Genomic DNA, 430,746 nt, shown 5'->3' with positions numbered 1-430,746 from the left:
CGAGGACGACGACGGTGATGAGTATGCGGTGCGTCCGGTTCATGCGTATCGCAGGAGCCCTGTCCACGCGCCGTTCCCTCTCCGCTGGCGATCACCGGCCGCTCCGGGCCCGGCCCGGAGCCACGCTAGCCTCGCACGGCTGTACGGGCTTGCGTATGCAGGTTCGCTCACTTCACCGCGGCCAGGGCCTCCTTGGTCGCCTTCTCGGCGTCCTTCAGCAGGTCGGCGGCCTTGGGCTGATCCGTGCCCTGGAAACCGGCGCCGTGGTAGTTCACGGTGACGACGACGTTCTCCCGCAGCGAGACGACCGTCTGCTTGCGGTAGTCCTGCTTGTCCTCCGTCGTCTCGTACGTGAACGCCGCGGCCTTCTGGCCCAGGCCCGAAGGGGCGGAGGTCTTCATGCCCTTGGCGCCCTCGGCCGCCTCGGCGGCCCTGGCCTGCTTGGCGTAGTACTCCGCGGCGCGGTCGGCGCCGCTGCCGACGGCGGGGTCGGAGTCGTAGCGCTGATAGGAGACGTCGAGCCAGCGCCACTGGTAGCCGTCGAGGCCGTCCCAGGAGCAACTGCTGCGCTGGGAGGTGTCGGCGGACTTACCGGCCTCGCCGGCCGTGCTCTTCGCCCCCGGCACCAGGTCCTTGATGCTGTCCTTCGCGAGCGCATCACAGGGGTCGGGCAGCTTGGCGAACTTCGCCGGCTCGATCTGCGGCTCGCTGCTCTCCGAAGACGGTGCGGCGCTGCTCGGCTTGCCGCTGTCGCCGCCGTCGTCGCCGGAGGAGCAGCCGGCGGTGACGAGTATCACGGGCACGGCCGCAGCGGCCAGGGCTCGGGGGATGCGGGTCGTAGAGCGGTGCATGGGTCCTTCATCACTCGGTCGTCGGGCGGCGCGTGGTGGGGGCACGACGCCCTGGGCCAGGCGCCTCGCGTGCGCCGGCTTGCGAGCGTACCCGCAGGCGCCGACGGCGTACGGGCGATACGGGCGGCCGGGACGTCAGTCCGCGAGCCGGTCGGCGAGCCGGTCGGCCACCTGCTGGGTGCGCTGTTGCAGCTCAGCGCTGTCCGGCGGCTCGGCGCCCGCGGTGTGCCACTGGTCGTACGTGACGGTCACCACGACGTTGGACGTGCGGAACACCACTGTCACCTGGCGCTGCACCCCGGAGGAGGCGTCGGCGGTCTTGTCGTCGAGGAACGACTCGTCGCCGATGTCGTCGAGGAGGCGGGGGGCGATGGTCTCGGAGGGGCTGGAGCCGTCGCCGGGGGAGTCCGTGCCGGAGCCGGTGCTGCCGTCGGTGCTGCCGTGCGTGCTGTCGTCGGTGTTCTCGCCCGCGCCGCCCTCGGAGTCCTCGCCGCCCGCCTCGCCGCTGCTCCCGCCCGACCCGGGCTCGTCGCTCGCGCCGGCGTCCCCGTCCTCGCCGCCGCCGGGCGGGCCGCTCTCGCCCGTGGCCGGGACGCCGCCCGAGGCGCTGCCGGTCTCCGCCTTGTCGGGCAGGTCGGGCCGGCCGCTGCTCACGTCGACGTCGTGCTCCTCGGCCCGCTCCGCGTAGATCTGGGCGGCCTGCTGGTCGTCGCTGACCTCGTCGTCGTACGAGACGATCCGCTCGAACTGCAACTCCAGCTTGTGCCCGCCCTCCGTGGTCTCCCGCTCCCAGCGGCAGCCCACCTGCCGGTCGGCGTCATACGTCAGGTCCGGCTCCCCGGCGAGGGCCTCCTCGGCCTCCTCGTCGCTCTCCTCGTCCGCCGGCCCCGGCAGCAGGTCCTCCAGCGTCCCGGCGTTCAGCGCCGTGCACGGCTCGGGCAGCGAGCTGTACTTCCCCGACGGCACCGGAACGGAAGCGGCGCCGGCCCCGCCTGTCTGGCTGTCGACCGCGCCGCTGCCCTGGTCGGACCCGGTGCAGCCGGCCAGCGCGACCGCGAGCACGGCGGCCGTCGCGGCAGCCTGCGCGAGTGCCCTTCGCTGCACGGGAGAAGGCTCCTTCCGACTCCAGGACATGGTGCCGTCCGCAGGTGGCGGACGACCACCATGTTTATCGCACGTCCTGCTGGTTCGTCCGGTCGGGTGTCCGCGGTAAGGCGGTTGACCCGCTTATCTTGTCGCATGGGCGCGGGAGGCGGGCATATCGCGCGTCATCACGCGCTGCGGGGCGGGATGTTCCAGCCGAGAAGTACCGGTCTGTCGTGTTCCGTACCGAGGACCGACAGCGTGGCGGTCTCCAGCCGGTACAGCGCGCCCGCGGCCGGGTGCTGGCCCAGCCGGCGGGCGGTGAGGACGCGCAGGACGTGCCCGTGGGCGACGAGCAGCACGTCGCCGTCCGTCTCCTGCCGCGCCGCGTCGGCGACGGCCAGCACCTCGTCGCAGCGGCTCCCGACGGCCGCCAGCGTCTCCCCGGGGTGGCCGGGGCCGCCCGCGGGCACCCCGTCGTGCCACAGGTCCCAGCCGGGGCGCTCCGCCCGGATCTCCGGGGTGGTCAGGCCCTCGTAGCCGCCGTAGTCCCACTCCTGCAGCCGCGGCTCCAGCACCGCGCCGCGGCGGCCGGGCAGCGCCAGCTCCGCCGTGCGCACCGCGCGGCGGAGCGGGCTGCACAGCACCGTGGCGATGCGCCGCCCGGCGAGCAGCGGGGCCAGCGCGCGGGCCTGGTCCTCGCCCACGTCGGTCAGCGGCAGATCCGTACGGCCCGTGTGGCGGCCGTCGCGGCTCCACTCGGTCTGGCCGTGCCGTACGAGCAGCAGGTCACCCATGGGCGGCCGTGCCTCCTTCTCTCTCCGCGGCGTCCAGCGCCTCGTCCAGGGTCAGTGCGGCCACGATGAGCGCGAGATGGGTGAACGCCTGCGGGAAGTTGCCGAGTTGTTCACCGGTGGGGCCGATCTCCTCGGCGAACAGGCCGACGTGGTTGGCGTACGTGAGCATTTTGTCGAACGCGTAGCGCGCCCGGTCCACGTGCCCCGCGCCGGCGAGTGCCGACACGTACAGGAAGCTGCACAGCGAGAACGTGCCCTCGCTGCCCCGCAGCCCGTCGGGGGCGGCGGACGGGTCGTACCGGTGTACGAGGCTGTCGGTGACCAGCTCCGCCTCCATCGCCCGCAGCGTCGACAGCCAGCGCGGCTCGGCCGGCGCGACGAAGCCGACCAGCGGCATGAGCAGCAGCGAGGCGTCGAGCACGTCGGAGCCGTAGTGCTGGACGAACGCCTGCCGCCGCGGGCTGTAGCCGTGCTCCATCACCTGCTCGAAGACGGCGTCGCGCGCGGCCGTCCAGCGGGCGACGTCGGCGGGGCGGGAGAGTTCCGTGGCCATGCGGATGCCGCGCTCGAACGCGACCCAGCACATCAGCCGGCTGTAGGTGAAGTCCTGGGGGCCGCCGCGGGTCTCCCAGATGCCCTCGTCGGGGCGGTCCCAGTGGTCGGTGAGCCAGTCGAGGAGGGCGGCGAGGCAGCGCCAGGCGTCGTAGCCGGCGGGGCCGGCGGTGCGGCTGGCCTGGGCGAGGGCGTAGACGGCCTCGCCGTAGATGTCGAGCTGGAGCTGTCCGGCGGCGGCGTTGCCGGCGCGCACGGGGGCGGAGCGGCGGTAGCCCTCCCAGTGCGGCAGGATCTCCTCGGGCAGGCGGGGGTCGCCGTCGACGCGGTACATGACCTGGAGCGGCTCGCCCGTGACGGTGCCGCGGGGGGTGCCGCCCGCGCCGTCCGCGGCCGCCCCGGTACCGGTGGCCGAGCGGGCGGCGTGGGCGGCGCCGAGGAGTTCGCCGAGCCAGCGCCGGTAGGCGTCCGCCTCGGCGGCGTAGCCGAGGTCGAGGAGGGCGCCTACGGAGAGGGAGGCGTCGCGGATCCAGGTGTAGCGGTAGTCCCAGTTCCGCTCGCCGCCGACCTGCTCCGGCAGCCCCATGGTGGCGGCGGCCACGGGGGCGCCGGTCGGGGCGTACGTCAGCAGCTTCAGCGTGATCGCGGAGCGGGTGACCACCTCGCGCCAGCGTCCCCGGTAGGTGCAGCGCGCGGTCCAGCGGTGCCAGTAGGCCCGCACCTTGCTCAGCTCCCGGTGCACGTCCCGCTCGTACGCGGGCGGGGGCGGGTCCGCGCCGGGGGCGCACACGGTGAACACCGCCGCCGCGGTGCGGCCCTGGGCCAGCTCCAGCACGGCCCGCACGTCGTCGCCCTCGCGGGTCAGGTCGCCGGCCGGGCCGAGGAGCTGGAGGTGTCCTTCGGCGGTGGCGGAGCGGAACCGGGCGGTGCGTCCGTCGAGTTCGAGCCGGTGCGGGTCGCGGCCGTAGTCGAAGCGGGGACTGCAGTCGAGCGTGAAGCGCATCGGGCCGCGCAGTGCCCGTACGAGCCGGATCACCCGGTGGGTGTCCGTGGGCCGCTCCGGATGGTCCACCGGCATGAAGTCCAGCACCTCGCCGATGCCCCCGGTGGAGAGGAAGCGGGTGACGAGGACGGCGGTGCCGGGCAGGTAGATCTGGCGGGGGACGGCGTCGGGGGCGTCGGCGGTGAGCGCGAAGCGCCCGCCGCGCCCGGCGTCGAGGAGCGCGCCGAAGACGCTGGGGGAGTCGAAGCGCGGCGCGCACAGCCAGTCGACCACGCCCTCGGCGGAGACCAGGGCGACGGTCTGCAGGTCTCCGATGATGCCGTGGTCCGCGATCGGCGGGTACGGGCCCGGGGTCACGCGGGCACTCCCTTCCCTGGCGGCGGCGATACGTCGACTCTCCCGCCCCGCGCGCGCGACGGCTGCCGCGGCGCGGCCATTCGGGTGCCGGGACGGTTACGGCTCGCGGTGGACCTTGTAGTTCGCGGCCTGCGCCCGGGGGCGTACGACGAGGAGGTCGACGTTCACGTGCGCCGGGCGGGTCACGGCCCAGGTGATGGTGTCCGCGACGTCCTCGGACGTCAGCGGCTCCTTCACGCCCGCGTAGACGGCGGCGGCCTTCTCCGCGTCGCCGCGCATCCGCGTCACCGCGAAGCCCTCGGTGCGGGTCATGCCGGGGGCGATCTCGATGACCCGGACGGGGCGGCCGTTCAGCTCCAGCCTGAGGGTGGCGGCGATGCTGTGCTCGGCGAACTTCGCGGCGACGTAGCCCCCGCCGCCCTCGTACACGGCGTGGCCCGCGGTGGAGGTGACGATGACCACCGTGCCGTCGCCGGAGGCGACGAGGGCGGGCAGCAGCGCCTGGGTGAGGTTGAGCGTGCCGATGACGTTCACCTCGTACATCGCCCGCCAGTCGGCGGGGTCGCCGGCCTCGACCTGCTCGGTGCCCAGCGCGCCGCCGGCGTTGTTGACGAGCACGTCGCAGCTTTCGAGGGAGGCGGCGAAGGCGTCCACGGCGGCGCGGTCGGTGACGTCCAGCGCGTACGGGGTGGCCGCGTGCCCGGCGGCGGTCAGCTCTTCGGCGAGCGCGTCGATACGGTCCTTGCGGCGGGCGGTGAGGACGACATGGTGACCGGCGGCGGCGAGCTGGCGGGCCGTGGCCGCGCCGATGCCGCTGCTCGCGCCGGTGACGACTGCGGTAGGCATACGGCCCAGGATAAGCAGGTGGCCTGCGGTGGGGGTGGGCTGGGGAATCCAGGTGAGTACAAGGTTCCGCCCAGGTCGGCGGGGGAGTGTGTGGCGTCCGGTGTCCGACGGCGGAAGGACCGTACAGATGATCACGCTTCTGGAGCCCGAGACGACCACTGCCGCCGCGACGATGAAGGGCGGTCCGGGTGCCGGCAACCGCCGCCCGGCCACGGCGAAGGGCGGTGGTCCCGTCACCGGTTCGCGCCGGACGGTGCGCGTGCCCGCCACGGCGAAGGGCGGTATCGGGGTGAGTACGCGCCGGACCGAGCGCGTCCGGGCCACCGCGAAGACCGGGGGCGGTGGCATCGGCAGCCGCCGTTCCGTTCGCGTGCCCGCCTCCGCGAAGGGCGGTAGCGGCGTCGGCAGTCGGCGGCGCCGTGTCCCCGCAGGGGGCGGTCGGGGCTAGTCGGCCGGGTTCGGGGGACGGAGACCACGCATGGCGCAGTCAGCGATCGCGGTCGAGCGGTGGGAAGGGCTCGAGTGGCGCACAGCATCTCCCGACCGAGTTCGCCGTCGGCGCCCTCACCGTGCTGTTCCGCGTCTGCCACCACCACGTCTACGCCTCCGTCCTCGCCTCCGACCGCTACGTGGACGGCGACGCGCTGCTCTCCGGCAGCCGTTCGGCCGCCGTGGTGCGGCGCATCGGGCTCGGGCCCACCGTCATCGCGGGATGCGCCGGCTTCAGCCTGCCGCTGCCGCTCGTACCGCTCGCGGAAGGTTCGCCTCCGGCTGCGGGGTCGCCGTGATGGACATCGGGGCGAACAGTTACCTGATCGCCGTCATCCCGGCCACCCTGCGCTCGCGCGTCATGGGCGTGATCCAGACCTCCACCTTCGGCGTACGACCCGTCGGCGCGGTGCTCGCCGGCACCCTGGACGCCGCCCTCGGCCTGCGGCCGACGATGTGGATCGGCACGGTGGGGGCCGTCCTGAGCGTGCTGTGGCTCCTGCCGTCCGGGCTGCGGTACGTCAGGGGCCTCCCGGCGCCCGCGTCCCCGGCCGGGGCCGCCGCGGCGTGAGTACGGTGCGCGCTCGGCCGCTGCCGCCGCGCGCCCGGCCGTGCACCTGTCCATGGCGTAAGACAGGCTGCACAGCCGCGGTGCCGGCGTGCGAGGCTGTCAGCTTGCGAGCCGCGGAGTTCGTGCGGCGGCGGGCCGGAAGGGGTGCCGGATGTATCTGGTCGCGGGTGCGGGGGGCAACGTCGGATCCGAGGTGGTCAGGGCGCTGGCCGAGCAGGGCGCCGAGGTCCGCGCGCTCAGCCGCGGCGGCGAGCTGTCCGGGCTGCCCCCGCGCACCACCGCCGTCGTCGGCGACCTCGACGACCCCGCGTCCCTCGCCGGGCCGCTCACCGGCGTCGACGGCGTCTTCCTGCTGCCCGGCTACCGCGACATGCCCGGCCTCCTCGCCCAGGTCGTCCGCGCCGGCGTGACCCGCGTCGTGCTGCTCTCCGGCCGCTCCGCCGCCAGCGGCGACATGGGCAACGCCGTCACCGCGTACATGGTCCGCTCCGAGGAGGCCGTCCGCGCCGCCGGCATCCCGTGGACCGTCGTCCGACCCAGCGCCCTCACCGCCAACGCCCTGCGCTGGCTGCCGCAGTTGCGCTCCGGCGACCTGGTGCGCGGCCCCTTCGCCGACGTGCCGGTCGCCTGCATCGACCCGTACGACGTCGGCGAGGTCGTCGCCGACACGCTCCTCGGCGACGGCCACGAGGGCAAGGTCTACGAACTGTCGGGCCCCGAGCCGCTGCTGCCGGGCGAGCAGGTCGCGCTCCTCGGCGACGTGCTCGACCGGCCGCTGCGCTTCGAAGGGCTGGACGACGCGACGGCCCGCGCGGAGATGGCGGCCGCCATGCCGGAGGAGTACGTCGACGCCTTCTTCGACTTCTACCGCGGCGGCGCCCTGGACGAGTCGCCGGTGCTGTCCACGGTGTACGACATCACGGGGCGCGAGCCCCGTACGTTCGAGCAGTGGGCGCAGGCCCACGCCGACGCCTTCGCGGCCTGATCCCCTTTCCCGGAGGGCCTTTTCCGCCCCGTGTCGCCCTGTCGATCGATGAGTTCTCGTGCCTCGCGCAGTCAGTGCCTGTAGCGGGTGACGCGGAAGCGATCAGAAAGGGCCGATCGGCGATGGCTACGGTGAACACGGCGGCCGAGGAGGACTTCCTCCGGTTGTCCGACCCCTACCGGCGCGAGCTGCTTGCGCATTGTTACCGCATGCTCGGCTCCGTCCACGACGCCGAGGACCTGGTGCAGGAGACGTACCTGCGCGCCTGGCGGTCGTACGGCAACTTCGAGGGCCGCTCCTCGCTGCGCACCTGGCTGCACACCATCGCCACCCGCGCGTGCCTCACCGCCCTGGAGCGGCGGCAGCGCCGCCCCCTGCCCACCGGCCTCGGCGGCCCCGGGGACGACCCCGCGGGGGAGCTGACCGAGCGGCCCGAGGTGCCGTGGCTGGAGCCCGTGCCGGACGTGCTGGTCGAGCCCTCGGAGGCGGACCCGGCGGCGGTCGTCGGATCGCGGGAGTCCGTGCGGCTCGCGTTCGTGGCCGCGCTCCAGCACCTGCCGCCGCGGCAGCGCACGGTGCTGCTGCTGCGCGACGTGCTGCGCTGGAAGGCCACGGAGGTCGCCGAGCTGCTGGATACGTCGACGGCGTCCGTCAACAGCGCCTTGCAGCGCGCGCGGGCGCAGTTGGAGAAGGCCGCGCCGAGTGAGGAGTCGGTCGCCGAGCCGGCCGACGCGGCGCGGCGGGAACTGCTGGACCGCTACGTCGAGGCGTTCGTGACCAAGGACGTACGGGAAATCGTGCGCCTCTTCACCGAGGACGTGGTCTGGGAGATGCCCCCGGTTCCCGAGTGGTTCCGCGGCCCCGACCGGGTGGCGACGCTCGTCTCCGTGCAGTGCCCGTACGCGCCCGGGGAGGCGCGGCTGCTGCCGGTGGGCCTCAACGGGCAGCCGGGGTATGCCCTTTACACCCGCGGACCGGACGGCGACCATCATCCGTTCGCGTTGCACGTGCTGACCGTCGCGCCCGGCGGGGACGCGATCTCGCACGTCGGCTGCTTCTTCGACACGTCCCTGTTCGCCACCGCCGGCCTGCCGGCCGTCCTGAGCGGCGAGGAGAGCCGATGAGGCCCGACGGGAGCGCGCCCACGGCGCTGCTCGGCGGCGTGGCGCTGCTGGAGCGCTCGGTGACGTACGCGCTGGGCGTGCTGCACCGCGTCGGCCCCGGCGACCTGCGGCGGCCCACGCCCTGCGCGCAGTGGGACCTCGGGCAGCTCCTCGCGCACGTCGGCGACTCCATCGCGGCGCTCAACGAGGCCGCGGACACCGGCCGCATCGCCCTCAAGCCGCAGGCCGCGTACAGCCTCGCCGACCCGGTCAAGGCGGTACGGGACCGGGCCAGGCGGCTGCTCGGCGCGTGGACGGCGGTGCGGCGGCGGGAGCTGGTGACGGTCGGCAGCCTGCCGCTGGCCGCGGCGGTGGTGACGTGCACGGGGGCGCTGGAGCTGGCGGTGCACGGCTGGGACCTGGCCCGGGCCAGCGGGCAGGAGGAGCAGGTGCCGCCGGCGCTGGCGGAGGAACTGCTGGAGCTGGCGCCGATGTTCGTGTCGGCGGAGGACAGGCCGGTGCGGTTCGCGGCGGTGCAGTGGGTGCGGGAGGGGGCGGAGCCGGGGGAGCGGCTGGTGGCGTACCTGGGCAGAAGGCCGGACTGGGAGGGCTGAGGGGGCATACGGGGCGGGGCGGCCGGTGCCGTACGGACTGGGCGTGGCGCGGGGCGGCCTGTGACGGGGCCGTCCCGCCCGCACGTCCCGCCCGCACGTCCCGCCCGCACGTCCCGCCCGCAGGGGGCGCGTGCTCAGTCCGGGGTGCCCTCCGCGTACCGCGACGGCGGCGCGCCCACCGTCGCCGTGAAGTCCCGCGTCAGGTGTGCCTGGTCCGCGTAGCCCAGGTCCGCCGCCAGCGCCGCGAGGTCCAGCGCCGCCCCCGCGTCCGCCCGCGCCGCCGCCTCCTGGAGCCGGGCCCGCCGCAGCACCCACTTCGGGCTCGCCCCGACGTACTCGGCGAACAGCCGCTGCAGCCGCCTTACGGACATCCGCGCCCCCGCCGCGACCTGGTCCACCCGCAGCAGTCCCGGCTCCGCGGTGATCCGCGCGACCACGGCCGCCGCCTCCTCGGCGGCCGGATCCGGCGCCGCGGGCAGCAGCGGCCGCAGGAAGTCCTCCGCCACGGCGCACATGTCCGCCAGGTCCTCCGCCGCCAGCACCGCCCGGCTCACCTCCGCCGCTTCCGGCCCGAGCAGCTCCGCCGCCGGCACCCGCCGGTCGGCCAGCTCCGCCACGGGGCCCGTGGTCAGCGCCCGGAAGCCGCCCGGCCGGAACCGCACCCCGAGCACCTGCCCGCCGCCCGCCAGCCGGCGCACGAAGAGGTCGCGCTGCACCCCGTACACCAGCGGCTCGGGCTCCTCGAAGACCAGGTGGAGGTTCGGGTGCGTGAGGACCTTCGTGTCGTACGTGGCCGCGCCCGGCAACTGCCAGCGCACGTGCCAGAACCAGTCGACGAACGGCGCCAGCGCCGCGCCGGGCCGGCGGCGGTTCAGCGAGGCGAGCCGGGCGTGCTCGCCGGGGTGCAGGACGCCGTGCGCGTCGTCGAATCCGGAGCCGGTCATACGCGCAGCGTAGCTGTCGCGTTTCTTCAAGACCGGCCGCGCCGCCCGCCGTACGTTCGCCCGTATGAGCAGCGAGAACAGCCGAACCGCAGGCGAGAACGCCGATGTGCACGCCCTGATGGAGGAGTGCGCCGCCGAGGCCGCGCGGGTGGCCCGGGGCGTACGTCCCGAGCAGTTGGCGGAACCCACGCCCTGCGCGGACTGGGACGTGCGCGCCCTCGTCAACCACTGGGTCTGCTTCACCTCCCACGGCCTGGAGCACCGCGCCCGCCGCACCCCGCTCCCCGAGGAGCTGCCGAAGCGCGACTTCGCCGCGGAGCCCGGCTGGGCGGAGGCGTACGCGGCCCAGCTCGACCGGGCCGTCGCCGCCTGGGCGGCGCCCGCGGCCTGGGAGGGGGACGTCGACCTGGGCTTCCTGTCGATGCCCGCGCCGGAGGTGGCGGCGGTGATCGTCAAGGAGATGGCGGTGCACGGCTGGGACGTGGCGCGGGCGACCGGGCAGGAGTTCCGGGCGTCGGCGGGGGTGGCGGCGCTGGTGCTGCGGGTCGCGGAGGACCACGGCGAGATGTACCGGCAGTACGACGGCTTCGCCGACGCCGTGCCCGTACCGCCGGACGCCCCGGCGTTCGACCGCGCCCTGGCCGCGACCGGCCGCGACCCGCGGCACCCTGCTGCCTGACCCGGGGCGCTACGCCAGCTCGAAGCCGGTCGTCGCCGGGATGTGCGCCGGCACCGCCTCGTGCCGGTCGCCGACGTTCACCGTGCCGGCCGGCTCGAACATCATGATCGCGGTGCCGGGCGCGGCGACCGGCCGGTGCTCGACGCCGCGCGGCACGGTGAACACCGCACCCCGGGGCAGCGTGACCGTACGCTCGCCGCCGTCCGGCTCCCGCAGGCCGATGCGCAGCTCGCCCTCGACGACGAGGAAGAACTCGTCGGTGTGCTCGTGCACGTGCCACAGGTGCTCGCCCTCGGCGTGCGCGAGCTTGACGTCGTAGTCGTTGACCCGCGCGACGACGTGCGGACTCCACGGCTCCGCAATCCGCTCCAGCGCGTCGCTGAGGGCTGTGGGCTCGGCGGGGTGGGTGCTCACGGTTTCGCTCCTCGCTTCCGCCGCCGCGGGGGTGCGGCGACCTCTCGTACGCCATCCTGCGCGTGACAGGCGGACGCCGGGAGTGCTACGAATCGCATATGCCGCAAGGATCCTCGCAGCCGGACCCGGGGCGTACGGGGCCCGGGGCGCACCGTGTCGCCATGCTCGTGGACGCCGGGTCCAACCCCTTCGAAATGGGCATCGCCACCGAGCTGTTCGGGCTGCGCCGGCCCGAGCTGGACGTCGCGTGGTACGACTTCACGCTCTGCGCCCCCGCCCCCGGCGTGCGCATGCACGACGGCTTCTTCACCCTCTCCGGCGTCCCGGGGCTGGAGGCCGCCGACGCCGCGGACACCGTGATCGTCCCCAACCGCCCCGACGACACCCCGCCCACCGCCCCCGTCGTCGCCGTCATCCGCCGTGCCGCCGACCGCGGGGCCCGGCTCGTCAGTTTCTGCACCGGCGCGTACGCGCTCGCCGCCGCCGGGGTGCTCGACGGCCGCCCGGCGGCGATCCACTGGCGCTGGGCCGACCGCTTCGCCGCCCGCCACCCGGCCGTACGGGTCCGGCGCGACGTGCTCTTCGTCGACGACGGCGACGTGCTCACCGCGGCCGGCAGCGCCGCCGCCCTGGACCTGGGGCTGCACCTGATCCGCCGCGACCACGGCGCCGAGGTGGCCAACCACGTCAGCCGCCGGCTCGTCTTCGCCGCCCACCGTGACGGCGGCCAGCGGCAGTTCATCGAGCGCCCGGTGCCCGCGGTGCCGGACGCCTCGCTCGCCCCCGTGCTCGCCTGGGCGGCGGAGCGGCTCGACCGGCCGCTGGCCGTCGCCGACCTGGCCGGGTACGCCGCCGTCAGCCCCGCCACGCTCCACCGGCGCTTCGTCCGCGAGCTGGGCACCACGCCGCTGGCGTGGCTGACGGGGGAGCGGGTGGCGCTCGCGTGCCGGCTGATCGAGCGCGGGGAGCACCGGCTGGAGGTGGTGGCGCGGACGAGCGGGCTGGGCACGGCGGCGAACCTGCGGACGCAGGTGCGGCGGCGGACGGGGCTGAGCCCGTCGGCGTACCGCGCCCGCTTCGGCCCGGCGGGCGCGGCGGGGCCGGAGTCCGGGCCCGGCACCCGCTCCGGCTCCGGCACCCGCTCCGGCTCCGGCTCCGGCTCCGGCCCAGGGTCCGCGACCCCTCCCGTACCCGGGCCGGCGCCCGTGCCCGTACCGGAAAACGGCTCCGGGCCCGCCCCCCGGCCCTGCTAGCCTGCTCCGCATGAAGCGCGCTGTGCAGACGACGACGCCGGAGACCGTCCCGGCGCGCTGACCCACGACCCAGCCGAAGCCCCGGGGCGACCGCCCCGGGGCTTCGGCGTGCACGACCCCCGCGGGCGGCCACCGTCCCACCGACCCGCGAGGAGCCCCACCGTGAAAGACCACCGCCGCCTCGGCCGCGAACTCGGCCTCTTCGGCACCGACCCCCTCATCGGCGCCGGACTCCCGTACTGGCTGCCCGCCGGCGCCGCCGTGCGGCAGGCGCTGGAGGAGTACGTCGCCGACGTCGAGCACCGCGCCGGCTACCAGCGCGTCTACTCGCCCGTGCTCGGCAAGCGCGAGCTCTACGAGCTGTCGGGGCACTGGGAGCACTACCGCGACGACATGTTCCCGCCCATGCGCCTCGGCGGCGGGCCCGACGGCTGCTCGGCCGGTGAGGAAGTCGTGCTCCGCCCCAGCCTCTGCCCCCACCACGCCCTCATCTACCGCTCCCGCGAGCGCAGCTACCGCGAACTCCCGCTGCGCATCGCCGAGCTGGGCGGCATGTACCGCGCCGAGCTGTCGGGCGTCCTCGGCGGCCTCACCCGCGTACGCGCCATCCAGCTCAACGACGCGCACGTCTTCTGCACCCTGGAGCAGGTCGCCGACGAGGCGCTGGCCGCGCTGCGGCTGATCCGCGAGGCGTACGCCGCGATGGGCCTGGCCGCCGCCCGCTACCGGCTGTCGCTGCCGGGCCCGGGCGCGAAGTACGTGCGCGACCCCGGGCTGTGGCGGCGGGCGGGCGCGCTGCTGGAGCAGGCGCTCGCCGCGGCCGGGATCGACTACGAGGCCGAGGAGGGCGAGGCGGCGTTCTACGGGCCGAAGATCGACGTGCAGGTGCTGGACGCGGCCGGCCGCGAGGCGACCCTGTCCACCGTGCAGGTCGACTTCCACCAGCCGGCGCGCTTCGGCCTCGCGTACGTGGGCGCGGACGGCGGGCGGCACCGCCCGGTGATGGTGCACCGCTCGGTCGTCGGCAGCGCGGAGCGGGCGGTGGCGCAGCTCGTGGAGGTCCACCAGGGCGCGTTCCCGCCGTGGCTGGCGCCCGTGCAGGCGGTGGTGCTGCCGGTGGGTGAGGCGGAGGCGGCGCCCGCGGAGGCGCTGCTGCGGCGGTGCGTGGCGGCGGGGCTGCGGGCCGAGCTGGCGGGGCCCGAGCGGGGCACCCTGGGCGCGCGGGTACGGGGTGCGCGGCTGGCCCCGTACCAGGTGGTGGTCGGGGCCAGGGAGGCGGCCGGCGGGGCGGCGGCGCTGCGGCTGCGCGACGGGCGGCGGCCCGCGCCGCTGCCGGCGGCGGAGGCGGTGGCGCGGATGGCGGCGGCGGTGGCGGCGCGGCGCCCGGAGCTGTGGCCGGACGAGGGGGAGGCCCCCGCCTGATCAGAGCCCGTCGAGGTCGTGCCAGTGCTGCTGCCAGCGCCAGTCGATGGGCTCGTCGGCGCGCTGGTAGCGGATGTCGGTCGACAGCCGGTATGTGGCCGCGGTGTTGTCCAGCGAGGCGTGCACCATGTGCGCCGAGTGGACGACCATGTCACCGGCCGCGTAGTCGGCGAGGAGCCAGCGCGCGCCGTACTCCTCCGCCAGCGCCGGCAGGTCCGCGGTGATCGAGGCGGCCGGGCGCTTCAGCGTGCCCGCCGCCTCGGCCGCGAGGACCCGTACGTGACTGCGCTCCAGATACACGAGCCCGCCCAGCTCCACCGGGCAGTCGCCGAGCGGGATCCAGGAGCTGAGCACCCGGTCCGTACCCTCGCGGAGATAGACGAGGTCGTAGTGCGCCTGCGTGGCGGTACCGACGCCGGCCTCGCCGGGGCGGGTGTGGCGCAGGATCTTCCGCCGGTGCAGGAAGGTCTCACCGCCGAGGAACCAGGCATACCAGTCCCGCACCGCGGGCTGCGCGCAGAAGTCCGCGTACTCGGCCCCCGGCACGACCCGGCCGAAGAGCGCGGCACGCTGGTCGCCGCGGGGCAGCTCCGGGTCCACGTGCGCGAAGTAGAAGCGCCGGAACTCCCGTACGCCGCCGGGGTCGAGCACCCCCCGCAGCCACAGATAGCCTTCCCGCCGCAGCCGCGCCCACAGCGCCTCGCGGTCGTCCCGCTCGGCGTCCGGCACGGGCCGCAGCTCGCCGAGACGGCGCGGTGACTCGTCCAGGACGTAGCCGTTGGAGGTGACCATGGCCCCAGGATGACCGCGGAGGCCCGTCCGGGACCAGTGGGCGGTCCCGCCCGGCGGGCGCGCCGTCAGGTCCGGTGCCTGCGTGTGCCCTCGTCAGGAACGGTCGTCGACGACGTCCAGGTCGACGAACCTGGGCTCGGAGGTGCACAGCTCGCGGAACCGCGCCGCGACGCGCTGTGTTTCCGGCAGGTCGTTGTTGACCATTGCCTGCTCATAGGACGGGAATTCGACGATGTCCACGAAATGCCGGCTGCTTTCCCGGTCACGTCCGTGGATTTCCCGCGACATCGTGCGCTTTCCCTCGGTGGCCGTCATCCATTCGTCCATGGCACGGCCCAGTTCCTCGGGGTGGTCGGATTCGTACTCGATGAGCTGCACGAACGTCATCGTCCTCAGCTTCCCTTCGCGTACTCGGTCGCCATGGCGCCGGCGAAATCGTAGAGGACGACCTGTTCGTCACCCACGACCCAGGCGTCGTGGCCCGGCGGGCAGACGAAGACGTCGCCGGCCTGCACTTCGGATTCCTGGCCGCTGTCCATGAGGATGTGCATGCGGCCCTGAACGACGTAACCGTTGTGGTGCACCATGCAGGTTTCGGTACCCGCCAGGGGTTTGACCGACTCCGTCCAGCGCCAGCCGGGCTCGAAAGTCGCGACCGCGAAATCCAGGCCGGTCATGTGCACCGCTTCGAGGTGACCGCGCGGGAAGTCGCGTCGTTCGTCCGGCTTCTCGATGGTCTTCACTTCCAGCATCGCGATACCTCCCTTCTTGCCCTTCCAGTGTGCGCTTCGCGCGCCGAGGGCGGCAACCAGAGGGAGGTATCGCGGGAGAGGCCCTAGACGCCGGAGTACGAGTGCAGACCGTCGACGAACATGTTCACGCCGTAGTAATTGAAGAGGAAGCAGAGGAACGCGACGATCGCCAGGTACGCGGCCTTGCGGCCCTTCCACCCGGCCGTCGCCCGGGCGTGCAGGTAACAGGCGTACGCGACCCACGTGATGAACGACCAGACCTCCTTGGGGTCCCAGCCCCAGTAGCGGCCCCAGGCGCTCTCGGCCCAGATCGCGCCCGCGACGATGGTGAAGGTCCAGAACGGGAAGACCGCCGCGTTCACCCGGTACGCGAACTTGTCCAGCGACGCCGCGGCCGGCATCCGGCTCAGCACCGAGCGTGCGAACGAACCGGGCTGCGGGCCCTTCGGGTCCGCGAGCTTCGCCTCGTAGCGGTCCCGGAAGAGGTAGAGGACCGTCGCGACCATGCCGAGGTAGAACAGCGCCCCGCAGGCGATGGCGAGCGAGACGTGGATCCACAGCCAGTACGAGTCGAGCGCCGGCACCAACTGGTCGCTGTCGGTGTAGAGCACCGACACCGCCAGGCCGAGGTCGAGCAGGACCGTGGTGACCAGCGGCAGGCCCATCCAGCGGATGTTCTTGCGGGCCGCCAGGAAGCCGAGGTACGCGGCCACCGCGACCATGGAGAAGGTCGTGGAGAACTCGTACATGTTGCCCCACGGCGCCCGCTGCACCGACAGGGCGCGCGTCAGCACCCCGGCGGCGTGCAGCGCGAAGGCCAGCACCGTGAGGGAGATCGCCACGCGGCCGTAGACGTCGCCCTGCTCGTCGCCGCCCGCGGCCCCGGGGCCGTCCGGCACGGCCGGGACGCCGGAGGCGCCGCGGGTGACGACCTTCGGGCGCTCCAGCACGGCGGTGCCGCCGCCGCGCTTCTTGACCGTGACGGTCACGGCGGGCGCGTCCGCGCCGGCCGCCTGCCGCGGGGTGAGCGCGGCGGCGGTCGTGGCCACGCGGCTACGGCTGCCGAAGACCCACTCCCCGACATGCGCGAAGAAGGCGAGGGCGTAGACGGCCATCGCCGAGTAGATGAGGACGTTGCTGATGTCCGCCAGGTTCTGGTCCGTCGCGGCAGCGATGTTCACGCGCGCGCTCCTTCATCGGGCTTGGCTTCGGGCCCTTCGGGCTCGTCGGGTTCGTCTGACTCGGGCTCTTCTGTCGTGGCTGCGGGCTCGGCTCCGGACTCTACGGACTTCCCACCCGCTGCCGCGGACGGACCCCCGGCCGTGCCGGACTTGTCCCCGGCCGCCGCGGCATCGGTGTCGTCGCTCTCCTCGGCGTCGGCGTCGTCCGCGGTGGCCACCGCCGGTGCCCCGTCCGTCTGCAGCGCCACCGCCAGGTCCGCCAGCTCCTCCGGCAGCCGCGCGCTCTCGCTGCGCCCGAGACCCGCCATCTCCACGACCGTACGGCCGTCCGCCCCCGGCGCCGTACGCACCCACACGCGCCGGCGCTGGATGAACAGCGACCCGGCGAGGCCGACGATCGCGAGGACGGACCCGCCCAGCGCCCAGTAGTTGCCGGGCTGCTGGGAGACCTGGAAGCTGGCCCACCGCTCCAGCCGCTCGAACGTCAGCGACCCCGCCCCGTTCGGCAGCGTGAACGTGTCGCCGGGCCGCAGCGACTTCCGCAGCGGCTCGCCGTTCTTCTGCTTGAACTGCTTCAGCCGCTCGGTGTCGAGCTGGTACACGTTCTGCGGCACGCCGGAGTCCACGCCGAGGTCGCCGCGGTAGGCGTTGAGGAAGAGCGCGGGGTACTCGGGTCCCGGGAACTGCGAGACCATCCCGTCCTTGCTGTAGCCGCCGAACGTCGGGGTGAAGAACCCCTGGAAGGCGATCTGCGTCTTCTCGCCGTTCTCGTCCCGGTAGTCCGGCACCTTGATCGCGCCGGTGGAGGTGTGGTTGCCGTCCTGCGGCAGGAACGCGACCGGGCCGCTGAACGCCACGTCGCCCTGGCCGTCGCGGACCGTGACGACGGGCGCGTAGCCGTGACCGATGAGGAAGATCTTGGTGTCGTCGATCTGGAGCGGGTGGTTGACCTCGACGCGGGCCTTGTGCTGCTCGCCCGCCGCGCCCTTCCACCAGGTGAGATCGGCGTAGAACTCGCGCGCCGTGCCGCGCTGCGGCCCGTCCTTCTCGAACGTCGCCGTGAAGTCGTCCAGCGTGAAGCCGAACGAGTCGAGGTCGGCGCCGAACGCGGAGTCCTGGAAGTCGTCGTACTGCGTGAGGGTGTTGGCGAAGCCGTCGCCCTTGACGATCAGCTTGCCGCCCTCGACGCGCAGCAGGTTCCCGACGGCGAAGGCGACGAGGAGGACGAAGAGCGCGATGTGGAACAGCAGGTTGCCGGCCTCGCGCAGATAGCCCTTCTCGGCGGAGATCGCGCCCTCGTCGCCGGCCGGCGCCACGGCGTAGCGGAACCGGCGCCGCCGCAGGATCCGCTCCGCGGCCGCGCGCACCTCGGCCTCGTCGGCCTCGGTCTCCCACGTCGTGTACGCGGGCAGCCGGGTCAGGTTCCGCGGGGCGCGCGGCGGGCGGGCGCGGAGCTGGCCGACGAACTGCCAGGAGCGCGGGATGATGCAGCCGGCGAGCGAGACGAAGAGCAGGATGTAGATCGCCGAGAACCACACCGAGCTGTAGACGTCGAAGAGCTGAAGCTTGTCGTAGAGCGGGCCCAGCGTCTCGTGCCGCTCGCGGAACTGGCCGACCGCGATCTCGTCGACCGAATTCTGCGGGATGAGCGAGCCGGGGATGGCACCCAGCGAGAGCAGGAACAGCAGTATCAGCGCCACCCGCATCGAGGTGAGCTGCCGCCAGAACCAGCGCGCCCACGCCACCAGCTCGCGCCCGAACGAGCCGCCCTGCGGCACCGGGCTCTGCGGCGAGTCGTCGACCGGTGCCGTGGACAACTGGGACGCGGCGGCGGTCAGTTCGCGCTCGTCGGTCGTGGTCATGGCTCAGATCCCCACCGTGTAGTTCGACGTCCAGACCTGCATCTCGTTGATGATGCGGTCCCAGGCGCCCGTGAGCAGCAGGATGCCGGTCACGACGAGCATGCCGCCGCCGATTCGCATGACCCACACGTAGTGCCGCTTCACCCAGGCGAACGCCCCGAGCGCCCGCCGGAAGGCGATGGCGGCGACGATGAACGGCAGCCCCAGGCCCAGGCAGTACGCGACCGTGAGCAGCGCGCCGCGGCCGGCGCTCGCCTCGTTCGTGGAGAGCGCGAGCACCGAGATCAGCGTCGGGCCGATGCACGGCGTCCAGCCGATGCCGAAGACCATGCCGAGCATCGGCGCCCCGGCGAGACCCACCGCGGGCCGCTTGTGGATCCGGAACTCCCGCTGCGTGAACCCGCCGAGGGTGCGGCCCAGTATCCCCATGAACATCAGCCCGAGCACTATCGTCAGCGCGCCGACGACCTTGGAGATCGTCTCCCGGTGCTCCAGCAGGTTGTTGCCGACGCCGCCGAAGAACGCGCCCGTCGAGACGAAGACCGCGGTGAAGCCGAGGACGAAGAGGCCGGCGCCGGCGGCCATCCGGCCGCGGCGGGCGTTCTCCAGGTCGGTGCCGCTGACCCCGGTGACGTAGCTGAGATAGCCGGGCACGAGCGGCAGCACGCACGGGGAGAAGAAGGACACCAGGCCGCCGAGCACCGCCACCGGCAGGGCCAGCAGCAGGGCCCCGGTCAGCACGGTCTGGTTCGGCTCCATGGCGTTACGTCACTTCTCCTCGATGACCGGTTCCAGCGCCTTGCGCAGCTCCTTCTCGGAGAGCGGCTTGAGGGCCCGTACGGCGATCTTCCCCTCGCGGTCGAGGATGAGCGTGGAGGGGATCGCCTGCGGCGAGAGGCTGTTCTCGGGGAACTTCAGGATCAGCTTCCCCGACGGGTCGTACAGGCTCGGGTACTCGATCTTGAAGGAGCGGTCGAACGCCTGGGCGTTGGCCACGTCGAGGTCGCGGGTGTTGATGCCGATGAACTGCACGCCGCGGTCGGCGGTGTCCTCCGAGACCTTGCGCAGGTTCGGTGCCTCGGCGCGGCAGGGGGCGCACCAGGAGCCCCACACGTTGAGGACGACGACCTTGCCCCGGTAGTCGGCGAGCGCGAGCTGCCCGCCGTCGGTGGTCTCGCCGGAGATGTCCGGCGCGGCGAGGCGGTCGCTCGCCTTGACCACGGTGAGCTGGCCGGTGCCGCTGACGAACTGGGTGTTGCCACCGGACGACGTCGCGTCCTCGCCGCACGCGGTCAGCGCCAGCGCGCCGGCGACGGCCGCGGCGGCGGCCGCGAGGGTCCGGCGGTGGAGCCTCCTCGCAGAAATCATGTGAAAAGTTTCGCATGGCCCGGAGAGGGATCTTCTCCACCCCCCTTTAGCGCCGCGCGGCGGAACGGAGGGGCTGCTCAGGGGTCCGCCGGCCGTGGGTCCGCCGGGCGGCGGGCTGGCCGGGCGGGGGTCCGCTGGGTCGCGTACGGGCCGGGGCGACCGCCCGCGCGCTACGCCCGCGGGGCGTTGGCCGCCGCGCCGCGGATGGCCCCCCGGCCGAACTTGCGCTGCGCACCCGCGAGGAGGTGCGGCGGCACGAGGTCGCGGGCGGGCTCGCTGTAGCCGACGGAGACGATGTCGTCGCCGTCGAAGGTGAACGTCGTCAGGGACGCGAGCGTGCACTGCCGCGACCGGGGGTCGTGCCAGAGCCGCCGGCCCTCCGCGAAGCTGCGCAGGATCCAGATGGGCAGTTGGTGGCTGACGCAGACGGCCTCGTGGCCGCGGGCGGCCTCGCGGGCGGACTGCAGCGCGCCCGTCATCCGGACGACCTGCTCGATGTACGGCTCGCCCCAGGAGGGGCGGAAGGGGTTGGTGAAGTACTTCCAGTTCGCCGGCTTGCGCAGCGCGCCGTCGCCGACGCCGAACGCCTTGCCCTCGAAGACGTTGGCCGCCTCGATGAGCCGGTCGTCGGTGGCGACCTCCAGGCCGTGCGCCTTCGCGACGGGCGCGGCGGTCTCCTGCGCCCGCTCCAGCGGGGAGGCGACGACGTACCGCACGTCGCGTGCGGAGAGGTGCTCGCCCACGCGCTCGGCCATCCGCCGGCCCAGGTCGGAGAGGTGGTAGCCGGGATTGCGGCCGTAGAGGACGCCGTCCGGGTTGTGGACCTCACCGTGGCGTACGACGTGCACGACGGTGAGATTCTCTTCATCTTTACCGCGCATGTCAGCCATTTTGGACGTCCCTGCCCCCGGCCGGTGACCCGCCCCCGGCTTCGTCACCCGCTTCCGCCGCCGCGCGGGCGGCGACGGGCAGCGCGCGGGCGATCCGCTCCATCGCGTCCCCGTCGAGAGCGGTCGAGACGAACCAGCACTCGAAGGCGGACGGCGGCAGGTAGACGCCCTCCGCGAGCATCGCGTGGAAGAAGGCCGTGAACTGCTCCGTACGCTGCGCCTTCGCGCCCTCGTAGTCGATGACGGGGGAGTCGGAGCCGGTGAAGAAGACGGAGAACATGCTGCTCGCCGTCTGCACCCGGTGCGGCACGCCCTCCTTGGCCAGCGCCTCGGTGACGAGCCCGCGGAGCTGCCGGGAGACGGCGTCCAGCGTGTCGTACGCCGCGTCGTCCAGGAGCCGGAGCTGCGCGAGCCCGGCGGCGGTGGCGACGGGGTTCCCGGCGAGCGTGCCCGCCTGGTACACCGGCCCGGCCGGCGCGAGCCGCGCCATGACGTCCGCCCGGCCGCCGAACGCGGCGGCGGGGAAGCCGCCGCCCATGACCTTGCCGAAGGTCATCAGGTCCGGGGTCACGCCGTCGACGCCGTACCAGCCGGCCCTGGAGGTGCGGAAGCCGGTCATCACCTCGTCGGACACGTACAGCGCGCCGTGCTCGGTGCACAGGTCCTTCAGCCCCTGGTTGAAACCGGGCAGCGGCGGCACCGTGCCCATGTTCCCGGGGGACGCCTCGGTGATCACGCAGGCGATGTCCCCGGGGTGCTCTTCGAACGCCGCGCGGACGGCTGCCAAATCGTTATACGGCAGTACGAGGGTCTCGCCGGCCTGCGCGCCGGTGACCCCGGGGGTGTCCGGCAGCCCGAGCGTGGCGACCCCGGAGCCGGCCGCGGCGAGCAGCGCGTCGACGTGCCCGTGGTAGCAGCCGGCGAACTTCACGACCTTCGCCCGCCCGGTGAACCCGCGCGCCAGCCGGATCGCCGACATCGTCGCCTCGGTGCCGGAAGAAACGAGTCGTACCTGCTCAGCGGGGGTGACCCGGGAGACGATCTCCTCCGCGAGCGCCACCTCGCCCGCACCGGGGGTGCCGAACGACGTCCCGCGCGCGACGGCCTCCTGCACCGCGGCGGTCACCTCGGGGTGCGCATGGCCGAGGATCATCGGTCCCCACGAGCAGACGAGGTCGACGTACTCGCGGCCGTCGGCGTCCGTCAGGTACGGACCCTTCCCCGACACCATGAACCGGGGCGTACCGCCCACGGCGCGGAACGCACGCACCGGAGAGTTCACGCCGCCGGGCGTCACGGCGGCCGCACGGTCGTAGAGCTTCTGCGAGACTGGAGCCTGGTACGGATAAGTCACGCAAGCCATGGTCTCAGAGTCGCAAGGCGACCCGCGTCGGGGTGTTTCGCGGGCCCGCTGCTGGGGATGTAGCTGAGACGATGATCGGGTTGCGCGGCGGGGGCAGTGCACATCTGAGAGCAGTCGGGTGGAGATATGCATCGCGGTGGCGAACTGGGCGAAGGGACCGATGACCGAGGGCCCCGGCGCGCCAGGTCCGGACGCCATCGCCGGGTGAACCACGGCGGCGAGGGCGTGAACAAGAACGACGGCCGATCGGGCGGCGTGACGTATAAGTACTTCGGCGCGCCCGACGGCGCGACGGCGGCCCGCGTGCCGATCTCCATGCGCCCGGAGGAACTCGGCGGCGACGAACTCGGCCAGGGAGGGCTCTTCGCCAAGGTGAAGCCCGAGACGATGTCCGCGATGGTCCTCACCGGCATCGAGGGCATACCGCTCCACAAGGTTCCGCCCCTGGAACTCGTCGTCCTCCACCCCGACTACGCGGTGGTCCGCCTCCCCATGACGGTGGTCGACCCCCTCCGCGGCATCGGCGAGGAGGAGGTCGGCGCCGCCGCCTTCATCTGGTCCACGGTCCCCGACCGCGGCGGCCCCCGCGACGCCTTCGACGTCTACCGGATGCTCCACGAATGGCAGGAGTTCGCCGACCGCCTCCACGAGGCGGGCCACCAGCCGTACTGCCTGGTCTGGCCCTGAGGCCGCCCGGGACTGCGGTCGGGCCGCCAGGGCACGTTGAGGGCACACGCCGGAGTGACCTCCGGCGGACGTGCCCTTCGGATGTGCCCTGCGCCCCGACCGCCGGTGCATCGGCCCACGGCGTGGAGACTGTTCGCCTCGTGCTCCGCACATCCCGGTAGCGTCACCTCACGCACCGGACCCGATGGCCACGAAGGGGACCCATGACCGCAGGGCCCCCACGCGGCACCCCGGACAGAACAGGGAGCCCCCCATGCGCGACACCTGGGAGACCATCGACCGGCTTGTCGAGTGGCTCGACGCGGAAAGCGGCGTCTCGCCCGAGATGGCCCGTCTCCTGCGCGTACTGAAGATCAGCGAGGAGGCCGGCGAGGTCGCCGAGGCCATTCACGGGGTAACCGGCTCCAACCCCCGCAAGGGCAACAGCCACACCTGGGACGACGTCCAGGCCGAACTCTGCGACGTCATCTTCACCAGCATGGTCGCCCTGCGGACCCTCACCCCGGAAGCCGAGAAGATCTTCGCCGAACGCCTCCACCACGTCGCGGAGCGCTCCTTGAACCGCTGAGCGACCCAGGTCTCCCGTGGAGGCGGCCGGTGCTGCACCATCCCGCGTTCTCGCCACGCCCCAACTCCGCGGTACACGCCGGGTTGTTCTGCCGCCCGGCCGCCATCGGCGTGGTGGCCGGGCTGAGCTGTGGCGCTAGGCGGCCGCTCTGCGTGGTGTCGTCTTCTCCGGAAGGCGGGTGCGGATGGACGCGCGCCGGGTACGGGCGGGGCCGCCGCGTCGGCCGCTGCTCCCGCCGGCGTTCTTGCGCTCGACGGGGCTCACGGCGGCTGCCGCGAGGGTGACGGGGACGCCGGTCGGGGTGCGGGCGCCGGTGATGCGGGTGAGTTCGGTGCTGTCGGGCCGGATGCGGGTGGTGTGCGCGGTGATGCCCCCTGTGGTGGTCAGGCGGGTCATCTCGTGGCGCTGGTCGGGCAGGACGAGGGTCACCACCCTGCCGGACTCGCCCGCGCGGGCCGTGCGGCCGCTGCGGTGGAGGTAGTCCTTGTGGTCGGCGGGCGGGTCGACGTTGACGACCAGGTCGAGGTCGTCGATGTGGATTCCGCGGGCCGCGACGTTGGTGGCGACCAGTGCGGTGATGTCTCCGCGCTTGAACTGGTCGAGGGTGCGGGTGCGCTGGGACTGGGACTTGCCGCCGTGCAGCGCGGCGGCCCTCACCCCGTTGCTCAGCAGGTGCCGGGTCAGCCGGTCGGCGCCGCGCTTGGTGTGGACGAACAGCAGCACACGGCCGTCGCGGGCGGCGATGTGGGTGGCTGCCGTCCGCTTGTCGCCGTCCGCGACGTGCAGCACGTGGTGCTCCATCGTCGTCACGGTGGCGGCCGAAGGGTCGACCGAGTGGACGACCGGGTCGGTGAGGAAGGCCCGCACCAGCCGGTCGACGTTGTGGTCGAGCGTCGCCGAGAACAGCATGCGCTGGCCGTCTGCACGCACCTGCCGCAGCAGGGCGGTGACCTGGGGCAGGAAGCCCATGTCGGCCATCTGGTCGGCTTCGTCCAGGACGGTGATGCGTACCTGGTCCAGGTGGCAGTCGCGGCGGTCGATCAGATCCCGCAGCCGCCCCGGGGTGGCCACGACGACCTCGGAGCCGTCGCGCAGCGCGGCGGCCTGCCGTGCCAGAGACGTGCCGCCGACCACCGTGGCGAGCCGCAGATGCGCTGCCCGGGCGTAGGGGGTGAGTGCCTCGGTGACCTGCTGGGCCAGTTCGCGGGTGGGGACCAGGACGAGGGCCAGCGGGTGCCGGGGGGCCGCGCGCCGCCCGGCGGTACGGGCCAGCAGGGCCAGGCCGAAGGCAAGGGTCTTGCCCGAGCCGGTACGGCCGCGGCCGAGGACGTCCCGGCCGGCCAGGGAGTCGGGGAGGGTGGCCGCCTGGATGGGGAACGGCACGCTCACCCCCTGGTGGTGCAGCGTCGTCAGCAGCACGGGCGGCATGTCCAGGTCGGCGAACGACGCGGCCGGGGGAAGCGCGGGGGTGCCGTTCACCGGCAGCGCGAACTCGCCCTGCGCGGCGGCGGGTTTCCGGCGACCCGGCCGGCGCGGAGGCTGGCTTCGCGAACGGCGACGGGCCGGGGTGCCGGGGTTCTGGCGTGTACTGCGGTTCATGGGAACCTCCTCGTCACGGCGCGTGTCGAGGAGATCCCGGCGGCGACGAGCCGCACGGAAGCCGCAGGAACGGGCCGGGGAATGGGCGAACGGCGGCGCGGTGCGCTGAGCGCTCCGGCCGCGGGGCACGGGCCCGTGCCATGGGGCGCCGGCCCGTGCTCGTGACTTGCGCCACGTCCTCGGATCAGGGTTCAGATGAGGGTGATGTTCTCCGCCTGGAGACCCTTCTGCCCCTGGGTGGCGTCGAACTCCACCCGCTGGCCCTCGGCCAGCTCACGGAAGCCCTGAGCGTTGATGTGGGAGTGATGGGCGAAGACGTCGGCGCCGCCGTCGTCCTGGCCGATGAAGCCGAAGCCCTTTTCACTGTTGAACCACTTCACGGTGCCAGTGGCCATGTCTCTTCTCCTTTTTGGTGGCTGTGCCGGAGATCCGCACGGTGCGCGATCCCGCGTCGAGGTGATGATTACCAGGTCTCCGGAAGCACCGAAAAACAGAAATGCGCCTGAAGGTCAAAGCCAGCAGGCGCACACAAAGTACATGGGAACCACAACTGCAACTGCACCCAGGCTAGCACGGGTGGCCCACGACCTGGCTGCGCAGGCCGCGGTGACCAGACCTTCCCTCATCCGGTACCGCTCCTCGACGGAGCCCCGGGGCAGGTCGCGCCCGGTTCGGCGTCCGCTGATCTCGGGACCTTTGACATCGGCGCGGAAAATACGTCCAATGGGGCGCAGGCGCCTCCGACCCCTGCCATGAAGGACATGGATGCGCGATCTTCTCGATCGGCTGCGCACAATCGAATCCCGGCAGCGGGTGCTTTGCGGCGCGTACGCGAGGGTGATCCGCACGATCGTCGTCAGAGCCGGTGAAGCCGGCCAGGCAGCGACCCCACAAGGGCTTCACCGTCGCCCGCGACATGCGGGCGTTGCTCCGCGCCGTCATCCATGTCGTCGACGGCCTCGCCACCTGGGCCCGGCAAGTCCAGGACGGGCCGTGGCGGGAGGAGCCCCGCGGCACGGTCGCCCCGCCGCTCTGACCGCTGCTCAGTTCCGCCGAAATGCCCGCCGCCTGCCCGCCTTGCCGCCGTCCCCGGGAGGAGCGGCGGGAGACCACGTACGCAACGCCGAAGATACGCAACGCCGAAGAAGGGACACACCACCATGACCGCATCGTCAGCTCCCTCAGCCCGTGCCCGGCCGCCGAACGAGTCCGGCAGTGACTTCGCCCGGCTGGCGAAGAAGATCTCCGACGCCGGGCTGATGGCCCGCCGCCCCGGCTACTACACGGTCCGCATCACGGCCGTGGCCGCGTGCTACGCCGCTGCCTGGACCGTCTTCTGGTTCGTCGGTGCCAGTTGGTGGACCCTGGCGGTCGCCGCCGCACTCGCCCTGGTCTTCGGCCAGGTCGCCCTGGTCGCCCACGACGTGGCGCACCGCCAGGTGTTCCGGCTGCGCCGGGCAAGCACCGCGTCCGGCCGGGTCGCCGGCGCCGCCATCGGCATGGGCTACGAATGGTGGCAGGACAAGCACACCCGCCACCACGCCAACCCCAACCACGAAGAACGCGACCCCGACCTCGCCCCCGACATCCTGGTCTGGACGCCCGAGCAGGCCCGCGCCGCCCGGGGACTGCCCCGCCTGCTCGGCCGCTGGCAGGCAGCGCTGTTCTTCCCGCTGCTCACCCTTGAGGGCATCAACCTGCATGTCGCCGGTGTCCGTGCGCTGGCCGGCCGCCAGGTCAAGCACCGAACACTGGAGGGCGCCCTGCTGTTCGGGCACATCGCGGCGTATCTCGCGGTGCTGTTCCTGGTCCTGCCGCCCGGCATGGCGCTCGCCTTCCTCGCCGTCCACCAGGGCCTGTTCGGCCTCTACCTCGGCTCCGTCTTCGCCCCCAACCACAAGGGCATGCCGACACTGTCCGGCCGCGATCTCCCGGACTTCCTGCGCCGCCAGGTGCTCACCTCGCGCAACGTGCGCGGCGGCCGGTTCCTCGACGTGGCGCTGGGCGGGCTGAACTACCAGATCGAGCACCACCTCTTCCCGAGCATGCCCAGCCCGCATCTGGCGAAGGCGCAGGCCATCGTCCGGCGTCACTGCCAGGAACTGGGTGTGTCCTACGCGGAGACGGGGCTGTTCACCTCGTACAAGCAGGCTCTGCGCAGCCTCCACGAGGCAGGCGCCCCGCTACGCGGCACCGCCCGGTCGTCCTGACGGCCGTCGCGGCCGAGCCGCCGGGCCACGGCGGAGTAGGGTGGTGGACGCCGAGGGCATTTCGCGTGCCGACTTCGTGGTCGGCGCCGTTCCCGGCGCACGGATACACCGGGCAGGCGTGACCGCCGCCCGAGATCGGTCCCGCCTCATGACGGCCTCGTCCGTTGTCCGCAGCCGCGCACGGGCTGCCAGCCCCACCCCACCAACGCCGGCGCGCCTCCAGCCGGCGAGAGAGGGAGCGACGGCACCGGGCACCGCCCGGCGCCCGGGAGTCCCCCGCAAGCCGGCGCGGCGTCCGGGCCGGGCCGCGGTGGCGGGCCCGGGCCCCGGCCCCGAGCTCGGCGACCACGTCGACCACCTTGTGCGGCGCGACCACCGGGACGGCGGTCGCGGCCGGCGGCGCCCGAGCAGCCGGGCACGCAGATGTGCCCGGCGCCGCGGGGCGGGCACCGGATGACCACGGAGACCGGAAACGGTCGTGTGGCGCCCGCGCCGGCCGGACGGCCGCGATCGCTCCCGGCACCGGGCTTCGCGGAGGTCCGTATTGTCGCGGCAGACCCCGAAGCGGCCCGCCGGATCGCCGAGGTGCTCCGCCTCCGCTTCGCGGCCGACGAACAGCGCAGCTATCCCGCAGGAGAAGACGGCCAGGGCACCCGGCTCCACCTCACGATTGACACCGTGCACGCCCCGGAGCCGATCGAGCCGTCCCGCCTCCTCGGCACCGGCCACCCGCACGCCGACGAACTCTGACTTCTTTCCGGCGTACACTGAAACTAGGCAAATGCACCTTTTGTCGATTTCGGTCGATCGCCAGCGGCACGGTGGGCCACGCGGAACCGCGCCGGAGAGCGGTAGAGGGTGCGCGCATAGCCGTGGGGAGGGCTGCCGGGATGGGAGTCGCTGGTGCCTAAGGCCCGCCACCACTCCGCCCGTGACGCCGTCCGGCGGTCCGTACGAGAGGGCACCACATGAACGACAACGGTTCCGCAGCAAACGCACACCAGACCACTTCACAGCCGGGCCGCGGCATGGCGGACATCCGCATCATCGCCGGATCCCCCGAAACGGCACGGGAGATCGCCGACGTGCTCCGCCAACGCTTCGCCTCCACCGCGCAGCGCACCTACCCCACCGCAGAAGCAGACGGCGGCACCAGGCTCCACTTCACCGTGGACACCACCCTCGCGCCCGATCCTCCCGGCCCGCCCCGGCCGCGCCGCATCACCAGACATCCGCACTCCGACGAGCTGTAACCACTCACCTCCGCCGGCCCGCAGGTGTCGGCGGCACCGGGCAAGGGGCGGGCTGAGACGTTCCTGCGTGGGCCGACTCGCCGGCAGGCAGGAGATCGAACGCTTCACGGCCTCGGGGAGTCTTCTGGCCGAGTTGACGGGGCTGCCAGCGCGTCAGCGCCGGCATATCGCCACGCGGCTCCCGGAGCATCCTGTGTCGCGCTGCCGTGCAGCCCTGGACGTGGCCCTTATCGCCCCCGCCAACGGCCGCGCCCGGGCGGCCCACCGCTCGTGGGCCTGGACGAGACCCGGGCACCTCCGGTGCGGTCCCGAGATCCCGCCGCGGGACGTGTGGGGCCGTCGCCCGGCCGCCGGTCACTCCCGGATGAGGTAGCCGTCCGGTGCTGGGCCTGTGGTGCGGTCGCCTCGTCTTTCCCCCCGCGGCGACCTGCGGGCGAGGAGTAGGCTGAGGACACCGAAGGCAATGCGTGTGCAGGCTTCCGTGCCTGTGCCGTTTTCGGTGCATACGAGCCCGGGGAGTGGCGTATCCGCCGCCGCCCGGAGCGAGGTCGGCATCATGACCGCGACCACTATCCCCCCGCCGGCGACCGAAGACCACTTCACCCCGCCGCCTCCGCGGCTGTCGCTCACCCCCGCCGGCACCACACCGACGCGACTGGACGGCGCCTGGTGGCCCCGTTCCCGCGACCTGACCGCCGAGTTGCCCGCCCTGGTCGCCGTCCTGGACCCGCTGTGGGGGCGGATCATCCGCCTCGCGGTGAACTCCACACACTGGCCGGTGATGCCCCGCAAGATCCCGGTCAGCGGACACGTGGTCAAGGTGGGCTGGTTCACCACCGAGTTGGACCCCCACGGCCTGATCCTGCGCTCCTATGGCGCCGGCCGCTGGGACCTTCTGGTCGTCCCGCCCCAGACCGCACCGGAGAGTGCCGCCTGGTTGATGGCCGCGGCCGTCGACCCCGCGAGGATGCAATCCGCGAGCCGGCTGATGGAGGAAGCCGGTCACCGCCGCCACTCAACCGGGGGCGGCACATCCCAGCAGGAGGTCTGGGACTCCGAAGGCGGACGTACCGTGCCCCCGCGTACGGAACATCCGGCGGTTCCCGCCGCCCCGCCTGCCTCCACAGAGAAGGGGTGAACGTCATGGAGACCCTCGTCACCATCCTCATCGTCCTCGGCGCGATCGCGCTGGGCGCGCTCATCCTCCACCTGCTCAACTCCCAGCGGGCCGAACGCCTCGCCAACCACTACTACACCCCCACCCGCCGCCGGAAGGGCGGCGGCAAGCCCCGCCGGCCCGCGACCAAGGGGCCACTGCCCGGCAAAAGGTAGAACCTGTGCTCTTGCCGAGGGCACATAGAGTTCGCACGCCGAAGCCGAGGCCGTCGTGGTCATTCCAGGCGGAGGGCGTAGAGGCGGGTGATCTGCCGGGCCGAGGCGTTGTCGTCCGAGACCAGCAGCAGGGTGCGGTGGCCCGGCAGGGTCATGCCTTCCACGTTGTCCAGCAGCGGGTTGGGCTGCGGCTGCGGTGAGGTGGCCCCGGACGGCGGGCAGTCGGCCAGGTCCACCAGGAGCCGCTTGGCGGCGAAGACCCCGGCGCCGGCCTCGGTGAGCGAGGGGAGGGCGGTGACGTCGGGCGCCCCGTGGAGTGAAACCCGGTAGATGCGGACGGTGTTGCCGACTCCTGCCGTGTAGCCGCGTTCCAGGGCCAGCAGGTGGTGCCGGTCCAGCGCGGCCAGCTCGGCCAGGCCGAGGCCCGGGTCGGCCCGGTAGGCGTACTGGGCGCGGGGGGCGAAGGCGCCGCCCGGCGTGCCGCCGTAACGCAGGATGCGCAGCAGGCCGCGGTTCGCCGCGTCGTGGCCGTCGGCTTCGAGCGGGCCTTCCAGGCCGGCGTAGAGGGTGCGGCCGTCCGGGGCGGTGGTCAGGGACTCGAAGGTCTGGTTGGCCGCGGCCTGCCCGGCCGGGGCGATCCGGAAGCGGCGGGGCACCGGCAGTTCGGCCGTCTGGCGGCCGTCGGACAGGCGGAAGCGGCGGATGGAGGGCTCGCGTTCCGAGGAGGCGAGCACCGTGCCCGCGGGTTCGGCGACCAGGCCCTCTCCGTCGAAGTCGGCCCCGGTGTACGGCGTGCCGTCCGGGCGGCGCAGGACGGTGACGTCGCGTACCGCCGCCCCGACTCGCCCCGGAGCGCTGCGCACGGCCAGCTCGTAGACCCTGGCCTCGTCGGCGTCGGTGTTGTCGGTCAGCGCCAGGACCCGCGAGTTCCCACGGGCGCTCAGCGCGGAGAGGCCGGCGACTCGGGTTCCGGCGAAGGCCGTCTTGTCCAGGGCGTCGGAGAAGCCGGCCAGGGACGTACGCGGCGAGCAGGTAGCCGGCCGGCCGTCCGGCGACGCGGCGGGCTCGACGGGGGCTGCGGGCTCGGCTGGGGCTGCCGGGGCCGCCGGCGACGACACCGTCAGCAGCAGCGCGGCAAGCCCGGCCCGCCACCATCCGTTCATCAGGTCCTCCGGGAGGGTCGGGACGTCAGGACAGGTCCACGCTCATCTTGTAGAACCTGGTCGTCTGGTACTTCGTGTTGGCGTTGTTGTCGCTGACCAGGTAGAGGGCGCGGCGGCCGTCCGGCAGGTGCTCGCCCAGGGCCATGCCCTCGATGTTGTCCAGCAGGGGGTTGAGCTGAGCCTGCTTGCGGGGTGCTCCGGCGGTGGGGCAGTGCACCAGATTGGCCAGCAGATCCTTCTCCACCCAGGAGTCGTCGGTGATGCCGGAGATCGACTTCCTCCCGCTGATGTCCGGCGTCTTCGCCAGCGACAGCAGGTAGAGGTGAACGGAATTGCCCTCCGGCATGTAGCCGCGCTCCAGGGCGAGCAGCCGGTCGCCGCCGAGGGCGATCAGCTCGGTGAGGAAGAGACCGTATTCGGTCTTGTACGCGTACTGCTGCGGCTTCTCGCCGAACTCCCCGCCCGGAGAACGGGTGTAGCGCAGGATCCGTACGTGGTTCTGGCCCGCCGACTCGCCGTCGACGTGCAGGGGACCCTCCATGCCCGCGTACAACTGGGTGCGGTCCTCGCTCAGGCTCAGGGATTCCAGCCGCCGCGCGGGGCTGGACTCCCGGAGGACCTCCGGCAGTTCGATCTCGTCGTTCTGCATCCCGTCGCTCAGCCGGTACGACCGGATCGACGGCCCCGCCTCCGAGCTGATCAGGACGTTCTCCCCGTCCACCGCCATCCCCTCGCCGTCGATGTCGGCGGCGGCGAGACTGTCGTCCCGGGGGTGCAGGATCGTGGGGTCTCCGACCGCGGGAACGAGCCGCGCGTCGTCGAGGGTGAGGGAGTGGAGGCGGGGAGGGCGGTTGTCCCCCAGGGCCAGGATGCTGCGGTCCCCGGTGACGGCCAGGGCCGAGAGCCCCTGCACCGGCGTGGAGTCCGCGACGGTGTCCAGGGCATCCGAGTAACCCAGCAGACCGACCTTCTCCGAGCAGGGTCCTGTGGTGCCGGTGCCGGCGGAGCCCTTCCAGACTCCCACGCCGGTGATCACGGCGAGGGTGACCGCCGCGGCCGTCAGGGCCCTGGAGTGCCGGCGCGGCCAGGAGAGGTGCGCGGTCGCCGGCTTGGCACGGAGGTTCCGCACGAAGGGCCGGCTGCCCACCGTGTGCGGGTCCAGGGTGTGGGGCGCGGGCCCGCCCTGGCCGGGAACGGTCCGGCGCAGCTCGTCGGCGATGTCGTTCGGCGTCAGGAAGTCCTGGCGGTTGCCGAGACCGGCCCGGACGGTTTCGACCAGGGCCTGGGTGAACGCGGTGAGACCGCTGGCGGTGGTGCCGACCGCGTCTCCGCCGGGGGGCGAGGCCGCCAGTACGCAGATGTCGCGCAGCTCGGCGGCTTCGACCTCCCGTCGTACGGCGTCGAAGGCGACGCTGCCCTGGCAGCAGTCCAGGATGACGATCGTCCGGGACGGCGGGTCGGGGGCGGCGCCGAGCCGGCGGAGCAGGTCGGTGAACGGGACCGCGGTGCCCGGGACGTCGGCCTCGCGGCTGCCGGGCAGGGCCAGATGGAGCGCGCCGTCGTGGGTGAGGCCGTGGCCCGCCCAGTAGACGACCAGGCAGTCCGACGCCTGTCGCGCGGCATGGGCCACCGGGTCCAGAAGCTGCTCGCGGGTCTGCGGGCGGACGATCCGGCACCGATCGGTCGGCAGGCCCCAGATCCGGGAGTCGCCCAGGACGTCCCGCAGTTCCAGGCAGCCGCGGTCCACGGCCGGCAGGGGCCGGAGGCCGCTCTCGGGGACGTGGTCGGCGACGCCGATCAGCACGGCGTACGAGAGGTGCGGCAGCGGCAGCCGGGGACGCAGGGCCGCGTCGGTCGTCTGGGGGTTGGCGAGGGCCTGCGGCGAGAGCCGTACGGTGTGCTCGTCCCGCCGCACCTCCAGGGTCGAACTCACCGGCCGCGAGGCGCGCCAGGAGGACAGCGCCAGGACCAGGTTGGCGAGGTCGAAGGAGCTTCCGGTGACGAACTCGATGGCCTCCAGGGTGAGTCCCATGGAGGGGGTCAGCGGGATGGCCGGGTCATCCTCCAGATGCCTGCGTAAGGAGCGCAGCTCCTCCTCGCCCTCCGGCCCGCCCTGTGCCGTGATCTTGATGTGCATGGGATCTCCCTGCCGGCCGGCGGACTTTCAGTCGCTGACCGGTACCGTAGCGCCGTAGGGTCACAGGGTGTACCGCAACGGTCACCCATGGCAGCGGTACAGGCGAGGCCGACCCGATCAGGCGAGGTGCCCGTCACCCGGGCGGGACGCGCCGGACGCGGTGAACTGCCGTCCGCGGCCGGGGCTGTGGTCGCGGTGGGAACGGCCCGGCTGCGGCCGGCGTGTGTACCGGCATGACAGCCATTCCCGCGCTCGCGACCACGGCACGGCGCGTGCTCACCTTCGCCGTCGTCGCCGCACTCGCCACCGCCTGCATGTCGCGGCCGGAGAGCCGGGACGAAGGCCGGTGGACGCCGCGGCCCGGGGAGGCGGCCGACTGGGACTGGCAGATCGACGCGCCGTACGAACTGGACGAGCACCGCGCGATGTACGACCTCGACCTCTTCGAACTGGCCCCCGCCGGCTCCGAACTGCGCTACCCCGGCGGCGATGTCGTCAAGGTCCCCCGCGGCGCCCTGGCCGGCACCGTCGAGAAGCTCCGGGCCCGCGGCACCACCGTCATCTGCTACCTCGACACCGGCGCCTACGAGCACTACCGCCCCGACGCGGCCCGCTTCCCCGGCCACCGCCCCGCCCTCGCCGGCATCCCGGACGACGGGGAAGCGCCCGAGGACGGCTCGGTCATCGGCTGGAACACCGGCTGGGAGGGCGAACGCTGGCTCGACCTCCGCGAGGGGCGGCGCGGCGCGTTCGCCGAGATCATCTGGGCGCGCCTCGACCTCGCCGCGCGCATGGGCTGCGACGGCGTCGAGCCGGACCAGAACAACCCGCTGGGCAACCGCCCCGGGTTCCCGATCACCCGCGACGACCAGGTTTCGTGGTACCGCGAGGTCGCCGAACAGGCCCACGCACGCGGCCTGTCGGTCGGCATGAAGAACGGCCACGACCAGCCGGGCGCCGTCGCGGAACTCGTCGGCCACTTCGACTGGGCGCTGCCCGAGGAGTGCGCGCAGTACGGCGAATGCGCCCGGCTCCGCCCGTTCGTCGAGGCGGGCAAGGCCGTCTTCGCCGTGGACTACGCACCCGGGGCGGACCGCCGCACCGCCTGCCGCGCCCACCGCGCCGAGAACTTCGACGGCCTGATCAAGACGGCACCGCCGACGGGCGAGTACCGCAAGCGGTGCGGGTGATCGGCCGGGTCCCCTCCCCGGCGGGCGGTGGTAGGACGGTCGGGGGCCGGACGACGGTTTCTGGAGAGGGGAGTGGGCCGCGGTGGCGGAGAACATCGACGAGGTCGTGGACGGGCTGGCGGGGATCGTACGAGCCGCGGGGCGGGACGGGGACCGGGCCGGGTACTTCGCGGCGCTGTACCGGCAGGTGACCGTCGAGGTCCGCAGGGCCATCCACGAGGGGCGGTTCGACGACGGGGCCCGGATGGACCGCTTCGACACGCTCTTCGGCAACCGCTACTTCGAGGCGTACGACGCCTGGCGCCGCGACCGCGGCGGGCCGCGCTGCTGGCGTGAGACGTTCGGGCTGCTGGACGACGACCGCACGGTCGTCGTCCAGCACCTGATCCTCGGGGTGAACGCGCACATCAACCTCGACCTGGCCGTCGCCGCCGCGCGGACCTCCCCGGGCGAGGACATCCGGTCGCTGCGGCGCGACTTCCTCCTGATCAACGACATCCTCGCGCGGGTGGTCCTGGCCGTGGAGGACTCGGTGGGCGCGCTGTCGCCGCTGCTGTCGCTGCTGGACACGATCGGCGCCCGTACGGACGAGCAGATCCTCGACTTCAGCGTCCGCCAGTCCCGCGAGGAGGCATGGCACAACGCCGTGCTCCTCGCCGCCCAGAACGAGGAGCAGCGCGCGGCGACGATCGACCGCCTCGACATCCGCGCCGCCGTCCTGGCCCGCCTCATCGCCCACCCGGGCGGCCTCGCCGAGCCGGCCCTGCAACTGATCCGCAGCACGGAGAGCGCCGACATACCGGCGAACATCGCCCACCTGGACCGAGCCATGGACCAGCCCGCGACGGCACCGGCTCCGACGGCGCGTTGACGGCGCGTCAGCGGCCCCCGGCGGGGGTGGCGAAGGGGGGGCAGCGGGGGTGGGACCCCCGGTGGCCGCCGTTGCCGCGCGCGGGCGCGGGGAGGAGGCCGCGGCGCTCGTCGTAGCGCAGCGTCTGTACGTGCACGCCGGCCGCCGCGGCGACCTGCCCGCTGCGCAGGGTGCCGCTCACCGCGCCGCCACCGCGTCGATCCGCGCGGCGAGGGCGTCGAGGACGGCCGCGTGCGCCGGGTCCACGGCGATGTCCAGCCACAGCCGCTCGGCCGTACGGTCCCCGCCGCGGCCGGCGGCGGTGCCCGTGCCGGTGTCGGCGCCCGTGCCGCTGCCCGTGTCCGTGCCGGTCGTGAAGGTGAAGAACGAGCAGCAGCCGCTCTCCCGTTCCGCCAAGTCCCGCACCCGCTCGCCGACTTCCGGCCCGCCCGCCAGCACCAGCCGCAGCCGCAGCGGCTCCGGCCGGGACAGCGAGACCGGCCCCGCCGCGAACAGCGCGTCCCACTCGGCCACCCGCAAGGGGCGTTCGGCGGTGGGGAGGGTGCAGGACCGCGGCACCCACGCAAGGTCACTCATGGCGCTCTCCCGTCGTCGCGTCCCCGATGACGGGGACGCTCTCGACGGTAACCCGTACCCGGGTACCGGTTGCAGGCGCGGGCGGCCGACGCGGACTGCCTCGCCGGCCGCGGGGATCACTTCGTGCGCGGGTCGCCGTCCCGCTTGCCGTCGCCGTCGCCGTCCCCGCCGTCGTCCTTGCCCTCGTCGTCCTTCGCGTTCTCGTCGCCGAGCTTCTTCAGGAACTCCGGGTTGTCGTCCGGCGCCACCCATGTCGAGCGCCGCCCCCCGCCGGTGCCGCCGCCCCCGCCGGAGCCGCCGGCCGGCAGGTGGCGGCGGTTGCGGCCGGCGATCAGCCAGCCGATCGGACCCAGCAGCGGGAACAGGACGATGAGGAGGATCCAGACGATCTTGGGGAGGTGCTTGGCGTCTTCCTTCTTCGTGGTCGCGCAGTCGATCAGCGCATAGATCACCACGCCGAGAAGGACCATCAACGGCAGGTAGCGGAGCACGCGGCAAACCCCCTGAATGTCGCGGGGCTACGGCCTCGCCCCCCGCTGCGTCTCCGCGTCAGGTTAACGTCTCAGCGCCGGTCCTCGTCGGGTCCCTGGCGTCCTTCCGGACCTTCCTCGTCCCGCTCGCGACCGCGCTCGCCCCCGCGCTCGTCCCCGGACTCCCGCCGCGGCTCCTCGCGCGGCTCCTCCCGGGGCTTCTCCCGCGGCTCGTCCTTCGGCCGGTCCTCCCCCAGCGAGCGGAGGAAGTCCGGGTTGTCGTCGGGTGCCACCCAGCCGCCGCGGCCCGGCCGGCGACCGCCGCCGCCCGCGCCCTCGCCGGCGATCACCGGGCGCCCCCGCGGCCGGCCGCCGATGAACCACGCCAGCGGGCCGAAGAGCACCGAGCCGAAGAGCACGATGATCGCCACCCAGACCAGCTTGGGCAGGTTCCGTACGTCCTTCTCCGGGGTGTTCAGGCAGTCGATGAACGCATAGATCCACACCGCCAGGACCAGGAGAAACGGCAGATACCTGAGCATGTGGGGCCCTTCGACGTGCGGTGCAGCGGCGGCGCGGCGGTCTCCTCGCCGGGTTCGGTGCGGCTCCCGTACGGACCCCGCGGTTCCGTCCAGGGTAATCCGTGGCGGAGACACCCCCGCGACCCCGCCCGCGCCCCGCCCCCACCCCCTTCGCGGACCGCGCCCGGCGCCTGGCGGATACTGGGGCGCATGGCTTACGACGATCTCCGCTCGCTGCTGCGGGCTCTGGAGCGCGACGGCGACCTCAAGCGCATCACGGCCGAGGTCGATCCGTACCTCGAAGTCGGCGAGATCACCGACCGCGTGAACAAGGCCGGCGGACCCGCGCTGCTCTTCGAGAACGTCAAGGGCTCCGCCATGCCGCTGGCGATGAACGTCTACGGCACCGACCGCCGGCTCCTCAAGGCCCTCGGCCTCGGCTCGTACGCGGAGATCGGCGAGCGCATCGGCGGGCTGCTCAAGCCCGAACTGCCGCAGGGCTTCACGGGCGTACGCGAGGCGTTCGGCAAGCTCGGCACCATGGCGCACGTACCGCCGCGGAAGGCGAAGGACGGGCCGGTCCAGGAGACCGTGCTCACCGGCGACGACGTCGACCTCGACACGATCCCCGCGCTCTTCACCTGGCCCCAGGACGGCGGGTCCTTCTACAACCTGGGCCTCACCCACACCAAGGACCCCGAGACCGGCGTCCGCAACCTCGGCCTCTACCGCCTCCAGCGCCACGACCGCCGCACCATCGGCATGCACTGGCAGATCCACAAGGACAGCCGCAACCACTACCAGGTCGCCGCCCGCCGCGGCGAGAAGCTGCCGGTGGCCATCGCCTTCGGCTGCCCGCCCGCCGTGACCTACGCGGCGACCGCGCCGCTGCCCGGCGACATGGACGAGTACATGCTCGCCGGCTTCATCGGCGGCAAGCGGGTCGAGATGGTCGACTGCAAGACCGTGCCGCTCCAGGTCCCCGCGCACGCCGAGGTGGTGCTCGAAGGCTGGCTGGAGCCCGGCAAGGAGCTGCCCGAGGGCCCCTTCGGCGACCACACCGGCTTCTACACCCCGCAGGAGCCGTTCCCGGCGCTGACCATCGACGCCGTCACGATGCGCCGCCGCCCGCTGCTGCAGTCCATCGTCGTCGGCCGCCCCCCGACCGAGGACGGGCCGCTGGGCCGCGCCACCGAGCGGTTCTTCCTGCCGCTGCTGAAGGTGATCGTGCCGGACATCGTGGACTACCACCTGCCGGAGGCGGGCGGCTTCCACAACTGCGCGATCGTCTCGATCGACAAGAAGTACCCGAAGCACGCGCAGAAGGTCATGTCCGCGATCTGGGGTGCGCACATGATGTCGCTCACCAAGCTGATCATCGTGGTCGACGCCGACTGCGACGTGCACGACCTCCATGAGGTCGCCTGGCGGGCGCTCGGCAACACCGACTACAGCCGCGACCTGTCCGTCGTCGAGGGCCCGGTCGACCACCTCGACCACGCCTCGTACCAGCAGTTCTGGGGCGGCAAGGCGGGCATCGACGCCACCGCGAAGCTGCCCGAGGAGGGCTACACGCGCGGCTGGCCGGAGATGGTCGTCTCCGATCCGGACACGGCGGCGAAGGTCGACGCCCGGTGGCCGGAGTACGGCCTGTGACGGCCGCGGGGAGCGTCGTCGGGCCCGGCCCCGCCCGGTCCGGCAGCGGGGTGCGGGCGTTCCTGCGGCTGGTGATGATCGAGCACTCGATCTTCGCGCTGCCGTTCGCGTACATCGCCGCGCTCACGGCCATGCTGGTCGACGGCGACGGGGCGATCGAGTGGGGGACGCTGCTGCTCGTCACCGTCGCGATGGTGGCGCTGCGGACGTTCGCGATGGCCGCGAACCGGATCATCGACCGCGAGATCGACGGCCGCAACCCGCGCACCGCCCATCGCGAACTGGTCACCGGAGCGGTCTCCGTGCGCTCGGCGTGGACGGGCGCGCTGATCGCGCTGGCGATCTTCCTGGGCGCCGCGGCGCTGCTGAACCCGCTCTGCCTGGTGCTGGCGCCGGTCGCGGCGGTGCCGATGGTGGTCTATCCGTACGGCAAGCGGTTCACCACGTACCCGCACGCGATCCTCGGCCTCGCCCAGGCGATCGGCCCCATCGGCGCGTGGCTGGCGGTCACGGGGGAGTGGTCATGGCCGGCGGTGCTGCTGGGGCTCGCGGTGGGCGTGTGGATCGGCGGCTTCGACCTGATCTACGCCTGCCAGGACGTCGACACCGACCGCGCCCAGGGCATCCGCTCGGTCCCGGCCCGCTTCGGCATCGCGGGTGCGCTGTACGGGGCGCGGGCGGCGCACGTCGTGACGATGGCGCTCTTCGTCTGGTACGCCCTGGCGACGGACGCGGGCGCGCCGTTCTGGGCCGGCCTGGCGGTGGTGGCGGGCGTGTTCGCGTACGAGCACAGCATCGTCCGCCCGGACGACCTGAGCCGCCTGAACCGCGCGTTCTTCACGCTCAACGGCGTGATCGGCATCGTCCTCTTCTGCTGCGCGGCGGCAGACCTCTTCGTCCGCGACCTGAGCCTCTGACCCCCGCGCTCACGCCGCCCCGCGGCCGACGTGGGGTACCAGCACGGTGACCCCGCCGTCGTCGATCCGGTAGGTCGCCCGGTAGCGGCCGACCCGCAGGCGGCGCTCGCCGGTGCCCCGGGGGGCCCGAGTTCTTCGGGCGCTGCTGGATGCATGTCCTGTCGCCGGCTCAGGGCTTGGTGAACGGGAGCGCGACCGGCCGCGGGTACGACCACAGCTCACCGGCCTTGGCCCGCCTGCAGCCGATGATCGCGAAGGCGAACGACGTCACCAGGTGCAGCCCCCACGCCGTCATCGGCACCGCCGGCACCCACTCGGGCCAGCCCTGTTCCTCCGCCAGGTAGATGCTCCCGCCCGTCAGCGCGCCGAAGACGACGACCGCGACGATCTGGGTGATGCCCCAGTTGAGGCCCTCGGTGCCGTGGTGGCGGACGAACGGGTCCCCGGACTTGCCGCGGATGTTCAGCGGCCCGATCCAGGCGACCAGGAAGCCGATGCAGCAGGCGCCGGTGCCGGCGATGAAGATGAGCAGCGCGGACAGGTGCGCCCACATCGCCGAGTCGGGCGGCGGCTTGCCGGGCGGGCCGTGCGGGTAGAGCTGCGGCGGGTACGGGACGGCGGCACCGGGATGGGGGTGAAGGGCGGGGGCTCCCTGCGGTGCGTACGGCGCCGGGACACCGGGCGGTGCGTGCGGCGGCACCGGCGGTGGCTGCTGCCCGGCGGGGTGCCGGGGCGGGGGCTGCTGCCCGGCGGGGTTCCGGGGCGGCTGTCCGGCCGGTGGCGGCTGTCCGGCAGGGTGTCCGGGCGGCTCTCCGGCCGCCCGGTCGTGGCTCGGGTCCTGCTCGGTCATACGTCCCATCCCCCGCGTGAGCGTCCGTTCCGCTTCGGACGCAGACCCTAGCCCCCCTGAAGCGCGGCCCGCCGCCGGTCGCTGAAGTAGAAGGCCGCCAGCACACCGCCCAGGAGGCCGAAAAGGTGGGCCTGCCAGGATATCGACTGCTCCAGGACCTGGTCCGTCGGCAGGGCGCCCCACACCATCGAGCCGTAGACCAGGGCCACCACGATGCCGATCAGCACGTCGGACATCCGCCGGTCGACGAAGCCGCGCACCGCCACGTACGCGAAGAGGCCGAAGACGACCCCCGACGCGCCCGCCGTGGCCGTGCCCGCGGGCGAGACCAGCCACACGCCGAGCCCGCTCACCAGCACGATCACCGCGACCACGCCCACGAATCGCCCGATCCCCCGCATCGCCGCTATGAAGCCCAGCACCAGCAGCGGCCCCGTGTTCGCCGACAGGTGGTCCCAGCCGAAGTGCATGAACGACGCCGGGACCACGTCCCGCAGCTCGCCGAAGTCGCGCGGCGTGATCGCGTACGTGTCCAGCTTGTTGCCGCCGGCCTGGTCGACCGCCTCCAGCACCCACAGCAGCGCCACCCACGCGAGCATCACCATCCCGGCGCGCTTCACGTATATGCGCCCGCGCGGCGGCCGGGCCGCCCGTGCGGGCCGCGCGGCGGGGGTGCCGCGCCCGTAAGGTTCGTACATCACCCGAGCCCCCTTCGGACCAGTGTGTCCTCCCTGAGGGAAACGCAGGCGGCCTGCGCCGCGGTTCCCGGCGCCGGATAGGCTCGCCGGGTGGAGCCGCCTCACCAGACGCCGTACGAGAACCCGGACGGACCGCCGTCCGAGGGGCCGTACGCCGCGCCGTACGCCGGGCAGCCGGGCCGCGACCGGCGCCGGCCCTGGGTCGTCGGCGTCTCCGGCGCCTCCGGCACCCCGTACGCGGCCGCCGTGCTGCGCGCGCTGCTGGCGGCCGGGGAGGCCGTCGACCTCGTCGTCAGCCGGGCCGCGCGGCTGACGGTGCTGGACGAGACGGGCGGCCCGTTCCGCGACGCGCACTGGCGCGACGACCTGCGGCGCTGGCTCGCCGCGGGCGCCGAAGGACGGCCGGACGCCTTCGGTCCGGTGGACCTCTCCGGCGTACGGCACTGGGCGGCCGGCGATCTGGCGGGCGGCCCCTCCTCCGGTTCGTACGCCGCGAAGGGCATGATCGTCGTCCCGGCGTCGACCGCCGCGGTGGCCGGCATCGCGCTCGGGCTCTCCAAGGACCTCCTCCAGCGCGCGGCGAGCGTGACGCTGAAGGAGGGTCGGCCGCTGGTCGTCGTCGTACGGGAGACGCCGCTGCCCGGGCCGACGCTGCGGCAGATGGTCGCCCTGGACGAGGCGGGCGCCGTGGTCCTCCCGGCCGCACCCGCCTTCTACGCCGGGGCCACCGGCATCCAGGACCTCGTGGACTTCGTCGCCGGCCGCGCCCTTGACGCCGCGGGCGTGGCGCACAAGCTCTATCGCAGATGGGAAGGGGAGCTGGGGCGCTCCCGCTGACACAGCAGATGGCACGCAGCAGACAGCCGGCAGCCGGCACAGCAGCACGGAAGGCTTGAGATCGCACATGGACGCCGTCGACAGACAGCTCATCCAGGCACTGCGGGAGAACGGCCGGGCCTCGTACGCCGAGCTGGGCCGGCTCGTGGGGCTCTCCGGGCCCAGCGTCACGGACCGGATCAACCGCCTGGAGGCCGCCGGGGTGATCACCGGCTACCGCGCCACGGTCGACGCCGCCCTGCTGGGCCGGGGCGTCACCGCGCTCGTCGGGATCTCGCTCTCCGAGGCGGTGGACCACGACGACGTCGCGGACCGGCTGCGGGACCTGCCGGAGATCGAGGACTGCTTCTTCATCGCCGGTGCGGATTCGTTCATGCTCAAGGTGCGGGCGCCGGACGTCGACGGGCTGGGGAAGACGGTGCGGCGGATGTCGCGGATCAAGGGCGTCTCGCACACGGCGACGACGGTGGTGCTCTCCACGATGTGGGAGAGCAGGGTGGGGGAGATCGCGGAGGAGTAGGCCGCGTAGGCTCGGATACGCGCAGATGCGCAGGAACGTGACTTACGGGCTGGGAGGCGGCGCGTGGACGCAGGGCTCAGGCGCGAGCTGGCGGAGAAGGCGCGCGCGGGCGCACGGCTGAGCCGGGCGGACGGCGTCGCGCTGTACGGGAGCGACGACCTGGCGTGGCTGGGCGGGCTCGCGCACGAGGCGCGGACGCGGCGGCACGGGGAGCGCGGGTACTTCGCGACGGCCGCGGACCCCGCCGAGCCGGTGGCGGAGGTCTCGTACGGCGGGGAGGACCCCGCGCAGACCGTCGACGTGCTCCTGGCGCTCCGGGACCGGCAGGACGCCGGCGCCGGCCTGCTGGCCGTCGTGCCGCTGGCGGCGGGGCGGGTCACGGGCGCGGCGGCGCTGAAGACGTTCGCGGTGGCGCGGCTGCTGCTGGACAACGTGCCGCACGTACGGGCCGCGTGGACCGCGTACGGCACGCAGACGGCGCAGCTCGCGCTCCAGCACGGCGCGGACGACTTCGCCCCGGCGCCGGGCGCGGCCGGCACGCTCCCGGCCGAGGAACTCGTCGAGCTCATCCAGGACGCGGGCCTGCACCCGGTCGAGCGCGACGCGCGCTACGCCGCCGTCCGCGAGCACGCGGGCCCGGACCCGGAGCGGCGCGAGGCGCCGCAGCCGATGCGCTTCTGAGGCCGCCGTGACCCTGCGCTACGAGCTGGACCCGGCGGTCACCCCTGCCCTGCGGGACGGCATATGCACGCTCTGGGCCGACGTCAGCAACGCGGGCGGCGCGGTGGGCTTCGTCCCCCCGGTGACGCCCGCGGACATCCGCCCGGAGCTGGTCAAGCACCTCGCGGCCATGGCGGAGGGCCGCACCCACCTGATCGCCGGCCTCGACGGGGCCGGCCGCCCGGCCGCCACCGCGTTCCTGACGCTCAACACCCACCGCCTGATGCGGCACTGGTGCTGGCTCTACACCGTGATGGTCCACCCCGGCCGGCAGGGCACGGGCGAGGGCCGCCGCCTCATGGCCGCCGCGGCGGACGCGGCACACGGCCTGGGGATGCGGGGGATCCGGCTGACGTGCCGGGGCGGGACGGGGGCCGACACGTTCTACGCGTCCTGCGGCTACAAGGAGGTCGGCCGCGTACCCGACGCGATACGGGTCGCGGACGACGACTACCGCGACGACATCACGATGTGGCTGCCGCTGCATACTTGAGTACGACTCGCACGGAGCACCACCGGCACGGAGCACCACCCGCACGCAGCGCCACCCTGACCGACGGAGCAGAGAGCAGAGAGAAGTTGTCAGCCGTGACCCCCAAACCGAACCCCGCCGTCCGCTACACCGCCATGCGCCTCGGCGTCTTCGCCGCGTCGTTCGTGATCCTGGCCGTCCTGGTCCGGGTCGGCGCGCTCCCGGCGGGCCTGGGCGACTCGAACTACCTGTGGGTCATGCTGCTGTCGATCGTCGTCTCCGCGCCGCTGAGCTTCGTCCTGCTGCGCCGGCAGCGGGACGAGATGTCGGAGCAGATCGTGGGCCGGGTGCAGAGGTCGAAGGAGCGGCTGGCGGCGAACCGCAGCCGCGAGGACGAGGCGGACGACGAGGCACGCGGCACGGCGTAGGTACGCCGTAGGGGAGCGCTGTAGCGGAACGGCGTGGAGGGAACGGCTGGGAGGGCCGCACAGGGGGACGTGAGGGGCGTCACCGTCACCCCCAAAGCCGCACTATGGGAATGTCAAAGCAGGAGTGTTAGTCTTCTCGTCATGACGACGACGGTGCCTGCGCTTCGCATGCCTACGAGCCCTCTGCTCGTGGCGCGCCTGCACGTCGATCTCTGCCGCTGCCTGTCCGCGGCATGTCAGAGCCGCTAGTCCCCGCGCTCTGACCGGTCACGCACCACATTCCCCAAGTAGCAGACGCGCGCCCGTCGTCCCGGTCCCGGCACCACCGTGCCCGGACGAGGCGGCCCGGCGCGCCCAGTCACGGAGACGCCCGTGTCCACACCCACCCCCGCCCCCACCGCGCAGCCGCGCAGCGGCTTCCGGATACCCAAGGTGCCCTTCTGGGCCCAGATCCTCGCCGGCCTCGTCCTCGGCGTGCTCCTCGGCTGGGCCGCCCGTACCGGCGACGTCGCCTGGCTGAAGGACACCCTGGACCAGATCGGCACCATCTTCGTCCAACTGCTCAAGCTGGCGGTCGCCCCGCTGGTGTTCTTCGCCATCCTGGTGTCGATCACCAACCTGCGGAACGTCAACAACGCCGCCCGCCTCGCGACCCGTACCCTGCTGTGGTTCTTCGCCACCTCGCTGATCGCGGTCGCCATCGGCCTGGCCATCGGCCTGCTCACCAACCCCGGCGCCGGCACCGACCTGTCCCCGAAGGACGGCGCCGCCCCCGAGGACAGCGGCTCGTGGATCGACTTCCTCACCGGGATCATCCCGACGGACGTCATCACGCCCTTCACCGAACTGAACGTGCTGCAGATCGTCTTCATGGCCGCCGCCCTCGGCGTCGCCGCCCTGAAGCTCGGCGAGAAGGCCCAGCCGATCATCGCGTTCAGCGAAACGATTCTGGAACTGCTGCAGAAGGCGCTGTGGTGGGTCATCCGCCTCGCCCCCCTCGGCACCGTGGGCCTCATCGGCTTCGCGATCGCCGACTACGGCTGGAACCTGATCAGCAAGTACGCGACCTTCACCGCCGACGTCTACATCGGCTGCGCCCTGGTCCTCTTCGGCGTCTACCCGCTCCTGCTGGCCACGGTCGCCAAGGTCAGCCCCCTGCAGTTCTTCCGCGGCGCCTGGCCCGCGATCCAGCTCGCCTTCGTCTCCCGCTCCTCGGTCGGCACCATGCCGGTCACCAAGAAGGTCACCGAACGCCTCGGCGTCCCCAAGGAGTACACCTCCTTCGCGGTCCCCTTCGGCGCGACGACGAAGATGGACGGCTGCGCCGCGATCTACCCGGCCCTGGCGGCCATCTTCATCGCCGAGATCTTCGACGTCAGCCTGGGCCTCCAGGACTACATCCTGATCGCCTTCGTCTCGGTCATCGGCTCCGCCGCCACCGCGGGCCTCACGGGCGCCACCATCATGACCACCCTGACCCTCTCCACCCTGGGCCTCCCCCTGGAGGGCGTGGGCCTGCTGCTGGCGATCGACCCGATCCTGGACATGGTCCGCACGGCGACGAACGTCGCGGGCCAGGCGGTGATCCCGGTGCTGGTCGCGTCGCAGGAGAAGATCCTGGACCGCGACATGTACGAGAACGCCACCAGCTTCGACCTCGACGACCCGGACCCGGTGGACTCCCAGCAGCCCGCCCAGAGCCCTGCGGTCACAGTACCGGCCTGACCTGCTCCACAACGCGCGTTGCCCGCACCCTCCCGACTGGGCAGGGTGCGGGCAACGGCCTGCTTCAGTGCTTTTGCGTTCGAGAATGTCCTGTCCAAGTCCTCATGCGGCCGTTCCTCGACGCGGTGCCGTCTCAGCTTCGCCACGTTCTTGTGAGTGCCCTGTCACGTGAAGTCACCGTGTTTGGCGAAGAGGAATCAGGGGCGATGCTGGAGGCTCTCGCACGGCAGCACGACCTGTGGGCGAACATCAACGCAACGCCGGTGGAAGACCGGCTCGGAGCCGACCTGATCTACTACCACGAGGCCACCCAGAGCTTTGTTCTCGTGCAGGTCAAACGACTACCGTCGGCTGCGGGCGACCGGTGGATGTACGTGGATCAGCGGTTGCTCGGGCAACTCGACCGTCTGGACCGGGTCGCGGCTATGAGCAGGACCCCTCAGGTGCCTGACCAGTGTGGACGTCCCTGCTCGGCCCGGCCAGATGGCCACTAGCATGCCGTCCACCTGGCCGCTGCGTGTCCGTCTAAGTGACCACGAAAGTGCCGTCCATGTGGCCGTTGATGTTGGATGTGTGGCAGCGTGGGACGTATGTCTACCCCTCGTGACCTCATCCCGCGCCAGGCGGAGCACCTGGTGAGCGATTCCCTGGAGGACACGCGCGTCGTCCTGATCAATGGCGCCCGGCAGGCGGGTAAGTCCACTTTGACCCATTTGATCACTGGGGGTCGCCCGGATGCGGTTATTCGGCTGCTCGACGACAGGGCGACATTGCAGGCTGCCCGGGATGATCCGGTGGGTTTCGTCGAGCATGACGCCTTGATGGTCATCGACGAGATTCAACTGGTGCCTGAGCTGCTGCGCTCGATCAAAGTCGCGGTCGACCTGGATCCGACTCCCGGCAGGTTCCTGCTCACCGGCTCCTCCCGGATCCTGGCCCTGCGCACGCTGCCGGACGCACTGCCCGGTCGTATGGAGGTGATCGAGCTGTGGCCGTTCTCGCAAGGCGAGCTGCACGACGGCGCCGACCGGTTCATCGACGCCGCGTTCGCTCACGGTCCTGCCCTCAAGCACACTTCTGCTCTGCGTAAGCGCGACTACCTGGAGCGAGCCGTCGTCGGCGGCTTCCCGGAGGCGGTTCGGCGCAACTCGCGGCGCCGCTCCGCGTTCTTCAACTCCTACCTCTCCACCTTGATCGAACGCGATGTGCTGGAGCTGGCGAGCATCGAGCGACACGGCGAGCTGCTCAAGCTCCTCGCTTTGCTCGCGGGGCGGGCAGGTGGCCTCCTGGTCCCCGGGACGCTCGCCGGCGCATCCGGTATCCCGCGCACCACCCTCGTGCGTTACCTGGAATTGCTTACCTCGGTATTTCTCATCAAGACCATTCCAGCCTGGTCCTCCGGCGTTTCGCATCGTGCCGTAGCCACCGGCAAACTCGGCTTCGTCGACACCGGAATCGCCTGCCATCTCATCGGCCAGGACGTGCACCGGCTGGCCGAACCCGATGGCGCGGCGGGTCCCATGCTGGAGAACTTCGCAGTCATGGAAATTGCCCGCCAGTTGACGTGGTCTGAGCAGCAGGGACGTCTATACCACTACCGCACCAAGGACAAGCTTGAGGTCGATGCCGTCATCGAGACGCCCGATGGCCGGGTGATCGGAGTCGAAGTCAAGGCCGGCGCCACAGTTCGTACCGACGACCTGGCCGGACTGCGGAATCTGGCCCGTCTCCTGGGCGATCGATTCGTCGCCGGCTACGTCCTCTACACCGGGGCTCAGACACTCCCGTTCGGCGACCGCATCCGCGCCCTGCCGATGGAGGCGCTGTGGCACCTCGCCCCCTGACTCCAGCGTCAGCAGGCCAGAGCACACCGGAGCGGCCATCGGGCCAACATACCTACATGTGGTCCGGCGACGAACGTCGAGGATCAGGCGGTGATCCCGGTGCTGGTCGCGTCGCGGGAGAAGATCCTGGACCGCGACATGTACGACAACGCCACCAGCTTCGACCTCGACGACCCGGCCCCCCCACGGACTCCAACTCCTCCAAGACCCCGGTCACAGCAGCGGCCTGGCCACCACCGCTCCCCACGCGACGTCCGCACCCTGTATCCGGCTCTGCGCCGCTTGACCAGCCGACGGCCCGGCTTCGGCCCTCGTTTGAGGAGTGCGGCTTCCGCGAGCTCGTCCAGGGCGGCCTCGATCCGGTCGTACGCGCGGTAACCCTGCCCGGCCCGGTTCTCCGGTCTCCTTCGCGATCTGGCCGGTGATGGAGGAGGCGCGGCGGTGCGCTTTCAGTAGAGCGTCGGGTAGAAGGGCGTGCCTGTTCCAGGGTCGCGTGCGTGGGGCGGTGTGGCCGGGTCAGGTGTGTGGCGGCTGGGGGCCGTCCGTGCCGTAGTTCGGGTTCGCCTGGTAGATGCCGGTGAGCGCGCCGTCAGGATCCACCTCCCAGGCCCCGATTATTGCGCTCGGCGGCACCTCTCCATGGGGATCATCGACCATCGCTTCGTCGATCTCGTACACCCAGCCGCCGGGATGGCGCCGTGCCTCAGCCATCAGCTCGGGCGGCGCTTTCCGCGAAGACCGAGCCGAGACGGCCCGTCGTCTGAAAAGCCGTCCCATCCCGCTTCCCCTCCTCAGCAGTTGGCCCCCTCAGCCATCCTTCCCGCACGGGCGGGTGCCGAAAGCACCGGATTGCCCGTGCAGCCGTTCGCTGGGTGGGGCGTCGTACGGGCGTGAGGGGCATCCGTTGGCCGTCGGGGCGCTTTTCCGCCTGCCTTCGTGCTGGGCCCGCTGACCGGGGTGCTGTGCGGGTATCTCGCCGCCTCGCTCATCATGCGCTCGCGTGCCTACGGCGATGCCGGGAACGAGCCGGGACACCGTTTCGCCCTCATCTTCTTCGACCTCCCCGCTCTCATGCCGGGCTGTGCTCTCGCCACATGGATCGCCTCGGGTTTCCTGTGGTGCCCCGTCCGGCCCGCTTCCCTGGAAGGCGGCCGTCTTCACCGTGGTGCCGATCTCGCTGGAGGTCGTTCGCGTGCCTCGGCACCCTGGACGGGGTATCCCGGCGACTCCGGCCTCTGCCCGGCCGGCAACATCCCGCCCTGGTGGCCTTCGTGGCTACCCGCGTGAGCGGACCGGGGCAGCAGCTCTGCCAGACTTCTCCGGTGATCGTCAGACTTGCTACGGAGCCGGACTTCGGCGGGTTTCTCCGGCTTGCGGGTGGGGTCGAGCAGTGGTTCGGGGCCATGGTCGACGAGCCCGGGTTTCACGAGGCCGTGCGGGAGCACATGCGGCGGGGGGCTGCCCTCGTCGCCGTTTCCGGGGGGTCCGTTGTCGGGGGTTGCTGTTCGGGGGTGAGGCGCCCGTTTTCCGGGTGCACTGGCTGGTGGTCGACGAGGACGTGCGGGGGAGCGGTGTCGGGCAGGCACTGATGGAGGAGGCGGAGCGGCGGTTCGTGCGGGGGCGGGGCGGGTGGGTCGAGGTGGTCACGTTCGGGGCCGATCACCCCGGGGCCGTCGCCAGTGGGGCGCGGGTCTTCTACGAGCGGCTGGGGTTCAGGCCCGCCGAGGCCGCCCCGCACGGGCCCGAAGGGGGTTCGCGGCAGGTGTTCCGGCGGGCGGTGGGGGAGCCGGGGTAAGTGAGGGGTGCGGGTTCGTACTCAGGCGGGGGTGAGTACCTTCGCTCTGGTTCGGGCCGCGGGCCGGGCACGAGGGTGGGGGTATGCGTCGTGTGCTGCGGATTCTTCTCTTCCAACTACTCTCCCTCGTCCTCCTGGCCGGCGCCGCCGCCGGGGCCTGGGCCGTGTGGCTCGGCTGGGACCAGGAGCGCGAGGTGAGCGGTGACACCGGGACCGGGCCGTACGCGGCGTGGCAGGTCGGCGGGCTGGTGCTGACACTGCTCGTCGCCGTGGCCGTCGTCGCGTACGTGCGGCACTTCGTGCCCGCCGTGCTCGGGTCGACCGCCGGGCTGACCTTCGCCTCGTACTACGACTGGTCGGACGACAACACCGGGCTCTTCGCCGTCGGGGTCGCCCTCATCCTCATGGGGACCTTCGTCGGCTCCGCCCTCGTCGCCGTCGCCGTGGGTGCCGTGCGCGGCGAGCCCGACGCGGGGCAGGGGGCCTTCGCCGTCTGCCGCTGACGCGGCGCCGGCGCGCGCGGGGCGACGCGCGGGGCAAGCGGAACCGGGAGTACCGGGCAGGGCGTCCTCTGGCGGGGTGGCCTGCCGTTCGCGAGAATGCGGCGTCCGTTGCCGCCCGGCGAGTCGTACGAAGCCGACGCGAACGTCACGGAGCCACCCATGACGCACTCCGCACCACAGCAGAAGCAGCACCCGGCGCCCGCACCCCCGTCGCAGTACCTCAAGGAGATCAACTCCAGACTCCTCCCCGGCACCGCGGTCCCCCCGCTGCTGCCCCCCGCCGTCCGCGCCGACGCCCGCGGCGTCCGCGAAGCGGAGGTGCCCCCCGCCGCCCCGCACGCCCAGCACGGCTCCCTCGCCGACATCCCCTTCGACAACGCCGCCCACGCCCCCGGCGAACCCGCCCTCGCCCGCCCCCGCGCCGACGGGACCTGGGCCGACGTCACCGCCGCCGAGTTCGCCGAGCACGTCCTCGCCGTCGCCAAGGGCCTCATCGTGCACGGGCTGCGCCCCGGCGACCGGCTCGCGATCATGTCGCGTACGACGTACGAGTGGACCCTGCTGGACTTCGCCGCCTGGGCCGCGGGACTCATCACCGTCCCCGTCTACCCCACGTCCTCCGCCATCCAGGCCCGCCACATCCTGCACGACTCCGGCGCCCTCGCCTGCGCCGTCGAGAGCGTCGAGCAGGCCCGCCTCATCAGCGGCCGGCGCCAGGACCTGCCGCACCTCGCCCACCTCTGGCAGCTCGACACCGGCATCCTCGGCCAGCTCGCCGCCGCCGGCCGCGACGTCCCCGACACCCTCGTCCGCCAGCGCCGCGCCGGTCTCGGCCCGGCCAGCGTCGCCACCGTCATCTACACCTCCGGCACCACCGGCCTGCCCAAGGGCTGCGTCCTCACCCACGGCAACTTCCTCGCCGAGGTCGACAACGCCATCGAGCTGCTCTACCCCCTCTTCACCGCCGTCAGCGAAGACCCTCCCGCCACCCTCCTCTTCCTCCCCCTCTCCCACGTCCTCGGCCGCATGACCGCCATCGGCTGCCTCCGCGCCCGCGTCAAGCTCGGCCACGCGCCCAGCATCAAGACCGAGGACCTGCTGCGCGACCTCGCCGCCTTCCGCCCGACGTTCTTCGTCGGCATCCCGTACGTCCTCGAAAAGGTCTTCAACACCGGCCGCGCCACCGCGGAAGGCATCGGCCGCGCCGCCTCCTTCGACCGCGCCGCGAAGGTCGCCGTCCGCTACGCCGAGGCCCTGGAGGCCGAGCTGCACGGCGAGGGCCCGGGCCCCGGAGCGCGCCTCAGAGCGCTGCGCAAGCTGTACGACGCGCTCGTCTACCGCCGCATCCGGGCCGCGCTCGGCGGCCGCGTCAAGTACGCGATCTGCGGCGGCTCCCCGCTCGGCCGCCGCCTCGCCGCCTTCTACGCGGGCGCCGACGTCATGGTCTTCGAGGGGTACGGGCTCACCGAGACCACCGCCGCCGCCACCGTCACCCCGCCGCTCAAACCCCGCTTCGGCACCGTCGGCTGGCCGCTGCCGGGCACCGCGATACGCATCGCGCACGACGGCGAGGTGCTGGTCCGCGGCGGCCACCTGTTCTCCGGCTACTGGGACGCCGAGGCCGGCGTCACCCGGCTCGACACCGACGACGGCTGGTTCGCCACCGGCGACCTCGGCGAGCTGGACGCCGACGGCTATCTGACGATCACCGGCCGCAAGAAGGATCTCATCGTCACCGCCTCCGGCAAGAACCTCGCCCCCGCGCCGCTGGAGGACCGGCTGCGGGCGCACCCGCTGGTCAGCCAGTGCCTCGTCGTCGGCGACGACCGCCCGTACGTCGCGGCCCTCCTCACCCTCGACCCCGAGGGGCTCCAGCACTGGCGGATGATGCGCAAGCGCGATTACGTCCCGGTCACCGAGCTGGTACGCGACCCGCTGCTCCGCGCCGACCTCCAGCGGGCGGTCGACGGGGCGAACGAGCTGGTCTCGCGCGCTGAGTCGATCCGCCGGTTCGCGGTGCTGCCCGCGGACTTCACGGAGGAGGCCGGGTATGTGACGCCGTCGATGAAGCTGAAGCGGGCGGCGATCGTACGGGACTTCGGGCACGTCATCGACGAGCTGTACGCGGCCGAAGGCTGACCGGGAACGGGCCCCGGGGCCCGGCGGCTTGCGGGACGCGGGCCCGCACCGGGCGCCCCCTACCCCCGTTCCGCATCCGCCAGCAACCTCCGCAGCGACGCCCGCGCCGGCGGGCCCCACGTCGCCTTGCCGCCCTTCCGGCCCCGCACGCCCGCCTCCCCGACGAGCAGCCCGACCAGCGCCCGCATCACCGCGACGCCGCGGGCGCGGCGCAGTGTCGCCGCGTCGACGGCCGGTCCGTACGCGGTGAGGAAGCGCTCCGCCGCGGCGTCGTCGGGGAGCAGGATCCACGCGGCGGCGAGATCGAGGGCGGGGTCGCCTGCGCACAGGTCGCCGAAGTCGACGACGCCGCAGAGGGTGCCGTCGGCGGTGAGGACGTTCGCGGGGTGCAGGTCGCCGTGCTGCCACAGCGCCGGGCCGCCCCACGGGGGCGCGGCGGCGGCGTCGTCCCAGACGGCCCGTACGGCGTCCGCGTCCGCGACGAGCCCGAGGCCGGCGGCCTCCGCGAGCTGCTGCTCGAACCACCCGGACGCGTCGGACAGCGGCCCGCCGCGGCCCCGCCCGGCGGGGGCGCCGCCGGGGGCGGGCCGGTGCAGCGCGGTGAGGAACGCGGCGAGGGCGTCGGCGGCGGCCGGGCCGCGGGTGACCGGGGCGCGGTCGGCGGGGGTGCCGGGCACCCAGGTGGTCACGATCCAGGGGCGCCGGAAGCGTTCGGAGGGCTCGCCGATGCGCTGCGGTAGGGGCACGGGCAGCGGCAGGTGCGCGGCCAGCTCGGGGAGCCAGGCGTGCTCCTTGCGCAGCAGCTCGTCGGCGGACTCCGTGGCCCATGGGAGGCGGACGGCGAGGTCGTCGCCGAGCCGCCAGAGCTGGTTGTCCCAGCCGCGGGCGCCGAGGGTGAGGGGGCGGTCGGCGAGGTCGGGGTGCTGCTCGCGCAGCAGCTCGCGGATCAGGTCCGCGGTGATCTCGGGGCCGGTGCCGGCGTCGGAAGCGGGTTCGGCCGCGGTGCCGTCCCCGGCCCCCCGCCCGGCCTCGCGCCCAGCCCCGTCCCCGGCCTCCCGCTCAGCCTCGCCACCGGTCGCGCCCTCGCCGCCCGTACCGCCCGCCGCGCTCTCGCCGCCCGTACCGCCCGCCGCGCCTGCCTCGTGCTCGGGCCCCGCGCCCGTCTCCGCGTCGCTCATACGACGCCACCGTATCCGCCCCCCGCCGGCACCCGGGCATGAGAAAACCCCCGCCAGGAGGACGGGGGTTTCTCAGGTCAGCCTGGGGCTAGCGTCACGACGGGGAGACGTTGGCCGCCTGCGGACCCTTCGGGCCCTGCTGCACGTCGAAGGTCACCTGCTGGTTCTCCTCGAGCGAGCGGAAGCCTTGGGCGTTGATAGCGGTGTAGTGGACGAAGACATCGGGACCGCCGCCGTCCTGGGCGATGAAGCCGAAGCCCTTTTCAGCGTTGAACCACTTGACGGTTCCGGTAGCCATGAGCCCTCCTTGGGCCAAAGGGTCGCCCTGCCCCAGAGCCTCGAAGAAGCCTGAAAACGACACATGCCCACGGCGTCAGAATCTCCGCAGGCACGGTACTGCAAGGAAACCAAACTGCAACTTGCGGTTGAGCCTAGCACGCGCGAGCCCGCCCCGGTAGGGAGAAGATCACCCTCCGGTGTGCCCCCGTACCCGAGTGCGGTCAGGGCTGCGGTTAGCCTCGGAGCCGTGACAGCACCGCCTGACGACGCAGGAGCCCGGCGCCGGCCACGAGTCGGCCACATCCAGTTCCTGAACTGCGTCCCCCTCTACTGGGGCCTCGCCCGTACGGGCACCCTGCTCGACCTGGAGCTTTCGAAGGACACCCCGGAACGGCTCAGCGAGCAGCTCATCGGCGGGGAGCTGGACATCGCTCCGGTCACCCTCGTGGAGTACCTCCGACATGCCGACGAGCTCGTCGCCCTCTCCGACATCGCCGTCGGCTGCGACGGGCCCGTGATGTCCTGCGTGATCGTCTCGCAGCGCCCGCTGGGGGATCTGGACCGGGAGCGCGTGGCGCTCGGTTCGACTTCCCGCACCTCCGTGCGCCTGGCCGAGCTTCTCATCGGCGAGCAGTACGACATCACGCCCGACTACTACTCGTGCCCGCCCGACCTCTCCCTGATGATGCGCGAGGCCCAGGCCGGCGTGCTCATCGGGGACGCCGCGCTGCGCGCGTCGCTGCACGACGCCCCGCGGCTCGGGCTGCACGTGCACGACCTCGGGCAGATGTGGAAGGAGTGGACCGGGCTGCCGTTCGTCTTCGCCGTATGGGCCGTACGCCGCGACTTCCTGGCGCGCGAGCCCGACCTGGTCGCGAACGTGCACCGGGCGTTCCTCGACTCCCGCGACCTGTCGCTGGCCGAGGTCGACAAGGTGGCGGAGCAGGCGGCCCGGTGGGAGTCGTTCGACCCGCCGCTGCTGGAGCGGTACTTCCGCACGCTGGACTTCAGGCTGGGCGCCGAGCAGTTGGAGGGCATCGACGAGTTCGCCCGCCGCGCGGGCTTCCCGGACGAGGCGCGGGTACGGCTGCTGCCGGCGGCGGGCGGCGCCTAAGCTGGGGCGGCCACGAGGGGCGTACGGGGGACCGTAGGAGAGGCGGGACCGGGGGGAGTTCATGCAGCCAGTTCAGAGCGGCGATCCCGAGGCCGTCGGGCCGTACCGGGTGCTGGGCAGGCTCGGCTCCGGCGGCATGGGCCGGGTCTTCCTCGGCCGCAGCCCGGGCGGCGCCACCGTGGCCGTCAAGGTCGTCCACCCGCACTTCGCGCACGACGACGAGTTCCGTGCCCGCTTCCGCCGTGAGGTCGAGGCCGCCCGCCGCGTCGGCGGCGCCTGGACCGCGCCCGTGCTCGACGCCGGGCCCGACGACGACGTGCCGTGGGTCGCCACCGGGTACGTCGCCGGGCCCAGCCTCGGCGACGCGGTCGCCGAGCACGGGCCGCTGCCCGAGGAGACCCTGCGCCCCATGGGCGCCGGCCTCGCCGAGGCGCTGGCGGCCGTACACGGGCTCGGGCTCGTCCACCGGGACGTCAAGCCCTCCAACGTGCTGCTCACTCTCGACGGCCCCCGGCTCATCGACTTCGGCATCGCCCGCGCCACCGACGGCACCGCCTCGCTGACCGCCTCCGGCGCCTCGGTCGGCTCGCCCGGCTACATGTCGCCCGAGCAGATTCTCGGCCGGCCCGTCACCGGCGCGGGCGACGTCTTCAGCCTCGGCGCCGTGCTGGTCTTCGCGGCCACCGGGCGGTCGCCCTTCCCGGGCGACAGCGCGCCGACGCTGCTGTACCTGGTGGTGCACGAGGAGCCGCAACTGCACGGTCTCAGCGGGGAGCTGGGGGAGCTGGCCCTCGCGTGCCTGTCGAAGGACCCGGCGGGGCGGCCGGAGCCGGCGGAGCTGGTGGACCGGCTGACGGCGGGCGGCGAGGCGGCACACCTCGTACGGCCCGGCTGGCTGCCGCCGCCGGTCACGGAGCAGATCAGCCGGCGCGCGGTGGAGCTGCTGGCGATGGAGGCGCAGCCGGCGGCCGCGCCGGAGCGGCGGGACGACGGGCTGCCGTCGGGTCCCGTGCCGCTGCAGCAGGCGGAGTACGGGCCGGGGGCGTTCGGGCCGCCGCCGGTGCTGGACGGCACGGCGGCGGGCGCGACGGCCGGAGCGGGGGCGCCGGGTGCTCCGCAGGCGGACGGCGCGGCGGCGTGGGCGACGCCGCCCGACGGGGCCGGTGCCGGGGCCGCGGGCGCCGCGCTCGGCGCGGCCGCGGTGACGGCGCCGGAGCGGCGTGCGGAAGTCGGCCTGCGCTCGCGCCGGTTCAGTTGCACGCTGGTGCTCTCCGTCGCCGGCGCCCTCGCGGCGCTGATGCTCGGCCTCTTCTTCGTACCCGGACTGCTGGACGGCGGCGCCGACCGCCCGCAGGCCCAGAACCCCACCGGCGGCAACTCCGCGGGCAACGGCAACGACAGGGGCAACGAGGACGGCGCAGGCGGCAGCGGCGGCGCGGCCACCGACAGCCCGTCCCCCGAGCCCACGAAGGCCGTCGACGGCGTCCCCGAGCGGTTCCTCGGCACCTGGAACGGCGAGGTCCTCCAGGACGACGGCGTCCCGAACGGCCGCGTCAGCGTCGAGATCGAGGAGGGCGGGAAGGGCGAGTACGTCGCGTACTTCGACTACTCCCTCTACGACGTCGCGCACTGCTACAGCCGCGCCAAGCTCACCGCCGCCACCGGCGGATCCCTCGTCCTGCGCGAGGAGGACGACCCGGCGAGGAAGAACAGCGAGGGCGTGTGCGCCCCCGGCACCTCCGAGGTGACGCTGACGCACAAGGGCGGCGCGACGGTGGAGTACCGCTCCGACGCCGAAGCCTCCGGCAACCCGCGCGCCACCCTGCGGAAGGGCGGCGGCTGACCCCGGCGCCCGCCCCTGCGCCGGAGCCCGCGGCCTGCTCCGCGTAGGCTGGGGTCCGCTCGTACGCACCACTCGCGGAAGGGGCCGGTCACCGTGACCACCGATCTGCAGGCAGTCCTGGACCGCGCCGCCGCGGGCGGCCGCGTCACCCCCGGCGAGGCCCTCGACCTGTACCGCTCCGCCCCGCTGCACGCGCTGGGCGCCGCCGCCGACGCCGTGCGCCGCCGGCGCTACGCCGGGACCGAGCACATCGCGACGTACATCATCGAGCGGAACATCAACTACACCAACGTCTGCGTGACGGCCTGCAAGTTCTGCGCCTTCTACGCGCCGCCCACCGCGAAGGACAAGGGCTGGATCCGCGGCCTGGACGACATCCTGCGCCGCTGCGAGGAGACCGTGCAGCTCGGTGGCACCCAGATCATGTTCCAGGGCGGCCACCACCCCGACTTCGGCGTGGAGTACTACGAAGAGCACTTCTCCGCCATCAAGAAGGCGTTCCCGCAGCTCGTCATCCACTCCCTCGGCGCCTCCGAGGTCGAGCACATGGCGCGCATCTCCGGCACCACCGCCGAGGACGCCATCCGCCGCATCCACGCCGCGGGGCTGGACTCCTTCGCCGGCGCCGGTGCCGAGCTGCTGCCGGCCCGGCCGCGGCAGGCCATCGCGCCGCTGAAGGAGAGCGGCGAGCGCTGGCTGGAGATCATGGAGAGCGCGCACGGGCTGGGCGTGGAGTCGACGTCCACGATGCTGATGGGCACGGGCGAGACGAACGCGGAGCGGATCGAGCACCTGCGGATGATCCGGGACGTGCAGGACCGCACCGGCGGGTTCCGGGCGTTCATCCCGTACACCTACCAGCCGGAGAACAACAAGCTGAAGGGCCGCACCCAGGCGACCACGCTGGAGTACCTGCGGATGATCGCCATCGCGCGGATCTTCCTCGACAACGTGGCGCACATCCAGGGCTCCTGGCTCACCACCGGCAAGGACGTCGGCCAGTTGACGCTGCACTACGGCGCGGACGATCTCGGCTCGGTGATGCTGGAGGAGAACGTGGTGTCCTCCGCCGGGGCGCGGCACCGCTCGAACCTGCGCGAGATCATCGAGATGATCCGCGGCGCCGACCGGGTGCCGGCGCAGCGGGCGACGACATACGAGCATCTCGTGGTGCACGACGACCCGGCGGACGACCCCGTGGACGACCGCGTCGTCTCGCACCTGTCGTCCACCGCCCTCGACGGCGGTACGGCGCACCCGGAACTGACGCTGGTGGAGGCCGACCGGTGACGCGCGCGACCCTGGAGAAGCAGCCGCACGAGGTGGCGGCGATGTTCGACGACGTCGCCGCGAACTACGACCTCACCAACGACGTCCTCTCCCTCGGCCAGGCGCGGCTGTGGCGCAAGGCGGTCGCCCGCGCGGTCGACGCGCGGCCGGGGCAGCGGGTGCTGGACCTGGCGGCGGGTACGGGCACGTCGTCGCTGCCGTTCACGGCGGCGGGCGCGTACGTGGTGCCGTGCGACTTCTCGCTGGGCATGCTGCGCGAGGGCAGGCGGCGCCACCCGCGGCTGCCGCTGACGGCCGGGGACGCGACGCGGCTGCCGTTCGCGGACGGGGTGTTCGACGCGGTGACGATCTCCTTCGGGCTGCGCAACGTGCAGGAGACGGCCGCGGCGCTGCGCGAGATGCGGCGGGTGACGCGGCCGGGCGGCCGGCTGGTGATCTGCGAGTTCTCGCACCCGACGTGGGCGCCGTTCCGGACGGTCTACACGGAGTACCTGATGCGCGCGCTGCCGCCGATCGCGGAGCGGGTGAGCAGCAGCCCGGACGCGTACGTCTACCTCGCGGAGTCCATCCGCGCCTGGCCCGACCAGCCCGCGCTGGCCGCCGAACTCGGCGCCGCCGGCTGGACCCGCCCCGCATGGCGCAACCTCAGCGGCGGCATCGTCGCCCTCCACCGCGCGTACGCCCCGAGCTGAGGCCGCCGGGTCCCGGGCACGGCCGGGGCGGACGTGAGGGTGCCGGGGGCGGGACCTAGAATGCGGGGACCGACCCGCGTTCCCTGGGAGCCGCCGTGACCGACGCCTCTGAGTCCACTCGCACTGCCGATGTCATCGTCGTCGGGGCCGGGCCGGCCGGCTCGACGACCGCGTACTACCTCGCGAAGGCCGGGCTCGACGTCCTGCTGCTGGAGAAGACGGCGTTCCCCCGCGAGAAGGTCTGCGGCGACGGGCTCACCCCGAGGGCGACGAAGCAGCTTCTCGCCATGGGCATCGACGTCTCGGAAGAGGCCGGCTGGCTGCGGAACAAGGGCCTGCGGATCATCGCCGGGGGCAACAGGCTGCAGCTCGACTGGCCGGAGCTGGCCGCGTACCCGGACTACGGGCTGGTGCGCAAGCGCGACGACTTCGACCAGCAGCTCGCCCAGCAGGCGCAGAAGGCGGGCGCCCGGCTCTACGAGCGGTGCAACGTCGGCCGGCCTGTCATCGACGAGCGCACGGGCCGGATCACCGGCGTGCACGCCAAGCTCGGCGAGGAGAAGACGCCCGTCACCTTCCACGCCCCGCTGGTCATCGCCGCCGACGGCAACTCCTCGCGGCTCTCCCTGGCCATGGGCCTGCACCGGAACGAGAAGCGCCCGATGGGCGTGGCCGTGCGGACGTACTTCACCTCCCCGCGGCACGAGGACGACTATCTGGAGTCCTGGCTGGAGCTGTGGGACAAGCGCGGCGCCGAGGACCGGCTGCTGCCCGGGTACGGCTGGGTCTTCGGCATGGGCGACGGCACGTCCAACGTCGGCCTCGGCATCCTCAACTCCTCGTCCGCCTTCAAGGAGCTGGACTGGCGGGACGTGCTCAAGGCGTGGTGCTCCTCGATGCCGGAGGAGTGGGGCTACACCCCGGACAACATGACGGGCCCCATCCGGGGCGCCGCCCTGCCGATGGCCTTCAACCGCCAGCCGCACTACGACCGCGGCCTGCTCCTCGTCGGCGACGCCGGCGGCATGGTCAACCCGTTCAACGGCGAGGGCATCGCGTACGCGATGGAATCCGGCCAGATCGTCGCGGACGTCGTCGTCCAGGCCCACGGCCGCTCGACCCCGGCCCAGCGCGAGCTGGCCCTGCAGCGCTACCCGAAGGTCCTCAAGGACACCTACGGCGGCTACTACCAGCTCGGCCGCGCCTTCGTCCGCCTCATCGGCAACCCGAAGGTCATGAAGCTCGCCACCGAGCGGGGCCTCACCCACCCGGTCCTGATGCGCTTCACGCTCAAGCTGCTGGCGAACCTCACGGACCCCCAGGGCGGCGACGCCATGGACCGCATCATCAACGGCCTGGCGAAGGTCGCCCCCCGGGCTTGAGAATTCGCGCACACGCGCCTGGGACGCAGACGCGAGAGCCCCCGCCGGACCGCCGGCGGGGGCTCTCGCGTAGACGTGCGCGCGGGAGGGCTCAGAGGACCCGCACGGCCGATGTGGGCATGTAGTACGACATCTCCTGGATGACCACGCCCTTCGACGGGTTGGCCGCGTCCAGGTACTTGCCGTCGCCGATGTAGACGGCCACGTGGTACGCCGAGCCGGTGCCGCCCCAGAAGACCAGGTCGCCGGGCTGGACGTCGGAGACCGCGACCGGGGTGCCGACCGTGGACTGCTCCGCGGCGGTGCGGGGGAGCTCCACGCCGACGGTGCGGAACGCGGCCTGGGTCAGGCCCGAGCAGTCGTACGACGCGGGGCCGGTGGCGCCGAGCACGTACGCCTTGCCGACCTGGGCGTTGAGGAAGTCGAGCACCGTGCCGACGCTGCCCGACGCGGCCGGGGCCGCCGCGGGGGTCTCGGCGGCGGGCGCGGAGTCGGCGGTGGAGGCGTCCGGGGCCGAGGCCGCGGCCAGTTCCTCGCGCTCCGCCGCGCGGGCCGCTGCGCGCTCCCTGGCGCGCTCCTCGGCGGCGGCGCGGGCCTCCACCTCCTTCTTGGCCTTCGCGGCCGCCTTGCGGGCGTCCTCGGCGGCCTCCTGGGCGTTCGTGCGCAGTTCGAGGCGGAGGGCCGCGGTCTGGGTGGCGTCGGCGCTCTGCTCGACGCCGGTGGTGAGGGCCGTGCTCACGTCCACGGTGGGGAGTGCGGCGGTCGACTCCGTGGCCGTCGAACCGGTGGTCCTGCTGGTGTCGGCGAGGGCGGGAGCGGACGCCGCCGTCGCGACCATGGTGCCGAGGGCGCCACCGGCGACTCCGGTGCGGACGACCCACGCGGGGGCCTGCCGGCGCCGGGGCTTCCGGTGGCTGGGTATGTGCGGTTTACGGGACATGAACACCAGCGCTATCAGGGGGAAGGACCCTGTTTCAACAGTCGTGGGATGCGCCACACTTGGCTGCCCGGTCTGTGAAATGAGGCATTTGGGCGGTCCGTTCCCCGGGCGCTCGCCGGCGGCCGGCCTTCCCCGCGTCGTTACCCGCTTGATACGCACGGCATTTGGCCCGCCCGCCGAACGTTGCCGGACGGTTATCACTTCTGCCGCCGCAAACCAAGCAAGGACGGTTGCCCGGCAACTCGTACTGTGGTCCATATCACTCGGATCCGTTTCCGCGCCCCCGCTCCCCGCGGAGGCCCTTGCGCGTGTGTGCGTACGGGCCGGGACGGCCGAATAACAATTGAGCGCGACGGCGCTCGAATTCGCCCTCCGGCCGCGCCACGGTGAAATCGGCCGCCTCTCGAACCTCACCGCTCCCACCTCGCTGACCTGCGGCCGGCCGCCGGTGGCGGCGATCCGGTGATCGTTCCGTCGCGCCGAGGGGCCTGCTCCGCGGGCATTCGGCCGTCCGATCGATCACCGGGTGGTTAAGATCACAAAGCCGTAGGGGACCCCCGTGTCACAGATCACAGAGCGATGGGCATAAGATGCCCATCAGTAGGGCTTGTGAACTGCCTCACATGTGAGCGATCTTGGTGGGGCAGGAACGCGAGTCCGGTGTGGACTTGCAGGCAGTCATCGTCGACTGGAGAGGAGCGGGGCCAGCGGTGAACGTATACACGCCGATCCTCGTGCTCGGAGCCATTGCGGCGGCCTTCGCGGTGTTCTCCGTGGTCGCGGCGGCGCTGGTGGGTCCGAAGCGCTACAACCGGGCCAAGCTCGAGGCCTACGAGTGCGGCATCGAGCCGACGCCGATGCCCCCCGGTGGGGGCCGCTTCCCGGTCAAGTACTACCTGACGGCGATGTTGTTCATCATCTTCGACATCGAGATCGTCTTCCTCTACCCCTGGGCCGTCTCGTTCGACGCCCTGGGGATCTTTGGGCTCGTGGAGATGCTGCTCTTCGTGCTCACCGTCTTCGTCGCGTACGCCTACGTGTGGCGGCGCGGCGGACTGGAATGGGACTAGGGGGTACTACGAATGGGACTTGAAGAAAAGCTCCCGAGCGGGTTCATCCTCAGCACGGTCGAACAGGCCGCGGGGCTGGCGCGCAAGTCGTCCGTGTTCCCGGCGACGTTCGGGCTGGCCTGCTGCGCGTTCGAGATGATGACCGCCGGTGCCGGCCGCTACGACCTGGCGCGCTTCGGCATGGAGGTCTTCCGCGGCTCGCCCCGCCAGGCCGACCTGATGATCGTCGCGGGCCGGGTGAGCCAGAAGATGGCCCCGGTGCTGCGGCAGGTCTACGACCAGATGCCGAACCCCAAGTGGGTCATCTCCATGGGCGTCTGCGCCTCGTCCGGCGGCATGTTCAACAACTACGCGATCGTGCAGGGCGTCGACCACGTCGTGCCGGTCGACATCTACCTGCCCGGCTGCCCGCCGCGCCCCGAGATGCTCATGGACGCGATCCTCAAGCTGCACGAGAAGATCCGCCACGAGAAGATCGGCGTGAACCGCGAGGAGGCCGCCAGGGAGGCCGAGGAGGCCGCGATGAAGGCGCTCCCGACGATCGAGATGAAGGGTCTTCTCCGGTGAGTGGGGAGAGCGCGGACGGGGTCAACCCCGACCAGGACGTGAACGCCGAGAACCTGCCCGGCAGGCGCGGCGATCACGGCGAGACCATCCGCGTCCAGCGCGGCATGTTCGGCTCCGAGGGCGACGGCGACACCTCCGGCTACGGCGGTCTCGTGCGGAGCGTCCGGCTGCCGGGCGAGTCCGCGCGCCCGTACGGCGGCTGGTTCGACGAGGCCGCCGACGAACTGGAGGGCGCCCTCGAAGAGCAGGGGCTCCTCCCCGCGAACGCCATCGAGAAGGTCGTCGTCGACCGCGGCGAGCTGACCTTCCACGTCGACCGCGCGCACCTGGTCCGCGTGATGCGGACCCTGCGCGACGACCCCGCGCTCCGCTTCGAGCTCTGTACCGGCGTCTCCGGCGTGCACTACCCCGGCGACAAGGGCCGCGAGCTGCACGCCGTGTACCACCTGCGCTCGCTCACCCACTCCCGGCTGCTCCGGGTCGAGGTCAGCGTGCCCGACGACGACCCGCACATCCCGTCCGTCGTGGAGGTCTACCCCACGAACGACTGGCACGAGCGCGAGACCTACGACTTCTTCGGCATCGTCTTCGACGGCCACCCGGCGCTGACCCGGATCTTCATGCCGGACGACTGGCAGGGCCATCCGCAGCGCAAGGACTACCCCCTCGGCGGCATCCCCGTCGAGTACAAGGGTGCCCAGATCCCTGCTCCCGACCAGCGGAGGTCGTACCGATGAGCACCACCCACACGACCGGGGCGGCCCGGGAGACCACCGAGGGCACCGTCTACACCGTCACCGGCGGTGACTGGGACGAGGTCGTCGAGTCGGTCCACCGCGCCGACGACGAGCGGATCGTCGTCAACATGGGACCGCAGCACCCCTCCACCCACGGCGTGCTGCGGCTCATCCTGGAGATCGACGGCGAGACCGTGACGGAGTGCCGTTGCGGAATCGGCTACCTGCACACCGGCATCGAGAAGAACCTCGAATACCGCACGTGGACCCAGGGCTCCACCTTCGTGACCCGCATGGACTACCTGACCTCGTTCTTCAACGAGGCCGGGTACTGCATGGCGGTGGAGAAGCTCCTCGGCATCACCGACGACGTGCCCGACCGGGCCACCGTCATCCGGGTGATGCTGATGGAGCTGAACCGGATCGCCTCCCACCTGGTGGCCATCGCCACCGGCGGCATGGAGCTGGGCGCCACCACGGTCATGATCTACGGCTTCCGCGACCGGGAGCTGGTCCTCGACCTCTTCGAGCTCATCACGGGACTGCGGATGAACCACGCGTTCATCCGCCCCGGCGGGCTCGCCCAGGACCTGCCCCCCGGCGCCGTCGACTCCATCCGCGAGACGATCAAGACGCTCCGCAAGAACTTCCCGGAGTACGACGCGCTGGCCACCAACAACCCGGCGTTCAAGGCCCGGATGCAGGACGTCGCACATCTGGACCTGGCCGGCTGCATGTCCCTGGGCGTCACCGGCCCGGTGCTGCGCGCCACCGGGCTGCCGCACGACCTGCGCAAGACGGACCCGTACTGCGGCTACGAGACGTACGACTTCGACGTCCCGACCGCGGACACCGCCGACGCCTACGGCCGGTTCCTCATCCGGCTGGAGGAGATGCGCCAGTCGCTGCGGATCGTCGAGCAGTGCGTGGACCGGCTGGAGCCGGGCCCGGTGATGGTCGCCGACAAGAAGATCGCCTGGCCCGCGCAGCTCGCGCTGGGGCCCGACGGCCTCGGCAACTCGCTGGACCACATCAAGAACATCATGGGGACCTCGATGGAGGCCCTGATCCACCACTTCAAGCTGGTCACCGAGGGCTTCCGGGTGCCACCGGGGCAGGCGTACGTGGCCCTGGAGTCGCCCAAGGGCGAACTGGGCGTGCACGCCGTCAGCGACGGCGCCACCCGCCCGTTCCGGGTGCACTTCCGCGAGCCGTCGTTCGTGAACCTGCAGGCCATCGCGGCCATGACCGAGGGCGGCCAGGTCGCCGACGTGATCGTGGCGATCGCGTCCATCGACCCGGTGCTGGGAGGCGTCGACCGATGACGACAGCAGAGCAGGGCCAGGCGGCCGTGTCGCTGGGCATGCCCCAGTTGCCGGCCCCGGACTATCCAGCCGAGGTGCGTGAGCGGCTGGCCGCGGACGCCAGGGAGATCATCGCCCGCTATCCGGACAGCCGGTCCGCGCTGCTGCCGATGCTCCACCTGGTGCAGTCGGAGGAAGGCCACGTCACGCGCACTGGCATGCAGTTCTGCGCGGAGATGCTGGACCTGACCGCCGCCGAGGTGACGGCGGTCGCCACCTTTTACACCATGTACCGGCGCAAGCCCTCCGGTGACTACCAGGTCGGAGTCTGCACCAACACGCTCTGCGCGGTGATGGGCGGCGACGCCATCTTCGACGAGCTGAAGGAGTACCTGGGCGTCGGGAACCAGGAGACCACCGAGGACGGCAAGGTCACGCTGGAGCACATCGAGTGCAACGCCGCCTGCGACTTCGCCCCCGTGGTGATGGTCAACTGGGAGTTCTTCGACAACCAGACCCCCGAGTCCGCCAAGCGGCTCGTGGACGATCTGCGCGCCGGCGCGGAGGTGCACCCCACCCGCGGCGCGAAGCTGTGCACGTTCAAGGAGACCGCCCGCATCCTGGCCGGATTCCCCGACGAGCGCCCTGGCGCCGTCGCGGAGTCCGGCGGTGCGGGCCCCGCCTCGCTCATCGGGCTGCGCATGGCCAAGGGCGAGGAGCCGGCCGCGCGCGTGGTCAGCCAGCGCGCCGAGCCGCACCCGGCCCACCCGCCGGCGGACGCGCTGGAGGACCAGCCGCCCGCCGGCCACCCCAGTTCGCACGACGCGCCGCAGCAGACCTCCGCGTCCGACCCGGCGCACCCGCCCACCGCGTCCGCGGATGAGCCCACCGAGGAGGAGGGCGCGTGATGACCGTCGACTCGCCGGAGAAGCTGCTGACCCCGGTGCTCTCCGCCTTCTGGGACGACCCGGAGTCCTGGACCCTGGACACGTACCGGCGGCACGAGGGCTACCAGGGGCTGCGCAAGGCCCTCGCGATGTCGCCCGACGACGTCATCGCGTACGTCAAGGACGCCGGCCTGCGCGGCCGCGGCGGCGCCGGCTTCCCGACCGGCATGAAGTGGCAGTTCATCCCGCAGGGCGACGGCAAGCCGCACTACCTCGTCGTCAACGCGGACGAGTCGGAGCCGGGCACCTGCAAGGACATCCCGCTGCTCTTCGCCAACCCGCACTCCCTCATCGAGGGCATCGTCATCGCCTGTTACGCGTTCCGCTCCAACCACGCGTTCATCTACCTGCGCGGCGAGGTCGTGCCGGTGCTGCGCAGGCTGCACGAGGCGGTGCGCGAGGCGTACGCCGCGGGCTTCCTCGGCAAGAACGTGCTGGGCTCCGGGCTCGACCTGGACGTCACGGTGCACGCTGGCGCCGGCGCGTACATCTGCGGCGAGGAGACCGCGCTGCTCGACTCGCTGGAGGGCCGGCGCGGCCAGCCCCGGCTGCGTCCCCCCTTCCCGGCCGTCGAGGGCCTGTACGCCTGCCCCACTGTGGTGAACAACGTCGAGTCCATCGCCTCCGTTCCCGCCATCATGAACAAGGGCAAGGAGTGGTTCCGCACGATGGGCAGCGAGAAGTCCCCGGGCTTCACGCTGTACTCGCTCTCCGGCCACGTCGCCCGCCCCGGCCAGTACGAGGCGCCGCTCGGCATCACCCTGCGCCAACTGCTCGACATGGGCGGCGGCATGCGCCCCGGCCACCGGCTGAAGTTCTGGACCCCCGGCGGCTCGTCCACCCCGATGCTCACCGACGAGCACCTGGACGTCCCCCTCGACTACGAGGGCGTCGGCGGCGCCGGCTCCATGCTCGGCACCAAGGCGCTCCAGTGCTTCGACGAGACGACCTGCGTGGTGCGGGCCGTCACCCGCTGGACCGAGTTCTACGAGCACGAGTCCTGCGGCAAGTGCACCCCCTGCCGCGAGGGCACGTACTGGCTCGTCCAGCTCCTCCGCGACATCGAGGCCGGCAAGGGCGCCCTCGCCGACCTCGACAAGCTCAACGACATCGCCGACAACATCAACGGCAAGTCCTTCTGCGCCCTCGGCGACGGCGCCGCCGCGCCGATCTTCTCCTCGCTGAAGTACTTCCGCGACGAGTACGAGCAGCACATCACCGGCGGCGGCTGCCCCTTTGACCCGGCCAGATCCACCGCCTGGGCCGACACCCCCGGCTCCACGACCCACCAGGAGGTGACCGCGTGACCGTCACGGAGCCGGAGAAGGCACCGGAGAAGGCCGCCGCTCCGGAGAACATGGTCACGCTGACCATCGACGGCGCCGAAGTCAGCGTGCCCAAGGGCACCCTGGTCATCCGGGCCGCCGAGCAGCTCGGCATCGAGGTACCGCGGTTCTGCGACCACCCGCTGCTCGACCAGGTCGGCGCCTGCCGCCAGTGCATCGTCGAGATCGAGGGCCAGCGCAAGCCGTCGGCGTCCTGCACCATCACCTGCACCGACGGGATGGTGGTCAAGACCCAGCTCACCTCGGCCGTCGCCGAGAAGTCGCAGCGCGGCGTGATGGAGCTGCTGCTCATCAACCACCCGCTGGACTGCCCGGTCTGCGACAAGGGCGGCGAGTGCCCGCTGCAGAACCAGGCGATGTCCGCAGGGCAGGCCGAGAGCCGCTTCGACGGCCAGAAGCGCACCTTCGAAAAGCCGGTGCCGATCTCGACCCAGGTGCTGCTCGACCGCGAGCGCTGCGTGCTGTGCGCGCGCTGCACCCGGTTCTCCAACCAGATCGCGGGCGACCCGATGATCGAGATGCTGGACCGCGGCGCGCTCCAGCAGGTCGGTACGGGCGAGGGCGTGCCCTTCGAGTCGTACTTCTCGGGCAACACCATCCAGATCTGCCCGGTCGGCGCGCTCACCTCGAAGATGTACCGCTTCCGCTCGCGCCCCTTCGACCTGATCTCCTCGCCGTCCGTCTGCGAGCACTGCGCCGGCGGCTGCGCCACCCGCACCGACCACCGCCGCGGCAAGGTCATGCGGCGGCTCGCCGCCAACGACCCGGCGGTCAACGAGGAGTGGATGTGCGACAAGGGCCGCTTCGGCTTCCGCTACGCCCAGCTCCCCGACCGGCTCACCCAGCCGCTGGTCCGCGACGACAGCGGTGAACTGCAGCCGGCGAGCTGGCCCGAGGCGCTGCGCGCCGCGGCCGCGGGGCTCGCGGCGGCCCACGGGCGGGCCGGGGTGCTCACCGGCGGGCGGCTGACGCTGGAGGACTCCTACGCGTACGCGAAGTTCGCGCGCGCCGCGCTCGGCACCAACGACATCGACTTCCGCGCCCGGGTGCACAGCGCCGAGGAGACCGCGTTCCTGGCCGCGCAGGTCGCGGGGAGCGGCCGCGGCGTCACGTACGGCGCGCTGGAGAAGGCGCCCGCGGTGCTGCTCGCCGGTCTCGAGGCGGAGGAGGAGGCGCCCGGCGTCTTCCTCCGGCTGCGCAAGGCGTGGCGGAAGAAGGGCCTGAAGGTCTACTCGATCGCCCCCTTCGCCACCCGCGGCCTGACGAAGGCGGGCGGCACGCTGCTGCCGGCCGCCCCCGGCACCGAGCCGAGCTGGCTCGACGCCCTCGGCTCCGGCGCCGGGCTCGGCGAGGACGGCAAGGCCGCGTCCGACGCGCTGCGCCAGGAGGGCGCGGTGATCCTCGTCGGGGAGCGGCTGGCGGGGGTACGGGGCGCGCTCTCCGCCGTGGTACGTACCGCGGAGGCCACCGGCGCCACCCTCGCGTGGGTCCCGCGCCGCGCGGGCGAGCGCGGCGCGATCGAGGCCGGCGCGCTGCCCGGGATGCTCCCCGGCGGCCGCTCCGGCACCGACACCGAGGCCCGCCGCGAGACGGCCGCCGCCTGGGGCCTGGCGGAACTGCCCACCGGGGCGGGCCGCGACACCGGCCGGATCCTCGACGCGGCGGCGGCCGGGGACATCGGCGCGCTGCTCGTCGGCGGCGTCGAGGTCACCGACCTGCCGGACCCGGAGAAGGCCCGCGAGGCGCTGGACCGGGCCGCGTTCGTGGTCAGCCTGGAGCAGCGGCCCAGCGAGGTCACCGAGCGGGCCGACGTGGTCTTCCCGGTGGCCGCGGTCGCCGAGAAGCAGGGCACTTATCTCAACTGGGAGGGCCGCGCCCGGCCGTTCGAGGCCGCGCTGAAGCCGGACCAGATGACCCGCCGGCTCGCCCCCGCCGACCAGCGGGTGCTGCACATGCTCGCCGACGCCCTCGACGTCCACCTGGGCCTGCCGGACGCCCGTACGGCACGGGCCGAGCTGGCCCGCCTCGGCGTCCGCACCGAGGGCCCCCGCCCCACCCCGCCGGACGAGCGGGCCGCGCCGCTGCCGCAGCCCGGCGCCGGCGAGGCGGTGCTCGCGGGCCACCGGCTGCTGCTCGACGAGGGCCGGCTGCAGGAGGGCGACGACGCCCTGGCCGGCACCCGCCACGAGGCGGCGGCCCGGCTCTCGCCCGCCACCGCGGAGGCCACCGGCGTCGCCGACGGCGACCCGCTCGCGGTCACGGGACCGGCCGGCACGGTGACGCTCCCGCTGCGGGTCACCGCGGAGCTGCCCGACCAGGTCGTCTGGCTGCCGATGAAGTCGACCGCACCGGGCGTGACGGCGGCCACGGGCGCGAACCCCGGCGACCTGGTCCGGGTGTCCGCCGTATCCAAGGAGGTCGAAGCGTGAGTGCGATGCGGAAGCGCTGCGCGCGATCGCGCGGCGGAGATGCGTACATGACGGAGGCACGACGGTGATCGCAAGCGCATCCGCGGCGCAGGGCGCGAGCGTCCTCGCCGCGGAGGATCTCAGCTTCTTCGGGGGCGACCCCTGGTGGCTGATCCTCCTCAAGGCGGTCTTCTGCTTCGCGTTCCTGATGGTGACGGTCCTCATGGCGATCGTCTTCGAGCGCAAGGTCCTGGGCTGGATGCAGCTCCGCATCGGCCCGAACCGGCACGGTCCCTGGGGCCTGCTGCAGTCGCTCGCCGACGGCGTGAAGCTGATGTTCAAAGAGGACATCATCGTCAAGGGCGCCGACAAGGTCGTCTATATCCTGGCGCCGCTGCTCGCCGTGATCCCCGCCTTCATGGCCATCGCGGTCATCCCCTTCGGGCCGGCCGACAACCAGGTGTCGATCTTCGGCGAGCGCACCGCGATGCAGCTCACCGACCTTCCGGTCGCCATGCTGTACGTGCTGGCCACCGCCTCCATCGCCGCCTACGGCGTCGTGCTCGCGGGCTGGGCGTCCAACTCGACGTACCCGCTGCTCGGCGGCGTCCGCGCGACGGCCCAGGTGATCTCGTACGAGGTCGCGATGGGCCTCTCCTTCGCCGCGGTGTTCCTCTACTCCGGGTCGCTGTCGACGTCGGAGATCGTCGCGGCGCAGGACGACCGCTGGTTCGCGGTGCTGCTGCCGGTCTCGTTCATCGTGTACCTCATCGCGATGGTCGGTGAGGCGCACCGGCTGCCGTTCGACATGCCGGAGTCCGAGGGCGACCTGGTCGCGGGGTACTCCACCGAGTACTCGTCGATCAAGTTCGCGATGTTCATGCTCTCCGAGTACGTGCACATGGTGACGCTGTCGGCCGTGGCCGTCACGCTCTTCCTCGGCGGCTGGCGCGCGCCCGCCCCGGTCAGCACCGTCTGGGAGGGTGCGAACACCGCCTGGTGGCCGATGCTCTGGTTCACCGGCAAGGTCCTCGTCCTCCTCTTCGTCTTCGTCTGGCTGCGCGGCACGCTCCCACGGGTCCGCTACGACCAGTTCATGAAGCTGGGCTGGAAGGTCCTCATCCCGGTCTCCATGGTCTGGCTGATGCTGGTCGCCACCGTCCGGGCGCTGCGCAACGAGGACGTGGACTTCACCGAGATCGTGCTCTACATCGCCGGCGGGCTGCTGGTGATCCTGCTGCTCTCCTTCGTCGTGGACATCTTCCGCGACCGCAAGGAGAAGGAGGAGGCGGCCCGCGAGGCGGCCAAGCCCACACCGGAGTTCGACCCGATGGCGGGCGGCTACCCCGTACCGCCGCTGCCCGGTCAGACCCTCCCGCCCGTGCCCCGCCGTCCCTCGCGCCGCGAGCGCGAGCTGGTGGGCACGAACGGTCCCGGAGGCGACACTGAGGAGGCCGACAATGGCTGATCAGAAGGACGAGAAGAAGGACAAGCAGGGGTTCGTCAACCCGGTGGCCGGCTTCGGCGTGACCTTCAAGGCCATGTTCAAGAAGCGGCTGACCGAGCAGTACCCCGAGTACAAGAAGCCGACGGCGCCCCGCTTCCACGGCCGCCACCAGCTCAACCGGCACCCGGACGGGCTGGAGAAGTGCATCGGCTGCGAGCTGTGCGCGTGGGCCTGTCCGGCGGACGCGATCTACGTCGAGGGCGCGGACAACACCGAAGAGGAGCGCTACTCGCCCGGTGAGCGCTACGGCCGCGTCTACCAGATCAACTACCTGCGCTGCATCCTGTGCGGGCTCTGCGTCGAGGCGTGCCCCACCCGGGCGCTGACCATGACGAACGAGTACGAACTGGCCGACCGCAGCCGCGAGTCGCTCATCTACACCAAGGACGAGCTGCTCGCCGGTCTCCAGGAGGGCATGGTCGACTCGCCGCACGCGATCTACCCGGGGATGACGGAGAAGGACTACTACAGCGGCCTGGTCACGGAGGCCGCCCCGGGTACGGAGCGCCAGGTTGCCGTCAGCAAGGGCGAGTCGGCACCGGAGCCGGCGCCGCACTCCGAAGGAGCCCAGGCATGAACGCCCTCGCCCAGGCCGGCTACACCACGTCCACCGGGGAGGCGACCCAGTTCTGGGTGCTGGCCGTCTTCGCCGTCGCCGGTGCGCTGGGCACCGTGCTGATGAAGAAGGCGGTGCACTCGGCGCTCTGCCTCGCCGGGACGATGGTGATCCTGGCGGTCTTCTACCTCGCCAACGGCGCCTACTTCCTCGGCGTCGTGCAGATCGTCGTCTACACCGGCGCGGTCATGATGCTCTTCCTCTTCGTGCTCATGCTCGTCGGCATCAGCGCGGCGGACTCGCTGAAGGAGACCATCAAGGGCCAGCGCTGGCTGGCGATGGCCTGCGGAGTCGGCTTCGGCATCCTGCTGATCGCCGGCATCGGCAACGCGAGCCTCGACACCTTCGAGGGCCTGGAGGACGCCAACTCCGGCGGCAACGTCCACGGTCTGGCCGCGCTGATCTTCCGCGACTTCGTCTTCGCCTTCGAGCTGACCGGCGCGCTGCTGATCACCGCCGCGGTGGCGGGCATGGTCCTCACCCACCGCGAGAAGACCGAGCGCACCCCGACCCAGCGCGAGCAGGCCGCGCAGCGCGTACGCGACGGCGTCCAGGTGCCGCCGATGCCGGCGCCCGGCGTCTACGCCCGCCACAACGCGGTGGACCTCCCGGGCCTGCTGCCCGACGGCACGCCGTCCGAGCTGACCGTCAACCGCACGCTGCGCGACCGCGGCCAGATCCGGGACGTCTCCGCGCAGGCGCTGGCGGATCTCGCCGCCATAGAGCAGCGCACCGCCGACTACCAGGGCAAGGCCCTGGAACCGGACACCGGCGACGACGACGGTGACGGCTCCGTCGGCGCGAACGCCGGCGGTAAGGCCGGAAAGGGAGAGGGCGAGTGAACCCGGTCAACTACCTGTATCTCTCCGCGCTGCTGTTCACCATCGGCGCGGCCGGGGTGCTCATCAGGCGGAACGCCATCGTGGTGTTCATGTGCATCGAGCTGATGCTGAACGCCTGCAACCTGGCGCTGGTCACGTTCTCCCGGATGCACGGGAACCTCGACGGCCAGATCGTCGCGTTCTTCACCATGGTCGTCGCCGCCGCGGAGGTCGTGGTCGGCCTGGCGATCATCGTGTCGTTCTACCGCTCCCGCCACTCGGCCTCGGTCGACGACGCCGCTTTGATGAAGCTGTAAGGGGACGCACCAGTGGAGTCACTCATCGGATTGCTCGTCGCGGCGCCGCTGCTCGGCGCGGCGGTGCTGCTCTGCGGCGGGCGGAGGCTGGATCGCACGGGCCATTGGCTCGGCACGGGCCTGGCCTTCACCTCCTTCGTCCTCGGCCTCGTCCTCTTCGCCGACATGCTCGGCAAGGACGGCGAGGAGCGGGCGCTGCACAGCCACCTCTTCACCTGGATTCCGGTCGAGGGGTTCCAGGCGGAAGCGGCGTTCCAGCTCGACCAGCTCTCGATGACGTTCGTGCTGCTGATCACCGGCGTCGGCTCGCTCATCCACCTGTACTCCGTGGGCTACATGGAGCACGACGAGCGCCGCCGCCGGTTCTTCGGCTATCTGAACCTCTTCCTCGCGGCGATGCTGCTGCTGGTCCTCGCGGACAACTTCCTGCTGCTGTACGTCGGCTGGGAGGGCGTCGGTCTCGCCTCGTACCTGCTGATCGGCTTCTGGCAGCACAAGCCGAGCGCGGCGACGGCGGCCAAGAAGGCGTTCATCGTCAACCGCGTCGGCGACGTCGGCCTCTCCATCGCGATCATGCTGATGTTCGTCACCTTCGGCACCTTCGCGTTCGAGCCGGTGATGAACTCGGTCGGCGAGACCAGCGAGGGCAAACTGACGGCGATCGGCCTGATGCTGCTGCTCGCGGCGTGCGGCAAGTCCGCTCAGGTGCCGCTGCAGTCCTGGCTGGGCGACGCGATGGAGGGCCCCACGCCGGTCTCCGCGCTGATCCACGCCGCCACGATGGTGACCGCGGGTGTCTACCTGATCGTCCGTTCCGGCGCGATCTTCGACGCGGCGCCGGACGCGCAGCTCGTCGTCACGATCGTCGGCGCGGTCACGCTCCTCTTCGGTGCGATCGTCGGTTGCGCGAAGGACGACATCAAGAAGGCGCTGGCCGGCTCGACCATGTCGCAGATCGGCTACATGATCCTGGCCGCCGGGCTCGGCCCGATCGGCTACGCGTTCGCGATCATGCACCTCGTGACCCACGGCTTCTTCAAGGCCGGGCTCTTCCTCGGCGCGGGCTCCGTCATGCACGGCATGAACGACGAGGTCGACATGCGCAAGTACGGCGGCCTGAGGAAGTACATGCCGGTCACGTTCATCACGTTCGGCCTCGGCTATCTCGCCATCATCGGATTCCCGGGCCTGTCGGGCTTCTTCTCCAAGGACCTCATCATCGAGGCGGCGTTCGCCAAGGGCGGTACGCAGGGCTGGATCCTGGGCGGCGCGGCACTGCTGGGCGCGGCGCTCACCGCGTACTACATGACGCGCGTGATGCTCATGACGTTCTTCGGCGAGAAGCGCTGGGAGCCGGACGCGAACGGCAACGAGCCGCACCCGCACGAGTCGCCGAAGACGATGACGATCCCGATGATCGTGCTGGCGATCGGCTCGGTCGGCGCGGGCGCGTTCTTCGACATCGGCGAGCGGTTCGTGCACTGGCTGGAGCCGGTCACCGGCTTCGAGCACGGGCACCTGCCGGACGGCCTGAGCGTCGGCATCGTCACCGGCGCCACCGTCACCTGCATGGTCCTCGGTGTCGTGGTGGCCTGGCTGCAGTACGGCCGCCGCCCGGTCCCCGCCGCCGCACCGCGCGGCTCCCTGCTCACCCGCGCCGCCCGGCGCGACCTGCTGCAGGACGACTTCAACCACGTGGCGCTGGTCAAGCCCGGCGAGTACCTGACCCGCGGCCTGGTCTACCTGGACCACAAGCTGGTCGACGGCATCGTCAACGGAACCGCGGCGGCGTTCGGCGGGCTCTCCGCCAGGACCCGGCGGATCCAGAACGGCTACGCCCGCAGCTACGCGGTCTCGATGTTCGGGGGCGCGGTGGTCCTCATCGCCGCCACCCTGCTGATGAGGGCGGTCTGAACCCATGGCTGATTCTTCGACGTTCCCGCTGCTGACGATCACCGCGGCGGTCCCGGCCGTGGGCGCGATCGCCACCGCCGCGGTGCCGGCGGCCAAGCGCGAGCTGGCCAAGTGGCTCGCGCTGGGCGTGTCGCTGGCGACGCTGGTGCTGGCCGCGGTGATCGCGGTCCGGTACGACCCGGACGGCGACCGCTTCCAGCTCACCGAGTCGCGGGCGTGGATCGCCGACTTCGGGGTGAGATACGAGCTGGGGGTCGACGGCATCGCCGTCGTGCTGGTGGCGCTCACGGCGCTGCTGATCCCGTTCGTCATCCTCGCGGGCTGGCACGACGCGGACCCGGTCACTGCATCCGATAGCGGCTCCGCCGCGGGCAAGTCGTCCCGCTGGCGCCCCACCCAGGGCTTCTTCGCGCTGATCCTGGCCGTCGAGGCGATGGTGATCGTCAGCTTCCTGGCCACGGACGTCTTCCTCTTCTACATCTTCTTCGAAGCCATGCTCATCCCGATGTACTTCCTCATCGGCGGCTTCGGGGACAAGGCGCACGAACACGGCGAGGAAGAGGCGGCGCGGCAGCGCTCGTACGCGGCCGTGAAGTTCCTGCTGTACAACCTGGCCGGCGGCCTGATCATGCTGGCCGCGGTGATCGGCCTCTTCGTCGTCACCAACGACCAGCTCGGCGCGGGCACGTTCTCGCTCCAGGAGATCCTCCAGGCGCGCGCCAACGGCGACCTGGACATCTCGACGAACACCGAGCGGCTGCTCTTCCTCGGCTTCTTCTTCGCCTTCGCGGTGAAGGCGCCGCTGTGGCCGCTGCACACCTGGCTGCCCAACGCCATGGGCGAGTCCACCCCGCCGGTCGCCGTCCTCATCACCGCGGTGGTCGACAAGGTCGGCACGTTCGCCATGCTCCGCTTCTGCCTCGGGCTCTTCCCCGAGGCGAGCGACTGGGCGACGCCGGTGGTGCTGGTGCTCGCGCTGGTGAGCATCCTGTACGGCGCGCTGCTCGCGATCGGGCAGCGGGACATCAAGCGGCTGATCGCGTACGCCTCGATCTCCCACTTCGGCTTCATCGTGCTGGGCATCTTCGTGATGACCAGCCAGGGCCAGGCCGGGGCGACGCTGTACATGGTCAACCACGGCATCTCCACCGCCGTCCTGATGCTGGTGGCCGGGTTCCTCATCACCCGGCGCGGCTCGCGGCTCATCGGCGACTACGGCGGTGTGCAGAAGGTGGCGCCGGTGCTGGCCGGCACCTTCCTGATCGGCGGCATGGCCACGCTGTCGCTGCCGGGGCTCGCGCCGTTCGTCAGCGAGTTCCTGGTGCTGGTGGGCACGTTCAGCCGCTACCCGGCGATCGGCATCATCGCCACCGTGGGCATCGTGCTGGCCGCGATCTACGTCCTCGTCCTGTACCAGCGGACGATGACGGGGCCGGTCACCGAGAAGGTCGCGAAGCTGCCCGACCTGCGGGTGCGCGAGGTGCTGGTGGTCGCGCCGCTGATCGCGCTCCTCATCGGCCTCGGCGTGTACCCGAAGCCGCTCACCGAGATCGTCAACCCGGCCGTCGAGCACACCATGTCCGACGTGCAGAAGTCCGACCCGGAGCCCGATGTGAACCCTGTGGAGGCCGCGCATGAGTAGGGGTGTCCACAGCCTGTGGATGGCGCAGGACGGTGTCGACAAGATCAAGGCGCCGCACATCGAGTACGACCTGCTGGCGCCCACGCTGATCGTCATCGGCGCGGCCGTGCTGGGCATCGCCATCGAGGCGTTCCTGCCCCGGAGGCACCGGTACGCCGTCCAGGTCGGGCTCGCCACGCTCGCGATGGCCGGCGCGTTCGGCGCGGTCGTCGCCCTGGCCGCCACCGGCAAGGGCACCGACGAGGCGCAGACCGCCGCGATGGGCGCGCTGGCCGTCGACGGCCCGACGCTCTTCCTCCAGGGCGTCATCCTGCTGGTCGGCGTGCTCGGGGTGTTCACCTTCGCCGAGCGCCGGCTGGACCCGGTCGCGCACGGCAACCGGGTCGACTCCTTCGCCGCCGAGGCCGCCGCCGTACCCGGCGGCAAGGCGGAACAGGCCGCGGTCAAGGCCGGGTTCACCACCACCGAGGTGTTCCCGCTGCTGCTCTTCGCGACCGGCGGCATGCTCATCTTCCCGGCCGCGAACGATCTGCTGACGCTCTTCATCGCGCTGGAGGTCTTCTCCCTGCCGCTGTACCTGCTCTGCGCCGTCGCCCGCCGCAAGCGGCTGATGTCGCAGGAGGCGGCGGTGAAGTACTTCCTGCTGGGCGCCTTCTCGTCGGCGTTCCTGCTCTTCGGCGTCGCGCTGCTCTACGGCTACGCGGGCAGCGTGCGCTACGCCGAGATCGCCGACGTCGTCGCGGGCAACCCGCAGCACATGACCCCGGCGCTCGCCGACACCATGGGCAACGACGCGCTGCTGCTCATCGGCGGCGCGATGGTGCTGCTCGGCCTCCTCTTCAAGGTCGGCGCGGTGCCGTTCCACATGTGGACCCCGGACGTCTACCAGGGCGCCCCCACCCCCGTCACCGGCTTCATGGCCGCGGCCACCAAGGTCGCCGCGTTCGGCGCGCTGCTGCGGCTGCTGTACGTCGTGCTGCCGGGCATGAAGTGGGACTGGCGGCCGGTGATGTGGGGCGTCGCGATCGTCACGATGGTCATCGGCGCGATCCTCGCGATCACCCAGACCGACGTGAAGCGGCTGCTGGCGTACTCGTCCATCGCGCACGCGGGGTTCATCCTCGCGGGTGTCACCGCGGCCAACGAGGAGGGCATCTCCTCGGTGCTGTTCTACCTGGCCGCGTACGCCTTCGTGACGCTCGGCGCGTTCGCCGTCGTCACGCTGGTGCGGGATGCGGGCGGCGAGGCGACGCACCTGTCCAAGTGGGCGGGGCTCGGCCGGCGTTCGCCGCTGGTCGCGGCGGTCTTCGCGGTGTTCCTGCTGGCGATGGCGGGCATCCCGCTGACCAGCGGCTTCGCCGGGAAGTTCGCGGTGTTCAAGGCGGCGGCGGACGGCGGCGCGACGCCGCTGGTCGTCGTCGGCGTCATCGCCTCGGCCATCGCCGCGTTCTTCTACGTCCGCGTCATCGTGCTGATGTTCTTCAGCGAGCCGCGTCCCGAGGGCCCCGCGGTGACCGTGCCGAGCGCCTTCACCGTCACCGCCATCGCCGTCGGCCTGGCCGCGACGCTGGTGCTGGGCGTGGCGCCGCAGTACTTCCTGGATCTGGCCGGGGACGCGGGAGTGTTCGTCCGCTGAGCCGCGGGGTGGGGGGGGGGCCCCCCCCCCCCCCCCCGCCCCCGGGGGCCCCCCCCCCCCCGGCCCCCCGGGGGGGGCCCCCCCGCGGGGGGGGGGGGGGGGGGGCGCCCCCCCGGGGGCCCCCCCCCCCCGCGTGGGGCGGCCCCCCGCCCCGGCCCCCCCCCGCGGCCGGGGGGGGGGGGGGTTGGGGGTGGGGGGGGGGGGGGGGGGGGGGGTGGGGGGGGGGGGGGGGGGGGGGGGGGGGCCCCCCCCCCCCCACCCCGGAGCCTGCTGGTCCCGCCGCCCGCTAGTCCCGCGGCGGGGTCCAGCCGGTCGGTTTGACCTGGCCGTGGACTCCGCCGAGGGCGATCCGCACGCCGTTCGGTCCCGGGGCCCAGCCGTCGATGGCGACGGTGTCCCCGTCCTCCAGCCACGGGCCCTCGCCCTTCGTCAGCTCCAGCAGCGAGCCCACCTGACCGGGTTCCGGGCCGCTGACGGTGCCGGAGGCGTAGAGGTCGCCGGTGCGCACGGAGGCGCCGTTGACGGTCATGTGGGCCAACTGCTGCGCCGCGGTCCAGTACATGGAGGCGAACGGCGGGCGGGAGACCGGCTCGCCGTTGATCCGTACCTCGAGTCGCAGGTCGTAGCCGTCGACGGAGGCGTCCGGGCCGGTGTCGTCGAGGTACGGCAGCAGCGGATGCGTGCGCTCCGGCGGGGCGACGCGGGCGGCTTCGAGGGCGTCGAGGGGGGTGATCCAGGTGCCGATGGACGTGGCGAAGGACTTGGCCTGGTGCGGGCCGAGGGGGCGCTGCTCCCACGGCTGGACGTCGCGCGCGGACCAGTCGTTGACCAGGCAGACGCCGAAGACGTGGTCGCGGAAGGCGGTACGGGGCACGGGCGTGCCCATCCGCGACGGTACGCCGACGACGAAGCCGACTTCGGCCTCGATGTCGAGGCGGATGCTGGGTCCGAAGACAGGGCCGGGGTCGTCGGCGGCGCGCTTGCGCTGGCCGGCGGGGCGTACGACGGGGGTGCCGGACGGGACGATCGTGCCGGACCTGCCGTGGTAGCCGATGGGCAGGTGCTTCCAGTTGGGGGTCAGCGGCTCCTCGCCGGGGCGGAAGATGCGGCCGACGTTGGCGGCGTGGTGCTCGCTGGAGTAGAAGTCGACGTAGTCGCCGACCTCGAACGGCATGTGCGGCACGACGCGGTCCACCTCGTGCAGGTGCTGCTCGACGGCGGCGCGGTGCGCCGGGTCGGTGAGCCAGTCGGTCACCTCGGCCCGTACGGCCTGCCACACCGGCCGGCCCGCGGCCATCAGCGGCGCCAGCGTCCGGGCGGCGAGCAGCGCGGTGTGCGGGGAGCCCAGGGCCGCCGCGACGGCGGCGGTGTCCAGGACGTGATCGCCGTAGCGCACGCCTACGCGGGGGGTCGTGCCGTCGGGTGTGGAGACGACACCGTACGGAAGGTTGTGCGGCCCGAAGGGATCGCCTTCTGGCACGTCGAGCGGGCTGTGCTCGGACATCGCGGGATCCTGCCTCATCGTGGTCGGCGGGCTGGGGACCTCAGGCTACGACCCCCAGGTCGGCCTAGGGGAAGCCGCCCGACGTGATCGTCGCGTGACCGGATACGCTGCGAACGTGGTGCATGGTGGTTGCTAACGACACATCGACAATCTGTTCCACGTGAACGTCTGCAGACAGGAGGAGCCCTCGTGACCGTGGTCGCGCCCTTGGGGCTCAGCGTTCAGGACCGAGCCTTGGAAGCCGATGTCGAGGCCGGACTGGCGGCCGTCGAAGAGGGGCTGCTCGAAGCCACGAAGAGCGATGTGCCGTTCATCACCGAGGCCGCGCGGCATCTCGTCCGCGCGGGCGGCAAGAGATTCCGCCCCCTGCTTGTCATGCTCGCCGCGCAGTTCGGCGACCCGCACGCGCCGGGCGTCGCGCCCTCCGGCGTCGTCGTCGAGCTGACCCACCTGGCCACGCTCTACCACGACGACGTGATGGACGAGGCGGCCGTACGCCGCGGCGTCCCCAGCGCCAACAGCCGCTGGGCCAACTCCGTCGCCGTCCTCACCGGCGACTTCCTCTTCGCGCGCGCCTCGCGGCTCCTCGCCGACCTGGGCCCCGAGATGGTCCGTATCCAGGCCCAGGCGTTCGAGCGGCTGGTCACCGGGCAGATCCTGGAGACCGCGGGGCCGACCGAGGGCCGCGACCCGGTCGACCACTACCTGGACGTGCTCGCCGGCAAGACCGGCTCCCTCATCGCCGTCTCCGGCCGCTTCGGCGCGCTGACGGCGGGCGCGGACGAGTCGGTGGTGGAGGTGCTGACGCAGTACGGCGAGCGCATCGGCATCGCCTTCCAGCTCGCGGACGACCTGCTCGACATCACCAGCGACGGCACCGAGTCGGGGAAGACCCCGGGCACCGACCTGCGCGAGGGCGTCGCGACGCTGCCGGTGCTGCACCTGCGTGCCGCCGCCCAGCGCCACCGCAAGCCGGCGGACCTGGAGCTGGCGGCGCTGCTCGCCGACGACCTGACGGACGACTCGCGGCACGCGGAGGCCCTGGCCCGGCTCCGGGTCCACCCGGCGGTGGAGCAGGCCAGGCGGGACACCGTGCGGTACGCGGCGGAGGCGCGGGCGATCCTGACGGCGCTCCCGGCGTGCCCGGCGCGGACGGCCCTGGAGGGGCTGTGCGACGCGGTGGTGGACCGCGCGGGGTAGGGGTGCCGGCCGCGCTCCGGGGGCGGATGGCCCGTACAAGGGTCAGGGTGATCCCCCTCCCGGGGCGGATGCCGTCATACGACAGGAGTAATCGAAGCTGCACCCAGGGGCTGACGCCACGGGCCGTCCGGTTTGTTGTGATGGAGGGGAAGCCGTGACGCAGCGAATGACTTTCCGCGGACCCTCGCGGAGACGGAGGTACATCCCATGGCACTGATCCCACCGGAGCGACCCGCCGACGAGGCCGAGGACCGCGCCGCGGACCTCGCCGCGGCCCGGCGCAGAAAGGCGGTGCGGTACGGGGTGCCCCTGGGTATCGCCGGGCTTGCCGCCGCCACCATCGGCCTGGTGCCCGCGCTCGCCCAGGATGAAGGCCCGAGCAAGGACGACGTGACGGCCGGGGAACTGATCGCGAAGGCGCTGGCCTCGGAGGTCGAGTCGGTCGACGGCACGGTGAAGGTCAGCACCGACCTGGGCCTGCCCTCGATACCGTTCGGCGGGGGCGGTGGCGAAGGCGCGGACCTCTCGCGGCTGCTCGCCGGGGACACCAAGCTGCACGTCGCGGCCGACGGCCCGGAGAAGCAGCGGGTCACGCTCACCGGCTCCGACGGCGACCGGACCGTGGTGCGCAACGGCACGGACGTGTGGACGTTCGGCGGCGGCTCGGACGAGGTGTCCCACTCCACGCTGCCGAAGGACGCGGGGAAGAAGGACGGCAAGGAGCACGGCCTCGGGCTGCCGGAGGACCTGAAGGACGCCACCCCGCAGGAGCTGGCGGAGCGGCTGCTGAAGGCCGCGGACGAGACGACGGACGTGGACGTCGCCGGCACGGCGCAGGTGGCCGGGCAGGACGCGTACGAGCTGCGGCTGACGCCGAAGCAGGACGAGTCGACGGTCCGGGACGTCACGATCGCGGTGGACGCCGACAACGGCGTGCCGCTGCGGGTGGCGCTGACGGCGGACGACGGCAACACGGTCCTGGACGCCGGCTTCACGAAGGTCGACTTCAACAAGCCGGACGCCGGCCTGTTCGCGCCGCCCGCCGGGGCCGACGTGACCGAGAAGGGCTCGGGCGAGGGCTTCGGCGAAGGCCACGGCGGGGACTTCGGCAAGGGCTTCGGCGGCTTCGGCGGCGCCTGGTCCGGCGGGGACTGGAGCGGCGGCGACCGGGCCGGGGGCGGCACGCCCGGCGGCCTGGAGGACGTGAAGGTCCACGGCGAGGGCTGGGGCTCGATCGCCGAGATCCCGCTGCCCGGCGGCACGCTGAGCGAGGACGGGGCCGGGGCCGCCCTCGACTTCTTCACGGACAAGACGGACGCGGGCCGGGTCTTCGAGAGCCGGCTGGTCAACGTGCTGATCACGGACGACAAGGTCTACGTCGGCGCCGTCACCCCGGAGGCCCTGGAGGCCGCCGCGGGCTGACCGCAGGACCGCACCGCAAGGGCCGCCGCGCGCCTCCCCGGCACGCGGCGGCCTTCGCGTGCGCCCGCGTCAGTGCACACAGAACTCGTTCCCCTCGGGGTCCGTCATGACGGTCCACTCGCCGCCCTGCTCCTTCACGTGCCGTACGACCGCGGCCCCCAGCTCCGCCAGCCGGGCCGTCTCCTCCTCGCGCCGTCCGGACTCGGGGTGGAGGTCGAGGTGGAGGCGGTTCTTGTGGGCGGGCTTGGGCTCGGGGACCTGGTTGAAGAGCAGCCGGCGGCCGAGTCCGGTGCCGGACGTGGGGTCGTACGGGTCGTCGGGGTGCCGGACGGCGGCGGCGGTGCGCCAGGCGCGGCGGTCGCGGTGGCGGGTGAGCACGTCCTCGGGGACGGCGCCCGCGGTGAGGAGTTGCTCGATGAGCGGGCTGTTGTCCTCCACCTCGTAGCCGAGGGCGGCGGCCCAGAAGTCGGCCTGGGCGTGCGGGTCGGTGGCGTCGATGACGAGCTTCCAGTGCGTGGGAACCATGTGCCGGTTATACTGGTTACATGGTGGACGAGGCAAGCGCCCGCGCCCCGGGCGTCGAGATGCGACCCCCGGACGGCCAGGTCTTCCGCTTCGATCCGGGCGCGCTCAGCCTGGAGTTGCTGACGACCGGTGGCCCGGGCCCCTTCGCGCGGTACGAGGTGCTGCGCACCCCCGCGGACGTCGCCGCGTGGGCAGCGGCGAGCAGGCTGCGCCCGGTGCCGGAGCTGGCGGTCACCGACGACGACGTACCGGCGGTACGCCACCTGCGCGACGCCCTCTTCCGCCTCACCCAGGCCCGCGCCCGCGCCGAGCCCCTCCCCGCCGCGGACCTCGCCGTCCTCAACGCCGCCGCGGCCGAACCCCCGCTGGCCCCCCGCCTCACCCCCGACGGCACCCCGTCGTGGGCACCGGGACCTGCGACGACGGCCCGGCTCCTGGCGACGGTCGCCCGCGACGCGGTGGACCTCTTCTCCGGCCCGTACGGGTACCGCATCCGCGAGTGCGCGGGCGAGCGCTGCTACCTCCTCTTCGCCGACACCTCCCGCCCCGGCCGCCGCCGCTGGTGCTCCATGGAGCGCTGCGGCAACCGCCACAAGGTCCGCACCCTGAGAGCCCGGCGCGAAGCGGACCACTCCTGACAAGATGCGGCACATGAAGCGTGTCGTCGCCCGGGCCTGGAAGCTCCTGCGCGGTCCCGTGCAGTGGCGGATCCTCTGGCTCACCCAGGCCACGTTCATGATCGGCGTGACGGGTGTGGTGCGGAACGAGCAGGGCCAGGTGCTGCTCCTCAAGCACCGCATGTGGCCCGACTCCCGCCCCTGGGGGCTGCCGACCGGCTTCGCGGTCAAGGGCGAGGAGTTCCCGCAGACCGTCGTACGCGAGGTCCGGGAGGAGACGGGACTCGACGTCGTGCCCGGCCGGCTGGTCCAGGTGACCAGCGGCTACCGGCTCCGCGCGGAGATCGCGTACGAGGCGCGGCACGTGGGCGGAACGCTCAAGCTCGACGGCTTCGAGATCCTGGCGGCGGAGTGGTTCAGCCCGGACGCCCTTCCGGAGGGACTCCAGGAGGCGCACGTCCGGCTCATCAGGGCGGGGACTCCGGCGTGAGGGTCAGCCCCAGGTGAGGGGGTCGAGGTGGAGGTAGAAGCGGAGGCGGTCGGGGTCGGGGGCCGTGCCGTAGTGCCCGGCGAACGCCGCGTCCTGGGCGCGGGCTTCGGCCTCGTCCGGCCAGGTCTCGCGGGAGTTGGCCAGGAGCAGGGCCAAGTCGGCGTGGCGGTCGGCGAGTCCGAGGCGGCCCAGGTCGACGAAGCCCGCCACGTCCAGGGTTGCGGGGTCGAGGATGATGTTCGGCAGGGTGAGGTCGCCGTGGCAGACGACCGTGTCGGCCGCCTCCTGCGCCCGGCGCCGTGCGAGCTGCGGTTCGAGGCGGGCCAGCAACTGCGGTGCGGGCGTGGTCTGTTGCTCGACGGGCAGGAAGGCGGGGTTCACCGTGCCGACGGCGACGACGGTGCGGGCGACCGAGATCATCAGGTCCAGATCCCGGTGGAACGGGCACTCCGCGATCGGCACCTCGTGCAGCGCACGGACCGCGTCCGCGATGCGTTTCCAGCAGGCCCGCAGGTCGGCCGCGGAGAGTTGGTCGGCGGGCAGGCCGGGGACCGCGCCGGTCACCAGGCAGGCGCCGACGTCGTCGGAGCGGAGGTCGAGCACGCGGGGCCCCGGCACGCCCTGGGTGGCCAGCCAGGCGATACGGTCCCGTTCGCCGGTGAGTTCCGCGGCCACCTCGGCGGGCACACACCTGGCGTAGCGCGTGCCGTCCGTGCTGCGGAAGACGGCGGCTCCCGACTCGCCCGTGGTGACCGGCGTCCACTCGGTGTCGTCCGGGAGGAGGGGTGTCACGCTTTGCGCTCCATTCGGTAGTGCAGGACGAGGAACGGGATGCCGAAGACGGAGAAGGCGTGTTCGGCGCGGAGCCGGCCGTCGCCGCCGACGTGGACGTCGAGCCGCTCGGCGAAGCCGTGCACGCCGAGCGTGGTCAGCTCGCGGGTCCCGGGGGCGATGTACGTGAGGTAGTGGCCGGGGTGGCCGGTGCCGCCGGCGCCGGCCTCGTCCGCCGCGTGGCTGGTGAGCGTCAGGCCGCCGCCGGGGCGGGAGCGGGGGAGGAGGGTGGCGGTGAAGCTCGCGTGGGGGAGCGGGAATCCGACGCTGACGTAGCCGCGGTCGCCGTGCCGGTACGTGGTGTAGATGCCGACGTAGATGGGGTCGTCGGTGTCGGCGAAGGACCGGATCCAGCCGCGGATCGCGGTCTGGCCGGCGGCCGCCTTGTCCGGTGCGGGGGTGATGGTGTCGATGCGGCTGCGCATGCCGCGCAGCACCTCGCGCTGGTTCATCGGCACGTTGGCCTGGCCGAGGGGCTGGGCGACGAGGGTGCGGTAGAGGAGGTAGCCGGGGCGGACCCAGAGGCGCCAGCGGGGCTCGATGTCGAGGGTGAAGCGGGCGGTGTGCTCGTAGAACTCCCGTACCCGCGGGTCCACTTCCGCGGGGTCGAAGCCGGGCCCGGCGAGGGCGTCGAGCGACTCGACGATGCCGACGTCGGGGGCGTCGGCGGTGTACGCACCGCCGAGGACACCCGCGAGTTCGCGTACGTAGGAGGTGCCGACGTACGCGGACCGCGCTTCGAGCGGCACGACGAACGGCAGGTCCTCGGTGGCCGCCTCCTCGGCGACGAGGCTGACCTGCGCCTCCCGGAACACCAGCGCGGAGACCACCCGGAACGCCACCACGGCCCCCGCCGCCACGGCGGCCCCCCGCGCGGCGACGGCGCCGGGCCGCGGACGGGCGGCCGCGGTGCGCGCGGGGCCTGTGCGCGCGGGGCCCGGGGAACGGGGGCCACGCCCGACGGAACCGGCCGCGCCCAGCGTCACGCGGGCGCCGGCCCGGCGCCGCCGCGGGGTGGCCGCGCCGCCCCCTCCGCCCGTTGCGGACCCGAGGGTGCGCAGTGCCGCGTGGCCCGCGCCGCCGCCGCGGGCCCGCGGCGAAGAGGCGGGGGCGACCGCGCGGTTCCCGCTTCCCGTGATCCTGCTCCTCGCGCCCGCGGCGCCGCCGCGCAGCGCGTACGCGCCGCCGACCGCCGCGCCCACCACCGGGCCCAGCGCCACCTTGTGCGGCCGTATACCCAGCGCGCCCGCCGCCGCACCGGCCACCGTGCCCACCGTCACCGGGCCCGCGCCGGTCAGCCGGGCGCCCGCCCAGCCCGCGGTTGCGGCCAGTGCGCCGCTCGCGGCGATGCGCTGCCACAGCGCCGGGATCTCGCCCGGCCGCTGCCGTACCCGGGCGACCGCCTCGGCCACCCCGAGGCCGACCGCCCCGGCCGCGGCACCCGCGACCGCCACCCGCGCTCCACGTCCGCCCGCGAGCGCGGCCCCGGCGAGCGCGCCCATGACCCCCGCGGTCCCCACCTGCTCCCGCAGCTTCGCCGCATCCGCCCGTTCACGCCCCATCCCCGCACCCTACGCGTGGCCCTCACGCCGGCGCCCGGCCACCGTCACGTACACCGCGCACGGGCAGCCGCGCACACCGCCGATCCCCGGCCGGACCGCCGGTGCCTCAGGCGGGACGGCCCGGGTTCACCGCTTCCGGCACGCCGGCCGCGGCCGGCCCCGCCGCACCGCCCGCATCGCCCGCGTCGCCCGCCGCCGCAGCCCGCGCCTCCGCCTCCGCCCGGCGCAGCTCCAGCCGGCCGCGGCGGGCCGTGCGCAGCGCGTCGTACGTGAGCAGGGCAAGCGCCAGCCATACCAGCAGGAAGCCCGCCCAGCGCTCCGCCGGCATCGACTCGCGGAAGTACAGGACTCCCAGCGCGAACTGCAGCGTCGGCGCCAGGTACTGCATGAGGCCGATCGTCGACAGCGGCAGCCGGACCGCCGCCGCGCCGAAGCAGATCAGGGGGAACGCCGTGATCACGCCGCAGCTCGCGAGGAGCAGCGCGTGTCCGGCCCCCTCCGTGTGGAACGTCGAGTCCCCGCGGGCGCCGAGGACCAGCATGAACACCAGCGCCGGCAGGAACTGCACCGCCGTCTCGGCCGCGAAGGACTCGATGCCCTCCAGCCCGATCCGCTTCTTGATCAGCCCGTACGTCCCGAACGAGAAGGCCAGCACCAGCGCGATCCACGGCAGCCGCCCGTAGCCCACCGTCAGCACGACCACCGCCGCCGCGCCCACCGCGACCGCGATCCACTGCAGCGCGCGCAGCCGCTCCCGCAGCAGCAGCACGCCGAAGGCGATGCTCACCAGCGGGTTGATGAAGTAGCCGAGGGCCGCCTCGACGACGTGGCCCGAGTTGACGGCCCAGATGTAGACGAACCAGTTGACGGTGATCGTCGCCGCCGCGCCCGCGACCAGCGCCAGCCGCCGCGGCTCGCGCAGCAGCGGCCGGATCCAGGCCCAGCGGCGCAGCACCAGCAGGAGCAGGATGCACGCGACCAGCGACCACACCATCCGGTTGGCCAGGATCTCCGCCGGGCTCGCGGGTTCCAGCAGCGGCCAGAAGAGCGGGATGACGCCCCAACTGCCGTACGCGGCGAAGCCGTAGAGGAGCCCGAGCCGGGCCTCGCTCGCCGCGCGCGCCGGTGCCTCACCTGATGACCCCACGACCGCCCTCCCGTTCCGCTGCCCGCACGGCGGGCACCGTGCCGACGGTAGCGGGCGCGAGAGCCTGTTGTCATATCTGTATCAGCATTTGGGTCCTTACGGTCGCCCCGTCGCCGAGACCGTCGCGAGACCCGCCGCGACCGCGTCCGCCAGCGGCGTCGTCGGCCGGCCGATGAGCCGGGACAGCTCGCCGGACGTGCCGGCCAGCAGCCCGCGGGAGACCGCCGCGTCGACGTCGACGAGCATGTCGGCCATCGCCTCCGGCAGCCCGGCGCCGAGCAGGACCTGCCGGTGCTCGGCGGGCGGCAGGTCGCGGTAGCCGACCCGGGCGCCCGACTGCCGGGCGACCTCCGCCGCGTACTCCGGAAAGCTCCACGCCGTGTCGCCGCTCAGCTCGTACGCCCGGCCCTCGTGGCCCTCGCCGGTCAGCACCGCGGCGGCCGCGGCGGCGTAGTCGGCGCGGGCGGCGGAGGCGATCCGGCCGGCGCCCGCGCTGCCGAGGACGGCGCCGTGGTCGAGCACGGTGGCGAGCTGGTCGGTGTGGACCTCGTGATACCAGCCGTTGCGCAGGAAGACGTACGGCAGGCCGGAGTCGAGGACGAGCTGCTCGGTCGCCTTGTGCTCGTCCCCCAGCAGGAAGTCCGCCTTCGGCCCGCCCAGGATGCCGGTGTACGCGAGCAGCCCCACCCGCGCCGCCGCGGCGGCGTCGACGACGGCCCGGTGCTGCGGCACCCGCCGCCCGACCGCGTTGCCCGAGACGAAAAGCACCCGCTCGCCCGCGCGGAAGGCGTCCGCCAGCGTGGCCGGCTCGTCGTAGTCGGCGACCCGCACCTCCACTCCGCGTGCCGCGAGGTCAGCGGCCTTCTCCCCGCTGCGTACGACGGCGGCCACCCGCTCCGCGGGCACCTGTTCCAGGAGTGCGGCGATGACGTGGCGGCCGAGGTGTCCGGTGGCCCCGGTGACGGTGATCTTCATGTGTGCCACCGTAGGCTGCTCACTTACGGAGAGAAAGTACCCACTTTCACGTAAGGTACTGGTGTGGAGGTAAGCATGCAGGCAGAGGGAGAGGCGACACTCCGGCTGCGGGACTTTCCGGACGTGATCACGGCCGACTGCCCCGCCCGGAACATCATGGAGCACGTCGTCAGCCGCTGGGGCGTGCTGGTGCTGCTCGCGCTGCTGGAGGGCACGATCCGGTTCAGCGCGCTGCGGCGGCGGATCGGCGGCGTGAGCGAGAAGATGCTCGCCCAGACCCTGCAGACGCTGGAGCGCGACGGCCTCGTGCTGCGCGAGGCGAAGCCCGTCATCCCGCCGCACGTGGAGTATTCGCTCACCCCGCTCGGCGAGCAGGCGGCCCTGCGGGTACGGCCGTTGGCGATCTGGGCGTACGACAGCGTGCCGGCGGTGACCGCGGCGCGGGAGGGGTACGACGAGGCCCGGGCCTGAGGTGCTCAGGCCCGGGCCCGGGTCGTAGCGGCGGGGGACCGGCGCTCGCGCGACCGTCAGCCCGCCGTGCCGGCGGCGCGGCTCAGCCGAGCACCGTCCACGTGTCGCCGCCCGCGAGCAGTCCGGCGAGGTCGCCCTTGCCCTTCTGCTGCACCGCGTCGTCGAGCTGCTCCGCCATCTCCGTGTCGTACACCTGCCGGTTCACGTCCCGGAGGATGCCGATCGGCGTGTGGTGCAGCGTGTTCGGGTCGGCCAGCCGGGAGAGGGCGAACGCCGTCGTCGGGGTGGCGGCGTGGGCGTCGTGGACGAGGACGTCCGACTCGATCGAAGGCGTCACCTCCACGATCTCCAGGTCGCCCGTGGCCGGGTTCCGCACGACGCCCTTGTGGTCGTCGGTGCCGAAGCGGATCGGCCGCCCGTGCTCCAGCCGGATCACCGCCTCCTGCGCCTGCTGGCGGTCCTTCAGCACCTCGAAGGCGTTGTCGTTGAAGATGTTGCAGTTCTGGTAGATCTCGATCAGCGCCGTGCCCGGGTGGGCCGCCGCCGCGCGCAGCGTCTCGGTGAGGTGCTTGCGGTCCGAGTCGACGGTACGGGCGACGAACGACGCCTCCGCGCCGAGCGCCAGCGAGACCGGGTTGAAGGGCGCGTCCAGCGAGCCCATCGGGGTGGACTTGGTGACCTTGCCGACCTCGGAGGTCGGCGAGTACTGCCCCTTGGTCAGCCCGTAGATCCGGTTGTTGAAGAGCAGGATCTTGAGGTTGACATTGCGGCGGAGCGCGTGGATCAGGTGGTTGCCGCCGATGGACAGCGCGTCGCCGTCGCCGGTGACGACCCAGACGGACAGGTCGCGCCGGGTGCTGGCCAGCCCGGTGGCGATGGCCGGGGCGCGGCCGTGGATGGAGTGCATCCCGTACGTGTTCATGTAGTACGGGAAGCGGGACGAGCAGCCGATGCCGGAGACGAAGACGATGTTCTCCTTGGCCAGGCCCAGCTCCGGCATGAACCCCTGGACGGCGGCGAGGACGGCGTAGTCGCCGCAGCCGGGGCACCAGCGCACTTCCTGGTCCGTCTTGAAGTCCTTCATGGACTGCTTGGCTTCGGCCTTGGGGATCAGCGAAAGGGCGTCGATCGCCGGTCCCCCGGCGGTCGTCTCAGCCATTGTCGATGGCCTCCTTGAGGGCGGTGGCGAGCTGCTCGGCCTTGAACGGCATGCCGTTGACCTGGTTGTAGGAGAAGGCGTCCACGAGGTACCTGGCGCGGACCAGGGTCGCGAGCTGGCCGAGGTTCATCTCGGGGACGATGACCTTGTCGTACGCGGCCAGAACCTCGCCGAGGTTGCCCGGGAACGGGTTGAGGTAGCGCAGATGGGCCTGCGCGATGTGGTCGCCGGCGCGGCGCACGCGGCGTACGGCCGCGGTGATCGGCCCGTACGTCGAGCCCCAGCCCAGCACCAGCGTGCGCGCTCGTTCTCCCGAGGGTCCTTCCGGGTCGTCGACCTCGATGTCGGGCACCTCGATGCCGTCGACCTTCGCCTGGCGGGTGCGCACCATCAGGTCGTGGTTGGACGGCGAGTACGAGATGTTGCCGGAGCCGTCCTCCTTCTCGATGCCGCCGATGCGGTGCTCCAGGCCCGGCGTGCCGGGGATCGCCCACGGGCGGGCGAGGGTCTGCGGGTCGCGCTTGTACGGCCAGAAGACCTCGGTGCCGTCGGCCAGGGTGTGGTTCGTCTTGCTCGCGAACTGCACCCGCAGGTCCGGCAGGTCGTCGACCTCCGGGATCCGCCAGGGCTCGGAGCCGTTGGCGAGGTAGCCGTCGGAGAGCAGCATCACCGGCGTGCGGTACGTCAGCGCGATACGGGCCGCGTCCAGGGCCGCCGTGAAGCAGTCCGACGGCGTGGCCGGCGCGACGATCGGCACCGGCGCCTCGCCGTTGCGCCCGAACATCGCCTGGAGCAGGTCCGCCTGCTCGGTCTTGGTGGGCAGCCCGGTCGAGGGGCCGCCCCGCTGGATGTCCACGATCAGCAGCGGCAGCTCCAGCGACACGGCCAGGCCCACGGTCTCGGCCTTCAGCGCGACGCCGGGGCCCGAGGTGGTCGTCACGCCGAGGGCGCCGCCGAAGGCCGCGCCGAGCGCGGCGCCGATGCCGGCGATCTCGTCCTCGGCCTGGAAGGTGCGCACGCCGAAGTTCTTGTGCCGGCTCAGCTCGTGCAGGATGTCGGAGGCGGGCGTGATCGGGTACGAGCCGAGGAAGAGCGGCAGGTCCGCCTGCTGCCCCGCGGCGATCAGGCCGTACGCCAGCGCCAGGTTCCCCGAGATCGAGCGGTACGTGCCGGCGGGGAAGGCGGACTGGGCCGGGGCGACCTCGTACGAGACGGCGAAGTCCTCCGTCGTCTCGCCGAAGTTCCACCCCGCCCGGAAGGCGGCGATGTTGGCCTCGGCGATGTCCGGCTTCTTGGCGAACTTGGCCCGCAGGAACCCGATCGTGCCCTCGGTGGGGCGGTGGTACATCCAGCTCAGCAGGCCGAGCGCGAACATGTTCTTGGAGCGGCCGGCGTCCTTGCGGGACAGCCCGTACTCCTTCAGCGCCTCGACCGTGAGCGTGGTCAGCGGCACCTCGTGCACGCTGTACCCGTCGAGGGAGCCGTCCTCCAGGGGGCTCGCCTCGTAGCCCACCTTGGCCATCGCGCGCTTGTTGAACTCGTCGGTGTTGACGATCACCTCGGCGCCGCGCGGGACGTCCCCGATGTTCGCCTTCAGGGCGGCCGGGTTCATCGCCACCAGCACGTTGGGCGCGTCGCCCGGGGTGAGGATGTCGTGGTCGGCGAAGTGCACCTGGAAGCTGGAAACCCCCGGCAGCGTGCCTGCGGGGGCGCGGATCTCGGCGGGGAAGTTCGGGAGCGTCGACAGGTCGTTGCCGAACGACGCGGTCTCCGAGGTGAAGCGGTCGCCGGTCAGTTGCATCCCGTCTCCGGAGTCACCGGCGAACCGGATGATCACCCGGTCCAGGCGCTTGACCTCTTTGCTGTTGACCTCGCTGGTCACCTTCGTGGACCTCCCTCGCGGCGGCCGCTCGGGAACGGGATTCCGACCGCCTGACCCAGTGAACATCGTACGCGGGTTAGGCATGCCTTCCTGAGTCCGTCCGCAAACTGGACGGTGGCGAGACGTCGGGCTATATCCCCTTTTGTTGCTATCTAATGCCCCTCTTGACCCCATCCGCCAGTGTGACAATCCCTTGTCACCGGAGCGGAGGCCAGGGCGCGGCGCCGGGGCGCGGCCCGGTCAGGAGTTGAGGTACGTGAGGACCGCGAGCACCCGACGGTGATCTCCCTCACTCGGCGCCAGGCCGAGCTTCATGAAGATGTTGCTGACGTGCTTCTCCACCGCGCCGTCGCTCACCACGAGCTGTCCGGCGATCGCCGAGTTCGTCCGGCCCTCGGCCATCAGGCCCAGCACCTCGCGCTCCCGCGGGGTGAGCCCGGCCAGCACGTCCTGCTTGCGGCTGCGGCCGAGGAGCTGGGCGACGACCTCCGGGTCGAGCGCCGTGCCGCCCTCGGCGACGCGCACGACGGCGTCGACGAACTCGCGGACCTCCGCCACCCGGTCCTTCAGCAGATACCCGACGCCGCGGCTGGAGCCGGCGATCAGCTCGGTGGCGTACTGCTCCTCGACGTACTGCGAGAGGACCAGCACACCGACGTCCGGATGCTCGCGCCGCAGCTGAACGGCCGCGCGGACGCCCTCGTCGGTGTGCGTCGGGGGCATCCGCACGTCGGCGACGACGACGTCCGGCGCGCTGCCCTCGGCGGCCAGGTCCCCGACCGTCTTGACCAGCGCCACGCCGTCGCCGACACCGGCGACGACCTCGTGGCCCCGGTCGGTGAGCAGCCGGGTGAGCCCCTCCCGGAGCAGCACCGAATCCTCGGCGATGACCACCCGCACGCTGTCCTCCACCGTTGCCTGCCCCCCATACGAAGATGTGTAGACCTCCAGCATCCCAGGATTCCGCGGCGGGGGAGGCCCCGGAGGCGGAAAACGGCAGGTAAAGGGTGGAAAACGGCCGTGGCTCCGGGGCGCGCGGGAGCGCCCGGCGGCGGGCCGGGCAGCCGCGCTGGACCGGGCGGGCTTCCGGGGCCGGGGGTGCCGGGCGGCGGCGGGCGTACGGGGACGGGGCCGCCCGCGGGCCGGCCCTGTCCCCGTAGCGCCGCTCACGCCCGCCAGGGCAGCTCCGCCGTGACCACCGTCGGGCCGCCGGGCGGCGAGTCGACGACCAGCAGCCCGTCCACCGAGCCCAGCCGCTCCGCAAGCCCCGAGAGCCCTGAGCCCGCGTCCAGCCGCGCGCCGCCGTTGCCGTCGTCCGTCACCTGGATCATCAGCCGTCCCTCCGCGCGCCACAGGTCGACCATGGCCCGGCTCGCGCCGCTGTGCTTGCTGATGTTCTGCAGCAGCTCGGAGGTCGTGTAGTACGCGATGCCCTCGATCGACTGCGCCGGCCGCTCCAGCAGGTCCACCGTCACCGAGACGGGCACCGTGCAGCGCGCCGCGACCGCCGACAGCGCGGGGCCCAGGCCGCGGTCGGTGAGGATCGCCGGGTGGATGCCGCGGGCCAGGTCGCGCAGCTCCTGGAGCGCGAGCTTCACCTCGCCGTGCGCCTCGTCGACCATGGCGGCCGCCGCCTCCGGATCCTCCAGCAGCTTCTCCTTCGCCAGCCCCAGGTCCATCGCCAGCGCCACGAGCCGGGCCTGTGCGCCGTCGTGCAGGTCGCGCTCGATGCGCCGCAGGTCCGCCGCCGCCGTGTCCACCACGACCCCGCGGTCCGTCTCCAGCTCCTGCACCCGGGTGGCCAGCTTCGACGGTCCCAGCAGCCCGACGACCATCGCCCGGTCCACGTACGACAGGCTGCGCACCACCCACGGCGAGGCGAGCAGGAACACGGCGCCGACGCCGACCGCGAAGAGCTGCTCCAGCGGCGAGTCCAGGTACCAGCCGTCGCCGTCCGCGTTCCCGTACACCTGGAGCCCGTCCTGGCCCCAGTGCGCGGGGAAGACCCACTGCCACAGCGGGTACGTGACCATGGACCAGCTCCAGAACATGACGGCCACCGAGAGGGCGAAGGAGCACACCGCCCAGAACATGTGCAGCAGCCCGTAGAGCATCGTCCGCCACGACTCGCCGCTGCGGAACAGCGACCCGACCCAGCCCATGAACCCGGAGGCACGGCGGTGCAGCGGCTCCGGGTCGTCGACGTGCAGGTCCAGCAGCAGCCGGGCGCGGGTCCGCTCGACGTAGCCCATGCCGCGGCAGCCGGCCAGCATCGCGGCGAGCACAGGGACGCCGAGGAACGTGATCAGCAGACCGAGGCCGAGCGACAGCATCGTGATCGTGTAGACGAAGAACACGATCGACACCGGCAGGCTGAGCAGGTGGTAGAGGAACTCTCGCCAGGTGCGGGCCTCGAAGGGGGCGCGCAGGGCGAGGGGAAGCCGCGGGCGGCGGGCCTCGGGTGCGTACGCGGTGCTGTCCATCGTCGGAAGTCCTTCTGCCGGAGCGCTGGGGACGGATCTGTCGAGCTTGTGCCTCCAGCCTCCTCGGCGGGGGCGCCGCGAGCCATGGAGCGGGTCGGTCTCTCGGTACGGGGGAAAACCCCACCTTCGGCGGTGCGGCTACGCGTGCGCCGGCGCCTGGGACTCGCGGTTGCGCCAGGGGAGTTCGGCGGTGACGACCGTCGGACCGCCGCCCGGCGACTCCACGACCAGCAGCCCGTCCACCGAGCCCAGCCGCTCCGCAAGACCCGACAGACCCGTGCCGCCGTCCAGCCGGGCGCCGCCCTTCCCGTCGTCGGTGACCTGCACCATGATGCGCCCCTCCGCCCGCCACACGTCGGCGCTCGCGGTCTTCGCACCGCTGTGCTTGCTGATGTTCTGCAGTAGCTCGGAGACCGTGTAGTACGCGATGCCCTCGATGGCCTGCGCGGGGCGGTCCTTGAGGTCGACGGTCACCGAGACGGGCACCGTGCAGCGCGCGGCGACCGCCGACAGGGCCGGGCCGAGGCCGCGGTCGGTGAGGATCGCCGGGTGGATGCCGCGGGCCAGGTCGCGCAGCTCCTCCAGGGCGAGCTTGACCTCACCGTGCGCCTCGCCGACCATCTCGGCGGCGGCCTCGGGGTCCTCCAGCAGCTTCTCCTTCGCCAGGCCGAGACCCATGGCCAGGGCCACGAGCCGGGCCTGTGCGCCGTCGTGCAGGTCGCGCTCGATGCGCCGCAGGTCCGCCGCCGCCGTGTCCACCACGACGCCGCGGTTCTCCTCCAGCTCCTTGATCCGCCGCTCCAGCGGGTCGGAAGGGCTGAGCAGCCCGCGGACCATCGCCCGGTCGACGTCGCTCAGGCCGCGCGCCAGCCACGGCAGCAGCGGCCACAGGACGAACAGCGACACGGACATGAGGGCGAACGTGAGGACTCCCCACGGCAGCCGCATCACGCTGTACAGCGTCGTCCGCCACCCGACGGGGTCCTTCAGCGTCGCCCACAGCCACGGCAGGAAGCCCCCGTACGTGCTGCGCCGGATCGGCGTCGGTGACTCGACGTGCACGCCGAGCAGCGCCCGCGCCCGCGCGCGCTCCCACGCACCGATCCCCCGGGCGCCGGCGAGGCCGGCGGCCAGTAGCGGCAGACCGATCACCGTGATCGACAGCAGCGCGCCGGCGTAGAGCCAGATCGAGACGTAGGCGAAGGCGAAGATCGCCATGGGGAGGTTCACCAGCAGGTGCACGATCTCACGCCAGGTCGTGCCGCTGAGCGGCGGGCGCGGTGGGGGCAGCGGCTTGTCACCGCCCGGCTTGACCGGCGGCTCCGCACCCGGGCGGCTGTGACTCATCCTCCCAGGGTGCCGCGCCGGGGCGCGGGGGCGCCATGGGGGGTGTACCGGGGAACGTACGGGGGTTAACCCCACCCTTTGCGGAGAAGTCTCCGGTTCGGTGCGCGGCGGTGCGGCAGGCGTACGGCTCGCGGGAAGTGGCGTACACGGGATGGCCACAGGGCCCGGGGCAGGGCCTACACTCCTTGCCCGTACAGGTCGATGTCCTGACCGAATGCGCACGGGTCAGCCAGCCACAGCAGTCAGGAGCGGAGCGGACGTGCCGGACATGCTCGCCGCCGACGCCCTCGCCGCCGGGTACTTCGACGGCTACGGGGTGGTCGGCCTCGTCGCCGTGCTGGGCCTGCTCTTCGTCGGCGTCGCCTTCGGCGGCGCCCGGCTGCTGCGGCCCGCGGTGCCGACGCCGGAGAAGCTGCTGACGTACGAGTGCGGGGTGGACCCGGTCGGGGAGGGCTGGGCGCACACGCAGGTCCGCTACTACGTGTACGCCTTCCTGTACGTGATCTTCGCGGTCGACGCCATCTTCCTCTTCCCCTGGGCGACGGTCTTCGCGGCGCCGGGGTACGGGGCGGTGACGCTCGTGGAGATGTTCATCTTCCTCGGCTTCCTCGCCGTGGGCCTGCTGTACGCCTGGAAGAAGGGCGTCCTGGAATGGACGTGAACCCCGCCGCCGCCCCCGCCCCGGCCGCTGCCCCCGCGCCCGCCCCCGTGCAGCGCGTGGGCGTGCTCCAGCGGCTGGCGCCCCAGCCGATGAAGGTCGTGCTCAACTGGGGCCGCCGCTACAGCCTGTGGGTCTTCAACTTCGGCCTCGCCTGCTGCGCGATCGAGTTCATCGCCGCGTCGATGGCCAGGCACGACTTCATCCGCCTCGGCGTCATCCCGTTCGCGCCCGGCCCGCGGCAGGCGGACCTGATGGTGGTGTCCGGCACGGTGACGGACAAGATGGCGCCGTCGGTGAAGCGGCTGTACGAGCAGATGCCGGAGCCGAAGTACGTGATCTCCTTCGGCGCGTGCTCCAACTGCGGCGGGCCGTACTGGGACTCGTACGCGGTGACGAAGGGCGTGGACCAGGTCATCCCGGTGGACGTGTACGTGCCCGGCTGCCCGCCGCGGCCGGAGGCGCTGCTCCAGGGGATCCTGAAGCTCCAGGAGAAGATCGCGCGGGAGTCGCTGGCGGAGCGGTACGGGACGTCGCCGTCCGGGGCGCCGGTGGGTGCGCTGACGAGCGGGCTGGTGAAGCCGCCGGAGGACGCCGGATGACGGAGCAGGGGGAGGGCTGGCTCCCACGGCCGGCCACGGAACTGTTCGGCCCGGAGGCGGCGGCGAAGGAGGCGTACGGCGTCCTGACGGTGGACGTGCCGGCGACCACCTGGACCGAGGCGCTGCGGACGGCGCGCTCCGAACTGGGCTGCACGTTCTTCGACTGGCTCAGCGCCGTCGACGAACCGGCCGAGGGCTTCCGCATCGCCGCCCACGTCGTCGCCGTCGGCACCCCGCCGCGCCGCCTGCTGCTCCGCACGACGGTGCCGCACGCGGCCCCGGCGCTGGCGACGGCGACGGGCGTCTACGCGGGGGCGGCGTGGCACGAGCGGGAGACGCACGAGATGTTCGGCGTCGACTTCCCCGGCCATCCGCACCTGGTGCGGCTGCTGCTGCCGGAGGAGTTCGAGGGCCACCCGCTGCGGAAGGACTTCGTCCTGGCGGCGCGGGTCGCGAAGGCGTGGCCGGGCGCGAAGGAGCCGGGCGAGTCCCACGCGGGGGGCCCGAAGCGGCGCCAGATGCAGCCCCCGGGCGTCCCGGACCCCAACGACTGGGGCCCTCAGAAGGGCACCCTCCCCCCACCCCCCGCCCGCCCCGCCCGCCGCGCGGGCACGAGAAGGGCCGCCGCGGCGGCCCAGGAGGAAAACGCCACCGCACCGCCCGCCGATTCCGGTACCGGCCGCCCGGCCCGCGGCGCACGCCGGACGCGCTCGGCGAGCGGGGGTTCCGCCTCGCAGCGGGCGGCCGAGGAGACTCCGGGCGAACCGCAGGACGGCGAGGAGGCCGGCGGCAGGATGGCTGCCGAAGGCACGCCGCGCGACGCCGCGGGCGCGGCTCCCGGCGGGGCCGGGCGCCCGCCGCGGGGCGCGCGGCGCGCGCGTTCGGCGAGCGGGGGTTCGGCGTCGCAGCGCCCCGCTGACGAGGTTTCTGCCTCCCGGCCGGGTGAGACGCAGGACGGAGACGACGCCGGGGGACCGGCGTCCGCCGACGGCACGACGGGCGGGGCTCCCGGCGAAGCCGGGGCCGGGCGCCCCCCGCGCGGTGCGCGGCGCGCGCGTTCGGCGAGCGGGGGTTCCGCGTCGCAGCGGGCCGCCGGCGGCGGGCCCGCCGCCGCGGGCCGGGAGCCGCGCTCCCGTACCCGTACGCCCGACGCCCCCTGGCAACGCCCGCAACCCGACGGCGACTCGCCCCCACCCGCCAAGCCCGCGGCGGGCGAACCCTCCTCCGCCCCCGAGGACGGCGAAGGCGGTGAGTCCCCGTGAACGACGGGCTCGAAATCCTGGTCACCCTCCTCGGCGTGCTCGTCGTCTTTCTGCTCTTCCCGCTCGTCGTCGGGCAGACCGAGCACAAGGTCATGGCCCACATGCAAGGCCGCGTGGGCCCCATGTACGCCGGTGGCTTCCACGGCTGGGCGCAACTCGTCGCCGACGGCCTCAAGTTCGTGCAGAAGGAAGACGTCGTCCCCGCCGGTGCCGACCGCCGCGTCTTCCAGCTCGCGCCCGCCGTCGCCCTCCTGCCCTACCTCATCGTCCTCGTCGCCATCCCCTTCCACCCCGGCGGCGGCGTCGGCGAGGCGCTGAACGCCGGCATCTTCTTCGTGCTGGCCGTCATGGGCGTCGGCGTCCTCGGGTCCCTCATGGGCGGCTGGGCGTCCGCCAACAAGTACTCCCTCCTCGGCGGCCTCCGCACCGCCGCGCAGCTCCTCGCCTACGAGCTGCCCATGCTGCTCGCCGCCGCCTCCGTCGCCATGGCCGCCGGGACGGTCTCACTCGTCGGGATCGTCGACGGGTTCGAGTGGTGGTGGCTGCCGTGGCAGCTCGTCGGCGGCGTGGTGTTCTTCACCGCCGGGCTCGCCGAGCTGCAACGCCCGCCCTTCGACGCCCCCGTCGCCGACTCGGAGATCATCTTCGGCGCGTACACCGAGTACTCCGGGCTGCGCTTCGCGCTGTTCCTCCTCGCCGAGTACGCCGGCATCGTCGTCCTCAGCGCGCTGACCGCCGTGCTCTTCCTCGGCGGCTGGCACGGCCCGTACGCCGACGGGCTCGGCTGGCTCTGGACGCTGCTGAAGACCGGGATCCTCGCCTTCGCCGTGATCTGGCTGCGCGTCACGTACCCGAGGCTGCGCGAGGACCAGATCCAGCGCTTCGCCTGGACGACCCTCATCCCGCTCGCCCTCGCGCAGATCGCGTTCACCGGCATCGTGAAGGTGGTGATCTGACGGTGAAGGGGCTCGCCAAGGGGCTCGCGGTCACGCTGCGCACGATGACGCGGCGCTCGCACACCGCGCACTACCCCGACACCCTGCCCGCGCTGCCGCCGCGCAGCCGCGGCGTCATCGCGCTGTTCGAGGAGAACTGCACGGTCTGCATGCTCTGCGCCCGCGAGTGCCCGGACTGGTGCATCTACATCGACTCGCACAAGGAGACCGTGCCGCCCGCCGCCCCCGGCGGGCGCGAGCGCAGCCGCAACGTGCTCGACCGCTTCGCGATCGACTTCGCGCTGTGCATGTACTGCGGGATCTGCATCGAGGTCTGCCCGTTCGACGCGCTTTTCTGGTCGCCGGAGTTCGAGTACGCGGAGACCGACATCCTTGAGCTGACCCACGAGCGCGACCGGCTGCGGGACTGGATGTGGACGGTGCCGGTCCCGCCCGCGCCGGACCCGGCGGGGGAGGAGCCGAAGGAGCTGGGCGCGGCGCGCAAGGCGGCGGAGAAAGCGGAGGCCGCGCGGGTACGGGACGCGGGGGAGCCCCCGGCCGGGGAGGGCGACGACGCATGACCCTCGCCGCCGAGACCCACGGCTTCCTGTCGCCCACCGGCGTCGAGATCGTCTTCCTCCTCACCGGCCTGGTGACCCTCGGCGCCGCCGTGATCACCGTGACCACCCGGCAGTTGGTGCACGCCGCGCTGTGGCTGGTGGTCGCGCTCGGCGGGCTTTCGGTCGAGTACCTGCTGCTGACCGCCGAGTTCGTCGCCTGGGTGCAGGTGCTGATCTACGTCGGTTCCGTGGTCGTGCTGCTGCTCTTCGGGCTGATGCTGACCCGTGCGCCGATAGGCCGCTCGCCGGACGCCGACTCGGGCAACCGGTGGGTGGCGCTGGGCGTGGCGGGGGCGGCTGCGGTGCTGCTGGTGACCCTGGTGGTGGACGCGTTCCGTACGACGTGGATCGACCTGGACGAGCCCAAGGGCACCACCGACCTGCTGGGGGCCGGCGTCTTCCGGCACTGGGTGCTGCCGTTCGAGGCGCTGTCGGTGCTGCTGCTGGCGGCGCTGGTGGGGGCGATCGTGCTGTCCCGCAAGGACGGCGGATCCGCGGCCGGGGACGCCGGCGAAAGCACCCGGGCCGCCGGGGCCGCCGACGACGGCGGGGAGGGCTGATGCATCTCGCGTATCCGGCGGTGCTGGCGGTGCTGCTGTTCTGCGTCGGCCTCTACGGCGTGCTGGCCAGGCGCAACGCCATCCTGGTGCTGATGTCCGTCGAGCTGATGCTCAACGCCGTCAACCTCAACCTCGTCGCCTTCGACGTCTGGCTGCGCGACACCCTGCGCGCCGGGCAGTCGTTCACGCTGTTCATCATCGCGGTGGCCGCGGCCGAGATCGGCATCGGGCTGGCCATCGTGCTGATGGTGTACCGCAACCGGGGCACCTCCGCCGTCGACCGCCTGCGCGACCTCGCCGACACGGACGCGGGCCGCGCCGGTGACGGAGCGGAAGACTCGGCACCAGACGCAGCAGCCCAAGGCGCCACCGCAGGCGGCGAGTCCGGGACCGCGTCGAAGAAGGCCGAGGCCACCGCGTGACCACCACCACCCTCGCCGCACTCGTCCCCCTGCTGCCGTTCCTCGGCGCCGTCGCCGGCCTGTTCCTCGGCCGCCGCTCGCCGGGCATGGTGCAGCCGCTGGCCGTGCTCCCGACCGTGACCGCCGCCGTGCTCGCCGCCCTCGTCGCGGCGCGGCAGGGCGGCGACGAGCCGGTGACCGCCGCCACCGAGCTGACCCCGACCGGCTCCGTGCCGATCGACCTGGCGCTGCACCTCGACGGCATGGCGGTGCTCGTCGCCGTGCTCGTCGGCGTCGTCGCCTCGTGCGTGCAGATCTACTCCACCGGCTACCTGCGCGACGACCCGCGCTACCCCTCGTACGCCGCCCTCGTCTCCCTCTTCACCGCCGCGATGTTCCTCGTCGTCTACTCCGGCGACCTGATGGTGCTGCTGGTCGGCTGGGAGATCATGGGCATCTGCTCCTACTTCCTCGTCGGCCACTACTGGGACACGGAAGTCGCGCGCGCCGCCTCGCTCAAGGCGTTCCTGGTCACCAAGCTGGGCGACGTCCCCTTCCTCATCGGCATCTTCGCGCTCGCGTCCGAGGCCGGTACGTTCCGGATCAGCGGCATCGTGACCGCGGCCGGCTCCGGCGACGGCCTCGCGCATCCCACGGTCATCGCGCTGCTGCTGCTCGCCGGGGTCGCGGGCAAGTCCGCGCAGTTCCCGCTGCACACCTGGCTGCCCGACGCGATGGCGGGCCCCACGCCCGTCTCCGCGCTGATCCACGCGGCGACGATGGTCGCGGCCGGCGTGTACGTCGTCGCCCGGCTGCTGCCCGTCTTCGCCGCCTCGGCCGCCGCGCTGGTGGTGCTGGCGGTCATGGCCGCCGTCACGATGGTCGGCTCGGCGCTCGCCGCGCTCGCGCAGGACGACATCAAACGCGTGCTCGCGTACTCGACCGTCGGACAGCTCGGCTACATGACCGGCGCGCTGGCCGCGGGCTCCCGGGACGCCGCCGTCTTCCACCTCCTCTCGCACGGCGCCTTCAAGGCGCTGCTCTTCCTCGCCGCCGGCGTCGTCATCCACGCCGCCGGCACCAACTCGCTCGCCGCGATGGCCCGGATGGGCGGCCTGCGCCACCGCGTGCCGGACGCCTACTGGACCATGACCGCCGCCCTCCTCGCCCTCGCCGCCATCCCGCCCTTCGCCGGCTTCTTCTCCAAGGAAGCCGTCCTCGGCGCCGCGGAAGCTGCCATCACCGGGCATGGCGCGACCGGTGGGGGCATCCCCGCCGCCGCGGCCTGGACCGTGCTGGTCGCCGGGCTCGCCGCCGCGCTGCTCACCGCCGCGTACGCCGCCCGGCTGTGGCTGCTCGCCTTCCACGGCCGCGGTGAACCCGTCCCCGACCACGGCCGCCGACCGGTCGTCATGAACGCCGTGCTGTGGCTGCTGTTCGTGCCCACCCTCGCGTTCGGGCTGAGCGTCTGGACGCTGCCGGACTGGCTCGGCGACCACTCCCTCACCCCGACGCTCGCCACCGCCGTCCTCGGCACGGGGCTGGCGCTCGTCGGCATGATGGCGACGTACGCCGCGTGGAAGCAGACCGCCGGGCTCGCCGCCCGCGTCCCCGCCGGCGCGGTCACCGCCCACCCCGACGCCGAGCCGGCCCTCACCGAGGTGGAGGCGGAGGCCACACACGAGACGGTGTACGGCAGCCCGTCGGACGAGGGCACCGCCGCGTCGGGCGCCGCCCCCGACGGCACCGCCACGGACCCCGGCCGCATACTGCTCGGCGCCGCCCTCTACCGGCACGCCGCCCGCGGCTTCCACGTCGACGCCCTGTACGCCGTGCTCTTCGTCCGCCCGGTACGGGCCGCGGCCCGGCTGGTCCGCTTCCTGGACCGGGAGGTCGTCGACACGTACGTACGCGGCGCGGGCACCGCGCCCCGGCTGCTCGGCGCCGCGGTCCGCCGCGCGCAGACCGGCAACGTGCAGAGCTACCTCAGCGCGCTGCTCGGCGGCGCGCTCGTCCTGGCCGTCGCGGTCGTCGTCGCCACCACGTCGGTCACGGGAGGCTGACGCCGCATGGACACCAGCCCGCCCGGGCACCGCCCCGGCAGCCGCCCGGCCCGCCGTATCCGTCCCGCGCCCCGGCCGTCCTCCGAAGCCGCGGAGGTCACCCGCGTATGAACCACACCGCGATGCAGCTCGTCCTCGCCGCCATCGTCGTCCTCCCCCTTCTCGGCGCCCTGGGCGCCCTCTTCCCCGCGCCGCCCGGCCTCAAGGGCAAGAGCCCCGACCAGGCCGTGCTGCGCCACGGCGTCACCGTCACCGGCGCCGTGTTCGTCCTGTCCGTCGTCCTGGCCGCCGGCTTCGACTACGACGACGCCGGCACCATGCAGGCCGACTCCGACGTCGGCTGGATCCCCGCCCTCGGGATCCGGCTCCACCTCGGCGTCGACGGCGTATCGCTCCCCCTCCTCGTCCTCACCGCGCTGCTCACCTTCCTCTGCGCGGTCTACGGCTACTTCGTCATGCCCGCCGGGCCGTCACCCCGGGCGTTCGTCGCGCTGCTGCTCGTCCTCGAAGGCGGCATGCTCGCCACCTTCGCCGTCCTCAACCTGCTGCTCTTCTTCCTGGCGTTCGAGATGGTGCTCATCCCGATGTACTTCCTCATCGCCCGCTGGGGCGGCGCCGGACGGACCGCAGCCGCCTGGAAGTTCATCCTCTACACGCTGCTCGGCTCCGTCGTGATGCTCCTCGGCCTCCTCCTCGTCGGGTTCCAGGGCGGCACGTTCGACATGGTGGCACTCGCCACTGACAACGGCGCCAAGCTCACCCACACCACGCAGCTCATCGCGGTCCTCGCCATCGGCGTCGGCCTCGCCGTGAAGACCCCGATGTGGCCGCTGCACAGTTGGCTCCCCGACGCCCACACCGCCGCGCCCACCGTCGGCTCCGTGCTCCTCGCCGGCGTGCTGCTGAAGATGGGCACGTACGGGTTCGTGCGCGTCCTGCTGCCCGTCGCCCCCGACGGCATGGAGACGTACGCGCCCTACCTCGCCGCCTTCGGCGTCACCGGCATCCTCTACGGCTCCCTCGCCTGCCTCGCCCTCGCCAGGAACGGGGCGCGCGGCGACCTCAAGCGGCTCATCGCCTACTCCTCCGTCGGCCACATGGGCTTCGTGCTCCTCGGCATCTCCACGCTCACCCCCACCGGTGTCAACGGCGCGCTCTTCGCCAACATCGCCCACGGCCTCATCACCGGCCTGTTCTTCTTCCTCGTCGGCGCCCTCAAGGAGCGCACCGGCACCACCGACCTCGACGCCCTCGCCGGCCGCACCGGCGCCGCCCTCTACGGCAGCGCCCCGCGCCTGGGCGCGCTGCTCGTCTTCGGCGCCGTCGCGTCGCTGGGGCTGCCGGGGCTCGCGGGGTTCTGGGGCGAGATGCTGGCGATGTTCGCGGCGTACGACCCGGCCGCCGGTCTCCCGCGGCCCGCGTACCTGGTCTCCATGGCCGTCGCGGGCTTCGGCACCCTGCTCACCGCCGCGTACCTCCTGGTCGTCGTCCGCCGCGTCTGCATGGGCGACAGGACGCCGGGGGAGCGGCCGGCCTTCGGTGACGTACGCCGCTACGAGATCGCCGCCTGGAGCCCGCTCGTCACCCTCACCGTCCTCGCCGGCCTCTGGCCCGCCGCACTCCTCGGCCTCACCGACCCGGCCGTGCAGAAGCTCCTCGCGGGAGGAAGCTGATGACGTACGCACACGCCGCCGCACCCTCATCCGGCGGGACCGGGGCAGGCGGGACCGCGGACACGGTCCTCGCCGAGTCCGTCGTGCAGTCCGTCGACTGGCTCGCCGTGGCGCCGCCCACGATCGTCGCCGTGGCCGCCGTCGCGCTGCTGGTCGCCGACCTCTTCGTACCCGAGCGCGCCAAGCACCTCCTGGGCTGGGGCGCGGTCGCCGCCCTCGCCGTCTCCCTGCTCGCGCTCCTGCCGCTCCTCGACGGCGACCGCAGCACCTTCTGTCTCACCGACGATCCCGACGTCTGCAGCTACACCGCCGACCGCTTCGCGCTCGTCGTACAGCTCCTGGTGCTCGCGGGCGCGCTGCTCGCCGCGCTGCTGTCCGTGCACGACGTGCGGGCGACGAAGCTGCCCGCGGGGGAGTTCTGGTTCCTCCTGCTGGCCTCGGCCGCGGGCGCGGCGCTGCTGCCCGCCGCGCGCGACCTGGCCACGCTCGTGATCGCCCTGGAGGTCGCCTCGCTGCCGGCGTTCGCGCTGGTCGGCCTCCGCCGCGGGGACCGGCTGTCGTCCGAGGCGGCGCTGAAGTTCTTCCTCTCCTCCGTCACCGCGACCGCCGTCATGCTCCTCGGCATCAGCTTCGTCTACGCCGCCGGGGGCAGCCTGCACCTGGCGCGGCTGTCCGACGGGCTCGCGACGGCACCGGAGCGGCTGGAGACGCTGGCGGCGGCGGGGGTGGTGCTGACGCTGGTCGGGTTCGCCTTCAAGACGGCGGCGGTGCCGTTCCACTTCTGGGTGCCCGACACGTACGTCGGCGCGCCGATCCCGGTGGCCGCGTATCTGTCGGTCGTCGGCAAGGCGGTGGGCTTCAGCGGGCTGATCCTCGTCACCGTGCTGGCCTTCCCGGCGTACGACGAGGTGTGGGGCCCGGCGATCGCGGTCCTGGCGGCGCTGACGATGACCGCGGGCAACGTGGCCGCCCTGCGCCAGCGCGTCGACGCCCCGCACAGCGCCGTCCGGCTGCTGGCCTGGTCGTCGGTGGCGCAGGCGGGCTACCTGCTGGTCCCCATCGCCGCCGCGGCCTACGCCGACGAGCCGGAGCGCGCGGTGGGCTCCACGCTCTCGTACGCCCTGATGTACGGGGTGGTGAACCTCGGCGCCTTCGCGGTGGTCGCCGCGGTGGCCGCGAAGGGCGGCCGCGGCGGCCGGATCACCGACTACCGGGGCCTGGCGGCGACGCGGCTGCCGGTCGCGCTGGCGCTCGCGTTCTTCCTGATCAACCTCGCCGGGCTGCCGCCGGGGATCATCGGCCTCTTCGCGAAGGTGACGGTCCTGGGCGCCGCGGTGGACGCGGGTCTGGGGTGGCTGGCGGTGGTCATGGCGGCGAACGTGGTGGTGGGGTTGTACTACTACCTGCAGTGGACGGCGCTGCTGTTCCGCCCGGCGCCCGCGGCTCCGGACGGCGGTCCGTCCCCGGTCCGTACCGCCCTGACCGCCCCGCTGCGCGGCGCCATCGGCCTGACGGCGGCGCTCGGCGTCGCGCTCTCGGGCGCGCCGCAGCTCGTCCTCCGCTTTGCGGGCGAAGTCCTGCTGTAGCGCCGCCTCACCCGCGCGGCGCCCGGGGAATCTGCGCTGACCAGGGAACTTGGCCGGTAGGCCGGGCGTTCTGTGCGGGGGAGGGGTCCACTGGAAGGAGACGGCCGACACTCGCGCCGGCAGGCTTTGGAGGGCACACCGTGCACCGGTCGAACAACGGGCTGAAGACAGCCGCGCTCCTGGGCGGCATGTCAGCGCTGATCTTGCTCATCGGCAGCATTTTCGGCCGTACGGGCTTGGTCATCGCGCTCGTCGTGGCCATCGGCACCAACGCGTACGCGTACTGGAACAGCGACAAGCTGGCCCTGCGCGCGATGCGCGCCCGCCCGGTGAGCGAGATCGAGGCGCCGAATCTCTACCGCATCGTGCGCGAGCTCTCCAACGAGGCCCGCCAGCCGATGCCCCGGCTCTACATCTCGCCGACCCCGGCCCCGAACGCCTTCGCCACCGGCCGCGACCCGCGCAACGCGGCGGTCTGCGTCACCGAGGGCATCCTGCAGATCCTCGACGAGCGCGAGCTGCGCGGGGTCCTCGGGCACGAGCTGATGCACGTCTACAACCGGGACATCCTCATCTCGTCGATCGCGGGCGCGCTCGCGTCGGTGGTGATGTTCCTGGTGAACTTCGCCTGGCTGATCCCGAGCGGCGACCGCAACGGCAACGGGCCGGGCCCGTTCGGCATGCTCCTGGTGCTCTTCCTGGGCCCGGTGGCGGCGAGCATCATCAGGCTCGCGGTCAGCCGCTCCCGCGAGTACGAGGCCGACCAGACCGGCGCCCGGCTCACCGGCGACCCGCTGGCCCTGGCGAGCGCCCTGCGGAAGCTCGAAGCGGGCACGAAGCAGCTCCCGCTGCCGCCGGAGCCGCGGATCGAGACGGCGAGCCACATGATGATCGCGAACCCGTTCCGGCAGGGCTCGGGCAACATGTCGCGGCTGTTCTCGACGCACCCGCCGATGGCGGAACGTATCGCCCGGCTGGAGCGCATGGCGGGCAGGGACCTGGGGCACTGAGGGGCTGCTGGCCGTGGGCCGGGTGGGTCAGCGTAGGACCCATGTCAGGTGCTTCTGGAGCCGGCTGCGCCGGTGTGACGAGGACGTCCCGCTAGCGGCGGGACGTACGTCACTCTTGCGCCCGTAGACGCGTCTCCGCGTTGTCACGGGCTCCGTAGATGGTTCGTACGGTTCCGTCGCTTCGAGAGCGATCGACGGAGCGGCCCCTTTGTGCTGCCCGGAACTCGTCTTCCGGGCAACGGAGCTTCCAGGTGTTCTCAGGCATTCTCTCCGCGCGGGGGCTCCGCGTCCCCGGCGCGCGCATGGCCGGCTGGGCGACCGCTCCCGCCGTTCCTGCGCCGGCGGCGCCGGAGCGCCTGGAGACCGGTCAGGCCGAGACGTTCCGGCTGGTAACGACGGCGTACCGCCGGGCCGACGGGTCGACTCCCGCCCGGCAGCTCTCCGACGCAGTCCCGGCCACCTGCGCCTCGTGCAGAACGTGGCGGCCGGGACAACGGACGAAGTCCACCGTCGCGGTTCTCAGCCGCGGCCCTCAGCCGGGCCCCTCAGACGCGGCGCACCTGCATCACGGCGACGCGGGCGTCGTGGCCGTCCACGTACATGGGGACGACCTTCGTCCAGCGCAGCCGCAGTTGGGTGCCGTTCGTGCCCGGGACCCAGCCGATCTGGTCGATCCCGCTGCCGAAGGCGCGCTTCTCGTAGTCGGGCAGGAGCAGCGGCATCGGGCTGCGGTTCACGTCGCCGGTCCAGATCACCGGGAAGCCGCGGGCGCGCCAGTACCCGAGCACCTCGTCGCGGTGCTTGCGGAAGTGCTGCTGCCACATGTCGTCCCGCCATGCCTCGTACGGGTCCTGCCTGCCGTTGAACGCTCCCGCCACGTAATGGGTGTTGGCGAAGACGAACCTCGTCTGGGGATCGTCCGCCCGCGCCAGCACGGCCTCGGTGATGACCCGGTGCGGCGAGACGCCCGCCTTGCCACCGTGGACGAAGGTGACCCTGCGGTCGACGATGTCGTACGCCTTGGGGATCGACATCGGCACCCGGCTGGCGCTGTCGTGGTTCACGTAGATGTTCCGGTACGCGGTGCCGAAGTACTGGTTGATCCACCGCGGTTCCTGCCCGTCGGCGTCCCCTTCGCCGATCTCTTGCCAGCCCACCAGCGGCTTGGTGAGCCGGCCGTCGACCGTCACGGCGTGCCGGACGTCGCGGATGGCGCGTTCCCGCTGACCGAGGTCGGTGCGCCCGATGTTGGCGGTGACGACGACGAGCCGCTGCCAGCCGTCGGCCGCGTCGGCGCTGCCGGCGGCGGCCAGGGCCCCGGCGGTGCCGGCGACGGCCGCGCCGCCGAGCCCGAGGGCGCGTCTCCTGGTGATCCCTGCCACGACTTCTCCCTCCGCGAACTTCGAGTGTCGTACGGGTGCCGGCTCTTCGGCCGGGTCGCTACTGGACGTAGTAGCCGCCGTCGTTGAGACGCAGCGCGCCGTTGATCAGGTACCGGGGGCCGCCGTCCCACCAGTGCCACACCACCCGGAAGCTGCCGTCGGGGACGGCGAAGACGTCCATGCCGCCCGGCCCGCGGTGGTTGCCGGGCAGGCCGCGGTACGGGCCGAGGCCGCCGGAGCCGGTGTAGCCGAAGTACGGGCGCTCCACGCCGTTGCGGAGGGGCTTGCAGCGCGACGAGGGGAGCGGCGTGGTGCCGCACTCGGCGATGCCCGTGGAGTAGCGGGCGCTGTCCCAGTTGTTGCCGGAGTACATCAGGTACCAGGTGCCGTTGGCCCGCCGCCACATCGACGGGTTCTCGACGACGTGGGTGCCGCCGCTGGTCCCGCGGGTGTCCCAGGTGATGTCGGTGCTCTTCAGCACGTCCCTGCGGGTGCTCCAGACGGCCCGGCCCTCGCTGTCGGTGCGTACGGTCGAGATGCCGGTCTCGGCGCCGGACGCGATTGCGTCGTCCCGGTACGTGACGTACAGGGACCCGCCGCCGACGAAGGGGTTGGCGTCGATCGCCCACCGCCCGCCCGGCGGGCAGGCCCACTCGCCGGCGTTGCGGAACGGGCCGCGGGCGGACGACGAGATCGCCCGGCCGATGCACTTCTGCCCGGAGTCCTTGCGCGAGGCGGTGTAGAACATGAAGTACCGGTCGCCGTAACGGGCCACCCCGGGCGCCCAGATGGCGCCGCCCGGCTCGGCCCAGGCACCCGGCCCGCCGGGCAGCGCGTCGCCGGAGGCGCAGTCGGTCATGCCGACCGTGTTGCCGGAACCGTGCACGAGGACGGGGACGTAGAGCCGCCCGGTGGCCCCCTCGCACCGCTGCCCGCGCCCGGCGGGCACGGTGGTGCCGTACGTGATGAACCTGCCGTCCTTCGCCCGTACGGTGTCGGGGTCGGCCAGTTGGAAGGCCGACTCGTGCGCCAGGGGGGAGACCTCGCCGGTGCCGGTGGCCGCCTTCGGCGCGGCCTCGGACGCGCCCGCGGCGGGGAGCGGTAGACCGGCGGCGCTGCCGATCGCCAGCGAGGTGACGGCGGCGACGGCGACGGCGGCGACGGCGAGACGGACGGACCTCGGCCCGGTCCTGGTCACGGTTCCGGCTGCGGTCCCGGATCCGGCTGCGGCTGCGGTCCCGGCCGGCAGCCGGCGGATACGTCTGCGCACGGTTCTCCCCTTGCCATCGGTGATCCGCCGATTCAAGGAGCCGCGAATACAAAGCGGATACAAGTCGTCGGAGCCGGAGCCTAGAGAACGCGGACGCGGTGAACCACCCCCGTCATGGCGGGAAACCTCCGGTGTCAGCGCGGGGCGTAGCCGAAGGGTTCGTCCGTCGAGACGATCGCGCGGCCCAGCGGCATCAGGGAGACCGGGATCAGCTTCAGGTTGGCCCAGCCGAAGGGGATGCCGATGATCGACAGGAAGAGCGGGATGCTCGTGAGCAGGTGGCCCAGAGCCAGCCACCAGCCGGCGAAGATCACCCAGATCACGTTGCCGACGACCGAGGGCGCGCCCGCGCCCGGGCGTTCCACCGTCGTGCGGCCGAATGGCCACAGTACGTAGCCGGCGATACGCAGCGACGCGATGCCGAACGGGATCGTGATGATCAGGATGAAGCACACCAGCGCCGCGACCGTGTAGGCGATCGCCATCCAGATTCCGCAGAAGATCAGCCACAGGACGTTCAAAAGGAGGTTCAAGGGCTTCATGATCGGCACCTCTCCCGGACACGCGCTTTGCTGCGGTCCGTCGATATCAATTATCGGCACGTCCCCCGCCCGGACGGAAACGCAGCGCGGGACGGGACGGGGCCGCCCCGCGCCAGGGAGAGCGCGGGGCGGCTCCGGGAGCAGCAGGGTCAGACCCCCACCGGGGTACGGTCCTCCTTCGCCGCCGCCGGCGGCGGCGACGCCGCCGGGCTCCGGTGCTTGTGGATCAGCAGCGCCAGCAGCGCACCCAGACCCACCCCGGCCGCGCCGACCCACAGCGCCGGCGTCAGGCCGTCGACGAAGCTCTGGCCCGTCTCGTAGCCGCCCTGGGCGGAGAAGACGGCCGCCAGCAGGGCGATGCCCAGCGCGCCGCCCAGTTCGCGGAGCGCGTTGTTCGCGCCCGACGCGATGCCCTGCTCCTCCGGGGCGACGCTGGACAGGACGACGTTCGCCGAGGGCGCGAAGTACATCGCCATGCCCACGCCGCTCACCGTCAGCGCCGGCAGGATCGACCCGTACGAGAAGCCCACCTCGACCGCCACCGCCCACAGCACCAGCCCCACCGCCTGGAGCGCCAGACCGGCCGCGATGATCGGCCGGCCGCCGATGCGGTCGGAGAGCGCGCCGGCGATCGGGGTGACGATCAGCGGCATCGCGGTCCACGGCAGCATGCGCAGGCCGGCCTCCAGCGGGGAGTAGCCGCCGACGCCCTGGAGGAACTGGCTGAGCAGGAAGATCGAGCCGAACATCCCGACGAACATCAGCACGCTCGCCGCGTTGACGGCGCTGAAGCTGCGGTTGCGGAAGAGGCGCATGGGCAGCATGGGGTTCGCGGCGCGCAGCTCGTACGCGACGAAGGCGGTCAGCAGCACCGGCGCCGCGATCAGCCCGGCGAGGACGGGGGCAGCGGTCCAGCCGTCGGCGTTGCCGCGGACCAGGGCGTAGATGAGGCCGAAGAGCGCGGTGCTGGCGAGCACGGTGCCGGGGATGTCGAGGCGGTCGTTGGGGCCGTGGCTCTCGGCCAGCTTCAGCCGGACCAGCGGGATGAGGGCGATGCCGACGGGCACGTTCAGCCAGAAGATCCAGTGCCACGAGATGTGCTCGGTCAGCGCCCCGCCGACCAGCGGCCCGGACGCGACGGCCAGGCCCTGCACCGCGCCCCAGACGCCGAGCGCCATGCCGCGGCGCGCGGCGGGTACGGCGGCGGAGAGCAGGGTCAGCGACAGCGGCATCAGCAGCGCGGCGCCGACGCCCTGCACGGCGCGGGCGGCGACCAGGCCGTCGATGCCGGTGGAGAGCGCGGCCGCGGCGGAGGAGGCGGTGAAGACGCCGATGCCGACGGCGAACATCCGGCGGCGGCCGAAGCGGTCGCCGAGCGAGGCGCCGAGCATGAGGAGGACGGCGAAGGTGAGCGTGTACGCGCTGACCGTCCACTCCAGATCCTCCATGCCGCCGCCGAGGTCGTCGCGGATGGCGGGGAGCGCGGTGGTGACGACGAGGTTGTCGAGCGCGCCCATGAAGCTGGCGAGGCTGGTGAGGAGCAGGGCCCAGAAGGTGGGGCCGGGGCGGCGGCGGCCGCCGGTGCTGGCTGGGGCGGACATGGGTTCCCTCCGGATTAGTTATCAGTCAATAACTTTCGCGGGCATGCGTGTGCGGTGTACGGGCCGGGTGTGCCGGTGCCGGGTGTGGCGGGGTTGGGCGCGCTAGGTGCGTGGCAGGGTTTCGGGCCAGAAGCCGTCCCACACCCGCTCCCGCGGCGCGTAGCCGAGGGCGACGAGGGTGTTGATCAGCATTCCGTACGCGAGGAAGGTGGCCGCCGTGTCGGCGTCCCCGCCGAGCGTCAGCAGCGCGAAGTCGTAGAGCTGGTCGGACCAGGCGGCCCGGATGGGCTCGCCGAACTCGTGGTCGCCCGCCGACTCGGCCGTGGCCACCGCGACGTACATCTGCATCTGCATCATCAGGCGGTCGCGGTCCTCGATCAGCCGCTGGTACGCCACGGCCATCGCCTTCTCCTCGGTGCCCGCCGGCGCCTCCTCCGCGGCGGCGCGGAGGACGGCCGCGGTCTCCTCGATGCAGCGCAGGGAGGCGGCGAGGAAAATGGCGCGCTTGTTGGGGAAGAGGCGGAAGAGGTACGGCTGCGAGACGCCGACCCGCTTGGCGATCGACTCGGTCGACGTGCCGTGGTAGCCGCCGCGGCCGAACTCCGTGATCGCCGCGCGGATGACGCTCTCGCGTCGCTCTTCTGCGCTCATCCTTCCCATGAGAAGTAAGTTATTGACCAATCACTAACTTGTCAACCCCGGGCCTCCCGTACGGGCCCCCCTCGTCCCGCTACGCCAGCCTCACCACGGCCCGCGACATCCCCAGCACCTTCTGCCCGGCGCTCGTCGCCGTCAGGTCCACCCGGACCGTACGCGCCTCGTCGTCCAACTTCTGCGCGACCTTGCCCGACACCTCGATCACCGCGCCCACGCCGTCGTCCGGCACCACCACCGGCTTGGTGAACCGGACCCCGTAGTCCACCACAGCGCCCGGGTCGCCGACCCAGTCCGTGACCACCCGGATCGCCTCGGCCATCGTGAACATGCCGTGCGCGATCACGTCCGGCAGCCCGACCTCCTTGGCGAACCGCTCGTTCCAGTGGATCGGGTTGAAGTCCCCGGACGCGCCCGCGTAGCGCACCAGCGTCTCGCGGGTCACCGGGAACGACTGCGCCGGCAGCTCCGTACCGGCCTCGACGGCGTCGTACGCCACCTTCGCCACCATCGGCCCTCAGTCCTCTCCGGCGGCGCGGGCCACCAGCTTGATGATCGTCGTCACCACGTGCTCGCCCGCCTCGTCGCGGACCTCGCCGCGCACGTCCATGATGTCGTTCCCGGCCATCGACTTGATCGACTCGATCGTCGACGTCACGGAGAGCCGGTCCCCGGCCCGTACCGGACGGCTGTACGCGAACTTCTGGTCCCCGTGCACCACGCGGCTGTAGTCCAGTCCCAACTGCGGGTCCGCGATCACCTGTCCCGCCGCCCGGAACGCGATCGCGAACACGAACGTCGGCGGCGCGATCACGTCGGGGTGGCCCAGGGCCTTCGCGGCGTCCGGGTCGGTGTACACGGGGTTCGCGTCGCCGACCGCCTCCGCGAACTCGCGGATCTTCTCCCGGCCCACCTCGTAGGGAGCGGTGGGCGGATAACTCCGGCCCACGAAGGACTGATCGAGCGGCATGAACCCTCCTGTCGCGCGGGCGGGGCGGGGCGGGGTGTGGGGTGGGGGTGGCTGAGCGAGCGCGGAGTGAAGCGCGGCGAACCCCTCGTCCCGGGTGGGACGAGGGGTTCGATGGCCTGCGTTCAGCGAGTCTCGCGGTGCGCCGTGTGGGCGTTGCAGCGAGGACAGTGCTTCTTCATCTCAAGACGGTCCGGGTCGTTGCGCCGGTTCTTCTTGGTGATGTAGTTCCGCTCCTTGCACTCCACGCAGGCCAGCGTGATCTTCGGGCGGACGTCTGTGGCAGCCACGTGAGTGCTCCTTGACGAACGGACAGCTTCTTCAACGCAGAAAGCGTAGCCGATCGAAGGTCCGACCCTGCAATCGACTACTTGAGGTGAGTAGCGGTGACCGGACTTGAACCGGTGACACAGCGATTATGAGCCGCTTGCTCTACCGACTGAGCTACACCGCTGCGATGCTCTGCACCTCCCAGGATAGCGAGGTGCGAACCGCATCAGAGCCCCAAAACGGAATCGAACCGTTGACCTTCTCCTTACCATGGAGACGCTCTGCCGACTGAGCTATTGGGGCGAGCGATGAAGACACTACACGCTGAGCGGCCGAAGGTGAAATCAGTAACCCTCCCTTGATCGCGCCCGCTCGAACACGCCGATCACCGCCTGTGGGCGGACCTGCGCTGCCGGTGCGCGGGACCTGCCGGTTGCCACGCCGATACGACTTTTCCCTCCTCCATGGCGTGCACGCCCGCCCCGCCTAGGCTCGTTCGCGCTGCTCGATACAGTCTGATGGCTTTTGATCATGGCTGTGCGATTTTGCTCACATCATGGATGTTTACCCTGACCTGCCCGCAGGAGTCACATGCCCCCCAGCAGCCCTCCGCACCAGCCCCGGCACGGGTCCGCAGAGGAGGAGGGAACGGCTGTGCTGTGCGGGGCGCGGCTCGCGGACGGCAGGACGGTGGACGTACGGCTCGGGGGCGGCCGGATCCTGGCGGTGGGGCCGGCGGGGAGCCTGGCGGGGCCGACCGGCGGGTGCGGGCCGCGGGTGGATCTCGGGGGGTATGTGCTGCTGCCGGCGCCGGTGGAGGCGCATGCGCACTTGGACGTGGCGTTGACGGGGGCGGCGGGTGCGGGTGCCGGTTCGGGTTCGGGTTCGGGGGTGGGTTCGGGTGAGGGCGCAGGTGCGGGTGCCGGTGCGGGCGTGGGCGCCCCGGGGGCCGGCGGGGGTGCGGGGGCTGCCGGTGCCGGTGTGCAGCGGCGGGCCGTCGAGGCGGCGCTGCTCCAACTCGGGCACGGCGCCACCGCCTTGCGCACGCACGTACGGATCGGCGGCGGTGCCGGGCTCGACGACCTCCGCGCCGTGCTCGCCGCCCGTGCCGCGCTGCGGGGGCTCGCCGACGTCGCCGTGGTCGCCGTGGCCCCGGTGCTGACCGGTGTCGCGGGGGCCCGGGGGCGGGCGCTGCTCCACGACGCCGTCGCCATGGGCGCGACGGCGGTCGGCGGCTGCCCGGACCTGGACCCGGACCCGGCGGGGTACGCGGAGGCGGTGCTGCGCGTGGCCGCGGAGCACGGGTGCGCGGTCGACCTGCACTGCGACGGCGCGGATCCCGCACGGCTCGACCGGGTGGCGGCGGTGGCGGGGGAACTGCGGTGCGGGGTGGCCGTCGGGCCGTGCGGCGGGCTGGCGCGGATGCCGTACGAGACGGCGGCGGGGGTGGCCGAGCGGCTGGCGGGTGCGGGGGTGGCGGTGGTGTGCCTGCCGCAGGGCGACTGCGGTGCGGTGCGGGGGGTGGAGGGCGGCGGTGCGGCTCGTGGCGGTCCCGCTCGCGGCGCGCGGCCGTTCGCGTACGCCCCCGTGCGGCTGCTGCGCGCCGCCGGCGTGTGCGTCGCGGCGGGGACCGGTGCCGTACGCGACGAGGTGAACCCCGTGGGGGGCGGGGATCCGCTGCAGTCCGCGTACCTCCTCGCCTCGGCGGGCGACGCCGAGCCGGCGGCGGCGTACGCGACGGTGGCCGGGCAGGCGCGCGCGGTGCTGGGGCTGCCTGAGGTGCGGGTGGAGGCGGGATTTCCCGCGGAGTTGCTGGCGGTGCGGGGCGACTCGGTCGCGGGTGCGCTGTCGCTGGGGTACAGCCGGATCGTGATCCACCGCGGGCGGGTGGTGGCCCGTACGAGCGCGGTGCGGGAGTACTGCGACTCGGGAGCCGCGGACCTGGACCTGCCCCGCCAGGGCCTGCGGCGTACGGCGGGCTGAGGACCGGCTTTTCAGGCTCGGGGGCGGGTGGCCCCGGGGCCCCTGGGGGTGGCCCCTGGGGGAGGGGCAGGCGGCCGCGGGCCGGGCGTCGTTGTCAGACGGGGCGCATACCCTTGGGCGGGTGTGCGGGTGACGGTGTATGAGGGGAAAGCGTGCGGGCGGGGAACGCGCGTGGGGAGCGTGCGGGTGGAAGGCCCGCCGCCTGGAGCGTGCGGCGCAGGGCCCGGGGGTGTGGCGGGGGAGGTGACGCGGGGTCCCGGTCCGCCGACTGCCGCACGTCGCGCGTGCCGGGCGGTCAGGCGTTACGGTCGGAGCCATGCGCATCGTCATCGCTGGAGGACACGGTCAGATCGCCCTGCGGCTTGAGCGGTTGCTCGCCGCCCGGGGCGACGAAGTCGCGGGGATCATCCGCCGCCCCGAGCACGCCGACGACCTGCGGGCCGCCGGTGCCGAACCCCTCGTCTGCGACCTGGAGTCCGCGGGTGCCGACGAGGTCGCCCGGCTCCTCGAAGGCGCCGACGCCGCGGTGTTCGCCGCCGGTGCGGGGCCCGGCAGCGGTGAGGCGCGCAAGGACACCGTCGACCGCGGTGCCGCCGTGCTCTTCGCCGACGCCGCGGTGGCGGCCGGCGTGCGGCGCTTCCTCGTCGTCTCGTCCATGGGTGCCGGGAGCGAGCCTCCGGCCGGCGGAGACCCGGTGTTCTCCGCGTACCTGCGGGCGAAGACCGCCGCCGACGAGTACGTGCAGGCCCGGGACGGCCTGGACTGGACGATCCTGCGGCCCGGGTCGCTGCGCAACGACGCCGGTACCGGCCTGGTCGACCTCGCCGCGAAGACGGGCCGTTCCGCGGTCCCGCGCGACGACGTGGCCGCGGTGCTGGTCGCGCTCCTGGACGAGCCCCGGACGGTGGGCCTGACGCTGGAACTCGTCGAGGGCAGCACCCCGGTGCTGGACGCGGTCGCGGCGGTGGCGGCCAAGGAGTAGGTGCAGTCGGCGGGGCCCGGCGCTGCGGGTCGGTGCGGGATCGCCGCCGCCCGTTGCGCCCGTCCCGCCCCGCCACGCCCGCCAACCCGCCCGCCTGGACGGCGAGCTGCTGACGCTGGGTGCGTCGGTGGAGGGGCGGCTGGACGCGTGGCGGGCGCCGCGGTACCTGCCGTCGGTGGGCATGGCTGAGTGAGTACGGGCACGGGGCCGCGGCCCCGGGTCAGCCCTCCCGCAGCACCTCCGCCAGCGCCGGGAGCACCTGCGAGGACCAGCCGCCGCCCATGATCCGGTGGGCCCGGCGCTGGAGCGGGTCGTCGGGGTCGAAGCCGGCGTGGACGAGGAAGAGGCGGGTGCCGCGGCCCTCGGGGGCGAGGGTCCAGGTGATCGTCCAGTCGGCGGTCCCGGGCCCGGTCCCGTCCCCGGTGCCGCCCGCGGCGCCCGGCTCCGCGTCGGTCCAGCGCACGCGGAGCATCCGCTCCGGTTCGTACGCGAGGACCTCCTCCGCCACCGTGCCCGAGAAGCCGGTGCCGGGGCGGGGGAGCGCCCGCATCGTGGTGCGGTGGCCGACTTCGAGGCGGAAGTCGCCCGGCATGAGCCAGCGGGCGCGCAGTCCGGGCTCGGTGAGGGCCCGCCACACCGTGCGGGGCGGGTGGGGGAGGAAGGCGTCGAGCCGGATCTCGGTGGGGTCCGCGGGCTCGGGGAAGCCGGGGACGCTCATGCCCCGGCCCCGGTCCCGGTCCCGGCCCCGGGGCCGCCCGCACGATCCGCACCATCCGCACGGTCCCGGTCCCGGCCCCCGTCGCCGTCCGCCTCCGGCAGGTCGTCCAGCAGCTCCGCCAGGTCCGCCAGCTTCGCCCGCCAGAACCGCTCGTACGGCCCCAGCCAGTCCCGTACCTCCGTCAGCGGCTCCGCCTCCAGCCGGTAGATCCGCTGCCGCCCCGCCCGCTCCTCGCTGACCAGCCCGGCCTCCCGCAGTACCTTCAGATGCTCCGAGAGGCTGGGCCGCCGCATGTCGAAGTGCGCCGCCAACTGCTGTACGGGCTGGGGGCCCTCGTCACGCAGCAGCCGCAGCACCTCGCGCCGTACGGGACTGGACAGCGCGCCGAAGACGCGGTCCTCGCCGCGGGTGTCCTGTGTCGCAGGCAAGTCCGCCGTCTCCTCTCTCCCCGGGCGTCAGCCCTCCGCGGAGAGCACGAACCGGTTCCCGTCGGGGTCCTCCAGGGTCGCCTGGCGGCCCCACGGCTGGTCGTCCGGGCCCTCGACCTTAGCGCCCGCGGCGCGCAGAGCGGCGCAATCGCCGTCGAGGTCGGCGCTGACGAGCGCCGTGCCGTGGACGCTGCCGGGGGTGAAGCCCTGCTCCGCGGCGGCGAGCACGAAGTGGGTCTGCGCGCCCTCCGGCGCGACGGCGAGCCAGCGGACGGGGCCCATCTGCCGGTCGGCGACGACGTCGAAGCCGAGGGCGTCGGTGTAGAAGGTCTTGGCCCGGTCCTGGTCGGCGACGGGCAGGGTCACGAACTGCGCATGGGTGATGTTCATGCGGCAGATGATACGTAGGAAATCTCCTACGTATCAACCCGGACCGGGTACGGCCGGCGGCGGCGGGCCCGGCGGCCGGGGGTTCTCGTCGCCCTCGTACGCCGCGAGCGCCGCCTGCCGCAGCTCGAACAGACCGGCCAGATCCGTGGCGCCGATGTCGTCCCGCGCGAGCAGCACGGTGGCCCGCGCCTCCACCGCGCCCCATGCCTGCCGCGACCACTTGTTCGCCAGCCGCCGCCGCTCGCTGCGCAGGAACGCCGCCCCCGCCGCGAACCCCGCCGAGACCAGCGTGCCCAGCGCCGCCGGCACCCGCGCGTCCGCGGACGCCAGCGCCGCGGCGCCGGAGACGGCGGCGAGGAGGGCGGCCGGGAAGCCGAGGGCGATGTCGGTCTTGGCCCAGAACTCGGCCCTGCGGTGGGCGAGTCTCCGCTGGCGCGTCGCGTCCTCGCGTAACCGCTCCACTTCGGTACGCAGCCGGTGCGCGGGCTCGTCCGGGGTGGCCGGTGGGGTGCCGTCGGTGGTCGTGGCCATAGTCGATTGCAGCACGGCGGCCGCCGCGGCGGAGGTGCGCCGGGGCCACAGTCCTCGGCGCGTACGGTCGTCGGCTTCCGCCAACGGCGCACCCGCACGGCGGAGTTGAGGGCCCGCGGGGGTACGGGGCCTGCCCGGCGCGCACGCGGCCCGGCCCGCCTTCACCGGTACCGGCGCGTCCCCGCCAGCCACGCCCCCGCCGCCACCGCGAGCACCGCCCCCGCCGTCGCGGCCTCCGCCGTACCGAGCGGCAGCAGCGCCCCGCCGAGCAGCGTGCCGAGCCCGATGCCGGTGTAGATCGCCGAGGCGTTGAGCCCCACCACGAGCGCCGTCTCCTGCGGCGCGGCGGAGATGAGGCGGTGCTGCTGCGGCGGGGTCTGGCACCAACTGCTCGCGCCCCACGCCACCATCGCCGCCGCCGTCAGCGGCAGGAAGCGCAGCCCCGCCGCGGCCGACAGCGCGAGGACGCCGAGGCCCGTCGCCATCAGCGCGTACCCGAAGGCCAGCACCCGCACCGCGCCCCAGCGGTCGGTGGCCAGACCGGCGGCGAAGTTGCCCGCCACCGCCCCGGTTCCGTACAGGCAGAGCATCCACACCGCCCCCGAGGCGTCCACGCCCACGTCCGCCAGGACGGGCACGGTGTACGCGTAGACCGTGTACCCCGCGCCCATGCCCAGCGCGGTGAGCGGCAGCACGGCGAGCACCCCGGGGCGGCGCAGCGCGCGCAGCCGTGCCCGCAGCGGCACCGGCGCCCCGCCGGGCAGCGGGGGCATGACGGCGTAGACCCCGAGCGCGCAACACGCGCAGAGCGCGGCGACGAGCCCCAGTGCCGTACGCCAGTCCACCGCCCGCTCGGCGAGCGTGCCCAGCGGCACGCCCAGCGCGGTGGCCATGGTCAGGCCGCCGATGACGACCGCCAGCGCCCGCGCCCGCCGCTCGGGCGGCGCGAGCGCGGCGGCGACGGCCCCGGCGCCGGGCGTGAACGCCGCCGCCCCTGCGGCCGCGAGGACGCGGCTGGCCATCAGCACGGGGAGGTCGGGGGCGAGCGCGGAGCCGAGGTTGGCGGCGGCGAGCACGAGCAGGGCGCCGACGAGCAGCGTCCGCCGCGGGACGCGGGCGCAGGCGGTGGCGAGCACGGGGGAGAGGGCGGCGTACGCGGCGGCGAAGACGGTGACGGACTGCCCGGCGGCGGACTCGGAGACGTCGAGCGAGCCGGCCATGGCGGGGAGGAAGCCGGCGACCACGAAGGCGTCGGTGCCGACGGCGAAGGTGCCGAGGGCGAGGACGAGGGTGGCGGAGAGCCCGCGCGCCTGGGCGGCTCCGGCCGGCTCCGCGGGCCGGTTGACCGGGATATCTGACATCCCCGTTCCTTTCGTGCGTCGCGTACGTGATACGGCGTCAGGGATACGTGTTCAGGGATACGTGTTCAGGGATGCGGCGTGCAGGGGCGCGGCGCGCTCAGCCCGTCAGCCGGGCGTACTGCCGCCGCGTGCGCTCCGCGCTCGCCTTCGGCGCGGCGGCCATCAGATCGGCGACCGTCTGCCCGGCCAGCTCCCGCCGCCAGGCCAGTTCCGCGCGGCGCATCGCCGTGGCCACCCCGCACGGCCGGGCGAACTCCCGCCCCGCGCCCTGCCCCCCGTGCCCCTGCTGCCGGATCTCGGTGCAGACGAACGGTTCCAGGGGCCCCTCCAGGGCGGTCACCACGTCCATGAGCGTGATCCGCTCGGGCTCCCGCGCGAGCGAGAACCCGCCGCGCGCGCCGGGCGTGGAGTCGAGGATCCCGGCGCGGGCGAGGGCCTGGAGGCGCTTCTTCAGATACTCCTGCGGCAGGTCGAACCAGACGGCCAGCCTGCGGATGGGCACCGGCCCCGCGTCCCGCAGCCAGGCCAGGGTCAGGCAACTGTGCAGCCCCCACTCGACGCCTTCGCCCATGTTCATAAAAGGGGATGCTACACATCCCGATTGTCCTCTACGGGGACGGGCCTCCGGCTACGGCCCGTACCCCTCGACGACGCGCCTCGCCTCGTCGTACAGATACGGGCCCTCGCTCCGCACCGCCGGCCGGCCCGCGGCGGGCTGCAAGTCCCGTAGCTGCCCGGCGGACAGGGCGTACACCACCCGCCCGAGCCCCGACCGCGCCAGCGCCCCCGCGCACATCCCGCACGGCTCGCAGCTCGTGTACATCGTCGTCCCCGCCGCGGTCTCCGCGTCCAGCTCCCGCGCCGCCCACCGCGCGAGCTTCAGCTCGGGGTGCGCGGTGATGTCGCCGTCCGTGGCGGCGGTGTTCCGCTCCTCCGCCCGCACGTCCCCGCCGGGCCCCACGAGCAGCGAGCCGAACGGCCCGTTCCCCTCGCCGCGCGCCTGCGCCGCCAGCTCGAACGCCCGCCGCAGAAACCGCTCCTCGCCACGCTCCACCGCCACCACTCCCTCCACACGAGCGACGAAGGGGATTCAACCCGACGCCGCCGGCACGCGGCACCCGCCGCGCCCACCCGTGACCTGCGCATTTCACCGGCTTTCAGACGCCCTCCCGGCGCTGAAACGGCGCTGAAAGGCCGTTGAGCGCGGTGCCCCGCAAGCTTCGGGGCATGACGACGACCACCGACTCACCCGCCATCGCCGCCACCGGGCTGCGCAAGTCGTACGGCGACAAGACCGTCCTCGACGGCATCGACCTGCACGTGCCGGAAGGCACCGTCTTCTCTCTCCTCGGCCCGAACGGGGCCGGCAAGACCACCGCCGTCAAGATCCTTTCCACCCTCATCACCGCCGACGCCGGCGCCATCCGCGTCGCGGGCCACGACCCGGCCACCCACGCCGACGCCGTACGCGCCGCGATCGGGGTCACCGGCCAGTTCTCCGCCGTCGACAACCTCATCACCGGCGAGGAGAACATGCGCCTCATGGCGGACCTGCACCACCTGCCGCGCGCCGAGGGCCGCCGGATCACCGCCGAACTGCTGGAACGCTTCGACCTCACCGACGCCGCCGCCCGGCCCGCCGCCACCTACTCCGGCGGCATGCGCCGCCGCCTCGACATCGCCATGACCCTCGTCGGCAGCCCGCGGATCATCTTCCTCGACGAGCCGACCACCGGCCTCGACCCGCGCTCCCGCCACGACATGTGGCAGATCATCCGCGAGCTGCTGACCGACGGCGTCACCGTCTTCCTCACCACCCAGTACCTCGAAGAGGCCGACGAACTCGCCGACCGCATCGCCGTGCTGCACGGCGGCAGGATCGCCGCGCAGGGCACCGCCGCCGAGCTGAAGCGGCTCGTCCCCGGCGGCCACGTGCGGCTGCGCTTCGAGGACCCCGGGGCGTACGAGCGGGCCGCGGGCGAGCTGCGCGAGACCGTACGCGACGACCAGGCGCTGACGCTCCAGATACCCAGCGACGGCACCCAGCGGGAGCTGCGCGCGATCCTCGACTGGCTGGAGGCCGCCGACGTCCACGCCGACACCCTCACCGTCCACACCCCCGACCTCGACGACGTCTTCTTCGCCCTGACCGCCGCGCCCGAGAAGGAAGCCGCCCGATGAGCACCCTCGCCCTGGCCGTACGCGACTCCGCCACCATGCTGCGCCGCAACCTGCTGCACGCCCGGCGCTACCCCTCCATGACCCTCAACCTGCTGCTCACCCCGGTCATGCTGCTCCTGCTCTTCGTCTACGTCTTCGGCGACACCATGAGCGCGGGCCTCGCCGGCGGCGCCCCCGACCGCGACGTCTACATCGCCTACGTCGTGCCGGGACTGCTGCTCATGACCATCGGCAGCACCACGATCGGCACCGCCGTCTCCGTCGCCACCGACATGACCGAGGGCATCGTCGCCCGCTTCCGTACGATGGCGATCCACCGCGGCTCCGTGCTCATCGGGCACGTCCTCGGCAGCGTGCTGCAGTGCCTGGCCAGCGTCGTCTTCGTCGGCGCCATCGCCGTGGCCATCGGCTTCCGCTCCACCGACGCCACCGTGCTGGAGTGGCTCGCCGCCTTCGGGCTGCTGGCGCTCTTCGCGATGGCGCTGACCTGGGTCGCCGTCGGCATGGGGCTCGTCAGTCCGAACGCCGAGGGCGCCAGCAACAACGCCACGCCGCTGATCCTGCTGCCGCTGCTGTCCAGCGCGTTCGTGCCGCTCGACGCGATGCCGGGGTGGTTCCGGCCGATCGCCGAGTACCAGCCGTTCACCCCGGCCATCGAGACCCTGCGGGGGCTGCTGCTGGGCACGGAGATCGGGCACGACGGGTGGCTGTCCTTCGCCTGGTGCCTGGGGCTGGTCGTGCTCGGCTACCTGTGGTCCAAGGCGTCGTTCAACCGCGACCCGAAGGAGGCGCGATGAGCCCGCGGGCCACCTCGCGCAGCTCGCTCCGCCCCAGGGCGGCGTACTCCGACACCGCGTCGGCGTACGCCGCCCCGTCGGCGTCCTGCGCGGCACGGCGGGCGCGGTCGACGGAGAGCGTCGGGTGGAACGCCTGCGGTACGTACAGCCGCTCGGCGAGGGCCACCAGCCGTACGGCGGACGTGTCGCCCGCGGCGAGGCGGACGAGGCCGAGGCAGAGCACGGCGGTGCCGTCGACTCCGGCCTCCGCGGGGACCTCCGTGGCGGGGAGGGGTCCGGCGAGGAGCAGCGCGCGTATCCGTCTCTCCAGCAGGGCAACCAGATCGGCGACGGGCTCCAGGCGGCCCGCGTAGGCGTGGGCGGCGACGGCGGCGGCTGCGACGTGCAGGCCCCAGGAGTCGTCGAGCGGGTCGGCGGGCGGCGCGTCGGGCCGGTCGCCGGGCGGGCCCTCGTCCGGTGGCGTGGACAGCGCCACCGGCACCGCGACCGGCGGGTACGTCGCCTCCCGCGGTCCTCCGGGGCGCAGCTTGTCCACCGCCGTACGCCAGTGCTTCAGCCCCAGCTCCGTCAGCCCGCGCGACAGCGCGATCTCGCCCCACGCCGCCTCGTACCCCGCCAGCAACTGCGGCTGCTCCGCCGCGGACCGCTCCTCCTCCACCCGCCGCAGCCACATCTCCGCCTCGTCCGGCTCCCCGCGCTGCAGGCACGCCAGCACCAGCCCGCGCCGCAGCCCTGTCGTCGGCGACTGGTCGCCCAGGTGCGCCAGCGCTTCCAGCGCGGCCAGCAGATGCCCGTACGCCTCCTCGCCCATCCCGGCCTCCATGCACAGCTCGCTGCACCTGGAGTGGCCGAGGAGGCCGAGGGACGGGTTGGGTACGGCGTCGACCGCGGCGAGCACCCGGCGGGCGGCGGCCAGCGCCCGCCCCGGCTCGTGCGCGTGCTCCAGCAGGTAACTGGCGACGCACTCGGCGATGCCGGCGAGCAGCGGGGCGTCGCTCGCGCGGAGTTCGTCCAGCGCGCCGTAGCCGGGCGGGCGCATGCCCGGTGCGGCGCACAGCACGACGGCCAGCGCCCGCAGCAGGGTGTCCGGCTCGGCGGGGGGCAGGCGGCGCAGGGTGGCGAGGTGGCGCGGGTGGAGCGGGCCGTAGCCCATGAACGGGGCGGCCGTGGCCAGGGCGCACAGGGTGCGGGTGACCTCGGTGTGGCGGGGGTCGGGGCGGTAGTGCGACAGCGGGCGCGCGGTGTCCGCGGCCAGGCCGAAGGTGCGGTGGAAGCTCGCGGAGTCGGTGATCCAGACGCCGGCGAGGACGGCGCCGGCGGCGGCGGTGGTGGCGTGGTCGCCGCGGGCGAGGGCGTAGCGCAGGGCGAGGACGAGGTTGTCCTGCTCCGCGCGCAGGCGGGGCCAGTGCTGGAGCGGCTCGCGGCCGAACAGCGCGTCGTGGTGGGCGACCCCGAAGTCCCGCGCCCAGCCCAGGAAGCGGGCGGTGACCGCCTCGTCCTCGCCCGCCGCCGCGCGCCGGGCGGCGCTGAACTCCCGCACCGTCTCCAGCATGTGGAAGCGGATCCCGGCGGCGGTGTCGGCGGCCTTCAGCAGCGACTGGTCGACGAGCTGCTCCAGCAGCTCCAGCGCGTCCCCGCTGGTCAGCAACTGCTCCGCCGCCTGTGCCGTGAAGCCGCCGGGGAAGACCGACAGCGCCCGCAGCGCGCCCCGGGCGTCCTCCTCCAGCAGGTTCCAGCTCCACTCCACGACGGCGTGCAGCGTGCGGTGCCGCTCGGGCGCGTCCCGCGACCCGCCGCGCAGCAGCGCGAACCGGTCGCCGAGCCGCCGCGCGATCTCCGGTACGGACAGCACCCGCACCCGCGCCGCCGCCAGCTCCACGGCCAGCGGCAGCCCGTCGAGGTGCCGGCACAGCTCCGCGACGGCGGCGGGCGGGAGTTCGGCGTCGGGGCGGGCGGCGCGGGCGCGCTGGGCGAAGAGCTCCGCGGAGGTCTCGGGGGTGAGCTGGGGGAGGTGGTGGACGGCCTCGGAGCTGAGCCCGAGGGGCGCGCGGCTGGTGACGAGCACGCGCAGGTCGGCGGCGCTGGTCAGCAGGGCGCGTACGAGATCGGCGGCGCCGTGGACGACCTGCTCGCAGTTGTCGAGGACGAGCAGCGCTGGCTGCCCGCCGAGGGCGGCGACGAGGGTGGCGTGGACGTCGGCGCCGGGGGTGCCGCTGCCCCCGCCCACGGCGGAGGCCACCTCGCCGGCCACATCCTCGTCGGCGCGGACGCCGGCCAGCGAGACGACGTGCACGAGCTGCTGCTCCGCGCGCCGGCTGACGGCGTACGCCAGCCGCGTCTTGCCGAGGCCGCCGGGCCCGACGATCGAGGTGAGCCGGGAGGAGCGCAGCAGGGCGCCGACCGCGGCGAGGTCGGCGTCGCGGCCGAGGAGCGGGTTGGGGTCGTGCGGCACACCGTGCCGGACGGCGGGGGCCCCGGCCCGTAGCAGCTCCTGGTAGACGGCCTTGAGCGCGGCGCCCGGGTCGGTGCCGAGGCCGTCGCGGAGCCGGCGCCGGTACGCGTCGTAGCGGGCGAGCGCCGCCGCGGGCCCGGCGGACGCGGCCTCGGCGCGGAGCAGCTCCGCGAGCACCTCCTCGTCGCGGGGCGCACCGGCGTGGAGCCGGGCCAGCGGCGCGGCGGCCTCCGCGCGCCGGCCGGTCCGGGCGAGGGCGAGGGCCCTGGCCCGTACGAGATCGGCGTACGCCGCGGCGTGCTCGGCCCGCAGCTCCGCCACCGGATCCCCGGGCAGTCCCTCCGCCTCCGGCGGCGCGTCCCAGTACCCGAGTCCCTCCTCGGCGGCGGCGAGGGCGGCGGCGTGGTCCCCGGCGCGTACGGCGCGCGCCGCGTCCTCGGCGCACCGCTCGACGGCCGCGGTGTCGACCTGCTCCGGCGCCAGCGCCAGCCGGTACCCGGTCGGGGTGCTGACGACGACGTCCGCCCCGACCTGGGCGCGGGCGCGGGAGGCCAGGATGCGCAGCGCGTTCGCCGGATCCGCCGGCAGCTCCTCGCCCCACAGCCCGTCGACCAGCCGTCCCACGCTGCATCCGCCCCGCAGCTCCCCGGCGAGCAGGGCGAGCAGGCCGCGTACGCGGGGCGCGGTGATCTCCCGCCCGCGGAAGGCGACGCGCGACAGAAAGGTCAGCTCGACGCGGCCGGTCACGGCGGCTCCCTCCGCGAGGAACAGGTGTGCGGGCAGCCTATAGCGAGGGCTTACGGGCCACCGCACCGAAATCGTCGACCGCGGTGGGCGCGCCGACCTCGGCGGCGTCGGGACGCCACAGCGACACGGACAGCAGCCCCGTCTCCAGCATCTCCAGCCCGTCGAAGAACCGGGCGAGCTGGGCGGGACTGCGGTTGCTCCGGGGATTCTCCCCGGCCTCGTTCCACTGCCGGATCATCTCCCGCATCTCGGCGGGCCTGATCACCTCGGTGTCGTCGCAGAGCACGAGGAAGCTCCCGGGAGACAGCGCGGCCATGAGCCGCCCGACGATGTCGTACGCGGCGTCGTCGGTGAGGTGCGCGGTGATCCCCAGCAGCACGAGGGCGACGGGCTGGCTCAGGTCCAGCAGTTCCATATCCGCGCGGAATGCGGCACGGAATCGTCGACCGGCGCGTGGTTCTCAGCCATGGCGCCCACCCCTGAAAGGTAACCCCGCCGGGGCGACCCGACGAGACGCGCGGCTGTGGCCCCGGAGCCGGGCACGGGGGCGGCGCCCGGACCGGGCACGGGGCCGGTGCCCGGGTTCAGCGCGGCACGAGCCGGAGGGCGGCGGCCTGCGCCTGCGGCGTCACGATGCTGCCGAAGATGTCGGCGGGATAGCGCCCGTACTTCGCCCGGTACGCGGCATCCAGCCGCGACGTGGTCTCGCCCCCGTCCCCCACGTCCACGAAGGCGACGTCCTTGTCGACACCCCCCGCCCGGATCCGCCCCTCCAGCCGCGACCGAGTCCCCCGGAACCACGGCCCCTGCGCCCCCTTCACGGACCGCACGTAGACGTCGTCCCCGTCCCGTACGACCCACATGGTCACGGGGTCCCGCAGAGTGCCGTCGCCCCGCAACGACTGCAGGTTCAACTCCTCGGCACTCCCGATCCGCTCCAGCTCGTCATCCGTCCAGCCGGCCATAGAGGTTCCTCCGCTTCGTACCCCGAGCAAGCCCCATACAGCCCAAAACCTAAACAAACCACCCACCCTCCGCACCCCCACAAGAGCCAATCGAGCACCACGGCCCAACGCCGGGCCGAAATACGGCACTTAGCGCGGAGAAGGGGAATGCGAAAGGGCCCGCCCAGCATGCATGCTGGTCACGGGCCCTTCTCCAGATGTGGCGGCGCCAGGATTCGAACCTGGGAAGGCTGAGCCGGCAGATTTACAGTCCCCCGTGGAAAGCACCTCTGACCTGCTGTTCTCCGGCGCCGGCCGGTGTCTGCCCCACACCTGCCCCACCCCGGGTCATCGCGGCATGAACCCGGGCTTCTCCCGCGCCAGCGCGTCCAGGCGTGCCAGGTAGTCTTGCGCGCCAGCTTCCTTGCTGTACCGCCGTCGCATCTCTGCGGCCAGTTCACGGCTGGTCATGATGAGCGACGGGACAGATTTCCGATCACCTTCGAGGGCTCGTTCCCCCATAACCAATGCCTGTTCCAAGTCACCTTCACGTGCTGCCGTGACTCCAAGGGTGACGCGAGCCTCTGCATTGCGCATTGGTGACCGTTCATGGCCGTCGAAATCGGTCCCCGCCCTCAAGACTTCTTCAGCCAGTGTGCGGGCAATCTTATCTTCACCGACCAGCCGATAGCAGTCCATTGAATAGAAGTCGAATTTCGATGGGTCTACCACGAAATGGTTGTCCAGGTTCTCGGGGTGCGGCATCCCTTCGAGCATCCGCCGCCCCTTGTCAAGAGCAACCTCAACTTGTCGCCTGTCCCCGAGGCGGGCCCACGCCTTAGCTTCCTGGGCAGCGAGCTGAACCGCGACGCCGTGGTGTGGAGCCGCTTCAGCTCCTGCTTGTGCTGCGGCAACAACGCCGCGATAGTCGCCGGTCGTGAGGGCGAACCACGCCCGCATCTCGTGTGCCCACCCTGCTACCTCGGCATTGTCAGCCTCGTTCGCGAGGGATAGGGCAGCGCCCCTTGTGGCTTCAGCGGCGTGACGATTCCCCGTGTCGTATTCGACACAGCCGACTAGCAGAGCGAGCCAGCCGGAGAGGGCCAACACCTCTCGGTGCTGGGCGAGCGTAAGGCTTTTCTTGTGAAGTTCGACAACACGGCGTAGCCACTGCCGTCCCTCGATGAGCAATTGTTCGCTTGGCATGTACGGGTACTCAGAGCTGAGTCGGTCGGCCGTGATTCTCAGGGCATCGAGCGTCGCATTGTCGACATCGGACTTTCCTAGCCGGCTGACGATTTCCAGTGTTTCCAAGCCGGTCGCTGCCAGGATCTCGCTTTCTCCGTCGCGTCGTGAAGGTGCGGGGAAAATGGCGTGCGTCACCGTGCCGAATGTGGCCGCGATGATTGGCTGGTAGAACTCGTTTGGCATCTGGCCTGACTCCCAGCGCTTCCACTGGCGAATCATGCTGTCTTCCGCAGGGAGCTCCGAGGGAGCGTGCGCCCGCAGAGCCCTGACGGCCTTCCGCTGAGACCAGTCACGCGCTGCACGCTCCGCGGCGATGCGCCGCGCCCACGTGGGCCTGTCGTCGGTCATGCGCCCTCCTCTGGGTGCCTATCCCGAGTGTCTCTCGCGTGTGGGGGCGACAGGGAAGGGGACAGGGGGGTGTCACCGGACATGTCCCCACCTCCGCTTCGCCGCCCCCTAGGTGTCAGCTACCTCACAACTCCCGTTCCTCGCATGCTGGTTGCAGATCACGAACCACCCGGTGCGGAGCCCTCTTCGAGTGCTGCGACCCGTTCGGTCAACGCCTGAACCTGGGAGCGGATTTCCTTGATCTCGTCACGTACATCGCTGGTAGGCGCCCCGTCGCTGACGAAGTTGCCGAGGTTCCCGGCCGAGACGATCGCCCCTTCAGCTCGGAGTGCGGCTAGCCCGTTCTGGATGGTCTGGCTCGCGAACCCGAAGCGCTCCATCAACTCGCGTTGTGAGGGGAGCTTGTCGCCGGGCTTCAGCTTCTCGTCCTTGATCTCTTCGCGGAGCGCGTTTGCGACCTGCACCGCCTTCGGGGTGGGTCCTCCTGTGACAGCCATGCTCTGAGAGTACCCACCACAGCGAACTAGTGAGCATCACCGCATGGGGCTTGTGCACCACAGCAGACTAGTGCAAGCTAGTTTGCAAGCAGGGCAGAAGCCCTCACTCTTTGAGAACTCCATAGCGTGCCGACCCAGCCACCTGAACAGGGGTGGTCGATGGGTGCGGGTCATCACCCCGACCGTCCATGTCGGGCCGGGTGACCTGCCCGGACCCGCTCTTCGGGGCGGTGACGGCACTGCCTGATCTGAGATTCGCAGCACATTCGCGAGGGTCTCCCCTCGCTCAACGACTCAGCGGCCTGACGCCGCTGAGGGCTGCCTGATCCGCCCGTCTCGTACGGGCGGTGAGGGGGAGTCGGAAAGGCCGGCACCAAGTGCACGGCCCCGGGGTGCCACCCGGGGCCGTGTCGCAGGCACCTGTGTAGGAGGCACCTGTGGTCATGAGTTTGACAGAAGCGGAGCGTCAGGAGCTTTCGCGGAAGAACGCGGAGCAGAACAAGCGGTCCGAGGACGACGTGCGTGCGCGGGGTCGCGGCTGATGGCGGGCTCCGGGTACGGACCTGACCCGGCGGCGGAGCACTCGCAGCAGTACGGCGAGTCCGTGAGTGCGTGGATCGCCAGCGCGGATCCGCCCATGGCGGGCAGCGAACTCGCCTGGGCACAGGAGCAAGTGCGCACCGCCCAGACGGACGCTGCACACCTGACCGACCAGTCCTGACCCTGGGCCCGGCACCCGTCGGCCCGGTTGCTCGATAGCCCCGGCATCCATGCCGTGAGGGCGCGGGATCGAATCCCGTCCGGGGCGCCCCTCCTTCCGCTCCACACACCAATCGGCGCACCCCCCAGAGATGGCCCTCTGGGGGGTGCTGTCGGGCCGTCCCACGTGAAAGGGCAAACGACCCATGAACAGTATTGCCGCACCTGAAGTCGCCGACTCCGGTGACACGTCCGGCCGTGAGCCGACCGCGGCGGAGCTGGCCGCGATCGAAGCTGAGATGCCCGTCATCCACGCGGAGGTCGCGTTCCTGGACGCGCAGATCACCGTCTTGGACCGGGTGCCGGGCGAGCTGGACACCCGGCGTCTGCGACGGGCCCGCCGCCGGGTCCTGGCCGCTCGCCGCAAGCTGGCCAACGGCCGCACCGCCGGTATGACGGGCGGTGCTGCATGAGCGACGTTTCCCGTTGTCCGGCCGCTCACCCCGACGACCCGACCCCGTGCGAAGGGCCGGCCGTCGTGACCGTCCTCGACGCGCACAACACGGGCGCGGACGGCTGCGAGCACCATGCCGCCCGGCTGCTGGCCTCCCTGGAGGACGGCAGGGTCTACGCCCTGCCCGACGCCCCGGCCTGCGCCGCCCTGCGGGTGCTCACGGCCGCGGACGCCATCCCCCCGTTCGTCTGGAACGAGGGCGCCCCGCGGACGCAGCCGAACCAGCGCAGCCACGCCGAGAACCGCCGCAGGGGGTGGACGGCATGAGTACCCGCGAGTCGAGCCTTGCCGCCGCTCATGCGGAGGTGAAGGCGGAGATCGCCCGTATCGACACCAAGGCCAGCCTGTTACTGGCGCTCATCGCCGCCGTCTTCGCGGGGGCATGGACGGTCGGCAGCAACGCGCCGCTGACCGTACCGGCCGGAGTGCTGGGCGGCACGGGTGTCGGGCTGCTGGTGGTCGCCGTCGCGCTGCTGCTGCGGGCGGTGCGCCCGAACACGCGCGGCGGGCACGGCTTCCCGCTGTGGGCCACCCTCACCCCCGACGAGATCCGCACCCGGCTGCCCGACGACCAGGCCGCGGACATCGCGAACCTGTCCCGCATCGCGCTGGTCAAGTTCAAAGCGGTCGGCCGCGCCGTAGACCTCATCCGCACCGCCGGCGCGTTCTTCTTCGCCGCTGCGCTGCTCACGCTGGGAGGTGCCGTATGAGCACCACCACGACCCCCGAGGAACGGCGTGTGCCGCCGCTCACCCGCCCGGAGACGGGCCTTGCCGGCATCGCCGCGTTGGCGGCGGCCGGTGTCGGCGTGCTTGGACTGGCTTCGTCGTTCGAGGCGGTATCGGCCGCCGCTGAGCGGTGGGGCTTCGGCACGCCGTGGATGCTGCCGGTCGGTATCGACATCGCCATCCCGGTCTTCACCGTCGCCAACCTGCTGCTGATCCGCATGGACATGGCGTTGGCGTGGGTGCGGTTCGTGCCCTGGATCCTCACCCTGATCACCTGCTGGCTGAACGTCGCCGCCGGGCACACGCTGTCCGCCCGGCTGGCGCACGGCACCATGCCGCTGCTGTGGGTGGTCTTCTCTGAGATCGGCGCCCACATCTACGCCGTACGCATCGGCGCGGTCACCGGCCGGCGCATGGAGAAGGTCCGCTTCTCCCGGTGGCTGCTGGCGCCGCGCTCCACGTTCGGGCTGTGGCGCCGGATGACGCTGTGGGAGGTCACCTCCTACCCCACCGCGCTCGCCCTGGAGAAGCGCCGGCTGCTCGCCCGCGCCGCACTGCGCGAACAGTACGGCCGCTTCTGGCGGTTCAAGGCCCCGCGGCGTGAGCGCGTCCTGCTGCGCATGGGCGACCTCGCCCCCGCCACCGACCCGGCCCCGGCGCCGCGGGACGACGACCCCAAGCCGCCCCCTTCGGAGGGGGCAGGGCCGAAACCGCGCCCGCGCCGCCGTACGGGCACCAAGGCCGGGGGCCGGCCGCAGCGCAGCTTCGAGGAGCTGCTGACCGCCGCCCGCGAGTCGACCGCCGCGTGGAAGCCGGCAGAGCTGACCGCGGACCGTATCCGCACCGCGGTGGGCTGCTCGCAGGCCAACGCCCGCAAGCTGCGCGACACGCTCAAGGCCGAACGCGGGGGCGAGCCGCCGCTGCTCGCCGTGGCCGGTGATGCGGCGTGAGCGGCATGACTGGGCGGAGATACCTGGAGCGCGGCGCGCCGGTGACGGTCGTGATCGCGTTCAACGCCCGACGCGCCCCGGTCGTCGGTGGCGGGTGGCTGGACTTCTGCTGGCCGGGCCGGCGGCCCGCGGCGGGACCGCGGAACGTGGCGATTCGTCGCGGGGACGGCACCTTGGTGGTCCGTCCGTTCCGTGGCCTTACCCGCCCGCCCGAGGTCCGGCAGGACGCGCTGTTCGAGGTGACGGCATGACCAACGTGAGCACTGCGCCGGTCAAGGCGTTCAGTTTCGGCGGGGGTGTGCAGTCGATGGCCGCGCTGGTCATGGCCGCGTCCGGGGAGCTGGACTATCGCACGTTCATCATGGCCAACGTCGGGGACGACTCCGAACACCCCGGCACCCTGCGCTACCTGCACCGCTACGCCATCCCCTACGCACGCGAGCACGGCCTTGAGCTGGCCGTACGGGATCGCATCATGAAGCGAACCCGCACGGTGCGCACGCTGTTTGAGGACCTGACGCGGCCGGGGTCGCGTTCGTTGAAGATCCCGGTTCGGATGTCCAACGGGGCCCCCGGCACCCGGTCGTGTACCGCGAGCTTCAAAATCGAGGTCATCGGCGACGAACTCAAGGCCCGCGGGGCTACGCCGGAGCATCCGGCGACGGTCGGGATCGGCATCAGCCTGGATGAGATCGGCCGGGCGAACAAGCGGCGCTGCGAGCCGTACGAGCGGGTTGAGTATCCGCTGTTGGAGCGCGGTATCCGGCGGATCGACTGTGCCCGGATCATCCGTCGTGCGGGGCTGCCGGTGCCGCCGAAGTCGGCGTGCTGGTTCTGCCCGTTCAAGCGGCCGGAGAACTGGCACGACATGCGCCGCGATGAACCCGAGCTGTTCGAGAAGGCGTGCCAGCTCGAAGAGCTGCTGAACCGCCGCCGTGACGAACTCGGCAAGGACCACGTGTGGCTCACCCGGTTCAACCGGCCGCTACGCGAGGCCATCCCGGACGGCGTGGACACGCTGCCGTTCGATGACGACGACGCCGGCTGTGACTCCGGCTGGTGCATGACCTGAACCTGACCAGCGGGGCCCGGCCGACTCCCCGACCAAAGCGAGCGGCCGGGCCCTGCCTTCCCTCCTGATCCGGAAGGACATTGCCAGTGAAGCATCCCGACGACGACCATGAACTCTTCAACCGACTCGAAGCGGAGATGTCGGCCGACTCCGGGGGCGAGGTAGTCGACCTCGACAAGGCCCGTTCCGCCCGCGACCGGTCGGCCGACTCGCCTACCCGACTCGACACCCTCGGGTCGGCCGACTCCGACCCGACCGGGTCGGGTGAGGAGTCGGCCGACCCGACCGCCCGCCCGTACGTGGATCTGCCGACCCCGAAGTCGGCCGGGCCCGGCTACCTCGGTCGGCTCCTCGGGGCGAAGCGGCGGGCGGTCGTTCCGCCGTGGCTGAAGTCCAAGGAGGAGCTGAAGACGGCCGCATCCTGGGTGGCCCGGCACTACGCGCACGCCGCCGGCTACCACGCGCTTCGCTCCCCGGTCTACGCCGCCCGACTCGCGTTGCAGGCCCCGACCGGCACCGCCCGGTTCATCGGCGGCACGCTGCGGTGGATGGCCGACCGGGAAGGCGAGCCGGTCCGACTCGCCGCCGTCCGCGCCGAGGACGCCGACCGCTACCTCAAGCTGTCTCGGCAGCGTGACGGGCGCGTGCGACTGCGCACCCTCGTCGCGGTGCTGGCGCTCTTCGTCGGGTTGGGTTCCGCACTGGCCATCTACGTGCTTGCCCCCGGCTGGTTGCAGGCCATCTCGGTGGGCGCGGTGACAATGGCCCTCGGAGCCGCCGGCCGTAAGGCCGACGCCCCCGTCATCCACCGCGCCGTCGAACTGCCCAAGGCGACCAAGCTCACGTCGGACATCGTGCTGCGCGCGCTGGGATCGCTCGGGATCTCCCCGATCAACCAGGCGCAGGCCAAGGGCCGGGACGGATTCGAGTTCACCGCTCCTATCACCCGGGACGGGCCTGGCTGGCGTGCTGAGGGCAACCTGCCGCACGGCGTGACGGTCACCGACATCATCGAACGCCGCGAGCGCCTGGCGTCCGGGCTGCGCCGCCCGCTGGGCTGTGTGTGGCCCGAAGCGGTGCCGGATGAGCACACGGGGCACCTGGTGCTGTGGGTCGGGGATCAGGACATGTCCAAGGCGAAGAAGCCCGCGTGGCCGCTGGCCAAGTCCGGGACCGTGGACCTGTTCAAGCCGGTCGCCTACGGCACCGACCAGCGCGGACGCTGGGTCGCGGTGACGCTGATGTACATCGCCGGCGTCATCGGCGCCATCCCTCGCATGGGCAAGACGTTCCTGCTGCGCCTGTTGCTGCTGATAGCCGCCCTGGATCCGCGGGCTGAGCTGCACACCTACGACATGAAGGGCACCGGCGACCTCGACCCGGTCGGCGACGCCGTCAGCCACCGCCACGCCGCGGGCGACGACGACGAGACCATCAACTACGTCCTGGCTGACCTGCGCGAAGTGCGCGAAGAGCTGCGCCGGCGCACGAAGGTGATCCGCTCTCTGCCGCGGGACATCTGCCCCGAGTCGAAGGTGACCAGCGAACTCGCCTCGAAGCGCTCCCTGGGCCTGCACCCCATCACCATCGGGGTGGACGAGTGTCAGGTGCTTTTTGAGCACCCCGAGCACGGCAAGGAGTTCGAGGAAATCTGCACTGACCTGGTCAAACGCGGCCCCGCGACCGGGATCGTGCTGCTGCTCGCCACCCAGCGGCCGGACGCCAAGGCACTGCCCACCGGCATCAGCGCCAACGCGAGCGCGCGGTGGTGCCTGAAGGTCATGGGCCAGTTGGAAAACGACATGGTCCTGGGCACCTCCGCGTACAAGCGCGGGGTGCGCGCGACCATGTTCGCCTGGGGAGACAAGGGCATCCACTACTTCGTCGGCGAAGGAGCCGACGCCCGCATCGTCTCCAGCGTGTTCGTCGACGCCCCCGCCGCCGACGCCATCGCCGGCCGGGCCCGCGCCGCCCGCGAACGCGCCGGCACCCTGTCCGGGCACGCGCTCGGGGAGGCCCCGGAACCGGCCGCCCCCGCGTACGACCTGCTCGCCGACATCCTCGCCGTTGTTCCCGCCGGTGAGGCCAAGGTGTGGTCCGAGACCATCGTGACCCGCCTCGCCGAGCTGCGGCCGGACGTGTACGACGGGTGGGAGCCGGAGACGCTGTCCGCCGCGCTCAAGCCGCGCGGGATCTCCACGATCCAGGTGGGCCGCCGCCAGGACGGCAAGGTCGTCAACCGGCGCGGCATCGACCGCTCCCACATCACCACCGCGATTGCGGAGCGTGACGGAAGCCGAGACGCGGGCTGAGGTTCGATCACAGCTAACGCTAGCGGGACACCCCGCTAGCGTTAGCGACCGCCTTAGCGCTCCACACCGCATCTGATCAGGACGCTAGTAGCTAGCAGCCCACCTGCGACAACCCCACGAAACCGCCTGGGAGGGCCCTTCATGACCCCCGCCCTACTCGCTATCGCCTGCCTACTCGCCGTCACTCTTGGTTACAGCGGTCTGTGTGCCGTCTCGCCGTTCGGAGCCTGCCGAAAGTGCCGCGGATTCGGCTACGCGACGCGCACCAACCGCCGCGGACAGCTCAAGCGCGGCCGAAGCTGCCGCCGCTGCCGCGCCACCGGCCGCCGCATACGCACCGGCCGCTGGCTCTACAACCGCTGGGCCCGCATCCACCGCGCCGGCACCACCCAGCCCTGCACGGAGGTCACGCGATGAGCTTCACCGTCTCCGCCGTACTGCTCTTCGGCGTCGCCTCGTTCTTCGCCGTCCGCACCAAGGCCGCCGGCGCCGGCGCCGCGGTGCTGGTGTTCCTCTTCGGGTTCTTCACCGCCGGCACCGGCGCGTACGAGCCCATCCGCGACCTGGTCCAGGCCACCGCCGAAGCGGCCCGCGCCCTGGGCAACTGACAGGAGACAGAGCCATGAACGAACCCGTCCTACGGCCGGGCCCGCCGACCACGCCCGTGTACGACCCGGCACCGCACGACCCCTACGCACCGGAGCCTGCCGGGGTGGAACTGGCCACCGAACGCAAGCGGGTGGTGTGGGTGCCGGACGCCTACGGGCGCATGGTCCCCATGCCCAAGCACCTTGCCCCGGCGCCGATGACCCGCCCCGAACCCCGCGACCTGACCCCGCTGCCGCTGCTGGACCCCATCGCGCAGCGCTTCGTCGCCGCTGGGGTCGGCGGCGGTGCTCTGTCCGCCGGTGTCGGCTGGGGGGTCGGTGAAGTCGTCTCCGCTGCCGCGGGGTTCGGCTCCGGCACCGTCATGTGGATCGCGCTGGCCGTCATCGCCTGGCGCATGCCCGTCCGGGCCATAGGCGATGGGCGGCGCGGCAGCACGGTCCACATCCGTAAGGCCACGTTCAAGCGCGGCCACTTCCACGGCTGAGCGCGTGACTGCCTAGGCGGCTGCGAGTGGGAACCCAGCGAAATCCCCCGCAGCCGTCTGCGTCACCAGGCTGATGCTCTCCGTCTCCAGCAGTGCACGCAGGTCTGCGGAAGGCTCCTCGGGCAACAGGATGGCCAGCCGCAACCCGTCAGGCACCTTGATGTGGCGCCGGTAGTCGAGCAACTGCCCGATCGCCATCCGCACATGTTCACGGCTGGCCTTGCCCTTGGCCTCGTACAGGACGTTGTCGGTCGCGTCGTACAGGTCGGTGAGGAAGGTTCCCCGCTCGCCTTCCACGCGGATCTGAAACCGGTGGACGACATGCCCGTGGGCGGCCAGATGTGCTTCAAAGGCGGTGGCCAGTTCACCCTCACGCCGGTGCACGGTCCGCGGGCCGCCGGTGACGTCCGCGGTCGTGGAATCGGTGCTGTGCTGTTCGGTGGCGACTGCCGTTGCCGACGTTGCGGCAGGAACCTGCGTTTCCGTCGGGACTGGCAACGTCTCGCTCGACGATGCCGGCGTCAGCGTGTCCTTGGACGTCAGAGCAAGCGTGACCCCGGGTGCGGGCCGCAGCCGAAAGACATACAGCCGGCGGCCCGGCTTCCCGTCAACCCGAGTCCAGCGTTCCTCGTACGGCTGTACCGGGTCGACGACGACCTGACCGAGGTAGCGCTGAATCACCGTGTCACTGTTCGGCGGATTGCCATCAGCGACGAACAGGTGCACGTCTCGGCCGGCCTGTACGTGGTTGAGCAAGGAGCGGTTGCGGTCGGTCATCTGCTGGTCGCCGGTGCCCTGCCCGGCGCCCGTGTAGAGGTACAACACGCCGAACTCATCGTCGTCCGCGCGACCGTCGAAGGTGTAATCGTGCTCCGCGCCGGCCGCCGGGTCGGAGAACACAAAGATGTTCTGCGACTGGTTCGCCGGCACGATCCCGCCGCCGTACTGCGAGCCGCCGTAGGCCGCAGCCAACTCTGCCCGCGTCGTGGTAGCTCCCTGAGCAAGGTCAAGACTCGACATACCGCGAATCTAGCCGCCCCCGCTGACAACGCCCTCACCCCGCCCGCACCGCCGGACCTAGCAGGGGCGACCCCCACTCACGCCAATGAACCGGGGCCGCCCCATCCACCCGTCCCAACAGACCAGTGGAGGACTCCAGCATGACCCAACCCGACGACACCCGGCGAGATCGCAGCGGTGACTGCCTCGCCGCGCACCAGCGCACCGCCCTGGACCTCGCCGCCTCCGGCCTCCCTGCCCTGCCCCTGCGGGTGGGGAAGGTGCCGTTCGGCAACTGCCGCCGCTGCGCGGGCAACGCGTGCGGCGGCCGGCCGAACATGAAGACCCCCGGCCCTTGCACCTGCCCCGCGCCGTGCCACGGCTGGGCCGCCGCCACGACCGACCGGGACGTGATCAGGTCCGGTATCTGGCGGCGTGCGTGGGTGCAGGCGGCTGCGGTCGCCTACCACCCGGGCGGTGCCGGGCTCACCGTCGTCGACCTCGATGACGCCGGCGCCGTGGCCTGGGCCCGCGAGACCCTGCCGCCGACTCAGACCGTGCCCACCACACGGGGTGAACACTGGCTCTACCTCGGGCGCATGCAGTCCACCAACGCGGTCCGGCCCGGCGTCGACATCAAATCCACGATGGCCTACGCACGCTGGCTCGGCTTCGGCACCGGCACCATGACGGAGCTGCCGGACGCGGTGCGTGAGCTGGCCGTCAAGCAGCCGCCCCTGGTTCGTCCGGCGGGAGTCGTCGCCGTGGCGGTGCCGGGCGGGCAGGGCCCGTGCCGGCACCGGACGCCCGCGTTCTTGGAACGGGGCATTGCGATGGCTGAGCAGCGCATCACCGAGGCCCGCAGCGCGGTGCACAGCACGGTCTACGGCACGTTCCTGGCCGTGCTCTCCACGCACGGCCGGTGCGGCTGTCTCACCGACGCGCACGTCGCGCGGCTGTTCACCGCCGCGCAGGCCAAGGGGGAAACGGCCCGGCACTGCACCGATGCATGGACCAACGCCCGTACCAAGTTGGGACTGTAGCGATGTCCGACGACGACAAGACTCCCGCACGGGTGGTCATCGCCGACTACGCCCAGGAGCACTTCCGGTACTTCCGCACCGCGGACGGGACCGTGTTCGCGCAGAAGAACGGTCACCCCGTGGCCCGCCCCATCCGCTCTCAGGGCACCTCGGGCAGCCACCGCCAGGAACTCATGGTCGGTCTGTTCCACGACGGATGCGGCGTGTTCAACGGGACTGCGCTCAAGGAGGCGTTGGATTTGATCGAAGCGCTCGCGATGAGCCAGGAAGTACAGCAGGTCCACATCCGTGTGGCGCCGGGCTTCGACGGCGCGACGTGGCTGGACCTGGGCCGCAACGACGGGAAGTCCGTCCGTATCCACCCCACCGGGTGGGACATCGTCACGCCCGATCCGGCAGAGGTGTGCTGGCGCCGGACTCAGCTCACGGGGGAGTTGCCGCTGCCGGCGAAGGACACCGACGGCAAGGGGATCGATCTGCTGTTGAGGCTGTGCAACTTCGCGACTGCCGAGACCGAGTGCCTGGCCGTGGCGTGGCTTATCGGCTGTCTCGGGCCGTCCGTGCCCGTGCCCGCCCCGTTCCTGACCGGCCCGCAGGGTGCGGGGAAGTCGACCGGCGGGCGGATGCTGGTGCGGATCATCGAGGGCATGAGCGCAGACCTGCGCCGCGCCCCGAAGGATGAGGAGAACCTGATCGCGGCCGTGGCCGCCGGATGGGTCACCGCGCTGGACAACCTCTCCCACGTGGCTCCGGATCTGTCCGACCTGATGTGCTGCATCGTCACCGGCGCCGAGACCATCAAGCGGGCCCTGTACACCGATGGCGACGTCGTACGCGCCCGCTACCGCCGGCCGCTGCTGCTGACTGGCATCGACGTGGGCGTCATCCGGCCCGACCTCGCCGAACGGCTGCTCCCGCTCCGTCTCGAACGCCCCCGCACCCGGCGGACCGAAGCGGAGCTGTGGACGGAGTTCGAAGAGGCCCTGCCGGTCGTTCTCGGCTCTCTCCTGGACCTCACGGTCCAGGTCCGAGCCGCCGAAGCGGAGATCCCCACGGATCTGCGCATGGCCGACTTCGCGCACCTGTGCGCGCAGCTCGACGCAGCGACCGGACTGGGAGCGCTCAGCGCCTACCGGGCGAGCCTGGACGACCTCAACGACGACGTCATCGAGGGCGACCTACTCGCGCAGACCGTCCTGCAGCACGCCGCCAACCTTGCCCCCGGTGCTGAGGAGCGTATGACCTCTGCCGAGTGGCTGCACTGCCTCACACGCCTGTACACGGGCGAGGAACTGCGTCCCCTGCCCAAGGGGTGGCCCACTACGGGAAAGGTCCTCTCAGACCGGCTCAAGCGCCTTCAGCCCACCCTCGCCGCCCGCGGCGTACTCATCGACTGGGGACGCATCAACAAGGCCCGCTACATCGAGATGACCCGCACCGCAGCGCTGCCCCCGCACCAGCAGGAGCCGATGCTCTGACTGCCGCCGCGCGGCGTGTACAGGCAAGAAGAGCACCACGGCCAGGGGTGCTCTTCTTGTAGTTCGGCGGCTCGCCGCTGCCCAAGGGTCGCGCCGCGAAGCGGCTCCTTCTTCACGCTCTGAGCAGAACGCACCCCGTACAGACATCTCCCTCTCTTGTCCGAAGAGAAGGAACGCTGCGTCACCTGCGTCACCCACGACCCGGAATCAACCGGTGACCTGCCGCAACGGCGGTGACGCAGGACGGCGAAGCCTGCGTCACCTCGCGTCACCTGCGTCACCGATAACGCGACGGCTGCGTCACCGGTGACGCAGACGCCAACCCTCTGCGTCACCGAAAGCCGCAGGCCAGAGGGCGTCAGTGACGCAGATGACGCAGTGACGCAGAAATCCGAACTTCGGACAGGAGCGAGCCACGCCAAGGAGGCGACCCCATGGCACGCCCGCAGATGCTCAAGCTCCCCGAAGTCCTCACCGAGATCGGCATGAGCCGCGCGGCCTTCTACCGCATGCGCGCCCGCGGCAAGGCACCCCGACTCGTCAAGCTCCCGAACGGTCACCTGCGGTGCCGGCGCAGCGACCTGGACGACTGGTGGAACGGACTCGACACCCCGGCGTACTGACCACCATGGGGCCCGGCGAAAGCCGGGCCCCATCCGTAAGAAAGGCCCCCGATGGGGACGACGTACGACGTGCGTATCTGGTCGGTCCGGCAGCGCAAGGACCGGGGCCAGACCTCTGCAGAACTGCGCTGGAAAACGAGCGGTACTGCTCACTCTCAGACGTTCAAGACCAAGACGCTGGCGGATGGCCGCCGGGCGGAACTGCTCAGGTCGCTTCACGCTGGCGAGCCTTTCGACGTGACGACCGGGCTGCCGGTTAGCGAGTTGCGGCGGCAGAAGGACGTGAGTTGGTACCAGCACGCTCGCGACTACATCGCCCTGAAGTGGCCCCACTCGCCTGGATCGACCAGGCGCACGCTCGCAGAGGCGATGGCCACCGTCACGCCCGCGCTCGTGAAGGACAGTAGGGGCATGGCCGACCCCAGAGTTGTACGAGCGGCGCTGTACGGGTGGGCCTTCAACAAGAACCGGTGGCAGGAAGAGCCTCCGTCCGACGTAGCGAAGGTTCTCGACTGGTTTGAGCGCAAATCGCTGCCCATCTCGGCATTGGCCGACCGGATGCACGCCCGTGACGCGCTCGACGCGCTGACGAAGAAGCTCGACGGACAGACGGCGGCCGGCGCCACCATCCGGCGGAAGCGGGCTATCTTCTACAACGCCCTCGGGTACGCGGTCGATGCTGAGCGATTGGCAAGCAACCCGCTCGACCAAATTCAGTGGACCGCCCCGGAGCAGGTTGAAGAAGAAGTGGATCCGGCGTGCGTACCGAATCCCCGGCTCGCCGTGGCTCTGCTGGACGCGGTACGGGCGCAAAGCCCGCGCGGCCGTCGCCTGGTGGCCTTCTTCGGCTGCATGTACTACGCCGCTGCCCGTCCGGCTGAAGTCATCGGATTACGTCGCGACGACTGCGACCTTCCTCGCCGTGGCTGGGGGGCTCTCCGGCTGCGAGAGACGCGCCCGCGCTCCGGGTCGGCCTGGACCGACACCGGACGCCCGCACGACAAGCGCGGACTCAAGCACCGGCCCCGGAAGGCGGTGCGGGCCGTGCCCATCCCGCCCGAGCTGGTCGCTCTCCTGCGCTGGCACATCACCGCGTACGGCATCGCGCCGGACGGCCGGCTGTTCCGTACACAGCGCGGTGGACTCATCCAGGACACCGGATACGGCGAGGTGTGGGCGGAAGCCCGCAGACGCGCGCTGACGCCCGCGCAGAGCGCTTCCCTGCTCGCCAAGCGGCCGTACGACCTCCGGCACGCCGCCGTGTCGACGTGGCTCGGCTCCGGTGTGGAGCCGCAGGAGGTGGCGCAGCGGGCAGGGCACAGCGTCGCCGTGCTGTTCCGCGTCTACGCGAAGTGCCTGGACGGCGCGGCGGCCACGGCGAACGCCCGGATCGAGGCTGCGCTGCGCGCCGCGCGGTAGCCCGTGGGGCTGCCCCACACCTGCCCCATAACGGCTGGTCAGGACGCGAGGCAGGGTGAGACACACCGGGATATTCCGGGGTGAACTCACGCCCGCCGGGGACTGGGTATGCGAAAGGGCCCGTAGCAGCGTTCATGCTGGTCACGGGCCCTTTTCCATGTGTGGCGGCGCCAGGATTCGAACCTGGGAAGGCTGAGCCGGCAGATTTACAGTCTGCTCCCTTTGGCCACTCGGGCACACCGCCTGGGGATGTCGCCTGGTCCGGCCGCTGGGGCTGCCCGGCAACGTCGTCAACCATACCCGATGGCCGGGGGTGGTTCGCCACTCGGTTGTGGGGCTCGTGGGTCGGGTGGGGTGGCTAGGCTGGGCTACGGCCCCGGGGATCGGGGTGCGGTACCAGGGAACCAGTGCACGAGGAGCGCACCGAAGATGGCCGACTCCAGTTTCGACATCGTCTCGAAGGTCGATCGGCAGGAGGTCGACAACGCTCTCAACCAGGCGGCCAAGGAGATCTCGCAGCGCTACGACTTCAAGGGCGTCGGCGCCGCCATCGCCTGGTCCGGGGAGCGGATCGAGATCCGGGCCAACGCCGAGGAGCGGGCCAAGGCCGTGCTGGACATCTTCCAGTCCAAGCTGGTCAAGCGGGGGATCTCGCTGAAGGCTCTGGAGTCGGGGGAGCCGCAGGCGTCCGGGAAGGAGTACAAGCTGTACTCCACCGTCAAGGAGGGCATCTCCCAGGACGACGCGAAGAAGCTCGCGAAGATCGTCCGCGACGAGGGGCCCAAGGGGGTCAAGGCCCAGGTGCAGGGGGACGAGCTGCGGGTGACCTCCAAGAGCCGGGACTCGCTCCAGGAGGTCATCAACCTCATCAAGGGCAAGGACCTCGACTTCGCCGTCCAGTTCGTCAACTACCGCTAGGTTAAGCGGCTGACCTGCGAAGTTTCTGCTTCGGGTGGCTCCTAGGGCATATCGAGGGCACGTGGGCGAGCGTGGACTCCACCGCCGCGCGGGTCGTGTCCTGGTCGTCAGCGCGTCACGCTTCCGGTCAACCGAAAGCCGGCAGCGGGAAGGTCCAAGCCGTGGACGAACGCCGGGGCTACGAGAAGATCGGCGAACAACAACCCTTCCCCGGCTCCCCGCTCTTCGCCGCCATGATGCGCGCCCCGCTGCACAGCGAGTGCATCGCGGATCGAGACGAGTTGCTCGGCGGGGGCGGCCGCGATTCGCGACCGCCCCCGCCTATGCGCCGGGTCAGCGAACTCGGCAGCGTCACCTACTGCCGAACCGGGCACCGTGACTCCCCACCGGTGCCTCGGGCAAGCCGGACCCGGGGCAGCCTCACTCGCAGCCGAACGCGACCACCGTCACTGGCACGGCCGCCACCCCGGTGTCACAGGTGTCGCTGCCGGCCGGAATGGTGACGACGAGGGGCCCGTCGATCAGGCCGGCGGTTCAGGTTCGCAGCCGAACCCGACCACCGTCACCGGCACGGCGGCCACCCCGGAGTCACAGGTGTAGCTGCCGGCCGGAATGGTGACGACGAAGGGGCCGTCGACCAGGCCGATCTTCGGCGCGCCCGGCGACGCGGTGCAGTCGAAGCCGGTAACGAGAGGGCCCACCGTCACGCCTCCGCCGCAGGTGTACGTCGGTACCTGTTGCTGTGTCGGCTGTGCGGCGACCGCCGTGCCGGTGGCCGAGGCCGCCAGCCCCAGTGCGGCCACGGCACCGACCGCCATGGCCCGCGCGGAACGCCTGTCCATGCGCATCCTGTTCATCACGATGTGCTCCTGACTGTGTGAGATCATCGTTGCCCACCGAATGCGCGAGAGAGGGTTTCCTGCCGGCATGCCCGGCTCAACGCTCGGCATTCAGTAGGATCAGCCTGAACCGGTCCTGATGACCTCGGCAGGGCGCGCGGCGGGCTCGAAGAGGCGTTTCCGGAAGCGCGGGTTGCGATTCCCAGGTCTGGTATTCAGTTCAGCGGCCCCCGCCGCCTTCCGGGGGCGGTGCTCACGAAGTGAATGGTTCGGGCACCCTGGTCGCGCCGGTGGTACTTCCGGGAGTTACGCGCTCCATCTTTCGGGTGAGTCTGCGCATTTGTTATTGCGCCTGAGTTCCTCGCGTGGAGTATTGAAATCGTGCATCTGGTGGGCGATTCACCATCGCCAGGGAACGTCAATTGGCGTTGTCACGTGCCGTATCCGCGTTCCTGACGAGGATATGGATCTGCCATGTGGTGTGTCGGCTTAAGGCGCCGGCTGGTCCGACGTGTGACCCATCGATCGATCTCTCGACCCCAGTGCGGCGCCATGCGTATTGCTCCTCCCGAATCGTGGAGTTCCGGATGCGCAAGGAAGAAGCGAAATCGAATCCCGAGCCATGGAGTGATCATGCCGATCTCACCCGATGAGGGATCGACCGGCGGCGGGTGCGCCGTCACCAACACGGCAACCAACCTTGCTGACCCCCCGGGCGTGACTTCCGGCACCGGAGGCGTGGTCATGACAGCCAGTACCGCGACCGCGTTCCCGGTGGCCTTCTCTCTCAGGGAGTGGTGGCGCAAACCTCCACGTCGCTACGCCGGACGGCGCCGGTGACACCGTGCGATTCTTCTGCATTCCCCTCACCCTCAAGTTCCGGCCTCTGCACAGAGAACGGCCCGGCAGAGGTGGCGACAGTGGCCGGTTCGCCGTCGCTGCGGCCGCGAGTTCCGCCGCCGAGCCAGTGATCGTCACCGTCGCCACGGCCAGTGTCGACGGTGACGGTCGCCGGCCCGGTGGCGACGCGGTCGCGTCGGGCGGTGCCCCGACGTGGAGGCCGGTCCGCACGCTTTCGGTTCGGCACCGAGATCGGTCCACGCGATCACCTCAGACGTTGAAACCCCTCGGCTGGTCAGCCGGCGAAGGCAGGAGCTTGGTTACGTATTTTTCATGACCGGGTGTACCGGAAGGGAAGTCCAGTGCCGCATTCGAAGATCGTCATTCTTGCCGATTGCCCGTTCGCGATTCCACTCCTGCCCGCGGCGGCCAGAGTGGATCACGAGAGCGAGGTCAAGATCATGCAGGGGAACGGCTATGAGCACTTCGAATTCATCGGCGAGTACATCGAGGTGAGCGGAATTCTCACACCGGTCTATCGATGGCGCAATCGCACCTTCATCGCGGAATGACTCTGCGCCGCCAGACGCACGCCTCAGACAAGGAGCGCCGATGAATCGATCCAGGAGTGCCCAGGACGTTGTCGTCACCGGTATGGGATTCTGCTTGCCAGGCGACAACGCACCCACTTTCACGGCCGACGATCTCTGGCAGGTCGCGTCACGCGGCGGCACCTTCCTGAGAGCCGCGCCCATGTACTACGGGTCCGTGGAACTCACCTCCGAGATGTTCACCGAACGCCTTCCCGACGTTCCCGAGTTCTTCTCCAGGCACTACACCGCGGCCCACCGCTTCGGCCTGGTCTCCTTCGTCGAGGCATGCGCGGACGCCGGGTTGGAGCTGCGCTCCCCGGCGCTCGCCCAGGCGGCCATCCTGGCGGGGCGCGGTGGTATCGATGCCAACATCGACAGCTACATGTCGGTGCTGGGCGCCGATCCGGAGAGCACCAGCCCGCAGGAGGCGATGGAGCTCTTCGTGGCGGCCGAGCAGGCCATGACGCCTTCCGACGTGTCCCTCGTCCAGGCGGCACTGACCTGTTCCACCGGCCCGTGCTTCACGATCTCGTGCGGCTGCGCTTCCTCCGCCGTGCAACTCGGCCAGGCGCGGCGGCTCATCGCCCAGAAAGAGGTGGAGGTCGCCGCCGTGACGGGCGTCGATGTCTTCAGCATCGACGTGATCGAAAAGGTCCAGCGGCTGCTGCACGGTGCCCAGCGCACGTACGACGCTCTGCGCACGGACGGGATGCCGGAGCTCGTCCCGTCCTTCGAGGACCTGATGCGCCCCTACGACCGCCGCGCCCGCAGCATCAACCACGGTGCCGGCTCCGCCACGCTCATCGTGGAGAGCCGCGGCCACGCCGAGCGGCGCGGCGCGCATGTCTACGGTCAGATCCTCGCCACGGCGATGACCCGCGACGGGCTGGCGAATCCGCTGGCCTGCGACGAAACGGGTGCCGAACTGGTCAGGGCCGTCCGTGCCTGCCTCGGGGAGACCTGGAGCCTGTCGCAGATCGGCTACGTGCACGGCGGCAGCGACGGCAACACCGTGGTGACCGCTTTCGAGTCCGCGGCGGTCAGGGAGCTGTACGGCGACTCCTCCGACCTGCTGATGACGTCGCAGGAAGGAATCTTCGGCCACAACGGCTCCGCGGCCGGCTGTCTGGGCGCCGCGCTGACGCTGTTGATGATGGAGCACGGCGAGGTGTGCCCGACGGCCAACTGCGAGCAGCCCGCCGACGGGCTCCCCTTCGATCCCGTGCCGGGCACGAGGACCCGCCCACTCGACTTCGACCACGCGTTCAGCTTCAACTACCAGGTCGGCGGCGTGAAACACGCCATGCTCCTGGGCAGCGCGGACGCGGTGTAGGGAGAGAGGCCAGTCATGGACGACAACCCACACGCGCCGGCCCGCGCGTACGACGAGACCGGCGCGCAGGCAGGCAGGGGAGTCCCCCACGCCGCGCCGGGGGGGCGTGGCGCGGAGATCGCCGTGCTCGGCGCCGGGTGCCGGCTGCCCGGCGACGCCGATTCTCCTGTGGCTCTCTGGCAACTCCTGGCGGACGGACGTGACGCCGTCGGCGAGCTGCCCTCGGACCGGGCGGAGCTGAGTGCGGGTGCAGACTCCCAGGTCCGCCCCTGGGGCGGGTTCCTGCGCAACGTCTCCGGCTTCGACGCCGACTTCTTCGGCGTCTCGGGCCGCGAGGCAGAAGTTCTCGACCCGCAGCACCGATTGCTGCTTGAGGTGGCGTGGGAGGCTTTCGAGCACGCCGGATTCCGCCCCGAGTCGCTCAACGGGATGCCTGTGGGCGTCTTCACCGGCATGAGCTACCACGACTACATGGACGGACTCACGGGCCACCCGCGCGAACTGGAAGGCTCTGTCCTGACCAACGGCCATTGTGTCGCCCCGGGCCGGATCTCCTACCTTCTCGGCCTGCGAGGGCCATCGCTCTCCCTGGACACGGCTTGTTCCTCCTCCCTCGTGGCGCTCCACCTGGCTGCCCAGTCCCTCAACGCGGGCGAGTGCGAACTCGCTCTGGCCGGGGGCGTGTCGCTTATCCTCCAGCCCCGGACCACGCAGTCGTTCGCGCGCATGGGCATGCTGTCGGCCGCCGGGCACTGCCACGCCTTCGACGCCGCCGCCGACGGCTTCGTGCGGGGGGAGGGCTGCGGTGTGGTCGTGCTGAAACGTCTCGCCGATGCGGTGCGGGCGGGCGACAGGGTGCTGGCCGTGCTACGCGGCTCGGCGGTCAATCAGGACGGCGCCTCGGAAGGACTGGCAGCGCCTTCCTCCGACGCTCAGCGGGCCTTGTACATCCGTGCACTGTCCGCGGCGGGCGTCGACCCGTGCGACGTCGGCATGGTCGAGACGCACGGCACCGGCACGCCGGTCGGCGACCCGGCGGAGTTCGCCAGTCTGGCCGCGGTGTACGGCGAGCGCCGAACCGATGGCGGCCGGTGCGCGCTGACATCCGTGAAGACCAACCTCGGCCATCTGGAGCCGGCCGCCGGTGTCGCCGGGCTGATCAAGGTCATCGGCAGTCTCGGCCGGGGCCTGATCCCCCCCAACCTCCACTTCACCGACTGGAATCCGGCGTGCCGGCCCGAGGGCACGCGGCTGTTCGTGCCCACCGGGCTCGTCGAATGGCCGGTCCGCTCCGGACCGCGGCTGGCTTCCGTCTCTTCCTTCGGATTCGCCGGGACCAACGCCCACGCGGTGCTTGAGCAGCCTCCCACCAGCAGGTCACGCGGCGGCCGGGGCAGGCCGAAGCCGACGGTGCCCCCGCCCTCGCCCGAGCCCGAGGTCTTCCTGGTCCCGGCCGGTTCGACCGCTGTGCTGCCGGACGCCGCGCTCCGCCTGGCCGAGTGGCTGGAGGGCGCCGGTGCGAGCGTGCCGCTGCGGGACGTCGCCCACACCCTCGCGATGCGGCGCAGCCCCGGCCGCGGCCGGCTGGGCGTCGTGGCCGATTCACACGGCCTGCTCGCGGAGTCGCTACGGACGTACGCCGCCGGACAGGCGGAGCCCCACGTGGTGACGGGCTCGGTCGGCTCGGGTATCTCCCGCCGGCCCGTGTGGGTCTTCTCCGGACAGGGCTCCCAACGGCCGGGAATGGGCAGCGGGTTGCTGGACACCGTGCCGGCCTTCGCCTCGGCGCTGGCGGAGGTGGACGAACTCATCACCGCGGAGGCCGGCTTCTCGGTGCTGGACGTGGTGCGCCGGGGCCGGCCGGTGAACGGCTGCGGACGGGTGCAGCCGGTGCTCTTCGCACTGCAGATCGCGCTTGCCGCCGCCTGGCGCGGCCACGGCGTGGAGCCGGCCGGGGTCATCGGGCACTCGATGGGCGAGGTGGCGGCCGCCGTGGTCGCCGGGGCGTTGTCGCTGGCGGACGGAGTACGGGTGATCTGCCGCCGCTCCGCACTGCTGGAGCGCGTCGCCGGTAACGGCGCCATGGCGAGCGTGGAGCTGGACGCGGAGACGGTCGCGGCGGAGATCGCCGCAGTCGGCGCGGACCCGGACACCCCCGCCGGACAGGTCTCGGTGGCGGTGCTCAGTGCCCCCGGCGTGACCGTGGTGGCGGGGGACACGGCCCGCGTGCACCGGATGGTGGAGGACTGGCAGGCACGTGGCGTCCCGGCGTCCACCGTCGCGGTGGACGTGGCCTCGCACTCGCCGCAGGTGGACCCCTTGCTCGATGATCTCCGTGCCGCGCTCGTCGATCTGACGCCCAGGTCACCGCATCTGCCCTTCTACTCGACGGTGCTCGACGACCCCAACGGCCGGCCGGCCTTCGACTCCGGCTACTGGTGCGAGAACCTGCGCCGCCCGGTGCGGTTCGCCGCCGCCGTGGCCGCCGCTGCCGCCGACCGCCACACGCTCTACGTGGAGATCTCGCCCCACCCCGTCGTGAGCCGGGCCCTCACCCGCAGCCTCGCCGCGCAAGGCGCTCAGGTGACCGAGCCGGTGGTGCTGCCCACGCTGCTCCGAGACGAAGGCGAACTTGCCACGCTGCGGGTCCAGTTGGCCGCCCTGCACTGCGCCGGGACCACCGTGGACTGGTCCGTTCTCTATGCGGATGCGCAGCTCGCGGATGTGCCCACCATCGCGTTCGACCGCACGCGCCATTTCACCCGCCCGGAGATCCCCCGACCTCGCTCGGAGGCAAGCCCGGGCGGCGCCGATGCCGACCCGCTCCCCGGCAGGCGTACGGAGATTCCCGGAACGCCGCACCGCCTGTGCTGGCACGGGGACACGGGCATCTCCCGCCTCCCCTGGCTTGCGGATCACCAGGTGTACGGCTCGGCGGCGCTGCCGGGCGCCGTCTACTGCGCCATCGCGCTGAGCTGCGCCTGCGACGCGTTCAACGCCGGACCGCACGAGGTGGAAGTCGCCGACGTGCGCTTCCTGGAACTTTTGCGCCTCACCGAGCGAACACCCGTCAGCACCACCGTGACACTGACGGACGCCGACCACGCGCAATGTGAGATCTACGCACGCGGCGAGAAGGACACCTGGGTACTGCAGGCCACAGCAGTGCTGCGCCGCCGCGCTCCGGTGCCGCGTTCTTCGCTCTCATCGGTCGGCTCCCTCGCCTCCGGGCATCCCCGGCGCCTCGACCCGCGCATCCTCTACGAGAGCCTGCGGGCCCGTGGACTCACACACGGGCCGGCCTTCACAGGGGTGCTGGGGCTGCGCGGAGCCGAGGACGGCGAGAGCTACTGGGCACAGGTCGAGGTCCCCCAGGAGGCCAGGCGGTCCGGGTACGGGTCTCTGCGTATTCATCCCGTGCTCATCGACCTGTGCGCCCAACTCGTTGCTGCACGGCTGATCGAGGAGGCCGATTCGGGGACGCTGCTCCCGGTAGGGATGCGGGACCTGCGTGTTCTGGGCGATATCGCCAGCACGGTGTACTGCCACGCACACATCGCCGAGACGAGCGACGATGGCCTCACCGGCAACGTGCGGTTGCTGGACCAGGCGGGCAGCCCCGTGCTGTCCATCGACGGCCTGAAGTTCACACGTCGCGCCGCCACGAACTCCAAGGCGGTGGACAGTTGGTTCAGCGGCATCAGATGGTCCGAGTCCCCGCGCCGCACCCCGTCGCGGGACCTGTCGGCGCCGACGATGCTGATCATCAGCGAAAGCGGGCAGGATGCCGAGAGTTCCCGTGCGCTGGCCCGCGCCATCGAGTCGGCAGGCGGGAAGGCAGCGGTGTGGAAGCCGCCGCCCGCTCAGGAAGGACTTCAGGGGCTGACGGCCTCACTCGTTGCGCGGCTGGAGGCATCCAAGGAGCCGCCCCGAGTGGTAGCGGTGCTGTGCCGGCAGGACGGGGACGGAGAGGCGGGGCAGGACCCTGCGGCGGTGGGCCTGCGGCAGGTCAGGCTCCTGCTCGCCGCCGCACAGGCGATCACGGGCGTGGCGGCCGGGCCGGTGCGCCTCTACGCCGTGACGAGGGGCTCCCGCCCGGTGCGCCCCGGCGATACGGCCGATCCCGCCCAGGGAGCGCTGCGCGGCGTGGTGCGTGTGCTGGCACTGGAGCATCCCGAGTTGCAGGCCACTCTGGTCGACGCGGACGCCCGCTCCGGCACGGACACGGGCAAGGGCGGCGACCGCGCCGCACTGCGGGAGCTGGCCTGTGAGCTGATGTCCTATCAGGTGCCCGACACCGAGAACCTTGAGGACGAGGTGGCGCTGCGCGGCGGGGCGCGGCACGTCGCCAGACTGGAGCGGACGCCACTGACGAAGGGCGAGCGGGTCCTGGCCGCGCGCATGGTGCGCAGCGGCGAGGACGGATTCCGGCTGCTTGTGCGCCGCCCCGGCGATCTGACGAGCCTGCGGCTGGCCGAGTCACCTCGGATCGCGCCCGGCGCCGGCGAGGTCGAGGTGCGTGTGACCGCCACCGGGCTGAACTTCCGCGACGTCCTGATCGCCCTCGGCGTGCTCCCCGGCGCCGGCGCCGGGGACGGAGCGACCGGTGCCTTCGACGGGATCGGTTTCGAGTGCGCGGGTGTCGTCACGGCCGTCGGTCCCGGCGTCGAGCGATGCTGCGTGGGGGACGACGTACTCGCCGTGAGTCTGGAGGGGGGCGCCTTCGCCTCCTTCGTCACACTGCCGGCCAGAGCCGTCGCTTCGATCCCCCCGGGCCTCGGCGCCGTCGCCGCCGCCGGGCTGCCGATCCCGTTTCTCACCGCGTGGTACGCGCTGCGCCATGTCGCGCGGCTTGCCCCGGGGGAACGCGTGCTGATCCACTCGGCAACCGGCGGGACCGGACTCGCGGCCATCGCCGTGGCCCGGCATCTGGGGGCGGAGGTGCTGGCCACCGCGGGCAGTGAAGAGAAACGCAGCCACCTGCGGGCGATGGGAATCGCCCAGGTGATGGATTCCCGAACGCTGGACTTCCGGGACCGAACCCGCGAGGCAACGGGCGGAGAAGGCGTCGACGTGGTGCTGAACTCACTCTCGGGAGCGGCCATCAGAGCCGGGCTGGAAACACTCCGCCCCTTCGGACGCTTCATCGAGCTGGGCGTACGCGACATCCTCTCCGACGGGCTGCTCGGGCTCTCGCCGCTGCGGCACAACATCACGTTCCGTACCGTCGACCTGATCGAACTTCAGCGGTCACAGCCGGAGGTGTTCGACGAGGTGCTACGGGAGGTGCTCGGCCAGTTCACGGCGGGCGAACTCGCGCCGTTGCACTCCACGACGTTTCCGCTCACTGCCGCCTCTCAGGCGTTCCGGCTGATGGCGGGAGCACGCCACCTGGGCAAGGTGGTGCTGACCACGCCCGCGCAGGGCGAGACCGTCGCCGTGCTGTCTGCCGAGCCGGTGACCGCGCGACGAGACGGGGCGTACATCATCACCGGCGGCCTGCGCGGCGTGGGACTGGCCACCGCGCAGTGGCTGGCCCAGCAGGGCGCCGGTCACCTGGTGCTGAACGGGCGTACCAGGCCCACTCCCCAGGCCACGGCAACGCTGCGCGACCTCGACGCCCAGGGCACCAAGATCACGGTCGTGCTGGGCGACATCGCCGAGCAGCAGACCGCGGAGCGCCTGGTGGCCGCGGCCGGGAAACAGCCGTGGCCGCTGCGGGGTGTCGTGCACGGTGCAATGGTGCTGGCGGACGCCGCCGTCACCACACTGGACGAGGAGAGGCTCCGTAAGGCATGGAAACCGAAGGCCGACGGCGCATGGCACCTCCATCGGGCGACCGCCTCGCACCGGCTCGACTGGTTCGTCGTCCACTCCTCCATGGCGTCACTGCTGGGCAATCCCGGCCAGGCCGGGTATGCGGCGGCTAACGCATGGCTGGATGCCTTCGCGGCCTGGCGAACGGCTCTCGGGCTGCCCACACTGGCGGTCAACTGGGGCCCTTGGGGTGAGATCGGGGTAGCCACCGATTTCAGCGAACGCGGATACCAGACCATCCCTACGGAGATGGGGTTCCGGGCGCTGCAGGAACTGCTGGTGCACGAAAGTGTCCAGGCCGGGGTTATTCCAGGGGACGCCGGGACGTGGATTCCCAGAGTCGGCTGGGGCAGGGATTTCTTCAGCCTGGTCAGGCCGGACGGGGATGCCGGGGCGAGTGGGAGTGAGGAGAGCCCGGGGGAACTGGTGGAGCGGCTGCGCTCCATGCCGGCGGGCACCGACCAGCGGCGGGCGCTGGAGACGTTCCTGGCCGACCACATCCGCGCGGTGCTTCGGATCGGCGCTACGAGGATCGACCCGCAGACCCCGCTGCGCAGCCTGGGCTTCGACTCGCTGCTGGCCACCGAGGTACGGGCTCGCATCGAACCGGTCCTTGGCGTGCGCCTGGCCGGCGACTTCGTGTGGCGGCACCGTACCCTTGCCGCACTCGCGGAAGGGCTGTCCGAACGTCTGGGACTGACTCCTTCCTGAGTGCGCTGCATTCCTGACGGGCTCCGGGACGTGCGCAAACCATTCCCGGAGCCCGTCGTCCACGAGTGCACCGTCCAGCGGGTCGTCGATTGATGCGGCGTCACCCGCCGCCGTCGTCTACCGCCGCTCCGGCAAGGCTCTGCCGTATCAGCCCGCGCTGCCCCGAACGTCGCCGGCCGCTACCTTGTCGCCGGGGTCTGAGGCGCGGGGCAGGCGTCGGCAACGTGCCAGCGGCCCAGGTCGGTCTCCACGGCCCGGGCCTCCCCTTCTCGCTGCCTGCCCAACGTGGTTGCGCTGTCGGCCATCCGGGCCTCGAACGCCCGCTGCGCTTCGCTGTCCCGGTTGCGTTGCAGGCGTCCGCGGAAATCGCTCAGATATCCCATGCCGAGGTGGGAGCGCAATCCGCCGAGCAACTCCAGTGCGCGCAAGGCGTGGTGACACCCCTCCGTCACCTCACCGGCCTCGGCTCGTGCGGTGGCGAGTAACAGCAGATCGATGGCGCGACGGCGTACGTCCCTCCGCGGCAAGCCGTCAAGCGCCGTCTGAGCCCAACGGGCCGACTCCGCCGGACGGCCCAGATCCCGGTAGCAATGGGCCAGCCCGTCGGCCAGGTGCGCCGCGGTGAAGTCCGCGAGCCACTCGTGTTCCCCGTCCGCGGACGTGTCGTCGAATGTCTCGAGTGCGAGGTCTGCGCTCCGCTCGCAGGAAAAAGCGTCGCCAAGCAAGGCATGCCCGCGTGCCTCCGCCAGGTGAAACAGCGCCTCCAAGGAGGGCGTCGTGTGGCTGCCGGTGCCGCCACGGGCGGCGAGTGCGAGGGGTACCACTTCTCGTGGGTGACCGAGAAGCGGTGCGGTAGTGGACATACCGTCTGCCAGCACGAATCCACCGAGCGCGCGGTCGCCGGCAGCTTGAGCCAGCCTGAGTGCCTGGATGTAGTAACGCTGCGCCAGACTGGGCCTGCCGGTGTCCACCGTCATGAGGCCGGTGTGCTTGGCGAGTTGGGCGATGGCGGCGAAGAGGCTGCGGCCGACTGTCTCCGTGTAGGTGCCTGAGAGTAGTCCGGAGACGAATACGTTGAGGTAGTGCACCGCGACAGAACGCGTGTGGCCGCCGCCGAAGCTGCGGTCGAGTCCGGACAGCGCCAGGGTCGTCTCCCGCACCGCCTCCACGTCGGCGAGGTGCACCTGTGAGCCGCCCTCGCGGGAGACCTCCGCGTCGCATGCCGTGATGAGCCAGTCGCGGCTGGGGCCGATCAAGGTGGAGACCGCCACCGTAGGGCCGAACACCAGGCCCCGGGGGTCGGCGTCGCAGGACCAGAGTTCGCATGCCGACTGGATGGCCTCGCCCAGATCTGGTGCGAATTTCAGACCGACGTTACTCGCCAGGCTTTTCCCGTACGCCATTCCGATCTCGTCCAGCGATACGGTACGGTCGAGTTTCTCGCTGAGTACTTCGGCGATAATCACGGCCGTGCGGATTCGAGGACGCTGACCACGTACCCACCGGCTCACGGAGGTCTTGTCGTGACGCAGGTTGAGTCCGCGCTGGCTGCCCCGGATGTTCACTCGCCGAGCGAGTCCGGCATTCGAGATCCCCGCCTCATGCAACAGGGCCTCAAGTCTCTGATTCGGCTCACGAGAAACGACTTTACGGGCAGCCATCTTTTTCCTTTCAAAGAACCCCTGAGCGGAACGGCAGTGCCGTCACTCAACGAGGAAATTTGACCAAGCAGCCCCGTGCGAGAACCTAGACCTCCTGCAGGTATTCTTGTGTTTCCGCTGTCGCCTGGCAAGCGCGCCAAGTGGTGAACCGGAATCGAAGACGCATGTACCGGCGCGCAAGTAGCATTTGGGAAAGAAACGTTCCCTCGCGCACCAGTTTTCACCTTCTCATTGGTTATTCTTTTGAAATACAGTGTCCGTGGGGGCGCGCGGCACGATGAACGCGGGCCGGCACGTTCGCTGCACCGGTCGCGTTGCCGGGCGCGTTCGTGCAGGGCGGTCTCGTGGCGGCGGTGGTGTGGGTCGGCTGTGGGCGCCGCTCGGCCCATCGATCACGGCGAGCGGCGCCCGGTCAGCGAGGGTTCAGTAGACGGTGACGTCGTTGTCGATGTTGCCGACGGTGAAGTTGATCAGGCTGCCGCAGGCGAGGGCGCAGAAGCCGTAGGGCGGTGTGGGGGGTGTGGGGGAGGAGGAGATCACGACGGTGGTTTGGTCGTTGGAGGCGGCGCAGTTGTCGTTGCCGTTGTAGGCGGCGGTGATGGTGTGGGTGCCTGTGGTGGCGAAGTTGGTGTCGTAGGTTGCGGTGCCGTCGGGGGCGACGGGGACGGTGGCGAGGAGGTCGGGGCCGTCGAAGAAGGACACGCCCAGACCGCCGCTGGGGTCCTCCGGGCAACTGACCGTCGCCTCCAGTTCCACAGGTGCCCCGACGGCTGCGGTTGAGGGTGTTGCGGTGACCGAGGTGGTCGAGGGCTCCAGGGCTGCGGCCGGGGAGGCCAGACCGATGACTGCGGCCAGTGCGCAGAAGAGCGCTGCCTTCCAGAATGTCCATCGCTGCCAACGACTCACTGGTAGGGCTCCCTTGAACTGGGGGTTTTGCGGGCTTGTTGACCCGCCGGACAGCCGAGGACCGTAGTCGCCGCTGCGGTGACGGCACGGAAGGCGCTCGGGAGGAGGTCCACTTGGATCACACGGAACACCCCACCGGAGGAAGCTCTCCTTCCCCCGTGCTTCCGGTTCTACCTATCTTCGACCGGAACGACCTGGTGCAGCCGGACGAGGATGTTGATCAGCTCAGATGTATCTATATGTCCCAACAGTCACGCGGATATAACTCGTTTGGGTGATGTGTCGCTCATATTCTTGCACTCGTTTCACCCGAGTGGCTCAATGGCTATATCCGCCACAGGTGGATCGTTCATCTCTCCGTGGGGGCATCGGCGCGGCAGTACCGCGATTCCCTTCACACCTCGGCTCGGCAGCCCGGTCACGGGCGTACCGGGCGTAGTGATCCGATCACCCCTCTGCGTCTCTGCTTCCGCACGCGGCACCGGTCCGGATGCGGCGGCACAACTCATTCCTCAAAGGAGGACTCCATGGCCCCCTTCATCACGTCTATCAGCCCCACCCAGGGCACGGCCGGCACCTCGGTGACCATCACCGGTACCGGGTTCGGCGCCCTGGCCAGCACGCCGGTCGTCCACTTCGGCAGCACGACCGTGACCGGCACGGTCACGGTCGCCAACACCCAGGTCAGCGTCACCGCCCCCGGCGGCTGCGCCGGGCAGGTCAACGTCAGCGTGACCGTGGGCAGCTCCACCAGCAACAGCAGGGCGTTCTTCTACATCGCCGCCCCCGCCGTCGCGGCCCTCAGCGCCAACGTCGGCCCCGACACCTCCCCGCCGGCCAGCACCCTGTACGGCAGCGGATTAGCTGCCGCCACGGCAGTCACCTTCGGCGCCGCCGGTGCCGGCACCCTCGGCGCCGTCGTCAGCGACTCCCAGCGCTCCGCCACCCCGCCCTCCTTCGCCGTCACCGGCACCCCGGTCACCGTCGACGTCACGGTGACCAACCCGGGCGGGACCAGCACCATCACCGGAGCCGCCGACCAGTACACCTACTACGACCAGCCAACGGCCACGACCATCAGTCCCAGTACCGGGTCGCCGGGAGACACCGGCGTCCTCATCACCGGCACCGGCTTCTACGAGGTCAGTGCAGTGACTTTCACCGACCCCGCAGGCCCCACCGACTACCCCGCCAGCTTCGCCGCTACCAGCGACACCCAGCTGATCGTGACGGTCCCCTCCGGCGCCCCGACGGCAACGGCACTCGACGTGACCGTCACCAACCCCGGCGGCACCACCACCCCCGCACTGGTCTTCAACACCTGACCGCACCACATCACGCGTGTGTGCCATGGGCGACCAGGGCACACACGCCCCACCCCGAACCGGGCAGCGACGACTCACACGCAGCATGCTCACAGCGCCCGGACGACAGAGAAGCGAGAAAGGCCCTTCCATGGCACCGGTGATCAGCGCACTCAATCCCACCCAGGGCCCCGCCGCCGGTGGCAACCAGGTCACCATCTCCGGCAGTTCCTTCATCGGCGCCACCGCCGTCCGCTTCGGCACGAACCCCGCAGCTTTCGGGGTCGTCAGCAACTCCCAGATCACAGCCTTCCCGCCCCCGGGCTCCGGGGCCGTGACCGTGCGGGTGACCTCACCGAGCGGAACGAGCAACGGCGTCACGTACACCTACGTCCCCGCACCGGTCCTCACCAGCCTCGCGCCCGGCCAGGGGCCGACGAGCGGCGGGAACCAGGTGATACTCACCGGCACCGGATTCACCGGCGCCAGCACAGTCCAATTCGGCGCCGCCTCCGCCGTCTTCACCGTCAACAGCAGCACACAGATCACCGCCACCGCACCCGCCGGCTCGGGCTCCGTCGCCGTGACAGTGACGACACCCGGCGGCACCAGCAACAGCCTCACCTACACCTACGTCACGGCAGCGGCGCCCGTCGTCATCGACCTCGGCTCCCACTTCGGCCCCACCGCCGGCGGCAACAGCGTCACCATCCTCGGGGCCGGCCTGACCGGCGCCACCGCCGTCCACTTCGGTGCCCAGGCCGCAGGCTTCACCGTCGTGGGCGACAACCAGATCACGGCTACCGCGCCGGCCGGCACCGGCACCGTGGTGGTCACCGTCACCACACCCGGAGGCACCAGCAGCACCGGGATCGGCAACCCGTACTACACCTACGTGGCGCAGCCCGCCCTCACCAGCCTCGCCCCCGACACCGGCCCCGCCACCGGCGGCACCGGCGTCACCATCAACGGCACCGCCCTCACCTACACCGACAAGGTCTTCTTCGGCGCCACCCTCGCCACCTTCGCCGCCATCTCCGACACCATCGTCCTGGCCACCGCACCGCCCGGCGCCGGAAGCGTCCCCGTCACCGTCCACAGCCCCGGCGGCACCAGCAATCCCCTCACCTACACCTACCAATGACCAACCGGCCACCTTCTCCGGCAAGGGCCTGCCGACCCAGGCGCCTGCGGGATGGGCGAAGCGGGTTCGTCGGTCACCGCTGCGGGGCGGGCCGTGCGTGGGTCAGCTCGCGTGCGGGTACGCGACCATCGTGCGCGACGCCTCGTCCCAGAAGAGACCGAAGCCGGCGGTGTCGCCGAAGGGGAAGTCGATGGTGACGTCGTCGAACTCCTCGATCTTGCCGGTCCTCATGTCGAGTTGCACCGGATCCTCCGAGGAGATGAACCCCTCGGAGCCGATGGCGTTTCCGTACACCACGCCCTCGTCGGTGGCGAGCTGGAACTCGACCGCGTTGGTGCTGTCGGTGCGCTCGTAGCAGACGCCTGTGCCCTCTTCCAGGTCGAACACCCGGCCCCCGTGGGCGAGATACCGGCCGTTGGCCGACAGGTGGTGGTCGCCGGGGGTGGTGTCTCCCTCGCAGCGGACCGTGGCGAGCGTCTTGCCGGAGGAGCTGTCGACGGCGCTCCACACGATCGCCTCGGAGTTCCGCTCCTGGCCCCAGTCGACGACGAGGAGGTCGTCCGAGATGACCTGGACGCGGGACGGCTCCCCCGGGGCTACTCCCTTCGGCCGGAGGTCGGCGGCGGTCCAGGCGCCGGGGACCCAGAAACCGTTGTAGTCGATGTCGATGCTGGTGCCGATGAGCAGACCGTCGTCCGTGAGCCCCTTGACCTGCCAACTGCTATCACATTCGGGGCAGTCGGCCGGCGGCTCCTGGTCGGCGACGCCGTATTCGGTGGTGTCCCCGGTCGCCGGGTCGACGGCCACCACGGTGTCGTCGCCGCTCTGCACCAGCAGCCCGGCGCCGCCGTCGCGGACCTTGCCTTCGCCGTCCACCTCGACGTGGACCGGCCGTACGCCGTCACCGGACGCATCCGCCGGGAAGATGTCGATGGCGACGACCTCCTTGCCGCGGTTGATGGCATCGTCGTCCGTGGTGCCGGACGACCAGAGGGCCAGATACTCCTTACCGTCCACGGTCGCCCTGATGTACGGCAGACTCGTACTCTCCAGCGGGCTGACGGGGACGCTGCTCCACCGCTTCTCGCCCGTTGCGGCGTCCAGGACCGTGAAGCCGTACTCGTCGGGTCCCCCCTCGCCGGGCCGCTCCCAGTACACCGCCACCGCGCCGGTCCGCGGGAGCGGCAACTGCGTGCCCTCCTCCGTCGACTCCCAGCCGCGCCCCGTGTCGTACAGCGCCGGCACGTCGAGCTGGGTGCCGGGCGGCGTCGCCTCGGCGCTCGGCGACGGGCCGGTGCGCTTGCCCTCCTTCGCCCCGGGGTTCTCCTCGTCCTCTCCGGAGTCCGAGCAGCCCGCCAGTAACGCCACCACCACCGCCGCGAAGGCGATCCACCTCGTCGCACGCATCAGCGCCCCCGTCTCTTCCTCGACCGAACGCCTCACAATGGCACCGCGGCTGACGCGCCGCAAACCTCGTTCGCCCACCACCGGTTGACCGCCGCCCTCCGGCAGAATCGACCCGGACGAAGGGGGAGGACGGGCATGGGCAGGAGCCGCAACGGATACCAGGGCTCGTACCGGCCGCTGGACGGGCCGGAGGCCGGGGGCGGGGTGGTGGGGGCGCGGGACCAGGCGGTGTCCGCGTTCTTCCAGCAGGTCTCGGACATGGCGTTCAAGAGCGGTCCGCTCGGCATCGAGCTGACGCGCGTGGACGCCGTCAGCCAGACGTTCGCCTTCCGCAAGGTGCCCGAGCCGGATCCGCGGGTCCCGGTCGGCGAGGCCGGTGCCGTGCCCGCCGACGACCGCGAGCGGGCCGGGACGGAGTGGGCACCGCGGCCCGCCTCGCCGGCGTGGGCGCATCTGGCGTGGCTGCTCGCCGAGCTTCCGTTCGTCCATGCGTTCAGGGAGTACGGGCCCGAAGGCGGCCCCGCGCTCCGCGGAGTGGTGGTTCCCTCGCGCGAATGGGCGGACGTGCTCGTGGAACATCACTGCGAGCAGTGGCGGGTGCGGGTGGCGCTGCGGGGGCGCACCGAGCCGATCGAGTCTCCAGGGATGGTGATCGGTGAGCTGTTCGGCGAGGGCAGGCACCGGCGCCTGGCGGTGGCGGGCGAGCCGAACCTGGTGGCCTCCGGGATCTGACGGCTCCCTCCCGCGCCGTCAGGTACGGGCGCCCCGTGCCGCGACGCCCCGGAACCCGGGGCCTCAGCAGTCTGCGGGGGTCCCGCGATCTGACTTTCTCGTACATCTCCTTCACGTTCGGGTCCGGCTTCGGCTGGTGGCGGGCGGCGGGGCCCTCGGCGAAGGCGTGCAGGAGGTTCTCCGTGGTGCGGGTGACGAAGGTACGGGTGCGGGCGTCCATGCCGTGGACGCGGCCCGCGTGGGGCGTCCCGGCCGTCAGGGCCTCCACCCAGCGCATGGTGCCGGTCGCGAAGACGCCCGCGCCGCCCGGCACGGTGTAGTACGCCGAGTCGCTGCTGCTGCGGCGTCCGTTGCACACCAGCGGGGAGTGGGCGGTGATCTCGATGGACCCCGGGTGCGGCGCCTCCGGGGTCGCCTCCGTAGGTCCGGCCCGTCCGCCGCGACCTCCCCGGCGGCAGCGTCGCACGGCGGCCCGCGTTCCGCCCGGCGTGCCGAGTCCGTACTGAGGTGACGGGGACGACGGAGACGTCGGCAACGGCGGCGCCCCCGGGGGTTTACGGCTCCAGGTAGCGCAGGATGGCGAGGACCCTGCGGCTGTAGCCCTGCGTGTGGCCCAGGTCGAGCTTGTCGAAGATCGCGTTGACGTGCTTCTCCACCGCGCTCTGCGAGACGTGCAGGCGGGCGGCGATCGTCGCGTTGGTGTGGCCCTGGGCCATGCGGTCCAGGACCTCGCGTTCGCGCGGCGTCAGGCGGTCCAGGGGGTCCGTGCGGGTGCTGTGGGCCAGGAGGCGGCGTACGACCTCGGGGTCGAGGGCCGTGCCGCCCGCGGCCACGCGGTCGAGGGCGTCGAGGAACTCGTCGACCTGGACCACGCGGTCCTTCAGCAGGTAGCCGACGCCGCCCGTGCTGCCGGTGACCAACTCGGTGGCGTAGCGCCGCTCGACGTACTGCGACAGCACCAGCACCCCCGTCTCCGGCCACCGTTCGCGGATCTCCAGCGCCGCGCGCAGGCCGTCGTCGGAGTGGCCGGGCGGCATGCGGACGTCGACGACCGCGACGTCCGGCGGGTCGGCGGCGACGGCCACGACCAGGGCCGGGGCGTCGCCGACGGCGGCGGTGACCTCGTGGCCCTCGTCGGCGAGGAGGCGGGCGAGGCCCTCGCGGAGGAGTGTCGAGTCGTCGGCCAGCACTACGCGCACGGCAGCTCCGCGGTGACGGTGGTGGGCCCGCCGGGCGGGCTGGAGACGGCGAGCCGGCCGTCGAGGGCGGCGACGCGGCGGGCGAGGCCCAGCAGACCGCCGCCGCCGGGGTCCGCGCCGCCCGTGCCGTCGTCCTCGATGCTCACCTGCGCCATGGTCGCATCCCGTGTCAGCCGTACGGTCACGAGCGTGGCGGACGCGTGCTTGATCGCGTTCGTGACGGCCTCGGAGACGGTGAAGTACGCGACCGTGCGGACTGCTTCCGGCAGCGGGTCCGCGAGCGCGTAGTCGATCCGTACGGGCAGCTCCGAGCGCTCCGCCAGCGCCTCCAGCGCGGCGCGCAGGCCCGTGTCGTCCAGCGCCGCCGGATAGACGTGCCAGGCGACCTCGCGCAGGTCGGTGAGCGCCAGTTGGGACTGTTCGTGGGCCTGGCGGAGCAGGTCCCGCGCCTTGTCCGGGTCGGCGGCCCCGGTGCGCCGGGCGCGGCCCAGGAGCAGGCCGAGGACGACGAGGCGCTGCTGTACGCCGTCGTGGAGGTCGCGTTCGATGCGGCGGCGCTCGTCGTGGACGGCGGCCACGATCCCGGCGCGGGTGGCGGCGAGTTCGCCGATGCGGCGCTGGAGGAGGTCGGCGGAGCTGGGACCGAGGAAGCGGTGGGCGAGGTGGTTGTCGAGCGCGGCGACGCTTTCCACGCCCTGGACGGAGAGGAAGAGGAGGAACAGGCCGCCGAGGCCGGAGGCGAGCATGACGAAGGGGTTGGCGTCCCGCGCGACGAACCAGATCCACAACAGCGTCGATCCGTACAACGCGCCGATCAGCGCCGTCAGGAGCACCGCGCCGCCGAGCGCACCGACGCCCCAGCGCAGCGCGAGGTACTGCAGCGCGCGGGGGGTGGCGCGGGGCGGGGCGAGTTCGCTGCCGTAGAAGTACGTCATGCGCGCGCGCTCGGCCGTCGCCAGGCGGGCGGCGGCCGCGTACGGGAGGCGTGTCGCGCGCGGGGCGCCGCCGGCCGCGGCCTGCCACGGCCAGGCGGCGAGGAGCCACAGCCCGCAGAGGGCGGCCAGCGGCAGCTCGACGAGGGCGGTGAGGCCGCCGGTGAGAACTCCGGCCGCGGTACGCAGGCGGCGGAGCAGGATCGGACGCATGATGCGGTCACGCTAACGGCGGGCGGGGGAGGGGCGCACTGCGGCTTTCCGCACGAACGCCGGGGTGTGGTCCCGCACAGCCGGCGGGTGCGGTTTTCCGTACGGGCCTGGGTGGGACCCCGGATTCCGGTTGTCGGACCGGCCACGTAACGTCATCGCCGTGATCGGAATCGCTGCGGGAGAGGCGCCCAGCGGTGGCGTCGCCGGGTGGGCCGCCGGGCTCATGGAGGACCTCGGGGCGCCGGGGGCCGGGCTGGCCATCGCGCTGGAGAACCTCTTCCCGCCGTTGCCCAGCGAGGTCATCCTCCCGCTCGCCGGATTCACGGCCAGCCAGGGCGGGTTGAACCTGGCGGCGGTCCTCGTCTGGACCACCATCGGCTCCGTCGTCGGCGCCCTCGCGCTGTACTGGGTGGGCGCGCTCCTCGGCCGCGAGCGGACCGTCGCGCTGGCGGCGAAGCTGCCGCTGCTCAAGGTGCGCGACATCGAGCGTACGGAGGCGTGGTTCCTCCGGCACGGCACGAAGGCGGTCTTCTTCGGCCGCATGATCCCGATCTTCCGCAGCCTCATATCGGTGCCCGCGGGCGTCGAACGGATGCGGGTGCCGGTCTTCCTCGGCCTCACGGCCGCGGGCAGCGCGCTGTGGAACACGGTGTTCGTGCTCGCCGGCTACTGGCTGGGCTCGCGCTGGCACGAGATCAGCGACCTGGTCGGCGTGTACTCCAAGGTGGTCCTGGGCGCCGTCGCCCTCGCGGTGGTGCTGTTCTTCACCCTGCGGGCCGTGACCGCAGGACACGGCCGCCACCGGGCGCCACGCTAGGGCGCCTAGCCCGTACCGCTCCGGCGTCCGGCCCTACGACGGGTCGCCGCCCAGGTGCCGCTCGTACGCCGTCAGCGTCTCCACGAACGTCCGCCGCTCGGCCGCCGTGAGCGGCCCCAGCGCCAGCCGCCACGCCTCCGCGCTCCGTCCCAGCCAGCCGTCGATCGCCGGGCGCCACGCCGCCGTGATGCTGACCAGCTTCCGCCGTCGGTCCGCCGGGTCCTCGCGCCGCTCCAGGACGTTCTTGCGGCTCAGCTCGCCGACCATGAGGCTCACGGTCGTCGGGGCCACCTCCAGCCGCTCGGCAAGCTCGTTGACGCTCGACTCGCCGTCGAAGAGCAGGTAGGCGAGGAGCGAGAGGTGCCGCGGGGCGAGGGCGAGGGACTGCAGCTCCGCGGGGACCGGCAGCCGTTTCGCGCGCCCGACCATGCGCGGCATGAGCAGCAGCAGTGTACGGATGGCGTCGTCGACGTCCGGCCCTGCGGTTGACACCGCGGCTCTCCCTTCTTTAGCTTTATGCTCAAAGCTTCTTTGCTTTCAAAGCAAAATCTTCTACGGCGTGAGCGTGATGCTACCCGTGAGCGCGAGAGGCGGTCCCCGTGACGACCGAGCAGCAGCAGCCGCCCAGCCCGGCGGAGTTCAACCGGCTGGTCATCGAGGAGTTCAGGGCGAACGGCGGCCGCGTCGGCGGCATGTTCGAGGGCGCACCCCTCGTGCTGCTCACCACCACCGGCGCCCGCAGCGGCACCCGCCGCACCAACCCCGTCGTCTACCTCCGCGACGGCGCCCGCCTGCTCGTCTTCGGCTCCAACGGCGGCGCCGACCACCACCCTGCCTGGTACCACAACCTCCTCGCCCACCCCCGCGTCACCGTCGAGATCCGCGACGCCGACGCCCCCGGCGGCACGACGGCGTACGAGGCCGACGCGGTCCCGCTGCCCGCAGCGGAGCGCGACCGGATGTACGCGGTGCAGGCCGGACTCGACCCCGCCTTCGCCGCGTACGAGCGTGCCACCGCCCGCACCATCCCCGTCGTCGCCCTGCACCCCGCCCCCGACCCCGCCGCCGATCCCGACCCCAACCCCTTCGCAGACCCGGAGCGCCGCCTGGCCGCCGGGGAACAACTGCTCAAGGCGCACGAAGAGCTGCGCCGCGAGCTGGCGGGCGTGCTGGCAGCCGCCGAAGGCGCCTCCGCGGACACCGCCCGGGACCCTGCCCTCCGCGACCTCCGCCGCCACTGCCTCGCCTACTGCGGCTCCCTCGAAGAGCACCACGGCGCGGAAGACGGCGCACTCGGCGCCATGGAGCGGCAGTTCCCCCGCCTCGCCCCCGCCGTCGCCCGCATCCGCGAGGAGCACCGCGACGTCACCGCGATGCTGGAGCGCGTACGCGACCTGGCCGCCGCGGCGCCGCAAGCCGCTGCCGCTCCCGCCGCCGCCCCCGTCCGCGCCGAGCTGCACGCCCTCGCCGCCCGCCTCGACGCCCACTTCGCGTACGAGGAGCGCGAGCTGCTCCCCGCCCTCGGCCTCCCGGCACCGCCTACGCGCGCTGTCACCGCCGGCCCGTAACCTTGGCCTCGTGCAGGTACGCCACGACGCCCCCCTCGCCCCGCTGACCACCCTCCGCCTCGGCGGCCCCGCCGCCCGGCTCGTCACCGCGACGACGGACGCCGAGGTGGTCGAGGCCGTGCGCGCGGCCGACACCGCCGGGACGCCGCTGCTGGTCGTCGGCGGCGGCAGCAACCTCGTCGTCTCCGACGCCGGCTTCCCCGGCACCGCGCTGCGCATCGCCACCACCGGCTTCGACCTCGACGGCACCGCGCTCGAACTGGCCGCGGGGGAGAACTGGTCCGACGCCGTCGCCCGCACCGTCGACGCGGGGCTCGCCGGCGTCGAATGCCTCGCCGGCATCCCCGGCTCGGCCGGTGCGACGCCGATCCAGAACGTCGGGGCGTACGGCCAGGAGGTCGCGGAGACGATCACCGAGGTCGTCGCGTACGACCGCACCACCGGCGAGACCGTCACCGTCTCCGGCGCAGACTGCGGCTTCTCGTACCGGCACAGCCGCTTCAAGGCCGACCCCGACCGCTTCGTCGTGCTGCGCGTCCGCTTCCGGCTCGCCGACGAGGGCGGCCTCTCCGCGCCCATCCGGTACGGGGAGACGGCGCGCATGCTCGGCGTCGCGCCCGGCGAGCGGGTGCCGGCCGCCCAGGCGCGGGACGCGGTGCTGAAGCTGCGCGCGGGCAAGGGCATGGTGCTCGACCCGGAGGACCACGACACGTGGTCGGCGGGCTCCTTCTTCACCAACCCGATCCTCGACGAGCGGGCGCACGCCGCCTTCCTCGCCCGCGTCGCCGACCGCCTCGGCCCCGACGCGCGCCCGCCCGCGTTCCCGGCGGGGGAGGGGCGCACGAAGACGTCCGCGGCCTGGCTCATCGACCACGCCGGCTTCACCCGCGGCTACGGGACGGGCCCGGCCCGCATCTCCAGCAAGCACACCCTGGCCCTGACCAACCGCGGCTCGGCGACGACGGAAGACCTGCTCGCGCTCGCCCGCGAGGTGCGCGACGGCGTACGGGACGCCTTCGGCGTCACGCTGGTCAACGAGCCGGTGACGGTCGGCGTCAGCCTGTAGCGACGGCCGGCGTCTGCCCGCGGCCGGCGGCTCCGCGTCGGCCCGCGGCGGCCGTACGGGCCCTCACCCCCGCGCCGACCCGAGCCCCACCGTCCGCCCCCGCACCGCGGGGTCGTCCATCAGGTCGAGCACCGCCCGCGCCAGGTCCGCCCGCGCGAGCGTCCCCGTACCGGGCACGTTGCCGCCGACCCGGCGCCGGTAGCGCCCCTTGCCGCGCCGGTTCGTCAGCTTGCCCGGCCGCAGCACCGTCCAGTCGAGACCGCTGTGCGCCAGCTCCGACTCCATCGCGGCGGCCTCCGCGTACACGTCCTTGAAGAGCGTCCGCAGCACCGGCGACACCGCCCGCCCCAGCACCCCCTCGTCCGGCGGCAGCGGCCCGACCGGCGCCGTGCTGACGACCAGCAGCCGCCGTACGCCCGCCGCCCGCGCGGCACGTACCAGCGCGTGCGCGGCGGCGCCGAGGCGGCCCGTGGGCCGGCCGCCGCCCGGCAGCCCGGGGCAGAACAGCAGCGCGTCGCGGCCCCGGACGACGGGGCCGAGGGCCGCGGGGTTCGTCAGGTCCTCGACGGTCATCACCGTCAGCCGCCCGCGTCCGCCGCCCTGTCCGCCCCGGCCCGGGCCGTCCGCCGCGCCACGGCCCTTCCCGCCCGATGCCGCGCCGCCCCCGGGGTCCGCGCCCGCCACCGCGGCCAGGCTCCGCGCCTCCTTGCGCACCACTGCCGTCACCTCATGCCCGGCGGCGAGGGCCTGCCGGACGACCTCCCGGCCGGTCCCGCCGGACGCGCCCAAGACCGTGAGCTTCATGGTCCCTCCCGTAAGTGGGTGCTCACCCACCCCCTGTTAGGGTGAGTGAATGCCCACCTCGCCGTCAAGGCCGGCTCCGGAGCGCATCGTCGACGCCGCGGAGCGGCTCATCCGCACCGCCGGGTTCGTGCACGCGACCACCAAGGAGATCGCGCGCGAGGCGGGCTGCTCGGAGGCGCTGCTCTACAAGCACTTCGTCAACAAGGAGGACATCTTCCTCCGCGTCCTCATCGAGCGGCTGCCCCGCCTGACCACGCTCTTCACCGAGCTGACCGACGACGACCAGGACGCCGAGGACACCGAGGATGCCGACGGACCGGGCACCCGCGGCGTCGAGGAGCGCCTGACGGCCGTCGCCCGCAAGGCCGCGGACTTCTACGAGGAGATGCTGCCCATGGTGGGCGCGCTGCTCGCCGAGCCGGGGCTGCTCACGCGGTTCGCCGAAGGGCTCGCCGCGGTCGGGCGCAAGGGGCCGTACGAGGCGGGCGACGCGCTCACCGACTACCTGGTCCGGGAGCGCGAGCGCGGCCGGATACGCGCCGACGCGGACCCGCGGGCCGCGGCGGGGATGCTGATCGGCGCGTGCTTCCAGCGGGCGTTCTTCGTGGCCTTCGGCGGGCCCGCGGCGGTTCAGCCGGCGGACGACTTCGCCGCGGCTCTGTCCCGTACGCTCTGGGCCGCACTCGCCCCGCCGTCCGCGGCAGCCGCACCCCCGGCAGCCCCGCCCGCCGCCTGACGGCCGGCCTCCGGCTCTCCCGACAGCCAGTCGTCCACCCGCGCCAGCAGCCCCCGCCGCACGTCCTCAGGCGCCACCGAGGCCCGTACGGACTGCCGCGCCAGCTCCGCCAGCTCCTCGTCCGTGAACCCGTGGTGTGTACGCGCCAGCTCGTACTGCGCCGCCAGCCGCGAGCCGAAGAGCAGCGGGTCGTCCGCCCCCAGCGCCATCGGCACCCCCGCGTCCCACAGCGTCCGCAGCGGCACGTCCTGCGGCCGCTCGTACACCCCCAGGGCGACGTTCGACGACGGGCACACCTCGCACGTCACCCCCGCCGCCGCGAGCCGCGACAGCAGCCGCGGGTCCTCGGCGGCGCGGATGCCGTGCCCGATGCGGCGCGCGTCCAGGTCGTCCAGGCAGTCGCGGACGCTCGCCGGGCCCGCCAGCTCGCCGCCGTGCGGGGCGGCCAGCAGGCCGCCGTCGCGGGCGATGGCGAAGGCGCGGTCGAAGTCGCGGGCGAAGCCGCGGCGCTCGTCGTTGGAGAGCCCGAAGCCGACGACGCCGCGGTCCGCGTAGCGCACCGCGAGCCGGGCGAGGGTACGGGCGTCCAGCGGGTGCTTCATCCGGTTCGCGGCGACCAGCACGCGCATCCCGAGGCCGGTCTCCCTGGCCGTGGTCTCGACCGCGTCGAGGATGATCTCCAGCGCCGGGATCAGCCCGCCGAGGCGCGGCGCGTACGAGGTGGGATCGACCTGGATCTCCAGCCACCCCGAGCCGTCCGCGAGGTCTTCTTCCGCGGCCTCGCGCACCAGCCGCTGGATGTCCTCGGGCGTACGCAGACAGGAGCGGGCCAGGTCGTACAGACGCTGGAAGCGGAACCAGCCGCGCTCGTCGGTCGCGCGCAGCTTGGGCGGCTCGCCGCTGCTCAGCGCCTCGGGCAGGTGCACGCCGTACTTCCCGGCCAGCTCGATGAGCGTGGCGGAGCGCATGGAGCCGGTGAAGTGCAGGTGGAGATGTGCCTTCGGCAGGCGGCGTACGTCTCGTGCGGCGGCGCGGTGGTCGTGCTCCATGGAGAGATCTTGCCGCATCCGCGGAGGGCCGCGACACCGGCACCTACGAACGAGGGCTTGCCCGGACGGTTGTCCGGGCAGGCCCCGCCTGCTCACGTGCCCTGCTACTCCGCCTCCGCCAGCAGCTTCTGCATCCGCGAGACGCCCTCGACCAGGTCCTCGTCCCCCAGCGCGTACGACAGCCGCAGGTACCCCGGCGTCCCGAACGCCTCACCCGGGACCACCGCGACCTCGGCCTCCTCCAGGATCACCTCGGCCAGCTCCACCGAGTTCGCCGGCCGCCGGCCGCGGATCTCCTTGCCGAGCAGCCCCTTCACCGACGGGTACGCGTAGAACGCGCCCTCCGGCTCGGGGCACTCCACACCCTCGATCTCGTTCAGCATCCGCACGATCGTCCTGCGCCGCCGGTCGAACGCCTCGCGCATCTTCGCCACCGCGTCCAGGTCGCCGGAGACGGCCGCCAGCGCGGCGGCCTGGGCGACGTTGGAGACGTTGGACGTGGCGTGCGACTGCAGGTTCGCCGCGGCCTTGATCACGTCCTTCGGGCCGATGGCCCAGCCGACCCGCCAGCCGGTCATCGCGTACGTCTTGGCCACGCCGTTGACGACGACGCACTTGTCGCGCAGCTCCGGCACCACCACCGGCAGCGAGTGGAACTCGGCGGTCCCGTACACCAGGTGCTCGTAGATCTCGTCGGTCAGCACCCACAGCCCGTGCTCCGCGGCCCAGCGGCCGATCGCCTCGACCTGCTCGCGGGCGTAGACCGCGCCGGTCGGGTTGGACGGGGAGACGAAGAGCAGCACCTTCGTGCGCGGCGTGCGCGCGGCTTCGAGCTGCTCGACGGAGACCCGGTAGCCCGTGGTCTCGTCGGCCACCACGTCGACGGGCACGCCGCCGGCCAGCCGGATCGACTCGGGGTAGGTGGTCCAGTACGGGGTCGGGACGATGACCTCGTCGCCCGGGTCGAGCAGGGCGGCGAACGACTCGTAGATCGCCTGCTTCCCGCCGTTGGTGACGAGCACCTGGGCCGGCTCCACCTCGTACCCCGAGTCGCGCGCGGTCTTCGCGGCGATGGCGGCCTTCAGCTCGGGGAGCCCGCCTGCGGGCGTGTAGCGGTGGTACGTCGGGTTGGTGCACGCTGCGATCGCGGCCTCGACGATGTAGTCGGGCGTCGGGAAGTCGGGTTCGCCTGCGCCGAAGCCGATCACCGGCCGGCCGGCCGCCTTCAGGGCCTTGGCCTTGGCGTCCACGGCGAGCGTCGCGGACTCGGAGATGGCGCCGACGCGGGCCGACACCCGTCGTTCGGTCGGGGACTGGGACGCGGTGTTTGCAGCGGTCATGACGCCCATCGTTCCAGACGGGCGGGGGGCCGGGCACGTGGGTTGCACGGCTCGTACGCGGGGCGCGCGGCGTACTCGTTCGACGGCGGGGCGTGAAACCCGTACACTCAACCACCGTGCCAGCCCTGGTGCAGATCTTGCACGCGCTCGTGAAGCCCCTGCAGGAATGCGTTAGGTTGGGATGACACAAAGGGTCGTAGCTCAATTGGTAGAGCACTGGTCTCCAAAACCAGCGGTTGGGGGTTCAAGTCCCTCCGGCCCTGCTACGCGCATCCCCTTCAGGGGGTGCGTACGCAGTTCACAGCAGCCCCGCCGTGCTGCACCACCGGGCGCGGCAGGTCAACGAACCGGGATCCAGGTGAGGGACGAGTGACGGAAGCCTCCACCGCGACGCCTGACCGCCCCGAAGGCGACGCGCGACCCGCTCGCCGCGGCGGCAAGCGCGGCCGGAAGGGCCCGTTCGCCCGCCTGGCGCTCTTCTACCGCCAGATCGTCGCGGAGCTGCGCAAGGTCGTCTGGCCGACGCGGAACCAGCTCACGACGTACACGACCGTCGTGATCATCTTCGTGGTGGTCATGATCGGCATCGTGACGGTGATCGACTTCGGGTTCACCGAACTCATGCAGTACGTCTTCGGCTGACCGATTCGCGTACGCCGCCCCGTAAGGTACGTAAGGTAGGCGACTGCATGTGCACATCCCCTTTTGAGCCAGGAAGAAGCAGCTACCGTGTCTGACCCGAACCTGAACGACGCAGTCGCGACCGACGAGGTCGCCGGCGCTGCGCAGGCTGAGCCTGCCGAGCAGGTGGAGGCGGCCGAGACGGCGGCGGTGGCGGCCGGACGCGAAGACGCCGAGGAAGCCGAGGCCGCCACCGAGCAGGCCGAGGACGGCGCCGAGAGCGCGGCCGGCGAGGCGGACGAGGCCGAGGCCGGCGACGAGACGGCCGGCGACGAGACCGCCGCGGACGCGGACGAGAAGCCCGACGAGACCGACGAAGCCGCCGAGCCGGCCGAGGAGGCCGTCGACCCCGTCGAGGCGCTGCGCCAGGACCTGCGCGGCCTGCCCGGCGAGTGGTACGTGATCCACACCTACGCGGGCTACGAGAAGCGGGTCAAGGCCAACCTCGAGCAGCGAGCCGTCTCCCTGAACGTCGAGGACTTCATCTACCAGGCCGAGGTGCCCGAGGAAGAGGTCGTCCAGATCAAGAACGGCGAGCGCAGGAACGTCCGCCAGAACAAGCTCCCGGGCTACGTCCTGGTGCGGATGGACCTGACGAACGAGTCGTGGGGCGTCGTGCGCAACACCCCGGGCGTCACCGGCTTCGTCGGCAACGCCTACGACCCGTACCCGCTGACCCTCGACGAGATCGTCCGCATGCTCGCCCCGGAGGCCGAGGAGAAGGCCGCCCGCGAGGCCGCGGAGGCCGAGGGCAAGCCGGCGCCGTCCCGCAAGGTCGAGGTGCAGGTGCTCGACTTCGCCGTGGGCGACTCGGTCACCGTCACCGACGGCCCGTTCGCGACGCTCCAGGCGACGATCAACGAGATCAACGCCGACTCGAAGAAGGTCAAGGGCCTGGTGGAGATCTTCGGCCGGGAGACCCCGGTCGAGCTGAGCTTCGACCAGATCCAGAAGAACGACTGAGGGCACCCCGCCCGCCACGCTTCCGACCAGGTCAGACGGCTGCACAGCCGCTCTGACCTGCTCGGTTTCAGGACCCGTACCCGAGACGGCTATCGTGGTGCGGTATGCCTCCGTCCGGGCGATCGGCAAATCACCGGATCGAGGCGCAAAACCTCTCATTCAAGGACCCGGAGAGACATGCCTCCCAAGAAGAAGAAGGTCACGGGGCTGATCAAGCTCCAGATCCAGGCCGGTGCCGCGAACCCGGCCCCGCCGGTCGGCCCCGCGCTGGGCCAGCACGGCGTGAACATCATGGAGTTCTGCAAGGCGTACAACGCCGCGACCGAGTCGCAGCGCGGCTGGGTCATCCCGGTGGAGATCACGGTCTACGAGGACCGCTCGTTCACCTTCATCACCAAGACGCCGCCGGCCGCGAAGATGATCCTCAAGGCCGCGGGCGTCGAGAAGGGCTCCGGCGAGCCGCACAAGACCAAGGTCGCGAAGATCACCCGCGACCAGGTCCGCGAGATCGCCACCACCAAGATGGCCGACCTCAACGCCAACGACCTGGACGCCGCCGAGAAGATCATCGCCGGCACCGCCCGGTCCATGGGCGTCACGGTCGAGGGCTGAGCGCCCCGCGTCACCCGCAGCACCCTGTGGCAGGGCCGTGCGCCGGCCCGGACCACGACTCCGTACCGACACATCAGGAGCAGCAGTGAAGCGCAGCAAGGCACTCCGCAGCGGCGACGCCAAGGTCGACCGCACGCGGCAGTACGCACCCCTTGAGGCCGTCCGCCTCGCCAAGGAGACGTCCACGACGAAGTTCGACGGCACCGTCGAGGTCGCCATGCGGCTGGGCATCGACCCGCGCAAGGCCGACCAGATGGTCCGCGGCACCGTGAACCTCCCGCACGGCACCGGCAAGACCGCCCGGGTCCTGGTCTTCGCGACCGGTGACCGTGCAGCGGCCGCGGAGGCCGCGGGCGCCGACATCGTCGGCGCCGACGAGCTCATCGAGGAGGTGCAGAAGGGCCGCCTCGACTTCGACGCGGTCGTCGCCACCCCGGACCTCATGGGCAAGGTCGGCCGCCTCGGCCGGTTCCTCGGCCCGCGCGGTCTGATGCCGAACCCGAAGACCGGCACGGTCACGCCCGACGTGGCGAAGGCCGTCACCGAGATCAAGGGCGGCAAGATCGAGTTCCGCACCGACAAGCACTCCAACCTGCACTTCATCATCGGCAAGACCTCGTTCGACGAGCAGAAGCTGGTGGAGAACTACGGTGCGGCGCTGGAGGAGGTGCTGCGGCTCAAGCCGTCGGCCGCCAAGGGCCGTTACATCAAGAAGGCCACGATCACCACGACGATGGGCCCCGGCATCCCGGTGGACCCCGCGCGGGTGCGCAACCTGCTGTCGGAGGAGCCCGCGGTCTGACGGGCGCCGCCCGTTCGACAACCGCGCATCATCTGTCACGGCCCTGCAACGGGTCGGACCCGGAACGCCCATGGGGCACCGGGTCCGGCCCGTTTCTGGTGTTCACTGGCCCGTACGGGCAGAACACCTGCCCGTACGAGAACGATCACCACGAGGGGGCGGGGATTCCCATGCACACGACCGTGAAGCGCGCAAGTGTCTCTCTGGGGGCGGCGCTGCTGCTCGCATTCGCGGCGGCCTGCGGGTCCGACTCGGGCGGCGGTGACGGCGGTTCCGGCAACGGGGGCGGCGACGGCGGCGGCAACGGCGGCAGCGGGACCATACGGGGCGCCCAGGCGGCACTGAAGGCGATCGACGAGAAGACCTCGGGCGCGGAGTCGTCGAAGTTCGAGAGCACCATGGTCATGGGCGAGGCGATGACCACGGAGAACGAGGGCGAACTCGACTGGGCCGACGGCGCGATAGGCACCGCCACCGTCAAGTACACCGACGGCCAGATGGCCTCCTCGATCCAGATGATGGACGACGACGGCACGCTGGACGCCCGCTACCTGCCGGACGCCTACTACGCGGGCGTCGAGGGCGCGTTCCAGACCCAGTACCCGGACAAGAAGTGGATCCGCTACGACTACGACGACCTGTCGGAGTTCATGGGCCCGTCCGGGGACTACATGAAGGACCAGATGCAGAACAGCACCCCGGGGCAGGCCGTGAAGCTCCTGCTGGCCTCCGAGGACGTCGAGGAGGTCGGCGAGGAGGAGGTGCGCGGCGTCCAGACCACGCACTACTCCGGCACCGTGGACGTCTCCGACCTGGCGCGCGCGTCCTCCAAGACGCTGAGCGAGCAGCAGCTTTCCGACCTGGAGGACCAGCTTGAGGCATCCGGCGTCACCACGCAGACCGTCGACATCTGGGTGGACGAGAACGACCTCATGATCAAGCGCGAGGAGTCCGGGAAGATGACGGGCGGCGAGTTCAGCACCACCGTCTACTACTCGGACTACGGCGTCGACGTGAACGTCGAGGAGCCGTCCGCGGCGGAGAGCATCGACTTCACCGAGATCCAGTAACAGACGGGCGGTTTCCCGTATCCGATAGCGTGTTCCCCTCCATGTCCCGGGACACGCGTACCCGGAGGGAAAGGATCACCATGCGCTCGACCTTCGTACGGGGCGGAGCCGCGCTCGGCGCGGCCGCCCTCGCCCTGACCGCCTTCACCGCCTGCGGCGACGACGACGGAGACGGCAAGGCGGGCGGCAGGAAGGGCGGGAACGCCGCCCAGCCGGTCGACGTCACGCCCGCAGCCGCCGTCCGCAAGGCCACGGAGAAGGCGGAGGACTTCACCTCCCTCGAATACCGGATGGCGGGCGAGGTGCCCGGTGAGGGCGCGATGGAGGGCACCGGGGCCATCAGCATGGACCCGCCGGCCATGCAGATGAAGATGACGGTGGACGGGGCGACCGCCGACGAGAGCGGCGAGGTGGAGATACGTCTCGTCGACGACGCGATGTACATGAATGCCGGCCCCGAGGCCGCCGCCGAGCTGGACGGCAAGACCTGGCTGAAGATCGGCATGTCGGACGGCGGGTCGGGCGGCGGCGAGAACCCGCTGCTGGAGCTGAAGCAGGCGGACGACAACCCCGCCGAGGAAGCCCAGATGATGAACGCGGCCGAGGACCTGGAGAGGGTCGGCGAGGAGAAGATCGAGGGGGTCCGGACCACCCGCTACACCGGCACGATCACCCTCGACGACCTCCGCGCGGACCTCAAGGGCAAGGACGCGAAGACCAGGAAGGACCGCCAGGAGCAGATCGACGAGATGGCGGAGCAGGGCTTCGACGAGTTCACCATGGACATGTGGATCGACGGCCAGGACCACACCAAGCAGTTCCGCATGCAGGCCGAGACGAAGGAGGGCCCGCTGGACACCACCATGACCTTCCTGAGCTACAACGAGCCCGTCACGGTGGAGGCCCCGCCGGCCGCCGAGACCGCGGACATGGACGCCATGATGAAGGAAGCGGACGCGGGGAGCGGCGCGTAGCGCAGGAGACCACGTCGCGTACGGACCGGCCGTCCCGGGGGGCGATTTGCCCGCGGGACGGCCGCTGCCGTACGATTCCCGCTTGTAGCCAAAGACCGCTGGCCGCCGCCGTACGCCCGCAGGGGAGTGCGGTGGCCGAAGGCTCCGCGTACGCCGCGGACGGCCCGCGCAGGTGAACGAGGAAGACCTCCCGCCGGGCCCCGGGCCCGTGCGGTCGAGTCACGCCCCGAGCGCCTGCGCCGGGGCGTTTGCCGTGTGCGAGGGCCTCGTGCATCCGGAGGGCGGTCCCATCACCCGGAAGGAGGCTGAGGCTCATGGCGACGCCGGACAAGGTCGAGGCCGTCAAGGAGATCGCGGACAAGCTCCGCGGCTCCAACGCGGCCGTCGTAACCGCGTACACCGGACTGAGCGTGGCGCAGCTTAAGGATCTGCGCCGTTCTCTCGGCGAGAACGCGCAGTACCGAGTGGTGAAGAACACGCTGACCAAGATCGCGGCGAAGGAGGCCGGGCTCGACCAGCTCGACGAGCACCTCCAGGGCTCGACCGCTGTCGCCTTCGTGACCGGTGACCCGGTCGAGGCGGCCAAGGGGCTGCGTAACTTCGCCAAGGACAACCCCGCTCTCGTCATCAAGGGCGGTGTACTCGACGGCAAGGCTCTCACCGCCGACGAGATCAACAAGCTCGCGGACCTCGAGTCCCGTGAGGTGCTGCTCGCCAAGCTGGCCGGCGGCATGAAGGCGTCCATGGCGAAGGCCGCGGCGACCTTCCAGGCCCCGCTCACGAAGTTCGTCCGCACCGCGGACGCGCTGCGCGACAAGGTCGAGCAGGGCGGTGCCGGTACGCCGGCTCCCGCCGACGCCGCGGAGTAGCGGAAGCGCTCCTCGTGGCTCAGCGGGCACCGCGAACGCCCGCCGTACCGATGCATCAGCACAACCGGCACCAGCCGACTTAGTGGAAGGACCGCCACCATGGCGAAGCTCAGCCAGGAAGACCTGCTCGCGCAGTTCGAGGAGATGACCCTCCTCGAGCTCTCCGACTTCGTCAAGAAGTTCGAGGAGAAGTTCGACGTCGAGGCCGCCGCGCCGGCCGCCGTCGTCGCCGCCCCGGGCGGTGGCGCCGCCGCCGCCGAGGCCGCCCCGGAGCAGGACGAGTTCGACGTCGTCCTGCTCGGCGCCGGCGAGAAGAAGATCCAGGTCATCAAGGTCGTGCGCGAGCTGACCTCGCTCGGCCTGAAGGAGGCCAAGGAGCTGGTCGACGGCACGCCGAAGCCGGTTCTGGAGAAGGTCAACAAGGAGGCCGCGGACAAGGCCAAGGAGTCCCTCGAGGGCGCCGGCGCCTCCGTCGAGGTCAAGTGAGCCTCGTCCCGGCCGGTCGGGGCGCTGTGAGCCGGGACCGCCGGGGCTGACGGCCCCGTTGCCGCAATCGAGGGCGATCACCCAACCGGGTGGTCGCCCTCGCTGCGTTGCCGGGGCCCCGGCCGGAGCGCTTGCCCCGCGGGCACCGGCGGGTATGGTGATCTTCACCGGCCGGGGCGGCCGACATGATCTCCCTGGGGCAGGGGGGCCTTGACGAACGGCCAGCGGCGCGCGATTCTCAGGTCGTCACATCTCAGGTCGTCACATCGGTCCGTACTCCGAGGCATGGATCGGCGACTGAGTGGGAATGGCTTCAAGCGCGAAGGCATCCGGTATTCGGCATAACTTCAGGGGAGGCCCCACGCGAGGCGGGTGCTCCTCAGGCAGGGAGAGATCGAAGATTTGCTGGTCTCCAGCCTCCGCTGGACATCAGTGTGGCGAGTCGCTACACTGACCCTTTGCGCTGCCTGTTAACTGCCCCTGCCCGTCACCAGGGGTCTGTCCAGAGCTCGTACGATCTTGAGAGACACGCTTTGACCTGGGCGTTCTCCTCCCCGTGTGGGTTTTGGGACCGGTACGCGCGTAGTGAGTCCGAGCCCTCGGAAGGACCCCTCTTGGCCGCCTCGCGCACCGCCTCGACCGCTAGTACGAACAACGGCGCCAGCACCGCCCCGCTGCGCATCTCTTTCGCGAAGATCAAGGAACCCCTCGAGGTTCCGAACCTTCTTGCGCTCCAGACCGAGAGCTTCGACTGGCTCCTCGGCAACGACGCCTGGAAGGCTCGTGTCGAGGAGGCCCTGGATCATGGACAGGACGTCCCCACCAAGTCCGGCCTCGAGGAGATCTTCGAGGAGATCTCCCCGATCGAGGACTTCTCCGGGTCGATGTCGCTGACCTTCCGCGACCACCGCTTCGAGCCCCCGAAGAACTCCATCGACGAGTGCAAGGAGCGCGACTTCACCTACGCCGCGCCGCTCTTCGTCACCGCCGAGTTCACCAACAACGAGACCGGGGAGATCAAGTCCCAGACGGTCTTCATGGGCGACTTCCCGCTCATGACGGACAAGGGCACCTTCGTGATCAACGGCACCGAGCGTGTCGTGGTCTCGCAGCTCGTCCGGTCCCCGGGCGTCTACTTCGACTCCTCCATCGACAAGACCTCCGACAAGGACATCTTCTCCGTCAAGGTCATCCCCTCCCGGGGCGCCTGGCTGGAGATGGAGATCGACAAGCGCGACATGGTCGGTGTCCGCATCGACCGCAAGCGCAAGCAGTCGATCACCGTGCTGCTCAAGGCCCTCGGCTGGACGAACGAGCAGATCCTCGAGGAGTTCGGCGAGTACGAGTCCATGCGCGCCACCCTGGAGAAGGACCACACCCAGGGCCAGGACGACGCGCTGCTCGACATCTACCGCAAGCTGCGTCCGGGCGAGCCGCCGACCAAGGAGGCCGCGCAGACGCTGCTGGAGAACCTGTACTTCAACCCCAAGCGCTACGACCTCGCCAAGGTCGGCCGCTACAAGATCAACAAGAAGCTGGGCGCCGCCGCGCCGCTCGACGCCGGCACGCTGACGGTCGAGGACATCATCGCCTCGATCAAGTACCTGGTGAAGCTGCACGCCGGTGAGGTCGAGACCGTCGGGGACAACGGCCAGTCCGTGGTCGTCGAGACCGACGACATCGACCACTTCGGCAACCGCCGCATCCGCAACGTCGGCGAGCTGATCCAGAACCAGGTGCGTACGGGCCTCGCCCGTATGGAGCGCGTCGTGCGCGAGCGCATGACGACCCAGGACGTCGAGGCGATCACGCCGCAGACCCTGATCAACATTCGGCCGGTCGTCGCCTCCATCAAGGAGTTCTTCGGCACCAGCCAGCTCTCGCAGTTCATGGACCAGACGAACCCGCTGTCCGGGCTCACCCACAAGCGCCGGCTCAACGCGCTGGGCCCCGGCGGTCTCTCCCGTGAGCGGGCCGGCTTCGAGGTCCGTGACGTGCACCCGTCGCACTACGGCCGCATGTGTCCGATCGAGACGCCGGAAGGCCCGAACATCGGCCTCATCGGCTCGCTCGCCTCGTACGGCCGGGTCAACGCCTTCGGCTTCATCGAGACCCCGTACCGCAAGGTCGTCGGCGGCGTCGTCACCGACGACGTGGACTACCTGACGGCCGACGAGGAGGACCGCTTCGTCATCGCGCAGGCCAACGCGCCGCTCACGAACGACCTGCACTTCGCCGAGAACCGGGTCCTGGTCCGCCGCCGCGGCGGTGAGGTCGACTACATCCCCGGCGACGACGTCGACTACATGGACGTCTCGCCGCGCCAGATGGTGTCGGTCGCGACCGCGATGATCCCCTTCCTGGAGCACGACGACGCCAACCGCGCGCTCATGGGCTCCAACATGATGCGCCAGGCCGTGCCGCTGATCCGGGCCGAGGCCCCGCTCGTCGGCACCGGCATGGAGTACCGCTGCGCGGTCGACGCCGGCGACGTCATCAAGGCCGACAAGGACGGCGTGGTCCAGGAGGTCTCCGCGGACTACGTCACCGTCGCCAACGACGACGGCACGTACACCACGTACCGCGTCAACAAGTTCCACCGCTCCAACCAGGGCACCTCCTTCAACCAGAAGGTGCTCGTGGACGAGGGCTCCCGCGTCATCGAGGGCCAGGTGCTCGCCGACGGCCCCTCGACCGACGAGGGCGAGATGGCGCTCGGCAAGAACCTCCTGGTGGCGTTCATGCCGTGGGAGGGCCACAACTACGAGGACGCCATCATCCTCAGCCAGCGCCTCGTGCAGGACGACGTCCTGTCCTCGATCCACATCGAGGAGCACGAGGTCGACGCCCGCGACACCAAGCTGGGCCCCGAGGAGATCACCCGGGACATCCCGAACGTCTCCGAGGAGGTCCTGGCCGACCTCGACGAGCGCGGCATCATCCGCATCGGCGCCGAGGTCGTCGCCGGCGACATCCTGGTCGGCAAGGTCACGCCCAAGGGCGAGACGGAGCTGACCCCGGAGGAGCGGCTGCTGCGCGCGATCTTCGGCGAGAAGGCCCGCGAGGTCCGTGACACGTCCCTGAAGGTCCCGCACGGCGAGACCGGCCGCGTCATCGGCGTCCGCGTCTTCGACCGCGAGGAGGGCGACGAACTGCCGCCCGGCGTGAACCAGCTCGTCCGGGTCTACGTCGCCCAGAAGCGCAAGATCACCGACGGCGACAAGCTCGCCGGCCGGCACGGCAACAAGGGCGTCATCGCCAAGATCCTGCCGATCGAGGACATGCCGTTCATGGAGGACGGCCACCCGGTCGACATCATCCTCAACCCGCTCGGCGTGCCCTCCCGGATGAACCCGGGTCAGGTGCTGGAGATCCACCTGGGCTGGCTCGCCGCCCAGGGCTGGGACGTCTCCGGCATCAAGGAGGAGTGGGCCGAGCGCCTGCAGGGCATCGGCGCCGACCAGGTCGCATCCGGTACGAACGTGGCGACGCCGGTCTTCGACGGCGCCCGTGAGGACGAGCTGGCCGGCCTCATCCAGAACACGCTGCCCAACCGCGACGGCGACCGCATGGTGCAGCCGTCCGGCAAGGCGCAGCTCTTCGACGGCCGCTCCGGCGAGCCGTTCCCGGAGCCGATCTCCGTCGGCTACATGTACATCCTCAAGCTGCACCACCTCGTGGACGACAAGCTCCACGCCCGGTCCACCGGCCCGTACTCGATGATCACCCAGCAGCCGCTGGGCGGTAAGGCGCAGTTCGGCGGCCAGCGGTTCGGCGAGATGGAGGTGTGGGCCCTGGAGGCGTACGGCGCCGCCTACGCACTGCAGGAACTGCTCACCATCAAGTCGGACGACGTGACCGGCCGCGTGAAGGTCTACGAGGCCATCGTCAAGGGCGAGAACATCCCCGAGCCGGGCATCCCCGAGTCCTTCAAGGTGCTCATCAAGGAGATGCAGTCCCTGTGCCTGAACGTGGAGGTGCTCTCCTCCGACGGCATGTCCATCGAGATGCGCGACACGGACGAGGACGTCTTCCGTGCCGCCGAAGAGCTTGGCATCGACCTGTCCCGGCGCGAGCCGAGCAGCGTCGAAGAGGTCTGACGGGTCCGGCGGGGGCTTCCCTCGAAGCTCCCGCCACCCCCTCGGCCCTAGCGGGCCCGGGAGGAGGCACCCCCTCCCCGCGACCCGCGATCAGACCATTGACACACGACCCTGAGAGGGATTGACGAGAGTGCTCGACGTCAACTTCTTCGACGAGCTGCGGATCGGCCTGGCGACCGCGGACGACATCCGGACCTGGTCCCACGGCGAGGTCAAGAAGCCCGAGACCATCAACTACCGCACCCTCAAGCCCGAGAAGGACGGCCTCTTCTGCGAGAAGATCTTCGGCCCCACCCGGGACTGGGAGTGCTACTGCGGCAAGTACAAGCGCGTCCGCTTCAAGGGCATCATCTGTGAGCGCTGCGGCGTCGAGGTGACCCGCGCCAAGGTGCGCCGTGAGCGGATGGGCCACATCGAGCTGGCCGCGCCCGTCACGCACATCTGGTACTTCAAGGGCGTCCCGTCGCGCCTCGGCTACCTGCTCGACCTGGCGCCGAAGGACCTGGAGAAGGTCATCTACTTCGCCGCCTACATGATCACGTGGGTGGACGACGAGCGCCGCCAGCGCGACCTGTCGTCGCTGGAGGCCCAGATCTCCGTCGAGCGCCAGCAGATCGAGCAGCGCCGCGACGGCGACCTGGAGGCCCGCGCCAAGAAGCAGGAAGCCGACCTGGCCGAGCTGGAGGCCGAAGGCGCCAAGGCCGACGTGCGCCGCAAGGTGCGCGAGGGCGGCGAGCGCGAGATGAAGCAGCTCCGCGACCGGGCCCAGCGCGAGCTGGACCGCCTGGACGAGGTGTGGAACCGCTTCAAGAACCTCAAGGTCCAGGACCTGGAGGGCGACGAGCTGCTCTACCGCGAGCTGCGCGACCGCTTCGGCACGTACTTCCAGGGCGGCATGGGCGCCGCGGCGCTCCAGAAGCGCCTGGAGTCCTTCGACCTGGACGAGGAGGCGGAGAAGCTCCGCGAGATCATCCGTACCGGCAAGGGCCAGAAGAAGACCCGTGCCCTGAAGCGGCTGAAGGTCGTCTCCGCGTTCCAGCACACCCGCAACAGCCCCAACGGCATGGTGCTGGACTGCGTCCCGGTGATTCCGCCGGACCTGCGTCCGATGGTGCAGCTCGACGGTGGCCGCTTCGCGACCTCCGACCTGAACGACCTGTACCGCCGCGTCATCAACCGCAACAACCGGCTGAAGCGGCTGCTCGACCTCGGCGCGCCCGAGATCATCGTCAACAACGAGAAGCGCATGCTGCAGGAGGCCGTCGACGCGCTGTTCGACAACGGCCGCCGCGGCCGGCCGGTGACCGGGCCCGGCAACCGCCCGCTCAAGTCGCTGTCCGACATGCTCAAGGGCAAGCAGGGCCGCTTCCGGCAGAACCTGCTCGGCAAGCGCGTCGACTACTCGGCCCGTTCCGTCATCGTCGTCGGCCCGCAGCTCAAGCTCCACCAGTGCGGCCTGCCCAAGGCCATGGCGCTGGAGCTCTTCAAGCCGTTCGTGATGAAGCGCCTGGTGGATCTCAACCACGCGCAGAACATCAAGAGCGCCAAGCGCATGGTCGAGCGCGGCCGCACGGTCGTGTACGACGTGCTGGAAGAGGTCATCGCCGAGCACCCGGTGCTGCTGAACCGGGCGCCGACGCTGCACCGCCTCGGCATCCAGGCATTCGAGCCGCAGCTCGTCGAGGGCAAGGCCATCCAGATCCACCCGCTCGTCTGCACCGCGTTCAACGCGGACTTCGACGGCGACCAGATGGCCGTGCACCTGCCGCTCTCCGCGGAGGCCCAGGCCGAGGCCCGCATCCTCATGCTGTCCTCGAACAACATCCTCAAGCCGGCCGACGGCCGCCCCGTCACCATGCCCACCCAGGACATGGTGCTCGGGCTGTTCTTCCTCACCACCGACGAGATCGAGGGTGAGAAGAAGGGCGAGGACCGCTCGTTCGCGTCGGTCGCCGAGGCGATCATGGCCTTCGACGCCGGCGAGCTGTCGCTCCAGGCGAACGTCGACATCCGGTTCCCCGTCGGCTCCGTGCCGCCGCGCGGCTGGACGCCGCCGGTGGCCGAAGCGGACGACGGCGTCGGGGGAGGCGCCGCGGCCGACTCGGACTGGCAGCCGGGCGACCCGTTCCGGCTCCGCACCACCCTGGGCCGCGCGCTCTTCAACGAGCTGCTGCCCGAGGACTACCCGTTCATCCACTACACCGTCGGCAAGAAGCAGCTCTCCGAGATCGTCAACGACCTCGCCGAGCGCTACCCGAAGGTCCTCGTCGCGCAGACCCTGGACAACCTGAAGTCCTCGGGCTTCTACTGGGCCACCCACTCCGGCGTCACCATCGCCATCTCGGACGTGGTCGTGCCGGAGGCGAAGAAGGAGATCATCGCCGGGTACGAGGCCCAGGACGAGAAGGTCCAGAAGCAGTACGAGCGCGGCCTGATCACCAAGGACGAGCGCACCCAGGAACTCATCGCGATCTGGACCAAGGCGACCAACGAGGTCGCCGAGGCCATGAACGAGAACTTCCCGAAGACCAACCCGATCTTCATGATGGTCAACTCGGGTGCGCGCGGAAACATGATGCAGATGCGCCAGATCGCGGGTATGCGCGGCCTGGTGTCCAACGCCAAGAACGAGACCATCCCGCGGCCGATCAAGTCCTCGTTCCGCGAGGGCCTGTCCGTGCTGGAGTACTTCATCTCCACGCACGGCGCCCGCAAGGGTCTCGCCGACACCGCGCTGCGCACCGCCGACTCGGGTTACCTGACCCGTCGTCTGGTGGACGTCTCGCAGGACGTGATCATCCGCGAGGAGGACTGCGGCACCGACCGCGGCCTCAAGCTGGAGATCGCGTCGGTCGGCGCCGACGGCGTGCTGCGCAAGGCCGAGGACGCCGAGACCTCGGTGTACGCGCGCTGCCTCGCCGAGGACATCGTCGTCGACGGCAAGGTGCTGGCCCCGGCCGGCACCGACCTGGGCGACGTGCTCATCGACGAGCTGATCCGGCACGGCGTGGCGACGGTCAAGACCCGCTCGGTGCTCACCTGCGAGTCCGCCGTCGGCACCTGCGCCATGTGCTACGGCCGTTCGCTGGCCACTGGCAAGCTGGTGGACATCGGCGAGGCCGTGGGCATCATCGCCGCCCAGTCCATCGGCGAGCCCGGCACCCAGCTCACGATGCGCACCTTCCACACCGGCGGTGTGGCGGGTGAGGACATCACCCAGGGTCTGCCGCGTGTCGTCGAGCTCTTCGAGGCCCGTACGCCCAAGGGCGTGGCGCCGATCTCGGAGGCCGCGGGCCGGGTGCGGATCGAGGAGACGGAGAAGACCAAGAAGGTCGTCGTCACCCCCGACGACGGTTCCGAGGAGGTCGCGTACGGCGTGTCCAAGCGCGCCCGTCTCACCGCCGGCGAGGGCGACCACGTCGAGGTCGGCCAGAAGCTGACCGTCGGTACGGAGAACCCCCACGACGTGCTGCGCATCCTGGGCCAGCGGGCCGTGCAGGTCCACCTGGTCGGCGAGGTGCAGAAGGTCTACAACAGCCAGGGCGTGTCCATCCACGACAAGCACATCGAGATCATCATCCGGCAGATGCTGCGCCGGGTGACGATCATCGAGTCCGGCGACGCGGAGCTGCTGCCGGGCGAGCTGGTCGAGCGCTCGAAGTTCGAGCAGGAGAACCGGCGCGTGGTGGCCGAGGGCGGCCAGCCCGCCTCCGGCCGGCCGCAGCTCATGGGCATCACGAAGGCGTCGCTGGCCACCGAGTCGTGGCTGTCGGCGGCGTCGTTCCAGGAGACGACCCGGGTGCTGACCGACGCGGCGATCAACGCCAAGTCGGACTCCCTGATCGGCCTCAAGGAGAACGTGATCATCGGCAAGCTGATCCCGGCCGGTACGGGCCTGTCCCGCTACCGCAACATCCGGGTGGAGCCCACCGAGGAGGCGAAGGCCGCGATGTACTCGACCGTCGGCTACGACGACATCGACTACTCGCCCTTCGGCACCGGCTCCGGCCAGGCGGTCCCGCTGGAGGACTACGACTACGGCCCGTACAACCAGTAACGGCCACGGTCACCGCACGCCCCGCAGGGCGGCTCTCCCCCCGGGAGAGCCGCCCTGCGGCGTTCCCGGGGCCACTGGGCGCCCGCGCGGGTCCCGGCCGCCCGTGTGTCCCGGGGCCGCGCTGCGGCAGCGTGTGAGCCGGACGAAGCGGGGTGCGGGGGGCGCGGTGGCGTCAACTTTGCGGTGTCGCGCCGGAACTCCCCCGGCGCCCCGTGCGTCGAGCACAATAGAAGCACGCGGTACGTGGAGACCGCGGGTGGGGAGGTTCCTGAGTGTCCATGCAGCCGTGGGACCACAGCCGGCCCCCGTCCATGCGTGCCGCGCACGCCGACCGGGAGCGGACCGTCGATGTGCTCAAGGCCGGGTTCGCGGAGGGCAGGCTCACCCAGCCGGAGTACGAGCAGCGCATGGCACAGGCGTACGACGCGCAGACCTACGGCGAGCTGCACGCGCTCGTCAACGACCTGCCGCAGGGCCCCGCCGGCATCCCCACGATGCCGGCTGTGGTGCCGCGTACGTTCCAGCCCGTGCCCGTCCTGCCGCCCCCGCGGCGTACGAACAGCTCGGCGATCGGCGCGATGGTGTGCGGGGCGCTGGTGCCGGCGACGTTCGGCGTGACGTTCATCCCGGCGATCGTCCTGGGCCACAAGGCGCGCGCCGAGATCCGCAGGACCGGCGAGCAGGGCGAGGGCATGGCCCTCGCGGGCCTGGTCATCGGCTATCTGACGCTCGGTTTCGTCGCCTTCATCGCCCTCATCGTGGCCGCCGCGGCCGGCAGCGGAGGATAACCATACCCAGGGCTGTCGTCCCTTATGTCTCTTTGTTTTGACCGGAGCGGGTGGCTGTAGGTACCCTCTGACCTTGTGCCTGGGGTGTCCCCGGGTCTTCGCGTGCGCGGGGGCGCTCCCGCGAAGGCGCCGAGGCTGTGACACCGAAGAGCTGCACTTCCCCGTGAGACTGGCGGGGACGTACGGGGCTTGCGACACACCCGACCGCGTGGGTCGGGGGCCGGCCGGTCTTCACGGACAGAACCCCAGGTTAGAAGTATCGAGATCGGCACACAGAAACCGGAGAAACGGTGCCTACGATCCAGCAGCTGGTCCGCAAGGGCCGGCAGGACAAGGTCGAGAAGAACAAGACGCCCGCGCTCGAGGGTTCGCCCCAGCGCCGCGGCGTGTGCACGCGTGTGTTCACCACCACCCCCAAGAAGCCGAACTCGGCCCTGCGTAAGGTCGCGCGTGTGCGTCTGACCAGTGGGATCGAGGTCACCGCTTACATTCCGGGTGAGGGGCACAACCTGCAGGAGCACTCGATCGTGCTCGTGCGCGGTGGCCGTGTGAAGGACCTGCCGGGCGTTCGCTACAAGATCATCCGCGGTTCGCTCGACACCCAGGGTGTCAAGAACCGCAAGCAGGCCCGCAGCCGCTACGGCGCCAAGAAGGAGAAGTAAGCATGCCTCGTAAGGGCCCCGCCCCGAAGCGACCGGTGCACATCGACCCGGTCTACAACTCTCCTCTGGTGACCTCCCTGATCAACAAGGTGCTGCTGCACGGCAAGCGCTCCACCGCCGAGCGCATCGTGTACGGCGCCATGGAGGGCCTGCGCGACAAGACCGGCAACGACCCGGTCATCACGCTGAAGCGCGCCCTGGAGAACGTCAAGCCGGCCATCGAGGTCAAGTCCCGCCGCGTCGGCGGCGCGACGTACCAGGTCCCGGTCGAGGTCAAGCCCGGCCGGTCCGCCACGCTCGCGCTGCGCTGGATCGTGGGTTACTCCCGCGCCCGCCGTGAGAAGACGATGACCGAGCGCCTCATGAACGAGCTGCTGGACGCCAGCAACGGTCTCGGCGCCTCCGTCAAGCGCCGCGAGGACACGCACAAGATGGCCGACGCCAACAAGGCCTTCGCGCACTACCGCTGGTAGTCGAGAACCCCGTATTACGAGAGAGAAGACTGAGCCAACATGGCCACCACTTCACTTGACCTGGCCAAGGTCCGCAACATCGGGATCATGGCGCACATCGACGCGGGCAAGACGACCACCACCGAGCGGATCCTGTACTACACCGGTGTCTCGTACAAGATCGGTGAGGTCCACGACGGCGCAGCCACGATGGACTGGATGGCGCAGGAGCAGGAGCGCGGCATCACGATCACGTCCGCCGCGACGACCTGCCATTGGCCGCTCGACGAGGTCGACCACACCATCAACATCATCGACACCCCGGGCCACGTCGACTTCACCGTCGAGGTGGAGCGCTCGCTGCGTGTGCTCGACGGTGCGGTGACGGTGTTCGACGGCGTGGCCGGTGTCGAGCCGCAGTCCGAGACGGTGTGGCGCCAGGCCGACCGGTACGGCGTCCCGCGTATCTGCTTCGTCAACAAGCTGGACCGCACGGGTGCCGAGTTCCACCGCTGCGTCGACATGATCACCGACCGGCTGGGCGCGACCCCGCTGGTGATGCAGCTCCCGATCGGTACCGAGGCCGACTTCAAGGGCGTCGTCGACCTGGTCCGGATGAAGGCGTTCGTGTGGTCGCCCGAGGCCAAGCTCGGCGAGGCGTACGACGTCGTCGACATCCCGGAGACGCACCTCGAGGCGGCCGACGAGTGGCGGGGCAAGCTGCTCGAAGCCGTCGCCGAGAACGACGAGGAGATGATGGAGCTGTACCTGGAGGGCGAGGAGCCCACCGAGGAGCAGCTCTACGCGGCCGTGCGCCGCATCACCATCAACTCCGGCAAGGGCGAGGGCACCACCGTCACCCCGGTGTTCTGCGGCACCGCGTTCAAGAACAAGGGCGTGCAGCCCCTGCTCGACGCGATCGTGCGCTACCTGCCGTCGCCGCTGGACGTCGAGGCCATCGAGGGCCACGCCGTGGGCGACCCCGACGAGGTCATCGTCCGCCGGCCCTCGGAGGAGGAGCCGCTCTCCGCGCTCGCCTTCAAGATCGCCAGCGACCCGCACCTGGGCAAGCTGACCTTCATCCGGGTCTACTCGGGCCGGCTGAACGCCGGCTCGCAGGTGCAGAACTCGGTGAAGGGCCGCAAGGAGCGCATCGGCAAGATCTACCGGATGCACGCCAACAAGCGCGAAGAGATCGACTCGGTGGGTGCCGGCGACATCGTCGCCGTCATGGGTCTGAAGCAGACCACCACCGGCGAGACCCTGAGCGACCCGGCGAATCCGGTCATCCTGGAGTCCATGGACTTCCCGGCCCCGGTGATCGAGGTCGCCATCGAGCCGAAGTCCAAGGGCGACCAGGAGAAGCTGGGCGTCGCGATCCAGCGCCTCGCCGAGGAGGACCCGTCGTTCCGGGTCAAGACGGACGAGGAGACCGGCCAGACGATCATCTCGGGCATGGGCGAACTGCACCTGGACGTGCTGGTCGACCGCATGAAGCGCGAGTTCAAGGTCGAGGCGAACGTCGGTAAGCCGCAGGTGGCGTACCGCGAGACGGTGCGCCGGCCGGTGGCGAAGCACGAGTACACGCACAAGAAGCAGACCGGCGGCTCCGGCCAGTTCGCGCGCGTCATCATCGCGCTCGAACCACTGGAGGGCGACGGCTACGAGTTCGTCAACGAGGTCACCGGCGGCCGCATCCCCAAGGAGTACATCCCCTCGGTGGACGCGGGCAGCCAGGAGGCCATGGAATTCGGCATCCTCGCCGGATACCCGCTGACGGGCGTGCGCGTACGCCTGCTGGACGGTGCCTACCACGAGGTGGACTCGTCCGAGATGGCCTTCAAGATCGCCGGCTCGATGGCCTTCAAGGAGGCCGCCCGCAAGGCCGCTCCGGTCCTGCTGGAGCCGATGATGAAGGTCGAGGTCACGACGCCCGAGGACTACATGGGCGACGTGATCGGCGACATCAACTCGCGCCGTGGACAGATCCAGTCCATGGAGGACCGGAGTGGTGCCAAGCTGGTCACCGGTCTGGTCCCGCTGTCGGAGATGTTCGGCTACGTCGGCGACTTGCGCAGCAAGACGTCCGGCCGGGCGAGCTACTCCATGCAGTTCGACTCCTACGCCGAGGTTCCCAGGAACGTCGCCGAGGAGATCATCGCGAAGGCCAAGGGCGAGTGAAGCCGTAGGCTGTAGCAAACGGCATACGGGTCATACCGCCGCAGATCCCCCGGGAGCTGCGGCGGGTGCCCCGGCCGCCGACCACAGGCGGACTGGTCAAGGGCATCCCCCTAGGGGTCCTGACCGGTTCGGAACGACCACCTGAACCCCTCCGTAGAAGGCGGGGGGCGTACAGCACCAGTCCACAGGAGGACCCCAGTGGCGAAGGCGAAGTTCGAGCGGACTAAGCCGCACGTCAACATCGGCACCATCGGTCACATCGACCACGGCAAGACCACTCTTACCGCGGCGATCACCAAGGTGCTGCACGACGCTTACCCGGACCTGAACGAGGCTTCGGCCTTCGACCAGATCGACAAGGCTCCGGAAGAGAAGCAGCGCGGTATCACGATCTCCATCGCGCACGTCGAATACCAGACCGAGTCGCGGCACTACGCGCACGTCGACTGCCCCGGTCACGCGGACTACATCAAGAACATGATCACCGGTGCCGCCCAGATGGACGGCGCGATCCTCGTGGTCGCCGCCACCGACGGCCCGATGCCGCAGACCAAGGAGCACGTGCTGCTCGCCCGCCAGGTCGGCGTGCCGTACATCGTCGTCGCGCTGAACAAGGCCGACATGGTGGACGACGAGGAGATCATGGAGCTCGTCGAGCTCGAGGTCCGTGAGCTTCTCTCCGAGTACGAGTTCCCGGGCGACGACGTCCCGGTCGTCAAGGTCTCCGCGCTGAAGGCGCTGGAGGGCGACGCCGAGTGGGGCAAGACCGTCCTCGACCTGATGAAGGCCGTCGACGAGTCCATCCCGGAGCCGGTCCGCGAGATCGACAAGCCGTTCCTGATGCCGATCGAGGACGTTTTCACGATCACCGGTCGTGGCACCGTCGTCACCGGCCGCATCGAGCGCGGCATCCTCAAGGTGAACGAGGAAGTCGAGATCATCGGCATCAAGGAAGAGAAGACCAAGACCACGGTCACGGGCATCGAGATGTTCCGCAAGCTGCTGGACGAGGGCCAGGCCGGTGAGAACGTCGGTCTCCTCCTCCGCGGCATCAAGCGCGAGGACGTCGAGCGTGGCCAGGTCATCATCAAGCCGGGCACCGTCACCCCGCACACCGAGTTCGAGGCGACGGCGTACATCCTGTCGAAGGACGAGGGCGGTCGGCACACCCCGTTCTTCAACAACTACCGCCCGCAGTTCTACTTCCGCACCACTGACGTGACCGGCGTCGTGCACCTCCCCGAGGGCACGGAGATGGTCATGCCGGGCGACAACACCGACATGAAGGTGGAGCTGATCCAGCCCATCGCCATGGAGGAGGGCCTGAAGTTCGCCATCCGCGAGGGTGGCCGGACGGTGGGCGCCGGCCAGGTCACGAAGATCCTCAAGTGACCTGACGGTACGACGTCCCGGGGCCCCGGTTCCGCCTTACGGCGGACCGGGGCCTTTGGCGTGGGCGGGGGGCTGCCTGTTCAGGCAAGTCGGCTTTGGGGGAGAGGTGAATGGAATTCCAATTGCCTGATGAGAGCGGTGCGAAATGCGTCAACGCGCGGAGTTATCCACAGCCCCGAAAGCGGGGGTGGTGAACGCTGCGGGGACTCCTATAGCGTCGGCTTCCTAACGTATCGTCACCGTACCGGGAGTTGATCGTGTCCCCCCGCGCCTTTTCCGCCGCCGCCCTGGCGGCCACCGCCGCCCTGAGCCTGCTGCTGACCGCCTGCGGCAGCGACGGGGAGGACGGCGACACCAAGCCGGATGACAAGATCCAGGGCGCGGACAAGCCGAAGGAGTCCCCGTCGCCGACCGCGGAGGAGGCAGCGGACAGACCGGAGATCAAGCTGCCCGAGGACGTCCGGGTCGTTGCCGACTGGTCGGAGACCGGCAAACCAGCCGAGGACGCGATACTGCGAGACACGGAGCAGCGTATTGCCGCGATCGAGATGGCTCTCGCGGAGCAGGATCCGACGCACGCGGCGTTCCGCTTCTACTCGGAGGGGGAGGCTGCCGCTGCGACAGAAGAGTACGTGAAGGCGTACGTGGATGAGGAGGCCCGCCTCACCGGAACGATCCGGTTGTACGAGCCGACTGTGACGATCAGGGACGACGGCACGGCCACACTGGTCTATTGCGAAGACCAGAGCAAAGCGTTCGACAAATATCTGAAGACCGGCGAAGTCAACAAGACTCCTGTCACGAAGAACAGCTACTTCAGTCACGGTGCCACGCTTCGGAAGGACGAGCAGGGCACGTGGGTCACGATGACGGACGTAACAACACAGGGGGCTTCATCATGTCAGCCCTGAAATTCGCGCGCGCGGCGTTAGCCGGGGCGTTACTTGTCGCCGCTGTCACGAGCAGCAGCTTCGTGGCGCATGCGGAAGGGGAGATCGGCAACGGCACCGGCAATGTCGAAGAGCCACCCAGCGGCCCGGGTGGCGGTGCCGAAGGGCAGAATCTGTACGCCGAGGCCGGTGGGGTGGTGTTCGATGAGTCTGAGAACGGGGGCGGGGGTGGCTCCGGGGGGTCCGGGGGAGGCGGGGCGTTGGAGCCCGTGGGGGACTGGGCGCCGCCGCCCTGTTGGTACGCGCCGCTCTACACACCCAGGCAACTGAAGAAAGAGATGGAGCACACCTGGTCCCTGGAGTCCACCGGCTACCAGTGGGACGCCGAGCAGCGCGCGAAGTACTCCCAGGGCGGGGACAAGCCCGGCACCTACGAGGACTTCAACATGGCCAAGTCCGGCGACGGCTACTGGTGGGACGGCTACGTGCCGGACGGCGGTGCTGGTGTCCCCGGTGCGCTGGACTGTGACGACGGGCCGTTCTGGGTGGACGAGGGCGATCCGCCGCCGGCGGAGTATCAGGACGCCGTGACGCCGCAGATCCTCTCCGAGATCGCGTACAACCGCATCCGCGTGCCGGACACGGAGATCAACCTCAAGCCCGACGCCGAGAACGCTCAGAAGGTGAATCTCCCCACCTGGGCCTGGCTGGACGCCGCCACCTTCGAACCCGTCTCGGTCACCGCGGAGGTCCCGGTGCTCGGGATATGGGCCAGAACCACGGCCACCCCGGTGTCCCTCACCCTCGACCCCGGCACCGCCGACGCCGAGCTGCACCCCTCCTCGGGCACCTGCCCCATCAACGACGACGGCTCCATCGGCACCCCGTACACCGCGGGATCCGCGGAGGAGACCCCGCCCTGCGGGCTGACGTACCTGCGTGCCACGCCGGACGGTGAGACCTACACGTTCCGCGCGACGATCAACTGGTCCATCGAATGGGAGGGTTCCGGCGACACGGGCGGTGATCTGCCCGACGGCTCCTTCGGCGCGACCACCGAGCTGGAGGTCGACGAGATCCAGTCCGTCGTCCGATGACGCGGGTCAGGAGGGGCACGTGAGCGATCTGTACGTGGACATGGAGACCCTCGACCGGGTCCGGCACAACATCGAGCGCATATCGGAGCTGATGAAGCGGCCGGGGCGGGAGATGGAGGACGTCGACGGCTGGTCGATGGGTGTGGATGCGCTGGCTCGTCGAATGGACGACTTCGGCAACGAGTGGTCGTACGGCATCGGGCAGATCGAGAAGTTCTCGGACGCCGCGTCGGAAGCTCTGCTGAAGGTCAAGCAGGAGTTCCAGCGGGTGGACGGTGAGCTTGCCGATGCGCTCCCGCGAACGCGCTCCCAGGCCGGCGGGGGACGCAAGTGAGTGAGTCACGGCCGGCCGACTTCTCCTCCCTTGGGTTCATGCCGTGTCCGGGTGACGTGGAAGGCGCTGAGGACGTCGCGAAAGTGGTGCGGCGGACGGCGCGGGCGCTTTCGGAGATCTGCCACGTGTTGCACGGGACCGGCCCCGGCGACTGGAAAGGCAAGGCGGCGGAGGCTTTCCGGGAGAAATTCGATGACGACTTCCGGCCCAAGATGGACGAGGCTCGTGACTCGTTCGGCATGGCCGCCACGGCCCTGGAGGGCTGGGCCGAGTACATGCGCGTCGAGCAGGCTACGGCACGCCAGTTGGAGCGGGAGGCGGAGGACGCCGAGCGCGAACTGGGCAAGGCGCTACGCAGGCTGGACGCGGCCACCGATGACGAGCCGCCTGCCGAGGGCTCCCCGGACCGATACCGGAAAGCCAGCATGGCAGGGGCCAAGCCCGATCGGGCCGGAGAGGAGGGGCAGCGCCGAGAGGCGCAGGGCGCGGTCGACAACGCGTCCCTGCGGCTGGAAGACGTGCGGCGCCGCGCCCGCTCCCTCGCGGACGACTACCGGGCCGAGGGCCAGATGGTCGCGAACCGCCTCCGCGGCGCGATGGAGATCGCCCCTGACGAGCCGGGGCTGTTCGACAAGATCGCCGACACGATCAGCGATCTGTCCGGCTCGTTCGGCGAGTACCTGGAGACGGTGACAGAGGGCATCGCGAAGCTCGTCGACGACGTCGTCCAATGGGTGGAGGACCACGCCGCCAACATCGCTGCGATCGGAGATGTGTTCGCGGCCGTCAGTGCTGTTCTCGGGGCTGTCTCCATGGCGTTCTACTTCGCGGCATGGGCGACTCGGGTTCCCCACCTCGCAGTGGTCGGTGGTGCCATTGGACAAGCTGCGGCCGGCACGGCGACGATCGCTTTCGCTGCGCACAGCGTGGCGCGGATGGCCGGCGCTGACGTTTCGGACCGCACGCTTGCGCAGGATGCCGTAGGAGCTGTCCCGTTTGGGGCGAACGTGAGATTCATTGGGAATACCGGGCAAGCTATCGCGAGGAGTTCGCATGCCTCCGGTGCGTCCAATCTGGGATTGGTCGACTCCTGGATCGGGCTGCACGCGAACCCGCAGGTATTCGAGAACTTCGTGCCGAAAGGCAACCGACAGAAGGCAGAGATGTTCCTGCCAGGGGGAGCCGGCACGATGCTTGTCGCCTTCGAGAATGCATGGAAGTCAGCCTGAGGGTCACGAAAGGGGATCACGGGGCCGTGGATGACAGGGAGATCATCAGCTACTTCGACGGTCGCGCGACCTTCGACATTACGATCTCTAACGGTCGGGCCTGGGATGTGCCGAAGATTATCGATATGGCCTACGAGTTCGGCTATACATTCAGGTTCGTCTACTACGGCCCGGGAATCCAGCGGCTTGTGTTCGAGCGCGACGACGGAGAGCATGGCCGTTCCAGGGCCTGGTGGTCCGTCGCCCACTACCGTCAGTATGGGGTTTGGGGGCGCCCGCAACCGCGGGTCTCACTCCCTGTACACATGGGCCCCCGTATCGACCCGTTGGAAGCGGCCAAGGCGCGTTACGCCCTGGGCATGCTTCGGAACAAGGCATGGGGTCTGCGCGTGTCAGCAATTCTTGCTGCGCTGATCGCGATCGCTGTCTGGAGTTTTCACGACAGGGTAGAAGTTATCATCCCGATCTTGCTCGTCGGGGTCCCCTTCGTTCTCGTCGGAGCTCTCACGCCATGGTTGCCTAGTAGGCGTCTCAGGCGGCATCAGCAGACTGTGGAGACATTCGAACTGCAACAGGCGGTTGAGCGGGGATTCATCCCGCCCCCGTCGCCTCATAACGAAGATTGAGGGCGAATCCCATGGCATTGGTGACCTTCGAGGTTCCTGCGGGCTACAGTCAGATGCCTGTCGGGCTGACTCTGGCCCAGACCCGTGAGTTTGTGGCCGGCCCTGCTGCTGTGACGGAAATCGCGGGCGACGAAGCGGAGAACCAAACGGTTCAGCTGCAGCAGTGGTCTACTGCGTTGCAAGCGCTCGGCGCCATGTACGCGGGGGCGTACTGGCCGGGGGAGGGGGACCTGTCGCGGTTCGGCGTTCTGCTCGTGGCTGCTCAGCCTCTCACCTACGGTGACGCTCACCTCGCCTCGCGAGGACTCCCGCATGCTCTGCGCGGCCCCGAGGACGATGCGATAGCCGCCAAGCCGTTCGACTTACCGTGTGGACCGGCGTCCGTCTTCGCACGGCAGATCGGCCTGCCGGCGGAGGGGGAGCGGTCCGCCGCTGAGGGCGGTGCTGTGGTGCCGGTCGGTGAATTCCAAGCGTTCGTACCGGTGCCCCGGGAGTTGTCGGCCGGCCGTGAGGAGATGGTTGTGGTCGCTGTCCAGACGCCGGATCTGGACCACTGGGACATGTACGCGCAGCACCTCGTGCTCCTGTTGAAGAGCATTCAGTTCGACGAGGAGCCCAGGAGCGACTGAGGGGAGCGACTGAGGGACGTGGGCACCCCAGCTCCGCGGGAGAGCGCGGAAAAGCGTTTGAGCGGGGTGGTGTTGGGGGCTAGCGTTGGGGGTGGACCGTGGAGTCGGCTTGTGGAGGTGAGACCCGTGAACGCAGTTATCGGTGGGTGCTCCCTCGATCCGTCACGGTCCGGCGGCTGACGTTCGGTGTCGCCAGGAGCGCCTGAGATCGAGGCACTCCTGGAGGGAGACGCCGATGGATGCGAAGCCTTTCCTCTCCGGCCTGAGCGACGACGCGGTGACGATCACCCGTGTCGCGGACAGGCACTGGCAGGCACTGGATGACGACCTGGTCGTCGGCAGCGGGTACGCGGAGTACCGGGCCGACGGCCGTTTGTTCGTCGGTATCGACGCCTGGCACCCGGACACCTTCGACCGCATCGCCCGGGCGATGCTGCCGGAACTGCCCGCGCCGCTGTACACGGTGGTCGACGAAGCCGACGCCGGGATGACGGACGCCTGGCGGCGGGCCGGGTTCACGGTCGGGCGCCGCGAGTGGGAGTACGTCATGGCGACTGACCCGCGGGACACCGGGCTCGACGGCGCGCTGCCGCCCGCCGGCGTGACGGTCGTTCCCGCCGGTGAGGCGGACGAGGGTCTGCTGCGGGCGGTGGACCGTACGATCCGGGACGAGGTCGAGGCGGCGGCCGGGTGGTGGCAGTCGATGCCCGCGGAGGTGATCATCCGCCCCGCGGGCGACACCGTCGTCGACCCGGCGAAGTACGCGGTGGCCGCCGCCCCGGACCGCTACCTCGGCCTGATCCGCGTGGTGACCGTGAACCGGTCCCGCGTCGGGCTCGTCGCGGTCCGGGCCGGCGAGCAGCGCCGCGGCATCGCGCGGGCGCTGCTCGCGCACGCGCTGGGGACGTTGCACCGCTCCGGGACCACCGCGGCCTGGACCGAGGTCCACGAGTCCAACCGGGCGGCCACGGCGCTGTTCGAGGGCATCGGGGCCCGGCCCGTGAGCAGCAACCTGGAGCTGGTCCGATGACGAAGGACAAGAACGTCATCGAGGCCGAGGGCCGGGTCGTCGAGTGCCTGCGCAGCGCCATGTTCACCGTGGAGCTGGAGAACGGCCACCGGGTGCTCGCGCACATCAGCGGGAAGATGCGCAAGCACTACATCAGTATCAACCTGGAGGACCGGGTGCTGGTGGAGCTGCCGCCGTACGACCTGGCGCGCGGCCGGATCGTGTTCCGGTACCGCAACTAGCGCGGTCACAGGGCCCCGGCCGCGGCGCTGCCGCCGCCGGGGCCCGCTACGGTGCGGGGGAGAGGCACGGAAGGGGCACGGGGTGGAACTGGCCGGGGAGCTTCGCCGGCCGCGGACCGTCGAGGACGCGGTGGCGGAGCAGCAGCGGTTGCGGGGGCTCGTACGGGCGGAGTCCGTGGGCGACGCGGCGCGCTGGCGCACGGCGGCCGGCGTCGACGTGGCGTACGACGACGAGGCGGGGGTGTGCGCCGCTGCGGTTGCGGTGCTGGACGTGGCGAGTCTGGATGTGGTCGACGCGGTGACCGCCGTGTCGCGCATCGAGTTCCCGTACGTCCCGGGCCTGCTGGCGTTCCGCGAGATTCCCGCGGTCGCGGCGGCGCTGTCCGCGTTGGCCGGCGCGCCGGACGTGTTCGTCTGCGACGGCTACGGCGTCGCCCACCCCCGCCGCGTCGGCCTGGCGAGCCACCTGGGGGTGCTGACGGGGATTCCGGCGTTCGGCGTGGCCAAGAACCCCCTGTACTTCCGGTGCGACGAGCCGGGGGCCGAGCGGGGTTCGTCGACACCGCTGCTCGACGGGGCGGAGGCGGTGGGGCGCGCTCTTCGTACGCAGCCGGGTGTGAAGCCGGTGTACGTGTCCGCGGGCCACCTGGTCGGGGTGGACGAGGCGTGCGCGGTCACGCTCGGACTGGCGAGGCGGTACCGCCTCCCCGAGACGACGAGGGCCGCGGACCAACTGTGCCGCGGGGCGCTGGCGGAAGCGGGACCGGCCGGGCCCGCTCCGTCCGGCGGGGCGCCTTCGTCCGCGTAGCCGCGGTGCGCGGTCCGGTCCGCCGCGGGCGCCGTACACTCCTTCGATGCCTGCCTCCGGCGCGACTTCGCGGCGCGCCAGCGTCGAGACGCTCCTGACGGATCTCCATGCCGCACCCGTCCGCGTCACCGCCTGGGAGCGGTTGGAGCCCTGGGCGGTCGCGCGCGTGACGCTCCGCGGCGGGGCCGCGCCGCGGACCGCCGTCGTCAAGTGGGTACGCGACGGGCCGGGGGAGCCCCGCACCGAGCCAGGGCGGTTGCATACCGAGGTGGCCGCGCTCCGGTTCCTCTCCGACGACCTCGGCCTCGCGCTCGCCCCGCGCACCACCGCGCCTCCCCCCACCTCGCCGGCTGGGCCCGCCGCACCGCCGCCCTGCTGCGCCGCCGCTGGCCGGACGCGGACCTGGACTTCACCGACCCCGCCGCGTTCCCGCCGTACACGGCGCGCCGGCCCTGACGCGCCGGGCGGGGCCTCAGCGTGCGCCCGTGCGGGACCGGTCGAAGTGCGCGCGGTACGCCGTGGGCGTGGGGCCGACCTGGGCCGCCATGTGCTTGCGCAGCGAATCCGCGCTGCCCGCGGAGATGCACGAGGCGCTCGTGAAGCCCGGCCACCCGTTCGTCGTCGATTACTCGGAGACGGAGAAGGCCCTCGGGGTGGCGGCGACGGTGGTGGACGAGTGCTGAGGGAGGTGGTGTGAAGGGCCGGGCGGGCGTGTGGGCGTGTGGGGCCCGGGGTGAGAAACGCTTCCTCCCGCGGGACCCGCCGGGAGCAGGAGGCTTCTCCTGACGACGGCGGCCGGCGACCACCAGGACGGAAGAGCCCCCACGTGATCTCGTCGGGGCAGCGGCGACCCGTTCCGAGGTCTTCACGAGGCGACAACTGAACTGTACGATCGCAAACTATGATGGACAGTGCGTTCGCCTCCGCGAGCGGCGGCGTGGCCCGGACCATCAGGGCTCACCGCGAGGCCCGCGGCTGGTCCCTCGGTGCGCTGGCGGGCCGGACCGGCCTGTCGAAAACTCTGCTGTCGACGCTCGAATCCGGCGCCGGCAACCCGTCGCTGGAGACGATGTGGCGGCTCGCGCGCGCCTTCGACATCACGCTCGGAACGCTGCTCGGCGAAGAGAACGTGCCGGAGACCCGGGTCATCCGGGCCGACGACGGTCCGTCGATGACGTCGGAGAGCGGCCTGGTGGCGCGTCTGGTCCTCGCCGAGGGCCGCAGCCACCGCACCGAGATCTACGACGTCCGCGTCCTGGCAGGGACCCCGTATACCAGCCTGCATCCGCCCGGCACCGAGGAACTCGTGTACTGCACCGAGGGCTCGCTGGAGGCGGGCCCGGAGGGCCGGGAGGTGGAACTGTCTGCAGGCGACGCCCTCTGGTTCCCGGGTGACGTGACGCACCGGTACTTCTCCCGCGAAGGGGCCCGCCTGCTCTCCGTCATGAGCTATCCGCCCGCGCGGTACGGCGACGTGAGCGGCAGTCCGGAGACGTACCGGACAGCCAGGCAGCAGGGCGGTTGAAGCGCCGCCCGACTCGACCCGGAGGTGGTTCGTGAACGACACACAGCACACACCCGCCAAGCGCGTCATCCACACGCCGAACGCGGTGCTGCCCGTCGGCCCGTTCCCCCAGGCGGTACAGGCCGGTGACTTCCTGTTCATCTCCGGCACCGTCCCCTACGACTCGGCTCGCGAGGAGGTCGTGGAAGGCGGTATCGAGGAACAGACAGCGCACGTCATGGGCAGCATCAAGGCGATACTCGAAGCGGCCGGCGGCACACTGGACGACCTCGTGAAGGTCACGATCCACATGAAGGACGTCGACGACTGGGCCAGGATGAACGCGGTCTACGAGACGTACTTCGACGACTACCTCCCGGCCCGGATGACGATGCAGTCGCCGCCGCCGCTGGGCTTCCTCGTCGACATCGACGCCATCGCCCACCTCCCCGGCCGGTGAGCCGGGGCGCCCGGCCGTCCTCGTGAAGACCGCTGAAGCACCCGGGATCCCTTCCGGTCCAGCCGGGCCGGACGGGATCTCGTCATGCGGTTGGGAGGGGAGCAGGCGCGCGGGGCCGACTCGGGGGCAATGTGATTGCCTCCGCGCCGCGTGCTGCGCATCCTGCGGGGATGCGCTTCTCCGCCAACATCCCGAACTTCGGCGACTTCGCCGACCCCCGCAACGTCGTGGCCGTCGCGACCGCCGCCGAACAGGCCGGCTGGGACGGGCTCTTCGTCTGGGACCACGTCCTGCACCGACGCCACCTGGGCCGCCCCTTCGGCGACCCGTGGATGCTCCTGACCGCTGCCGCGCTGGCGACCGACCGCATCCGGCTGGGCACCCTGCTGACCCCCGTCCCCCGCTACCTCCCGCAGCAACTCGCCCGCCAGGTCGCCACCCTCGACCAGCTCAGCGGCGGCCGCGTGATCTTCGGCGCCGGCCTGGGCGGTCCCATCGAGGACGAGTACCGCAGCTTCGGCGACACCGCCGAGCCGCGGGTGCTCGGCGAGCGGCTGGACGAGGGCCTGGAGCTGCTTCAGAGCTTCTGGTCCGGAGAGCCGGTGACCCACCGAGGCCGGCACTTCGAGGCCCAGGACGTGACCCTCCTGCCCGCCACCGCCCAGCAGCCCCGCCCGCCGGTGTGGATCGGCGGCTTCTGGCCCCGCCGCCCGCCCATGCGGCGGGCGGCGAGGTGGGACGGCGCGGTGCCGTTGTTCGAGTCCTCCCGCCACGGATACGTACCGGACCTGGCGGAGGTACGGGATCTCTTCGCCTACGTACGCGAACACCGCGCGGCGGCCGGGGCCGAGGGCCCCTTCGAGTACGTACTCGGCGGCGCGACACCCCCGGACCCGGCGAAGGCGAGGGACATCGTGGGCCCACTGCGCGACGAGGGCGCCACGTGGTGGGACGAACGGCAGGTCCAGACGGGCCCGGAGCTGGACAGCCTGCCGGCGGTACTGCGCCGGGTGGAGGCGGGTCCGCCGGTGGTCGAGTAGGGGGTGGAGGCGGGTCCGCCGGTGGCGGGTGGCGGGTGGCCGGTGGCCGGTGGCCGGTGGCGGGTGGAGAGGGTGCCGGGGGTGCGGGTCGGTCTGGGTTCGTGCCGCGGGGTCTTCCGGCCTGGTTCTCCCCGGCCCCACTTCCCCCTCACGCCCGCCCAAGGGTATGCGCGTGCTCTGACAACGGACCCGGTCAGCGGTGCGGTGGGCGTCCCCATCTCCCCTCACACCCACCCAAGGGTATGTGCCTGCTCTGACAACGGACCCGGGTCCCGGGCGGGGCCGGTGGGTCTGGCGTGTGTGGGGCGGGTGCGGGGGGCGGGTGCGGGGGGTGCGGCGCCGGGATGGGCGGACGGTACGCGGCGTGGGGCGGGTGCGGGGGTGCGGCGCCGGGGTGGGCGGTCGGTACGCGGAGTGGACCGGGTGCGGGGGTTGCGGCGAAGGGAGTGGCGGTGTCGTTGGGGCTCCCCCCGGGCCACCCCGCTCTTTCAGTGTGGGCCTGCGTCCGCCGTCAAGGGCGTTCCCTCCGCTTCGCTGCGGGAACGTCGCTACGCGATGGGGCTTCGCCCCACCCTTGACTGCGGACTCCGGCCTTGGACAGACCGGCAGCTAAGGGTGGCCCAGGGGGAGCGGGCACCCTCGAACCGAATCTACGGATGCAGAGCCCCGCGGACGGAGAGGCGGACCACCGGAGCCGGCTCTGCCCGATCGCCGAGGCGTCCCTGCGGACGGGGGCGAGCCACCGGGAGTTGGGCTCGCCCGGTTGCCGAGGCGTCCCGGAGCCGGGGGCGGACCACCGGGGCCGGGCGCGCCCCGATCGCCGAGTGCCGCGGACGCCGTGGGTCGGGTCACCGGAGCCGGCCCTGTCCGGTCGCCGAGTGTCGCGGGAGGCCGTGGGGTCGGATCGCCAGAGCCGTGCCGGCTCCGATCGCCGGTATCCCGGACGGCCGGGGGCGCATCGCCGGAGTCGGGCCTCCCTCGATTGCGGATGCCCCCGGCGGGCGGGGGCGGAGACCGGAGCCGGGCTCATCCCGTTCGCGTATGCCCGCTGGAACAGGGGCCGGACCCCGGAGCCGGGCCTGCCCGATTGCCGTGGTGCCCGGCGGGTGGAGGCGGATCGCCGGAGTGGGTCGGCCCACTCGCCGGAGCCGCCGGAAGGCCGGGGGCGGAGGCCGGCGCTGGCGTCGCCCGGTTCGCGGTCATCGGGCGGGGTGGTTCCGGTGGATGCGTGTGGGTGGGCGAAAGTCTGGTCCCGTGGGGCTTTTGGAGTGGTTTTGGGGGTGGGTTGCCGAGAGTTTGTCCCAGTGGCACGCATCGCGGCCACTTCACGCCCCGAGTCCTGGGGCTACGGGCCGCGCGTGCACTCCGCGCAGAGAAACTCGGGCTTCGGAGGCCGATTCGGGCCGGATTGCCGGGTGTTGCCGCAGGTTACGTCCGGATTTCTCCGCTTGAGCGCCCCGGGCTACCTGGCAGCGGATGGGCGTGAGTTCCATGCGTGTCGATGCGCAAAAGTCGATCCCCGCGGGCGATTTGCCCCGATCCTCAGGGGGTGCTTCCGAGAACTCGTACCGGTTTCCTCCGCTCGGGGGCGCGAATGGCGGCTCGTGCGCTTGGAGTCGGCTGGGTGCGCGTCGATGGGCGAAAGTCTGGCCGCCTGGGCGATTTGCGCCGATCTGCAGGGGCGCATTGCCGTAACTTCGCCCGTCGCGGCTTGCCCGGACGCGGTTTCGAGCCGAGTCGGGGGCATCCGCAAGCGGGGCGGCCCCGCTGCGGTGGTGTCGGCCCCCGTCCGCCGGGCACCGACCCGTAGGGCATTCAAGGGGTGCCGCTCCCCCCGGGCCACTCATAGCCGCCGGTCTGTCTCGGGCCGGAGTCCGGGGTCAAGGGTGGGGCGAAGCCCCATCGCGAAGCGACGTTCCCGGAGCGAAGCGGAGGGGACGCCCTTGACGCCGGGCGTAGGCCCGCACACTCAGGAGATGGGTGGCCCGGGGGGTGCCCACACGGCGCCGCCCCACCCCGACACGGACCACCCCGTGCGCCGGGTTGGCGCCGTCACAGCAGGTGGTCCGCCTTGCCGGCTTTGATGTCCCGGATGAGCGTGCGGAGGGCTTCCACGGAGTCGGTGATGCGGTCCTCTTCCTGGCCCGCCACGGCGATGTGCGCGTTGCCCTCCGGGTCTGTCCCTATGCGGAAGCACGCATTGCCTTCGCCGCAGAACGGGTCTTCCCAGTCGATGGTGTGGGTCATGGTTACCTCGTTTCAGAGTTGGCGTGCGATCTCGCGGATGAAGGCGCGGGACTCGTCTGGCGGCAGAGCGGCGTCCTCCTGCCGGTCGAGTTGCGCTCGGTACTTCGCGAGTTGTCCTTCCGCATGCAGGAAGTCCGGCCCGTGTGAGTTGTCGATCTGCACGGTGTCGAGTTGGGGGACCGGCCCCTCGGCGTAGAAGATGTTCTGGCCGGCGCCGGGGAAGGACCCCCGCTCGAACGGGATCACCCGGACGGTGACCTTCTCCCGGTCAGAGGCGTCGAGCAGGTGCTGCAACTGCCCGCGAGCGACCAGCCGACCGCCGAACTGCATGCGCAGAGCAGCCTCGTGCACGACTGCAACGTAGCCGGGCGGGTTGGTGCCGAGGAGTACCTGTTGGCGTTTGGCGCGGAGAGCGAGTCGCAGGCCGACCTCGTCCTCCGGCAGGGGCGGCATGACCTCGCGGAAGACGGCGAGGGCGTGGTCGGAGGTCTGTAGCAGGCCCGGGACGTGCACGGTCGTTCCGATACGCATCCGGCTGGCGTGCGCCTCCAGCTCTGCGATGTCCAGCAGCCCGTGGGGGAGGCTGCCGCGATACCGTTCCCACCAGCCCTTCTCGCCGGGCTGGGCCATCGCGATCAGGGCCTCGACGTACTTCTCGTCGGTGCAGTGGCAGTTGCAGGCGAGAGTGCGCAGCCGCTCGGGTGTGATGGTGCGCTGGCCGAACTCCATATTGGAGATTTTGCCGCTATCCACTCCCAGCAGCCCGGCGGCGTACGTGGCAGACATGCCGGCCGAGGTGCGGATCTTCCGTACCTCGATCCCCAAGCGCTTCTGCCGCTCAGTGGGCGTGTTCCTGGCAGCCATGGCCATCCCTTCATGCGCGGGGCAGAATTTTTCGCGAGGCTAGCAATTTTGCCCCACATGCGCCTACTCTCGGTAGTGCGCAAGGTACTCACAGCAACGCCGGAAGCGCACCGCGCGAGCATGCCCGCTCTCCCTGGGGTGGGCGTGCTCGCGCCCAGGGAGGCATGCCACCGGCACTTCAACGACCAACCCAGGCCCAGGAGTACGCCATGCCCCCACACCTCCCCGCCCCAGCCCCCACCCCCACTCCGCCCATCCCGCCCCTCCCCGTCCGCCGGACCTTCCCCGCCCACCCCCTCTCCGTCCCCCGTGCCCGTCGTGCCGTCCTCGACGCCCTGCCCCGCCCCCACCACCCCCGCCTCCGCGACGATCTCCAGCTTCTTGTCTCCGAGCTCGTCACCAACGCCGTACGCCACGGTGCCCAACCCGCCGGCGACCATCTCGTCGAGCTGCTCCTCTGGCCCGCCGACGGTCACTACTGGCTCGCCGTCTCCGACCCGGGTCCGGGCCTCCCCGCCCTCTCCCCGGCGCCGCCGGACGCCGCCGACACCGCCTGCGGCGGTCGTGGGCTCCTCCTCGTCGACACACTCGCCGCCGCCTGGGGCGTCGTCCCCCGCCGCGTGCGCGGCAAAGCCGTCGTCGCCGGGCTTCCGTTCCCCGCCCCTGACTACGGACGGGCCCGCGACGGATACTGACCGCAGGTATCCAGCCGAGGGGGGAACACCCATGACGCGTGCCGAGATCCCGGGGAATCCCGAGCGGGAGCGGCGATCCCTGGGAAGGCCCCAGAACAGCCCCCGCCGCCCCTCCGCCGCCCTTCCGCAGTTCCTGCGCCGCCCCTCCGCCGCCCCTGCGTCGCCGCTCCGCGCCCGGCGTGGTATTTGGGCCGATTGGCGCGAGCCGAGCGCCGTATGGCACACTATCCGGGTTGCTCGGCTGAGCGTCGATGCTGCGCGCCTCCCGCCGGGAGGACCGGAAGCGAGTCCCACGTATTCGTCGCCCCTCATCAGGGGCGGAAGTACGGGAATCTTCCGGGAAGCGTCAGCGGGGTGCAGGCCAGGGCACTCGGTGGGATCTTCCCCCCTCTTCCTGCAAGGAAAACTCCTGCGGACCGCGGACCTCCGTGGACGTCCGTAGGAGAAATGCTTTCGCGGGATCAATGCGGGGAGGGTTGCGACACGCCCGACCGCGTGGGTCGGGGAACGGGTACGCGGCGAAACCACCGGGCGCCGGAGCGCTACGAGAACAGGACTGCTGAGAAGCCATGGCGGGACAGAAGATCCGCATCCGGCTCAAGGCCTACGACCACGAGGTCATCGACTCCTCGGCGAAGAAGATCGTCGAGACGGTGACCCGCACTGGTGCGTCGGTCGCGGGCCCGGTGCCGCTGCCCACTGAGAAGAACGTGTACTGCGTCATCAAGTCGCCGCACAAGTACAAGGACTCGCGCGAGCACTTCGAGATGCGCACCCACAAGCGTCTGATCGACATCCTCGACCCGACCCCCAAGACCGTTGACTCGCTGATGCGCCTGGACCTCCCGGCCGGCGTCGACATCGAGATCAAGCTCTGAGAGGTCGCGAAGAGATGGCTAAGCAGATCAAGGGTGTCCTGGGCGAGAAGCTCGGCATGACCCAGGTCTGGGACGAGAACAACCGTGTCGTCCCCGTGACCGTGGTCAAGGCCGGCCCCTGCGTCGTCACCCAGGTCCACACCGCAGACTCCGACGGCTACGACGCCGTCCAGATCGCCTTCGGCGAGATCGACCCGCGCAAGGTGAACAAGCCCCTCAAGGGCCACTTCGCCAAGGCCGACGTCACTCCCCGCCGCCACCTGGTGGAGATCCGCACCGCGGATGCCTCCGAGTACACCCTCGGCCAGGAGGTGACCGCCGAGACCTTCGAGGCCGGCGTGAAGGTCGACGTGACCGGCAAGAGCAAGGGCAAGGGCTTCGCCGGTGTCATGAAGCGCCACGGCTTCGCCGGCGGCAAGGCCAGCCACGGCGCCCACCGCGTGCACCGCAAGCCGGGCTCCATCGGTGGCTGCGCCACCCCGGGCCGCGTGTTCAAGGGCATGCGGATGGCCGGCCGGATGGGCAACCAGCGGGTCACCACCCAGAACCTGACCGTCCACGCCGTTGACGCGGAGAAGGGACTGCTGCTCATCAAGGGCGCCGTCCCCGGTCCGAACGGCGGCCTCGTCCTGGTCCGTAGCGCGGCCAAGGGGGCCTGAGGTAATGAGCACCGTTGACATCCTTTCGCCGGCGGGCGAGAAGGCCGGGACCGTCGAACTCCCCGCGGAGATCTTCGACGCGCAGGTCAGCATTCCGCTGATCCACCAGGTCGTCACCGCCCAGCTGGCCGCTGCCCGGCAGGGCACGCACAAAGTGAAGACCCGCGGCGAGGTCCGCGGCGGCGGCAAGAAGCCGTACCGCCAGAAGGGCACCGGCCGCGCCCGCCAGGGCTCGATCCGCGCCCCGCAGTTCGCGGGCGGCGGCATCGTGCACGGCCCCGTGCCGCGCGACTACTCGCAGCGGACCCCGAAGAAGATGAAGGCCGCCGCGCTGCGCGGCGCCCTCTCGGACCGGGCGCGCCTCGGCCGGATCCACGTCGTCACCGGCGTGGTCGACGGCGAGGTCTCGACGAAGGCCGCCAGGACCCTCCTCGGCAAGGTCAGCGAGCGCAAGAACGTGCTGCTGGTCATCGAGCGGGACGACGACCTGTCGCTGCTGTCCGCCCGGAACCTGCCCGACGTGCACATCCTGGACGCCGGTCAGCTCAACACGTACGACGTGCTCGTCTCCGACGACGTGGTCTTCACGCAGGCCGCCTTCGAGCGGTTCGTGGCCGGCCCCGTCAAGGGCGGCGGCAAGAGCCAGTCTCCTGCCGACGAGGTCGAGCTCCAGAAGGCTGAAGGGAGCGACGCCTGATGGTCGACATGGACAAGACCGGGGCCGAGGCCGCGGACGAGACGGCGGCGGAGTTCACCGTCACCAGCAAGACCTACGACGACCCGCGCGACGTGCTGCTGAAGCCCGTCGTCTCGGAGAAGAGCTACGCGCTGCTCGACGAGAACAAGTACACGTTCATCGTCGACCCGCGGGCGAACAAGACCCAGATCCGGCAGGCCGTGGAGAAGGTCTTCCAGGTCAAGGTCATCGGGGTCAACACGATCAACCGCCAGGGCAAGCGCAAGCGCACCCGCACCGGCTACGGCAAGCGCGCCGACACCAAGCGCGCCATCGTGACCGTCGCCGAGGGCGAGCGCATCGACATCTTCGGCGGCCCGGTCTCCTGACGGGGACCGACAGGGCTGTCCGTCACGGACGAGGACTGAAGAAATGGGTATCCGCAAGTACAAGCCGACGACTCCTGGCCGTCGTGGCGCCAGCGTCGCCGACTTCGTCGAGGTAACGCGGTCCACGCCGGAGAAGTCGCTGGTCCGCCCGCTGCACAGCAAGGGCGGCCGAAACAATTCCGGTCGTGTGACCGTCCGCCACCAGGGCGGTGGCCACAAGCGCGCCTTCCGCGTGATCGACTTCCGTCGGCACGACAAGGACGGCGTCCCCGCCCGGGTCGCGCACATCGAGTACGACCCGAACCGCACCGCGCGCATCGCGCTGCTGCACTACGCCGACGGCGAGAAGCGCTACATCCTCGCGCCGGCCGGCCTGAAGCAGGGCGACCGGATCGAGAACGGCGCCGGCGCGGACATCAAGCCGGGCAACGCGATGCCGCTGCGCAACATCCCGGTCGGTACCGTCATCCACGCCATCGAGCTGAAGCCCGGCGGCGGCGCGAAGTTCGCCCGCTCCGCCGGTGCGCACGTGCAGCTTCTGGCGAAGGAGGGCCGCATGGCCCACCTGCGGATGCCGTCCGGCGAGATCCGGCTGGTCGACATCCGCTGCCGCGCCACGGTCGGCGAGGTCGGCAACGCCGAGCAGTCGAACATCAACTGGGGCAAGGCCGGCCGCATGCGCTGGAAGGGCGTGCGCCCGACCGTCCGCGGTGTCGTGATGAACCCGATCGACCACCCGCACGGCGGTGGCGAGGGCAGGACCTCCGGTGGTCGCCACCCGGTCTCGCCCTGGGGCCAGAAGGAAGGTCGTACGCGTTCGCCGAAGAAGGCGAGCAACAAGTACATCGTCCGCCGCCGCAAGACGAACAAGAAGCGCTAGGAGCGGGTGGAGTAGAGATGCCGCGCAGTCTGAAGAAGGGGCCCTTCGTCGACGACCACCTCATCAAGAAGGTGGACACGCAGAACGAAGCAGGCACCAAGAACGTCATCAAGACCTGGTCCCGCCGCTCGATGATCGTCCCGGCCATGCTGGGGCACACGATCGCGGTGCACGACGGCAAGAAGCACGTCCCGGTGTTCGTCACCGAGTCGATGGTCGGGCACAAGCTCGGCGAGTTCGCGCCTACCCGCACCTTCAAGGGCCACGTCAAGGACGACCGCAAGTCGCGTCGTCGCTGACCTGCGGAGTGCGAAGACCATGACTCACATTGAAGGGACAACCATGGAAGCCAGGGCCTCCGCGCGCTATGTGCGCGTCACGCCCATGAAGGCCCGCCGTGTGGTGGACCTCATCCGTGGCATGAACGCCACGGAGGCTCAGGCGGTCCTGCGTTTCGCCCCGCAGGCCGCGAGCGTGCCCGTCGGCAAGGTGCTGGACAGCGCCATCGCCAACGCGGCGCACAACTACGACCACACCGACGTCGACAGCCTCTTCGTCAAGGAGGCGTACGTCGACGAGGGCCCGACCTGGAAGCGGTTCCGGCCCCGCGCGCAGGGCCGGGCGTACCGGATCCGCAAGCGCACCAGCCACATCACGCTGGTCGTCGGCAGCAAGGAAGGGACCCGGTAATGGGCCAGAAGGTAAACCCGCACGGGTTCCGGCTTGGCATCACCACCGACTTCAAGTCGCGCTGGTATGCCGACAAGCTGTACAAGGACTACATCAAGGAAGACGTCGCCATCCGCCGGATGATGACGCAGGGCATGGAGCGCGCCGGCATCTCCAAGGTGGAGATCGAGCGCACCCGTGACCGCGTCCGCGTCGACATCCACACCGCCCGGCCGGGCATCGTCATCGGCCGCCGCGGCGCGGAGGCCGACCGGATCCGCGGCGACCTGGAGAAGCTCACCGGCAAGCAGGTGCAGCTCAACATCCTTGAGGTGAAGAACCCCGAGACCGACGCGCAGCTCGTGGCCCAGGCCGTCGCCGAGCAGCTCTCCTCGCGCGTCTCCTTCCGCCGGGCCATGCGCAAGAGCATGCAGTCCGCGATGAAGGCGGGCGCCAAGGGCATCAAGATCCAGTGCGGCGGGCGGCTCGGCGGCGCCGAGATGTCCCGCTCGGAGTTCTACCGCGAAGGCCGTGTGCCCCTGCACACCCTGCGCGCCAACGTGGACTACGGCTTCTTCGAGGCCCGTACGACCTTCGGCCGCATCGGCGTGAAGGTCTGGATCTACAAGGGCGACGTGAAGAACATCGCCGAGGTCCGCGCCGAGAACGCCGCGGCCCGCGCCGGCAACCGCCCGTCCCGCGGTGGCGGCGGCGGTGGCGACCGTCCGCGTCGCGGCGGTGAGCGCGGTGGCCGCGGCCGTCGTCCGCAGCGTGAGCAGCAGCAGGCTCCGGCTGCCGAGGCCCCCCGGGCCGAGGCCGCCGGCACCGCCGCCGGTAGTGCCGCGGGCTCTGCTACCGACAGCACCGGAACGGAGGGCTGACCCATGCTCATCCCTCGCAGGGTCAAGCATCGCAAGCAGCACCACCCGAAGCGCCGCGGTCTCGCCAAGGGCGGCACCGAGCTGGCGTTCGGCGACTACGGCATCCAGGCCGCCACGGCCGCGTACGTCACCAACCGGCAGATCGAGGCCGCGCGTATCGCCATGACGCGGCACATCAAGCGTGGCGGCAAGGTGTGGATCAACATCTACCCGGACCGCCCGCTGACGAAGAAGCCCGCCGAGACCCGCATGGGCTCCGGCAAGGGCTCGCCGGAGTGGTGGGTCGCGAACGTCAAGCCCGGGCGCGTGATGTTCGAGCTGTCGTACCCGAACGAGAAGACCGCTCGTGAGGCGCTGACCCGCGCGGCTCACAAGCTTCCGATGAAGTGCCGGATCGTCCGGCGCGAGGGTGGTGAGTCGTGATGGCCGCCGGTACCAAGGCGACCGAGCTGCGTGAGCTCTCCAACGATGACCTCGTGGAGAAGCTGCGCGAGGCCAAGGAAGAGCTGTTCAACCTCCGCTTCCAGGCGGCGACCGGACAGCTCGAGAACCACGGCCGGCTGAAGGCCGTCCGCAAGGACATCGCCCGGATCTACACCCTGATGCGCGAGCGTGAGCTGGGCATCGACACGGTGGAGAGCGCCTCATGAGCGAGACGAATGTGACCGAAGAGACCAAGACCGAGCGCGGCTTCCGCAAGACCCGTGAGGGTCTCGTCGTCAGCGACAAGATGGACAAGACCGTCGTCGTCGCCGTCGAGGACCGCGTCAAGCACGCGCTGTACGGCAAGGTCATCCGCCGTACGACCAAGTACAAGGCGCACGACGAGCAGAACAGCTGCGGCGTCGGCGACCGCGTCCTCCTCATGGAGACCCGGCCGCTGTCGGCGACCAAGCGCTGGCGCGTCGTCGAGGTGCTCGAGAAGGCCAAGTAAGTATTCCTGGGGGGAGCCCCCAGGACGGTTCCGCCAGGCTCGGCGGGTCCCCGCTACCACGGGTCCCGCCGGGAACCGGCAGACGATCAGGAGATAGACGTGATCCAGCAGGAGTCGCGACTCAAGGTCGCCGACAACACGGGTGCAAAGGAGATTCTTTGCATCCGTGTGCTCGGCGGATCGGGCCGCCGCTACGCGGGTATCGGTGACGTGGTCGTCGCCACCGTCAAGGATGCGATCCCGGGTGGCAACGTCAAGAAGGGCGACGTCGTCAAGGCGGTCGTCGTGCGCACCGTCAAGGAGCGCCGCCGGCCGGACGGCTCGTACATCCGCTTCGACGAGAACGCCGCCGTCATCCTCAAGGCCGACGGCGACCCCCGCGGCACCCGTATCTTCGGCCCGGTCGGCCGTGAGCTGCGCGAGAAGAGGTTCATGAAGATCATCTCGCTCGCGCCGGAGGTGCTGTAGCACATGAAGATCAAGAAGGGCGACCTGGTTCAGGTCATCACCGGCAAGGACAGGGGCAAGCAGGGCAAGGTCATCGCGGCCTTCCCGCGCGAGGACCGCGTCCTGGTCGAGGGTGTCAACCGGGTCAAGAAGCACACCAAGGCCGGCCAGACGGCCCGCGGGTCCAAGACCGGCGGGATCATCACGACCGAGGCCCCCGTTCACGTCAGCAACGTTCAGCTGGTGGTGGAGAAGGACGGCCAGAAGGTCGTGACCCGGGTCGGCTACCGCTTCGACGACGAGGGCAACAAGATCCGCGTTGCCAAGCGGACGGGTGAGGACATCTGATGACTGCCACCACTGCGACCGCCGCGGGCACGCCCCCGCGTCTCAAGCAGCGCTACCGGGACGAGATCCAGGCCAAGCTGAAGGACGAGTTCTCGTACGAGAACGTCATGCAGATCCCCGGCCTGACCAAGATCGTGGTCAACATGGGCGTGGGCGACGCCGCCCGCGACTCCAAGCTGATCGAGGGCGCCATCAAGGACCTCGCCACGATCACCGGCCAGAAGCCGTCCGTGACCAAGGCCCGGAAGTCCATCGCGCAGTTCAAGCTCCGCGAGGGCATGCCGATCGGCGCCCACGTCACGCTCCGCGGCGACCGGATGTGGGAGTTCCTCGACCGGCTGCTGTCGCTCGCGCTGCCGCGCATCCGCGACTTCCGCGGCCTGTCGCCGAAGCAGTTCGACGGCCGGGGCAACTACACCTTCGGTCTCACGGAGCAGGTCATGTTCCACGAGATCGACCCTGACAAGATCGACCGGGTCCGGGGCATGGACATCACCGTGGTCACCACGGCGAGCAACGACGACGAGGGCCGTGCCCTGCTTCGTCTCCTCGGCTTCCCGTTCAAGGAGGCATGAGCCGTGGCAAAGAAGGCCCTGATCGCGAAGGCCGGCCGTAAGCCGAAGTTCAAGGTGCGCGGTTACACGCGCTGCCAGCGCTGCGGCCGTCCGCACTCCGTGTACCGCAAGTTCGGCCTGTGCCGCGTGTGCCTGCGTGAGATGGCGCACCGGGGCGAGCTGCCGGGCGTGACCAAGAGCTCCTGGTGATCCGCCGGATCACCGGGACGCTTTGACCGACTACTACGCCGTAGGTCCCCGCACCACACCCTCCCCCAGCTTCGCTGGGGGCACCCCCAGACCCGGGGGCCGGGGTGGGTCGGATGTTCGGAAACCGCGGCGAGAGAGGCCGAAGGCCATCACATGACCATGACCGATCCGATCGCAGACATGCTGACCCGTCTGCGGAACGCGAACTCGGCGTACCACGACACCGTGACGATGCCGCACAGCAAGATCAAGACGCACATCGCGGAGATCCTCCAGCAGGAGGGGTACATCAGCGGCTGGAAGACCGAGGAGGCCCGGGTGGGCCAGAGCCTCGTCCTGGAGCTGAAGTACGGCCCGAACCGCGAGCGCTCGATCGCGGGCATCAAGCGGATCTCGAAGCCGGGTCTGCGGGTCTACGCAAAGTCCACCAACCTGCCGAAGGTGCTCGGCGGCCTGGGCGTGGCGATCATCTCCACTTCCCACGGGCTGCTCACCGACAAGCAGGCAGGCAAGAAGGGCGTGGGCGGGGAAGTCCTCGCCTACGTCTGGTAACGGAAGGGAACGGAGGTAAAGCCATGTCGCGTATTGGCAAGCTGCCCATCCAGGTTCCCGCCGGCGTGGACGTCACCATCGATGGCCGTACGGTCAACGTGAAGGGCCCCAAGGGCTCCCTCTCGCACACCGTCGCCGCGCCCATCGACGTCGCCCGTGGCGACGACGGCACGATCGTCGTCAGCCGCCCGAACGACGAGCGCAAGAGCCGGGCGCTGCACGGCCTGTCGCGCACCCTGGTGGCGAACATGGTCACCGGTGTGACCCAGGGCTACGTGAAGAAGCTGGAGATCAGCGGGGTCGGCTACCGCGTCCAGGCGAAGGGCTCCGACCTGGAGTTCGCGCTGGGCTACAGCCACCCGATCCTCATCGAGGCCCCCGAGGGCATCACCTTCAAGGTCGAGAACCCGACGCGCTTCAGCGTCGAGGGCATCGACAAGCAGAAGGTCGGCGAGGTCGCCGCGAAGATCCGCAAGCTGCGCAAGCCCGACCCGTACAAGGCCAAGGGCGTCAAGTACGAGGGCGAGTACATCCAGCGCAAGGTCGGAAAGGCGGGTAAGTAAGCCATGGCATACGGTGTGAAGATCGCCAAGGGCAGTGCCCGCAAGGCGGCCGCCGTCAAGCGCCGGCACATCCGCGTGCGGAAGAAGATCTCCGGTACGCCGGACCGCCCGCGCCTGGTCGTGACCCGCTCGAACCGCCACATGGTCGCGCAGGTCGTCGACGACATCGCCGGCCACACGGTGGCCTCGGCCTCCTCGATGGACACGTCCATCCGCGGCGCCGAGGGCGACAAGACGGCGCAGGCCAAGCAGGTCGGCGCGCTGGTCGCCGAGCGTGCGCGGGCCGCCGGAGTCGAGGCCGTGGTGTTCGACCGCGGTGGCAACAAGTACGCCGGGCGCATTGCCGCTCTGGCCGACGCCGCCCGCGATGCCGGGCTGAAGTTCTGAGAGAGGAAGACCAATGGCTGGACCCCAGCGCCGCGGTGGCGGCGCCGGCGGCGGCGAGCGGCGGGACCGGAAGGGCCGGGACGGCGGCGCTGCTGCCGACAAGACCGCGTATGTTGAGCGCGTTGTCGCGATCAACCGAGTCGCCAAAGTTGTGAAGGGTGGTCGTCGCTTCAGCTTCACCGCGCTGGTCGTGGTGGGCGACGGTGACGGCACCGTGGGTGTCGGGTACGGGAAGGCCAAGGAGGTGCCGGCCGCCATCGCCAAGGGTGTCGAGGAGGCCAAGAAGCACTTCTTCAAGGTCCCCCGGATCCAGGGCACCATCCCGCACCCGATCCAGGGTGAGGAGGCCGCGGGTGTCGTGCTGCTGAAGCCGGCGTCGCCGGGTACCGGTGTGATCGCCGGTGGGCCGGTGCGTGCCGTGCTGGAGTGCGCGGGCATCCACGACGTGCTGAGCAAGTCGCTCGGCTCGTCCAACCCGATCAACATCGTGCACGCCACGACGGCCGCACTGAAGGGCCTGCAGCGCCCCGAGGAGATCGCCGCCCGCCGTGGCCTGCCGCTGGAGGACGTGGCGCCCGCCGCAATGCTGCGCGCCCGCGCTGGGGTGAACGGCTGATGGCACAGCTCAAGATCACCCAGAGCAAGTCCTACATCGGGAGCAAGCAGAACCACCGGGACACGCTGCGTACGCTCGGCCTGCGCCGGCTGAACGACAGCGTGGTCCGCGATGACAGTCCCCAGGTGCGCGGCATGGTGCACACCGTCCGCCACCTGGTGACGGTCGAGGAGGTCGACTGACATGGCCGTCCAGGACGCGGCGGAGCAGAAGCCGCTGAAGATCCACAACCTGCGGCCGGCCCCGGGCGCCAAGAAGCCGAAGACCCGCGTGGGTCGAGGCGAGGCGTCCAAGGGCAAGACCGCGGGCCGCGGTACCAAGGGCACCAAGGCCCGCTACCAGGTGCCGGAGCGCTTCGAGGGCGGGCAGATGCCGCTGCACATGCGGCTGCCGAAGCTCAAGGGCTTCAAGAACCCCGCCCGCAAGGTGTACCAGGTGGTGAACCTGGACAAGCTGGCCGAGCTCTACCCCGAGGGTGGCGAGGTCACGGTGGCCGACCTGGTCGCCAAGGGCGCGGTGCGCAAGAACGAGCTCGTGAAGGTGCTGGGCAACGGGGACGTCTCCGTGGCGCTGCAGGTGGCCGTGGACAAGGTCTCCGGCTCCGCCCGCGAGAAGATCACCGCTGCCGGCGGCTCGGTCACCGAGCGCGTCTGAGTGTGACGAGCAACCGGGGATGTCCCGCATGGGCATCCCCGGTTGGTCGTTCCACGGCAGCCGCACCCCCCGGTAAGGTGGCGTGCACTGTCCCTACCCATGTGGGCGTACGCCTGCGTGGGACGTCTACCGACCATCCGCTGAACAAATGACCCGTCAGCCCCCGTGATCAAGCACGGGGGCCGCAGGAGGCACCGTGCTCACCGCGTTCGCCCGGGCGTTCAAGACACCCGACCTGCGCAAGAAGCTGCTGTTCGTGCTGGGCATCATCGTGATCTACCGGCTCGGTGCGCAGGTTCCCGTCCCCGGAACCGACTACCAGGCCGTGCAGCAATGCATGGACGAGGCCAACGCCAACCAGGGCCTGTTCGGCCTGGTCAACATGTTCAGCGGTGGGGCCCTCCTGCAGATCACCATCTTCGCGCTGGGGATCATGCCGTACATCACGGCGAGCATCATCCTGCAGTTGCTGACGGTGGTGATCCCGCGGCTGGAGGCCCTCAAGAAGGAGGGCCAGTCCGGCACCGCGAAGATCACACAGTACACGCGCTACCTGACCGTCGCCCTCGCCGTGCTGCAGGGCACCGGTCTGGTCGCCACGGCGCGCAGCGGCTCGCTCTTCCCGCAGTGTCAGGTCAACGACCAGATCATTCCCGACGACTCGATCTTCATCATCATCACGATGGTGATCTGCATGACCGCCGGTACGGCGATGGTCATGTGGCTCGGCGAGCTGATCACCGACCGCGGCATCGGCAACGGCATGTCGATGCTGATGTTCATCTCGATCGCCGCCGGCTTCCCCGGCGCCCTGTGGAACATCAAGCAGTCCGGCAAGATCATCGACGGCTGGGGCGAGTTCATCGTCGTCATCGCGCTCGGCCTGGCGATGGTCGGCCTGGTGGTCTTCGTCGAGCAGGCGCAGCGCCGCATCCCCGTGCAGTACGCGAAGCGCATGATCGGGCGCCGTTCCTACGGCGGCACCTCGACGTACATCCCGCTGAAGGTCAACCAGGCGGGCGTCATCCCGGTGATCTTCGCGTCCTCGCTGCTCTACATCCCCGCCCTGGTGGTTCAGTTCACCGGTTCCAATTCGGGCGCGGCGCAATGGGTCGAGAAGAACTTCGTCACCGGTGATCACCCCGTCTACATCATCACGTACTTCCTCATGATCGTGTTCTTCGCGTTCTTCTACGTGGCCATCACGTTCAACCCCGAGGAAGTCGCGGACAACATGAAGAAGTACGGTGGCTTCATCCCGGGCATCCGGGCCGGCCGTCCCACCGCGGAGTACCTGAGCTACGTGCTCAACAGGATCACCTGGCCGGGCTCGCTCTATCTGGGTCTGATCGCACTGGTACCGACAGTGGCGTTGGTGCTGTTCAAGGCGAACCAGAACTTCCCCTTCGGCGGTACGAGCATCCTCATCATCGTGGGTGTCGGGCTGGAGACGGTGAAGCAGATCGAGAGCAAGCTGCAGCAGCATCACTACGAAGGGTTCCTCCGCTGATGCGAATCGTCCTCGTCGGGCCTCCCGGTGCGGGCAAGGGCACGCAGGCCGCCCTGCTCGCCAAGAACCTGTCCATTCCGCACGTCTCCACCGGTGACCTCTTCCGTGCCAACATCAGCAAGGGCACGGAGCTGGGCCGCCAGGCGAGGGCGTACATGGAGGCGGGCAACCTGGTTCCGGACGAGGTAACCGTGGGGATGGCCTGGGACCGCATGGAGCAGCCCGACGCTGCCGGCGGCTTTCTGCTGGACGGCTTCCCGCGGAACGTGGCGCAGGCGGTGGCGCTCGACGGGCTGATGAAGGAGGCCGGGCTCGAGCTGGACGCCGTGCTCGACCTGGAGGTGCCGGAGGACGAGGTCGTCAAGCGCATCGCCGGCCGGCGGATCTGCCGGAACGACAGCAGCCACGTCTTCCACGTCACGTACTCCCCGCCGGAGCGCGAGGGCGTGTGCGACGTCTGCGGCGGCGAGCTGTACCAGCGCGACGACGACAACGAGGACACGGTCCGGCGCCGGCTGGAGGTCTACCACGAGGAGACCGAGCCGATCATCGACTACTTCAAGGCCCAGGGCCTGGTGACGACGATCTCGGCGCTCGGCTCGGTCGCCGAGGTCACCCGGCGGGCGATGGAGGCGCTGCCCGGCGAGGTGTCGGCGGACCGGTCGTGAGCCGCCCGTAGCAGCCGCGGAACATCCAGCCGGCCCCCGCCCGCCCGCGGGGGCCGGCTGACGCGGTTCCACGGCCCGTACAGACCTCTGCGCGGCCCGTGGGCCCCCGGGGCGTACGTTCCTTGCGCCACGGGCCCGTACGACCCCTGTACGACCCCTCTACGCCCACCGCACCGGCCCCCGCCCGGCGGCCCGCGGCGGGCACGTATCGTGGACGGGGGAGACGTCCCTCGCCGGCCCAGGAGGCAGCAGCCGTCATGGTGGAGATCAAGACCCCGGAACAGATCGCCAAGATGAGGGCCGCCGGCCTCGTCGTCGCGGCCATGCACCAGGCGTGCGCCGCCGCCGCCGTGCCCGGGGCCACCACGAAGGACCTCGACGAGATCGCCGCCAAGGTCCTCGCCGACCACGGCGCCAAGCCGAACTTCCTGGGGTACGGGGGCTTCCCCGGCAACATCTGCACGTCGGTCAACGACGTCGTCGTCCACGGCATCCCCGACCGCGAGACCGTGCTGCGCGAGGGCGACGTGATCTCCATCGACGCCGGCGCCATCGTCGACGGCTGGCACGCGGACGCCGCCATCACGGCCTTCGTCGGCTCCGGGCACAAGGCGGAGCTGCACGAGCTGAGCCGGGTGACCGAGGAGTCCATGTGGGCCGGCATCGCGGCCGTGCGCAAGGGCAACCGGCTGGTGGACATCTCCGCGGCCATCGAGGGCTACATCCGCCGCCAGCCGCGCCCGGCCGCCGGCAAGTACGGCATCGTCGAGGACTACGGCGGCCACGGCATCGGCTCGCAGATGCACATGGACCCGCACCTGCTGAACTACGTCGACAGGCGCCGCGGCCGCGGCCCCAAGCTCGTCCCGGGCTTCTGCATCGCCATCGAGCCGATGGTCAGCCTCGGCACCCCGCGCACGCACGTCCTGGCCGACGAGTGGACGGTCAAGACGGACGACGGAAGCTGGTCGAGCCACTGGGAGCACTCCGTGGCCCTCACCGAGGCCGGCCCGCTGGTGCTGACGGCCCCGGACGGCGGCCGCGAGAAGCTCGCGGCGTACGGGATCACGGCGGCCCCGGACCCGCTGGGCTGAGGCGGCGGCGCACGCGGGGGCGCCCGGTTCGCCGGGGGCTTAATGATCTTGCGGAGCGGGCACACTCCCGATTTCGCCTTTCTGGCGCGGTCGCGTAGACTGACTCGTCGGTCCCCGTGCACCCGTGTGCCCGGGGCCATCCAGGTAGCCGAATCCGGAAGGTGAAGCGCTCAAGCATGGCCAAAAAACAAGGGGCCATCGAGATCGAGGGCACCGTCGTCGAGTCTCTGCCGAACGCGATGTTCAAGGTGGAGCTCCAGAACGGGCACCAGGTCCTCGCGCACATCAGCGGCAAGATGCGGATGCACTACATCCGTATCCTTCCCGACGACAGGGTCGTGGTGGAGCTGTCTCCGTACGACCTGACGCGCGGACGGATCGTCTACCGCTACAAGTAGATCTTGCTTCGTCCCGCTCCCGTGGGGCGGGGCACCGACCCGGAGAACCTCCAGACACATGAAGGTCAAGCCGAGCGTCAAGAAGATCTGCGACAAGTGCAAGGTGATCCGCCGCCACGGCAGGGTCATGGTCATCTGCGAAAACCTGCGCCACAAGCAGCGCCAGGGCTGACGTACGCCGACCGATCGCCTCGCACCGCTCGCAGCTCATCGCGCGACGCAACAAGCGAACAAGTAAAGAAGCAGTCACCCGACCCCCACGAACGTGTGTGGGACGAAACCCCCGGCTCGGAGGCCGGGGACCCGGCTCGTAGCGAAATACGGGAACGGTGCTGCGGAAGACCTCCGACAAGACACAGGAGCCTTCAATGGCACGCGTTGCAGGTGTCGACATCCCGCGCGAGAAGCGCGTGGAGGTCGCCCTCACCTACGTGTTCGGCATCGGCCGGACGCTCTCCCAGCAGACGCTGGCCGCGACCGGGGTGAACCCCGACACCCGCGTCCGCGATCTGACCGAGGAAGAGCTCGTCAAGATCCGCGAGTTCGTGGACAACAACCTCAGGACCGAGGGTGACCTCCGCCGCGAGATCCAGGCGGACATCCGGCGCAAGGTCGAGATCGGCTGCTACCAGGGCCTGCGGCACCGCCGCGGACTGCCCGTTCACGGTCAGCGCACCTCCACCAATGCCCGCACCCGCAAGGGTCCGCGTCGCGCCATCGCCGGCAAGAAGAAGCCGGGCAAGAAGTAGTCCGCAGCGGTCCGCTCCGTGCGCCCGCATCGCTGCAGGACCGACCACCTCCACGGGAGATAACACCGAATGCCTCCGAAGAGCCGAGCGGCAGGGGCCAAGAAGGTCCGCCGCAAGGAAAAGAAGAACGTGGCCCATGGCCACGCTCACATCAAGAGCACGTTCAACAACACGATCATCTCGATCACCGACCCGTCCGGGAACGTGATCTCGTGGGCCTCCGCCGGCCATGTCGGCTTCAAGGGCTCGCGCAAGTCGACGCCCTTCGCCGCCCAGATGGCCGCCGAGTCCGCCGCGCGCCGCGCCCAGGAGCACGGCATGCGCAAGGTCGACGTCTTCGTGAAGGGTCCCGGCTCCGGCCGTGAGACCGCGATCCGCTCCCTCCAGGCCACCGGCCTCGAGGTCGGGTCCATCCAGGACGTCACGCCCACCCCGCACAACGGCTGCCGCCCGCCGAAGCGCCGCCGGGTCTGAGAAAAGCGAAGTAGGAGACGACAAGACATGGCGCGTTACACCGGGGCCGACTGCAAGCGTTGCCGTCGGGAGAAGCAGAAGCTCTTCCTCAAGGGAGCCAAGTGCGAGAGCGCTAAGTGCCCGATCGAGATCCGTCCTTACCCCCCGGGTGAGCACGGGCGCGGGCGCACCAAGGACAGCGAGTACCTGCTGCAGAAGCGCGAGAAGCAGAAGTGCGCGCGCATCTACGGGGTGCTGGAGAAGCAGTTCCGCGGTTACTACAACGAGGCGAACCGGCAGTCCGGCAAGACCGGCGAGAACCTGCTGCGCATCCTCGAGACGCGGCTGGACAACGTGGTCTACCGGGCCGGCTTCGCCAAGTCCCGCGACCACGCCCGCCAGCTCGTCCGGCACGGCCACATCACGGTCAACGGGCGCAAGACCGACATTCCGTCGGCCCGCGTCGTGCCGAGCGACATCATCGAGGTCCGCGAGTCCTCCAGGAACCTGACCCCCTTCGCGGTGGCGCAGGCGGAGGCCGGTGACAGGACCGTCCCGGCCTGGCTGGAGGCGATCCCGTCGAAGCTGCGGATCCTCGTGCACAGCCTGCCCGAGCGCCAGGTGATCGACACCCAGGTGCAGGAGCAGCTCATCGTCGAGCTCTACTCGAAGTAAGTCTTCGGGCGGAAGCTCGCAGGTACGGGCGGTATGGCGCGTTTGCGTCGTGCCGCCCGTACCCTGGTCGGTACAGCGGGCGTCAAATAGCGGGCGCCCACGACTGAAGGAAACACACACATGCTGATCGCTCAGCGTCCCTCACTCACCGAAGAGGTCGTCGAGGAGTACCGCTCCCGGTTCGTCATCGAGCCGCTGGAGCCCGGCTTCGGCTACACCCTCGGCAACTCCCTCCGCCGTACGCTCCTCTCCTCGATCCCGGGTGCCGCGGTCACCAACATCCGGATCGACGGCGTTCTGCACGAGTTCACCACCGTGCCGGGCGTCAAGGAGGACGTCACCGACCTCATCCTCAACATCAAGCAGCTCGTCATCTCCTCCGAGCACGACGAGCCCGTCGTGATGTACCTGCGCAAGCAGGGCCCGGGCGTGGTGACCGCCGCCGACATCGCCCCGCCGGCCGGTGTCGAGGTGCACAACCCGGACCTGGTCCTGGCCACGCTCAACGGCAAGGGCAAGCTGGAGATGGAGCTGACCGTCGAGCGCGGCCGCGGCTACGTCTCCGCCGTGCAGAACAAGCAGGTCGGCCAGGAGATCGGCCGGATCCCGGTCGACTCCATCTACTCGCCGGTACTCAAGGTCAGCTACAAGGTCGAGGCGACCCGTGTCGAGCAGCGCACGGACTTCGACAAGCTGATCGTCGACATCGAGTCCAAGCCGTGCATGCGCCCCCGCGACGCGGTGGCCTCCGCCGGCAAGACCCTGGTCGAGCTCTTCGGCCTGGCCCGCGAGCTGAACATCGACGCCGAGGGCATCGACATGGGCCCGTCCCCCACGGACGCCGCCCTGGCCGCGGACCTGGCGCTGCCGATCGAGGAGCTGGAGCTCACGGTCCGCTCGTACAACTGCCTCAAGCGCGAGGGCATCCACTCGGTGGGCGAGCTGGTGGCCCGCTCCGAGGCGGACCTCCTCGACATCCGCAACTTCGGCGCCAAGTCGATCGACGAGGTCAAGGCGAAGCTGGCCGGCATGGGCCTGGCCCTGAAGGACAGCCCGCCCGGATTCGACCCCACCTCGGCCGCCGACACCTTCGGCGCCGACGACGACGCCGACGCCGGCTTCGTCGAGACCGAGCAGTACTGATGTCCCGGGGGGCGCGACGCCCCCCGGACCCCGATCACCGGTACCTGACACGGCCGGTGCGGTAAAGGAGAAACACCATGCCGAAGCCCACCAAGGGCGCCCGACTGGGCGGCGGCGCGGCGCACGAGCGCGCCATGCTGCGGAACCTGGCCACCGCTCTCTTCGAGCACGGTCGCATCACCACGACCGAGGCCAAGGCCCGCAGGCTGCGTCCGTACGCCGAGCGGCTGGTGACCAAGGCGAAGAAGGGTGACCTTCACAACCGCCGCCAGGTCATGCAGCTCATCTCGGACAAGAGCGTGGTCCACACGCTCTTCACCGAGATCGGCCCGCGGTACGACAACCGCCCGGGCGGCTACACCCGGATCACCAAGATCGGCAACCGTCGCGGCGACAACGCCAAGATGGCGGTGATCGAGCTGGTCGAGGCGCTGACCGTGCAGCAGGAGGCGGTCGGCGAGGCCGAGGCGGCGACGAAGCGCTCCGCGAAGGACGTGGCGGGCGAGGAGGCGGCGGCCGGTCTGAAGAAGGACACGGAGGCCGCCGGGGCGGCGGACGCCACCGAGGCCGGGGCCGCGGAGTCCGAGGCTGCGGAGTCCGAGGCCGGCGAGGCTGCCGAGTCCGCCGAGGGCAAGGACGCCAAGAACGCCTGACACGCGTTTCGTGCATGACGACGGGCCCGTTTCCCTCCGGGGGAGCGGGCCCGTCGCGCTGGGAGGAACGAGGAACAGGGCAGTGAGTGACGAGGTGGCGGCCGGCTTCGTACGGGTGCGGCTGGACCTGTCGTACGACGGGAGCGGCTTCTCCGGCTGGGCGCGGCAGCGCGAGGGGCAGCGGACGGTGCAGGAGGAGCTGGAGACGGCGCTGCGCGTCGTCCTGCGGGCGCCCGCGCCGTACGAGCTGACGGTGGCGGGGCGTACGGACGCGGGGGTGCACGCGCGGGGGCAGGTGGCGCACGTCGACCTGCCGGAGCCGGTGTGGGCGGCGCAGGGGGAGCGGGGAGAACTACTGCTGCGGCGGCTGGCGGGGCGGCTGCCGCACGATGTCCGGGTCTGGCGGGTGACCGCCGCACCGCCGCACTTCAACGCCCGGTTCTCGGCGATCTGGCGCCGGTACGCGTACCGCGTCGGCGACGACCCCGGCGGCGTCGACCCGCTGCTCCGCGGCCACGTGCTGTGGCACAACCGGCCGCTCGACGCCGCCGCGATGAACGCGGCGGCGGAGCTGCTGCTCGGGGAACACGACTTCGCGGCCTTCTGCAAGCGGCGGGAGGGGGCGACGACGATCCGGCGGCTGCTGGACCTGCGGTGGTCGCGGCGGGCGGACGGGGTGCTGGAGGCGACGGTGAAGGCGGACGCCTTCTGCCACAACATGGTGCGGGCGCTGGTCGGGGCGATGCTTTTCGTCGGCGACGGGCACCGGGAGCCGGAGTGGGTGGGGCGGGTGCTGGGGGCGGCGGTACGGGACTCGGCGGTGCAGGTCGTGCGGCCGCACGGGCTGACGCTGGAGGAGGTGGGCTACCCGGCGGACGAGGCCCTGGCTGCCCGCAACACAGCCTCCCGCCGCCTCCGCACCCTGGGCGCCGACTAGGAGATCCACCCCCCCCGCCCCGGGGGCTCCGCCCGTCTCCGGTGCGTACGGATGCCGGGCGCTGGTCCCCGTCACTCCCGAAATCCGGGGCTTCGCCCGCGGTGCCCCAGGCCCCGTCGCCCCCCGCCGGGTGACCCTGACCTCCCAGCCCCGTGCGCCTCGGCCTCGCGCGCCCCCGGCAGGGGTGGGGTGGGGGCATGCGTTTTCTTGCCGGGCTCTGTTGCCTTCTTCTCCTCGCCGCCTGTGCCGGCCCCTCCTCCCTCGCCCCCGACGCCCGGCCCCCCGCCCCCTGTCGCGGTGTCGACTGCCTGCGTCACATGACCCTCCCCGAGAAGGCCGGGCAGATGATCCAGGTGCAGAACGCCTTCCTCGGCGACCCCCGCGACCTCGCCCGTCTCGGCATCGGTGCCATGCTCAGCGCCGGCGACGACGGCGGGCCCCGCGGCCCACGCGACGATGCCGCCGCGTGGGCCCGGATGGTCGACCGGTATCAGCGGGCAGCCCTGCGCAGCAGGCTGCGCATTCCGTTGCTCTACGGTGCCGACGCCGTGCACGGCATGAGCGGTACCACCGGGTCCGTGATCTTCCCGCACCACATCGGCATGGGCGCCACCCGCGATCCCGCTCTCGTCCGCCGCGCCGAGCGCGTCGCGCGGGACGAGACGCTCGGCGCCGGGGTGCGGTGGGCGTTCACGCCGTGCGTGTGCGTGCCGCAGGACGTGCGGTGGGGGCGTACCTACGAGGGGTACGCCGAGGATCCCGCCCTCGTGGGGAAGCTCGGCGCCGCCTCCGTGCGCGGGTTCCAGGGGCCCGCCCTCGGCCCCCGCTCCGTGCTCGCCACCGCCAAGCACTACCTCGGCGACGGCGGCACCGCCTACGGTACCGCCACCGGCGAAGGCCGGCTCCTCGACCAGGGCGACGTACGCGTCACGGAAGCCGAGCTGCGCCGCGTGCACCTCGCCCCGTACCGCGACGCCATCGCCGCCGGCGTCGGCTCCGTCATGGCCGGCTACAGCAGCGTCCACGGCACGAAGACCCACGGCGACCGGCGGCTCCTCACCGGCGTGCTCAAGGGCGAACTCGGCTTCCGCGGCTTCGTCGTCAGCGACTACGACGCCGTGCAGCAGCTCCCCGGCAAGGACCTCGCCGCCCAGGTCGCGCGGGCCGTCAACGCCGGCATCGACATGGTCATGGTCTCCAGGGACTACCGCGGCGTGCACCGCGCCCTCGTCGGCGGCGTCCGCCGCGGGGACATCCCCCGGCAGCGCGTGGACGACGCCGTACGCCGCATCCTCGCGGCCAAGGACCGCCTCGGGCTCTTCGACGACCCCTTCACCGATCCCGCCCGCACCGCCGCCGTCGGCTCCCCCCGGCACCGCGCCGTCGCGCGGCAGGCCGTACGGGCCTCGCAGGTGCTGCTCCGTAACGAACGCGGCGCGCTGCCGCTGCCGCGGCGCGGCCCGTACCGCATCGTCGTGGGCGGCAACGGCGCCGACGACCTGGGGCGGCAGCTCGGCGGCTGGTCGGTCGGCTGGCAGGGCGGTACGGGGCGGACGACGCGGGGGACGACGTTCCTCCAGGCGCTGCGGGCCGCCACCGCCGGCACCGGTATCGAGGTGGCGACCGAGGGGCGCGGCGACGTCGGGATCTGGGTCGGCGGCGAGAATCCGTACGCCGAGTGGTTCGGCGACTCCAGGACCCTTGCGCTGGGGGCGCGGAACGAGGCCGATCTCGCCGACGTGTGCGGGCGCGCGAAGACCTGCGTGGGCGTCCTGTACTCCGGGCGGCCGCTGGTGCTGGGGAAGGCGCTGGCGCGCACGGACGCCTTCGTGGCGGCGTGGCTGCCCGGGACGGAGGCGGGCGGGATCACGGACGCGCTCTTCGGGGCCGGGTTCAGCGGGCGGCTGCCGGTCACCTGGCCGCGCCGGGCGGCGGACGCCCCCGCTTCCCGGGAGGCGGGGGCGAATCCCCTGTTCCGGTACGGGGCCGGGCTCCGGCCCTACTGAAGGGGCGGGTGGGGTGCCGGCCGCGGCGTTTCCGGTCGTCCCGCGGGGGCGGGTCCCCCCGGCCCCCCTACCTCGCCGCGAACACCTCCGTGAACCCCTCCCGCCACGTCGGATGCCCCGGCTGCCACCCCAGCTCGCGCTTCGCCTTGTCGTTCGACGCCCCCCGGCCTTCCGTCATCACCGTCGTCACCCACTTCCCCGCCGCCAGCCGCGCCAGCCACACCGGCAGTCGCCGCGGGGGCCGCGCGCCCATCGCCGCCGCCAGCCGCGGCAGCCATTCCTTCTGCGCCGCGGGGTCGTCGTCCGTGATGTTGTAGATGCCCGGCGTGCCCCGCTCCACCGCGGCGGCCGTCGCCGCCGCCGCGTCGTCGATGTGGATCAGCGAGATCACTCCCTCGCCGCGGCCCACCAGCGGCAGGAGGCGCTTGCGTACCATCTCCGCCTGCTCGCCGCCCGGGTAGATCGTCGTGCCGGGGCCGTAGAAGCCGCCGTAGCGCAGGACGATGCCCTCGATGCCGGGGGCGCTGGTGACCGCCTCCTCCAGGTGCTTCATGGCGCCCAGGCTCTGCTCGGTGCCGGGGGGCGGGGTGGTGTCGAGCGGGTCGTCCTCGGTCTTGATCAGGCCGCCCTCGCGCTTGTACGGCCAGCCGGCGAAGCTCTGCGCGATGAACCGGCGGGTGCCGGTCTCGGCGGCCGCCGCCAGCAGGTTGTCGGTGCCCTCGCTGCGCAGCCTGTTGGTGGTGGCGAAGACGGTGTCGAGGCGGCGGAGGTCGCGGGCGCTCAGACTGGTCTGCTGGGAGAGGGCGGTGGCCTCGTGCACGATCACCTCGGGGGCGGCGTTCGCCACCGCTGCGCGTACGGCAGCCGCGTCGAGCACGTCGAGTACGACCGGCTCCGCGCCCGCCGCGCGCAGCCGCTCTGTCTTCGCCTCGCTCGTGGTGGTGCCGGTGACGGTGTGTCCGGCCGCGTTGAGCAGGGGTACGAGTCGGCTGCCTAGGGCGCCCGTGGCGCCAGTGACGAGGATCTTCATGGGTCCAGCGGATCACCGCGCGCGCCCGCGCACCACGTGTGTTGCCCCGTTCGGGGGGCCGTTCTCGCCCGAAAGACTGGCGGGGCTACTGCTCCGTTGACTGCAGGGCCTGCTCCCGGCCGCGGTCCATGATGCGGCGGTAGACGTACGCCCCGGTGTCCCGTACGGCCTCGCTCGTCGGGGCGTCGTCGGCGGTGACGGCCTTGCCGTCGGCGTAGCCGGCGATGGTGAAGTAGGCATAGCGGCCGAGGGTGTTGCTCGTCAGCCGGCAGGCGGTGGCGCGGCAGAACTCGGGGACGCCCTGGCCGGGCAGCGACTCCAGGTTGCCCTTCGCCTGCTCGGCGGTGCGGGCGGCCGGACCCTCGTCGGCGAAGGCGGCGACGCCGACGGTGACCGCGGTTCCCTCGCGGGTGTAGGTGGCGCGCAGCAGCCGGTCGCAGCCGTTGGCGGTGAGGATCTTGCCGAGCTTGCTGGAGGCGCCGGAGGCGCAGTCGCGGGTGTGGTGGGTGGCCCTGCGCTCGTACGTGTGGCCGCTGACGGTGATCTCCGCGTTGGGGAAGAAGCTGTCGACGGTGAGCGGGGCCGTGTCCTTGTCCGCGGAGGCGATGAACTCCTTGGGGTCCGGCGGCGGGGCCACCGAGGAGAACGACGGGTCGCCCTTGCCGCTCTCGCTCCCCGCGCCGGATATCCGGTCCTCCGAGGCGCTGCTCGACGGATCGTCGTCGCCGCCGGAGGTGGTGACGACGGCCGCGGCGACGGCGCCGGCTATCACGACAGTGGCCAGCGCCCCGCCGACGATCGTCCACAGCCTCCGCTTGCGGCGCCGCTCGGCCGCCGCGGAGTCGGCGAGCGCGCTCCAGTCGGGCGCGGGCCCGCCGGATCCCGGCGGACCGAAGCCCGATCCCTGCCCCTGCCCCCCGGGGCCGCCGTAGCCGCCCCCCTGCCCGAAGCTCATGGCGGGCATCTTAACCGGGCCCGCCGTCACCCGGACGGCGGCGTGGGGGCGGGGGGCGCCGCGGGGGGCGGTCCTGGGAGCGGTCCGCGGGCGTACGGGAATCGGGCGGGTCCCGTACGGCGCGGAAAACCCGTTTCGCCGGGGCGCCGCGGGCCGCGAGGATGGGATGCATGGGACACCTGGAGGCCGCGCACCTGGAGTACTACCTGCCGGACGGGCGGCCGCTGCTCGGCGACGTCTCGTTCCGCGTCGGCGAGGGCGCGGCCGTGGCGCTGGTGGGGGCCAACGGGGCGGGGAAGACGACCCTGCTGCGGCTGCTCGCCGGGGAGCTGCAGCCGCACGGCGGCAGCATCTCGACCGGCGGCGGGCTGGGGGTGATGTCGCAGTTCGTCGGCTCGGTGCGGGACGAGCGTACGGTCCGTGACCTGCTGGTCTCCGTCGCCCAGCCGCGGATCAGGACGGCCGCCGCGGCGGTCGACGAGGCCGAGTTGCTGATGGGGGTCCGGGGGGCCGCTCCCCCGGAAGAGCACAGTATGGAGCGGGACGACGAGCGGGCCCAGCTCGCGTACGCGCAGGCGCTGAGTGACTGGGCGGAGGCCCGGGGGTACGAGGCGGAGACGCTGTGGGACAAGTGCACGACGGCCGCCCTGGGCGTGCCGTACGAGCGGGCCCAGTGGCGCGAGGTGCGGACGCTGTCGGGCGGCGAGCAGAAGCGGCTGGTGCTGGAGGCGCTGCTGCGCGGCACGGACGAGGTGCTGCTGCTCGACGAGCCGGACAACTATCTGGACGTGCCGGGCAAGTTGTGGCTGGAGCAGCAGCTCCGCGAGACGCCGAAGACGGTGCTGTTCGTCAGTCACGACCGGGAGCTGCTGGCGCGCAGCGCGGAGAAGATCGTCAGCGTCGAGCCGGGCCCCGCGGGCAGCGACGTATGGGTGCACGGCGGCGGCTTCGGCACGTACCACCAGGCGCGCAAGGAGCGCTTCGAGCGCTTCGAGGAGCTGCGCAGGCGCTGGGACGAGGAGCACGCGAAGCTCAAGCGGCTGGTCATCATGTACAAGCAGAAGGCCGCGTTCAACTCCGACATGGCCTCGCGCTACCGGGCCGCGCAGACGCGGCTGCGGAAGTTCGAGGAGGCCGGCCCGCCGATGGCGCCGCCGCGGGAGCAGGACATCCGGATGCGGTTGCGCGGCGGGCGGACCGGGGTGCGGGCGATCACGTGCGAGGAGCTGGAGCTGAGCGGGCTGATGAGCCCGTTCTCGCTGGAGGTCTTCTACGGCGAGCGGGTCGCGGTGCTCGGCTCGAACGGCTCGGGGAAGTCGCACTTCCTGCGGCTGCTGGCCGGGGGCCCCGCGGGAGAGGCAGTGGCGCACAGCGGGGCGTGGAAGCTGGGCGCCCGCGTGGTGCCGGGGCACTTCGCGCAGACCCACGCGCACCCGGAGCTGCAGGGGCGCACGCTGCTGGACATCCTGTGGAAGGACCACGCGAAGGACAAGGGCGCGTCGATGTCGGCCCTGCGCCGGTACGAGCTGGACCGGGCGGCGGAGCAGCCCTTCGAGCGGCTCTCCGGCGGCCAGCAGGCCCGGTTCCAGATCCTGCTGCTGGAGCTGGAGGGGGCGACGGCGCTGCTGCTCGACGAGCCGACGGACAACCTCGACCTGGAGAGCGCGGAGGCGCTCCAGGAGGGCCTTGAGGCGTACGAGGGGACGGTGCTGGCGGTGACGCACGACCGCTGGTTCGCGCGCAGCTTCGACCGGTTCCTGCTCTTCGGCGCGGACGGCCGGGTCCGGGAGACGCCGGAGGCGGTCTGGGACGAGGGCCGGGTGGCCCGGCGGCGTTGATCTTCCGGGCCCGACGGGGGCCGGGCCGGCGCCGGGGGAGCGGCAGGGGTGTTTTGACCTGGTGGCGCGGGCCCCGGTATTCTGCTGGATTGTTGTGCGTATTGGCTGCTCGTTCTCACGCGTGAGGCCGTTACGCCTGGTCCACCAGGACGATTGATCAGCGATCACCGTCGGTTTGCGTCGCCGGCGCGGTCTACTGCTGTCGTGATCTCCGGGTGACCTTGTCAGAGAACACCCACTGAAGAAGCGAAGGCTACGACCGTGCGTACGTACAGCCCCAAGCCCGGCGACGTCCAGCGTCAGTGGCACGTCATCGACGCCACCGACGTCGTTCTGGGCCGCCTGGCCTCCCAGGTCGCCCAGTTGCTGCGTGGTAAGCACAAGCCGGTGTACGCGCCTCACGTCGACGCTGGTGACTTCGTCATCATCATCAACGCCGACAAGGTGCACCTCTCCGGCAACAAGCGGACCCAGAAGCTGGCCTACCGCCACTCCGGCTACCCCGGCGGTCTCCGCTCCGTCCGCTACGACGAGCTGATGGACAAGAACCCGGAGAAGGCCGTCGAGAAGGCCGTCCGCGGCATGCTGCCCAAGAACACCCTGGGCCGTCAGATGCTCAGCAAGCTGAAGGTGTACCGCGGTGCCGAGCACCCGCACGCCGCTCAGCAGCCGGTCCCGTACGAGATCACCCAGGTCGCGCAGTAGTCCCGGCCACACCCCCTAGAGACAGAGAAGCTGAGGAGAATCGTGGCTGAGACCACCGCTGAGGCGCCCGTCGAGGACGTCGAGGAGTACACGACCGAGACGCCCGCCGAGGACTACACCACCGAGTCCGTCGCGGGGCGCTTCGGTGACCCGCAGCCGGCCGCGGGCACCGGCCGCCGCAAGAACGCCATCGCCCGGGTGCGCATCGTCCCGGGCTCGGGCAAGTGGAAGATCAACGGCCGCACCCTGGAGGGCTACTTCCCGAACAAGGTGCACCAGCAGGAAGTGAACGAGCCCTTCAAGGTGCTGGAGCTGGACGACCGTTACGACGTCGTCGCCCGCATCGCGGGCGGCGGCATCTCCGGCCAGGCCGGCGCGCTGCGTCTGGGCGTGGCCCGTGCCCTCAACGAGGCGGACGCGGACAACAACCGCGGCCCGCTGAAGAAGGCCGGCTTCCTCACCCGTGACGACCGCGCGGTCGAGCGGAAGAAGGCCGGTCTGAAGAAGGCACGTAAGGGAACGCAGTACAGCAAGCGCTGATCGATCATCGTACTGCTACTGTGCGCAGAAGCCGTCCGTGAACCCCCGTCGCCCGCCCTCCGGGCGGGCGACGGGGATCTGCGGACGGCTTCTCGCCCCGGCGGCCCCCGGAGAGTTCTTCGGGAGGGCGCCGGGGCGCGCTTGTATGGTCGGCATACGGTCCGCGGGTATGGTCACGTGAGGACTTTTAACGGTCCGTAGCCGAACGTACTCGCTCAGAATTGAGCACTCGGGAGCACTCGGAGGAGATCAGTGGGACGACTCTTCGGCACCGATGGCGTGCGCGGCGTCGCCAACGCGGACCTCACCGCGGAGATGGCCCTCGGGCTGTCCGTGGCGGCGGCACACGTGCTCGCCATCGCCGACGCCGCCCAGCCGGCCGGCCAGCGCCCCAAGGCGGTGGTCGGGCGCGATCCGCGGGCGTCCGGAGAGTTCCTGGAGGCGGCCGTCGTCGCCGGACTGGCCAGCGCGGGCGTCGACGTGCTGCGCGTCGGCGTGCTGCCGACCCCCGCGGTCGCGTACCTCACCGGCGCGCTCGGCGCCGACCTCGGCGTGATGCTCTCCGCCAGCCACAACCCGATGCCCGACAACGGCGTGAAGTTCATCGCCCGCGGCGGCCACAAGCTCTCCGACGAACTCGAAGACGAGATCGAGGAGCTCTACCACAAGCACGAGCGCGGCGAGCCCTGGGAGCGCCCGACCGGCGCCGGCGTCGGCCGCGTCCAGCGCTACGAGCAGGGCTTCGACCGCTACGTCGCCCATCTGCTGGGCGTCCTGCCGCACCGCCTCGACGGGCTCAAGGTCGTCGTCGACGGCGCCCACGGCGCCGCCGCCCGCGTCTCCCCGGAGGCGTTCCAGCGGGCCGGCGCCGAGGTGATCCCCATCGGCACGGAACCCACCGGCCTCAACATCAACGACGGCTACGGCTCCACCCACCTCGACCAGCTCAGCGCCGCCGTCGTCGAGCACGGCGCCGACCTCGGCATCGCCCACGACGGCGACGCCGACCGCTGCCTCGCCGTCGACGCCGCGGGCAAGGAGATCGACGGCGACCAGATCCTCGCCGTCCTCGCCCTCGGGCTGCGCGAGGCCGGCCGGCTGCGCAAGAACACCGTCGTCGCCACCGTCATGTCCAACCTCGGCTTCAAGCTCGCACTGGAGCGCGAGGGCGTGGACCTGATCCAGACCGCGGTCGGCGACCGCTACGTGCTGGAGGAGATGAAGCGCGGCGGCTACGCCCTCGGCGGCGAGCAGTCCGGCCACGTCATCGTCCTCGACCACGCCACCACCGGCGACGGCACCCTCACCGGCCTGCTGCTCGCCTCCCGGGTGGCCGCGAGCGGCCGGCCGCTGGCGGAGCTGGCGGCGGTGATGGACCGGCTGCCGCAGGTGCTGATCAACGTGCGGGACGTCGACAAGTCCCGGGTCGCCAGCGCCCCGGAGCTGCGCCAGGCCGTCCTGGAGGCGGAGCGCGAACTGGGCGCGACGGGGCGGGTGCTGCTGCGCTCGTCCGGTACGGAGCCGGTGGTGCGGGTCATGGTGGAGGCGGCCGACATCGACCAGGCGCGGTCGGTGGCGGGGAAGCTGGCGGACGTGGTGAAGTCGGCGCTGGGCTGAGGCGGTTGCCGCAGCCGCTGTCGCCGTCGTTCCGGTTGCCGTTGCCGTACGCCGTGCTGGGGGCCCGCCCCGTACGGCGTACGGCCGTCAGAGCCGCCGCTGCGGGTGCTGCGCCGCGGCCCGGCTCTGCTGGAGGTGCTGGCCGAGCGTCTGCTCTGTGTGCCAGGCCCAGTACAGCTTCTGCGCCAGCAGCGTCAGCGTCCCGGCGACGACGATGCCCAGCAGGTTGAGCAGCAACTGCTCGGACGAGCCGCGCGCCTGGCCCCAGTCGCCGTAGCTGACGGCGACCGACGCGTTGGCCGCCGCCGGCACCGTCGTCACCGAGATCGCGACGCCCACCAGCGCCCCGGACTTCGACGACGTCAGCGACAGCGTGCCCACCGTGCCCGCCAGCAGCGCGACGATGAACGAGAACCAGTCCGGCGCGAAGATGAACCCCGTCTGCGGTCGAAGGGCTTCCAGATCCGTCTCCGTGAACAGCCCGAAGGCGTCCATCATCACGCTGAAGGCCACGGTCAGCACCATCGCCGCCGCGAACCCCGCGAGCAGCGCCGCCAGCGACCGCCCCACCAGCCGCGGCCGCCACTGCACCAGGGCCACGCACAGCCCCGCCACCGGGCCGAACTCCGGCCCCACCGCCATCGCCCCGACGATGAGGATCGCGCTGTCGATCATCACGCCGCAGGCGGCGAGCAGCGTGGCGACGCCGAGCATGGCGAGGTACGTGAGCGACAGCGTCGACTCCTCGTGCGTCTCCTCGACCAGCGACTCCCACACCACCGCGTCCGCCGCCTCGCCCGGCGCGGCCTCCTCGGCCTGGTCGGCGCGGCGCGAGAGCGTCAGGTCGACCTGGTCGACGCAGACCGCCCCCCTCGTCGTACAGCCCGCGCACGCGCAGCTCCTGGAGCAGCTTGTCGGACGCTTCGCGGGCGATGTCGCAGAGCACGACGTCGCCCTCGGGGTCGAGGGAGGCGCCGCGGAGCACGGCGAGGTGGGCGGTGCCGACGGTCTTGTGCAGGAGCCCGACGACCTCTGCGGTACGGGCGGCGGGGCACTGGATCCGCAGGTGCAGCATGCGCCGAGGTTAGCGGGTGCCGGGAGGCGGGATTCCGTACAACCGTCCGACGGGACGGGCCCCGGGCGGCACGTACCCGCGGGACGCCCGGCCGCTGCCGGACCGGCGCCCCGCGGTGGCGTAGCGCGCGTCAGAGCTTGCGCAGGGAGAGGCGCTGGACCTTGTGGTCCGGGCCCTTGCGCAGGATGAGGGTGGCGCGGCCGCGGGTCGGGGCGATGTTCTGGCGCAGGTTGGGCTCGTTGATCGTGCGCCAGTTGCGTCTCCCGTACGCCATCGCCTCGGCCTCCGGCACCTCCGCGTAGCGGCGGAAGTACGACAGGGGGTTCTGGAAGGCCGTCTCGCGCAGCTTGCGGAACCGCTCGGCGTACCAGCGCTCGATGTCCTCGGTACGGGCGTCCACGTACACGCTGAAGTCGAAGAAGTCGGCGAGCGTGACGCGGGTGCGGCCGTCGCGGCCGGGGAGCGCGGGCTGGAGCACGTTGAGGCCCTCGACGATGAGTATGTCGGGGCGCTGCACCTTCAGCCGCTCGCCGGGGACGATGTCGTACGTGAGGTGGTCGTAGACGGGCGCGGTGACCTCGTCCTTCCCGGACTTCACGTCGGCGACGAAGCGGGTCAGCGCGCGGCGGTCGTACGACTCGGGGAAGCCTTTGCGCGCCATCAGCCCGCGGGCTTCGAGTTCGGCGTTGGGCAGCAGGAACCCGTCGGTGGTGACGAGTTCCACGCGCGGGTGCTCGGGCCAGCGCGCGAGCAGCGCCTGGAGCAGCCGCGCGACGGTGGACTTGCCGACGGCCACGCTGCCGGCGACGCCGATGACGAACGGGGTGCCGGCCTGGGGGCCCGCGGTCTCGCCGGGGCCGCGGAGGAAGGTGTGGACGGCGTCCCGCAGGCCGTGGGTGGCGCCGACGTAGAGGTTGAGCAGACGGGAGAGGGGCAGGTAGACCTCCCGCACCTCGTCGAGGTCGATCACGTCGCCGAGGCCGCGCAGCCGCTCGACCTCCGCCGCGGTCAGTGGCAGCGGGGTCCGGTCCCGCAGGGCGCTCCACTCGGCGCGGGAGAGGTCGACGTACGGGGAGGGACTGTGCGTGCTCGTCGGCGAGGCCACGGGGACATTGTGCGCGGGGGCGCGGGGGGACGCGCGGGCGGGGCGTGTCCTGCCTCTAGGCCGGGGCCGCACGGAGGGTTAGGGTCCGGATGCGTATTCGAATCCAGGGGGCGAGAATGTCGGTAATGCAGACGGTTTGGCATGAGAGACGCAGACGGTTCGCGGCGGCGGACGCCCGGCGGCGGCGGGCCCGGGGCGCGCGCGAGGCGTTCGCGGGCCGGGTGAGGGGCGACCTGGCGGCGGAGCTGCCGGACGAGGACCTGGGGGAGGACCTGGTCGAGTCGCTCGACCTGTACCGCATGGGCAGCAAGCCGCGCTGCGAGGAAGTGGAGTACCTGGACCTGGTGCAGGAGGCGGTGGAACGGATGGCGTGGGGCAGATAGCCCCCTCGGTCGCCCCTGGGTCATCCTTCGGCGATGACGACGGCGGAGGCGACGCCGGCGTCGTGGCTCAGCGACACGTGCCAGGTACGCACCCCCAGCTCGGCGGCGCGCGCGGCGACGGTGCCGCGGACGCGGAGGTGGGGGCGCCCGTTGTCGTACACGCACACCTCGGCGTCGTGCCAGTGCAGCCCGGACGGCGCCCCCAGCGCCTTGGCCAGCGCCTCCTTGGCCGCAAACCGCACCGCCAGCGAAGCGACCCCCCGCCGCCCGCCGTCGGGCAGCACCTGCTCCGCGGGCAGAAACAGCCGATCCGCCAGCTCCGGCGTCCGCTCCAACGCCGCCCCGAACCGCCCCACCTCGGCGACATCGATCCCGACCCCGACGATTCCACTCATGCGCGGCAGAGTAACGGGTGGGCACGCAGGCGCCGCGATCACGGCAGCTCCGCACTGTCGGTGCGGCTGCTCACCGTCCCGTACAGGATGACCGCCCAGACGGTCTTGCCGATGCCCCCGGGGCGTGGCGTGACACCCCACGCGTCGGCCAGCGCATCGACGATCCGGAGCCCCCGGCCCTCCTCTGCGTCGTCGGGTGCGCGGGTGAGAACCGGGGGTGCGGGTTCGGCGTCGTCGACTTCGACTTGCAGCCGTCCGCCACCGCGGGTGACCCGTACGAAGAAGTGACGGCCGGGTACGTGGCCGTGGCGAACAGCGTTGCCCGCCAGTTCGGCCACGACCTGCATGGCGTCATGGATGGTCGTGGCGTCGACGCCCCAGCCGCCGAGGGTGTCGGCGATGTCCATGCGCGCCAGGTGAGCGGTGCGCGGGCTGGGTACGTACGTGCGTCCCCAGGTGGTGAACGGAGGGCCCGCGGGGGTGAGGGCGGCGGTGGGCGTGGTGGTCATGGTGCCTCGCTGGAGTGAACGCGGTGAGTAGCGGCGACATGACACATAGTGGTCCGGTGGACCGGTCCAGTCGAGCGGCGCTCAGCGATCTCCGCCCATCGGGTACTCGTCGCTCCGCTCCCACAACTCCCCGGGCGTGACGCCCTCTTCGCACACCAGCGGCCTCCCCTCGCCGTCGTACGCCGTGTGCAGGTCCACCGCGACCGCCAGCGGCAGCGAGCGCTCCAGCCGCTCCGCCTCCACCACCGTGGCCAGCCGGACGCCGACGACGTCGACACCGCGCGTCGGGGTACGGCCGGTCTGCCGGCTGACGTAGTGGGTGGTGCCCTCCGCCAGCGGCCCCGACTGCGTGAGCCGGGGGCATGCCTCGGCCACGTCCGGGGGAAACCACGCGCTGACGTATGTCAGCGGGGTGTCGTCTTCCAGTACCACCAGCCGGTCCCTGCGCAGCGCGCGCTCTCCCGGCTCCAGTTCCAGCGCCTGCGCCACGTGCGCCGGGGGCTCCTCGCGTCCGGGGCGCCCCACCCGGCGGAACGGGTGACCGCCCGCCAGCCGGCTGTTCCCCGAGGCCCGGTGTCCGGCAGGCCGGGCCAACGGGGTGTCCACGACCCGGAAGCCCTGACCCTGCCGCTCCCGGTCGATCACCCCGTCGAGCCGCAACACGTCCATGGCCTTGATGGCGGTGGCGCGGGAGACGCCCCAGCGCTCGCACAACTCCCGCTGGGAGGGCACCAATGCGCCCGGCGCCAACTCACCTTCGGTGATCCGTGCGCGGATCCAGTCCGCGATCTGCTCGTACTTCAGCACGGCCATGTGCCCTCCAGGTGACTTCCGTTGGACTGGACTGGTCCACCGGTCAAGGTAGAGCATTGCCGACATGACTTCCGAGCCCCAAGTCGCGCCCGAGATCCTGCACTTCTACGGCGCCGACTTCGACGAGGCCACCCGGCTGACCGGCACCGCGGACGGACGGTTGGAGCTGGTGCGTACGCGGGAGCTGCTGCGGCGGCATCTGCCCGGGGCGCCGGCCGACGTGATCGACGTGGGCGGAGGGCCCGGGGTGCACGCGGCGTGGCTCGCCGGGGACGGGTACCGGGTGCACCTCGTGGACCCGGTGCCCCGGCACGTCGAGGCCGCGCGCCGGGCCGGGGTGGACGCGGAGGTGGGCGACGCCAGGGCGCTGCGGGCGGCGGACGGTTCGTACGACGTGGCCCTCCTCCTCGGCCCGCTCTATCACCTGCTGGAGCGCGGCGACCGCGACCGGGCCTTCGCCGAGGCCCGCCGCGTCACCCGGCCGGGGGGTCTCGTCGCGGCGGCGGCGATCGGCCGGTACGCCTCCGTCTTCGAGCACACGGCGACCACGCTGCTCGCCAAGGACCGCGTCCACGACGCCGTACGCGACATCCTGGCCACCGGCCGCCACGATTCCGGGCGCAAGGGATTCACCGCCGCGTACTTCCACACGGCCGCGGAGCTGGAGGCCGAACTGCGTGCCGCGGAGCTGAGCGACATCACCGTGTACGGGGTCGAAGGCCCCGGCTGGGCGCAGCTCAAGGCCGTCGAGCAGCACACGGGGCAGCGGCCGGCCGAGCATCACCCGGCGTTCGAGGCAGCGCTGCGGGCGGCGCGGCTGGCCGACGGCCATCCGGACCTGCTGGCCGCCGCGTCCCACCTGCTGGCGGTCGCCCGGCGGTGAGGGCGGCGGGGACGCGGCTGCGGGGCTTTGCGGGGCGGGGGAGGATGGGGGGATGAGGAGTGCGTACGGGGTGGAGACGGTGCGGCGTGCCGAGGCGGCGCTCATGGCCGGGTTGCCCGAGGGGGCGCTCATGCAGCGCGCCGCCGCGGGGCTCGCCGCCGCCGCGGCCGGGTTGCTGGGGCGGGTGTACGGGCGGCGGGTGGTGCTGCTCGTGGGGAGCGGGGACAACGGCGGGGACGCGCTGTACGCCGGGGCGCGGCTGGCGCGGCGCGGGGCGCGGGTGACGGCCGTGCTGCTCCGCCCGGAGCGTACGCACGAGGGCGGGCTCGCCGCCCTGTGGGCCGTCGGGGGGCGCGTCGTGCCGGCTGAGGAGGGCGGCGACCCGGGGTCGCCCCTGTGCCGCGTGTTCGACCGCGTCGACCTCGTCGTCGACGGCATCGTCGGCATCGGCGGCTCCGGCGGCCTCCGGCCCGCCGCCGCCGCGCTCATGCGCGTCGTCCGCGACACCGGCGCCCCCGTGCTCGCCGTCGATCTGCCCAGCGGTGTGGAGGCCGACACCGGGGAGGTATGGGGCGAGGCCGTGACCGCCGACGCCACCGTGACCTTCGGTACGTACAAGCCCGGGCTCCTCGTCGACCCCGCCGCCGAGCGGGCCGGGGCGCTGCGGCTCGTGGACATCGGGCTCGGCCCGTACCTGCCCCCGGTGCCCGACCTGGAGGCCCTCCAGCACGCCGACGTCGCCGCGCTGCTGCCGGAGCCGGCCGCCGAGAGCGACAAGTACCGGCGCGGCGTCGTCGGCGTCGTCGCCGGCTCCGAGCGCTACCCGGGCGCCGCCGTCCTCGCCGTGGGCGGGGCGCTGCGCGGCGGGGCGGGGGCCGTGCGGTACGTGGGGCCCGCGGCGCGGGCGGTCATCGAGCGGTACCCGGAGACGCTGGTCCACCCCGGGCCGCCCGGGAAGGCGGGCCGGGTGCAGGCGTGGGTCGTCGGGCCGGGGCTGGGGGACGGGCCCGGTGCGGAGGAGGTGCTGGAGCAGGTGCTCGCCACCGACGTGCCGGTGCTGGTCGACGCCGACGGCCTGCGGCTGCTGGACCGGGCACGGGTACGGCGCCGGTCCGCCCCGACGCTGCTCACCCCGCACGCGGGGGAGGCCGCCGCTCTTCTCGGCGTCGACCGGGCCGAGGTCGAGTCCCGCAGGCTCGCCGCCGTGCGGTCGCTGGCCGACGCGTACGGCGCGACCACCCTGCTCAAGGGCTCCACCACCCTGGTCGCCGACCCCGGCGGCGAACACCCCGTGCGCCAGAACCCCACCGGCACCTCCTGGCTCGCCACCGCCGGCAGCGGCGACGTCCTCTCCGGCCTCACCGGCTCCCTCCTCGCCGCCGGCCTCGCCGCCCGCGACGCCGGCTCGGCCGGCGCGTACCTCCACGGCCTCGCCGCCCGCACCCTCGCCGCCGGCGCCCCGATCACCGCCCACGAACTCCCCGACGCCCTCCCGGCCGTCTGGCGCGACGTCCGCGACATCCGTACAGCCTGATCAGGCGGAGTGCGAGACTGGGTACCGATGAGCGACTCCCCCCTCCGCGCCCGCGCGGAGATCGACCTCACCGCGTACGGCGCGAACATCCGCGCCCTGCGCGGCATCGCCCCGCGCGCGCAGTTCATGGCCGTCGTCAAGGCCGACGCGTACGGCCACGGGATGCTGCCCTGCGTCCACACGGCGCGCGCCGCCGGCGCCGAGTGGATCGGGACCGCCACCCCGCGGGAGGCGCTGGACCTGCGCGCCGCCGGCGACCGGGGCCGGATCCTGTGCTGGCTGTGGACGCCCGGCGGGCCGTGGCGGGAGGCCGTCGAGGCGGACCTCGACATCACCGTCAGCGGCCTGTGGGCGCTGCGCGAACTGCTGCCCGCCGCCCGCGCCGCCGGGCGCACCGCGCGCGTGCAGCTCAAGGCCGACACCGGCCTCGGCCGCAACGGCTGCCTCGCCGCCGACTGGCCGGAGCTCGTCGCCGCCGCCCGCGCCGCCGAGGCCGAGGGCGCCATCGAGGTCACCGGCGTCTGGTCGCACTTCGCCTGCGCCGACGAGCCGGGACACCCCTCCGTCCGCAGCCAGCTCGACGCCTTCCACGACGCCCTCGCCGTCGCCGACCGCGCGGGACTGCGCCCCGAGGTGCGGCACATGGCGAACTCGCCCGCCATGCTCACCCTCCCGGAGGCCCACTTCGACCTCGTCCGGCCCGGGATCGCGTCGTACGGGCTGTCGCCGAGCCCCGAGGTGGGCGCTCCCGCGGACTTCGGGCTGCGCCCCGTGATGGCGGTCAAGGCGTCGCTGGCGCAGGTCAAGGAGGCGCCGGCCGGCCTCGGTATCTCGTACGGGCACCACTACGTCACCCCGGGCCGGACCACCCTCGCGCTCGTGCCCCTCGGCTACGCCGACGGGGTGCCGCGGCACGCGTCCGGTACGGGCCCCGTGCTGGTCGCCGGGAAGTGGCGGACGGTCGCGGGGCGGGTCGCGATGGACCAGTTCGTCGTGGACCTGGGCGGGGACACCGCGGCGGCGGGCGACGAGGCGGTGCTCTTCGGCGCCGGGGACCACGGCGAGCCGACGGCGGAGGACTGGGCGCGGGCGGCGGGCACCATCGGGTACGAGATCGTCACGCGGATCGGACCCCGCATACCGCGCGTGTACGTGGGCGGTGCGGGGGATGCCACCCCCATGGACACCGACACGGACCGCCCCGGGCCCCGCCATGGCTGACCCCCTCGCCACCCCCGTCCCCGTCTCCGGACCCGGCGGCTGGGCGAGGGCCGGCCGGCGCGCCGGTATCGCCGGCGTCGCCATCGGCGTGCTCGCCGCCGGGGCCGCCGCGGGCGTGGCCGTGGAGCGCCTGGCGATGGGCCGCGACGTACGCCGCAGGGCCCGGCAGGCGCTCGACGCGGCCGGTCCGTACGGCACCTTCCGCGGCACCTCGGGCACGGCCGTCGCGGACGACGGCACCGAGCTGTACTACGAGATCGAGGAGGCGGACGACTTCCCGCCCGTACTCCCCGACGGCACACCCCCCGATCCGCTGACCGCCGCCCCCCGCCGCCGGCGCCGCCGCTTCGTGGGACGCCGCGACCCCGCGCCGCTCACCGTCGTCTTCTGCCACGGCTACTGCCTCACCCAGGACTCCTGGCACTTCCAGCGCGCCGCGCTCCGCGGCCGTGTCCGCACCGTCTACTGGGACCAGCGCAGCCACGGCCGCTCCGCCCGCGGCATCTCCCAGCTCGCCGGCGACGAGCCGGTCACCATCGACCAGCTCGGCCGCGACCTCAAGGCCGTCGTCGACGCCGCCGCCCCCGAGGGTCCGCTGCTGCTCGTCGGGCACTCGATGGGCGGCATGACGATCATGGCCTTCGCCGACCAGTTCCCCGACGCGGTACGGGACCGGGTGGCCGGCGCCGCGTTCCTCGGCACCTCCGCGGGCGACCTCGGCCGGGTGACGTTCGGGCTGCCCGCGGCCGGCGCCTGGGCGGTACGGCACTTCGTGCCCGGCGTCCTGAAGGCCCTCGGCAGCCGCGCCGAGCTGGCCGAGCGCGGCCGGCAGGCGACGGCCGACCTCTTCGCGGGGATCATCAAGCACTACTCGTTCGGCACCGAGGGCGTCGACCCGGGCGTCGCGCGCTTCGCCGAGCGGCTGCTGGAGAGCACGCCGATAGACGTGGTCGCCGAGTTCTACCCGGCGTTCGCGGCGCACGAGAAGGACGAGGCGCTCGCGCTCCTCCGCGACCTCCCCGGGCTCGTCCTCGTCGGCGACCGCGACATGGTCACGCCCCCGGAGCACAGCGAGCGGATCGCCGCGCGGCTGCCCGGCGCCACGTTCGAGGTCATCGAGGACGCCGGGCACCTGGCCATGCTGGAGCGCCCGGAACGGGTGAACGACGCGCTGGCCGCGCTGCTCGCCCGCGCGGGCGAGCGGCTGCCCACCGGGCCCGGGCCGGAGCCGGGGGCGGGGCCCGTACGGCGGCCGCGCGGCACGTCGCGCCGGACCCTCTAGGGCCTGTCGTCAATCTCGCGTCGTTCGCCCGCAGGCGCGGGATTGACGACAGGCCCTAGCATCCAGTGCCATGAGCGCCGCCATGACCACCACCGCCGTCCAGTTGACCGTCGAGTCGCCCGAGCAGATGCAGGAGCTGGGCCGCCGGCTGGCCGCCGTGCTGCGCGCCGGGGACCTCGTGCTGCTCACCGGGGCGCTGGGCGCGGGCAAGACGACGCTCGCGCGCGGGCTGGGGGCGGGGCTCGGGGTGCGGGGGGCGGTGACGTCGCCGACGTTCGTCATCGCGCGCGTGCACCCGTCGGTCTCGGGCGGGCCGCCGCTGGTCCACGTCGACGCCTACCGGCTGGGCGGCGGTCTGGAGGAGATGGAGGACCTGGACCTCGACGTGTCGCTGCCGGAGTCGGTCGTGGTCGTGGAGTGGGGCGAGGGCAAGGTCGAGGAACTGGCCGAGGACCGGCTGCACGTCGTCATCGAGCGCCGCACGGGCGGCGCGCCCGAGGAGGAAGCGGACGCCGCAGAGGCGGACGTACGGCGCGTCACCGTCACCGGCGTCGGCGAGCGCTGGGCGCACGGCGCGCTGGCCGCGCTCGCCCGCACCTGAACAGCAGTGCTGGACCTTCCGACAAATATGCCGACGCGCTGTCGGCATATCGTTGCTCCAGGTCGGCGGGCGTGGTCCCATGGGCGTATGGCACCTGAGCAAGACGGGCAGCGCCCCGCCGTGGGAGTCGCCGAGCTGCTCGCCGCCTGCGCGGCGGCAGAGGCGGTCTCGACGCCGCCCGCCCCCGAACCCGAGGCGGCCGGGACGGACGGGCGGCGGGCCGGGCGGCGGGCCCCGGAGGGCCCCGCCGAGCCGGAACAGCACGCCGCGTAGCGCAGGATCGCGATGCCCCGCCCCGGGGCATCTAGGCTGCGCTGCATGGACATCGGCATCGGACTTCCCTCCACCATCCCCGGCATCCCCGGAACGCTGATCCCTGAGTGGGCCGCCGCGGCCGAGCGGGCCGGGTTCTCGACCCTGGGCACCATCGACCGCGTCGTCTACGGCAACCTCGAAACGATCCCCACCCTCGCCGCCGCCGCGGCCGTCACCGAGCGCATCGGCCTGACGACGACCATCCTCATCGCCCCGTACCGCGGCAACGGCGCCCTGCTCGCCAAGCAGCTCGCCTCCGTCGACGCGCTCTCCGGCGGCCGGCTCACCGTCGGCGCCGCGGTCGGCGGACGGGAGGACGACTACGAGGCGACGGGCGTGCCCTTCACCGAGCGGGGCCGGATCTTCGACGACCAGCTCGCCGAGATGCGCGCCGTCTGGCGGCAGGACCCCCGGGGCCGCGCCCACCCCGTGGGCCCGGCGCCGGTGCAGGCGGGCGGGCCGCCGATCCTCTTCGGCGGGAACGCGCCCGCCGCCTTCCGGAGGGTCGCGGAGTACGGCGCCGGGTGGATCCTCGGCGGCGGCAGCCCCGAGCAACTGGCCGGCGGCGCCGAGAAGGCCAGGGCCGCCTGGCGCGAGGCGGGCCGGGAGGGCGAGCCGCGGGTGGCGGCGCTGGCGTACGTGAGCCTCGGCCCCGACGCCGAGGAGCACGCCCGCAGCTACCTGCTGGACTACTACGGGTTCCTCGGCGACTTCGCCGAGAAGATCGCCGCGGGGGCGCTGACCTCGCCGGAGGCGGTCGCCGCCGCCAAGGCCGCGTTCGCGGACGCGGGCTGCGGCGAGCTGGTGCTCTTCCCCTGCAACCCGGACGTGGCGCAGGTCCCGCTGATCGCGGAGGCCGCCGGGCTGTAGGGACGTACGGAGGAAGGGGCGGGGGTCCGGCTGCGGGTCCCCGCTACTTCACCACCGCGACCGGGACTCCCACGGTCGCGAAGCGCCACAGCGCCCTGCCGTCCACCCGCGACGAGCGCACTCCGCCCGTCTTCTCCGTCGCGTCCGGTTCCGGCCGCGAGCCGTCGACCGCGGCGCTGAACCCTATGACCGTGCCCTCGGACTCCGTGAAGATCACCACGTGCTCGACCGGCACCCCGTCCGAGCCGGTGATCTGCCGCGACCGCGAGGTCACGGTGTACATGCCGGGCGGCGGGTCGACGGTGCTCGGGGTCACCTTGTACGTCCGCAGCACCGAGTTGTCCTCGCCGACGAGCCACACGCGCTTGTCCTTCAGTGCGTACACCACCCGCAGCCCGGAGCCCGAGCGCGCCGGCAGTTCGAGCTTCTTCTCCTTGGCCTTGGTCGGCTCGGGGCTGGCGACGCCCGGGCGGTTGCGCGCCAGGGAGTCGGGGGCGTTGGCGTTGGCCTGGTAGGCGAGGAAGGCGACCACGCCCAGGGCGGCGGCCGTCAGCCCGGCCACGAATTTCCCGCTGCCTGCCACGCGGTACGCCCCTTCCGGTACGGCGGCCGCAGGGCCGCTCTTCCCCAGTCTTCCCCCGGCCCGTCCTCATGCTGCACGCACCGGTCCGCCCCGCCTGCTCCGCCCGACGGTAGCACCCGCCGCCGCGCGCCCGGGGCGGCCGCGGCCGGAGTCACCGGCCCGGCGGACGCGCTCCGGGCACCCCTTCCGCGCGACTACCCTGAAGGGCGTGCTGCTCGCCATGGATACCGCCTCCCCCGCCGTCACCGTCGCGCTCCACGACGGCGACCCCGCGTCGCCCGCGCTCGCCGCGTCGCACCAGGTCGACGCCCGGCGCCACGGCGAGCTGCTGCTGCCCGCCGTCGACCGGGTGCTCGCCGAGGCGGGCCGCGGGCTCGGGGAGCTGGCCGGCGTCGTCGTCGGCGTCGGCCCCGGTCCCTACACCGGGCTGCGGGTGGGGCTGGTGACCGCCGAGGTCCTCGGCATGACGCTCGGCATCCCCGTGTACGGGGTCTGCACGCTGGACGGCATCGCCTACGCCGCCGGCCGCGACGGCGCCGGCGGCATTGACGGCCCGTTCGTCGTGGCCACCGACGCCCGGCGCAAAGAGGTGTACTGGGCGCGCTACGCCGACGCCCGCACCCGCGTCACGGACCCGGCCGTCGACCGGCCCGCCGACCTCGCCGGACAGGTCGCGGGCCTGCCCGCCGCCGGGGCGGGCGCCGAGCTGTACCCCGAGGCGTTCCCCGACGCCCGGCCCCCGGCGCACCCGCACGCCGCCGCCCTCGCCGCGCTGGCCGCCGAGCGCCTCGCGGCGGGCACCGAGTTGCTGCCGCCCCGCCCGCTGTACCTGCGCCGCCCCGACGCGCAGGTCCCCGCCGCGTACAAGGCGGTCACCCCGCGATGACCCCGCGCCCGGACACGTACGAGAGCGGCCCATGACCGCCGTCGCCCTGCGCGAGATGCGGTGGTGGGACATCGACCCCGTGCTCGCCCTCGAACGGGACACCTTCCCCGAGGACGCCTGGTCCCCGGCGATGTTCTGGTCCGAGCTGGCCCACGCCCGCGGCCCCGGCGCCACCCGTGCGTACCTCGTCGCCGAGGACGAGGCCGGCCGCGTCGTCGGCTACGGCGGCCTCGCCGCGCTCGACGGCACCGGCGACATCCAGACCATCGCCGCCGCCCGCGACCACTGGGGCACCGGCCTCGGTCCGCGCCTGCTGGAGGCGCTGCTCGCCGCCGCCCGCCGCTTCGGCTGCCGCGAGGTGCTGCTGGAGGTGCGCGTCGACAACGTGCGCGCGCAGCGCCTCTACGAGCGCCACGGCTTCGCCGTGATCGGCGTCAGGCGCGGCTACTACCAGCCCGGAAACGTCGACGCGCTCGTCATGCGCCGTACCGAGAAAGAGTGACGCCCCCCATGGCAGACGAACCCCTGGTGCTCGGCATCGAGACGTCCTGCGACGAGACCGGTGTCGGGATCGTCCGCGGGCACACGCTGCTCGCCGACGCCATCGCCTCCAGCGTCGACGCGCACGCCCGCTTCGGCGGCGTGGTGCCCGAGGTGGCGAGCCGGGCGCACCTGGAGGCGATGGTCCCGACGATCGGGCGGGCGCTGCGCGACGCCGGGGTGGCGGCCCGCGACCTGGACGCGATCGCGGTGACGGCGGGCCCGGGGCTCTCCGGGGCGCTGCTCGTCGGGGTGTCGGCGGCCAAGGCGTACGCGTACGCGCTGGGCAAGCCGCTCTACGGCGTCAACCACCTCGCCTCGCACATCGCCGTCGACCAGCTCGAACACGGCGCGCTGCCCGAGCCGACGATGGCCCTGCTGGTCTCCGGCGGACACTCCTCGCTGCTGATGTCCGCCGACATCACCGCCGACGTCCGCCCCCTCGGCGCGACCATCGACGACGCGGCGGGCGAGGCGTTCGACAAGGTCGCCCGCGTTCTCGGACTCGGCTTCCCCGGCGGCCCGTTCATCGACAGGGCCGCGCGTGAGGGCGACCCGGCCGCGATCCGCTTCCCGCGCGGCCTGACGGGCCCGCGCGACCCCGTGTACGACTTCTCCTTCTCCGGTCTGAAGACCTCCGTCGCCCGCTGGGTGGAGGCCAGGCGCGCGGCGGGGGAGGACGTGCCGGTGGCGGATGTGGCGGCGTCGTTCCAGGAGTCGGTGGCGGACGTGCTGACGCGCAAGGCGGTACGGGCCTGCCGGGACAACGGCGTCGGGCACCTGATGATCGGCGGCGGCGTGGCGGCGAACTCGCGGCTGCGGGCGATGGCCGAGCGCCGCTGCGAGGACGCGGGGATCGTGCTGCGGGTGCCGCGGCCGAAGCTGTGCACGGACAACGGGGCGATGGTCGCGGCGCTGGGCGCGGAGATGGTGGCGCGGGGGCGGGCGGCGTCGGACTGGGAGCTGTCGGCGGACTCGTCGCTGCCGGTCACGGAGACGCACGTACCGGGGCACGAGCACGCGCCCGGGCACGGCCACGACCACGTGCACGAGCTGGCGAAGGACAACCTGTACTCGTGACCGTCATGGCGCTGATGTGGGAGGCCAGGGCCGCGGCCGGGCGCGGCGACGAGCTGCTGGCGTGGGCGCGGGCGCAGCGCCTGCCCGCCCGGCCGCTGCGGCGCGAGACGTTCCGCGCGCCGGGGGACCGGGTGCTGGTCATCACCTGGTGGGACGCGGACTGCGGCAACCGCGAGGCCCCCATGCCGGAACTCGGGGACCCGGACGCGGGACTGCTGGCCCGGCCGGTGCACCGGTGGCGGTTCACGTCGCTGGGGCCGGACGGCCCAGAAGCACCGTAGGGGCGCCGGCGACGCGGGTGAGGAAGACGGTGCAGGACACCGCGGCCGGGCCGGTGAGCTTCAGCTTGCGCCGCAGCTCCTCGGGTTCGACGGCGGAGCCGCGCTTCTTGACGGTGACGCTGCCGACGCCGCGTTCGCGGAGCAGGGCGCGGAGCTTCTTGACGTGGAAGGGGAGCGTGTCGGTGATCTCGTACGCCGTGGCGTACGGGGTCCGCACCAGGTCGTCGGCCGTGACGTACGCGATGGTGGGATCCAGCAGCCGCCCGCCGGCCTGCGCCGCCACCTCGGCGACGAGGTGCGCGCGGATGACGGCGCCGTCCGGCTCGTACAGATAGCGCCCCACGGGGCCCGCCGGCGGGTCGGGCAGGCCGCGGCCCACGAGGGTGGCGCCGCCGGGCAGCAGGGTCGCGCGGCGGCGGCCGGGGGAGACGGCGCCGGATGCGGCGCCGAACCAGAGCACGGCCTCCTTCACGTCGCCGGCGTCGGAGACCCACTCCGCCTCCGCGGCCTCCGGCACCGCCTCGTGCGGGATGCCGGGGGCGACCTTCAGCGCGGCGTGCGAGACCCGGCCGGCGACCTCGACGGCCCAGGACAGCGGCGGGGAGTACGCCTCGGGGTCGAAGACGCGGCCGCGCCCTCCGACCCGCCGCGCCGGGTCGACGAAGACCGCGTCGTATCCGGAGATGTCCACGTCCCCCACCTCCGCGCAGCGCACCTCGACCCGCTCGGCGACCCCCAGCGCCGCCGCGTTGGCGCGCGCGGCGGCGGCCGCCGCCGGGTCCCGGTCGACGGCGAGCACCGCGATCCCGGCCCGCGCCAGCGCCACCGCGTCGCCGCCGACGCCGCAGCACAGGTCGGCGACCCGGTCGACGCCGAGCGCCGTGAACCGGGCCGCGCGGTGCGCCGCCACCGCCGTACGGGTGGCCTGCTCGACGCCGTCGGGGGTGAAGTACATCCGCGCCGCGTCCGCCCCGAACTTCGCCGCCGCGCGCTGCCGCAGCCGGGCCTGCCCGAGCGCGGCGGAGACCAGCTCCGCGGGGTGGGTGCGGCGCAGCCGGGTGGCGAGGGCCAGTTCGTCGGCGGGGTCGTGCTCCCGCAGCTCGGCGAGGAGCGCCTGCCCCTCGGGGGTGAGGAGGGCGGCGAGGGGGTCGTCGGGGGCGTCGGGGCCGTGCATGGGCCCATTGTCCGCTGTCCGCCGTACGGGCGCTGGTACGGCGTGGCGCCGTGACACCCCGTTCCGTACTGGAAGGATGCGGGCTCCGGAACTAATACGACAAAAGGATAAAATGCTCCCACGTGCCCGACCATGCACCGGCCTCCTCGCCCTGGCCGCCACCGCCGCGCTCCTCGCTTCCGCCTGCTCCTCCGGCACCGCCGGGCCCGACCACCCCCGCCCCCTCACCCACCCCGACGGGGACGCCAAGCCCGCCATCGCCGGCGGCCTGGCCGCCGCCCCCGCCCGCGCGCTCGCCCGCACCGCGGAGCACCAGCAGCGCGTCCACGCGCAGCGGCTCGCCGCCGCCCGCACCTGGGGCCTGAAGGCCGCCCCGCTGCTGCCGCCGGCCCCGCCGCGCAGCAAACCCGCGCTCGCCACCGAACCCGGCTACGAGGCGAAGGGCGGCGGTCCCGGCCTGCCGCCCGTCATCACCCGGGTGCCGACCGACGACCGCGTGATCTTCCTGACCATCGACGACGGCTACCGCAAGGACCCCGAGCTGCTGCGCATGCTGCGCGAACTCGGCGTGCCCGTCAGCGCCTTCCTCGCCGACGAGGTCGCGCGCGACGACTACGGCTACTTCCGTGACCTCCGCGACCTCGGCACCACCGTCAGCAACCACACCCTCCACCACCCCAACCTCCGCGAACTGCCCTACGCGGCCCAGCGCGAGGAGATCTGCGGCCAGCAGCGCGTCCTGGAGCGCGAGATGGGCACCAGGCCGCGGATCTTCCGCCCGCCGTACGGCAATTACGACGCCGACACCCTGCGCGCCGCCAAGGAGTGCGGCATCGATCTCGTACCGCTCTGGCAGCAGGAGGCGTTCCCCGGACGCTGGACGTACTCCCGCGCGGACACCGCGTTCCACCCCGGCGATATCGTGCTCACCCACTTCGAAGGACCTTCCGAATTCGGCGGCACGATGACCGACATGCTCCGTACGGTGCTCCGTAAGGCGAACGACGAGGGCTTCGCCGTTGCTCGCTTGGAGGCTTACGTATGAGGCGCACCCGCCGCTCCGGGCGGCGGTCGTCAGCCGCCGCGATAGCCGCCGTCTGCCTGCTCGCGCTCACCGCCTGCGCGGACGCGGCCAGGCCGACCGAGGAGTGGTTCCCGCAGGGCGCGGAGGAGTCCGCCGCGCCCGGGGACGGGCGGGCGGACGGCAAGCCGGGCGCGCGGCACGCGGGGCGTACGCCGCGGGCGCTGCCCGGCGGCGACGGCACGGCCCGCAAGGACGTCCCCCGCGCCACCGGCCCCGGGGCGTACCGCCGCTGGGGCCTCGACCGCCCCCTCGCCGCGCCGCCCGCGCCCCCCGCGAGCCGCCCGGTGCGGCCGGGGGACTCCGGGCTGCCGGCGGTCGCGGGCCGGGTGCCGACCCGGGACAAGGTCGTCTTCCTCACGATCGACGACGGCTGGGACAAGGACCCCGGGTTCATCCGGATGGCGGCCGATCTGCGGCTGCCGTTCAGCATGTTCCTCTCCGACTCGGCGGCCGGCGGGGACTACGGCTACTTCGAGGAGCTGCGGCGCCTCGGCAACTCCGTCCACGGCCACACCCTCACCCACCCGGACCTCACCTCCCTCCCGTACGCCGGGCAGCGCCGCCAGATCTGCCGGCAGCAGGAGCGCGTCGCCGGGGCCTTCGGCGTCCGCCCGACGCTCTTCCGGCCGCCCTACGGCACGTACGACGCGGCGACGCTGCGGGCCGCGGCCTCCTGCGGCGTCCGCGCGATGCCGCTGTGGCGGGCCGACATGAAGGCGAGCGGCCTGGAGTACCGCAGCGGCGACCGGCTGCGCCCCGGCGACATCGTGCTGGCGCACTTCCGGGGGCCCGAGCAGCAGGGCGGGCGGACGATGACGGACGTGATGGCGGAGTTCGTACGCGAAGTCCAGCGGCAGGGCTTCACGGTGGCCCGCCTGGAGGACTACATGTGACCCGGACGGGGGCGCGGCCGGTATGACTGTACGGCCGGCGGCGGGCGACGCGGGTGGCAATCTGGCACTCGGCTTGACCGAGTGCTAAAGGGCGGCATAACCTCGGCTCTGGCACTCCCCCGGGGAGAGTGCCAACACAGCGACGAGGCGGATCCGGCACCCGCGACGACGGATCCTCCAGGATCGCCACCCCAGACATTCAACCCCGCGAGATCTCCGAAGGGGGAGGTCGGATCGTGACGACCGCCAGCACCAAGGTTGCCATCAAGCCGCTTGAGGACCGCATCGTGGTCCAGCCGCTCGACGCCGAGGAGACCACGGCCTCGGGCCTGGTCATTCCGGACACCGCCAAGGAGAAGCCCCAGGAGGGCGTCGTCCTTGCCGTCGGCCCCGGCCGCTTCGAGGACGGCAACCGGCTTCCGCTCGACGTCTCCGTCGGCGACGTCGTTCTCTACAGCAAGTACGGCGGCACCGAGGTGAAGTACAACAACGAGGACTACCTCGTCCTCTCGGCCCGCGACGTGCTCGCGATCATCGAGAAGTAATCGGGGCGCTTCCCGCTTCTTCCCACACCAGGCCGCGCCCCGGATCCGTTCGCCGAGCAGGACATATCGAAACGGGCCGGGGCGTCGGCGCTCCCTACGGCGCCCCTTGAGAGGACCCACGTTCCATGGCGAAGACTCTGAAGTTCGACGAGGACGCCCGCCGCGCTCTTGAGCGCGGCGTGGACAAGCTTGCCGACACCGTGAAGGTGACGATCGGCCCCCGCGGCCGCAACGTCGTCATCGACAAGAAGTTCGGCGCCCCGACCATCACCAACGACGGCGTGACCATCGCCCGGGAGATCGAGGTCGAGGACCCGTACGAGAACCTGGGCGTGCAGCTCGTGAAGGAGGTGGCGACCAAGACCAACGACATCGCGGGCGACGGCACCACCACCGCCACCGTGCTGGCCCAGGCACTGGTCCGCGAGGGCCTGCGCAACGTGGCAGCGGGCGCCTCCCCCTCCGCGCTCAAGCGCGGCATCGACGCGGCCGTCGCGGCGATCTCCGACGAGCTGCTGAAGGCCGCCAGCCCGATCGACTCCAAGTCCGACATCGCCGCGGTCGCCGCGCTCTCCGCGCAGGACGACCAGGTGGGCCAGCTCATCGGCGAGGCCATGGACAAGGTGGGCAAGGACGGGGTCATCACCGTCGAGGAGTCCAACACCTTCGGCCTGGAGCTGGACTTCACCGAGGGCATGGCCTTCGACAAGGGCTACCTGTCGCACTACATGGTCACCGACCAGGACCGCATGGAGGCGGTGCTGGAGGACCCGTACATCCTCATCAACCAGGGCAAGATCTCCTCCATCCAGGACCTGCTGCCGCTGCTGGAGAAGGTCATGCAGGCCGGCTCGGCGAAGCCGCTGCTGATCGTCGCCGAGGACGTGGAGGGCGAGGCGCTGTCCACCCTCGTCGTCAACAAGATCCGCGGCACCTTCAACTCCGTCGCCGTCAAGGCCCCCGGCTTCGGCGACCGCCGCAAGGCGATGCTCGGCGACATGGCCACCCTCACCGGCGGCACCGTGGTCTCCGAGGAGGTCGGCCTCAAGCTCGACCAGGTCGGTCTTGAGGTGCTGGGCACCGCCCGCCGCGTGGTCATCACCAAGGACGACACCACGATCGTCGACGGCGCCGGCAAGGCCGACGAGGTCGCCGGCCGGGTCGCGCAGATCAAGGCCGAGATCGACGCCACGGACTCCGACTGGGACCGCGAGAAGCTGCAGGAGCGGCTGGCGAAGCTGGCCGGCGGCGTGTGCGTCATCCGCGTCGGCGCGGCCACCGAGGTCGAGCTGAAGGAGAAGAAGCACCGCCTGGAGGACGCCATCTCCGCCACCCGCGCGGCGGTCGAGGAGGGCATCGTCTCCGGCGGCGGCTCGGCCCTCGTGCACGCCGCGAAGGTGCTGGAGGACGGCCTCGGCCTCACCGGCGACGAGGCCACCGGCGTGGCGGTCGTGCGCCGCGCGTCGGTCGAGCCGCTGCGCTGGATCGCGGAGAACGCGGGCCTGGAGGGCTACGTCATCACCTCCAAGGTCGCGGAGCTGACCGCGGGCCAGGGCTTCAACGCCGCCACCGGCGAGTACGGCGACCTGGTGAAGGCCGGCGTCATCGACCCGGTGAAGGTGACCCGCTCGGCGCTGGAGAACGCGGCGTCGATCGCCTCGCTCCTGCTGACCACGGAGAGCGCGGTCGTGGAGAAGCCGGAGCCCGAGGAGGACGCGGGCCACAGCCACGGCCACGGCCACGGCCACTGACCTCCGGTCGGTACCACGGGCACCACACACCGCAGGGCCTCGCCTCCGCAAGGGGACGAGGCCCTGCGGCGTGCGCCCCCGCCCGGCCCGGCCCTCCGGGCCGGCCCGGAGGCCCGGTGCGGCGGAGCCGCGAGGGGCACGGGGTCCCGGGGGCGGAGCCCCGGGTTCCGGGAAGGGGCGGGGCCGGGAACCACCTCCCCTCCCCACGGTGCCGGGCCCGGTCGGGCGGCGGCCCGACCCGCTACTGGGGCCCGTACTTGCGGCCCGCCCCCGTCGACACCCGCCCCAGCAACCCCCGCGGCACCAGCTTCGCCGCCCCCATCAGCGCCTTGTACCGCGGATCGGGGATCGACACCGTACGTCCCCGCCTCAAGTCCCGTAGCCCCTCCGCCGCCACCTTGTCCGCGTCCAGCCACATCCACCCCGGGATGTCGTCCGTCCCCATCCCCGCCCGCTCGTGGAACTCCGTCCGGATGAACCCCGGGCACAGCACCATCAGCCGCACCCCGCTCCCCGCCAGATCCCGCGCCACGCCCTGCGTGAACTGCACGACCCACGACTTGCTCGCCCCGTACGTCCCCCGCGGCACGAACGCCGCCACCGACGCGACGTTCACCACCGCACCCCGCGACCGCTCCCGCATCGCCGCCGCCGCGGCCGTCGTCAGCCGCAGCACCGCCTCGCAGTGCACCTTCAGCATCGTCAGCTCGTCGGCGAGCGTGACCTGGAGGAAGCGCCCCTTCAGCCCGAACCCCGCGTTGTTCACCAGCAGGTCCACCGGCTGCCCCGCACCGGCCTCGCCGAGGCGCTTCTCCACCGCCGCGATGCCCTCCTCCGCCGCCAGGTCCGCGGGCAGCACGGACGTCTCCACGCCGTACCGCTCGTGCAGCTCCGCGGCCTGTGCGTGCAGCCGCTCCGCCGTCCTGGCGACGAGCACCAGGTCGTACCCAGAAGCCGCCAGCCGGCGCGCGAACGCGGCGCCCAGGCCGGCCGTCGATCCCGTAATCAGCGCAGTCGTCATGTCCGCACGCTAGCGGGCCGAGGTCAGGACACGGTCGGCATCCCGGTCAGCACGAGGTCAGCGGCCGGCCGGTGCGCCCGGTCAGTGCCCGCCGTGTCCCTCCCCGCCGCCCGGCGGGCGCCCGGCCTTCTCACCCGGGTTCACGACCGCGAACTGGCCCATCATCCCGCCGTCCTCGTGCGACAGCAGATGGCAGTGGTACATGTACGGCACGTCCGGATCGGGCGGCCCGTCGAAGCGCAGCACGAGCTTCACCTCCCGCCCGTTCGGTACGTACACCGTGTCCTTCCGCCCGCGCAGCTCCGGCGGCGGCGGTTCGCCGTCCACCTCCAGGACCCGGAACTGCACGTCGTGGACGTGGAAGTTGTGCGTGATGCCGTCCCGGTTGCGCACCGTCCAGATCTCGGTCGCGCCGCGCTCGACGGTCGCGTCGATCCGGTCCATCGCCATCGGCTGCCCGTTGATGCCGCTCGTGCGCAGGTCGAAGTGGCGCTCGCGGGAGGCGTCGGCCGGGTCCGGCAGCTCCACGTCGCCGAAGCGCGCCGGCACGGCGGGCGCCGGGCGCAGGGTGCCGGCGGCGCGCAGCTCCAGTACGTCGAAGGAGTCGTCGCCGCCGGCGAAGCGGGACTGCCAGAAGTCGCCGCCGCCCGGCGGGCTGCTGCGCAGGACGGTCCGCTCGCCCGGCCGCATCCGCACCAGGATCTCCGCGCGTTCGCCGGGGGAGAGGAGCACGCGGTCGGTGCGGTACGGGGCGCCGAGCAGGCCGCCGTCGGTGCCGACGAGTTCGAAGGCCCGGTCGTCGGCGAAGCCGAAGTCGTAGACGCGCGCGGTGGAGGCGTTGAGCAGCCGCAGCCGGACGACCGCGTCGCGTACCTCCTGGTACGGGGCGAGCGTGCCGTTGACCATCGTCTCGTCGCCCAGGAAGCCGGTGTTCCGCATCATCCGGTGACCGTGGTCGAACCGGTCGCCGTCGAAGCGCACGTCCTGGACGACGACGGGCACGTCGTTCACGCCGTACTCGTCCGGAAGCCCGAGCTTGCGCGCCTTCGCGTCGTCGACGAGGAACATCCCGGCGAGCCCGCGCTGCACGTGCCGCTCCGTCCGTCCGTGCGGGTGCGGGTGGTACCAGAGGGTGGCCGCGGGCTGGTCGACGGTCCAGTGCGGCCGCCATTCGCCGCCGGCCTCGACCGTCTGGTGCGGGCCGCCGTCCATGGCGGCCGGCAGGTGCATGCCGTGCCAGTGGACGGTGGACGGCTCGTCGAGCCCGTTGTCCACCTCGACGCGGACCTTCTCGCCGCGCTCGGCGCGCAGTGTCGGCCCGAGGTACGTCCCGGGCCACCGCGTGTCCGCGGCCGTGGCGGGGCTGGTGAACCCCCAGGTCGGTGTGGTCCTGCCGGGCCCGAACTCCGTCTCGCCCGCGCGCATCCCCAGCCGGAAGACCCGGGTGCCGTCCGCCTCCACCTCGCCTTCCTCCAGCGGCGGTATCCGCAGCTCGTCGGCGAAGTCGACCTTGCCGACCGTGGAGACGTCCGCGGTGGCGTAGAACCATGCTCCGGCCCCGACGGCCACCGTCACGATCGCGACCGCCACCGCGGTGAGGGCGAGGAGCACGCGCTTGAGCCGCGGTCGCGGTCCGCTCGTCTTTGTCATGTGTCAGAGTTTTCTGACACATGAGGTGGGCGGGCATCGGGTATCGCACGGGTACGTCCCGGAGGGAACCCTGAGCCCGCCCTCCGGGTCGGCCCGGAGAACCGGGGCCGTCAGGACGCGCGGGCCGCCGCCTTGCGGGCCTTCTCCCGGGACTCCGGATGCAGCGCGTCCCCGGCGGCGAGGAGCCGGGGCAGCAACTCCCGCTCCAGGGTGCTCGCGCGGAACCAGAACGCGGCCGTCACCTCGTGGTCCGGGCGGTGCTCGATGCGGATCCCGTCCCCGGCCCGGATCTCGCCCGGCTCGATCACCCGCAGGTACGCGCCCGGGCGGGCCGCCTGCGTGAAGCGCTTGACCCAGCCCTGCTCGCCGAGCCAGCCGGCGAACGTGCGGCAGGGTATGCGCGAGCTGGTGACCTCCAGCAGCAGGTCGGGGCCGATCCGCCAGCGCTCGCCTATGCGCGCGCCGCAGACGTCGAGGCCGGAGGTGGTCAGGTTCTCGCCGAAGACGCCGTTGGGCAGCTCGCGGCCCAGCTCCGCGCCCCAGATGTCGAGGTCTTCGCGCGCGAACGCGTACACCGCCTGGTACGTGCCCCCGTGGTGGCGCAGGTCGCCGATGACGTCGCCGGCGAGCGCGCTGCCGCCGATGCCCTTGGGGCCCGGCTCCTCGACGCGCACCGGGCCGTCGGTCGGGCGCTTGTCGATGCCGGTGAGAAAGCCGGGGGCGTCGGTGATGCCGGGCGCGGTCTGCGGGCGGGCGAGGTTCACGGAGAGCACCTGCATCCCCCGACCGTAACCGCCCCTTCCCGCCAGGCTCAACGGGCTTTTCGATCGCGCGGGCCCGAGCGCGCGACTCGCCTAGGCTGGGGGCATGTTCGACGCCCGTCACCTGCGTGTTCTCCGGGCCGTTGCCGCGACCGGCTCGTTCTCCGCCGCCGCCCGCGAACTCGGCCTCACCCAGCCCGCCGTCAGCCAGCAGATGAAGGCGCTGGAACAGACGGCGGCCACGCCGCTGCTCGTCCGCGCCGGCCGCGAGCTGCGGCTGACGGAGGCGGGGGAGGCGCTCGTCCGGCACGCGGGCGGCATCCTCGCCGGGCTGGCCGCGGCGGAGGACGAAATCGCGGCGCTCGCGGGGCTGCGTGCGGGGCGGGTGCGGCTGGTGTCCTTCCCGAGCGGCAGCTCCACGATCGTGCCGGGCGCGCTGGCGGCGATGCGGGAGGCGCACCCGGGGACACGGATCTCGCTGGTGGACGCGGAACCGCCGCGGTCGGTGGAGATGCTGCGGGAGGGGGAGTGCGAGATCGCGCTGGCGTTCCACTACCCGCCCGCCGGCGAGACCGTGCCGGAGCGCGGTGCCGACGCCGCCGCCGCGGGCGGCGGTGCCGCCGGCGAGCCCGTCGACGGCTGGGACGGCCTCGTCGTACGGCCGCTGCTCGCCGACCGGCTGCTGTGCCTCGTGCCGGAGGGCCACCCCGCCGCCGCGGCGGGCCGGGTGGAGCTGGCGGAGCTGGCCGCGCAGCCGGTGATCGCGGGCTGCCCGCGGTGCCGGCGGCACCTGGTGGAGCTGTGCGAACGGGCCGGCTTCGCGCCCCGTATCGACTTCGCGACCGACGACTACCCCGCCGTCGTCGGCCTGGTGCGCGCCGGGCTGGGGACCGCGGTGCTGCCGGGGCTCGCGGTGCGCGCGGTGCCGCCGCGGGGGGTCGTCACCGTGCCGCTGACGCCGGAGGCGCGGCGGGAGGTGGTCGCGCTGACGCTGCCGGACCTGGCGCGGGTGCCGGCGGTGGCGGCGATGCTCGACCGCCTGGCGGCGGCGGCGAAGGACGCCCGGGACGCGTAGGACGCGGACAACGCCCGGAGCAGGGGGCGCGGGATACGGAGGACACCACCCCGGCGACTCCCCGCGGCGGTCCGCCTCAATTGTGGGGTGTCGGCGTCCGCGTCGGCGCTTCTTCCGGGGCGGGTGCCGCCGCGGGTGCCGGGGACGCGGACCCCGGGGGCGGCGTCCGGTGCCGGGCGCGCCCCAGCAGTTCCTCGCGCTCGTCCTCCGTCAGCCCACCCCACACGCCGTACGGCTCACGAACCGCCAGCGCGTGCGCGGCGCACTCCGCGCGCACGGGACAGCGCATGCAGACCTCTTTGGCGGACGCCTCCCGCGCGCTCCGGGCTGCGCCCCGCTCCCCCTCCGGGTGAAAGAACAACGAGCTGTCGACACCGCGGCACGCCGCGATGAGCTGCCAGTCCCACAGATCGGCGTTCGGGCCCGGCAGCCGGGAGAAATCAGCCATTTTGTATCACCTTGGGAGCGCCGTGGGGACCCTTAATGGTCGTGACACTACCCTTCCAGGCTTACCAGATGTAAATAGTACTCATCCGGAAAAGAGAAAATAGCTGATCAGAGCGGTAGGAATAGGTGCATTCGGGTCACGGCGCGGCGCGGCGCGGTGACTGCTTCTCCGTGACCGCTTCCTCACGTAGAGTGGCGACGTGTGTGGCCCCGGTCCCCGTGGCGACGGCCGTTGCAACAGGTGCCACCAGCCCCCGTAACTCTTTCGGGTGACCGTCGTTGAGAGTGCGGAAGCGGTTGACTGCGAGCGCGTTCGTCCCGGGCGCGCCTTACGCGCGGTCGACCGCCGAAGGTGACGATACGTACCAGCCCTGGAGGCTCAAGGTGACGCGCATCAGCTCCGGAGGGCGGCCATGACTTCCGTCCTCGTTTGCGACGACTCCCCACTCGCCCGAGAGGCGCTGCGCCGTGCGGTTGCGACCGTGCCCGGCGTCGAGCGCGTGACGACGGCGGCTAACGGCGAGGAAGTACTGCGCCGCTGGGGTGCCGATCGTTCGGACCTGATTCTGATGGATGTACGGATGCCAGGGCTCGGCGGCGTCGAGACGGTGCGCCGGCTGCTCTCGGCCGACCCTGGGGCCCGGATCATCATGCTGACCGTGGCCGAGGACCTCGACGGCGTGGCCCTCGCCGTCGCCGCCGGCGCCCGCGGCTATCTGCACAAGGACGCCTCCCGCGCCGAGCTGCGGGCCACCGTCACGCAGGCCCTCGCCGACCCCACGTGGCGGCTCGCGCCGCGGCGGCTTCGCTCCACCGAGATGGGGGCCGCGCCGACGCTCACGGCGCGTGAGATCCAGGTGCTCGAAGGCATGAGCCACGGGCGGTCCAACGCCGAGATCGGCCGCGAGCTGTTCCTCTCCGAGGACACCGTGAAGACCCACGCGCGCCGGCTTTTCAAAAAGCTCGGCGCCTCCGACCGGGCGCACGCGGTGGCGCTCGGTTTCCGCTGGGGTCTCGTACGCTGACCTGCTGCGCATCCGCCGCGCCGGGGCTTCGCGCCCCGGGCCGGCACACCCGCCCCGTAGCCGGCGGCGGGCCCGCGGAACGGGGCCGCGGGCCACGGGGCGATCCGGTTTCCCGCGCGAAGGCGCATGCTTGAGGCATGGGTTCTCCGGAACGAGGCGCATCGGGCACAGCCGAATCCCGCACGGGGGCAGCGAAGGGAGGGCGCGCGTGGTGACCGTCCGCGCGGTTGCGCATAACGCTTCGGTCTACAACGACGGCCGCGACACCGCGGAACGTTCGGGGGCGAGGCACCATGGACGGATGCGCGGCAACGAGACCACTGTTTCCCAGACGGCCGAAAGGCCCGTCGAGATCAGGGGACTCGTGCAGCTCGCGGCCGAGGGGGACGAGCGCGCGACGCACGACCTGCTGGCCCACGTGCACCCCCTGGCGCTCCGCTATGTTCGCACGCGGCTGCACCGGTTGCCCGGCGACGCACGGCACTTCGTCGACGATCTCGCGCAGGAGGTCTGCATCGCGGTGCTCTGCGCGCTCCCGCGCTACCGCGACACCGGCCGCCCCTTCGAGGCGTTCGTCTTCGCCATCGCCGCGCACAAGGTCGCGGACCTCCAGCGCGCCGCGATGCGCGGTCCAGGATCCACCGCCGTGCCCTCCGACGAGATGCCGGAGCGGCCGGACGACTCGCTGGGCCCCGAGGAGCAGGCGCTGCTGAGCAGCGACGCGGAGTGGGCGAAGCAGCTCCTGGCGAGCCTGCCGGCGAACCAGCGGGAGCTGCTGCTGCTGCGGGTGGCGGCGGGCTTCAGCGCGGAGGAGACCGGCCAGATGCTCGGCATGACGCCGGGTGCGGTGCGGGTGGCGCAGCACCGGGCGCTGAGCAGGCTGCGGGCGCTGGCGCGGCAGTAGGCGCCGGACGGACGGGCCGTGGCGGGGGCGTACGGGCCGTCGCCCGGGGCGTACGGCAGGGGCGCGTACGGCGTACGGAGAGCGGGCCGCGGCGCCGGTCCGAAGGTCCCGCCGGCCCCGGACCTCGTACCTTCGTACACCGGCCACCAGCCCCGTTACGTGACGCTCCGGCGCGCCGTTACCATGGTCAGTCCCATCGGGCAAGACCCACCGGAAGGGTGTCATGACAGAGCGCGCCGCCGACGTCCCTGACAAGTTCGCGACCATCGGACTCACCTTCGACGACGTGCTGCTGCTGCCCGGCGCCGCCGACATGGCCCCGGGCGAGATCGACACCGCGAGCCATGTGTCGCGGAACGTCAAGGTGAACATTCCGCTTCTCTCCGCCGCCATGGACCGGGTCACCGAGTCCCGGATGGCCATCGCCATGGCCCGCCAGGGCGGCGTGGGCGTCCTGCACCGCAACCTCTCCATCGAGGACCAGGCCAAGAAGGTCGACCAGGTCAAGCGCTCCGAGTCCGGCATGGTCGCCGACCCGATCACCATCCGCCCCGACGCGACGCTCGCCGAGGCGGACGCGCTCTGCGGCCGGTTCCGGATCAGCGGGGTACCGGTGACCGACGACGGCGGCCGGCTCGTCGGCATCGTCACCAACCGCGACATGGCCTTCGAGCCCGACCGCAGCGTCGAGGTGCGGTCGATCATGACGCCGATGCCGCTGGTCACCGGCCGGGTCGGGATCTCCGGCGCGGAGGCCATGGAGCTGCTGCGCCGGCACAAGATCGAGAAGCTGCCGCTGGTCGACGACCGGGACGTGCTCAAGGGCCTGATCACGGTCAAGGACTTCGTCAAGGCCGAGAAGTACCCGAACGCCGCCAAGGACACGGAGGGCAGGCTGATCGTCGGCGCCGCCGTCGGTGTCGCGGGCGACGCGTACGACCGCGCGCAGGCGCTGGTGGAGGCGGGCGCCGACTTCATCGTCGTGGACACCGCGCACGGCCACTCGCGGCTCGTCGCCGACATGGCCGCGAAGATCAAGTCGAACGCGGCGGTCGACGTCGTCGCCGGCAACGTCGCCACCCGCGACGCCGCCCAGGCGCTCGTCGACGCGGGCGTCGACGGCATCAAGGTCGGCGTGGGCCCCGGCTCCATCTGCACCACCCGCGTGGTCGCCGGCGTCGGAGTCCCGCAGGTCACCGCGATCTACGAGGCCGCGCAGGCGGCCCGGGACGCCGGCGTGCCGGTCATCGGCGACGGCGGCCTGCAGTACAGCGGCGACATCGCCAAGGCGCTGGTCGCCGGCGCGGACACGGTGATGCTCGGCAGCCTGCTGGCGGGCTGCGAGGAATCGCCGGGCGAGCTGCTCTTCATCAACGGCAAGCAGTTCAAGTCGTACCGCGGGATGGGCTCGCTGGGCGCGATGCAGTCGCGCGGCGGCACCAAGTCGTACTCCAAGGACCGGTACTTCCAGGAGGAGGTGAAGAGCGACGACCAGCTCATCGCCGAGGGCATCGAGGGCCAGGTCCCGTACCGCGGCCCCCTCGCCTCCGTCGTGCACCAGCTCATCGGCGGGCTGAAGCAGTCGATGTTCTACGTCGGCGGGCGCACCGTCCCGGAGATGAAGGAGCGCGGCCGGTTCGTCCGCATCACCTCCGCGGGCCTGACGGAGAGCCACCCGCACGACATCCAGATGACGACCGAGGCCCCGAACTACTCCCGCAAGGTCTGACCGGACCGACCGGGGGATACTGGGGCGGCAACCGTCTGGAAAGGGCAGCATCCGTGACTGAGATCGAGATCGGCCGGGGCAAGCGCGGGCGCACGGCGTACGCGTTCGACGACATCGCCATCGTGCCGAGCAGGCGCACCCGGGACCCGAAGGAGGTCTCGATCGCCTGGCAGATCGACGCCTACCGCTTCGAGCTGCCCTTCCTCGCCGCCCCGATGGACTCCGTCGTCTCGCCGGAGGCGGCCATAAGGATCGGGCGCTTCGGCGGCCTCGGGGTGCTCAACCTCGAAGGGCTGTGGACCCGTTACGAGAACCCGGAGCCGCTGCTCGCCGAGATCGCCGGGCTGGACGAGCGCGACGCGACGCGGCGGATGCAGGAGATCTACGACGAGCCGATCAAGGAGGAGCTGATCGGCCGGCGGCTCGCGGAGGTCCGCGAGTCGGGCGTGGTCACGGCGGCGGCGCTGTCGCCGCAGCGTACGGCGCAGTTCTCCAAGGCGGTCGTGGACGCGGGGGTGGACATCTTCGTCATCCGCGGCACGACGGTCTCCGCGGAGCACGTCTCGTCGGCGGCGGAGCCGCTGAACCTCAAGCAGTTCATCTACGAGCTGGACGTGCCGGTCATCGTCGGCGGCTGCGCGACGTACACGGCGGCGCTGCACCTGATGCGCACGGGCGCGGCGGGCGTGCTGGTCGGCTTCGGCGGCGGCGCGGCGCACACGACGCGCAACGTGCTGGGCATCCAGGTGCCGATGGCGACGGCGGTGGCCGATGTCGCCGCGGCGCGCCGGGACTACATGGACGAGTCCGGCGGCCGCTACGTGCACGTGATCGCGGACGGCGGCGTCGGCTGGTCCGGCGACCTGCCGAAGGCGGTGGCGTGCGGGGCGGACGCGGTGATGATGGGCTCGCCGCTGGCCCGCGCGACGGACGCGCCGGGGCGGGGGCACCACTGGGGGATGGAGGCGGTCCACGAGGACGTGCCGCGGGGGAAGGTGATGGACCTGGGCACGGTGGGCACGACGGAGGAAGTCCTGCTGGGCCCGTCGCACACCCCGGACGGATCGATGAACTTCTTCGGCGCGCTGCGCCGGGCGATGGCGACGACGGGCTACTCGGAGCTGAAGGAGTTCCAGCGCGTCGAGGTCACGGTGGCCGCCTCCCGCTGACGAGCACCACCCCGGCCCCGGCGGGAGGGCAGTCCCGCGGGGCCAGGGGGTGCGCTCACGAACCGCCGCCCGGCGGCCAGGTCTCCCGCTCCCGGTACGCCCCGGCCCGTACCGGCTCCCGCATCGGCGAACTCCCCGGCGACGGCGGCCGATTCGCGGCACCCGCATGATTAGCGCCCGGCACCGGACGACCGCAAGCGCACGGACATCCACGCCAAGCCTGACATATCCGAGGGATTCCCGAAGACCCGCTGGTCCGCGCCGTTTTGCTGATTGCCGGAGCTGGCAGGTTGTGCATTTGTCCAGACCTCGGTGGTGACCCCTCGTGTGGGAAGTGTCACCCCTCGGAGGTGTGACGTTTAAGCGGGGTCCCGGCGCTGTTCATGTGAAGGTCGCTACCGACGAGCGTGGAGGGGATTCCCATGGGGCGTGCGAGCGATGTGTTACCCGAAGCGGCCGGGATGAGCCGGTACGTGGAGGGGGTGGTGGCCGAGTGGTTGCGGGCGGCGCGGCGGTTGCCGTTGGACTACTCCGTGGAGAGCCTCCGCGTCGCGGACCGGATCGTCGCCGGGATCCGCGCCGGGCAGGGGGCCGACGAGCGGGCGGTGGCGCACGCGCTGCGCGGGGTCGGGGCGTACGTCGGGGAGGTCATGGTCCGGGCCGGGGGCGGGAGTTGGGTGGACCTCGACGACCGGCAGCGCGACTACTTCGAGCAGCCCGTCGGCGTACGGATGCCGGACGGGCGGGTGTGGAACCCCCTCGGCCGCGCCCTGCGCCGCTACGACCGCGGCAAGGGCGGCCGGGAGTCGCTGTACGTCTTCTACCTGCTGCTGCACGGCCGGCTGAGCACCGCCCTGCCGCCCGCCTGACGCACGGCGGTGCCGTCCGGTCCCGGCGGCGCGACGACGCAGGGCCGGGACCGCGAAGTACGCGGTGCCGGCCCTGCGTCGTGTGCCGTCTGCTGCTGCCTCAGCCGTTGCCGAGGCGCTTGGTCAGGGCGAAGCCCGCCGCGCCGCCGACCGCGTACATCGCGGCCACCAGGGCGTCGAAGTCCTCCTTGAAGGCTTCCTTCAGCAGGTCGAACTCGTCGGTGAACGCGGTCGCGATGCCGATCTGGCCGTCCGTCCAGTGGTTGATCAGCATCGCGTAGCCGAGGAACTGGCCCATGATGGCGCCGAGGATGCCGAGGACGATGGCGACGAAGGGCAGCGCCGGGTTCCGGCCGCCGAGCTTGCCGAACGCGAGGCCGACGAGGATGCCGGCCGCGGCGGCGGGGTAGGCGTACAGCGTGTACTCGCCGGCGTCTCCCCCGGACGCGCGCATGATGGCGCCGTAGATGACGGCGCCGACGATCATCGCGACGATGCCGACGCCCACGGCGAGGCCCGTGTTGCCGGAGGCGGCCGGCGGCTGCGCGTAGGGCGGCGGGGCACCGTACGGCTGCTGGCCCGGGGCGCCTGGACCTGGTTGCTGCTGGTAGGGCTGGGACATGGGTGTTTCCCCCCGGAGAGATGAGTCTGCCGTGCCCGGGGACAGTTGGTGTGGTGGGCGCGGTCAGTGGGAACCCGCGGCACGCTAGCAGTTGAGCGGTGCCCGACAACAAGCCCTTAAGGGGAGTCGTGACGCGACTGCGACATGCTGTTTCGAACTTCGGACACTCGCTGGCTGACCAGGAACGCTTCCGCCGCGGCCACGAGGTAGAACGTCATGTCGTTCTTCCCCAGCACCCCGCTGCGCCAGAAGTCGTACGCCGCGCCCACGTCCGCCGTGCCGAGGTGTACGGCCGTCGCGGCGAGCTGGGTGAGGAGGACGCCGGCGAGCGCCACGGGGATCGCCAGGAACGCCGAGCCGCGGGACTCCGCGCCCGCGCGGCCCACGGCGGCGCCGACGAGGAGGCCGAGGGCCAGCGCCCAGTAGCCGAGCTCCAGGCCGCGTTCGCCCACCAGGCCCTGCGTCCCGCCCAGAACCAGCGCTCCCGCCACGGTGGCGGCGGCGCCGACGGCGAGCGCCTGCAGCAGCCGGCCGCGGCTGTCGGCCGTCGTCATCACCGCATCACCCATACGGCCGAACGGTAGCAGTTCCGCCGCGCCACCTCCGGTTCCGGCACTCTGCGGGACGGGTGATCCCGAGGTGGTCACGTCCCCTGCCGCACGCCCTGCCGCATGCCGCCGCGCCGCGCGCCGCTCACAGCCGGTGCGCCGCTCCCGGCGGCGTCGCCCCCCGGGTGTCGAGGAGGAGCTGCGCCTTCACCGCCAGCGCCTGGAGGTCGTACGTCCGGTGCGGCTGGAGCAGCACCGTCAGGTCCGCGTCCGCAGCCGCGTCGTACACCGACCCCGTCCGCGGCACCGGCCTGCCCAGCACCTGCCACGCCGTGACGTACGGGTCGTGGAACCCCACCCGCGCGCCCAGCTCCGTCAGCCGCGCCGCGACGTCGGTCGCCGGGGTGCGCTCCAGGTCGGCCACGTCCGGCTCGTACGTGACGCCGAGGAGCAGCACGCGGGCGCCGCGGGCGGACTTGCCGTGCTCGTTGAGGAGCTGGGCGCAGCGCTGGACGACGTACCGCGGCATCCGGCCGTTGACCTCGCGGGCGAGGTCGACCATCCGCAGCGGGTGGTCGAAGCCGGGCGCGGTCCTGCCGCCCGGATGCGGTACGGGGACGGGGACGCGGCCCGGGTCGACCGGCACCCCGTGGCCGCCGATGCCGGGGCCCGGGCGGAAGCTGTGCGCGGTGCCGAAGGGGCGGGTCTCGGCGCAGCGGACGACGTCCCACAGGTCGATGCCCCGGTCGTGGCAGAACCACGTCAGCTCGTTGACGAGGGCGAAGTTCACGTGCCGTACGTTGCCCTCCAGCAGCCGCACCGTCTCCGCCTCGCGCGGCCCCCTGGCCCGTACGACCCGCTCCGCGAACCGCCCGTAGAACGCCACCGCCGCCTCCGTGCACCCCGGGGTCAGCCCGCCGACGACCTTCGGCGCCGAGGCGGTGTCGGCGGGGTCGAGGGGGCCGGGGGAGTAGGCGAGGTGGAAGTCGCGCCCGGCGCGCAGCCCGGAGCCCTGCTGGAGGAGGGGCCGCAGGAGGTTCTCGGTGCTCCCCGGGTAGGCGGCGGACTCCAGCAGCACGGTGGTGCGGGGCTTGAGGTGCCGCGCCAGTTCGCGCGCCGCGTCGGCGACCGGGCCGAGGTCGAGCGCGCCGTCCTCGGCGAGCGGGGTGGGCACGCAGATGACGGCGGTACGGACCCCGCCGAGGTCGGCGGGGTCCGCGGAGGCGCGGAACCCGGTGGTGAGGAGTCTGCGTACCTCGGCTGCCGTCAGCGAGCCGCCGACCGGCGGGCGGCCGGTGGCGAGGGCCTCGGCGGCGCGGGGATCGGGGTCGTATCCGACGACGGAGAAGCCGGCCGCCGCCGCGGCCCGGGCGAGCGGCAGGCCGTGGTGGCCGATTCCGATGACGGCGACGTCTGCGGGCATGTCTGGGGGACTTTCCTTCCCGGAGGGCCCCGGACGCCGGGCCCGGGGTGGAGAGAGGCTCTTGTCAGGCTACGGGCATATATGACTGTTATTCAGTATTGGGCGGTTTGCGGCGCCCGTGGCGGCGGTTGCGCCCGCCGTACGGCGGCTGCGCGCCGTGCCGCGAAGGCCGACGCACGGTGGCTGTACGGCGCGGGTGCGGACAGAATCGACGTGGGCACGTGGACTGCCGCAACGGGGCGACAGGACGGGAGGCATCCGTGAAGACAGCGGTACTGGGGCCGGCCGAGCGCGGCGCGGCCCTCGCACAGATGGCCGAGCGCGAGCTGGACCTGCTGGTCGTTGGCGCCGGCGTGGTCGGCGCGGGCACCGCGCTGGACGCGGCGACCCGCGGCCTGGCCACCGGGCTGGTCGAGGCGCGGGACTGGGCGTCGGGCACGTCGAGCCGGTCGAGCAAGCTCATCCACGGCGGGCTGCGCTATCTGGAGATGCTGGACTTCGCGCTCGTCCGCGAGGCGCTGAAGGAGCGCGGGCTGCTCACCGAGCGCCTGGCGCCGCACCTCGTCAAGCCGGTGCCGTTCCTCTATCCCCTCAAGCACCGCGCCTGGGAGCGGGCGTACGCCGGCTCCGGCGTGCTGCTCTACGACGCCATGTCCGTCGCCCGCGCACACGGCCGCGGCATGCCCGCGCACCGTCACCTCTCCCGCTCGCACGCCCTGCGTGTCGCGCCGTGTCTGCGGAAGGACGCGCTCGTCGGCGCACTGCAGTACTACGACGCGCAGGTCGACGACGCCCGTTACGTCGCCACGCTCGTGCGCACCGCCGCGCAGTACGGGGCGCAGGTCGCCAACCGCGCGCGGGTCGTGGGCTTCCTGCGGGAGGGCGAGCGCGTCGTGGGCGCGCGGGTGCACGACCTGGAGCAGGGCGGGGAGTTCGAGGTACGGGCGCGGCAGGTCGTCAACGCCACCGGGGTGTGGACGGACGAGACGCAGGCGATGGTCGGCGAGCGCGGGCAGTTCCACGTGAGGGCGTCGAAGGGCATCCACCTCGTCGTACCGAAGGACCGCATCCACTCCACCTCCGGCCTCCTCCTGCGCACCGAGAAGAGCGTGCTCTTCGTCATCCCCTGGGGGCGGCACTGGATCATCGGCACCACGGACACCGACTGGGACCTCGACAAGGCCCATCCCGCGGCCTCCTCCGCCGACATCGACTACCTGCTGGAGCACGTCAACGCCGTGCTCGCGGTGCCGCTGACGCGAGACGACGTCGAGGGCGTGTACGCGGGCCTGCGGCCGCTGCTCGCCGGCGAGTCCGACGCGACCAGCAAGCTGTCGCGCGAGCACACCGTGGCGCACCCGGTGCCCGGGCTCGTCGTCGTCGCGGGCGGCAAGTACACGACGTACCGGGTGATGGCCAAGGACGCCGTCGACGAGGCCGTGCACGGGCTCGACCAGCGCGTCGGGCCGTGCGTCACGGAGGACGTGCGGCTGCTGGGCGCGGAGGGGTACCAGGCGCTGTGGAACGCGCGGGCGCGGACCGCGGCGCGGACGGGGGTGCACGTCGCGCGGGTGGAGCACCTGCTGAACCGGTACGGGTCGCTGTCGGAGGAGGTGCTGGAGCTGATCGAGCGGGACCCGTCGCTCGGCCTGCCGCTCACGGGCGCGGACGACTATCTGCGCGCGGAGGTCGTCTACGCGGCCTCGCACGAGGGCGCGCGCCACCTCGACGACGTGCTGACGCGGCGTACCCGGATCTCCATAGAGACCTTCGACCGCGGTACGCAGTGCGCCGCCGAGGTCGCCGCGCTGATGGCGCCGGTGCTCGGCTGGGACGGCGACCAGGTCGAGCGTGAGGTGGCGCACTACGACAAGCGGGTCGAGGCCGAGCGCGAGTCGCAGCGGCAGCCGGACGACCAGACGGCGGACGCGGCGCGGCTGGGCGCACCGGAGATCGTGCCGTTGTGAACGTTCCGCTGTGACCGTGCCCCCGCGGGGGTGCGCGCGCCGGTGCTCCCGCGGGTGCCGCGGGGGCCCGGCGCCGCGGTGGCGGCATGCCGGTTGTAGGTGCATGTAAGCAACCGCGGCACGGGACTTGGGCGGCGTCAACGCCGCAGACCAGGCCGCCCGCGGCGGGAGATCGATCGTGGCAAACCTCGCCCGGCGCTCAGGGGTGTCCGTGCGATAAGACACAATGGAGGTCCTGCCGGGGTGAATCGCTGAGGGGATCGATGGGGCGCGAAGGGGACGGCGCGACGGGTCGGCTGCTGGCCGGCCGCTATCGGCTCGGGGAGGTGCTCGGCCGCGGTGGCATGGGCACCGTCTGGCGTGCCACGGACGAAGTGCTGGGCCGTGCGGTGGCGGTCAAGGAGCTGCGGCTGCCCACCAGTGTGGACGAGGACGAGAAGCGCCGCCTCGTCACGCGAACGCTCCGCGAGGCGAAGGCGATCGCCCGCATCAGGAACACCGGCGCGGTCACGGTCTACGACGTGGTGGACGAGGACGACCGCCCCTGGATCGTCATGGAGCTGATCGAGGGCCGCTCGCTCTCCGACCTCACCCGCGACGACGGCCCGCTGACGCCCCGGCGCGCCGCCGAGGTCGGCCTCGCCGTGCTCGACGTGCTGCGCGCGGCCCACAGCGAGGGCATCCTGCACCGCGACGTGAAGCCGTCGAACGTGCTCATCTCCGACGACGGCCGCGTCGTGCTCAGCGACTTCGGCATCGCGCAGGTCGAGGGTGACCCGTCCATCACGACGACGGGCATGCTCGTCGGCGCCCCGTCGTACATCTCGCCCGAGCGCGCCCGCGGGCAGAAGCCGGGCCCCCCGGCGGACCTGTGGTCGCTCGGCGGGCTGCTGTACGCGGCGGTGGAGGGGCATCCTCCGTACGACCTGGGGTCGGCGATCGCCACCCTGACCGCGGTGATGACCAAGCCCATCGATCCGCCCGAGAACGCCGGTCCGCTGGAAGACGCCATCTACGGACTGCTGCGCAAGGACCCCGGCGAGCGGCTCGACGACGCGGGCGCGCGGGCGCTGCTGCGCGCCGTCGTCGACGCGCCGGAGGACGTGCCCGGCGAGCCCTCGGCGGCGACGGCGCCCACGACGATGGTGCCGCTGCCGGTGGTGCCGGACGCGGGCGGCGGGGCGGGCGCGGGGCAGGGCACGGCGGCGCCGGCGCGGCGGAAGACGGAGCGGAAGAAGACGTCGCGCAGACTGACTTCGGGGGCGCAGGGAAGCAGGCGTACGGCGGGACGGGCCGGGACGGCCGCGGGCGCGTCGGGCGCCGGTGCCGCCGCTGCCGGTGCGGGTTCCGCCGCGGCGGCGGAGGCGGCGGCTCCGGCCGACGCGCCGGCACCGCCGCAGACGCCGCCGCGCTCCGACGCCGCGCCCGGTACGCCGGATCGGCCGACGGCGCCGCCGCGGTCCGGGGCGGCTGCCGCCGGGACCTCGGGCGCGGCCGCCGCCGGTCCGGGGACGGCCGGGGCCGGAGGCCGGGAGGCCGGTGCGTACGGCGCCGAGGGCCCCGCCGCCCGTACGGCGGTCACGGGTGCGGCACCGCCGGCGGCCCGGGCACGGGCGGGCGCCGGTGACCTCGCCGCGCGCGTGGCGGCGCTGCCCCGGCGCACGCTGGCGGTCATCGCCGCCGTGGTGGCGCTGGCGATCCTCGGCACGGTGCTCGCCGTGGCGCTCGGCGGCGACGACTCCGACTCGGGCACGTCCGGCGACGGCGGCGGGCAGAGCGCGGGCGCGGGCACGCAGGACGGCAAGGAAGCGAAGCAGGACAAGGACCAGGGCGGCAGCGGCGAGAACGACGCCCAGGAGGACAAGCGCAAGCAGGACGACGACGGCGCGGCGGGCGACGAGGACGACGACTCCTCGGGCCCGGGGTCCGGAAAGAACGAGGACGGGGGCGACGACGGCTCCGGATCCGGTTCCGGAAAGGACCCCACGAACGTACCCGGCGGTTACGCGACGCTCACGGAGCCGGAGTTCAAGTTCTCCGTCGCCCTCCCCGACGGCTGGAAGCGCACCGCCACCTCGCCGGGCGGCGGCGGCGCGATCCTCAGCGGATCGTCCTCCTTCCCGCGCGTGCAGATCGACTTCACGTCCCAGCCCAACAACACCGAGGGCGGCGCGCTGTCGAACTGGCAGAAGATAGAGGGCGCCGTGAGTTCCTCCAGCTCCGGCTACCGCAAGATCTCGATGAAGGAAATCGAGTGGCGCGGTTATCCCACGGTCGCGGACTGGCAGTTCAGCCGCGTGCAGGACGGCCAGAGGATCAGGGTCCTGGACCGCGGATTCGCCGTCGACGACAACCACGGCTACGCGATAATGATCAGTTGTCCGGAGAACGAGTGGAACGGCGCGGAGTGCCGCGGGCTGCGCGACACGGCGTTCGAAACCTTCAAGCCGGTCGACTAACCCGCGCGAGCGGGGCACAGACCACCCGTCGAGCACGTATCGTGATGTCTCGCGGACCGTACGCATCCGGACCAGGCTGAATACCGACCGCATTTGGCCCGGTCTCAGGTTCATTGCGCGGTTGTGGGGAGGCGTTCGTGGACGACTACGCGGGCCGAGTGCTCGCCGACCGTTACCGGCTACCGGCTGCCGTCGACGCCGAACCCATCCACACGCGCGCCTTCGACACTTATAGCGGGCAGGACGTCCTCATCGGACAGGTGCCGCTGCCGGAGATCGTCGAGGCCGAGTTCATCGAGGACGGCGGCGGCGCGGATCCCTCCGGGTACGGCGACGGGGCGGGTCGCGGCGCGGCGAGCGCGGTGGTGCAGCGCGCGATGGACGCGGCCCGCGCGGCGGCGGCCATTCCGGACCACCCCCGGCTGGCGCAGGTCTTCGACGTCTTCGAGGAGGGCGGCAGCCTCTGGATCGTCAGCGAGCTGGTGCCCGCGCGGACGCTCGAAGGGCTGCTGGAGGAGCGGCCGTTGAGCCCGTACCGCGGGGCGGAGGTCGCGGCGGACATCCTCACGGCGCTGCGCGCGCTGCACGCGCACGGCTGGACGCACCGGAACATCACGACGCGCACGGTGCTTGTCTGCGACGACGGCCGGGTGGTCCTCACGGGCCTGGCGTCGGGCGCGGCGGAAGAGGCGCTGTGCGGCTACGATCCGCTGCCCCCGCCGCCCGGCCGCGGCGAACCCCCGCGCCCGTCGGGCAGCCCGGGGCCCCGCCCCGGCGTCACCGCGGAGCAGGCGGCGGGAGCGGAACCGGGTCCCGGCGACGCGCCGGGCCTGCCGCAACTCCCGGACCCGGCGACGGGGTTCCTGCCGGCGCAGGGCGCGCCCGGCGCTCCGCGGGGTGCGGTCGGCGGGCCGGAGGGCGGTGTCTTACCGCCGGGGTGGGACGACCGCGGGGGACCGTACGGCGACAGCGCGGAGGCGCGCGGTGGTGCGGGCCCGTACGGCACGCCGCCGTACGACGAGGACGACGAGGTGTGGCGCTCCGCTCCGTACGGGGCGGGTCGCGGCACTGATCCGGCGGAGGACGAGCCGCGGGGCGGCGACGGCCGCGAACCGGGCTGGGGCGCGCCGGGCGGCTCGGCCACCGGAGCGGGCACGGGCGAAGCCGCGGCGGAGGGCTGGCCGTTCGGCGCGTGGCAACAGGGCGGCCCGGCAGCGGGTGCGACGGGCGGCGAGCGCGGCGGCCCGCAGGGCGGACACCCGGGCGGCGGTGCCGCCGGGACCCCCGGGCAGAGGCCCGGCGTGCCGGGCGGTGGACCGGCTCAGCAGGCGCAGAGGAGTGGCGCGCAGTCGGGCGGCGGTGCCCCTGTGGCGCGCGGGCAAGGATCCGGGGCCCCGGGCGTAGGCCCGGCCCAACGGCCGTACGCCGGTGGTGCGCAGGGCGGCGCCGCGCAGGGTGCGCCGGGAGGGCAGCCGGGCGGCGGCCCTGCCGGGGCCCGCGGGCAGGGGCCCGCGGTGCCGGGTGGTGGACCGGTTCAACAGCCGTACGGGAGCGGGCCGCAGGGCGGCCCTCCCGCGGGGCAGGGGCCTCGCGGTGCCGGACCGGCCCCGCGCGAGGGGCAGTCGGGCGGTCGCCCCGTCCCCGCCGGTGGCGGGGACGTGCCCGCGGCGCGGGCCGGGGTGATGGCCGCGTACCAGGCCGGTACGCGCGCCGCCGAGGCACGCATCGCCGGTGGCGCCGGCGGCGCGAGACCTCCGGTGGTGCCGGGGCAGGCCGCGCGTACGCCCGAGGCCGGCCGGCCTCCCGGTGCGGGGGCGGGTCCGGCGTACAGCGACCGCATCGACATCGGCGGCGGTCCTCCCGCGCAGGGCGGCGCCGCCAACCCGGCCCCGCAGACCGCCGGTTCGCCGGATACCGGCGCCCCCTGGGACGACCTGCCGCACGACGCGGGCGACGACGGCTACGACGAGTACGGCACCGCGGACCCCTACGGCACACGGACGGCCGCCCCCGGCGGCCCGTACCGGTCCACGGGCGCGCCCCCCGGCGCCCCGGCCCCCCACGCCGGCGGCCCTGTTCCGCCCGGCGCCCCCGGCTCCGGCGGCGCACCCGGTGCGCCCGTGCCCGGCCGCGCGCCCGGCGCCACCGGTGCGCCGGGTTCCTACGGCTCCGGCCCGCCCGGCGGTGCGCCCGCGGGCGGTGCGCCCGGTCCGTATCGCGGTACGGGCGCACCCGGCGCCCACGGCGGCATCGGGTCCGGCTCCTACGACCACTCCGGTCCTGCCTACGGCGGTCCGGGCACGGCCGCCGGAACGCCCGCGCCCGGCGGGCCCCCCGCATCCCGCGGGCCGGGACCGGGCCCCGCGCCCGGCGCCGCCCCCGGCCACCACCACCCCACCGACCGTGCCCGCCCGCCCGGCGCCCCCGGGGGCCACCCCGCCGCCGGCCAGCCCGGCGGTCGCGGTCCCGGTGCCTACGGCAGCCCCGGCGCCAGGCCCGCCGAGTTCGCCGAGCCCGAGCAGCAGTCCCTTCCCGACTCCCTCCCCGGCGGCGCCTCCTACGGCGGCAGCCTGCCCGGGGTGCGCCCCGGGGCGTCCATCGCCGTGCCCGTCGGCGCGCAGGCCGTGCCCGCGGACCGCGACGCGCCGCCGGGACCCGAGGCCGGCGGGGCCACCCGCTACCCCGGGCCCAGCACCCGGCTCGCCGCCGAGCGCGCGCGGACGACGCGGATGCAGGTCGTCGGCGCCGTCACCGAGCGGTGGGCGCCCGAGCAGGCCGGGCCCGTCCACGAGCACTGGCAGCTCGCGCCCCCCGTCGGCCCCGCCGCCGACCTCTGGGCGCTCGGCGCGCTGCTCTTCCGCGCCGTCCAGGGGCACTCCGCGTACCCCGAGGAGGACGTCGCCGAGCTGGTGCAGCTCGTCTGCTCCGAGCCCCCCGCGCACGCGGAGGAGTGCGGGGCCCTGCGCCCCGTCGTGGAGTCGCTGCTCCGCCAGGACCCCACGGAGCGGCCGGACTTCGAGGAGCTGCGCGGCTGGCTGCGGTCCCTGATCCGGACCGCGCCCGAGCCCGGCATCGGCAGCCGTACGGTCACCGTGCCGCAGCACGGCACCGGCCGCGGCGGCGATCCGCGGCGGCTGCCGATACTGCGCAGGCGCGGCGAGCTGATGCGCAGACGGCGCGCGAACAAGTCGCCGGTGCCGGTGCGGAAGCGGCACAAACGCCGGGCGCGGCGCGGTCCGCGCGGGCCGCGCAGCCTCGGCCGTACGCTCATCGCCCTGATCTTCGTCGCCATGGCGGGCGCCATCGCGTACGCGGCGATGTTCATGCCCGGGGCCGACGAGGCGGGCCGCGACCAGCGCAGCGCCGTCGGCGCGGGCCGCGGGGACGAACCGGGGGAGCCGGCGGCACCGCCCTCGGACTCCGACGACACGAGCGAGGCCGGGGAACGCGGGCAGCCGAAGGAGTCCGGGGACGCCCCCGACAAGCCGAAGGACGACGGGCAGGGCAGCGGCGAGGGTTCCGAACTGCCCGACGGCTTCGTGCTCCGCGAGGACCCGGCGGGCTTCGAGGTCGCCGTCCGCGACGACTGGCAGCGCACGGCCGGGAGCGACGGCCAGGTCAGCTACGTCGGCGGGGACTACGAACTCCTCGTCGTCCCCGGCCGCGACGGTGTCGGCGAGTTCGGCAGCGATCCGATGGCGTACCAGCAGCAGAGCGAGCCGGAGCTGGACGAGTACCGCGACTCCGCGTGGGCGCAGGCCGACGGGCTGCGGCGGATCGAGGTCGGGCAGCGGGTCATGGCGGAGGGCGAGTTCGACTGGACCGACGGCAGCGGGCGCCAGGTGCACGCCCGCAACCTGGCGATGATCTGGGACGACCATTACCACGTGGTCCTGCTGATCGGCCCGGACGGGAAGAACGACGAGGTGGAGCGGTTCCACCGGATCGCGGCGGAGAGCTACCGGCCCACAGGGTGACGGGGCGGCGGGCCCCCGGCCGGGCCCGCCCCTTCCGTCCCGTACGCGCCACACGCCCCCCGCGTGACCCCGCGCGCCCCCTTCCCGTCACTTCGCTCCGCTACCCTCCCGCCCATGTCCGACCAGGCCACCCCTCTCGCCCGCCGCCTCGGCGTCGGCGACGCCGTGCTCGTCGGCCTCGGCGCCATGCTCGGCGCCGGGATCTTCGCCGCCCTCGCGCCCGCCGCCCGCGCCGCCGGCTCCGGGCTGCTCATCGGGCTCGGCGCCGCCGCCGTCGTCGCGTACTGCAACGCCACCTCCTCCGCCCGTCTCGCCGCCCGCTACCCCGCCTCCGGCGGCACCTACGTCTACGGCCGCGAGCGCCTCGGCCCCTTCTGGGGCTACCTCGCCGGGTGGGCGTTCGTGGTCGGCAAGACCGCGTCGTGCGCGGCGATGGCGCTGACGGTCGGCGCGTACGCCTGGCCGGAGCAGAAGCACGCCGTCGCGGTGGCCGCCGTCGTGGCGCTGACGGCCGTCAACTACCGCGGGGTACAGAAGTCCGCGCTCCTCACCCGGGCGATCGTCGCGGCCGTGCTCGCGGTGCTGGCCGCCGTCGTCGTGGCGGCGTTCACCAGCGGCGCCGCCGAGGCGGACCGGCTGCGGCCGGGCGGCGACACCTCGCTGTGGGGGGTGCTGGAGGCGGCCGGGCTGCTGTTCTTCGCCTTCGCCGGGTATGCGCGCATCGCCACGCTCGGCGAGGAGGTGCGCGATCCGGAGCGCACCATCCCGCGCGCGGTGCCGGTGGCGCTGGGCATCACGCTCGTCGCGTACGCGGCGGTGGCGGTGGCCGTCCTCGCCGTCCTCGGCGCCGGCGGTCTCGCGCACGCGACGGCGCCGCTGTCGGACGCGGCGTCGGCGGCGGGCGCGGGGTGGCTGGAGCCGGCGGTGCGGGTCGGGGCGGCGGTGGCGGCGCTGGGCTCGCTGCTGGCGCTGATCCTCGGGATCTCCCGTACGACGCTCGCGATGGCCAGGGACCGCCATCTGCCGCACGGTCTCGCCGCGGTGCACGAGCGGTTCCGGGTGCCGCACCGGGCGGAGCTGGCGGTCGGCGCGGCGGTGTCGGTGGCGGCTGCGACAGTGGACGTGCGCGGGGCGATCGGGTTCTCGTCGTTCGGGGTGCTGCTGTACTACGCCGTGGCCAACGCCTCGGCGTGGACGCTCCACCCGGAGGAGGGCCGCCCGCCGCGCGTGGTGCCGGCGGTGGGTCTTGCGGGGTGCGTGGTGCTGGCGTTCTCGCTGCCGCCGGCGTCGGTGGCGGCGGGCGCGGGGGTGCTGGCGGCGGGCGCGGTGGCGTATGCGGTACGGGGACGGTGGGCGGAGCGGTGACGGAAGGCGGCGCGGTGACCGGCTCCGCGGTGCTCCTCGCGCGGGCGCGGGCGCAGTGCCTCGCGGGAGGCGTGCGGTGCGCCGGCGCGGAGGAGGTCGTGGCGCGCGTCTTCGCCGTGCAGGCGCAGGACCTGGAGGCCGCGGCGCTCGGGCTGCGGGCGCGCGCGTACGGGCTCACGCGCACTGCCGTGCGCGAGGCGCTGGAGGAGCGGCGGACCCTGGTCCGCGGCTGGTTCATGCGCGGCACGCTGCACCTCGTACCCGCGGCCGACGTGCACTGGCTGCTCGCCCTCTACGGCCCCCGCCTCGTCTCCCGCGCCGCCCGGCGCTACCGCGACCTCGGTCTGGACGAGGACGTGTACGCGCGCGCGGAGCGCGTCGTCGTGGACGCCGTCGCGGCGCACGGGCCGCTGACCCGCGCCGAGTTGGCCGAGCGGCTGGCGCGCGTCGGCGTCGAGCCCGGCGGGCAGGCGCCGTTCCACGTCATCCGCAGGGCGGCGCTCGCGGGGCTGGTCTGCCACGGGCCGCTGCGGGCGGGGGAGCCCACGTACGTCGCGCTGCGCGACTGGCTGCCGCCCCCGGCAGGACCGCAGCCGGCCGGCGACGCCGCGGTGCGCGAGCTGGTCCGGCGCTACCTCCGCGGCCACGGACCCGCCGCCCCGGGCGACTTCGCCGCCTGGTCCGGCCTGCCACCGGGCACGGCCCGCCGCGTATGGCCGGAGCCGGCGCCGTACGGGCAGGGTGCGGAAGAACCACCCGGAACGGGCGACCAGCGCCCGGACGAGCCGGGACCGCCTCCCGACGTGCGTCTCCTCCCCGCCTACGACGACTACTGGCTCGGCTGGCGCGACCGCGACGCCGCCATCCCCCGGGACTTCATCCGCTCCGTCCGCCCCGGCGGCGGGCAGATTCGCGCCGCTGTTACCGTAAATGGCCGCGCGGCCGGCACATGGACCCGCCCGCGGCCGGGAAACGTGCAGGTCAGCATCTTCGCCGAAGGCCCCGACCCGGTTGCGGCGGATGTCACGGCGGAGGCCGCGGATGTCGCACGTTTTCTACAGAGCTGATATCCCGGGGAACGACCGCGCGGTAGTGCGCTATTGATGGTGCCATGACGGACGAGGGGGACAAGGTGGGGGACGAGCCCACGAGCTACGGCCTGCGGCCACCGCAGCAGAACGCCGGCGGAATCGCGCAGGGGCCCGCGGCCACCCAGTTCGTCGGCGATCCTTCGGTGGGCCGGCTGATCGGCGGGCGCTACCGCCTCGCCGCCCGCCTCGGCGTCGGCGGCATGGGCACCGTCTGGCGGGCCCACGACGAGGTCGTCGACCGCGACGTCGCCGTGAAGGAGCCCCGGCTGCCCGCCGACCTCGACGAGCGGACGCGGCAGACGGCGTACGAGCGGATGCAGCGCGAGGCCCGCGCCGCCGCCCGGATCGACCACCCCTCCGTCGTCACCGTGCACGACGTGGTGATGGAGGACGGCAGGCCCTGGATCGTGATGGAGCTGGTCCGCGGCCGCTCCCTCGGCGACCAGCTCACCGAGGGCACCCTCGACCCGCGCGAGGTGGCGCGCATCGGCGTCGCCGTGCTCGGCGCGCTGACCGCCGCGCACGAGGCGGGGATCCTCCACCGCGACGTCAAGCCCGACAACGTGCTGCTCGGCCGGCACGACCGCGTCGTGCTCACCGACTTCGGCATCGCCCAGATCGAGGGGGAGCAGGGGCTGACGGAGACCGGCGCTTTCGTCGGGTCGCCGGAGTACATCGCGCCGGAGCGGGTGCTCGGCCAGCGGCCGGGCCCCGAGTCCGACCTGTGGTCGCTGGGCGTCGTGATGTACGCGGCCGTGGAGGGCATGTCCCCGTACCGCCGGCAGACCGCGCCGGCGACGCTGCAGGCCGTGCTCTCCGCCGAACCGGCGGCGCTCGCGCGCGGGTCCGGGGCGCTGGGCACGGTCGTGATGCAGTTGCTGCGCAAGGACCCGGCGGCGCGGCCGGCGCCGGACGAGGTGCGCCGGCAGCTGGAGGCGGTGGCCAGGCCGGCGCCGGCGCCGACGATGATCGCCCCGGTGGGCGGCGGCGCGGGCGGCGGGCTCGGCGGGAAGCTCGCTGCGGCGCTGCCGAAGGGGCGCGGCGGGAGGCTGGCCGTGCTGGGCGGGGCGATAGCCGTGGTGGCGGCGCTGGTGTTGACGCTGGCGAACCCGTTCGGCGGTGGCGACGGCGCGCCGGAGGGCTGGAAGACGTACGACGAGACGGAACAGCTCAAGGCGTCGCTGGCGGTGCCGGAGGACTACAAGCGCAGCGTCGACGAGGGCACGGTCACGTACACGGACCCGGGCGGCACGCCCAGCCTGTGGCTCACCCGCTCCTCCGGCAACGAGGACAGCGCGCTGGCCGAGGCCAACCAGACGCTGGACTGCGACAAGGGCGAGAACCTGGAGTGCACCGAGCTGAGTTCCGACGTCGACGGGTCGGTCAAGGAGTTCGAGTACCGGGGCAAGGACGCCGCCGTGATGGTCACGACGTGGACCCGCGACGAGGGGTACGAGACCGAGACCGAGATGCGCAGCCGGGAGTTCTTCTACGTCAACGACGACAACATCGGCTGGCACCTGACCGTGGAGATGCCGGCCGCGGGCGAGGGCAAGCGGGACGGCGATCGGGTCTTCGAGGAGGTCGTCGACTCGCTCGACATCCAGGATCTGTGACGGGGCGGGGCGGCCGTTGGTGCGCCCCGGTGGTACGGGCTGCCGGCCGTGACCGGCGCCGGTACCGCCCCGCACGTATGAGCCAGCAATCGCTGGCGGAATTCGGTTACCGGCAGGTATCCAAAGGCGCTGCCGGAGTCCTACCCTCGGCCTTATGACGGAGACCGCCGTAGGCAACCCCACCGCTTCCGCTTCCGACGGCGCCCGCACCGCCGGCGCCGTCGCCGCCGAGTTCGTCACCCCCGCGCTCGTCGAGCGCCTCACCCGCGGCGTCGCCGGCACCGGCACCGTCGCCGTCCGGTCCCCTCTCACCGGCGACGTGCTGGCCGACGTGCCGGAGGCCGGGCCCGCGGACGTGGAGGCCGCGTTCGAGCGGGCCCGCGCCGCACAGCGCGCCTGGGCGGCCAGGCCCGTACGCGAGCGGGCCGCCGTGCTGCTGCGCTTCCACGACCTGCTCCTGCGCGACCAGGACGAGGTGCTGGACCTCGTGCAGTTGGAGACCGGCAAGGCGCGGCTGCACGCGCACGAGGAGGTGCAGTCCGTCACCCTGGCTGCCCGCCACTACGGCCGCAGGGCCCCCGCCTACCTCGGCCCCAAGCGCCACACCGGCGCGCTGCCGACGCTGACCAAGGTCACGGAACTGCGCCACCCGCGCGGCGTCGTCGGCCAGATCGCGCCCTGGAACTACCCGCTCGAACTCTCCGTCGGCGACGCCCTGCCCGCCCTCGCCGCGGGCAACGCCCTCGTCATGAAGCCCGACTCCAAGACCCCGCTGACCGCCCTCTGGGCGCGCCGGAAGCTGGTCGGGGCCGGGCTGCCGGAGGAGGTGTGGCAGGTCGTGATCGGCCCGGGGCCCGTCGTCGGCCCCGAGATCGTCCGGCACGCCGACTACGTCTCCTTCACCGGCTCCACCCGCACCGGACGCGAGGTCGCCCAGGGCGCCGCGGCCCGGCTCGTCGGCGCCTCGCTGGAACTGGGCGGCAAGAACCCCATGCTGGTGCTCGCCGACGCCGACGTGGAGAAGGCGGCGGAGGGCGCGGTGCGCGCGGCGTTCGCGTCGGCGGGGCAGTTGTGCATCTCCGTCGAGCGGCTGTACGTGCACGAGTCGGTCGCCGACGCCTTCCTCGCCCGCTTCGTCGCCAGGACCAGGGCCCTGCGGCTGGGCAACACCCTCGGCTACGGCGCCGACATGGGCTCGCTGGTCAGCGCCCAGCAGTTGGAGACCGTCACCCGGCACGTGGACGAGGCGGTCGGCAAGGGCGCCGAGGTGCTGGCCGGCGGGCGGGCGCGGCCCGACGTGGGCCCGTACTTCTACGAGCCGACGATCCTCGACGGCGTCGAGCCCGGCATGACCGTCTGCGACGAGGAGACCTTCGGGCCGGTCGTCTCGGTCTACCGCTTCCGCGACGAGGACGACGCCGTCGCGCGCGCCAACGCGACGCCGTACGGGCTGAACGCGAGCGTGTGGACGAAGGACGGCCGCCGGGGCCGCCGGATCGCGGCCAGGATCCGGTCGGGCACGGTGAACGTCAACGAGGCGTACGGGGCCGCGTATGGCAGCGTGCAGGCGCCCATGGGCGGAATGAAGGACTCCGGGATCGGCCGCCGGCACGGCTCGGAGGGGATCCTGAAGTACACGGAGTCGCAGACGGTGGCGGAACAGCGGGTGGTACCGCTGGCGCCGTTCGCGCTCGGGCCGCTGCGGTACGACGACGACAAGAGTTACGCGGCCTTCATGAGCCGCGGACTGCGCGCGCTGAAGGCGCTGCGGTTCCGCTGAGGCGGGTGTGTGTACGGAGCCGTTGCGCGCCGCGCGTCCGCGGGCGGCGCGCACCCGGGCGGTGGCGCCGGGGCGGGCGCGGGGCGGCCGGTCCGGGCGTCCCCGGAGCCGACCGCATCCTGCCGGGACCGGGAAGCTGTCCCCTGCATCCGGTCACCGCGTCCGGTCCAACGAACCGGGTGTGGCGGCGGTCACGCCACCCGGACGCCGACCGGGTGACCCGCGAGAACGGATTTGCCCCCGCCCGTCCCCCTTGCTGAAACCATTCTGTGACTGGAGGGACCGGACTCCCCTTCGGATATCGGATCGTCACCGTAGGAGTCTGGAACGCGGGGGTTCGTATGGCCTTGAATGCAGTGCCATGCACTTCCTCCGGCCCCTTGTGACGTTCCCGCGCGTGGTGCGCCACTACTCCTGGGTCGGCGCCGACTTGCCCCTCGACGAAGACGTCCTGCTGGACGCTCCGGGACAGCGCGTCCGGGCGGTGCTCCCGGCCGCCGAGGCGGGCGACTTCCGCCCGGCCCGCGAACTCCTCGCCGGTGCCGGGCGGGCGGCGGAGTGGGAGCGCCGGGACACCTACGTCGCGGAGTTGGCGACCGCGGCCCTCGACGACGACGGGTGGCTGCGGCGGTGGCGGGAGTGGGACCCGGAGTGCGGGGACGCGGCGGTGGTCGAGGCGGAGCGGCTGCTGCGGGCGTGGCGGGCGGAGCGGTACGGGCCGCGCAGACGGAGGTTCGAGGGCTGGGGCGTACGCCGGCGGGGCGGGGCGGCGCCGGGGCCGTGGGCGGGCGCGGGGCCCGCCGAGGGGGCCGGTGCCGGGGGCGGTGACGGTGACGGGGCGGGTGGCGCGTGGGCCGGGATGGCCGACGCGGAGTCGTGGCCGTGGTACGGGGTGCCGGGCGCGGGGCCCGGGTACGGACGGCCGGGTTCGGGAACGGAGCACGACCGGCCGGGTACGGGGGCGGGCGCGGGGGCCGACTCCGGCGCCGGACCGGGGGGACCGGCGCCGGGGGGCGGGGATCCCCGTACCGGCGCGGGAGGAACCGCCGGGACCGCCGGAGCCGCCGGTGCGGCCGGCCCCGGCGGCGGGCGGCGCTCCCGGGGCCCGTACGGCGCCGGCGGCCTTCCCGCCACCGACCCCCGGGCCGTGCTGCGCGACGTCCTGCCCCTCGTCCGGCTGGCCGCGGCCCAGGCGCCCGGCGACCCCGTGCCGTGGCGCATCGCCCTCGACCACGCCACCGCCGTACGCGCGCCGCGGGAGGCGTTCGTCTCCCGGTTCGCCGAGGCGGTCGTCCGCGCGCCGGGACACCACGGGGCGCACGTCGCGGCGTTGCGCTACCTCGCCATCGTCGGAGACGCGGACGTCGAGGAGTTGATGGTCTTCGCGGAGGAGTCGGCGGAGGAGGCGCTGCCGGGGTCTCTGCTGCACGCGCTGCCGCTGGAGGCCGCGTCGCTGGGCGTGTGCCGGACCCGTAGCACACCGTCCGGCGGCCCCGACCCCGCCGACGCGCCCGGCTCGTCCACCACCTGGGCCGTCGAACGCGCGCTGGAGCTGTCCGCGCACTACGAGCCCGGCGACGCCGAGGCCGCCGGTTTCCGCAACTGCCTCGCCGCCGCGCTCGTCCGCGCCCGGCGCTGGGACGAGGCGCTGGAGGTCTTCCGCGCCGTCGGCTCGGACGCCCGCGGCGTGCCCTGGGCACGGCCCGGCGACGACACCGAGGCCATCAGGCGCCGCTTCCTCCTCGCCCGCCAGGAGGTACGGGCCCAACTCGCCCGGCGCGTCCCGCTCTTCGGCCCCCGCCCGGACAACGCCCCCGGCCCCGGCGCCGCCTTCGGGCCGGCAGGCCCCGGCACCCGGCCCGAGCCGGCCCCGTACGCCGGGATCGTCGTCTGCACCGCGCCCCCGGCCGCGGTCGCCAAGGCGGCCCACGCGGCGGACCTGCGGCTGCGCCTCACCCCCACCGGCGGCGCCCGCACCTGCGCCCAACTGCGCACCCGGCAGCGCCCGGCGCCGGGCAGGCCGCCGGTGCGCGTGCCGGGACGGGCGCCGGGCCGGTGGCCGCGGGGCCGTACGGCGGCGGGGGAAGCGCCGTCGCCGGACGCGCTGCTCGCCGCCGCGGCGGCGATGACGCGGGGCGAGGGCTGGCCCGCGGTGGCGCTGTACGCGGTCGACGGCGCGGCGGGGATCGCGGTGTACCGGGGCGGGGAGCGGACGGCGGAGTTCACGTGGCGCGCGTCGGGCACGGCGGTGGCGGCGACCGTACGGGACGTGGCGCAGAGCGCGTCGCCGGGCGGCGGCGGCGCGGCGCCCGGCAGTCCTGAGCGGGCGCCGCGGGGCGGCACGGGGCGGGTGGCGCAGTTCGCGGAGGTACGGGACACGGCGGAGGCGATCGCCGCGGCACTGGCGGTCGCGGACGCCAGACCGCTCACGGGCGTGCTGCGCACGGCGGGCACGCGCCGCCCCCGCAGCACGCTGGCGGAGGCGCTCCAGGCCCTGGATCTGGCGGCGCTGGCCCCTCTCTTCGCCCCCACGCCCGCCGACCCGCCCTCCCGCCCGACCACGCCCCAGGCGGGTCCGGACCCGATCTCCTGAGGCGCCGCGCGCCGCCGCGTGCTGCACGGCGGCGCGGCGGCCGGCGCCGTAGAGGCCGCACTCCGGAAGGCCGAGACCCTGGGCGGCACCCGCCGCATGGGCCCGGAAGGCACCCCCGGAACCCTGGTGGTCGGCCACTTCACCGACCCGGAGGGCCATCTGATCGGCGTAGCGGGCACGAGGTAACCGGAAAGGCCGGCCCCGTCGCCCCCGGGATACCGGGTGGTGACGCAGAGCGGTGGGGGCACCTGGGGTCTCAGGTGCCGCCGGCCCCCGGCGCGCCGTATCGGGCGAGCATGGTCAGCACCGCTTGGTCGACCGCGTTGGAGAGGGCGGAGTCGTCAGGTTCCCAGCGTGCGAGCAGCATCCGCGGCCAGAACACGTAGTTGGAGATCATCCCGAGGAATTGGGTCGCCGCCATCTCCGCATCGTCAAGCCGGGCCGTACCGGCGGCGTTCTCCGCTGCCAGGTAGCGGCGGACCGATTCGAAGTAGGGCATCTTGCCGAGCTTGAACTGGGTTTCGCCGAGCTCGGGGAAGCGCGGTACCTCGGCGATGACGATGCGGAAGAGGGCGGCCATGCCGGGCTGGGTGAGCAGCGCCACGTATCGGCGTCCGATGGTCTCAAGCCCTGCGCGGAGGTTTCCCGGCTCGGGGAGGGGCGCCTCCCCGTCGTCGACCTTCCAGTATTCGGTGACGATCGCCTCGAACAGGGCCGCCTTGGTGGTGAACTGCTTGAACAGGGTCGCCCTCGACACTCCGGCCGCCTCCGCGATGCGGGCCAGCGAGGTGCCGTCGTAGCCGGAGTCGAGGAACAGCTTCGTCGCCGCCTCGATGATGGACGTCCGCTTCTGGGCCGCGACGCGCCGGTGGTACTCCGAAGGCTGTGCCGTCATGACCTCCAGTATGCCTCTCACTACGAGGTGAGTCACTTGACTCACCTCTAACCCTGCTCCTACCTTGAGAGAAGAGGTGAGTCACTCGGCTCACCCCTGTGAAAGCCTGGAAGGAAGCATCATGGGACGCTTTGAGGGGCACACCGTCATCGTCACCGGTGGCACCGGGGGCATGGGCAGCAGTCATGTGCACGGCTACCACGCCGAGGGGGCGAACGTCGTCATCGCCGGCCGCGACGACGACGCCGGCCGTGATCTCGCTGCTCAGCTCGGTCATCGGGCTCTCTCCGTCCACCTGGATGTCGCCAGTGAGGACGACTGGGCGGCGGTGGTGCGAGACGTCGAAGGCCACTTCGGGCCGATCACCATCCTGGTGAACAACGCGGGCGTCCAGAACCCGGCGGCCCCTATCGAGCACACCGAACTCCACACCTGGGAGCACTCCTTCAGCGTCAACGTCACCGGCCAGTTCCTCGGCATCAGGGCCGTGGCTCCGTCGATGCGCAGGGGAGGCGGCGGAACCATCGTCAACATCGCCTCGACCATGGCCCACGCCGGCACGGCCTTCTACGCCCCTTACACCGCCAGCAAGTGGGCCGTGCGCGGACTGACCAAGACGGCCGCGCTGGAGCTGGGACGGGACAACATCCGGGTCAACTCCATCCACCCCGGCGTCGTCTCCACACCGCTGATCAACGAACCCACCGTCGCGGGCCAGCCGGCCATCGCCGACTTCTACTCGCCCGACCCGTTCGCCATCCCCCGCCTCGCCGAACCCTCCGAGATCACCCGCCTGTTGCTCTTCATCACCTCCCAGGACGCATCTTTCGCTACGGGCTCGGAATTCGTCCTGGACGGGGGCCTGCTGCTCGGCCCTGCACTCCAACCCGAAGCCGACATCGCAGCTTGAGCCGGCATTGCAGTGCAGGGCATGGAGTCGCGGGACGTCCTGCACAGCTGCTTCACCGGCACAGGCCGATGCGGCACTAGCGGCTGCTTGCGTGCTCGATGGCGTCGAAGATGTCCGCGTCTGTTTCCTGCTGCCACCCGGGGAGCTCGGACCAGTCCGCGACATAGCCCGGCTTCGGGTCCTCGATGCGGTGATGGATCTGCGCAATCCAGCAGATGGCGACGAAGCGCCCGCGCTGTTCCCTGCTCAGCCGCCCCGTGCTGCCGCCGGACACCTCGATGAACTCCCGCACCTGACGGCACACGGCCGCCGCGGCCTCCCGCTCCCAGTCCGGGGTCTCCTCCCACGGTGTGACGTACCCGGGTTTCGGCTCTCCGGGAAAGTGCTTCTTCACCCCCGCAATCCACGCCTCGCGAAAGATACGGCCTTCCTCGATGTCCACGGATATCCCTTCATGCTGAGAAGTTCAGCGCAGAAATCTGCTCGGTCAGGTCTCTCACTCGGTGGTCGGACTTCAGCGGTTCGAGTTCCGTCCTGAGCCCGAGGAGCTTGCGGCCGATCCAGCCGGATCCGCGTTGGCGCGCGATCCGCAGGGCCTCGTTCGCGTACGACACGACCTGGTCGATGTCCCGCCGCTGCACGCCGATCAGGGCCAGATCCGCCAGAATTCCACCCCGCCGGCGGGACGAGGGAGGCAACTGCCTCAATGCCGCGTTGAGTGCGTCCTCGGCCAGATCGGGTCGCTGGAGTCTTGTGAAGCACGTGCCACGTTCCTCAGCGAGGCGTGAGCCGTCGAACCTCAACCACCCACCGTTATGCACGGGGTCGGAGAGCGCATGGACTTCCTCGGCTTCATCCAGGGACCGCTTGCATGCGTCGAGATCACCTATGGCCGCGAAGATTTCGGCCTGCACCGCGGCAACCCAGTGCCGAGTGGAAAGCTGCGCATCTCCGCGCCGGGCCACGTGACGCGCCAGCCCCACCAACGGAGCGGTTTCCTCGTACCTCTGGTCTCCGTACAGACCGATGAAGGCGTGCCGCGTCAGCGCACAGGCCCACAGGTCCGGATCCTCGGCCTCCCGCGCCGCGCCGGCCGCGAGGGTGTAGCAGTGAGCTGCGTCCATGGAGCGGTTGCCGTCGAACATGATCTCGCCCGCTAGTTGGAAGAGATCCCCCGCGTCCGCGCAGAGACGCTTGTGTTCCGCTCCGTGACTTGCCCGAAGCGCCCTGGACAGCTCGACCGCCTGATCCCGGACAAAGGGGTACACAGACTGCTTGGACGACGCCAGACCGTATACCTGCCACAGGTGCGGGCCCATGCTCGTGTAGCCCGTCGATTCCGCCGCCGCGGCCGGCGTGGGCATGGAGGCCATCGCGCCTGCCATGGTCATGAGCTGCAAGAAGTCACGTCGGATCACGTCGTCAGAGCCGCCCCCCTGCGACCTCGTGGCCGCTGTCGGAGTCTCGCCCGGTGCCAACAGGCCCTCCAGCTCCGCCGGGGTCACCTTGAGGAGCCGCGCGAGCCTCGGCCATAGAAATCCCTGCGGGGCCGCTTCGCCGCGCACCCAGCGGCCCACCGTGGTGCGGTCGACGGACAGGGCATGCGCCAACCGTTCCTGACTGTAGCCGCACGCCTTCATGCGCCGCGCTAAGCGATCACGCCTGTCCGCCATACCTCGTCCTCCCGGGCATGCCGTCTTCCCTGGTCACGGTAGTGGAGGCAGCAGACGTGCGGCACAACTGCCGCGCAAGTGACGTGGTTACGGCCGTACCGCGACCGTTGACTGGTAGCGGTCCGCTTCAACTTTCCACGAGAGGCCGTGAGATGGCCACACATGCAGAAGAGCCGCAGGCATGGAGCGCGCACACTGTGAAGTGGCAGTGGCGCAGGCATCGCGGGTGTGTCGGGCTGGCGCGGGCTCAGTTGCGCAAGGCGTTGGCCGGGTGGGGGATGGGCGAGCTGGAGGAGTCGGCTGTGCTGGTGGTGTCGGAGCTGGTGACGAACGCCGTCGTGCATGCCCGTGTGCCGCCGGGGCGGGAGATCCAGACGCGGTTCGTCCGGCAGGACCGCGGCGTGCGGATCGAGGTGCACGACGCGTCGAGCGTATGGCCCGTGCCTCGCGTGCCGGACGAGGACGGGGGCTACGGGCTGCTCCTGGTCGAGACCCTCTCCTCCCGGTGGGGTGTCGCCGAGCGGCGCGGGGTCGGCAAGGTGGTCTGGGCTGTCGTTCTCGCGCCTGTGGGCGGGGGCCGGGCCGGGCGGGCGGCAACGTGACGTGAGCCCCCCGGCCCGGTGCACCGGCCCTCGCGCCGGGGCACCCGGTGCCCCGGCGGGCGTCACACCCGGCCGCGGCTGAGTTCCAGGAGCGTCATCGCCAGGGTCGTGCCCGGGCGGCCCAGGTGGTCGCGGTAGCGGGCCAGGATCTCCATCTCGCGGGAGAGGTTCACCCGGCGGCCGCCCGAGGCGATGCGGGCCTGCTGGATGCGGGCCGAGACCGCCATCCGTTTCTCGACCAGCGCGATGATCCGCGTGTCCAGGTCGTCGATCCGCTCGCGGGCGTCCGTGATCTCCGTCGCCGCCTCGTCCGTGCGGGCGCCGGTCCTGTCCGTGGTGCCGGTCTTCGCGGGGGCCGCGGTGCGGTCGCCCGACTGGGTTGCGTTCATCTCGTCGCTCCTGGGGTCAAGGCCCCGGAGCCCGCCGCCCGGCGGCGGCAAACGCAGCGCGCCCCGGGCCTGCCGGCCCGGGGCGCCTGGGAAGTCGCTTGTCAGCTCAAGCGCACGACCATGGCAGCCGGACGGGCCGGTTGCCATAGGTAAAGACGAAGCTCCGCGTGCGCATGGCCGCCAGTATTCACCCTCGGCCCCCGGTGGCCAAAGGCGGCCCGCATGGTGAGACGGCGCCAGCCGATAGACTCGGCATCATCTCCCCCGCCCATCGCCGGAAGGCCGCAGCAGTGACCTCAGCGACCCCCGACACCGTTCTCGTCGTGGACTTCGGTGCCCAGTACGCCCAGCTCATCGCGCGCCGCGTGCGCGAGGCCCGGATCTACAGCGAGATCGTGCCGCACACCATGCCGGTGCCGGAGATCCTGGCGAAGAACCCCAAGGCGATCATCCTCTCCGGCGGCCCCTCCTCGGTGTACGCGGAGGACGCCCCCGGCATCGACCCGGCGATCTTCACCGCCGGCGTTCCGGTCTTCGGGATGTGCTACGGGTTCCAGCTCATGGCCCAGGCCCTCGGGGGCACGGTCGACAACACCGGAAGCCGCGAGTACGGGCGTACGCGACTCGACGTCACCCGCCCCGACTCCACCCTCTTCACCGGCACCCCCGAGCGCCAGGACGTCTGGATGTCCCACGGCGACGCCTGCTCCGCCGCCCCCGCGGGCTTCACGGTCACCGCGTCGACCGAGGGCGTGCCCGTCGCCGCCTTCGAGGACGACGAGCGGAAGCTGTACGGGGTGCAGCACCACCCGGAGGTCGTCCACTCCACCCACGGCCAGCTCGTCCTGGAGCACTTCCTCTACCGCGGCGCCGGCCTCGCCCCCACCTGGACGACCGCGAACGTCGTGGAGGAGTCCGTCGCCGCCGTCCGCGCGCAGGTCGGCGACGCGCAGGCGATCTGCGCGCTCTCCGGCGGTGTGGACTCGGCGGTGGCCGCGGCGCTCGTCCAGCGGGCCATAGGGAACCGGCTCACCTGCGTGTACGTCGACCACGGGCTGATGCGCAAGGGCGAGTCCGAGCAGGTCGAGAAGGACTTCGTGGCCGCGACCGGCGTGCAGCTCAAGGTCGTCGACGCGGCGGAGCGGTTCCTCACCGCGCTCGCCGGGGTGTCGGACCCGGAGCAGAAGCGGAAGATCATCGGCCGGGAGTTCATCCGGGTCTTCGAGCAGGCGCAGGCCGAGATCGTGGCCGCGGCGGGGGAGACCGGGGCGCCCGTGCGCTTCCTCGTCCAGGGCACGCTCTACCCGGACGTCGTGGAGTCCGGCGGCGGCACGGGCACCGCGAACATCAAGTCCCACCACAACGTCGGCGGGCTGCCGGAAGACCTGGACTTCGAGCTGGTCGAGCCGCTGCGGCGGCTCTTCAAAGACGAGGTCCGGATGGTCGGCAAGGAACTGGGGCTGCCCGAGGCGATGGTGCAGCGCCAGCCGTTCCCCGGCCCGGGGCTCGGCATCCGGATCGTCGGCGAGGTCACGAAGGACCGGCTCGACCTGCTGCGCGAGGCCGACGCCATCGCCCGCGAGGAGCTGACCGCCGCCGGGCTCGACCGCGACATCTGGCAGTGCCCGGTGGTGCTCCTCGCCGACGTGCGGTCGGTGGGCGTCCAGGGCGACGGGCGCACGTACGGGCACCCGGTCGTGCTGCGGCCGGTGTCGTCGGAGGACGCCATGACGGCGGACTGGTCGCGGCTCCCGTACGACGTGCTGGCGCGGATCTCGACGCGGATCACGAACGAAGTGGCGGACGTCAACCGCGTGGTTCTGGACGTCACGTCGAAGCCGCCGGGGACGATCGAGTGGGAGTGAGCGGCCCGGCGCCCCCGCCGCGGCGGCGGTAGGGCACAATTCGCTCTCATCACATGGACGGCTTGGGGTCAAGGGGGCACGAGGTGGCGGTGGAAGCGGGGGGCGACGACGCGCGGCCGCCTGCGGCGGGCGCGGGCGACGCGGCACCGCTCGGTGCCGGCGCGGCAGGTGGGCCGGCGGGCGGAGGCTCCGCGGGCGGCCTGCCGCCGGAGGACGCCGAAAGGGCCACGAGGACCGCGCAGGTCCCTGCGCAGCCCGGCTCCGGGGATTCGGGCACGCGCGGTACGCCGGCGGCGGGCGAGGCGGCTGCCACGGACGTCTCGCCCGGCAGCGGTACGGCGGGCGGGCCGCCGGGGCCCGGAGAGCCGTCCGGGTCCGGTGCCGCCCGGCCCGGTGGCGAGCCGTCCGGCTCCGTCGCCCCGGGGTCAGAACCCGGCTCCGCCCCCACCCCTGAATCCGACCCCGCCGTCGAGTTCGCCCGGCGCCGTGACGGGTTCGCCGCCGGCGAAGGCGTGCCCGCCGGGGTCGCCTACTCGCCCGGCGCCTCCCGCCAGTGGGTCTCCGACGAGCTGACCCGCTCCGCCGACACCCTCGCCGCCCGCGGTGCCGCCGCGGGCGGGACGTGGCCGGCGTCGCTGTGGCGGCGCAGCCTGTACGTCATCGGCGCCGGCCTGCTCGCCCTCCTCCTCGTCATCGGGCTCACCGCCCTCGGACCCGGCTGGACCCGGGCCCGTACCGCGGCGCTGCTCGCCGCCGTGCTGACCGCGGGACTCCTCGCCGGTGCCGCGTGGCTCAACCGCGCCCGCGGAGGGCTCCTCGCCCCCATCGTCGGCGAGGACGGCCGGCTGTCGACCGGCCGCGCGGTGGCCGGCGCCTGGACGCTGCTCGCCGGGTACGCCCTGCTGCACCTCGCCCTCGCGCTGGCCCTCGCCGACGGATCCGCCGCCCGCGACCGGCTCCTCGACGGCCTCGGCTGGTCCGGCTCGGGCGCCGGCCCGGGCGGCGCCGCCGGGCTCGTCGTCACCGTCGCCGCCGTGTGGGCCGCCGCCCTCGGCTCCCGCGCCGTCGTCGCGCACCGGCTCCGCAGCGGCGGGCTGACCAAGACCCGCGCCGCCCGCCCCCGCGGCGCCGACCTGCTCACCGACGACGCGGGGCGTGCCGCCGCCGTCGACGTCCAGTACGTCGTCGTCTCCGCCGCCGCCCTGCTCTTCGCCCTGGTGCAACTCGGCCGCCGGCCCGAGCAGTTGCCGGGGCTGCCCTGGGGCGTGGCCGCGCTGGTCGCGGTGAGCGCGGCGGTGCACCTGGCCGCCCGGCTCGTCGACGGCGGGCGGCCCGCCGTGCTCTCCGTCGTCCGGGTCCGCGAGCCCGGCGACCTGCACACCGCCATCCGTACCGGCGACGACATCGAGGTCCGCGGCACCGGCTTCGTGCCGCCGGGCGCCGAGTCGCCGGAGTTGCTGGCGCGGGTGGTCGTGCGGATCGGCGCCGTCCACGTGCACGTACCGCTGGTCCCCGTGCCCGGCGGTTTCGCCAACCCCGCGGCCACCCGGCTGACGGTCCCGGTGCCGGTGGACGTGGAGCCGGGCCGCACGGAGTTGCGGGTCGTCACCGCCGGAGGCGCGGAGTCCGCTCCGTACCTGCTCGACATCGTCGACTGAAGCGGACGCGAACGACCCGATCCGGTTGAGCGTTCACGAAACGCTTTACGTATCCCCTCCCACACATGAAGTATCGGCGCCGGGGCGATCACCGGCACGGTCCACGGCAGGAGAGGCGGACTAGACATGGCACAGGACCAAGCGTCCGGCACCACGGTTCTGGGGCGGGTGCCCCAGGGAGAGCCGCCCGGCGGCCTCCGCGCCGCCGCCGCCCGGTTCGCGCTGCTGCCGCTGCGGATCTTCCTCGGCATCACGTTCGTCTACGCCGGCTTCGACAAGCTCACCGACGACGCGTTCCTCGACTCCAGCGGCCCCGGCTCGCTGCACGACACCCTGGACACCCTGCCCGACGTCGCCATCCCGGCGCTGGTGGACCTGGCGCAGCAGGCGCCGGCGGAGTTCGGGATCGCCATCTCGCTCGGCGAGATCGCGGTGGGGCTCGGCACGCTCGCCGGGCTGTGGGCGCGGCTGGCGGCGGCCGGCGGTGCGCTGCTGTCGATGACGCTGTGGTTCACGATGAGCTGGTCGGCGGACCCGTACTACTACGGCCAGGACCTGCCGTACATGATCGCGTGGATCCCGCTGATCCTGGCGGGCGCGCCGTACTGGTCGCTGGACTCGGTGCTCGCCGTCCGCCGCCGCAGGAAGGGCCAGCAGCTCTTCGCCTAGCACGGGCCCTCCGGCGTCCGCGCCGGATCACGCACGCGCCCTCCCCGCCGCTACGCCCGGCTCCCCGGCCCGCGCCGCCGGCCGCCCGCGTCCACGTCCCCGTCCGCACCCGAACCGTCCGCACCCGAACCGTCCGCACCCGAATCGTCCGCACCCGAGCCGTCCGCACCGAAGTCGTGCGCGCCCGGGCCGTCCGCGTCCCGGGTGCCGAAGCGTGCGTCGTACGTCCCGCGCAGCTCGTCCATCGGCAGCCCCCGCAGGTCCGCACCCACGTCCACGTCCCGGTCCCGCGCCGCAGCCGCGCGCGCCTCCCGCGCCCGCCGGCGTGCGCGGCGCGCGCCGTAGCCGACGGCGGCGACCAGCCCGGCCAGCGCGAGCCCCGGCGGCACCACGACCAGCGGCACCCAGTCCGGCTGCCGCAGCGCGTCCGCCGCGTCGAGCAGGGCGAACGCCGCGCCCGAGAGCAGCACGAGCCCGGCGACGAGCTTCGCGGGCTCGAACCTATGACGCCGCACGCTGGACCTCCAACTGCCCGATCGAGACCGTCAGGTCCAGCACCAGCGTCCCCTTCGGCCCTCCGGACCCGCCGGCCGTGGGCTCCAGCACCGTCGTGCGCTCCTGCCGCGGGGAGACGTCGATGTCGCTCTCGCCGGGGTCCTCGGTGGCCGTGGTGGGCGGGAGCTGCATGTCGCCGATGTCCACCCGGGAGTGCACCTCCACGCGTACGTCGTCGGGGACCCGGACCGTCAGCTGGCCCAGGCCCACCTGGGCCGCCGTCTCGACCCGCCGGTCCTTGCCCGGATCGATCCTGCTGAGGTCGAGCCGGGCCTCGCCGCTGCCCAGCTCGTACCGGTCGCGCACGTCCGCGGCCGCCGCCGGCTGCCAGTTCCGCGTGCCCCACTCCGCCGTGACGGTGTCGGGCAGCCACAGCGCGACGGCCAGCAGGACGGTCGTCAGCAGCGCCCAGAAGGCGGTGCCGCCGCCGGTGCGGCCGATCCAGGCGCTGAGCGTGAAGCCCGCGCCGAAGACGGCCAGCGCGCTGCCCAGGCCGTACGCCAGGGTGGTGCCCAGCGGCTCCGCGCCCCAGGTGGCGTTCATGACGACGGCGCAGGTGCCGGCGGCGGCGAGGAACGTCCAGCCGCCGATGCCGGCCGCCTCGTGCTCGTCCGGGCCGCCGCCCGACGGCGCCCCCTTCTGCGTGCGGGAGCCGGTGCCCGGCGGTCCGCCCGGCGCCGCGTCCTCCGCGTCCTGGCCGTCGTCGGGGCCCCAGAGGTAGGGCGGGAAGTCGCCGTCCTTGGTGAGCGGGTCGCGCCACCACGACGGGGAGTACGGCACAGGCGGCGGCGCGGTCTCCGGCGGGGCCTCGGCCACGGCGTGGGCGGTGGCGTCGTCCACCGGGACGCCGTCGGCGGCCAGCTCCTCCGCCGCCCGGCGGTGGTGCGACCAGTAGGCGGCGCCGCCGAGGCAGAGGAGCAGCAGGGCGGCGAAGAAGTGGGTGTCGGTCGAGTTCAGCACGGAGAGGAAGAGGCCGCAGCCGACGATGGCGAACAGCAGCGCCGTCAGCGCCGGGCCCTCGACCCGGCCGGACAGCAGCCTGCGGCCCTCGCTGTCGTCCTCCCCGTCCAGCGGCATCAGCAGCCAGGCGAAGCCGTACGCGACGAGGCCGAGGCCGCCGGTGGCGGTGAGCACGCCGAGGACGACGCGGAAGATGACGGGGTCCATGCCGAAGAACTGGCCGAGGCCGCCGCAGACGCCGCCGACGACCTTGTAGCGGCGGCTGCGCCGCAGTCGCGGCCGGGCGGGTGGCCCTTCGGGCGCCCCCGGCGCCGGGTCCGCGGCGGCGTCCGCGCCGGGGCTCCTGTCCGTCATGAGTCCATCGTGGCGCACGGTACGGCAGCGCGGGAGCCGGGAAATCCCCGATGTCCCCCTGAAATCGTCCGCGGCCAACTCGTCTGGGATCCGGGATACGTCAGGGGCGCCCCTGATGCGGGGCGCCCTCGGCCATGATGTGCTCGTCAGTGTGACGATGCATGGCTTGACGTCCTCCCTCGGCGTGAGGGATTCCAACCCGCCGAACCACGTGGCAGGTTGAGTTTCGCGGTGCACCGGCCCGGCAGCCCAAGCCCTTCCCGCGCCGTAACCGCCCGCCCGGCGGCCAGCCCCTGCGGCTTGGCTGTCGCCGCTGAGGCATTGTGGACAATATCACGAGAAAGACGTAGGAAGAGGCGATGACCGCCCCCACCGCCGCGCCCGCCTCCGAGGGCGCCGCCCCGCCCGGCGGCCCGTACGACCCGTACGAGCGGCCCGTCCGGCGCCTGTACCGCAGCGCCGACGGGCGCTGGCTCGGCGGCGTCGCGCGCGGCCTCGCCGGGCACCTCGGGCTGCCGGTGTCGTGGGTGCGGATCGTCTTCGTCGGCCTGCTCATGGCGAACGGCCTGGGCGTGCTGCTGTACGCGGTCTTCTGGTTCGTCGTCCCGCTCGGCCAGGGCGGCAGGGCGGAGAAGCCGCTCGTCGACGTCGACGCCGACGGGCGCAAGCGGCTCCGCAAACCCGACAAGGGGCAACTGCTCGCCCTCCTCGCCCTGCTCATCGGCGCCGGTATCTTCGCCGGCAGCCTGGACCTGGGCCGCTCCAACGCCTTCGTCTGGCCGCTGCTGCTCATCGGCGCCGGTGTGGCCCTGGTCTGGCGGCAGGCGGACAACGCGCGGCGGGCGAAGTGGGCGGCGGTCACGCGGCGCACGAAGTTCCTGCCGCTGGCGCGCGGCGCGGCCGGGGTGGTGCTGGTCGGGGCGGGGGTCAGCGCGATATTCGTCATGCAGGGCTCCACGCGGCACATCGGCGCGGTGGTGCAGGCGTCGCTCGCGGTGCTGGTGGGCGTGGCGCTGCTGGCGGGGCCCTGGCTCGTACGGATGGTGCAGGACCTGTCCGAGGAGCGGCTGATGCGCATCCGGGCGCAGGAGCGCGCGGAGGTCGCCGCCCACGTCCACGACTCCGTCCTGCACACCCTCACGCTCATCCAGCGCAACGCGGACAACGCCGGCGAGGTGCGCAAGCTGGCCCGCGCGCAGGAGCGGGAGCTGCGCACCTGGCTCTACAAGCCGGAGGGGACCGGCAAGGACGAGGAGGACGGGGCGGGGCCCGGGACGCTCGCCGAGGGGGTGCGCAGGACGGCGGCGGAGGTGGAGGACCACCACGGGGTGCCGGTGGAGGTGGTGTGCGTCGGCGACTGCCCGCTGGACGACAAGCTGAGCGCGCAGTTGCAGGCGGCGCGTGAGGCGATGGTGAACGCGGCCAAGTACGGTGGCGAGGCGGGGCCGGTGCAGGTCTTCGCGGAGGTCGAGGGGCGGCAGGTCTTCATCTCGGTGAAGGACCGCGGCCCCGGCTTCGATCCCGACGCGGTCCCGGCCGACAGAATGGGCGTACGCGAGTCCATCATCGGCAGGATGGAGCGCAACGGCGGCACCGCCCGGCTGCGCACGCCGGCGGGCGGGGGCACCGAGGTGGAGCTGGAGATGGAGCGCGCGGAGTGAGCGCGTACGCGGACGCGGTGGGCGCAGTGAGGAGCGGACGATGACGGACGACGCAGCGGGCGGCACACCGGCGGCGGGGACCCCGGCGGCCGGGATCCGGGCGAGCGGCGCGGGCCCGGAGGGGGGCCGCCGGGTACGGGTCGTGCTCGTCGACGACCACCGCATGTTCCGGGCCGGGGTGCAGGCGGAGATCGGGGTGACCGACGAGACCGGCGTCGAGGTCGTCGGCGAGGCGGCGGACGTCGAGCAGGCCGTCACGGTGATCACCGCCACCCGCCCCGAGGTCGTGCTGCTCGACGTGCACCTGCCGGGCGGCGGCGGCGTCGAGGTACTGCGCCGGTGCTCCGGGCTGATGGGGGAGTCGCCGAGCGGCGAGGCGCCGGTGCGCTTCCTCGCGCTGTCGGTGTCGGACGCCGCCGAGGACGTCATCGGCGTCATCCGCGGCGGCGCGCGCGGGTACGTGACGAAGACCATCACAGGCACGGACCTCGTCGACGCGATCTTCCGGGTCTCGGAGGGCGACGCGGTGTTCTCGCCGCGGCTCGCCGGCTTCGTCCTCGACGCCTTCGCGTCGACGGACGCGCCGCCGGTGGACGAGGACCTGGACCGGCTGACGCAGCGGGAGCGGGAGGTGCTGCGGCTGATCGCCCGGGGGTACGCGTACAAGGAAGTGGCGAAGCAGCTCTACATCTCCGTGAAGACCGTCGAATCGCACGTCTCGGCGGTGCTGCGCAAGCTCCAGTTGTCGAACCGGCACGAGCTGACACGCTGGGCGACGGCCCGCCGCCTGGTCTGACGGGCCGCCCCCGCGCGCCTCCCCCCGCTCAGGCGGGACGTACCGCCGTCACGAACGGCATCGAGTCCACCGGCGCGTAGCGCACGGTCGCCCCCGGCCGGGGCGCGTGGATGATCTGGCCGCCGCCCGCGTAGATGCCGACGTGGCTGAGGCCGGAGTAGTAGAAGACCAGGTCCCCGGGCGCCAGCGCGGAGCGCGGTACGGTGCTGCCCGCCGCGGCCTGGGTGTAGGTCGTACGGGGCAGGGAGACGCCCGCGGCGCCCCAGGCGGCCTGGGTGAGCCCCGAGCAGTCGAAGGCGGCGGGGCCGACGGCGCCCCAGACGTACGGACTGCCGACCGCGCCCTGGGCGTACGACACGGCGCGCGCGGCCCGGGCGTTCGGCGCCTGCACCGGGCCGCGCGGGGCGCCGCGCGCCGCCCGGTCGCCCGCCGCGCCGCCGTGCCCGTCGGCGCCGAGGACGGCGTCGCGCTGGTCGGCGGTGAGGGTGTCGAGCAGCCCGCGGGCCTCGGTGAGCTTGTCCTCGATCGCGCTCTTGTGCCGCTTCAGCTCCGCCCGCGCGTCCTTCAGTTCCGCCAGCCGGTCGCGGGCCTCCGCGCGCACCTGCTCCACCTCCCGTAACCGGTGCCCGACGCCTTCGAGCGCGGTGGCCTGCCTGTCGCCGACCCGTTCGAGGAGGGCGGCCCGGCGCAGGTAGTCCTCCGGCGCGGCGGAGAGGGCGAGCTGCACGGTGGCGTCGGCGGTGCCGTTGCGGTACTGCGCGGTGGCGAAGGAGCCGAGCGCGTTGCGGGCGTCGTTGAGCCGCGCGGTCTTGCGGGCTGCCTCGTCGCGGAGGTCGTCCAGGGTCCGTTCGGTACGGTCCGCCTTCTCCTTGACGCCGTTGTACTCCTCGACGGTCCGCTCGGCCTCGTGGTGCAGCCGGTCGACCCTGGCCCTGACCCCCGCGGGGGTCGGCTGCGGGTCGGCGTGCGCGAAGCCGCCGAGCGCGGTGGCGGTGGCGGTGCCGACGAGCACGATCGCCCCGGCGGTACGGGCCCTGGTCCTTCTGTGGGACGCCACTCGGGCGTTCACCCCTTCCTTGCGCTCCGGCGGCGGCCCGCACGGGGGAGCGGGCCGCCGCCGGCTCTCGGCGGAGGCGGCCGGCGGCCGCGCCGGTGACGCGGGCGGCGGTGAGAAGCCGACCACCTGAGCGGAGACGCTAAGCCGAGGGCGCGCCGCGAGAGGAGGGGATGAAAGAGACTTACCGGACCTGCCTGGCGGTGACAAATCGTGATCAGATGAACACGGTGAAGTGATCTGCGGGTTGGCATCCGTGACCGATGTTCCGGAAGTGGTCGCCCCCATTGGGGCGAGCTGTTACGGACCGCTACGCTCCCGTCTCATGGATGTACTCATCAACCTCTTCGTCGCCTCGCACATCATCGGTGTCGCCGCACTGCTGGGCGGCTGGCTCACCCAGTTGAAGTCGTTGAGCACGGGCGACGTGCGCATCGCGCCCTCGATGGTGCACGGCGCGCTGGTCATGCTGGTGACCGGATTCATCCTCGTCGGCCTCAACGAGGCCGATGACGTGGAACTCAATCAGACGAAGATCAGCGTCAAGAGCCTGATCCTGATAGCCATCCTCGTCGCGGTCTTCATCAAGCGGAAGGAAGAGCGCATCCCGAAGCCCTACTTCGCCGCCATCGGACTCCTGACCATGACCAACGTCGTCATCGCCACCACCTGGACCTGAGGGCGGTACCGTTCTTCCGGCCCTCGGAACCCCTGCAACGACCTGCAACCCACGCCTTCAGGCCGGGCGCACCCCGCTGTGGAACGGCATGTAGTCGATCGACTCGTACTTCACGTCGTCGCCCGGCTTGGAAGCGTGGATCATCTGCCCGTTGCCCACGTAGATCCCGACGTGGCTGACGTCGTCGTAGAAGAAGACCAGGTCGCCCGGCTGCAGATCCAACTTGGCCACCTGCGTGCCGGCGTTGACCTGGTCGTAGGTCGTACGCGGCAGTGAGATGCCCGCCTCCCGCCAGGCCGCCTGGGTGAGGCCCGAGCAGTCGTACGAGTCCGGACCCGTGGCCCCCCACACGTACGGCTTGCCCAACTGGGCCTCGGCGAACGCCAGCACCTGCGCCGACTTCGAGGGAGCGGGGTCCGCGGGCGGCGGGTCCTCCTGCTGCTCCTCTTCCTGCTGCTCCTGCTCGCGCTGCTGCTGTTCGCGGCGCTCCTGCTCGGCCTGCTGCTGCCGCTCCAACTCCGCCTGGCGCGCGGCCTCCTCGGCCTTGCGCCGCGCCTCCTCCTCGCGCTTGCGCTCCAGTTCGGCGAGGCGCTTTTTCTCCGCCTCGGTGAGCCGGTCCAGCACCTTGCGCGCGTCGGACAGCTTGGTCTGCACCTCCTGCTTGGACGCCTGGAGCTGCTCCTGCGAGTCGGTGAGGGTGCGCAGGCTCTCCTGCGCCTCCGAGCGCTTCTTCGCGGCCTCGGCCTGGCGCACCTGGAACTGGTCGACCGCGGCCTTCTCGCGGTTCGTCAGCCGCTCCATGAGGTGCGCCTGGTCGAAGTAGGTCTGCGGGTCGGGCGCGAGCATGAACGTCGCGGTGGGCGTGATGCCCCCGGTGCGGTACTGGGCGGCGGCGAGCCGGCCCAGCTCGCGCCGCGACTCGTTGAGCCGCGCGGTCTCCTTGGCCACCTCGTCGAGCTGCTGCTCGACCCGGGTGCGCTGCTGCGCGGTGCGCTCCTTGGCGCCGTTGTAGCGCTCGGTGGCCCGCTCCGCCTCGTGGTAGAGGTGGTCGACTTCCTTCTGCACGTCCTCGATCGACCGCTCGGCCGGGGTCGCGCCGGCTTCCTGGGTGAGAAGCGTCGCTGATGCCAGCGCCGCGGAGCCGACGCCGACGGCGGTACGGCGCCCCGCCGGCGACTCGAGGATCCGGGTCCGCGGCTTTCGGTGGGAAGCCAAGGCAGGCCACTCCTTCCGTCCGGGCAGTGCCGTGCACGGTAGCCACTCGGTGGGACTGCTGTGAAGTCTGATGTTCGATATGCCCGAAACCGTTTCGTGATCCGAGGAACAGTTCCATGCAAGGGGGACATCCGGGGCGGGCGGTGGAGCCGGCCGCCGGGTCGCCCGGCGGAGGTGGAAAGAGGGCTGCGGGAGTGGGTTGTCGGTGCGGCGCCCTAGACTCTGTGGACGATGAGCAGCCTCTTCGACGACAGTCATCTCGCCCTCGCCGCGAGCACCCCCGAGCCGTACTACCGCGATGGCGCGCCCCGCCCCGTGACGGACCCGGAAGCGCTGCTCACGGGGCTGAACGAGCAGCAGCGCGCCGCCGTGGAGCACACCGGCTCGCCCCTGCTGATCGTCGCCGGCGCCGGCTCCGGAAAGACCCGGGTGCTGACCCACCGGATCGCGTACCTGCTCGCCAAGCGGCGGGCCCACCCCGGCCAGATCCTCGCCATCACGTTCACGAACAAGGCGGCCGGGGAGATGAAGGAGCGCGTCGAGGAGCTGGTCGGCGCGCGGGCGAACGCGATGTGGGTCTCCACCTTCCACAGCGCCTGCGTGCGCATCCTGCGCCGCGAGTCGAAGAAGCTGGGCTTCACGTCCTCCTTCTCGATCTACGACGCCGCCGACTCGCGCCGGCTGATGGCCCTGGTCTGCCGGGACCTGGACCTCGACCCGAAGCGGTATCCGCCGAAGGCGCTCAGCGCCAGGGTCTCCAGCCTGAAGAACGAGCTGATCGACGAGGAGAGCTGGGCCGCCCAGGCCGTCGACGGCTTCGAGAAGACCCTCGCCGAGGCGTACGCGCTCTACCAGTCGCGGCTGCGCGAGGCCAACGCGCTGGACTTCGACGATCTGATCATGACGACCGTGAACCTGCTGCAGGCGTTCCCGGACGTCGCCGAGCACTACCGCCGCCGGTTCCGGCACGTGCTGGTCGACGAGTACCAGGACACCAACCGGGCGCAGTACATGCTGGTGCGCGAGCTGGTCGGCCCGCCGGCGGGTCCGCCGGGGGAGGGCGGGGCCGCGGCCCCGGAGGAGGACGGGGCCGCCGCGGCGGACGGCGGCGCGGTCCGTACGACGGGCCCGGAGGGACCCGCGGAGCTCTGTGTCGTCGGCGACGCCGACCAGTCGATCTACGCCTTCCGCGGCGCCACTATCCGCAACATCCTGCAGTTCGAGGAGGACTACCCCGAGGCGCGCACGATCCTCCTGGAGCAGAACTACCGCTCCACCCAGACGATCCTCAACGCGGCCAACGCCGTCATCGAGCGCAACGCCTCCCGCCGCCCCAAGAACCTGTGGACCGACGCCGGCGCCGGCGCCCGCATCGTCGGCTACGTCGCCGACACCGAGCACGACGAGGCGCAGTTCGTCGCCGACGAGATCGACCGGCTCTCGGACGCCGGCGAGGCGCGCGCCGGCGACGTCGCCGTCTTCTACCGGACCAACGCCCAGTCCCGTGTCTTCGAGGAGGTCTTCATCCGCGTCGGCCTGCCCTACAAGGTCGTCGGCGGCGTCCGCTTCTACGAGCGCCGGGAGGTCCGCGACGTCCTCGCGTACCTGCGCGTGCTCGCCAACCCCGAGGACTCCGTACCCCTGCGCCGCATCATGAACGTGCCCAAGCGCGGCATCGGCGACCGCGCGGAGGCGATGATCGAGGCGCTGGCGCAGCGCGAGCGGATCTCGTTCCCGCAGGCGCTGGTGCGCGTCGACGAGGCGTACGGGATGGCGTCCCGCTCGGTCAACGCCGTCAAGCGGTTCAACGTGCTGATGGAGGAGCTGCGCACGGTCGTCGAATCCGGCGCCGGGCCCGCCACCGTGCTGGAGGCGGTGCTGGAGCAGACGGGCTATCTCGCCGAGTTGCAGGCGTCGACGGACCCGCAGGACGAGACCCGTATCGAGAACCTGCAAGAACTGGCCGCCGTGGCCCTGGAGTTCGAGCAGGAGCGCGGGGAGGAGGGGCCCGGGACGCTCGCCGACTTCCTGGAGCGCGTCGCGCTCGTCGCCGACAGCGACGAGATCCCGGAGGAGGAGACGGACGGCTCCGGCGTGATAACGCTGATGACGCTGCACACCGCCAAGGGCCTGGAGTTCCCCGTGGTGTTCCTCAGCGGGATGGAGGACGGCGTCTTCCCGCACATGCGGGCCCTCGGCGACGTCAAGGAGCTGGAGGAGGAGCGCCGGCTGGCGTACGTCGGCATCACGCGCGCGCAGGAACGGCTCTATCTGACGCGCTCGGTGATGCGCAGCTCGTGGGGCCAGCCGTCGTACAACCCGCCGTCGCGCTTCCTGGACGAGATCCCGCCGGCCTACGTGGAGTGGCGGCGCACGGGCGCCTCGGCCACCCGGGGCGGCGGCGGGGGGCGGTCGCCGATGGAGTCCGCGGCGGCGGCGCTGGCGTCGTCCACGTCCGCGGCCCGTACGCGGCAGGGCCCTTCGGGCTTCGCCACGGGGCGGGCGACGGAGCGGCCGGTGATCGCGCTGTCGGTGGGGGACCGGGTGACGCACGACCAGTTCGGGATGGGGACGGTCGTGGAGGTGTCGGGCTCGGGCGCGAACGCGCAGGCGACGATCGACTTCGGCGACGGGGGACGGACGAAGAAGCTGCTGCTGCGGTACGCGCCGGTGGAGAAGCTGTAGGGGCCGCGCGCCCCCCGTTTCCGGGGGCTGCGCCGCGGTCCGTCCGTGCCGCGCGGCATGCGCCTCGTGCGCGGCCTACTGCGGGTCGAGGCCCTTCTCCTGCAGCCAGGCGAGCGGGTCGACGGCGGAGCCGCCGCCGGGGTGCACCTCGAAGTGCAGGTGCGGTCCCGTGGAGTTCCCGGAGTTGCCCGAGTAGGCGACGACGTCGCCCGCCTGCACGGGGCCGGTGGTGATGGCGTAGCTGTCGAGGTGGGCGTACCACGTCTCGGTGCCGTCGGCCGCGGTGAGGACGAGCATGTTCCCGTACGAGTAGTCGTAGCGGGTGGTGACCGTGCCGTCGGTGGCGGCCTTGACCTCGCTGCCGTACGAGACGGGGAAGTCGATGCCGGTGTGCACCGACATCCAGTTGACGCCCGCCTGGCCGTAGTACGCGCTGAGCCCCGGGCTGTCGACCGGGACCGCGAACTTCGGCCGCAGCGCCTCCTTGCGGGCCGCCTCCGCCGCCTCCCGCTTCCGCTCGGCCTCCTGCTTCTCCTTGAGGTCGATGCGCTCCTGGGTGCGGCTGGCGCGGTCGGCGAAGTCGTCGGCGTCCTCGGTGACACCGCGAAGCTGCGTGTCGAGCGCGGCGTTGGCCTTCGATGCCTTCGCGGAGCCCGTGTCGGGGGCCGCCTGCGTGGTCTTGCCGTCGCCCTCGGCGCCGCCCTTGCCGGTGCCGGTGACGCTCGCGGCGGCGACACCGGCCACGCCGACGACGGCGATGGACGGCACGGCCACGGTCAGCAGCGCGGAGCGCTTGGGGCAGCGGCGGCGGGCGCGTACGGCGCGGCCGACGGGGACGCCGGCCGGGCGGCGCGCGGCGGCGGGCGCGGGGTCGGCGTCGAGCGCCGCGGGGGTCTCGGGCGCGTCGGGGTGGTCGAACCCGCCCTGCTTGTCGCTGCCTTCGATGCCGTCGTGCTCGGCGAGGGCGGTGAAGTCCCAGGCGGAGGTCGCGTCGGGGTCGGCGTGCGCGGCGTTCGCGAGGTTCTGGGCGTAGGCCGCGTGCTCGTCGTACGCGGCGGTGGCCGCCGTGGTGTCGCCGAACGCCTCGGGGTACGCGGTGGCTTCGGCGTACGCCGTGGCGTCCGGGTACCCCGTCGTGTCCGTGGCCGCCTCCGCGTACGCCGCGGTGTCATAGTGGCCGGTGTCCCAGCCGGCGGCGGTGTCGTACTGCGCGCCTTGGTGCTGCGGGACTTCGTGCTGCCCGGCGTCGTACTGCGTGCCGTCGTACGCCGCGGCCTCGTGCTGCGCGGCGTCGTACGGCGCGCCGGTGTCCCAGTCGGACCACTCGCCGGTGGCGTTCCACTGCGCGGCCGGGGCGCCCGCCGAGGGGTAGCCGTAGTCGTAGTCGTCGGCCGGGCCCGCCTGCCGCGGGATGCCGCCGGCCGGAACCCCGGCGGCCGGGGTGTCGGTGGCGGCTTCCGTCCAGAGCGCGGAGACATCGTAGCCACCGGAGGCGTGGGCATCGCCGGCGTAGGGATCGGCCGTGGCGTAGAGGCCGTTCGCGCCGTACGTGCCGAAGTCGGCCGACTGCGTGCCGGCGTCCCACGACGAGGTGGCGTCGGGCGTCAGATAGCCGCCGGCTTCGTAGCCGGTGGTGGCGTAGGTACCCGAGTCGTACGCGGCCGAGTGGCTCGCGTCGTAGCCGTCATAGCTCTGGTCGTAGCTCTGATAGCCGTGATGGAGAGGCTCTTCACCGGAACCGCCGCCGTGGCCGGAGGTGTCGTAGCCGTACCCGTAGCCGTCGAGGCTTCCATGGGCGGAGGCGTCGCCAGCGGGAGAGGCCGGGGTGGGGAAGCCCGGCGGGGGACGGTCGTTCACCACTTCTCTTTCGCCTCGGGAGCAGGAGACTGCCGCGACTGTACCGGGCGTCCCACGGCTCGACAATCTTTCCTTGGTTTCGCCGGGGCGCGTTCGGGGCACTTGCCCGATTTTTCGAGTACCCGAGGGTAAGACCGGGGCCACGGCTGTCCGATTTGCCGGTGGCCGCACGTGTGATTTCCCCCTCCCCGGATGTTGCGTTCTGCCGGGGTGCGCGATGCTGGGGATAACGTTCGTTCACACCCTCGAAGGACTCACGGACGCGCGGGACGGCGCGATGGAGGCAGCGATGAGTGGCACCGGTCCGATCCGCGTGGTGGTGGCCAAGCCGGGACTCGACGGCCACGACCGCGGGGCCAAGGTCATCGCGCGGGCCCTGCGCGACGCCGGCATGGAGGTCATCTACACGGGCCTGCACCAGACGCCGGAGCAGATCGTCGACACCGCGATCCAGGAGGACGCCGAGGCGATCGGCCTCTCCATCCTCTCCGGGGCGCACATGACGCTCTTCGGCAAGGTCGTGGAGCTGCTGCGGGAGCGGGACGCGCTGGACATCAAGCTCTTCGGCGGCGGGATCATCCCGGAGGACGACATCCCGCAGTTGAAAGGGCTGGGCGTCGCGGCGATCTTCACGCCGGGCGCGGCGACCACCGAAGTGGTGGAGTGGGTGCGGACGCACGTGCGGGAGCCGGCGGGCGCCTGAGGCGTACGCCCCGAGGCGCGCGCAGCGGTGGCGCGCTGCGCCACCGGGAACGGCGCGTGACCGGCTGCGTGTCCGCGTCCCTCAGGGCCGCAGGGCGGCGGGAGTGGTCAGCTCGTCGCGCATCGCGGCGCGTATCCGCAAGGTGGCGACCAGCCGCTGGAACGCCTCCGACCAGTACCCGGCCGCGCCGGGCGAACTCTCCTCCGCCTCCTCGTGCATCGCGGCCAGCGGTTCGAGGCGGACGGCGTACGAGGGGTCGAGGCAGCGCTCCGCGAGGCCCATCACGCCGCTGAAGCTCCACGGGTAACTGCCGCCGTCGCGCGCGATCTCCAGGGCGTCGACCACGGCCCGGCCCAGCTCCTCCGGCCACGGCACGGCGCAGGCGCCGAGGAGGCGGAACGCCTCGGACAGGCCGTGCGCCGAGATGAACTCCGCGACCCACGCGGCCCGTTCCGCCTCGGGCAGCGCGGTGAGCAGCCGCGCGGGGTCCCGCCCGGGGACGTGCTCGCCGCCGCCCGACGTGCTGCCGGGTGCGGGGATGCGCGCGGGGGAGGGCGGGCCCGCGGTGAAGGGCGGCGGCTCGTTCGGGGGCGAGGTCGGGGCGGTGCAGAGGAGGGCGCGGGCCCAGGCGGCGTCGTGCTGCCGGGCGGCGGCGCGGCTCCAGGCGGCGAGCAGGTCGGGCCGCCAGCCGTCGGCGACGGGCAGCTCGACGACCTCCGCGGGTGTCCGGTCGTCGAAGACCTCCGTCCACACCGCCAGTGGCGCCGCCGCGACCAACTGCCCGAACCACCACGACCGCTCGCCCATCCCCGCCGGCGGCGTGGCCACGATCCCGTCCCGCTCCATGGCGGCGTCGCACTCGTACGGCGCCTCCACCGCGACGACCGGCGGCTCCTCGCTGCGGTCGAGCATCACCAGCGACCGCACCCGCGCCGCCATCCGCCCGGCCAGCGCGGATCCGGGGAGACCGGCGAGGAGTTCGGCCGCCGCGGCCCGCACGCCGCGGCTGCGATCGGCCAGGGCGTCCTCCAGGAACCGCTCGTCGGAGAGGGACAGCCCCGTGCGCAGCAGTTCCACGAACGCGAGCCGGTCCTCGGCCTTCTCGGCGGACCACGTCGTGGTCAGCAACTCGACGGCGCCCGCGGGGTCGGCCCTGCGCACCTCGGCGAAGAGCGCACCGCGCACCTGGCCGGTCGCCGGCCCACCGGTCCGCGGCCCCTCCTCCCACAGTGCGCGGACGGCACCCGCGTCGCGCGGGTCGGGCAGCGCGGGCCCGGCCGCGCCGTCGCGCAGCAGCGGCGCCCACTGCGGCGCCCGCTCGGCGAGCCACAGCCCGCGCGGCCCGGCGAGGGCCAGCGCGTGCGGCCGCAGGTCGATACGGGCCCGGGCGGCGTCGAGCAGCGCGGGCAGCAACTCGGGCGGCGCCTGGTAGCCGTACTCGACGGCGTGCCGCAGCCACTCCGGTATCAGCTCGGCGAGGTCGGGCGTGGGCCCGCGCCGCCGGGTGCCGCCGCCCGTCCCGGAGCGGTCCGCGAGCAGCGCGGCGAGCCGCCGCCGCGCGGCGGAGGGCAGCCGGGGCCGCGGATCGTGCGCGGCGCACTCGGGCAGCCGCCGTGCGGGTGCCGGCACGACACCGGCCCGCCGCCGCACGGTGGCCGCGGCGGCGGCGTCGAGCAGCGCCCCCTCGTCGACCCCCCGCCGCCCGCCCCCGACGACAGCCGCACCGACCAACTCGCCCCAGCCCTCGAAGACCTGCGTCCCCACCGTCATACGACCCCCTCAGAAGACCCGCACCCCGCCCGGACCCCGCACCGGCGCGCCCCCGTCACGACGGCCGCCGCCCGTCCCGTACGCCTCGCGCGCCGCGGGCCGGCCCCCGCCGGTCCGCCGCGCCGCCACTCCTCCCGTTCCCGCGTCAGCGCCATGCGCCTGCGCCTTTCGCCGCCGCGATCGTCACGCCGGCATCCACCGCCGCGGGGACCGCGCCCGTCAGCGGGACCGCCGTGCCCGCCGACCACGTGGTCAGCGGACGGAAGCCGGCGTGGCCGAACTCGCCGAAGACCGTGACCGGGCCGCCCCCCGACACCGCGAGGAGCTGCCACACGCCCGGGCCGCGCTCCGCGGCCGGGTGGAGCGGCAGCGCGCGGTCGCCCGTGCGCTCGGCCAACTGCCAGCCCTCGTCCCCCTCTTCCGGCACCGGAACCACGTCCGTCAGGACCGCCGGTATCCCTTCCAGCCACGGATCCGCCGCCAGCGCCGCCCCGTACGCCGCGGCCACGGCCGCCACCCCCGACCCGGGCGGCACGGGCCGCACCTCCCGGCCGCCCCCCGCCGCCGGGGTCCGCGGGCCCGCGTGGACCGTGCCGAGCGCCGCGCGCAGCGGATACGCGCCCGGGTAATAGGCCAGCTCCGCGTCCAGCACCAGCCCCGTCGGCAGCGACTGCTGCGGCGCCCGGCCCGCCGCCCCGTACGCCAGCAGCAGAGCCATCCGCTCCGTGCCCGCGCCCCTGAGCCAGATGCGGCGGGTGACCAGCTTGCCGTCGTCGGCGTCCTCCTGGGCCAGCACCAGCCAGTCGTCCCGCAGCGTGCCGCCGCGCAGCAGCCCCGCGGCGTCGACCGTCAGGCCCACCCGCGACCGCACCGTCGCCGCCAGCGGCTCGGGCAGCTCGTCCAGCCGCAGGAACCCCTGGTCCAGCAGATGCAGCAGGCTGCACTCGGCGAGCAGCCGCGCCGGCCACCCGGGCCCCGAAGCCGGCAGCGTCCCCAACTCGCGCACCCGCGCCGCCAGCCCGGGCGCCTGCGCGTCGACCATCCGCGCCGCCGTCTCCTCCCACGCGGCGCCCCGCGGCGCCGTCGCCAGCCCGTCGCGCAGCAGGTCCGCCAGCCGCTGCTCCAGCTCCGCGGCGCCCGCGGCGATCCGCTGCCGCCGCTGCTCCGCCCGCCGCCGGGCCTCGGCCGCCGCCGCCGGATCCGGGGCCCGCTCCGCCGCGGGCGCGGCGGCGGCCTTCCGCTCCGCCTTCTCCCGGCGGCTCGCCAGCCACTCCGCCGCCCACTCCGGGACAGGCGCGTCCGCCGGGGTCTCGGGCACGTCGCCCTGCGCCCAGCGCAGCAGCAGCCCCAGCGCGTGCTTGCACGGGAACTTCCGGCTCGGGCAACTGCACTTGTACGCCGGGCCCTGCAGATCCACCACCGTCTGATACGGCCTGCTCCCGCTCCCGCGGCACAGCCCCCACACCGCCTCGCCCGCGGCCCCCGACTCCGCCCACGGCCCGGCCGCGGCGAGCTTGCCGCCCGCCGTACGTGACGAGGCGTCAGGCGCCAGCCCCCACACCTGATCGACGCTCCACCGTTCGCTCAGCCCCTCCATGCCCACGACGCTACGACCCCCCACTGACAACGGCTCTGACCTGCGATATCCACAGGTGCGGGGGCGGTGTCAGTGCCGTGCGGCAAGGTGGTTTCCGCAGTCACCGCGGCGGTAACGGGCGGCGGCTGCGACCGAGTCGGCGAGGAGGGGACGATGACGACCACGACAGGGGCAGGAGCGGCCATCGGAGGCAGCGGCGAGGCGGGCAGGGCTCCGGAGTCCGCGGGGTCCGCGGGCGCCGGCGGGTCCGCGGCCGCGGACGCCGCGCTGCGGCCCCACGCCGAGGACGCCTTCGCGCATGAACTGGCGGCCCTCGCCGCCGCGGACGACCGGCCGAGGCCGCCGCGCTGGCGGCTGTCGCCGTGGGCGGTGTCCACGTATCTGCTGGGCGGCACGCTCCCGGACGGCACGGCCGTCACGCCCAAGTACGTCGGCCCCCGCCGGATCGTGGAGGTGGCGGTCGCCACGCTGGCGACGGACCGGGCGCTGCTGCTCCTCGGCGTGCCCGGCACGGCGAAGACCTGGGTCTCGGAGCATCTGGCCGCCGCCGTCAGCGGCGATTCCACACTGCTCGTCCAGGGGACGGCGGGCACCCCGGAGGAGGCGATCCGCTACGGGTGGAACTACGCGCAGTTGCTGGCGGCGGGCCCCAGCCGGGAGGCGCTGGTGCCCAGCCCGGTGATGCGGGCGATGGCGGAGGGCATGACGGCGCGGGTCGAGGAGCTGACCCGTATCCCCGCCGACGTGCAGGACTCGCTCATCACGATCCTCTCGGAGAAGACCCTGCCGATCGCGGAGCTGGGCGAAGAGGTCCAGGCGGTCCGGGGGTTCAACGTCATCGCGACGGCCAACGACCGCGACCGCGGGATCAACGAGCTGTCGAGCGCCCTGCGCCGCCGCTTCAACACGGTGGTGCTGCCGCTCCCGGCGTCCCCCGAGGACGAGGTCGGCATCGTCACCCAGCGCGTCGCCCAGATCGGCGCCTCCCTCCAGCTTCCGCCGGTCCCCGAGGCGGTCGACGAGATCCGCAGGGTCGTCACGGTCTTCCGCGAACTGCGGGACGGGGAGACGTCCGACGGCCGGACGAAGGTCAAGTCCCCGTCCGGGACGCTGTCGACGGCCGAGGCGATATCCGTGGTCACCGGCGGCCTCGCGCTGGCGGCGCACTTCGGCGACGGGGTGCTGCGCGCGAGCGACGTGGCGGCGGGCATCCAGAGCGCGGTGGTCCGCGATCCGGCGGCGGACGGCGTGGTGTGGCAGGAGTACCTGGAAACGGTCGTCCGCGAGCGCGAGGGCTGGAAGGACCTCTACCGCGCCTGCCGCGAGCTCACGGCGTGACCCCATCGCAGTGCCGCACATAAAGAAGTAGTGCCGCACATAAAGAAATAGTGCCGCACATAAAGAAGTAAGGAAAGGGAGTGAGGGGGTGAAGGTGGCGGAAGAGGCGTATGCGGGCGAGGAGTTCGCCGACGCGCGGCAGGAGGGCACGGGACTCGCGGCAGGGGGAGGCGCGGCGCCCGCGGCCGGGGGAGCCGCGCGGGCCGTGGCCGCGAGCGGCACCGGGCCCGTGGCCGGGGAAGCCGCGGGGCGCCTGGCGGGGAGGAGCGCGGGATCCGTGGCCGGGGGAGTCGCCGCAGGCGTGGCAGAGAGGGGTGCGGAGCGTTTGGGCGGGGGAGCCGGGGTCGTGGAGGGGGAGCGGGCCGTGAGCGGTACGGAGGAGGGGAGCACGCGGAGCGCCGCGGCCGTCGAGCCGCTGCTGCTCGGCGTGCGGCACCACGGGCCCGGCTCCGCGCGCGGAGTCGCCGCGGCGCTGGACGCGTACCGGCCGCGGGTCGTGCTCATCGAGGGGCCGCCGGAGGCGGACGCGATCGTCGGCCTCGCCGGCGACGAGGACATGCGGCCGCCCGTCGCGCTGCTGGCCCACGCCGTGGACGAGCCGGCGCGGGCGGGGTTCTGGCCGCTGGCGCACTTCTCGCCGGAGTGGGTCGCGATCCGCTGGGCGCTGCGCCACGGCGCCCCGGTCCGCTTCATCGACCTCCCTGCCGCCCACACCCTGGCGATGACCGCCGCCGGCGCCCCCGGCGGGCCGGGCCCGGACGAGGGGCCGGAGGAGAGCCGGTCCGACGACGGGGATCGAGCAGAAGGCAAGAGAGGGGAAGGGCCGGGGCTCGACCCCGAGGCGCTCCGCATCGACCCGCTGGCGGTCCTCGCGGAGGCCGCCGGTTACGACGACCCGGAGAGGTGGTGGGAGGACGCGATCGAGCACCGCATGCCGCACCCGGGCGTGGAAGCGGAGGAGCGGGACGGTCGCACGGTGCCGGCGACCGGTGCCGGGGGCGCCGCGGCCCCGGACGCCGACGGCTCCGCCGCCACCGCCGACGCCCGCGGCCCGGCCGCCGCCACCTTCGTCGCGCTGGGTGAGGCGATGGGCGCGTTGCGCGAGCGGTACGGGGACGGAGGGCACGACCGGGACCTGGTGCGCGAAGCGCACATGCGGCTGCGGCTGCGGGAGGCGCGGCGCGAGTTCGACGGGCAGGTCGCCGTCGTCTGCGGCGCGTGGCACGTGCCCGCGCTGCGGGCACGTGCCACCGTCACCGCCGACCGCCGCCTGCTCAAGGGCCTGCCCAAGGTCAAGACCGAGGTGGCCTGGGTGCCGTGGACCCACCGCCGGCTGGCGCGGCAGAGCGGCTACGGGGCGGGTATCGACTCCCCCGGCTGGTACGCGCACCTCTTCGAGGCGCAGGACCGGCCCATCGAGCGCTGGTTGATCAAGGTCGCCGACCTGCTGCGCGCCGAGGGCCGTACGGTCTCGTCGGCACACGTCATCGAGGCCGTCCGGCTCGCCACCGCGCTGGCCACGATGCGGGGCCGCCCGCTCGCCGGGCTGGCAGAGACGCTCGACGCCGTACGGGCCGTGATGTGCGACGGCTCCGAGGTGCCGCTGGCGCTCGTCGCCGACCGGCTCGTCGTGGGGGACGCGCTCGGCGAGGTGCCGGAGTCGGCGCCCGCCGTGCCGCTGCAGCGGGATCTGGCCCGTACGCAGCGGGCGTTGCGGCTCAAGCCGGCGGCGGAGGAGCGCGAGCTGCAGCTCGACCTGCGCAAGGAGACCGACGCCGGGCGCAGCCGCCTGCTGCACCGGCTGCGGCTGCTCGGCATCGACTGGGGTGTGCCCGCGGCCTCCCGGGCGAGCACCGGCACGTTCCGCGAGACGTGGAGCCTGCGGTGGGAGCCCGACCTGTCCGTTCGCGTCGTGGAGGCGGCGCTCTGGGGCACGACGGTGGTCGCGGCGGCCACGGCCAAGGCCGAGTACGAGGCGGCGCAGGCCGGTTCGCTCGCGCAGGTGACGGCGCTGGCGGAACAGTGCCTGCTCGCCGAGCTGACGGATGCCCTGCCGGTCGCCATGCAGGCACTCGCCGACCGCGCCGCGCTCGACACCGACGTCGGCCACCTGGCCGCGGCCCTCCCGGCGCTGGCCCGCTCCGTGCGCTACGGCGACGTCCGCGGCACGGAGACCGCGGCGCTCGCGGAGGTCGCCACGGGTCTGGCCGACCGCATCTTCGTCGGCCTCCCCGCCGCGTGCGTGGGTCTCGACGCGGACGGAGCGCAGGAGATGCGCACGCACGTCGACGCGGTGCACGCGGCGGTGGCGCTGCTGGACGCGGGCGCGGGGTCGGGAGGCGCCGGTTCGGAGGCGGACGCCTCCGGCGGTCCGGTGAACGGAGGGCGTGGCACAGCGGCCGGGAGTGAGGACGGCAGGGCAGCCGGTGACGGTACGGCGGCGGAGGCGGCGGCCCTCGACCCGGCCGGTTCGCTGCGGGGGCGGTGGGCCGGTGCGTTGCGGGTGCTGGCGGGCCGGGACGCCGTGCCCGGGCTCATCAGGGGCCGGGCCGTGCGGCTGCTCCTCGACGGTGGCCGGATGCCGGCCGCGGAGGCGGAGCGGGTCATGGGCCTCGCGCTGTCGCACGCCGTGCCGCCCGCGGACGCCGCCGCGTGGGTCGAGGGCTTCCTCGGCGGCGACGGCGGCATGCTCCTCGTCCACGACGAGCGGCTGCTCGCGCTGGTCGACGGCTGGCTGACCGGTCTGTCCGGCGACGCCTTCACGGACGTGCTGCCGCTGCTGCGGCGGACGTTCGCCGAGTACGAGCCGGGGGCCCGGCGCGCCATCGGCGAGTTGGTACGCCGCGGCGCCTCCGCCGCGGGCCCGGCGGAGCCGGCGGGCCTGCCGGGCTTCGCCGACGAGATCGACCCCGCCCGCGCGGCCGCTGTCCTGCCCACGCTCCGCGCCCTGCTCGGCACCGAGGAGGAACAACCGTGAACCCCGCACCCGGTGCGTCTCCAGACCGCCACACCCCGGCAGAGGAGCCCACGATGCCCACCCCCCGGCCCGCCACGAGTCGCACCGCCCGGCGCCCCGCCACCGACCCCGCCGAGACCGCGGCCCCCGTCACCCCAACTCCTGCCCCTCCAACCTCCTCTGCCTCCGCCAGCGCTGTCCGCTCCGCGGACGCGACCCCCGCCACCCCCGCCACCCCCACCCCCGCCGACCCCACCCCCGCGATCCCACCCCCGGCACCGCCACCTCCCCCCGTCCCCGCGGGCGAGCGGTTGCGGCGGTGGCGGCTGGTGCTGGGGGGCGAAGGCGGCGGGGACGGGACCGGGGCCGCGCTGGGCGGGGACGACGCCGGGATGGATCAGGTGCTCGCCGCTCTCTACGGCGGCGCCGAGCAGCCCGGCCGCAGCGGCCGGCGGCGGGCCGGGCTCGGCGGGTCCGCCCCGCAGGTGGCCCGGTGGCTCGGCGACGTGCGGGAGTACTTCCCGACGCCCGTCGTCCAGGTCATGCAGCGCGACGCCATCGACCGCCTCGGCATCGCCTCGCTCCTCCTGGAGCCCGAGATGCTCGCCGCCGTCGAGCCCGACGTGCATCTCGTCGGCACGCTCCTCTCCCTCGCCAAGGCCATGCCCGACGAGGCCCGCGAGACCGCCCGCACCGTCGTCCGGCAGGTCACCGACGACCTGGAGCGCAAGCTCGCCGCCCGCACCCGCGCCACCCTCACCGGCGCCCTCGACCGGGCCGCCCGCGTGCAGCGCCCCCGGCACCGCGACATCGACTGGGACCGCACCATCCGCGCCAACCTCAAGCACTACGTCCCCGAGCACCGCACCGTCGTCCCCGAGCGCCTCGTCGGCTACGCGCGCGCAGCCCGCTCCGTCCGCAAGGAAGTCGTCCTCGCCATCGACCAGTCCGGCTCCATGGCCGCCTCCGTCGTCTACGCCTCCGTCTTCGGCGCCGTCCTCGCCTCGATGCGCTCCCTCGCCACCCGCCTCGTCGCCTTCGACACCGCGGTCGTCGACCTCACCGACCAGCTCAGCGACCCCGTCGACGTGCTCTTCGGCACCCAACTCGGCGGCGGTACGGACATCAACAGGGCGCTCGCGTACTGCCAGCAGCGCATCACCCGCCCCGCCGACACCGTGGTCGTGCTCATCAGCGACCTGTACGAGGGCGGCATTCGCCAGGAGATGCTGAAGCGGGTCGCCGCGATGAAGGCGTCCGGCGTGCAGATCGTCGCGCTGCTGGCGCTCTCCGACGAGGGGGCGCCCGCGTACGACCGTGATCACGCGGCCGCTCTCGCCGCTCTCGGCGCACCCGCGTTCGCCTGTACGCCCGAGCTGTTCCCCGAGGTGATGGCGGCGGCGCTCGAGGGCCGCCCGCTGCCCGTCCCCGCGGCGACGTAGAGGGACGCGGAAAGACACGGAAACACACATCCGCTCACACGGGAACCGCGCTTGTGACCGTTCTCACCGCGCCGGTGTGACCCCGAATTCATGCCGGGCTGTCGGGCAGGGCTAACCTGCAAGGCGACCCTGCCATTACAACGCGACACGACTGAATCACAAGGGACGGACGCGCGTGGATCTGTTCGAGTACCAGGCGAGGGATCTCTTCGCCAAGCATGGTGTACCGGTGCTGGCCGGCGAAGTCATCGACACGCCCGAGGCGGCGCGCCAGGTGACCGCGGAGCTCGGCGGTCGCGCCGTCGTCAAGGCCCAGGTCAAGACCGGCGGCCGGGGCAAGGCGGGCGGCGTGAAGCTGGCGTCCGACCCCGACGACGCCGTCGAGAAGGCCGGCCAGATTCTGGGCATGGACATCAAGGGCCACACGGTCCACAAGGTGATGCTCGCCCAGACCGCGGACATCGCCGACGAGTATTACGTGTCGTATCTCCTCGACCGCGCGAACCGCACCTTCCTCGCCATGGCCTCCGTCGAGGGCGGCATGGACATCGAGGAGGTCGCGGCCACCAAGCCGGAGGCGCTGGCCAAGATCCCCGTCGACGCCAACGAGGGCGTGACGGAGGCCAAGGCCCGCGAGATCGTCGACGCCGCGCGCTTCCCCGCCGAGATCGCCGACCAGGTCGTCGAGGTCCTGCAGACGCTGTGGACCGTCTTCGTCAGGGAGGACGCCCTCCTGGTCGAGGTCAACCCCCTGGTCAAAACCGCCGAGGGCAGGGTGCTGGCGCTGGACGGCAAGGTGTCGCTGGACGAGAACGCCGAGTTCCGCCAGCCCGACCACGTCGCTTTCGAGGACAAGGCCGCCGCCAACCCGCTGGAGGCCGCCGCCAAGGCCAAGGGCCTCAACTACGTGAAGCTGGACGGCCAGGTCGGCATCATCGGCAACGGCGCGGGTCTGGTCATGTCCACCCTCGACGTCGTCGCGTACGCGGGCGAGAAGCACAGCGGCGTGAAGCCCGCCAACTTCCTCGACATCGGCGGCGGCGCCTCCGCCGACGTGATGGCCAACGGCCTGGAGATCATCCTCGGCGACCCGGACGTCCGGTCCGTCTTCGTCAACGTCTTCGGCGGCATCACCGCGTGCGACGCGGTCGCCAACGGCATCGTGCAGGCCCTCGAACTGCTCAAGACCAAGGGCGAGGACGTCACCAAGCCGCTGGTCGTGCGGCTCGACGGCAACAACGCCGAGCTGGGTCGCAAGATCCTCAGTGACGCCAACCACCCGCTCGTCGAGCAGGTGGACACGATGGACGGCGCCGCCGACCGCGCCGCCGAGCTGGCCGCCAAGTAAGGACAGAGGGCAGAAGAAAACCATGGCTATCTTCCTCACCAAGGACTCCAAGGTCATCGTCCAGGGCATGACCGGCTCGGAGGGCCAGAAGCACACGCGGCGGATGCTGGCCTCCGGCGCCAACGTCGTCGGCGGGGTCAACCCCCGCAAGGCGGGCCAGAAGGTCGACTTCGACGTCGTGTCGGAGACGCGCGAATCGAGCACAGTCGAGATCCCGGTCTTCGGCTCCGTTAAGGAGGCCATCGACACGACCGGCGCCGACGTCACCGTCATCTTCGTGCCGGAGAAGTTCACCAAGTCCGCCGTGATCGAGGCCATCGACGCCGAGATCCCGCTCGCGGTGGTCATCACCGAGGGCATCGCGGTCCACGACACCGCCGCCTTCTGGGCGTACGCGGGCGCCAAGGGCAACAAGACGCGCATCATCGGCCCCAACTGCCCCGGTCTGATCACCCCGGGCCAGTCCAACGCCGGCATCATCCCCGCGGACATCACCAAGCCCGGCCGGATCGGCCTGGTGTCGAAGTCCGGCACGCTGACGTACCAGATGATGTACGAGCTGCGTGACATCGGCTTCTCCACCTGCGTCGGCATCGGCGGCGACCCGGTGATCGGCACCACCCACATCGACGCGCTCGAAGCCTTCGAGGCCGACCCCGACACCGACCTGATCGTGATGATCGGCGAGATCGGCGGCGACGCCGAGGAGCGGGCCGCGGACTTCATCAAGGCCCACGTGACCAAGCCCGTCGTCGGCTACGTCGCGGGCTTCACCGCCCCCGAGGGCAAGACCATGGGCCACGCCGGCGCCATCGTCTCCGGCTCCTCGGGCACGGCCCAGGCGAAGAAGGAAGCCCTGGAGGCCGCGGGCGTGAAGGTCGGCAAGACGCCGTCGGAGACGGCACGGCTGGCCCGCGAGGTGCTGGCAGGCTGACGCGGCTCGCCGCGCAGGTCTCGGCAGAGGCCCCCGTTTACGGAACGAGTGCGGGCCCGTCCCACCCGGGGCGGGCCCGCACTCGTGTGCCGGGGCAGGCGCGCGTCAACCCGACGTGCCGCGGACGTGTCCCACGGACGGGTGGTCCTGCTCGCCGGCGGGCGCGGCGGCTGGACCCGGCGCGAGCGGCACGGCGGGCGGGGCGCCGTGGCCGGGGGCGGGCGGCCAGACGGACCGGCCGGTCAGCCACGCGGGCGGCGCCGGTGGCGTGGCTCTGTTGCGGGCCTGGACCTCACCGATGATGGAGACGACGCCGGCGAGCAGGAAGATGACGGCGGCCAGCAGGGCGTAGCGGCGCAACTGGCGGTCCGTACGGCTCTCGCTGCGCCGCCGCGCCGCGCCCGGGGGCAGGGTGCGTATCGGCTGCGCCGCGGCGAACCGCCGCAGCCGGGCCCGCAGCTCCTCCGCCCGCCTGTTCTCCGGCAGCGCCCCCAGCTCCGGTACGGCCTCGGCCAGCGCCTCGTGCGCGTGCGTGACCCGCCCGGCGGCGGCGAGGGTGCTGGCCTCCAGCTCGGCGGCGGCGTCGGGCAGGTCGAGCCCGACGACGTCGTGGACGACGACGGCGCTGCGGTACGACTGCGGCAGCGCCCGCAGTGCCGCGAAGACCCGCCGGTCCGCCTCCTCGCCGCAGCCCTCCTCCCCGCCCGATTCCTCCCCGCCCGATTCCTCCGCGCCCGGCTCCTCCCGGCCCGGCTCGTCCCCGCCCGCCTCCTCCCCGCGCCGCACCCGGCGCCGCCACCGGGCGCGCAGCCACTCCCAGGGCTCCTGCACGTACCCGAACGCGGCCGCCCGCACCCACCCCGGCGGATCCCGGTCGGAGGCCACCTCCGGCCACCGCTCCCACGCCAGGTGGAAGGCGTGCTCGACGGCCTCGCGGGTCAGGGCGTGGTCGCCGGTGAGCAGGAACGTGTGCCGCGTGACGTCGGTGGCGCAGCGCTGGTAGAGCGCGTCGTACGCGGCCTCCGCGGCGGCGGCCGCGGTGTCGGCGGCGGCCGCGGAGTTGCGCGCGGCGGCGGCCCGCCGGCCCGCCAGGTACGCCCTGTTCCCGTAGACGCCGACCCGGTGCGCCCGGCCCGCCGCGGCCCGGTTCCGGGGCGTCCCGCCGCCCGGCCCCGGGCCGTATGCTCCAGTCCCGCCGGTCCATGCGTCCGCCCCCGCCCCGGCCACGCCCACGAACGGGATCTCCTCGGTGTCCTCCAGATCGGGAGACCGCCCCTGCCCGCGCCGCCGCCGGCGCCTCTCCCGGGGCCCGAGCGGGACCTGCGGCCCGGGCGGCGGGGATATGTCAGGGTCCATAGCACCATAGTTGCCAACACGACGGGCAAGTGCTCTTTACCAGGGCGAAACGGGTCAATTTGGCACCATGGCGGCCGTGAGCCACGTGACCGATCTCGCCCCGTCGTTATCGCCCCGGCACCAGACCCGGGGCGCCCGCAGTGCCGCCGTCGTCGCGGCGCTGGCGAGCGGGTTCCTCGCCGCCGGCCTCGGCCTCGGCTTTCTCGCCGTGCTCGTGCTGCTGCTGTGGATCACATCCCCGTATCCCGACAGCGGCCCGGGCGGCGCCCTGCACGTCGTCGCCGACCTGTGGCTGCTCGCCCACGGCGCCGATCTCGTACGCACCGAGACGCGCACCGGCACGCCCGCTCCCCTCGGCCTCACTCCGCTGCTGCTCACGGCGCTGCCGGTCTTCCTCCTGCACCGCGGTGCGCGTGACGCGCTCACCCCGCAGGACGGCAGGCCGCAGCTCGCGCCGCTGGCCACGGGCGCGTGGGTGGCCTGCGGTTACCTCGCCGTCGCCGCCGGGGTCACCGGCTACGCGCTGGCCGGGCCGCTGCACGCCGCGCCGCTCCGCGTCGCCGCCGTGGTGCCGCTGACGGTGGCGGCGGCCACGGCCGCCGGGGTGTGGTCCGCGGCCGGTACGCCCGCCGTGCTGCTGCCCCGCCGCCGGCACCCGGGAGCGGCCGACGGCCGGGCCGGCGCGGCGCCGCGCGCGGAGGTCGCCGCGCGGGCCGGGGTCGCGGGGGTCGTCGCGCTGCTCGGCGGCGGCGCCCTGCTCTGCGCGGTCGCGCTGGTGGCGCACGCGGCCGTCGCGCAGGAGCACTTCCTCTCCCTGTCCACGACGGTCTCCGGCCGGTTCGGCGTCTTCCTCCTCGCGCTCGCGCTGCTGCCGAACGCGGCGATGTGGGCGGCGGCGTACGGGCTCGGGCCGGGATTCGCCGTCGGGGCGGGGAGCACGGTGACGCCGCTGGGCGCCGCCGACTCCCCCGTGCAGCCCGTCTTCCCGCTGCTCGCCGCGGTGCCGGGGGAGGGCCCCGGCGGGCCGCTGACCTGGGCTGCCGCGGCGGTTCCGGTGGCGGCGGGGATCGTCGTCGGGTGCGTCGCGGGGACGGCCGCGGCGCCGGTGGTGCGGCAGCGGGAGCCGAGTTGGCGGTGGTGGCCCACGGTGTGGGTGACGGCGCTGGCGGCGCTCTGCTGCGGCGCGGGCACGGCCGCGTTGGCGTGGCTCGCCGGCGGGCCGCTCGGCACCCAGACGCTCGCGGCCTTCGGCCCGGTGTGGTGGCAGGCCGGCGGTGCCGCGGTGGCGTGGACGGCGGTGGTCGGGGTGCCGCTGGCGCTCACGGTACGGGCCGTCCGGCTGTTCGGCGCGGCGCCGCTGCCCATGCCGACGTCGGTGGCCGCGCCCGGCGGGCGGATGCGGGCCCGGCGGTGGCGGTGGGGGCGGCAGGGCTGGCCGCTGTGGGAGCCCCGTTCCCGGCTGGCGGAGGAGTGGGAGGAGGACCCGGGCGGCGACTGACGCCGTACGAGAAAATCCGGCGCCGTACGGGCAGGGGCCCCTGCCCTGCGCACCGTGCCCGGGCACCGCCGCAGCGGGGCGCCCGGGCACGTACGCGACCGACTGCTCCGCGACTCGCGCTCAGTCGCGCTCGAAGAAGGTCCGCAGGGGCTTGGGCAGTTCGTCGCTGCAGTGCTCCTTCGACGCCTCGGTGAGCGCGTCGCTGCGGCAGTTGAAGTAGTCGCGGTACGCGATCTGCACCGAGAACCCGACGAGCACGATGGACAGCGTGATGCCCGCCGCCACGATGCCGGTGATCGCCGCCGTGGTGTGCGGGCGGCCGCCCCGGGCCTGGCGCTGCACGGGCTGGCCGTAGGCGTCCGTGCCACCGCCGTTGGCGCGGCCGTTGGCGGCCGCCCCGTTGCCCGGCGCCCGCGACTTGCCGCGGAGCGCGTCGATGCCCCAGTAGAGGGCGAGCGAGCCGAGGAGCAGGGCCAGCGGCCACCAGTTGAACAGGGCGAAGAAGAAGCCCCACATGCCGGCGAGCAGCGCGTACCGCGAGCGGCGCTGCACCGGGTCGGTCGGGTCCCAGCGCAGGTTCTTCCCCGGCCCGTCGCCGTTGCCCCGGCCGTTGTCGCGGCCAGGCCCCGGCCCGTCGCCGGAGCCGTCGGGGCGCGGGCCCTGGTTCTGCGGGCCGCCGGGTCCCTGCTGGCCGTGGTCGCCGCCGCCCCAACCGCCGTGCCCGGGGGGCGGCTGGTGGCTGCTCCACTGGCTGCCCCACGGGGGCGGCGGCTGGTCCTGCCCGCCGTTCTGCCCGTTGCCGTGTCCGTTGCCGTGTCCGTTGCCCTGGCCGTCCTGACCACCCTGGCCGCCGTGCTGCGGCGCGCCCTGGCCGCCGCCGTGCGATCCCTGCGGGCCCTGCGGCGGTTGCCCCTGCGGCGGCGCGTCCTGCGGCCCGGGACCGTTCTGCGGCGGCCCCTGCGGCGGCGCACCATAAGGCCCGGGCCCGTACTGCGGCCCGCCCTGCGGCTGCTGCCCCTGGCCGCCCGGCGCCCCCTGGCCGCCTTGCGCGCCCTGCCCGCCGCCCTCCGGCGGCGGTGCCGGCGCCTCGGGTTCCGACGGCGGCCGGGAGTCGCGGTACACGACGCCGCCTTGTCCGGGCACGAGCACGTCCCGGGGCGCGCCGAACCGGCCGGGGGACTGCGAAGGGCCCCCGGCCGCTGCGGGGACGGGGCGTCGGAGGGCCGCGCTGCGGCGTCGGTCCTGCTGCATCTGGACGGCGTCGTCTCCTCAGGTCGTCTGCCCGTGCGGCCGGGGCGCGTGCGCGGGCGCGCGTAACTGCTACCGGAGACGCTACCCCGCCCGGCCTGGCGCGGCCCCGCCAGGGGACGCCCGGTATGGTGGCAGACGTCCGCCGCCCCTCCCCGGGACCCCTGGCACCCCAGGGTCTCGCGGCCCGTACGGACACACAATCGCCCGCCGAAGAGAGATCCCCCGTGGTTCCGCATGCGCCCGCCCGCCTCGTCGTGCTCGTCTCCGGCTCCGGTACGAACTTGCAGGCCCTGCTCGACGCCGTCGCCGAGCAGGGGGCGGACGCCTACGGCGCCGAGGTCGTCGCGGTCGGCGCCGACCGTTCCGCCGAGGCCGGCGCCGCCGGGCTGCTGCGCGCGGAGCGCGCCGGGCTGCCGACGTTCGTCTGCCGGGTCCGGGACTTCGCCACCCGCGCCGAGTGGGACCGGGCGCTGGCCGAGGCCACGGCCGCGTACGAGCCGGACCTCGTGGTCTCGGCCGGGTTCATGAAGATCGTGGGGAAGGAGTTCCTGGCCCGCTTCGGCGGCCGGTTCGTCAACACCCACCCCGCGCTGCTCCCCAGCTTCCCCGGTGCCCACGCCGTACGTGACGCGCTCGCGCACGGCGTGAAGGTCACCGGGTGCACCGTCCACTTCGTCGACGAAGGCGTCGACACCGGCCCGATCATCGCGCAGGGCGCGGTCGAGGTCCGCGAGGAGGACCACCGGGACGGGGGCGAGGTGCTGCACGAGCGCATCAAGGCAGTCGAACGGCGGCTGCTCGTCGACGTCGTGGGCCGGCTGGCCCGGGACGGGTACCGCGTCGAGGATCGAAAGGTTCGGTTCGGTGAGTAATTCTGGGTCCCCGGGCAAGGCAGGTTCCGCGTCGGACGAGGCTGCCGGGGCTGACTCCCGGCGGCCGGTACGCCGCGCGCTGATCAGCGTCTACGACAAGACCGGTCTGGAGGAGCTGGCCCGCGGCCTGCACGGGGCCGGGGTCGCGCTCGTCTCCACCGGCTCGACGGCCGCGCGCATCGCCGCAGCGGGAGCACCGGTGACGAAGGTCGAGGAGCTGACCGGCTTCCCCGAGTGCCTGGACGGCCGGGTCAAGACCCTGCACCCGCGGGTGCACGCCGGGCTCCTCGCCGACCTGCGCCTCGACGACCACCGGCGGCAGCTCGCGGAGTTGGGCGTCGAGCCGTTCGAACTGCTGGTGAGCAACCTCTACCCCTTCGCCGAGACCGTCGCCTCCGGCGCCTCGCCCGACGAGTGCGTCGAGCAGATCGACATCGGCGGCCCGTCGATGGTCAGGGGCGCGGCGAAGAACCACCCGTCGGTCGCCGTCGTCGTCAACCCGGCGCGCTACGACGAGGTGCTCAAGGCCGTCGCGGACGGCGGCTTCGACCTGGCGCAGCGCAAGCGGCTCGCGGCGGAGGCGTTCCAGCACACGGCGGCGTACGACGTGGCCGTGGCCAACTGGTTCGCCGCGGACTACGCCCCCGCGGACGAGGGACCGCAGGACTTCGTCGGCGCCGCCTACACCCGGCTCAACCCCCTGCGCTACGGCGAGAACCCCCACCAGGCCGCCGCCCTCTACACCGACGGCTCCGGCGCGGGCCTGCCCGGCGCCGAGCAGGTGCACGGCAAGGAGATGTCGTACAACAACTACGTCGACACCGAGGCCGCCCGCCGCGCCGCGTACGACCACGAGCGCCCCTGCGTCGCCATCATCAAGCACGCCAACCCCTGCGGCATCGCCGTCGCCGACGACGTCGCCGGGGCCCACCGCAAGGCGCACGCCTGCGACCCCGTGTCCGCATACGGCGGCGTGATCGCCGTCAACCGGCCGGTGTCGAAAGCCATGGCCGAGCAGGTCGCGGAGATCTTCACCGAGGTCATCGTGGCGCCGGAGTACGAGGACGGGGCGCTGGAGGCGCTGACGCGGAAGAAGAACCTCCGCATCCTGCGCAGCGCCGGGACCCCGCAGCGGGGGCGCGAGTTCCGGCCCCTCGACGGCGGGCTGCTGGTCCAGGAGCGGGACGTCTTCCAGGCCGCGGGCGACGAACCGGCCGGCTGGCGGCTCGCCGCGGGCGCGGGCCTCGACGCGGCCGGTCTCGCGGACCTGGCGTTCGCCTGGCGGGCGTGCCGCGCGGTGAAGTCCAACGCGATCCTGCTGGCGAAGGACGGCGCCACCGTCGGCGTCGGCATGGGCCAGGTCAACCGCGTCGACTCGGCGAAGCTCGCCGTGCAGCGCGCGGGCGCGGAGCGCGCGGCCGGGGCGTACGCCGCCTCGGACGCCTTCTTCCCCTTCCCCGACGGGCTTGAGGTGCTGCTCGACGCGGGGGTACGGGCCGTGGTGCAGCCGGGCGGCTCGATCCGCGACGAGCAGGTGGTCGAGGCCGCGCAGAAGGCGGGCGTGACCATGTACCTCACGGGCGCACGGCACTTCTACCACTGAGGACCGCCGGGCCGGACGGCACATACGGACGGAGCCCCGCCTTCGCCGGCGGGGCTCCGTCCGTATGCCTCACGAACGTCACGGCCTGGGACGCGCGAACCAGCGCCCTGAGTCGCGGTTCGCGACCATCACGATCGAGATGATGCCGAGCGCGATCCAGATGATGCCGAGCGGGAGCGCCAGCACGCCGAAGAGGATGAGGAAGCTCAGCCATACGATGCTGCCGACGCGCACGCCGCCCGCGCCCCTGCCGAAGAGCGAGGCGAGGACGATGCCCAGGATCGCGTGCACCAGGTAGATGCCGGCGACCACGGCCACCGCCTCGGCCGGTACCTCGACGCCCGAGCCTTCCTGGAAACCGTCCTCGAAATCGTCCTTCGCCACCGCGATGCCGATGAGCAGCAGGAGCGAGAGCAGGGACTGCAGCCCGGCCGAGATGAACATCATGATGCGGGCGGCGGTCGCCTTGCCCGGGATGCTCGTGGGGTAGTCGCCGCCACCGCCGTACGGTCCTGCGCCGCCCGGGTATGCCGGGTACGGCTGGCCGGCGCCGGGGTACTGCGGGTAGCCGTAGGGCTGTTGCTGCTGCTGGGCAGGCTGCTGCTGCGCCTGCTGTTGCTGGCCCTGGGGCCCGCCGTAGGGGTTGTTCTGGTCGGGGAGGCTCACGGTGCCCTTCTTCCGCGGTTATGGACGTACTGACACACTGACCTGGCCCGAGGACGGCTGTCCAGCCCGGCTGATTGGTCTGTTACCCGCAGCATCGGGGAGGATGGGGCCATGACCGCCCAGATTCTCGACGGCAGGGCCACCGCGGCCGCGATCAAGTCCGAGCTTGCCACGCGCGTGCAGGCGCTCAAGGGCCGGGGTGTCACGCCCGGTCTCGGCACCCTCCTGGTCGGCGACGACCCGGGCAGCCAGAAGTACGTCGCGGGCAAGCACCGCGACTGCGCCGAAATCGGCATCGCCTCCATCCAGCGCGAGCTGCCCGCGACGGCCACGCAGGAGCAGATCGAGGCGGTCGTCCGCGAGCTGAACGAGGACCCGGACTGCACCGGCTACATCGTGCAGCTCCCGCTGCCGCGGGACATCGACGAGAACCGGGTGCTGGAGCTGATCGACCCGGCCAAGGACGCCGACGGGCTGCACCCCACGAACCTCGGCCGGCTCGTGCTCAACGAGCCCGCGCCGCTGCCCTGTACCCCGAACGGCGTCATCCGGCTGCTGCGCCAGTTCGGCGTCGAGCTGAACGGGGCGCACGTCGTGGTCGTCGGGCGCGGCGTCACCATCGGCCGGTCGTTGCCGCTGATGCTCACCCGCAAGTCCGAGAACGCCACGGTCACCCAGTGCCATACCGGCACCCGCGACCTGGCCGGGCACCTCCGGCAGGCCGACATCGTCGTGGCCGCGGCCGGCTCGCCGCACCTGATCAAGCCGGCGGACATCCGCCCGGGCGCGGCCGTCCTCGACGTCGGCGTGAGCCGCGACGAGCACGGCAAGATCGTCGGGGACGTGCACCCGGGCGTCGCGGACGTCGCGGGCTGGCTGTCGCCGAACCCGGGCGGGGTGGGGCCGATGACGCGGGCGATGCTGCTGGTCAACGTCGTGGAGGCGGCGGAGGCCGCGGCTGGGGTGAGCGGGGCGGGTGGCGGGTCCGGGATCTCCGGCACGGCGGGTGCCGCCGGTACGTCCGGGATGGGCACGGCCGCGCCGGCGGCGCCGTGATGGCCCGCCGCACGGCGTTCCCCACCCGTGGCACCGTCCGCCCCGAGGGCGGCGGCCGGGCGGCGTCCGGCAAGGCCCCGCCGCCCGTGCGGCAGTGGCCGATACTCCTGGTGCTCGCGATAGCGGCGGCCGGACTGATCACGGTGGCCGCGGGCCCGTTCCGCGAGGGCACGCTGATCCTCGGCGGGTCACTGCTCGTCGGCGGCGTGCTGCGCGGGACGGTACCGGAGGTGGGCATGCTGGCGGTGCGGTCCCGGTTCACCGACATCGTGACGTTCGGGGTGCTGGGCCTGGCGATCGTGCTGCTGGCGCTGGTCGCGATGCCGGACCCGTGGCTCGAGGTGCCTTTCCTGGAAGACGCGGTCCACTTCTCCGTACGCTGACGGGCGGTCGCCCGCGCGAGGCACCGGGAGTCGGCGAGGGGGACCGGCGGGGGTCTGCGAGAGGGCCGGGGCCGGGTCGGCGCAGGGAGCCGGCGAGGGGCGGGTTCGTACCCGGGATCTCCACGTCCGCGCTGGCAGATGCGATGCTGGAGCGGGAGCGCGGCAGGGGGACCAAGGGGGAACAAGGGAGTAGCGATGGCTCGCTGGAAGGAGCTGCCCGAGGAGCTCGACCCGCAGATACGGGACTTCGCCGCGCACATGCGCCGGCTGGTCGACCGCAGCGGCCTGACCGTGTCGGAGGTCGCGGACCGCACCGGGTACAGCAGGTCGTCGTGGGAGCGCTACCTCAACGGGCGGCTGATGCCGTCGCGCGAGTCGGTCGTCGCGTTCGCGGAGGTGACGGGCGCGCGGGACGACCAGCTCATGACCGAGTGGAGCGCGGCGGACCGCGCCTGGAGCCGGGCGGAGCTGCGGAACCGGTCGGCGCTGCGCGCCCTCCGGGCGGCGGAGCCCGGCCCTGACGACCCGCAGGACCCGGAGCCCGGCCGCCAGGGGCGCGGACTCCGCGGAGTCCTGGGCCGGGGCAGGGGACGCGGCGAGGAGACACCCGGCGCGGGGGAGACGGCGCGCCTCGGGGGCGCCGGAGGTGCGGCGCAGGGTGCGGAGAGGCCCGTACACCCGGACGCGACGGAGCGCTCGGCGGTACGTCCCGGACCTCCGCCGCCGCCGGAGAGGCGGGCGACGAGGGCTGCCGGGGAGGGTGACGCGGGAGCGGGAACAGGAGCCGGGGAGAGGACCGCCGCGGCGGCGGGAGTTGGACGCGGTGCGGAGGCGGGGGCCGACACCGGTGCCGATGCCGGGACCGACTCCGGTGCCGATGCCGGGACCGACGCCGGGGGCGAGGCCGGAAGCAGCGCCGTCGACCCCGCCGCCCGGGACGCCGACGAGACCACCAAACTCCGCGCCCTCTCCCGCCCCACCCCGCCGCCCGCACCGGAGCCGGCCGGCGAGACGGCGCCTACCCGGCCGATATCCACCGCCCCCGCCCCGGCCCCGCCCGCCGCGGCGCCCCCGCGGAAGAACTGGCCCCTGCGCCGCGTGCTCCTCGCCGGCCTCGTCACCCTGCTGCTCACCGGCGGCGGCGCCGGCGTCGTCTACGTCGGCCACGGCCTGATCTCCGACCCCGGCGTCGAGGAGCAGCAGAAGCCCCGCGGCGGTCCGCCGCCCGGCTCCGGCCCGACCGGGAAGACCTCGGGCCCGGGGTCCGGCTCCGGCTCGCCGTCCGGGTCCGCGGAGTTGCCCGAGGGCGTGGAGTGCCGCGGCGACGGCTGCACGGGCAAGGACGCCGACGAGATGGGCTGCGGCGGCGAGTTCGCCCGTACGACCACGGAGACGACCATCGGCGACATGGTCCTGGAGATCCGCTACAGCGAACCCTGCCAGGCGGCGTGGGCAAGGATCACCGCGGCGGAGCCCGGCTCGACGGTCACCGCGCTGGCCGAGGTACCGGGCGAGGAGCCGGTCCGCGAGGACTCGTCGGCCGGGACGAGCGAGGGCTACACGGCGATGGTCGTGGCGGAGGAGCTGGACACCGTACGGGCGTGTGCGGAGCTGCCGGACGGGACCGCGGCCTGCACGAAGGGCACGCTGCCGTCGTAGGCGCCGTGGCCGCGGTGGTGGCCGGGGTGGTGACCGTGGCCGCCGCGGCCCTCGTGACCGGGCCCACACCGGCCGCCCTCCGGCACTCCGTGCCAGTCGGATAGATTGACCCCGGGGGCACGGCTGCCCTTGGCCGCCCGGGCCCCGCCCAGCCCGTACGTCGCGCCCCCTCATCGGAGAGATCACCATGACCCGCACTCCCGACAGCCCCGTCACCGTCACCGTCACCGGCGCGGCCGGGCAGATCGGCTACGCGCTGCTCTTCCGTATCGCCTCCGGCCAGCTCCTCGGCCCGGACGTACCGGTCAAGCTGCGGCTGCTGGAGATCACCCCGGCCCTCGGCGCCGCCGAGGGCACGGCGATGGAGCTCGACGACTGCGCGTTCCCGCTGCTGCGCGGCATCGACATCACCGACGACCCGAACGTCGCCTTCGCCGGCGCCAACGTCGCGCTGCTCGTCGGCGCCCGCCCGCGTACGAAGGGCATGGAGCGCGGCGACCTGCTGGAGGCCAACGGCGGCATCTTCAAGCCGCAGGGCAAGGCCATCAACGACCACGCCGCGGACGACATCAAGGTCCTCGTCGTCGGCAACCCCGCCAACACCAACGCGCTCATCGCCCGCGCCGCCGCCCCGGACGTGCCCGCCGAGCGCTTCACGGCGATGACCCGCCTCGACCACAACCGGGCGCTGTCGCAGCTCGCCAAGAAGACGGGCGCGGCGGTCGGCGACATCAAGAAGCTGACGATCTGGGGCAACCACTCGGCGACCCAGTACCCGGACGTCTTCCACGCCGAGATCGCCGGGAAGAACGCCGCCGAGGTCGTCAACGACGAGAAGTGGCTGGCCGACGAGTTCATCCCGACCGTCGCCAAGCGCGGCGCGGCCATCATCGAGGCGCGCGGCGCCTCGTCGGCGGCGTCGGCGGCCAACGCGGCGGTGGACCACGTGTACTCGTGGGTCAACGGCACGGCGCAGGGCGACTGGGTCTCGATGGGCATCCCGTCGGACGGCTCCTACGGCGTGCCCGAGGGGCTGATCTCGTCGTACCCGGTGACGTGCGCGGACGGTGCGTACGAGATCGTGCAGGGGCTGGAGATCAACGACTTCTCGCGGGCCCGCATCGACGCCTCGGTGAAGGAGCTCGCGGAGGAGCGCGAGGCGGTACGGGCTCTCGGTCTGGTCTGAGCCAGGCGCTGCTGTTCTGCGGCTTGCCGCTTGCTGCGTTGCCGCGGCGGGTCCTCTTCGGGAGGGCCCGCCGCGGCTTTGTGCGTGGTGGGGGCGTGGCGGGGATATTCGGTTGCGGCCTGCCGTTGGTGGTCTCTACGGTCGGGCGCATGGTCTCCGAGCCGGTCGACACACCCGACGCGCACTAGCGCCCTTGCGCCGGCCCCGCGGGTAGCGGGGCTGCTTCGGCTTGCCCTGCTCGACCCTCTCGTCTCCGGGACGTTTCCCCGTGCTTCCTCAGCCGCCTTTGCTCCGCGCCTTCGTGCGTGCGCGTCCGTACGTGCATCCAGACACAGCCCTGGTTCTCCGGCCCCTGGTCGGGCGGGATCCCCCGCCCGCGTTCGCCGCACCGCAGCGAACGTCCACCGGAGGAAGGAAACCAGCGTGTCCAGCTCCATGTTCAGGAAGAAGTCGCGGGCCCGCGTCCGCCACCACCGCGCGCAGTGGCGCGGCCGGGTCTCCGTGCCCGCGCTGATGACGTGCCCGAACGCGGCGTGCGGCGAGCCCAAGCCGCTGCACACCGCGTGCCCGAACTGCGGGCAGTACAAGGGGCGTCAGGTCCACCGCCCGTAGTGCGTGAGGACACCCCGCCCGGGCTTCCCGGCCCGGGCGGGGGTGCCGGTTCGTGCGGGGGAGGCCGAGTGGGGGCGCGAGGGGCCGAGTCCTCGGTACGGTTCGGTGTGCCGGCGGAGGGTGCGGTGCCGGGGGCGAGTCCGGGCGGGCGTGCTGCGTTGCCCGTGCGGGGCTCTCGGAGACCTGGGGGACAGGAGACTGACATGAGCAGCGGCGGGCCGTACGGGGACGAGGACGCACAGCAGCGGCGGCAGGAACCGGAGGCCCCGCCACCACCGGCGATCCCGCCGTGCCCGGCGGAGGCGCCGGCGGGGGCGGAGGCGGGGGGCTCTGAGGCGCGTGCGGGTGACGAGGAGTCAGCGTTGTCGCCACCGGAGGACCGGGTCCCGGAGGACGGGGTCCCCGAGGAGAGGGAGCCGGAGGAGAGGGAGCCGGAGGAGAGGGAGCCGGAGGACTGGGCGCCGGAGGACAGGGTCCCCGGCCAGGCCGCGGAAGACGGGGACGAGGCGGACGACGCGGACGAAGTGTCGGCCAACTCCGGTGCGGAGCGGGCGTGGTGGGAGGACCGGGCGGCGGACGCGCCGTCGGCGGGGCCGGACTGGGCGGCGGACGGCAAGGACGGCGTACCGCCGCGGCCGACCGTGGCGCCGCCGACCGCGCCCGACGTGTCCGAAGCCCGCGGGCCCATCCCACCGCCACCGGCCACCGCACCCGACTGGGGCGCGCCGGGCGGCCCCGGCGCGCAGGCCCCGCCCCCGCCCGCGGAGTTGCCGACGCAGTCCGCCCAGCCGCCGCCCCCCACCGCACCGGGCTGGGGCCCGGAACCGGCCCCGGGGGTACTCCCTCCGCCGCGGGACGTGCCGACGCATCCCGCGCCGGGGTACCCGGCGGCGCAGGGGCAGGAGCAGGCGCAGGAGCAGCCGTACGGCTACGGGCAGGACGCCTCGTACGACCCCTACGCCGCCCCCTACGCCCCGTACCCCGGCTACGAACTCGGCGTCGAGCCCGAGCGCCCGCGGCGACGCGGCGGGGTCATCGCGGCGGTGGTGGGTCTCGTGGTGATCGTGGCCGGCGGGCTCATCGCCGGCGGCTGGCTGCTGCTCAGCGGAGACGACGACGGCGAGCAGGCGGCAGAGCCGCGGCGCAGCGCCGCGGCGGACCCCAAGTCCCCGAAGGAGGAGCCTTCCCCGTCGTCCGAGCCCTCGGCGCCGTCGCCTTCGTCGTCGGAGCCCGAGGTGCCGCCCGGTTACGTCCTCGCGAGCGAGAACGGCTACTCGCTGGCCGTGCCGGAGGACTGGGAGCGGCGCGTCGACGGGGTGTCGGTGTTCTACGAAGAGCCGGTCGCGGGGGGCGCGTTCATCCAGGTCTACGAGGTCACCGAACAGGTCAGTCCGTACGAGGCGGTGCAGATCATCGAGGCCACGAAGGAGAACGCGGAAGGCTACCGGCTCAACGAAATGGCGGACCTGGGTCACTCCGCGGAGTACGACTACTCGTACATCGACGAGGACCTGGGCCCGCGACGCGTCTTGCTGCACGACCGGGAGACCGAGGACGGAAAGATGTACGCGCTTCTGGCCTCGGGCCCGGAGACGGCCTGGCCCCAACAGCGGGAGGTCGTGGACGAGATGGCGGTGTCGTTCTGCGCGGGGACGGAATGCGGGGCAGAGGCAACGGGCGGTGCGTGAGCCGGAGGGCCGTCTCCCGGCGTGGGCGGGCGGTGCGAGCCCGGCCGGCCCGCCCCCGCCGGCCTCACCCCCTCCCCAACTCCCTCGCCAGCTCCTCCACCCCCCTCAGCGTCCTCTCCAGCAACCCGCCCCCGAACGTGATCCTGCTCGCCCCCAGCCTCCCCAGCTCCGCCGGACCCGGGCCCCGGCCCTCCGCCGCCGCCAGGGCGTTGACCGGCAGGCCCGTCTCCTGCGCCAGCAGGCCCAGGTGCCTCGGCGGGGCCCCGATCGGATACACCCCGTCCGCCCCCGCCGCCGCGTACAGCCTCCCCCGTTCCACCGCCGCCCCCGGGTCCTCCACTCCGCGTACGAACGTGTCCACCCGGGCGTTGATGAAGAGCCCGTCCCCCGCCTCCGCCTTCACCTCCGCCAGGAACTCCGCCTGTTCCGCCGCGTCCCTCAGGGTCCTGCCCGGGTGCACCGTGTCCTCCAGGTTGCACCCCACCGCCCCCGCCTCCAGCAGCCGTTCGACCAGCTCCCGCGGCGGCAGGCCGTAGCCCGCCTCTACGTCCGCCGTCACCGGGACGTCCACGGCGCGCGTGATCCGCGTGATCGCCGCGAACATCTCCGCTACGGGCGTCGCCTCCCCGTCTCCGTAGCCCAGGGCCCGCGCGATGCCCGCGCTCGGCGTGGCCAGCGCCGCGAAGCCCGCGTCCGCGAAGACACGAGCGCTCGCCGCGTCCCACGGGCCCGGCAGCACCAGCGGGTCCCCCGCCTCCCTGCCGTGGTGCAGCGCCCGGAACTCCTCGGCTCTCCCCGCCACGCCCCTCACGCCCCCTGCTCGTACTGCCCCGGCCGGTAGTCCCCCGCCTCCGCCCTGCTCGTCACGCACCACCGGTTCCACGCGTTGATCACCGTCAGCACCCCGATCAGCCGCGCCAGTTCCTGCTCCCCGAAGTGCTTCGCCGCCCGCTCGTACACCTCGTCCGGGACGAACCCGTCCGTCAGCACCGTCACCGCCTCCGCCAGCGCCAGCGCCGCCCGCTCCTTCTCCGTGTACAGGTGGGGCACCTCCTCCCAGGCGTTCAGCAGGTACAGCCGCTGCTCCGTCTCGCCGGCCGCGCGCGCGTCCTTCGTGTGCATGTCGATGCAGTACGCGCAGTGGTTGATCTGGGAGGCGCGGAGCTTCACCAGTTCGCAGACGACCGGATCGAGGCCCTTCTTGGCCGCTTGCTCGACCCTGACCAGGGCGCGGTGGACGTCGGGGGCGAGTGCGAAGAGGTCGAGACGCTGTGTCATGCCTCCCACGCTAGATCTTCATATCCCAGATGTATGGTCCATTTCCATGTCGGATTCCTGGGCCACTTCAGCGGAGCTACGCGACTTCCACCGCTCCCTCGACCTGCACGTCGACGTACGCGCCGGCACCCGCGGCGCCGGTGCCGCGCTCATCAGGTCGCTGCGCGACGCGGTACGCACCGGGCGGCTCGCGCCCGGCACCCGGCTGCCGTCGTCCCGGGCGCTCGCCGCCGACCTCGGCGTGGCGCGCAACACGGTGGCCGGCGCGTACGCCGAACTCGTCGCCGAGGGGTGGCTCACCGCCCGGCAGGGCTCCGGCACCCGCGTCGCCGCCCGCAGCGAGGCGCGCCGGGTCACCACCCGGGCGCACGCCCGTGCGCACGAGCCGCCGCTCCACCCCCTCGACCGGCAGGCCGCCTACAACCTCCTCCCCGGCGCCCCCGACGCCGCCCGCTTCCCCCGCGCCGCCTGGGCCGCCGCCGCGCGGCGGGCGCTCACCGCGGCGCCCTCGGCGGCCTTCGGCCACCAGGGCCCCGGTGGGCGGGTCGAGTTGCGGCGGGCGCTCGCCGGGTATCTGGCGCGGGCGCGCGGGGTGTACGCGGAGCCGGAGCGGATCGTGGTCTGCGCCGGGTTCACCGGCGGGCTGCGGCTGCTGGCGGAGGTGCTGCGGGCCGAGGGCGCCCGGCGGGTCGCCGTCGAGCCGTACGGGCTCGGGCTGCACCGCCGCCTCCTCACCGACGCCGGGCTGCGGACGGTGCCGCTGCCGTACGACGAGGAGGGCATCGCCACCGCCGCCCTGCCCGCGACCGGCGCCGGCGCCGTCCTCCTCACCCCGGCGCACCAGTTCCCCACCGGCGTCCCCCTCGCCCCCGACCGGCGCGCGGCGGCCGTCGACTGGGCGCGGGCGACGGGCGGGGTGGTGCTGGACGACGACTACGACGGCGAGTTCCGCTACGACCGGCAGCCGGTGGGGGCGCTCCAGTCCCTCGACCCGGAGCACGTCGCGCACCTGGGCACGGCCAGCAAGAGCCTGTCGCCCGCGCTGCGGCTGGGCTGGATGGTGCTGCCGGAGCGGCTGTTGCGCGGGGTGCACGAGGTGCAGTCGCTGAGCCGTACGCCGCCGGGGGTGGTGGACCAGCTCACGCTCGCCGAGTTCCTCGACTCCGGCGGCTACGACCGCCACGTACGCGCCGCCCGCCAGCGCTACCGCCGCCGCCGGGACCGCCTCGTCGCCGAACTCGCCCGGCGGGCGCCCCGGGTGAGAGTCACCGGGATCGCGGCGGGCCTGCACGCCGTCGTACGGCTCCCGCCGAGCACCGAGCGGCGGGTGCTGGCGCGGGCGGCGCGGGAGGGGCTGGCGGTGGCCAGGCTGGGGGCGTACGAGTACGGCAACGCGGCGTGGGAGGAGGGCGGCGACTTCACCGCGCCGCCCCCGGCGGGGGAGGCGCCGGGGACGCAGGGGGAGGCGCTGGTGGTGGGGTACGGGACGCCGCCGGACCACCTGTACCCGGGGGCGCTGGAGGCGCTGTGCCGGGTGCTGGAGGCGGAGACGTAGGGGGTGCGGCCCCGTCCCGCGCAGGGGCGGGCGCGGGCCGTACGCATACGGGCGCCCCTCACGCCCCCGGCGACGCCAGCCGCACGATCGTGATGTCCGACGGCGCCCCCACCCGCACCGGCGGCCCCCACGCCCCCGCGCCGCGCGTGACGTACAACTGCGTGTCCCCGTACCGCTCCAGCCCCGCCAGCGTCGGGTTCGCCGCCTCCGCGATGTACGTCACCGGCCACATCTGCCCGCCGTGCGTGTGCCCCGACAACTGCAGGTCGACGCCGTGGTCCACCGCGTCGTGGATCACCACCGGCTGGTGCGCGAGCAGCACCGAGGCGCGGGAGGTGTCGCGGTCGCCGAGGGCGCGCGCGAAGTCCGGGGCCCTGCCGACGTCCTCGCCGGAGACGTCGTTGACGCCGGCGAGGTCGAAGCCGGCCAGCTCGGTACGGGCGTTCTCCAGCGGGTGCAGGCCGAGTTCGCGGAGGTGGTCGAGCCACTCGCCGGCGCCGTCGGCGCCGGCGAAGTACTCGTGGTTGCCGGTGACGAAGAACGTGCCGTCCGGCGCTGCCAACTGCCCCAGCGGCTCCGCGGCCGTCCCCAGGTGGTCGACGGAGCCGTCGACGAGGTCGCCGACGATGGCGACGAGGTCGGGGCGCTGGGCGTTGATCGTGTCGACGATCCGCTGGGTGTGACCGCGGCCGAGGACGGGACCGAGGTGGATGTCGCTGACGACGGCGATGCGGTAGCCGTGGGCGGACGCGGGCAGCTTGGTGAGGGGGACGGTGACGTTCTTGACCCTGGGCGCGCGGCCGAGCACGCCGTACGCCCCGTACGCGACGGTCCCGGCGGCGACGGCGGTGGCGCCGATCGCGACGGTACGGGCGACGAAGAGCCGCCGCGACACCTCGCCGCCCACCGGTGCGGAGGCGGGGTCGGCGCCGTCGGCGCGGCCGTCCGCGGAACCCTGGGAACCCGCCGCGCCCTCGTCCCCGGCCACGGTGGCCGGCCCGAGCCGCAGCGGCGCCTTCGTCCCCGTACCGCCGCCTCCGCCGCTACCGCCGCCTCCGCCGCCCGCGCCGCCGGCGGCCTCCGCGGCCACCTCGTCCGCCGCCTCCGCCGTCGCGACCTGCTGCGCCAGGGCCGCGACGGCCGCCTCGCGCTCCGCCTCGTCGACCGGCGCCGCGGCCCCCGTACCACCGCCGGCCCGCTGCGCCCGCCGCTCCAGCACCCGCAGCAGCACCGGCCCTACCAGCTCGCCCACCGCCAGCGCCAGCAGCAGATACAGCAGCAACGCCAGCCACATCAGCCCCGGCCATCCCAGCGCCTGCTGCACCGGCATCGGCGCCCCGGCCCGCTCCGAGGCCACCGTCGCGAACGCCATCAGCGGCAGCAGCACCACGACCGGCGTCGCCAGCCGCCGCGGCCAGCCGCCGCGCCGCATGGTGTCCCGGACCAGCCGCCGCCACACGTACCAGTGCGCCCCGGCGACGAGGAGCAGCATCCCGATCGCAATCGGCACGAAGACCACGGCCCTACCTCCCGGCCCGCGCCGCAGCGCCGCGCACGTCCCCGCCGGCGCCCCCGGCACCGTCAGAGCCGCCCGCGCCTGCGGCGCCGCCCGCGCGTGCCGCGCCGTCCCCCCGGCCGTGCCCGCCGCCCGCAGGCCCCTCCCCGGCCCGCCGCCCCGCCCGCACGCCGCGCAGGCCCAGCCACCCGATGGCCGTCCCCAGCGCGAAGGACGTCACGGCCAGCGTGAGGTGCACCCAGAAGTAGCCGGTGGGGTCGCCGTCCTCGAAGGCCAGCCCGCTGGAGTCCTTCCACAGATTCCGGATGAACGCGATCCAGATGAACCAGGACCACCCGCCGAAGGCGAGCAGAAACCAGGAGACACGGCGTGAGAGGTACATGCGACAAGCCTCGCACCCCGCCCCACGAACCCACGCCCGGGGCACTCTGAGCCCTCACCCCCGGGCCGCACGCCGCCCCCGGAGGGCTAGACGACCGGCGGCCGGCCGAGCCTGGACATGCGCCACACCGTCCGCCACCGCATGGGCCGCCGCCCGCCGCAGTCGGTCCGCATCCCTTCGGTGAACCCGCCGAACCACGCCCGCAGCCCCGCCGCCGACCGCACCCGCGCCAGGGTCAGCGCCAGCCAGGTGCCGAGATAGACCGGGACCAGCGGGAGCGGAAGGTGCCGGCGCGCCAGCCACACGCGGTTGCGGGCCGTCCTGCGGTAGTAGACCGCGTGCCGGGCGGGGGAGGTCTTCGGATGCTGGAGCAGCAGCTCGGGGTCGTAGACGACCTTCCAGCCGGCGTCCAGCGCCCGCCAGGCGAGGTCCGTCTCCTCGTGCGTGAAGAAGAAGTGGCCGGGCCAGGTGCCGACCTCGTCCAGCATGCGCATCGACAGGGCGTGCCCGCCGCCGAGGAAGGTGGTCACCTCTCCGCCGCGCATCGGGTCGCCGGACCGCAGCCGGGGTACGTGCCGCCGCTGGGTGGCGCCGGAGGCGTCGGCGATACGGAAGCTGACGACGCCCAGCCGTTCGTCGGCGGCGTAGTGGTCGCGGAGCCGGGCGAAGACCTCCTCGTCGACCAGGAGCCCGTCGTCGTCAAGGTCGACGACCACGTCCACGTCCCCGGAGGCGCGGAGTTCCTTGATCGCGACGTTGCGCCCGCCCGAGACGCCCAGGTTGTCGCTCAGCTCGACGGCGGTCACGCCGCCGCCGAGATCCGGCAGCCGGCATCCGTTGCCGACGACCACCACCCGCGCGGCCGGCACGCTCTGCGCGGCCACCGACTCCAGCAGGGCGGCGAGTTCGGCGGGGCGCGTTCCCATGGTCAGGACGGCGACCCCGAGGCGCGGTACGGACACGGCGGCACTCCAGACCTCGACGGCGGTGCCCGCGATGCTAACCGTTCACCACCCGGCCACCCTGTGTAGCGCCGCCGGTGGCCCTGGGCCCGGGGGTAATCCGGTGGCGGGGGTGGTGGGGGGCGGGTGAGGATCGGGGGGTGGGTGTGTTTCTGGAGACGTCGCGGCTCGTGTTGCGGCCGTTCGGTGCCGGCGATGTCGATCTTCTCGTCGCTCTGGACGGCGATCCCGCCGTCATGCGGTTCATCAACGGCGGCCGTCCCACCAGCCGCGAGGCGGTCGAGACGCGGGTGCTGCCGCGGCTGCTCCGCGACTATCCGTGGGGGACCCGCGGGTACTGGGCCGCGGAGGAGAAGGGCGGCGGGTTTCTGGGCTGGTTCGAGTTCCGGCCGGTGGAGGCGGACAGTCCCGCCGTGATCGAGCTGGGGTACCGGCTCAACCGGTCGGCCTGGGGGCGCGGCTACGCCACCGAGGGCTCGCGCGCGCTCATCGACAAGGGGTTCACGGACCTCGGCGTCGAGCGGGTCACCGCCAACACCATGGCCGTCAACGCCGGTTCCCGCCGCGTGATGGAGAAGTCGGGCCTGACCCTCGTACGGCACTTCACGGGCGACTGGCCGGAGCAGATCGAGGGCTCGGAGCACGGTGAGGTCGAGTACGCGCTCACGCGGAGCGGGTGGGAACGGACCCGGTAGCCGCCGGCGGCGCCTCGGCCGTGAAGAAGAGGAAGCAGGTCTTGGTCGCGAGGTCGTCGTAGGCGTCGGGAAGCAGCTCACGTCCCGCCGGATCCGGCCGCGGCTCGCTGAGGACCGCGAGGAGGAAGCCGGCCGCGGGGAAGGCGTCGGTCATCGCGTGCAGCGGCCTGCGCCAGAACGTCATCGGGACGGTCCGCCCGCCGAAGCTCCAGTCGAAGGTGTAGCTGGTGGTCGCGGAGTAATCGGGCCGCGGCTCCCGGTGCGTGTACGCGACGAAGGGGTGGTCCACGGACGCGATCAGCCGCCCGCCGGGCCTGAGCACGCGCCGCATCTCCGCGAGCGTAGGGCCCCAGTCCTCCAGGTAGTGCAGGACCAGCGACGCGACCACGTCGTCGAACGTCCCGTCACCGAACGGCAGGCGCTCGCGGAGGTCGGCCCGGTGCAGGTCCGCGCCGTCGCCGAGCCGCCGCGCGGCCAGCGCCAGCATTCCCGCGCTCGCGTCGACACCGGTGACGACCGCCCCGCGGTCGCGGAGCGCGGCCGTCAGCGGGCCCGCGCCGCAGCCGGCGTCGAGTATGCGCCGGCCGGTCACGTCGCCGGCGAGGGCCAGCATCGCGGGCCGCTCGTAGGAGCGTTGACGAGGCTGGTCTCGTTCTCCGCCGCGTACGCCTCGGCGTAGGCGTCGTAGTCGTTCACCCCGGCCCGGGCTCCGGCCTCGCCCGCGTCATCGTCGATACGTGCCATCGCCGCAGCCTAGATCACGGAGTCCCGGGCGGATCGCGCCAATCCCGGCCTTCGGGGCGGTAGTCCGCCCGCTGGCCCCGGTTGAGGTTCCGGGCCAGGCATACCTGGCACTCGACCCAGCCGGTCTTCCCCTCCTCGTTGGTACGGGCCACGCGGACCGGGCGGTCGTGGTCGGTGAACCCGTTGGCCTCGTACCGCGCCAGCGTCTCCTCGGCGGCGAACCCCCACATCTCGCCCACGTACATCTTCTTCTCGCAGAAGTCGCACACGTCGGCGACCTCCGGCTTCTTCACCGACTCCGGCCACGAGCCGTGGACCCGCTCCCACCCCAGGGCCGCGAAGAGCACGCAACCCGCCGGGTCCACCGCACCGTTGTCGTCGGAGATGTGGTCGTTCAGCGCGTCCGCGCGTGCCGCCGCCCGGTCGAAGATGAAGAACTCGCTGCACCGCTCGCAGACCGCCCACGGGGTGTTGCTGGAGACGTGCTGCCGCAGGAAGTCGTCGAACACGGACGGCAGCCGGTCCTCCGGAAGGAACATCTCCCACACCGCTTTGTTCGTCGCGAAGCAGTCCGCCCAGTGGGCCTCGGAGATCATCACCGTCCTGGTGGGGAGGTAGTACGCGTCCGCGCGTGCCACGGCGGCGTTGCAGCAGTCGCACACCAGGTCGTCACCACCGCGGCCGGCGCCCCCGCCGCCACTCCCGCCACCGTCGCCGTCCCCCCGCGGTGCCGCCGTGCCGCCCCGCCCCCGGCCCGCGCGCCCGCCGAACAGCCTGTCCCTGATCCATCCCATGCCCACCCCTCCTCCACCGGCGACGGTCGTACGCTCAGCGTAGAACCGGGGCCCGGGACCCCTCCCGTGTCCCACCGCCCCCATCCGGGGGCGCTCCTCGGCCAACTAGCGCACCTCGGTGTCCACATCGAGGGCGACTCCAGGTAGGTTCGCGACGTGCCGACATCTCATGTGACTATCCGCGGCGCCGCGCTCGCCGCCGCCGCCACGCTCCTGTCGCTCGGGGGCGTCGCGCCCGCCGCGGCCCAGGACGACAAGCCGCGGCCGCCCGATCAGATGTCGAACGTCGGCGGCACCCTTCTCGGCCAGCCGGGCACCCACGTCGATCTCGGCAGCGGCGCCCCCGAGCTGCCGAAGAAGCTCACCGGCAGGTCCTGGGTCGTCGCCGACGCCGAGAGCGGCGCGGTGCTCGCCGCGCACAACGCGCACTGGAAGCTGCCCCCGGCCAGCACGCTGAAGATGCTCTTCGCCGACACCCTGTTGCCCCTCTTCAACAAGGAGGAGAAGCACAAGGTCGCCGCCGAGGAACTGGAGGGCATGGGCGCGGGCAGCAGCCTCGTCGGCATCAAGGAGAACCTCACCTACACCGTCCGCGAGCTGTGGCTCGGGGTCTTCCTGCGGTCAGGCAACGACGCCGTGCACGTGCTGTCGGCCATGAACGGCGGCGTCGACGCCACGGTGCAGGCCATGAACGAGCGGGCGCGCGAGCTGGGCGCCGAGGACACGCACGTGGTCAGCCCCGACGGGTACGACGCGAAGGGGCAGACGTCCAGCGCGTACGACCTGACGCTCTTCGCCCGCGCCGGCATGCAGAACCCGGACTTCCGCGCGTACGCCGCTACTCCCCGGGCGAAGTTCCCGGGCGGGAAGAAGGGCAAGAAGCGCGAGTACTTCGAGATCCAGAACACCAACCGGCTGCTCACCGGCGACGTCGACGTGGACGTCTACAAGGGCATCGCCGGCATCAAGAACGGCAACACCACCAACGCCGGCGCCACCTTCACCGGCGTCGCCGAGCGCGACGGACGGGTGCTGCTCGTCACCGTCATGCACCCCGACGAGGGCGAGTCGAACGCCGTCTACAAGGAGGCCGGCAAGCTGCTGGACTGGGGCTTCAAGGCGGCGCCCGCCGTGCAGCCGGTCGGCGAGCTGGTCCCGCCCGAGGGCATGCGGAACGAGGACGCCGCCGGCAAGGACACCGATCAGGGCGCCGAAAAGAACGCCGGCGGCACCCAGGGCTCCGGCGACGAGGCGTCCGCCTCCGACGGCGCCAGGCCCACCGCCGCGGACGGCGAGGAGGAGGGCGGCGTCGGCACGGCGCTCGCCATCACGATCGGCTCAGTCGCGCTGCTCGCCATCGTCGCCTACGTCATCCACCGCCGCTGGCCGCTTCCCGACCTCGTCGGGCGTGGCCGTCCAGGCGGCGCAATAGAGCAGGAGGCGGGCCATGAAGTTGATCCAGATGACGAGCGCGACGGGGACGCCGAAGGCGCCGTAGACGCTCCGTCCGGCGACGCCGCTGAAGTAGCCGCTGAGAAGAAGCTTGAGTAGCTCGAAGCCCACCGCCCCGGCGAGCGCCGCCTCCACCACCCGCCGCCGCGGCGGGTGGACTCCGGGCAGCCGGGTCAGGACGTAGACCAGCAGCAGGAACCCCGCGGTCACGGCGGCGGCGAACGCGGCCGCCTCCAGCACCGCGCCGCCCCAGCCGCCCTCCTCGATGCCGATCGCGCCCAGCACCGCGCCGGCGGCGGTCGTGGCCGTGATCGAGACGGTGAGCGAGACGAGCACCGTGCCGCCGAGCCCGAAGAGGATGAGGGCGTCCTTGCCCTTGCCGAGGAACAGGTTCTCGGAGACGTCGGCCCGGTCCCACACCGCGCGCAGGGCGTCGCGCAGGGTGCTGATCCAGTTGACGCCGGTGAACAGGAGCGCGGCCAGCGAGATCAGGCCCACCGTGCCGGCGTTCGCGAAGAGGCCGCCGAGGTCGAGCCGGTCGGAGATGCCGGGCACCTGCTCGGTGATCCATTTCTCGACGTCCTTGCGCCGGCTGTCGCTGAGGATGGCGGCGGAGATCGCGGCGGCGCTGGTGAGCAGGGGGAAGAGGGCGACGAAGCTGCTGAACGTCACGGCCCCGGCGAGCCGGCTCCAGTGCCGGGCCTGGACGTACGCGAAGGCCCGGTAGGGGCGGGTGCGCATGAGGCGGGCGAGGTGCGGGCCGACGGCGGGCAACCTGGTCAGCCACTCCACGCCGCACTCCTGCCGTCGCGTCCCCCGAAGCCGCCGCCGGGTGCGCGGCTGGCCGTACGAACCGGCGTATGCCCCGGAAACGCCAGGTTATCTAGGGGGAGGGTGGGGAAAGCGGTGCGGCACGCTCGGTGCGGCGCTCCGCCTCAGCCCGGCGACGGTGCCGGCTCGGAGCGCGTCTGCGCCGGCACCTCGAGCGCCGAGTCGCCGCCGAAGCGGAACTCCCGCTCCAGCCGCCACACGCCCTCCGCGTCCTGCTCGTACAGCGAGAACCCGGTCACCGGCCACGCCGCCTCGAAGTCCGCCAGCTCCGCCGCCGCCCGGTCCATCGCCGCCTCGTCTATGTCGTGGGCGATCGTCACATGCGGGTGGTACGGGAACTGCAGTTCCCTCGCCAGCGGCCCGGAGGCGTCCCGGACCATCTTCTGCAGCCAGGAGCAGGCCGCCGCGCCCTCCACGACCTGCACGAAGACCACCGGTGTCAACGGCCGGAACGTGTCCGTACCGCTCAGCCGCATCGGGAAGGGCACCCCGCACTCGGCGATCTGCGCCAGGTGCCGCTCGATCCGCGGCAGCGCCGCGGCGTCGACGGCGGTCGGCGGCAGCAGCGTGATGTGCGTGGGAATGCCGTGGGCCGCGGTGTCGCCGAAGCCGATCCGGCGCTGCTGCAGCAGGCTGCCGTACGGCTCCGGGACGGCGATCGATACACCGACCGTCACGGTCCCCACAAGCGTCTCCTTCACGGCCCTCAGTGCTTGGCGGGCAGGAAGCCCACCTTGTCATATGCCTCGGCAAGTGTCTCCGCCGCGACCGTACGCGCCTTCTCCGCGCCCTTGGCCAGCAGCGAGTCCAGGGTCTCCGGGTCGTCCAGATACTCCTGGGTCCGGGAGCGGAAGGGCGTCACCCACTCGGTCACCACCTCGGCGAGATCGGTCTTGAGCGCACCGTAGCCCTTGCCCGTGTACTTCTGCTCCAGTTCGGCGACGGTGGCGCCGGTGAGCGTCGAGTAGATGGTGAGGAGGTTGCTGACGCCGGGCTTGGCCTCCGGGTCGTAGCGGATCTCGGTGTCCGTGTCCGTCACCGCGCTCTTGATCTTCTTCGCGGAGGACTTCGGCTCGTCGAGGAGGTTGAGCAGGCCCTTGGGCGAGGACGCGGACTTGCTCATCTTCACCGTCGGGTCCTGGAGGTCGTAAATCCGGGCCGTCTCCTTGAGGATGTACGGCGCGGGGACGGTGAACGTGCGGCCGTAGCGGGTGTTGAAGCGCTCGGCGAGGTCGCGGGTGAGCTCGATGTGCTGGCGCTGGTCCTCGCCGACCGGGACGGCGTCGGCCTGGTAGAGCAGGATGTCGGCGATCTGGAGGACCGGGTACGTGAAGAGGCCGACGGTCGTGTTGGCCGTGCCCTGCTTGGCGGCCTTGTCCTTGAACTGCGTCATGCGGGACGCCTCGCCGAAGCCGGTGAGGCAGTTCATCACCCAGCCGAGCTGCGCGTGCTCGGGCACGTGGCTCTGCACGAACAGCGTGCAGCGCTCCGGGTCGAGACCGGCGGCGAGGAGCTGCGCGGCGGCCAGGCGCGTGCTGGCGCGCAGCTCCTGGGGGTCCTGGGGGACCGTGATCGCGTGCAGGTCCACCACCATGTAGAACGCGTCGTGCGTCTCCTGGAGGGCCACCCACTGGCGGACGGCGCCGAGGTAGTTGCCGAGGTGGAACGAGCCGGCGGTGGGCTGGATGCCGGAGAGCACGCGGGGGCGACGGGTCGGGGCTGCCATGGGGCTCATTCTCTCAGGTGCGGAACGTGTTGCGGCCCGGCGGTGTAGGGAGGGTGCGGGGGCCGCCGGCGGCGGTCCGCGGGCGGTCCGTGCGCCGGGCCGGTGGGCGGCGGGGGAAGGGGCGGCGATCAGCGGGGACGGTGCGGGCGAGGCGCGGCTGGTGGCGCGCGTACGGAACGGGGAGACCGAGGCGTACGCGGAACTGGTGCGCGCCCACGCGGAGACCGCGCACCGGCTCGCGCTGCTGCTGGGAGCCGGCGCGGAGGCGGAAGACGTGGTGCAGAACGCCTTCATCAAGGCATACCGGGCGCTCGGCGGCTTCCGGGACGGGGCCGCCTTCCGCCCGTGGCTGCTGCGGATCGTCGCCAATGAGACCAAGAACACAGTGCGCGCCGCGGCCAGGCGCCGGGCGACGACCGAGCGCGCGGGCGCGCTGGCGGGCGCGACGGGGGCGGGCGGTGCGGGGGTGGCCGCGGAGGACCTGGCGGGGCGGGCGCTGGCGGTGGAGCGGCGGGAGGAGCTGGTGACGGCGCTGCGGGCGCTGCGGGAGCGGCACCGGGAGGTGGTGATCCACCGGTACCTGCTGGACCTGGACGAGGCGGAGACGGCCGCGGCGCTGGGGGTGGCGCGGGGGACGGTGAAGTCCCGGCTGAGCAGGGCGCTGCGGGAGCTGGCGCGGCTGCTGGGGGAGGACGGCGGGCTGCGGGACGGGGCGGCCGGCGGGGTTCGGGGTCGCGGGGGACGGGGCCGCGGGGGCGCGGCCGCGGGGGAGCCGGAAGGGGGCGGGGCCGGTGGGGCGTGAGCCGGAAGGGCTTGAGGGGCTGGAGGAGGAACTGCGCGCTCTGGCGCGGTCGCCGGCCGGGGGCGGCGCGGGGGCGCCCGGCGGTGGTCCGGTGGCTCGGGCGGAGACGGCCGGCGGGACCGGGGTGGACGTCGAGGGGGTCGTCGCGGGGGTGATGGGGCGGGTCGCGGGGGAGCCCGTGCCCGTCGCGGGGTGGCGGGCGCGGGTACGGCGCCGGGTGCGGGGGCGGCGGCGGGTGCTGCTCGCCGGGTTCGCGGCGGTGCTGGTGGGGCTGGTGCTGGCGGCCCCCGTACGGGCGGGGGTGGCGTCGTTCTTCGACTTCGGCGGCGTCGCGGTACGGACCGCGCCGTCCTCGGCGCCGTCCGGCCCCGGCGCCCCGCCCCCCGGTGCCGTCCCGGGCTGCGGCGCGCTGACCCTCGACGCCGCCGCCCGCCGCGCGGGTTTCCGGCCGCCGGTGCCGCCCAGGCTGGGGGCGCCGGACGCGGCGGGCGTCTCGGCGGACGGACGGATGGTGTCGCTGTGCTGGGCGGCCGGGCGCGGGGCGGGTGGCGACGCGGTGCGGCTGGATGCGTTCCGGGGGACGCTCGACCCGCTCGTCGGCAAGACGTCGCCGGTGCCGCCGGAGTGGGAGCAGGTCGGCACCGGCACGGCGCTCTGGTTCCCCGAGGCGCACCGCCTGGAGTTGCTCCTGCGCGCCCCGGGCGGCAGCACGTACACCCGTACCGTCCGCACCGCGGGCCCCACCCTCCTCTGGCAGGGCCCGGACGGGCTGACCCTCCGACTCGAAGGCGTCCCGGCCAAGCAGGAGGCCCTGCGCCTCGCGGAGTCCGTGTCGTGAGGCGGGGCGTGCGGAACCGGGGCGCCGGTCGCGGTGTACGGAGGGCGGGGCCCGGTTCGTACGGGAGCGGGCCCGGTTCGTACGCCACCGGCCGCGGCCGGACACCGACCGGACAACGGAGCGACGCCATGCGCAGACCCACCCGCCGGCACACCCGCCGCACGCACCGCCTCGCCGCGGCCGCCGCCGCGGTCCTCGCCGCCCTCGGGCTCGTTCTGGGCCTCGCCCCACCGGCCGCCGCGGGCGGTCCGACGAGCGTCCTGCTCGTCAACGGCGGCAGCGGCGAGGCCGCCGCCCTGTACGCCACCCACCCCGACTACGCCGCCCTCGACAAGGCCATCGGCGACGCCGGCGAACGGGTCGACCCGGTGCTCACCGAAGCCGGCCTCGGCGGCGCGGACGCGCGGCGGATCACGGTGACGTGGCTTCAGCACGACGTCCACGCGTGGCGCGTCGACACCGTCTACCCGGACGCCCGCGGCGGCGCGGTGGTCAGCAGGGGCACCGGCGGGGACGCGGTGACCGCGCAGACCTGGCGGCGGGTGGAGCACCCGGGGCGGCTCGGTTCGCTGCTCGGCCGGCTGGGGGTCGCGGAGCGGCCGGAGGAGCAGAGCGGGTGGTACATGCCGCCGCAGTTCGGCACCGACGCCGCCGCATCGGAGGCCGGGGGCCCGCCGGAGCCGGCCGCCGACGAGGGGGCGGACCCGGGGGAGGGGCGGGCGGCCGCGGACACGGACCGGGCCGCCCGCCGCGAGGCGACCGCCGCCGCCGGCCCGGACGCGGGGCCCGGCACCAACTGGTGGTGGGCCCTGCCGGGCCTGGCCGCCGGTGCCCTCCTGGCCACCGCCGCACCCCGCCTGTACCGCCGCCACCGGAGGGCACCGGCCGGCTCCCGCGGCGTACTCCTGGACCTCGACGGCTGAGGCCCGCCGGAGCCCGCGCCATGCGGCGCGGGCTCCGGAGAAGGCCGGCCGCAACGGGAAGGCCGGCCGCCACGGACCGGCCACCGGCGTCCCGGGGTCAGCCCACCGCCAGCCCCGGTGCCGGGAACGCCCCCATCAGCTCCGCCACCTCGCCCCTGATCCCCTTCAGCGCCACATCCGCCTCCGCGCCGCCGGTCCGCGCCGCCGCCACCCCCCGGTCGATCCACTCCGCCACCTGCGCCATCTCCGCCGTCCCGAGCCCCCGGGACGTCAGCGACGGCGTGCCGAGCCGGATGCCCGACGGGTCGAACGGCTTGCGCGGGTCGTACGGGACGGTGTTGTAGTTGACCACCAGGCCCGCCCGGTCCAGGGCCTTCGCCGCCACCTTCCCCGGGACCTCCTTGCCGGTGAGGTCGATGAGGATCAGGTGGTTGTCCGTGCCGCCCGAGACCAGCGAGAAGCCCCGCTCCGCGAGCCGCGCGGCCAGCTCCTTCGCGTTGGCGACCACGGCCGCCGCGTACTCCCGGAACGACGGCTGCGCCGCCTCGTGCAGCGCCACCGCGATGGCGGCCGTGGTGTGGTTGTGCGGCCCGCCCTGGAGGCCGGGGAAGACGGCGCGGTCGATCGCGCGCGCGTGCTCCGCGCGGGTCAGGATCATCGCCCCGCGCGGGCCGCGCAGCGTCTTGTGCGTGGTCGTCGTGACCACGTCCGCGTGCGGTACGGGCGAGGGGTGCGCGCCGCCGGCGATGAGCCCGGCGATGTGCGCCACGTCGGCGACGAGCACGGCGCCGACCTCGCGGGCGATCTCGCCGAAGGCGGCGAAGTCGATGGTCCGCGGGATGGCGGTGCCGCCGCACAGGATGATCTTCGGGCGCTCGGCGCGCGCCAGGTCCCGTACCTCGTCGAAGTCGATGCACCCGTCCTGGCGCCCCACCGTGTACTGCACGCTGCGGAACCACTTGCCGGTCACCGACACGCTCCACCCGTGGGTGAGGTGCCCGCCGTGCGGCAGGGACATGCCCATCACGGTGTCGCCGGGCTCGGCGAAGGCGAGGTAGGCGGCGAGGTTCGCGGGGGAGCCCGAGTACGGCTGCACGTTGGCGTGCTCGGAGCCGAAGAGGGCGTTGGCCCGGTCCGCGGCGAGGGTCTCGATCGGGTCGATGTTCTGCTGGCCCTCGTAGTAGCGCTTGCCGGGGTAGCCCTCGCTGTACTTGTTGGTGAGCACGGTGCCGGTGGCTTCGAGCACGGCGGCGGAAACGTAGTTCTCGCTGGGGATGAGCCGCAGCGTGTCGGTCTGGAGCTGCTCCTCGGCGGCGACGAGGGCGGCCAGCTCGGGGTCGGTCCGCGCAAGGGCGGGATGGGCGGGAGCCATGGTGTGTCCCTCCGGGTCGAGTCTGTGTCGGACCCGGGGCACCCAGGCGGGCGGCACCACTCGGCTGCTGCGCCGCGCGGCTTCCCCGTGGTCCGTTCCACGTTCGCCAGTCGCCGCACGCGGTTCCACCCTAGCGGGCGCGCCCGCCGGTGATGGATCCTTCGTCCATCATCCGAGCGAAGATAGACACAGGGGCACCACCCCTGCCCCGCCCGCACCGCCCTTCACGGCGCAACGGAACGGAGATCCCGTGACGCGAACCGACGCAGCCATCGCCGCGGCCGACGCCCACAGCGCGCACAACTACCACCCCCTGCCCGTGGTCGTCGCCACCGCCGAAGGCGCGTGGATGACCGACGTCGAGGGCAACCGCTACCTGGACATGCTCGCCGGCTACTCGGCCCTCAACTTCGGCCACGGCAACTCCCGCCTCCTCGACGCCGCCCGCGCCCAGTTGGACCGGGTGACGCTGACCTCGCGCGCGTTCCACCACGACCGTTTCGCGGAGTTCTGCGCGCAGCTCGCCGAGCTGTGCGGCAAGGACATGGTGCTGCCGATGAACACGGGCGCGGAGGCCGTCGAGACCGCGGTGAAGACCGCCCGGAAGTGGGGCTACCGCGTCAAGGGCGTGCCGGAGGGGCGCGCGAAGATCGTCGTGGCGGAGAACAACTTCCACGGCCGTACGACCACCATCGTCAGCTTCTCCACCGACCCCGAGGCCCGCGCCGACTACGGCCCGTACACGCCGGGCTTCGCCATCGTCCCGTACGGCGACCTGGCCGCCCTGGACGCGGCCGTCGACGAGGACACGGTCGCCGTGCTGCTGGAGCCGATCCAGGGCGAGGCGGGCGTGCTGGTGCCGCCGCCGGGCTATCTGGCGGGCGTACGGGAGCTGACCGCGGCCCGGAACGTGCTGTTCATGGCCGACGAGATCCAGTCGGGCCTGGGCCGCACGGGCCGTACGTTCGCGTGCGAGCACGAGGGCGTGGTGCCGGACGTCTACATCCTCGGCAAGGCCCTGGGCGGCGGCGTGGTCCCCGTCTCGGCGGTCGTCGCGAGCCGCGAGATCCTGGGTGTCTTCCACCCCGGCGAGCACGGCTCCACCTTCGGCGGCAACCCGCTGGCGTGCGCGGTGGGCCTGGAGGTCATCGCGATGCTCCGCACCGGCGAGTACCAGCAGCGCGCCACGGAACTCGGCGACCACCTCCACCGCGAACTGGGCCTGCTGACGGGCACGGGCGCGGTCCGGGAGGTACGCGGCCGGGGCCTGTGGGCGGGCGTCGACATCGACCCGGCGCACGGCACGGGGCGGCAGCTCTCGGAGAAGCTGATGGCCCGCGGGGTCCTGGTCAAGGACACCCACGGCTCCACGATCCGCATCGCCCCGCCGCTGGTCATCTCCAAGGAAGACCTCGACTGGGGCCTGACGCAGCTCCGCGAGACGCTGACCGCCTGACCGCGTCGCCCCGTCGCACGGGGCAGGGGGCGCGGCTGTGCCCCCTGCCCCCCGGTGTCCGCCTCCGCCCCGCCTCCGCCGTACGACTGGTAACAGAGCCTCATGTGGCCGTGGCCTGCGCGTCCGTTCGTGACGCTCACCGCGGGAACGGAGAATGCGGGACCGCAGCGGCATCTCCGGAGACCAGACAGCGAGGCGTTCATGGCGGGTTCCAGCACTCCGAAGGAGACCTCGGTCATCCGGAAGGAGGCCGTGAGTGAGCTGTCCAAGGTGTTCGGGGTCGACGCCCGGGGACTCGACCTGCCGCGGGCGATCCTCTTCCTGGACCTCGCGCTGGTGCCGCTGGTGGTCTTCTGGGCGATCGGGCACGAGCAGTACCTCCTCAGCGCGCTCTCCGGCCTGCTGCTCGCGGTGCTGGACGACCGTGGCGGGAGGTTCGAGCACCGCGCGGCGCGGGTCTCCGTCTACGCCCTGATCGGCGCGGGACTGACCGCGTGGGGCTTCGCCCTGGGGGGCGCGGGCTGGGGCTGGCTGGTCCTCTCCGGCTTCGCGGTCACGCTCGTGGCCGGACTGGCGGTCGCGTACGGAACGCGCAGGTTCGCGACCGCCCTGCTGCTCAACATCTGGTTCATCGCCGCACTTGCGCTCTCGTTCCAGCTCGACCACCACTCCGGCCCCACCAGCCACACGTGGGCCCAGGTGGTCGCGTGGGCGGGAGGGGCGGCACTGTGGCTCGCGGTGACGACGGCGGGGTGGCTGGCCCGCGGCCGAGGGAACGGCCCCCGCGAGACGTCGGACGCACCCGGCGGGGACGGGCCCGCCGATGACGCACGTGCCGGTGACGCGCCCGGCGGTGACGGACCCGGCGGTGACGCGCCCGGCGGTGACGCGCCCGCCGGGGAGGCGCCCGCGGGGAAGGGGCCCGCCGGGGACACGCCCGCCGGCACCCGGCCCCAGCTTCCCCCCTGGCCGGTGCTCACGTTCGCGGTGATCCGCGCCGGAGCCGTCGCCGCGGCCTGCGCGCTGGGCTTCGGCCTCGACCTCTCGTACGGCTACTGGATCCCGCTCGCGACCGTCATCGCGATGAAGCCGGCGCTGGAGCAGACCACGCTCTTCACCGCGCAGCGCCTCGTCGGCGCACTGCTCGGCGCCGCCGCGGCCTCGCTGCTGATCCTGCTGCCCGCGGGTGAGACCGGGACCAAGCTGTTCGCCGTGACGCGGGTGCTCGAAGTGGTGGCGCTCGTCCTGCTGATGCACGCGGCGGCGGTCCGCTACTGGAACCACGCGCTCTACTGCGCCGCACTCGCCGCGGGAGTGCTCATCCTGGTCAGCCTCCCGCAGCCCGCGAACTACACCGTCGAGGGCTACCGCGTGCTGTGGACGGCATGCGGCGTGGCGATCGGCCTGGGCCTCATGCTGCTGGCAGGCCGACTGGCCGCCCGCGAGGACAAGGAACCCTGACCACCGCCCTTAGCCGAGTGCCTCGATGGCCTTGAGTATCAGCCCGCGCCTCGGCACCGTAGACGGCGAGCTGGCGGAGATGCCCGAACGCCTCGAGGTGCAAGGCGATTCCGGACGGCTGGACGATTCTGACCCGGATCGGGTTTTCCTGGTTCCAGCGCACCAGGCGGCCGTCGAAGAGCCAGAAGTCGTTGCCCGGCAGGGCGATGTCCGAGGCGCGCCGGCGTGGGAGCCACATGACCTGCTTCCGGCTGGGCGGCCTCGGCCGCGCTGCGGGCGTAGGCGACGAAGGCGGCCCAGGCGTCGGGGTGAAGGTGAGGCGGGGCCCGGCCTTGTCCGTGGAGTCGCGGACGTGAACGGCCTCGGGGCAGGCGGCGACCCTCCCGTTGCGTGTGACCACGCTCACGGAAGGTGACGAGTACTGTCCACTCTCTGCGTGTGTACGCATACATGTTGTACGCGGCCAAGCTTCTCACAGGGAACTCCCAACATCCCTCCCCGCGGTGTGCCCGTCCGCCGCCCCGATACTGGGGCCATGAGCGGCGCGGCAGAGCGTAGTGCGGTGGGGCAGTCCGTTCTCGTGGTCGAGGACGATCCCGGGATCGCCGACATCCTGCAGATCACCCTCCGCTTCCACGGCTTCGCCGTGCGCGCCGCGCCCACCGCCGGGCGCGCGCTCGAACTCGCCCGCAGCCACGCCCCCGACCTCGTCCTCCTCGACGTCATGCTCCCCGACGGCAGCGGCTGGCAGGTCTGCCGGGAGCTGCGGGCGGGCGGGGACGAGCCCGCCGTGATCTTCCTCTCCGCCCGGGACGCGCCCGCCGACGTGCTCGGTGGGCTCGCGCTCGGCGGGGACGACTACATCACCAAGCCGTTCAACGTCGACGAGGTCGTCGCCCGGGTGCGTGCCGTGCTGCGCAGGACCCGGGGGCGGGCGCCCGCGGGCGGGGTGCTGCGGCACGGGGACGTGGAGCTGGACGAGGCGACGTTCACCGTACGGCGCGGGGGTGCGCCCGTGGAACTGACGCCGACCGAGTACAACCTGCTGCGCCACCTCATGCGCAACGCCGGCCGCATCCTCACCAAGGAGCAGTTGCTGCGCAGCGTCTGGCAGTTCGACACCGCGGTGGAGTCGACGGTCGTGGAGACATACATCAGCTATCTGCGGCGCAAGCTCGACCCCCTCGGTCCGCCGCTCATCGAGACCCGCCGCGGCGTCGGCTACGGACTCCGCCCCGTAGGACCGGACGGGCCTGACGGGTCTGACGGGCCCGACGGGCCCGACGAGCAGGCCGGACCGGCGGGTCCGGCAGGAGCCGGGGATTCCGCAGCGCCCGCCGGGCCGCCGCCGTGAAGCGGTTCCCCCGTTCCCTCAGCAACCGGCTCTCCGTCACCAACGTCGTCATCCTCGCCGCCGGTCTCCTCGCCGCCGCCTGCGGCAGCCTCTTCGGTACGTACACCATCCTCGTCGGCGAGGTCGACGCCACCGTGCGCCAGGACCGCGAGACCCTCGTCTCGGGACCGCTCAGCGTCACCGCCCTGGAGCAGGTGTGCCGGTTCGCCGACGCCTTCGGCGCGTCCGACGACAAAGGCTTCGGCTCCTCCGGCGAGGAGGACCCCTTCGTCCTCCTCGACTCCCGCGGCGAACTCCGGCCCACCTGCCCGCTCATCGGCGGTGACGACCAGCGGCTCTCCCGCGAGATAGCCGACTCCCTCGACGACCCCGGCGCCCTCGCCGACTCGGGGGACCTCACCAGCATCGCGGCCGGCGGCCACCACTACCGCGCCGCCGTCGCCCGCCTCGACGACGGTTCGTACGCCATCAGCACCACCCGCTACGACGGGGTGCGCAACGCCGTACGGAAACTCCTCGTCATGGAAGCCGTCTTCGGCGCCCTGCTCCTGCTGCTCCTCGCCGTCGTCTCCTCGCACGCCGCCCGCCGCCGGCTGCGCCCCCTTGAGGACATGGTCGAGACCGCGTCCGCGATATCCGAGGGCGACCTGTCGCGCCGGGTCGACACCTCGCCGCCCGGCGGCAGCGAGGTCGAGCAGTTGCGCGACGCGCTCAACGCCATGCTCCAGCAGGTCGAGGGCGCCATGGCCAGCCGGGAGGAAGCCGCCGCGCGGCAGCGGCAGTTCCTCGCCGACGCCTCGCACGAGCTGCGCACCCCGCTGGCGACCGTGCTCGGCTACCTCCAGCTCTACGACAAGGGCATCCTCGACGACGACGAGGCCGAACGCGCCCTGACCCGCGTCGGCGCCGAGGCCGAGCGCATGAGCCGCCTTGTCGACGAACTCCTCGCCCTCGCCCGCCTCGACCAGCACCCCGCCCGCGACCGCGCCCCCGTCGACCTCGCCGCCCTCGTCCGCGACGCCGCCGCCGACCTGCGCGCGCAGCAGCCGCACCGCCCCGTGACGGCCGAGGCCGCGGCGCCCGCGGTGGTCGTCGGCGACGAGGCCCAGTTGCGCCAGGTCCTCGGCAACCTCCTCGCCAACGTACGCACCCACACCCCCGAGGACGCCGCCTGCACCCTCTCCGCCGCCACCGGCGACGGCGCCGCCGTCCTGCGCATCGCCGACACCGGGCCCGGCATGCGGCCGGAGGACGCGGCGCGCATCTTCGACCGGTTCTTCCGCGCCGACCCGGGGCGCGCGCGGGTCGCGGGCGGCAGCGGCCTGGGCATGTCGATCGTGCGGGCGGTGGTCGAGGCGCACGACGGCGAGGTCGCGCTCGACACCGCGCCCGGCGCGGGCATGGCCGTCACCATCCGGCTGCCGCTGGCGGACGCGCGGGTTGAGAGTTCGGTGTGAAGCCCCTGCGGGATCCTTGAGGGCCCTGGGTACGCCCCGGCCGCCGCGGTGACGCTGAAGCCCTCACTCCCCGTCGCCGAGCCGAGGAGCCCCGCCGTGGCCGCACTGGCCCGATTCTGTTTCCGCCACCGCTACGTCGTCCTGCTGCTGTGGGTGTGCGCCCTCTTCGGCACCGCCGTCGCCGCTCAGGCCGCGGGTAGCCGCTGGGCCAACGACTTCGAACTGCCCGGCACCGAGTCCGCCGAGGCGGTCGACCTTCTGCGCGCGTCCTTCCCGCAGACCTCCGGGGACACCGACAGCGTCGTCTGGCGGGCACCGGAGGGCGCCTCGGTACGCGACCCGCAGATCCGCGCGCGCATGACGGAGGCGCTGGCCGGCATCGCCGACGTCCCGCAGGTCGGCCGGGTCGCCGGCCCGTACGCGCCCGCAGGCGGCGGGCAGATCAGCGAGGACGGGCGGATCGCGTACGCGCAGGTGACGTTCACCGAGCAGGCCATGAACCTGGAGAAGGAGAACGTCGAGGAGGTCATCGGCACCGCGCAGGCCGCGGCCGGTGATGTCGACGGACTCCAGGTCGAGCTGGGCGGCGAGGCGATCCAGGCGGTACAGGGCGCGCCGGGCGGGCTCGCGGAGGTGACGGGCATCGTCGCGGCGGCGGTCATCCTGTCGATCGCGTTCGGCTCGCTCTTCGCGATGCTGCTGCCGATCGTCTGCGCCGTCTTCGGCATCGGCACGGGCCTGATGACGGTCACGCTGCTCAGCCACACGACGGACTTCGCCGAAGCCACCACCCTCCTCGGCAGCCTCATCGGCCTCGGCGTCTCGATCGACTACGCGCTCTTCATCGTCACCCGGCACCGCACGGGGCTGCACCGCGGCTTGAGGGTGGAGGACTCCGCGGTAGGGGCCCTGGACACCGCCGGGCGCGCGGTGCTGTTCGCGGGCGGGACGAGGCGACCGACCAGCTCATCGACCGGCTACGGGACGAGGTCATCCCGGCGGCCGAGGAGGGCACCTCGCTGGACGTCCGTGTCGGCGGGGTCACGGCGATCAACAAGGACTTCGCCTCTGTCATCACCGGCAAGCTGCCGCTCTTCGTCGGCATCATCGTCGCGCTGGGCTTCGTCCTGCTGCTGGTCGCGTTCCGCTCGGTGGTGGTACCGCTGACGGCGGCGGTGATGAACCTGCTCGCCGCGGCGGCGGCGTTCGGCGCCCTGGTGGCGATCTTCCAATGGGGCTGGGGCAGCGACCTCTTCGGCCTGGGCCGCGAGGTGCCGATCACGGCGTTCCTGCCGGTCATCATGCTGGCGATGCTCTTCGGCCTGTCGATGGACTACCAGGTCTTCCTGGTCAGCCGCATGCACGAGGAGTGGGTCCACCACGGCGACAACGCCCGGGCGGTCCGCGTCGGGCTCGCGGAGTCCAGCCGGGTCATCAACGCGGCGGCGCTCATCATGATCTGCGTCTTCAGCGCGTTCGTCCTCAGCGGCGACCTGGAGGGCGTGATGGCGGGCATCGGCCTGGCCGGCGCGGTGGCCCTGGACGCCTTCGTGATCCGCACGATGCTGGTCCCCGCCCTGATGCACCTGTTAGGCCCCGCCAACTGGTGGCTCCCCACCTGGCTCGACCGCCACCTCCCCCACCTGGCAGTGGAACCCCGCGACGACCCCGGCGGAACGGAAGACGGCCCGCGCCCGGAGGAGTTGGCGAAAGTGACGGGAGGGGCGTCGTGAGGGCCGGCGACGTACGCCCGACAATTACGGAGAGTAGTCGAGTGGGGTCTTTCGGTGGTAGGCTCCCCCCGGTTGTTTCACACATGGAGGGGACATGGACACGAGGTGGGAAGCCGACCCGGCGGCGGCGTTCGCACGGCGCTTAGGGAAGTCGTCGCATGAATTAGGCCAGACCTCCGGTGACGCCAGTTGCCCGGATGTGTGGGAGCTGGAAAACGGGGATGTCGCCGTCATCGGTACCGACTTGACCACGGATTACCACGGGCGGCTTCCGGACGGGGTGAGCGTCGACCCGGGTGAGCGCCTGGTCGTCATCCCGCGGGCGACGGTCATCGCTGCGAAGACGGATATCCCGGATGAGTAGCCTGCTCGACGGTGCGACGAGTGAGCGCATGCCACTCGCCCCCTACTACGCCGACTTCGAGAAGCACTACTGGCGCAGTGCCGACCTCGGGTTCTGGAAGCTGGAGCGGCAGCAGACGTTCCAGGAACCGGGCTATGACAGTTGGGAGGCGTTCGCCCGCGGTGACTGGGCGGAATCCCTGCGCCTGCTGGACGCGGGGCGCGAGGAATTGACGCGGCGTCACCAGAAGGGCCGGGAGCACGGCTTCACGTCCCGGCGGATCCGGGTGGTGGAGGAGCCACTGAGCCCGTACATGCAGTGGGAGTTGCATGCCCTGCGGGTCCGTAGTGAAACCGGTGGGCGGATCCACGTCATCGACGCGGACAAGGTCGTCCAGTACGAGTCTGACGGCCCGCTCCCCGAGATCTACACCCTCGGTGAACACGTGATGTACGAGGCCGTGTACGACGAACGGGGCGTGCTGGAAGCCGCGCGGAAGTTTGTCGACCGTGACCTCATCCTGCGCTGCCAGAGCTTCATCCAGGAGCTCTATCAAGCCGGGGAGCCCCTGCTCGACTGGTTCGACGGACACGTTGCGCACCTGCCGCCCCCACCCGCCCAGACGTAGCGATGGGCGGTGACGGTAAGCCGGGGCACGTCAACCGGGTCGGGGGCGAGACCGTCGCCCACGCCGTCGTCCAGGCCCGGGACATCAGCGGCGGCCTGCACCTCCATCAGCACGGGCAGGCGACGCCGGTTATCGTCCCGCATCAACTGCGCGGCGGTGCCGGACACTTCGTCAACCGGTCCCGGGAGCTGGCCCGGTTGGACTCCCTCCTCGCGGAGGACACGGCCCGGTCGCGTACGTCGCGCGTGGCGGCGCTCACCGGTACCGGCGGGGTCGGCAAGACCTCGCTCGCGCTGCACTGGGCCCATGCCGCGCAGGGACACTTCCCCGGCGGGGAGCTGTACGCCAACCTGTGCGGCTACGCCGCCGAGGCTCCGGCGGCCCCGGAGCAGGTGCTCGGTCACTTCCTCGAAGACCTGGGCATTCCCGCCGCGCAGGTGCCGGCGGTACGCGAGCGGCGCGAGACCCTGTTCCGCTCGCTGACGGCGGAGCGCCGCATGCTCATCTTTCTCGACAATGCCGCCCACAGCGCACAGGTGCGGCCGCTGCTGCCGGGCACCGCCGCCTCGCTCGTGCTCGTCACCAGCCGGGACGACCTCACCGGTCTGGTGACCCACGGCGACGCCATGCGCATACGGGTGCTGACGTTCCCCGCGGACGACGCCGTCACCCTGCTGCGTGCCACCACAGCCGACGAGCGGACCGGAGACGAGGGCGCCGATCTCTCAGAACTGGCCGGGATGTGCGGTGGACTTCCGCTGGCGCTCCGTATCGCCGCGGAACGCGCGGCGGGCCGTCCGGCGATCTCCCTCCGCGAGCTGATCGACGAGTTACGCGACGAATCGGCGCGGTGGACCGTGCTCACCGCCGACCCAGGGGAAGGGAACGAGGAGGGAACGGATGCCATGCGCAGCGTGTTCGAGTGGTCCTACCGGGCGCTGCCCCCGTCCGCGGCCCGGCTGTTCCGGCTCCTCGGCCTGCACCCGGGCAACGAGTTCGGGCTGGCGGCCGCGGCCGTCCTGGCGGGCCTGGAACCCGCGCGCGTACAGCCGCTGCTGGAGACGCTGATGCGCGCCCATCTGCTGCAGCGGCGCCCCGGCGGACGCTACGAGTTCCACGACCTGGTGCGCGCCTATGCGGCCGAACTGGTGCGCCGGGAGGAGAGCGAGAACGACCGGAGCGCAGTCCTCGCGCGCTGCGTCGCCTGGTATCTCCACACCGCGGACGCGGCGCAGCGGGCCATCGCGCCCTACGACCGCTGGCCTCTCGACGACTACGTCCCGGCCCCGGACCCCGCCCCCGCTTTCGACGGCTACGAGTCCGCCTTCCGCTGGTACCGGACGGAGTCCGCCAACCTCGTCACCGCCACGCGCGCCGCCGCCGACGCCGGTGCCTTCGGCATCGCCTGGCGCCTGGCCGTCGTGCTCCGGGCGATCTACATGCACCAGAACGCCTTCGACGAGTGGGGCGCCACCGCCCGGATCGCCGTCGACGCCGCCCGCGCGTCGGGCGAGGAGGCCGGCGAGGCGGAGGCGCTGGAGAACCTGGGCAAGGCCGAGTTCCAGAGACTGCGGCTGGCGGCGGCCGAGGAGTGCCACCGGGGCGCGCTGGCCATCCGGCGGCGGCTCGGCGACGTCCACGGGATGGCGGTGTCCGCCAACGCCCTCGGGCTCCTCGGGCTCCGGCGCCGCCGCCTGGACGAAGCCGAACTCCGCTTCGCTGAAGCCGCGGAGATGTTCCGCAGCCTCGGCGAACGCCGCTGGACGGCCCTGATACGTACCAACCTCGCGGAGACGCTGTGCGACGCCGGCCGCGCGGGCGACGCGTGCATGCTCGTGGAGCAGGTGCTCGCGGATTTCCGGGACCTCGATGACCACTTCGGGGTGGGCAACGCGCTGTGGCTGCTCAGCCGGGCCCGGCGGGAATCCGGCGACCCCGGGGCCGCCGCGCGTGCGATCGCCGAAGCGCTGTCCCTGGCCGCGGCGGAGGACAACCGGCTCTGGCAGGGCCACTGGCTGGCCGAGTCGGCCCGCGTCGCACTTGCACGCGGCCGCGCGGCGGACGCCCTGCGACTGGCCCGCGAGTCGGCGGCCGTGCAGCAACGCCTCGGCGACACCGCCCGCGAGGCCACTGCGCTGGACATCGCGGGCGAGGCGTGCGGTGCGCTCGGCCGCCTGGAGGAGGCGGCCGGTCTCCATCGCGACGCCATCGAGCGGTTTCGCGAGGCCGACGCCCACTGGCAGCTCGCGCATGCGCTGGTGAACCTGGCGGAGGTGCTGGGGCGGCTGGGGGAGCCGGCCCGTACGGTCTGGGAGGAGGCGGCCGGCGCGCTGGGCCGGTTCGACGACCCGGAGGCGAGCGCGCTGGCGGAGCGGGTGGCCGCGCGGCTCGAAGCTTCCTGAGGAACGTCCCCGTGGTGCGGAGCTACTCCGCAGGTGCGGACTCGGCGATCCACAGGGGCCCGTCCGCACAGTCCAGGCGGGGTCCGTCGGCGGGCGTGAGGCTGGTCCGTAACACCTTCATGCGCTGCCCTCCGACGATCGCGACCGGGCCCCGGCCCGGGCCGATGTACCGGTGCGTCCGTACCTGGTTGTGCACTTCGTGAGCAGTGCGCGCGGTGTCGATGACGGAGAACTCCTCCTCCATGAGCCCCGCGTAAGTCGCGCCACGATCTGACTGCGGCTCACCGGCGGACGGGTCCGCCGCACGCTCCAGTGCGACGGCGAGCACCCGTCGGAGCGACTCCGCGAGCCGGGGCCACAGCGCTTCGGGCGTCGCGTCGTCCGGGATGGGGACCGTGCGCTCCTGGGCGAGGACGGGGCCGGCGTCGAACTCCTCGTTCATGCGGTGGGCCGTGACACCGAGCTTCGGATCGCCGTTCCGGATCGCCCACAGCACGGGGGCAGGCCCGCGGTACTCGGGCAGCATCGAGCAGTGGACGTTGACGACGCCGTAGCGGGGGACCGAGAGAACCGCCGGGGGCAGCCGCCAGGAGAAGCCGAAGCAGACCAGGAGATCGAGACCGTATCCGCCGAGGGCTGTCCCGAGCCCTTCGGAGCTTCCGGGTAAGAGCAGGTCGATTCCCGCGGGCAGCGCGGCGGCGATGCGCCCCGCGGTATCGGCGGCGGCTGGATCGGTCGCCGATCTGGGGCGCATGGAACGGGAGTAGGCGTAGACGACGGGGGTGTGGCCGCCTTCCACGCAGACCTCGTGCAGGGTGGCGAACTCCCGGGCACCGAATGAGATCAAGCCGACACGCATGGCAACGCTCACCGAGGCAGCATAGCGAGGCACCAGAGCCCCGGAAGGCGACTTCGACGGCGGCCGGAACCGGGGAAACCGCCCCCGCGCAGCGGAGCGGGGTGCTGCCCCTGTTGGGCTGCACCCCGGTCCGTGGTGGCGGCGTGGTCAGACGGTTACCAGGTCTTCCTTCTGCTCCGCCGCCGCGGTCGGCTCCGGCTCCTCCGCCGGGTTGCGCTTCGGGAGGGCGAAGAGCAGGGCGTACACCACTCCCAGGATCGCGATCACCCACCACATCGCGTTCTCGAACGCCCCCGCGAACGCCGGGCCCGCCTCCTGAGGGGCCGTCGGCTCGTCCATCGCGCCGAAGAACACCACCGACACCAGGCCGAGACCCAGCGCCATCCCCAACTGGTTGACCGTGTTGATCAGGCCCGACGCCGAGCCCGCGTGGCGGCGCGGGACGCCGGAGAGGACCGCGTTCGTCAGGGGGGCGAAGACCAGGCCCATGCCCGCGCCCAGGAGGGTCAGCGGCAGCACCATCTGCCAGGTGGAGATCTCCGTGCCGTAACGGTCGGACGCCGCCAGGTACAGCAGGGCTCCGGACACCATCATCACCGCGCCCCCGTGCAGCACCTTCCGCCCGAACAGCGGCGTCAGCTTCTGCACCGACATCCCGGCCGCCACCGAGCAGCCGAGCGAGAACGGCAGCCCCGTCAGGCCCGCGTGCAGGGCGCTCCAGCCGAGGCCGAGCTGCATGTACAGCGTCCACACCAGGAAGAAGATCCCCAGCGCGGTGCTGAAGGCGAGCTGCACCCCGATGCCCGCGGCGAAGCTCTTCACCCGGAACAGGGTCAGCTCGACCAGCGGCGAGCCGTCCGCGCGCTGCTTGCGCTTCTGGTACGCGACGAAGGCGGCGAACACCGGCAGGCTCGCGGCCATCGAGACGAAGCCCCACGCCGGCCAGTCGTTCTCGTGGCCCATGGTGATCGGGTAGAGCAGCATCAGCAGCCCCGCGGTGGCCAGCAGCACCCCGCGCAGGTCCAGGCGGAGCGCGTCGGGCGCCGTCGACTCGCTGATGAAGCGGCGGCCGAGGATCAGGCCGGCGATGCCGACGGGCAGGTTGATGAGGAAGATCGGCCGCCAGGCCAGCCCGAACAGGTCCCACTCGGTGAGCAGCGCGCCGATCATCGGGCCGGACACCGCGCCGAGGCCGGCGACCGCGCCGAACATCCCGAAGACCTTGCCCCGTTCCTCCGCGGGGAACGTGACGTGGATGATGCTGAGTACCTGCGGCACCATCAGTGCCGCCATCACGCCCTGCAGGACCCGCGAGCCCACGAGCATCGCCGGGTCGGCGGCGATGCCGCACAGCAGCGAGGCGGCGGTGAAGCCGCCCATGCCGAGCAGGAAGACCCGCTTGCGGCCGTAGATGTCGCCGAGCCTGCCGCCGGTGATGAGGCCGATGGCGAAGGCGAGCGCGTACCCGGCGGTGATCCACTGGATCGCGCCGAAGGAGGCGCCGGTGTCCTCCCGGATGCTCGGGATGGCGATGTTGACGATCGTCGCGTCGACGAGGTCCATGAAGGAGGCCGTCAGCACGACGGCGAGCGCGATCCACCGGCGGCGGTCCGGTCCTGCGACAGAGGCGTTCTGGAAGGTCATGGCGGTAATCTAGGATCGGTATAGGACAGGTCACGTCCTAAAGGGAAGGCAGTCTGGAAAACATGACGACCGACACCCCCAAGCGGCTTCTGCACCTGCTCTCCCTCCTCCAGACGCCCCGCGAATGGCCCGGCAGCGAGCTGGCCGGCCGCCTCGGCGTCACCGACCGCACCATCCGCCGCGACATCGAGCGGCTGCGCGACCTCGGCTACCCGGTCGAGTCCACCAGGGGCACCGCCGGCGGCTACCGCCTGGTGGCGGGAAAGGCCATGCCCCCGCTGCTCCTTGAGGACGACGAGGCCGTCGCCATCGCCGTCGGCCTGCGCAGCTCGGCGGGCCATACGGTCGCGGGGCTCGCCGAGGCGTCCGTACGGGCGCTGGCGAAGCTGGAGCAGGTGCTGCCGTCGCGGCTGCGCCGCCGCGTCACGTCCCTCGGCACCGCCACCACCCCGCTCACCCGCTGGCAGGGCCCGCAGGTCGACGCCGAGGTGCTGACGGTGCTGGCCGCGGGCGCGGCCGGCGGCGAGCGGCTGCGCTTCGGCTACCGCGCGGCGGACGGCACCGAGACCAAGCGGCTGGTCGAGCCGGCCGGGCTGGTCGCGGCGGGCCGGCGATGGTACTTCGTCGCGTACGACAACGACCGTGACGACTGGCGGATGTTCCGCGTCGACCGCATCACCCGCCCCTTCGCCACCGGCGTCCGCCCGCCGCGCCGCGAGCTGCCGGCGGCGGACGCGGCGGCGTTCGTCGAGGACCGGATGGGCGGGGACCGGCCCCGCTACCGCGCCCGCGCGACGCTGCACGCGCCGTACAAGGAACTGGCGCGCCGCCTCGCCGGCACGGAGGGGCTGACCCGGCTGGACGAGGGGCGCTGCGCGTTCGTGACGGAGGCGGACGGGCTGGACTGGCTGGCGCTCCGGCTGACCGCGCTGGGCTGCGAGTTCGAGGTGCACGAGCCGCGGGAGCTGGCGGAGTACCTACGGGACCTCGCGGGCCGCGCGTCCCGCGCGGCGGGCGCGATGGGGGAGGGGACGGGGGAGGGGACGGGGGAGGAGTGAGCGGGATCCGGTACGCGTACGAGCCGGCGGCCCCGAAGCGGGCCCGGGCCCCGCCGCCCCCTCACCCCAGCCGTCGCCGCAGCGCCCGTGCCCGGCGCGCCACCCGCCGTACCGCCGGGCTCCGCGGCACGAACGCCAGCCGCTTCGGCACCCCGCCCGGCAGCCCCTCCACCGTCAGCCGGCGCCGCTTGAAGTACCGCCACGTGTCCGCGTCCAGCTCCGCCGCCAGCCACGCCTCGACCTCGGGCCGCCGCCGCGCGTAGATCCGCGGCTGCATCGTGAACCCGACCGCCGTCAGCAGCCCGCCCAGCGCCGCCTGCGTCTCCTGGGCGGTCGGCGCCCGCCAGTCGCGCACCGCCGCCGGGTCGTCCAGCGACGGCAGCAGCGCGTCGGCGATCGTGACCGGGACGCGGTTGCTGTTCTCGTACGGGGTCAGCCGCTCCAGCAGCGTGTCCGTGCCGACGCTCGCCACCGGCAGCCCGTACAGCGTCGAGGCGGTCATCAGCGCCGTGGAGAACGCGCCCGCCACCAGCGCCGGTTGGAGGCGCTCGTACAGCACCTCCGCCAGCACCGGGGAGTCGAGCACCGTCAGCGTCACGCCGAGGCCGTCCGCCTCCTGCTCCAGCAGCCGCGAGACCCGCGCCGGTGCCATCGGGTGCGGCTTGAACACCACGCTGCGGTGGCCCAGTCCCGCCGCGCCGCGCAGCATCCGCACGTGCAGCTCCTCTTCCTCCGCCGCGGTGAGGATCTTCAGCGCCGAGAGGTACTGGCCCAGGAGGAGTGCGGGCGAGGGCCCCTCGGCGAGCCCGGCGGCGGGCAGGTCGAGGTCGGCGGCGGCCGCCAGTTCGGCCAGCACCTTCTTCAGCTCCTCGGCCGGCACGATCTCCGACGGCACCCCGAACTCCGTGAGCAGCAGGGGCCGTACGCCCGGCAGCAGGTCGGGATGGAGCAGCCGCTCGACGCGGGTGCCGACGAAGGAGGAGAGCTTGTTGCGCGTGGGGCCGTAGCTCATCAGGCCGTCGGCGTAGACGTGCAGGGCCGCGTCGGGGAAGAGCTGGACGAGCGCCCGCGCCGGGTTGACCTGGATCGACTCCACGACCAGCGTGAGCCGGTCGTCGCCCAGGCCCCACAGCAGCCGCAGGTGCCGCTCCCACAGCGGCACGTCCTCGGCACGCGGCTCCCACGCGGCGGGGTGCAGCGGGCGGATGGCGTGGTTCCAGTCCCGTACGTCGTCGAAGCGGGAGCGGAGCTGCGCGAAGCCGGCGATGGCGTCGACGGCGGGGGTGGTCTCGGGGTTGGCGGCGTTGTTGGTGATCAGCAGGACGCGGCGGTCGGCGGCGGGGAAGAGCCCGGCGTCCAGGGCGGCGGCGAGGGTCGCGGTGCCGTAGAGGGTGGAGGCCACGAAGACCTGGGTGTGCCGGCCCGGCGCGTAGCGGATCTGCAGCGGCGGATACGCGGACGCGGGGGCGGTCGAGCCGGCCGCGGGGTCGGCGGACGGGGAGGTCATCGGACGGCCACCTCCGCCGGTACGCCCCGGCGGTGGAGCCGGCGCAGCAGTTCGGAGCGGTCGGCGTCCATGGCGTCCAGCACCTCCGTCAGTACGTGCGGGGGCATGCGCCGCAGCGCGTCGGCGCTCATCTCGCGCAGTCTGCGGGCCACCGGCTTCTCGAACCGCTCGATGTTCTTCAGATGGTGCGCGATGATCGCGCAGAAGTTCCGCACCGCCTTGGGCAGCAGCAGCTCCGCGTCCCGGTCCGCCGCCGTCTCCTCGACCACCTGGTCGAAGGCGCGCAGGAAGTCGAGCTGGCGGACGTCGCCGATCTGGGTGAGGGAGTTCGCGACACCGCGGCGGTAGAAGACGCCGAGCAGCCCGACGACGGCGAACGTCCGGGCCTCGCGGTGCAGCCGCCAGATCCACGGCCGGTCCTCGGCGGTCCGCAGCCCGTCGGGGAAGTGCAGCAGGCCCTCGTCGAGCAGCCGGCGGTGGTAGATGCCGGCCCAGGCGTACGCGTAGTCGACGGACGTGGTGTGCGTCGCCGGCAGGATCGCGGAGCGCGGGTCCTGGACGACGCCGCGGCGGCCGTGCGGCACGCGGTGGACGGTGCGGGCGCGGGCGGCGCACTGCACGTGGTCGGTGCGGACGAAGTCGCAGTCCAGCTCGGTGATGACCGCCAGCAGCCGGCGGTAATGGCCGGGGGCGAGCCAGTCGTCGCCGTCGAGGAAGGTCACGTACCGGCCGCGGACCCGGTCGAGACCGGTGTTGCGGGCGGTGGCCAGGCCGCCGTTGTGCTCGTGGCGTACGTGCACGGCGCCCGGCAGGTCGCGCGCGGCCCGCTCCAGCAGTTCGCCGGTGCGGTCCGTCGAGCAGTCGTCCACCAGGATGAACTCGGTGTCCGGTGCGGCATTGGCGTGCAGGCAGGCCAGCGTCTCGGGTGCGTAGTCCTGCACGTTGCAGAAGGGAGCGATCACGGAGAGTTGACGCATCCAGGCGATGCTAGGGGCCGCCCCGCGCCCGGGGCTTGCCCTGCTCCGACGCCCGCATGAACGCCGGGCGGCGGAATGGTGAACGCCGTCCCTCTACGGACGGGTTCGCCGTTCGGCGGCGTGTTGTTAACCATTTGTACGGCCGGTGTTGGGCCACCGAGCGGAATGCCTCCCTACCGTCGGCGGCGTGCTCAACGACCCCCCGTCACAGCTTCGCACCGCTGTTCTCGCCGACTCGGACACCCGCTGGAAATGGGGCGCGCTCACCGCTCGCCGCATGGCCCCGGAGGCGGTGCTCGACGGGTACCTGCTGCACGGCAGGGCGACCCCCACGGCCCGCCAGCTCGCCGAGGTGGGCGTACCCGCGGACGCGATGAGGGAGGTCACGGCCGTCGAGTTCCTGGCCGCCGCCGACCCCGACCGCTACGACGTCGTGCTCCTCTCCTGCGTCGGCGGCACCGTGCAGGCGATGCTCCACGGCCTCGCCCGCGCCTGGCAGGGCGCCAGGCGCCGCCCGGCGGTCGTCACCGGCTACGTCGGCGTCGTGTACGAGAAGCTCTCCGACGGCCTCCTCCTGCGCAACGGCGCCGACATCGTGCTGGCCAACAGCCGGCAGGACGCCGAGCGCTTCCGCGCGGTGTACGAGGGCGTCGGCGCCTCGCCGCACAGCATCGTGGAGTGCGCGCTGCCGTTCCTCGACGGCGCCCCGTACGACCCGGCGGCGCCCGGCGGCGACCGCCCGTACACCGTCGTCTTCGCCGTCCAGCCCTCCGTGCCCGACACCCGCGAGGACCGGCTGTACCTGCTGCGCCGCGCCGTCCGGCACGCCGAGCAGCACCCGGAGCGGGAGGTGCTGGTCAAGCTGCGCAGCCGCCCGGGCGAGCACACGACGCACATCGAAGAGGCTCCGTACCAGAAGCTCGCCCAGAAGCTGCCCGGCGGCCTGCCCGCGAACTGCAGCCTGGTCTACGGGAACATGGGCGAGGTCCTGGACCGCACCGACCTGCTCGTCACCGTCTCCTCCACCGCCGCGCTGGAGTCCCTGCACCGCGGCATCCCGACCGCCGTCCTCACCGACCTGGGCGTGCGCGAGCCGCTGGGCAACCACCACTTCCTCGGCTCCGGCTGCCTCGCCTCCTGGGACGAACTGGACGCCGGCCACCTCCCCAAGCCCGACCCCGTGTGGCTGTCCCGCCAGGGCGTCCCCGGCGCGGCCTCCGCCGAGCCGTACGACGCCGCCTTCGACCGCGCCAGGGCCCGGCTGACCACCCTGGTCGCCGACCCGCAGTTGCCGCCGCTGGCGCCGTACTACACCCCCGAGACCGCCGGCGGCTACCTGCCGCGGATCCTCGCCCGGCACGGCCTGGCGCCCACCGGCGAGCCGCTGCCGCAGGCCGCGGCCGCCGCGGAGCCCGGCCCGCTGCGCCGGTGGGCGCGCACGCTGCTGCGTAAGGCGGCGCGCGCCGCGTACCGGGGCGGAGTTCAGCGCATCGCGCCCGTCATCCGCCGCATGGGGGCGCTGTGAGCGACGCACGCGCGGCCGCGACCCCGCAGGCCGACAGCGCACCCGCACGTTCGCCGCGCGGGCGGAGAAGCGAACCAGACGACGCCGCGACGTCCCGCGGCCGCCCGCATCAGCAAGGAGCCTCCATGTCCCAGCCCGAGTCCGCACCCCGCGTGCTCGCGGTCATTCCGGCCCGCGGGGGGTCCAAGGGCGTCCCCGGCAAGAACCTCGCCCGTGTCGGCGGCGTGCCCCTGGTGGCCCGCGCGGTACGGCAGTGCCTCGCGGCCCGGCTCGTGACCGACGTCGTGGTCTCCACCGACGACGACACCATCGCCTCCGTCGCCCGCGAGGCCGGCGCCGAGGTCGTCCGCCGCCCCGCGGAGATCGCCGGCGACACCGCCTCCAGCGAGGCGGCGGTGTTGCACGCGCTGGACAGCCACGAGGAGCGCTGCGGCGCGACGATGGCCGCGGTGCTCCTGGTCCAGTGCACGAGCCCGTTCCTCACCGGCGAGGACATCGACGGCGTCACGAGCGCGGTGCTCGACGAGGGCGCGGACAGCGCGCTGACGGTGGCCCCCTTCCACGGGTTCCTCTGGCGGGACGAGGCGGACGAGGCGGAGGCCGCCGCCGTCGCCGAGACCCCCGCGGCGAAGACCCTGGCCGTCGCGGAGGCCACCGCCGTCGCCAAGGCGGCGGCGACCGGTGCCGCGACGGGCACGGCGACCGGTGCCGCGCCGACGAAGGTCGCCCCGGCCGTGGAGACCGCCCCGGCTCAGGGGTACGGGGTCAACCACGACAAGTCGTACCGGCCCCGGCGCCAGGACCGGCCGCAGGACCTGCTGGAGACCGGTGCCGCGTACGCCATGCGCACGCCCGGGTTCCGCGAGCACCGCCACCGCTTCTTCGGCCGCACCGCCCCGGTGCGTACCGACGCCGCCCGCGTGCTGGAGGTCGACGAGCCCGACGACCTGACCCGCGCCCGCGCCCTGGCCCCCCTGCTCGACGTACCGGGACCGGGTTCGCTGCCCACCCGCCGCGACGTCGACGCCGTCGTCCTCGACTTCGACGGCACCCAGACCGACGACCGCGTCTACATCGACGCCGAAGGCCGCGAACTCGTCGCCGTCCACCGCGGCGACGGCCTCGGCATCGCCGCGCTCCGCCGCGCCGAGCTGAAGCTCCTCATCCTGTCCTCGGAAAAGAACCCGGTCGTCGCCGCGCGGGCACGCAAACTTCACCTCCCCGTTCTGCACGGGGTCGACCGTAAGGACATCGCACTGAAGCAGTGGTGCGAAGACGAGGGCATCGCGCCCGAGCGCGTGCTCTACGTCGGCAACGACGTGAACGACCTGCCGTGCTTCGGCCTCGTCGGCTGGCCCGTCGCGGTCGCCGGCGCCCACGCGATCGTGCGGGACGCGGCGCGTGCGGTGACGTCCACCCCCGGAGGCGACGGAGCGATCCGCGAGATCGCCTCGTGGATCCTCGGTCCCTCCCTGTAGCCCGATCCCTCCCTGGCGAGGGTCTGGAGAGTAAGGAACAGATCTGCATGAGCTCCACCCAGCGTTTCCGCACCTTTGGCGACCGCGTCGTCGGCCCCGGCCGGCCGGTGTACATCACGGGTGAGATCGGCATCAACCACAACGGCGACCTCGACAACGCGCTCGCGCTCGTCGACGCCGCCGTCGAGGCGGGCTGCGACGCGGTGAAGTTCCAGAAGCGCACGCCCGAGATCTGCACCCCCCGCGACCAGTGGGACGTCGAGCGCGACACCCCCTGGGGCCGCATGACGTACATCGACTACCGGCACCGGGTCGAGTTCGGCGAGGAGGAGTACCGGGCGATCGACGCGCACTGCAGGGAGCGCGGCATCCACTGGTTCGCCTCCCCCTGGGACCCCGAGGCCGTCGCCTTCCTGGAGAAGTTCGACGTGCCGGCCCACAAGGTCGCCTCCGCCTCGCTCACCGACGACGAACTGCTGCGCGCCATGCGCGCCACCGGCCGCACCGTGGTCCTGTCCACCGGCATGTCGACCCCGAAGCAGATCCGGCACGCGGTCGAGGTGCTGGGCAGTGACAACATCCTGCTCTGCCACGCCACCAGCACGTACCCGGCGAAGGCCGAGGAGCTGAACCTGCGCATGATCCACACGCTGCAGGCCGAGTTCCCGAACGTGCCGATCGGCTACTCCGGCCACGAGACGGGCCTGCAGACCTCGCTCGCCGCGGTCGCCCTGGGCGCCGTCTTCGTCGAGCGGCACATCACGCTGGACCGCGCGATGTGGGGCTCCGACCAGGCAGCCTCGGTCGAGCCGCAGGGCCTGGCGCGGCTCGTACGCGACATCCGCGTGGTCGAGGAGTCGCTGGGCGACGGCGTGAAGAGGGTCTACGACAGCGAGCTGGCGCCGATGAAGAAGCTGCGCCGGGTCAAGGGAGTCGTCGCGGAGGCCGCCGAGTCGGCCGACGGGGCGGGAGTCGAGAAGGAGCCTGTCGGCGTATGACCGGAGACGGCGCCGGCGGCACGACCGTCGCCCTGGTGGAGAGCCCGGTCCAGTTGCTGAACGTGCTGGAGTGGGCGTACCAGGGCGGCACCGTCATACCGTTGACGGTGGTCGTGCTGCCCCCCACCGAGCCGCTTTCGCGCGGTCAGTTGCGCCGGATGGCGGAGCTGGCGATGGACGACGGGCTGGACGTCCGCTGGCAGGAGGCGCGCGGCGGTGCGGGCCCGTTGCGCACCATGACGAGCCTGGCCCGCCCGCTGCGGCGGGCGCGCCGGGTGGTGCTGGGCGACCCGTTCTCGCGGTACGTGCAGACGCTGCTGACCGTCGTCAAGGCGCGGGAGGTCGTCGTCGTGGACGACGGCACGGCGACGATGGAGTTCACGGCGCAACTGTCGCGGGGGGAGCGGTTCGTCCGCTGGCACCGCAGCGGGCGCAGCGGCGGGGCGCGGGGGATGCTCTTCGCGCCGGTCGCGAGCGCGGCGCGGCGGCGGCTGACCCCGGCGGGCAGCGGCGCCCCGGGCGCCTCGGGCACGCGGGTGGAGGTGTTCACCTCCATGCCGGTGGTGGACCCGCCCTCGGGGCTGAAGGTGACGGCGAACGAGTTCGCCTGGACCCGCTCCCGCTTCGGCCCGCCGAGCGTCGGTACGGCGACGGACCTCGTCGGTACGTCCCTGGTGGAGACCGGCGTCGTCGACCACGACCGGTATCTGGAGGCGGTGGCGTCGCTCACCAAGGCGTACGGTGCCACGCGCTACTTCGCGCACCGCAGGGAGCGGGCCGACAAGCTGCACCGGCTCCACCTGCACGCCGGTCTGGAGATCGTCCGCCCGGACCTGCCGCTGGAGATCGTCGCCCGCCGCGGCCCGATAGGCCGCACGATCGTCAGCTTCCCGTCGACGGTGGTGCACACGCTGCCGCTGGCGCTGGCCGGTACGGGCGTGAAGGTGGCGGTCTGCGAGGTCGACCCGAGCTGGCTGACGGAGACGGCGTCGCCGCGGGCGCAGGGCTTCCTGTCGTCGGTGGCGGGGGCGGCCCGGGAGCGGCGCGGGGTCGACGGGCTGCCGGTGGGTCCTGCGACGGCGACGGGGTGGTCGGGGGCGCCGGCGGCGTCGGTGTGAGGCGGCGTTCTACGCCGCCTGCGTCGAGGTGCCTGATCTCCGGGGACGGGGGAGCCGGACCGGGGGGACGGGGAGCCGGATACGGGGTGTACGGGGAAGCGGGCCGCGCGAGCGCCGGAGTGTACCCACCGCACCCGCCGGTCATGCACCCGCGGGGCTGAAATTTTGTTGATCCCTTCCCGGTGGCCCCGGTGATCCCCGTACCCTGCAGAGTGTGAACCGACTGATGTCCCGTGACGCAGAGCCCGAGTCCGGTCCCGACGCGCTGCTGCCCGGGGTGCTCCCGGCGGCGCTGAACGCCGAACTCATCGCGTTCCGGCGGGACTTGCACATGCACCCGGAGCTGGGCAACCAGGAGTTCCGTACCACCGCCGCGATCAAGGAGCGGCTGGAGGCGGAGGGCCTCGCCCCGCGCGTACTCCCCGCGGGGACCGGGCTGATCTGCGACATCGGCGTCGAGGAGAGCGGGACGCCGCCCGGCCCGATGCTGGCGCTGCGCGCGGACATCGACGCGCTGCCGATCCCGGACACCAAGACGGTCCCGTACCGCTCGGCAGTGCCGGACCGCGCCCACGCCTGCGGCCACGACGTGCACACGGTGATCGTCCTCGGCGCGGGCATCGTCCTCGCCGCGCTGGCCCGCGAGGGCATGCTGCCTCATCCCGTACGGCTGATCTTCCAGCCGGCGGAGGAAGTGCTGCCCGGCGGCGCGACGGACGCGATCGAGGCCGGGGTGCTCGACGGGGTGGGCCGGATCATCGGGGTGCACTGCGACCCGCGGGTGGACGTGGGCAGGATCGGCCTGCGCCAGGGGGCCATCACGTCCGCGTGCGACCGCCTGGAGATCTCGCTCGACGGCCCCGGCGGCCACACCGCGCGCCCGCACCTGACCACCGACCTGGTCACGGCGGCCGCCAGGGTCGCCACCGACGTCCCGGCCCTGCTCGGCCGCCGGGTGGACGCGCGCGCGGGCCTGGCGGTCACGTTCGGCCGCCTCCACGTGGGCCACGCCTGCAACGTGGTGCCGCAGCACGCGGAGCTGTCGGGCACGGTGCGGTGCCTGGACCTGGACACGTGGCGCCGCGCGCCGGACCTGGTGCACGCGGCGGTCGACGAGGTCGCGTCGATGCACCGGGCGAAGTCGGCGATCACGTACGTCCGCGGGGTCCCGCCGGTGGTCAACGAACCGGCGACGACGGCGTTGCTGGCCGACGCGATGACGTCGCGCCGGGGAGCGGAGTCGGTGGAGACGACGGAACAGAGCCTGGGCGGGGAGGACTTCTCCTGGTACCTGGAGCACGTCCCGGGCGCGCTGGCGCGGCTGGGCGTGCGGTCGGTGGGGGAGACGGGGCTGCCGCGGGATCTGCACCAGGGGGACTTCGACGTGGACGAGGGGGCGATCCGGGTGGGAGTGGAACTCTTCACGGCGGCGGCCCTGCTGGGCGCGGGGGCGACGGACTAGCGTCACCCTCTTCACGCCGGTGATCAGTTGGATACCTGCACCGGAAGTGCCGGAGTGATGGGCTACGCCGCGCTGAGCGGCGGAGCGGGCCACCCACGCACCCGCACCCCCGCGCTCACGCACGCGCCCTCATCCGCGGGCCGACACTGACGCACCCGCGGACCCGCACCCGCGGCGGGAACCCGGGCCCGCGACGCCCCGGGCTGCTCCCCCCCCGCCGCAGGGCGGGTATCCCGCTATCCGCGGATCAGTCCTCGCCCGGTACGCACTCGCGCCAGGCGACGTGGTACGTGGTCTCGATCTCTCCGTCCGTCGAGTCCATGGCCAGCAAGCTGGTGGTCGTCGCGGGGTCCGACGTGCCGGCGTTGACGCGCAGCTCCGTGTTGATGTTGAAGTTGCGGATCTCCCCGCACGGCGCCCAGACGAGCGACTCCAGGTCGGTCTCGTCCGTCGTCGTCCAGTTGTCGTCCATCGGCCCGGTGAAGTTGTGCGTGAAGGTGTCCGTCTCGGGCGAGCCCTGGAAGTAGTACGACGCCTTCTCCATGCCGGTCGCGCCGTCCTCCAGGTAGCCGTACCCCCGGTAGTCGACGCTGGCGATGGCGTAGGTGAACCCCCCCGGCACCTTGACCGCCAGGTTGAGCTGGCAGTTCTTGCGGAAGTCCGTCGGCGTGGCACCGACCCCGACCAGGGCCGCGTAGTTGCTGTAGGTCACGGTGAAGGCCTGGTTGTCCGCGGAGACCGCGATGGCGGCGCTGCCCGGCTCACAACCGGTGCCGTTGACGGTGAGCACCTGGATCGCCATCTGGTCGGGCGGTACGTCTTCGAAGTACGGAGGGGTCGCGATATCGTTGGACGGCGACGCGATGGGGCTGCTGACGGTCGCGGCCAGTAGTGCTGCCAGGACACTGCCTGCGACAAGAGTCATGGTTCTCCAATCGGTCGGATGGACCGTTTCCCGGGCACGGCAATGCCCAAGAGCGGGCCATGCAGCGGAATCTGGCGAGCGGGCGGCAAACGGGTCCGCTGGCCGGATTCCGTCAAGAGACACGCCGGCGGCCTACCGGCGCGAAATGCGGGACGGACAGGAATTTCACAGCCTTCTCGGAAGGCGTACCGCGGGTATGGTGCTTACCCTTCGCGGTAGTTCAGCACTCCTTCCACGCCAAGTGGTATTTCGTGCTCACCGCGCTGTCGGTGGAGTCCATCGTCATCAGGCTCGTCGCCTGCTGGTCGGAGGAGCCGCGGTACACCCGGAGTTCGGTGTTGACGTTGAAGTTCCGCTTCTCGCCGCAGGGCGCCCATACCAACTCGGCCCACTCCTTGGAGTCGGTCACCTGCCAGTTGTCGTCGTACGGGCCGTCGAAGGTCTGGCTGCTCGTGGTCGTCTCCGGCGAACCCATGTGGTAGTACGACGCCTGTTCCATGCCGGACGCGCCGTCCGCCAGGTACGCGTAGCCGCGGTAGTCCACGCTCTGGATCGCGTACGTGAACCCGGCGGGGACGTCCAGGACCAGGCTGAGCTGGCAGTTCTTACGGAAGTCGATCGGGTTGGCGCCGGCCCCCGCCGCCGCCAGGTAGTCGCTGTAGGTCACGGTGAACGCCGTGTTGTCGGCGTTGGCCGCGACCGCCGCCGTGCCGGCGGAGCACCCTGAGCCGTTGATGGTCTGGATCCCGACCTTGATCTGCTCGGCGGGTCCGTCGGCCGGCTCCTCGCCCGCCGCCGCCGTCTGGGCGGCGAGGGTGGTGGCGACCAATGCCGCCAGGGCGCCACCAGCAATCAACTTACCGGACATGTTTCTCCTATCCTTTGTCTTCGGGCCGGGCCGGGGCGAAACCGGCGCCGGCCGTGCTGAATCGGGGCAGGGGAGAGCCGGGTTGCGGCTCGTGAAAGCACCTGCGTCGCAGGCGGGCCCAGATGATTCGGGGCGCTCCTGAGGGTCGCGCAGGGGATGGCGAAAGAACTCCCGGACGCCCGAGTGGGCGCGAGGGCGATGAAGCGGGGAGAACGGCTTCGGGGACTGGGAAGCATTCGTGCGGAACACTGTGGGTGGGGGTGCCGTGCGAATGCGCCCCGACCTCAGTGGAGCGTTCGTGGGAGCGTTCCCATGCTAGGGCTGTGTAAAGCCTGTGTGAAGAGGGACTTCACGAAGACAAACAAGGAGTCCGAAAACGAGTTCTCGCCGGAGTTGGCATCTGGTCGCCGATTGTCAAGTCTACGCGGGTGGACGCTCGGAATACGCGACGGTAAGGGAACTACCTCTTCGGGCACCCGGTGAGGGCTGCCGGAGTCCGGCCAGAATCACGCGCATGCGGTGCGGGAGTTGCCGTCGGAAATTCCGTTCGGCCCACCCGCCGCTTGATCGGGCCCGTCGGCGGGGACGACTACGGCGCGAAATCCTCGCGCACTCCCTCGTCCGGCCCGGACAGCCCTCGCCTGCCCGGCCCGCCCCGGTACATCGCCGCCGCGCCCGCCGGGCCCTGGCTCATCCAGTCCCCCCGTCCGCCGGTCAACGGAGCCTCCGGACTCAGCCTCCACCGCCGGCCGGTCGAGAGACCCCGCGAAATAATAGCCATGGACATAATCGCCATGTACTCTAACTACCATGAGCGAAGATCCACCCGGTCCCACGCCCGGCTTCCTGGTGTGGCGGCTCGCCAACAAGTGGCGCGTCGCCGTCGACCGTGCGCTGGCTCCGCTGGACCTCACCCACGCGAAGTACGCGCTCGTCGGCTCGCTGTACGGCTTGCAGCACGCCGGTGAGCGGCCCAGTCAGCGGCAACTCGCCGACCACACCGGCATGGAGGCGCTGTACGTCTCCAAGCTGGCCCGCGCCCTCGAAGCCGACGGGGTGATCGAGCGCACCCGTGATCCCCGCGATCCCCGTGCCATGCGGCTCGCCCTCACCGAGTCCGGTCTCGCCGTGACGCGGGAGGCCGTCCTGGTGGTCCGGGAGCTGGTCCATCGGTTGCTGGAGCCGCTGGGTGGCCTCGACGCCTCACGGACCCGCGCGTTCACCGACGAGCTGCTGACCCTCCTCGACGTACCTCTCGCCCCGCTCCTGCCGAACGACCCGACGACCCAGGGGACATCACCATGACCACCACCGCACCCGCCGCCAACGCCCGCTCCCTCGCCCTGGCCCACTACGCCGCCCGCGGGGTCCTGGAGCACGTCCTCGCCCGCCACGGCGTCACCTTCCAGCAGCAGATCGCGCTGCGCGCCGCCGTCACCGCCGACGCCCCGCAGACCGCGGACGACCTCGTCGCCCAGGTCCGGGGCTCCCTCAAGGCCGACCCTGCCGACATCCGCGCCACGCTCGACGAGCTGCTGGCCAGGGAACTGCTCGTCGCCGATGCCGCACACCTCCGTCCCACCGACGCCGGGCGCGAGTTGCTCGCCGCCGTGGGTGCGGAGACCGCCCCCTTCTCCGCGCGCATCTGGGGCGGGATCGCCGCCGAGGACCTCGCCGCCGCCGGCCGGGTCCTCGCCCTCGTCAACGAGCGCGCCAACGCCGAGCTTGCGGCCCTCACCGACGCGCCCCGCTGAACGCCGGCCCTGTCCCCCCGTCCGCCCCCTAAAACGCGTTCACCGGCTCGTACGTCCCCCACACCTCCCGCAGCGCCTCGCACACCTCTCCCACCGTCGCCCGCGCCGCCAGCGCCGTCTTCATCGGATACAGCACGTTCCCCGTGCCCTCCGCCGCCGTCCGCAACTCCGCCAGCGCCGCCGCCACCGCGCCCCCGTCGCGGGCGTCTCGCAGCCGGGCCAGCCGCTCCACCTGCCGGGCCTCGATCGCCGGGTCGACGCGCAGCGGCTCGTACGGCTCCTCCTCCGCCAACTGGTAGCGGTTGACGCCCACCACGACCCGTTCGCCCGCCTCCGTCTCCTGCGCGATCCGGTACGCGCTCCGCTCGATCTCGCCCTTCTGGAAGCCGTTCTCGATCGCGCTGACCGCGCCGCCCTGGTCCTCCACCCGCCGCATGAGGTCCACCGCCGCCTCCTCCAGGTCGTCGGTCATCGTCTCCACCACGTACGACCCGGCGAAGGGGTCGACCGTCGCGGTCATGTCCGTCTCGTACGCCAGTACCTGCTGGGTGCGCAGCGCGAGCCGGGCCGCCTTGTCGGTGGGGAGCGCGATGGCCTCGTCGAAGGAGTTGGTGTGCAGCGACTGCGTGCCACCGAGGACCGCCGCCAGGGCCTGGACGGTCACGCGGGCGAGGTTCACCTCGGGCTGCTGGGCGGTGAGCTGGACGCCCGCGGTCTGGGTGTGGAAGCGCAGCATCTGCGACTTGGGGTTGCGCGCGCCGAACTCCTCGCGCATCACCCGCGCCCAGATGCGGCGCGCGGCGCGGAACTTGGCGACCTCCTCCAGGATCGTGGTGCGGGAGACGAAGAAGAACGACAGCCGGGGCGCGAAGTCGTCCACGTGCATGCCGGCGGCGACGGCGGTACGCACGTACTCGATGCCGTCGGCGAGCGTGAACGCGACCTCCTGCGCGGGCGAGGCGCCCGCCTCCGCCATGTGGTAGCCGGAGATCGAGATGGTGTTCCACTTCGGGATCTCGGCGCGGCAGTACCGGAAGATGTCGGCGATCAGCCGCAGCGACGGCTTCGGCGGGAAGATGTACGTGCCGCGCGCGATGTACTCCTTCAGCACGTCGTTCTGGATCGTGCCGGTGAGCTGCGCCGCGTCGACGCCCTGTTCCTCGGCGACGAGCTGGTAGAGGAGGAGGAGCAGCGCGGCCGGGGCGTTGATCGTCATCGACGTGGACACCCGGTCCAGCGGGATGCCGTCGAAGAGCACCCGCATGTCGTCCAGCGAGTCGATCGCGACGCCGACCTTCCCGACCTCGCCGTGCGCGAGGACCGCGTCGGAGTCGTGCCCCATCTGCGTCGGCAGGTCGAAGGCGACGGAGAGGCCCGTCGTCCCGTGGGCGATCAGGTCGCGATAGCGGGCGTTGGACTCGGCGGCGGTGCCGAAGCCCGCGTACTGGCGCATCGTCCACGGCCGGCCGGTGTACATCGTGGGATAGACGCCGCGCGTGTACGGGTAGGCCCCCGGCTCCCCGAGCCGGACGTCGGGGTGCCAGCCGGCCAGGGCCCCCGGCCCGTACACCGGCTCGATGGGCAGCCCGGACTCCGAGTGGCGCACCATGTGATCCCAGCCTTTCCCAGCCTTCCCTGCCCTGCACGGACCGTAGTCATGAGCGTACGCTCCGCCGGTGACAACGGGCCGGGACCTCGCGCCGCCTACCCGGCGCGCCGGTACCCCCACAGCTCCGCCAGCTCCGCGAGCCGCCCGCTGAGGAGTACGCGCAGCAGGGTGGAGCCGGAGCGTACGGACGACAGGACGAAGACCGGGGACCCGACGAGACGCGGGGCGCGCGGGGCCGAGTACCCCGGCGGGGCGGCGGTGCGCGCGGGTGTGTGGGTGGACCGGGGGGCGCGCCGGGGTGGGCCGAGCGCCTGTGCCATCAGCCTGCCGCGCCGCTTGAGCCCCTTGCCGACGGCGTTCATGCGCACACCCAACCCTCCTTGCGGCCATCACGGCGGTCCGGAGGCGCACGCCGGGCCGACGGGCCATTCCAGGGGATCGTGGCAAACGCGAGGTGTCCGGCAGGCAACGGCGCGCTACGGGGTTCCGGACCGGCCGTGGCGGGGGAGAGAATTGTTCGACGTCTTGCAGGAGGGAACCGGGGGGGGGTGGGCGAATTGCGTCCAGCACGTGTGAGCGTTGACAGGAAATTCCGTTCGATCCGCGTGGCCGTCGCGCTCGCGGCCGCAGGTGCGGCGCTCGCGGCGGGGTGTTCCGCCTCGGCGGACGCGGCCGGTGGCGGGGGCCGTTCCGCGTCGCCGCCGACGTCGAGCGCCGCGCCCACGCCGTCCGAGAAGCCCGCGGAGCCCTCGGTCACGCCGTCCGGGAAGAAGCCGGCGAAGCCGCCCGAGGAGCCCGAGGCACAGGCGTCCGCGACCAGGACGCCCACCGCCGAGCCGACGCCCGAGGGCCCCGAGGTGCTGATGACAGTGGGCGACGAGACCGAGCAAGTACGCGAGCTGCAGGCGCGGCTGCGCGCGGAGGGCGTCTTCGACCGGAGCCCCACCGCGTACTACGGGCCGGTCACCGCCGACGCCGTCTCGGCGTTCCAGGAGGACCGCGGCCTGCCGCGCACCGGCGAGACCGACGTCGTCACCTGGGAGCGGCTGCTGGCCCGTACGGACGAGCCCACGCGCGACGAGCTCTATCCGCCGACCTCGCAGGCCATGGAGAAGCCCGACCCCCGCTGCAACGAGGGGCGGGTGCTGTGCGTGAGCAAGCGCAGCGACACCCTGAGGTGGATGAAGGACGGCGAGGTGCTGGCGGCGATGGACGTGCGCTTCGGGTCGCAGTACACGCCGACCCGCGAGGGCGTGTTCGAGGTCTTTCTCAAGAGCCGGCACCACGTCTCGACGCTCTACGACACCCCCATGCCGTACGCGATGTTCTTCAGCGGCGGCCAGGCCGTCCACTACTCCGCGGACTTCGCCGCCAACGGCTACGCCGGCGCCTCGCACGGCTGTGTGAACGTGCGCGACGAGGCGAAGATCGCGAAGCTCTTCGGGGACGTCCGGGTCGGCGACAAGGTGGTCGTCTACAGCTGAGCGCGCGCGGCGGCACGGCACCCGCGGTGCCGTACGCGCCGTACGCGGGGGCTGAGCTGTGGCTGTGACACTTTCTCAGCAGACGACGCTGTAAGTGATGTGCCGACTGGTCATCGGCCCAGCGCTCGGCCGGGGTTCCCCCCGTACCTGCGGCTCAGCGCATATGGCGCGGGCGGGTTGCGTTCCCCCAGCACCGCCCGCGCCACTCCCTCCTCCTGACGCCGCCTACGGATTCCGTACGCCGGAACGCGTACGGCAGCGGGCGTACGCCGCCTCTCAGGCGCCCAGGCCCAGCTTCAACTGCTCTTCCGTGCCCTCTTCCCGCTCCGCCGCCGGCGGGCCGCTCTCGTCCGCCGCGAAGGCCGCGCGCTCCAGGCTCCGTTCGCGCCGGGCCGCGGGCGTCACCAGCTCGGCGAGCTGCCGCAGCCCGCGGTGGGCCGCGGTGCGCACCGCGCCCGGCCGCTTGCCCAGCACCTCACCGGCGTCGGTGGCGCGCATCCCCGCCACCGTGCGCAGCAGCACCGCCTCCGCCTGGTCGCGGGGGAGCGTGGAGATGAGCCTGAGGACCTGCCGGGTGCCCAGCGACTCCAGCGCGTGCTCCTCGGCCGCGCGCTCCGCGGGCAGGTCGTGGACGCCCTCGTCGAGCAGCACGCCCTGCGGGCGGCGGCGTTCGCGGCGCAGCAGGTCGAGCGCCCGGCGCCGGGCAACGGTGACCGTCCAGCCGCGGAACGACGGGCCGTCGCCGCGGAACTTGCCGAGGTCGCGCGCGATCACCAGCCAGGCGTCCGCGGCCACGTCCTCCGCGTCGTCGCCCACCACGCCGCGCAGATACGCGAGCAGCACCGGCTGGAGCCGCCGGTAGAGCGCGGTGAACGCCGTCTCGTCGCCGTTCTGCGCCCGGTGGACCAGTGGCTGGAGATCCTCGTCCGCACCCTTGTGTCCCGGCGCCGCCCGTGCGGCAGCCGGTCTGTCGTAATCCCCCACCTTGTGAGCCTCGTGAGATCGGCCTGCGGCACTGTGCACCGTGCCCGCGCCCCCGCGCGCTCTCCGTCAGGCCGCTGCCCCAGCCACTCCCGGAATCGAACAGATCACTGCAACAATGCCAGACATCATGGACGTTTGACGTGAGCACCCCCACATTTATCCCGTACGGGCAGGTGACCGTCACCAATATTCTCGGCCTGCTCCGGATGAAACGGGATAAAAGGGCGCCCCGGCGGGCGACTTGCCGCGGGGCGGGGGTGCCGCGGCGTCAGCCGACGGTCTCTTCGGGCTCCGCGACGGTCGCGGTGGCCGAGGGCTCGGGGGCCGGGGACTCCGAGATGTTGGCGCTCGGATTCGATGACGGGCCCTCCTGCGGCGGCCCTTCGCTGCCACCGTTCTCGCTGCCGCCGTCGGGGTCACCGCCGCCGGTCTCGCCGCCGGAGCCGCTCGAACCGCCCGTGCTCCCGCCCGGGTCCGTGCCCGGGTCGGTCGGCGACGGGCTCGGGCTGGTCGGCTCCTCCGAGGCGCCGCCCGTGCTGCCCCCGGAGGAGCCGCCCGTGCCGCCGGTCGCGCCACCGGGGGTGCCCACGCTCGTGCCCAGCCGGTTCGAGCAGTACGACGCCATCGCCGCCGGTGAGCCGGCCGCCTGCTCCAGGACACGCAGCCGCTGCTGGCCCGGCATCGGGCCCGTACCGGCCTGCGCGGCGAGGTAGTCGCGGCAGAGTTGGTCGAGGACGGCGTCCGCGTCCGCCATGTTCGGCGGCTCGTTGCCGCGTACGTCGCCGATGACACCGCGGCCCGGCAGATCCGTGTCCGTACCGCGGCCGTGGTCCTGGGAGTCCTTGCCGTCCTTGCCGGAGTCCTTGTCCTTGCCGTCCTTGTCCGACCCCTTGCCGTCCTCCGGGGCGGAGCCGTTCTCCTTCTCGCCGCCGGGGGGCTCCGCCGACGACGTGGCGCCCACGCTCGGCGACCGGTTGCCCCCGGTGTCCTGGATGAACGACGGCGACGGCAGCACACCCGCGCTGGAGGCCACCGCGACCCCGCCCAGCGCACACGCCGCCACCGCGCCCACGACGCTCAGCCGCAGCGACCGCAGCCGCGCCACGACGCCGGAACGGTGCCGCCCGCGGCGCCCGTCGAACGGCGACTCGGCGGCGAACTCCGCGGCCGACGCCGGGCTGGGGCTCTCCTGCGCCGCCCGGAACGCCGCCAGTGCGGCCTGTTCGCCCGGCATCCGGCCGTTCGCGTCCGGACGGCCCGACTCCGCCACCCGCGCCAGCACGGCGGCCAGCCGCTCGGCGGCGGCCCGGTCCTCGGGCGACCAGTGCTTACGTCCTCGCCGGCCGTTGCCGTCCGCGAAGTCGAGCGGCTCGCCGCGAAGCAGTCGCTCCGCGACGTCCTCGTCGAGCCAGCCGTACCGGTCGTCCACCATCACATTTCCTTAAGCGTCCGCGCGGCTGATTGCGTCACACCGCCAGGCTGCTGCCCTTCCCCGGGCGGAACGTCCCCCTCTTCCTGCGGCCGCTCTATAAGCGCGGTCAACTGCTTGAGGCCGCGATGCGCCGCCGTACGCACCGCGCCCGGGCTCTTGCCCAGGACTTCGGCGGTGCGCTTGGCGTCCAGTCCCATGATCACGCGCAGCACCACGACTTCGGCGTAGTCGCGGGGCAGTCGTGCGATGAAGGCCATCGTGCGGCCCGTACCCAGCGCCTCGATCGCCTCCTCCGCGGTGTCCGAGTCCGCGGGCCGGTCGGCGAGCTGCGTCTCGTCGCCGCCGGAGACGGGCCTGCGGGAGCGCATCCGCACGTGGTCGAGTGCGCGGTTGCGCGCTATGCGCGCGGCCCAGCCGCGGAAGCGGTCGGCGTCCCCGCTGAACGAGCCGAGGTCGCGGGCGATCTGCAGCCACGCCTCCGAGGTCACGTCCTCCGCGTCGCCGTCGCCGACGAGGCTGCGCACGTATCCGAGCAGGCGAGGGTGCACCGTCCGGAACACGATGCGGAACGCTGCCTCGTCACCACGCTGAGCAGCGTGCACCGCGCCGGACAGCGCGGCGTCTTCCGCGTATTCCCCCTGCACGGTGGTCAGTCGGTCCGTGGCGCCGGGAGACGCTGTTCACGCGGACTCATCTGCGGAGCACCCCCGGATCTGGGCGGACCGTCGAGCGATAGTCGAACGAATGTCTGTGCGCCGAGTCGGCGCGCACTGCACGCTACGGCTGGTGGCGGTCCCTTCGCAACACACCGGCGGCCTCCCCACCCGACCGCATGAGGAACGGACGGGTCCGGGCAGGGCCCCCGCGGCGGCCCGGCGGCCCGCCGGGCGGGGGCAGGACGGGCCCGGGAGAAGCGGTGCGCGGGGGTTCCGCGGCACCCGCCGGCGGGGGGCTGTGACATTTCCGGGCCCTCTGGCGCTGAGTAATACAGCGGGCCCGAACGGGCACCCGCGACTGAGGCCGACGGCCGGAGCAGCTCCTGTGGGGGGTAGCGGCTCCGGCCGTCTTCTTTGTGCCGGTCAGGGCGGGACTGTCACGTTTTCGACCCCGGCGGCGCTGTACGTGTGTCAAGCGTGAGCGAACGTCAGATGTGAGCGAACCGAAGGGGCGGAATGTGAGTCCGCGTAGATCCCATGCGTACCGGCCGTTGAGCCTGCGCAGACGTGCCTGGCTGACGCTGGGCGCGGTCGTGCTCGGCGGTGCCGGCGTGATCACCGTCGCCGTGGCGGACCCCGGCTCCGGCTCCGGCGACCCGGCGGCGGCCGGGCTGGAGCCGCGCAAGCCGGCGGTGCACGGCGTCGACCTGACCGGGGACGGCGCCCGGCAGGAGGTGGACCGTACCGGGACCGAGCAGTTCTCGATGGTCGGCATCTCCTGGAGCAACGAACGCCGCGACCTCGGCGGCGCCGCCGAGGTGCGCACCCGTTCGGCCGAGACCGGCACCTGGAGCGACTGGCGCACCCTCGACACGGACGGCGGCCCGGCCACCGACGACCTGAGCCCCGCCATGCGCGGCAGCACCGAGCCGCTCTGGGTCGGCCCGTCGGACGGCGTCGAAGCGCGGGTCGTACGCGCGGACGGTACGAGCACGCCGCTGCCCGCCGGCATGGAGGTAGCCCTCGTCGACCCCGGAGTCACGCAGGAGGAGGCCGAGGAGGCGCGGGCCGCCGGCGTCGGCACGGACGCGGGCACGGAGACGGCACCGGTCGCGCAGGCGGCCGCGGTGACCGCGCCGGAGTCCGGCGCGGCTTCGTCCTCTTCGTCCTCGTACGGCACCGACATGGCCCCCGCCGCCGCCGTGACCCAGGCGGACCCGGGCCCGGCGCCCGACTCGCCCGTGACCCCGCCGCCGGTCATCCGCCGGGCCGGCTGGGGCGCCGACGAGTCGCTGGTCGAGGACCCGCCGACGTACAACCCCGACGGCATCAAGGCCGCGCTGGTGCACCACACCGCGCAGGCCGTGAACTACTCGTGCGCCGAGTCCGCCGCCATCGTCCGCTCCATCTTCCTCATGCACGTGAACGGGAACGGCTGGAACGACGTCGGCTACAACTTCCTCGTCGACAAGTGCGGCCGCATCTTCGAGGGCCGCGCCGGCGGCATCGACCAGCCGGTGCTGGGCGCGCACACCAGCAACTTCAACAGCCACTCCACCGGCATCTCCATCCTCGGCGACTACCACACGTTCAGCTACCCCTCCCGGGCGTCGCTGGAGGCCGTCTCGCGCATCGCCGCGTGGAAGCTCGGCCAGTACGGCGTGAGCCCCACCGGCAGCACGTCGCTGACGCCGATGAAGCTCGACGCGGACGACAACTTCATCCCCGCCGGTCCCCCGAAGACCATGAAGAACATCTCCGGTCACAAGGACGCCCGGTTCCGCCCGGACGGCGCGGACGCAGACGTCAACGTCACCGCCTGCCCCGGCGACCGGCTCTACGCCAAGCTGGGCCAGATCCGCGCCATGGCCGCCGCCCCCGGTGCCTCCCACGCCCTGCCCACCCGGGACTTCAACGGCGACGGCCGCGGTGACCTCGTCGCCGGTACGCCGCGGGCCAACGGCGGCGGCAAGACCGGCTCCGGCGCGGTGTTCGTCGTCCCCGGCGGCGAGAACGGCCCGGTGGCGAGCGCCAAGCGCAGCATCACCCAGAACAGCACCGGCGTGCCGGGCACGGCCGTGGCGGGCGACGCGTGGGGCACCGACACCGAGTGGGGCGACGTCAACAACGACGGCATCGCCGACCTCCTCGTCGGCGCCCCGAACAAGGACGACGCCACCGGACACGCCGACGCCGGCGTGATCACCGTCCTGTACGGTCCGGGGCTGAACTCCGGCAAGAACCTCGTCCTCGGCGACGGCTTCTCGCCGGCCGGCGCCAAGTTCGGCTCCGCGGTCGCCGCCGGCGACTTCGACGGCGACGGCCGCGACGAGGTGCTCGGCGTCGGCGCCGAGGCGTGGGCCACGCACGACCTGAACGGCAACGGCCGCGAGGGCTCCTTCCCGTACGAGACGGTCGCGTACCAGGACGCCGCCGTGGGCGACTTCAACCGCGACGGCTACGACGACGCGGCGATCACCTACCGCGACCCGAGCGGCAAGGCGCGCCTCGACATCCTGCGCGGCACCTCGGTCGGGCTGGACGTCACCGCGAACCTCGGGGTGCCGGGCGGCCGCTCGGTGGCCACCGGGGACGTCACCGGCGACGGCTACGCCGACCTCGTCGTCGGCCAGCCCTTCGCGGGCGAGTCGGCGGCCAACACCGGCGGCCAGATCACGCTGCTGAAGGGCTCCGCGAGCGGGCTGACGACGACCGGCAAGCAGATCATCCACCAGGGCACGGGCTCCGTGCCCGGCGCGTCCGAGGCCGGCGACGCGATGGGCTTCTCGGTCTCCGTCGGCGACGTGGACGCCAACGGCTATGCCGACCTGCTCACCGGGGTCTACCGCGAGGACATGACCCGCGACGGCGCCAACCGCGCCGACGCCGGCACGTCCCTGCTGCTGCGCGGCGGCTCCACGGGCCTGTCGACGGCGTCCGGTTCGCCGAAGGCGTACCACCAGGACACCGCGGGGATCAGCGGGGTCACGGAGAAGGGCGACCGGCTCGGCTCCTCGGTGCTCCTGGCCGACCTGTCCGGATACGGGCGGGCGGACCTCGTCATCGGCGTGATCGGCGAGGACGCCTACGACGGCACCCTGCTGCAGCTCGACAGCGGCAGCCAGGGCGTGTCGGCGTCGGGGGCGGTGTACTACGGCAAGTCCGCGCTCGGCACGCCGACGGGCGGCCGGCTGGGCGTGGAGCTGGCGCCGTGAGGCGCTGACTCCCGGCACCACGGCCGACGAGGGGCCGCTCCCGGTGGGGGCGGCCCCTTCGGCGTGCGTGTGGCGGCAGCGCGCCGGTGGCGGCCCGTACGCCGCTCAGCCCCTGCCCCGCACCGTCCCCGCCAGGTCCGCGAACTCCTCCCACCCCAGCCGGGGCTCACGCGGATCCCACACCTTCTGCGCCAGCGCCGCCAGCGGCAGCCTGACGCCCTCCGCCACCTGCTCCGGTGTCTGCGCCCCGGCGCGGTCCCCCCAGACCGCGAAGCGGGCGCCCAGCACCTTCCCCGGGCCCGCCAGCCGCTCCGGCACCGGCCGGGTGCCGCGCAGCACCGCGGGGGTCCACTCCTCGTAGATCCGCTTGCCCGTCGGGTACGTGAAGTCGTTGGGCTCGCCGAGGACGTAGTACAGGTACTCGTCGTTGAGGTTGACCAGCCGCCACCCGTCCTCCAGGAACGCCTGCGGGTCGCGCGCGAACGCCTCCTTGCCCGTCCAGTACTCGACCTCCCGGTCCCGGTCGGGGCTGACCTTCGCGCCCGGGATGAAGCCGTCGTTCCACGCCTTGACCTTCTTGCCGCGCTCCCTGACCGTGTCCGCCCGCTCGTTGAGCCAGGCGGCGTTGAGGTCGGCGACGGCCGCCCCGGCGCCGAAGCGCTCGCGGGCCGCGGCGGCCAGATCCGGGTAGCGGGCCTCGGGGTCGCTCGCCATCAGCGCGACGTACTCGTCGCCGCCGATGTGCACGTACGGGCCGGGGAAGAGCCGCGCGTACTCCGTCAGCAGGTCGTCCACGATCCGGGCGGCGCGCGGCTCGGAGATGTCGATCGCGCCCTCCACCGGGCTGCCCTCCGGGGTCTTCAGTTGCAGGTCCGGGTGGGCGTCGAGGACCGCGCCGAGGTGGCCGGGGGAGTCGATCTCGGGGATGACGGTGATGTGCAGGTCGGCGGCGAGGTCGAGGATGTCCCTGACCTGGGCCTTGGTGAGGTGCGGGTCGGAGACCACCTCGGGGTGGCTGTCGCTCTCGATCCGGAACGCCTGGTCGTCGGAGAGGTGGAGGTGGAGCTGGTTGAGCTTGAGGTCGGCCATCTCCCGGAGGCGGTCGGAGAGCCACGCGGCGCTGAAGTGCTTGCGGGCGATGTCGACCATGAACCCGCGCTGCCGGCGGTCGGGCCGGTCGTCGATGCGGCCCGGCGGCACGCCGCCGCCGGCGCGGGCGGCCTGGAGGAGGGTGCGGGTGCCGTAGAAGACGCCGGTGTCGGTGGCGGCGGTGACGGTCGCGCGGCCGTCGGCGACGTCGATGCGGTACGCCTCGGGGCCGCCGGCGCGGCCGGGGTCGAGCCGGAGGCGGATGTCGCCGCCGCGCTGCCCGGAATCCGGCGGCCCGTCGCCGCCGGGGGCCTTCGCGTAGAGCATGCCGAGTTCCGCGGCGAGGCGCATGGACTCGTCGGTGAGCGCGTCGTCCTCGGCGATGACGACGGCGCGGTCGGCGGGCCGCCAGCCGGTGCCGTCGGCGCGCTCGTAGGAGCGGACGGCGGGGACGGTGCGGGGGTCGGGCAGGGGTGTGCCGCGGTCGCCGCGGGGCGGGGCGGGGAAGTCCTCGCCGCCGGGCGTGGGCGTGGCGGGCGCCTGGCCCTGCCCGGTGCGGTGGGCGGCGGCGCCGACGCCGGAGCGGGGGGTGCCGTCGCCGTCACCGCCGTCGAGTACGGGGCGGAGGGCGAGGAGGACGGCGGCGGTGGCCAGGACGGTGGCCACGGCCCAGTACAGCGCGCGCCGGGGGCCCCGGAGGGCGCGGAGCGGGCCGCCGGGGCGGTGGGCGTGCCGGCCGGCGGGGGACCGGCGCGGTGGGCGGGACGGACGCGGGGGGAATCGCATGGGTGGGGACCTTCCGGAGGGCCACGGCAGAGCGTGGGGACGCGAAGCAGCACTCCTGTCGATTCAGTGCGACAAACCTCCTCTTCCGGGTGAACCGCCGGCCGGCACCACCGGAACGTTCGGTTCCGGCCGCTAGCGTGGCGCATCGCTGTTCGACCGTAACCGCCCCCGGTACGCCCCCACGCACCCGGCACGCCCCAGGGAGCCACCCTGCCCACACCCACCCCCCGAGCGACGCGCGCCGCAGCCCCCGCGGCCGACCCCGCGCGGCTGGCGGCCTTCAACGCGGCACCCGCCGCCGACGCCGAGCGCACCCTCCTCGGCTGCCTCCACGACCGGGACTGGGCCCGCCGCCTCACCGCCCACCGCCCGTACCCCGACCTCGGCGCCCTGCTCGCCGCCGCCGACGAGGCCAGCTACGACCTCGCTCCCGGCGCCGTCGCGGGCGCGCTGGCCGACGAGGCGACCGCACCGCCCGCGGCGGCGGGCCCCGCCGAGCGCACGGCGCTGCGGGCCGCGCACGCCGCGTACGAGAGCCGCTTCGGCCACTCCTTCGTCCTCTGCCTCGACGGCTGCCCCGAGGACGAACGTCTGGACCACACCCTGGCCGCCATCCGCACCCGCCTCGGCAACGAGCCCGACGAGGAACGCCTCGTGGCCGCCGACGAACTCCGCCGCCGGGCCCGCGCCCGCCTCGCCCGGCTCGTCGCCCCGGGGGCCGGCCCGGCTGCCGTCTGACGGCTGTCCGACGGTGAAAACCCGCCACGGGCACCGGTGCCAAAGACGGACGCAACCACCCGGATCCCCACGCCTGCCAGCGCGGTTAGGCCACGCGCGTGCCTGATTGATCACACCTGCACCCCCATGGCCGATGTGCCGACGCGCCGTCGCTACGATGGCGAAGGCCGGTGGACCGTACCCGGCCGGGTCATGACCGACAGTGCAGTACCCAGCCCTGACGGCCGGCCCCCGATCAGTTTCCGGAGGGTTTTTCCGTGCCGGCTGGAACGCTCTACCGCGGCCGGGAAGGCATGTGGTCCTGGGTGGCGCACCGCGTCACCGGCGTCCTCATCTTCTTCTTCCTGTTCGTCCACGTCCTCGACACCTCGCTGGTGCGGGTGTCGCCCGAGGCGTACGACGACGTGGTGGCCACGTACAAGACGCCGATCGTGTCGCTGCTGGAGTACGGGCTGGTCGCCGCCGTCCTCTTCCACGCGCTCAACGGGCTGCGCGTCATCGCCGTCGACTTCTGGTCGAAGGGGCCCCGGCTGCAGAAGCCGATGCTGTGGATCGTGGTCGGGATCTGGGCGGTGCTGATGGCCGGGGCGATCTACCCGGTGCTGGGCCACACCGCGCGCGAGCTGTTCGGGAGCTGATGACCATGGCCACCTCCGACGTCGAACTGACCGGCTCCTCCGCCGCGTACTCCGCGGACAACCCCGCCCCGCTCATCGAGGCCCCCCGCGCCCGCACCCCGCGCAGCGCCCGCTCCACCTCCCGCACCCGCACCAACTTCGAGCTGTACGGCTGGGTGTTCATGCGGGTGTCGGGGGTCGTGCTCGCGGTCCTGGTCGTCGGCCACCTGCTGATCCAGTTGGTGCTCGACGGCGGCGTCAGCAAGGTCAGCTTCGCCTTCGTCGCCGGCCGCTGGGCGTCCCCCTTCTGGATGGCCTGGGACCTGGTCATGCTCTGGCTCGCGATGCTGCACGGCGGCAACGGACTGCGCACGGTCATCAACGACTACGCCGAGCGCGACGGCACCCGCTTCTGGCTCAAGATGCTGCTGTACGCCGCCACGGTCTTCACCATCCTCCTGGGCACGCTGGTGATCTTCACCTTCGACCCGAACATCCGCTGACGCGGCGAAGAGGTTCCCCTCATGCAGATCCACAAGTACGACACCGTGATCGTCGGCGCGGGCGGCGCCGGCATGCGCGCCGCCATCGAGGCGACGAAGCGTCCCCACGGCCCTGGCGGGCCTGGGGATGCCCCATGCCGCACCGCCGTGCTGACCAAGCTGTACCCGACGCGCTCCCACACCGGCGCCGCGCAGGGCGGCATGGCCGCGGCCCTCGCGAACGTCGAGGAGGACAACTGGGAGTGGCACACCTTCGACACCATCAAGGGCGGCGACTACCTGGTCGACCAGGACGCCGCCGAGATCCTGGCGAAGGAGGCCATCGACGCGGTCCTCGACCTGGAGAAGATGGGCCTGCCCTTCAACCGCACCCCGCAGGGCCGCATCGACCAGCGGCGCTTCGGCGGCCACTCGCGCAACCACGGCGAGGCGCCGGTGCGGCGCGCGTGCTACGCGGCGGACCGCACGGGCCACATGATCCTCCAGACGCTCTACCAGAACTGCGTGAAGGAGGGCGTGGAGTTCTTCAACGAGTTCTACGTCCTCGACCAGCTCATCGCCGAGGATCCCGAGACCGGGCTGAAGCGGTCGGCGGGCGTGGTCGCGTACGAGCTGGCGACGGGCGAGATCCACGTCTTCCAGGCGAAGGCGGTCGTCTACGCCTCGGGCGGCAACGGCAAGTTCTTCAAGGTGACCTCCAACGCCCACACCCTGACCGGCGACGGCCAGGCGTCGGTGTTCCGGCGCGGGCTGCCGCTGGAGGACATGGAGTTCTTCCAGTTCCACCCGACGGGCATCTGGCGCATGGGCATCCTGCTCACCGAGGGCGCGCGCGGTGAGGGCGGCATCCTGCGCAACAAGGACGGCGAGCGCTTCATGGAGAAGTACGCGCCCGTCATGAAGGACCTCGCCTCGCGCGACGTGGTCTCCCGCGCGATCTACACCGAGATCCGCGAGGGCCGCGGCTGCGGCCCCGAGGGCGACCACGTCTACCTGGACCTCACCCACCTGCCGCCGGAGCAACTGGACGCGAAGCTCCCGGACATCACGGAGTTCGCGCGCACGTACCTGGGGATCGAGCCGTACACCGACCCCATCCCGATCCAGCCGACCGCGCACTACGCGATGGGCGGCATCCCCACCAACGTCCGCGGCGAGGTGCTGGCCGACAACACCACGGTCGTCCCCGGGCTGTACGCGGCCGGGGAGGTCGCCTGCGTCTCCGTACACGGCGCCAACCGGCTGGGCACCAACTCGCTGCTCGACATCAACGTCTTCGGCCGCCGCGCGGGCATCGCCGCGGCGGAGTACGCGGCGACGGCGGACCACGTCGAACTCCCGGAGAACCCGGCGGCGTTCGTGGTCGGCGAGGTGGAGCGGCTGCGCGACTCGGCGGGCAAGGAGCGGGTGGCGGAGCTGCGGCGCGAGCTGCAGGAGACGATGGACAAGAACGTGATGGTCTTCCGCACGGAGCAGACCATCAAGGAGGCGGTCGAGAAGCTCGCGGAGCTGCGGGCGCGGTACAAGAACGTGAGCATCCAGGACAAGGGCCGGCGGTTCAACACCGACCTGCTGGAGGCGATCGAGCTGGGCAACCTGCTCGACCTGGCCGAGGTCATGGCGATCTCCGCGCTCGCCCGCAAGGAGTCCCGCGGCGGCCACTACCGCGAGGACTACCCGAACCGCGACGACGTCAACTTCATGCGCCACACCATGGCGTACCGCGAGGTCGGTGACGACGGCGCGGAGACCGTCCGGCTCGACTACAAGCCGGTCGTGCAGACCCGCTACCAGCCCATGGAGCGTAAGTACTGATGGCAACCCCCGTGTTGGACAAGGTCGAAGGGGAGGCCGCGGCCTCTCCGTACATCACCGCGACGTTCCGCATCCGCAGGTTCAACCCGGAGACGGCGGCGGAGTCGTACTGGGAGGACTTCACCGTCGAGATCGACCCGAAGGAGCGGGTGCTCGACGCGCTGCACAAGATCAAGTGGGACCTGGACGGCACCCTGACCTTCCGCCGCTCCTGTGCCCACGGCATCTGCGGCTCCGACGCGATGCGCATCAACGGCCGCAACAGGCTGGCGTGCAAGACCCTGATCAAGGACCTCGCACCCGAGAAGCCGATCCTGGTCGAGCCGATAAAGGGCCTGACGGTGCAGAAGGACCTGATCGTCGACATGGAGCCCTTCTTCCAGGCGTACCGCGACGTGATGCCCTTCCTGGTCACCCACGGCAACGAACCCACCCGCGAGCGCCTCCAGTCGGCGGCGGACCGCGAGCGCTTCGACGACACCACGAAGTGCATCCTCTGCGCGGCCTGCACCAGCTCGTGCCCGGTGTTCTGGAACGACGGCCAGTACTTCGGCCCGGCGGCGATCGTGAACGCCCACCGCTTCATCTTCGACAGCCGGGACGAGGCGGGCGAACAGCGCCTGGAGATCCTGAACGACAAGGACGGGGTGTGGCGCTGCCGCACGACGTTCAACTGCACGGACGCGTGTCCCCGCGGCATCGAGGTGACGAAGGCGATCGCGGAGGTCAAGCGAGCCCTGATCACCCGCCGTTTCTAGCGGTACGCGGCCGGGACCGGACCGCGGCTCAGTCGTGGAGGTCCAGCACCACGCGCAGTGCCGCGGAGACCCGCGTCATGGTCGCGTCTTCCACGGTGCCGAGGCAGGTCCCCGCGCGGATGCGCCGGGCCGTCAGAGCCGTGCAGTCCACGGCGACCGCCGCCCCCTGCACGGGGGAGTTGATCGGGACGGTGACGACCGTGTCCGGGGCGCCCCGGGTTTCGTCGATCATCATGCAGACCGCGGTTCCGGGAAATGCCTCCAGGGCGGCGTCGGCCTCGACGACCAGTACAGCTCTTGTCCTGGTGGCGAACTGCACGCGCCAGACCTGGCCCCGAGCGATGTTCACGCGATGTCCTCGCCGAACGTCTCCGTGATCTCCTCGACGTCACCGCTGGTGTCGCCGCGCCACCGGCTCACGGCATCGGCCGCCTCGCGGAGAGCCTGTGCTCTTATGGCGCGTTCCACGTAGGCGGAGAGATTGCCGTGCGCGGCTGCCTTGGCGGTGGCGAGGAGATCCGGGGGGAGGGTCACGGTCACTCGTTCACGCGTCTGCATACACTCGATCATACTCAAGGTCATACGGCCAGTGGGCGGCAGCGCCTGGTGCACCCATGCGGCCGGGCCGAGTATCGGCTCGTAATCCGGACACTCGGCGGCGGCGCCTTGCAGCCCACTGCGCCGCCTTTCGAGCAAGGAGATACCGGGGATGACACCCACCATCGGAATCATCGGCTCTGGCCTGGTCGGCGGCTCCGTCGCTCGTCTGGCCGTCGCTGCGGGCTGCGCTCAAGGACTCCTCGGTCGTCACGGGGCTGCACCACCTGGACTGGAACCACACGTACTCCCACGCCCGAATGGCGGATGAGCCCGGCCCGTGACGCCCTGCGCAGTACCACCCGCTCCATCTCCGAGCTGGCAGCCGCAACCGGCTACGAGTCCGAGAGCGCCTTCAGCACGGCATTCCGGCGTGTGGCCGGTCGTCGCCTCGATACTTCCGCGACGAGGCACGTCAACGGGCAGGGGTGACGTAGCCCGGCCTGACCGGCCGCCGAAGGCCCCCCGCAGAGGGCCTGGTCACCGAAACACGGCGCCGCGGTTCCGGCTGTCGGCGGACGACGACAACCGGCACCTCACCACCCGGACTCAGTCCAGCCGGTCCAGGATCAGAGGGCTGCGTTCCACCGTGGCTCCCGGAGGGGCCACGTCGTACGCGGACTCCAGGGCTGCCAGGGCGTCCGGGATGCGTTCCGGGGTGTCCGTGTGCAGGGTCAGCAGCGGCTGGCCCGCCGTCACCACCGTGCCCGGCTTCGCGTGGAGTTCCACGCCCGCCGCCGCCTGCACCGGGTCCTCCTTGCGGGCGCGGCCCGCGCCCAGGCGCCAGGCCGCCAGGCCCACCGCGTAGGCGTCGAGGCGCGTGAGGACCCCCGTCGACGGGGCCGGCACCGGGTGGGTCTCGCGGGCCGTGGGCAGCGGTGCCGACGGGTCGCCGCCCTGGGCGGAGATCATGCGGCGCCACACGTCCATCGCCGAGCCGTCCGCCAGCGCCGCCGCGGGGTCCGCGTCCCGCAGGCCCGCCGCCGTCAGCATCTCCCTGGCCAGCGCCAGCGTCAGCTCCACCACGTCCGCGGGGCCGCCGCCCGCCAGCACCTCCAGCGACTCGCGGACCTCCAGCGCGTTGCCCGCCGTCAGGCCCAGCGGCGTCGACATGTCGGTGAGCAGCGCCACGGTGCGCAGCCCGTGGTCGTTGCCCAGGCCCACCATCGTCGCGGCCAGTTCGCGCGCCCGGTCCAGGTCCTTCATGAACGCGCCCGAGCCGACCTTCACGTCCAGCACCAGCGCGCCCGTACCCTCGGCGATCTTCTTCGACATGATCGAGGACGCGATGAGCGGGATCGACTCCACCGTCCCGGTCACGTCCCGCAGCGCGTACAGCTTGCGGTCCGCCGGCGCCAGGCCCGTACCCGGGGCGCAGATCACCGCGCCGACGTCGCGCAGGGTCGCCATCATCTCGTCGTTCGACAGCGAGGCCCGCCAGCCCGGGACGGACTCCAGCTTGTCGAGCGTGCCGCCGGTGTGCCCGAGGCCCCGCCCCGACAACTGCGGTACCGCCGCCCCGCAGGCGGCGACCAGCGGGGCCAGCGGCAGCGTGATCTTGTCGCCGATGCCGCCCGTCGAGTGCTTGTCCGCGGTCGGGCGCGGCAGCGCGGTGAAGTCCATCCGTTCGCCGGAGGCGATCATCGCCGCGGTCCAGCGGGCGATCTCGTCCCGGTCCATGCCGTTGAGCAGTATCGCCATGGCCAGCGCGGACATCTGTTCGTCGGCGACCTCGCCGCGGGTGTACGCCGCCACGACCCAGTCGATCTGCTCGTCGGAGAGCCGTTCGCGGTCGCGCTTGGCGCGGATGACGGAGATGGCGTCCATCAGTTCTGCGATCCTCCGCTCTCGGAGTGCTGGGAACCGTGCAACCTGCTCAGCTCGAACGGGCCGAAGGCGTCCGGCAGCAGCTCGGCCAGCGGCCGGATGCCCGCGGGGGTGTCGAGCAGCAGGTCGGGCCCGCCGTGCTCGCTGAGCAACTGGCGGCAGCGGCCGCACGGCAGGATGAGCTGCCCCTCACCGTTGACGCAGGTGAAGTGGGTGAGCCGGCCGCCGCCGGTGGCGTGCAGCGCGGAGACCAGGCCGCACTCGGCGCAGAGCCCGACGCCGTACGAGGCGTTCTCCACGTTGCAGCCGACGACCGTACGGCCGTCGTCCACGAGCGCCGCGGCGCCCACGGGGTACCGCGAGTACGGGGCGTACGCCCGGGACATGGCGTCCCGCGCCGCCCGCCGCAGCGCCTCCCACCGCTCGTCGTCCTGCGACGTCACGTGCTCTCTCCCCTTCGGTAGCGCTTGCCGATCCACTTCGGCACCCGCAGCCGCTGCGCGAACACCGCGAGCACCACCAGTGTGGTCACGTACGGTGTGGCTTCCACAACCTCGCGCGGCACCGTGTCGGTCGTCGCGTACAGCACCCCGAGGAGCACCGCCGCGACCCCGGCGGCTATGGCGGCCCGGGCCCCGCCGCGCACGTACTTCCAGACCGTGTACGCCGCGAGCAGCACCGCCAGCAGCAGGAACAGCGCGTGCACGGCCTCGCCGCCGCCGCGCAGCTGCAGGCTGTCGGTGAAGCCGAAGAGCCCGGCCGCCATCGCCGTACCGCCCGGACGCCAGTTGCCGAAGATCATCGACGCGAGGCCGATGTAGCCGCGGCCGCCGGTCTGGCCCTCCAGATAGATGTGGGTGAACGTGACCAGGAACGCCCCGCCGAGCCCGGCGAGCGCGCCGGAGACGGCCAGCGCCGCGTACTTGTACAGGTAGACGTTCACGCCCAGCGACTCGGCGGCCACCGGGTTCTCGCCGCAGGACCGCAGCCGCAGCCCGAACGCCGAGCGCCACAGCACGTAGTACGTGAGCACGAAGAGCGCGGCCGCGATGAGGATCAGGTACGACACGTCGTGCGTGAGCCCGCGCAGGATGCCGGCGGTGTCGGAGAGGAAGAACCAGTGTTTGTCCTCCAGGTCCCCGAGCCCGTCGGAGAGTCCCGGGACCGAGAACGTGTGCATGTCGTCGACTTGCGGCGACTGCTTGTCCGTGCCGCCCGCGGCCAGCGCGTCCCCGTCGGCGAAGAAGATCTTCGCCATGTACTGGGTGGCGCCCAGCGCGAGGATGTTGATCGCCACACCCGACACGATGTGGTCGACGCCGAACGTGACCGTCGCCATCGCGTGCACCAGGCCGCCCAGCGCCCCGCCGATGATCCCGGCCAGCGCACCCGCCCACGGGCCGTGCTGCCAGCCGATCCAGCCGGCGAAGAACGTGCCGAGGATCATCATGCCTTCGAGGCCGATGTTGATCACACCGGACCGCTCCGCCCACAGGCCGCCGAGGCCGGCCAGCCCGATCGGCACGGCCAGCGCGAGCGCGCCGCCGATCTGCGCGGAGGCGGTGAGGTTGGTGGTGTCGGTGAGGGCCCGTACCGCGGACAGCAGCAGCAGTCCCGCGGCGATGAGCAGGAGCACCTGCGGCATGCCGAGCCGCCGCCTGCCGCCGTCTCCCGGCGGTTGCTTCGCGGGCGCGGCGACGCCCGTCTTGGTCACCGTGCTCACGCGCCCACCTCCGCCTTCTCGGTCTTACGTGCCTGGGCCAGCTCCTCGCCGACGCGGCGCTGCTGGTCCCGCAGCGCCCAGCGGCGGACCACCTCGTAGGCGATGACGACGCAGAGCACGATGATGCCCTTGATGACCTCGACGATCTTCTGGTCGTAGCCCTCGAATTCGAGCTGCGTGCCGGTGCGCTCCAGGAAGGCCCACAGCAGGGCGCCGAGCGCGATGCCGACGGGGTGGTTGCGGCCGAGGAGGGCGATGGCGATGCCGGTGAAGCCGACGCCCAGCGGGAAGTCGGTGCCGTAGTTGTACGACTCGCCGAGCAGCGTCGGCATCCCGACGAGCCCCGCGACGGCGCCGGAGAGCACCATGCTCGTGACGATCATGCGCTTGACGTCCACGCCGCTCGCGGCGGCGGCCGTCTCCGACTGGCCGACGCTGCGCAGGTCGAAGCCGAAGCGGGTGCGGTTGAGGACGAACCAGTACAGGAAGCCGGCGAGCACGGCGAAGACCACGAAGCCGTTGATGTCCCCGACCGAGGTCTCGATCATGAAGATGTGGCTGGAGGACGGGATGTTCGGGGTGTGGGTGAGGTTCCCGTCCTTCTCGCCGAGGCGGCCCGCGGTGAGGTAGTAGCCGATGACGGCGCCGGCGATCGAGTTGAGCATGATCGTCGTGATGACCTCGCTGACGCCGCGGGTGGTGCGCAGCACCCCCGCGATGCCCGCCCAGATCGCACCGACGCCCATGGCGACCAGGATGATCAGCGGGATCTGGATGATGCCGGGCAGCGACAGCGCGCCGCCGACGGCCGCGGCGAAGAAGGCCGCGATGCGGTACTGGCCGTCGACGCCGATGTTGAAGAGGTTCATCCGGAAGCCGATGGCCACGGCCAGCGCGGAGAGGAAGAACATCGTCGACTTGTTGACGATGTAGATGGCGCTCCGGTCGGTCGTGCCGAACTCGATCATGACCTGGTAGGCCCGGAACGGGTCCTTCCCGGAGATCAGGATGATCAGCGAGGTGAGCACCAGCGCGGCGAAGACCGCGAGCACCGGGGCACCGACCGCCGTGATCAGCTTGTCCCTGTCGAGGCGTTTCATCGCGTACGGCCTCCGCCCTGCCCGTCGTCGCTGCCGCCGGCCGCGGACCGCGGGTCCGGCACGGCCGCGTCCCGCGGCGCCGCGCCGTCCTCCAGATGCCCGCTCGCCGCGCCCGTCATCGCACTGCCCAGCTCCTCCGGCGTGATCGCCGCCGGGTCCGCGTCGGCCACCAGCCGCCCGCGGTACATCACCCGCAGCGTGTCCGACAGGCCGATCAACTCGTCCAGGTCCGCGGAGATCAGCAGCACCGCGAGCCCCTCGCGGCGGGCCGCGCGGATCTGCTCCCAGATGTCCGCCTGCGCGCCCACGTCCACGCCGCGCGTGGGGTGGGCGGCGATGAGCAGCTTGGGCGAGTGGCTCATCTCCCGGCCGACGATCAGCTTCTGCTGGTTGCCGCCGGAGAGCGAGGCGGCGGTCACGTCGATGCCGGGGGTGCGGACGTCGTACTCCTCGACGATCCGCTTGGTGTCCTTGCGGGCCGCGGCGGCGTCGATGAGCACGCCGCGGCTGTTGGGGGATTCCGTGGTGTGGCCGAGGATGCGGTTCTCCCACAGCGGGGCCTCCAGCAGCAGGCCGTGCCGCTGGCGGTCCTCGGGGATGTAGCCGATGCCGCCCTCGCGGCGCTTGCGGGTGGCGGCGTGGCTGATGTCCGCCCCGTCCAGCACGATGCTGCCGGTGTCCGGGTGGCGCAGCCCCATGATGGTCTCGACCAGCTCGGACTGGCCGTTGCCCTCCACGCCGGCGATGCCCAGCACCTCGCCCTTGTGGATGGTGAAGGAGATGCGGTCCAGCACCTCGCGCGAGACGCCGTCGGGGTCCACGGCACACAGGTGCAGGTCGCCGACGCGCAGCATGGGTATGTCCGTGACCGTCGACTCGCGGGTCTCGGGGGTCGGCAGTTCGCTGCCCACCATCAGCTCCGCGAGCTGCTTGGACGTGACGTCCGCGGGCTTCACGGAGGCGACCGTCGTGCCGCGCCGGATGACGGTGATGTCGTCGGCGACGGCGAGGACTTCGCCGAGCTTGTGCGAGATGAAGAGCACGGTCAGGCCCTCGGCCTTCAGCCCGCGCAGGTTGTCGAAGAGCGCGTCGACCTCCTGCGGGACGAGGACCGCGGTGGGCTCGTCGAGGATGAGCGTACGGGCGCCGCGGTAGAGGACCTTGAGGATCTCGACCCGCTGCCGGTCGGCGACGCCGAGGTCCTCGACCAGCACGTCGGGGCGGATGCCGAGGCCGTACGCGTCCGACAGCTCCTTGATCCTCGCCCGCGCCCGGTCGCCGATGCCGTGCAGCTTCTCGCTGCCCAGGACGGTGTTCTCCAGGACGGTGAGGTTGTCGGCGAGCATGAAGTGCTGGTGCACCATGCCGATGCCGCGCGCGATGGCGTCGGCGGGGCTGGCGAACGCGACCTCCGTGCCGTCGAGCGTGATGGTGCCCTCGTCCGGCTTCTGCATGCCGTAGAGGATCTTCATGAGGGTCGACTTGCCCGCGCCGTTCTCGCCGACGAGGGCGTGGACGGTGCCGCGGCGCACGGTGATGTCGATGTCGTGGTTGGCGACGACGCCGGGGAAGCGTTTCGTGATGCCGTGGAGTTCGACGGCGGCGGCGCCGGCGGGTGGGTCCGCTGCCGTGGAGCTGCTGCTGAGGGCTGTGATGGCGCACACTCCTCGTCGAGGGGCGGTGGATGCGGGGCGGCGGACGTACCGAAGCGCCGTGCGGACGGCGCGAGTTACGTGACGCGAGTTACGGCATATCACGCTACGCGCGTAGTCCGGAGGCAGATGCGCGGGGTCCGGTGGACGGCCGACGCGCACCGTCCTCCGGACCCCGTCACACGTACCGTGCTCAGGGAGTGTCGCTGACCGTGATCTCGCCGTCGGCGATCTTCTGCTTGGCCGCGTCGATCTCGCCCTGGATGTCGTCGATGAACCCGCCGGAGGTGGCCAGGCTCACGCCGTCGTCCTTGAGCGCGAAGGTCTGGTCGCCGGTGAGCGGCTTCTCGTCCTGGACGCTCTTGATGACGTCGTAGACGGCCACGTCGACGTTCTTGACCACGGACGTCATGATCGAGTCCTTGTAGTCCGCCAGCGCCTTGTCGCGGTACTGGTCGGAGTCGACGCCTATCGCCCACGCGCCTTCCTGCGCGGCCACGGCCTCGATCGAGCCCGTGCCCGACAGGCCCGCGGCGCTGTAGATGATGTCCGTGTCGGAGTCGAGCATGCCCTCGGCGATGCCCTTGGCGCGCAGCGGGTCCTGGAAGCCCTTGAGGTCGCTCTCGTAGAGGTACTTCACGTCGACCTCGACGTCGGGCTTGGTGTCCTTGACGCCCTGGACGAAGCCGGCCTCGAACTTCTTGATCAGGTTGTTGTGCACGCCGCCTATGAAGCCGACCTTGCCGGTCTTGCTCTTGGTGGCGGCGGCCACGCCCGCCAGGTACGAGCCCTCGTGCTCGGCGAAGGTGACGCCGGCCACGTTCTTCCCCTGGGACATCTCGTCGATCACCGCGAAGGTCGTGTCGGGGAAGTCCTTGGCGACCTTGTTGACCGACTTGCCGTAGGCGAAGCCGACCCCGATCACCGGGTTGTAGCCCGCCTCGGCGAGGGAGGTGAGCCGCTGCTCGCGGTCGGCCTCGGTCTCGCCGTCACGGGCGGTCAGCTCCTTGCCGCCGAGGTCGAACTCCTTCTTGGCCTTGTCGTACCCGCGGGCCGCCGACTCGTTGAAGGAGGCGTCGCTGCGGCCGCCGACGTCGAAGGCGAGACCGACGCCCTTGTCGCTGCTGCCGCTGTCGCTGCTGCACGCAGCACTGGTGAAAGCGAGGGCCGCGGTTGCCACACCCGCGGCGGCGATCTTGGTTACCCGGCGCAAGAGGACTTCCCCTTCGTCTTGGCGAAGCGCCTCTTTCCGGCGCTGCTTCGGGGGCATCGTAACGCGCGTAGAACAAGCTGAACCTCCGGCAACGAACCCGTTACCGGATCGTCTCCGCGCCGGTGCTTTCGGCGCTGCGCGCGAGCCCGGCAGGTATCGGCTGACCTGTCGGTTCGCGGCGTACGGGGCGGATCGCGGGGACCGGTGCGCGCCCGCTTGCGCGGGGCTCCCGCCGGGCCTGCTCGCGCGCTGCCGTGCGGGTCGCCGCGGTGGCCAGCAGGGTGGCGCGAATGGTGATGCCCGTGACGCCGGTGAGGGCCACGAGACCGAGGACGGCGACCCCGTGCCAGCCGACCGCGTGGAAGGCGATCGCGCCGGCCGTGGCACCCGCGCTGTTCCCGACGTAGTACGCGACCTGGTAGAGCGCCGACGCCTGCGCCTTGCCGGTCTTCGCCGCGTGGCTCACGGACGCGGAGGCGACCGCGTGCCCGGCGAAGAAGCCCGCCGTGAGCAGCACCAGACCGGTCAGCACGGCGGCCAGGGAGTCGCCGATCGTCAGCAGCAGCCCCGCGGCGGTGGTGCCCGCGGCCGCGTAGAGGGTGCCGCGGCGGCCGAGGCGGGCGACGAGTCGTCCCGCGGCGGCCGAGGAGCCGGTGCCGACGAGGTAGATGACGAAGACCGAGCCGATGAGGCCCGCGGACAGGCCGAAGGGCTCGCCGGCCAGCCGGTAGCCGATCATCGTGTAGACCGAGCCGAAGACGGTCATGAACAGCAGCCCGATCGCGTACAGCCGGCGCATCAGCCCGTCGGAGAGATGGCCGCGTACGGTCCGCGCGAGCGCCCGCGGCGCCAGCGGCGCGGCGGTGAAGTGCCGGGCGCGCGGCAGGAGTACGCGGAACGCGACCGCGCAGAGCAGCGAGAGCGCGGCGACGGCGGCCAGCGCCGTGCGCCAGCCCCAGGCGTTGGCGGTCCAGCCGGTGAGGATGCGTCCGGCCATGCCGCCGATGCTGTTGCCCGCGACGAAGAGCCCCACGGCGCCGATCACCGCCCGGGCGCGTACCTCGTCGGCGATGAAGGCGATGGCCGACGCCGGGATCCCGGCGATCGCCACGCCCTGGAGCGTACGCAGCGCGACGAGCGTACCCAGGTCGGGCGCGAACGGCATCGCCAGCCCCAGCAGCACGGCCGCCGCCAGCGACCACGTCATCGTCCGCTGCCGGCCGAACCGCTCGGAGACGGCGCTCAGCGGCAGCACGGCGAGCGCCAGGGCGGCGGTGGTGGCGGAGACGGTCCAACTGGCCGCGCCCGGGCTGACGCCGAGGTCGGCGGAGATGGCGGGCAGCAGGGCCTGAGTGGAGAAGAGGAGGGCGAAGGTGGCGACGCCGGCGGCGAACAGGGCGAGGAGCACGCGGCGGTAGCCGGGCTCGCCGGGGGCGTGCTTGGCGGGCACGTGGGTGGGGGCGCTCACATGAGGCGTAAGCGCCCCGGTATCGGAGGGCATGCGTCGAACGTACGGCGGCCTCGCTCATGCGTCCAATGCGGAAAACGGCGATAATCGATGCCGTGGTGAATGAGCAGAGGTCACGGGGGTCGTTGTCACGGTCCCGTCATCAGAAAGACATCTCGGCCACGGCCGCAGCCCTCGGCGTGCCGGGGGAGCCGGGCGAGTGGGGCGCGGTGCTCGCGCCCCGGCTCGCGCAGTTCGCGGCGGTCGCGCGCGAGGAGCACGTCACGCGCGCCGCCCGCGCGCTCGGCGTCCCGCAGCCGACGCTGAGCCGCGCGATGGTACGGCTCGAAGCCGACCTGGGCGTCGCGCTCTTCGCCCGCCGCGGCCGCACGCTGTCGCTGACGACCGCGGGCCGCGACTTCCTCGCGTACGCGGAGCGCGCGCTGGCGGAGGTGGCCCGCGGCGCCGAGGCCGTACGCGCCGACGCGCACCCCGAGACCGGCAAGGTCGCCTTCGGCTTCCTGCACACGCTCGGCTCGGAGACCGTGCCGGGGCTGCTGCGGGAGTTCCGCAAGGACCACCCCCGGGTGCGCTTCTCGCTGGTGCAGAACTACGGGGAGTGGATGCTGCAGCGGCTGCGGGCGGGCGAGTTGGACCTCTGCCTGACCTCGCCGGTGCCGGACGCGCCGGACCTGGAGGCGCGGCGGCTCGACGACCAGCGCCTGCGGATCGTGGTGCCGGACGACCACCGGCTCGCCGGGCGGCGGCGGATCCGGCTCGCGGAGGTGGCGGAGGACCCGTTCGTGACGCTCGAACCGGGCTACGGGATGCGGCGGATGCTGGAGGCGCTGTGCGCGGAGGCGGGGTTCGTGCCCCGGGTCGCGTTCGAGGGGGAGGAGGCGGAGACGATCCGCGGGCTGGTGGCGGCGGGTCTGGGGGTGGCGCTGCTGCCGCCGCCCGCGGTGCCGCGGCCGGGGGTCGTGGAGCTGGACGTCACGGCGCCGCGGGCGGTGCGGGAGATCGGGGTGGCGTGGGTGGCGGGCCAGCAGGAGACGGCGCCGGTGGGGGCGTTCCGGCGGTTTCTGCTGGGACGGCGGGGGCAGTTGCTGGCGGGGTAGGGGCCCGTTCGCCCGACGCGTCAGGCCGGGGCGAAGCCGGCGGCCAGCGGCATGCGCAGGCCGATCGGCGGGGGCGCCGCGAGGGCGTCGGCGAGGGGTCTGCTGTACGGCCGGCCGAAGAGCGAGCCCGTGACGAAGTCGGCGCTCAGGGCGAGGACTTCGGGGCGGTGCTGGTGCAGCCCGTGCCCGTCGGAGTGCACCTCGAAGCGGCAGACGTCGCGGTTGGCCTTCTTCGCCCGTACCGCCAGCCGGTACGACAGGTCGGGGTCGGTGCGGGCGTCGTCGGTGCCGTGCACGAAGAGCACGGTGCGCCCGCTCAACTGCCGTACGGGCTCGGCGTCCGCCGCCTGCGCGTCCGGCAGCCACGGCGCGATCGCGAGCACCGAGACGACCGCCTCGTGCCCGGCGGCGCGCAGCGCGGCCCGGCCGCCGACGTCGGTGCCGACCAGCGCCACGGGCACGTCCCCGTACCGCCGTACGATCTCCTCCAGCGCCCACTCCGCGTCCTGCGCGGCGTCCGCGGCGGCGCCGTTCCAGCCCCGGTAGCGGTAGTGCACGGTGTGCGCGACGAGCCCGTCACCGCGCCCGGCCCGCCCGAGCCGGCGGGCAAGCGACCACACGGAGGCGGCGGCGAGCCGCGACGGCCGCCGGCTGCTGACATCCTCCCCCGCGGGCAGCAGCAACGCCACCGCCTGCGCGGAGGCCGCCCCGGTGGCACGTCCGAGCCGGGCGGGGCGGCTCGCGCTGATCTCCTGTGGCATGGCAGCACGATGGCAGATCCGTTCCCCCATGCCCAGTGGTCCGCACCACCACGACACCCCCTGACGGCACCCCAGTTGTGTCCTGAGACGGGTCAGTTGCGTCCGGCCGCCGGCGGGCAGGGGCCGTGCTGCCAGGACCGACCGCCCGCGCCGGGAAGCCGCCGGCCGCAGCCGCTCGTCCGGAACCCCCTCACCACCTCCGCACCCCGAGCCTCCGGAAGCGGTTGCGCGCAGGTGCCGGCCCGTGAGGGCCGCACCGGCCGAATCGAGCCCGCGCGGCGCGACCGTGCTCGCGCGGCGGCCCGGGGCGATGCCTCCCCGCCGCCTCGCTCCGCCCGCCCGGAGTCGGCTCGCGACCGTCACGTCTCCGGTGTCCGGCGGCCCTTGCGCCCCAACGCCGGTCCGCAGGGCCACCGCCCGGCCGCCCCGCGCGCCGCGAAGCCGCCGCTCGCGGCGGCACCGCGGTCGCGCGTGGCCTGCGCGCTGCCCCCGGCGGTCTCGCGCTGCCCGCACCGAATCCGCTCGCCACCACCCCGCCGCGGCTCACAGCCCTCATCCGGCCCGCGGCAGAGCCCTCCGCGCCCTCACGCCCTTACGCCCCAGCGCCCCCGCGTCCGCGCCCCCGCGTCCGGCGCCCACCGCCGGGCACGGCTCTACGCGCGTAGGATGGCGCAAATCGTGACGAGAGAGAGGTGCCGCATGGCGGATGACAACAGAGGTGCACCGGCCCGGGCGGTGCCCGACCCGGAGCGGATTCGGCGGGCGCCCAAAGTGCTGCTCCACGACCACCTCGACGGTGGTCTCCGTCCCGCCACCATCGTCGACATCGCCCGCGAGACCGGCTACGACGGGCTGCCCGAGACCGACCCCGAGCGGCTCGGCGTCTGGTTCCGGGAGGCCGCCGACTCCGGGTCGCTGGAGCGCTACCTGGAGACCTTCGCCCACACCTGCGCCGTGATGCAGACCCGCGACGCGCTCGTGCGGGTCGCCGCCGAGTGCGCCGAGGACCTCGCCGCCGACGGCGTCGTATACGCCGAGGTGCGCTACGCCCCCGAGCAGCACCTCCAGGGCGGGCTGAGCCTGGAGCAGGTGGTCGAGGCGGTCAACGAGGGCTTCCGCGAGGGTGAGCGGCGCGCGCACGCCGCCGGGCACCGCATCCGCGTCGGCGCCCTCCTCACCGCCATGCGGCACGCCGCCCGCTCGCTGGAGATCGCCGAACTCGCCAACCGGTACCGCGATCTCGGCGTCGTCGGCTTCGACATCGCCGGCGCCGAGGCCGGCTTCCCGCCCACCCGCCACCTCGACGCCTTCGAGTATCTGAAGCGCGAGAACAACCACTTCACCATCCACGCCGGCGAGGCGTTCGGCCTGCCGTCGATCTGGCAGGCGCTGCAGTGGTGCGGCGCCGACCGGCTCGGCCACGGCGTACGGATCATCGACGACATCCACGTCGCCGATGACGGCACCGTCAAGCTCGGCCGGCTGGCCGCGTACGTGCGCGACAAGCGGATCCCGCTGGAGCTGTGCCCGACCTCCAACCTCCAGACCGGCGCCGCCACCTCCTACGCCGAGCACCCCATCGGGCTGCTGCGCCGGCTCTACTTCCGCGCCACGGTCAACACCGACAACCGGCTCATGAGCGGCACGAGCATGAGCCGCGAGTTCGAGGAGCTGGTGCGCACCTTCCACTACACGCTGGACGACATGCAGTGGTTCACCGTCAATGCGATGAAGTCGGCGTTCATTCCTTTCGACGAAAGGCTGGCGATGATCAACGACGTCATCAAGCCCGGATACGCCGGCCTGAAGTCGGAGTGGCTCTTTCGCTGACCGGTTCTGACCTGCGAGTCCGTGCACTCTCGGGCGTGCGGGGCGATGGTCCTACGATCCGCGGATGGGGCCGTACGGACCAATTTCGGCACCGGCGAGGCGGTCTTTGCGGCCGCGATATCCGGCTGGCTACGTTTCTCGTTGCCGCTGGATATCCGCAAGGACGAGGATCTGAATTCCATGAAGACCCGCAAGATCGTCGGTACCGCGCTGCTCGGCGCCGCCTTCGCCGCCGCCGCGGCGGGCACCGCCTCCGCCGCCCCCGTCCCCGGCCTGCCCGCCCCGGTCGGCCAGGTGACCTCCCCGCTGGAGTCGGTCACCGGCTCCCAGGCCGGGAGCGAGAACGGCACCCCGAACGGCGCCGCCGACGCCCAGCCGCCGGCCCTCGGTCAGCTCGGCGTCCTGACCAGCGCGCTCCCCCTGGGGTCGCTGCCGCTCTGAGGCTCGTACGCAGCGAAGCCGGGGCCGGCGTCCCCGTGGATGCCGGCCCCGGCTCCGTGTGGTCGGAGTCCGTTCTCACCAGGCCGGGTGCTGCACCTTCTCCTCGCTGGGCATCAGTACCCAGAGCGCCAGGTAGAGCAGGAACTGCGGGCCGGGCAGCAGGCACGACACCAGGAAGACGACCCGCACCGTCGTGGGGGTGGTGTCGAAGCGCCGGGCCAGTCCCGCGCACACTCCGGCGATCATCCGGCCGTCGCGCGGTCTCATCGGCATGGCCATGGCTGCGTCACTCCTCGGGTCGGCGTTCGCGGCCCGCCGTGTGTGGGCCGATGATTCCACCGTAGGCACACAAGCCGGACGAAACGTCCCCCTACGGGGCGATCTCGACCCTGGTGATTCTCGGGGTCGTGCCCTGAGCCTTCCCGTCCGCCGTGCGCTCGGCCGCTTCCGCCCCCGCCGCCTCCTCCGCGTGCGCCGCCCCGGCCGCGCGGCCCGCGGGGTGACGGCGCAGCCGCGCCCGCGCGGCCGGGACCACCGCCAGATGCGCCAGCGCGACCCCCAGGATGTAGAGAAGCATCGTGTCGACGTTCGCGACCTGCCCGGGCACCGTGGTCTTCAGCAACTCGACGACCAGCGCCAGCATCAAGCCCGCGAAGACGGTGCGCACGAAAGACCCCACCGGCGACGCGTCGACCCGGCCGCCGATCAGCGGGAGCAGCACCCCCGCGGGGGCCAGCACGAACAGCGACTCGACGGTGTACCGGAGCGCCGCCCGCGGGTCGTTACCGAACTCCGCCCGGATCGTCGTGAGCGGTCGCAGATTCGCCGCGTCAACCCACGGCACGGCGTTGGGGCGGAGCGTCAACCACCAGACTGCGGTCAGATGCAGGACTAGGAGGACAACGCCGGCCACCCGGAATCTCAGGGCGGCCGTTCCGCCCGTCGCATGGCGCTGCACGCAGGCAAGGACGCCGCTACCGACCCGTACGGTTCCCGCGCTCCGCCGGCCGGATGATGCTCTTCGGCGCGGAGCCTCCTCAGCCGACCAGCCGGCGGCGCCAGTCGAGCCCCGTGACGGTTATCGACCGCCCCGGATCGCCGTCCCACTCCGTCCGCAGACCGGCGTCCCCGAGGGCGGCGACCACACTCGTGCCCGATGGCCGCGGTCGTCCCGGACGAGCCGTCGAAGCCGCCGTAGTAGAGCGTCAGCCCGCCGTCCGCCGCCGCGGACTCCGACGACTGGTGGCTGGAGTAGACGAAGCCGCGCGCGTCCGGCTCGCCCGCCCCGCCTATCTCGGCGTTGCCGCAACTGCGGCAGCAGGCGAAGTGCTCACGGGCGGTGATGCCCGCCTCCCGCAGGGTCGCGAAGGCGCGGGTGAGCCGCTCGGGGTCCGTCTCGCCCCGCCGGCCGGACTGCTCGGCGACCGGCTCCAGCCACAGCCGGTCGGCCAGCGCCCCGGCCTGCGGGCCGGAGACCGGCCTGCGGTCCCCGGTGACGAGGAACTCCTCGGCGCACTCGGCCAGTTCCGCACGGGTCGCGTACCCCGCGGCCAGCACCTCCCGGACCCGCCGCTCCAGCTCCTGACGCTCCTCCTCGCCGAGGTCGAGCGGCGGCACCGCGGGCGCGGGCGTGGTGTCCGCGCGGGACCAGGACAGCCCCTCCGCCCAGCCGGCTTCCTCGCGGGCCCAGCCGGTCAGCGCCGCGATCACGGCACCGGGCCCTTCGGCCGTCGCGGCGAAGTGCCGGTCGGCGCCGCCGTCGCCGTGCTCCACCTCGTAGCCCCCGCCGGCGTCGTGCCAGACCTGGGTGAAGACGCCGGGCAGGTCGGGGATCCGCTGGAGCACCAGGAAGTGGTCGCCGGCGCCGCCGATCCGGCCGACCAGCCCCGCCAGCTCCGCCGCGGACACGCGCACATGCCGCTCCCCGCGCTCCGTCTTCACCACGATCCCGAGCATGCCGACACTGTGGCACACGCCGCCCGCACCGGCCCCGCGCCGCCGCCCGCACCGGCCCCGCGCCGCCGCCCGCACGGGGCCGGGGGCGGCGCCCGCGCACCGCAAAACGCTCAGGCCGCGGGCTCGCCCACGGTGTTCTCCGGCGCCCGCAGCGCGTCGTCGGTGCAGCGGAACGTGTACGGCGGGTCCCCCGCGTCCGGGCCCGCCAGCACCGCCGAACGCTCCTCGCCCGCCGCGTACGTGCACACGAGCTGCGCCAGCATCGGCGACCCCAGCCCCTGCGGATCCCGGCTCAGCCGCACCGTGCCCGCCGGATCACCGGACTGCCCGTCCACCACCCGCAGCCCGGAGACCGCGGTCGAGTAGCCGGCATCCTCCTCGTCCTCGTCCGGCTCCCGCTCCAGCTCCGCGAGCAGCCGCGCCGCCAGCTCCGTACCCGCCAGGCCGTCGGGGATGCTCCTGGGCACCGGCGCCAGCCGCGTACCGCACACGAGATACACCGCCCGCACCGTCTCGCCGTCCGCCGACCTCGCCGCCGGCGAAGGACCGCCCGGCGCGCACTCCGCCCGCGACGGCGCGCTGCCGGCGTCCACCGGCACGGACGTGGGCCGGATCCCGCACCCGGTGGCCAGCACCGCGACGGCGACCGCGGCGACCGCCGCCAGGGCCGCGGGGACCCGCCGGTTCGAGGCTGCCGCCCTCACTCGTCCTCCTGCTCCAGGGCCTCCGCCGCCGCAGACGAGTCCCGCGGCAGCCGCAGCGTGAACACCGCGCCGCCCGCCGGGTCGTTGGCCGCGGTGATCGTACCGCCGTGGATCCGGGCGCTCTCCACCGCGATGGACAGCCCGAGGCCGCTGCCGTCGGAGCGCGGGCGCGCGGTGTCCGCCTTGTAGAACCGGTCGAAGACGTGCGGCAGCACCTCGGCGGGGATGCCGGGCCCGTTGTCCTTGACCTCGATGACCAGATCGCCGGCGCCGGGCGCGTCCGCCGTGGTGCGCACCGACACCCGCACGGGGGAGCCGCCGTGCTTGAGCGCGTTGCCGATGAGGTTGGCGAGGATCACGTCCAGGCGCCGCGGGTCGAGGCGCGCGACGATGCCGCGGTCAGCGTCCAGCTCCACCGCGTCCAGCCAGGCGCGGGCGTCGATGCAGGCGGTGACCTGGTCGGCGACGTCCACGTCGTCGAGTACGAGCCGGGCCGTGCCGGCGTCGAAGCGCGTCACCTCCATCAGGTTCTCCACCAGGTCGTTGAGGCGCCGGGTCTCCTGCACCACGAGCTGCACCGCGGGCGCGATCATCGGGTCCAGGTTCTCCTGCTCCTCCTCCAGCACCTCGGAGACCGCGGTCATCGCGGTCAGCGGCGTGCGCAGCTCGTGCGACATGTCCGCCACGAACCGCCGGCTGGACTTCTCCCGCTCGCTCAGCTCCTCCACCCGCTGCTGGAGCCGCTCCGCGGTCTGGTTGAACGTCCGCGAGAGGTCGGCCAGTTCGTCGGTGCCGGTCACCCGCAGCCGGGTGTCGAGCTTGCCCTCGCCCAGCCGCCGGGCCGCGTCGCCGAGCCGCTGCACCGGCCGCAGCACGGTGGACGCCGCGCCCTGCGCGAGCAGTGCGGAACCGATGAGGGACAGTCCGGTGGCGATGCCCAGCGACCAGGCCAGCGAGTTGAGGTCCCGGCGCTCGGAGTCCAGGGACTTGAACATGTAGCCGGTCCAGTCGGTGCCGATCACCCGGGCGCCGCCGACGAGATACGGCGTGCCGTCCATCGTCACCCGCTGCCAGTACAGGTGGTACGGCCACTTGCCGTCGTCGCGCCGCTGGTCGACCGCCGTCTTCAGCGTCTCCGGCACGTCGTGCAGGGTGAACGACGGGTCGGAGCGCTCCACGCAGCCGGGCTCGCCGCCGCTGCCCCCGCCGCCGGAGATGAGTATGACGTCGAAGTTCTGGGTGGTGCTCGACAGCCGCCGCGCGGCCTTGGCGAGGTCCGTACAGCCGGACCGCAGGTCCAGCTCGCCGCTCTCGTCCTGCAGCGACTCCCGGAAGTCCTTGAGCGAGGCGTCCTGGGTGCGGGTGAGCACCGAGTCCCGGTTGAGCCAGTACGCGATGCCGGCGACCGACACCGCCGAGACCAGGGCCACCAGCGCGAACACGATGACCAGACGCAGTCGCAGGCTGATCCAGCGCAGCAGCCCCGCCGCCCAGCCGCGTACGAGCCCCTGCCGCCCCTGCGCGTCGGCGGGGCCCGGACTCACGAGGGCGGATCCAGCCGGTAGCCCACGCCGCGTACGGTTTTGATCAGTGTCGGCGCGGACGGCACGTCCTCGACCTTCGCGCGCAGCCGCTGTACGCAGGCATCGACCAGCCGGGAGTCGCCGAGGTAGTCGTGCTCCCAGACCAACTGCAGCAACTGCTGGCGCGACAGCGCCTGCCCGGGCCTGCGGCTCAGCTCCAGGAGCAACCGCAGCTCCGTCGGCGTCAGTTGCAGATGCTCGCCGTCCTTGGTGACGGTCATCGCGGAGCGGTCGATGACGACGTTGCCGAAGGTGGCCGAGTCGGTGGTCTCCCGCTCGCCGCGGCGCAGCACCGCGCGGATCCGGGCGTCCAGCACCCGGCCCTGCACGGGCTTGACGACGTAGTCGTCGGCGCCCGACTCCAGCCCGACCACCACGTCGATGTCGTCGCTGCGCGCGGTCAGCAGGATGATCGGCAACTGGTCGGTGCGGCGGATGCGCCGGCACACCTCGAAGCCGTCGATGCCCGGCAGCATCACATCCAGCACGATCAGGTCGGGCCGCTGCTCGCGCAGCAGCTTGAGCCCGTCCTCACCGGTCGCCGCGGTGGTCACGCGGTGGCCCTGGCGGGAGAGGGACATCTCCAGCGCGGTGCGGATGGCGTCGTCGTCCTCGATCAGCAACAGAGAAGGCACGCGGGTCATTCTGGCAGGGCGCGCCGGAAGGGGCGAGTTCGCCGTCATCACGGCCTCCGGAAGGGCCCGTGTAAGGGGCACCGGCCCCTGTTGCACGCCTGTGACAGTCGGCGGACAGCGCGATGAAGTCGGGACGACAGGATTCTGGACGTCGGGCAAGCCCGGCAGGACAGGACCGACCGAAGCAGACTCCACCGGCGGGGGGCGTGAGATGAACGCACTGCACGACAGCACCACCAGCGCAGCGGTTCACACACGCCTGCACGCCAAGGGGGGGAGTGCTGAGGGGATGGCTCCCGCCCGCGCCTCGCGCGGTGCGGGGGAGTCCGGTGCCGCAACCGCGCGGGGGTGCGGTCGCGGCGCCGGGCGTCGTCCTCCTTACATGGTCGCGATCGCGGGCAACACGGGCCCCGGGGGGACCGGCGTCATGCCGGCGGGGACCGGACCGGCCGCGGACCCGGGGGGGAACGCCGGGGGGGACACCAGGGGGGACGACGGGGGGAAGAAGGCGTACGGAGAGGTGCCGGGGGAAACGGCCGGCACGCAGGCCGGGGCCGCCGCGGAGGCTGACAGTACCGCGGCGTTCACCGCCTACGTGGCCGAGCGGCGCGCCTCTCTGTACGCCACCGCCTACCACCTGACCGGTGACCGGTTCGAGGCGGAGGACCTGCTGCAGAGCGCGCTGTTCTCCACCTACCGGGCCTGGGACCGGATCAGCGACAAGGCCGCGGTGGGGGGCTACCTCCGCCGCACCATGACGAACCTGCACATCAGCGCCTGGCGCCGGCGCAAGCTCGCGGAGTACCCGACCGAGGAACTCCCCGAGGCGCCGGGGGAGTCGGACGCCATGCGCGGCACGGAGCTGCGCACGGTGCTCTGGCAGGCGCTGGCGCGGCTGCCCGAGATGCAGCGCACGATGCTCGTGCTGCGCTACTACGAGGGCAGGACCGACCCGGAGATCGCCGACGTACTGGGGATCAGCGTGGGGACCGTCAAGAGCAGCATCTGGCGCTCGCTGCGCCGGCTCCGCGACGACGAGGCGCTGAGCTTCGGGCGGGACCGGGAGGAGTCGTTCGAGGAGCTCGTGGCCTGAGGGGGCCGATGACCGGGGATGGGGGGACCCCGGGCCACGGGAGGGGAAAAACGGGGGAAATCGGGGGATGACGGGGGGAACGGGGGAGGAACCGCGAGACCGTACGGGGCCGGGGGGTGCCCGTCAGGACTCGGGGGGAACGGGGGACCGGGGGAACGAGCCGGGGCCGGGCGCGCGGGGGGTGCGTCCGGCCCCGGCTCGTGCGCGGTGCGCGGTGCGCGGGGTGCCGCGCGTCGGGCGGGACAGCCGCGGCGCCCGGCCCGGAGGGCGTCAGTACGCCGCGCCGCTCACGCCCAGGCTGCCCGTCGGGTGCCAGACCGTCTTCGTCTCCAGGAACGCCGTCAGCCGGCCCGTCCCCGGGTCCGCCGTCCAGTCGTACGGCGGCCGCGGGCGCAGCAGCCGCTTCAGGTTGTCCGCCGCCGCGACCTCCAGCTCCCGCGCCAGCTCCGCGTCCGCGCCCGTCAGGTCGATGGCGTTGACGTCCTGGTGCGCGGCCAGCGTCGGCGCGATCTCCGCGGTACGCCCTGAGAGCACGTTGACGACACCCCCCGGCACGTCCGACGTGGCCAGCACCTCCGCCAGCGACAGCGCCGGCAGCGGCCGCTCCTCCGCGGCGACGACCACCGCCGCGTTGCCCGTGGCGATCACCGGGGCGAGCACCGACACCAGCCCCAGCAGCGCCGACTCCTGCGGCGCCACGACGGCGACGACGCCCGTCGGCTCCGGCGCGGAGAGGTTGAAGTACGGCCCGGCGACCGGGTTTCCGCCGCCGGCGACCTGGGCGATCTTGTCGGTCCAGCCCGCGTACCAGACCCAGCGGTCGATCGCCGCGTCCACCTGCGCCGCCGACTTGGGCTTCGACAGACCCTCCGCGTCGGCGACCTCCGCGACGTACTGCTCGCGCCGCCCCTGGAGCATCTCCGCCACCCGGTAGAGCACCTGGCCGCGGTTGTACGCCGTGGCGCCCGACCAGCCGGCGACGGCCTTGCGGGCGGCGACCACCGCGTCGCGGGCGTCCTTGCGGGAGGCACGGGGCGCGTTGGCGAGCCAGCGGCCCTTCGCGTCGGTCACCTCGTACACCCGCCCGCTCTCCGAGCGGGGGAACTTCCCGCCCACGTACAGCTTGTAGGTCTTGAGGACCGACAGCCTCGCATCCGCCTGTGTCATCGCAGGTACGCCTCCAGCCCGTGGCGGCCGCCCTCGCGGCCGAAGCCCGACTCCTTGTAGCCGCCGAACGGCGAGGTCGGATCGAACTTGTTGAACGTGTTCGCCCACACGACGCCCGCCCGCAGCCGGTCGGCCACCGCCAGGATCCGCGAGCCCTTCTCCGTCCACACCCCTGCGGACAGCCCGTAGGGCGTGTTGTTGGCCTTCGCGACCGCCTCCGCGGGGGTACGGAACGTCAGCACCGACAGCACCGGGCCGAAGATCTCCTCGCGCGCGATGCGGTGCGCCTGCGTCACGCCGGTGAAGAGCGTCGGCGCGAACCAGTAGCCGCTGCCGGGCAGTTCGCACGGTGCCGTCCAGCGCTGCGCGCCCTCCGCGTCGCCGGCGTCCGCCAGCTCCGTGATCCGGGCGAGCTGCTCGGGGGAGTTGATGGCGCCGATGTCGGTGTTCTTGTCCAGCGGGTCGCCCAGCCGCAGCGTGGAGAGCCGCCGCTTCAGCGACTCCAGCAGCTCGTCGGCCACCGACTCCTGCACCAGCAGCCGGGAGCCGGCGCAGCAGACCTGGCCCTGGTTGAAGAAGATGCCGCCGACGATGCCCTCGACGGCCTGGTCGACGGGCGCGTCGTCGAAGACGATGTTCGCGCCTTTGCCGCCCAGCTCCAGCGTGAGCCGCTTGTCCGTGCCGGCGACCGACCTGGCGATCTCCTTGCCGACGGCCGTGGAGCCGGTGAACGCGACCTTGTCGACGTCCGAGTGCGCGACGAGCGCGGCGCCCGCGTCCCCGTAGCCCGGCAGGATGTTCACCACCCCGCGGGGCAGTCCCGCCTGGCGGCAGATGTCGGCGAAGAAGAGCGCGGACAGCGGCGTGGTCTCGGCGGGCTTGAGCACCACGGTGTTGCCGCAGGCGAGCGCCGGGGCGATCTTCCACGCGAGCATCAGCAGCGGGAAGTTCCACGGGATGACCTGGCCCGCGACGCCCAGGGGCTTCGGCTCGGGGCCGAAGCCGGCGTGGCCGAGCTTGTCCGCCCAGCCGGCGTAGTAGAAGAAGTGCGCGGCGACGAGCGGCAGGTCGGCGTCGCGGGTCTCGCGGATCGGCTTGCCGTTGTCCAGCGTCTCCAGCACCGCCAGCTCGCGCGAGCGCTCCTGGATGATGCGGGCGATACGGAACAGGTACTTGCCGCGCTCCGCGCCCGGCAGCGCCGACCAGGAGGTGAACGCCCGCCGGGCGGCGGCGACCGCCCGCTCGACGTCCGCCTCGCCGGCCCGCGCGACCTCGGAGAGCACCTCCTCGGTCGCCGGGGCGACGGACTTGAAGACCTTGCCGTCGGCGGCCTCGGCGAACTCGCCGTCGACGAACAGGCCGTAGCTGGGCGCGATGTCGACGACCGAGCGGGACTCGGGCGCGGGTGCGTAGGCGAAGAGCTTGTGTTCAGCGGTCATGCGGCTCGGACCCCCTCTAGTCCACGGTCACGTAGTCGGGGCCGGAGTAGCGGCCGGTGCGCAGCTTCTGCCGCTGCATGAGCAGGTCGTTGAGGAGGCTGGAGGCGCCGAAGCGGAACCAGCGGTTGTCCAGCCAGTCGTCCCCGGCGGTCTCGTTCACCAGCACCAGGAACTTCACCGCGTCCTTGGCCGTGCGGATGCCGCCCGCGGGCTTCACGCCGACCTGCACGCCGGTGGCCGCGCGGTAGTCCCGGACGGCTTCGAGCAGGACCAGGGTGTTGGCGGGGGTGGCGTTCACGCCGACCTTGCCGGTCGAGGTCTTGATGAAGTCGGCGCCCGCCAGCATGCCGAGCCAGCTCGCCCGGCGGATGTTGTCGTACGTGGACAGCTCGCCGGTCTCGAAGATCACCTTCAGCCGGGCGCCGGCGGCGGCCTGCCGCACCGCGCGGATCTGCTCGTAGACCTCCAGATAGCGGCCGGCGAGGAACGCGCCGCGGTCGATGACCATGTCGATCTCGTCGGCGCCCGCGGCCAGCGCCGCCCGGGTGTCGGCGAGCTTCACCTCAAGCGCCGCCCGCCCGGAGGGGAAGGCGGTGGCCACCGAGGCGACCTTGACGCCGGAGCCTTCCAGCGCCTCGGCGGCGACGGCGGCCAGGTCCGGGTAGACGCAGACGGCCGCGACCTCGGGCGTCGTCCGGTCCGTGGGGTCGGGGGTACGGGCCTTGGCGCAAAGGGCGCGCACCTTGCCGGGGGTGTCGGAGCCCTCCAGCGTGGTCAGGTCGATCATCGAGACGGCCAGGTCCAGGGCGTACGCCTTGGCGGTGGTCTTGATGGAGCGGGTGCCCAGGGCGGCGGCGCGGGCCTCCAGGCCGACCGGGTCGACGCCTGGCAGACCGTGCAGGAAGCGGCGGAGCGCGCCGTCGGAGGCCGTCACGTCCGCGAGGGACGCCGGCGGGCCCGCGGCTGCGGTGGGTATGCGGGGCATGGTCACCACCCGAGCATATCTACCCGCGTAGCGTCCCGGGAGTGGGCACCGCGGTCCCGGCGGATCGATGCGGGACCGCAATCCCGGCGCGATCTCCGGATTCCGGAGCCGTCGGGCACAATCGGCGGCATGAGCAAGGACACCCCGGACACCCGGCCGAAATACGCCGACCGCGCCTACCGCTCCGTCTCCGGTATCGCCGCCGGCGTGCTGCTGCTCGTCCTCGGCGGCTGGCTCGGCGCGGACGCGCTGGTCCGCGGCAGCGGGCAGGCGCGGGCGATCGCGGTGGCCGCGCTGGTCGCCGGGGTGCCGATGGTGGTGTCCCTGACGCTGCGCCCCGTGGTGTACGCGGGCGAGGAGCGGCTGCGGGTGCGCAACCCCTTCCGCACGATCGTGGTGCCGTGGGGCCGGGTCGAGGAGATCCGGGCGGGCTACTCCAGCGAGGTCGTCACCGAGGACGCCAAGTACCAGATGTGGGCCATCCCCGTCTCGCTGCGCGCCCGCAAGAAGGCCAACCGCCGCCGGGACCGTGCGGCCGGCGGCGGCGGGCTCTTCAGCCCGTCCAGCCGCCCGGCGCTGTCGGACCCGGCGATGCGCCGCCCCGGCGGCACGGGCGCCGCGGACCTGGACCCCTCGGGCGGCGACCTGACGCCGACGGCGGACAAGTCGATCCGCGAGCTGCGCGAGCTGGCGCACACGTACGCCGACCGCGAGGGCGCGCAGGGGCCCGTCACGGTGCGCTGGGCGTACGAGATCCTGGGCCCCGCCATCGCGGGCGGCCTGGCCCTGATCATCGTTATCGCCGTGGGCTGAACCCCGATTTCCGCCCGTGCCCCGCTCGTCTCGCGCGTGGCGGGGCGCCGGCTCATCCGGGGCGGATCGCGCTGTGGATCGGCATCGTGCAGATCGACTCGGACCGGACGAAGGCGCCGGGGCGCGGGGCGTGGATCATGTGGCCGCCACCGGTGTAGAGGCCGACGTGGCTGATGTCGTCGAAGAAGAAGACCAGGTCGCCCGGGCGCAGTTCGTCCACGGGCACGGAGGTGCCGGCGGTGACCTGGTCCCACGTCACGCGGGGGATCTCCACCCCGGCCGCCCGCCACGCGGCCTGCGTGAGCCCTGTGCAGTCCCAGGTGCCGGGCCCGGTGGCGCCCCATACGTACGGCTCGCCCACCTGCGCCTCGGCGAAGGCGATGGCGGCCTCCGCCCCCTCGGATACGGGCCCGTCCTCGGCGGGCGCGGTGGCCTCCCCGGTGATGGTCCACTCCGCCAGCTCCTGCCGCGTCTCCTCCTGCTGCGCCCGCAACCTGCGCTGCTCGGCGGCCTCCCGCCGGGCGTGCTCACGGGCCCGCCGTTCGGCCTCGGCGCGCTCCGCGCGCTCCAGCTTGTCGGACTCCTCGCGCTCGCGGGCGCTCAGCTCCGCCTTCAATTGCCGGGCCTCGGCGAGCTTGGCCCGCAGGTCCTTCTCCTGCTCGCGCAGCGACGCCTCGCGGTCCTTCAGCTTGTCCACGGCCGCGCCGGCCGCCTTGCTGCGCTTACGGGCCTCCTGCTGCCGCGTGGTGAACCGGTTGAGCGCGTGGCGCTGCCGCGCGGGCCCGGCTCAGCGGGTGCCGCGCCCTGCCGCGTTCCGCCCCGGAGGAGAAGCCCTCACGGACCGGTCGGGCGAGTCGATGTCGAGGGGTAGCGGAGCCGCGCCGCCTGATGTGGTCGAAGGCACCGCACTTCTGCTGCGTAACGGGGCGCTGACGCTGGGCACCGCCGGGGGGTCGGCTCGACCAGAGCCAGCCCTCCGTCTGCGGCATGCCCTTTGACGTGACGGAGGGCATGGTGGTACCGGACTTGGGTACCAATCAGGTACCATCTAAGGACCAGCGCGAAGGAGTTCCTCATGTCGATAAGCGCCAGCGAAGCGCGTAAGACCCTCTTCCCGCTCATCGAGCGGGTCAACGACGACCACACTCCCGTACGCATCACCTCCCGCAGCGGTGACGCGGTGCTGATGTCGGCCGACGACTTCGACGCCTGGCAGGAAACCATCTACCTGCTGCGCTCCCCGGCCAACGCCCGGCGGCTGATGGAAGCCGTCGCCCGTGACAAGGCGGGTTCCGCCGCGGTCAGCGTCAGTATCGATGAGCTGGAGAACATGGCAGGCGGACAGGAGTAAGGCGGCACATGCGAAGCGTGCACTTCGACCCTGACGGGTGGGAGGACTTCCTGTTCTGGCTGGCCTCGGACCGGAAGAAGGCCCGAAGGATCACCCGCCTCATCGCAGAGATCCAGCGCACTCCGTTCGAAGGTATCGGCAAACCTGAACCTCTCAAGGCAGATCTATCAGGCTACTGGTCCCGCCGAATCGACGACGAACACCGCCTCGTCTACCGCGCCGATGACAAGGAAGTGAGGATCCTTAAAGCCCGCTACCACTACAGCGACTGAACTCCTGCAATGGTGCGGCCCCGGTGTCCGGCTGGACGTCAGAGACCCGCTGCCGTGGAAAGGTCCGCTTTCAGGTCAGCCAGGACCTCCGCCGCCGTCGCCCGTGCCGCCGGGAGGCCCGGGAGCCCGGCCGGGACCGGGATCACGGCCTCCAGGTAGCACTTCAGCTTCGGCTCCGTGCCGCTCGGGCGGACGATCACCCTGGCCGCCGCCACCCCCCGGGCCTCGTCGCCGCCCAGGGTGTAGCGGAGGCCGTCCGTCGGCGGCAGCGCCGGGGTGCCCTTCGACAGGTCCTCGGCCCGCGTCACCCGCAGGCCCGCCGCCGAGCGGGGCGGGGCCGTGCGGAGGCGCCGCATCGCCGTCGCGATCACGTCGAGGTCGTCCACGCGGACGGAGAGCTGGTCCGTGGCGTGCAGCCCGTGCTCCACGGCGATGTCGTCCAGCAGGTCCCGGAGCGTACGGCCCGCCGCCTTCAGCTCCGCCGTCAGCTCCGCGACGAGCAGGGCCGCGGTGATGCCGTCCTTGTCGCGGACGCCCGCCGGGTCGACGCAGTAGCCGAGGGCCTCCTCGTAGGCGTAGCGCAGGCCGTCGACCCGGGCCAGCCACTTGAAGCCGGTCAGCGTCTCCTCGTACGGCAGGCCCGCGGCCCGCGCGATCCGGCCCATGAGTGACGAGGAGACGATGGACGCGGCGAAGGTGCCCGCGGCCCCCTTCCGTACGAGGTGCGTGGCCAGCAGGGCGCCGACCTCGTCGCCGCGCAGCATCCGCCAGCCCGCGCCGCCGTCCGCCGCCGCGTCCGGTACCGCCACCGCGCAGCGGTCCGCGTCGGGGTCGTTGGCGATGATCACGTCCACATCGCCGTCCGCCGCCGCGCGGGCCGTGGCGAACGCCAGGTCCATCGCCCCCGGCTCCTCCGGGTTGGGGAACGCGACGGTCGGGAAGTCCGGATCCGGCTCCGCCTGCGCCGCGACCGGCACCGGGGCCGGGAAGCCGGCGCGGGTGAAGGCGGCGGCGAGGACGGTGCCGCCGACGCCGTGCAGCGCGGTGTGCACGGTCCGTACGGCACGGGGGCCGCCCGGGGTGACGACCGCGGCGGCCCGGTCGAGGTACGCCTCCACGACCTCCTCGCCCAGCACCTCCCAGCCGCCCGCCGGACGGGGCACGTCCGCGAGCGGGCCCACCGCGGCGATGGCCTCGGCGATCCCGGCGTCGGCGGGCGGGACGATCTGCGAGCCACCGCCGAGGTAGACCTTGTAGCCGTTGTCCCGCGGCGGGTTGTGGCTGGCGGTGACGGTGACCCCGGCGACCGCGCCGAGGTGCCGGATCGCGAAGGCCAGCACCGGCGTCGGCAGCGGGCGGGGCAGGACCGCGGCCCGGAAGCCGGCGCCGGTCATGACGGCCGCCGTGTCCTCGGCGAAGGCGTGGCTCTTGTGCCGGGCGTCGTAGCCGACGATCACCAGGCCGCCGCCCGCGCCCTGCTCGTCGAGGTACGCGGCCAGCCCCGCGGCGGCGCGGATGACGACCGCCCGGTTCATCCGCATCGGCCCCGCGCCCAGCTCACCGCGGAGCCCGGCGGTGCCGAACTGCAGCGTGCCGGCGAAGCGGTCCGCGAGGGCGGCGGTGTCGCCGTCCCGCAGCAGGGCCGCCAGCTCGGCCCGGGTGTCGGGGTCGGGGTCCTCGGCGAGCCAGGCCCCGGCACGGGCGGTGAGCGCGGCGGCGTCGCCGGCGGCGTCCGCGGTCGGATTCGTCGTCACCGGTTGCCGTCCTCCGTCATTGTCGTCCTCTCCGTCCGTCCCCGGCCCGCCTGTCCCCGGCCCGTCGCGGCGTACGCCCCGGCGCGTACCGCCTGAAGCCGCACGCCCGGCGCAAGCTTCACACCCGGCGCAGCACCTCGGCCAGCAGCCCGCCCATCCGCGCCGCCGAGTCGCGCCCCGCCTGAAGGACCTCCTCGTGGCTCAGCGGCTCGCCGGTCATGCCCGCCGCCAGGTTCGTCACCAGCGAGATCCCCAGCACCTCGGCGCCCGCCTCGCGGGCGGCGATGGCCTCCAGGACCGTCGACATGCCCACCAGGTCGGCGCCGAGACGGCGGAGCATCTCGATCTCGGCCGGCGTCTCGTAGTGCGGTCCCGGCAACTGGGCGTAGACGCCCTCCTCCAGGCTGGGGTCCACCTGCTTGCAGAGCGCCCGCAGCCGCGGCGAGTACAGATCCGTCAGGTCGACGAAGTGCGCGCCCTCGATCGGCGAGGCCGCGGTGAGGTTGATGTGGTCGCAGATCAGCACCGGCTGCCCGGGCCGCATGCCCTCGCGCAGCCCGCCGCAGCCGTTGGTGAGCACCACCGTCTTGCAGCCCGCCGCCGCGGCCGTACGCACGCCGTGCGCCACGGCGGCGACGCCGTGGCCCTCGTAGAAGTGCGTGCGGCCGAGGAAGACCAGCGCCCGTTTGTCGCCCAGCCGGTACGAGCGGATCCGCCCGGAGTGGCCCTCCACCGCGGGCGGCGGGAAGCCGGGCAGCTCGGTGACGCGCAGCTCGTGCTCGGGCGCGCCCAGCGCTTCCGCCGCCGGTACCCAGCCGGAGCCCATCACGAGGGCGACGTCGTGGGTTTCGGCCCCGGTGAGTTCGCGGAGGCGGTCGGCGGCGGCCGCCGCGTCGGGGGCGGCGTGCGGAGAGGATGCGTTCACGCCGACGAGCCTAGCCCGTCACCCCCTACGCGCGTAGAAGCGGCCCCCCACTGGGCGCCCCCCCGGCCCCGCGCGGGAGCCGCCGGCCGCGGCGGGGGACAATGGGGTACGTGACTCGGATCGTGATCATCGGTGGCGGCCCCGGCGGGTACGAGGCGGCGCTCGTCGCCGCGCAGCTCGGCGCGGAGGTGACGGTCGTCGACAGCGACGGCCTGGGCGGTGCGTCGGTGCTCACCGACTGCGTGCCGTCGAAGACGCTGATCGCCACCGCGGAGGTGATGACGACCTTCGACTCCTCGTACGAGGAGCTGGGCATCATCGTCGCGGACGACACGCCTCCGGAGGAGCAGGCCGCGCGCGTCGTCGGCGTGGACCTGGGCAAGGTCAACGCCCGGGTGAAGCGCCTCGCGCTGGCCCAGTCCGAGGACATCACCACGAGCGTGACCCGCGCCGGCGGCCGGGTCGTACGGGGCCGGGCGAGCGTCTCGCCGCAGCAGGCCCCGGACGGCTCGCGCACGGTCCGGGTGACCGGGGCGGCCGTGGGGGAGCCCGCGGAGCTGGTCGCGGACGCGGTGCTCGTCGCCACCGGCGGCAGCCCGCGCGAGCTGCCCGACGCGCAGCCCGACGGCGAGCGGATCCTCAACTGGAAGCAGGTCTACGACCTCGACGAGCTGCCCGCGGAGCTGATCGTCGTCGGCTCCGGCGTCACCGGCGCGGAGTTCGCGGGCGCGTACCAGGCGCTCGGCTCGCGGGTCACGCTGGTCTCCAGCCGGGACCGGGTGCTGCCGGGCGAGGACCCGGACGCGGCGGCGGTGCTGGAGGACGTCTTCCGGCGCCGCGGGATGAACGTGATGAGCCGCTCCCGCGCGCAGGGCGCCAAGCGCGTCGGCGACCGGGTCGAGGTGACGCTCAACGACGGCCGTGTGATCACCGGTTCGCACTGCCTGATGGCGGTCGGCGCGGTGCCCAACACCCGCGGCATCGGCCTGGAGGAGGCCGGGGTGCGGCTGACGGACTCCGGGCACGTCTGGACCGACAAGGTGTCGCGCACGAGCGCGCCGGGCATCTACGCGGCGGGCGACTGCACGGGCGTCTTCGCGCTCGCCTCGGTGGCGGCGATGCAGGGCCGGATCGCGATGTACCACTTCCTCGGCGAGACCGTCGCGCCGCTGCGGCTGAAGACGGTCTCCGCGAATGTGTTCACGGACCCCGAGATTGCCACGGTGGGTTACCAGCAGTCGGATGTGGACGAGGGGCGCATTGATGCGCGGGTGATGAAACTGCCGCTGCTGCGCAACCCGCGGGCCAAGATGCAGGGGGTGCGCGACGGATTCGTGAAGCTGATCTGCCGCCCCGGGACCGGGATCGTGGTAGGGGGCGTGGTAGTCGCGCCGCGGGCGAGCGAGCTGATCCACCCCATCTCGATCGCCGTCGACAACAATCTGACCGTCGAGCAGATCGCGAAGGCGTTTACCGTCTATCCCTCGCTGTCGGGGTCGATCGCCGAGGTCGCGCGGCAGCTCCAGGCCAGCAAGCCGGGCGGCGACGACTAGGGCCGTACCAGGTCCTGCCCGGTCCGTTCCCGATCCTCACCGGTCCGGCTCACGGGCGGGCCCGTGGGGGTACCGGGCGCCCATACCACCTTCGGATGTCGCCAAGGGGCATTTTCTTCTCATCGACGCAAGCGGCTGAAAGAACACGGTCTTTGGCGTTACTGTCGGTTTCGTGTTCGCTGCAGAACGTCGTCAGTTGATCCTGGAAATGGTACGGGCCAATGGGGCCGTATCCCTCCGAGAGCTTGCCCGAGTCGTACAGACCTCCGAGGTGACCGTACGCCGAGACGTACGCGCCCTGGAAGCAGAAGGGTTGCTGGACCGAAGGCACGGAGGTGCGGTCCTTCCGGGTGGTTTCACCCGTGAGTCCGGCTTCCCGCAGAAATCACATCTTGCGACCGCGGAGAAGACCGCGATCGCCGATCTTGCCGCCGGATTCGTCGAGGAGGGCGAGGCCGTCGTCGTCGGTGCCGGTACGACCACGCAGGAGCTGGCCCGCCGGCTCGCGCGCATCCCCGGCCTGACGGTCGTCACCAACTCCCTGCTCGTCGCCCAGGCGCTGGCGCACGCGAACCGGGTCGAAGTCGTCATGACCGGCGGCACGCTGCGCGGCAGCAACTACGCGCTGGTGGGCAGCGGTGCCGAGCAGTCCCTCCAGGGGCTGCGCGTCTCGCGCGCGTTCCTCTCCGGCAGCGGGCTGACCGCCGAGCGGGGGCTGTCGACGTCCAACATGCTGTCGGCGAGCGTCGACCGGGCGCTGGTGCAGGCGGCGGCGGAGGTCGTGGTGCTCGCGGACCACTCCAAGCTGGGCACCGACACGATGTTCCAGACGGTGCCCACCGACGTGATCACGAGGCTGGTCACGGACGAGCCGCCGCCGAGCGACGAACGGGCGGCGACGGAGCTGCAGGCCCTGGCGGACCAGGGGGTGCAGATCGCGGTGGCGGGCCCGGAGCAGTCCGCGGGCGGTGACGGCGGCCCCCCGGCACCCCCCCGGCACCCCCGGCACGGGGGTGAGCGGCGCCGCACCGAGGACAGCGTGCCCCTCCCGGGCCAGCGCCGCACCCCCCAACCCGCCCCCACCACCATGCGCCCGGCCACCCCGCTCCCCGACCAGAACAGAGTCGCCGACCTGGCCCCCCGCCGCCGGTAGTTCCGCGAGCCCTCTGGGCCCGGGAGAGCCCCGGGGCGCCGGCCACGGAAGCGGTGCCTGCCATGAGGCCGCGCTGCCGGCCACGCGCGGGTAAATGACTTCGGGGCCGCGACGTGTTGTTCAGGTGCCGTCCGGCCATGTCAGGCGCCGGGTGCGGTGTATCCACACAGCGACGGCCGCGAGGACGGCCGCGCCGCCGCCGAACGTCATGACGGCGGACGGTGAGGTCTGGTCCACGGCGACGCCGCCGGCCAGGGCACCGAGGGCGATCGTGGCCTGGAAGGAGGCGGTGAACAGCACCGCCGCCGCCTCGGGCGCGTGGGGCGCCGCCTTGGCGAACCACGTCTGGGACGAGACGGGGACCGCCCCGTAGGCCACGCCCCAGAGGACCAGCAGCGCCACGGCACCGAACGGCCGGCCCCCCAGGACGGGGAGCAGGAGCGTGGCGGCGGCGATCACGACCGCGACGAGACCGAAGGTCCCGCGGGGACGGCGGGTGACCAGGGCGCCGCCGAGGAAGTTGCCGATGATGCCGGCGGCACCGTAGACCAGCAGGAGACCGGTGATCAGCCGGGGGCCGGCTTCGGTGACCTGCTCCAGGAACGGCGTCACGTAGGTGTACGCGCCGAAGTGCGCCAGCACGATCAGGACCGTGACCACGAGTGCGAAGCGGGTGTTGACGCCTCGCAGCATGCCGCGCAGGACGTGGAGCCGGGTGGTCCGCGTGGGCGGCAGGAGCGGCACGGAGACCAGCAGCATGACCAGTACGCCGACGGTCAGGGCGCCCAGGGCCACGAACGCGGTGCGCCAGTCGGCCAGGTCTCCGAGGAGGGTGCCGGCCGGTACGCCGAGAACCGAACCGAGCGGTACCGCGGAGAAGATCACCGCCTTGGCGCGGCCCACCGACGGGGCGGGCACCAGGCGCTCGGCCAGCGAGGCGCCGATCGACCAGAAGCCGCCGATGACGACGCCGACGACGACCCGTGACGCCAGGACGACCCAGTAGTCGGGCGCCGCGGCGGCCAGGAAGTTCGCGCCGGCCAGCAGGGCCATGAACGCACATAGCATCAGGCGGCGGTCGACGTGGGCGGACGCCGCCGTCACCACCGGGGCGGAGGCCGCCGCGAGGAGGCCCGGCATGGTCATCATGAGCCCGGCACTCCCGTCGGAGACGGTGAAGCTCGTCCCGATCTCGGTGAGGAGACCGATCGGCAGGATCTCCGTGGTGACGATCGCGAAGATGCCGAGCGTCACCGAGACGACGGCCGGCCAGCCGTTCGCCGCGGAGCCGGGGCGTGGGCGGCCGGGCTCGCCGGACGGGTGTGCGGGGGAGGTGGTCGGTGCAGCCATGGAGTCCGCCCTGTGAGGTTCCGCTGTTGCAGGACCAGTGCAACAAGGGCCTCACGGTGCGGTCTGGCCGATTCCCGACGTCATGGTGGCCGGGCAGGGTGCTGTCGCGAATCCGCCGGCCCGTCAGGACGGAGGCCGGGTGCGCAGGCCGTCCAGGACCAGGCCCAGGAGGCGGTCCGCGATCTCCGTGTCCTCCGGGTTCTTCGCCGACGCCTTCTCCGCCGCGTACGCGATCGCGCTCGTCAGCCGCAGCAGGTCGTCCCGTGCGACGTCCGCCCGCAGTTCGCCGGACCGGCGCGCGCGCGAAGCCAGCAGTTCGACCGTCTCCCGCAACTGCTCCTTGCAGTTGACCATCAGACCTTCATCCATCAGCGTCGCCGCGACCCCGCGGATCGTCGACGACACGTCCACGTACCGCCGCATCCACGCCGCCAGCGCCCCCATCGGCGTCCCGGCCTCCGCCGTCAGTGCCCGCGCCGCCGCGTCCAGCTCGTCCACCTGCGTCTGGAACACCTCGCCCATGAGCGCGAAGCGGTCGGGGAAGTGCCGGTACAGCGTGCCGATGCCGACGCCCGCGCGGCGCGCGATCTCCTCCAGCGAGGCGTCCGCGCCGTGCTCGGCGAAGGCCACCGCGGCCTCGCCGAGCAGCCGCTCGTAGTTGCGGCGCGCGTCCGCGCGCATCGGCCGGCCCTGCACCGTTCCCATGGGCACCACCCTTCGTCGTCCCCGCTGCCGCCCAGAATGCCATTGCGAAAACGGAGGTAGCCTCCGTATAGTCAAGCGGAGCTACCCTCCACTTCATTCTCCGCCGGAGGCACATCTGTGTCCACATCCCTGCGCACGCCCGCCGGCCACGGCATCCGCGGTCACGGCCGAAAGGTCCGCGGCGCCCGCCCGGGGCTCGCCCTCACCACGATCGTCGCCACCCAGCTCATGTTCCTGATCGACGCCACGGTGGTGAACGTCGCACTCCCCGACATCGCTCTCGACCTCGGCTTCTCCCCGACCCGGATGTCCTGGATCCTCAACCTCTACACCCTCGCCTTCGGCGGCCTGCTGCTCCTCGGCAGCCGTATAGGCGACCGCATAGGCCGCCGCCGCGCCCTCGTCACCGGCGTGCTCGCCTTCACCGCCGCCTCCCTCCTCGCCGGCCTCGCGCCCAGCGGCGGCCTGCTCCTCTTCGCCCGTACCGCCCAGGGGGCCGCCGCGGCCCTCGCCGCCCCCAGCACCCTCGCCCTGATCGCCACCACCTTCCCCGAAGGCCGCCAACGCGCCCGCGCGCTCGCCGTCTTCGCCTCCATCAGCGGCGCCGGCGCCGCGCTCGGCCTGGTCCTCGGCGGAGCGCTCACCGACCTCGCGTCCTGGCACTGGGTCTTCCTGATCAACCTGCCCGTCGGCCTCGCCATCGCCTGGCTCGCCCCCCGCCACCTCGACGAAACCCCGCGCCAGCGCGGCCCGTTCGACGCCCTCGGCGCCCTGCTCGGCACCCTGGGCATGACCTCGCTCGTCTACGCCTTCATCCGCACCGCCGAGCAGGGCTGGAGCGACGGCCTCGCCCTCGGCGCCTTCGCCGCCGCCGCGGCGCTCCTCGGCACCTTCCTCGCCGTCGAACTCCGCGTCCGCCGCCCGCTGGTGGTCCTGTCGCTCTTCGCCGACCGCAACCGCTCGGTCTCGTACGGGACGATGCTGATGGTCCCCGCCGGGATGTTCGGGGTCTTCTACTTCACCACCCAGTACCTGCAGCGGTTCCTCGACTACAGCCCGTTCCGCGCCGGCCTGGCGTTCCTGGCGCTCACCCTGCCGCTCTTCGCCGCCTCGCGGTTCGCGCCGCGCGCCCAGGCCAGGTTCGGGCCGAAGCGCACCGCGCTGGCGGGGCTGACCCTCAACACCGCCGGCATCCTGTGGCTCACCCGCCTCGACGCCTCCTCCGGCTACGCCGACGGGCTGCTGGGCCCGCTGCTGCTCATGGGCGTCGGGGTCGGGCTGACGATGATGCAGCTCACCACCCTCATCCTCAGCGGCGTCGAGCCCGAGGACGCGGGCTCCGCCTCCGGGCTGCTGCAGACGATGCAGTACGTCGGCGGCAGCCTGGGCCTGTCCGTCCTGGTCTCCGTCTTCGACATGGGCCTGCGGCACTCCGCCGGGCACACGTTCTTCGACGGTGCGGGCGCCGCGTTCACCGCCGCGGCGGCGTTCTCCGCGGTCGCGCTGCTGCTGATGGCGGGGGCCAGGAACACGACCCGTACGCCGTGAAAACGCGTCGGGGGCGGGCCCGCGGGCCCGCCCCCGACCGCGTCAGATGCGCGTCAGTCCTTGATCTCGCAGATGACGGCGCCGGACGTGAGCGTCGCGCCCATCTCCGCCGCGAGGTCCTTGACCGTGCCCGCGCGATGGGCGTTGATGGGCTGCTCCATCTTCATCGCCTCCAGCACGATCACCAGATCGCCCTCCGCGACCTGCTGCCCCTCCTCGACCGCCACCTTCACGATCGTGCCCTGCATGGGCGAGGCCAGCGCGTCGCCCGAGACCGCGGAGCCGGACTTCTTCGCCGCCCGCCGCTTCGGCTTCGACCGCCCGGCCGCCGCCGAGGCGACCGCCCCGAGCGACGACGGCAGCGACACCTCCAGCCGCTTGCCGCCGACCTCGACGACCAGCGTCTCGCGGCTCTCCTCCGCCTCCTCGGCGTCCGCGCCGCCGGCGAACGGGGGGATGCCGCCCGCGAACTCCGTCTCGATCCAACGGGTGTGGACGCTGAACGGCTCGACCGCCGAGGCCGGCGCGAACGCCGGATCCCGTACCACCGCGCGGTGGAAAGGCAGCGCCGTCGCCATCCCGGAGACCGTGAACTCGTCCAGCGCGCGCGCCGCGCGCTGCAGCGCCTGCTGCCGGGTCGCGCCCGTGACGATGAGCTTGGCCAGCAGCGAGTCCCACGCCGGGCCGATCACGCTGCCGGCCTCCACGCCCGCGTCCAGCCGCACGCCGGGCCCGGCCGGCGGCTCGAAGGCCGTCACGGTGCCGGGCGCGGGCAGGAAGTTGCGTCCCGGGTCCTCGCCGTTGATACGGAACTCGAAGGAGTGGCCCCGCACCGGCGGGTCGTCGTACCCCAGTTCCTCGCCGTCGGCGATACGGAACATCTCCCGCACCAGGTCGATGCCCGAGACCTCCTCGGTCACCGGGTGCTCCACCTGGAGCCGGGTGTTGACCTCCAGGAACGAGATCGTGCCGTCCTGGCCGACGAGGAACTCGCAGGTGCCCGCGCCCTCGTAGCGCGCCTCCCGGAGGATCGCCTTCGACGCCCGGTACAGCTCGGCGTTCTGCTTCGGCGACAGGAACGGCGCCGGCGCCTCCTCCACCAGCTTCTGGTGGCGGCGCTGCAGCGAGCAGTCCCGGGTGGAGACCACGACCACGTTCCCGTGCTTGTCCGCGAGGCACTGCGTCTCCACGTGCCGCGGGCGGTCGAGATAGCGCTCGACGAAGCACTCGCCGCGGCCGAACGCGGCGATCGCCTCGCGCACCGCCGACTCGTACAGCTCGGGCACCTCTTCGAGGGTGCGGGCGACCTTCAGCCCGCGACCGCCGCCGCCGAAGGCGGCCTTGATGGCGATCGGCAGCCCGTGCTCCTCCGCGAACGCCGTGACCTCCCCGACGCCCGCGACCGGGTCCTTCGTGCCGGCCACCAGCGGCGCGCCGGCACGCTGGGCGATGTGCCGGGCGGACACCTTGTCGCCGAGGTCGCGGATCGCCTGCGGCGGCGGGCCGATCCACGTCAGCCCCGCGTCGAGGACGGCCTGGGCGAACTCGGCGTTCTCCGACAGGAACCCGTACCCCGGGTGGACGGCGTCCGCGCCGGAGTCCTGGGCGGCCTGGAGGACCTTGCCGATGTCGAGGTAGCTCGTGGCCGGGGTGTCACCGCCGAGCGCGAATGCCTCGTCGGCCACGCGGACGTGGAGTGCGTCCCGGTCCGGCGCGGCGTAGACGGCCACGCTGGCGATACCGGCGTCCCGGCAGGCGCGGGCGACCCGGACGGCGATTTCGCCGCGGTTGGCGATGAGCACCTTGCGCACGTTGGCTCCCTTCTCGGAACACCGAGATTTTAGGTAATGGCGACACCTCTGCGCTGCGGGATCCCGGAGGTGAGCTTTCCCACACAGAGGGTGATCCGCGCCGCCGCACTCGGGCGCGTAGCCCTGAGTTCCCAAGGTACGCCGCATCCCAGGCCGTGCGCGCCAAACCGGCGTGTGGCCAAGGTCTCGCGCACATTGAGCAGAGGGACGGCGCATCTTTTTGTGGGAACCATACGAAGGCGAGACGGAATCTTTTCGGGTCGCCCGTCCGGTCGGATCCATGGCGCAAGCCTGTCGTGTGCCCGTCGCGTGTCCCTCGCGTGTCCATCGTGCGCGGACCCTTGCCGCCCCGGACTACCCATCAGTAGCGTGAAAGGGCCGTACGGACCTGGCTCAGGGGGTGCCGCCATGCGCAGAACCGTCGCCGCGGTGGCGGGCGCCGCGCTGCTCGCCGAGGCGGTCGCGCTGGCCGTCGTGCACTTCGTCCTGGGCTCGGTCGTCGACCGCCAGGACATGTCCCTCGCCGGCCTCGACTCCGGTCTCATGTCGGCCTCCACACGCGCGGCGGGCGTCGCCATCGGGCTCTATCTGCTCTGCTGCGGCGCGGTCGCGTTGCGCATCGCGGTACGGGACCGGGCCCCCGGGCGCGCCGGGCGGATCCTGCTGGTGAGCTGCGCGGTGCTGCACGCGGTGCTGGCGGCGGTGGCCGTGGGGCTCGTGGGCTGGGCGGCGTTCGCGGGGCTGATGGTGCTCTTCGGGCTGATCGTGCTGACGTTGACCGCCGAGGACGTCCCCGTACGGCAGGCGGAGGGCGGCGCCGAGCCGGCGCCGGCGGCCTGAGCCGCCTCGTGTCCCGGGCGCCCCGCAGGTCCTGAAGGCGCTCTACGCCCACAGGTCCGTGATCTGCACCCCCACCTCCGCGAGCAGGCGGCGCAGCAGCGGCAGCGAGATCCCCACGACGTTCCCGTGGTCGCCGTCGATGCCGTCGATGAACGCCGACGAGCGGCCGTCGATGGTGAACGCCCCGGCCACGTAGAGCGGTTCGCCCGTCGCCACGTACGCCGCGATCTCCGCGTCGCTCGGCTCGCCGAACCGCACCACCGTCCCCGCGGTCGCGCTCGCCCGCCGCCCCGACGCCGTGTCGATCACGCAGTGCCCCGTCTGCAGCACCCCCGAGCGGCCCCGCATCGCCTTCCACCGCGCCGTGGCGTCCTCGGCGTCCACCGGCTTGCCCAGCGCCCTGCCGTCCAGCTCCAGCACCGAGTCGCAGCCGACGACCAGCGCCCCCGCCGCCTCCGGACGCGCGGCCACGGCGCCCGCCTTCGCCTCGGCGAGCACCAGCGCCAGCTCCGCCGGGGTCGCGGCGGTGACGGCGTCCTCGTCGACACCGCTGACGACGACCTCGGGCGCAAGCCCCGCCTGCCGGAGCAGGGCGAGCCGGGCGGGGGACTGCGACGCGAGCACGAGCGTGCGGGCGGGGTGGTGGGTCATGGGCGTCATGGTAGGCGGCGGCGGTGACATCGCCGCCGGGCACCGGCACCGGTGCACAAGTCGTCATGCGGGCACGGCGGCTCGTGCGGGTGCCGTGGGGCCGCGGCGCCCGTACGCCGCCGGCTCACGTGGGCAGGACGTCGGGTCCTGCCGCCCCCAGCGCCATCGTCACCACCGCCGCCAGCGCTAGCAGCCAGCCGGCGCGGCGCAGCCGCCGTTCCGCCGCACGCAACTCCGCGTCGGGCTCGTCTGGAGGGTCGGACCAGAGCATCTTCCGATCGTGCCGGTCCCGCACCCCCGTGCGCCTGAGTACGGGTACTCACTTACGCGCGGCGCGGACCTCCTACGACGGCCAGTACGTCGTACGCCACGCCTTCGGCCCCGGCTGCGGCGTCCGCCGGGCCAGCACCCGCCGCGCCGGATCCGCCCACTCGCCGGCGGGACCGCCCCGCCCGCCCGGCACGGACGACGCCGCCCGCGCCTGGACCACCGCCAGCGCCGCCGCCAGTTCCTCCGCCGTCGGGTTGCCCCGGACCACCTTGATCTCGTCGGACATCTGTCCTCCTCGGCTCCCGCCGCGCTACAGCGGGATGTTCCCGTGCTTCTTCGGCGGCAGCGTCTCCCGCTTGGTGCGCAGCACCCGCAGCCCCTTCGCCACCTGCCGCCGCGTCTCCGACGGCATGATGACGGCATCCACATACCCGCGTTCCGCCGCCGCATACGGGTTCAGCAGCGCGTCCTCGTACTCCCTGATCAGCTCCGCGCGCCGCGTCTCCCGCTCCTGCTCGTCCCCGATGGCGGCGAGCGTGCGGCGGTAGAGGATGTTCACCGCGCCCTGGGCGCCCATGACGGCGATCCGCGCGGTGGGCCACGCCAGGTTCAGGTCCGCGCCGAGGTGCTTGGATCCCATGACGTCGTACGCGCCGCCGAACGCCTTGCGGGTGATCACCGTGATCAGCGGCACGGTGGCCTCGGCGTAGGCGTAGATGAGCTTGGCGCCGCGGCGGATGATCCCGTCGTACTCCTGGTCCGTGCCCGGCAGGAAGCCGGGGACGTCGACGAAGGTGAGCACGGGGACGTTGAACGCGTCGCAGGTGCGCACGAAGCGGGCGGCCTTCTCGCTGGCCTTGATGTCCAGGCAGCCGGCGAACTGCATCGGCTGGTTGGCGACGACGCCGACGGGGTGGCCCTCGACGCGGCCGAAGCCGGTGATGATGTTCGGCGCGTACAGCGCCTGGGTCTCCAGGAACTCGCGGTCGTCCAGCACGTGTTCGATGGCCGCGTGCATGTCGTACGGCTGGCTCGCCGAGTCCGGGATGAGGGTGTCCAGCTCCCGGTCCTCGTCCGTGACCGACGCCTCGCCCTCCTCGGGGAAGGCGGGCGGGTCGCTGAGGTTGTTCGACGGCAGGTACGACAGCAGCGCCTTGACGTAGTCGAAGGCGTCCTTCTCGTCGCCCGCCATGTGGTGGGCGACACCGGAGGTGGTGTTGTGCGTACGGGCGCCGCCCAGCTCCTCGAAGCCGACGTCCTCGCCGGTGACGGTCTTGATGACGTCGGGGCCCGTGATGAACATGTGCGAGATACCGTCCACCATGACGGTGAAGTCCGTGATGGCCGGGGAGTAGACCGCGCCGCCCGCGCACGGGCCGACGATGACGCTGATCTGCGGGACGACACCCGAGCCGTGCACGTTGCGGCGGAAGATCTCCGCGAAGAGCCCCAGCGCGACGACGCCCTCCTGGATGCGCGCGCCGCCGCCGTCGTTGATGCCGATGATCGGGCAGCCGGTCTTCATGGCGAAGTCCATCGCCTTGACGATCTTCTCGCCGTAGACCTCGCCGAGGGAGCCGCCGAAGACCGTGAAGTCCTGCGAATACACCACGACGGGGCGGCCGTCGACGGTCCCGTAGCCGGTGACCACGCCGTCGCCGTACGGGCGGTTCGCCTCGATGCCGAAGTTCGTCGCGCGGTGCCGGGCGAACTCGTCCAGCTCCGTGAACGACCCGTCGTCCAGCAGCAGGTCGACCCGCTCGCGCGCGGTCAGCTTGCCCTTCGCGTGCTGCTTCTCCACCGCGCGCGCCGACCCGGCGTGCGTGGCCTCCTCGATCCGCCGGCTCAGATCGGCGAGCCGGCCGCCCGTCGTGTGGCTGTCCGCCATCTCGGCGGGGGGCTCCTGGGCCATGGCCATCGCGGTGCAGCTCCTGCTCGTCGGGGGCGCCTCCGGGGGGGACCCGGGGGAGTGCGGGACTTACCGCTACGTAGGCTATCGGCGCCCGGCCGCCCTACGGGTGCGGCGTTGGCCACATCCGGAGGCGTGGCGCCGCCGGGGCGGTCTTGACGCCGGTGCGCGGCGGGCGTAGAGGCCCCGTGGCGTCGGCGGGGGCGGGGCCGATGCCTGGCCGTAGGGTGGCCGTATGAGTGCAGATCGGGGAAGCCGCTGGTCCGACCTCGACCGTCCGCCGCTGAACGCCGACGCGCTGCGCCGGGCGCTCGTACGGGCCGGAGGGCTGTGGACGTCGCTCGACGTCGTCGAGGCCACCGGCTCCACGAACGCCGACCTCGCCGCGCGCGCCCGCGAGGGTGCGGCCGAGGGCGCGGTGCTCGTCGCCGAGGAGCAGACGGCGGGGCGCGGGCGGCTGGACCGCCGGTGGTCGGCACCGCCCCGATCCGGGCTCTTCTTCTCCGTACTGCTGCGCCCCGAGGGCGTTCCCGTCAGCCGGTGGGGCTGGCTGCCGCTGCTCGCGGGCGTCGCCGTCGCGACCGCGCTGCCACGGGCCGCGGGTGTGGACACGGCGCTGAAGTGGCCGAACGACGTGCTCGTGACCGTCGAAGGCGAGGAGCGCAAGGCGGGCGGCATCCTCGTGGAGCGCCCCGACGCCGCGAGCGAGTCCGTGGTCCTCGGCATCGGCATCAACGTCACCCTGCGCGCGGACGAACTGCCCGTCCCGCAGGCCGGCTCGCTGGCCCTGGCCGGGGCGAAGGTCACCGACCGCGATCCGCTGCTGCGCGCGATGCTGCGGTCGCTGGAGCGGTGGTACGGAAGCTGGCGTACCGCCGGCGGCGACCCGGCCGGCGCCCGGCTCCAGGAGACGTACGCGGCGGGCTGCGCGACGCTCGGCCGGCAGGTCCGCGCGGAGCTGCCGGGCGGGACTGCGGTGACGGGGGAGGCCGTCGCGGTGGACGGTGACGGCCGGCTGGTGCTGGCGACGGCTGCGGGGCTGGCGGAGCCGGTCAGTGCGGGGGACGTGGTGCACCTGCGATCCGCGGACGAAGCGGAGTGAGCTGGGCCACAATTCCCGTATCGTTGAGACCGCAAGGGCGGTGGCCAGGGAACGGACGGGGGGAGGGGGCAGCCGGTGAGTGAGGTTGCGGGCTCCTCCGGTGCGGAGGAGCCGAGGGACCCGGCGGGTCCTGACGGCTCGGAGGCCGCTTCGGGCACCGACGGCCCGGCGGGCGCGGCGGGCGCCGCCGGGGGCGTACCAAACGCCGAGGGCCCGGAAGGTTCCGCGGCCCCGGAAGAGCCGGACGAACGGGTTGATCCGGAGAGCGAAGACGACCCGATCGCCATCCGCATCGAGCAGCTCATCCTGGGCTCCGACCGCCGCTACACGCCCTTCCAGGCCGCCCGCGCCGCGGGCGTGCCGATGGAGCTGGCGGCCCGCTTCTGGCGCGCCATGGGCTTCGCCGACATCGGCCAGGCCAAGGCGCTCACCGAGGCCGACGTGCTGGCCCTGCGGCGGCTTGCGGGCCTGGTGGAGGCGGGGCTGCTGAGCGAGGGCATGGCGGTGCAGGTGGCGCGCTCCACCGGGCAGACCACGGCCCGGCTCGCGGACTGGCAGATCGACTCCTTCCTCGAAGGGCTCACCGAGCCGCAGGAGGGCATGTCCCGTACGGAGATCGCCTACCCGCTGGTCGAGCTGCTGCTGCCGGAGCTGGAGGAGTTCCTCGTCTACGTCTGGCGCCGCCAGCTCGCCGCGGCCACCGGCCGGGTGGTCCAGGCCCAGGACGACGACGAGATGGTCGACCGCCGCCTCGCGGTCGGCTTCGCCGACCTGGTGGGCTTCACCCGGCTGACCCGGCGGCTGGAGGAGGAGGAGCTGGGCGAGCTGGTCGAGGCGTTCGAGACCACCGCCGCCGACCTGGTCGCCGCCCACGGCGGCCGGCTCATCAAGACCCTGGGCGACGAGGTGCTCTTCTCCGCGGACGACGCGGGCACGGCGGCGGAGATCGGCATCCGGCTGATCGAGACGCTGGCCCACGACGAGACGATGCCGGAGCTGCGGGTGGGCATCGCGTTCGGCACGGTGACGACGCGGATGGGCGACGTGTTCGGCACGACGGTCAACCTGGCGTCACGGCTCACGTCGATCGCGCCGAAGGACACGGTGCTGGTCCACGGCGACTTCGCCGAGGAGCTGATACGGGACGGCGCCGCCCCGGAGTCGGAGGCGGCGGCCACGGCGGCGGAGAAGGCGGCGGCGGAGGGCGGCACGGGGGAGGCCCCGTCGTACCGCTTCGCACTCCAGCCGATGTGGCAGCGCCCGGTGCGGGGTCTCGGCGTGGTGGAGCCCTGGCTGCTGAGCCGCCGCGGCTGAGGGGTCTGGGTGCTGACTTCGATCTCGCGTCGTTCGCCCGCAGGGCGGGCGGGGCAGGGGGCACCGCCCACGCCCCCGGGGCGTAGGGGAGTCCGGTGCGTGCGATCGCAAGGCGGAGGGCCGACCGCATAGGGGGCCTCTTCGGCCGATCCCGACAACGCGGCGAGCGTGCGTGCCAGGCTCCCCCCAGCGCGCTGCGCGCGCGTGGGCGGTACCCCCAGCCGCAGACGGGAGAGTGACGACAGACCCTAGCCCCGGCTCCCCGCCTGTCTTCCCCTGAACGTCCTCCGGCTCCGCCCTCGCGGTGGGTCGTCCGCCAGCCTCGTCACCTCCCTGTCCCGGCCCGCCACCACCGGGCCCTCCGACCCCGCCGCCTTCGCCGCGTACTGCGCCGCGTCCGCCAGGCGCAGCAGCCGCCGCCCCGACGGCACCGGGCCGATCGGGTCCCCCGTCGACGCCACCCCGCACGCGACCCCCCGGCCCGGGTCCAGGGTCGCCGCCTGCGCGCACAGCTCCGTCGCCGTCCGCACCACGTCGTCCGCCGGCGGGCCCGCCGACAGCAGGCAGAACTCGTCGCCGCCCAGCCGGGCGGCCAGCGTGCCCGGCAGCGCCGCCCCGTGCCGCGACAGCAGCGAGCCGAATCGTTCCAGCAGACGGTCGCCGCCCGCGTGACCGAGTGAGTCGTTGACCTCCTTGAGGCCGTTGACGTCGCAGACCACCAGGCTGACCACCGTGCCCTCCGCCCGGTGCCGCTCCACCGCCTCGTCCAGCCGCAGGTCCAGCGCCCGGCGGTTGGCCAGCCCCGTCAGCGGGTCCGTGAACGCCAGCCGCCGCGCCTCCTCCAGCCGCTCCGACTGCGCCAGCCCCGCCGCCACCACCGCGCTCAGCGCCGCCGCGACGCTCTCGTCGTACGGGCTGAAGGCGGCCGCGCCGCGCGGGCGGGCCACGTACAGCTCGCCCCACGCCTGGCCGTGCACCAGGATCGGCACGAACAGGCCACTGCCCCGCCCGCGCCGTCGCAGCATCTCCCCCCGCGGTCCCGGAGAGCCGGACGTCGCCCTCCAGGGGCCGCCGCGCACGGCCAGGTCGGGGAAGTCGCGCAGGGCGTACGACTCGTCCGGCGGGAACTCCTCCTCACCGGGCGTCCGCTCGCCGTCGTTCACGAGCACCCGCAGCCGCCCGCTCTCCCGCTCCCAGACGGAGACCGCAGCGAACGATCCGGCCAGCGCGCGCCTGGCACCCGCCGCCGCCGCACGCATCGTGTCGCGGGGCGTGACCGCCTCCGCCAGCGCCAAGGCCAGCTCGACCACGGCGCGCAGCGGTTGGTCCGGGGGCCGGCCGTTGCCCGTCACGGCTCCAGAGTAGGCAATCAATCCCCGTTTGCAGGATTTAGGCCGATTGCCCACTATGAGGGAGGCGACCCCCCTCGCCCCTCACGCCCCCGGCCACTCCGGCCTGCGCTTCTCGTTGAACGCGGCCACGCCTTCCTTCCGGTCCGCCGACAGCGCCGTGCGGTGCCAGGCCGCGTCCTCGATCTCCAGCCCCGCCCGCAGCTCCCGCCCGTGGCCCAGCCGCAGCGCCCGCTTCGCGGCCCGCACGCCCACCGGCGAGTTGCCCGCGATCCGCCGGGCCAGGTCCAGCGCCGTCGTACGCGCCTCGCCCGCCGGCACCAGCCGGTCGACCAGGCCCAGCTCGTGGGCCTCCGCCGCCTCCACCCGGCGTGCGGTGAAGATCAGCTCGGCGGCGCGCGCCGAGCCCACCCGGCGGGGGAGCAACTGCGTCCCGCCGCCTCCCGGCACCACCCCGACCGACACCTCCGGCAGCCCGACCACCGCGGTCTCGTCGGCGACGATGAAGTCGCAGGACAGCGCCAGCTCGTACCCCCCGCCGAGCGCGAAGCCGTGCACCGCCGCGATGACCGGCATCGGCAGCTCCAGCACCCCCGTGTACGCGGCGCGCGACGTGGGGCGGTGGCGGTGCATGTCGGCGTCGGTGAAGGCGTTGCGCTCCTTGAGGTCCGCGCCGACGCAGAACGCGCGCTCGTGGCTGGAGGTGAGGACCACGGCCCGTACCGACGCGTCGGCGGCCAGCCGCGCGGTGGTCTCGGTGAGCGCGCGGGCCAGCTCGGTGGAGACGGCGTTCATGGCCTCGGGCCGGTCGAGGACCAGCTCGGCGACGTGCTCGTGCGTGCGGACGGCGATGCCCTCGCCCATGCGAATCTGCCTCCGGCGGCTCGTGGCGTTAACGCTCGCTAACGTAGTGCGTGCGACCGCGTCGCGCCAGAGCTGACCAAGTGTGTTCTCTGATCAGTTGGACGTCCCGCCAGGGGGTCCGCACAGCGCCCGTGACAGCTCAGGATTCACTTCGTAAGGTTCCTGAATATGAATATGCACTCCCGCCCCGCGCCCGTCGTCCTCGGGCCCGCCGGCACCACCGCGGACGACGTCCTCGCGGTCGCCCGCCGCGGCGCCCCGGTCGAGCTGTCCGTACGCGCCCTCGACGCGCTCGCCGCCGCGCGCCGCGTCGTGGACGACCTCGCCGCCAAGCCCGACCCGGTGTACGGGGTCTCCACCGGCTTCGGCGCGCTCGCCGTCCGGCACATCAGCCCCGACCTGCGCGTGCAGCTCCAGCGCAACATCGTCCGCTCGCACGCGGCCGGCATGGGCCCGCGGGTGGAGCGCGAGGTCGTACGGGCGCTGATGTTCCTGCGCCTGAAGACGCTGGCCTCCGGC

Annotated in this window: 414 protein-coding genes, 4 tRNA genes, 9 pseudogenes and 1 riboswitch (1 of these 428 only partly in view); of the genes and pseudogenes, 263 read left to right on the top strand and 164 right to left on the bottom strand. The window is 72.7% G+C overall.

The window, feature by feature from the left end; all coding sequences use genetic code 11:
• Window positions 1-167: 167 nt before the first annotated feature.
• The 5 genes from FB457_RS04190 to FB457_RS04170 form a co-directional block, all read right to left on the bottom strand.
• Window positions 168-851, bottom strand: a complete 684-nt coding sequence (locus tag FB457_RS04190) for a DUF3558 family protein (RefSeq protein WP_047017418.1) — start codon at window positions 849-851, stop codon at window positions 168-170.
• Between the two features lie 135 nt (window positions 852-986).
• Window positions 987-1,955: a hypothetical protein gene (locus tag FB457_RS04185; protein WP_145780829.1), complete on the bottom strand. Its 969-nt coding sequence runs from the start codon at window positions 1,953-1,955 to the stop codon at window positions 987-989.
• 167 nt (window positions 1,956-2,122) lie between these two features.
• Window positions 2,123-2,731: a histidine phosphatase family protein gene (locus tag FB457_RS04180; protein ID WP_047017420.1), complete on the bottom strand. Its 609-nt coding sequence runs from the start codon at window positions 2,729-2,731 to the stop codon at window positions 2,123-2,125.
• Window positions 2,724-4,643: a glycoside hydrolase family 15 protein gene (locus tag FB457_RS04175; protein ID WP_145780827.1), complete on the bottom strand. Its 1,920-nt coding sequence runs from the start codon at window positions 4,641-4,643 to the stop codon at window positions 2,724-2,726. The genes FB457_RS04180 and FB457_RS04175 overlap by 8 nt, the downstream gene beginning before the upstream one ends.
• Before the next feature lie 96 nt (window positions 4,644-4,739).
• Window positions 4,740-5,489: an SDR family NAD(P)-dependent oxidoreductase gene (locus FB457_RS04170; RefSeq protein WP_047017422.1), complete on the bottom strand. Its 750-nt coding sequence runs from the start codon at window positions 5,487-5,489 to the stop codon at window positions 4,740-4,742.
• A gap of 569 nt (window positions 5,490-6,058) precedes the next feature.
• Between FB457_RS04170 and FB457_RS35855 the strand changes: the two genes are divergently transcribed.
• The 5 genes from FB457_RS35855 to FB457_RS04145 all read left to right on the top strand — a co-directional run bounded on the left by FB457_RS35855 (window position 6,059) and on the right by FB457_RS04145 (window position 9,251).
• The gene (locus tag FB457_RS35855) at window positions 6,059-6,277 is read left to right on the top strand and encodes a hypothetical protein (protein WP_052770422.1); all 219 of its coding nucleotides are present in this window, start codon (window positions 6,059-6,061) and stop codon (window positions 6,275-6,277) included.
• Window positions 6,277-6,549 (top strand): MFS transporter, encoded by a 273-nt coding sequence (locus FB457_RS35850; RefSeq protein WP_486588916.1) that lies wholly within the window; start codon window positions 6,277-6,279, stop codon window positions 6,547-6,549. The genes FB457_RS35855 and FB457_RS35850 overlap by 1 nt, the downstream gene beginning before the upstream one ends.
• Before the next feature lie 151 nt (window positions 6,550-6,700).
• Window positions 6,701-7,534: an SDR family oxidoreductase gene (locus FB457_RS04155; RefSeq protein WP_047017424.1), complete on the top strand. Its 834-nt coding sequence runs from the start codon at window positions 6,701-6,703 to the stop codon at window positions 7,532-7,534.
• Between the two features lie 122 nt (window positions 7,535-7,656).
• Window positions 7,657-8,658, top strand: coding sequence for a sigma-70 family RNA polymerase sigma factor (locus FB457_RS04150; RefSeq protein WP_145780822.1), 1,002 nt, complete (start codon window positions 7,657-7,659; stop codon window positions 8,656-8,658).
• On the top strand, window positions 8,655-9,251 hold the full coding sequence (locus tag FB457_RS04145) for a TIGR03086 family metal-binding protein (RefSeq protein WP_047017426.1): 597 nt from the start codon (window positions 8,655-8,657) through the stop codon (window positions 9,249-9,251). The genes FB457_RS04150 and FB457_RS04145 overlap by 4 nt, the downstream gene beginning before the upstream one ends.
• A 134-nt stretch (window positions 9,252-9,385) precedes the next feature.
• On the opposite strand, the gene FB457_RS04140 is transcribed toward FB457_RS04145, so the two are convergent.
• The gene (locus FB457_RS04140; protein WP_047017427.1) at window positions 9,386-10,195 is read right to left on the bottom strand and encodes an AraC family transcriptional regulator; all 810 of its coding nucleotides are present in this window, start codon (window positions 10,193-10,195) and stop codon (window positions 9,386-9,388) included.
• 64 nt (window positions 10,196-10,259) lie between these two features.
• Here FB457_RS04140 and FB457_RS04135 point away from each other — a divergent pair, with 64 nt between their 5' ends.
• The gene (locus FB457_RS04135) at window positions 10,260-10,874 is read left to right on the top strand and encodes a TIGR03086 family metal-binding protein (RefSeq protein ID WP_047017428.1); all 615 of its coding nucleotides are present in this window, start codon (window positions 10,260-10,262) and stop codon (window positions 10,872-10,874) included.
• A gap of 9 nt (window positions 10,875-10,883) precedes the next feature.
• On the opposite strand, the gene FB457_RS04130 is transcribed toward FB457_RS04135, so the two are convergent.
• Entirely contained in the window at window positions 10,884-11,288 is a 405-nt protein-coding gene (locus FB457_RS04130; RefSeq protein ID WP_047017429.1) for a cupin domain-containing protein, read from the bottom strand.
• A 161-nt stretch (window positions 11,289-11,449) separates the two neighbouring features.
• Between FB457_RS04130 and FB457_RS04125 the strand changes: the two genes are divergently transcribed.
• Both FB457_RS04125 and thrS read left to right on the top strand, forming a co-directional pair.
• A complete protein-coding gene (locus tag FB457_RS04125; protein ID WP_145780820.1) occupies window positions 11,450-12,541 on the top strand; it encodes a helix-turn-helix domain-containing protein in 1,092 nt (363 codons plus the stop codon).
• Between the two features lie 162 nt (window positions 12,542-12,703).
• Entirely contained in the window at window positions 12,704-13,963 is a 1,260-nt protein-coding gene (gene thrS / locus FB457_RS04120; protein WP_047017431.1) for a threonine--tRNA ligase, read from the top strand.
• Here the strand turns inward: thrS and FB457_RS04115 are convergent, their stop codons facing one another.
• The 9 genes from FB457_RS04115 to hemL all read right to left on the bottom strand — a co-directional run bounded on the left by FB457_RS04115 (window position 13,964) and on the right by hemL (window position 22,171).
• Window positions 13,964-14,755, bottom strand: coding sequence for a phytanoyl-CoA dioxygenase family protein (locus FB457_RS04115; protein ID WP_145780818.1), 792 nt, complete (start codon window positions 14,753-14,755; stop codon window positions 13,964-13,966).
• A gap of 93 nt (window positions 14,756-14,848) precedes the next feature.
• Window positions 14,849-15,142 carry a hypothetical protein gene (locus FB457_RS04110; protein WP_145780816.1) on the bottom strand — a complete coding sequence of 98 codons (294 nt, stop codon included), beginning with the start codon at window positions 15,140-15,142 and terminating at the stop codon, window positions 14,849-14,851.
• A 5-nt stretch (window positions 15,143-15,147) separates the two neighbouring features.
• Window positions 15,148-15,507, bottom strand: coding sequence for a cupin domain-containing protein (locus tag FB457_RS04105; protein WP_047017434.1), 360 nt, complete (start codon window positions 15,505-15,507; stop codon window positions 15,148-15,150).
• Between the two features lie 83 nt (window positions 15,508-15,590).
• Complete coding sequence (ccsB, locus tag FB457_RS04100) at window positions 15,591-16,688, bottom strand: c-type cytochrome biogenesis protein CcsB (RefSeq protein WP_047017435.1); 1,098 nt, start codon at window positions 16,686-16,688, stop codon at window positions 15,591-15,593.
• Window positions 16,685-18,550, bottom strand: a complete 1,866-nt coding sequence (gene resB / locus FB457_RS04095) for a cytochrome c biogenesis protein ResB (protein WP_047017436.1) — start codon at window positions 18,548-18,550, stop codon at window positions 16,685-16,687. The genes ccsB and resB overlap by 4 nt, the downstream gene beginning before the upstream one ends.
• Window positions 18,551-18,553: 3 nt before the next feature.
• Window positions 18,554-19,309: a cytochrome c biogenesis CcdA family protein gene (locus tag FB457_RS04090; protein WP_047017437.1), complete on the bottom strand. Its 756-nt coding sequence runs from the start codon at window positions 19,307-19,309 to the stop codon at window positions 18,554-18,556.
• A 9-nt stretch (window positions 19,310-19,318) separates the two neighbouring features.
• Window positions 19,319-19,918, bottom strand: a complete 600-nt coding sequence (locus tag FB457_RS04085; RefSeq protein ID WP_047017438.1) for a TlpA family protein disulfide reductase — start codon at window positions 19,916-19,918, stop codon at window positions 19,319-19,321.
• 170 nt (window positions 19,919-20,088) lie between these two features.
• On the bottom strand, window positions 20,089-20,799 hold the full coding sequence (locus FB457_RS04080) for a histidine phosphatase family protein (protein ID WP_047017439.1): 711 nt from the start codon (window positions 20,797-20,799) through the stop codon (window positions 20,089-20,091).
• A 1-nt stretch (window position 20,800) separates the two neighbouring features.
• Window positions 20,801-22,171, bottom strand: a complete 1,371-nt coding sequence (gene hemL, locus FB457_RS04075; protein WP_145780814.1) for a glutamate-1-semialdehyde 2,1-aminomutase — start codon at window positions 22,169-22,171, stop codon at window positions 20,801-20,803.
• A gap of 204 nt (window positions 22,172-22,375) precedes the next feature.
• Between hemL and FB457_RS04070 the strand changes: the two genes are divergently transcribed.
• Together FB457_RS04070 and FB457_RS04065 are read left to right on the top strand one after the other, a co-directional pair.
• On the top strand, window positions 22,376-22,858 hold the full coding sequence (locus FB457_RS04070; RefSeq protein WP_018841948.1) for a hypothetical protein: 483 nt from the start codon (window positions 22,376-22,378) through the stop codon (window positions 22,856-22,858).
• A gap of 253 nt (window positions 22,859-23,111) precedes the next feature.
• Window positions 23,112-23,426 (top strand): MazG-like family protein, encoded by a 315-nt coding sequence (locus FB457_RS04065; protein WP_047017441.1) that lies wholly within the window; start codon window positions 23,112-23,114, stop codon window positions 23,424-23,426.
• A 135-nt stretch (window positions 23,427-23,561) separates the two neighbouring features.
• On the opposite strand, the gene FB457_RS04060 is transcribed toward FB457_RS04065, so the two are convergent.
• The gene (locus tag FB457_RS04060; protein ID WP_145780812.1) at window positions 23,562-25,025 is read right to left on the bottom strand and encodes a DEAD/DEAH box helicase; all 1,464 of its coding nucleotides are present in this window, start codon (window positions 25,023-25,025) and stop codon (window positions 23,562-23,564) included.
• 191 nt (window positions 25,026-25,216) lie between these two features.
• A complete protein-coding gene (locus FB457_RS04055) occupies window positions 25,217-25,420 on the bottom strand; it encodes a cold-shock protein (RefSeq protein ID WP_047017443.1) in 204 nt (67 codons plus the stop codon).
• A gap of 470 nt (window positions 25,421-25,890) precedes the next feature.
• On the opposite strand from FB457_RS04055, the gene FB457_RS35095 reads away from it, so the two are divergent.
• From FB457_RS35095 to FB457_RS04030, 6 genes are all read left to right on the top strand, one after another.
• A complete protein-coding gene (locus tag FB457_RS35095) occupies window positions 25,891-26,061 on the top strand; it encodes a hypothetical protein (protein ID WP_164492568.1) in 171 nt (56 codons plus the stop codon).
• A 124-nt stretch (window positions 26,062-26,185) separates the two neighbouring features.
• A complete protein-coding gene (locus FB457_RS04050) occupies window positions 26,186-27,235 on the top strand; it encodes a fatty acid desaturase family protein (RefSeq protein ID WP_047017444.1) in 1,050 nt (349 codons plus the stop codon).
• A gap of 453 nt (window positions 27,236-27,688) precedes the next feature.
• The gene (locus tag FB457_RS04045; protein WP_047017445.1) at window positions 27,689-27,985 is read left to right on the top strand and encodes a hypothetical protein; all 297 of its coding nucleotides are present in this window, start codon (window positions 27,689-27,691) and stop codon (window positions 27,983-27,985) included.
• Between the two features lie 218 nt (window positions 27,986-28,203).
• A complete protein-coding gene (locus FB457_RS04040; RefSeq protein ID WP_047017446.1) occupies window positions 28,204-28,488 on the top strand; it encodes a VHS/ENTH/ANTH domain-containing protein in 285 nt (94 codons plus the stop codon).
• Window positions 28,489-29,044: 556 nt separating this feature from the next.
• On the top strand, window positions 29,045-29,626 hold the full coding sequence (locus FB457_RS04035; RefSeq protein ID WP_047017447.1) for a DUF5994 family protein: 582 nt from the start codon (window positions 29,045-29,047) through the stop codon (window positions 29,624-29,626).
• A gap of 5 nt (window positions 29,627-29,631) precedes the next feature.
• Window positions 29,632-29,820: a hypothetical protein gene (locus tag FB457_RS04030; RefSeq protein WP_145780811.1), complete on the top strand. Its 189-nt coding sequence runs from the start codon at window positions 29,632-29,634 to the stop codon at window positions 29,818-29,820.
• Between the two features lie 59 nt (window positions 29,821-29,879).
• Here FB457_RS04030 and FB457_RS04025 read toward each other — a convergent pair whose 3' ends face one another.
• The gene (locus tag FB457_RS04025) at window positions 29,880-30,983 is read right to left on the bottom strand and encodes an esterase-like activity of phytase family protein (RefSeq protein ID WP_145780809.1); all 1,104 of its coding nucleotides are present in this window, start codon (window positions 30,981-30,983) and stop codon (window positions 29,880-29,882) included.
• A gap of 25 nt (window positions 30,984-31,008) precedes the next feature.
• Entirely contained in the window at window positions 31,009-33,120 is a 2,112-nt protein-coding gene (locus FB457_RS04020; protein ID WP_145780806.1) for an effector-associated constant component EACC1, read from the bottom strand.
• A gap of 233 nt (window positions 33,121-33,353) precedes the next feature.
• Between FB457_RS04020 and FB457_RS04015 the strand changes: the two genes are divergently transcribed.
• Window positions 33,354-34,310, top strand: a complete 957-nt coding sequence (locus FB457_RS04015; protein ID WP_047017449.1) for an endo alpha-1,4 polygalactosaminidase — start codon at window positions 33,354-33,356, stop codon at window positions 34,308-34,310.
• Between the two features lie 82 nt (window positions 34,311-34,392).
• Window positions 34,393-35,181 (top strand): DUF5995 family protein, encoded by a 789-nt coding sequence (locus FB457_RS04010; protein WP_047017450.1) that lies wholly within the window; start codon window positions 34,393-34,395, stop codon window positions 35,179-35,181.
• A 7-nt stretch (window positions 35,182-35,188) separates the two neighbouring features.
• On the opposite strand, the gene FB457_RS04005 is transcribed toward FB457_RS04010, so the two are convergent.
• From FB457_RS04005 to FB457_RS03990, 4 genes are all read right to left on the bottom strand, one after another.
• The gene (locus tag FB457_RS04005) at window positions 35,189-35,362 is read right to left on the bottom strand and encodes a MerR family DNA-binding transcriptional regulator (protein ID WP_253911383.1); all 174 of its coding nucleotides are present in this window, start codon (window positions 35,360-35,362) and stop codon (window positions 35,189-35,191) included.
• Entirely contained in the window at window positions 35,359-35,757 is a 399-nt protein-coding gene (locus tag FB457_RS04000) for a hypothetical protein (protein WP_145780804.1), read from the bottom strand. Before FB457_RS04000 ends, FB457_RS04005 begins: the two co-directional genes overlap by 4 nt.
• Before the next feature lie 116 nt (window positions 35,758-35,873).
• A complete protein-coding gene (locus FB457_RS03995) occupies window positions 35,874-36,248 on the bottom strand; it encodes a PLDc N-terminal domain-containing protein (RefSeq protein WP_145780802.1) in 375 nt (124 codons plus the stop codon).
• A 71-nt stretch (window positions 36,249-36,319) separates the two neighbouring features.
• On the bottom strand, window positions 36,320-36,769 hold the full coding sequence (locus FB457_RS03990; protein ID WP_145780800.1) for a PLDc N-terminal domain-containing protein: 450 nt from the start codon (window positions 36,767-36,769) through the stop codon (window positions 36,320-36,322).
• A 189-nt stretch (window positions 36,770-36,958) separates the two neighbouring features.
• Here FB457_RS03990 and FB457_RS03985 point away from each other — a divergent pair, with 189 nt between their 5' ends.
• On the top strand, window positions 36,959-38,404 hold the full coding sequence (locus tag FB457_RS03985; RefSeq protein WP_047017453.1) for a menaquinone biosynthesis decarboxylase: 1,446 nt from the start codon (window positions 36,959-36,961) through the stop codon (window positions 38,402-38,404).
• Window positions 38,401-39,321 carry a menaquinone biosynthesis prenyltransferase MqnP gene (mqnP, locus tag FB457_RS03980; RefSeq protein ID WP_047017454.1) on the top strand — a complete coding sequence of 307 codons (921 nt, stop codon included), beginning with the start codon at window positions 38,401-38,403 and terminating at the stop codon, window positions 39,319-39,321. The genes FB457_RS03985 and mqnP overlap by 4 nt, the downstream gene beginning before the upstream one ends.
• Before the next feature lie 9 nt (window positions 39,322-39,330).
• Here the strand turns inward: mqnP and FB457_RS03975 are convergent, their stop codons facing one another.
• The 3 genes from FB457_RS03975 to FB457_RS03965 are packed head-to-tail and all read right to left on the bottom strand — an operon-like array spanning window position 39,331 to window position 40,776.
• Window positions 39,331-39,543: a type II toxin-antitoxin system RelE family toxin gene (locus FB457_RS03975; protein ID WP_107086143.1), complete on the bottom strand. Its 213-nt coding sequence runs from the start codon at window positions 39,541-39,543 to the stop codon at window positions 39,331-39,333.
• The gene (locus FB457_RS03970; protein WP_164492569.1) at window positions 39,491-40,171 is read right to left on the bottom strand and encodes a DUF4870 domain-containing protein; all 681 of its coding nucleotides are present in this window, start codon (window positions 40,169-40,171) and stop codon (window positions 39,491-39,493) included. Before FB457_RS03970 ends, FB457_RS03975 begins: the two co-directional genes overlap by 53 nt.
• A gap of 47 nt (window positions 40,172-40,218) precedes the next feature.
• Entirely contained in the window at window positions 40,219-40,776 is a 558-nt protein-coding gene (locus FB457_RS03965) for a rhomboid family intramembrane serine protease (protein ID WP_173534939.1), read from the bottom strand.
• Window positions 40,777-40,959: 183 nt separating this feature from the next.
• On the opposite strand from FB457_RS03965, the gene FB457_RS03960 reads away from it, so the two are divergent.
• From FB457_RS03960 to FB457_RS03925, 8 genes are all read left to right on the top strand, one after another.
• Window positions 40,960-41,706, top strand: coding sequence for a UbiX family flavin prenyltransferase (locus FB457_RS03960; RefSeq protein ID WP_125936564.1), 747 nt, complete (start codon window positions 40,960-40,962; stop codon window positions 41,704-41,706).
• A 67-nt stretch (window positions 41,707-41,773) separates the two neighbouring features.
• Window positions 41,774-42,226, top strand: coding sequence for an Lrp/AsnC family transcriptional regulator (locus FB457_RS03955; RefSeq protein WP_018840218.1), 453 nt, complete (start codon window positions 41,774-41,776; stop codon window positions 42,224-42,226).
• A 63-nt stretch (window positions 42,227-42,289) separates the two neighbouring features.
• Window positions 42,290-42,907, top strand: a complete 618-nt coding sequence (locus FB457_RS03950) for a hypothetical protein (RefSeq protein WP_047017457.1) — start codon at window positions 42,290-42,292, stop codon at window positions 42,905-42,907.
• A gap of 7 nt (window positions 42,908-42,914) precedes the next feature.
• Entirely contained in the window at window positions 42,915-43,439 is a 525-nt protein-coding gene (locus FB457_RS03945; protein ID WP_047017458.1) for a GNAT family N-acetyltransferase, read from the top strand.
• A 95-nt stretch (window positions 43,440-43,534) separates the two neighbouring features.
• The gene (locus FB457_RS03940) at window positions 43,535-43,846 is read left to right on the top strand and encodes a DUF4229 domain-containing protein (protein WP_047017459.1); all 312 of its coding nucleotides are present in this window, start codon (window positions 43,535-43,537) and stop codon (window positions 43,844-43,846) included.
• A 372-nt stretch (window positions 43,847-44,218) separates the two neighbouring features.
• Complete coding sequence (locus tag FB457_RS03935; protein ID WP_145780798.1) at window positions 44,219-45,571, top strand: dicarboxylate/amino acid:cation symporter; 1,353 nt, start codon at window positions 44,219-44,221, stop codon at window positions 45,569-45,571.
• Window positions 45,572-45,675: 104 nt separating this feature from the next.
• A complete protein-coding gene (locus FB457_RS03930) occupies window positions 45,676-46,065 on the top strand; it encodes a hypothetical protein (protein WP_145780796.1) in 390 nt (129 codons plus the stop codon).
• Between the two features lie 141 nt (window positions 46,066-46,206).
• Window positions 46,207-47,415, top strand: coding sequence for an ATP-binding protein (locus tag FB457_RS03925; RefSeq protein WP_216725715.1), 1,209 nt, complete (start codon window positions 46,207-46,209; stop codon window positions 47,413-47,415).
• Between the two features lie 516 nt (window positions 47,416-47,931).
• On the opposite strand, the gene FB457_RS35090 is transcribed toward FB457_RS03925, so the two are convergent.
• Window positions 47,932-48,093, bottom strand: coding sequence for a hypothetical protein (locus tag FB457_RS35090; RefSeq protein WP_164492571.1), 162 nt, complete (start codon window positions 48,091-48,093; stop codon window positions 47,932-47,934).
• Between the two features lie 644 nt (window positions 48,094-48,737).
• Here FB457_RS35090 and FB457_RS03915 point away from each other — a divergent pair.
• The 3 genes and pseudogenes from FB457_RS03915 (at window position 48,738) to FB457_RS03905 (ending at window position 51,852) form a co-directional block, all read left to right on the top strand.
• Window positions 48,738-49,210, top strand: a pseudogene (locus FB457_RS03915) (GNAT family N-acetyltransferase).
• An 83-nt stretch (window positions 49,211-49,293) separates the two neighbouring features.
• Window positions 49,294-49,713, top strand: a complete 420-nt coding sequence (locus FB457_RS03910) for a hypothetical protein (protein WP_047017465.1) — start codon at window positions 49,294-49,296, stop codon at window positions 49,711-49,713.
• A 159-nt stretch (window positions 49,714-49,872) separates the two neighbouring features.
• Window positions 49,873-51,852: an AMP-dependent synthetase/ligase gene (locus FB457_RS03905; protein ID WP_078898401.1), complete on the top strand. Its 1,980-nt coding sequence runs from the start codon at window positions 49,873-49,875 to the stop codon at window positions 51,850-51,852.
• Window positions 51,853-51,911: 59 nt separating this feature from the next.
• Here FB457_RS03905 and FB457_RS03900 read toward each other — a convergent pair whose 3' ends face one another.
• Together FB457_RS03900 and FB457_RS03895 are read right to left on the bottom strand one after the other, a co-directional pair.
• On the bottom strand, window positions 51,912-53,030 hold the full coding sequence (locus tag FB457_RS03900; RefSeq protein ID WP_078898402.1) for a phosphotransferase: 1,119 nt from the start codon (window positions 53,028-53,030) through the stop codon (window positions 51,912-51,914).
• Window positions 53,031-53,124: 94 nt separating this feature from the next.
• Complete coding sequence (locus FB457_RS03895; protein ID WP_018840208.1) at window positions 53,125-53,328, bottom strand: cold-shock protein; 204 nt, start codon at window positions 53,326-53,328, stop codon at window positions 53,125-53,127.
• A 228-nt stretch (window positions 53,329-53,556) separates the two neighbouring features.
• Here FB457_RS03895 and FB457_RS03890 point away from each other — a divergent pair, with 228 nt between their 5' ends.
• The 5 genes from FB457_RS03890 to FB457_RS03870 all read left to right on the top strand — a co-directional run bounded on the left by FB457_RS03890 (window position 53,557) and on the right by FB457_RS03870 (window position 59,630).
• Window positions 53,557-54,423, top strand: a complete 867-nt coding sequence (locus tag FB457_RS03890; protein ID WP_047017466.1) for a menaquinone biosynthetic enzyme MqnA/MqnD family protein — start codon at window positions 53,557-53,559, stop codon at window positions 54,421-54,423.
• A 61-nt stretch (window positions 54,424-54,484) separates the two neighbouring features.
• On the top strand, window positions 54,485-56,266 hold the full coding sequence (locus FB457_RS03885) for a serine/threonine-protein kinase (RefSeq protein ID WP_047017467.1): 1,782 nt from the start codon (window positions 54,485-54,487) through the stop codon (window positions 56,264-56,266).
• Window positions 56,267-56,359: 93 nt separating this feature from the next.
• Complete coding sequence (mqnC, locus tag FB457_RS03880) at window positions 56,360-57,556, top strand: cyclic dehypoxanthinyl futalosine synthase (RefSeq protein WP_047017468.1); 1,197 nt, start codon at window positions 56,360-56,362, stop codon at window positions 57,554-57,556.
• Entirely contained in the window at window positions 57,553-58,248 is a 696-nt protein-coding gene (locus tag FB457_RS03875) for a demethylmenaquinone methyltransferase (protein ID WP_047017469.1), read from the top strand. The genes mqnC and FB457_RS03875 overlap by 4 nt, the downstream gene beginning before the upstream one ends.
• 95 nt (window positions 58,249-58,343) lie before the next feature.
• The gene (locus tag FB457_RS03870; protein ID WP_047017470.1) at window positions 58,344-59,630 is read left to right on the top strand and encodes a geranylgeranyl reductase family protein; all 1,287 of its coding nucleotides are present in this window, start codon (window positions 58,344-58,346) and stop codon (window positions 59,628-59,630) included.
• Between the two features lie 91 nt (window positions 59,631-59,721).
• Here FB457_RS03870 and FB457_RS03865 read toward each other — a convergent pair whose 3' ends face one another.
• The gene (locus FB457_RS03865) at window positions 59,722-60,468 is read right to left on the bottom strand and encodes a C40 family peptidase (protein WP_145780890.1); all 747 of its coding nucleotides are present in this window, start codon (window positions 60,466-60,468) and stop codon (window positions 59,722-59,724) included.
• Window positions 60,469-61,280: 812 nt separating this feature from the next.
• On the opposite strand from FB457_RS03865, the gene FB457_RS03860 reads away from it, so the two are divergent.
• The 14 genes from FB457_RS03860 (at window position 61,281) to nuoN (ending at window position 77,402) form a co-directional block, all read left to right on the top strand.
• A complete protein-coding gene (locus FB457_RS03860; protein ID WP_018840719.1) occupies window positions 61,281-61,640 on the top strand; it encodes an NADH-quinone oxidoreductase subunit A in 360 nt (119 codons plus the stop codon).
• Window positions 61,641-61,652: 12 nt separating this feature from the next.
• Window positions 61,653-62,207, top strand: a complete 555-nt coding sequence (locus FB457_RS03855) for a NuoB/complex I 20 kDa subunit family protein (RefSeq protein WP_047017472.1) — start codon at window positions 61,653-61,655, stop codon at window positions 62,205-62,207.
• Window positions 62,204-62,944 carry an NADH-quinone oxidoreductase subunit C gene (locus tag FB457_RS03850; protein WP_047017473.1) on the top strand — a complete coding sequence of 247 codons (741 nt, stop codon included), beginning with the start codon at window positions 62,204-62,206 and terminating at the stop codon, window positions 62,942-62,944. The genes FB457_RS03855 and FB457_RS03850 overlap by 4 nt, the downstream gene beginning before the upstream one ends.
• Complete coding sequence (locus tag FB457_RS03845; protein ID WP_047017474.1) at window positions 62,941-64,269, top strand: NADH-quinone oxidoreductase subunit D; 1,329 nt, start codon at window positions 62,941-62,943, stop codon at window positions 64,267-64,269. Before FB457_RS03850 ends, FB457_RS03845 begins: the two co-directional genes overlap by 4 nt.
• Window positions 64,266-65,156 carry an NADH-quinone oxidoreductase subunit NuoE gene (nuoE, locus tag FB457_RS03840; protein WP_047017475.1) on the top strand — a complete coding sequence of 297 codons (891 nt, stop codon included), beginning with the start codon at window positions 64,266-64,268 and terminating at the stop codon, window positions 65,154-65,156. Before FB457_RS03845 ends, nuoE begins: the two co-directional genes overlap by 4 nt.
• Complete coding sequence (gene nuoF, locus FB457_RS03835) at window positions 65,156-66,502, top strand: NADH-quinone oxidoreductase subunit NuoF (RefSeq protein ID WP_047017476.1); 1,347 nt, start codon at window positions 65,156-65,158, stop codon at window positions 66,500-66,502. Before nuoE ends, nuoF begins: the two co-directional genes overlap by 1 nt.
• Entirely contained in the window at window positions 66,499-68,970 is a 2,472-nt protein-coding gene (locus FB457_RS03830; RefSeq protein ID WP_145780794.1) for an NADH-quinone oxidoreductase subunit G, read from the top strand. The genes nuoF and FB457_RS03830 overlap by 4 nt, the downstream gene beginning before the upstream one ends.
• Window positions 68,971-69,034: 64 nt before the next feature.
• Complete coding sequence (gene nuoH, locus FB457_RS03825; protein WP_047017478.1) at window positions 69,035-70,417, top strand: NADH-quinone oxidoreductase subunit NuoH; 1,383 nt, start codon at window positions 69,035-69,037, stop codon at window positions 70,415-70,417.
• The gene (gene nuoI / locus FB457_RS03820; protein ID WP_047017479.1) at window positions 70,410-71,033 is read left to right on the top strand and encodes an NADH-quinone oxidoreductase subunit NuoI; all 624 of its coding nucleotides are present in this window, start codon (window positions 70,410-70,412) and stop codon (window positions 71,031-71,033) included. The genes nuoH and nuoI overlap by 8 nt, the downstream gene beginning before the upstream one ends.
• On the top strand, window positions 71,030-71,914 hold the full coding sequence (locus FB457_RS03815; protein WP_047017480.1) for an NADH-quinone oxidoreductase subunit J: 885 nt from the start codon (window positions 71,030-71,032) through the stop codon (window positions 71,912-71,914). Before nuoI ends, FB457_RS03815 begins: the two co-directional genes overlap by 4 nt.
• The gene (gene nuoK, locus FB457_RS03810; RefSeq protein ID WP_047017481.1) at window positions 71,911-72,210 is read left to right on the top strand and encodes an NADH-quinone oxidoreductase subunit NuoK; all 300 of its coding nucleotides are present in this window, start codon (window positions 71,911-71,913) and stop codon (window positions 72,208-72,210) included. Before FB457_RS03815 ends, nuoK (FB457_RS03810) begins: the two co-directional genes overlap by 4 nt.
• Window positions 72,211-72,222: 12 nt before the next feature.
• On the top strand, window positions 72,223-74,124 hold the full coding sequence (gene nuoL / locus FB457_RS03805) for an NADH-quinone oxidoreductase subunit L (protein ID WP_047017482.1): 1,902 nt from the start codon (window positions 72,223-72,225) through the stop codon (window positions 74,122-74,124).
• Window positions 74,125-74,128: 4 nt separating this feature from the next.
• Window positions 74,129-75,766: an NADH-quinone oxidoreductase subunit M gene (locus FB457_RS03800; protein WP_047017483.1), complete on the top strand. Its 1,638-nt coding sequence runs from the start codon at window positions 74,129-74,131 to the stop codon at window positions 75,764-75,766.
• Window positions 75,759-77,402 (top strand): NADH-quinone oxidoreductase subunit NuoN, encoded by a 1,644-nt coding sequence (gene nuoN / locus FB457_RS03795; RefSeq protein WP_047017484.1) that lies wholly within the window; start codon window positions 75,759-75,761, stop codon window positions 77,400-77,402. Before FB457_RS03800 ends, nuoN begins: the two co-directional genes overlap by 8 nt.
• Before the next feature lie 286 nt (window positions 77,403-77,688).
• On the opposite strand, the gene FB457_RS03785 is transcribed toward nuoN, so the two are convergent.
• Window positions 77,689-78,906, bottom strand: a complete 1,218-nt coding sequence (locus FB457_RS03785) for a fumarylacetoacetate hydrolase family protein (protein WP_145780792.1) — start codon at window positions 78,904-78,906, stop codon at window positions 77,689-77,691.
• A gap of 189 nt (window positions 78,907-79,095) precedes the next feature.
• Here FB457_RS03785 and FB457_RS03780 point away from each other — a divergent pair, with 189 nt between their 5' ends.
• Both FB457_RS03780 and FB457_RS03775 read left to right on the top strand, forming a co-directional pair.
• The gene (locus FB457_RS03780) at window positions 79,096-80,106 is read left to right on the top strand and encodes a polyprenyl synthetase family protein (protein ID WP_047017486.1); all 1,011 of its coding nucleotides are present in this window, start codon (window positions 79,096-79,098) and stop codon (window positions 80,104-80,106) included.
• A 207-nt stretch (window positions 80,107-80,313) separates the two neighbouring features.
• Window positions 80,314-81,528 (top strand): outer membrane lipoprotein carrier protein LolA, encoded by a 1,215-nt coding sequence (locus FB457_RS03775; RefSeq protein WP_145780790.1) that lies wholly within the window; start codon window positions 80,314-80,316, stop codon window positions 81,526-81,528.
• Window positions 81,529-81,597: 69 nt separating this feature from the next.
• Here the strand turns inward: FB457_RS03775 and FB457_RS03770 are convergent, their stop codons facing one another.
• Window positions 81,598-82,053 (bottom strand): VOC family protein, encoded by a 456-nt coding sequence (locus tag FB457_RS03770; protein WP_047017488.1) that lies wholly within the window; start codon window positions 82,051-82,053, stop codon window positions 81,598-81,600.
• Window positions 82,054-82,073: 20 nt separating this feature from the next.
• On the opposite strand from FB457_RS03770, the gene FB457_RS03765 reads away from it, so the two are divergent.
• Both FB457_RS03765 and FB457_RS03760 read left to right on the top strand, forming a co-directional pair.
• Window positions 82,074-82,691 carry a CGNR zinc finger domain-containing protein gene (locus FB457_RS03765; protein ID WP_047017489.1) on the top strand — a complete coding sequence of 206 codons (618 nt, stop codon included), beginning with the start codon at window positions 82,074-82,076 and terminating at the stop codon, window positions 82,689-82,691.
• Window positions 82,692-82,704: 13 nt separating this feature from the next.
• A complete protein-coding gene (locus FB457_RS03760; RefSeq protein WP_047017490.1) occupies window positions 82,705-83,160 on the top strand; it encodes an NUDIX domain-containing protein in 456 nt (151 codons plus the stop codon).
• 3 nt (window positions 83,161-83,163) lie between these two features.
• Here the strand turns inward: FB457_RS03760 and FB457_RS03755 are convergent, their stop codons facing one another.
• The 4 genes from FB457_RS03755 to FB457_RS03740 form a co-directional block, all read right to left on the bottom strand.
• Entirely contained in the window at window positions 83,164-83,952 is a 789-nt protein-coding gene (locus FB457_RS03755) for an APH(3'') family aminoglycoside O-phosphotransferase (protein ID WP_145780788.1), read from the bottom strand.
• Entirely contained in the window at window positions 83,949-85,553 is a 1,605-nt protein-coding gene (locus FB457_RS03750; RefSeq protein ID WP_486588915.1) for a hypothetical protein, read from the bottom strand. Before FB457_RS03750 ends, FB457_RS03755 begins: the two co-directional genes overlap by 4 nt.
• 106 nt (window positions 85,554-85,659) lie before the next feature.
• Entirely contained in the window at window positions 85,660-86,700 is a 1,041-nt protein-coding gene (gene rarD, locus FB457_RS03745) for an EamA family transporter RarD (RefSeq protein WP_047017493.1), read from the bottom strand.
• A 96-nt stretch (window positions 86,701-86,796) separates the two neighbouring features.
• Window positions 86,797-87,675 (bottom strand): NAD(P)H-binding protein, encoded by an 879-nt coding sequence (locus FB457_RS03740; protein WP_145780786.1) that lies wholly within the window; start codon window positions 87,673-87,675, stop codon window positions 86,797-86,799.
• A 75-nt stretch (window positions 87,676-87,750) separates the two neighbouring features.
• On the opposite strand from FB457_RS03740, the gene FB457_RS03735 reads away from it, so the two are divergent.
• Window positions 87,751-88,146, top strand: coding sequence for a winged helix-turn-helix transcriptional regulator (locus FB457_RS03735; protein WP_047017495.1), 396 nt, complete (start codon window positions 87,751-87,753; stop codon window positions 88,144-88,146).
• Window positions 88,147-88,228: 82 nt separating this feature from the next.
• Here FB457_RS03735 and FB457_RS03730 read toward each other — a convergent pair whose 3' ends face one another.
• From FB457_RS03730 to FB457_RS03710, 5 genes are all read right to left on the bottom strand, one after another.
• Complete coding sequence (locus FB457_RS03730) at window positions 88,229-89,305, bottom strand: 2-oxoacid:ferredoxin oxidoreductase subunit beta (RefSeq protein ID WP_047017496.1); 1,077 nt, start codon at window positions 89,303-89,305, stop codon at window positions 88,229-88,231.
• Window positions 89,298-91,187: a 2-oxoacid:acceptor oxidoreductase subunit alpha gene (locus FB457_RS03725; RefSeq protein WP_047017497.1), complete on the bottom strand. Its 1,890-nt coding sequence runs from the start codon at window positions 91,185-91,187 to the stop codon at window positions 89,298-89,300. The genes FB457_RS03730 and FB457_RS03725 overlap by 8 nt, the downstream gene beginning before the upstream one ends.
• Window positions 91,188-91,427: 240 nt before the next feature.
• Window positions 91,428-92,087: a response regulator transcription factor gene (locus FB457_RS03720; protein ID WP_047020276.1), complete on the bottom strand. Its 660-nt coding sequence runs from the start codon at window positions 92,085-92,087 to the stop codon at window positions 91,428-91,430.
• Between the two features lie 266 nt (window positions 92,088-92,353).
• Window positions 92,354-93,670 carry a sensor histidine kinase gene (locus FB457_RS03715; protein WP_145780784.1) on the bottom strand — a complete coding sequence of 439 codons (1,317 nt, stop codon included), beginning with the start codon at window positions 93,668-93,670 and terminating at the stop codon, window positions 92,354-92,356.
• A gap of 138 nt (window positions 93,671-93,808) precedes the next feature.
• Complete coding sequence (locus tag FB457_RS03710) at window positions 93,809-95,017, bottom strand: sensor domain-containing protein (RefSeq protein WP_145780782.1); 1,209 nt, start codon at window positions 95,015-95,017, stop codon at window positions 93,809-93,811.
• 268 nt (window positions 95,018-95,285) lie between these two features.
• On the opposite strand from FB457_RS03710, the gene FB457_RS03705 reads away from it, so the two are divergent.
• The 11 genes from FB457_RS03705 (at window position 95,286) to htpX (ending at window position 106,387) form a co-directional block, all read left to right on the top strand.
• The gene (locus tag FB457_RS03705; RefSeq protein ID WP_173534940.1) at window positions 95,286-95,678 is read left to right on the top strand and encodes an NADH-quinone oxidoreductase subunit A; all 393 of its coding nucleotides are present in this window, start codon (window positions 95,286-95,288) and stop codon (window positions 95,676-95,678) included.
• Window positions 95,669-96,277 carry a NuoB/complex I 20 kDa subunit family protein gene (locus tag FB457_RS03700; protein WP_145780780.1) on the top strand — a complete coding sequence of 203 codons (609 nt, stop codon included), beginning with the start codon at window positions 95,669-95,671 and terminating at the stop codon, window positions 96,275-96,277. Before FB457_RS03705 ends, FB457_RS03700 begins: the two co-directional genes overlap by 10 nt.
• On the top strand, window positions 96,274-97,539 hold the full coding sequence (locus tag FB457_RS03695) for an NADH-quinone oxidoreductase subunit C (RefSeq protein WP_047017502.1): 1,266 nt from the start codon (window positions 96,274-96,276) through the stop codon (window positions 97,537-97,539). The genes FB457_RS03700 and FB457_RS03695 overlap by 4 nt, the downstream gene beginning before the upstream one ends.
• The gene (locus tag FB457_RS03690; RefSeq protein WP_047017503.1) at window positions 97,536-98,495 is read left to right on the top strand and encodes a complex I subunit 1/NuoH family protein; all 960 of its coding nucleotides are present in this window, start codon (window positions 97,536-97,538) and stop codon (window positions 98,493-98,495) included. Before FB457_RS03695 ends, FB457_RS03690 begins: the two co-directional genes overlap by 4 nt.
• Window positions 98,496-98,539: 44 nt before the next feature.
• Entirely contained in the window at window positions 98,540-99,055 is a 516-nt protein-coding gene (locus FB457_RS03685; RefSeq protein ID WP_173534941.1) for a 4Fe-4S binding protein, read from the top strand.
• A complete protein-coding gene (locus FB457_RS03680) occupies window positions 99,052-99,654 on the top strand; it encodes an NADH-quinone oxidoreductase subunit J (protein ID WP_145780779.1) in 603 nt (200 codons plus the stop codon). Before FB457_RS03685 ends, FB457_RS03680 begins: the two co-directional genes overlap by 4 nt.
• Entirely contained in the window at window positions 99,654-100,076 is a 423-nt protein-coding gene (gene nuoK / locus FB457_RS03675) for an NADH-quinone oxidoreductase subunit NuoK (RefSeq protein WP_047017506.1), read from the top strand. Before FB457_RS03680 ends, nuoK (FB457_RS03675) begins: the two co-directional genes overlap by 1 nt.
• Entirely contained in the window at window positions 100,073-102,118 is a 2,046-nt protein-coding gene (locus FB457_RS03670; protein WP_047017507.1) for an NADH-quinone oxidoreductase subunit 5 family protein, read from the top strand. Before nuoK (FB457_RS03675) ends, FB457_RS03670 begins: the two co-directional genes overlap by 4 nt.
• A gap of 107 nt (window positions 102,119-102,225) precedes the next feature.
• Window positions 102,226-103,791, top strand: a complete 1,566-nt coding sequence (locus tag FB457_RS03665; protein ID WP_186461918.1) for an NADH-quinone oxidoreductase subunit M — start codon at window positions 102,226-102,228, stop codon at window positions 103,789-103,791.
• Entirely contained in the window at window positions 103,791-105,377 is a 1,587-nt protein-coding gene (locus FB457_RS03660) for an NADH-quinone oxidoreductase subunit N (RefSeq protein ID WP_145780776.1), read from the top strand. The genes FB457_RS03665 and FB457_RS03660 overlap by 1 nt, the downstream gene beginning before the upstream one ends.
• A 140-nt stretch (window positions 105,378-105,517) precedes the next feature.
• Window positions 105,518-106,387, top strand: a complete 870-nt coding sequence (gene htpX, locus FB457_RS03655) for a zinc metalloprotease HtpX (RefSeq protein ID WP_047017509.1) — start codon at window positions 105,518-105,520, stop codon at window positions 106,385-106,387.
• A 545-nt stretch (window positions 106,388-106,932) separates the two neighbouring features.
• On the opposite strand, the gene FB457_RS03650 is transcribed toward htpX, so the two are convergent.
• The 10 genes from FB457_RS03650 to FB457_RS03605 form a co-directional block, all read right to left on the bottom strand.
• Window positions 106,933-107,769, bottom strand: coding sequence for a hypothetical protein (locus FB457_RS03650; RefSeq protein WP_047017510.1), 837 nt, complete (start codon window positions 107,767-107,769; stop codon window positions 106,933-106,935).
• A gap of 58 nt (window positions 107,770-107,827) precedes the next feature.
• Entirely contained in the window at window positions 107,828-109,039 is a 1,212-nt protein-coding gene (locus tag FB457_RS03645) for a glycoside hydrolase family protein (protein WP_486588914.1), read from the bottom strand.
• 134 nt (window positions 109,040-109,173) lie between these two features.
• The gene (locus FB457_RS03640; RefSeq protein ID WP_047017511.1) at window positions 109,174-109,581 is read right to left on the bottom strand and encodes a YccF domain-containing protein; all 408 of its coding nucleotides are present in this window, start codon (window positions 109,579-109,581) and stop codon (window positions 109,174-109,176) included.
• A gap of 149 nt (window positions 109,582-109,730) precedes the next feature.
• Window positions 109,731-111,182 carry a DHA2 family efflux MFS transporter permease subunit gene (locus tag FB457_RS03635; RefSeq protein ID WP_047017512.1) on the bottom strand — a complete coding sequence of 484 codons (1,452 nt, stop codon included), beginning with the start codon at window positions 111,180-111,182 and terminating at the stop codon, window positions 109,731-109,733.
• A gap of 102 nt (window positions 111,183-111,284) precedes the next feature.
• Window positions 111,285-111,833, bottom strand: coding sequence for a TetR/AcrR family transcriptional regulator (locus FB457_RS03630; protein ID WP_047017513.1), 549 nt, complete (start codon window positions 111,831-111,833; stop codon window positions 111,285-111,287).
• Window positions 111,834-111,912: 79 nt separating this feature from the next.
• On the bottom strand, window positions 111,913-112,347 hold the full coding sequence (locus FB457_RS03625; RefSeq protein ID WP_047017514.1) for a MaoC family dehydratase: 435 nt from the start codon (window positions 112,345-112,347) through the stop codon (window positions 111,913-111,915).
• Window positions 112,348-112,353: 6 nt separating this feature from the next.
• Window positions 112,354-112,806, bottom strand: a complete 453-nt coding sequence (locus FB457_RS03620) for a MaoC family dehydratase N-terminal domain-containing protein (protein ID WP_047017515.1) — start codon at window positions 112,804-112,806, stop codon at window positions 112,354-112,356.
• 122 nt (window positions 112,807-112,928) lie between these two features.
• Window positions 112,929-113,093, bottom strand: coding sequence for a 50S ribosomal protein L33 (rpmG, locus tag FB457_RS03615; RefSeq protein WP_004571794.1), 165 nt, complete (start codon window positions 113,091-113,093; stop codon window positions 112,929-112,931).
• A gap of 91 nt (window positions 113,094-113,184) precedes the next feature.
• Window positions 113,185-113,257 (bottom strand) — tRNA-Met (locus FB457_RS03610).
• 46 nt (window positions 113,258-113,303) lie between these two features.
• Window positions 113,304-113,376: transfer RNA gene (locus tag FB457_RS03605), tRNA-Thr, on the bottom strand.
• 288 nt (window positions 113,377-113,664) lie between these two features.
• Here FB457_RS03605 and FB457_RS03600 point away from each other — a divergent pair.
• Complete coding sequence (locus tag FB457_RS03600) at window positions 113,665-115,056, top strand: amidohydrolase family protein (protein ID WP_145780774.1); 1,392 nt, start codon at window positions 113,665-113,667, stop codon at window positions 115,054-115,056.
• A 316-nt stretch (window positions 115,057-115,372) separates the two neighbouring features.
• Window positions 115,373-116,038 (top strand): SDR family oxidoreductase, encoded by a 666-nt coding sequence (locus FB457_RS03595; protein WP_047017517.1) that lies wholly within the window; start codon window positions 115,373-115,375, stop codon window positions 116,036-116,038.
• A 220-nt stretch (window positions 116,039-116,258) separates the two neighbouring features.
• Here the strand turns inward: FB457_RS03595 and FB457_RS03590 are convergent, their stop codons facing one another.
• From FB457_RS03590 to FB457_RS03560, 7 genes are all read right to left on the bottom strand, one after another.
• Window positions 116,259-116,756 carry an SRPBCC family protein gene (locus FB457_RS03590; protein ID WP_145780772.1) on the bottom strand — a complete coding sequence of 166 codons (498 nt, stop codon included), beginning with the start codon at window positions 116,754-116,756 and terminating at the stop codon, window positions 116,259-116,261.
• Window positions 116,753-117,184 (bottom strand): metalloregulator ArsR/SmtB family transcription factor, encoded by a 432-nt coding sequence (locus tag FB457_RS03585; RefSeq protein ID WP_145780770.1) that lies wholly within the window; start codon window positions 117,182-117,184, stop codon window positions 116,753-116,755. The genes FB457_RS03590 and FB457_RS03585 overlap by 4 nt, the downstream gene beginning before the upstream one ends.
• A 27-nt stretch (window positions 117,185-117,211) precedes the next feature.
• On the bottom strand, window positions 117,212-117,574 hold the full coding sequence (locus FB457_RS03580; RefSeq protein ID WP_047017520.1) for a VOC family protein: 363 nt from the start codon (window positions 117,572-117,574) through the stop codon (window positions 117,212-117,214).
• A gap of 33 nt (window positions 117,575-117,607) precedes the next feature.
• Window positions 117,608-118,105, bottom strand: a complete 498-nt coding sequence (locus FB457_RS03575) for a hypothetical protein (RefSeq protein WP_047017521.1) — start codon at window positions 118,103-118,105, stop codon at window positions 117,608-117,610.
• Between the two features lie 161 nt (window positions 118,106-118,266).
• Window positions 118,267-119,466, bottom strand: coding sequence for an MFS transporter (locus FB457_RS03570; protein WP_047017522.1), 1,200 nt, complete (start codon window positions 119,464-119,466; stop codon window positions 118,267-118,269).
• A gap of 97 nt (window positions 119,467-119,563) precedes the next feature.
• Window positions 119,564-120,043, bottom strand: a complete 480-nt coding sequence (locus FB457_RS03565) for an RrF2 family transcriptional regulator (protein WP_047017523.1) — start codon at window positions 120,041-120,043, stop codon at window positions 119,564-119,566.
• Between the two features lie 51 nt (window positions 120,044-120,094).
• Window positions 120,095-120,520, bottom strand: a complete 426-nt coding sequence (locus FB457_RS03560) for a nucleoside deaminase (protein WP_145780885.1) — start codon at window positions 120,518-120,520, stop codon at window positions 120,095-120,097.
• 173 nt (window positions 120,521-120,693) lie between these two features.
• On the opposite strand from FB457_RS03560, the gene FB457_RS03555 reads away from it, so the two are divergent.
• The gene (locus tag FB457_RS03555; protein WP_047017524.1) at window positions 120,694-121,647 is read left to right on the top strand and encodes an ABC transporter ATP-binding protein; all 954 of its coding nucleotides are present in this window, start codon (window positions 120,694-120,696) and stop codon (window positions 121,645-121,647) included.
• A complete protein-coding gene (locus FB457_RS03550; protein WP_047017525.1) occupies window positions 121,644-122,444 on the top strand; it encodes an ABC transporter permease in 801 nt (266 codons plus the stop codon). The genes FB457_RS03555 and FB457_RS03550 overlap by 4 nt, the downstream gene beginning before the upstream one ends.
• Here FB457_RS03550 and FB457_RS03545 read toward each other — a convergent pair.
• From FB457_RS03545 to FB457_RS03525, 5 genes are all read right to left on the bottom strand, one after another.
• The gene (locus FB457_RS03545; RefSeq protein WP_145780767.1) at window positions 122,416-125,643 is read right to left on the bottom strand and encodes a BTAD domain-containing putative transcriptional regulator; all 3,228 of its coding nucleotides are present in this window, start codon (window positions 125,641-125,643) and stop codon (window positions 122,416-122,418) included. The genes FB457_RS03550 and FB457_RS03545 overlap by 29 nt on opposite strands.
• A 37-nt stretch (window positions 125,644-125,680) precedes the next feature.
• The gene (locus FB457_RS03540) at window positions 125,681-126,058 is read right to left on the bottom strand and encodes a class I SAM-dependent methyltransferase (RefSeq protein WP_486588913.1); all 378 of its coding nucleotides are present in this window, start codon (window positions 126,056-126,058) and stop codon (window positions 125,681-125,683) included.
• 169 nt (window positions 126,059-126,227) lie between these two features.
• On the bottom strand, window positions 126,228-126,608 hold the full coding sequence (locus FB457_RS03535; RefSeq protein ID WP_145780765.1) for a DUF2255 family protein: 381 nt from the start codon (window positions 126,606-126,608) through the stop codon (window positions 126,228-126,230).
• A gap of 327 nt (window positions 126,609-126,935) precedes the next feature.
• Window positions 126,936-128,183: an NsdA family TPR-like regulatory protein gene (locus tag FB457_RS03530; protein ID WP_145780763.1), complete on the bottom strand. Its 1,248-nt coding sequence runs from the start codon at window positions 128,181-128,183 to the stop codon at window positions 126,936-126,938.
• A gap of 158 nt (window positions 128,184-128,341) precedes the next feature.
• Entirely contained in the window at window positions 128,342-128,680 is a 339-nt protein-coding gene (locus FB457_RS03525) for a winged helix-turn-helix domain-containing protein (RefSeq protein WP_486588912.1), read from the bottom strand.
• Between the two features lie 541 nt (window positions 128,681-129,221).
• Here FB457_RS03525 and FB457_RS03520 point away from each other — a divergent pair.
• The 11 genes from FB457_RS03520 (at window position 129,222) to FB457_RS03470 (ending at window position 136,048) form a co-directional block, all read left to right on the top strand.
• The gene (locus FB457_RS03520; protein ID WP_145780761.1) at window positions 129,222-129,401 is read left to right on the top strand and encodes a hypothetical protein; all 180 of its coding nucleotides are present in this window, start codon (window positions 129,222-129,224) and stop codon (window positions 129,399-129,401) included.
• A gap of 184 nt (window positions 129,402-129,585) precedes the next feature.
• Entirely contained in the window at window positions 129,586-129,852 is a 267-nt protein-coding gene (locus tag FB457_RS03515) for a DUF6284 family protein (protein WP_145780759.1), read from the top strand.
• A 65-nt stretch (window positions 129,853-129,917) separates the two neighbouring features.
• Entirely contained in the window at window positions 129,918-130,160 is a 243-nt protein-coding gene (locus FB457_RS03510; protein ID WP_486588911.1) for a hypothetical protein, read from the top strand.
• A complete protein-coding gene (locus tag FB457_RS03505; RefSeq protein ID WP_145780755.1) occupies window positions 130,157-130,603 on the top strand; it encodes a Pycsar system effector family protein in 447 nt (148 codons plus the stop codon). Before FB457_RS03510 ends, FB457_RS03505 begins: the two co-directional genes overlap by 4 nt.
• Window positions 130,600-131,571, top strand: coding sequence for a DUF2637 domain-containing protein (locus tag FB457_RS03500; RefSeq protein ID WP_145780753.1), 972 nt, complete (start codon window positions 130,600-130,602; stop codon window positions 131,569-131,571). Before FB457_RS03505 ends, FB457_RS03500 begins: the two co-directional genes overlap by 4 nt.
• Window positions 131,572-131,576: 5 nt before the next feature.
• Entirely contained in the window at window positions 131,577-131,822 is a 246-nt protein-coding gene (locus FB457_RS03495; protein WP_145780752.1) for a hypothetical protein, read from the top strand.
• Window positions 131,819-132,643, top strand: coding sequence for a phosphoadenosine phosphosulfate reductase (locus FB457_RS03490; protein WP_145780750.1), 825 nt, complete (start codon window positions 131,819-131,821; stop codon window positions 132,641-132,643). The genes FB457_RS03495 and FB457_RS03490 overlap by 4 nt, the downstream gene beginning before the upstream one ends.
• Window positions 132,644-132,729: 86 nt before the next feature.
• The gene (locus FB457_RS03485) at window positions 132,730-134,955 is read left to right on the top strand and encodes an FtsK/SpoIIIE domain-containing protein (RefSeq protein ID WP_186461917.1); all 2,226 of its coding nucleotides are present in this window, start codon (window positions 132,730-132,732) and stop codon (window positions 134,953-134,955) included.
• A 141-nt stretch (window positions 134,956-135,096) separates the two neighbouring features.
• Window positions 135,097-135,372, top strand: coding sequence for a hypothetical protein (locus FB457_RS35845; RefSeq protein ID WP_145780748.1), 276 nt, complete (start codon window positions 135,097-135,099; stop codon window positions 135,370-135,372).
• On the top strand, window positions 135,369-135,563 hold the full coding sequence (locus FB457_RS03475; protein WP_145780747.1) for a hypothetical protein: 195 nt from the start codon (window positions 135,369-135,371) through the stop codon (window positions 135,561-135,563). The genes FB457_RS35845 and FB457_RS03475 overlap by 4 nt, the downstream gene beginning before the upstream one ends.
• A 14-nt stretch (window positions 135,564-135,577) precedes the next feature.
• On the top strand, window positions 135,578-136,048 hold the full coding sequence (locus tag FB457_RS03470; protein ID WP_145780745.1) for a hypothetical protein: 471 nt from the start codon (window positions 135,578-135,580) through the stop codon (window positions 136,046-136,048).
• Between the two features lie 12 nt (window positions 136,049-136,060).
• Here the strand turns inward: FB457_RS03470 and FB457_RS03465 are convergent, their stop codons facing one another.
• Window positions 136,061-137,068, bottom strand: a complete 1,008-nt coding sequence (locus FB457_RS03465) for an SRA domain-containing endonuclease (RefSeq protein ID WP_186461916.1) — start codon at window positions 137,066-137,068, stop codon at window positions 136,061-136,063.
• Window positions 137,069-137,208: 140 nt separating this feature from the next.
• Here FB457_RS03465 and FB457_RS03460 point away from each other — a divergent pair, with 140 nt between their 5' ends.
• The 4 genes from FB457_RS03460 to FB457_RS03445 all read left to right on the top strand — a co-directional run bounded on the left by FB457_RS03460 (window position 137,209) and on the right by FB457_RS03445 (window position 141,610).
• A complete protein-coding gene (locus tag FB457_RS03460) occupies window positions 137,209-138,090 on the top strand; it encodes a bifunctional DNA primase/polymerase (protein ID WP_145780743.1) in 882 nt (293 codons plus the stop codon).
• Between the two features lie 2 nt (window positions 138,091-138,092).
• A complete protein-coding gene (locus tag FB457_RS03455; RefSeq protein ID WP_145780741.1) occupies window positions 138,093-139,568 on the top strand; it encodes an ATP-binding protein in 1,476 nt (491 codons plus the stop codon).
• 434 nt (window positions 139,569-140,002) lie between these two features.
• A complete protein-coding gene (locus FB457_RS03450; RefSeq protein WP_145780739.1) occupies window positions 140,003-140,191 on the top strand; it encodes an AlpA family phage regulatory protein in 189 nt (62 codons plus the stop codon).
• Window positions 140,192-140,242: 51 nt separating this feature from the next.
• Window positions 140,243-141,610 carry a site-specific integrase gene (locus FB457_RS03445; protein WP_145780737.1) on the top strand — a complete coding sequence of 456 codons (1,368 nt, stop codon included), beginning with the start codon at window positions 140,243-140,245 and terminating at the stop codon, window positions 141,608-141,610.
• Window positions 141,611-141,772: 162 nt separating this feature from the next.
• Here FB457_RS03445 and FB457_RS03440 read toward each other — a convergent pair.
• Window positions 141,773-141,854: transfer RNA gene (locus FB457_RS03440), tRNA-Tyr, on the bottom strand.
• A gap of 185 nt (window positions 141,855-142,039) precedes the next feature.
• On the opposite strand from FB457_RS03440, the gene FB457_RS03435 reads away from it, so the two are divergent.
• Entirely contained in the window at window positions 142,040-142,528 is a 489-nt protein-coding gene (locus FB457_RS03435; RefSeq protein ID WP_047017528.1) for a YajQ family cyclic di-GMP-binding protein, read from the top strand.
• A gap of 521 nt (window positions 142,529-143,049) precedes the next feature.
• On the opposite strand, the gene FB457_RS03425 is transcribed toward FB457_RS03435, so the two are convergent.
• Window positions 143,050-143,370: a hypothetical protein gene (locus FB457_RS03425; RefSeq protein ID WP_145780734.1), complete on the bottom strand. Its 321-nt coding sequence runs from the start codon at window positions 143,368-143,370 to the stop codon at window positions 143,050-143,052.
• 1,199 nt (window positions 143,371-144,569) lie between these two features.
• Here FB457_RS03425 and FB457_RS03420 point away from each other — a divergent pair.
• From FB457_RS03420 to FB457_RS03410, 3 genes are read left to right on the top strand one after another with little or no spacing between them, the layout of a single operon-like run.
• The gene (locus FB457_RS03420) at window positions 144,570-144,779 is read left to right on the top strand and encodes a DUF5988 family protein (RefSeq protein WP_047017530.1); all 210 of its coding nucleotides are present in this window, start codon (window positions 144,570-144,572) and stop codon (window positions 144,777-144,779) included.
• A gap of 40 nt (window positions 144,780-144,819) precedes the next feature.
• Window positions 144,820-146,133, top strand: coding sequence for a beta-ketoacyl synthase N-terminal-like domain-containing protein (locus tag FB457_RS03415; protein ID WP_145780732.1), 1,314 nt, complete (start codon window positions 144,820-144,822; stop codon window positions 146,131-146,133).
• 15 nt (window positions 146,134-146,148) lie between these two features.
• On the top strand, window positions 146,149-152,661 hold the full coding sequence (locus FB457_RS03410; RefSeq protein ID WP_145780731.1) for a type I polyketide synthase: 6,513 nt from the start codon (window positions 146,149-146,151) through the stop codon (window positions 152,659-152,661).
• 179 nt (window positions 152,662-152,840) lie between these two features.
• Here FB457_RS03410 and FB457_RS03405 read toward each other — a convergent pair whose 3' ends face one another.
• Both FB457_RS03405 and FB457_RS03400 read right to left on the bottom strand, forming a co-directional pair.
• The gene (locus FB457_RS03405; RefSeq protein WP_253911386.1) at window positions 152,841-154,322 is read right to left on the bottom strand and encodes a helix-turn-helix domain-containing protein; all 1,482 of its coding nucleotides are present in this window, start codon (window positions 154,320-154,322) and stop codon (window positions 152,841-152,843) included.
• 423 nt (window positions 154,323-154,745) lie between these two features.
• Entirely contained in the window at window positions 154,746-155,228 is a 483-nt protein-coding gene (locus FB457_RS03400; RefSeq protein ID WP_173534874.1) for an Ig-like domain-containing protein, read from the bottom strand.
• A 527-nt stretch (window positions 155,229-155,755) separates the two neighbouring features.
• Between FB457_RS03400 and FB457_RS03395 the strand changes: the two genes are divergently transcribed.
• Together FB457_RS03395 and FB457_RS03390 are read left to right on the top strand one after the other, a co-directional pair.
• Window positions 155,756-156,553 carry an IPT/TIG domain-containing protein gene (locus tag FB457_RS03395; RefSeq protein ID WP_047017533.1) on the top strand — a complete coding sequence of 266 codons (798 nt, stop codon included), beginning with the start codon at window positions 155,756-155,758 and terminating at the stop codon, window positions 156,551-156,553.
• A 130-nt stretch (window positions 156,554-156,683) separates the two neighbouring features.
• Complete coding sequence (locus FB457_RS03390; RefSeq protein ID WP_145780729.1) at window positions 156,684-157,676, top strand: IPT/TIG domain-containing protein; 993 nt, start codon at window positions 156,684-156,686, stop codon at window positions 157,674-157,676.
• 102 nt (window positions 157,677-157,778) lie between these two features.
• Here the strand turns inward: FB457_RS03390 and FB457_RS03385 are convergent, their stop codons facing one another.
• The gene (locus FB457_RS03385) at window positions 157,779-159,083 is read right to left on the bottom strand and encodes a hypothetical protein (RefSeq protein ID WP_047017535.1); all 1,305 of its coding nucleotides are present in this window, start codon (window positions 159,081-159,083) and stop codon (window positions 157,779-157,781) included.
• A 135-nt stretch (window positions 159,084-159,218) separates the two neighbouring features.
• On the opposite strand from FB457_RS03385, the gene FB457_RS35085 reads away from it, so the two are divergent.
• Together FB457_RS35085 and FB457_RS35080 are read left to right on the top strand one after the other, a co-directional pair.
• Window positions 159,219-159,815 carry a hypothetical protein gene (locus tag FB457_RS35085; protein ID WP_186461915.1) on the top strand — a complete coding sequence of 199 codons (597 nt, stop codon included), beginning with the start codon at window positions 159,219-159,221 and terminating at the stop codon, window positions 159,813-159,815.
• Window positions 159,816-159,997: 182 nt separating this feature from the next.
• Complete coding sequence (locus FB457_RS35080; protein ID WP_173534875.1) at window positions 159,998-160,135, top strand: hypothetical protein; 138 nt, start codon at window positions 159,998-160,000, stop codon at window positions 160,133-160,135.
• On the opposite strand, the pseudogene FB457_RS35840 reads toward FB457_RS35080, so the two are convergent.
• The 3 genes and pseudogenes from FB457_RS35840 to FB457_RS03370 form a co-directional block, all read right to left on the bottom strand.
• A pseudogene (locus FB457_RS35840) lies at window positions 160,129-160,173 on the bottom strand (hypothetical protein); the annotation flags it as partial. The gene FB457_RS35080 and the pseudogene FB457_RS35840 sit on opposite strands and share 7 nt — an antisense overlap.
• Window positions 160,174-160,369: 196 nt before the next feature.
• Window positions 160,370-161,005: a response regulator gene (locus FB457_RS03375; protein ID WP_216725754.1), complete on the bottom strand. Its 636-nt coding sequence runs from the start codon at window positions 161,003-161,005 to the stop codon at window positions 160,370-160,372.
• Complete coding sequence (locus FB457_RS03370) at window positions 161,005-162,159, bottom strand: sensor histidine kinase (protein ID WP_047017537.1); 1,155 nt, start codon at window positions 162,157-162,159, stop codon at window positions 161,005-161,007. The genes FB457_RS03375 and FB457_RS03370 overlap by 1 nt, the downstream gene beginning before the upstream one ends.
• Before the next feature lie 223 nt (window positions 162,160-162,382).
• Between FB457_RS03370 and FB457_RS03365 the strand changes: the two genes are divergently transcribed.
• Window positions 162,383-162,976, top strand: coding sequence for a DedA family protein (locus FB457_RS03365; RefSeq protein WP_047017538.1), 594 nt, complete (start codon window positions 162,383-162,385; stop codon window positions 162,974-162,976).
• Window positions 162,977-163,009: 33 nt separating this feature from the next.
• Here the strand turns inward: FB457_RS03365 and FB457_RS03360 are convergent, their stop codons facing one another.
• Window positions 163,010-163,468 (bottom strand): MarR family winged helix-turn-helix transcriptional regulator, encoded by a 459-nt coding sequence (locus FB457_RS03360; protein WP_047017539.1) that lies wholly within the window; start codon window positions 163,466-163,468, stop codon window positions 163,010-163,012.
• A gap of 107 nt (window positions 163,469-163,575) precedes the next feature.
• Here FB457_RS03360 and FB457_RS03355 point away from each other — a divergent pair, with 107 nt between their 5' ends.
• Together FB457_RS03355 and FB457_RS03350 are read left to right on the top strand one after the other, a co-directional pair.
• A complete protein-coding gene (locus tag FB457_RS03355) occupies window positions 163,576-164,544 on the top strand; it encodes a nitroreductase/quinone reductase family protein (RefSeq protein ID WP_145780727.1) in 969 nt (322 codons plus the stop codon).
• 10 nt (window positions 164,545-164,554) lie between these two features.
• Window positions 164,555-165,610, top strand: a complete 1,056-nt coding sequence (locus FB457_RS03350; RefSeq protein WP_047017541.1) for a UDP-N-acetylmuramate dehydrogenase — start codon at window positions 164,555-164,557, stop codon at window positions 165,608-165,610.
• Between the two features lie 63 nt (window positions 165,611-165,673).
• On the opposite strand, the gene FB457_RS03345 is transcribed toward FB457_RS03350, so the two are convergent.
• Window positions 165,674-166,414, bottom strand: coding sequence for an NAD(P)-dependent oxidoreductase (locus tag FB457_RS03345; RefSeq protein WP_047017542.1), 741 nt, complete (start codon window positions 166,412-166,414; stop codon window positions 165,674-165,676).
• 49 nt (window positions 166,415-166,463) lie between these two features.
• Here FB457_RS03345 and FB457_RS03340 point away from each other — a divergent pair, with 49 nt between their 5' ends.
• Entirely contained in the window at window positions 166,464-167,150 is a 687-nt protein-coding gene (locus FB457_RS03340; RefSeq protein ID WP_145780725.1) for a TetR family transcriptional regulator, read from the top strand.
• Here FB457_RS03340 and FB457_RS03335 read toward each other — a convergent pair.
• Complete coding sequence (locus tag FB457_RS03335) at window positions 167,045-168,199, bottom strand: adenosine deaminase (protein WP_145780723.1); 1,155 nt, start codon at window positions 168,197-168,199, stop codon at window positions 167,045-167,047. The two genes, FB457_RS03340 and FB457_RS03335, sit on opposite strands and share 106 nt — an antisense overlap.
• Before the next feature lie 104 nt (window positions 168,200-168,303).
• Window positions 168,304-169,539, bottom strand: coding sequence for a pyridoxal phosphate-dependent aminotransferase (locus FB457_RS03330; protein WP_047020283.1), 1,236 nt, complete (start codon window positions 169,537-169,539; stop codon window positions 168,304-168,306).
• Between the two features lie 190 nt (window positions 169,540-169,729).
• On the opposite strand from FB457_RS03330, the gene FB457_RS03325 reads away from it, so the two are divergent.
• From FB457_RS03325 to FB457_RS03165, 29 genes are all read left to right on the top strand, one after another.
• A tRNA-Trp gene (locus tag FB457_RS03325) sits at window positions 169,730-169,802 on the top strand.
• A 106-nt stretch (window positions 169,803-169,908) separates the two neighbouring features.
• On the top strand, window positions 169,909-170,181 hold the full coding sequence (secE, locus tag FB457_RS03320; RefSeq protein WP_027771083.1) for a preprotein translocase subunit SecE: 273 nt from the start codon (window positions 169,909-169,911) through the stop codon (window positions 170,179-170,181).
• An 87-nt stretch (window positions 170,182-170,268) separates the two neighbouring features.
• Window positions 170,269-171,183 carry a transcription termination/antitermination protein NusG gene (gene nusG / locus FB457_RS03315; RefSeq protein ID WP_145780721.1) on the top strand — a complete coding sequence of 305 codons (915 nt, stop codon included), beginning with the start codon at window positions 170,269-170,271 and terminating at the stop codon, window positions 171,181-171,183.
• A 177-nt stretch (window positions 171,184-171,360) separates the two neighbouring features.
• Window positions 171,361-171,795, top strand: a complete 435-nt coding sequence (gene rplK / locus FB457_RS03310; protein ID WP_018834878.1) for a 50S ribosomal protein L11 — start codon at window positions 171,361-171,363, stop codon at window positions 171,793-171,795.
• A gap of 85 nt (window positions 171,796-171,880) precedes the next feature.
• On the top strand, window positions 171,881-172,597 hold the full coding sequence (gene rplA, locus FB457_RS03305) for a 50S ribosomal protein L1 (RefSeq protein WP_047017546.1): 717 nt from the start codon (window positions 171,881-171,883) through the stop codon (window positions 172,595-172,597).
• Window positions 172,598-172,767: 170 nt separating this feature from the next.
• Window positions 172,768-173,667, top strand: coding sequence for an SCO4651 family lipoprotein (locus tag FB457_RS03300; protein WP_047020284.1), 900 nt, complete (start codon window positions 172,768-172,770; stop codon window positions 173,665-173,667).
• 80 nt (window positions 173,668-173,747) lie between these two features.
• Complete coding sequence (locus FB457_RS03295) at window positions 173,748-174,641, top strand: LolA-like protein (protein ID WP_486588910.1); 894 nt, start codon at window positions 173,748-173,750, stop codon at window positions 174,639-174,641.
• A 314-nt stretch (window positions 174,642-174,955) separates the two neighbouring features.
• Window positions 174,956-175,510 carry a 50S ribosomal protein L10 gene (rplJ, locus tag FB457_RS03290; protein ID WP_047017547.1) on the top strand — a complete coding sequence of 185 codons (555 nt, stop codon included), beginning with the start codon at window positions 174,956-174,958 and terminating at the stop codon, window positions 175,508-175,510.
• A 99-nt stretch (window positions 175,511-175,609) separates the two neighbouring features.
• Window positions 175,610-175,996 (top strand): 50S ribosomal protein L7/L12, encoded by a 387-nt coding sequence (gene rplL, locus FB457_RS03280; protein WP_047017548.1) that lies wholly within the window; start codon window positions 175,610-175,612, stop codon window positions 175,994-175,996.
• A 614-nt stretch (window positions 175,997-176,610) separates the two neighbouring features.
• The gene (gene rpoB / locus FB457_RS03270; protein WP_047017549.1) at window positions 176,611-180,096 is read left to right on the top strand and encodes a DNA-directed RNA polymerase subunit beta; all 3,486 of its coding nucleotides are present in this window, start codon (window positions 176,611-176,613) and stop codon (window positions 180,094-180,096) included.
• A gap of 130 nt (window positions 180,097-180,226) precedes the next feature.
• Window positions 180,227-184,153: a DNA-directed RNA polymerase subunit beta' gene (locus tag FB457_RS03265; protein WP_047017550.1), complete on the top strand. Its 3,927-nt coding sequence runs from the start codon at window positions 180,227-180,229 to the stop codon at window positions 184,151-184,153.
• 311 nt (window positions 184,154-184,464) lie between these two features.
• On the top strand, window positions 184,465-184,941 hold the full coding sequence (locus tag FB457_RS03260; RefSeq protein ID WP_145780876.1) for a DUF1707 domain-containing protein: 477 nt from the start codon (window positions 184,465-184,467) through the stop codon (window positions 184,939-184,941).
• 290 nt (window positions 184,942-185,231) lie between these two features.
• A complete protein-coding gene (gene rpsL / locus FB457_RS03255) occupies window positions 185,232-185,603 on the top strand; it encodes a 30S ribosomal protein S12 (protein WP_003948652.1) in 372 nt (123 codons plus the stop codon).
• A 2-nt stretch (window positions 185,604-185,605) separates the two neighbouring features.
• Window positions 185,606-186,076, top strand: a complete 471-nt coding sequence (gene rpsG / locus FB457_RS03250; protein ID WP_027771073.1) for a 30S ribosomal protein S7 — start codon at window positions 185,606-185,608, stop codon at window positions 186,074-186,076.
• 39 nt (window positions 186,077-186,115) lie between these two features.
• Entirely contained in the window at window positions 186,116-188,236 is a 2,121-nt protein-coding gene (gene fusA / locus FB457_RS03245; RefSeq protein WP_145780719.1) for an elongation factor G, read from the top strand.
• Window positions 188,237-188,434: 198 nt separating this feature from the next.
• Window positions 188,435-189,628 carry an elongation factor Tu gene (gene tuf / locus FB457_RS03240; RefSeq protein ID WP_027771071.1) on the top strand — a complete coding sequence of 398 codons (1,194 nt, stop codon included), beginning with the start codon at window positions 188,435-188,437 and terminating at the stop codon, window positions 189,626-189,628.
• Between the two features lie 257 nt (window positions 189,629-189,885).
• Window positions 189,886-190,539 carry a hypothetical protein gene (locus FB457_RS03235; RefSeq protein WP_047017552.1) on the top strand — a complete coding sequence of 218 codons (654 nt, stop codon included), beginning with the start codon at window positions 189,886-189,888 and terminating at the stop codon, window positions 190,537-190,539.
• On the top strand, window positions 190,527-191,615 hold the full coding sequence (locus FB457_RS03230) for a hypothetical protein (protein ID WP_145780717.1): 1,089 nt from the start codon (window positions 190,527-190,529) through the stop codon (window positions 191,613-191,615). Before FB457_RS03235 ends, FB457_RS03230 begins: the two co-directional genes overlap by 13 nt.
• A gap of 19 nt (window positions 191,616-191,634) precedes the next feature.
• Window positions 191,635-191,949, top strand: a complete 315-nt coding sequence (locus FB457_RS03225) for a hypothetical protein (RefSeq protein WP_145780714.1) — start codon at window positions 191,635-191,637, stop codon at window positions 191,947-191,949.
• 56 nt (window positions 191,950-192,005) lie between these two features.
• Entirely contained in the window at window positions 192,006-193,178 is a 1,173-nt protein-coding gene (locus FB457_RS03220; RefSeq protein ID WP_145780713.1) for a putative T7SS-secreted protein, read from the top strand.
• A 26-nt stretch (window positions 193,179-193,204) separates the two neighbouring features.
• A complete protein-coding gene (locus tag FB457_RS03215) occupies window positions 193,205-193,804 on the top strand; it encodes a hypothetical protein (RefSeq protein ID WP_145780711.1) in 600 nt (199 codons plus the stop codon).
• Between the two features lie 11 nt (window positions 193,805-193,815).
• Window positions 193,816-194,433 (top strand): hypothetical protein, encoded by a 618-nt coding sequence (locus FB457_RS03210; protein WP_145780709.1) that lies wholly within the window; start codon window positions 193,816-193,818, stop codon window positions 194,431-194,433.
• A gap of 235 nt (window positions 194,434-194,668) precedes the next feature.
• Window positions 194,669-195,463, top strand: coding sequence for a GNAT family N-acetyltransferase (locus FB457_RS03205; protein WP_047017557.1), 795 nt, complete (start codon window positions 194,669-194,671; stop codon window positions 195,461-195,463).
• Window positions 195,460-195,684 carry a translation initiation factor IF-1 gene (infA, locus tag FB457_RS03200; RefSeq protein WP_145780707.1) on the top strand — a complete coding sequence of 75 codons (225 nt, stop codon included), beginning with the start codon at window positions 195,460-195,462 and terminating at the stop codon, window positions 195,682-195,684. Before FB457_RS03205 ends, infA (FB457_RS03200) begins: the two co-directional genes overlap by 4 nt.
• An 82-nt stretch (window positions 195,685-195,766) precedes the next feature.
• Entirely contained in the window at window positions 195,767-196,492 is a 726-nt protein-coding gene (locus FB457_RS03195) for an endonuclease V (protein ID WP_047017558.1), read from the top strand.
• A 524-nt stretch (window positions 196,493-197,016) separates the two neighbouring features.
• Window positions 197,017-197,175, top strand: coding sequence for a hypothetical protein (locus FB457_RS03180; protein WP_347615386.1), 159 nt, complete (start codon window positions 197,017-197,019; stop codon window positions 197,173-197,175).
• Window positions 197,176-197,393: 218 nt separating this feature from the next.
• Complete coding sequence (locus FB457_RS03175) at window positions 197,394-198,017, top strand: helix-turn-helix domain-containing protein (protein ID WP_052770432.1); 624 nt, start codon at window positions 197,394-197,396, stop codon at window positions 198,015-198,017.
• Between the two features lie 31 nt (window positions 198,018-198,048).
• Entirely contained in the window at window positions 198,049-198,456 is a 408-nt protein-coding gene (locus tag FB457_RS03170) for a Rid family detoxifying hydrolase (protein ID WP_047017560.1), read from the top strand.
• A 170-nt stretch (window positions 198,457-198,626) separates the two neighbouring features.
• On the top strand, window positions 198,627-199,496 hold the full coding sequence (locus FB457_RS03165) for an LLM class flavin-dependent oxidoreductase (protein WP_145780705.1): 870 nt from the start codon (window positions 198,627-198,629) through the stop codon (window positions 199,494-199,496).
• 2,052 nt (window positions 199,497-201,548) lie between these two features.
• Here FB457_RS03165 and FB457_RS03155 read toward each other — a convergent pair.
• Together FB457_RS03155 and FB457_RS03150 are read right to left on the bottom strand one after the other, a co-directional pair.
• Window positions 201,549-201,743 (bottom strand): hypothetical protein, encoded by a 195-nt coding sequence (locus FB457_RS03155; protein ID WP_047017562.1) that lies wholly within the window; start codon window positions 201,741-201,743, stop codon window positions 201,549-201,551.
• A gap of 12 nt (window positions 201,744-201,755) precedes the next feature.
• Window positions 201,756-202,607 (bottom strand): helix-turn-helix domain-containing protein, encoded by an 852-nt coding sequence (locus FB457_RS03150; RefSeq protein ID WP_047020289.1) that lies wholly within the window; start codon window positions 202,605-202,607, stop codon window positions 201,756-201,758.
• A 209-nt stretch (window positions 202,608-202,816) separates the two neighbouring features.
• Between FB457_RS03150 and FB457_RS03145 the strand changes: the two genes are divergently transcribed.
• From FB457_RS03145 to FB457_RS02980, 34 genes are all read left to right on the top strand, one after another.
• Entirely contained in the window at window positions 202,817-203,302 is a 486-nt protein-coding gene (locus FB457_RS03145) for an ATP-binding protein (protein ID WP_145780703.1), read from the top strand.
• Window positions 203,303-203,871: 569 nt separating this feature from the next.
• Window positions 203,872-204,180 carry a 30S ribosomal protein S10 gene (gene rpsJ, locus FB457_RS03140; protein WP_003948644.1) on the top strand — a complete coding sequence of 103 codons (309 nt, stop codon included), beginning with the start codon at window positions 203,872-203,874 and terminating at the stop codon, window positions 204,178-204,180.
• 14 nt (window positions 204,181-204,194) lie between these two features.
• Window positions 204,195-204,839, top strand: coding sequence for a 50S ribosomal protein L3 (rplC, locus tag FB457_RS03135; protein WP_018834848.1), 645 nt, complete (start codon window positions 204,195-204,197; stop codon window positions 204,837-204,839).
• Window positions 204,840-204,843: 4 nt separating this feature from the next.
• A complete protein-coding gene (gene rplD, locus FB457_RS03130) occupies window positions 204,844-205,536 on the top strand; it encodes a 50S ribosomal protein L4 (RefSeq protein ID WP_047017564.1) in 693 nt (230 codons plus the stop codon).
• On the top strand, window positions 205,536-205,904 hold the full coding sequence (gene rplW, locus FB457_RS03125; RefSeq protein ID WP_047017565.1) for a 50S ribosomal protein L23: 369 nt from the start codon (window positions 205,536-205,538) through the stop codon (window positions 205,902-205,904). Before rplD ends, rplW begins: the two co-directional genes overlap by 1 nt.
• A 43-nt stretch (window positions 205,905-205,947) precedes the next feature.
• The gene (rplB, locus tag FB457_RS03120) at window positions 205,948-206,784 is read left to right on the top strand and encodes a 50S ribosomal protein L2 (protein ID WP_047017566.1); all 837 of its coding nucleotides are present in this window, start codon (window positions 205,948-205,950) and stop codon (window positions 206,782-206,784) included.
• 17 nt (window positions 206,785-206,801) lie between these two features.
• Complete coding sequence (gene rpsS / locus FB457_RS03115) at window positions 206,802-207,083, top strand: 30S ribosomal protein S19 (RefSeq protein ID WP_027772222.1); 282 nt, start codon at window positions 206,802-206,804, stop codon at window positions 207,081-207,083.
• Window positions 207,084-207,126: 43 nt separating this feature from the next.
• Window positions 207,127-207,474: a 50S ribosomal protein L22 gene (gene rplV, locus FB457_RS03110; RefSeq protein ID WP_047017567.1), complete on the top strand. Its 348-nt coding sequence runs from the start codon at window positions 207,127-207,129 to the stop codon at window positions 207,472-207,474.
• Window positions 207,474-208,334 carry a 30S ribosomal protein S3 gene (gene rpsC, locus FB457_RS03105; RefSeq protein WP_047017568.1) on the top strand — a complete coding sequence of 287 codons (861 nt, stop codon included), beginning with the start codon at window positions 207,474-207,476 and terminating at the stop codon, window positions 208,332-208,334. Before rplV ends, rpsC begins: the two co-directional genes overlap by 1 nt.
• 3 nt (window positions 208,335-208,337) lie before the next feature.
• Window positions 208,338-208,757, top strand: coding sequence for a 50S ribosomal protein L16 (rplP, locus tag FB457_RS03100; RefSeq protein ID WP_027754754.1), 420 nt, complete (start codon window positions 208,338-208,340; stop codon window positions 208,755-208,757).
• On the top strand, window positions 208,757-208,984 hold the full coding sequence (gene rpmC / locus FB457_RS03095) for a 50S ribosomal protein L29 (RefSeq protein ID WP_047017569.1): 228 nt from the start codon (window positions 208,757-208,759) through the stop codon (window positions 208,982-208,984). Before rplP ends, rpmC begins: the two co-directional genes overlap by 1 nt.
• Window positions 208,981-209,268, top strand: coding sequence for a 30S ribosomal protein S17 (rpsQ, locus tag FB457_RS03090; RefSeq protein ID WP_047017570.1), 288 nt, complete (start codon window positions 208,981-208,983; stop codon window positions 209,266-209,268). The genes rpmC and rpsQ overlap by 4 nt, the downstream gene beginning before the upstream one ends.
• 99 nt (window positions 209,269-209,367) lie before the next feature.
• A complete protein-coding gene (gene rplN / locus FB457_RS03085; protein ID WP_018834838.1) occupies window positions 209,368-209,736 on the top strand; it encodes a 50S ribosomal protein L14 in 369 nt (122 codons plus the stop codon).
• Between the two features lie 3 nt (window positions 209,737-209,739).
• The gene (rplX, locus tag FB457_RS03080) at window positions 209,740-210,063 is read left to right on the top strand and encodes a 50S ribosomal protein L24 (protein ID WP_047017571.1); all 324 of its coding nucleotides are present in this window, start codon (window positions 209,740-209,742) and stop codon (window positions 210,061-210,063) included.
• Window positions 210,063-210,638: a 50S ribosomal protein L5 gene (gene rplE, locus FB457_RS03075; protein ID WP_047017572.1), complete on the top strand. Its 576-nt coding sequence runs from the start codon at window positions 210,063-210,065 to the stop codon at window positions 210,636-210,638. The genes rplX and rplE overlap by 1 nt, the downstream gene beginning before the upstream one ends.
• Window positions 210,639-210,641: 3 nt before the next feature.
• Window positions 210,642-210,827: a type Z 30S ribosomal protein S14 gene (locus FB457_RS03070; protein ID WP_018834835.1), complete on the top strand. Its 186-nt coding sequence runs from the start codon at window positions 210,642-210,644 to the stop codon at window positions 210,825-210,827.
• 153 nt (window positions 210,828-210,980) lie between these two features.
• The gene (gene rpsH, locus FB457_RS03065; protein ID WP_018834834.1) at window positions 210,981-211,379 is read left to right on the top strand and encodes a 30S ribosomal protein S8; all 399 of its coding nucleotides are present in this window, start codon (window positions 210,981-210,983) and stop codon (window positions 211,377-211,379) included.
• A gap of 23 nt (window positions 211,380-211,402) precedes the next feature.
• Window positions 211,403-211,942 (top strand): 50S ribosomal protein L6, encoded by a 540-nt coding sequence (gene rplF, locus FB457_RS03060; RefSeq protein ID WP_145780700.1) that lies wholly within the window; start codon window positions 211,403-211,405, stop codon window positions 211,940-211,942.
• Between the two features lie 3 nt (window positions 211,943-211,945).
• A complete protein-coding gene (gene rplR, locus FB457_RS03055; protein WP_125936647.1) occupies window positions 211,946-212,329 on the top strand; it encodes a 50S ribosomal protein L18 in 384 nt (127 codons plus the stop codon).
• Between the two features lie 13 nt (window positions 212,330-212,342).
• Window positions 212,343-212,945: a 30S ribosomal protein S5 gene (rpsE, locus tag FB457_RS03050; RefSeq protein ID WP_125936648.1), complete on the top strand. Its 603-nt coding sequence runs from the start codon at window positions 212,343-212,345 to the stop codon at window positions 212,943-212,945.
• Entirely contained in the window at window positions 212,945-213,127 is a 183-nt protein-coding gene (gene rpmD / locus FB457_RS03045) for a 50S ribosomal protein L30 (RefSeq protein ID WP_027746238.1), read from the top strand. The genes rpsE and rpmD overlap by 1 nt, the downstream gene beginning before the upstream one ends.
• Window position 213,128: 1 nt before the next feature.
• On the top strand, window positions 213,129-213,599 hold the full coding sequence (gene rplO, locus FB457_RS03040) for a 50S ribosomal protein L15 (RefSeq protein ID WP_018834829.1): 471 nt from the start codon (window positions 213,129-213,131) through the stop codon (window positions 213,597-213,599).
• A gap of 196 nt (window positions 213,600-213,795) precedes the next feature.
• Complete coding sequence (gene secY / locus FB457_RS03035) at window positions 213,796-215,109, top strand: preprotein translocase subunit SecY (RefSeq protein WP_047017575.1); 1,314 nt, start codon at window positions 213,796-213,798, stop codon at window positions 215,107-215,109.
• Complete coding sequence (locus FB457_RS03030) at window positions 215,109-215,777, top strand: adenylate kinase (protein ID WP_047017576.1); 669 nt, start codon at window positions 215,109-215,111, stop codon at window positions 215,775-215,777. Before secY ends, FB457_RS03030 begins: the two co-directional genes overlap by 1 nt.
• 257 nt (window positions 215,778-216,034) lie before the next feature.
• Window positions 216,035-216,871: a type I methionyl aminopeptidase gene (map, locus tag FB457_RS03025; RefSeq protein WP_047017577.1), complete on the top strand. Its 837-nt coding sequence runs from the start codon at window positions 216,035-216,037 to the stop codon at window positions 216,869-216,871.
• Between the two features lie 176 nt (window positions 216,872-217,047).
• Entirely contained in the window at window positions 217,048-217,269 is a 222-nt protein-coding gene (gene infA / locus FB457_RS03020; protein WP_003948620.1) for a translation initiation factor IF-1, read from the top strand.
• A gap of 58 nt (window positions 217,270-217,327) precedes the next feature.
• Window positions 217,328-217,441 carry a 50S ribosomal protein L36 gene (gene rpmJ, locus FB457_RS03015; protein WP_009740505.1) on the top strand — a complete coding sequence of 38 codons (114 nt, stop codon included), beginning with the start codon at window positions 217,328-217,330 and terminating at the stop codon, window positions 217,439-217,441.
• Between the two features lie 196 nt (window positions 217,442-217,637).
• Window positions 217,638-218,018 (top strand): 30S ribosomal protein S13, encoded by a 381-nt coding sequence (rpsM, locus tag FB457_RS03010; RefSeq protein WP_027772208.1) that lies wholly within the window; start codon window positions 217,638-217,640, stop codon window positions 218,016-218,018.
• A 69-nt stretch (window positions 218,019-218,087) separates the two neighbouring features.
• Complete coding sequence (rpsK, locus tag FB457_RS03005) at window positions 218,088-218,492, top strand: 30S ribosomal protein S11 (RefSeq protein ID WP_018834824.1); 405 nt, start codon at window positions 218,088-218,090, stop codon at window positions 218,490-218,492.
• Between the two features lie 27 nt (window positions 218,493-218,519).
• Window positions 218,520-219,146, top strand: a complete 627-nt coding sequence (gene rpsD / locus FB457_RS03000) for a 30S ribosomal protein S4 (protein ID WP_047017578.1) — start codon at window positions 218,520-218,522, stop codon at window positions 219,144-219,146.
• 120 nt (window positions 219,147-219,266) lie between these two features.
• Window positions 219,267-220,289 (top strand): DNA-directed RNA polymerase subunit alpha, encoded by a 1,023-nt coding sequence (locus FB457_RS02995; RefSeq protein ID WP_018834822.1) that lies wholly within the window; start codon window positions 219,267-219,269, stop codon window positions 220,287-220,289.
• A gap of 77 nt (window positions 220,290-220,366) precedes the next feature.
• Window positions 220,367-220,942, top strand: coding sequence for a 50S ribosomal protein L17 (rplQ, locus tag FB457_RS02990; RefSeq protein ID WP_047017579.1), 576 nt, complete (start codon window positions 220,367-220,369; stop codon window positions 220,940-220,942).
• Between the two features lie 82 nt (window positions 220,943-221,024).
• Entirely contained in the window at window positions 221,025-221,879 is an 855-nt protein-coding gene (gene truA / locus FB457_RS02985; protein ID WP_145780699.1) for a tRNA pseudouridine(38-40) synthase TruA, read from the top strand.
• A gap of 317 nt (window positions 221,880-222,196) precedes the next feature.
• On the top strand, window positions 222,197-223,885 hold the full coding sequence (locus tag FB457_RS02980) for a glycoside hydrolase family 3 protein (protein ID WP_145780697.1): 1,689 nt from the start codon (window positions 222,197-222,199) through the stop codon (window positions 223,883-223,885).
• A 67-nt stretch (window positions 223,886-223,952) separates the two neighbouring features.
• Here FB457_RS02980 and FB457_RS02975 read toward each other — a convergent pair whose 3' ends face one another.
• Window positions 223,953-224,915 (bottom strand): NAD-dependent epimerase/dehydratase family protein, encoded by a 963-nt coding sequence (locus tag FB457_RS02975; RefSeq protein WP_145780695.1) that lies wholly within the window; start codon window positions 224,913-224,915, stop codon window positions 223,953-223,955.
• Between the two features lie 85 nt (window positions 224,916-225,000).
• Complete coding sequence (locus tag FB457_RS02970) at window positions 225,001-225,870, bottom strand: hypothetical protein (protein ID WP_047017583.1); 870 nt, start codon at window positions 225,868-225,870, stop codon at window positions 225,001-225,003.
• Between the two features lie 170 nt (window positions 225,871-226,040).
• Between FB457_RS02970 and FB457_RS02965 the strand changes: the two genes are divergently transcribed.
• The 4 genes from FB457_RS02965 (at window position 226,041) to glmM (ending at window position 230,570) form a co-directional block, all read left to right on the top strand.
• On the top strand, window positions 226,041-227,708 hold the full coding sequence (locus FB457_RS02965) for an ATP-binding cassette domain-containing protein (protein WP_145780694.1): 1,668 nt from the start codon (window positions 226,041-226,043) through the stop codon (window positions 227,706-227,708).
• Window positions 227,709-227,969: 261 nt separating this feature from the next.
• Window positions 227,970-228,413 carry a 50S ribosomal protein L13 gene (gene rplM, locus FB457_RS02960; RefSeq protein WP_027772201.1) on the top strand — a complete coding sequence of 148 codons (444 nt, stop codon included), beginning with the start codon at window positions 227,970-227,972 and terminating at the stop codon, window positions 228,411-228,413.
• Window positions 228,414-228,455: 42 nt separating this feature from the next.
• The gene (gene rpsI, locus FB457_RS02955) at window positions 228,456-228,953 is read left to right on the top strand and encodes a 30S ribosomal protein S9 (RefSeq protein ID WP_047017585.1); all 498 of its coding nucleotides are present in this window, start codon (window positions 228,456-228,458) and stop codon (window positions 228,951-228,953) included.
• Between the two features lie 252 nt (window positions 228,954-229,205).
• Window positions 229,206-230,570 carry a phosphoglucosamine mutase gene (gene glmM / locus FB457_RS02950; protein ID WP_047017586.1) on the top strand — a complete coding sequence of 455 codons (1,365 nt, stop codon included), beginning with the start codon at window positions 229,206-229,208 and terminating at the stop codon, window positions 230,568-230,570.
• Window positions 230,571-230,657: 87 nt separating this feature from the next.
• Here glmM and FB457_RS02945 read toward each other — a convergent pair.
• Both FB457_RS02945 and coaA read right to left on the bottom strand, forming a co-directional pair.
• Window positions 230,658-231,645 (bottom strand): annotated as a pseudogene (locus tag FB457_RS02945) (DUF389 domain-containing protein).
• Between the two features lie 130 nt (window positions 231,646-231,775).
• The gene (gene coaA / locus FB457_RS02940; RefSeq protein ID WP_047017588.1) at window positions 231,776-232,750 is read right to left on the bottom strand and encodes a type I pantothenate kinase; all 975 of its coding nucleotides are present in this window, start codon (window positions 232,748-232,750) and stop codon (window positions 231,776-231,778) included.
• Window positions 232,751-232,866: 116 nt separating this feature from the next.
• Between coaA and FB457_RS02935 the strand changes: the two genes are divergently transcribed.
• A complete protein-coding gene (locus FB457_RS02935) occupies window positions 232,867-233,133 on the top strand; it encodes a hypothetical protein (protein WP_047020290.1) in 267 nt (88 codons plus the stop codon).
• A 20-nt stretch (window positions 233,134-233,153) separates the two neighbouring features.
• Here the strand turns inward: FB457_RS02935 and FB457_RS02930 are convergent, their stop codons facing one another.
• The 3 genes from FB457_RS02930 to FB457_RS02920 form a co-directional block, all read right to left on the bottom strand.
• Complete coding sequence (locus FB457_RS02930) at window positions 233,154-233,528, bottom strand: holo-ACP synthase (RefSeq protein WP_047017589.1); 375 nt, start codon at window positions 233,526-233,528, stop codon at window positions 233,154-233,156.
• A gap of 38 nt (window positions 233,529-233,566) precedes the next feature.
• Window positions 233,567-234,037 carry an ATP-binding protein gene (locus FB457_RS02925; protein ID WP_145780692.1) on the bottom strand — a complete coding sequence of 157 codons (471 nt, stop codon included), beginning with the start codon at window positions 234,035-234,037 and terminating at the stop codon, window positions 233,567-233,569.
• A gap of 81 nt (window positions 234,038-234,118) precedes the next feature.
• Entirely contained in the window at window positions 234,119-234,850 is a 732-nt protein-coding gene (locus FB457_RS02920) for a GntR family transcriptional regulator (protein ID WP_047017590.1), read from the bottom strand.
• 64 nt (window positions 234,851-234,914) lie between these two features.
• On the opposite strand from FB457_RS02920, the gene FB457_RS02915 reads away from it, so the two are divergent.
• The 7 genes from FB457_RS02915 (at window position 234,915) to FB457_RS02885 (ending at window position 241,556) form a co-directional block, all read left to right on the top strand.
• On the top strand, window positions 234,915-235,733 hold the full coding sequence (locus tag FB457_RS02915; protein ID WP_145780690.1) for a class I SAM-dependent methyltransferase: 819 nt from the start codon (window positions 234,915-234,917) through the stop codon (window positions 235,731-235,733).
• 52 nt (window positions 235,734-235,785) lie between these two features.
• Window positions 235,786-237,267: an NAD(P)H-hydrate dehydratase gene (locus tag FB457_RS02910; protein WP_145780688.1), complete on the top strand. Its 1,482-nt coding sequence runs from the start codon at window positions 235,786-235,788 to the stop codon at window positions 237,265-237,267.
• 27 nt (window positions 237,268-237,294) lie between these two features.
• Window positions 237,295-238,488: an alanine racemase gene (alr, locus tag FB457_RS02905; RefSeq protein ID WP_145780686.1), complete on the top strand. Its 1,194-nt coding sequence runs from the start codon at window positions 237,295-237,297 to the stop codon at window positions 238,486-238,488.
• Window positions 238,481-239,770 (top strand): alpha/beta hydrolase, encoded by a 1,290-nt coding sequence (locus tag FB457_RS02900; RefSeq protein WP_145780684.1) that lies wholly within the window; start codon window positions 238,481-238,483, stop codon window positions 239,768-239,770. Before alr ends, FB457_RS02900 begins: the two co-directional genes overlap by 8 nt.
• 70 nt (window positions 239,771-239,840) lie before the next feature.
• Entirely contained in the window at window positions 239,841-240,371 is a 531-nt protein-coding gene (gene tsaE, locus FB457_RS02895; protein WP_047017595.1) for a tRNA (adenosine(37)-N6)-threonylcarbamoyltransferase complex ATPase subunit type 1 TsaE, read from the top strand.
• 87 nt (window positions 240,372-240,458) lie between these two features.
• Window positions 240,459-240,644 (top strand): hypothetical protein, encoded by a 186-nt coding sequence (locus tag FB457_RS02890; protein ID WP_107086146.1) that lies wholly within the window; start codon window positions 240,459-240,461, stop codon window positions 240,642-240,644.
• Window positions 240,645-240,689: 45 nt separating this feature from the next.
• Window positions 240,690-241,556 carry an LLM class flavin-dependent oxidoreductase gene (locus FB457_RS02885; RefSeq protein ID WP_047017596.1) on the top strand — a complete coding sequence of 289 codons (867 nt, stop codon included), beginning with the start codon at window positions 240,690-240,692 and terminating at the stop codon, window positions 241,554-241,556.
• Window positions 241,557-241,599: 43 nt separating this feature from the next.
• On the opposite strand, the gene FB457_RS02880 is transcribed toward FB457_RS02885, so the two are convergent.
• Window positions 241,600-242,118 (bottom strand): hypothetical protein, encoded by a 519-nt coding sequence (locus FB457_RS02880; RefSeq protein WP_145780874.1) that lies wholly within the window; start codon window positions 242,116-242,118, stop codon window positions 241,600-241,602.
• Window positions 242,119-242,359: 241 nt separating this feature from the next.
• Between FB457_RS02880 and tsaB the strand changes: the two genes are divergently transcribed.
• The 4 genes from tsaB to FB457_RS02860 are packed head-to-tail and all read left to right on the top strand — an operon-like array spanning window position 242,360 to window position 244,926.
• Window positions 242,360-243,025: a tRNA (adenosine(37)-N6)-threonylcarbamoyltransferase complex dimerization subunit type 1 TsaB gene (gene tsaB / locus FB457_RS02875; protein ID WP_047020292.1), complete on the top strand. Its 666-nt coding sequence runs from the start codon at window positions 242,360-242,362 to the stop codon at window positions 243,023-243,025.
• Between the two features lie 31 nt (window positions 243,026-243,056).
• Entirely contained in the window at window positions 243,057-243,527 is a 471-nt protein-coding gene (gene rimI, locus FB457_RS02870; RefSeq protein ID WP_047017598.1) for a ribosomal protein S18-alanine N-acetyltransferase, read from the top strand.
• Window positions 243,528-243,535: 8 nt separating this feature from the next.
• Entirely contained in the window at window positions 243,536-244,645 is a 1,110-nt protein-coding gene (gene tsaD / locus FB457_RS02865) for a tRNA (adenosine(37)-N6)-threonylcarbamoyltransferase complex transferase subunit TsaD (RefSeq protein ID WP_047017599.1), read from the top strand.
• Window positions 244,646-244,650: 5 nt separating this feature from the next.
• Entirely contained in the window at window positions 244,651-244,926 is a 276-nt protein-coding gene (locus FB457_RS02860; RefSeq protein WP_047020293.1) for a hypothetical protein, read from the top strand.
• Here the strand turns inward: FB457_RS02860 and FB457_RS02855 are convergent.
• Window positions 244,889-246,100 (bottom strand): class I SAM-dependent methyltransferase, encoded by a 1,212-nt coding sequence (locus tag FB457_RS02855; RefSeq protein WP_047017600.1) that lies wholly within the window; start codon window positions 246,098-246,100, stop codon window positions 244,889-244,891. The genes FB457_RS02860 and FB457_RS02855 overlap by 38 nt on opposite strands.
• Window positions 246,101-246,212: 112 nt before the next feature.
• Here FB457_RS02855 and FB457_RS02850 point away from each other — a divergent pair, with 112 nt between their 5' ends.
• The 4 genes from FB457_RS02850 (at window position 246,213) to groL (ending at window position 250,373) form a co-directional block, all read left to right on the top strand.
• On the top strand, window positions 246,213-247,145 hold the full coding sequence (locus FB457_RS02850) for a polysaccharide deacetylase family protein (RefSeq protein ID WP_047017601.1): 933 nt from the start codon (window positions 246,213-246,215) through the stop codon (window positions 247,143-247,145).
• A complete protein-coding gene (locus FB457_RS02845; protein WP_047017602.1) occupies window positions 247,142-248,077 on the top strand; it encodes a polysaccharide deacetylase family protein in 936 nt (311 codons plus the stop codon). Before FB457_RS02850 ends, FB457_RS02845 begins: the two co-directional genes overlap by 4 nt.
• Before the next feature lie 236 nt (window positions 248,078-248,313).
• Window positions 248,314-248,622: a co-chaperone GroES gene (gene groES / locus FB457_RS02840; RefSeq protein ID WP_047017603.1), complete on the top strand. Its 309-nt coding sequence runs from the start codon at window positions 248,314-248,316 to the stop codon at window positions 248,620-248,622.
• 125 nt (window positions 248,623-248,747) lie between these two features.
• Complete coding sequence (gene groL, locus FB457_RS02835) at window positions 248,748-250,373, top strand: chaperonin GroEL (RefSeq protein ID WP_145780682.1); 1,626 nt, start codon at window positions 248,748-248,750, stop codon at window positions 250,371-250,373.
• 241 nt (window positions 250,374-250,614) lie between these two features.
• Here the strand turns inward: groL and FB457_RS02830 are convergent, their stop codons facing one another.
• From FB457_RS02830 to FB457_RS02820, 3 genes are all read right to left on the bottom strand, one after another.
• Complete coding sequence (locus FB457_RS02830) at window positions 250,615-251,394, bottom strand: SDR family NAD(P)-dependent oxidoreductase (protein ID WP_047017605.1); 780 nt, start codon at window positions 251,392-251,394, stop codon at window positions 250,615-250,617.
• 81 nt (window positions 251,395-251,475) lie between these two features.
• On the bottom strand, window positions 251,476-253,044 hold the full coding sequence (locus FB457_RS02825) for a multicopper oxidase family protein (protein ID WP_216725717.1): 1,569 nt from the start codon (window positions 253,042-253,044) through the stop codon (window positions 251,476-251,478).
• A 110-nt stretch (window positions 253,045-253,154) separates the two neighbouring features.
• Window positions 253,155-253,823, bottom strand: a complete 669-nt coding sequence (locus tag FB457_RS02820) for an MOSC domain-containing protein (RefSeq protein WP_047017606.1) — start codon at window positions 253,821-253,823, stop codon at window positions 253,155-253,157.
• 88 nt (window positions 253,824-253,911) lie between these two features.
• Here FB457_RS02820 and FB457_RS02815 point away from each other — a divergent pair, with 88 nt between their 5' ends.
• On the top strand, window positions 253,912-254,880 hold the full coding sequence (locus FB457_RS02815; protein WP_047017607.1) for a LysR family transcriptional regulator: 969 nt from the start codon (window positions 253,912-253,914) through the stop codon (window positions 254,878-254,880).
• A gap of 76 nt (window positions 254,881-254,956) precedes the next feature.
• Here the strand turns inward: FB457_RS02815 and FB457_RS02810 are convergent, their stop codons facing one another.
• Window positions 254,957-255,328, bottom strand: a complete 372-nt coding sequence (locus FB457_RS02810) for a WhiB family transcriptional regulator (RefSeq protein ID WP_047017608.1) — start codon at window positions 255,326-255,328, stop codon at window positions 254,957-254,959.
• A gap of 412 nt (window positions 255,329-255,740) precedes the next feature.
• Between FB457_RS02810 and FB457_RS02805 the strand changes: the two genes are divergently transcribed.
• The 5 genes from FB457_RS02805 (at window position 255,741) to FB457_RS02785 (ending at window position 261,023) form a co-directional block, all read left to right on the top strand.
• Window positions 255,741-256,352, top strand: coding sequence for a response regulator transcription factor (locus FB457_RS02805; RefSeq protein WP_026276081.1), 612 nt, complete (start codon window positions 255,741-255,743; stop codon window positions 256,350-256,352).
• A gap of 301 nt (window positions 256,353-256,653) precedes the next feature.
• Complete coding sequence (locus tag FB457_RS02800) at window positions 256,654-257,256, top strand: sigma-70 family RNA polymerase sigma factor (RefSeq protein ID WP_047017609.1); 603 nt, start codon at window positions 256,654-256,656, stop codon at window positions 257,254-257,256.
• A gap of 223 nt (window positions 257,257-257,479) precedes the next feature.
• Window positions 257,480-258,985 carry an IMP dehydrogenase gene (gene guaB / locus FB457_RS02795; protein WP_047017610.1) on the top strand — a complete coding sequence of 502 codons (1,506 nt, stop codon included), beginning with the start codon at window positions 257,480-257,482 and terminating at the stop codon, window positions 258,983-258,985.
• 53 nt (window positions 258,986-259,038) lie between these two features.
• On the top strand, window positions 259,039-260,154 hold the full coding sequence (locus FB457_RS02790) for a GuaB3 family IMP dehydrogenase-related protein (protein ID WP_047017611.1): 1,116 nt from the start codon (window positions 259,039-259,041) through the stop codon (window positions 260,152-260,154).
• 461 nt (window positions 260,155-260,615) lie between these two features.
• Entirely contained in the window at window positions 260,616-261,023 is a 408-nt protein-coding gene (locus FB457_RS02785) for a hypothetical protein (protein ID WP_145780680.1), read from the top strand.
• A gap of 100 nt (window positions 261,024-261,123) precedes the next feature.
• Here the strand turns inward: FB457_RS02785 and FB457_RS02780 are convergent, their stop codons facing one another.
• From FB457_RS02780 to FB457_RS02770, 3 genes are all read right to left on the bottom strand, one after another.
• Entirely contained in the window at window positions 261,124-261,645 is a 522-nt protein-coding gene (locus tag FB457_RS02780; RefSeq protein ID WP_047017613.1) for a hypothetical protein, read from the bottom strand.
• Window positions 261,646-261,761: 116 nt separating this feature from the next.
• The gene (locus FB457_RS02775; protein ID WP_253911389.1) at window positions 261,762-262,214 is read right to left on the bottom strand and encodes a hypothetical protein; all 453 of its coding nucleotides are present in this window, start codon (window positions 262,212-262,214) and stop codon (window positions 261,762-261,764) included.
• A gap of 124 nt (window positions 262,215-262,338) precedes the next feature.
• On the bottom strand, window positions 262,339-263,616 hold the full coding sequence (locus tag FB457_RS02770; RefSeq protein ID WP_145780677.1) for a nucleotide sugar dehydrogenase: 1,278 nt from the start codon (window positions 263,614-263,616) through the stop codon (window positions 262,339-262,341).
• A gap of 260 nt (window positions 263,617-263,876) precedes the next feature.
• On the opposite strand from FB457_RS02770, the gene FB457_RS02765 reads away from it, so the two are divergent.
• From FB457_RS02765 to FB457_RS02725, 9 genes are all read left to right on the top strand, one after another.
• Entirely contained in the window at window positions 263,877-265,583 is a 1,707-nt protein-coding gene (locus tag FB457_RS02765) for a glycerol-3-phosphate dehydrogenase/oxidase (protein ID WP_047017615.1), read from the top strand.
• A 263-nt stretch (window positions 265,584-265,846) separates the two neighbouring features.
• Window positions 265,847-268,042, top strand: a complete 2,196-nt coding sequence (locus tag FB457_RS02760; protein ID WP_047017616.1) for a serine/threonine-protein kinase — start codon at window positions 265,847-265,849, stop codon at window positions 268,040-268,042.
• Between the two features lie 137 nt (window positions 268,043-268,179).
• The gene (locus FB457_RS02755; protein ID WP_145780675.1) at window positions 268,180-272,019 is read left to right on the top strand and encodes a protein kinase; all 3,840 of its coding nucleotides are present in this window, start codon (window positions 268,180-268,182) and stop codon (window positions 272,017-272,019) included.
• Between the two features lie 114 nt (window positions 272,020-272,133).
• Entirely contained in the window at window positions 272,134-273,384 is a 1,251-nt protein-coding gene (locus FB457_RS02750) for an APC family permease (RefSeq protein ID WP_047017618.1), read from the top strand.
• Window positions 273,381-274,451 carry a winged helix DNA-binding domain-containing protein gene (locus FB457_RS02745; RefSeq protein ID WP_047020296.1) on the top strand — a complete coding sequence of 357 codons (1,071 nt, stop codon included), beginning with the start codon at window positions 273,381-273,383 and terminating at the stop codon, window positions 274,449-274,451. The genes FB457_RS02750 and FB457_RS02745 overlap by 4 nt, the downstream gene beginning before the upstream one ends.
• Window positions 274,452-274,495: 44 nt before the next feature.
• Window positions 274,496-276,091, top strand: a complete 1,596-nt coding sequence (locus FB457_RS02740; protein ID WP_145780673.1) for a serine/threonine-protein kinase — start codon at window positions 274,496-274,498, stop codon at window positions 276,089-276,091.
• Window positions 276,092-276,245: 154 nt separating this feature from the next.
• Window positions 276,246-277,871: a succinic semialdehyde dehydrogenase gene (locus FB457_RS02735; RefSeq protein WP_047017620.1), complete on the top strand. Its 1,626-nt coding sequence runs from the start codon at window positions 276,246-276,248 to the stop codon at window positions 277,869-277,871.
• A 361-nt stretch (window positions 277,872-278,232) separates the two neighbouring features.
• Entirely contained in the window at window positions 278,233-280,464 is a 2,232-nt protein-coding gene (locus tag FB457_RS02730) for a hypothetical protein (protein ID WP_145780670.1), read from the top strand.
• Between the two features lie 18 nt (window positions 280,465-280,482).
• Window positions 280,483-280,650 (top strand): VOC family protein, encoded by a 168-nt coding sequence (locus FB457_RS02725; protein WP_253911390.1) that lies wholly within the window; start codon window positions 280,483-280,485, stop codon window positions 280,648-280,650.
• 70 nt (window positions 280,651-280,720) lie between these two features.
• Here FB457_RS02725 and FB457_RS02720 read toward each other — a convergent pair whose 3' ends face one another.
• Window positions 280,721-281,359, bottom strand: a complete 639-nt coding sequence (locus FB457_RS02720; RefSeq protein ID WP_047017622.1) for a TetR/AcrR family transcriptional regulator — start codon at window positions 281,357-281,359, stop codon at window positions 280,721-280,723.
• A 121-nt stretch (window positions 281,360-281,480) separates the two neighbouring features.
• Between FB457_RS02720 and FB457_RS02715 the strand changes: the two genes are divergently transcribed.
• The gene (locus FB457_RS02715) at window positions 281,481-282,269 is read left to right on the top strand and encodes an SDR family NAD(P)-dependent oxidoreductase (protein ID WP_047017623.1); all 789 of its coding nucleotides are present in this window, start codon (window positions 281,481-281,483) and stop codon (window positions 282,267-282,269) included.
• A gap of 76 nt (window positions 282,270-282,345) precedes the next feature.
• On the opposite strand, the gene FB457_RS02710 is transcribed toward FB457_RS02715, so the two are convergent.
• Window positions 282,346-282,705 (bottom strand): hypothetical protein, encoded by a 360-nt coding sequence (locus FB457_RS02710; RefSeq protein WP_047020298.1) that lies wholly within the window; start codon window positions 282,703-282,705, stop codon window positions 282,346-282,348.
• Window positions 282,706-282,721: 16 nt separating this feature from the next.
• Entirely contained in the window at window positions 282,722-283,942 is a 1,221-nt protein-coding gene (locus tag FB457_RS02705; RefSeq protein WP_145780668.1) for a helix-turn-helix domain-containing protein, read from the bottom strand.
• Between the two features lie 152 nt (window positions 283,943-284,094).
• Between FB457_RS02705 and FB457_RS02700 the strand changes: the two genes are divergently transcribed.
• The gene (locus FB457_RS02700) at window positions 284,095-284,544 is read left to right on the top strand and encodes an ATP-binding protein (RefSeq protein ID WP_145780666.1); all 450 of its coding nucleotides are present in this window, start codon (window positions 284,095-284,097) and stop codon (window positions 284,542-284,544) included.
• A gap of 62 nt (window positions 284,545-284,606) precedes the next feature.
• On the opposite strand, the gene FB457_RS02695 is transcribed toward FB457_RS02700, so the two are convergent.
• Entirely contained in the window at window positions 284,607-284,933 is a 327-nt protein-coding gene (locus tag FB457_RS02695) for a chorismate mutase (RefSeq protein ID WP_145780664.1), read from the bottom strand.
• A 290-nt stretch (window positions 284,934-285,223) separates the two neighbouring features.
• Here FB457_RS02695 and guaA point away from each other — a divergent pair, with 290 nt between their 5' ends.
• From guaA to FB457_RS02680, 3 genes are all read left to right on the top strand, one after another.
• Complete coding sequence (gene guaA / locus FB457_RS02690; protein ID WP_145780663.1) at window positions 285,224-286,798, top strand: glutamine-hydrolyzing GMP synthase; 1,575 nt, start codon at window positions 285,224-285,226, stop codon at window positions 286,796-286,798.
• A gap of 200 nt (window positions 286,799-286,998) precedes the next feature.
• On the top strand, window positions 286,999-288,456 hold the full coding sequence (locus FB457_RS02685; RefSeq protein ID WP_145780872.1) for a hypothetical protein: 1,458 nt from the start codon (window positions 286,999-287,001) through the stop codon (window positions 288,454-288,456).
• A 126-nt stretch (window positions 288,457-288,582) separates the two neighbouring features.
• On the top strand, window positions 288,583-289,125 hold the full coding sequence (locus FB457_RS02680; protein WP_047017627.1) for a DoxX family membrane protein: 543 nt from the start codon (window positions 288,583-288,585) through the stop codon (window positions 289,123-289,125).
• Window positions 289,126-289,175: 50 nt separating this feature from the next.
• Here FB457_RS02680 and FB457_RS02675 read toward each other — a convergent pair whose 3' ends face one another.
• Both FB457_RS02675 and FB457_RS02670 read right to left on the bottom strand, forming a co-directional pair.
• The gene (locus FB457_RS02675) at window positions 289,176-289,640 is read right to left on the bottom strand and encodes a hypothetical protein (protein WP_047017628.1); all 465 of its coding nucleotides are present in this window, start codon (window positions 289,638-289,640) and stop codon (window positions 289,176-289,178) included.
• Window positions 289,627-290,994: a PspC domain-containing protein gene (locus tag FB457_RS02670; protein WP_047017629.1), complete on the bottom strand. Its 1,368-nt coding sequence runs from the start codon at window positions 290,992-290,994 to the stop codon at window positions 289,627-289,629. Before FB457_RS02670 ends, FB457_RS02675 begins: the two co-directional genes overlap by 14 nt.
• A 359-nt stretch (window positions 290,995-291,353) precedes the next feature.
• Here FB457_RS02670 and FB457_RS02665 point away from each other — a divergent pair, with 359 nt between their 5' ends.
• Window positions 291,354-292,655, top strand: coding sequence for an ATP-binding protein (locus FB457_RS02665; RefSeq protein WP_145780661.1), 1,302 nt, complete (start codon window positions 291,354-291,356; stop codon window positions 292,653-292,655).
• Window positions 292,656-292,695: 40 nt separating this feature from the next.
• On the top strand, window positions 292,696-293,451 hold the full coding sequence (locus tag FB457_RS02660) for a LuxR C-terminal-related transcriptional regulator (RefSeq protein ID WP_047017631.1): 756 nt from the start codon (window positions 292,696-292,698) through the stop codon (window positions 293,449-293,451).
• Window positions 293,452-293,479: 28 nt separating this feature from the next.
• On the opposite strand, the gene FB457_RS02655 is transcribed toward FB457_RS02660, so the two are convergent.
• Window positions 293,480-294,520: a C40 family peptidase gene (locus FB457_RS02655; protein WP_145780660.1), complete on the bottom strand. Its 1,041-nt coding sequence runs from the start codon at window positions 294,518-294,520 to the stop codon at window positions 293,480-293,482.
• Window positions 294,521-294,830: 310 nt separating this feature from the next.
• On the opposite strand from FB457_RS02655, the gene FB457_RS02650 reads away from it, so the two are divergent.
• Window positions 294,831-295,184: a hypothetical protein gene (locus FB457_RS02650; RefSeq protein ID WP_145780658.1), complete on the top strand. Its 354-nt coding sequence runs from the start codon at window positions 294,831-294,833 to the stop codon at window positions 295,182-295,184.
• A 57-nt stretch (window positions 295,185-295,241) separates the two neighbouring features.
• On the opposite strand, the gene FB457_RS02645 is transcribed toward FB457_RS02650, so the two are convergent.
• The gene (locus FB457_RS02645; RefSeq protein ID WP_145780657.1) at window positions 295,242-296,399 is read right to left on the bottom strand and encodes an NlpC/P60 family protein; all 1,158 of its coding nucleotides are present in this window, start codon (window positions 296,397-296,399) and stop codon (window positions 295,242-295,244) included.
• A 231-nt stretch (window positions 296,400-296,630) separates the two neighbouring features.
• Between FB457_RS02645 and pcrA the strand changes: the two genes are divergently transcribed.
• A complete protein-coding gene (gene pcrA, locus FB457_RS02640) occupies window positions 296,631-299,084 on the top strand; it encodes a DNA helicase PcrA (protein ID WP_145780654.1) in 2,454 nt (817 codons plus the stop codon).
• Window positions 299,085-299,159: 75 nt separating this feature from the next.
• Here pcrA and FB457_RS02635 read toward each other — a convergent pair whose 3' ends face one another.
• Window positions 299,160-300,941 carry a peptidoglycan DD-metalloendopeptidase family protein gene (locus FB457_RS02635; protein ID WP_145780652.1) on the bottom strand — a complete coding sequence of 594 codons (1,782 nt, stop codon included), beginning with the start codon at window positions 300,939-300,941 and terminating at the stop codon, window positions 299,160-299,162.
• Between the two features lie 289 nt (window positions 300,942-301,230).
• On the opposite strand from FB457_RS02635, the gene icmB reads away from it, so the two are divergent.
• The gene (gene icmB / locus FB457_RS02630; RefSeq protein WP_047017636.1) at window positions 301,231-301,644 is read left to right on the top strand and encodes a coenzyme B12-dependent isobutyryl CoA mutase small subunit; all 414 of its coding nucleotides are present in this window, start codon (window positions 301,231-301,233) and stop codon (window positions 301,642-301,644) included.
• A gap of 81 nt (window positions 301,645-301,725) precedes the next feature.
• On the opposite strand, the gene FB457_RS02625 is transcribed toward icmB, so the two are convergent.
• Window positions 301,726-303,414, bottom strand: coding sequence for a DUF5691 domain-containing protein (locus tag FB457_RS02625; RefSeq protein ID WP_047017637.1), 1,689 nt, complete (start codon window positions 303,412-303,414; stop codon window positions 301,726-301,728).
• Between the two features lie 145 nt (window positions 303,415-303,559).
• Window positions 303,560-305,017 carry an SWIM zinc finger family protein gene (locus FB457_RS02620; protein WP_047017638.1) on the bottom strand — a complete coding sequence of 486 codons (1,458 nt, stop codon included), beginning with the start codon at window positions 305,015-305,017 and terminating at the stop codon, window positions 303,560-303,562.
• 147 nt (window positions 305,018-305,164) lie between these two features.
• Between FB457_RS02620 and FB457_RS02615 the strand changes: the two genes are divergently transcribed.
• The 5 genes from FB457_RS02615 to sucD all read left to right on the top strand — a co-directional run bounded on the left by FB457_RS02615 (window position 305,165) and on the right by sucD (window position 313,029).
• Window positions 305,165-306,349 (top strand): AAA family ATPase, encoded by a 1,185-nt coding sequence (locus tag FB457_RS02615; protein ID WP_145780650.1) that lies wholly within the window; start codon window positions 305,165-305,167, stop codon window positions 306,347-306,349.
• Window positions 306,350-306,713: 364 nt separating this feature from the next.
• Complete coding sequence (locus FB457_RS02610; RefSeq protein WP_145780648.1) at window positions 306,714-309,326, top strand: DUF5682 family protein; 2,613 nt, start codon at window positions 306,714-306,716, stop codon at window positions 309,324-309,326.
• A gap of 53 nt (window positions 309,327-309,379) precedes the next feature.
• Window positions 309,380-310,747 (top strand): vWA domain-containing protein, encoded by a 1,368-nt coding sequence (locus FB457_RS02605; RefSeq protein WP_486588909.1) that lies wholly within the window; start codon window positions 309,380-309,382, stop codon window positions 310,745-310,747.
• A gap of 175 nt (window positions 310,748-310,922) precedes the next feature.
• Window positions 310,923-312,095 (top strand): ADP-forming succinate--CoA ligase subunit beta, encoded by a 1,173-nt coding sequence (sucC, locus tag FB457_RS02600; RefSeq protein ID WP_047017640.1) that lies wholly within the window; start codon window positions 310,923-310,925, stop codon window positions 312,093-312,095.
• A gap of 22 nt (window positions 312,096-312,117) precedes the next feature.
• Entirely contained in the window at window positions 312,118-313,029 is a 912-nt protein-coding gene (sucD, locus tag FB457_RS02595; RefSeq protein WP_047017641.1) for a succinate--CoA ligase subunit alpha, read from the top strand.
• 105 nt (window positions 313,030-313,134) lie between these two features.
• On the opposite strand, the gene FB457_RS02590 is transcribed toward sucD, so the two are convergent.
• Window positions 313,135-314,385, bottom strand: a complete 1,251-nt coding sequence (locus FB457_RS02590) for a hypothetical protein (RefSeq protein ID WP_145780646.1) — start codon at window positions 314,383-314,385, stop codon at window positions 313,135-313,137.
• A 76-nt stretch (window positions 314,386-314,461) separates the two neighbouring features.
• On the opposite strand from FB457_RS02590, the gene FB457_RS02585 reads away from it, so the two are divergent.
• On the top strand, window positions 314,462-315,883 hold the full coding sequence (locus FB457_RS02585) for a cell division protein PerM (protein WP_145780644.1): 1,422 nt from the start codon (window positions 314,462-314,464) through the stop codon (window positions 315,881-315,883).
• A 120-nt stretch (window positions 315,884-316,003) separates the two neighbouring features.
• On the opposite strand, the gene FB457_RS02580 is transcribed toward FB457_RS02585, so the two are convergent.
• On the bottom strand, window positions 316,004-317,005 hold the full coding sequence (locus tag FB457_RS02580; RefSeq protein ID WP_486588908.1) for a hypothetical protein: 1,002 nt from the start codon (window positions 317,003-317,005) through the stop codon (window positions 316,004-316,006).
• 353 nt (window positions 317,006-317,358) lie between these two features.
• On the opposite strand from FB457_RS02580, the gene purN reads away from it, so the two are divergent.
• Together purN and purH are read left to right on the top strand one after the other, a co-directional pair.
• The gene (gene purN / locus FB457_RS02575; RefSeq protein WP_145780640.1) at window positions 317,359-318,006 is read left to right on the top strand and encodes a phosphoribosylglycinamide formyltransferase; all 648 of its coding nucleotides are present in this window, start codon (window positions 317,359-317,361) and stop codon (window positions 318,004-318,006) included.
• Window positions 317,999-319,609: a bifunctional phosphoribosylaminoimidazolecarboxamide formyltransferase/IMP cyclohydrolase gene (purH, locus tag FB457_RS02570; RefSeq protein WP_145780638.1), complete on the top strand. Its 1,611-nt coding sequence runs from the start codon at window positions 317,999-318,001 to the stop codon at window positions 319,607-319,609. Before purN ends, purH begins: the two co-directional genes overlap by 8 nt.
• Window positions 319,610-319,687: 78 nt before the next feature.
• Here the strand turns inward: purH and FB457_RS02565 are convergent, their stop codons facing one another.
• Window positions 319,688-320,275, bottom strand: coding sequence for a hypothetical protein (locus tag FB457_RS02565; RefSeq protein ID WP_047017644.1), 588 nt, complete (start codon window positions 320,273-320,275; stop codon window positions 319,688-319,690).
• 111 nt (window positions 320,276-320,386) lie between these two features.
• On the opposite strand from FB457_RS02565, the gene FB457_RS02560 reads away from it, so the two are divergent.
• The 6 genes from FB457_RS02560 to FB457_RS35835 all read left to right on the top strand — a co-directional run bounded on the left by FB457_RS02560 (window position 320,387) and on the right by FB457_RS35835 (window position 326,859).
• Window positions 320,387-321,331: a bifunctional methylenetetrahydrofolate dehydrogenase/methenyltetrahydrofolate cyclohydrolase gene (locus FB457_RS02560; RefSeq protein ID WP_047017645.1), complete on the top strand. Its 945-nt coding sequence runs from the start codon at window positions 320,387-320,389 to the stop codon at window positions 321,329-321,331.
• A complete protein-coding gene (locus tag FB457_RS02555; RefSeq protein ID WP_047017646.1) occupies window positions 321,331-321,714 on the top strand; it encodes a DUF3017 domain-containing protein in 384 nt (127 codons plus the stop codon). The genes FB457_RS02560 and FB457_RS02555 overlap by 1 nt, the downstream gene beginning before the upstream one ends.
• A 195-nt stretch (window positions 321,715-321,909) precedes the next feature.
• Window positions 321,910-323,373 carry a helix-turn-helix domain-containing protein gene (locus FB457_RS02550; protein ID WP_145780636.1) on the top strand — a complete coding sequence of 488 codons (1,464 nt, stop codon included), beginning with the start codon at window positions 321,910-321,912 and terminating at the stop codon, window positions 323,371-323,373.
• Between the two features lie 187 nt (window positions 323,374-323,560).
• Window positions 323,561-324,559: a malate dehydrogenase gene (locus FB457_RS02545; RefSeq protein ID WP_047017648.1), complete on the top strand. Its 999-nt coding sequence runs from the start codon at window positions 323,561-323,563 to the stop codon at window positions 324,557-324,559.
• 423 nt (window positions 324,560-324,982) lie between these two features.
• Window positions 324,983-325,171 (top strand): 50S ribosomal protein L32, encoded by a 189-nt coding sequence (gene rpmF / locus FB457_RS02540; RefSeq protein WP_486588907.1) that lies wholly within the window; start codon window positions 324,983-324,985, stop codon window positions 325,169-325,171.
• A 203-nt stretch (window positions 325,172-325,374) separates the two neighbouring features.
• Window positions 325,375-326,859, top strand: coding sequence for a hypothetical protein (locus FB457_RS35835; RefSeq protein ID WP_145780634.1), 1,485 nt, complete (start codon window positions 325,375-325,377; stop codon window positions 326,857-326,859).
• 64 nt (window positions 326,860-326,923) lie between these two features.
• Here the strand turns inward: FB457_RS35835 and FB457_RS02530 are convergent, their stop codons facing one another.
• Together FB457_RS02530 and FB457_RS02525 are read right to left on the bottom strand one after the other, a co-directional pair.
• Window positions 326,924-327,661 carry an isocitrate lyase/PEP mutase family protein gene (locus tag FB457_RS02530; protein WP_047020307.1) on the bottom strand — a complete coding sequence of 246 codons (738 nt, stop codon included), beginning with the start codon at window positions 327,659-327,661 and terminating at the stop codon, window positions 326,924-326,926.
• 5 nt (window positions 327,662-327,666) lie between these two features.
• Window positions 327,667-328,137 carry a carboxymuconolactone decarboxylase family protein gene (locus FB457_RS02525; RefSeq protein WP_047017650.1) on the bottom strand — a complete coding sequence of 157 codons (471 nt, stop codon included), beginning with the start codon at window positions 328,135-328,137 and terminating at the stop codon, window positions 327,667-327,669.
• A gap of 46 nt (window positions 328,138-328,183) precedes the next feature.
• Here FB457_RS02525 and pdxR point away from each other — a divergent pair, with 46 nt between their 5' ends.
• Window positions 328,184-329,692, top strand: a complete 1,509-nt coding sequence (pdxR, locus tag FB457_RS02520) for a MocR-like pyridoxine biosynthesis transcription factor PdxR (RefSeq protein ID WP_047017651.1) — start codon at window positions 328,184-328,186, stop codon at window positions 329,690-329,692.
• Between the two features lie 58 nt (window positions 329,693-329,750).
• On the opposite strand, the gene FB457_RS02515 is transcribed toward pdxR, so the two are convergent.
• From FB457_RS02515 to FB457_RS02505, 3 genes and pseudogenes are all read right to left on the bottom strand, one after another.
• A complete protein-coding gene (locus FB457_RS02515; RefSeq protein WP_145780632.1) occupies window positions 329,751-331,211 on the bottom strand; it encodes a metallophosphoesterase in 1,461 nt (486 codons plus the stop codon).
• A 151-nt stretch (window positions 331,212-331,362) separates the two neighbouring features.
• Window positions 331,363-331,590: pseudogene (locus FB457_RS35830) on the bottom strand (SCO4848 family membrane protein); the annotation flags it as partial.
• An 86-nt stretch (window positions 331,591-331,676) separates the two neighbouring features.
• A complete protein-coding gene (locus FB457_RS02505) occupies window positions 331,677-332,552 on the bottom strand; it encodes a glycosyltransferase family 2 protein (protein ID WP_145780630.1) in 876 nt (291 codons plus the stop codon).
• Between the two features lie 140 nt (window positions 332,553-332,692).
• On the opposite strand from FB457_RS02505, the gene FB457_RS02500 reads away from it, so the two are divergent.
• Window positions 332,693-333,247, top strand: a complete 555-nt coding sequence (locus FB457_RS02500; RefSeq protein ID WP_145780628.1) for a GNAT family N-acetyltransferase — start codon at window positions 332,693-332,695, stop codon at window positions 333,245-333,247.
• Here the strand turns inward: FB457_RS02500 and FB457_RS02495 are convergent.
• Window positions 333,216-333,991 (bottom strand): annotated as a pseudogene (locus FB457_RS02495) (class I SAM-dependent methyltransferase). The gene FB457_RS02500 and the pseudogene FB457_RS02495 overlap by 32 nt on opposite strands.
• A gap of 14 nt (window positions 333,992-334,005) precedes the next feature.
• The gene (locus FB457_RS02490; protein WP_145780626.1) at window positions 334,006-334,785 is read right to left on the bottom strand and encodes a hypothetical protein; all 780 of its coding nucleotides are present in this window, start codon (window positions 334,783-334,785) and stop codon (window positions 334,006-334,008) included.
• A gap of 171 nt (window positions 334,786-334,956) precedes the next feature.
• On the opposite strand from FB457_RS02490, the gene FB457_RS02485 reads away from it, so the two are divergent.
• Entirely contained in the window at window positions 334,957-336,336 is a 1,380-nt protein-coding gene (locus tag FB457_RS02485) for a D-alanyl-D-alanine carboxypeptidase family protein (protein WP_047017656.1), read from the top strand.
• Here the strand turns inward: FB457_RS02485 and FB457_RS35825 are convergent.
• The 3 genes and pseudogenes from FB457_RS35825 to trpS all read right to left on the bottom strand — a co-directional run.
• Window positions 336,253-336,978: pseudogene (locus FB457_RS35825) on the bottom strand (YihY/virulence factor BrkB family protein); the annotation flags it as partial. The gene FB457_RS02485 and the pseudogene FB457_RS35825 sit on opposite strands and share 84 nt — an antisense overlap.
• A gap of 194 nt (window positions 336,979-337,172) precedes the next feature.
• A complete protein-coding gene (locus FB457_RS02475) occupies window positions 337,173-337,754 on the bottom strand; it encodes a 2'-5' RNA ligase family protein (RefSeq protein WP_047017658.1) in 582 nt (193 codons plus the stop codon).
• Window positions 337,755-337,774: 20 nt separating this feature from the next.
• Complete coding sequence (trpS, locus tag FB457_RS02470) at window positions 337,775-338,794, bottom strand: tryptophan--tRNA ligase (protein ID WP_047017659.1); 1,020 nt, start codon at window positions 338,792-338,794, stop codon at window positions 337,775-337,777.
• On the opposite strand from trpS, the gene FB457_RS02465 reads away from it, so the two are divergent.
• The 3 genes from FB457_RS02465 (at window position 338,793) to FB457_RS02455 (ending at window position 341,357) form a co-directional block, all read left to right on the top strand.
• The gene (locus tag FB457_RS02465) at window positions 338,793-339,596 is read left to right on the top strand and encodes an RNA polymerase sigma factor (protein WP_186461914.1); all 804 of its coding nucleotides are present in this window, start codon (window positions 338,793-338,795) and stop codon (window positions 339,594-339,596) included. The two genes, trpS and FB457_RS02465, sit on opposite strands and share 2 nt — an antisense overlap.
• Window positions 339,586-340,434, top strand: coding sequence for a hypothetical protein (locus tag FB457_RS02460; protein WP_253911393.1), 849 nt, complete (start codon window positions 339,586-339,588; stop codon window positions 340,432-340,434). The genes FB457_RS02465 and FB457_RS02460 overlap by 11 nt, the downstream gene beginning before the upstream one ends.
• 128 nt (window positions 340,435-340,562) lie before the next feature.
• The gene (locus tag FB457_RS02455) at window positions 340,563-341,357 is read left to right on the top strand and encodes a hypothetical protein (protein WP_052770439.1); all 795 of its coding nucleotides are present in this window, start codon (window positions 340,563-340,565) and stop codon (window positions 341,355-341,357) included.
• A 97-nt stretch (window positions 341,358-341,454) separates the two neighbouring features.
• Here the strand turns inward: FB457_RS02455 and FB457_RS02450 are convergent, their stop codons facing one another.
• Window positions 341,455-342,729 carry a serine hydroxymethyltransferase gene (locus FB457_RS02450; protein WP_145780622.1) on the bottom strand — a complete coding sequence of 425 codons (1,275 nt, stop codon included), beginning with the start codon at window positions 342,727-342,729 and terminating at the stop codon, window positions 341,455-341,457.
• 33 nt (window positions 342,730-342,762) lie between these two features.
• A riboswitch (ZMP/ZTP riboswitch) is annotated at window positions 342,763-342,853 on the bottom strand.
• Between the two features lie 126 nt (window positions 342,854-342,979).
• On the opposite strand from FB457_RS02450, the gene rocD reads away from it, so the two are divergent.
• Both rocD and FB457_RS35820 read left to right on the top strand, forming a co-directional pair.
• Window positions 342,980-344,185, top strand: coding sequence for an ornithine--oxo-acid transaminase (gene rocD, locus FB457_RS02445; RefSeq protein ID WP_047017661.1), 1,206 nt, complete (start codon window positions 342,980-342,982; stop codon window positions 344,183-344,185).
• A 252-nt stretch (window positions 344,186-344,437) separates the two neighbouring features.
• The gene (locus tag FB457_RS35820) at window positions 344,438-345,646 is read left to right on the top strand and encodes an FUSC family protein (protein WP_486588906.1); all 1,209 of its coding nucleotides are present in this window, start codon (window positions 344,438-344,440) and stop codon (window positions 345,644-345,646) included.
• Here the strand turns inward: FB457_RS35820 and FB457_RS02435 are convergent.
• A pseudogene (locus FB457_RS02435) lies at window positions 345,597-345,893 on the bottom strand (DUF6879 family protein); the annotation flags it as partial. The gene FB457_RS35820 and the pseudogene FB457_RS02435 sit on opposite strands and share 50 nt — an antisense overlap.
• A 288-nt stretch (window positions 345,894-346,181) precedes the next feature.
• Between FB457_RS02435 and FB457_RS02430 the strand changes: the two are divergent.
• The 6 genes and pseudogenes from FB457_RS02430 to FB457_RS02405 all read left to right on the top strand — a co-directional run bounded on the left by FB457_RS02430 (window position 346,182) and on the right by FB457_RS02405 (window position 353,563).
• On the top strand, window positions 346,182-347,000 hold the full coding sequence (locus FB457_RS02430) for a response regulator transcription factor (protein WP_486588905.1): 819 nt from the start codon (window positions 346,182-346,184) through the stop codon (window positions 346,998-347,000).
• Window positions 346,997-348,457, top strand: a complete 1,461-nt coding sequence (locus FB457_RS02425; protein ID WP_145780621.1) for a sensor histidine kinase — start codon at window positions 346,997-346,999, stop codon at window positions 348,455-348,457. The genes FB457_RS02430 and FB457_RS02425 overlap by 4 nt, the downstream gene beginning before the upstream one ends.
• Before the next feature lie 96 nt (window positions 348,458-348,553).
• Window positions 348,554-350,190, top strand: a pseudogene (locus FB457_RS02420) (MMPL family transporter).
• Window positions 350,191-350,284: 94 nt separating this feature from the next.
• Window positions 350,285-350,554, top strand: coding sequence for a hypothetical protein (locus tag FB457_RS02415; RefSeq protein WP_145780619.1), 270 nt, complete (start codon window positions 350,285-350,287; stop codon window positions 350,552-350,554).
• A gap of 28 nt (window positions 350,555-350,582) precedes the next feature.
• Window positions 350,583-351,161, top strand: a complete 579-nt coding sequence (locus FB457_RS02410) for a DUF6879 family protein (RefSeq protein WP_486588904.1) — start codon at window positions 350,583-350,585, stop codon at window positions 351,159-351,161.
• Between the two features lie 2 nt (window positions 351,162-351,163).
• The gene (locus FB457_RS02405) at window positions 351,164-353,563 is read left to right on the top strand and encodes a tetratricopeptide repeat protein (RefSeq protein WP_145780615.1); all 2,400 of its coding nucleotides are present in this window, start codon (window positions 351,164-351,166) and stop codon (window positions 353,561-353,563) included.
• Between the two features lie 22 nt (window positions 353,564-353,585).
• Here the strand turns inward: FB457_RS02405 and FB457_RS02400 are convergent, their stop codons facing one another.
• Window positions 353,586-354,434 (bottom strand): methionyl-tRNA formyltransferase, encoded by an 849-nt coding sequence (locus FB457_RS02400; RefSeq protein ID WP_486588903.1) that lies wholly within the window; start codon window positions 354,432-354,434, stop codon window positions 353,586-353,588.
• A 135-nt stretch (window positions 354,435-354,569) separates the two neighbouring features.
• Window positions 354,570-356,066: an MFS transporter gene (locus FB457_RS02395; protein WP_145780613.1), complete on the bottom strand. Its 1,497-nt coding sequence runs from the start codon at window positions 356,064-356,066 to the stop codon at window positions 354,570-354,572.
• A 62-nt stretch (window positions 356,067-356,128) separates the two neighbouring features.
• Between FB457_RS02395 and FB457_RS02390 the strand changes: the two genes are divergently transcribed.
• Window positions 356,129-357,124, top strand: a complete 996-nt coding sequence (locus tag FB457_RS02390) for a helix-turn-helix transcriptional regulator (RefSeq protein ID WP_047017667.1) — start codon at window positions 356,129-356,131, stop codon at window positions 357,122-357,124.
• Between the two features lie 61 nt (window positions 357,125-357,185).
• Here the strand turns inward: FB457_RS02390 and FB457_RS02385 are convergent, their stop codons facing one another.
• Together FB457_RS02385 and FB457_RS02380 are read right to left on the bottom strand one after the other, a co-directional pair.
• A complete protein-coding gene (locus FB457_RS02385) occupies window positions 357,186-358,631 on the bottom strand; it encodes a polysialyltransferase family glycosyltransferase (protein WP_145780611.1) in 1,446 nt (481 codons plus the stop codon).
• Window positions 358,628-359,608: a glycosyltransferase gene (locus FB457_RS02380; protein ID WP_047017669.1), complete on the bottom strand. Its 981-nt coding sequence runs from the start codon at window positions 359,606-359,608 to the stop codon at window positions 358,628-358,630. The genes FB457_RS02385 and FB457_RS02380 overlap by 4 nt, the downstream gene beginning before the upstream one ends.
• Before the next feature lie 187 nt (window positions 359,609-359,795).
• Here FB457_RS02380 and FB457_RS02375 point away from each other — a divergent pair, with 187 nt between their 5' ends.
• The 5 genes from FB457_RS02375 (at window position 359,796) to FB457_RS02355 (ending at window position 366,189) form a co-directional block, all read left to right on the top strand.
• A complete protein-coding gene (locus FB457_RS02375; RefSeq protein WP_347612795.1) occupies window positions 359,796-361,133 on the top strand; it encodes a DUF6716 putative glycosyltransferase in 1,338 nt (445 codons plus the stop codon).
• Window positions 361,134-361,258: 125 nt separating this feature from the next.
• Window positions 361,259-362,611, top strand: coding sequence for an acylneuraminate cytidylyltransferase (locus FB457_RS02370; protein ID WP_145780609.1), 1,353 nt, complete (start codon window positions 361,259-361,261; stop codon window positions 362,609-362,611).
• Between the two features lie 47 nt (window positions 362,612-362,658).
• On the top strand, window positions 362,659-363,609 hold the full coding sequence (locus FB457_RS02365; RefSeq protein WP_047017672.1) for an N-acetylneuraminate synthase family protein: 951 nt from the start codon (window positions 362,659-362,661) through the stop codon (window positions 363,607-363,609).
• Window positions 363,606-364,727: a hypothetical protein gene (locus FB457_RS02360; protein ID WP_145780607.1), complete on the top strand. Its 1,122-nt coding sequence runs from the start codon at window positions 363,606-363,608 to the stop codon at window positions 364,725-364,727. Before FB457_RS02365 ends, FB457_RS02360 begins: the two co-directional genes overlap by 4 nt.
• Before the next feature lie 226 nt (window positions 364,728-364,953).
• The gene (locus tag FB457_RS02355) at window positions 364,954-366,189 is read left to right on the top strand and encodes an amidohydrolase (protein ID WP_047017674.1); all 1,236 of its coding nucleotides are present in this window, start codon (window positions 364,954-364,956) and stop codon (window positions 366,187-366,189) included.
• 247 nt (window positions 366,190-366,436) lie between these two features.
• Here the strand turns inward: FB457_RS02355 and FB457_RS02350 are convergent, their stop codons facing one another.
• Together FB457_RS02350 and FB457_RS02345 are read right to left on the bottom strand one after the other, a co-directional pair.
• Window positions 366,437-366,991, bottom strand: a complete 555-nt coding sequence (locus FB457_RS02350) for a DUF4360 domain-containing protein (protein WP_047020315.1) — start codon at window positions 366,989-366,991, stop codon at window positions 366,437-366,439.
• 343 nt (window positions 366,992-367,334) lie between these two features.
• A complete protein-coding gene (locus tag FB457_RS02345) occupies window positions 367,335-367,982 on the bottom strand; it encodes a DUF4360 domain-containing protein (RefSeq protein WP_047017675.1) in 648 nt (215 codons plus the stop codon).
• A gap of 810 nt (window positions 367,983-368,792) precedes the next feature.
• On the opposite strand from FB457_RS02345, the gene FB457_RS02335 reads away from it, so the two are divergent.
• A complete protein-coding gene (locus tag FB457_RS02335) occupies window positions 368,793-369,287 on the top strand; it encodes a MarR family winged helix-turn-helix transcriptional regulator (protein WP_047017677.1) in 495 nt (164 codons plus the stop codon).
• A complete protein-coding gene (locus FB457_RS02330) occupies window positions 369,284-369,736 on the top strand; it encodes a hypothetical protein (protein WP_047017678.1) in 453 nt (150 codons plus the stop codon). Before FB457_RS02335 ends, FB457_RS02330 begins: the two co-directional genes overlap by 4 nt.
• A 28-nt stretch (window positions 369,737-369,764) precedes the next feature.
• Here FB457_RS02330 and FB457_RS02325 read toward each other — a convergent pair whose 3' ends face one another.
• Both FB457_RS02325 and FB457_RS35595 read right to left on the bottom strand, forming a co-directional pair.
• Window positions 369,765-371,345 carry an acyl-CoA mutase large subunit family protein gene (locus FB457_RS02325; protein WP_047017679.1) on the bottom strand — a complete coding sequence of 527 codons (1,581 nt, stop codon included), beginning with the start codon at window positions 371,343-371,345 and terminating at the stop codon, window positions 369,765-369,767.
• 95 nt (window positions 371,346-371,440) lie between these two features.
• Complete coding sequence (locus FB457_RS35595) at window positions 371,441-371,713, bottom strand: hypothetical protein (RefSeq protein WP_047017680.1); 273 nt, start codon at window positions 371,711-371,713, stop codon at window positions 371,441-371,443.
• A 237-nt stretch (window positions 371,714-371,950) separates the two neighbouring features.
• Here FB457_RS35595 and FB457_RS02310 point away from each other — a divergent pair, with 237 nt between their 5' ends.
• A complete protein-coding gene (locus FB457_RS02310) occupies window positions 371,951-372,829 on the top strand; it encodes a L,D-transpeptidase family protein (RefSeq protein WP_347612789.1) in 879 nt (292 codons plus the stop codon).
• 276 nt (window positions 372,830-373,105) lie between these two features.
• Here the strand turns inward: FB457_RS02310 and FB457_RS02305 are convergent, their stop codons facing one another.
• The 3 genes from FB457_RS02305 to FB457_RS02295 all read right to left on the bottom strand — a co-directional run bounded on the left by FB457_RS02305 (window position 373,106) and on the right by FB457_RS02295 (window position 375,889).
• Entirely contained in the window at window positions 373,106-373,813 is a 708-nt protein-coding gene (locus tag FB457_RS02305) for an RNA polymerase sigma factor (protein WP_047017681.1), read from the bottom strand.
• Between the two features lie 268 nt (window positions 373,814-374,081).
• The gene (locus FB457_RS02300) at window positions 374,082-375,245 is read right to left on the bottom strand and encodes a hypothetical protein (protein WP_145780605.1); all 1,164 of its coding nucleotides are present in this window, start codon (window positions 375,243-375,245) and stop codon (window positions 374,082-374,084) included.
• On the bottom strand, window positions 375,245-375,889 hold the full coding sequence (locus FB457_RS02295) for an RNA polymerase sigma factor (RefSeq protein ID WP_047017683.1): 645 nt from the start codon (window positions 375,887-375,889) through the stop codon (window positions 375,245-375,247). The genes FB457_RS02300 and FB457_RS02295 overlap by 1 nt, the downstream gene beginning before the upstream one ends.
• 563 nt (window positions 375,890-376,452) lie before the next feature.
• On the opposite strand from FB457_RS02295, the gene FB457_RS02290 reads away from it, so the two are divergent.
• The gene (locus tag FB457_RS02290; protein ID WP_486588902.1) at window positions 376,453-379,116 is read left to right on the top strand and encodes an N-acetylmuramoyl-L-alanine amidase; all 2,664 of its coding nucleotides are present in this window, start codon (window positions 376,453-376,455) and stop codon (window positions 379,114-379,116) included.
• A gap of 105 nt (window positions 379,117-379,221) precedes the next feature.
• On the opposite strand, the gene FB457_RS02285 is transcribed toward FB457_RS02290, so the two are convergent.
• Window positions 379,222-380,991, bottom strand: a complete 1,770-nt coding sequence (locus tag FB457_RS02285; RefSeq protein WP_145780603.1) for a family 20 glycosylhydrolase — start codon at window positions 380,989-380,991, stop codon at window positions 379,222-379,224.
• A 210-nt stretch (window positions 380,992-381,201) separates the two neighbouring features.
• On the opposite strand from FB457_RS02285, the gene FB457_RS02280 reads away from it, so the two are divergent.
• The 5 genes from FB457_RS02280 (at window position 381,202) to FB457_RS02260 (ending at window position 385,422) form a co-directional block, all read left to right on the top strand.
• On the top strand, window positions 381,202-381,729 hold the full coding sequence (locus FB457_RS02280; protein ID WP_047017686.1) for a 2-oxo-4-hydroxy-4-carboxy-5-ureidoimidazoline decarboxylase: 528 nt from the start codon (window positions 381,202-381,204) through the stop codon (window positions 381,727-381,729).
• Between the two features lie 257 nt (window positions 381,730-381,986).
• The gene (gene sdhC, locus FB457_RS02275; RefSeq protein ID WP_078898415.1) at window positions 381,987-382,367 is read left to right on the top strand and encodes a succinate dehydrogenase, cytochrome b556 subunit; all 381 of its coding nucleotides are present in this window, start codon (window positions 381,987-381,989) and stop codon (window positions 382,365-382,367) included.
• Window positions 382,367-382,849 (top strand): succinate dehydrogenase hydrophobic membrane anchor subunit, encoded by a 483-nt coding sequence (locus FB457_RS02270; RefSeq protein WP_047017688.1) that lies wholly within the window; start codon window positions 382,367-382,369, stop codon window positions 382,847-382,849. The genes sdhC and FB457_RS02270 overlap by 1 nt, the downstream gene beginning before the upstream one ends.
• 21 nt (window positions 382,850-382,870) lie before the next feature.
• Window positions 382,871-384,664: a succinate dehydrogenase flavoprotein subunit gene (gene sdhA / locus FB457_RS02265; protein ID WP_145780601.1), complete on the top strand. Its 1,794-nt coding sequence runs from the start codon at window positions 382,871-382,873 to the stop codon at window positions 384,662-384,664.
• Window positions 384,664-385,422: a succinate dehydrogenase iron-sulfur subunit gene (locus FB457_RS02260; protein ID WP_047017690.1), complete on the top strand. Its 759-nt coding sequence runs from the start codon at window positions 384,664-384,666 to the stop codon at window positions 385,420-385,422. The genes sdhA and FB457_RS02260 overlap by 1 nt, the downstream gene beginning before the upstream one ends.
• Window positions 385,423-385,450: 28 nt before the next feature.
• Here FB457_RS02260 and FB457_RS02255 read toward each other — a convergent pair whose 3' ends face one another.
• Both FB457_RS02255 and FB457_RS02250 read right to left on the bottom strand, forming a co-directional pair.
• Window positions 385,451-385,771 carry a type II toxin-antitoxin system PemK/MazF family toxin gene (locus FB457_RS02255; protein ID WP_107086150.1) on the bottom strand — a complete coding sequence of 107 codons (321 nt, stop codon included), beginning with the start codon at window positions 385,769-385,771 and terminating at the stop codon, window positions 385,451-385,453.
• Window positions 385,768-385,980 (bottom strand): type II toxin-antitoxin system CcdA family antitoxin, encoded by a 213-nt coding sequence (locus FB457_RS02250; RefSeq protein WP_253911399.1) that lies wholly within the window; start codon window positions 385,978-385,980, stop codon window positions 385,768-385,770. The genes FB457_RS02255 and FB457_RS02250 overlap by 4 nt, the downstream gene beginning before the upstream one ends.
• A gap of 306 nt (window positions 385,981-386,286) precedes the next feature.
• On the opposite strand from FB457_RS02250, the gene FB457_RS35815 reads away from it, so the two are divergent.
• Window positions 386,287-386,451, top strand: coding sequence for a helix-turn-helix domain-containing protein (locus FB457_RS35815; protein WP_367648438.1), 165 nt, complete (start codon window positions 386,287-386,289; stop codon window positions 386,449-386,451).
• Window positions 386,452-386,568: 117 nt separating this feature from the next.
• Here the strand turns inward: FB457_RS35815 and FB457_RS02235 are convergent, their stop codons facing one another.
• From FB457_RS02235 to FB457_RS02205, 7 genes are all read right to left on the bottom strand, one after another.
• The gene (locus FB457_RS02235) at window positions 386,569-387,846 is read right to left on the bottom strand and encodes a thymidine phosphorylase (RefSeq protein WP_047017691.1); all 1,278 of its coding nucleotides are present in this window, start codon (window positions 387,844-387,846) and stop codon (window positions 386,569-386,571) included.
• Window positions 387,846-388,289: a cytidine deaminase gene (locus tag FB457_RS02230; RefSeq protein ID WP_047017692.1), complete on the bottom strand. Its 444-nt coding sequence runs from the start codon at window positions 388,287-388,289 to the stop codon at window positions 387,846-387,848. Before FB457_RS02230 ends, FB457_RS02235 begins: the two co-directional genes overlap by 1 nt.
• Window positions 388,286-389,569 (bottom strand): ABC transporter permease, encoded by a 1,284-nt coding sequence (locus FB457_RS02225; protein WP_145780599.1) that lies wholly within the window; start codon window positions 389,567-389,569, stop codon window positions 388,286-388,288. Before FB457_RS02225 ends, FB457_RS02230 begins: the two co-directional genes overlap by 4 nt.
• Window positions 389,566-390,669 (bottom strand): ABC transporter permease, encoded by a 1,104-nt coding sequence (locus tag FB457_RS02220; protein WP_047017694.1) that lies wholly within the window; start codon window positions 390,667-390,669, stop codon window positions 389,566-389,568. The genes FB457_RS02225 and FB457_RS02220 overlap by 4 nt, the downstream gene beginning before the upstream one ends.
• Window positions 390,666-392,333, bottom strand: a complete 1,668-nt coding sequence (locus FB457_RS02215) for an ABC transporter ATP-binding protein (protein WP_047017695.1) — start codon at window positions 392,331-392,333, stop codon at window positions 390,666-390,668. Before FB457_RS02215 ends, FB457_RS02220 begins: the two co-directional genes overlap by 4 nt.
• A 181-nt stretch (window positions 392,334-392,514) precedes the next feature.
• Complete coding sequence (locus FB457_RS02210) at window positions 392,515-393,534, bottom strand: BMP family ABC transporter substrate-binding protein (RefSeq protein WP_145780597.1); 1,020 nt, start codon at window positions 393,532-393,534, stop codon at window positions 392,515-392,517.
• A 100-nt stretch (window positions 393,535-393,634) separates the two neighbouring features.
• On the bottom strand, window positions 393,635-395,035 hold the full coding sequence (locus tag FB457_RS02205) for an MFS transporter (protein ID WP_145780595.1): 1,401 nt from the start codon (window positions 395,033-395,035) through the stop codon (window positions 393,635-393,637).
• 176 nt (window positions 395,036-395,211) lie between these two features.
• Here FB457_RS02205 and FB457_RS02200 point away from each other — a divergent pair, with 176 nt between their 5' ends.
• Entirely contained in the window at window positions 395,212-396,099 is an 888-nt protein-coding gene (locus FB457_RS02200; RefSeq protein ID WP_145780862.1) for a LysR family transcriptional regulator, read from the top strand.
• A gap of 20 nt (window positions 396,100-396,119) precedes the next feature.
• On the opposite strand, the gene FB457_RS02195 is transcribed toward FB457_RS02200, so the two are convergent.
• A complete protein-coding gene (locus FB457_RS02195) occupies window positions 396,120-396,860 on the bottom strand; it encodes an alpha/beta hydrolase (RefSeq protein WP_047017698.1) in 741 nt (246 codons plus the stop codon).
• A 699-nt stretch (window positions 396,861-397,559) separates the two neighbouring features.
• Here FB457_RS02195 and FB457_RS02190 point away from each other — a divergent pair.
• Both FB457_RS02190 and FB457_RS02185 read left to right on the top strand, forming a co-directional pair.
• Window positions 397,560-398,690 (top strand): adenosine deaminase, encoded by a 1,131-nt coding sequence (locus tag FB457_RS02190; protein ID WP_047017699.1) that lies wholly within the window; start codon window positions 397,560-397,562, stop codon window positions 398,688-398,690.
• A 180-nt stretch (window positions 398,691-398,870) separates the two neighbouring features.
• The gene (locus FB457_RS02185; RefSeq protein ID WP_047017700.1) at window positions 398,871-399,131 is read left to right on the top strand and encodes a hypothetical protein; all 261 of its coding nucleotides are present in this window, start codon (window positions 398,871-398,873) and stop codon (window positions 399,129-399,131) included.
• A 75-nt stretch (window positions 399,132-399,206) separates the two neighbouring features.
• Here FB457_RS02185 and FB457_RS02180 read toward each other — a convergent pair whose 3' ends face one another.
• The 6 genes and pseudogenes from FB457_RS02180 to FB457_RS02155 form a co-directional block, all read right to left on the bottom strand.
• On the bottom strand, window positions 399,207-399,410 hold the full coding sequence (locus FB457_RS02180; protein WP_047017701.1) for a PspC domain-containing protein: 204 nt from the start codon (window positions 399,408-399,410) through the stop codon (window positions 399,207-399,209).
• Window positions 399,411-399,501: 91 nt separating this feature from the next.
• Window positions 399,502-400,089: a VanZ family protein gene (locus FB457_RS02175; protein ID WP_047017702.1), complete on the bottom strand. Its 588-nt coding sequence runs from the start codon at window positions 400,087-400,089 to the stop codon at window positions 399,502-399,504.
• A gap of 79 nt (window positions 400,090-400,168) precedes the next feature.
• A pseudogene (locus tag FB457_RS02170) lies at window positions 400,169-401,087 on the bottom strand (DUF6891 domain-containing protein).
• 110 nt (window positions 401,088-401,197) lie between these two features.
• Window positions 401,198-401,791: a hypothetical protein gene (locus FB457_RS02165; RefSeq protein ID WP_253911400.1), complete on the bottom strand. Its 594-nt coding sequence runs from the start codon at window positions 401,789-401,791 to the stop codon at window positions 401,198-401,200.
• Window positions 401,788-403,335, bottom strand: a complete 1,548-nt coding sequence (locus FB457_RS02160; RefSeq protein WP_047017704.1) for a sensor histidine kinase — start codon at window positions 403,333-403,335, stop codon at window positions 401,788-401,790. Before FB457_RS02160 ends, FB457_RS02165 begins: the two co-directional genes overlap by 4 nt.
• Entirely contained in the window at window positions 403,332-404,009 is a 678-nt protein-coding gene (locus FB457_RS02155; protein ID WP_027771656.1) for a response regulator transcription factor, read from the bottom strand. The genes FB457_RS02160 and FB457_RS02155 overlap by 4 nt, the downstream gene beginning before the upstream one ends.
• Before the next feature lie 211 nt (window positions 404,010-404,220).
• On the opposite strand from FB457_RS02155, the gene FB457_RS02150 reads away from it, so the two are divergent.
• Window positions 404,221-405,102, top strand: a complete 882-nt coding sequence (locus FB457_RS02150) for a SigE family RNA polymerase sigma factor (RefSeq protein WP_164492576.1) — start codon at window positions 404,221-404,223, stop codon at window positions 405,100-405,102.
• 270 nt (window positions 405,103-405,372) lie between these two features.
• On the opposite strand, the gene FB457_RS02145 is transcribed toward FB457_RS02150, so the two are convergent.
• The 3 genes from FB457_RS02145 to deoC are packed head-to-tail and all read right to left on the bottom strand — an operon-like array spanning window position 405,373 to window position 408,693.
• Complete coding sequence (locus FB457_RS02145) at window positions 405,373-406,269, bottom strand: aldehyde dehydrogenase family protein (RefSeq protein WP_145780593.1); 897 nt, start codon at window positions 406,267-406,269, stop codon at window positions 405,373-405,375.
• A complete protein-coding gene (locus FB457_RS02140; protein WP_047017707.1) occupies window positions 406,266-407,708 on the bottom strand; it encodes an aldehyde dehydrogenase family protein in 1,443 nt (480 codons plus the stop codon). The genes FB457_RS02145 and FB457_RS02140 overlap by 4 nt, the downstream gene beginning before the upstream one ends.
• Window positions 407,709-407,724: 16 nt before the next feature.
• Entirely contained in the window at window positions 407,725-408,693 is a 969-nt protein-coding gene (gene deoC, locus FB457_RS02135) for a deoxyribose-phosphate aldolase (RefSeq protein ID WP_047017708.1), read from the bottom strand.
• A gap of 129 nt (window positions 408,694-408,822) precedes the next feature.
• On the opposite strand from deoC, the gene FB457_RS02130 reads away from it, so the two are divergent.
• Window positions 408,823-409,506: a PH domain-containing protein gene (locus FB457_RS02130; protein WP_047017709.1), complete on the top strand. Its 684-nt coding sequence runs from the start codon at window positions 408,823-408,825 to the stop codon at window positions 409,504-409,506.
• Window positions 409,507-409,558: 52 nt separating this feature from the next.
• Here the strand turns inward: FB457_RS02130 and FB457_RS02125 are convergent, their stop codons facing one another.
• A complete protein-coding gene (locus FB457_RS02125; protein WP_145780591.1) occupies window positions 409,559-410,203 on the bottom strand; it encodes a C40 family peptidase in 645 nt (214 codons plus the stop codon).
• Window positions 410,204-410,581: 378 nt separating this feature from the next.
• On the opposite strand from FB457_RS02125, the gene FB457_RS02120 reads away from it, so the two are divergent.
• Together FB457_RS02120 and FB457_RS02115 are read left to right on the top strand one after the other, a co-directional pair.
• Complete coding sequence (locus tag FB457_RS02120; RefSeq protein WP_047017710.1) at window positions 410,582-410,857, top strand: type II toxin-antitoxin system Phd/YefM family antitoxin; 276 nt, start codon at window positions 410,582-410,584, stop codon at window positions 410,855-410,857.
• An 8-nt stretch (window positions 410,858-410,865) separates the two neighbouring features.
• Window positions 410,866-411,129, top strand: coding sequence for a Txe/YoeB family addiction module toxin (locus FB457_RS02115; protein ID WP_047017711.1), 264 nt, complete (start codon window positions 410,866-410,868; stop codon window positions 411,127-411,129).
• Window positions 411,130-411,167: 38 nt separating this feature from the next.
• Here FB457_RS02115 and FB457_RS02110 read toward each other — a convergent pair whose 3' ends face one another.
• Window positions 411,168-412,883: a phospho-sugar mutase gene (locus FB457_RS02110; protein ID WP_047017712.1), complete on the bottom strand. Its 1,716-nt coding sequence runs from the start codon at window positions 412,881-412,883 to the stop codon at window positions 411,168-411,170.
• A gap of 118 nt (window positions 412,884-413,001) precedes the next feature.
• Window positions 413,002-413,808: a purine-nucleoside phosphorylase gene (locus FB457_RS02105; protein ID WP_047017713.1), complete on the bottom strand. Its 807-nt coding sequence runs from the start codon at window positions 413,806-413,808 to the stop codon at window positions 413,002-413,004.
• A gap of 101 nt (window positions 413,809-413,909) precedes the next feature.
• Here FB457_RS02105 and FB457_RS02100 point away from each other — a divergent pair, with 101 nt between their 5' ends.
• A complete protein-coding gene (locus FB457_RS02100; RefSeq protein WP_047017714.1) occupies window positions 413,910-415,361 on the top strand; it encodes an NAD(P)H-quinone dehydrogenase in 1,452 nt (483 codons plus the stop codon).
• Between the two features lie 172 nt (window positions 415,362-415,533).
• Window positions 415,534-416,514: a DeoR/GlpR family DNA-binding transcription regulator gene (locus tag FB457_RS02095; protein ID WP_078898417.1), complete on the top strand. Its 981-nt coding sequence runs from the start codon at window positions 415,534-415,536 to the stop codon at window positions 416,512-416,514.
• A 120-nt stretch (window positions 416,515-416,634) separates the two neighbouring features.
• Here FB457_RS02095 and FB457_RS02090 read toward each other — a convergent pair whose 3' ends face one another.
• Together FB457_RS02090 and FB457_RS02085 are read right to left on the bottom strand one after the other, a co-directional pair.
• Entirely contained in the window at window positions 416,635-417,864 is a 1,230-nt protein-coding gene (locus FB457_RS02090) for an MFS transporter (protein WP_047017716.1), read from the bottom strand.
• A 123-nt stretch (window positions 417,865-417,987) separates the two neighbouring features.
• Window positions 417,988-418,569: a TetR/AcrR family transcriptional regulator gene (locus FB457_RS02085; RefSeq protein WP_047017717.1), complete on the bottom strand. Its 582-nt coding sequence runs from the start codon at window positions 418,567-418,569 to the stop codon at window positions 417,988-417,990.
• Window positions 418,570-418,686: 117 nt separating this feature from the next.
• Between FB457_RS02085 and FB457_RS02080 the strand changes: the two genes are divergently transcribed.
• A complete protein-coding gene (locus FB457_RS02080; protein ID WP_145780589.1) occupies window positions 418,687-420,117 on the top strand; it encodes an MFS transporter in 1,431 nt (476 codons plus the stop codon).
• A 53-nt stretch (window positions 420,118-420,170) separates the two neighbouring features.
• Here FB457_RS02080 and FB457_RS02075 read toward each other — a convergent pair whose 3' ends face one another.
• A complete protein-coding gene (locus FB457_RS02075) occupies window positions 420,171-421,928 on the bottom strand; it encodes an acetyl/propionyl/methylcrotonyl-CoA carboxylase subunit alpha (protein ID WP_047017719.1) in 1,758 nt (585 codons plus the stop codon).
• Between the two features lie 408 nt (window positions 421,929-422,336).
• On the opposite strand from FB457_RS02075, the gene FB457_RS02070 reads away from it, so the two are divergent.
• Window positions 422,337-422,768 carry a hypothetical protein gene (locus FB457_RS02070; protein ID WP_173534876.1) on the top strand — a complete coding sequence of 144 codons (432 nt, stop codon included), beginning with the start codon at window positions 422,337-422,339 and terminating at the stop codon, window positions 422,766-422,768.
• 42 nt (window positions 422,769-422,810) lie between these two features.
• Here the strand turns inward: FB457_RS02070 and FB457_RS02065 are convergent, their stop codons facing one another.
• From FB457_RS02065 to FB457_RS02055, 4 genes are all read right to left on the bottom strand, one after another.
• Window positions 422,811-423,419, bottom strand: a complete 609-nt coding sequence (locus FB457_RS02065) for a Maf family protein (RefSeq protein ID WP_047017720.1) — start codon at window positions 423,417-423,419, stop codon at window positions 422,811-422,813.
• A 124-nt stretch (window positions 423,420-423,543) separates the two neighbouring features.
• Window positions 423,544-423,690: a morphogenic membrane protein MmpB gene (gene mmpB, locus FB457_RS35070; protein ID WP_164492577.1), complete on the bottom strand. Its 147-nt coding sequence runs from the start codon at window positions 423,688-423,690 to the stop codon at window positions 423,544-423,546.
• A 72-nt stretch (window positions 423,691-423,762) separates the two neighbouring features.
• Window positions 423,763-423,975, bottom strand: a complete 213-nt coding sequence (locus FB457_RS02060; protein ID WP_047017721.1) for an acyl-CoA carboxylase epsilon subunit — start codon at window positions 423,973-423,975, stop codon at window positions 423,763-423,765.
• Window positions 423,976-423,999: 24 nt separating this feature from the next.
• Window positions 424,000-425,607, bottom strand: coding sequence for an acyl-CoA carboxylase subunit beta (locus FB457_RS02055; protein WP_486588901.1), 1,608 nt, complete (start codon window positions 425,605-425,607; stop codon window positions 424,000-424,002).
• Between the two features lie 226 nt (window positions 425,608-425,833).
• Here FB457_RS02055 and FB457_RS02050 point away from each other — a divergent pair, with 226 nt between their 5' ends.
• Both FB457_RS02050 and FB457_RS02045 read left to right on the top strand, forming a co-directional pair.
• Window positions 425,834-426,700, top strand: coding sequence for a biotin--[acetyl-CoA-carboxylase] ligase (locus FB457_RS02050; RefSeq protein WP_047017722.1), 867 nt, complete (start codon window positions 425,834-425,836; stop codon window positions 426,698-426,700).
• 75 nt (window positions 426,701-426,775) lie between these two features.
• Window positions 426,776-428,014: an adenylate/guanylate cyclase domain-containing protein gene (locus FB457_RS02045; protein ID WP_145780587.1), complete on the top strand. Its 1,239-nt coding sequence runs from the start codon at window positions 426,776-426,778 to the stop codon at window positions 428,012-428,014.
• 248 nt (window positions 428,015-428,262) lie between these two features.
• On the opposite strand, the gene FB457_RS02040 is transcribed toward FB457_RS02045, so the two are convergent.
• A complete protein-coding gene (locus tag FB457_RS02040; protein ID WP_047017724.1) occupies window positions 428,263-429,366 on the bottom strand; it encodes a GGDEF domain-containing protein in 1,104 nt (367 codons plus the stop codon).
• An 81-nt stretch (window positions 429,367-429,447) separates the two neighbouring features.
• Complete coding sequence (locus FB457_RS02035) at window positions 429,448-430,227, bottom strand: enoyl-CoA hydratase-related protein (RefSeq protein ID WP_145780585.1); 780 nt, start codon at window positions 430,225-430,227, stop codon at window positions 429,448-429,450.
• A gap of 174 nt (window positions 430,228-430,401) precedes the next feature.
• Here FB457_RS02035 and hutH point away from each other — a divergent pair, with 174 nt between their 5' ends.
• Window positions 430,402-430,746 carry the 5' portion of a histidine ammonia-lyase gene (gene hutH / locus FB457_RS02030; protein WP_486588923.1) on the top strand. Its footprint extends 1,221 nt past the window's final position, so 345 of the gene's 1,566 nt are visible here — the first part of the coding sequence; its start codon is at window positions 430,402-430,404; the stop codon falls past the right edge of the window.

The sequence above is a fragment of the Streptomyces sp. CNZ287 genome (assembly GCF_007827615.1).
The sequence above is the reverse complement of the archived record's forward strand: the minus strand, read 5'-3'. Positions and strand labels throughout refer to the sequence as shown.

Bases quoted from the DNA above. Each gene is read 5' to 3' on its own strand.
- rpsH (WP_018834834.1), top strand. From the start codon at position 210,981: ATGACCATGACCGATCCGATCGCAGACATGCTGACCCGTCTGCGGAAC.
- FB457_RS03990 (WP_145780800.1), bottom strand. From the start codon at position 36,769: ATGCTCAGGTATCTGCCGTTTCTCCTGGTCCTGGCGGTGTGGATCTAT.
- FB457_RS02935 (WP_047020290.1), top strand. From the start codon at position 232,867: ATGTCGGTAATGCAGACGGTTTGGCATGAGAGACGCAGACGGTTCGCG.
- FB457_RS03395 (WP_047017533.1), top strand. From the start codon at position 155,756: ATGGCCCCCTTCATCACGTCTATCAGCCCCACCCAGGGCACGGCCGGC.
- FB457_RS04015 (WP_047017449.1), top strand. From the start codon at position 33,354: ATGACAGCCATTCCCGCGCTCGCGACCACGGCACGGCGCGTGCTCACC.
- FB457_RS02855 (WP_047017600.1), bottom strand. From the start codon at position 246,100: ATGCACGGCCCCGACGCCCCCGACGACCCCCTCGCCGCCCTCCTCACC.
- FB457_RS03340 (WP_145780725.1), top strand. From the start codon at position 166,464: ATGCCCACCTCGCCGTCAAGGCCGGCTCCGGAGCGCATCGTCGACGCC.
- FB457_RS03490 (WP_145780750.1), top strand. From the start codon at position 131,819: ATGACCAACGTGAGCACTGCGCCGGTCAAGGCGTTCAGTTTCGGCGGG.
- FB457_RS03525 (WP_486588912.1), bottom strand. From the start codon at position 128,680: ATGGCTGTCACAGGAGGACCCACCCCGAAGGCGGTGCAGGTCGCAAAC.
- rpsD (WP_047017578.1), top strand. From the start codon at position 218,520: ATGGCGCGTTACACCGGGGCCGACTGCAAGCGTTGCCGTCGGGAGAAG.
- FB457_RS02115 (WP_047017711.1), top strand. From the start codon at position 410,866: ATGCGAAGCGTGCACTTCGACCCTGACGGGTGGGAGGACTTCCTGTTC.
- rplO (WP_018834829.1), top strand. From the start codon at position 213,129: ATGGCCGTCCAGGACGCGGCGGAGCAGAAGCCGCTGAAGATCCACAAC.
- rimI (WP_047017598.1), top strand. From the start codon at position 243,057: ATGACCGCCGTCGCCCTGCGCGAGATGCGGTGGTGGGACATCGACCCC.
- FB457_RS02270 (WP_047017688.1), top strand. From the start codon at position 382,367: ATGACCATGGCCACCTCCGACGTCGAACTGACCGGCTCCTCCGCCGCG.
- FB457_RS03390 (WP_145780729.1), top strand. From the start codon at position 156,684: ATGGCACCGGTGATCAGCGCACTCAATCCCACCCAGGGCCCCGCCGCC.
- FB457_RS03540 (WP_486588913.1), bottom strand. From the start codon at position 126,058: ATGGAACTGCTGGACCTGAGCCAGCCCGTCGCCCTCGTGCTGCTGGGG.
- FB457_RS02430 (WP_486588905.1), top strand. From the start codon at position 346,182: ATGAGCGGCGCGGCAGAGCGTAGTGCGGTGGGGCAGTCCGTTCTCGTG.
- FB457_RS03625 (WP_047017514.1), bottom strand. From the start codon at position 112,347: ATGGTGGCGAAGGTGGCGTACGACGCCGTCGAGGCCGGTACGGAGCTG.
- rplP (WP_027754754.1), top strand. From the start codon at position 208,338: ATGCTCATCCCTCGCAGGGTCAAGCATCGCAAGCAGCACCACCCGAAG.
- FB457_RS02850 (WP_047017601.1), top strand. From the start codon at position 246,213: ATGCTCCCACGTGCCCGACCATGCACCGGCCTCCTCGCCCTGGCCGCC.
- FB457_RS02810 (WP_047017608.1), bottom strand. From the start codon at position 255,328: ATGGCTGATTTCTCCCGGCTGCCGGGCCCGAACGCCGATCTGTGGGAC.
- FB457_RS03815 (WP_047017480.1), top strand. From the start codon at position 71,030: ATGAACGCCCTCGCCCAGGCCGGCTACACCACGTCCACCGGGGAGGCG.
- FB457_RS03965 (WP_173534939.1), bottom strand. From the start codon at position 40,776: ATGGTGATGCTCGCGTGGGTGGCGCTGCTGTGGGTGCTGGAGGCGGTC.
- FB457_RS02915 (WP_145780690.1), top strand. From the start codon at position 234,915: ATGACTTCCGAGCCCCAAGTCGCGCCCGAGATCCTGCACTTCTACGGC.
- FB457_RS02715 (WP_047017623.1), top strand. From the start codon at position 281,481: ATGGGACGCTTTGAGGGGCACACCGTCATCGTCACCGGTGGCACCGGG.
- FB457_RS03800 (WP_047017483.1), top strand. From the start codon at position 74,129: ATGGCTGATTCTTCGACGTTCCCGCTGCTGACGATCACCGCGGCGGTC.
- rpsE (WP_125936648.1), top strand. From the start codon at position 212,343: ATGGCTGGACCCCAGCGCCGCGGTGGCGGCGCCGGCGGCGGCGAGCGG.
- FB457_RS02130 (WP_047017709.1), top strand. From the start codon at position 408,823: ATGAGCAAGGACACCCCGGACACCCGGCCGAAATACGCCGACCGCGCC.
- rplQ (WP_047017579.1), top strand. From the start codon at position 220,367: ATGCCGAAGCCCACCAAGGGCGCCCGACTGGGCGGCGGCGCGGCGCAC.
- FB457_RS03205 (WP_047017557.1), top strand. From the start codon at position 194,669: ATGGATGCGAAGCCTTTCCTCTCCGGCCTGAGCGACGACGCGGTGACG.
- nuoK (WP_047017506.1), top strand. From the start codon at position 99,654: ATGCATCTCGCGTATCCGGCGGTGCTGGCGGTGCTGCTGTTCTGCGTC.
- FB457_RS02805 (WP_026276081.1), top strand. From the start codon at position 255,741: ATGACTTCCGTCCTCGTTTGCGACGACTCCCCACTCGCCCGAGAGGCG.
- rpsJ (WP_003948644.1), top strand. From the start codon at position 203,872: ATGGCGGGACAGAAGATCCGCATCCGGCTCAAGGCCTACGACCACGAG.
- rpsG (WP_027771073.1), top strand. From the start codon at position 185,606: ATGCCTCGTAAGGGCCCCGCCCCGAAGCGACCGGTGCACATCGACCCG.
- FB457_RS04140 (WP_047017427.1), bottom strand. From the start codon at position 10,195: ATGACCGGCTCCGGATTCGACGACGCGCACGGCGTCCTGCACCCCGGC.
- rplW (WP_047017565.1), top strand. From the start codon at position 205,536: ATGGTCGACATGGACAAGACCGGGGCCGAGGCCGCGGACGAGACGGCG.
- FB457_RS03885 (WP_047017467.1), top strand. From the start codon at position 54,485: ATGCAGCCAGTTCAGAGCGGCGATCCCGAGGCCGTCGGGCCGTACCGG.
- FB457_RS04180 (WP_047017420.1), bottom strand. From the start codon at position 2,731: ATGGGTGACCTGCTGCTCGTACGGCACGGCCAGACCGAGTGGAGCCGC.
- FB457_RS03410 (WP_145780731.1), top strand. From the start codon at position 146,149: ATGGACGACAACCCACACGCGCCGGCCCGCGCGTACGACGAGACCGGC.
- FB457_RS02220 (WP_047017694.1), bottom strand. From the start codon at position 390,669: ATGAAACGCCTCGACAGGGACAAGCTGATCACGGCGGTCGGTGCCCCG.
- FB457_RS04080 (WP_047017439.1), bottom strand. From the start codon at position 20,799: ATGCGCGGTAAAGATGAAGAGAATCTCACCGTCGTGCACGTCGTACGC.
- tsaE (WP_047017595.1), top strand. From the start codon at position 239,841: ATGAGCGCCGCCATGACCACCACCGCCGTCCAGTTGACCGTCGAGTCG.
- FB457_RS02390 (WP_047017667.1), top strand. From the start codon at position 356,129: ATGACGACCGACACCCCCAAGCGGCTTCTGCACCTGCTCTCCCTCCTC.
- rpsS (WP_027772222.1), top strand. From the start codon at position 206,802: ATGCCGCGCAGTCTGAAGAAGGGGCCCTTCGTCGACGACCACCTCATC.
- FB457_RS02365 (WP_047017672.1), top strand. From the start codon at position 362,659: ATGAGCTCCACCCAGCGTTTCCGCACCTTTGGCGACCGCGTCGTCGGC.
- infA (WP_145780707.1), top strand. From the start codon at position 195,460: ATGACGAAGGACAAGAACGTCATCGAGGCCGAGGGCCGGGTCGTCGAG.
- FB457_RS04090 (WP_047017437.1), bottom strand. From the start codon at position 19,309: ATGGAGCCGAACCAGACCGTGCTGACCGGGGCCCTGCTGCTGGCCCTG.
- FB457_RS02180 (WP_047017701.1), bottom strand. From the start codon at position 399,410: ATGGCCATGCCGATGAGACCGCGCGACGGCCGGATGATCGCCGGAGTG.
- FB457_RS02975 (WP_145780695.1), bottom strand. From the start codon at position 224,915: ATGAAGATCCTCGTCACTGGCGCCACGGGCGCCCTAGGCAGCCGACTC.
- FB457_RS03365 (WP_047017538.1), top strand. From the start codon at position 162,383: ATGGAGGACCTCGGGGCGCCGGGGGCCGGGCTGGCCATCGCGCTGGAG.
- tsaD (WP_047017599.1), top strand. From the start codon at position 243,536: ATGGCAGACGAACCCCTGGTGCTCGGCATCGAGACGTCCTGCGACGAG.
- FB457_RS02065 (WP_047017720.1), bottom strand. From the start codon at position 423,419: ATGACCCACCACCCCGCCCGCACGCTCGTGCTCGCGTCGCAGTCCCCC.
- FB457_RS02910 (WP_145780688.1), top strand. From the start codon at position 235,786: ATGAGGAGTGCGTACGGGGTGGAGACGGTGCGGCGTGCCGAGGCGGCG.
- FB457_RS02350 (WP_047020315.1), bottom strand. From the start codon at position 366,991: ATGGCGATCCAGGTGCTCACCGTCAACGGCACCGGTTGTGAGCCGGGC.
- FB457_RS03570 (WP_047017522.1), bottom strand. From the start codon at position 119,466: ATGTCAGATATCCCGGTCAACCGGCCCGCGGAGCCGGCCGGAGCCGCC.
- FB457_RS03985 (WP_047017453.1), top strand. From the start codon at position 36,959: ATGGCTTACGACGATCTCCGCTCGCTGCTGCGGGCTCTGGAGCGCGAC.
- FB457_RS02380 (WP_047017669.1), bottom strand. From the start codon at position 359,608: ATGCGTCAACTCTCCGTGATCGCTCCCTTCTGCAACGTGCAGGACTAC.
- FB457_RS04135 (WP_047017428.1), top strand. From the start codon at position 10,260: ATGAGCAGCGAGAACAGCCGAACCGCAGGCGAGAACGCCGATGTGCAC.
- FB457_RS04110 (WP_145780816.1), bottom strand. From the start codon at position 15,142: ATGACGTTCGTGCAGCTCATCGAGTACGAATCCGACCACCCCGAGGAA.
- rplV (WP_047017567.1), top strand. From the start codon at position 207,127: ATGGAAGCCAGGGCCTCCGCGCGCTATGTGCGCGTCACGCCCATGAAG.
- rplK (WP_018834878.1), top strand. From the start codon at position 171,361: ATGCCTCCCAAGAAGAAGAAGGTCACGGGGCTGATCAAGCTCCAGATC.
- FB457_RS03175 (WP_052770432.1), top strand. From the start codon at position 197,394: ATGATGGACAGTGCGTTCGCCTCCGCGAGCGGCGGCGTGGCCCGGACC.
- FB457_RS02450 (WP_145780622.1), bottom strand. From the start codon at position 342,729: ATGGCTCCCGCCCATCCCGCCCTTGCGCGGACCGACCCCGAGCTGGCC.
- FB457_RS02815 (WP_047017607.1), top strand. From the start codon at position 253,912: ATGTTCGACGCCCGTCACCTGCGTGTTCTCCGGGCCGTTGCCGCGACC.
- FB457_RS02775 (WP_253911389.1), bottom strand. From the start codon at position 262,214: ATGGGTGATGCGGTGATGACGACGGCCGACAGCCGCGGCCGGCTGCTG.
- groL (WP_145780682.1), top strand. From the start codon at position 248,748: ATGGCGAAGACTCTGAAGTTCGACGAGGACGCCCGCCGCGCTCTTGAG.
- FB457_RS04155 (WP_047017424.1), top strand. From the start codon at position 6,701: ATGTATCTGGTCGCGGGTGCGGGGGGCAACGTCGGATCCGAGGTGGTC.
- FB457_RS02845 (WP_047017602.1), top strand. From the start codon at position 247,142: ATGAGGCGCACCCGCCGCTCCGGGCGGCGGTCGTCAGCCGCCGCGATA.
- FB457_RS02625 (WP_047017637.1), bottom strand. From the start codon at position 303,414: ATGACGGTGGGGACGCAGGTCTTCGAGGGCTGGGGCGAGTTGGTCGGT.
- FB457_RS02405 (WP_145780615.1), top strand. From the start codon at position 351,164: ATGGGCGGTGACGGTAAGCCGGGGCACGTCAACCGGGTCGGGGGCGAG.
- FB457_RS02800 (WP_047017609.1), top strand. From the start codon at position 256,654: ATGCGCGGCAACGAGACCACTGTTTCCCAGACGGCCGAAAGGCCCGTC.
- FB457_RS03460 (WP_145780743.1), top strand. From the start codon at position 137,209: ATGACCCAACCCGACGACACCCGGCGAGATCGCAGCGGTGACTGCCTC.
- FB457_RS03535 (WP_145780765.1), bottom strand. From the start codon at position 126,608: ATGGCCGGCTGGACGGATGACGAGCTGGAGCGGATCGGGAGTGCCGAG.
- FB457_RS03970 (WP_164492569.1), bottom strand. From the start codon at position 40,171: ATGACCGAGCAGGACCCGAGCCACGACCGGGCGGCCGGAGAGCCGCCC.
- tsaB (WP_047020292.1), top strand. From the start codon at position 242,360: ATGGATACCGCCTCCCCCGCCGTCACCGTCGCGCTCCACGACGGCGAC.
- FB457_RS02120 (WP_047017710.1), top strand. From the start codon at position 410,582: ATGTCGATAAGCGCCAGCGAAGCGCGTAAGACCCTCTTCCCGCTCATC.
- fusA (WP_145780719.1), top strand. From the start codon at position 186,116: ATGGCCACCACTTCACTTGACCTGGCCAAGGTCCGCAACATCGGGATC.
- FB457_RS03345 (WP_047017542.1), bottom strand. From the start codon at position 166,414: ATGAAGCTCACGGTCTTGGGCGCGTCCGGCGGGACCGGCCGGGAGGTC.
- FB457_RS04045 (WP_047017445.1), top strand. From the start codon at position 27,689: ATGACCACGGAGACCGGAAACGGTCGTGTGGCGCCCGCGCCGGCCGGA.
- FB457_RS03620 (WP_047017515.1), bottom strand. From the start codon at position 112,806: ATGCCGCTCGATCAGTCCTTCGTGGGCCGGAGTTATCCGCCCACCGCT.
- FB457_RS02035 (WP_145780585.1), bottom strand. From the start codon at position 430,227: ATGGGCGAGGGCATCGCCGTCCGCACGCACGAGCACGTCGCCGAGCTG.
- FB457_RS03145 (WP_145780703.1), top strand. From the start codon at position 202,817: ATGCCCCCACACCTCCCCGCCCCAGCCCCCACCCCCACTCCGCCCATC.
- FB457_RS03865 (WP_145780890.1), bottom strand. From the start codon at position 60,468: ATGGTCGCGACGGCGGCGTCCGCTCCCGCCCTCGCCGACACCAGCAGG.
- FB457_RS35085 (WP_186461915.1), top strand. From the start codon at position 159,219: ATGGGCAGGAGCCGCAACGGATACCAGGGCTCGTACCGGCCGCTGGAC.
- FB457_RS03030 (WP_047017576.1), top strand. From the start codon at position 215,109: ATGCGAATCGTCCTCGTCGGGCCTCCCGGTGCGGGCAAGGGCACGCAG.
- FB457_RS02490 (WP_145780626.1), bottom strand. From the start codon at position 334,785: ATGGGATGGATCAGGGACAGGCTGTTCGGCGGGCGCGCGGGCCGGGGG.
- rplJ (WP_047017547.1), top strand. From the start codon at position 174,956: ATGGCGACGCCGGACAAGGTCGAGGCCGTCAAGGAGATCGCGGACAAG.
- FB457_RS02720 (WP_047017622.1), bottom strand. From the start codon at position 281,359: ATGACGGCACAGCCTTCGGAGTACCACCGGCGCGTCGCGGCCCAGAAG.
- FB457_RS03155 (WP_047017562.1), bottom strand. From the start codon at position 201,743: ATGACCCACACCATCGACTGGGAAGACCCGTTCTGCGGCGAAGGCAAT.
- FB457_RS02325 (WP_047017679.1), bottom strand. From the start codon at position 371,345: ATGGTGCGCCACTCGGAGTCCGGGCTGCCCATCGAGCCGGTGTACGGG.
- FB457_RS02695 (WP_145780664.1), bottom strand. From the start codon at position 284,933: ATGAACGCAACCCAGTCGGGCGACCGCACCGCGGCCCCCGCGAAGACC.
- rplR (WP_125936647.1), top strand. From the start codon at position 211,946: ATGGCATACGGTGTGAAGATCGCCAAGGGCAGTGCCCGCAAGGCGGCC.
- FB457_RS02665 (WP_145780661.1), top strand. From the start codon at position 291,354: ATGACCGCCCCCACCGCCGCGCCCGCCTCCGAGGGCGCCGCCCCGCCC.
- FB457_RS02680 (WP_047017627.1), top strand. From the start codon at position 288,583: ATGGCACAGGACCAAGCGTCCGGCACCACGGTTCTGGGGCGGGTGCCC.
- FB457_RS03520 (WP_145780761.1), top strand. From the start codon at position 129,222: ATGGCGGGCTCCGGGTACGGACCTGACCCGGCGGCGGAGCACTCGCAG.
- FB457_RS02410 (WP_486588904.1), top strand. From the start codon at position 350,583: ATGCCACTCGCCCCCTACTACGCCGACTTCGAGAAGCACTACTGGCGC.
- FB457_RS03435 (WP_047017528.1), top strand. From the start codon at position 142,040: ATGGCCGACTCCAGTTTCGACATCGTCTCGAAGGTCGATCGGCAGGAG.
- FB457_RS02830 (WP_047017605.1), bottom strand. From the start codon at position 251,394: ATGACGACTGCGCTGATTACGGGATCGACGGCCGGCCTGGGCGCCGCG.
- FB457_RS02730 (WP_145780670.1), top strand. From the start codon at position 278,233: ATGCACTTCCTCCGGCCCCTTGTGACGTTCCCGCGCGTGGTGCGCCAC.
- FB457_RS02195 (WP_047017698.1), bottom strand. From the start codon at position 396,860: ATGCCACAGGAGATCAGCGCGAGCCGCCCCGCCCGGCTCGGACGTGCC.
- FB457_RS02550 (WP_145780636.1), top strand. From the start codon at position 321,910: ATGGCTCGCTGGAAGGAGCTGCCCGAGGAGCTCGACCCGCAGATACGG.
- FB457_RS04145 (WP_047017426.1), top strand. From the start codon at position 8,655: ATGAGGCCCGACGGGAGCGCGCCCACGGCGCTGCTCGGCGGCGTGGCG.
- FB457_RS02925 (WP_145780692.1), bottom strand. From the start codon at position 234,037: ATGACCACCACGCCCACCGCCGCCCTCACCCCCGCGGGCCCTCCGTTC.
- FB457_RS03930 (WP_145780796.1), top strand. From the start codon at position 45,676: ATGCGGCCGTTCCTCGACGCGGTGCCGTCTCAGCTTCGCCACGTTCTT.
- FB457_RS03845 (WP_047017474.1), top strand. From the start codon at position 62,941: ATGAGCACCACCCACACGACCGGGGCGGCCCGGGAGACCACCGAGGGC.
- FB457_RS02615 (WP_145780650.1), top strand. From the start codon at position 305,165: ATGACGACCACGACAGGGGCAGGAGCGGCCATCGGAGGCAGCGGCGAG.
- hemL (WP_145780814.1), bottom strand. From the start codon at position 22,171: ATGGCTTGCGTGACTTATCCGTACCAGGCTCCAGTCTCGCAGAAGCTC.
- FB457_RS03665 (WP_186461918.1), top strand. From the start codon at position 102,226: ATGAACCACACCGCGATGCAGCTCGTCCTCGCCGCCATCGTCGTCCTC.
- FB457_RS02750 (WP_047017618.1), top strand. From the start codon at position 272,134: ATGTCCGACCAGGCCACCCCTCTCGCCCGCCGCCTCGGCGTCGGCGAC.
- FB457_RS02285 (WP_145780603.1), bottom strand. From the start codon at position 380,991: ATGCGATTCCCCCCGCGTCCGTCCCGCCCACCGCGCCGGTCCCCCGCC.
- FB457_RS03695 (WP_047017502.1), top strand. From the start codon at position 96,274: ATGACGGAGCAGGGGGAGGGCTGGCTCCCACGGCCGGCCACGGAACTG.
- icmB (WP_047017636.1), top strand. From the start codon at position 301,231: ATGAGTGGCACCGGTCCGATCCGCGTGGTGGTGGCCAAGCCGGGACTC.
- FB457_RS03955 (WP_018840218.1), top strand. From the start codon at position 41,774: ATGGACGCCGTCGACAGACAGCTCATCCAGGCACTGCGGGAGAACGGC.
- FB457_RS03905 (WP_078898401.1), top strand. From the start codon at position 49,873: ATGACGCACTCCGCACCACAGCAGAAGCAGCACCCGGCGCCCGCACCC.
- FB457_RS04055 (WP_047017443.1), bottom strand. From the start codon at position 25,420: ATGGCCACTGGCACCGTGAAGTGGTTCAACAGTGAAAAGGGCTTCGGC.
- FB457_RS02090 (WP_047017716.1), bottom strand. From the start codon at position 417,864: ATGGCTGCACCGACCACCTCCCCCGCACACCCGTCCGGCGAGCCCGGC.
- FB457_RS02890 (WP_107086146.1), top strand. From the start codon at position 240,459: ATGGCACCTGAGCAAGACGGGCAGCGCCCCGCCGTGGGAGTCGCCGAG.
- FB457_RS02395 (WP_145780613.1), bottom strand. From the start codon at position 356,066: ATGACCTTCCAGAACGCCTCTGTCGCAGGACCGGACCGCCGCCGGTGG.
- FB457_RS02060 (WP_047017721.1), bottom strand. From the start codon at position 423,975: ATGTCCGACGAGATCAAGGTGGTCCGGGGCAACCCGACGGCGGAGGAA.
- FB457_RS02140 (WP_047017707.1), bottom strand. From the start codon at position 407,708: ATGACCGCTGAACACAAGCTCTTCGCCTACGCACCCGCGCCCGAGTCC.
- FB457_RS04040 (WP_047017446.1), top strand. From the start codon at position 28,204: ATGAACGACAACGGTTCCGCAGCAAACGCACACCAGACCACTTCACAG.
- FB457_RS02555 (WP_047017646.1), top strand. From the start codon at position 321,331: ATGGCCCGCCGCACGGCGTTCCCCACCCGTGGCACCGTCCGCCCCGAG.
- FB457_RS03580 (WP_047017520.1), bottom strand. From the start codon at position 117,574: ATGAACATCACCCATGCGCAGTTCGTGACCCTGCCCGTCGCCGACCAG.
- FB457_RS02525 (WP_047017650.1), bottom strand. From the start codon at position 328,137: ATGACACAGCGTCTCGACCTCTTCGCACTCGCCCCCGACGTCCACCGC.
- FB457_RS04065 (WP_047017441.1), top strand. From the start codon at position 23,112: ATGCGCGACACCTGGGAGACCATCGACCGGCTTGTCGAGTGGCTCGAC.
- rplL (WP_047017548.1), top strand. From the start codon at position 175,610: ATGGCGAAGCTCAGCCAGGAAGACCTGCTCGCGCAGTTCGAGGAGATG.
- FB457_RS03715 (WP_145780784.1), bottom strand. From the start codon at position 93,670: ATGGACAGCACCGCGTACGCACCCGAGGCCCGCCGCCCGCGGCTTCCC.
- FB457_RS02330 (WP_047017678.1), top strand. From the start codon at position 369,284: ATGACCACCACCGCACCCGCCGCCAACGCCCGCTCCCTCGCCCTGGCC.
- FB457_RS02185 (WP_047017700.1), top strand. From the start codon at position 398,871: ATGAAGACCCGCAAGATCGTCGGTACCGCGCTGCTCGGCGCCGCCTTC.
- nuoF (WP_047017476.1), top strand. From the start codon at position 65,156: ATGACCGTCGACTCGCCGGAGAAGCTGCTGACCCCGGTGCTCTCCGCC.
- FB457_RS02050 (WP_047017722.1), top strand. From the start codon at position 425,834: ATGAGTGCAGATCGGGGAAGCCGCTGGTCCGACCTCGACCGTCCGCCG.
- FB457_RS03740 (WP_145780786.1), bottom strand. From the start codon at position 87,675: ATGAAGATCACCGTCACCGGGGCCACCGGACACCTCGGCCGCCACGTC.
- FB457_RS03335 (WP_145780723.1), bottom strand. From the start codon at position 168,199: ATGGAGCACGACCACCGCGCCGCCGCACGAGACGTACGCCGCCTGCCG.
- FB457_RS03595 (WP_047017517.1), top strand. From the start codon at position 115,373: ATGCGCATCGTCATCGCTGGAGGACACGGTCAGATCGCCCTGCGGCTT.
- FB457_RS35835 (WP_145780634.1), top strand. From the start codon at position 325,375: ATGAGCAGCGGCGGGCCGTACGGGGACGAGGACGCACAGCAGCGGCGG.
- rpsQ (WP_047017570.1), top strand. From the start codon at position 208,981: ATGAGCGAGACGAATGTGACCGAAGAGACCAAGACCGAGCGCGGCTTC.
- FB457_RS02145 (WP_145780593.1), bottom strand. From the start codon at position 406,269: ATGACACAGGCGGATGCGAGGCTGTCGGTCCTCAAGACCTACAAGCTG.
- rplB (WP_047017566.1), top strand. From the start codon at position 205,948: ATGGGTATCCGCAAGTACAAGCCGACGACTCCTGGCCGTCGTGGCGCC.
- FB457_RS02735 (WP_047017620.1), top strand. From the start codon at position 276,246: ATGACGGAGACCGCCGTAGGCAACCCCACCGCTTCCGCTTCCGACGGC.
- FB457_RS03300 (WP_047020284.1), top strand. From the start codon at position 172,768: ATGCACACGACCGTGAAGCGCGCAAGTGTCTCTCTGGGGGCGGCGCTG.
- FB457_RS02345 (WP_047017675.1), bottom strand. From the start codon at position 367,982: ATGTCCGGTAAGTTGATTGCTGGTGGCGCCCTGGCGGCATTGGTCGCC.
- FB457_RS03505 (WP_145780755.1), top strand. From the start codon at position 130,157: ATGAGTACCCGCGAGTCGAGCCTTGCCGCCGCTCATGCGGAGGTGAAG.
- FB457_RS02605 (WP_486588909.1), top strand. From the start codon at position 309,380: ATGCCCACCCCCCGGCCCGCCACGAGTCGCACCGCCCGGCGCCCCGCC.
- FB457_RS02385 (WP_145780611.1), bottom strand. From the start codon at position 358,631: ATGACCTCCCCGTCCGCCGACCCCGCGGCCGGCTCGACCGCCCCCGCG.
- deoC (WP_047017708.1), bottom strand. From the start codon at position 408,693: ATGCCCCGCATACCCACCGCAGCCGCGGGCCCGCCGGCGTCCCTCGCG.
- FB457_RS02205 (WP_145780595.1), bottom strand. From the start codon at position 395,035: ATGCCCTCCGATACCGGGGCGCTTACGCCTCATGTGAGCGCCCCCACC.
- rpmJ (WP_009740505.1), top strand. From the start codon at position 217,328: ATGAAGGTCAAGCCGAGCGTCAAGAAGATCTGCGACAAGTGCAAGGTG.
- FB457_RS02355 (WP_047017674.1), top strand. From the start codon at position 364,954: ATGTCCCGTGACGCAGAGCCCGAGTCCGGTCCCGACGCGCTGCTGCCC.
- FB457_RS03210 (WP_145780709.1), top strand. From the start codon at position 193,816: ATGGCATTGGTGACCTTCGAGGTTCCTGCGGGCTACAGTCAGATGCCT.
- FB457_RS03855 (WP_047017472.1), top strand. From the start codon at position 61,653: ATGGGACTTGAAGAAAAGCTCCCGAGCGGGTTCATCCTCAGCACGGTC.
- FB457_RS02980 (WP_145780697.1), top strand. From the start codon at position 222,197: ATGACCCTCCCCGAGAAGGCCGGGCAGATGATCCAGGTGCAGAACGCC.
- FB457_RS02780 (WP_047017613.1), bottom strand. From the start codon at position 261,645: ATGTCCCAGCCCTACCAGCAGCAACCAGGTCCAGGCGCCCCGGGCCAG.
- FB457_RS03785 (WP_145780792.1), bottom strand. From the start codon at position 78,906: ATGTCCGAGCACAGCCCGCTCGACGTGCCAGAAGGCGATCCCTTCGGG.
- FB457_RS03500 (WP_145780753.1), top strand. From the start codon at position 130,600: ATGAGCACCACCACGACCCCCGAGGAACGGCGTGTGCCGCCGCTCACC.
- FB457_RS04190 (WP_047017418.1), bottom strand. From the start codon at position 851: ATGCACCGCTCTACGACCCGCATCCCCCGAGCCCTGGCCGCTGCGGCC.
- FB457_RS02920 (WP_047017590.1), bottom strand. From the start codon at position 234,850: ATGGCCGTGCTGAAGTACGAGCAGATCGCGGACTGGATCCGCGCACGG.
- FB457_RS02590 (WP_145780646.1), bottom strand. From the start codon at position 314,385: ATGGACCCTGACATATCCCCGCCGCCCGGGCCGCAGGTCCCGCTCGGG.
- FB457_RS35845 (WP_145780748.1), top strand. From the start codon at position 135,097: ATGACCCCCGCCCTACTCGCTATCGCCTGCCTACTCGCCGTCACTCTT.
- FB457_RS02250 (WP_253911399.1), bottom strand. From the start codon at position 385,980: ATGCAGACGCGTGAACGAGTGACCGTGACCCTCCCCCCGGATCTCCTC.
- FB457_RS02560 (WP_047017645.1), top strand. From the start codon at position 320,387: ATGACCGCCCAGATTCTCGACGGCAGGGCCACCGCGGCCGCGATCAAG.
- pcrA (WP_145780654.1), top strand. From the start codon at position 296,631: ATGAGCAGCCTCTTCGACGACAGTCATCTCGCCCTCGCCGCGAGCACC.
- FB457_RS02300 (WP_145780605.1), bottom strand. From the start codon at position 375,245: ATGGTGGACGACCGGTACGGCTGGCTCGACGAGGACGTCGCGGAGCGA.
- FB457_RS02335 (WP_047017677.1), top strand. From the start codon at position 368,793: ATGAGCGAAGATCCACCCGGTCCCACGCCCGGCTTCCTGGTGTGGCGG.
- FB457_RS03515 (WP_145780759.1), top strand. From the start codon at position 129,586: ATGAACAGTATTGCCGCACCTGAAGTCGCCGACTCCGGTGACACGTCC.
- FB457_RS03705 (WP_173534940.1), top strand. From the start codon at position 95,286: ATGCTCGCCGCCGACGCCCTCGCCGCCGGGTACTTCGACGGCTACGGG.
- FB457_RS02670 (WP_047017629.1), bottom strand. From the start codon at position 290,994: ATGACGGACAGGAGCCCCGGCGCGGACGCCGCCGCGGACCCGGCGCCG.
- FB457_RS04030 (WP_145780811.1), top strand. From the start codon at position 29,632: ATGGAGACCCTCGTCACCATCCTCATCGTCCTCGGCGCGATCGCGCTG.
- FB457_RS03575 (WP_047017521.1), bottom strand. From the start codon at position 118,105: ATGGCCACGACCACCGACGGCACCCCACCGGCCACCCCGGACGAGCCC.
- FB457_RS02705 (WP_145780668.1), bottom strand. From the start codon at position 283,942: ATGGCGGACAGGCGTGATCGCTTAGCGCGGCGCATGAAGGCGTGCGGC.
- FB457_RS03465 (WP_186461916.1), bottom strand. From the start codon at position 137,068: ATGTCGAGTCTTGACCTTGCTCAGGGAGCTACCACGACGCGGGCAGAG.
- FB457_RS03660 (WP_145780776.1), top strand. From the start codon at position 103,791: ATGACGTACGCACACGCCGCCGCACCCTCATCCGGCGGGACCGGGGCA.
- FB457_RS03415 (WP_145780732.1), top strand. From the start codon at position 144,820: ATGAATCGATCCAGGAGTGCCCAGGACGTTGTCGTCACCGGTATGGGA.
- rplX (WP_047017571.1), top strand. From the start codon at position 209,740: ATGAAGATCAAGAAGGGCGACCTGGTTCAGGTCATCACCGGCAAGGAC.
- FB457_RS03260 (WP_145780876.1), top strand. From the start codon at position 184,465: ATGCGTGCCGCGCACGCCGACCGGGAGCGGACCGTCGATGTGCTCAAG.
- rpsM (WP_027772208.1), top strand. From the start codon at position 217,638: ATGGCACGCGTTGCAGGTGTCGACATCCCGCGCGAGAAGCGCGTGGAG.
- FB457_RS04170 (WP_047017422.1), bottom strand. From the start codon at position 5,489: ATGCCTACCGCAGTCGTCACCGGCGCGAGCAGCGGCATCGGCGCGGCC.
- FB457_RS03630 (WP_047017513.1), bottom strand. From the start codon at position 111,833: ATGAGCGCAGAAGAGCGACGCGAGAGCGTCATCCGCGCGGCGATCACG.
- FB457_RS03445 (WP_145780737.1), top strand. From the start codon at position 140,243: ATGGGGACGACGTACGACGTGCGTATCTGGTCGGTCCGGCAGCGCAAG.
- FB457_RS03760 (WP_047017490.1), top strand. From the start codon at position 82,705: ATGAAGCGTGTCGTCGCCCGGGCCTGGAAGCTCCTGCGCGGTCCCGTG.
- FB457_RS02055 (WP_486588901.1), bottom strand. From the start codon at position 425,607: ATGGCCATGGCCCAGGAGCCCCCCGCCGAGATGGCGGACAGCCACACG.
- FB457_RS03730 (WP_047017496.1), bottom strand. From the start codon at position 89,305: ATGGCTGAGACGACCGCCGGGGGACCGGCGATCGACGCCCTTTCGCTG.
- FB457_RS03405 (WP_253911386.1), bottom strand. From the start codon at position 154,322: ATGGCTGCCCGTAAAGTCGTTTCTCGTGAGCCGAATCAGAGACTTGAG.
- rpsK (WP_018834824.1), top strand. From the start codon at position 218,088: ATGCCTCCGAAGAGCCGAGCGGCAGGGGCCAAGAAGGTCCGCCGCAAG.
- trpS (WP_047017659.1), bottom strand. From the start codon at position 338,794: ATGGCAGCCCCGACCCGTCGCCCCCGCGTGCTCTCCGGCATCCAGCCC.
- FB457_RS02860 (WP_047020293.1), top strand. From the start codon at position 244,651: ATGGCGCTGATGTGGGAGGCCAGGGCCGCGGCCGGGCGCGGCGACGAG.
- FB457_RS02190 (WP_047017699.1), top strand. From the start codon at position 397,560: ATGGCGGATGACAACAGAGGTGCACCGGCCCGGGCGGTGCCCGACCCG.
- FB457_RS03450 (WP_145780739.1), top strand. From the start codon at position 140,003: ATGGCACGCCCGCAGATGCTCAAGCTCCCCGAAGTCCTCACCGAGATC.
- FB457_RS02885 (WP_047017596.1), top strand. From the start codon at position 240,690: ATGGACATCGGCATCGGACTTCCCTCCACCATCCCCGGCATCCCCGGA.
- nuoE (WP_047017475.1), top strand. From the start codon at position 64,266: ATGACGACAGCAGAGCAGGGCCAGGCGGCCGTGTCGCTGGGCATGCCC.
- FB457_RS03775 (WP_145780790.1), top strand. From the start codon at position 80,314: ATGGCACTGATCCCACCGGAGCGACCCGCCGACGAGGCCGAGGACCGC.
- rplC (WP_018834848.1), top strand. From the start codon at position 204,195: ATGGCTAAGCAGATCAAGGGTGTCCTGGGCGAGAAGCTCGGCATGACC.
- FB457_RS03770 (WP_047017488.1), bottom strand. From the start codon at position 82,053: ATGGTTCCCACGCACTGGAAGCTCGTCATCGACGCCACCGACCCGCAC.
- sdhA (WP_145780601.1), top strand. From the start codon at position 382,871: ATGCAGATCCACAAGTACGACACCGTGATCGTCGGCGCGGGCGGCGCC.
- FB457_RS02965 (WP_145780694.1), top strand. From the start codon at position 226,041: ATGGGACACCTGGAGGCCGCGCACCTGGAGTACTACCTGCCGGACGGG.
- FB457_RS02370 (WP_145780609.1), top strand. From the start codon at position 361,259: ATGTCCCAGCCCGAGTCCGCACCCCGCGTGCTCGCGGTCATTCCGGCC.
- FB457_RS04060 (WP_145780812.1), bottom strand. From the start codon at position 25,025: ATGAACCGCAGTACACGCCAGAACCCCGGCACCCCGGCCCGTCGCCGT.
- FB457_RS02455 (WP_052770439.1), top strand. From the start codon at position 340,563: ATGCGCAGACCCACCCGCCGGCACACCCGCCGCACGCACCGCCTCGCC.
- FB457_RS03425 (WP_145780734.1), bottom strand. From the start codon at position 143,370: ATGGACAGGCGTTCCGCGCGGGCCATGGCGGTCGGTGCCGTGGCCGCA.
- FB457_RS03900 (WP_078898402.1), bottom strand. From the start codon at position 53,030: ATGAGCGACGCGGAGACGGGCGCGGGGCCCGAGCACGAGGCAGGCGCG.
- FB457_RS03590 (WP_145780772.1), bottom strand. From the start codon at position 116,756: ATGAGCGTCCCCGGCTTCCCCGAGCCCGCGGACCCCACCGAGATCCGG.
- FB457_RS03470 (WP_145780745.1), top strand. From the start codon at position 135,578: ATGAACGAACCCGTCCTACGGCCGGGCCCGCCGACCACGCCCGTGTAC.
- FB457_RS35815 (WP_367648438.1), top strand. From the start codon at position 386,287: ATGAGCCCGGCCCGTGACGCCCTGCGCAGTACCACCCGCTCCATCTCC.
- FB457_RS03230 (WP_145780717.1), top strand. From the start codon at position 190,527: ATGTCAGCCCTGAAATTCGCGCGCGCGGCGTTAGCCGGGGCGTTACTT.
- rpmC (WP_047017569.1), top strand. From the start codon at position 208,757: ATGGCCGCCGGTACCAAGGCGACCGAGCTGCGTGAGCTCTCCAACGAT.
- guaB (WP_047017610.1), top strand. From the start codon at position 257,480: ATGACAGAGCGCGCCGCCGACGTCCCTGACAAGTTCGCGACCATCGGA.
- pdxR (WP_047017651.1), top strand. From the start codon at position 328,184: ATGTCGGATTCCTGGGCCACTTCAGCGGAGCTACGCGACTTCCACCGC.
- FB457_RS03550 (WP_047017525.1), top strand. From the start codon at position 121,644: ATGAGCACCCTCGCCCTGGCCGTACGCGACTCCGCCACCATGCTGCGC.
- FB457_RS02465 (WP_186461914.1), top strand. From the start codon at position 338,793: ATGGGGCTCATTCTCTCAGGTGCGGAACGTGTTGCGGCCCGGCGGTGT.
- FB457_RS04150 (WP_145780822.1), top strand. From the start codon at position 7,657: ATGGCTACGGTGAACACGGCGGCCGAGGAGGACTTCCTCCGGTTGTCC.
- FB457_RS04035 (WP_047017447.1), top strand. From the start codon at position 29,045: ATGACCGCGACCACTATCCCCCCGCCGGCGACCGAAGACCACTTCACC.
- FB457_RS03710 (WP_145780782.1), bottom strand. From the start codon at position 95,017: ATGAGTCACAGCCGCCCGGGTGCGGAGCCGCCGGTCAAGCCGGGCGGT.
- FB457_RS03475 (WP_145780747.1), top strand. From the start codon at position 135,369: ATGAGCTTCACCGTCTCCGCCGTACTGCTCTTCGGCGTCGCCTCGTTC.
- mmpB (WP_164492577.1), bottom strand. From the start codon at position 423,690: ATGCTCTGGTCCGACCCTCCAGACGAGCCCGACGCGGAGTTGCGTGCG.
- FB457_RS04115 (WP_145780818.1), bottom strand. From the start codon at position 14,755: ATGGTCACCTCCAACGGCTACGTCCTGGACGAGTCACCGCGCCGTCTC.
- rplD (WP_047017564.1), top strand. From the start codon at position 204,844: ATGAGCACCGTTGACATCCTTTCGCCGGCGGGCGAGAAGGCCGGGACC.
- FB457_RS02085 (WP_047017717.1), bottom strand. From the start codon at position 418,569: ATGGGAACGGTGCAGGGCCGGCCGATGCGCGCGGACGCGCGCCGCAAC.
- FB457_RS03700 (WP_145780780.1), top strand. From the start codon at position 95,669: ATGGACGTGAACCCCGCCGCCGCCCCCGCCCCGGCCGCTGCCCCCGCG.
- nuoN (WP_047017484.1), top strand. From the start codon at position 75,759: ATGAGTAGGGGTGTCCACAGCCTGTGGATGGCGCAGGACGGTGTCGAC.
- rpsC (WP_047017568.1), top strand. From the start codon at position 207,474: ATGGGCCAGAAGGTAAACCCGCACGGGTTCCGGCTTGGCATCACCACC.
- FB457_RS02760 (WP_047017616.1), top strand. From the start codon at position 265,847: ATGGGGCGCGAAGGGGACGGCGCGACGGGTCGGCTGCTGGCCGGCCGC.
- FB457_RS03530 (WP_145780763.1), bottom strand. From the start codon at position 128,183: ATGACCGACGACAGGCCCACGTGGGCGCGGCGCATCGCCGCGGAGCGT.
- FB457_RS02825 (WP_216725717.1), bottom strand. From the start codon at position 253,044: ATGACAAAGACGAGCGGACCGCGACCGCGGCTCAAGCGCGTGCTCCTC.
- FB457_RS02360 (WP_145780607.1), top strand. From the start codon at position 363,606: ATGACCGGAGACGGCGCCGGCGGCACGACCGTCGCCCTGGTGGAGAGC.
- FB457_RS03295 (WP_486588910.1), top strand. From the start codon at position 173,748: ATGCGCTCGACCTTCGTACGGGGCGGAGCCGCGCTCGGCGCGGCCGCC.
- FB457_RS02970 (WP_047017583.1), bottom strand. From the start codon at position 225,870: ATGAGCTTCGGGCAGGGGGGCGGCTACGGCGGCCCCGGGGGGCAGGGG.
- FB457_RS03370 (WP_047017537.1), bottom strand. From the start codon at position 162,159: ATGCGTCCGATCCTGCTCCGCCGCCTGCGTACCGCGGCCGGAGTTCTC.
- FB457_RS02930 (WP_047017589.1), bottom strand. From the start codon at position 233,528: ATGAGTGGAATCGTCGGGGTCGGGATCGATGTCGCCGAGGTGGGGCGG.
- FB457_RS02660 (WP_047017631.1), top strand. From the start codon at position 292,696: ATGACGGACGACGCAGCGGGCGGCACACCGGCGGCGGGGACCCCGGCG.
- FB457_RS02150 (WP_164492576.1), top strand. From the start codon at position 404,221: ATGAACGCACTGCACGACAGCACCACCAGCGCAGCGGTTCACACACGC.
- FB457_RS04050 (WP_047017444.1), top strand. From the start codon at position 26,186: ATGACCGCATCGTCAGCTCCCTCAGCCCGTGCCCGGCCGCCGAACGAG.
- FB457_RS04020 (WP_145780806.1), bottom strand. From the start codon at position 33,120: ATGCACATCAAGATCACGGCACAGGGCGGGCCGGAGGGCGAGGAGGAG.
- FB457_RS02415 (WP_145780619.1), top strand. From the start codon at position 350,285: ATGGACACGAGGTGGGAAGCCGACCCGGCGGCGGCGTTCGCACGGCGC.
- FB457_RS03330 (WP_047020283.1), bottom strand. From the start codon at position 169,539: ATGACCGCTGCAAACACCGCGTCCCAGTCCCCGACCGAACGACGGGTG.
- FB457_RS03555 (WP_047017524.1), top strand. From the start codon at position 120,694: ATGACGACGACCACCGACTCACCCGCCATCGCCGCCACCGGGCTGCGC.
- FB457_RS02820 (WP_047017606.1), bottom strand. From the start codon at position 253,823: ATGCAGGTGCTCTCCGTGAACCTCGCCCGCCCGCAGACCGCGCCCGGC.
- map (WP_047017577.1), top strand. From the start codon at position 216,035: ATGGTGGAGATCAAGACCCCGGAACAGATCGCCAAGATGAGGGCCGCC.
- infA (WP_003948620.1), top strand. From the start codon at position 217,048: ATGGCCAAAAAACAAGGGGCCATCGAGATCGAGGGCACCGTCGTCGAG.
- FB457_RS02260 (WP_047017690.1), top strand. From the start codon at position 384,664: ATGGCAACCCCCGTGTTGGACAAGGTCGAAGGGGAGGCCGCGGCCTCT.
- FB457_RS03150 (WP_047020289.1), bottom strand. From the start codon at position 202,607: ATGGCTGCCAGGAACACGCCCACTGAGCGGCAGAAGCGCTTGGGGATC.
- FB457_RS03165 (WP_145780705.1), top strand. From the start codon at position 198,627: ATGCGCTTCTCCGCCAACATCCCGAACTTCGGCGACTTCGCCGACCCC.
- FB457_RS03455 (WP_145780741.1), top strand. From the start codon at position 138,093: ATGTCCGACGACGACAAGACTCCCGCACGGGTGGTCATCGCCGACTAC.
- FB457_RS03600 (WP_145780774.1), top strand. From the start codon at position 113,665: ATGCCCCCCAGCAGCCCTCCGCACCAGCCCCGGCACGGGTCCGCAGAG.
- FB457_RS03565 (WP_047017523.1), bottom strand. From the start codon at position 120,043: ATGAACATGGGCGAAGGCGTCGAGTGGGGGCTGCACAGTTGCCTGACC.
- FB457_RS03895 (WP_018840208.1), bottom strand. From the start codon at position 53,328: ATGGCTACCGGAACCGTCAAGTGGTTCAACGCTGAAAAGGGCTTCGGC.
- FB457_RS02100 (WP_047017714.1), top strand. From the start codon at position 413,910: ATGGGGTACGTGACTCGGATCGTGATCATCGGTGGCGGCCCCGGCGGG.
- FB457_RS02650 (WP_145780658.1), top strand. From the start codon at position 294,831: ATGGATGTACTCATCAACCTCTTCGTCGCCTCGCACATCATCGGTGTC.
- nuoI (WP_047017479.1), top strand. From the start codon at position 70,410: ATGGCTGATCAGAAGGACGAGAAGAAGGACAAGCAGGGGTTCGTCAAC.
- FB457_RS03735 (WP_047017495.1), top strand. From the start codon at position 87,751: ATGCAGGCAGAGGGAGAGGCGACACTCCGGCTGCGGGACTTTCCGGAC.
- FB457_RS04025 (WP_145780809.1), bottom strand. From the start codon at position 30,983: ATGAACGGATGGTGGCGGGCCGGGCTTGCCGCGCTGCTGCTGACGGTG.
- FB457_RS03385 (WP_047017535.1), bottom strand. From the start codon at position 159,083: ATGCGTGCGACGAGGTGGATCGCCTTCGCGGCGGTGGTGGTGGCGTTA.
- FB457_RS03635 (WP_047017512.1), bottom strand. From the start codon at position 111,182: ATGTCCGCCCCAGCCAGCACCGGCGGCCGCCGCCGCCCCGGCCCCACC.
- FB457_RS35850 (WP_486588916.1), top strand. From the start codon at position 6,277: ATGGACATCGGGGCGAACAGTTACCTGATCGCCGTCATCCCGGCCACC.
- FB457_RS03685 (WP_173534941.1), top strand. From the start codon at position 98,540: ATGACGCGGCGCTCGCACACCGCGCACTACCCCGACACCCTGCCCGCG.
- alr (WP_145780686.1), top strand. From the start codon at position 237,295: ATGAGCGACTCCCCCCTCCGCGCCCGCGCGGAGATCGACCTCACCGCG.
- FB457_RS04125 (WP_145780820.1), top strand. From the start codon at position 11,450: ATGCTCGTGGACGCCGGGTCCAACCCCTTCGAAATGGGCATCGCCACC.
- FB457_RS02545 (WP_047017648.1), top strand. From the start codon at position 323,561: ATGACCCGCACTCCCGACAGCCCCGTCACCGTCACCGTCACCGGCGCG.
- FB457_RS03495 (WP_145780752.1), top strand. From the start codon at position 131,577: ATGACTGGGCGGAGATACCTGGAGCGCGGCGCGCCGGTGACGGTCGTG.
- FB457_RS02070 (WP_173534876.1), top strand. From the start codon at position 422,337: ATGCGCAGAACCGTCGCCGCGGTGGCGGGCGCCGCGCTGCTCGCCGAG.
- rplE (WP_047017572.1), top strand. From the start codon at position 210,063: ATGACTGCCACCACTGCGACCGCCGCGGGCACGCCCCCGCGTCTCAAG.
- FB457_RS03765 (WP_047017489.1), top strand. From the start codon at position 82,074: ATGGTGGACGAGGCAAGCGCCCGCGCCCCGGGCGTCGAGATGCGACCC.
- rpmD (WP_027746238.1), top strand. From the start codon at position 212,945: ATGGCACAGCTCAAGATCACCCAGAGCAAGTCCTACATCGGGAGCAAG.
- FB457_RS04105 (WP_047017434.1), bottom strand. From the start codon at position 15,507: ATGCTGGAAGTGAAGACCATCGAGAAGCCGGACGAACGACGCGACTTC.
- FB457_RS04000 (WP_145780804.1), bottom strand. From the start codon at position 35,757: ATGAGTGACCTTGCGTGGGTGCCGCGGTCCTGCACCCTCCCCACCGCC.
- FB457_RS03640 (WP_047017511.1), bottom strand. From the start codon at position 109,581: ATGAAGCCCTTGAACCTCCTTTTGAACGTCCTGTGGCTGATCTTCTGC.
- sucD (WP_047017641.1), top strand. From the start codon at position 312,118: ATGGCTATCTTCCTCACCAAGGACTCCAAGGTCATCGTCCAGGGCATG.
- FB457_RS02785 (WP_145780680.1), top strand. From the start codon at position 260,616: ATGAGCCGGTACGTGGAGGGGGTGGTGGCCGAGTGGTTGCGGGCGGCG.
- FB457_RS03750 (WP_486588915.1), bottom strand. From the start codon at position 85,553: ATGGGGCGTGAACGGGCGGATGCGGCGAAGCTGCGGGAGCAGGTGGGG.
- FB457_RS02770 (WP_145780677.1), bottom strand. From the start codon at position 263,616: ATGCCCGCAGACGTCGCCGTCATCGGAATCGGCCACCACGGCCTGCCG.
- FB457_RS02740 (WP_145780673.1), top strand. From the start codon at position 274,496: ATGACGGACGAGGGGGACAAGGTGGGGGACGAGCCCACGAGCTACGGC.
- FB457_RS02700 (WP_145780666.1), top strand. From the start codon at position 284,095: ATGGCCACACATGCAGAAGAGCCGCAGGCATGGAGCGCGCACACTGTG.
- FB457_RS02235 (WP_047017691.1), bottom strand. From the start codon at position 387,846: ATGGACGCCATCTCCGTCATCCGCGCCAAGCGCGACCGCGAACGGCTC.
- rplF (WP_145780700.1), top strand. From the start codon at position 211,403: ATGTCGCGTATTGGCAAGCTGCCCATCCAGGTTCCCGCCGGCGTGGAC.
- FB457_RS04085 (WP_047017438.1), bottom strand. From the start codon at position 19,918: ATGATTTCTGCGAGGAGGCTCCACCGCCGGACCCTCGCGGCCGCCGCC.
- FB457_RS03910 (WP_047017465.1), top strand. From the start codon at position 49,294: ATGCGTCGTGTGCTGCGGATTCTTCTCTTCCAACTACTCTCCCTCGTC.
- FB457_RS03680 (WP_145780779.1), top strand. From the start codon at position 99,052: ATGACCCTCGCCGCCGAGACCCACGGCTTCCTGTCGCCCACCGGCGTC.
- FB457_RS02900 (WP_145780684.1), top strand. From the start codon at position 238,481: ATGGCTGACCCCCTCGCCACCCCCGTCCCCGTCTCCGGACCCGGCGGC.
- resB (WP_047017436.1), bottom strand. From the start codon at position 18,550: ATGACCACGACCGACGAGCGCGAACTGACCGCCGCCGCGTCCCAGTTG.
- FB457_RS02995 (WP_018834822.1), top strand. From the start codon at position 219,267: ATGCTGATCGCTCAGCGTCCCTCACTCACCGAAGAGGTCGTCGAGGAG.